The organism is Streptomyces sp. NPDC026538 (assembly GCF_055567535.1).
Genome location: NZ_JBVHQG010000004.1, coordinates 1 through 455,035 on the forward strand (window position 1 = coordinate 1; position 455,035 = coordinate 455,035).

General features: G+C 69.7%; 398 protein-coding genes, 30 pseudogenes and 2 CRISPR repeat arrays (1 of these 430 cut by a window edge). Of the genes and pseudogenes, 220 read left to right on the forward strand and 208 right to left on the reverse strand.

Annotated elements, in window-relative coordinates:
* Positions 1-122 precede the first annotated feature (122 nt).
* The 4 genes and pseudogenes from ACZ4N4_RS16955 to ACZ4N4_RS16970 form a co-directional block, all read right to left on the reverse strand.
* Positions 123-1,134: pseudogene (locus tag ACZ4N4_RS16955) on the reverse strand (MSCRAMM family protein).
* Positions 1,135-1,171: 37 nt separating this feature from the next.
* Positions 1,172-1,786, reverse strand: a complete 615-nt coding sequence (locus tag ACZ4N4_RS16960) for an SPDY domain-containing protein (RefSeq protein WP_467590586.1) — start codon at positions 1,784-1,786, stop codon at positions 1,172-1,174.
* 230 nt (positions 1,787-2,016) lie between these two features.
* Positions 2,017-2,501, reverse strand: a pseudogene (locus ACZ4N4_RS16965) (hypothetical protein).
* A 31-nt stretch (positions 2,502-2,532) separates the two neighbouring features.
* Positions 2,533-3,375, reverse strand: coding sequence for an SPDY domain-containing protein (locus ACZ4N4_RS16970; protein ID WP_467589153.1), 843 nt, complete (start codon positions 3,373-3,375; stop codon positions 2,533-2,535).
* A 267-nt stretch (positions 3,376-3,642) separates the two neighbouring features.
* Between ACZ4N4_RS16970 and ACZ4N4_RS16975 the strand changes: the two genes are divergently transcribed.
* Positions 3,643-4,008: a hypothetical protein gene (locus tag ACZ4N4_RS16975; protein WP_467589156.1), complete on the forward strand. Its 366-nt coding sequence runs from the start codon at positions 3,643-3,645 to the stop codon at positions 4,006-4,008.
* On the forward strand, positions 4,005-4,775 hold the full coding sequence (locus tag ACZ4N4_RS16980; protein ID WP_467589159.1) for a hypothetical protein: 771 nt from the start codon (positions 4,005-4,007) through the stop codon (positions 4,773-4,775). The genes ACZ4N4_RS16975 and ACZ4N4_RS16980 overlap by 4 nt, the downstream gene beginning before the upstream one ends.
* Before the next feature lie 238 nt (positions 4,776-5,013).
* Here ACZ4N4_RS16980 and ACZ4N4_RS16985 read toward each other — a convergent pair whose 3' ends face one another.
* Positions 5,014-5,634, reverse strand: coding sequence for an HAD-IA family hydrolase (locus ACZ4N4_RS16985; RefSeq protein WP_467589162.1), 621 nt, complete (start codon positions 5,632-5,634; stop codon positions 5,014-5,016).
* Complete coding sequence (locus ACZ4N4_RS16990) at positions 5,631-6,683, reverse strand: MFS transporter (protein WP_467589165.1); 1,053 nt, start codon at positions 6,681-6,683, stop codon at positions 5,631-5,633. Before ACZ4N4_RS16990 ends, ACZ4N4_RS16985 begins: the two co-directional genes overlap by 4 nt.
* Positions 6,684-7,672: 989 nt before the next feature.
* On the opposite strand from ACZ4N4_RS16990, the gene ACZ4N4_RS16995 reads away from it, so the two are divergent.
* The 5 genes from ACZ4N4_RS16995 to ACZ4N4_RS17015 all read left to right on the forward strand — a co-directional run bounded on the left by ACZ4N4_RS16995 (position 7,673) and on the right by ACZ4N4_RS17015 (position 15,102).
* Positions 7,673-10,297, forward strand: a complete 2,625-nt coding sequence (locus ACZ4N4_RS16995; RefSeq protein ID WP_467589168.1) for a hypothetical protein — start codon at positions 7,673-7,675, stop codon at positions 10,295-10,297.
* Between the two features lie 58 nt (positions 10,298-10,355).
* Positions 10,356-11,417: a hypothetical protein gene (locus ACZ4N4_RS17000; RefSeq protein WP_467589171.1), complete on the forward strand. Its 1,062-nt coding sequence runs from the start codon at positions 10,356-10,358 to the stop codon at positions 11,415-11,417.
* 246 nt (positions 11,418-11,663) lie between these two features.
* The gene (locus ACZ4N4_RS17005; protein ID WP_467589174.1) at positions 11,664-12,026 is read left to right on the forward strand and encodes a hypothetical protein; all 363 of its coding nucleotides are present in this window, start codon (positions 11,664-11,666) and stop codon (positions 12,024-12,026) included.
* 293 nt (positions 12,027-12,319) lie between these two features.
* The gene (locus ACZ4N4_RS17010) at positions 12,320-13,687 is read left to right on the forward strand and encodes a hypothetical protein (protein WP_467589177.1); all 1,368 of its coding nucleotides are present in this window, start codon (positions 12,320-12,322) and stop codon (positions 13,685-13,687) included.
* A gap of 11 nt (positions 13,688-13,698) precedes the next feature.
* A complete protein-coding gene (locus tag ACZ4N4_RS17015; RefSeq protein WP_467589179.1) occupies positions 13,699-15,102 on the forward strand; it encodes a hypothetical protein in 1,404 nt (467 codons plus the stop codon).
* 148 nt (positions 15,103-15,250) lie between these two features.
* On the opposite strand, the gene ACZ4N4_RS17020 is transcribed toward ACZ4N4_RS17015, so the two are convergent.
* The 15 genes and pseudogenes from ACZ4N4_RS17020 to ACZ4N4_RS17090 all read right to left on the reverse strand — a co-directional run bounded on the left by ACZ4N4_RS17020 (position 15,251) and on the right by ACZ4N4_RS17090 (position 25,475).
* Positions 15,251-15,583: a hypothetical protein gene (locus ACZ4N4_RS17020; protein WP_467589181.1), complete on the reverse strand. Its 333-nt coding sequence runs from the start codon at positions 15,581-15,583 to the stop codon at positions 15,251-15,253.
* Between the two features lie 307 nt (positions 15,584-15,890).
* Positions 15,891-16,019: pseudogene (locus ACZ4N4_RS17025) on the reverse strand (MFS transporter); the annotation flags it as partial.
* On the reverse strand, positions 16,016-17,242 hold the full coding sequence (locus ACZ4N4_RS17030; RefSeq protein ID WP_467590589.1) for an ATP-grasp domain-containing protein: 1,227 nt from the start codon (positions 17,240-17,242) through the stop codon (positions 16,016-16,018). The gene ACZ4N4_RS17030 and the pseudogene ACZ4N4_RS17025, both read right to left, overlap by 4 nt.
* A 257-nt stretch (positions 17,243-17,499) precedes the next feature.
* Positions 17,500-17,807: pseudogene (locus ACZ4N4_RS17035) on the reverse strand (hypothetical protein).
* Between the two features lie 32 nt (positions 17,808-17,839).
* Positions 17,840-19,075, reverse strand: a complete 1,236-nt coding sequence (locus ACZ4N4_RS17040) for an MFS transporter (RefSeq protein ID WP_467589184.1) — start codon at positions 19,073-19,075, stop codon at positions 17,840-17,842.
* Positions 19,072-19,551 carry a regulator gene (locus ACZ4N4_RS17045; protein ID WP_467589187.1) on the reverse strand — a complete coding sequence of 160 codons (480 nt, stop codon included), beginning with the start codon at positions 19,549-19,551 and terminating at the stop codon, positions 19,072-19,074. Before ACZ4N4_RS17045 ends, ACZ4N4_RS17040 begins: the two co-directional genes overlap by 4 nt.
* Positions 19,548-20,390 carry a winged helix-turn-helix transcriptional regulator gene (locus ACZ4N4_RS17050; RefSeq protein WP_467589188.1) on the reverse strand — a complete coding sequence of 281 codons (843 nt, stop codon included), beginning with the start codon at positions 20,388-20,390 and terminating at the stop codon, positions 19,548-19,550. Before ACZ4N4_RS17050 ends, ACZ4N4_RS17045 begins: the two co-directional genes overlap by 4 nt.
* Positions 20,391-20,433: 43 nt before the next feature.
* Positions 20,434-20,847, reverse strand: a complete 414-nt coding sequence (locus tag ACZ4N4_RS17055) for a hypothetical protein (RefSeq protein WP_467589190.1) — start codon at positions 20,845-20,847, stop codon at positions 20,434-20,436.
* Between the two features lie 10 nt (positions 20,848-20,857).
* Entirely contained in the window at positions 20,858-21,301 is a 444-nt protein-coding gene (locus ACZ4N4_RS17060; protein WP_467589193.1) for a hypothetical protein, read from the reverse strand.
* Complete coding sequence (locus ACZ4N4_RS17065) at positions 21,298-21,780, reverse strand: hypothetical protein (protein WP_467589196.1); 483 nt, start codon at positions 21,778-21,780, stop codon at positions 21,298-21,300. The genes ACZ4N4_RS17060 and ACZ4N4_RS17065 overlap by 4 nt, the downstream gene beginning before the upstream one ends.
* Before the next feature lie 187 nt (positions 21,781-21,967).
* A complete protein-coding gene (locus ACZ4N4_RS17070; protein WP_467589198.1) occupies positions 21,968-22,711 on the reverse strand; it encodes a hypothetical protein in 744 nt (247 codons plus the stop codon).
* 17 nt (positions 22,712-22,728) lie between these two features.
* Positions 22,729-23,418, reverse strand: a complete 690-nt coding sequence (locus ACZ4N4_RS17075; protein ID WP_467589200.1) for a hypothetical protein — start codon at positions 23,416-23,418, stop codon at positions 22,729-22,731.
* A gap of 19 nt (positions 23,419-23,437) precedes the next feature.
* Positions 23,438-23,923 carry a hypothetical protein gene (locus tag ACZ4N4_RS17080; protein ID WP_467589203.1) on the reverse strand — a complete coding sequence of 162 codons (486 nt, stop codon included), beginning with the start codon at positions 23,921-23,923 and terminating at the stop codon, positions 23,438-23,440.
* Positions 23,920-24,471, reverse strand: a complete 552-nt coding sequence (locus ACZ4N4_RS17085; protein ID WP_467590592.1) for a DUF4913 domain-containing protein — start codon at positions 24,469-24,471, stop codon at positions 23,920-23,922. Before ACZ4N4_RS17085 ends, ACZ4N4_RS17080 begins: the two co-directional genes overlap by 4 nt.
* Before the next feature lie 248 nt (positions 24,472-24,719).
* On the reverse strand, positions 24,720-25,475 hold the full coding sequence (locus tag ACZ4N4_RS17090; protein WP_467589206.1) for a DNA-methyltransferase: 756 nt from the start codon (positions 25,473-25,475) through the stop codon (positions 24,720-24,722).
* Between the two features lie 514 nt (positions 25,476-25,989).
* Here ACZ4N4_RS17090 and ACZ4N4_RS17095 point away from each other — a divergent pair.
* The 41 genes and pseudogenes from ACZ4N4_RS17095 (at position 25,990) to ACZ4N4_RS17295 (ending at position 61,276) form a co-directional block, all read left to right on the forward strand.
* Entirely contained in the window at positions 25,990-27,105 is a 1,116-nt protein-coding gene (locus tag ACZ4N4_RS17095) for a C40 family peptidase (RefSeq protein ID WP_467589208.1), read from the forward strand.
* Between the two features lie 66 nt (positions 27,106-27,171).
* Entirely contained in the window at positions 27,172-27,528 is a 357-nt protein-coding gene (locus ACZ4N4_RS17100; protein ID WP_467589211.1) for a hypothetical protein, read from the forward strand.
* A gap of 167 nt (positions 27,529-27,695) precedes the next feature.
* Positions 27,696-28,010, forward strand: a complete 315-nt coding sequence (locus tag ACZ4N4_RS17105) for a DUF6112 family protein (RefSeq protein ID WP_393846127.1) — start codon at positions 27,696-27,698, stop codon at positions 28,008-28,010.
* Positions 28,010-28,708, forward strand: a complete 699-nt coding sequence (locus tag ACZ4N4_RS17110; protein WP_467589214.1) for a hypothetical protein — start codon at positions 28,010-28,012, stop codon at positions 28,706-28,708. Before ACZ4N4_RS17105 ends, ACZ4N4_RS17110 begins: the two co-directional genes overlap by 1 nt.
* Before the next feature lie 34 nt (positions 28,709-28,742).
* Positions 28,743-30,119 carry an SCO6881 family protein gene (locus tag ACZ4N4_RS17115; protein WP_467589217.1) on the forward strand — a complete coding sequence of 459 codons (1,377 nt, stop codon included), beginning with the start codon at positions 28,743-28,745 and terminating at the stop codon, positions 30,117-30,119.
* A gap of 81 nt (positions 30,120-30,200) precedes the next feature.
* A complete protein-coding gene (locus ACZ4N4_RS17120) occupies positions 30,201-31,670 on the forward strand; it encodes an SCO6880 family protein (RefSeq protein ID WP_467589220.1) in 1,470 nt (489 codons plus the stop codon).
* A 100-nt stretch (positions 31,671-31,770) separates the two neighbouring features.
* Positions 31,771-32,235, forward strand: coding sequence for a DUF6238 family protein (locus tag ACZ4N4_RS17125; protein WP_467589223.1), 465 nt, complete (start codon positions 31,771-31,773; stop codon positions 32,233-32,235).
* Between the two features lie 28 nt (positions 32,236-32,263).
* On the forward strand, positions 32,264-33,805 hold the full coding sequence (locus ACZ4N4_RS17130) for an ATP-binding protein (RefSeq protein ID WP_467589226.1): 1,542 nt from the start codon (positions 32,264-32,266) through the stop codon (positions 33,803-33,805).
* A gap of 895 nt (positions 33,806-34,700) precedes the next feature.
* On the forward strand, positions 34,701-35,168 hold the full coding sequence (locus ACZ4N4_RS17135; RefSeq protein ID WP_467589229.1) for a hypothetical protein: 468 nt from the start codon (positions 34,701-34,703) through the stop codon (positions 35,166-35,168).
* A 174-nt stretch (positions 35,169-35,342) separates the two neighbouring features.
* Complete coding sequence (locus tag ACZ4N4_RS17140) at positions 35,343-36,059, forward strand: hypothetical protein (RefSeq protein WP_467589231.1); 717 nt, start codon at positions 35,343-35,345, stop codon at positions 36,057-36,059.
* Positions 36,060-36,761: 702 nt separating this feature from the next.
* The gene (locus ACZ4N4_RS17145) at positions 36,762-37,304 is read left to right on the forward strand and encodes a hypothetical protein (protein WP_467589234.1); all 543 of its coding nucleotides are present in this window, start codon (positions 36,762-36,764) and stop codon (positions 37,302-37,304) included.
* 58 nt (positions 37,305-37,362) lie between these two features.
* Entirely contained in the window at positions 37,363-38,379 is a 1,017-nt protein-coding gene (locus ACZ4N4_RS17150) for a DUF8094 domain-containing protein (RefSeq protein WP_467589237.1), read from the forward strand.
* Positions 38,380-38,418: 39 nt separating this feature from the next.
* Positions 38,419-39,111 carry a hypothetical protein gene (locus tag ACZ4N4_RS17155; protein WP_467589240.1) on the forward strand — a complete coding sequence of 231 codons (693 nt, stop codon included), beginning with the start codon at positions 38,419-38,421 and terminating at the stop codon, positions 39,109-39,111.
* Entirely contained in the window at positions 39,108-39,635 is a 528-nt protein-coding gene (locus ACZ4N4_RS17160) for a hypothetical protein (protein WP_467589242.1), read from the forward strand. Before ACZ4N4_RS17155 ends, ACZ4N4_RS17160 begins: the two co-directional genes overlap by 4 nt.
* A 187-nt stretch (positions 39,636-39,822) precedes the next feature.
* Positions 39,823-40,269 carry a hypothetical protein gene (locus ACZ4N4_RS17165; RefSeq protein ID WP_467589245.1) on the forward strand — a complete coding sequence of 149 codons (447 nt, stop codon included), beginning with the start codon at positions 39,823-39,825 and terminating at the stop codon, positions 40,267-40,269.
* 113 nt (positions 40,270-40,382) lie between these two features.
* Positions 40,383-40,877 carry a hypothetical protein gene (locus tag ACZ4N4_RS17170; protein WP_467589248.1) on the forward strand — a complete coding sequence of 165 codons (495 nt, stop codon included), beginning with the start codon at positions 40,383-40,385 and terminating at the stop codon, positions 40,875-40,877.
* Positions 40,878-41,038: 161 nt separating this feature from the next.
* Positions 41,039-41,260 carry a hypothetical protein gene (locus ACZ4N4_RS17175; protein ID WP_016572176.1) on the forward strand — a complete coding sequence of 74 codons (222 nt, stop codon included), beginning with the start codon at positions 41,039-41,041 and terminating at the stop codon, positions 41,258-41,260.
* 194 nt (positions 41,261-41,454) lie between these two features.
* Positions 41,455-42,597 carry an AAA family ATPase gene (locus ACZ4N4_RS17180; RefSeq protein WP_467590595.1) on the forward strand — a complete coding sequence of 381 codons (1,143 nt, stop codon included), beginning with the start codon at positions 41,455-41,457 and terminating at the stop codon, positions 42,595-42,597.
* On the forward strand, positions 42,594-44,393 hold the full coding sequence (locus ACZ4N4_RS17185) for a hypothetical protein (RefSeq protein ID WP_467589251.1): 1,800 nt from the start codon (positions 42,594-42,596) through the stop codon (positions 44,391-44,393). The genes ACZ4N4_RS17180 and ACZ4N4_RS17185 overlap by 4 nt, the downstream gene beginning before the upstream one ends.
* Before the next feature lie 82 nt (positions 44,394-44,475).
* On the forward strand, positions 44,476-44,925 hold the full coding sequence (locus tag ACZ4N4_RS17190) for a hypothetical protein (RefSeq protein ID WP_467589254.1): 450 nt from the start codon (positions 44,476-44,478) through the stop codon (positions 44,923-44,925).
* 99 nt (positions 44,926-45,024) lie between these two features.
* Positions 45,025-45,450 carry a hypothetical protein gene (locus ACZ4N4_RS17195; protein WP_467589257.1) on the forward strand — a complete coding sequence of 142 codons (426 nt, stop codon included), beginning with the start codon at positions 45,025-45,027 and terminating at the stop codon, positions 45,448-45,450.
* Between the two features lie 48 nt (positions 45,451-45,498).
* Positions 45,499-46,200 (forward strand): hypothetical protein, encoded by a 702-nt coding sequence (locus ACZ4N4_RS17200; protein ID WP_467589260.1) that lies wholly within the window; start codon positions 45,499-45,501, stop codon positions 46,198-46,200.
* Between the two features lie 25 nt (positions 46,201-46,225).
* Positions 46,226-46,984: a hypothetical protein gene (locus tag ACZ4N4_RS17205; RefSeq protein ID WP_467589262.1), complete on the forward strand. Its 759-nt coding sequence runs from the start codon at positions 46,226-46,228 to the stop codon at positions 46,982-46,984.
* Entirely contained in the window at positions 46,981-47,634 is a 654-nt protein-coding gene (locus tag ACZ4N4_RS17210) for a hypothetical protein (RefSeq protein ID WP_467589265.1), read from the forward strand. Before ACZ4N4_RS17205 ends, ACZ4N4_RS17210 begins: the two co-directional genes overlap by 4 nt.
* A gap of 114 nt (positions 47,635-47,748) precedes the next feature.
* Positions 47,749-48,000 (forward strand): hypothetical protein, encoded by a 252-nt coding sequence (locus ACZ4N4_RS17215; RefSeq protein WP_467589268.1) that lies wholly within the window; start codon positions 47,749-47,751, stop codon positions 47,998-48,000.
* Positions 48,001-48,022: 22 nt separating this feature from the next.
* Positions 48,023-48,406 carry a hypothetical protein gene (locus ACZ4N4_RS17220; protein WP_467589271.1) on the forward strand — a complete coding sequence of 128 codons (384 nt, stop codon included), beginning with the start codon at positions 48,023-48,025 and terminating at the stop codon, positions 48,404-48,406.
* Positions 48,403-49,203: an SPDY domain-containing protein gene (locus ACZ4N4_RS17225; RefSeq protein WP_467589274.1), complete on the forward strand. Its 801-nt coding sequence runs from the start codon at positions 48,403-48,405 to the stop codon at positions 49,201-49,203. Before ACZ4N4_RS17220 ends, ACZ4N4_RS17225 begins: the two co-directional genes overlap by 4 nt.
* A 28-nt stretch (positions 49,204-49,231) precedes the next feature.
* Positions 49,232-49,495, forward strand: coding sequence for a hypothetical protein (locus ACZ4N4_RS17230; RefSeq protein WP_467589276.1), 264 nt, complete (start codon positions 49,232-49,234; stop codon positions 49,493-49,495).
* Complete coding sequence (locus tag ACZ4N4_RS17235) at positions 49,486-50,304, forward strand: SPDY domain-containing protein (protein WP_467589278.1); 819 nt, start codon at positions 49,486-49,488, stop codon at positions 50,302-50,304. Before ACZ4N4_RS17230 ends, ACZ4N4_RS17235 begins: the two co-directional genes overlap by 10 nt.
* 77 nt (positions 50,305-50,381) lie before the next feature.
* Positions 50,382-50,930, forward strand: a complete 549-nt coding sequence (locus tag ACZ4N4_RS17240) for a hypothetical protein (protein WP_467589281.1) — start codon at positions 50,382-50,384, stop codon at positions 50,928-50,930.
* A 3-nt stretch (positions 50,931-50,933) separates the two neighbouring features.
* Complete coding sequence (locus ACZ4N4_RS17245) at positions 50,934-52,724, forward strand: type IV secretory system conjugative DNA transfer family protein (protein ID WP_467589284.1); 1,791 nt, start codon at positions 50,934-50,936, stop codon at positions 52,722-52,724.
* Positions 52,721-53,179, forward strand: coding sequence for an XF1762 family protein (locus ACZ4N4_RS17250; RefSeq protein WP_467589286.1), 459 nt, complete (start codon positions 52,721-52,723; stop codon positions 53,177-53,179). Before ACZ4N4_RS17245 ends, ACZ4N4_RS17250 begins: the two co-directional genes overlap by 4 nt.
* Positions 53,176-53,808, forward strand: a complete 633-nt coding sequence (locus tag ACZ4N4_RS17255; RefSeq protein ID WP_467589289.1) for a hypothetical protein — start codon at positions 53,176-53,178, stop codon at positions 53,806-53,808. Before ACZ4N4_RS17250 ends, ACZ4N4_RS17255 begins: the two co-directional genes overlap by 4 nt.
* Positions 53,805-54,554: a hypothetical protein gene (locus ACZ4N4_RS17260; protein WP_467589292.1), complete on the forward strand. Its 750-nt coding sequence runs from the start codon at positions 53,805-53,807 to the stop codon at positions 54,552-54,554. Before ACZ4N4_RS17255 ends, ACZ4N4_RS17260 begins: the two co-directional genes overlap by 4 nt.
* A gap of 545 nt (positions 54,555-55,099) precedes the next feature.
* Positions 55,100-56,023, forward strand: coding sequence for an adenine nucleotide alpha hydrolase family protein (locus tag ACZ4N4_RS17265; protein WP_467590598.1), 924 nt, complete (start codon positions 55,100-55,102; stop codon positions 56,021-56,023).
* Entirely contained in the window at positions 56,020-57,291 is a 1,272-nt protein-coding gene (locus tag ACZ4N4_RS17270) for a DNA cytosine methyltransferase (protein ID WP_467589294.1), read from the forward strand. Before ACZ4N4_RS17265 ends, ACZ4N4_RS17270 begins: the two co-directional genes overlap by 4 nt.
* The gene (locus ACZ4N4_RS17275) at positions 57,291-58,418 is read left to right on the forward strand and encodes a DnaB-like helicase N-terminal domain-containing protein (RefSeq protein ID WP_467589297.1); all 1,128 of its coding nucleotides are present in this window, start codon (positions 57,291-57,293) and stop codon (positions 58,416-58,418) included. Before ACZ4N4_RS17270 ends, ACZ4N4_RS17275 begins: the two co-directional genes overlap by 1 nt.
* Before the next feature lie 65 nt (positions 58,419-58,483).
* A pseudogene (locus ACZ4N4_RS17280) lies at positions 58,484-59,252 on the forward strand (DUF317 domain-containing protein); the annotation flags it as partial.
* Positions 59,253-59,609: 357 nt separating this feature from the next.
* A complete protein-coding gene (locus ACZ4N4_RS17285) occupies positions 59,610-60,422 on the forward strand; it encodes a hypothetical protein (RefSeq protein ID WP_467589300.1) in 813 nt (270 codons plus the stop codon).
* Positions 60,423-60,569: 147 nt separating this feature from the next.
* A pseudogene (locus tag ACZ4N4_RS17290) lies at positions 60,570-60,809 on the forward strand (DUF317 domain-containing protein); the annotation flags it as partial.
* 59 nt (positions 60,810-60,868) lie between these two features.
* Positions 60,869-61,276 (forward strand): SPDY domain-containing protein, encoded by a 408-nt coding sequence (locus tag ACZ4N4_RS17295; protein WP_467589302.1) that lies wholly within the window; start codon positions 60,869-60,871, stop codon positions 61,274-61,276.
* A 178-nt stretch (positions 61,277-61,454) separates the two neighbouring features.
* Here the strand turns inward: ACZ4N4_RS17295 and ACZ4N4_RS17300 are convergent.
* Positions 61,455-62,098, reverse strand: a pseudogene (locus tag ACZ4N4_RS17300) (DUF5655 domain-containing protein); the annotation flags it as partial.
* 442 nt (positions 62,099-62,540) lie between these two features.
* Between ACZ4N4_RS17300 and ACZ4N4_RS17305 the strand changes: the two are divergent.
* The 5 genes from ACZ4N4_RS17305 (at position 62,541) to ACZ4N4_RS17325 (ending at position 67,612) form a co-directional block, all read left to right on the forward strand.
* Positions 62,541-63,380 carry a tyrosine-type recombinase/integrase gene (locus tag ACZ4N4_RS17305; RefSeq protein WP_467589305.1) on the forward strand — a complete coding sequence of 280 codons (840 nt, stop codon included), beginning with the start codon at positions 62,541-62,543 and terminating at the stop codon, positions 63,378-63,380.
* 68 nt (positions 63,381-63,448) lie between these two features.
* Positions 63,449-64,714: a hypothetical protein gene (locus ACZ4N4_RS17310; protein WP_467589307.1), complete on the forward strand. Its 1,266-nt coding sequence runs from the start codon at positions 63,449-63,451 to the stop codon at positions 64,712-64,714.
* Positions 64,715-64,732: 18 nt separating this feature from the next.
* A complete protein-coding gene (locus ACZ4N4_RS17315; RefSeq protein ID WP_467589309.1) occupies positions 64,733-65,881 on the forward strand; it encodes a tyrosine-type recombinase/integrase in 1,149 nt (382 codons plus the stop codon).
* Between the two features lie 270 nt (positions 65,882-66,151).
* Entirely contained in the window at positions 66,152-66,853 is a 702-nt protein-coding gene (locus ACZ4N4_RS17320) for a hypothetical protein (RefSeq protein ID WP_467589312.1), read from the forward strand.
* A gap of 45 nt (positions 66,854-66,898) precedes the next feature.
* The gene (locus ACZ4N4_RS17325; protein ID WP_467589315.1) at positions 66,899-67,612 is read left to right on the forward strand and encodes a hypothetical protein; all 714 of its coding nucleotides are present in this window, start codon (positions 66,899-66,901) and stop codon (positions 67,610-67,612) included.
* A gap of 2 nt (positions 67,613-67,614) precedes the next feature.
* Here the strand turns inward: ACZ4N4_RS17325 and ACZ4N4_RS17330 are convergent, their stop codons facing one another.
* Positions 67,615-67,983, reverse strand: coding sequence for a transposase family protein (locus ACZ4N4_RS17330; protein WP_467589318.1), 369 nt, complete (start codon positions 67,981-67,983; stop codon positions 67,615-67,617).
* Positions 67,984-68,128: 145 nt separating this feature from the next.
* Between ACZ4N4_RS17330 and ACZ4N4_RS17335 the strand changes: the two genes are divergently transcribed.
* Together ACZ4N4_RS17335 and ACZ4N4_RS17340 are read left to right on the forward strand one after the other, a co-directional pair.
* The gene (locus tag ACZ4N4_RS17335; protein WP_467589320.1) at positions 68,129-68,437 is read left to right on the forward strand and encodes a hypothetical protein; all 309 of its coding nucleotides are present in this window, start codon (positions 68,129-68,131) and stop codon (positions 68,435-68,437) included.
* Between the two features lie 46 nt (positions 68,438-68,483).
* Entirely contained in the window at positions 68,484-68,789 is a 306-nt protein-coding gene (locus tag ACZ4N4_RS17340) for a hypothetical protein (RefSeq protein ID WP_467589323.1), read from the forward strand.
* A gap of 258 nt (positions 68,790-69,047) precedes the next feature.
* Here ACZ4N4_RS17340 and ACZ4N4_RS17345 read toward each other — a convergent pair.
* Positions 69,048-69,311: pseudogene (locus ACZ4N4_RS17345) on the reverse strand (DUF5655 domain-containing protein); the annotation flags it as partial.
* A 677-nt stretch (positions 69,312-69,988) separates the two neighbouring features.
* Between ACZ4N4_RS17345 and ACZ4N4_RS17350 the strand changes: the two are divergent.
* Positions 69,989-70,192: pseudogene (locus ACZ4N4_RS17350) on the forward strand (transposase); the annotation flags it as partial.
* A 51-nt stretch (positions 70,193-70,243) separates the two neighbouring features.
* Positions 70,244-72,346: a CRISPR direct-repeat array (repeat unit 29 nt; unit sequence GGGAACATCCCCGCGGGCGCGGGGAGCAG).
* A gap of 92 nt (positions 72,347-72,438) precedes the next feature.
* Here the strand turns inward: ACZ4N4_RS17350 and cas2e (ACZ4N4_RS17355) are convergent.
* From cas2e (ACZ4N4_RS17355) to cas3, 8 genes are read right to left on the reverse strand one after another with little or no spacing between them, the layout of a single operon-like run.
* Positions 72,439-72,801 carry a type I-E CRISPR-associated endoribonuclease Cas2e gene (gene cas2e, locus ACZ4N4_RS17355; RefSeq protein WP_467589326.1) on the reverse strand — a complete coding sequence of 121 codons (363 nt, stop codon included), beginning with the start codon at positions 72,799-72,801 and terminating at the stop codon, positions 72,439-72,441.
* Positions 72,798-73,766: a type I-E CRISPR-associated endonuclease Cas1e gene (gene cas1e, locus ACZ4N4_RS17360; RefSeq protein WP_467589329.1), complete on the reverse strand. Its 969-nt coding sequence runs from the start codon at positions 73,764-73,766 to the stop codon at positions 72,798-72,800. Before cas1e ends, cas2e (ACZ4N4_RS17355) begins: the two co-directional genes overlap by 4 nt.
* The gene (cas6e, locus tag ACZ4N4_RS17365; protein ID WP_467589331.1) at positions 73,763-74,554 is read right to left on the reverse strand and encodes a type I-E CRISPR-associated protein Cas6/Cse3/CasE; all 792 of its coding nucleotides are present in this window, start codon (positions 74,552-74,554) and stop codon (positions 73,763-73,765) included. Before cas6e ends, cas1e begins: the two co-directional genes overlap by 4 nt.
* Positions 74,554-75,279, reverse strand: a complete 726-nt coding sequence (gene cas5e, locus ACZ4N4_RS17370) for a type I-E CRISPR-associated protein Cas5/CasD (protein ID WP_467589334.1) — start codon at positions 75,277-75,279, stop codon at positions 74,554-74,556. Before cas5e ends, cas6e begins: the two co-directional genes overlap by 1 nt.
* Positions 75,276-76,469: a type I-E CRISPR-associated protein Cas7/Cse4/CasC gene (gene cas7e / locus ACZ4N4_RS17375; protein ID WP_467589337.1), complete on the reverse strand. Its 1,194-nt coding sequence runs from the start codon at positions 76,467-76,469 to the stop codon at positions 75,276-75,278. The genes cas5e and cas7e overlap by 4 nt, the downstream gene beginning before the upstream one ends.
* On the reverse strand, positions 76,466-77,152 hold the full coding sequence (gene casB, locus ACZ4N4_RS17380) for a type I-E CRISPR-associated protein Cse2/CasB (RefSeq protein WP_467589340.1): 687 nt from the start codon (positions 77,150-77,152) through the stop codon (positions 76,466-76,468). Before casB ends, cas7e begins: the two co-directional genes overlap by 4 nt.
* The gene (casA, locus tag ACZ4N4_RS17385; protein ID WP_467589343.1) at positions 77,149-78,873 is read right to left on the reverse strand and encodes a type I-E CRISPR-associated protein Cse1/CasA; all 1,725 of its coding nucleotides are present in this window, start codon (positions 78,871-78,873) and stop codon (positions 77,149-77,151) included. The genes casB and casA overlap by 4 nt, the downstream gene beginning before the upstream one ends.
* Positions 78,854-81,664 (reverse strand): CRISPR-associated helicase Cas3', encoded by a 2,811-nt coding sequence (gene cas3 / locus ACZ4N4_RS17390; protein WP_467589346.1) that lies wholly within the window; start codon positions 81,662-81,664, stop codon positions 78,854-78,856. Before cas3 ends, casA begins: the two co-directional genes overlap by 20 nt.
* A 350-nt stretch (positions 81,665-82,014) precedes the next feature.
* Positions 82,015-84,239: a CRISPR direct-repeat array (repeat unit 29 nt; unit sequence CTGCTCCCCGCACCCGCGGGGATGTTCCC).
* Positions 84,240-84,437: 198 nt separating this feature from the next.
* Here cas3 and istA (ACZ4N4_RS17395) point away from each other — a divergent pair.
* The 3 genes and pseudogenes from istA (ACZ4N4_RS17395) (at position 84,438) to ACZ4N4_RS17405 (ending at position 86,734) form a co-directional block, all read left to right on the forward strand.
* Positions 84,438-86,092: pseudogene (gene istA / locus ACZ4N4_RS17395) on the forward strand (IS21 family transposase).
* Complete coding sequence (locus ACZ4N4_RS17400) at positions 86,068-86,277, forward strand: hypothetical protein (RefSeq protein ID WP_467589349.1); 210 nt, start codon at positions 86,068-86,070, stop codon at positions 86,275-86,277. Before istA (ACZ4N4_RS17395) ends, ACZ4N4_RS17400 begins: the two are co-directional and overlap by 25 nt.
* Positions 86,278-86,356: 79 nt before the next feature.
* Positions 86,357-86,734, forward strand: coding sequence for a hypothetical protein (locus ACZ4N4_RS17405; RefSeq protein ID WP_467589352.1), 378 nt, complete (start codon positions 86,357-86,359; stop codon positions 86,732-86,734).
* Positions 86,735-86,767: 33 nt separating this feature from the next.
* Here ACZ4N4_RS17405 and istB read toward each other — a convergent pair.
* From istB to ACZ4N4_RS17420, 3 genes and pseudogenes are all read right to left on the reverse strand, one after another.
* Positions 86,768-87,537: pseudogene (istB, locus tag ACZ4N4_RS17410) on the reverse strand (IS21-like element helper ATPase IstB).
* Positions 87,534-88,610 (reverse strand): IS21 family transposase, encoded by a 1,077-nt coding sequence (gene istA, locus ACZ4N4_RS17415; RefSeq protein ID WP_467590601.1) that lies wholly within the window; start codon positions 88,608-88,610, stop codon positions 87,534-87,536. Before istA (ACZ4N4_RS17415) ends, istB begins: the two are co-directional and overlap by 4 nt.
* Positions 88,611-88,755: 145 nt before the next feature.
* Positions 88,756-88,947, reverse strand: coding sequence for a hypothetical protein (locus ACZ4N4_RS17420; protein WP_467589355.1), 192 nt, complete (start codon positions 88,945-88,947; stop codon positions 88,756-88,758).
* A gap of 192 nt (positions 88,948-89,139) precedes the next feature.
* Here ACZ4N4_RS17420 and ACZ4N4_RS17425 point away from each other — a divergent pair, with 192 nt between their 5' ends.
* From ACZ4N4_RS17425 to ACZ4N4_RS17435, 3 genes and pseudogenes are all read left to right on the forward strand, one after another.
* Entirely contained in the window at positions 89,140-90,744 is a 1,605-nt protein-coding gene (locus tag ACZ4N4_RS17425) for an ISL3 family transposase (RefSeq protein WP_467589358.1), read from the forward strand.
* A 42-nt stretch (positions 90,745-90,786) separates the two neighbouring features.
* Positions 90,787-91,218 carry a hypothetical protein gene (locus ACZ4N4_RS17430; protein ID WP_467589361.1) on the forward strand — a complete coding sequence of 144 codons (432 nt, stop codon included), beginning with the start codon at positions 90,787-90,789 and terminating at the stop codon, positions 91,216-91,218.
* A gap of 56 nt (positions 91,219-91,274) precedes the next feature.
* Positions 91,275-91,553: pseudogene (locus ACZ4N4_RS17435) on the forward strand (ATP-binding protein); the annotation flags it as partial.
* A gap of 757 nt (positions 91,554-92,310) precedes the next feature.
* On the opposite strand, the gene ACZ4N4_RS17440 reads toward ACZ4N4_RS17435, so the two are convergent.
* The 11 genes and pseudogenes from ACZ4N4_RS17440 to ACZ4N4_RS17490 form a co-directional block, all read right to left on the reverse strand.
* Entirely contained in the window at positions 92,311-92,946 is a 636-nt protein-coding gene (locus tag ACZ4N4_RS17440; RefSeq protein WP_467589364.1) for a TetR/AcrR family transcriptional regulator, read from the reverse strand.
* A 7-nt stretch (positions 92,947-92,953) separates the two neighbouring features.
* The gene (locus ACZ4N4_RS17445) at positions 92,954-93,748 is read right to left on the reverse strand and encodes a 3-hydroxyacyl-CoA dehydrogenase family protein (protein WP_467589367.1); all 795 of its coding nucleotides are present in this window, start codon (positions 93,746-93,748) and stop codon (positions 92,954-92,956) included.
* Positions 93,749-94,882: 1,134 nt separating this feature from the next.
* Complete coding sequence (locus ACZ4N4_RS17450) at positions 94,883-96,262, reverse strand: NAD(P)/FAD-dependent oxidoreductase (protein WP_467590604.1); 1,380 nt, start codon at positions 96,260-96,262, stop codon at positions 94,883-94,885.
* 72 nt (positions 96,263-96,334) lie between these two features.
* Positions 96,335-97,282: pseudogene (cydB, locus tag ACZ4N4_RS17455) on the reverse strand (cytochrome d ubiquinol oxidase subunit II); the annotation flags it as partial.
* Between the two features lie 34 nt (positions 97,283-97,316).
* Positions 97,317-98,831, reverse strand: coding sequence for a cytochrome ubiquinol oxidase subunit I (locus tag ACZ4N4_RS17460; RefSeq protein ID WP_467589370.1), 1,515 nt, complete (start codon positions 98,829-98,831; stop codon positions 97,317-97,319).
* Between the two features lie 353 nt (positions 98,832-99,184).
* Entirely contained in the window at positions 99,185-100,384 is a 1,200-nt protein-coding gene (locus tag ACZ4N4_RS17465) for an acyl-CoA dehydrogenase family protein (RefSeq protein WP_467589372.1), read from the reverse strand.
* 1 nt (position 100,385) lies between these two features.
* Positions 100,386-101,333 carry a 3-hydroxyacyl-CoA dehydrogenase NAD-binding domain-containing protein gene (locus ACZ4N4_RS17470; RefSeq protein ID WP_467589375.1) on the reverse strand — a complete coding sequence of 316 codons (948 nt, stop codon included), beginning with the start codon at positions 101,331-101,333 and terminating at the stop codon, positions 100,386-100,388.
* The gene (locus ACZ4N4_RS17475) at positions 101,330-102,073 is read right to left on the reverse strand and encodes an acetoacetate decarboxylase (protein WP_467589378.1); all 744 of its coding nucleotides are present in this window, start codon (positions 102,071-102,073) and stop codon (positions 101,330-101,332) included. Before ACZ4N4_RS17475 ends, ACZ4N4_RS17470 begins: the two co-directional genes overlap by 4 nt.
* Positions 102,074-102,075: 2 nt before the next feature.
* On the reverse strand, positions 102,076-102,843 hold the full coding sequence (locus ACZ4N4_RS17480; protein WP_467589380.1) for a crotonase/enoyl-CoA hydratase family protein: 768 nt from the start codon (positions 102,841-102,843) through the stop codon (positions 102,076-102,078).
* A gap of 21 nt (positions 102,844-102,864) precedes the next feature.
* Positions 102,865-104,016: a CaiB/BaiF CoA transferase family protein gene (locus ACZ4N4_RS17485; RefSeq protein WP_467589383.1), complete on the reverse strand. Its 1,152-nt coding sequence runs from the start codon at positions 104,014-104,016 to the stop codon at positions 102,865-102,867.
* A gap of 132 nt (positions 104,017-104,148) precedes the next feature.
* A complete protein-coding gene (locus ACZ4N4_RS17490; RefSeq protein ID WP_467590607.1) occupies positions 104,149-105,051 on the reverse strand; it encodes a LysR family transcriptional regulator in 903 nt (300 codons plus the stop codon).
* 155 nt (positions 105,052-105,206) lie between these two features.
* Here ACZ4N4_RS17490 and ACZ4N4_RS17495 point away from each other — a divergent pair, with 155 nt between their 5' ends.
* A complete protein-coding gene (locus tag ACZ4N4_RS17495; RefSeq protein WP_467589385.1) occupies positions 105,207-105,872 on the forward strand; it encodes a hypothetical protein in 666 nt (221 codons plus the stop codon).
* Positions 105,873-106,091: 219 nt separating this feature from the next.
* Here ACZ4N4_RS17495 and ACZ4N4_RS17500 read toward each other — a convergent pair whose 3' ends face one another.
* Complete coding sequence (locus ACZ4N4_RS17500; protein ID WP_467589388.1) at positions 106,092-108,395, reverse strand: SpoIIE family protein phosphatase; 2,304 nt, start codon at positions 108,393-108,395, stop codon at positions 106,092-106,094.
* Positions 108,396-108,855: 460 nt separating this feature from the next.
* Positions 108,856-109,059, reverse strand: coding sequence for an alpha/beta fold hydrolase (locus ACZ4N4_RS17505; protein WP_467589391.1), 204 nt, complete (start codon positions 109,057-109,059; stop codon positions 108,856-108,858).
* A 597-nt stretch (positions 109,060-109,656) separates the two neighbouring features.
* Between ACZ4N4_RS17505 and ACZ4N4_RS17510 the strand changes: the two genes are divergently transcribed.
* Positions 109,657-110,814, forward strand: a complete 1,158-nt coding sequence (locus ACZ4N4_RS17510) for an FUSC family protein (RefSeq protein WP_467589394.1) — start codon at positions 109,657-109,659, stop codon at positions 110,812-110,814.
* 87 nt (positions 110,815-110,901) lie between these two features.
* Here the strand turns inward: ACZ4N4_RS17510 and ACZ4N4_RS17515 are convergent, their stop codons facing one another.
* Positions 110,902-111,618 (reverse strand): helix-turn-helix transcriptional regulator, encoded by a 717-nt coding sequence (locus tag ACZ4N4_RS17515; RefSeq protein ID WP_467589397.1) that lies wholly within the window; start codon positions 111,616-111,618, stop codon positions 110,902-110,904.
* 336 nt (positions 111,619-111,954) lie between these two features.
* On the opposite strand from ACZ4N4_RS17515, the gene ACZ4N4_RS17520 reads away from it, so the two are divergent.
* The 8 genes from ACZ4N4_RS17520 (at position 111,955) to phaZ (ending at position 123,224) form a co-directional block, all read left to right on the forward strand.
* Entirely contained in the window at positions 111,955-113,001 is a 1,047-nt protein-coding gene (locus ACZ4N4_RS17520; RefSeq protein ID WP_467589400.1) for a zinc-binding dehydrogenase, read from the forward strand.
* Between the two features lie 155 nt (positions 113,002-113,156).
* Complete coding sequence (locus tag ACZ4N4_RS17525; RefSeq protein WP_467589402.1) at positions 113,157-114,242, forward strand: ABC-2 transporter permease; 1,086 nt, start codon at positions 113,157-113,159, stop codon at positions 114,240-114,242.
* Between the two features lie 383 nt (positions 114,243-114,625).
* Complete coding sequence (locus ACZ4N4_RS17530; protein ID WP_467589405.1) at positions 114,626-116,089, forward strand: class I adenylate-forming enzyme family protein; 1,464 nt, start codon at positions 114,626-114,628, stop codon at positions 116,087-116,089.
* Between the two features lie 24 nt (positions 116,090-116,113).
* Positions 116,114-117,925: a DUF3556 domain-containing protein gene (locus tag ACZ4N4_RS17535; RefSeq protein WP_467589407.1), complete on the forward strand. Its 1,812-nt coding sequence runs from the start codon at positions 116,114-116,116 to the stop codon at positions 117,923-117,925.
* Positions 117,922-119,376, forward strand: coding sequence for a phytoene desaturase family protein (locus tag ACZ4N4_RS17540; RefSeq protein WP_467589410.1), 1,455 nt, complete (start codon positions 117,922-117,924; stop codon positions 119,374-119,376). The genes ACZ4N4_RS17535 and ACZ4N4_RS17540 overlap by 4 nt, the downstream gene beginning before the upstream one ends.
* A 65-nt stretch (positions 119,377-119,441) precedes the next feature.
* Positions 119,442-120,632, forward strand: coding sequence for an acyl-CoA dehydrogenase family protein (locus ACZ4N4_RS17545; RefSeq protein ID WP_467589412.1), 1,191 nt, complete (start codon positions 119,442-119,444; stop codon positions 120,630-120,632).
* A gap of 43 nt (positions 120,633-120,675) precedes the next feature.
* Positions 120,676-122,406, forward strand: coding sequence for a PHA/PHB synthase family protein (locus ACZ4N4_RS17550; protein WP_467589415.1), 1,731 nt, complete (start codon positions 120,676-120,678; stop codon positions 122,404-122,406).
* Positions 122,406-123,224, forward strand: coding sequence for a poly(3-hydroxyalkanoate) depolymerase (gene phaZ / locus ACZ4N4_RS17555; protein WP_467589418.1), 819 nt, complete (start codon positions 122,406-122,408; stop codon positions 123,222-123,224). The genes ACZ4N4_RS17550 and phaZ overlap by 1 nt, the downstream gene beginning before the upstream one ends.
* A 23-nt stretch (positions 123,225-123,247) precedes the next feature.
* Here the strand turns inward: phaZ and ACZ4N4_RS17560 are convergent, their stop codons facing one another.
* Positions 123,248-124,339 carry an AraC family transcriptional regulator gene (locus ACZ4N4_RS17560; protein ID WP_467589421.1) on the reverse strand — a complete coding sequence of 364 codons (1,092 nt, stop codon included), beginning with the start codon at positions 124,337-124,339 and terminating at the stop codon, positions 123,248-123,250.
* A gap of 521 nt (positions 124,340-124,860) precedes the next feature.
* Between ACZ4N4_RS17560 and ACZ4N4_RS17565 the strand changes: the two genes are divergently transcribed.
* The 3 genes from ACZ4N4_RS17565 (at position 124,861) to ACZ4N4_RS17575 (ending at position 128,669) form a co-directional block, all read left to right on the forward strand.
* Complete coding sequence (locus ACZ4N4_RS17565) at positions 124,861-125,829, forward strand: 3-hydroxyacyl-CoA dehydrogenase NAD-binding domain-containing protein (RefSeq protein ID WP_467589424.1); 969 nt, start codon at positions 124,861-124,863, stop codon at positions 125,827-125,829.
* Positions 125,830-125,880: 51 nt separating this feature from the next.
* On the forward strand, positions 125,881-126,780 hold the full coding sequence (locus tag ACZ4N4_RS17570) for an NHL repeat-containing protein (RefSeq protein WP_467589427.1): 900 nt from the start codon (positions 125,881-125,883) through the stop codon (positions 126,778-126,780).
* Between the two features lie 386 nt (positions 126,781-127,166).
* Positions 127,167-128,669 carry a long-chain-fatty-acid--CoA ligase gene (locus ACZ4N4_RS17575; RefSeq protein ID WP_467589430.1) on the forward strand — a complete coding sequence of 501 codons (1,503 nt, stop codon included), beginning with the start codon at positions 127,167-127,169 and terminating at the stop codon, positions 128,667-128,669.
* A 47-nt stretch (positions 128,670-128,716) separates the two neighbouring features.
* On the opposite strand, the gene ACZ4N4_RS17580 is transcribed toward ACZ4N4_RS17575, so the two are convergent.
* Complete coding sequence (locus ACZ4N4_RS17580) at positions 128,717-129,988, reverse strand: PucR family transcriptional regulator (protein WP_467589433.1); 1,272 nt, start codon at positions 129,986-129,988, stop codon at positions 128,717-128,719.
* Between the two features lie 325 nt (positions 129,989-130,313).
* Here ACZ4N4_RS17580 and ACZ4N4_RS17585 point away from each other — a divergent pair, with 325 nt between their 5' ends.
* The 6 genes from ACZ4N4_RS17585 to ACZ4N4_RS17610 all read left to right on the forward strand — a co-directional run bounded on the left by ACZ4N4_RS17585 (position 130,314) and on the right by ACZ4N4_RS17610 (position 137,695).
* Positions 130,314-131,525 (forward strand): acyl-CoA dehydrogenase family protein, encoded by a 1,212-nt coding sequence (locus ACZ4N4_RS17585; RefSeq protein WP_467589436.1) that lies wholly within the window; start codon positions 130,314-130,316, stop codon positions 131,523-131,525.
* Between the two features lie 184 nt (positions 131,526-131,709).
* Positions 131,710-132,930, forward strand: coding sequence for a CaiB/BaiF CoA transferase family protein (locus ACZ4N4_RS17590; protein ID WP_467589440.1), 1,221 nt, complete (start codon positions 131,710-131,712; stop codon positions 132,928-132,930).
* A gap of 110 nt (positions 132,931-133,040) precedes the next feature.
* Positions 133,041-133,826, forward strand: a complete 786-nt coding sequence (locus ACZ4N4_RS17595; RefSeq protein WP_467589443.1) for a crotonase/enoyl-CoA hydratase family protein — start codon at positions 133,041-133,043, stop codon at positions 133,824-133,826.
* Between the two features lie 64 nt (positions 133,827-133,890).
* Positions 133,891-135,321 (forward strand): cytochrome P450 family protein, encoded by a 1,431-nt coding sequence (locus tag ACZ4N4_RS17600; protein ID WP_467589445.1) that lies wholly within the window; start codon positions 133,891-133,893, stop codon positions 135,319-135,321.
* Positions 135,322-136,288: 967 nt separating this feature from the next.
* The gene (locus ACZ4N4_RS17605) at positions 136,289-136,459 is read left to right on the forward strand and encodes a helix-turn-helix transcriptional regulator (RefSeq protein WP_467590610.1); all 171 of its coding nucleotides are present in this window, start codon (positions 136,289-136,291) and stop codon (positions 136,457-136,459) included.
* A gap of 78 nt (positions 136,460-136,537) precedes the next feature.
* Positions 136,538-137,695 carry a tyrosine-type recombinase/integrase gene (locus ACZ4N4_RS17610; protein WP_467589448.1) on the forward strand — a complete coding sequence of 386 codons (1,158 nt, stop codon included), beginning with the start codon at positions 136,538-136,540 and terminating at the stop codon, positions 137,693-137,695.
* A 268-nt stretch (positions 137,696-137,963) separates the two neighbouring features.
* Here the strand turns inward: ACZ4N4_RS17610 and ACZ4N4_RS17615 are convergent, their stop codons facing one another.
* The 3 genes and pseudogenes from ACZ4N4_RS17615 to ACZ4N4_RS17625 form a co-directional block, all read right to left on the reverse strand.
* Positions 137,964-138,410, reverse strand: coding sequence for a hypothetical protein (locus ACZ4N4_RS17615; protein ID WP_467589451.1), 447 nt, complete (start codon positions 138,408-138,410; stop codon positions 137,964-137,966).
* Between the two features lie 93 nt (positions 138,411-138,503).
* A pseudogene (locus ACZ4N4_RS17620) lies at positions 138,504-139,568 on the reverse strand (IS630 family transposase).
* A 236-nt stretch (positions 139,569-139,804) separates the two neighbouring features.
* The gene (locus ACZ4N4_RS17625; RefSeq protein ID WP_467590613.1) at positions 139,805-140,932 is read right to left on the reverse strand and encodes a tyrosine-type recombinase/integrase; all 1,128 of its coding nucleotides are present in this window, start codon (positions 140,930-140,932) and stop codon (positions 139,805-139,807) included.
* A 121-nt stretch (positions 140,933-141,053) separates the two neighbouring features.
* Here ACZ4N4_RS17625 and ACZ4N4_RS17630 point away from each other — a divergent pair.
* Positions 141,054-141,218, forward strand: a pseudogene (locus tag ACZ4N4_RS17630) (pirin-like C-terminal cupin domain-containing protein); the annotation flags it as partial.
* 33 nt (positions 141,219-141,251) lie between these two features.
* Positions 141,252-141,781 (forward strand): annotated as a pseudogene (locus tag ACZ4N4_RS17635) (transposase family protein); the annotation flags it as partial.
* A gap of 136 nt (positions 141,782-141,917) precedes the next feature.
* On the opposite strand, the pseudogene cas2e (ACZ4N4_RS17640) reads toward ACZ4N4_RS17635, so the two are convergent.
* A pseudogene (cas2e, locus tag ACZ4N4_RS17640) lies at positions 141,918-142,086 on the reverse strand (type I-E CRISPR-associated endoribonuclease Cas2e); the annotation flags it as partial.
* Positions 142,087-142,571: 485 nt separating this feature from the next.
* A pseudogene (locus ACZ4N4_RS17645) lies at positions 142,572-143,366 on the reverse strand (electron transfer flavoprotein subunit alpha/FixB family protein); the annotation flags it as partial.
* A 278-nt stretch (positions 143,367-143,644) separates the two neighbouring features.
* Between ACZ4N4_RS17645 and ACZ4N4_RS17650 the strand changes: the two are divergent.
* Genes ACZ4N4_RS17650 through ACZ4N4_RS17665 form a run of 4 tightly spaced genes read left to right on the forward strand, consistent with a single transcriptional unit; the run spans position 143,645 to position 145,869 of the window.
* Positions 143,645-144,523 carry an ABC transporter substrate-binding protein gene (locus tag ACZ4N4_RS17650; protein ID WP_467589454.1) on the forward strand — a complete coding sequence of 293 codons (879 nt, stop codon included), beginning with the start codon at positions 143,645-143,647 and terminating at the stop codon, positions 144,521-144,523.
* Between the two features lie 40 nt (positions 144,524-144,563).
* Positions 144,564-144,866 (forward strand): muconolactone Delta-isomerase family protein, encoded by a 303-nt coding sequence (locus ACZ4N4_RS17655; RefSeq protein WP_467589456.1) that lies wholly within the window; start codon positions 144,564-144,566, stop codon positions 144,864-144,866.
* Between the two features lie 50 nt (positions 144,867-144,916).
* Positions 144,917-145,249 (forward strand): transposase, encoded by a 333-nt coding sequence (locus tag ACZ4N4_RS17660; RefSeq protein ID WP_467589459.1) that lies wholly within the window; start codon positions 144,917-144,919, stop codon positions 145,247-145,249.
* A complete protein-coding gene (locus tag ACZ4N4_RS17665) occupies positions 145,237-145,869 on the forward strand; it encodes a DDE-type integrase/transposase/recombinase (protein ID WP_467589461.1) in 633 nt (210 codons plus the stop codon). Before ACZ4N4_RS17660 ends, ACZ4N4_RS17665 begins: the two co-directional genes overlap by 13 nt.
* A gap of 198 nt (positions 145,870-146,067) precedes the next feature.
* Here the strand turns inward: ACZ4N4_RS17665 and ACZ4N4_RS17670 are convergent, their stop codons facing one another.
* The gene (locus tag ACZ4N4_RS17670) at positions 146,068-146,637 is read right to left on the reverse strand and encodes a TetR/AcrR family transcriptional regulator (RefSeq protein ID WP_467589464.1); all 570 of its coding nucleotides are present in this window, start codon (positions 146,635-146,637) and stop codon (positions 146,068-146,070) included.
* A gap of 288 nt (positions 146,638-146,925) precedes the next feature.
* On the opposite strand from ACZ4N4_RS17670, the gene ACZ4N4_RS17675 reads away from it, so the two are divergent.
* Both ACZ4N4_RS17675 and ACZ4N4_RS17680 read left to right on the forward strand, forming a co-directional pair.
* On the forward strand, positions 146,926-148,299 hold the full coding sequence (locus ACZ4N4_RS17675) for a carboxypeptidase regulatory-like domain-containing protein (RefSeq protein WP_467589467.1): 1,374 nt from the start codon (positions 146,926-146,928) through the stop codon (positions 148,297-148,299).
* A gap of 225 nt (positions 148,300-148,524) precedes the next feature.
* Complete coding sequence (locus ACZ4N4_RS17680) at positions 148,525-149,436, forward strand: NAD(P)H-binding protein (protein WP_467589470.1); 912 nt, start codon at positions 148,525-148,527, stop codon at positions 149,434-149,436.
* Between the two features lie 1,620 nt (positions 149,437-151,056).
* On the opposite strand, the gene ACZ4N4_RS17685 is transcribed toward ACZ4N4_RS17680, so the two are convergent.
* Positions 151,057-151,248, reverse strand: a complete 192-nt coding sequence (locus ACZ4N4_RS17685; protein ID WP_467589473.1) for a hypothetical protein — start codon at positions 151,246-151,248, stop codon at positions 151,057-151,059.
* Between the two features lie 347 nt (positions 151,249-151,595).
* Here ACZ4N4_RS17685 and ACZ4N4_RS17690 point away from each other — a divergent pair, with 347 nt between their 5' ends.
* The 3 genes and pseudogenes from ACZ4N4_RS17690 to ACZ4N4_RS17700 form a co-directional block, all read left to right on the forward strand.
* A complete protein-coding gene (locus tag ACZ4N4_RS17690; RefSeq protein WP_467589475.1) occupies positions 151,596-152,051 on the forward strand; it encodes a DUF6884 domain-containing protein in 456 nt (151 codons plus the stop codon).
* A 336-nt stretch (positions 152,052-152,387) separates the two neighbouring features.
* Positions 152,388-153,896: a CoA-acylating methylmalonate-semialdehyde dehydrogenase gene (locus ACZ4N4_RS17695; RefSeq protein WP_467589477.1), complete on the forward strand. Its 1,509-nt coding sequence runs from the start codon at positions 152,388-152,390 to the stop codon at positions 153,894-153,896.
* A gap of 145 nt (positions 153,897-154,041) precedes the next feature.
* Positions 154,042-154,290 (forward strand): annotated as a pseudogene (locus ACZ4N4_RS17700) (hypothetical protein); the annotation flags it as partial.
* A gap of 24 nt (positions 154,291-154,314) precedes the next feature.
* Here the strand turns inward: ACZ4N4_RS17700 and ACZ4N4_RS17705 are convergent.
* A complete protein-coding gene (locus ACZ4N4_RS17705; protein ID WP_467589480.1) occupies positions 154,315-154,605 on the reverse strand; it encodes a hypothetical protein in 291 nt (96 codons plus the stop codon).
* Positions 154,606-154,922: 317 nt separating this feature from the next.
* Here ACZ4N4_RS17705 and ACZ4N4_RS17710 point away from each other — a divergent pair, with 317 nt between their 5' ends.
* Positions 154,923-155,927, forward strand: a complete 1,005-nt coding sequence (locus ACZ4N4_RS17710) for a GlxA family transcriptional regulator (protein WP_467589483.1) — start codon at positions 154,923-154,925, stop codon at positions 155,925-155,927.
* Between the two features lie 72 nt (positions 155,928-155,999).
* Here ACZ4N4_RS17710 and ACZ4N4_RS17715 read toward each other — a convergent pair whose 3' ends face one another.
* Positions 156,000-156,374 (reverse strand): nuclear transport factor 2 family protein, encoded by a 375-nt coding sequence (locus ACZ4N4_RS17715; protein ID WP_467589486.1) that lies wholly within the window; start codon positions 156,372-156,374, stop codon positions 156,000-156,002.
* Between the two features lie 148 nt (positions 156,375-156,522).
* On the opposite strand from ACZ4N4_RS17715, the gene ACZ4N4_RS17720 reads away from it, so the two are divergent.
* The 3 genes and pseudogenes from ACZ4N4_RS17720 to ACZ4N4_RS17730 all read left to right on the forward strand — a co-directional run bounded on the left by ACZ4N4_RS17720 (position 156,523) and on the right by ACZ4N4_RS17730 (position 158,806).
* Positions 156,523-157,233 (forward strand): DNA-3-methyladenine glycosylase, encoded by a 711-nt coding sequence (locus tag ACZ4N4_RS17720; RefSeq protein ID WP_467590616.1) that lies wholly within the window; start codon positions 156,523-156,525, stop codon positions 157,231-157,233.
* A 261-nt stretch (positions 157,234-157,494) separates the two neighbouring features.
* A pseudogene (locus ACZ4N4_RS17725) lies at positions 157,495-157,716 on the forward strand (pirin-like C-terminal cupin domain-containing protein); the annotation flags it as partial.
* Positions 157,717-158,164: 448 nt separating this feature from the next.
* Positions 158,165-158,806, forward strand: a complete 642-nt coding sequence (locus tag ACZ4N4_RS17730) for a hypothetical protein (RefSeq protein ID WP_453567148.1) — start codon at positions 158,165-158,167, stop codon at positions 158,804-158,806.
* Between the two features lie 109 nt (positions 158,807-158,915).
* On the opposite strand, the gene ACZ4N4_RS17735 is transcribed toward ACZ4N4_RS17730, so the two are convergent.
* Together ACZ4N4_RS17735 and ACZ4N4_RS17740 are read right to left on the reverse strand one after the other, a co-directional pair.
* Positions 158,916-159,101 (reverse strand): hypothetical protein, encoded by a 186-nt coding sequence (locus ACZ4N4_RS17735; RefSeq protein WP_467589488.1) that lies wholly within the window; start codon positions 159,099-159,101, stop codon positions 158,916-158,918.
* Between the two features lie 58 nt (positions 159,102-159,159).
* On the reverse strand, positions 159,160-159,609 hold the full coding sequence (locus tag ACZ4N4_RS17740; RefSeq protein ID WP_453567152.1) for an ATP-binding protein: 450 nt from the start codon (positions 159,607-159,609) through the stop codon (positions 159,160-159,162).
* 365 nt (positions 159,610-159,974) lie between these two features.
* Between ACZ4N4_RS17740 and ACZ4N4_RS17745 the strand changes: the two genes are divergently transcribed.
* Entirely contained in the window at positions 159,975-160,538 is a 564-nt protein-coding gene (locus tag ACZ4N4_RS17745; protein ID WP_467590618.1) for a GNAT family N-acetyltransferase, read from the forward strand.
* 173 nt (positions 160,539-160,711) lie between these two features.
* Here the strand turns inward: ACZ4N4_RS17745 and ACZ4N4_RS17750 are convergent.
* A pseudogene (locus ACZ4N4_RS17750) lies at positions 160,712-160,846 on the reverse strand (SDR family oxidoreductase); the annotation flags it as partial.
* Between ACZ4N4_RS17750 and ACZ4N4_RS17755 the strand changes: the two are divergent.
* Positions 160,839-161,002: pseudogene (locus tag ACZ4N4_RS17755) on the forward strand (CGNR zinc finger domain-containing protein); the annotation flags it as partial. The pseudogenes ACZ4N4_RS17750 and ACZ4N4_RS17755 overlap by 8 nt on opposite strands.
* A gap of 160 nt (positions 161,003-161,162) precedes the next feature.
* Here the strand turns inward: ACZ4N4_RS17755 and ACZ4N4_RS17760 are convergent.
* Positions 161,163-161,330: a hypothetical protein gene (locus tag ACZ4N4_RS17760; RefSeq protein ID WP_467589491.1), complete on the reverse strand. Its 168-nt coding sequence runs from the start codon at positions 161,328-161,330 to the stop codon at positions 161,163-161,165.
* A 109-nt stretch (positions 161,331-161,439) separates the two neighbouring features.
* Positions 161,440-162,054, reverse strand: a complete 615-nt coding sequence (locus ACZ4N4_RS17765) for a TetR/AcrR family transcriptional regulator (protein WP_467589494.1) — start codon at positions 162,052-162,054, stop codon at positions 161,440-161,442.
* A 209-nt stretch (positions 162,055-162,263) separates the two neighbouring features.
* On the opposite strand from ACZ4N4_RS17765, the gene ACZ4N4_RS17770 reads away from it, so the two are divergent.
* The 3 genes from ACZ4N4_RS17770 to ACZ4N4_RS17780 all read left to right on the forward strand — a co-directional run bounded on the left by ACZ4N4_RS17770 (position 162,264) and on the right by ACZ4N4_RS17780 (position 164,101).
* Positions 162,264-163,196, forward strand: coding sequence for an alpha/beta fold hydrolase (locus tag ACZ4N4_RS17770; protein WP_467589497.1), 933 nt, complete (start codon positions 162,264-162,266; stop codon positions 163,194-163,196).
* Between the two features lie 293 nt (positions 163,197-163,489).
* Complete coding sequence (locus tag ACZ4N4_RS17775; protein ID WP_467589498.1) at positions 163,490-163,675, forward strand: hypothetical protein; 186 nt, start codon at positions 163,490-163,492, stop codon at positions 163,673-163,675.
* Between the two features lie 240 nt (positions 163,676-163,915).
* Positions 163,916-164,101, forward strand: a complete 186-nt coding sequence (locus tag ACZ4N4_RS17780) for a hypothetical protein (RefSeq protein ID WP_453567154.1) — start codon at positions 163,916-163,918, stop codon at positions 164,099-164,101.
* Positions 164,102-164,316: 215 nt separating this feature from the next.
* Here the strand turns inward: ACZ4N4_RS17780 and ACZ4N4_RS17785 are convergent, their stop codons facing one another.
* Positions 164,317-164,688 (reverse strand): PRC-barrel domain containing protein, encoded by a 372-nt coding sequence (locus tag ACZ4N4_RS17785; protein WP_450758333.1) that lies wholly within the window; start codon positions 164,686-164,688, stop codon positions 164,317-164,319.
* Positions 164,689-164,881: 193 nt separating this feature from the next.
* Positions 164,882-165,043: a hydrophobic protein gene (locus tag ACZ4N4_RS17790; RefSeq protein ID WP_453567156.1), complete on the reverse strand. Its 162-nt coding sequence runs from the start codon at positions 165,041-165,043 to the stop codon at positions 164,882-164,884.
* Positions 165,044-165,415: 372 nt separating this feature from the next.
* Between ACZ4N4_RS17790 and ACZ4N4_RS17795 the strand changes: the two genes are divergently transcribed.
* On the forward strand, positions 165,416-166,273 hold the full coding sequence (locus ACZ4N4_RS17795; RefSeq protein ID WP_467590621.1) for a SigB/SigF/SigG family RNA polymerase sigma factor: 858 nt from the start codon (positions 165,416-165,418) through the stop codon (positions 166,271-166,273).
* A gap of 11 nt (positions 166,274-166,284) precedes the next feature.
* Here ACZ4N4_RS17795 and ACZ4N4_RS17800 read toward each other — a convergent pair whose 3' ends face one another.
* The 5 genes from ACZ4N4_RS17800 to ACZ4N4_RS17820 form a co-directional block, all read right to left on the reverse strand.
* Positions 166,285-166,743, reverse strand: a complete 459-nt coding sequence (locus ACZ4N4_RS17800; RefSeq protein WP_453567158.1) for an ATP-binding protein — start codon at positions 166,741-166,743, stop codon at positions 166,285-166,287.
* Between the two features lie 272 nt (positions 166,744-167,015).
* Complete coding sequence (locus ACZ4N4_RS17805) at positions 167,016-167,519, reverse strand: ANTAR domain-containing protein (RefSeq protein WP_467589502.1); 504 nt, start codon at positions 167,517-167,519, stop codon at positions 167,016-167,018.
* A 181-nt stretch (positions 167,520-167,700) separates the two neighbouring features.
* Positions 167,701-168,069 carry a hypothetical protein gene (locus ACZ4N4_RS17810; RefSeq protein WP_467589504.1) on the reverse strand — a complete coding sequence of 123 codons (369 nt, stop codon included), beginning with the start codon at positions 168,067-168,069 and terminating at the stop codon, positions 167,701-167,703.
* The gene (locus ACZ4N4_RS17815) at positions 168,066-168,743 is read right to left on the reverse strand and encodes an Asp23/Gls24 family envelope stress response protein (protein WP_467589506.1); all 678 of its coding nucleotides are present in this window, start codon (positions 168,741-168,743) and stop codon (positions 168,066-168,068) included. Before ACZ4N4_RS17815 ends, ACZ4N4_RS17810 begins: the two co-directional genes overlap by 4 nt.
* Positions 168,734-169,309: an RNA polymerase sigma factor gene (locus ACZ4N4_RS17820; protein ID WP_453567165.1), complete on the reverse strand. Its 576-nt coding sequence runs from the start codon at positions 169,307-169,309 to the stop codon at positions 168,734-168,736. The genes ACZ4N4_RS17815 and ACZ4N4_RS17820 overlap by 10 nt, the downstream gene beginning before the upstream one ends.
* Before the next feature lie 157 nt (positions 169,310-169,466).
* On the opposite strand from ACZ4N4_RS17820, the gene ACZ4N4_RS17825 reads away from it, so the two are divergent.
* The 6 genes from ACZ4N4_RS17825 to ACZ4N4_RS17850 all read left to right on the forward strand — a co-directional run bounded on the left by ACZ4N4_RS17825 (position 169,467) and on the right by ACZ4N4_RS17850 (position 172,290).
* On the forward strand, positions 169,467-169,964 hold the full coding sequence (locus tag ACZ4N4_RS17825; protein WP_453567167.1) for an Asp23/Gls24 family envelope stress response protein: 498 nt from the start codon (positions 169,467-169,469) through the stop codon (positions 169,962-169,964).
* A gap of 81 nt (positions 169,965-170,045) precedes the next feature.
* A complete protein-coding gene (locus ACZ4N4_RS17830; protein WP_453567168.1) occupies positions 170,046-170,216 on the forward strand; it encodes a hypothetical protein in 171 nt (56 codons plus the stop codon).
* On the forward strand, positions 170,213-170,626 hold the full coding sequence (locus ACZ4N4_RS17835; protein WP_467589510.1) for an Asp23/Gls24 family envelope stress response protein: 414 nt from the start codon (positions 170,213-170,215) through the stop codon (positions 170,624-170,626). Before ACZ4N4_RS17830 ends, ACZ4N4_RS17835 begins: the two co-directional genes overlap by 4 nt.
* A 70-nt stretch (positions 170,627-170,696) precedes the next feature.
* A complete protein-coding gene (locus ACZ4N4_RS17840; protein ID WP_467589513.1) occupies positions 170,697-171,407 on the forward strand; it encodes a DUF6286 domain-containing protein in 711 nt (236 codons plus the stop codon).
* Positions 171,408-171,438: 31 nt separating this feature from the next.
* Positions 171,439-172,047 (forward strand): alkaline shock response membrane anchor protein AmaP, encoded by a 609-nt coding sequence (locus ACZ4N4_RS17845; protein WP_453567174.1) that lies wholly within the window; start codon positions 171,439-171,441, stop codon positions 172,045-172,047.
* Between the two features lie 87 nt (positions 172,048-172,134).
* The gene (locus tag ACZ4N4_RS17850) at positions 172,135-172,290 is read left to right on the forward strand and encodes a DUF6131 family protein (protein WP_453567176.1); all 156 of its coding nucleotides are present in this window, start codon (positions 172,135-172,137) and stop codon (positions 172,288-172,290) included.
* Positions 172,291-172,415: 125 nt separating this feature from the next.
* Here ACZ4N4_RS17850 and ACZ4N4_RS17855 read toward each other — a convergent pair whose 3' ends face one another.
* Genes ACZ4N4_RS17855 through ACZ4N4_RS17890 form a run of 8 tightly spaced genes read right to left on the reverse strand, consistent with a single transcriptional unit; the run spans position 172,416 to position 176,180 of the window.
* Positions 172,416-172,826, reverse strand: a complete 411-nt coding sequence (locus tag ACZ4N4_RS17855) for a gas vesicle protein K (protein ID WP_453567177.1) — start codon at positions 172,824-172,826, stop codon at positions 172,416-172,418.
* Entirely contained in the window at positions 172,816-173,058 is a 243-nt protein-coding gene (locus ACZ4N4_RS17860; protein ID WP_453567178.1) for a gas vesicle protein, read from the reverse strand. Before ACZ4N4_RS17860 ends, ACZ4N4_RS17855 begins: the two co-directional genes overlap by 11 nt.
* Positions 173,055-173,885 carry a GvpL/GvpF family gas vesicle protein gene (locus ACZ4N4_RS17865; protein WP_467589517.1) on the reverse strand — a complete coding sequence of 277 codons (831 nt, stop codon included), beginning with the start codon at positions 173,883-173,885 and terminating at the stop codon, positions 173,055-173,057. Before ACZ4N4_RS17865 ends, ACZ4N4_RS17860 begins: the two co-directional genes overlap by 4 nt.
* Entirely contained in the window at positions 173,878-174,285 is a 408-nt protein-coding gene (locus ACZ4N4_RS17870; RefSeq protein WP_453567182.1) for a gas vesicle protein, read from the reverse strand. The genes ACZ4N4_RS17865 and ACZ4N4_RS17870 overlap by 8 nt, the downstream gene beginning before the upstream one ends.
* Positions 174,286-174,324: 39 nt before the next feature.
* On the reverse strand, positions 174,325-174,567 hold the full coding sequence (locus tag ACZ4N4_RS17875; protein WP_450758302.1) for a gas vesicle protein GvpG: 243 nt from the start codon (positions 174,565-174,567) through the stop codon (positions 174,325-174,327).
* A gap of 10 nt (positions 174,568-174,577) precedes the next feature.
* The gene (locus ACZ4N4_RS17880; protein WP_467589521.1) at positions 174,578-175,291 is read right to left on the reverse strand and encodes a GvpL/GvpF family gas vesicle protein; all 714 of its coding nucleotides are present in this window, start codon (positions 175,289-175,291) and stop codon (positions 174,578-174,580) included.
* Between the two features lie 27 nt (positions 175,292-175,318).
* Positions 175,319-175,807: a gas vesicle structural protein GvpA gene (locus ACZ4N4_RS17885; RefSeq protein WP_467589524.1), complete on the reverse strand. Its 489-nt coding sequence runs from the start codon at positions 175,805-175,807 to the stop codon at positions 175,319-175,321.
* Positions 175,808-175,835: 28 nt separating this feature from the next.
* Positions 175,836-176,180, reverse strand: a complete 345-nt coding sequence (locus tag ACZ4N4_RS17890; protein ID WP_450758296.1) for a gas vesicle protein GvpO — start codon at positions 176,178-176,180, stop codon at positions 175,836-175,838.
* Between the two features lie 253 nt (positions 176,181-176,433).
* Here ACZ4N4_RS17890 and ACZ4N4_RS17895 point away from each other — a divergent pair, with 253 nt between their 5' ends.
* Both ACZ4N4_RS17895 and ACZ4N4_RS17900 read left to right on the forward strand, forming a co-directional pair.
* A complete protein-coding gene (locus ACZ4N4_RS17895) occupies positions 176,434-177,348 on the forward strand; it encodes a histone protein (protein WP_467589527.1) in 915 nt (304 codons plus the stop codon).
* Positions 177,349-177,351: 3 nt separating this feature from the next.
* Complete coding sequence (locus ACZ4N4_RS17900; protein ID WP_467589530.1) at positions 177,352-178,356, forward strand: SRPBCC family protein; 1,005 nt, start codon at positions 177,352-177,354, stop codon at positions 178,354-178,356.
* Between the two features lie 75 nt (positions 178,357-178,431).
* Here ACZ4N4_RS17900 and ACZ4N4_RS17905 read toward each other — a convergent pair whose 3' ends face one another.
* Both ACZ4N4_RS17905 and ACZ4N4_RS17910 read right to left on the reverse strand, forming a co-directional pair.
* A complete protein-coding gene (locus ACZ4N4_RS17905) occupies positions 178,432-180,021 on the reverse strand; it encodes a phytoene desaturase family protein (RefSeq protein ID WP_467589533.1) in 1,590 nt (529 codons plus the stop codon).
* Positions 180,014-180,484: an SRPBCC family protein gene (locus ACZ4N4_RS17910; RefSeq protein WP_467589536.1), complete on the reverse strand. Its 471-nt coding sequence runs from the start codon at positions 180,482-180,484 to the stop codon at positions 180,014-180,016. The genes ACZ4N4_RS17905 and ACZ4N4_RS17910 overlap by 8 nt, the downstream gene beginning before the upstream one ends.
* A gap of 430 nt (positions 180,485-180,914) precedes the next feature.
* Between ACZ4N4_RS17910 and ACZ4N4_RS17915 the strand changes: the two genes are divergently transcribed.
* Both ACZ4N4_RS17915 and ACZ4N4_RS17920 read left to right on the forward strand, forming a co-directional pair.
* Positions 180,915-181,889, forward strand: a complete 975-nt coding sequence (locus ACZ4N4_RS17915; RefSeq protein WP_467589539.1) for a D-cysteine desulfhydrase family protein — start codon at positions 180,915-180,917, stop codon at positions 181,887-181,889.
* 186 nt (positions 181,890-182,075) lie between these two features.
* The gene (locus ACZ4N4_RS17920; RefSeq protein WP_467589542.1) at positions 182,076-182,816 is read left to right on the forward strand and encodes a VOC family protein; all 741 of its coding nucleotides are present in this window, start codon (positions 182,076-182,078) and stop codon (positions 182,814-182,816) included.
* A gap of 117 nt (positions 182,817-182,933) precedes the next feature.
* On the opposite strand, the gene sbnA is transcribed toward ACZ4N4_RS17920, so the two are convergent.
* The 6 genes from sbnA to ACZ4N4_RS17950 all read right to left on the reverse strand — a co-directional run bounded on the left by sbnA (position 182,934) and on the right by ACZ4N4_RS17950 (position 192,784).
* Complete coding sequence (gene sbnA, locus ACZ4N4_RS17925; protein WP_467589545.1) at positions 182,934-183,977, reverse strand: 2,3-diaminopropionate biosynthesis protein SbnA; 1,044 nt, start codon at positions 183,975-183,977, stop codon at positions 182,934-182,936.
* A gap of 36 nt (positions 183,978-184,013) precedes the next feature.
* On the reverse strand, positions 184,014-185,084 hold the full coding sequence (gene sbnB, locus ACZ4N4_RS17930) for a 2,3-diaminopropionate biosynthesis protein SbnB (protein ID WP_453567198.1): 1,071 nt from the start codon (positions 185,082-185,084) through the stop codon (positions 184,014-184,016).
* Positions 185,081-186,085 carry a TauD/TfdA family dioxygenase gene (locus tag ACZ4N4_RS17935; RefSeq protein ID WP_467589551.1) on the reverse strand — a complete coding sequence of 335 codons (1,005 nt, stop codon included), beginning with the start codon at positions 186,083-186,085 and terminating at the stop codon, positions 185,081-185,083. Before ACZ4N4_RS17935 ends, sbnB begins: the two co-directional genes overlap by 4 nt.
* A gap of 41 nt (positions 186,086-186,126) precedes the next feature.
* Entirely contained in the window at positions 186,127-189,378 is a 3,252-nt protein-coding gene (locus ACZ4N4_RS17940; RefSeq protein ID WP_467589554.1) for a non-ribosomal peptide synthetase, read from the reverse strand.
* Positions 189,379-189,391: 13 nt separating this feature from the next.
* Positions 189,392-191,971, reverse strand: a complete 2,580-nt coding sequence (locus ACZ4N4_RS17945) for a Pls/PosA family non-ribosomal peptide synthetase (RefSeq protein ID WP_467589557.1) — start codon at positions 191,969-191,971, stop codon at positions 189,392-189,394.
* A gap of 498 nt (positions 191,972-192,469) precedes the next feature.
* Entirely contained in the window at positions 192,470-192,784 is a 315-nt protein-coding gene (locus ACZ4N4_RS17950) for a hypothetical protein (RefSeq protein ID WP_467589560.1), read from the reverse strand.
* Positions 192,785-193,072: 288 nt separating this feature from the next.
* On the opposite strand from ACZ4N4_RS17950, the pseudogene ACZ4N4_RS17955 reads away from it, so the two are divergent.
* Positions 193,073-193,350 (forward strand): annotated as a pseudogene (locus ACZ4N4_RS17955) (spherulation-specific family 4 protein); the annotation flags it as partial.
* 319 nt (positions 193,351-193,669) lie between these two features.
* Here ACZ4N4_RS17955 and ACZ4N4_RS17960 read toward each other — a convergent pair.
* Positions 193,670-194,110: an ATP-binding protein gene (locus ACZ4N4_RS17960; RefSeq protein ID WP_467589563.1), complete on the reverse strand. Its 441-nt coding sequence runs from the start codon at positions 194,108-194,110 to the stop codon at positions 193,670-193,672.
* 289 nt (positions 194,111-194,399) lie between these two features.
* On the opposite strand from ACZ4N4_RS17960, the gene ACZ4N4_RS17965 reads away from it, so the two are divergent.
* The 3 genes from ACZ4N4_RS17965 to ACZ4N4_RS17975 are packed head-to-tail and all read left to right on the forward strand — an operon-like array spanning position 194,400 to position 196,326.
* A complete protein-coding gene (locus ACZ4N4_RS17965) occupies positions 194,400-195,221 on the forward strand; it encodes a helix-turn-helix domain-containing protein (protein ID WP_453567433.1) in 822 nt (273 codons plus the stop codon).
* Entirely contained in the window at positions 195,218-195,478 is a 261-nt protein-coding gene (locus ACZ4N4_RS17970; RefSeq protein WP_453385551.1) for a DUF397 domain-containing protein, read from the forward strand. Before ACZ4N4_RS17965 ends, ACZ4N4_RS17970 begins: the two co-directional genes overlap by 4 nt.
* A 41-nt stretch (positions 195,479-195,519) precedes the next feature.
* Complete coding sequence (locus ACZ4N4_RS17975) at positions 195,520-196,326, forward strand: SAM-dependent methyltransferase (protein WP_467589566.1); 807 nt, start codon at positions 195,520-195,522, stop codon at positions 196,324-196,326.
* 68 nt (positions 196,327-196,394) lie between these two features.
* Here ACZ4N4_RS17975 and ACZ4N4_RS17980 read toward each other — a convergent pair whose 3' ends face one another.
* Positions 196,395-197,243 carry a chitosanase gene (locus tag ACZ4N4_RS17980; protein WP_467589569.1) on the reverse strand — a complete coding sequence of 283 codons (849 nt, stop codon included), beginning with the start codon at positions 197,241-197,243 and terminating at the stop codon, positions 196,395-196,397.
* 212 nt (positions 197,244-197,455) lie between these two features.
* On the opposite strand from ACZ4N4_RS17980, the gene ACZ4N4_RS17985 reads away from it, so the two are divergent.
* The gene (locus tag ACZ4N4_RS17985; RefSeq protein WP_453567210.1) at positions 197,456-197,803 is read left to right on the forward strand and encodes a tetratricopeptide repeat protein; all 348 of its coding nucleotides are present in this window, start codon (positions 197,456-197,458) and stop codon (positions 197,801-197,803) included.
* A 108-nt stretch (positions 197,804-197,911) separates the two neighbouring features.
* Here the strand turns inward: ACZ4N4_RS17985 and ACZ4N4_RS17990 are convergent, their stop codons facing one another.
* The 3 genes from ACZ4N4_RS17990 to ACZ4N4_RS18000 form a co-directional block, all read right to left on the reverse strand.
* Complete coding sequence (locus ACZ4N4_RS17990; RefSeq protein ID WP_467589572.1) at positions 197,912-198,832, reverse strand: M56 family metallopeptidase; 921 nt, start codon at positions 198,830-198,832, stop codon at positions 197,912-197,914.
* 6 nt (positions 198,833-198,838) lie between these two features.
* Positions 198,839-199,255 carry a BlaI/MecI/CopY family transcriptional regulator gene (locus tag ACZ4N4_RS17995; protein ID WP_351742906.1) on the reverse strand — a complete coding sequence of 139 codons (417 nt, stop codon included), beginning with the start codon at positions 199,253-199,255 and terminating at the stop codon, positions 198,839-198,841.
* Between the two features lie 81 nt (positions 199,256-199,336).
* A complete protein-coding gene (locus ACZ4N4_RS18000) occupies positions 199,337-200,785 on the reverse strand; it encodes a PepSY-associated TM helix domain-containing protein (protein ID WP_467589575.1) in 1,449 nt (482 codons plus the stop codon).
* 124 nt (positions 200,786-200,909) lie between these two features.
* Between ACZ4N4_RS18000 and ACZ4N4_RS18005 the strand changes: the two genes are divergently transcribed.
* Positions 200,910-201,554 carry a peptide deformylase gene (locus ACZ4N4_RS18005; RefSeq protein ID WP_467589577.1) on the forward strand — a complete coding sequence of 215 codons (645 nt, stop codon included), beginning with the start codon at positions 200,910-200,912 and terminating at the stop codon, positions 201,552-201,554.
* A gap of 106 nt (positions 201,555-201,660) precedes the next feature.
* Here the strand turns inward: ACZ4N4_RS18005 and ACZ4N4_RS18010 are convergent, their stop codons facing one another.
* Complete coding sequence (locus tag ACZ4N4_RS18010) at positions 201,661-203,088, reverse strand: dihydrolipoyl dehydrogenase family protein (protein WP_467589580.1); 1,428 nt, start codon at positions 203,086-203,088, stop codon at positions 201,661-201,663.
* A gap of 133 nt (positions 203,089-203,221) precedes the next feature.
* On the opposite strand from ACZ4N4_RS18010, the gene trxA reads away from it, so the two are divergent.
* The gene (gene trxA, locus ACZ4N4_RS18015; RefSeq protein WP_453567216.1) at positions 203,222-203,602 is read left to right on the forward strand and encodes a thioredoxin; all 381 of its coding nucleotides are present in this window, start codon (positions 203,222-203,224) and stop codon (positions 203,600-203,602) included.
* Positions 203,603-203,675: 73 nt separating this feature from the next.
* Here trxA and ACZ4N4_RS18020 read toward each other — a convergent pair whose 3' ends face one another.
* From ACZ4N4_RS18020 to ACZ4N4_RS18030, 3 genes are all read right to left on the reverse strand, one after another.
* Positions 203,676-204,605, reverse strand: coding sequence for an aldo/keto reductase (locus tag ACZ4N4_RS18020; RefSeq protein ID WP_467589583.1), 930 nt, complete (start codon positions 204,603-204,605; stop codon positions 203,676-203,678).
* A 300-nt stretch (positions 204,606-204,905) separates the two neighbouring features.
* Complete coding sequence (locus tag ACZ4N4_RS18025) at positions 204,906-206,342, reverse strand: aldehyde dehydrogenase family protein (RefSeq protein WP_467589586.1); 1,437 nt, start codon at positions 206,340-206,342, stop codon at positions 204,906-204,908.
* 121 nt (positions 206,343-206,463) lie between these two features.
* The gene (locus ACZ4N4_RS18030; protein ID WP_453567222.1) at positions 206,464-207,510 is read right to left on the reverse strand and encodes a LacI family DNA-binding transcriptional regulator; all 1,047 of its coding nucleotides are present in this window, start codon (positions 207,508-207,510) and stop codon (positions 206,464-206,466) included.
* A 231-nt stretch (positions 207,511-207,741) separates the two neighbouring features.
* Here ACZ4N4_RS18030 and ACZ4N4_RS18035 point away from each other — a divergent pair, with 231 nt between their 5' ends.
* Entirely contained in the window at positions 207,742-208,413 is a 672-nt protein-coding gene (locus tag ACZ4N4_RS18035) for a TetR/AcrR family transcriptional regulator (protein ID WP_467589588.1), read from the forward strand.
* 9 nt (positions 208,414-208,422) lie between these two features.
* On the forward strand, positions 208,423-209,589 hold the full coding sequence (locus tag ACZ4N4_RS18040) for an FAD-dependent oxidoreductase (RefSeq protein WP_467589591.1): 1,167 nt from the start codon (positions 208,423-208,425) through the stop codon (positions 209,587-209,589).
* Here ACZ4N4_RS18040 and ACZ4N4_RS18045 read toward each other — a convergent pair.
* The gene (locus tag ACZ4N4_RS18045) at positions 209,564-210,244 is read right to left on the reverse strand and encodes a TetR/AcrR family transcriptional regulator (RefSeq protein WP_467589594.1); all 681 of its coding nucleotides are present in this window, start codon (positions 210,242-210,244) and stop codon (positions 209,564-209,566) included. The genes ACZ4N4_RS18040 and ACZ4N4_RS18045 overlap by 26 nt on opposite strands.
* Before the next feature lie 102 nt (positions 210,245-210,346).
* Between ACZ4N4_RS18045 and ACZ4N4_RS18050 the strand changes: the two genes are divergently transcribed.
* On the forward strand, positions 210,347-210,904 hold the full coding sequence (locus tag ACZ4N4_RS18050) for an NADPH-dependent FMN reductase (RefSeq protein ID WP_450758221.1): 558 nt from the start codon (positions 210,347-210,349) through the stop codon (positions 210,902-210,904).
* Positions 210,905-211,061: 157 nt separating this feature from the next.
* Here the strand turns inward: ACZ4N4_RS18050 and ACZ4N4_RS18055 are convergent, their stop codons facing one another.
* Positions 211,062-211,943 (reverse strand): LLM class F420-dependent oxidoreductase, encoded by an 882-nt coding sequence (locus tag ACZ4N4_RS18055; RefSeq protein ID WP_467589597.1) that lies wholly within the window; start codon positions 211,941-211,943, stop codon positions 211,062-211,064.
* Positions 211,944-212,206: 263 nt separating this feature from the next.
* On the opposite strand from ACZ4N4_RS18055, the gene ACZ4N4_RS18060 reads away from it, so the two are divergent.
* Positions 212,207-213,181, forward strand: a complete 975-nt coding sequence (locus tag ACZ4N4_RS18060) for an alpha/beta hydrolase (RefSeq protein WP_467589600.1) — start codon at positions 212,207-212,209, stop codon at positions 213,179-213,181.
* A gap of 19 nt (positions 213,182-213,200) precedes the next feature.
* Here the strand turns inward: ACZ4N4_RS18060 and ACZ4N4_RS18065 are convergent, their stop codons facing one another.
* The 3 genes from ACZ4N4_RS18065 to ACZ4N4_RS18075 form a co-directional block, all read right to left on the reverse strand.
* The gene (locus ACZ4N4_RS18065) at positions 213,201-215,135 is read right to left on the reverse strand and encodes a right-handed parallel beta-helix repeat-containing protein (protein ID WP_467589603.1); all 1,935 of its coding nucleotides are present in this window, start codon (positions 215,133-215,135) and stop codon (positions 213,201-213,203) included.
* 178 nt (positions 215,136-215,313) lie between these two features.
* Entirely contained in the window at positions 215,314-215,772 is a 459-nt protein-coding gene (locus tag ACZ4N4_RS18070; RefSeq protein ID WP_467589606.1) for a (2Fe-2S)-binding protein, read from the reverse strand.
* 31 nt (positions 215,773-215,803) lie between these two features.
* Positions 215,804-217,858 carry a xanthine dehydrogenase family protein molybdopterin-binding subunit gene (locus tag ACZ4N4_RS18075; RefSeq protein ID WP_453567436.1) on the reverse strand — a complete coding sequence of 685 codons (2,055 nt, stop codon included), beginning with the start codon at positions 217,856-217,858 and terminating at the stop codon, positions 215,804-215,806.
* Between the two features lie 184 nt (positions 217,859-218,042).
* Between ACZ4N4_RS18075 and ACZ4N4_RS18080 the strand changes: the two genes are divergently transcribed.
* Positions 218,043-219,053 (forward strand): helix-turn-helix domain-containing protein, encoded by a 1,011-nt coding sequence (locus ACZ4N4_RS18080; RefSeq protein ID WP_467589609.1) that lies wholly within the window; start codon positions 218,043-218,045, stop codon positions 219,051-219,053.
* On the opposite strand, the gene ACZ4N4_RS18085 is transcribed toward ACZ4N4_RS18080, so the two are convergent.
* The gene (locus ACZ4N4_RS18085; RefSeq protein WP_467590625.1) at positions 219,047-223,048 is read right to left on the reverse strand and encodes a molybdopterin-dependent oxidoreductase; all 4,002 of its coding nucleotides are present in this window, start codon (positions 223,046-223,048) and stop codon (positions 219,047-219,049) included. The genes ACZ4N4_RS18080 and ACZ4N4_RS18085 overlap by 7 nt on opposite strands.
* 303 nt (positions 223,049-223,351) lie before the next feature.
* Between ACZ4N4_RS18085 and ACZ4N4_RS18090 the strand changes: the two genes are divergently transcribed.
* Complete coding sequence (locus tag ACZ4N4_RS18090; RefSeq protein WP_467589611.1) at positions 223,352-225,055, forward strand: SpoIIE family protein phosphatase; 1,704 nt, start codon at positions 223,352-223,354, stop codon at positions 225,053-225,055.
* A 66-nt stretch (positions 225,056-225,121) separates the two neighbouring features.
* On the opposite strand, the gene ACZ4N4_RS18095 is transcribed toward ACZ4N4_RS18090, so the two are convergent.
* From ACZ4N4_RS18095 to ACZ4N4_RS18110, 4 genes are all read right to left on the reverse strand, one after another.
* Entirely contained in the window at positions 225,122-226,147 is a 1,026-nt protein-coding gene (locus ACZ4N4_RS18095) for an alcohol dehydrogenase (RefSeq protein WP_467589614.1), read from the reverse strand.
* Between the two features lie 133 nt (positions 226,148-226,280).
* Positions 226,281-226,442, reverse strand: a complete 162-nt coding sequence (locus tag ACZ4N4_RS18100) for a hypothetical protein (protein ID WP_467589616.1) — start codon at positions 226,440-226,442, stop codon at positions 226,281-226,283.
* Positions 226,439-227,524 (reverse strand): hypothetical protein, encoded by a 1,086-nt coding sequence (locus tag ACZ4N4_RS18105; RefSeq protein WP_467589619.1) that lies wholly within the window; start codon positions 227,522-227,524, stop codon positions 226,439-226,441. Before ACZ4N4_RS18105 ends, ACZ4N4_RS18100 begins: the two co-directional genes overlap by 4 nt.
* A gap of 184 nt (positions 227,525-227,708) precedes the next feature.
* The gene (locus tag ACZ4N4_RS18110) at positions 227,709-229,127 is read right to left on the reverse strand and encodes a lamin tail domain-containing protein (protein ID WP_467589621.1); all 1,419 of its coding nucleotides are present in this window, start codon (positions 229,125-229,127) and stop codon (positions 227,709-227,711) included.
* 263 nt (positions 229,128-229,390) lie between these two features.
* On the opposite strand from ACZ4N4_RS18110, the gene ACZ4N4_RS18115 reads away from it, so the two are divergent.
* A complete protein-coding gene (locus ACZ4N4_RS18115) occupies positions 229,391-229,900 on the forward strand; it encodes a MarR family winged helix-turn-helix transcriptional regulator (protein ID WP_467589624.1) in 510 nt (169 codons plus the stop codon).
* Here ACZ4N4_RS18115 and ACZ4N4_RS18120 read toward each other — a convergent pair.
* The 5 genes from ACZ4N4_RS18120 to ACZ4N4_RS18140 all read right to left on the reverse strand — a co-directional run bounded on the left by ACZ4N4_RS18120 (position 229,884) and on the right by ACZ4N4_RS18140 (position 234,518).
* Positions 229,884-230,969 carry a recombinase family protein gene (locus ACZ4N4_RS18120; protein WP_467589627.1) on the reverse strand — a complete coding sequence of 362 codons (1,086 nt, stop codon included), beginning with the start codon at positions 230,967-230,969 and terminating at the stop codon, positions 229,884-229,886. The two genes, ACZ4N4_RS18115 and ACZ4N4_RS18120, sit on opposite strands and share 17 nt — an antisense overlap.
* Positions 230,970-231,114: 145 nt before the next feature.
* On the reverse strand, positions 231,115-231,306 hold the full coding sequence (locus ACZ4N4_RS18125; protein ID WP_467589630.1) for a hypothetical protein: 192 nt from the start codon (positions 231,304-231,306) through the stop codon (positions 231,115-231,117).
* A gap of 531 nt (positions 231,307-231,837) precedes the next feature.
* Positions 231,838-232,743 (reverse strand): NADP-dependent oxidoreductase, encoded by a 906-nt coding sequence (locus ACZ4N4_RS18130; RefSeq protein WP_467589633.1) that lies wholly within the window; start codon positions 232,741-232,743, stop codon positions 231,838-231,840.
* A gap of 280 nt (positions 232,744-233,023) precedes the next feature.
* Positions 233,024-233,413, reverse strand: a complete 390-nt coding sequence (locus ACZ4N4_RS18135; protein ID WP_354395441.1) for a VOC family protein — start codon at positions 233,411-233,413, stop codon at positions 233,024-233,026.
* A gap of 121 nt (positions 233,414-233,534) precedes the next feature.
* A complete protein-coding gene (locus ACZ4N4_RS18140; protein WP_467589635.1) occupies positions 233,535-234,518 on the reverse strand; it encodes an aldo/keto reductase in 984 nt (327 codons plus the stop codon).
* Positions 234,519-234,634: 116 nt separating this feature from the next.
* On the opposite strand from ACZ4N4_RS18140, the gene ACZ4N4_RS18145 reads away from it, so the two are divergent.
* Positions 234,635-235,213, forward strand: a complete 579-nt coding sequence (locus ACZ4N4_RS18145; RefSeq protein WP_354395444.1) for a TetR/AcrR family transcriptional regulator — start codon at positions 234,635-234,637, stop codon at positions 235,211-235,213.
* Between the two features lie 643 nt (positions 235,214-235,856).
* On the opposite strand, the gene ACZ4N4_RS18150 is transcribed toward ACZ4N4_RS18145, so the two are convergent.
* Positions 235,857-238,997, reverse strand: coding sequence for a Tn3 family transposase (locus ACZ4N4_RS18150; protein ID WP_467589638.1), 3,141 nt, complete (start codon positions 238,995-238,997; stop codon positions 235,857-235,859).
* A 328-nt stretch (positions 238,998-239,325) separates the two neighbouring features.
* Between ACZ4N4_RS18150 and ACZ4N4_RS18155 the strand changes: the two genes are divergently transcribed.
* Positions 239,326-239,886, forward strand: coding sequence for a hypothetical protein (locus tag ACZ4N4_RS18155; RefSeq protein ID WP_453567243.1), 561 nt, complete (start codon positions 239,326-239,328; stop codon positions 239,884-239,886).
* Positions 239,887-240,161: 275 nt separating this feature from the next.
* Positions 240,162-241,268, forward strand: a complete 1,107-nt coding sequence (locus ACZ4N4_RS18160) for an acyltransferase family protein (protein WP_467589641.1) — start codon at positions 240,162-240,164, stop codon at positions 241,266-241,268.
* Positions 241,269-241,336: 68 nt separating this feature from the next.
* Here the strand turns inward: ACZ4N4_RS18160 and ACZ4N4_RS18165 are convergent, their stop codons facing one another.
* A complete protein-coding gene (locus ACZ4N4_RS18165) occupies positions 241,337-243,607 on the reverse strand; it encodes a M4 family metallopeptidase (protein ID WP_467589644.1) in 2,271 nt (756 codons plus the stop codon).
* Between the two features lie 642 nt (positions 243,608-244,249).
* On the opposite strand from ACZ4N4_RS18165, the gene ACZ4N4_RS18170 reads away from it, so the two are divergent.
* Positions 244,250-244,423: a hypothetical protein gene (locus ACZ4N4_RS18170; protein WP_351313851.1), complete on the forward strand. Its 174-nt coding sequence runs from the start codon at positions 244,250-244,252 to the stop codon at positions 244,421-244,423.
* A gap of 429 nt (positions 244,424-244,852) precedes the next feature.
* Here ACZ4N4_RS18170 and ACZ4N4_RS18175 read toward each other — a convergent pair whose 3' ends face one another.
* Both ACZ4N4_RS18175 and ACZ4N4_RS18180 read right to left on the reverse strand, forming a co-directional pair.
* Positions 244,853-245,278 carry a hypothetical protein gene (locus ACZ4N4_RS18175; protein WP_467589648.1) on the reverse strand — a complete coding sequence of 142 codons (426 nt, stop codon included), beginning with the start codon at positions 245,276-245,278 and terminating at the stop codon, positions 244,853-244,855.
* A gap of 96 nt (positions 245,279-245,374) precedes the next feature.
* A complete protein-coding gene (locus ACZ4N4_RS18180; RefSeq protein ID WP_467589649.1) occupies positions 245,375-245,980 on the reverse strand; it encodes a CGNR zinc finger domain-containing protein in 606 nt (201 codons plus the stop codon).
* Between the two features lie 607 nt (positions 245,981-246,587).
* On the opposite strand from ACZ4N4_RS18180, the gene ACZ4N4_RS18185 reads away from it, so the two are divergent.
* Entirely contained in the window at positions 246,588-247,679 is a 1,092-nt protein-coding gene (locus ACZ4N4_RS18185; protein WP_467589652.1) for a hypothetical protein, read from the forward strand.
* Positions 247,680-247,861: 182 nt separating this feature from the next.
* Here ACZ4N4_RS18185 and ACZ4N4_RS18190 read toward each other — a convergent pair whose 3' ends face one another.
* The 3 genes and pseudogenes from ACZ4N4_RS18190 to ACZ4N4_RS18200 form a co-directional block, all read right to left on the reverse strand.
* Positions 247,862-250,594 carry a helix-turn-helix transcriptional regulator gene (locus tag ACZ4N4_RS18190; protein ID WP_467589654.1) on the reverse strand — a complete coding sequence of 911 codons (2,733 nt, stop codon included), beginning with the start codon at positions 250,592-250,594 and terminating at the stop codon, positions 247,862-247,864.
* Positions 250,595-251,133: 539 nt separating this feature from the next.
* Positions 251,134-251,468: pseudogene (locus tag ACZ4N4_RS18195) on the reverse strand (transposase family protein); the annotation flags it as partial.
* Between the two features lie 644 nt (positions 251,469-252,112).
* Complete coding sequence (locus ACZ4N4_RS18200) at positions 252,113-252,616, reverse strand: SsgA family sporulation/cell division regulator (protein ID WP_467589658.1); 504 nt, start codon at positions 252,614-252,616, stop codon at positions 252,113-252,115.
* Positions 252,617-253,070: 454 nt separating this feature from the next.
* On the opposite strand from ACZ4N4_RS18200, the gene ACZ4N4_RS18205 reads away from it, so the two are divergent.
* The 3 genes and pseudogenes from ACZ4N4_RS18205 to ACZ4N4_RS18215 form a co-directional block, all read left to right on the forward strand.
* Complete coding sequence (locus ACZ4N4_RS18205; RefSeq protein WP_467589661.1) at positions 253,071-253,565, forward strand: MarR family winged helix-turn-helix transcriptional regulator; 495 nt, start codon at positions 253,071-253,073, stop codon at positions 253,563-253,565.
* Positions 253,566-254,168: 603 nt separating this feature from the next.
* Entirely contained in the window at positions 254,169-254,837 is a 669-nt protein-coding gene (locus ACZ4N4_RS18210) for a nitroreductase (protein ID WP_467590628.1), read from the forward strand.
* Positions 254,838-255,138: 301 nt separating this feature from the next.
* A pseudogene (locus ACZ4N4_RS18215) lies at positions 255,139-255,853 on the forward strand (transposase family protein); the annotation flags it as partial.
* Between the two features lie 10 nt (positions 255,854-255,863).
* Here ACZ4N4_RS18215 and ACZ4N4_RS18220 read toward each other — a convergent pair.
* Positions 255,864-256,802 (reverse strand): sigma factor-like helix-turn-helix DNA-binding protein, encoded by a 939-nt coding sequence (locus ACZ4N4_RS18220; protein ID WP_467589664.1) that lies wholly within the window; start codon positions 256,800-256,802, stop codon positions 255,864-255,866.
* 681 nt (positions 256,803-257,483) lie between these two features.
* Between ACZ4N4_RS18220 and ACZ4N4_RS18225 the strand changes: the two genes are divergently transcribed.
* Complete coding sequence (locus ACZ4N4_RS18225) at positions 257,484-257,777, forward strand: WhiB family transcriptional regulator (protein WP_467589667.1); 294 nt, start codon at positions 257,484-257,486, stop codon at positions 257,775-257,777.
* 255 nt (positions 257,778-258,032) lie between these two features.
* Here ACZ4N4_RS18225 and ACZ4N4_RS18230 read toward each other — a convergent pair.
* Positions 258,033-258,352 (reverse strand): annotated as a pseudogene (locus tag ACZ4N4_RS18230) (transposase); the annotation flags it as partial.
* Between the two features lie 193 nt (positions 258,353-258,545).
* Here ACZ4N4_RS18230 and ACZ4N4_RS18235 point away from each other — a divergent pair.
* The 4 genes from ACZ4N4_RS18235 (at position 258,546) to ACZ4N4_RS18250 (ending at position 262,200) form a co-directional block, all read left to right on the forward strand.
* On the forward strand, positions 258,546-259,340 hold the full coding sequence (locus ACZ4N4_RS18235) for a PP2C family protein-serine/threonine phosphatase (protein WP_467589671.1): 795 nt from the start codon (positions 258,546-258,548) through the stop codon (positions 259,338-259,340).
* Positions 259,341-260,388: 1,048 nt separating this feature from the next.
* A complete protein-coding gene (locus ACZ4N4_RS18240) occupies positions 260,389-260,874 on the forward strand; it encodes a prolyl oligopeptidase family serine peptidase (RefSeq protein ID WP_467589674.1) in 486 nt (161 codons plus the stop codon).
* A 197-nt stretch (positions 260,875-261,071) separates the two neighbouring features.
* Positions 261,072-261,329, forward strand: coding sequence for a DUF5133 domain-containing protein (locus tag ACZ4N4_RS18245; RefSeq protein WP_467589677.1), 258 nt, complete (start codon positions 261,072-261,074; stop codon positions 261,327-261,329).
* Between the two features lie 220 nt (positions 261,330-261,549).
* Positions 261,550-262,200, forward strand: a complete 651-nt coding sequence (locus ACZ4N4_RS18250) for an FMN-dependent NADH-azoreductase (protein ID WP_467589679.1) — start codon at positions 261,550-261,552, stop codon at positions 262,198-262,200.
* 281 nt (positions 262,201-262,481) lie between these two features.
* Here ACZ4N4_RS18250 and ACZ4N4_RS18255 read toward each other — a convergent pair whose 3' ends face one another.
* Positions 262,482-262,967 carry a MarR family winged helix-turn-helix transcriptional regulator gene (locus ACZ4N4_RS18255; RefSeq protein WP_467589681.1) on the reverse strand — a complete coding sequence of 162 codons (486 nt, stop codon included), beginning with the start codon at positions 262,965-262,967 and terminating at the stop codon, positions 262,482-262,484.
* 215 nt (positions 262,968-263,182) lie between these two features.
* Between ACZ4N4_RS18255 and ACZ4N4_RS18260 the strand changes: the two genes are divergently transcribed.
* The 5 genes from ACZ4N4_RS18260 to ACZ4N4_RS18280 all read left to right on the forward strand — a co-directional run bounded on the left by ACZ4N4_RS18260 (position 263,183) and on the right by ACZ4N4_RS18280 (position 268,903).
* Positions 263,183-265,615 (forward strand): SpoIIE family protein phosphatase, encoded by a 2,433-nt coding sequence (locus ACZ4N4_RS18260; protein ID WP_467589684.1) that lies wholly within the window; start codon positions 263,183-263,185, stop codon positions 265,613-265,615.
* Positions 265,616-265,803: 188 nt separating this feature from the next.
* Entirely contained in the window at positions 265,804-267,204 is a 1,401-nt protein-coding gene (locus tag ACZ4N4_RS18265; RefSeq protein ID WP_467589687.1) for a macrolide family glycosyltransferase, read from the forward strand.
* A gap of 3 nt (positions 267,205-267,207) precedes the next feature.
* Positions 267,208-267,696 (forward strand): hypothetical protein, encoded by a 489-nt coding sequence (locus tag ACZ4N4_RS18270; protein WP_467589690.1) that lies wholly within the window; start codon positions 267,208-267,210, stop codon positions 267,694-267,696.
* Positions 267,693-268,637 (forward strand): hypothetical protein, encoded by a 945-nt coding sequence (locus tag ACZ4N4_RS18275; RefSeq protein ID WP_467589692.1) that lies wholly within the window; start codon positions 267,693-267,695, stop codon positions 268,635-268,637. The genes ACZ4N4_RS18270 and ACZ4N4_RS18275 overlap by 4 nt, the downstream gene beginning before the upstream one ends.
* Entirely contained in the window at positions 268,634-268,903 is a 270-nt protein-coding gene (locus ACZ4N4_RS18280; RefSeq protein WP_467589695.1) for a hypothetical protein, read from the forward strand. The genes ACZ4N4_RS18275 and ACZ4N4_RS18280 overlap by 4 nt, the downstream gene beginning before the upstream one ends.
* Positions 268,904-268,946: 43 nt before the next feature.
* Here the strand turns inward: ACZ4N4_RS18280 and ACZ4N4_RS18285 are convergent.
* Together ACZ4N4_RS18285 and aceE are read right to left on the reverse strand one after the other, a co-directional pair.
* A pseudogene (locus ACZ4N4_RS18285) lies at positions 268,947-269,876 on the reverse strand (UTP--glucose-1-phosphate uridylyltransferase).
* A 203-nt stretch (positions 269,877-270,079) separates the two neighbouring features.
* Positions 270,080-272,767: a pyruvate dehydrogenase (acetyl-transferring), homodimeric type gene (gene aceE / locus ACZ4N4_RS18290; protein WP_467589698.1), complete on the reverse strand. Its 2,688-nt coding sequence runs from the start codon at positions 272,765-272,767 to the stop codon at positions 270,080-270,082.
* 315 nt (positions 272,768-273,082) lie between these two features.
* On the opposite strand from aceE, the gene ACZ4N4_RS18295 reads away from it, so the two are divergent.
* A complete protein-coding gene (locus tag ACZ4N4_RS18295; protein WP_467589701.1) occupies positions 273,083-273,556 on the forward strand; it encodes a carboxymuconolactone decarboxylase family protein in 474 nt (157 codons plus the stop codon).
* A gap of 198 nt (positions 273,557-273,754) precedes the next feature.
* Positions 273,755-274,165, forward strand: coding sequence for a cupin domain-containing protein (locus ACZ4N4_RS18300; protein WP_467589704.1), 411 nt, complete (start codon positions 273,755-273,757; stop codon positions 274,163-274,165).
* 418 nt (positions 274,166-274,583) lie between these two features.
* On the opposite strand, the gene ACZ4N4_RS18305 is transcribed toward ACZ4N4_RS18300, so the two are convergent.
* On the reverse strand, positions 274,584-275,312 hold the full coding sequence (locus ACZ4N4_RS18305) for an SDR family oxidoreductase (protein ID WP_467589706.1): 729 nt from the start codon (positions 275,310-275,312) through the stop codon (positions 274,584-274,586).
* A gap of 459 nt (positions 275,313-275,771) precedes the next feature.
* Here ACZ4N4_RS18305 and ACZ4N4_RS18310 point away from each other — a divergent pair, with 459 nt between their 5' ends.
* Positions 275,772-276,269 carry an Ohr family peroxiredoxin gene (locus tag ACZ4N4_RS18310; RefSeq protein ID WP_467589709.1) on the forward strand — a complete coding sequence of 166 codons (498 nt, stop codon included), beginning with the start codon at positions 275,772-275,774 and terminating at the stop codon, positions 276,267-276,269.
* 265 nt (positions 276,270-276,534) lie between these two features.
* On the opposite strand, the gene ACZ4N4_RS18315 is transcribed toward ACZ4N4_RS18310, so the two are convergent.
* Positions 276,535-276,960: a DUF1003 domain-containing protein gene (locus tag ACZ4N4_RS18315; protein WP_467589712.1), complete on the reverse strand. Its 426-nt coding sequence runs from the start codon at positions 276,958-276,960 to the stop codon at positions 276,535-276,537.
* A gap of 633 nt (positions 276,961-277,593) precedes the next feature.
* Between ACZ4N4_RS18315 and ACZ4N4_RS18320 the strand changes: the two genes are divergently transcribed.
* The 5 genes from ACZ4N4_RS18320 (at position 277,594) to ACZ4N4_RS18340 (ending at position 282,284) form a co-directional block, all read left to right on the forward strand.
* Complete coding sequence (locus tag ACZ4N4_RS18320) at positions 277,594-279,294, forward strand: L-aspartate oxidase (protein WP_467590631.1); 1,701 nt, start codon at positions 277,594-277,596, stop codon at positions 279,292-279,294.
* Positions 279,295-279,467: 173 nt separating this feature from the next.
* Positions 279,468-280,214, forward strand: a complete 747-nt coding sequence (locus tag ACZ4N4_RS18325; protein ID WP_467589715.1) for an SDR family oxidoreductase — start codon at positions 279,468-279,470, stop codon at positions 280,212-280,214.
* Between the two features lie 103 nt (positions 280,215-280,317).
* Positions 280,318-280,914: a YceI family protein gene (locus tag ACZ4N4_RS18330; protein ID WP_467589718.1), complete on the forward strand. Its 597-nt coding sequence runs from the start codon at positions 280,318-280,320 to the stop codon at positions 280,912-280,914.
* 42 nt (positions 280,915-280,956) lie between these two features.
* Positions 280,957-281,127, forward strand: coding sequence for a hypothetical protein (locus ACZ4N4_RS18335; protein ID WP_467589721.1), 171 nt, complete (start codon positions 280,957-280,959; stop codon positions 281,125-281,127).
* Between the two features lie 281 nt (positions 281,128-281,408).
* A complete protein-coding gene (locus ACZ4N4_RS18340; protein ID WP_467589724.1) occupies positions 281,409-282,284 on the forward strand; it encodes an alpha/beta fold hydrolase in 876 nt (291 codons plus the stop codon).
* Between the two features lie 56 nt (positions 282,285-282,340).
* Here the strand turns inward: ACZ4N4_RS18340 and ACZ4N4_RS18345 are convergent, their stop codons facing one another.
* The gene (locus ACZ4N4_RS18345; protein ID WP_467589727.1) at positions 282,341-282,484 is read right to left on the reverse strand and encodes a hypothetical protein; all 144 of its coding nucleotides are present in this window, start codon (positions 282,482-282,484) and stop codon (positions 282,341-282,343) included.
* A gap of 534 nt (positions 282,485-283,018) precedes the next feature.
* Complete coding sequence (locus ACZ4N4_RS18350) at positions 283,019-283,624, reverse strand: TetR/AcrR family transcriptional regulator (protein WP_467589730.1); 606 nt, start codon at positions 283,622-283,624, stop codon at positions 283,019-283,021.
* A 119-nt stretch (positions 283,625-283,743) separates the two neighbouring features.
* Between ACZ4N4_RS18350 and ACZ4N4_RS18355 the strand changes: the two genes are divergently transcribed.
* The 3 genes from ACZ4N4_RS18355 (at position 283,744) to ACZ4N4_RS18365 (ending at position 286,383) form a co-directional block, all read left to right on the forward strand.
* A complete protein-coding gene (locus ACZ4N4_RS18355) occupies positions 283,744-285,006 on the forward strand; it encodes an ABC transporter permease (protein WP_467589733.1) in 1,263 nt (420 codons plus the stop codon).
* A gap of 1 nt (position 285,007) precedes the next feature.
* Positions 285,008-285,463 (forward strand): winged helix-turn-helix transcriptional regulator, encoded by a 456-nt coding sequence (locus ACZ4N4_RS18360; RefSeq protein WP_467589736.1) that lies wholly within the window; start codon positions 285,008-285,010, stop codon positions 285,461-285,463.
* Between the two features lie 254 nt (positions 285,464-285,717).
* Positions 285,718-286,383, forward strand: a complete 666-nt coding sequence (locus tag ACZ4N4_RS18365; protein ID WP_467589738.1) for a nitroreductase — start codon at positions 285,718-285,720, stop codon at positions 286,381-286,383.
* 129 nt (positions 286,384-286,512) lie between these two features.
* On the opposite strand, the gene ACZ4N4_RS18370 is transcribed toward ACZ4N4_RS18365, so the two are convergent.
* Genes ACZ4N4_RS18370 through ACZ4N4_RS18380 form a run of 3 tightly spaced genes read right to left on the reverse strand, consistent with a single transcriptional unit; the run spans position 286,513 to position 290,446 of the window.
* Positions 286,513-287,307, reverse strand: coding sequence for a ferritin-like domain-containing protein (locus tag ACZ4N4_RS18370; RefSeq protein WP_453378020.1), 795 nt, complete (start codon positions 287,305-287,307; stop codon positions 286,513-286,515).
* Positions 287,307-289,622 (reverse strand): HAD-IB family hydrolase, encoded by a 2,316-nt coding sequence (locus ACZ4N4_RS18375; protein WP_467589742.1) that lies wholly within the window; start codon positions 289,620-289,622, stop codon positions 287,307-287,309. The genes ACZ4N4_RS18370 and ACZ4N4_RS18375 overlap by 1 nt, the downstream gene beginning before the upstream one ends.
* Positions 289,619-290,446, reverse strand: coding sequence for a hypothetical protein (locus ACZ4N4_RS18380; RefSeq protein WP_467589745.1), 828 nt, complete (start codon positions 290,444-290,446; stop codon positions 289,619-289,621). The genes ACZ4N4_RS18375 and ACZ4N4_RS18380 overlap by 4 nt, the downstream gene beginning before the upstream one ends.
* A 365-nt stretch (positions 290,447-290,811) precedes the next feature.
* Here ACZ4N4_RS18380 and ACZ4N4_RS18385 point away from each other — a divergent pair, with 365 nt between their 5' ends.
* The 8 genes from ACZ4N4_RS18385 to ACZ4N4_RS18420 all read left to right on the forward strand — a co-directional run bounded on the left by ACZ4N4_RS18385 (position 290,812) and on the right by ACZ4N4_RS18420 (position 299,397).
* Positions 290,812-291,624 carry an SDR family NAD(P)-dependent oxidoreductase gene (locus tag ACZ4N4_RS18385; RefSeq protein ID WP_467589748.1) on the forward strand — a complete coding sequence of 271 codons (813 nt, stop codon included), beginning with the start codon at positions 290,812-290,814 and terminating at the stop codon, positions 291,622-291,624.
* Between the two features lie 135 nt (positions 291,625-291,759).
* Entirely contained in the window at positions 291,760-292,386 is a 627-nt protein-coding gene (locus ACZ4N4_RS18390; RefSeq protein ID WP_453378023.1) for a lysophospholipid acyltransferase family protein, read from the forward strand.
* Positions 292,383-294,083 (forward strand): FAD-binding oxidoreductase, encoded by a 1,701-nt coding sequence (locus ACZ4N4_RS18395; protein ID WP_467589751.1) that lies wholly within the window; start codon positions 292,383-292,385, stop codon positions 294,081-294,083. The genes ACZ4N4_RS18390 and ACZ4N4_RS18395 overlap by 4 nt, the downstream gene beginning before the upstream one ends.
* A 130-nt stretch (positions 294,084-294,213) precedes the next feature.
* Positions 294,214-294,543, forward strand: coding sequence for a WhiB family transcriptional regulator (locus ACZ4N4_RS18400; RefSeq protein ID WP_467589754.1), 330 nt, complete (start codon positions 294,214-294,216; stop codon positions 294,541-294,543).
* Between the two features lie 157 nt (positions 294,544-294,700).
* On the forward strand, positions 294,701-296,326 hold the full coding sequence (gene qcrB, locus ACZ4N4_RS18405; RefSeq protein ID WP_467589757.1) for a cytochrome bc1 complex cytochrome b subunit: 1,626 nt from the start codon (positions 294,701-294,703) through the stop codon (positions 296,324-296,326).
* Between the two features lie 129 nt (positions 296,327-296,455).
* Complete coding sequence (locus ACZ4N4_RS18410) at positions 296,456-297,082, forward strand: HAD family hydrolase (RefSeq protein ID WP_467589760.1); 627 nt, start codon at positions 296,456-296,458, stop codon at positions 297,080-297,082.
* Positions 297,083-297,417: 335 nt separating this feature from the next.
* A complete protein-coding gene (locus tag ACZ4N4_RS18415; protein ID WP_467589763.1) occupies positions 297,418-298,038 on the forward strand; it encodes a DUF5134 domain-containing protein in 621 nt (206 codons plus the stop codon).
* Between the two features lie 153 nt (positions 298,039-298,191).
* Positions 298,192-299,397 carry an acyl-CoA dehydrogenase family protein gene (locus tag ACZ4N4_RS18420; protein ID WP_467589766.1) on the forward strand — a complete coding sequence of 402 codons (1,206 nt, stop codon included), beginning with the start codon at positions 298,192-298,194 and terminating at the stop codon, positions 299,395-299,397.
* Between the two features lie 236 nt (positions 299,398-299,633).
* On the opposite strand, the gene ACZ4N4_RS18425 is transcribed toward ACZ4N4_RS18420, so the two are convergent.
* The 3 genes from ACZ4N4_RS18425 to ACZ4N4_RS18435 form a co-directional block, all read right to left on the reverse strand.
* Positions 299,634-302,486, reverse strand: a complete 2,853-nt coding sequence (locus ACZ4N4_RS18425; protein WP_467589768.1) for a helix-turn-helix transcriptional regulator — start codon at positions 302,484-302,486, stop codon at positions 299,634-299,636.
* A 184-nt stretch (positions 302,487-302,670) separates the two neighbouring features.
* Complete coding sequence (locus ACZ4N4_RS18430) at positions 302,671-303,042, reverse strand: cupin domain-containing protein (protein WP_467590634.1); 372 nt, start codon at positions 303,040-303,042, stop codon at positions 302,671-302,673.
* 644 nt (positions 303,043-303,686) lie between these two features.
* Complete coding sequence (locus ACZ4N4_RS18435) at positions 303,687-304,103, reverse strand: hypothetical protein (RefSeq protein ID WP_467589770.1); 417 nt, start codon at positions 304,101-304,103, stop codon at positions 303,687-303,689.
* A 54-nt stretch (positions 304,104-304,157) separates the two neighbouring features.
* Here ACZ4N4_RS18435 and ACZ4N4_RS18440 point away from each other — a divergent pair, with 54 nt between their 5' ends.
* Positions 304,158-304,376 (forward strand): SpoIIE family protein phosphatase, encoded by a 219-nt coding sequence (locus ACZ4N4_RS18440; RefSeq protein WP_467589773.1) that lies wholly within the window; start codon positions 304,158-304,160, stop codon positions 304,374-304,376.
* Between the two features lie 158 nt (positions 304,377-304,534).
* Here the strand turns inward: ACZ4N4_RS18440 and ACZ4N4_RS18445 are convergent, their stop codons facing one another.
* Complete coding sequence (locus tag ACZ4N4_RS18445) at positions 304,535-305,470, reverse strand: RNA polymerase sigma-70 factor (protein WP_467590636.1); 936 nt, start codon at positions 305,468-305,470, stop codon at positions 304,535-304,537.
* 1,135 nt (positions 305,471-306,605) lie between these two features.
* On the opposite strand from ACZ4N4_RS18445, the gene ACZ4N4_RS18450 reads away from it, so the two are divergent.
* Positions 306,606-307,175, forward strand: a complete 570-nt coding sequence (locus ACZ4N4_RS18450; protein ID WP_467589776.1) for a hypothetical protein — start codon at positions 306,606-306,608, stop codon at positions 307,173-307,175.
* Positions 307,176-307,186: 11 nt separating this feature from the next.
* Complete coding sequence (locus ACZ4N4_RS18455; protein WP_467589779.1) at positions 307,187-307,330, forward strand: hypothetical protein; 144 nt, start codon at positions 307,187-307,189, stop codon at positions 307,328-307,330.
* A 20-nt stretch (positions 307,331-307,350) separates the two neighbouring features.
* On the opposite strand, the gene ACZ4N4_RS18460 is transcribed toward ACZ4N4_RS18455, so the two are convergent.
* Together ACZ4N4_RS18460 and ACZ4N4_RS18465 are read right to left on the reverse strand one after the other, a co-directional pair.
* Positions 307,351-307,692 carry a hypothetical protein gene (locus ACZ4N4_RS18460; protein ID WP_467589782.1) on the reverse strand — a complete coding sequence of 114 codons (342 nt, stop codon included), beginning with the start codon at positions 307,690-307,692 and terminating at the stop codon, positions 307,351-307,353.
* Positions 307,693-307,875: 183 nt separating this feature from the next.
* Positions 307,876-309,231, reverse strand: a complete 1,356-nt coding sequence (locus tag ACZ4N4_RS18465) for an NAD(P)/FAD-dependent oxidoreductase (protein ID WP_467589785.1) — start codon at positions 309,229-309,231, stop codon at positions 307,876-307,878.
* A gap of 247 nt (positions 309,232-309,478) precedes the next feature.
* Here ACZ4N4_RS18465 and ACZ4N4_RS18470 point away from each other — a divergent pair, with 247 nt between their 5' ends.
* From ACZ4N4_RS18470 to ACZ4N4_RS18510, 9 genes are all read left to right on the forward strand, one after another.
* Positions 309,479-309,910, forward strand: a complete 432-nt coding sequence (locus ACZ4N4_RS18470; protein WP_467589787.1) for a GntR family transcriptional regulator — start codon at positions 309,479-309,481, stop codon at positions 309,908-309,910.
* A complete protein-coding gene (locus ACZ4N4_RS18475; protein WP_467589790.1) occupies positions 309,907-310,821 on the forward strand; it encodes an ATP-binding cassette domain-containing protein in 915 nt (304 codons plus the stop codon). The genes ACZ4N4_RS18470 and ACZ4N4_RS18475 overlap by 4 nt, the downstream gene beginning before the upstream one ends.
* Entirely contained in the window at positions 310,818-311,774 is a 957-nt protein-coding gene (locus tag ACZ4N4_RS18480) for a transporter (protein ID WP_467589793.1), read from the forward strand. The genes ACZ4N4_RS18475 and ACZ4N4_RS18480 overlap by 4 nt, the downstream gene beginning before the upstream one ends.
* Positions 311,775-311,853: 79 nt before the next feature.
* A complete protein-coding gene (locus tag ACZ4N4_RS18485) occupies positions 311,854-312,660 on the forward strand; it encodes a class I SAM-dependent methyltransferase (protein ID WP_467589796.1) in 807 nt (268 codons plus the stop codon).
* A 63-nt stretch (positions 312,661-312,723) separates the two neighbouring features.
* Positions 312,724-313,815, forward strand: a complete 1,092-nt coding sequence (locus ACZ4N4_RS18490; protein WP_467589799.1) for an acyltransferase family protein — start codon at positions 312,724-312,726, stop codon at positions 313,813-313,815.
* A 38-nt stretch (positions 313,816-313,853) separates the two neighbouring features.
* A complete protein-coding gene (locus tag ACZ4N4_RS18495; protein ID WP_467589802.1) occupies positions 313,854-314,633 on the forward strand; it encodes a polysaccharide deacetylase family protein in 780 nt (259 codons plus the stop codon).
* 375 nt (positions 314,634-315,008) lie between these two features.
* Positions 315,009-316,433, forward strand: a complete 1,425-nt coding sequence (locus ACZ4N4_RS18500) for an amidase (protein ID WP_467589805.1) — start codon at positions 315,009-315,011, stop codon at positions 316,431-316,433.
* A gap of 100 nt (positions 316,434-316,533) precedes the next feature.
* Positions 316,534-316,752, forward strand: a complete 219-nt coding sequence (locus ACZ4N4_RS18505; protein ID WP_450758098.1) for a hypothetical protein — start codon at positions 316,534-316,536, stop codon at positions 316,750-316,752.
* Positions 316,753-316,885: 133 nt separating this feature from the next.
* The gene (locus tag ACZ4N4_RS18510) at positions 316,886-318,376 is read left to right on the forward strand and encodes a flotillin family protein (protein WP_467589808.1); all 1,491 of its coding nucleotides are present in this window, start codon (positions 316,886-316,888) and stop codon (positions 318,374-318,376) included.
* A 102-nt stretch (positions 318,377-318,478) separates the two neighbouring features.
* Here the strand turns inward: ACZ4N4_RS18510 and ACZ4N4_RS18515 are convergent, their stop codons facing one another.
* The gene (locus tag ACZ4N4_RS18515; RefSeq protein WP_453567259.1) at positions 318,479-318,892 is read right to left on the reverse strand and encodes a MarR family winged helix-turn-helix transcriptional regulator; all 414 of its coding nucleotides are present in this window, start codon (positions 318,890-318,892) and stop codon (positions 318,479-318,481) included.
* Between the two features lie 62 nt (positions 318,893-318,954).
* Here ACZ4N4_RS18515 and ACZ4N4_RS18520 point away from each other — a divergent pair, with 62 nt between their 5' ends.
* Together ACZ4N4_RS18520 and ACZ4N4_RS18525 are read left to right on the forward strand one after the other, a co-directional pair.
* On the forward strand, positions 318,955-319,755 hold the full coding sequence (locus ACZ4N4_RS18520) for an alpha/beta fold hydrolase (protein ID WP_467589811.1): 801 nt from the start codon (positions 318,955-318,957) through the stop codon (positions 319,753-319,755).
* A gap of 19 nt (positions 319,756-319,774) precedes the next feature.
* Positions 319,775-320,224, forward strand: a complete 450-nt coding sequence (locus tag ACZ4N4_RS18525) for a type II toxin-antitoxin system PemK/MazF family toxin (RefSeq protein WP_453567262.1) — start codon at positions 319,775-319,777, stop codon at positions 320,222-320,224.
* Positions 320,225-320,367: 143 nt separating this feature from the next.
* On the opposite strand, the gene ACZ4N4_RS18530 is transcribed toward ACZ4N4_RS18525, so the two are convergent.
* Positions 320,368-321,189, reverse strand: a complete 822-nt coding sequence (locus ACZ4N4_RS18530) for a TIGR02452 family protein (protein WP_467589814.1) — start codon at positions 321,187-321,189, stop codon at positions 320,368-320,370.
* Between the two features lie 279 nt (positions 321,190-321,468).
* On the opposite strand from ACZ4N4_RS18530, the gene egtA reads away from it, so the two are divergent.
* The 4 genes from egtA to egtD are packed head-to-tail and all read left to right on the forward strand — an operon-like array spanning position 321,469 to position 325,965.
* Positions 321,469-322,797: an ergothioneine biosynthesis glutamate--cysteine ligase EgtA gene (egtA, locus tag ACZ4N4_RS18535; RefSeq protein WP_467589817.1), complete on the forward strand. Its 1,329-nt coding sequence runs from the start codon at positions 321,469-321,471 to the stop codon at positions 322,795-322,797.
* On the forward strand, positions 322,794-324,122 hold the full coding sequence (gene egtB / locus ACZ4N4_RS18540; protein WP_467589819.1) for an ergothioneine biosynthesis protein EgtB: 1,329 nt from the start codon (positions 322,794-322,796) through the stop codon (positions 324,120-324,122). The genes egtA and egtB overlap by 4 nt, the downstream gene beginning before the upstream one ends.
* Positions 324,122-325,006 carry an ergothioneine biosynthesis protein EgtC gene (gene egtC, locus ACZ4N4_RS18545; RefSeq protein ID WP_467589822.1) on the forward strand — a complete coding sequence of 295 codons (885 nt, stop codon included), beginning with the start codon at positions 324,122-324,124 and terminating at the stop codon, positions 325,004-325,006. The genes egtB and egtC overlap by 1 nt, the downstream gene beginning before the upstream one ends.
* On the forward strand, positions 325,003-325,965 hold the full coding sequence (gene egtD / locus ACZ4N4_RS18550; protein WP_453567271.1) for an L-histidine N(alpha)-methyltransferase: 963 nt from the start codon (positions 325,003-325,005) through the stop codon (positions 325,963-325,965). The genes egtC and egtD overlap by 4 nt, the downstream gene beginning before the upstream one ends.
* A gap of 9 nt (positions 325,966-325,974) precedes the next feature.
* Here the strand turns inward: egtD and ACZ4N4_RS18555 are convergent, their stop codons facing one another.
* Together ACZ4N4_RS18555 and ACZ4N4_RS18560 are read right to left on the reverse strand one after the other, a co-directional pair.
* Entirely contained in the window at positions 325,975-327,237 is a 1,263-nt protein-coding gene (locus tag ACZ4N4_RS18555) for an extracellular solute-binding protein (RefSeq protein ID WP_467589825.1), read from the reverse strand.
* 136 nt (positions 327,238-327,373) lie between these two features.
* Positions 327,374-327,865, reverse strand: coding sequence for an FBP domain-containing protein (locus ACZ4N4_RS18560; RefSeq protein WP_467589828.1), 492 nt, complete (start codon positions 327,863-327,865; stop codon positions 327,374-327,376).
* Between the two features lie 71 nt (positions 327,866-327,936).
* Between ACZ4N4_RS18560 and ACZ4N4_RS18565 the strand changes: the two genes are divergently transcribed.
* The 3 genes from ACZ4N4_RS18565 to ACZ4N4_RS18575 all read left to right on the forward strand — a co-directional run bounded on the left by ACZ4N4_RS18565 (position 327,937) and on the right by ACZ4N4_RS18575 (position 330,053).
* Positions 327,937-328,506 (forward strand): TetR/AcrR family transcriptional regulator, encoded by a 570-nt coding sequence (locus ACZ4N4_RS18565; protein ID WP_467589831.1) that lies wholly within the window; start codon positions 327,937-327,939, stop codon positions 328,504-328,506.
* 74 nt (positions 328,507-328,580) lie between these two features.
* Entirely contained in the window at positions 328,581-329,759 is a 1,179-nt protein-coding gene (locus tag ACZ4N4_RS18570; protein ID WP_467589834.1) for a GDSL-type esterase/lipase family protein, read from the forward strand.
* 78 nt (positions 329,760-329,837) lie between these two features.
* Positions 329,838-330,053 carry a dodecin gene (locus ACZ4N4_RS18575; RefSeq protein WP_089106102.1) on the forward strand — a complete coding sequence of 72 codons (216 nt, stop codon included), beginning with the start codon at positions 329,838-329,840 and terminating at the stop codon, positions 330,051-330,053.
* 103 nt (positions 330,054-330,156) lie between these two features.
* On the opposite strand, the gene ACZ4N4_RS18580 is transcribed toward ACZ4N4_RS18575, so the two are convergent.
* A complete protein-coding gene (locus ACZ4N4_RS18580) occupies positions 330,157-330,648 on the reverse strand; it encodes a phosphatase domain-containing protein (protein ID WP_467589837.1) in 492 nt (163 codons plus the stop codon).
* A gap of 265 nt (positions 330,649-330,913) precedes the next feature.
* Here ACZ4N4_RS18580 and ACZ4N4_RS18585 point away from each other — a divergent pair, with 265 nt between their 5' ends.
* Positions 330,914-331,912, forward strand: coding sequence for an LLM class flavin-dependent oxidoreductase (locus ACZ4N4_RS18585; protein WP_467589840.1), 999 nt, complete (start codon positions 330,914-330,916; stop codon positions 331,910-331,912).
* Here the strand turns inward: ACZ4N4_RS18585 and ACZ4N4_RS18590 are convergent, their stop codons facing one another.
* The gene (locus tag ACZ4N4_RS18590; RefSeq protein WP_467589843.1) at positions 331,913-334,384 is read right to left on the reverse strand and encodes an ATP-dependent Clp protease ATP-binding subunit; all 2,472 of its coding nucleotides are present in this window, start codon (positions 334,382-334,384) and stop codon (positions 331,913-331,915) included.
* A gap of 162 nt (positions 334,385-334,546) precedes the next feature.
* Between ACZ4N4_RS18590 and ACZ4N4_RS18595 the strand changes: the two genes are divergently transcribed.
* Both ACZ4N4_RS18595 and ACZ4N4_RS18600 read left to right on the forward strand, forming a co-directional pair.
* The gene (locus ACZ4N4_RS18595) at positions 334,547-334,741 is read left to right on the forward strand and encodes an antitoxin (protein WP_453567285.1); all 195 of its coding nucleotides are present in this window, start codon (positions 334,547-334,549) and stop codon (positions 334,739-334,741) included.
* 71 nt (positions 334,742-334,812) lie between these two features.
* Positions 334,813-337,152, forward strand: a complete 2,340-nt coding sequence (locus ACZ4N4_RS18600) for an ATP-binding cassette domain-containing protein (protein WP_467589846.1) — start codon at positions 334,813-334,815, stop codon at positions 337,150-337,152.
* A gap of 218 nt (positions 337,153-337,370) precedes the next feature.
* Here the strand turns inward: ACZ4N4_RS18600 and ACZ4N4_RS18605 are convergent, their stop codons facing one another.
* From ACZ4N4_RS18605 to ACZ4N4_RS18625, 5 genes are all read right to left on the reverse strand, one after another.
* Positions 337,371-338,234, reverse strand: a complete 864-nt coding sequence (locus ACZ4N4_RS18605) for a lysophospholipid acyltransferase family protein (protein WP_467589849.1) — start codon at positions 338,232-338,234, stop codon at positions 337,371-337,373.
* Positions 338,234-339,007 carry a GNAT family N-acetyltransferase gene (locus ACZ4N4_RS18610; RefSeq protein ID WP_453567291.1) on the reverse strand — a complete coding sequence of 258 codons (774 nt, stop codon included), beginning with the start codon at positions 339,005-339,007 and terminating at the stop codon, positions 338,234-338,236. The genes ACZ4N4_RS18605 and ACZ4N4_RS18610 overlap by 1 nt, the downstream gene beginning before the upstream one ends.
* 309 nt (positions 339,008-339,316) lie before the next feature.
* Positions 339,317-340,066 (reverse strand): succinate dehydrogenase/fumarate reductase iron-sulfur subunit, encoded by a 750-nt coding sequence (locus tag ACZ4N4_RS18615; protein ID WP_453567293.1) that lies wholly within the window; start codon positions 340,064-340,066, stop codon positions 339,317-339,319.
* Positions 340,063-342,012 (reverse strand): fumarate reductase/succinate dehydrogenase flavoprotein subunit, encoded by a 1,950-nt coding sequence (locus ACZ4N4_RS18620; RefSeq protein ID WP_467589853.1) that lies wholly within the window; start codon positions 342,010-342,012, stop codon positions 340,063-340,065. Before ACZ4N4_RS18620 ends, ACZ4N4_RS18615 begins: the two co-directional genes overlap by 4 nt.
* Before the next feature lie 2 nt (positions 342,013-342,014).
* Positions 342,015-342,686: a succinate dehydrogenase gene (locus ACZ4N4_RS18625; protein WP_453567440.1), complete on the reverse strand. Its 672-nt coding sequence runs from the start codon at positions 342,684-342,686 to the stop codon at positions 342,015-342,017.
* 119 nt (positions 342,687-342,805) lie between these two features.
* Here ACZ4N4_RS18625 and ACZ4N4_RS18630 point away from each other — a divergent pair, with 119 nt between their 5' ends.
* On the forward strand, positions 342,806-343,690 hold the full coding sequence (locus ACZ4N4_RS18630) for a LysR family transcriptional regulator (RefSeq protein WP_453567297.1): 885 nt from the start codon (positions 342,806-342,808) through the stop codon (positions 343,688-343,690).
* Between the two features lie 89 nt (positions 343,691-343,779).
* Here the strand turns inward: ACZ4N4_RS18630 and ACZ4N4_RS18635 are convergent.
* Positions 343,780-343,878: pseudogene (locus ACZ4N4_RS18635) on the reverse strand (carbohydrate ABC transporter permease); the annotation flags it as partial.
* A gap of 17 nt (positions 343,879-343,895) precedes the next feature.
* On the opposite strand from ACZ4N4_RS18635, the gene ACZ4N4_RS18640 reads away from it, so the two are divergent.
* Complete coding sequence (locus ACZ4N4_RS18640; protein ID WP_467590638.1) at positions 343,896-344,219, forward strand: L-rhamnose mutarotase; 324 nt, start codon at positions 343,896-343,898, stop codon at positions 344,217-344,219.
* 25 nt (positions 344,220-344,244) lie between these two features.
* On the opposite strand, the gene ACZ4N4_RS18645 is transcribed toward ACZ4N4_RS18640, so the two are convergent.
* From ACZ4N4_RS18645 to ACZ4N4_RS18655, 3 genes are all read right to left on the reverse strand, one after another.
* On the reverse strand, positions 344,245-346,389 hold the full coding sequence (locus tag ACZ4N4_RS18645; RefSeq protein ID WP_467589856.1) for a putative bifunctional diguanylate cyclase/phosphodiesterase: 2,145 nt from the start codon (positions 346,387-346,389) through the stop codon (positions 344,245-344,247).
* On the reverse strand, positions 346,386-347,198 hold the full coding sequence (locus ACZ4N4_RS18650) for an SAM-dependent methyltransferase (RefSeq protein ID WP_467589859.1): 813 nt from the start codon (positions 347,196-347,198) through the stop codon (positions 346,386-346,388). Before ACZ4N4_RS18650 ends, ACZ4N4_RS18645 begins: the two co-directional genes overlap by 4 nt.
* Before the next feature lie 369 nt (positions 347,199-347,567).
* Positions 347,568-348,539 carry an SCO0930 family lipoprotein gene (locus tag ACZ4N4_RS18655; protein ID WP_467589862.1) on the reverse strand — a complete coding sequence of 324 codons (972 nt, stop codon included), beginning with the start codon at positions 348,537-348,539 and terminating at the stop codon, positions 347,568-347,570.
* Between the two features lie 269 nt (positions 348,540-348,808).
* On the opposite strand from ACZ4N4_RS18655, the gene ACZ4N4_RS18660 reads away from it, so the two are divergent.
* From ACZ4N4_RS18660 to ACZ4N4_RS18670, 3 genes are all read left to right on the forward strand, one after another.
* Entirely contained in the window at positions 348,809-349,417 is a 609-nt protein-coding gene (locus ACZ4N4_RS18660; RefSeq protein ID WP_453567305.1) for a hypothetical protein, read from the forward strand.
* Between the two features lie 31 nt (positions 349,418-349,448).
* Positions 349,449-350,213: a bestrophin-like domain gene (locus ACZ4N4_RS18665; protein ID WP_467589866.1), complete on the forward strand. Its 765-nt coding sequence runs from the start codon at positions 349,449-349,451 to the stop codon at positions 350,211-350,213.
* 273 nt (positions 350,214-350,486) lie between these two features.
* Positions 350,487-351,263 (forward strand): hypothetical protein, encoded by a 777-nt coding sequence (locus tag ACZ4N4_RS18670; RefSeq protein ID WP_467589869.1) that lies wholly within the window; start codon positions 350,487-350,489, stop codon positions 351,261-351,263.
* Between the two features lie 82 nt (positions 351,264-351,345).
* On the opposite strand, the gene ACZ4N4_RS18675 is transcribed toward ACZ4N4_RS18670, so the two are convergent.
* The gene (locus tag ACZ4N4_RS18675; RefSeq protein WP_467589872.1) at positions 351,346-352,308 is read right to left on the reverse strand and encodes a hypothetical protein; all 963 of its coding nucleotides are present in this window, start codon (positions 352,306-352,308) and stop codon (positions 351,346-351,348) included.
* A 350-nt stretch (positions 352,309-352,658) separates the two neighbouring features.
* Here ACZ4N4_RS18675 and ACZ4N4_RS18680 point away from each other — a divergent pair, with 350 nt between their 5' ends.
* Positions 352,659-353,333 (forward strand): class F sortase, encoded by a 675-nt coding sequence (locus ACZ4N4_RS18680; RefSeq protein WP_450758038.1) that lies wholly within the window; start codon positions 352,659-352,661, stop codon positions 353,331-353,333.
* Positions 353,334-353,451: 118 nt separating this feature from the next.
* On the opposite strand, the gene ACZ4N4_RS18685 is transcribed toward ACZ4N4_RS18680, so the two are convergent.
* Together ACZ4N4_RS18685 and lysX are read right to left on the reverse strand one after the other, a co-directional pair.
* On the reverse strand, positions 353,452-354,285 hold the full coding sequence (locus ACZ4N4_RS18685; protein WP_453378082.1) for a polysaccharide deacetylase family protein: 834 nt from the start codon (positions 354,283-354,285) through the stop codon (positions 353,452-353,454).
* Positions 354,286-354,434: 149 nt separating this feature from the next.
* Positions 354,435-357,707 (reverse strand): bifunctional lysylphosphatidylglycerol synthetase/lysine--tRNA ligase LysX, encoded by a 3,273-nt coding sequence (gene lysX / locus ACZ4N4_RS18690; RefSeq protein ID WP_467589876.1) that lies wholly within the window; start codon positions 357,705-357,707, stop codon positions 354,435-354,437.
* Between the two features lie 124 nt (positions 357,708-357,831).
* Between lysX and ACZ4N4_RS18695 the strand changes: the two genes are divergently transcribed.
* Positions 357,832-358,287: a universal stress protein gene (locus ACZ4N4_RS18695; protein ID WP_453567317.1), complete on the forward strand. Its 456-nt coding sequence runs from the start codon at positions 357,832-357,834 to the stop codon at positions 358,285-358,287.
* On the opposite strand, the gene ACZ4N4_RS18700 is transcribed toward ACZ4N4_RS18695, so the two are convergent.
* Positions 358,223-359,479 carry an MFS transporter gene (locus ACZ4N4_RS18700; protein ID WP_467589879.1) on the reverse strand — a complete coding sequence of 419 codons (1,257 nt, stop codon included), beginning with the start codon at positions 359,477-359,479 and terminating at the stop codon, positions 358,223-358,225. The two genes, ACZ4N4_RS18695 and ACZ4N4_RS18700, sit on opposite strands and share 65 nt — an antisense overlap.
* Positions 359,480-359,581: 102 nt before the next feature.
* Between ACZ4N4_RS18700 and ACZ4N4_RS18705 the strand changes: the two genes are divergently transcribed.
* Complete coding sequence (locus tag ACZ4N4_RS18705; RefSeq protein WP_467589882.1) at positions 359,582-360,532, forward strand: LysR family transcriptional regulator; 951 nt, start codon at positions 359,582-359,584, stop codon at positions 360,530-360,532.
* Positions 360,533-360,592: 60 nt separating this feature from the next.
* Positions 360,593-362,005, forward strand: coding sequence for an amino acid permease (locus tag ACZ4N4_RS18710; protein WP_467589885.1), 1,413 nt, complete (start codon positions 360,593-360,595; stop codon positions 362,003-362,005).
* On the opposite strand, the gene ACZ4N4_RS18715 is transcribed toward ACZ4N4_RS18710, so the two are convergent.
* Positions 362,002-362,817, reverse strand: a complete 816-nt coding sequence (locus tag ACZ4N4_RS18715; RefSeq protein WP_453567323.1) for an alpha/beta fold hydrolase — start codon at positions 362,815-362,817, stop codon at positions 362,002-362,004. The two genes, ACZ4N4_RS18710 and ACZ4N4_RS18715, sit on opposite strands and share 4 nt — an antisense overlap.
* A gap of 98 nt (positions 362,818-362,915) precedes the next feature.
* On the opposite strand from ACZ4N4_RS18715, the gene ACZ4N4_RS18720 reads away from it, so the two are divergent.
* Positions 362,916-363,389: a MarR family winged helix-turn-helix transcriptional regulator gene (locus ACZ4N4_RS18720; protein WP_453567324.1), complete on the forward strand. Its 474-nt coding sequence runs from the start codon at positions 362,916-362,918 to the stop codon at positions 363,387-363,389.
* Positions 363,390-363,395: 6 nt separating this feature from the next.
* Here the strand turns inward: ACZ4N4_RS18720 and ACZ4N4_RS18725 are convergent, their stop codons facing one another.
* Positions 363,396-364,559, reverse strand: a complete 1,164-nt coding sequence (locus tag ACZ4N4_RS18725) for a CapA family protein (protein WP_467589890.1) — start codon at positions 364,557-364,559, stop codon at positions 363,396-363,398.
* 221 nt (positions 364,560-364,780) lie between these two features.
* On the opposite strand from ACZ4N4_RS18725, the gene ACZ4N4_RS18730 reads away from it, so the two are divergent.
* The 3 genes from ACZ4N4_RS18730 to ACZ4N4_RS18740 all read left to right on the forward strand — a co-directional run bounded on the left by ACZ4N4_RS18730 (position 364,781) and on the right by ACZ4N4_RS18740 (position 366,796).
* Entirely contained in the window at positions 364,781-365,329 is a 549-nt protein-coding gene (locus tag ACZ4N4_RS18730; RefSeq protein ID WP_351703654.1) for a sigma-70 family RNA polymerase sigma factor, read from the forward strand.
* A gap of 146 nt (positions 365,330-365,475) precedes the next feature.
* Positions 365,476-365,991 carry a hypothetical protein gene (locus ACZ4N4_RS18735; protein ID WP_453567328.1) on the forward strand — a complete coding sequence of 172 codons (516 nt, stop codon included), beginning with the start codon at positions 365,476-365,478 and terminating at the stop codon, positions 365,989-365,991.
* A gap of 148 nt (positions 365,992-366,139) precedes the next feature.
* Entirely contained in the window at positions 366,140-366,796 is a 657-nt protein-coding gene (locus ACZ4N4_RS18740; RefSeq protein ID WP_453567330.1) for a zf-HC2 domain-containing protein, read from the forward strand.
* 7 nt (positions 366,797-366,803) lie between these two features.
* Here ACZ4N4_RS18740 and ACZ4N4_RS18745 read toward each other — a convergent pair whose 3' ends face one another.
* Together ACZ4N4_RS18745 and ACZ4N4_RS18750 are read right to left on the reverse strand one after the other, a co-directional pair.
* Complete coding sequence (locus ACZ4N4_RS18745; protein WP_467589895.1) at positions 366,804-367,667, reverse strand: Fpg/Nei family DNA glycosylase; 864 nt, start codon at positions 367,665-367,667, stop codon at positions 366,804-366,806.
* A 31-nt stretch (positions 367,668-367,698) separates the two neighbouring features.
* Entirely contained in the window at positions 367,699-369,789 is a 2,091-nt protein-coding gene (locus ACZ4N4_RS18750; protein ID WP_467589897.1) for a SpoIIE family protein phosphatase, read from the reverse strand.
* A gap of 165 nt (positions 369,790-369,954) precedes the next feature.
* On the opposite strand from ACZ4N4_RS18750, the gene ACZ4N4_RS18755 reads away from it, so the two are divergent.
* Positions 369,955-371,376 carry a lipase maturation factor family protein gene (locus ACZ4N4_RS18755; RefSeq protein WP_467589900.1) on the forward strand — a complete coding sequence of 474 codons (1,422 nt, stop codon included), beginning with the start codon at positions 369,955-369,957 and terminating at the stop codon, positions 371,374-371,376.
* A 91-nt stretch (positions 371,377-371,467) separates the two neighbouring features.
* On the opposite strand, the gene ACZ4N4_RS18760 is transcribed toward ACZ4N4_RS18755, so the two are convergent.
* From ACZ4N4_RS18760 to ACZ4N4_RS18790, 7 genes are read right to left on the reverse strand one after another with little or no spacing between them, the layout of a single operon-like run.
* Positions 371,468-372,298 (reverse strand): amidohydrolase family protein, encoded by an 831-nt coding sequence (locus tag ACZ4N4_RS18760; protein ID WP_467589903.1) that lies wholly within the window; start codon positions 372,296-372,298, stop codon positions 371,468-371,470.
* Between the two features lie 40 nt (positions 372,299-372,338).
* Complete coding sequence (locus ACZ4N4_RS18765; protein WP_467589906.1) at positions 372,339-373,325, reverse strand: aldo/keto reductase; 987 nt, start codon at positions 373,323-373,325, stop codon at positions 372,339-372,341.
* Positions 373,322-374,077 (reverse strand): SDR family NAD(P)-dependent oxidoreductase, encoded by a 756-nt coding sequence (locus ACZ4N4_RS18770; RefSeq protein WP_467589909.1) that lies wholly within the window; start codon positions 374,075-374,077, stop codon positions 373,322-373,324. The genes ACZ4N4_RS18765 and ACZ4N4_RS18770 overlap by 4 nt, the downstream gene beginning before the upstream one ends.
* Complete coding sequence (locus ACZ4N4_RS18775; protein WP_467589912.1) at positions 374,074-375,441, reverse strand: L-fuconate dehydratase; 1,368 nt, start codon at positions 375,439-375,441, stop codon at positions 374,074-374,076. The genes ACZ4N4_RS18770 and ACZ4N4_RS18775 overlap by 4 nt, the downstream gene beginning before the upstream one ends.
* Positions 375,442-375,482: 41 nt before the next feature.
* Positions 375,483-376,517: an ABC transporter permease gene (locus ACZ4N4_RS18780; protein WP_467589915.1), complete on the reverse strand. Its 1,035-nt coding sequence runs from the start codon at positions 376,515-376,517 to the stop codon at positions 375,483-375,485.
* Positions 376,510-378,042 (reverse strand): sugar ABC transporter ATP-binding protein, encoded by a 1,533-nt coding sequence (locus ACZ4N4_RS18785; RefSeq protein ID WP_467589918.1) that lies wholly within the window; start codon positions 378,040-378,042, stop codon positions 376,510-376,512. The genes ACZ4N4_RS18780 and ACZ4N4_RS18785 overlap by 8 nt, the downstream gene beginning before the upstream one ends.
* A complete protein-coding gene (locus ACZ4N4_RS18790; protein ID WP_467589921.1) occupies positions 378,039-379,109 on the reverse strand; it encodes a sugar ABC transporter substrate-binding protein in 1,071 nt (356 codons plus the stop codon). The genes ACZ4N4_RS18785 and ACZ4N4_RS18790 overlap by 4 nt, the downstream gene beginning before the upstream one ends.
* 162 nt (positions 379,110-379,271) lie before the next feature.
* On the opposite strand from ACZ4N4_RS18790, the gene ACZ4N4_RS18795 reads away from it, so the two are divergent.
* Complete coding sequence (locus ACZ4N4_RS18795) at positions 379,272-379,973, forward strand: FadR/GntR family transcriptional regulator (RefSeq protein ID WP_467589924.1); 702 nt, start codon at positions 379,272-379,274, stop codon at positions 379,971-379,973.
* A complete protein-coding gene (locus tag ACZ4N4_RS18800; protein WP_467589927.1) occupies positions 379,966-380,496 on the forward strand; it encodes a hypothetical protein in 531 nt (176 codons plus the stop codon). Before ACZ4N4_RS18795 ends, ACZ4N4_RS18800 begins: the two co-directional genes overlap by 8 nt.
* Before the next feature lie 58 nt (positions 380,497-380,554).
* On the opposite strand, the gene ACZ4N4_RS18805 is transcribed toward ACZ4N4_RS18800, so the two are convergent.
* The 6 genes from ACZ4N4_RS18805 to ACZ4N4_RS18830 are packed head-to-tail and all read right to left on the reverse strand — an operon-like array spanning position 380,555 to position 389,924.
* Positions 380,555-383,575: an alpha-mannosidase gene (locus ACZ4N4_RS18805; protein ID WP_467589928.1), complete on the reverse strand. Its 3,021-nt coding sequence runs from the start codon at positions 383,573-383,575 to the stop codon at positions 380,555-380,557.
* Positions 383,576-383,603: 28 nt separating this feature from the next.
* Entirely contained in the window at positions 383,604-385,601 is a 1,998-nt protein-coding gene (locus ACZ4N4_RS18810) for an endo-beta-N-acetylglucosaminidase (RefSeq protein WP_467589931.1), read from the reverse strand.
* On the reverse strand, positions 385,598-386,845 hold the full coding sequence (locus tag ACZ4N4_RS18815; protein ID WP_467589933.1) for a glycoside hydrolase 5 family protein: 1,248 nt from the start codon (positions 386,843-386,845) through the stop codon (positions 385,598-385,600). The genes ACZ4N4_RS18810 and ACZ4N4_RS18815 overlap by 4 nt, the downstream gene beginning before the upstream one ends.
* A gap of 25 nt (positions 386,846-386,870) precedes the next feature.
* Complete coding sequence (locus ACZ4N4_RS18820) at positions 386,871-387,737, reverse strand: carbohydrate ABC transporter permease (RefSeq protein ID WP_467589936.1); 867 nt, start codon at positions 387,735-387,737, stop codon at positions 386,871-386,873.
* Positions 387,734-388,621, reverse strand: coding sequence for a carbohydrate ABC transporter permease (locus ACZ4N4_RS18825; RefSeq protein WP_467589939.1), 888 nt, complete (start codon positions 388,619-388,621; stop codon positions 387,734-387,736). Before ACZ4N4_RS18825 ends, ACZ4N4_RS18820 begins: the two co-directional genes overlap by 4 nt.
* A gap of 10 nt (positions 388,622-388,631) precedes the next feature.
* Complete coding sequence (locus tag ACZ4N4_RS18830; RefSeq protein ID WP_467589942.1) at positions 388,632-389,924, reverse strand: ABC transporter substrate-binding protein; 1,293 nt, start codon at positions 389,922-389,924, stop codon at positions 388,632-388,634.
* 228 nt (positions 389,925-390,152) lie between these two features.
* On the opposite strand from ACZ4N4_RS18830, the gene ACZ4N4_RS18835 reads away from it, so the two are divergent.
* Entirely contained in the window at positions 390,153-391,202 is a 1,050-nt protein-coding gene (locus ACZ4N4_RS18835) for a LacI family DNA-binding transcriptional regulator (RefSeq protein WP_467589945.1), read from the forward strand.
* Positions 391,203-391,343: 141 nt separating this feature from the next.
* Here the strand turns inward: ACZ4N4_RS18835 and ACZ4N4_RS18840 are convergent, their stop codons facing one another.
* Positions 391,344-393,719: an alpha-L-fucosidase gene (locus ACZ4N4_RS18840; RefSeq protein WP_467590641.1), complete on the reverse strand. Its 2,376-nt coding sequence runs from the start codon at positions 393,717-393,719 to the stop codon at positions 391,344-391,346.
* A gap of 254 nt (positions 393,720-393,973) precedes the next feature.
* Between ACZ4N4_RS18840 and ACZ4N4_RS18845 the strand changes: the two genes are divergently transcribed.
* Complete coding sequence (locus ACZ4N4_RS18845; RefSeq protein ID WP_467589948.1) at positions 393,974-395,317, forward strand: amidase; 1,344 nt, start codon at positions 393,974-393,976, stop codon at positions 395,315-395,317.
* An 88-nt stretch (positions 395,318-395,405) separates the two neighbouring features.
* Here ACZ4N4_RS18845 and ACZ4N4_RS18850 read toward each other — a convergent pair whose 3' ends face one another.
* Entirely contained in the window at positions 395,406-395,981 is a 576-nt protein-coding gene (locus ACZ4N4_RS18850) for a TetR/AcrR family transcriptional regulator (protein WP_467589949.1), read from the reverse strand.
* Positions 395,982-396,087: 106 nt separating this feature from the next.
* On the opposite strand from ACZ4N4_RS18850, the gene ACZ4N4_RS18855 reads away from it, so the two are divergent.
* Both ACZ4N4_RS18855 and ACZ4N4_RS18860 read left to right on the forward strand, forming a co-directional pair.
* Entirely contained in the window at positions 396,088-397,071 is a 984-nt protein-coding gene (locus ACZ4N4_RS18855; protein WP_467589952.1) for an aldo/keto reductase, read from the forward strand.
* A gap of 191 nt (positions 397,072-397,262) precedes the next feature.
* Positions 397,263-398,219, forward strand: a complete 957-nt coding sequence (locus tag ACZ4N4_RS18860) for an SDR family NAD(P)-dependent oxidoreductase (protein ID WP_467589955.1) — start codon at positions 397,263-397,265, stop codon at positions 398,217-398,219.
* A gap of 6 nt (positions 398,220-398,225) precedes the next feature.
* Here ACZ4N4_RS18860 and ACZ4N4_RS18865 read toward each other — a convergent pair whose 3' ends face one another.
* Both ACZ4N4_RS18865 and ACZ4N4_RS18870 read right to left on the reverse strand, forming a co-directional pair.
* On the reverse strand, positions 398,226-398,708 hold the full coding sequence (locus ACZ4N4_RS18865) for a GNAT family N-acetyltransferase (protein WP_467589958.1): 483 nt from the start codon (positions 398,706-398,708) through the stop codon (positions 398,226-398,228).
* A gap of 58 nt (positions 398,709-398,766) precedes the next feature.
* Complete coding sequence (locus ACZ4N4_RS18870) at positions 398,767-398,940, reverse strand: hypothetical protein (RefSeq protein WP_453567374.1); 174 nt, start codon at positions 398,938-398,940, stop codon at positions 398,767-398,769.
* A gap of 483 nt (positions 398,941-399,423) precedes the next feature.
* Between ACZ4N4_RS18870 and ACZ4N4_RS18875 the strand changes: the two genes are divergently transcribed.
* Positions 399,424-399,801, forward strand: coding sequence for a hypothetical protein (locus ACZ4N4_RS18875; RefSeq protein WP_467589961.1), 378 nt, complete (start codon positions 399,424-399,426; stop codon positions 399,799-399,801).
* Between the two features lie 25 nt (positions 399,802-399,826).
* A complete protein-coding gene (locus tag ACZ4N4_RS18880) occupies positions 399,827-400,585 on the forward strand; it encodes an SDR family oxidoreductase (protein ID WP_453567378.1) in 759 nt (252 codons plus the stop codon).
* 156 nt (positions 400,586-400,741) lie between these two features.
* On the opposite strand, the gene ACZ4N4_RS18885 is transcribed toward ACZ4N4_RS18880, so the two are convergent.
* The 6 genes from ACZ4N4_RS18885 to ACZ4N4_RS18910 form a co-directional block, all read right to left on the reverse strand.
* Positions 400,742-402,235: an SDR family NAD(P)-dependent oxidoreductase gene (locus ACZ4N4_RS18885; protein WP_453567380.1), complete on the reverse strand. Its 1,494-nt coding sequence runs from the start codon at positions 402,233-402,235 to the stop codon at positions 400,742-400,744.
* A gap of 103 nt (positions 402,236-402,338) precedes the next feature.
* The gene (locus tag ACZ4N4_RS18890) at positions 402,339-403,667 is read right to left on the reverse strand and encodes a wax ester/triacylglycerol synthase family O-acyltransferase (RefSeq protein WP_453567382.1); all 1,329 of its coding nucleotides are present in this window, start codon (positions 403,665-403,667) and stop codon (positions 402,339-402,341) included.
* Positions 403,668-403,814: 147 nt separating this feature from the next.
* Positions 403,815-406,133 carry a GH92 family glycosyl hydrolase gene (locus ACZ4N4_RS18895; RefSeq protein WP_467589965.1) on the reverse strand — a complete coding sequence of 773 codons (2,319 nt, stop codon included), beginning with the start codon at positions 406,131-406,133 and terminating at the stop codon, positions 403,815-403,817.
* 183 nt (positions 406,134-406,316) lie between these two features.
* Positions 406,317-407,537, reverse strand: coding sequence for a glucose-1-phosphate adenylyltransferase (glgC, locus tag ACZ4N4_RS18900; RefSeq protein ID WP_467589967.1), 1,221 nt, complete (start codon positions 407,535-407,537; stop codon positions 406,317-406,319).
* A 92-nt stretch (positions 407,538-407,629) separates the two neighbouring features.
* Positions 407,630-408,781, reverse strand: coding sequence for a glycogen synthase (gene glgA, locus ACZ4N4_RS18905; protein ID WP_467590644.1), 1,152 nt, complete (start codon positions 408,779-408,781; stop codon positions 407,630-407,632).
* A 38-nt stretch (positions 408,782-408,819) separates the two neighbouring features.
* Complete coding sequence (locus tag ACZ4N4_RS18910; RefSeq protein ID WP_467589970.1) at positions 408,820-409,587, reverse strand: (2Fe-2S)-binding protein; 768 nt, start codon at positions 409,585-409,587, stop codon at positions 408,820-408,822.
* 231 nt (positions 409,588-409,818) lie between these two features.
* Here ACZ4N4_RS18910 and ACZ4N4_RS18915 point away from each other — a divergent pair, with 231 nt between their 5' ends.
* Positions 409,819-411,012 carry a DMT family transporter gene (locus ACZ4N4_RS18915; protein ID WP_467589973.1) on the forward strand — a complete coding sequence of 398 codons (1,194 nt, stop codon included), beginning with the start codon at positions 409,819-409,821 and terminating at the stop codon, positions 411,010-411,012.
* Here the strand turns inward: ACZ4N4_RS18915 and ACZ4N4_RS18920 are convergent.
* Entirely contained in the window at positions 411,002-412,177 is a 1,176-nt protein-coding gene (locus ACZ4N4_RS18920; protein WP_467589976.1) for a transglycosylase family protein, read from the reverse strand. The two genes, ACZ4N4_RS18915 and ACZ4N4_RS18920, sit on opposite strands and share 11 nt — an antisense overlap.
* A gap of 353 nt (positions 412,178-412,530) precedes the next feature.
* Between ACZ4N4_RS18920 and gndA the strand changes: the two genes are divergently transcribed.
* A complete protein-coding gene (gndA, locus tag ACZ4N4_RS18925) occupies positions 412,531-413,970 on the forward strand; it encodes an NADP-dependent phosphogluconate dehydrogenase (RefSeq protein ID WP_453567393.1) in 1,440 nt (479 codons plus the stop codon).
* Between the two features lie 503 nt (positions 413,971-414,473).
* On the opposite strand, the gene ACZ4N4_RS18930 is transcribed toward gndA, so the two are convergent.
* The 5 genes from ACZ4N4_RS18930 to ACZ4N4_RS18950 form a co-directional block, all read right to left on the reverse strand.
* The gene (locus ACZ4N4_RS18930) at positions 414,474-415,106 is read right to left on the reverse strand and encodes an aspartate/glutamate racemase family protein (RefSeq protein WP_467589979.1); all 633 of its coding nucleotides are present in this window, start codon (positions 415,104-415,106) and stop codon (positions 414,474-414,476) included.
* A gap of 10 nt (positions 415,107-415,116) precedes the next feature.
* Entirely contained in the window at positions 415,117-415,461 is a 345-nt protein-coding gene (locus ACZ4N4_RS18935; RefSeq protein ID WP_360479393.1) for a GNAT family N-acetyltransferase, read from the reverse strand.
* 21 nt (positions 415,462-415,482) lie between these two features.
* Positions 415,483-415,902 carry an aspartate 1-decarboxylase gene (gene panD, locus ACZ4N4_RS18940; RefSeq protein ID WP_365793031.1) on the reverse strand — a complete coding sequence of 140 codons (420 nt, stop codon included), beginning with the start codon at positions 415,900-415,902 and terminating at the stop codon, positions 415,483-415,485.
* A 147-nt stretch (positions 415,903-416,049) separates the two neighbouring features.
* On the reverse strand, positions 416,050-416,412 hold the full coding sequence (locus ACZ4N4_RS18945) for a hypothetical protein (protein WP_467589983.1): 363 nt from the start codon (positions 416,410-416,412) through the stop codon (positions 416,050-416,052).
* Between the two features lie 363 nt (positions 416,413-416,775).
* Positions 416,776-417,039: an integrase core domain-containing protein gene (locus tag ACZ4N4_RS18950; protein ID WP_467589986.1), complete on the reverse strand. Its 264-nt coding sequence runs from the start codon at positions 417,037-417,039 to the stop codon at positions 416,776-416,778.
* A 390-nt stretch (positions 417,040-417,429) separates the two neighbouring features.
* On the opposite strand from ACZ4N4_RS18950, the gene ACZ4N4_RS18955 reads away from it, so the two are divergent.
* Positions 417,430-418,104, forward strand: coding sequence for an HdeD family acid-resistance protein (locus tag ACZ4N4_RS18955; protein WP_467589989.1), 675 nt, complete (start codon positions 417,430-417,432; stop codon positions 418,102-418,104).
* Positions 418,105-418,403: 299 nt separating this feature from the next.
* Here ACZ4N4_RS18955 and ACZ4N4_RS18960 read toward each other — a convergent pair whose 3' ends face one another.
* The 11 genes from ACZ4N4_RS18960 to ACZ4N4_RS19010 form a co-directional block, all read right to left on the reverse strand.
* Positions 418,404-419,507, reverse strand: coding sequence for a diacylglycerol/lipid kinase family protein (locus ACZ4N4_RS18960; protein WP_467589992.1), 1,104 nt, complete (start codon positions 419,505-419,507; stop codon positions 418,404-418,406).
* Positions 419,508-419,598: 91 nt separating this feature from the next.
* On the reverse strand, positions 419,599-420,642 hold the full coding sequence (locus ACZ4N4_RS18965; RefSeq protein WP_467589995.1) for an NAD(P)-dependent alcohol dehydrogenase: 1,044 nt from the start codon (positions 420,640-420,642) through the stop codon (positions 419,599-419,601).
* 23 nt (positions 420,643-420,665) lie between these two features.
* Complete coding sequence (locus ACZ4N4_RS18970) at positions 420,666-421,940, reverse strand: cytochrome P450 (RefSeq protein ID WP_467589997.1); 1,275 nt, start codon at positions 421,938-421,940, stop codon at positions 420,666-420,668.
* 61 nt (positions 421,941-422,001) lie between these two features.
* Entirely contained in the window at positions 422,002-423,405 is a 1,404-nt protein-coding gene (locus tag ACZ4N4_RS18975; protein WP_467590000.1) for an NAD(P)/FAD-dependent oxidoreductase, read from the reverse strand.
* The gene (locus ACZ4N4_RS18980; protein ID WP_467590002.1) at positions 423,402-423,620 is read right to left on the reverse strand and encodes a ferredoxin; all 219 of its coding nucleotides are present in this window, start codon (positions 423,618-423,620) and stop codon (positions 423,402-423,404) included. Before ACZ4N4_RS18980 ends, ACZ4N4_RS18975 begins: the two co-directional genes overlap by 4 nt.
* 283 nt (positions 423,621-423,903) lie before the next feature.
* The gene (locus tag ACZ4N4_RS18985; RefSeq protein ID WP_467590005.1) at positions 423,904-424,650 is read right to left on the reverse strand and encodes an FAD-dependent oxidoreductase; all 747 of its coding nucleotides are present in this window, start codon (positions 424,648-424,650) and stop codon (positions 423,904-423,906) included.
* A 24-nt stretch (positions 424,651-424,674) separates the two neighbouring features.
* Positions 424,675-425,823 (reverse strand): VOC family protein, encoded by a 1,149-nt coding sequence (locus tag ACZ4N4_RS18990; protein ID WP_467590008.1) that lies wholly within the window; start codon positions 425,821-425,823, stop codon positions 424,675-424,677.
* Between the two features lie 108 nt (positions 425,824-425,931).
* Complete coding sequence (locus ACZ4N4_RS18995) at positions 425,932-427,698, reverse strand: FAD-dependent monooxygenase (protein WP_467590010.1); 1,767 nt, start codon at positions 427,696-427,698, stop codon at positions 425,932-425,934.
* Positions 427,699-428,534: 836 nt separating this feature from the next.
* The gene (locus ACZ4N4_RS19000; protein WP_467590012.1) at positions 428,535-428,930 is read right to left on the reverse strand and encodes a DoxX family protein; all 396 of its coding nucleotides are present in this window, start codon (positions 428,928-428,930) and stop codon (positions 428,535-428,537) included.
* 70 nt (positions 428,931-429,000) lie between these two features.
* Entirely contained in the window at positions 429,001-430,923 is a 1,923-nt protein-coding gene (locus ACZ4N4_RS19005) for an acyl-CoA synthetase (protein WP_467590014.1), read from the reverse strand.
* A 95-nt stretch (positions 430,924-431,018) separates the two neighbouring features.
* Positions 431,019-431,972: a fumarylacetoacetate hydrolase family protein gene (locus tag ACZ4N4_RS19010; RefSeq protein ID WP_467590017.1), complete on the reverse strand. Its 954-nt coding sequence runs from the start codon at positions 431,970-431,972 to the stop codon at positions 431,019-431,021.
* A 156-nt stretch (positions 431,973-432,128) separates the two neighbouring features.
* Here ACZ4N4_RS19010 and ACZ4N4_RS19015 point away from each other — a divergent pair, with 156 nt between their 5' ends.
* Entirely contained in the window at positions 432,129-432,800 is a 672-nt protein-coding gene (locus tag ACZ4N4_RS19015) for a TetR/AcrR family transcriptional regulator (protein WP_467590019.1), read from the forward strand.
* A gap of 714 nt (positions 432,801-433,514) precedes the next feature.
* Here ACZ4N4_RS19015 and ACZ4N4_RS19020 read toward each other — a convergent pair.
* The gene (locus tag ACZ4N4_RS19020) at positions 433,515-435,893 is read right to left on the reverse strand and encodes a SpoIIE family protein phosphatase (protein WP_467590023.1); all 2,379 of its coding nucleotides are present in this window, start codon (positions 435,891-435,893) and stop codon (positions 433,515-433,517) included.
* A gap of 535 nt (positions 435,894-436,428) precedes the next feature.
* On the opposite strand from ACZ4N4_RS19020, the pseudogene ACZ4N4_RS19025 reads away from it, so the two are divergent.
* Positions 436,429-436,598, forward strand: a pseudogene (locus ACZ4N4_RS19025) (transposase); the annotation flags it as partial.
* A gap of 151 nt (positions 436,599-436,749) precedes the next feature.
* On the opposite strand, the gene ACZ4N4_RS19030 reads toward ACZ4N4_RS19025, so the two are convergent.
* Together ACZ4N4_RS19030 and ACZ4N4_RS19035 are read right to left on the reverse strand one after the other, a co-directional pair.
* The gene (locus tag ACZ4N4_RS19030; protein ID WP_467590026.1) at positions 436,750-436,881 is read right to left on the reverse strand and encodes a hypothetical protein; all 132 of its coding nucleotides are present in this window, start codon (positions 436,879-436,881) and stop codon (positions 436,750-436,752) included.
* Positions 436,882-436,918: 37 nt separating this feature from the next.
* A pseudogene (locus tag ACZ4N4_RS19035) lies at positions 436,919-437,761 on the reverse strand (oleate hydratase).
* Between the two features lie 899 nt (positions 437,762-438,660).
* Between ACZ4N4_RS19035 and ACZ4N4_RS19040 the strand changes: the two are divergent.
* From ACZ4N4_RS19040 to ACZ4N4_RS19055, 4 genes are all read left to right on the forward strand, one after another.
* Entirely contained in the window at positions 438,661-439,026 is a 366-nt protein-coding gene (locus ACZ4N4_RS19040) for a hypothetical protein (protein WP_467590029.1), read from the forward strand.
* A 358-nt stretch (positions 439,027-439,384) separates the two neighbouring features.
* The gene (locus ACZ4N4_RS19045) at positions 439,385-440,485 is read left to right on the forward strand and encodes an AI-2E family transporter (RefSeq protein ID WP_467590032.1); all 1,101 of its coding nucleotides are present in this window, start codon (positions 439,385-439,387) and stop codon (positions 440,483-440,485) included.
* Positions 440,486-440,677: 192 nt separating this feature from the next.
* Entirely contained in the window at positions 440,678-443,191 is a 2,514-nt protein-coding gene (locus ACZ4N4_RS19050) for a flippase-like domain-containing protein (protein ID WP_467590035.1), read from the forward strand.
* A 70-nt stretch (positions 443,192-443,261) separates the two neighbouring features.
* Positions 443,262-443,393: a hypothetical protein gene (locus ACZ4N4_RS19055; RefSeq protein WP_467590038.1), complete on the forward strand. Its 132-nt coding sequence runs from the start codon at positions 443,262-443,264 to the stop codon at positions 443,391-443,393.
* Between the two features lie 1,032 nt (positions 443,394-444,425).
* On the opposite strand, the gene ACZ4N4_RS19060 is transcribed toward ACZ4N4_RS19055, so the two are convergent.
* The gene (locus ACZ4N4_RS19060; protein WP_467590041.1) at positions 444,426-444,578 is read right to left on the reverse strand and encodes a hypothetical protein; all 153 of its coding nucleotides are present in this window, start codon (positions 444,576-444,578) and stop codon (positions 444,426-444,428) included.
* A gap of 1,960 nt (positions 444,579-446,538) precedes the next feature.
* On the opposite strand from ACZ4N4_RS19060, the gene ACZ4N4_RS19065 reads away from it, so the two are divergent.
* Together ACZ4N4_RS19065 and ACZ4N4_RS19070 are read left to right on the forward strand one after the other, a co-directional pair.
* A protein-coding gene (locus ACZ4N4_RS19065) for an IS5 family transposase (protein ID WP_467590647.1) occupies positions 446,539-447,350 on the forward strand; the annotation gives its coding sequence in 2 pieces (ribosomal slippage) (positions 446,539-446,869 and positions 446,869-447,350; 813 coding nt in all).
* A 73-nt stretch (positions 447,351-447,423) separates the two neighbouring features.
* Complete coding sequence (locus ACZ4N4_RS19070) at positions 447,424-448,023, forward strand: SMI1/KNR4 family protein (protein ID WP_467590043.1); 600 nt, start codon at positions 447,424-447,426, stop codon at positions 448,021-448,023.
* 81 nt (positions 448,024-448,104) lie between these two features.
* Here ACZ4N4_RS19070 and ACZ4N4_RS19075 read toward each other — a convergent pair whose 3' ends face one another.
* The 4 genes from ACZ4N4_RS19075 to ACZ4N4_RS19090 form a co-directional block, all read right to left on the reverse strand.
* Positions 448,105-448,929: a hypothetical protein gene (locus ACZ4N4_RS19075; protein WP_467590045.1), complete on the reverse strand. Its 825-nt coding sequence runs from the start codon at positions 448,927-448,929 to the stop codon at positions 448,105-448,107.
* A 426-nt stretch (positions 448,930-449,355) separates the two neighbouring features.
* Positions 449,356-449,988 (reverse strand): RHS repeat-associated core domain-containing protein, encoded by a 633-nt coding sequence (locus tag ACZ4N4_RS19080; protein WP_467590048.1) that lies wholly within the window; start codon positions 449,986-449,988, stop codon positions 449,356-449,358.
* A gap of 206 nt (positions 449,989-450,194) precedes the next feature.
* Positions 450,195-450,557 carry a hypothetical protein gene (locus tag ACZ4N4_RS19085; protein ID WP_467590051.1) on the reverse strand — a complete coding sequence of 121 codons (363 nt, stop codon included), beginning with the start codon at positions 450,555-450,557 and terminating at the stop codon, positions 450,195-450,197.
* A gap of 117 nt (positions 450,558-450,674) precedes the next feature.
* Positions 450,675-455,035 carry the 3' portion of an RHS repeat domain-containing protein gene (locus ACZ4N4_RS19090; RefSeq protein WP_467590054.1) on the reverse strand. 2,857 nt of this gene lie beyond the right edge of the window, so 4,361 of the gene's 7,218 nt are visible here — the last part of the coding sequence; its start codon lies beyond the right edge, outside the window; the stop codon is at positions 450,675-450,677.

Below are 455,035 nucleotides of genomic sequence, written 5' to 3' on the forward strand. Positions count from 1 at the left end.
GCGTCAGGAACAAGATCAACACGCACCCGCACAGCCTGCCGACCAGGATCGATCGCTGCAAGAGCATGGACTCAACTCATATTGAAACCATCAGTAAGTCATGGAGCGGGGTGGAGTGTGGGTCAGCTCTCGGTGGAGTCGTTGGTGGGGCTGTCCGTGCGGGTGCGGCGTGCCAGGAGGAGAGCGCCTCCGCCTGTTGCTGTCAGTACGGCTGCGCCGCCGATCAGCCACGGTGTGGCGTCGGCTCCGGTGTGGGCGAGGGAGCCTGTCGGCGCCTTCGGCGTGGGGTCGCCGGCCGAGGTCGGGGAGACGGGTGAGGAGTCGGGCTCCGGTGTGTCGCTGCCCGAGGCGGACGGCGTGGTGCCTCCGGTACCGCTGCTTGGCCTTTCCGGGCTCGACGGGGAGTCGGTGGGCTGGTGCGTCGGCTTGTCTGAGGAATCAGGCTTCGGGCCGGTTGGCGTTGGTGACGGTCACGGTCACCGGGGCTCCGGGGCCTGCGGTGAACGTCTTCGTCGGCTTGTAGAGGTCGTAGCCGGCGGGGGCCTTGATCTCCTTGACCCAGAACTTCGTGCTGCGGCTCGGCACGGGCAGTTCGCCGGCGGCTGTGCCCTTGGACCCGGTGGTCAGGGTGAGCAGCGTGGAGGTGCCGGTGCCGATGTTCACGGTCGCGCCGGGCAGGAGCTTGCCGGTCTTGTCGTCCTTTGCCTGCAGGAGGACCTTGGCGGCCTTGAACGGGTCGGTGATCGTCAGCCGGGTGGCGTTGCCAGGGGTGACGATGACGTCCTGGTCGGCGATGACCTCGCGGAGCGGGCTGCCGGTGGCCGTCTGCTTGAGCCGGTAGACGCCCGGCGCGAGGTCGGGGAAGGTCAGCTTCCCCAGGGCGTCGCACTGTCCGCGTCCGGCTTCCTGGCCGGCGGAGTCGAGCAGTAGGAACGCGGCGCCGGGGAGGACATCTCCGGCCGTGTCCTTCGCGGTGATCTCGACGCTGCCCGCGTCCGGGGCCGGTGTCTCGGCAGGGTCGGCTGAGACCGAGGGGGCCGGTTCGGAGGGCTGGGCGCTCGCGGCCGGCGCCCAGATGAGGGTGCCGGCCACCGCGGCGGTGACGGCGGCGGATCGGACAAAGCGCACATGCACGGGGAAGAGAACTCCTTGGGTCTGGAAGCAGGACAGGTCAGCGGGTCCGGCCGGGGGCCGGGACGGGGGGTGGCGGGGCGACGGGCGTGTTGCCGTGCGCGGGCTTCGTGGTCGTGGTGGCGATGTAGAGGGCGCGTCGGGTCTGGACGGGGACGTCCTGGACGGTGCGGTGCAGCGGGTCGGTGGAGATGAGCGAGGCGGTGAAGGCGGCGACGAACGTGGTGGGTGTCCGGAAGGAGAAGTCCGCCTTCCAGTGCGGTTCGCTGGGGTGTCCGCCCCAGGCTCGCCAGGCCGGCCCGCTGGAGCCGCTGATGTTGTAGCGGTGACGGACGCCGCCGAGTCCTTCCGGGCTGAGGAAGGTCTGTGTGCCGTCGGTCTTGACGTCGTGGCTCCAGCCGCGGGTGAGTAGCGGCACATACGCCTCATGCGCGGTCGTCTCGTCCTGGAACAGCCGGTCCTGGTCGCTGTGCAGGTCTTCGAGGTAGAGGTCGAACAGTTCGGTGTGGACGTCGTGGACCAGCTCGACGGGGGTGGTGGCGTCGAAGGTGATCCACCAGTCCGCAGGGGTGAACGGGGCCCGGTGCGCGGTGATCATCCACGTGCCCTTGCCGGGCTTTTCGGGCTGGAGGTCGTAGGTGGTCTGCAGTCGCAGGCACGGGCTGAACGCGGCAGCCGTGCCGAACTCGGTCTGGGCGAACGGCCAGCCCTCGTCGTAGGGGAAGTCTCACGTGGTGCGAGGGTCGACGGCGCCGGGCCTGGCCAGATGGCGGGGAAGGACCTGGACCGGCTGGGCCGGGTCGAGGTTCTCGAAGGGGTGGGTCATCACGGGCAGGCTCCTGCTGAAGGGGTGCGGAACGGCTGGGTAGGCGGTGGAGGCCCGGCTCAGCGGGCACGGGTGCCGTTACGGGTGACCGGCGCGGCCGGCGCCGGTTGCGCAGTCCGACCTGCGGCGCGGCCCGGGGCTGATGTGTTCCAGGCGCCGGGGAACCAGACGGCGGTGTACTGCTCGATGGCGTCACGCAGCCCTGTGGTGACGGCTCCAGCCCACGGTGGCTCATCCGGACGGTGGTACTGGTGGATCACGCCGTAACCGTGCATGTTCGGGCGGGTGTTGGTCGCTTCGTCGCGACGAAGGTTCCGTGGTCGAGGAAACTGAGTGCCACCGCGTCGATCTCGCCGCGGTCCGGGTGGACGACTGCCACGCGCAACCCGCCGTAGGTGTCCGCCCGGATGGTGTCGGTGAAATCGATCCGCAGCCGCAGCTGTCCGCCGGGGGCGGGGACGGCGAAGTAGGTGTTGCCCACAACCGCGTGGGCGGGGAAGGGGAGGCACAGCTCGGCGAAGAAGTCCGGGGCCTGCAGAAACAAGAGGGGTCTCCGGTAGGAGGAAGGGCCTGTGCTAGCGGCGTGGACCGGGCAGGGCTGGTCTGCTGGTGGTGCTCCAGCGCGGGACGCTGGCCGCGGGGAGCGCGGCCGGGCAGCGGGACGCGACGGCCCGCTGCACATCGAGCGGGGTGGGGGCTGGCGGGCCGGGCGGAATGATCGGGGTGAGCTGGGCCATGCCCTTGATGTAGCTGAAGGTGTTCTCGCGCCACCGGGGCAGTGGAGCCGGATCGGCGACGCACTGGGTGACGGCGGTGAGCAGAGCGACAGGGGTGTCGGTGCTGGCCGTGGCGTACCAGACAGGCCGGTCGATGGAGTTGCCCGCCCACAGCTGCCATCGGGCCTCGCGTGTCGTCAGTTCGGCTTCCGCATCGAGGTCGCCGGTGATGAGTTCCAGGCCGGCCCGTCCGTCCGGGGCCTGGACGGCGAACGCACCCCAGCGCGGGCGGTCGATCTCCCAGCCCTGTTTCAGCAGGGGCACGACGGCAAGGAAGGGATCGTGGTCGTGGCTCCCCGAGACTGGCCAGGCGAGGTAGGCGGCCGGCCCCTGCTGGTATGCCGTGGCGAGGGCCGTCTTGAACGCGGTCACGAACTCGGTGGGGACGCGGTCGTTGAAACAGACGCCCCAGGTCGGCAGCCCGAACGGATCCCGGAAGGCGTTGATGCGCCAGAGCCCGTCGTCCTCGCCTTCGGGGAGGTAACCCAGGCGGACCTTGTCGTCGGGAGCGTTGACGTAGACGTTGCCGAGGTCGTCGTGGTGGAGGTCCCAGCCGAGGTCGGTGAGGGGGGCGAGGGCCGGGTCGCCGGTCCCAGTGGTGGAGGCGAGATGACGCGGGGAGACGAAGACGTCTCCGTCCATCGTGCGCAGGTCGTCGTGAGAGTGTGTTCTGTGAGCTTTTGTACCGTCTTGAAATTATTTACGGGGATTCGAGGTGTGGGCCTTGGGTGCGAACGATGCCTGTGGATCAAACATTCTCAAAAGATCACAAGAGGTTGTGTGCCATCACCCTCCCGGACAAACACCCACTCTGGAATGCTGAGCTTGAATCAGCTGCGAGCACTGCTCAGGGGGACAGTCATGCAGTGGACGACGTCCATCACTTGTGGCGCACTGGGTGGCTTAGTAGTGGAGATCGTGGTGTTCTACGGACGTATCGCGACGTGGCAAGCTGCCCGCCATCGCGCCCTGTCGAAGGACGAGACGAGTGATCAACTACCGCCGCTCGGTAAGTACATCGACGCACCTTCCGACGCACTGGCGGCCTTCACCCGGCTCTCCCTCGGTGCCGGCGCCGGATGGATCTTCTCCTCGCAACTGACCGGAGTATTTGCAGCGGTCGCGGTGGGAGCTTCGGCTCCGGCGCTGTTGCGTCAACTCGGTAGTGCAAGGACTATCCAAGCGGCGATCAGCGGAAATAGCACTGCTGCTCTTGCCATGGAGCCGGCCCAGCACTCCACCGTCTCGCCTGACGACGCGGAGGTTCGGCCATGAGTAACTTCCGTCAACGCTATTGGGCGTCGCTGACCGATTCCAGGGGCGGCGATCTTGAATCGCTTGACCACGTCATCGAACACGGGCGCCGCAAGGACCGGCCCTTGTGGCGCAGGTACCTCGCCTCGCTATTCGACGTCGAACTGACGGAAAAGGAGCCGTCCGGGAACGCAAGGCGCAGTGCGATCAACGAAATCCGCAGCGTCGCCGTTCCTGTCCGTAGGAATTGGCTGGCCGTTGCCGCTTCCGTACTTCTGGTCTTCGGTGCCGGGTTCGGCACCTCGTTCTCTCTGAACGACCAGAAGGCAGCCGCGGTACCCGTCGTCATCGGTGCCGCCTCCACTCTGCCCGAAGGGGCACGCAAGGAAGCTGGAGGGTACGCATGGGTTACGCCCGCGGGCTGGCGGCGGGATGTGAATACGGGCAGCGAGGTGCACTACACCTCGCCGGACAGCAGTCAGGAGATCGTGGCCAAGTCCTCACTGGCCCGGGGCGACCTCATGGAAACCTGGAAGCTCTCGGAACAGAACGCCCACCAGGGCGAAAACTACCGGAAGATCCGCTTGACAAAGGCCGCTTTCCGCGGCTGGCCCTCAGTCGTCTGGGAATACACCTTCACGTTGGGAGGGGTTCGCTGGCATGCCCTACTCACCGGCTTCAACGTCTACGACAAGAATTACCAGATCAGCATCTGGTACAAGCCAAAAGTGGAGGTGCAGGCGCTCAAGATATTCAGTGTGGTAAAGGACAGCTTCACTGTGCTCTGAACTTTCCAACCCCTGGAAAATGCGCGTGGAGCGGTCGCTCCCAGTCGGCCTTGACGATTCTCCGGCCTTCGGTGACGACTTCCCCGTACCGCGGCCGCGGCATGTTCCCGACTGTGGTTGTGGGCATCCTGTCCAATCCCTTGGACGGTGGGCAGCATTGAAGGCTACGAGGACGAGCTGACACTCGTAAAACACCCTCTGAGAGGTCACAGGTTCCTGAAGGGTGAAGGCGGACAGGTCAGGCAGCGAGCGCGAGGGCTTCTCGGAGGGCGTCGGCGTAGCCGGTGTAGTGCAGCGTCCGCAGGCCCAGGCGGGTAGCGGCCCGGCAGTTGTCGGTGCGGTCGTCCACGAACAGCACGCGTCGCGGATCGCTAACTCCCGTGACCTGCAAAGCGTGTTGGTAGGCGGCCGGGTCGGGCTTGCATACCTGAAGCCGGGCCGAGTACAGGGCCTGGGTCATCAAGTGCCGCCAGTCGTGGGTGTCGAGGACGGTGGCGAGGTGGGCGGGTGCGTTGGAGAGCAGCACCATGCGCAGCCGGGTGGCGTGGGCGCGGCGGAGGACGGCCAGGACGCTCGTGTCGGTCTCGGTCCACATGGCGGTGTCCGCGGCGCGCAGTTCGCGCAGCAGGCGGGGGCCGGGGTGTGCGTCGAGGACGCGTGCCCAGTACGCCAGGTCGCTGAGCTGGCCGGCGTCGTAGAGGTCGCGGGCGTGCCAGAAGGCTTGCTGGAAGCCGGTGAGATCGTCTTCGGGCCAGGATGCGGTGCAGGCCAGTCGGAGCCAGTGGGTGCGGGTGGGCTGGAGTCCGATGACGCCGTTGTAGTCGACGATGACGGCGTCGGGGCTGGTGGGGTGGGTCAAGGGGTGGTGTTCTCCAGGGCGCGGCGGGCCAGGGCGGCGAGGGCTGCTGCGAGGAGGGCGGGCAGCAGCAGGGCGGTGGGCAGGGTGGTGATGCTGGCGAGGGCGCCGATGAGGGCGGGGCCGGTGAGCAGGCCGAGGTAGCCGGTGACGGAGACCGTGGCGACGGCCCTCGGACCGTGGGCGCCGGCGGCGGTGATCAGGGAGGGGACGGTGCCGGACAGGCCGAGCCCGAAGACCGTCCAGCCGGCCAGTGCTGCCGGCACGGTGTCGGCGAGGACGCCGGTGGCCAGTCCGGTGGCGGCGAGCAGTGCGCCGGCGCGGACCACGATGGGGGCGCCGAAGCGGGTCGTGAGCCGGTCGCCGGTCAGCCGGCCGATGGCCATGCCGGTGCTGTAGAGGGCGAAGGAACTCGCGGCGAGGGCCGTGCCGGCGTGAAGGGCGTGCACGTGCACGGCGGCCCAGTCGGCTGCTGCCCCTTCTCCCAGCAGGCTGGCGGCCGCGAGCGCGCCCAGCAGCCATACCCGCCCCGGCGTGCGGTGCCGTCCCTCGTGGGGGCTCAGGGGTGTGGGGTCGGTGCCGCTCAAGGTCAGGGTGCGTGGCACGGTCGCGAGCACGCACACCGTCAGGGTGGCGCTGGCCGCCAGGAACAAGGTGCTGTGGGCTGTGCCGGCGGTGGCGGCGGCCAGGGCGGCGCCGATCAGTGCGCCGATCGAGTACGCGGCGTGCAGGGACGACATGATGGGCGTGCCGTAGGCGTTCTGGCAGCGGACCGCCCCGGTGTTGGCGGCGACGTCCAAGACCCCGTGCGCGGCGCCGAAGGCCAGCGCTGCTGCGAGCAGCGAGGCCAGGGTCCGGCATTGGCCCAGCAGGGCGAGGGCTGCCGCCAGTGCCATAGCTCCGCCGATCAGGAGCACGGGAAGGCGTTCGGGCCGGGTGAACCGGCCTCCGGCCTGCAGCCCGGCGACCATGCCGGCAGCGGCGGCGAGCAGGACGAGGGAGAGCCTGCCGGTCGTCAGGTGTCGGACGAGAGGAAACAGTTCAGCGCCCAAGGCTTTGACCTGGGCACTGAACTCTTCTCTGCGCCGCTGGAATCGAGGATCTGCGCACTGATCTGTTCAGTGCGCAGACACCCGGTGGTGCGGCAACTTGGGGCGTGCGTAACCGACGAAGAGGTCGTGGGTTCAAATCCCGCCACCCCGACAGCCGAAACAGCAGATCAGGCAGGCACTGGATTCAGCACCTGCCTGATCTGTTTCTGTCTGCGTGTCTGTCCCCGCCTGTCACGCAAGCGGCTTGACTCCGACATTGAGACTCGCTCCGCTCCCCGCGCGCAGGCTCGGCTCTCGGCCGGGCCTGCGCTCATGTCTCCGCCCCGCTTCAGTCCGGCCGGCGCCCGTGCCGCTGCGACTCCATGTTCTCCATGATGCAGCGAGCCCCGCCGCTGCGGGGTGCGCGGCGAGGCCTGCAGATGGTGGTCGGCGTCGTGCGACGTCAGCGATCAGAAGTCAGTTCGGGACGCTTTGATGGTCTTGCACTCGAGCTTCTTGGCTTGCGATCACCTTGACGGAGATGTCGCGCCCGCGGTCGGCCGTAACGAGGTGTCCCAGTACCACTGGATGACGCCTCAACAACTGCAGACGGTGATCACCTATGGGCTCAACTGGAAGGCTCGGACACTGGGGTGCACAGTGGAAGTGCAACAGATAGTCGGCAAGCCCGGGCGCTCGCGCTCACCGAGCGGGGCAACCCCATCCAAGTCATGGATGAGGAGAGAGCCCGCTCCGCTCGTGCATCGAGCGCGGCAACCGGTCCTTCAGGGCTGGGAATTGCGCCGCGTTCGCCCTCGCCGCCGCGATTCTTGTCGAAACCACTTCGGCCGATCACTGGCCTCATGTGGCAAGCAGAGAATAACAGGTCATCGCTTTGCCATGCAGCAAGGTTGCCGCTCCGACAATTCAAGGCCTGGACTAACCTCACTTATTTCGAGAATCTCGTTCCGGACTTATCTTCGATGAATCTATTGACGAGGTGCGTCCGCATGCTTCCCGACTACTACCCCTATATACGCGACGTAATAACGATCACAGATGATGTGACCGCATTCTGTACGCGACCCAGTATCGGCCCAGCCTTCCTGATCGGACGCGTAGTGAAGCACAAGGCCGGGTGCAATCTGGGGGTAGCCTCGAATCACGTAATCATCGTCGCCGATGTCTACGACGGAACAAATGGCATGATCGATGCCAGCGCTTCGAGCAGAGGTGGGCCCGGCGGCACGGTCACAATCATGTGCCGGCGGTCGATCAACGCACGCGTGAATGCCTCCGGCGGAGCCGGAACCACCGGGGCGGCAGGGCCAAATGGCTCGCCGGGGACACCCGGTTACCACCACGACGAATGGTGGGAGACCGTCACAGACCCCGTAACCGGGGAGACCCGCGACGTTTATCATCCCGCTGAGGACGACCCGGGCACTGATCCCACCAACGGCGGTCCGGGCGGTCCGGGCGGTCCGGGCGGCAACGGAGGGTCGATCACGTACATCAGCACCATCGAAGACGCCTCGACACCGGATCTCTCAGCCGCCGGCGGTCCGGGCGGTCCAGGTGGTCCTGGCGGGGCAGCCGCACAGGGCCCCTACAGCGAAGGGTCGGTGGACGGGGATCCCGGAGAGTGGGGCCCCTCGGGTGCCGATGGCCAGGTCAACGTCACCACCCTCGACGAAGCCGACTACGTCGCCGGTCTTCGACCATTGCTCAACAGCACCGGAAGGGTGTTCGCGAACTACTGGGCCCCTTACCGCATCGCTGTCGGCGAGCACTTCTATCGCCTGTACAACTCGGGTGTGCCGGACGCTGCCGAGTACTTGCATCACCTGGGCGAATCGGGTGTGCCGGATCATGCCAAGTACGGAGCCCTCGCGGCGATCGAGTTCAAGCGGGCGCTGGAACTGCAACCCGACAATGCCGACGCGATCCGCCTGCAGCGCCAGCTCGTCGGCTTTGCTCCGGCACCCGGCGCGGTGTGGGTCGGCGGAGGCGTCAATGTGCTGGGTCTGCCACCCGACATGGATGTGGTGCCCAAATTCGATAAGTACACCGAGGCGTTCACGCGCTTTCTGCCGCTTGTTCTGCCGTTTCTTGAAATCGGCGTCAGCGAGCTCTACACGGCCAAGGGGATCGATAGTCTGGCCGAGATCGCCGGTCAGCTGTCGCTGGAGGCGGCCGCAGCGCGTGATGACGCCGTCCGCACCCTGGGCGACGCCAAGACAGAGCAGGCGCAGGCCGACAGCGACGTCGATTACGCAAAAACCCAGCTGGACCAGGCGACCACCGCCATCAGCAAGGCAATCGTCGAAGCCCAGCAACAGCCGCACCCGCCCGAAATCTCCTTCGGTGGGTTCATCAAGACGATCGCCGAGGTCGGTGGCGCGATCTTGAGCGTGGCGGCCGCGGTCCCGACCGCCGGAGCAAGCCTGGTCGCCTTGGCACCGGACCTTATGCTGCTCGCGGACACCGTGTTCGACAGCGCAGCGCCGATCGCCCAAGCACTACTGCACGGTGACGAGGCCGCCGACCTGGCGACGATCAGAGCTGCGTACAGCGCGGTTGACCAGGATGCTGCTGCTTTCATCGGCAGTGCACGCAAGATCGTCAACTTCGTCACCGTCGCGCAGAGGCTTGCCGAGGTCACAACGGCCGAGAATTCACCGCATGTGGCTCTGATCAGGCGTGGCACCGAACTCACCCACGAACTGCTGCTCGCCCGTAACCGTGCCGTGCTCGCGCACCAGCGCGTCGACTCTGGCACCGCTCGGTTGGCCCGCGCGCAGGAGGTTGCCGCACAAGCGGATGCACTGCAGCACAAACAAGTTCTGGATGCGGAGGCGCTCAAGCAAGCGGGGCTGGCGGCCATCTACACCGCTCAGTCGAAGGCCGACGCCTTGCTGGGCCTCGCGTTCCGGGCAAAGCGGTCGGTTGAGATCTACACACTGCAGAACGAGGACGCTCACTTTCCCATCGATGCCGGCCGGATCTGCACCGACCTCGGGACCGATTACTACGAGAAAGAGATCGACGAAGTCAGGCTCGCGAAGGAGCTCACCTCGTCGTGGGAAAAGATACTCACCTTGGGTGACCTGCAGGCCGACTACACCCAGTACTTCGACGGCTCGCTGGATCGGGACTGGATCAGGCGGTCGTTCACCTCCTCCGATCCGCAGGTGGCCGAGTTGAAGTCACTGCACCGGGCCACCTTTACGATCGATCCAGTCGCCGACATACCGGCCGACCATTTCGACGCGAAGATCAACTGCTTCCATGTGGCGCTCATCGGAGCGTCTCATCCCGAAGGTGCAATCTCGTGCGAGGTGCACCACGGCGGGAAGTATCAGCAGCGTCGGCTCGACAAGAGCGTGACGACCCAGTGGTTGCTGCCCAAGGTCAGCACTCGCGATGCCAAGACGACGCCGCTGCTGCCGCCCGATGAAGAGTTCGGCGATGAACCGGCCCTCGACGCACCCGGATCGCTGGCTTTCTGGGGACGAGGCGTGGGCGGAAGCTGGCAGTTGACAATCTCGCAACAGCAGTTCGACACAGGACTGAACCTGAACGGGCTGACACGAATCCAGGTGTGGATCGGATACCAGTTCCTCCACGGTTGATCGACCGCCCGCCCGTTAACCCACAGGCCATCCGGATCCAGATTGGCGAGGAACTGTCATGCCTCTGTTCTCGGGTCCCGTTGACGACCCGCTCGCGTTCAACAACAACTCCCCCATGCAGGACGCCCTCGACGCTACGTGGCAGCAGCTGTCGAACGCCGGCACCCCGGCGGTCGACAACCTGGCCGTCATCGTCGTCGCGCTGACCGGGTACGAGGGAGGGCTCAACCATCCCTGGGCGGCGATCAGGGACCAGGACGAGTGCTACTCGGCCAGCCTGATCAAGATCGCAGCGATGTACACAGCCTTCGACCTGCGGGCGAGCGCCGACCAGCTGGCCAACGACCAGCAGCTGACAACGTGGCCGGACATCGAAGCCGCCCTGCAAGCCACCTTCGACCCTGACATCGCTACGCACACACCGCCGTTGATCAACACGTCGACGGATTTGCGCGACGAGGACAAGGACCGGCGCCCGGACTATTCGGCCGTCCTTCAGCTCGGCACAGCAGGCGGAGACTTCACTGTCGACTTCACTCCAGGTCAGGTAAGTGCGTTCGAGAACATGATGGTGCAGCAGCACGACCAGGGGGCCACCACGACGATCCACGGCCTGGGATACCCGTACCTCGACGGCAAGATCGCCGACGACGGCCTCTTCGACAGCACCTCCTCAGAGGGGCTGTGGCTGGCGGGCGACTACGCCGGGATCTGGCCGGCCGCGCGAATCTCGTGCGTAAACGATGTGGACACCGCCCAAGGCACCACTGCGCGACAGCTCGCGAGACTGCTGACGTTGCTGGCGGACGACAAGCTCGTGGGGCCGCTGAGCAGTCAGGGCATGAAGGAACGTATGGCCCGGGCCGGTAAGTTCTTCGAGTCGACCACCCCCCCGATCTGGCCCGCCGGCGGACAGTTCGTCGCCACCCACGGCAAGGTCGGCATCGGCTCGTTGAAGAACCGCCAGACCGTGCTGTCCGAGGGGATCCTCGTCAGCGACACCGTACGGAGCAGGAGCTTCGCCGTTGTTTACCAGAACGTCATTCAGGACGGTCTGACACAGCGCCAGGCACTTGTGCCGGTGGCGACGCTGATCGAAGCTGCCCTGAACGCCTTCTGACATCAACCGGAGATCGCTACGGATGACGTCACGGGGCCGTGCACTCGTTGAGGGCTCACTCCCGATGGCGCTGGTGAAGCCCGTCGCGAGCCCGGCCGCGAGCCCGGCCGTCGAACCGGACACTAGCCCGAACGCGACCTTGACCTCGAGCCCGCGCCCAGCCTCGGAACCAAGCGTGAACCCGAGTCTGGGTATGAGCCCGATCGCAAGCCCTGAGGATAGGGAAGACGATGGAAAGGCGTCGCCATGCCGTTCGATTTCAACGTCGATGTCCGATTGACGGACACCGAAGACCTCGACAGCGTGCAGTACATCAACATGACCATCGGTTCGGTTCCGGCCAACCCCGATCGGCTCCGAGGCGACTGGCGGGGCGCAGCCGTCTTTCTCCCTTCCAGCTCCGGCGAATTCGAGTGGGATGGACGCCCCGGAGTGGCAGGCACCCTCGTCTTCGACGGGAGTTCGGCCGATGCCCGCTTGGTCCTAGGCCTCAACGATTTCGTCGCCCCGGGCGGAGGTCTGCCGCAGCGGGGTGCAACCGGAGGCGGTTCCGTGACGGATCCCGACAACCCGCAGTTCGTCGGGGACGTCAAGTGGGAAATCACGTGACGGGACCGGGTTTGGGATCTTGACGGCATATGACGATGGACATTCCGAGTGCCGTTTGACGGCAACTGGTTTCTGCATGCCCCGAGCGCGCCAGGGGGAACAGGGCACGACCTGGAGCCTGCAACAAGAGGTCGGCCCGGCGGTACAGGCTCGACATAACCAAACTTCCGATCGACAGCTCATTTCCACCCTTATCCGCGCAGGTCTCGGACAGGCGGCCCGCGAGTGCGTCTCTGTCGATAAGGTCCTCGGAGACTGCGAGGCCGCCATCCTTCGTTCGCTGGAGGACTGACATGGGACAGCAGCTGAAGATTCCATTCGTGGACGGGATGAAGGTTGGCCTAGGCTTCGATCTGCTGACCGGCAGCCCATCGAGCGACCGGGTCATCCAAAACCCGCAGACCAGTCCGCCACAGACTGGCGGCGGGCAGACCGTCACGACGACCTTCCGCCTGGTGCAGGAGACCAACTCGCTCCAGGAGGCCTTGGGACTGTCCGCCGCGGTGTCCGGCAGCTACGCGGGTTTCTCCGCGACGGTGAAGATGCAGTTCGCGAACCAGTGCGCGGTAACGCAGTACTGCCTGTACGCGGTGCTGGCGGTGGAGGTAATCAACTCCTGTGTGACGGTGGACGCGCCGGCTCTCGTTCCGGACGCGACCGACCTGCTGACCACCGGGAAGACGGATAACTTTCGTGAGCGCTTCGGCAACCGATACATCTCCGGCCTGAAAACCGGTGGTGAGTACTACGCGGTATACCGCGTGCAGAGTTTCGACGAGCAGGAGCGTACCGACGTTGCGGCGCAAATCTCGGCGAGCTTCCACAACCCAGCCTTGCGGGCCAATCTGAACACTGCCGTCGAGAGCAGAAAGTCCACCTCGCGCAACGACCTGAACGTGAACGTCTTCGTGTACTCGGCCGGCGGGATCAGCGAGACGGAGACGGCACTGTCAGAGATGATCGAGAAGGCGCAAAAGTTCCCAACCCTGGTCTCGGGCGGGCAAGCTACTCCCTACCAGGTCCTCCTAGACGAGTACAACGGGTTGAAACTCCCGGGTGACAATCTGAATTTCTACGACCAGGAGCAGCAGACCGATTGTCTCCTCTTCAATTCCCGGCTGCTGAACGACTTCACAACGCTGGTCAACGATATCGACTTTATCCGCAAGCATCTCGATCGATTCCACAATCCGGACGGGTCACCGCCGGACGACGTGGCTCTGCAGCAGGCCCGTCAGCAGTGCCTGGGCATCGTCGACGAGTTGACCAGAGCCATCTCCGACTGCACCCGGAATGCCTCCACCTGTGTGCACTTCACCCAGTCACCCGAGGACTTCACAAACCGGCTGCCGATCCTGCGCGAACCCCGGCCGGGTCTGCAACGGGTTCCGCACCTGATCGGGACGAAGGCCGTGCTGTACTCCGATATCTCTACGTACACGAAGAACCGGGTGGTCGTGGACCTCCTGGGCGAGCAGGGGCTCTACTTCACCATCGACAACCCTGAGGAACTGGACTTCGGGGTGCTGGGCACACCCGCGTTGCCCGACGCGGGCACCGTCGTCGGACAGACTCCCGCGGACGGCACGTTTGTTCCGGGCGGCAGCGTACTGCACGTCAAAGTGTCCCCACTGCAGGAGAATTACGGACCGGAAGTCTGAGCGAGGCGACGATGGCGGCGCAGACAGAGATCCCGTTCCTGGACGGAATGAAGGTGGGCCTGGGCTACGACGTGCTGACCGGCGTAGCGACCAAGAGCCCGGCGGTGATGGGCACATCGCTGACGGCGCCAGCGCAGGCCGGCGGGCAGATTGTGACGAAGACCCTGCAGATCGTGCAGGAGTCGAGCGTTCTGCAACAGGCACTGGGCATCTCCGTCGACGTGAGTGCGGGGAGCGTGTTTGGTGATGCCAGCGCGAAGTTCAAGTTCGCCAGCGACATTGCGGTGAACAGCTTCTCGCTCTACGTGGTGGTGGGCGTCCAGGTCTCCAACGCGACCCGGACGCTGGACAACCCGGTGCTGTCGAAGGAGGCTGCAGACCTCTTGCGCAAACACATGACCGCCCGTTTCCGCGACCGGTTCGGAGACCGGTTCATCCTCGGGATCAAAACCGGGGGCGAGTACTTCGCGATCTACAAGGTGGAGAGCCTGGACACGACGGAACGCTCGTCGATCGCAGGGGAGATTCATGCCCGCGCAGGCGCACCCGGTGTCGCGGGCGGCTCGCTCGACGCCGACATCTCCTCGAAGATCGCCGCCTCCAAGAGCAAGCTCGACGTGAGCGTCTACGTCTTCCAGGCTGGCGGCTCCAATACAGGGACCGAGACCACCCTCGACGCGATCATGCAGAAGGCTCGCTTGTTCCCCACCCTGGTCGGAGTCGACCAGGGCGTGCCGTACTCGATGCTGGTGCACGACTATAGGGAGCTGGCGCTCCCCGGCGACGGGCTCACGTTCATCGACGTGCAGAACCAGCAGGACGCGCTGACCTTCAATGCGAGCCTGCTGGACGGGTTCAGCACCGTCATCAACGACATCGACTTCGTCCGCAAGAACATCGACCAGTTCAAGAACGCGGATGGCAGCAACGTCGATGACGCGGTGCTGGCCAAGGCGCGTAAGGACTGCTTGCAACAGGTGGATGCGATCCGGTTGCAGATGTCGAAGTGCTCCAACGACGCCACCACGTGCATGCGCGTCCAGTCCGCTCCGGAGGACTTCGCGCGCCTGCTCCCGAAGGTCGGGGATTTTACCCGGGTCACGGTCCCGAATATGGTGGAGCAATTCCCGATCGCCACCCTGGGCTTCGACTTCCGCGATCACCATAATCTTCTCGAGGACTTGTCCCCGTTCCGGGCGGGCTCCCCCGTCCCGTTTACCGGCGTGCCAATCGTCCTCGCGGGTGAGTTCGGAAACCTCGCGTATGTCGCTGACCTCGCCGCCGACGACATCCATCCACCATTTTTCAACGGTGGGGCAGTCTTCGTTAAGGCGCAGGACCCGCCAGGCGGGTCGGTGGTGTCGAAGGGGTCCACAGTTAAGCTAGCGCTGCGAATCGGCGACACGGCGCCGTGAGGCCGTCCGTACCGGCGGTCCGGACCGCCGAAGTTCGTATGCGCAGTAGAATGCGGCGACCTACTCGCTGCGAGCCGCTCGGCGACGCCCAGGGCGCCCCGGCCAGCGCAAGGCCCGTAGCGAGTACGAGAACCGGGTCGGTTGGCTGTCACCGGATGCCGCCGACTGCCAGCCATTGCCTTCCCCAAGAGAGCAGGGCATCCCCTGCCTCTTTGGACAGTTCTGCGTGAAATCGGCCTCGTGCGAAGGCGATGGATGCCTCTTTGCTGCCGTCCCAGCCCTCGGCGTAGGTGGGGGCGTCCTTCGCTTGGCCGCCCGCGAGGTGTTCCCACAGCCACGCGGCGGCGTGCCGTTGTCTCTGCCACGTCAGGTTCTGGTCGGTCGGCCGGAGGATCGGCAGCAGCACACGGCCGGGTACCTCTCGGAGGCCGGCAAGCGCTGTGCGGCGGGCTTCGTAGTCGATCAGGCCGCGGGTGGTCATGTGTGCGGCCAGGGCCCGGACCGCGTCCCAGAACGCTTCCGGGTCGGCAGTGCGTTGGGCGATGCGGCGGTAGGTTTTCGGTGAGCTGGTGGGGACGCCGAGCGCTTGTGAAGCGTGCGCCCAGGTCTGGGCCCCGGCCAGGCGGGCCAGGGCGAGGGGTGCGATGTGCCTGCCGGTTGTGGGCAGGATGCCGGGCCGCGACGACCTAAGCGGGTCGAAAAATCCAGAGATGCACCTTATGGCGCTGAACAGTTCACTGCGCTGCTGAACTCTTTGCTGCGCTGCTGAACTCTTTTGTGCTGTTCAACGTCAGGTGGGCGGCGTGCTGGACGGTCGGCGTCCGGGCGCCCCAGACAGCCATCACCACACCCAGACCGAGGAAGTAGCCGGTCAGCAGGATGCGGCTGCGCCGGAGGGCTACGTCGCTGTGGCTCATGCCGGGCGCCCGCCAGCGGCACGCTCGTCGGCCGGGAGGGGCTGTACGTGGATCCGGGTACGGCGGACTGCTTCCGCCGTGCGGGCCTGTGCGAGGTCTGCGGTGGGCGCGGTGGTGATCAGGTAGCCGATCCGCGCGGTCCACATGTTGCCGCCGTCGGCCGGGAGGAGCAGCTGGTCGCCGACCTGGTGCTGGAAGTGCACGCGCTCCAGCCAGTGCGGACTGGCGCCGTCGAAGCCGAGGCGGAGCAGGGTGCCGGAGGTGTCCGGGTAGAGCAGCTGGATGGCGGCGGCCGAGGACCTGGTCGGGGTGAGGCCGGGACGACGGCCGCAGGCGATGTCGGCGGCGGCACGCGGCAGGTCGATGCCGGTCGCGAGCCGGACGAGGTGGCCGATCATGTCGCCGCCTATCCGGCCGTTGACCTCGATGAGCCGCGGCCGACCGTCGACGAGGCGCATCTCCACATGGCTGACGCCGTCGGTGATCCCCAGGGCGTTGATCGCGGCCTGTGCCACGGGGGTCACGACGTCGAGCAGCGGGTCTGCGGCGTCCACGCAGTGGGCCAGTTCCTCGAAGAAGGGCGGAGCGCTGACTGTCTTGCGGGTGACCGCGACCACGGTGGTCTCGCCGCGGTAGGTGACGCACTCGACCGACACCTCGGGCCCGTCGAGGTACTCCTCCACGAGCACGCTGGTGGATTCCCGCCCGAGCCCGGCCGCCTGGTCGGCGAAGGCGAAGGCAGCGGTGAGCTGATCGGGTGTGTCGGCGCGGATCACGCCGATACTGGCCGCGTGCGCGGCGGGCTTCAGCACGAGCGGGTAGCCGATCCGCTGGGCCGCCGCCTGCGCCTCGGCGAGGGTCCGCACGCTCACCGAAGCCGCCGACGGAACGCCGTGCCGTGCGAACAGCGCCCGGGACATGGCCTTGTTCCGGCACGCCTGCATGGCCTCCGGGGCAGTGGTGGACAGGCCGAGCTGGCGCGCGAGGCGGGCCACGGGCACGAGGTACCACTCGGTCCAGGTGAACACCCCCGCCAGGTCGTAGCGTTCGGCCAGCATCCGGCCGGCGGCGGACAGCACGGCCTGGTCGGCCAGGTCGGAGACGACGACGCAGTCCCGGAGGTACGGCACCTCCCACGTGGGCTCTTCGCTGGTGATCAGGACTACGTCATAGGCGGCGGCCACGGACTGAAGGCAGTACGCGCGGTATGCCTCGGCCTCCATGTCAGCTGCGGCCACGACGAGGGCAACGGGGCGGTCGGACAAAAGCAGGCTCCTTGGATTCACGGGATGGAAAGGTGCGGAGAAGGCGAGCGGACCGCAGTGGCACGGAGACAGCTGCTGGGGCGGCCCGGAGGGGCGGGATCTCGGGTCGAGGCCGTTCACGCAACCCGCGTACTAACAGGGCCGCATGGACGAGGCGGCCAGCCCGGCGGTCTTCGGCGGGCAGAGGGCGCAAAGGCGGTGCAGAGGGAGGGATGTCAGGCAGCGCGGCGGCGGCGCAACTCGACCCCCCCCCCCCAGCCCAGTGGGGGTGTTCGTCGATCAGGCGGCGGGCGTAGAGGGCGGTGAAGTTGTTGTTCAGCCCGGCGACGCCGTAGGGAAGGTGGCGGCGCAGGTCTTCGAACAGGTCCTTCAAGCTGACGCGAGTGGCGCCGGCGGCCAGGCGGCGGGCGGCCATGCGCTCCAGGGCTCGGTAGACGTGCGGGTTGCGGGCGTCGAAGGCGTGGAACTGCTCGGTGATGGTGCGGCCGGTCGCGCGGTACGACCCGAGGGCGGCGATGGATATGAAGTTCTCCACAGGCTGGGGACGCAGCAGGGTCAGGTGCGCAGGGTGGGATCCGTGCGCAGGCGTGCGAAGGCGCAGAGCAGACCGAGGGCCTGCAGGGTCGCGCAGGCGGTGATGACGGGGCCTAGCGCGTCGGGCGGGGTGAGCGCGGTGAGCACGCCGGCGGCGGGGAAGGGCAGCAGGAGGATGAGGATCGTGGCCGACAGGGTGCTGCCGAACTTCTCCGGCGGGATCAGGCGGGAGCGCAGGGTGCGCAGGACGACCGCCAGGCCGCCGTCGGCCGCCATGAGGACCGCGACCAAAACGAGGTAGGACGGGTAGTCGGGAGCCTGGGCAGCGGCGAGACAGCCGAGCGAGGCCAGGGCAGCGCACGTGACGCCAACCGGCCACAGGCCGAAGCGGTCCAGGGCGAACCGGCAGAGCGTGACGCTGAGGAGCGTCGCTGCGGCAGCAGCGGACCAGACCAGGCCGACAGCGGTGGTGGACTGCCCGAAGTGCTGGACGACGATCACGGGTCCGGCCGCCTGGAGCAGGCCAGTGGCCAGGTTGGACAGGGTCAGCCCGGTCACGAGCCAGCCGAGCGCGGGCAGCGAGCGGACAGTGCGCCACCCGGTGAGCAGTCCGGCACCGGACTGCCCCTTCGGCGCACGGGCCGGTGCCACGGACGGGGGCGGGGTGCGCAGGGCGAGCAGTGCGGCAATCAACGAGAGCACGGTGATCACCGCGAGCATCGACGGCGGACCGGCGAGCAACAGCACGCCCGCGAGCGCCGGACCGGCCAGGGTCGCCGTCTGGTCGATGCCGAGCAGCACGGCCTGGACACGATGCGCCCGCCGTCCCGCTCGGCGTCCGGCGGCGGCGCCTGCCGTCTCGACCGCGATATAGCTGAACTCGGTGAGTACGCCGGTCGTTGCCGCCAGCACCATCACGGTCACACTCGCCACGGTGCCCGCCGGGTGGAAGTGGAGCAGAACCGCGCCGGCGGCCAGAGCCAGCGCCCGGCCCAGGGCGGCCGTGTGGAAGACCACCGCGGCCCCGTGCCGGTCGACAACCGATCCGGCCCACCCGAACGCAGCCAGCCGCGGGATCCACTCCAAGGCGAAGGCGGCGCCCGTCAGCGCGGCAGAGCGCGTCGTGGCCAAGACAAGCAGCGGGATGCCGTAGGTGGACATCGCGAACGCCAAGGCGTCCGCCGTGCGCGGCAGGTAGATACTGCGCATCAGCCCGCCGGTGTGACGTCCGCGCCGGGGTGTGACGGCTGTGCTCACGCGACCGGCTCAGGTTCGGACACCCTGGCCACTTGGGAGTTGTCGGCCAGCCACCGGATCAGAAGCGTGCGGAGGCGGGCCAGGCCCGCCTCCGCACCGTCGAGGCGCTCGGTGGTGAGCGATGGTGCCAGCAGGTCGAGGACGCACTGGATGCGGTTGCTGAACTCGCAGACGGGGGCCGGGACGGCGTGTTGTCGAGCCCAGCGGGCCATCGCGTCGTACAGGTCGGCCAACTCCGTCCCGGCCTGGGTGAGTTCCAGACCGGCGCCGGGCGTGATCCGGATGAGACCGTGGGCGCGGGCCGTGTCGGAGGCGCTGCGCAGTTGGTTTGTGGAGAGGTCGGGCAAGGTGGCGGCCAGCCGTCGCGGCGGTATGGCGCCGTTGTCGTCGATCTCGGTGACCAGGCGGACCAGGGGCCGCGAGGCGAGGAGTTCGACAGCGCGCAACGCTTCGGCAGAGGTCATGGCGATGCTCATCGGCGCGGGCCTCCCGCCGGGATGGCTGCCTTCGGGTGGGCGGTCGCGGCGTGCGAGAAAAGATCCCGGTTGTGCCAGGCCGGAGGGGACTGGGGTGTCCGAGCGGGTGGGAGTGACGTGGGGGTCGGCCTCGACTGGCTGCTGATCCACGGCCTCGGCGCGGGCTTCGCCTGCGGGTGTCCCCAGACCGGGTGCTGGGCGGCCTGGGTGAGGGGCTGCCCGGCGGACCAGGCGGACAGGGCGCCGAGCACGGCGCCGAGGCCATCACCAGCTGTGGACAGCCGGTAGGGCCGGCCCATGCCGTCGGTGTCGACCAGGCCGTCGGCGACGAGTTGCCGCAGCGGCGGGTAGATGTTGGTCCAGTCGCTGCTGGGCATCACGATCCGGGCCAGGGCCCGCCCGCTGACCTCTTCGCGGGACTTCAGCACCCACAGGATGGCGGCGGCGTGCCGCCGTGTAAGGAGGGTGAGGCTGTCCTCGATTTGCTCGATCGCGGGCAGCGGGCCGTCCGGCGTCTCCAGATACTTCTCGGCCCAGGTGACGATCATCGGCAGGACCGGCAGCAGGGCAGCGCCACGCTCGGTGTGGCCGTAGGCCACGTGCCGTGCGTCGTGTTCGGTGCGTTCGACCAGACCGGCGTCGCACAGCGACGTGAGCTTGGGGTGGAGCTGGCCGTTCTGGAGCCAGGGCATCTTGGCGGCCAGTTCGCTGTAGCGCAGCGGCGATCCGGAGAGGGCCAGGAGGATCCTCACGTTCCAGCGCGGGGTGATCATGGCGAGGGCCTCGGTGACCCGGGCGATGTCGGCGTCGGTGTCAGGGGGCAGAGCGGTGGGGGCCAAGGGAGGAGCTCCTGGGTGATTGAAAGGGGGATCGCCTGCAGGGTCAGCGGCTGTGCGTCGGGCTCGGCGCCGCAGGAGGCGGAGCCGGGGCAGGCGGTGAGGGAGCCGGCGGGACAGGCGTTGGGGCCGGGACGCGGGCCAGGCTCTGCAGGACAGCGGAGACCGAGGTGGCTTGGACATCGCGGACGGCGACGGCTTCGGCAAGCCGGCGGATGCCGTCGAGGAGGTGGGACACCTCGTGCGGGCCGATCTGCCGCTCGGGATGAACGAGCCGGGCGAGGTGGCCGCGGTGGAGGTCGATGCTGCACTCGGCGAGGGCGAGGTCGTCGTGCATGCCGAGCAGGGCGGAGAGCATGCCGGGCGGCTGGTCGCGTGCGCGGGCTTGGAGGTCGGCGAGCGGTGCGCCGTACAGGTCCTCGATCCGTCCGGCTATGTCGGTGGACGTGGGGCGGGGCAATCGGGGGCTTTCACGGTCGGCGGGCCCGGGCCGCCCCGGCACCCGGCGGTGCCGGGGCGGCGGACGAAGGGACGGCTGCGGTGGTCTTGAGCTGCGTGGTGCGGACGGGACGGGCCTGCTGGGCGGCCGGAGGCATGGTGCGCAGCAGCTCGCCGAGGGCGGCGCGGTAGCCGTCGCGGGCCTCCAGTGCTGCCTCCAGCCACTGCGCGTCGAAGCGGAGCTGGTCCGCCGACAGGTCGCCCATGTCGCGGTCCGGGTCCATGTCCGCGTGCACGCGGTCGCGTACGCGGGTAACCTGCTCCTCCGTCAGAGCCAGGAAGGAGCGCAGTTCCAGGGCGCGGGTGAGCGCGGGTGAGGCATCGTGACCGACAGCCGACTCGTACAGCTCCGAAACCGGGGCTCCGTAGACCTCCTGCAGTTCGTCGTCCATGGTGCTGGCTCTGTCCCGGCTCAACGGACGGGCCTTCCCGGCTGCCTCGCCGACGCCGGTGCGGGTGTGCCCGCAGGCCGGTGGGGGGCGCTGGTCTGCACCGCCGGCCCGGTGCGGGGGCGCAGGCGGGCGAGGCGTTCGGCGGCGGGGTCCTTCTTCCCCGGAGCGTCCGGGTCGAGGAGCCACCGCACGACCATGGCCCGGCCGTCGCGGGTGGTGACGGCCGCGTTCACGCGGTGGGCGAGGCCCATCGTCGGGTCGTCGACCTCACTGGGCTGTGTCTCCAGCGCGGCGAGAAGGTCGTCCTCCGCGCGGTCGAGCACGGACTGGGCCTCTGCGAGGAGGCCATGCCACTTGACGACATCGGTGGCGGCAAGATTTGCCAGGGGCGCGGCGGCGACCGCGGCCTTCAAGCGGGCGATGTCCATGCCGAAGCGCGCTTCGATTCGTTCGGTGAGTACGCCCAGGACATCCTTGACGTCATCGGATATGCCGTCGGACAAAGCGAAGGCTCCTGCTCTGGGAATTGGGGTGGAGCGCATGCGGAAGAAGCCTCCGAAGAGACATAGGGATTGCGTGGATTGGCGCTGCGGGGAGGTTGTCCCGGCGGCTATAAGAGTCCGGAGAATCGCCGGTTTGGCTAACCGGCGATCGTCGGCTATGTTGCGCCGCTGGCGTCGGGCCGAGCGCTCAGCGCGAACGGCCGGGCGGTCGCGGGGCAGGGGCCTTCGCCACTCCGGCCGGGCGGCTGGCGGCGGCCGTCGGACGGACCGGTGGGAGAGGACCGGCCTCGCCCATGAGGCGGTCCTCGCACCACTGCAGGGCCTCACCGACCGTGTCGAAACCGCCCTCGCGCAGGGTGTGCGTCCACGTCTCGGTATCGACCTCTTCGACCACGACACGGAACGGCGACGGGGCACGCTCGTCCAGCGCTCGCAGAGCCACCACGACGACCATGTCGTCCGGGTCGTCGCTGGTGTAGGAGTAGCCCATCGCGTAGTGGTCGCCGTCGCCGGCGAGGCGTCGCTCCAGTGCTCGCGTGGCCTCGTCCGCCGGCGGCGGGCCGCTCAACTCGGGGTCGAGGCCGATGGCATCGGGCGGGCAGCCCCGGTGGATGAGCCAGGACTGCGCCATCGCGGGCAGCGGCAGCGGTCTCTGCTCGAAGGCGAACGTCTTCTTCTCGTGGTCCCGTTGCAGATAGACGGCGAACACCTGCGGCATACCGGGGTACCAGGTGGCGGTGCGGTCGAACAGGACGTAGTAGCTGTGCGGCCCGTCGTGGTGTTCGGCGAGGGGGACGAGCATGTCCTCGCGGACGCCGACCGTGCGGTAGAAGTCGAGGTACTTCTCCTCATCGGCGTCGAGGTCGTCCAGATCGAAGTCGACCTGGGGAATGGGCTTGCGGAACGGCGCCGGTTCGGCGGAAGACAACAAGGGCCTTTCGGAGAAGATCAACTCCGCTGCGCCGGAGCCGACGGCGATGTGCCGGGGGGAACTGGGACCTTCGGGGCCCGCGTCGCGGGGATCCGGCGAGCGGCTACCAGCGCGGCTCGTCCGGCGTCGGTGAGCGTGACCGGCTGGCCGGCGTGCACGGGGTGGCCCGTGTCCCGGATGACCAGACCGGTGTCCTCCAGCCGGAGCAGCTTGGCATGCGGGATGCGAGTGCCGGAGGCTGTCGCGACGCTCATCCGGCCGGTAAGCAGATGTTCGTAGAGCCTGGCTCCACCGGCGATAGCGAGCAGCGCCGCCTGGTCATCCGTCGAGAGCTGCTTCGCGTCGGGCGCCGCTGCGGCTTCGATGGGTTCCAGGGCGGCCAGCACCCCCCGGGCAGCGGCGTCCCGCGCGTCGGCGGCCTCTTCCAGCTGTTCCGCGGTGCGGTCGATGCGTGTGAACAGGGCGCCATCGACATCGAACTCGCCGGACGAGAGGCGGTTGAGAAGGCGCAGGTAGAAGATGACGCCGGTCTGGGCCGTGGCCAACTCGCGGTGCCGGTCGACCAGATGGGCGTGAGGATCGTCGAGGACGCCACGGTCGCGGAAATCCCACAGAGTATCGATGTCGTGGCCGGTGACGGCTTCGATGTGGTGGTCAAGCGGGGAGACCGTTCGCCGAGCTGCGGGCAGTGCGGGTTCAGGGGGCATAGGCGACGCTCCGTTGCGTTCAGCGGGTGAGATGGTGCGCGGGGTTGGGTGCGGGACGGGGCAGACCCGGCGCCGCGATGGGCGGCGGGGCGGGCCGGGGCGCAGGAGTGCGGGTGGTCAGCTGCGGGGAGCGGGAGCGTGCCGCGTGGGTGCGGGCGCTCAGCGGCCGACGGGTCATCCCCAGGCGGCGGCCGACCTCGTCGTAGACGTCGTTGCCCGCACGCGGCCGGATCGCGACGACGTGGATCTCCCTACGAAGGGGGGATCCCTCGGGCGCCGGGCGGACGGCGTAGACGACGCGCCAGTCTTTGCGCGAGTCCACGAACAGCTTCCTGAAGCCCTCCAGATCACCGTCGAGACGCAGCCCGAAGCGTTGAGCGTTCACGACTTCCTGCAGGTAGGCGAGGGTGAGGTCGCGGATATCGCCGGGTGCCTGGAGGAGATCGGTCAGCGCCCGGGGATCGAAGCTCAATCCGAAGGCGGGCTGTCCCGCTCCCGCGGTCATGTCGCCAGCTCGTACGACTCGGGTGTCCCGGCGGCCTCCTCAGCGGTGGCCCTCTCCATTCGCACGGACGGCTGCGGGCCGGGCAGGAGTCGATGCGCGGGCCGGTCGGGTGAGGTCATGCAGGCCGACAGCGGCCCGCCCGGCGCGCGGATCGCCGCGACGGCGTGAGTGAGGAAGTCCCGGTGCCACACGAACATGCCGGCCAGCCCGGCTTCGGGATCCTTGTGCTGCTGGTAGGCGAGCCACAGGGCATGGAGCCAGGCCACGACGTCGTCGTGCTCCTGCCACTGCAGGCACCAGGGCGCCGCGGTGGTGACCTCCGCCCCGTAGACCGGGAGGAAGAAGTCGTCGACCCAGTCGGACAGGGCGTCGAGTTCGTCCTCGCGTTCCTCGCCGTCCAGTTCCAGGATCGGACGGGGCTCCGGTGGAGCGGCGGCCAGCGGGCCGCCGAGTCCCGGCAGGCCGAACGCGGCGAACGGCGACCCGCTCGGTGACGGGCCGGACGCGAGATGGTCGAGCTGCTGGGCCTGTTGCGCCGACTGCTCCATGAGCCGCCGCACGCTCGCCTCGATTCCCTCCAGCTGCGGATCCGGAATACGAATCGGCTCCAACTCTCCACCATCAGCGGGTTTTACGGATTCAGGCATCGAGAAGTTCGGCCTCCTACAAGACGCGGAATGAGGGAAATGCGGGGCCCCTCACGCGGCGCCGCCAGCGGACTACACGGTGCGCCGGCGGTATTACGCCGACGGCTACGCGTGGGGACGGGCCGCCTGGGCGGCGGGCAGGACGCGGCTCATACGGTGAGAACCATGTCGTCCTGCGCGAGAGTTGAGCGGAGCGTCTCGGTGAGCCGCTCGGCCGCGATCGACGCGTAGTGCTCGGTCTTCTCCACGCCGATGAAGTCCCGGCCTTCCAGCAGGGCGGCCACGCCCGTGGAGCCGGAGCCGGCGCAGAAGTCGAGGACCGTTCCCCCCTTAGGGCTGATCTTGACCAGCTCGCGCATCACCTCGACCGGCTTCTGCGTGATGTGCCGGCGCTGCGCGCCCAAGGGCTGCGACGCCGAGTACATGCCGGGCAGATAGACCGGGTTACGGGAGCCGTCGATCGGTCCCTTCGACGCCCAGACGATGAATTCGCAGTTCTGGATGAACCGGCCCTTCTGCGGTCTGGCCTGCGGCTTGTGCCAGGCCAGCACCCCGCGCCACAGCCATCCGGCCGCCTGGATCGCGTCCGTCGTGGTGGGGAGCTGGCGCCAGTCGGTGAACAGCAGGGCCGTGCCGCCGGTCTTGGTGAGACGGTGGGCTTCGGTCATGATCTGCGTCAGCCAGAACGCGTAGGACCTCTGGTCCATGTTCTCGCCGGTGAAGTCGGCGAGGTCGTTCTTGGAGTCGGCGGAGGTGTACTTCTGCTTCGCGGAGCGGGTGGTGCGCTCCTTCGCCGTCCTGCCGCCCGAGTTGTACGGCGGATCGGTGATGACGGAGTCAACGCAGCCGTCCGGGAGGCCGACGAGAACGCTCAGGGCATCGCCCTGGTGCAGGGAAAAAGGCAAAGAGGAACCCCAATTTCGGGTACGGAATCGAAGAGGGAACTACTCGTCTCGCACGGGAGTCCTCACGGGCCGGAAGTCGGCATGCAGAAGCCCAGGGCCACGGAGCGAGGAGAGCGAGAGGGAGTCCAAAAACTGTAGAGGCGAATCCGCCGACGGCCAAGAAGTGCGCTCCTAAGGTGCCGGATTCCGGCACCTCACGCCGACTTTTTGGTCAACCGCCGATCCTCGCCTACTGTTTTTGAACCGCCCGGCGCACACCACCGCTGGCTACTCCCCTGCCACACCTCGCGGAGGTACCTCCTGCCCTGGCGCACCTAGCTCACGGCCTGGCCAAGCGGAGCGAGCGGCAACTCGCCCGCACCGGGCCGCCTTGATCGCCCACCCCGGCTGCCGCGCCCTTCCGAGACGCCTCGCGCACGCGGTACGCCGGACACCGCAACCCCAAGGACACGTTCATGACGTCCCGTTACCCGCCCATGCCCGAACCCGCCGACCGTCGAGCGGCCCGCTCGGGTTGAAGGGGCTCGCCGCCGGCATCGGCGTCGTCTTCCTCTCCCCGATCCTCATCGCCGGCACCGGCATGGTGCTGGCCTCCGCCGCCGACGCCGTGCAGAGCAGCAGCTCCTTCAGCAGCTGCCTGAGCGACATCGACAGCGTCCAGGTCGCCGAGCAGGTCGCCAAGATCCTCGACGGTGCCTCCGGCAAGGACGTGCACGTCGAGGGCCTGGACCTGCCCGCCGAGCAGGTCCCCAACGCGGCGACGATCGTGGCCACCGGTCTCTCGCTCGACGTCCCCACGAAGGGGCAGATCATCGCGCTAGCCACGGCGATGCAGGAGAGCCGACTGCGCAACCTCAACTACGGGGACCGCGACTCGCTCGGCCTGTTCCAGCAGCGCCCCTCTCAGGGCTGGGGCAGCGCCCAGCAGATCCGCGATCCGGTCTACGCCTCCGAGCAGTTCTACGAGCACTTGCTCAAGGTGGACGGCTGGCAGCAGATGACCGTCACCCAGGCCGCCCAAGCCGTGCAGAAGTCCGGCCTGCCGGACGCGTACGCGCAGTGGGAGAACCTGGCCACCGCGCTGCAGGCCGCTATCGCCAAGACGTTCCCCGGCGGCGGTGACACGGACCAGGGCAAGGAACCGTCGACCAGTGGGACTGATTGTGCTCTGGACCAGGACGGTTCCGGGTTCGGCCGCATCCCCGAGGGGAGCGTCCCGAAGGGATACTCGATCCCCAAGGACGCCGATCCGAAGGCGCGCAAGGCCATCGCCTGGGCGATGCAGCAGCTCGGCACGCTCTACCAGTGGGGCGGATCCTGTACGAACGCGCACGGTCCCGACCCCATGGGCCGCTGCGACTGCTCCAGCCTGGTGCAGCAGGCGTACGCCCACGCCGGCGTCACCCTCACCCGCACCACGTACACGCAGGTCAACGAAGGCAAGGCGGTCTCCCCCGCCCAGCTTGAGCCCGGTGACCTGATCTTCAGCCGCGGCACCGCGAGCCGGCCCGAGCACGTCGGCATGTACATGGGCGAGGGCCTCGTGATCGAAGCACCGCGCACCACCAAACCGGTCCGGATCACTCCGATCAAGGACTGGCCGATCGTCGCCGCCCGGCGCGTCCTCTGACACCGGCCGGGCGAGACCGCCACGACACACCCCTCTGACCGAGATTCCCGACAGTACGGAGCATCCTTGATTACCCGCCACCGCGCCCTCGCAGCAGCCTCTCTGGGCCTGGCCGTTGCCGCCAGCGGCCTGGTCACCGCCACCACGGCACAGGCGTGCGACACCGGCAAGACCACCATCAGCTGCAGCGCGGTCAAGATCCGCAAGGCCCCGTCGAAGACATCTACGGTCGTGGGTATCGGCTACCGACACGACAAGGTCCTCTACGACCAGTGGGCGTACAAGAAGGCCGAGAAGACCTGGTACACCCGCGGCACCGTCACCCGGAAGTCCGACGGCAAGAAGATCCGCGGCTACATGATCTACAACTGCGCGAACCCCTACCAGACCAACCCCGCGCCGAAGCCGTCGATCCCTAAGTAGAGCACCCCGGCCACCGCCCCGGAGCGTGACCACTGCCCTGCCGCCGGCAGGGCAGTCCCCGGCCCGGACGGCGCCCTAGTTCCCGCGCGCGGCAACCGCTTCACGCCTCCCCCGTCTCCCGTCGGCCCCCGCCTGGCCTTCGTACGCAAGGAGTCTCTGCCACACCTATGTCCGTCCCTCTCGCAGACCGCGTCATCCAGCTCGCCTACGACCCAGGCATCACGCCCTCGGGCGGCGGCCTCCCCGGCCTCTCCGTGCTGAAGAACGTGGTCAACTCCATCAACCTGTTCGCGATCGTCGCCGTGGTCGGCGCCCTCGCGGTCTCCCTCGGCGTGTGGGCCTGGGGCCACCACACCGGTGGTCACCAGGCCGAGGCCAACGGCAAGAAGGGCGCGGTCGTGGCCGCCGGCGCCGCCCTCGGTCTGGGTGCCGCGAACGGGATCATCGCCTTCTTCTCCGGCTTGGGGTCGCAGGTTCACTGATGCGAAACCGGCTCCCCTCCTTTTCCCTGTCTTCGTACGGTGCGAGCTGGTCAGTCAACCGGCGCATCGCGATCGTCGCCTGCGCCGTCGCCGTTCTGCTCGCCCTCGCCGGGATCGTCGCCGTGGTGAGCGGCAGCGGGAACGGCCGCCAAGCTGCGGGCACCGCCGTGCCGGCCCCGGCCGGCAGTAGTGCGTCCTCCGCCGACGAGGCCGTCCCGAAGCCGTCGTCCGGGTCCGGATCGGTCCCGAATCCGCCGCAGATCGCCGATCCGGTCGCCTATGCCAAGGCGGCAGCGCAGATGCTGTGGTCCTACGACACCCGCGTAACCAGCCGCGACCAGCAGCTCGCCGGCATGCGCGCCTGGATGACCACGGAGACCAAGTACGCCGACTGGGCTTCCGTTGCCGGCCAGGTTCCCGATCCGCTGCTGTGGTCGCGGATGGCCGACCAGGACCAGCACGCCACCGCCCACGTCACGGAGGGCCACTACCCCTCCGCGTTCAAGCAGGCCCTGGCGGACGACCCGTCCGCGATCACCGAGGCGTACATCTACGTCGTCACCGTCAACGGCGCACAGCAGATCGTCTGGAAGAAGGGCGGCAGCGGGGCCGAGGAACGGGCCGTGACCCTCGCCGTCCAATGCCGCCCGGACCACGACTGCACCCTGGCCGCCCTCGCACCGAGCGTCACCCAGTGACCCGCGCATGAAACGAAAGGAGGGGTGACTCCCCGTGGGTTTCTGTGACTTCCCCCTGGCCGACAAGCTGTGCGACGTCGGCGACGCGGTGGATTTCGCCTCGGATCCCGGCAAGGCCATCGGTGACTGGATGGCGAAGTCCGCCGGCGAACTGGCCGCCGCCGCAGCCGATCTGGCAGCCGAAGCCGTCGACACCACCACGAAGGTGGACCTCAACGCGACGTGGTTCGTCGACAACTACGAGACGCTGCTGCCGCTGGGCCTGGTCCTGCTGGTCGCGACCTTCTGCGCACAGCTCGTGAGGGCCGCCGTCCGACGTGACGGACAAGCCCTCACCCAGGCGTTCACCGGCACCGCGTCCGGGGTCCTGTTCGCCTTCTGCGCCATCTCCTTGACCACGGTCGCCGTCGAAGTGGTCGACGCCGTCAGCGACGGCCTGTTCAAGACCGCGCACCTGGACATCGAGTCGGCCGTGCGCCGCATCGTGGAGGTCAACCAGATCGCATCGCTGTCCGGACTCGGCTGGCTCGTCCCGGTCGTCGCCGGGCTCGGCGCCGCCATCGGCGCCATCCTCTACTGGTGCATGATGATGGTCCGCAAGGTCGGCATCCTCGTCATGGTCACCCTCGCCGTGTTCTCGTCCGCCGGCGGCGGCTGGGAAGTCGCCCGGCGCTGGCGCAAGGGCTGGATCGAAGCCACCGCCACCCTGGTCGTCTCCAAGCTGCTGATGACCGTGATCTTCGTCCTCGGTATCGCCGCCATGGGCAAAACCGAGGCCAAAGACGGCATCGCCGCCCTCGCCGACGTCATGTCCGGCATCGTCATCATGGTCCTGGTACTGCTGTGCCCGTACGCGGTCTTCAAGTTCGTGCACTGGGCGGCCGACGGCACCGACGGGGAGTCCATCCACCGTGCCGGCGGTGCCGGAGTCCAGATCGCCAGGGCGCATGCGGAGAGGGCCGCCCGCAAGGCGACCGCCGCGGCGGCGACCGCCGGGACCGGTGGCGCTGCCGCCGGCGCGGGTGCCGCGCCGCAGGGCCCGGACGCCGACGGCGGATTCCCCGGCGACATCGCCGCCAACCCGACCGGCGGAGACGGCGAGGGTAGGGAGGGATCGCAGAGCGGCGGAACGGGTGCCTCGGCCGGCGGCGACGCGGTCAAGTCCGGCCTGGACAAGGCCGTCCACCCCGCGCCGGCCAGCGTGTCCGACGCCACCAGCGGCCAAGTGGGAGGCAGCCCGGGACCCGGCGGATTCGCCACGAGTGCCGCGTCCGGGCCGGGCGGCGGATGGCAGTCAACTCCGCCGACCACGACCCCGCTGCCGCAGGGCGCACCGCCGTCCTCCGGAACGCCCAGCGCCTCGTCAAGCGGCGGGAGCGGCCCCTCGCTGCCTCCTCCGACCGGCCTCTGATTCCCTGACCGACTCCCGGGAGCGGGGTGCGCACGCTCGCTCCCGCCCCCGGGTTCCACCCGCGTCTCCAGGACCCGCTCCTTGACTGATCTCCCCGCCCCGGTCACGGTGAAGTTCCCGCACCGGTCCCGCCGCGGCATCCTCCTCGGCCTCTCCGGGCCCCAACTCGCCCTCGTCTCCTGCACGCTGGCGCTGCTGCTGATGACGGTGATCTCCACCGGACTGCTCGGCGCCGTCGCCCTGACCCCTGTGTGGGCCACGGCCGGTGCGCTCGTCGCGATCCGCCGGCACGGCCGTTCACTGATCGACTGGGCGCCGATCGTCGCCCGGTACGCACACCGCCGCCGCACCGGCCAGACCCTCTGGCTCGCCCGGCCCGTCACCCGGCCCCGGCAGGACGGCGTCCTCCACCTGCCCGGCACCACCGCGTCCCTGAAGGTCGTCACCCCCGGCGATTCCGCCAACGGCGCCGCGGCCGTCCACGACCCCCACCGGCAGACGCTGACCGCCGTCGCCCGCGTCACCAGCCGTGCCTTCGCCCTCCTCGACCCCGCCACCCAGAACCACAACGTCACGGCCTGGGGGCGCGCGCTCGCGGGCATCGCCCGCACCAGGCACATCGCCACCGTGCAGGTGCTGGAGCGCACCGTCCCCGACAGCGGCGACACCCTCACCCGGCACTGGACACAGAACGGGCAGCCCCAGGCCCCGGTCGCGGGACAGATCTACTCCGAGCTGGTCGCCTCGGCCGGACCCGCCGCCGCCCCGCACGAGACCTACCTCGCCATCTCCCTCGACCTCAAGGCCGCCCGGCGCCTGATCAGCCAGGCCGGCGGAGGGCTTCCGGGGGCGTTCACCGTCATGGAGCAGACCACCGCCTCCATCGCCCAGGCCGCCCGCAACGCCGGGCTCCAGGTCACCGGTTGGCTGAGTGCGCGGGAGATCGCAGCCGTCATCCGCACCGCCTACGACCCCAAAGCCCTCGCCGCGCTCCAGCAATGGTCCGAGACCGGCCGCGCCGAGGCCGACCCCGCCGCCGCCGGCCCCGTCGTCCAGTTCGAGGAGTACGACCGCCTCGCCACCGACAGCGCACGGCACGCCACCTACTGGGTGGAGAACTGGCCGCGCACCGAGATGGGGGCCGGGTTCCTGCACGGGATCATGTTCACGGCCGGCGTGCGCCGCAGCCTCTCCCTCATCTACGTGCCGCAGGGCCTCGAATCCGCGTTGCGGGACGTCCAGCGCAAGAAGGCGGCGATCATCGCCGATGCCAACGAGAGGGCCCGCCGGGGGCAGGTCGACAGCGAGGAAGACTCCGTCGAGTACGCCGACGTCAAAACCCGCGAACGCCAGCTCATCGCCGGGCACGCGGACGTGGCGCTCACCGGCCTGGTCACCGTGACCGCCGAGACCGACGCCCTCCTGGACGCCGCCTGCGCACGGATCGAGACCCACGCCGCCACCTCCGGCGTCGACCTGCGTCGCCTCAACTACCAGCAGCCGGACGCTTTCACGCTCGCCGCGCTCCCGCTGGCCCGCACCGCCCTGTGAACCCGCCGCGCCCGCGCGCGTCCTGACCGGCGGCACTCCGGTTCACCCGCAACGGGACGCCCCTCACTCCCCTGCCTACCGGCAGGAAGGACCACCACCTTTGACCTCTCCCCTGCGCCCCGACGACGCGCACCCCTTCCTCCGCGCCGCGAGCGCCGGAATCCGCCACCACACCCGGTCCCTTGCCTCGCCGGACGCGGCCCCGCCCCAGCGAGCGGACCGTCGGCACCTGGACGTGCTCCACGCCCACCTCACCGCCCTGCTCCCCCTCCTGGACCGCCTCGCCGAAACCGCCCGCCCGCCGTACCCCGCCGCCGGCCGTCACCTGGCGACCGCGCACACCCGCCTCTGGCAGGCCACCAGCGAGGTCCACTCCGCCTTCCACCTGCTGCCCGCCGACACACCAGCGGAAGAAGCCGAGGCCAGCGCGTGCCATCCAGAACGGCTACCCGAGGGACCGCCCGTGCTGACGATCTGCCAGCGCCACCTCGCCGCCGGGCACGTCCTCCGCCGCAAGACCACCCCCACCGACCTCCGCCCGCACACCACGGCCTGCGCGCGATGAGCACCACCCGCAGAATCGAGGGCCTCCGATGAGCCACCGGCCCTCCCGACGGGCCCGCCGCGCCTCCGCCAGCCCGCTCTTCACTCCCCACGGCGCCGACCGTGCCAGCCGCAAGGCCGCCCGTCGCCAGCTCGCCGAGGCCACCGCCAAAGCCCGCGCCGAAGCCATCGCCCACCAGAACGAGGGCACCGTCGCCGAGCACCAGATGCCCACCCCACTCCACCCGCCGAACGGACGCCCCGGGCCCGCCTCCGCTCGCGGGAACCGACTGAAGGTCCCCGCCCACCGCATGACCACCGCCATCGCAGCCGGCGCCTATCCCTTCCTCGCCGAAGGCGGCCTCGGCGCCGAAGGCATCTACATCGGCCGCGACGTCCACGCCGAAGCATCGTTCGTCTTCGACCCATTCGCGCTGTACGGCCGCGTCGAGGGATTCACCAATCCGAACCTCCTGCTCGCCGGGGTCATCGGCCAGGGCAAGAGCGCGCTGGCCAAGTCCTTCGCGCTGCGCTCGGTCGCCTTCGGATACCGCGTCTACGTCCCGTGCGACCCGAAGGGCGAGTGGACGCCGGTCGCACAGGGCCTCGGCGGCCGGTCCGTCGCCCTCGGTCCCGGACTGCCCGGACGCCTGAACCCCCTGGACGCGGCGCCACGCCCGGCGAGCGTGCCGGAGGCGGACTGGGTCGGCGAGATCCGCAAACGACGCCTGCTCCTGCTCGGTTCCCTGGCCCGCACCGTCCTGGGTCGGGACCTGATGCCCATGGAGCACACCGCCCTGGACGTCGCCCTCGACGCCGTCGTCACCCGCGCCGCCGAGATGCACCGCACCCCGCTCCTCGGCGACGTTGCCGCCACCCTCAACAACCCACTGACGCTCGACGAGGCCGCCGGGATGATGTCGGGCCAACTCGGCGATGCCGCCCGCGACCTGGCCCACGCCATGCGGCGCCTGGTCCACGGCGACCTGGCCGGCATGTTCGACGCCCCCTCCACCGTCGCCTTCGACCCGACCGCGCCGATGCTCACCATCGACCTGTCCCGGCTCGGCGGCAGCGGGGACGACACCGCCCTCGTCCTGGCTATGACCTGCGCGAGCGCCTGGATGGAGACCGCCCTCTCCGATCCGAACGGCGGCCGGCGCTGGATCGTGTACGACGAGGCATGGCGCCTGATGCGGCACATCGGCCTGCTCCAGCGGATGCAGGCCCAGTGGAAACTCAGCCGCGGCCTCGGCATCGCCAACCTCATGGTGATCCACCGGCTGTCCGACTTGCTCACCGCCGGCGACGCCGGATCACAGGGCCGCGCACTGGCCGAGGGACTCCTCGCCGACTGCTCCACCCGCATCATCTACCGCCAGGAGACCGACCAACTCCACGCCGCGGCCTCCCTGCTCGGCCTGACCTCCGTCGAGATGGACGCCATCGCCCACCTCAACCGCGGGCGCGGCCTGTGGAAAGTCGCCGGACGATCTTTCATCGTGCAGCACCTTCTGCACAGTCACGAGCTGGCGCTCTTCGACACCGACGCTCGAATGAACGTAAAGACCGTAAAAGATCATGAAACCTGATATCCAGCGTGAGCTGATCCCACGCGCCACCACCCTCCACCTCATCGACGCGCTCAACGCCGTCAGGGGCAAACTTTCCGGCGCGTTCGAGCAGTGGGAGCTGCTGGACGACACCGGTCATGTCCCGGCCTCGCCGTCCTTCACCGCGCTACTCCGGCACGTCACCGACGCACAGGCTCTCGCCCGTGATGTCGTCCAGCTGACTGCCGACTTCGCCCGGACCACCTCCACCAGAACCGTGCCGGCAGCGCCGTCCTCGCCCATCTGGCGTCGGCGGTCACCCTGTCGAGCCAGGCCGTACCGCACTTCGCCGAGACTGCGCAGACCGCGTTCTCACTGCCCCGGTCGCACAGCGAGAACGACAGATACTTCCGGGACAACCGCATGGTCATCGAACACGCGACGGCGCGTTCCTGTCGGCGGCGCGCGTCGGAGTCGCTCGGTGACGCAGTCCAGGAACTCACCGACCACCTCGACTTCCACCGCTTCTTCCTCACGCCCTCCCCCCGCCAGAGCCCGATGCCGCCCAAACCGGGCGGTCGCCACCGCTGACCCGGGCCGACCCCCGCCCCTTCAAGGAGTCCTCTGAACCGCCCCGCCCACCTCAGCGACGCCGACTGGGCCGACTACCAGCACTGCCAGGCCCAGCTCGACGGCCTCATGACGCAGATCATCGAACGCGAAGCCCATAGGGAGCACGGCCTGATCGCCGTCTGCGACGAGTACGAACTCGATTTCAGTCCGGTGCCGAAGCCGCAAGCCGACCCCGCTCGCCGGATACCTCCGCCCCACCGCCCGCCATCCTCCCGCAGGCGGAACCGTGGCCGCTGACCAGCAGAGCACTCCAAACGCCCGCCGCGCGGCTCCGCTCGCGCCGCTTCCCGACCATCGCAACGTGGACACCCCGTGGTGGCAGGAGTTGTGGCGCCGCCACGCGCACATCACCACGCCGCTGCGAGAGCGCGGGCTGGAGTGCGATATCGAGTTCGGCCTCAGCGCCTACATCGTGCGCGTGGCCCTCCCCGACGACAGCTACCTGATCATCAGCCCGCCGCAGGAGCCGCCCTCCGAGCGCCCGCCCGGCGACCCCGAGGGCTGGATCGTGACCCGCGAGCACCCCGACGACCAGAGCCTCTTCGAGATCCTCTACGACTCGGCCCCCTCCGACGACCCCAGTACCTCGCAGCGGCCCGAGGCCCGCCACGGCGGGAGCGCCCAGCCTTTGGTCGAGGCTATCGACCACCGCCTCGGCCGGCTCGGGCTGCTGCCCCACCCCGCCTCACCAACCAACTCCTCGGCGTCCAGCCACCTCCCCGAACCGGTCACACCTCGCACCCGGCCGGGCCGCCCGAAGATCCGGTGACCCGAACCCGGACACGTCCGCAGAGCATCATCCCTCCCCCTCCCTCTCGCCCACGGGTTCCCACAGGCCGGCGGACCCGCGCTCCGTCCACGCGGGAGGTTGGCGGTGCTGTATCTCGGCACTCCCTCGGGACCTGACATCCGGGCTGCGATGAGCGCCGGACGCATCGGCTGTATGACCACTCCCGCGCAAGGCAGCCGCATCCCAGAGGGCGCCCTGTACGCGTGTGACAACTCGAAGTTCGGCAGCAACGGCAAAGGCCGCTACTGGCCGGGCACCGAGGCATGGTTCGCATGGCTGAGCCGCACCGTCGACCGGTACGGGCCTGACCGGTGCCTGTGGGCGCTGGCCCCGGATGAGCCGTTCGACGCGGCCGGCACCCTGATCGAGTCCCTGCCCTGGCTGGCCCGCATCCGCGAACTGGGCGTTCCGGCGGCCTACGCGGCACAGGACGGATGCGATGCGCCCGGTCTGCTGCCGTGGGATGCCTTCGACGTCCTCTTCCTGGCCGGATCGACCGAGTGGAAACTCGGCCCGGTCGCCGAGCGGTTGGCACGGGAGGCGAAGGGACTCGGCAAGAGCGTGCACATGGGCCGCGTCAACTCCCGGATCCGACTCGGGATCGCCGAGTGGTTCGGCTGCGACACCGCCGACGGAACCTACCTCGCCTACGGGCCCGACAAGAACCTGCCCAAGCTCCTGAGCTGGCTCCGCGACCTCGGCGACCGCCCCTCCCTCCTCGCCGGTGCCCTCGAAACCCCACCGCCGGGCAGAACACCGAGACCCCCACCCCCACGCACCGCACACGGAGCTCCCCAGCCGGTGAGCGGCGCCGTGAAAGCACTCGCGCCTCCCTCCCGGGCATCGCCCCGCAGGCACCACCGCTCGTGACGACAGCCCGCCCGAAGCGACCACAACGCCCCTTCCCTTTCCCCGGAGTTACCCCTGCAGCACCCCGATTTCGAGCTGTACGACAACGTCGGGCGCACCGCGGAGCAGATCCGGGCCCACCAGACCGGCTCGGCCACCACTGACGACCTGCACCGATGGGCCAAGCGCGACGCAGAAGCCTTCCGCGCCCGACATTCACTGCCAGCCGCGCCGCTCCCCGTCCCGGACCCGAGCCCGTACCGGGAGGCACTGGACGCCGCCGACACGCCGGCCGAGTTCAGCACCGTCCTCAACGCACTGCTGGACACGGTCGAGCCGTTCCTCGCAGAGGTCATCGACCACCTGGCCCTGGCCGCCCGCTGGAAGAACCAGAACCGCGGCGCGGAGACCGGGTCACCGCCGAAGCTCCTGCGCGACGCGGCCAGCCGTATCTCCTCCGCCCTCGCGATGGCAGCCGAAGCCGACCTGAAGATCCTCCGGGCGCACTACGACCCGCCACCGGATCCCGACCCGCTCACGCAACGCGACCGCACAGTCCGCGGAACGCTGCCGGGGCCGCCCCCGCCCCCGCCCCCGGCTGCGCCGGGCGGCCCCAGCCGATGACCTTGGCGAAGCCCGTGCCGCCGACCCGCACGACCTTGCTGATCGAGACCGCCGGGCAGGCAGCGGGCACACCGTCCGCGGCCCAGGGGTAGTCCTCTGATGCCTGATGAAGCTGCCAGCGACCTCGACGAGCGGATGCTGCTGCACGACGTGGCCGACCGACTCAACTCCATCGCCGACCAGCTCCCGCTGCCCGACCAGATCCGCGCAGACCCGGTACTCAGTGACCTCCTGGACGACGAAGTCCGCCACCTGGCCCGTCTGCTGGGCTACCTGGCCGGCCAGCACGCCGCGCGTCACCGGGCTGCCGACCGCTACCCCTCCCAGGTCACGGCAGCTCAGCGCCGCCTCGCCGGCGGACTCGCCCGCGCGGCCGAGCCTGCCGGTGCCGCGCTCGCCTCGCTCGGTGCCGCCGTCCACCTGCTCGGCACTCTCGCCGACCTCAGCCACCAAGCGCCGAGCCCCGGCCGGGCCCGCGCGATGACCACCGGCCACCGGCATCTCGCCAACCGCATCGCGCAAACCCGAACGGGTCTCGCCGACGCCGCGAAGCACCTGAGGACCGCCGCCGACAACCGGCCCCCAGCCCCTGCCGCGCCACCCGCGCCTGCGGCATCCGCGGTCCCCACCCGAACCCACTGACCGTACAGACCCGGAGCACCACATCCCCCAGCACACCCTCGCCCGCCGCACCGCCGCCGTGCTCACCGCCACCATCACGGCCGCTCTCACCGCCACCGCCTGCACCACCAGCAACAACGCCAGCACCACGGTCAAGACCGCCCCCAGCGCTTCGCCCTCCCCGACTGCCCTACCGGCTTTGACTAAGAAGGAGGCCCTGGCCCAGATCGCCCACTACTCGAAGATCAACAACGAGGCGAACAAACACCGCGACCGGGCACTCCTGAACACGGTCGAGGACGGGCCGCTCTACGCGATGTCGGTGGCCGACTACAAGGAAACCGAGGGCCTGCCCCGGGCTGAGCGCGAGCCGTACAAGCCGTGGTCCTACGACCTCGCCGCCACCGACGTCTACATCCCCCGCTTCCGCGCCGACCAGCAGCGGTGGTTCGCCGCCGTCACCCGCAGCGGCAAAAAGAAGCAGTACGTCCGGGTGATGGTCCTCGCCCAGCAGGCCACAACGAAGCGGTGGGAGATGGTCGCCGCGGTCGACCTCGACGACCCGAAGAAGCTCCCGAAGGTCTCCCTCGACGCCGACGGCTACGCCACCGCCCTGGACGCCACCTCCAGCAAGGACGTCGCCACGCCGGTCACCACCCTGCGTACAGCCGTCGGCGACAACTTCGCCACGGGCGGAGACCTGAGCGGAAGGAAGGTCTTCACCTCTTCGGAGGCGACCGCCCGGCAGATCAAGGCGCACGACAAGACGGTGCACAAGTTCGGCAGCCACGGCGTCACCACGTTCTCGGCTGCCGCCCCCGAGTTCACCGGCAGCTACGCGTTGAAGGCCGCCGACGGCCAGGCCCTCGTCATGTTCGCCCACAACCACACCCAGCGCGACACCGTCTTCTCCGGCTTCGAGATCATCCCGGAGAAGAACGACCGCGCCTGGCTCGGCACCACCAACAGCCCTTACTTCACATACGAGTTCACCTGCTCCGACGTCGCCGCCGTCCCCACCACGCGGGGCAAGTCGACGCTGCTCGGCTACACCTGCCGCCGCACCGACGCCCACGGCATAACCGCCTCCTCGTGACCAGCGGCACCGACGAACACCCCCCACGAGGAACCTCCGGTGCACCTCACCGAGTTCACCCGTGCTCTCGCCGAGCGGCTGCCCGGCTGGCATCCCTCCCCCCACACCGTGCTCATCGCCGACGACCCGGCGGGCGCACGGATGTGGGACAGCGGCCCCATGCCGTACAAGGCCTACGAAGCCGGCGCCCGGCGCACCGTGCTCACCCACCACTGGGGCCTCCAGCTCTACGTCCTGCCCCGCCCCCACCGCCCCCGGCAGTACCTGGTGCTGCCGATGCTGCCCGCGAACACCAGCTACTGGCATGTCCGCGGCATCCGGGCCCCGCGCGGCATCGCCGTTCCCGACGACCCGGTCCGGGCCGCAGCCGCCCTGCACCGCCGACTGCTGCTCGCCTACCGGCTTGCCGCCCCGATCGTGATCCGGCGCAGCAGTCCGGGCCACATGCAGGCCCACGTCGCCTTCGACGACCAGCAGCGCCCCCGGATCCGCTCCGGCTACCTCGGTGCCAACGCCGAACTCCTCGCGCACGGCGGGTTCCTCCTCGACCCCGCGACCGGCGAGTGCCACCTTCCCGACGCCCTCAGCCCCCAGGAGGTACGGCGCCACCTGATCACCGGCCTGCAACGCCTGCGGCACCGCAACTTCCACATCACCCTGCACACCAACGACGGACCACGTACGCACCCGCCCCTGCCAGGAGCAGCCGCTTACAAGGGAAAGCGCCGATGAGCCTGAGCAACGACGCCTTCGTTCACGCCCGCCTGACCACCTGGCAGCGACGCATCACCGAGACCGCCGCCGCCCTCGTGCCTCCCGAGGCCGACAACGCGCGGGCCGTCATCACACCCACCACCGACGAACTGGTCGCCGTGCACAACCTCGCGACCGGTCTCCTCGCGGATCTTCGCCAGTCCGCCGACAGCCCCCTCGCCGCCACGACCGTGGGACGCGAGTACCTGGCGCAGTTGGCGACCGCGCTCGTACACACCAACCGGGCCGCCACGCATCTGAGCACGGCCCTCACCGGACTCGCCGATACCCACCGCCTCGCCTACCGGCATGCCCCCGCCGCCACGCCCGAAAGCCAACTGGCCCTGACGCTCGGGCACGCGGCGGCGCTGCGCAGTCTGAAACGGGCACTGCAATCTGTCACCGGCCCCCTGCCCAGGCCCGCCCCGACGCCGGGCGTCGCCGAGCAACACCACCGGGCCACCGATGCCGCAGGCCCCCAGTCTCCACGCCGCCGGCCTTAGACCTGTTCCGCCAAGTCCTGCGCGTCCTGGCAGTTTTGGAGTACCTCTGTCCACCCGCTGTTTCATCGCCCGGCCCACCGAATCCGGTTACGACGGCATCTATGTCCACCTCGACGGTGATCCGAGCCAGAAGCTCCCCTTCCTGCTCGCCGCCTACCGATACCGGTTCGGCCAGGACGTCAAGGCTATGACCCGGCACCTCATCGACGACGTGGTCGTCGGCTGGGACGAACTCGGCACCGATCTCCTCGACGACGCTCCGCCCGCGCTCGTGAACACGCTGACCGGCGGCGAGCACTGGCCCAGCCGAACCCTCGACCACCTAATCACCCAGGACGGCTCCCCGCCGGTCCGCATGTCGGTCACCGACACGACCGCCGACGAGCAGGACATGCAGTGGGGGTACGTCCTGCACAAGGAGGGCGTCGAGGTGATCAGCCTCCTGCACGAGGACATCGGCCCGCGCGTGAGCTGGTCCGTGGACCCGCGCACCGCCTTCAACGACCACCCGGCTGCCTGGTCCTCCCTCGACACCCCGCCCTCCATCCGGACACCGCGCGGAAGCCGGCCTCAAAGCGTTCCTGCCGCAGCCCCGTCACAGGCCAGCCCCTCGCGCCCCGCCGCCCGCCGCTAGTTCACCCTCGTCATCCCGGAGACCTCCTGTCGACCAGTTCCTTCATTGCCCGCCGCACCAGCGATGGCTACAGCGGCATCGGCGTCCACTACATCGGCCAGCCGAGTCACAAGGTGCCCCTGCTCCTCGCCGCGTTCCAGTACCGCTTCAACCGTGACGTGGACGCCATGGCGCACCACCTCATCGACAGCGTCACCCTGGGCTGGGACACCCTGGGCACCGATCTCCTCGACGGGGCACCCCCCGCGCTGGTCACCGAGCTGACCGGCGGTATGCAGTTTCCCAGCAGGGCCCTCGACTACTTCCTGATCACCCCGGACGGCTCCCCGCCCGCCCGCGAAACCATCACCCCGCAGTCAGCGGCTGAACAGGACTTCGAGTGGGGCTACATCCTGCGCCCGGGGAGCATCGAAGTCATCAGCGTCAGGATCCAGGCGACCTGGGGACCGCTCGTCCCCTGGGACACCGACCCCCTCACTCGCTTCAGCGATCACCCCGCCCACTGGACCTTCGATAAACCGCCTCCAGTGATTGCGGCCGCCCGCGCTGCCCGGGCCGCGAAGCCGTCATCCAGCACCGCGTCCCGGCGCAACACCACACGCCGTTGAACCACCCGCGTGCCGCGCAGACCATGACCTGGCCGCACCCCTGATCACGGTGGTCATCAAGCTCCGGGGCCGCCTCGTCTTCGCCCAACACCCCACCGCACCGCTTTCCCGCCACCACCGATAGGAGACCCGCCTTGCCCGAAACGCCAGCAGAGCCATTCATGACGATCCGGCACACCATCACCGGCGAGATCACCACCACCGGCTACAACGCCGCCGCCCGGCGGATCCTGCTCCAGGCCGGCTTCGAAGAGACACCAGGCTGCGCCTGCCGAGCGACGGAACCCGGTACGGAGCGGACGCACGGGCCTGCTCGGCAGCCAGCGAGCTGCTCGTCGCCGGCCATCCCGTGCACCTGGACCGAGCCCTCGGTCGGCCGGTGAGCGCCGACGGTACGCCCCGGTTGGCCCGGTCGCCGATGTCGGCACAGTCCGTGATCCGCTCCGAGAGCGGCCGGCCTCTCCAGCGCATCGCCAGCCCCGCCCGCACCCGTACCTGTTGAAGGGGCCTCGTTTTGACCACACCCGGAACGCCTACCGGTCCAGCGCGCACCAAGGGCGGCGAACTACGGGCCAAGGTGGCCCGACTGCTGGCCGACCGGCCGGCGGATACGCTCACCATCGGGGACATGGCCAGGCAGCTGGGCCACTCCCACGGCGCCGTCCGCAACGCCGCCCTCACCCTGGTGCGACGCGGGGAGGCCGACCAAGGAGGAACCGGACAACCGGAGTTCCGCGCGAACGCGAAAACCGCCGCAGCCGCGCAGACCGCTGTAATCAGCCCACCGGGCACCCACTCTCCCCGCGCCCAGGCGGCCATGGCCCACACGACCATTCCCGCAGCAGCCACGCCCAGGCAGACCGGCCCGATCCGCCGCGCGGGGGGCCAGGTCTACCACCCCCGGGAGCTGGCCGATCTGCCCGACGTCGAGGCGTTGAATCGCTTGCGCGACGCCGACGTGCCGGTGCTGCTCTACGGCCCTCCGGGCACCGGCAAGACGAGTCTGGTCGAGGCGGCGTTCCCGGACCTGCTCACCGTCGCCGGTGACGGCGACACCACGGTCGGCGACTTGATCGGCGAGTACACACAGGACGACGCGGGAGCCTACGTCTTCCAGTACGGTCCGCTGGTCACCGCGATGACCGAGGGCCGCGCCCTGCTGATCGACGATGCCACCTTGATCTCACCGAAGGTCCTGGCGGCGCTGTATCCCGCAATGGACGGGCGCAGGCAGATCCAGGTCAAGGCCCACAAGGGCGAGACCATCAAGGCCGAGCCGGGCTTCTACGTGGTGGCGGGCCACAATCCCGGCGTCCACGGGGCGGTTTTGACGGAGGCGCTCGCAAGCCGGTTCAGCGTGCAAATCCAGATCGGCACGGACTATGACCTCGCCCTGGCGCTGAGGATCGATGCCCGGGTGGTCCGGGTCGCCCGACACCTCTCCCGCCAAGTCGAACTCGGCGAGCTGGGCTGGGCCCCCCAACTGCGAGAGCTGCTCAGCTACCAGAAAACCGAGGCCGTCCTCGGCACCAAAGCCGCGCTCGCGAACCTGGTCGGCATCGCCCCTCTGGAGGATCGCGACGCCGTCGCCGCTGCCGTCATCAAGGCTGCCGGCGTCAAGGAGGTCCGCCCCCTCACCCTCGGCAAGCAGCTTTCCGCCTCGGCCGTCCGGCAGCCCCCGGGCACCACCGGCTCCGCGCACCGGGGCCGCTCGCGATGAGCGCCCACCACCACGTCCAGTCCCCCGCCACCACGCCGGACGACGACGCCGACCTCGCGCGATGGGACGACGACGGCGCCCCGCCCGCGCAACCCCGTTCCTCCCCGGACGCGTGGCTGCGCGTGGGAGCCGAACTCGGCGATCGGCTGGTCGCACTCTCCGGCCGCCAGGACCTCCTCGTCACCTGCCGCCCCGGCACGCGCAGCGGAGCACCGGCCGCATTCTTCCCCACTCTGGGCGAGGTCGAGTTCGACGCCGGCCTGTTCGCCCCGCTCCAGCCCCACGAGATCCATCCGCGGATCGTGGGCGACGAGGAGCGGTATCCCCCCGCCTGGGGAGTGTTCGTCCACGAGGCCGCGCACGCGGCCCACTCCCTCTGGACGGCGCCAGCCGGAGCGAACCCCCGTGTCGTCGAGGCCGCGCTCCTGCTTGAGGAGAGCCGTGTCGAAGGCGCACACCTGATCACGCGGCCCACGGACCGCACGTACCTGCGCACCAGTGCCCGAACCCTGGTCATGCCCGACATCGCCCACCCCACCCTCCAGGGCATCGAGCACGCCGCCGCCGTGGCGGCCCTGGTCCTCGGCCGCCGTGACGTCGGCATCCTGGACGCCGGCGAGACCCGGGCCGTCGCCGATCTGTGCGAAAAGGTGCTGGGCGCAAACCTGCTGGCCACACTCACCCGCATCTGGACCGCAGCCCACCAGTGCGCCGACCACGACGCCACGACCATGCTCGCGCACGCTCACAAATGGTGCGACGCTCTGGACACCGCGACCCCCGCCCTGCCCATGCCGGAGAACCTCACCGATCTCCTGTCCGGCGCCGTAGGGGTCGTCATGGACAGCACGGCAGCCACCGACGCCGCCGACCTCGCAGCACAGACCGCAGCGACCAACGCCATGGCCGCGCAGTCCAAGGAGCAGGCTCAGGGCCGCGCCCAGCGGGCCGGCCAGCGACGCAAAGCCGCCGCCACCGCCAAGTCGGTCTTCAACGCCCATGGCACCACCGTCACCCCCGACGGCACACCGGCGCCCTACGGCAACCCGGTCACCGGCACCCGCAGGCCCACCGCCACCGAGCAGAGTGCCGCCGCGCGCCTGAGCCGCGCCCTGCGTGCCGCCGCCTACCGCGAGCGGACCGAGGAGCGGACCACCAGCCCCACCCCGCCCGGCCGCCTCAACATGCGCGCGGCCCTCGCCCGCGACGCTCAGCGCGCGGCCGGGTCGGTCCCCACCGCGGAACCGTTCACCCACACCCGCCGCCGGAACTCCCCCACCCCACCGCTGCGTGTGGGTATCGCCGTCGACGTCTCCGGCTCCATGCGTGCCGCCTGCGCGCCCGTCGCGTCCGCTGCCTGGATCGTGGCACGCGCAGCAGCCCTGACCGACCCCGACTCCCTTACCGCCACCATCGCCTACGACAGGCACCTGACCGCATTGACCCGCCCCACCCACCGAGCACCAGAGCGCGTGACGACGTTCGACGCCAACGGCGGCCACCACAACCTCGGCGACGCCATCGACGCACTCGACCACGGCCTCGAACTCAGACGCCCCGGCGCCGGCCGCCTCCTCGTGATCGTCACCGACGCCCGGTACGGCAGCGACGAAACCGCTCAAGCCGTCACCCGCGTCAAGCAGCTCACGACCGCCGGCTGCGCCGTACTCCAGCTCACCCTCACCGCGAAGTCCCACCACTTGCCGGGGACCACCTTGCTGCACCTGCCCCAGCCCTCCAGCGCCCCCGCCGCCATCGCCACGGCGGCCACAGACGCCATCCGCAGGACACGCTGAGACAACACAGAAGACAGAAAGCAGGAACAACCACGTGACAATACGTACGACCTGGACCGTGGAGCACGCCTGCTCCCACAGCGTGGATCACGACCTGTCCCATCGTCCTGCCGACCAGAGGGCGGGCTATGCCCGCTGGCTCGCGTCGAAGGATTGCACCGACTGCTGGAAGGCGGCGCGCGATACCGGATCCGAGTCCAAGCAGGAGTGGCTCGCGACGAAGCGGGCCGAGGAGCAGGAAGCGGCCGTCGCCTGGGCGCAGCAGTTCGGCATGCCGCAGGTGGAGGGCCCGGAAAAGACCCTGGCCTGGGGCGAGCGCTCCCGCCACCAGCTGATGACGGCCGCGTACACCGCGCTCGTCGCCGAGGGCACGTGGGACGAGGCGGACTGGGCGGAGCTGGAGGAGAAAGCCCGCGCCGTCACCCGGGCCAGCTGGTGGATCGATCAGCGCGATGCCGAAGGTCCTGACCTGCTCGAACTCCTCGACGCAGCCGGTGAGACGGACCGCGGGAGGGAGAAACCGTTCCGCTGACGGCGGGCAACATAGCCGCAGACCGCCGGTTAGCCAAACCGGCGTTCCTCCGGACCATTGTTCCTCCCACCCCGCCACCGTTCACGTGGAAGGAACTGCATGTCCCAGCCCCCACCCACCTCGGCGTTCGCGCCGACGGCCGACCCGCTGACTCCCGACCGGGACGTCACCCACGCCCACTTCCAGGCCGGTGACACCGTCGTCGTCCTCAAGGGGGTGGCCGGCGGGGAACTATGGGGCGACGCGATGCGCGTGGTCGTCCCGTCCTGGCACACCCCGACCGACGAGGACGGGTGGCGGCTGCGGGATGCGACCGGCGGTGCCCAGTCCTACGTCACCGCCCACCCCCGCTACCTCGTGCACCTCGCGCGCCGCTGCCCGGACTGCCTGATCCACCTGCGGGCCATGGAGGAGACGCTCCTGGCCCGGTTCGCCGGCCGCGACGAGCTGATCGACTGCGGCTGGTACACCACCACCGCCCTGGGCCAGCTCGTGCACATCGCCGATATCCGCAGCGGCCGGTGACCGCCGTCGGGCCCAACGCCCAACGATCTCCCCGGGAGAAACGTCTCCTTGCCCCGTACTGTCCGCTTCCTGGACATCCGCCGCGACCCGCACTCCGACGAACTCCTCGCCCGCGGCGGTGACTCCGAGGCGCACAGCATCCTTGAGCGCGCGGGTTTCGTCGCCGTCGTCCGCCTCCACGAGACGTACCACCGGGCGCCCGCCGCGCTCGCCAAGGACGACGAGTCCCGCCTCGCCACCAACGCCGTCGCGCGCCTGCGGGCAGCCGGATACCACGTCGACTGCGACCCGCTTTTCGACTCCGATGCCCGGCCCGTGCGCTATCCCGCCCTCGGCTCCTCGGTCTCCCGCCTCGCCGAGCGTCTGCGTGAAGCCACCGACACCGACGATGCAGCCGCCATCCTCACCGAACTGACCGCGCCTCACGACGGCGTCCTCGCCGGGCTGGATGACACCCTCGGCGCCCTGGCGGAGTTCTTCGACGGCCTCGGCAACCCCTCCGACCCCTACACCGCCCGGCGCCTGCGCTACCTCGCCGACGAATATGTACGCGTCATCCGCTCCGACCTCGCACACACCCGCGAGCGGCTGGCCGACCGGTACACCCGTCACCGCGGCCGCCGGGCTTGCACCGAACAGGTTCCCGACCACGAGAGCGAACGCTCCGCGGTGTGCGCCTGCCCACCACCGCCGCGTGCGCTGCCGGCCCCGGCGCCACCGCCCGTCAGTGCCACCCGCCTGCGCCGCTGACCACCTGCACCTGACCAAGGACACCATGCACGACCATGACACCTCCGAGCGCCTCGCCTCGTACGCCGACGTTCTCGCCGGTGAACTCCCCGACACCTGGACCAGCTTCTACCTGGAGCCGGATGCCAAGGACGACCTCGCCGAACTCGCCGACCGGATCTGGGACCTGGACCTGGTCGCCGCCTCCCTCGCCGAGCACCCCCTGCATCAGGCCGCCGTCCTGAGCCGGCCGGACGGCGCGCAGCTCGTCATTGTGGACCGGTACGACGAGCGCGACGGGTTCCTCGTCGCCGCCGTCGCCCCGCACGCCCTGCCCGACGAGGCGTACCGCGCCGTCCGCGAGCCCAACGGCATCGCCCTGGCCGACGATCCGTTCCTGGGCGCCGAGCAGGTCGCCGGCGACCTGCTCGCCCGCTACGACCGCGCCCTCGCCCAGGCCCGCCACAACGCCCTGGGTCACATCCGGCCCTCGCAGCCGGACCGGGTCGTCCTGACCTGGCAGCCGGACGGCAGCATCGCCACCGCACCGGCCGACGACCGCTCCGGCGCTGTCCTGATAGCCCACGGCTTCGTCCATGATCCGCAGAGCGGCATCTACCGCCTGAGCGGTGACGACACTCAGGCCCAGGCCCGGCCCCTGCGCGAGATCGGCCCGTGCCTGGACGCTCTCGGCATCAGCACCGCTCTGCAGCATCCCGCGAGCCTGACCGCGCCCACCGCCGCGCCCGCTACCGCGCCGCCCGTCCCCGCCAACGCGCGCACGACGACCGCCCGGTTGCGGTGACGCAGCCAGAGCCCGACTTCTGGGTGCTGGAGTACGTCACCATCACCAAGGATCCCCGCACCGGCCTGGTCGTGGCCGTCGGCGGCACCGAGCAGGCCGCGGACATTCTCCAGCGAACCGGCGGCTTCCTCTCCGCCCCCGGACCGCGCGGGGACTATCACCGACTGCCGCACGGCCTGCCCGTCGAGCAGCAGCGACTGAAGGCGACCGCCGCCTCGCACGCTCTGCTCGCCGCCGGGCACAGCGTCTACCTCGACCCCGCACTGAACATGCTGGTCGCGTCGGACCGTGAACGCGAGGCGGCCCTGCGCTACCTGGCGGGGCTCGCCGAGCGAGCCGCTACCGCCACCACCGGCAGCGAGGTGGCCGAGGTCCTCACCGAGATCGCCGCCCCCGTCCAGGGGCTGCTGCCCCTCGTCAGAGAAGTCGTCGTCCGCGTCTGGATCGCCGCAGACGACTTCCAGGAGGCCGCGCCCCTCGGGAAGAACGATCCCCTCGCGCAGCTCGGAAACACAGCCACCTCCATGAGCGAGGCCGCGCGCGCCATCCTCCACGCCCGCAACCACGCCGCACGCTCTGCACAGCGGCCGGCCACTGCCTCACCACCGCCGGCGGGCCGCGCCCGGCCTGCGGAATCGCGCCGCCGCTGACCGCGGAGAACCTCACAGCCAACCTGGCCGACGGATGCGGCATGGACATCGATACCAGGCCCTGACGACCAATCGGTTCCCCCCTTACCTGCGGCGTCGGCCGCCGCACTCCGTGTGGCGCCTGGGCGGTCCCGGTACCGCGCCGGGACCGCCCACCTCACCACCCCCGACCCGGAGAAACCCGTAGCAACCCGCATACCCCCACCGCTCAGAACCCGGCTCAAGCCCCGGCTCGCCACGGCCCTCTTCCGCCGCTATCTGCGCTCCTGCATTCCGACCGGCCCCGACCGCACCTCCCCGTCGGCCGACGGCCGTCCGGAGGCCGTCCTCGCCGAGACACAGCGCCTCGGGCAGCGCCACCCCTGACCGCCCACCGACCCGGAGGAGTATGACCCACCCCACCCCCTACCCGGTGCAACTGGCCGACGCCATCGCCCGCCAGCTCGGCCAGCTCGCCGACCACCTATCACAGCTTCCCCCGCCCCAGGCCGCGCAGGTCATCGCCCGCGTGCTCGACCCGGACAACGGAGTCCTCGGCGGCGTCACCCATCTCGTCGCCGTCGGCAGCGTGTTCGCCAAGGACCAGGCAGAGCGCGGCGCGCTCCCCGCGGAGGTGTGGCTCGCCCTGGGCCGTGCCTCCAACGAACTCGGCGACATCACCCTCGATCTGGACGAACACACAGACACCCTCCAGCGCGCCGGCGCTCAGCCCGCTACTACGGCGGCGAAGCCTCCGGCACCCGCACCGCTCGTCGTACGGCGCCACCGGTGAAGAAGAAGCAGTGGCACGGCTGGGGACCCGGCGAGCAGGCCGAGCAGCACTACCTCGTCCAGCCCCGTGCCCTGGCCGGTGGCGGCGATGTCCGGCACCTCTCGGAGTTCCTGCGTGCCTCCGGCTGGCGCGACAAGTCCAAGACAGGCGGCCCCCTGTCCGTGGAGAGCCCAGACCGCACCGTCTGTGTCGCCTACGACCCCTACAGCCTTCCCGGCGGATGGACCATCCACGGCCGGGCTGACAGGGCGGACGGTCAGTGGTCCGCCCAGCTGGGCAGTCAGACCCCGGTGGAGATCCTCGCGGGCATGACCGACGCCCTCACCCGTCCCCGTTCCGCCCACGCCCCCAACATCTGGGCCCCGCTGCTGGAGCAGGACTGGCACACGTGGTTCGAGGGCCAGCACTACACGGCGACGAGCCCCGACGGCACCGCGTGGATGCAGTACCGGCAGAGCCCCGACGGTGCGGCGACGTGGTGGTCCGGAGCGCAGGACACGCAGGGCAACAGCTGGACGGCCACCTTCACGCCGAACACCCCGATGCACCTGGTGCAAGCCTTCTCCAGCGAACTCGCCAGCCGTGACCCCGTGATGCGCCCGCGCGGACGCGTGCCGATGAGCGAGCAGATCCGTACCTGGTCCGTGTCCGTGAAGCCCGCCAAGCTCAGTGCCTGGCAGCAGGCCCGTATCACGGCGGCCCGCGCCGCCACCTGGTCCCGCAACAGCGCCGACAGCGCCAGGCCGAGCACCGCCCGCCCCAACGCCCCGGCCGGTGGCGCACGCACCGGCCGCTGACCGCGACTGTCCCGCCCCGAGGAGTCCGATGCCTGCACTCACCCCGGACACGATCCGCGCCCTGACCGAATTCCTGCGAGAAAACCCCGATCCTGCAGAAGCCCTCGCCCGCGCCGTACAGGAGAACCCGGACACACCGCGCACGACGCACGGCGACGTTCTGATCACCGAACTGCGCACGGCCGCGTGGGAACTGGCCGACCAGCACACTCTCCACGACGTGCTGGACGATCTCCGCGACCTGTACGGCAGATCGCCGGCGAGCGAGCAGGAGTCCTGCCCGTGCCCCTGAGCGAACGACAGCTCGCCGCCTTCGCCGACAAGCACGCCTGGCAGATCCCCTTCGACACCAGCCCCCGCCATCTCGCCGGTCCCGGCGACGCACGGCACATCTCGCACGCGCTGGCCGTCGCCGGATGGCAGCGCACCTCCGACCGGCTCAGCCCCGAGATGGTGCTCACCAGCCCCGACCGCCGCTACAGCCTCGGCTTCGATCCGGGAGCCGGCATGTTCGCCTGGTGGCGGCTGTGGGCGGAACGCACGGACAACGAAGACGGCTGGTACGCCTACTTCGGCGAACTCGCCCCCGCTGAGATCATCTGCGGCCTCACCGACGCCCTCGTCACCTCCACGCCCCCGGCAGACTCCACCCCGTTGGACGTGCTCGACGCCGCGGGCTGGCTCATCGACGCCCAGGGCGCGGCCAGTTCGCCGGACGGAACGTGTCGCGTTGAACGGCGAGCCGAAGAACGCGACGACTCCGAGGTGTCCTGGCACATCGAGGTGCGCGATCCCGACCGTGGCCGCTTCGGTCCCCGCCTGTGGCAGGCACGGTTCGCCGCCCGCACACCCCGGCCGCTCGTCAACGCCTTCGTCACCGCGCTCGCCGACCTCAGCCCCCTGCAGCGCGGCATGCACGATCGCACCGCCCACTACAGCGTCGTCCAGGAGCCCAGCCCGCTCACCCCCAAGCAGGTGGTCGAGGCCCACACCGCCCGGCTCGACGCGATCCGGGTCCGGGCGCGCGCTGTCCGGCGCCAGCACAGCCGGTCCGCCACGCCCCCTGCCCCCGACGCCACCCGGACGCCGGCGCGCCGCTGACCTGGAAGGACACCCTGCCCATCCCCCTCTTCGACCACCACGCGCACCGCGACTTCCTGCGCTACCTCGACCACTACGTGCGGGACAGCAAGAAGATCCTCGACGCCTGGGACACCTACTCCGACGAGCACACCGACCTCGACGGCTGGCCCTACGACGAGCACGCCTACGGCCTGCGCGCGAGCCAGCGCGACGCGGACACCGCCGAAGCGTTCGAGCCCCTCCGCTACGGCGCCCGGCACCTGCTGGCCACCGCCGAGACACAGCTGACCCAACTACCGGAGAAGACGGTCCAGAGCCGCTGGGTCTACCAGCTGGGCGTCCTGGGCAACGCCCTGGACCGGCTCGACGAACTGCACCAGCAATGGCTCCTCACCCGCGACGCCCTCCCTGCCACCGCCAAGCCCGGCACACCGGACTTCGACGACGCCCTCGCCGAACACCACGCCGAATCGTGGAGCTACTTCGACGACTGGGCCACCCACGGCACAGCGCTCCGGGAGATCAACACCGCGGCCCGCAGGGCCCCTTCTCCTCTGGTCCCCCGCATCGGTCCTCGCACCCGTCCGGCGAGCCCTGGCCCGGAAGTGACCATGCCCCCGACTCCCGCGACCGGAAGCATCTAGCTCTTGCCCCCCTCCTCCTCCAGCAGCAACACCGACGGATACGACCTCGTCCTGCGCCTCCTGATCGGCGTCCTCGCCGTCGTCGTCCCCCTCGCTCACCTGGCCTGGCTGTCCGGGAACATCACCGCCTATCTCACCGGCACCAGCTGGGCCCCCTACCAGCCGACCAGCGCCCTGCTCCACCCCGAGCAGGTCTGGCCCACCGCAGGGGAAACGTCCCTGCTGATCGGGGCCCGCATCGTCCCCGTTCTCCTGTTCCTCGCCCTCGGAGCGGGGGCGGGCGTCCTGTGGGCGCGGCGCAAGAACCGAGGCAGCGGCCGGAAGAAGATCACCGGCATGGCCAAGCCCCGTGACATCGAGCCGCTGATGGCCAAGGCGATCACCGACAAAGCCCGCTCCCTGCGCCCGAGTCTGAAGGACGCCAAGCACATCGACGCGAGGGACACCGGCATCCTTCTCGGCAACCTGCAGGGCAGCCGCCACGAAGTGCGGATGGGGTTCGAGGACGTCGCCGTCGCAATCATGGCGCCCCGGTCCGGGAAGACCACCTCGCTCGCCATCCCCTCCATGCTCGGCGCACCCGGCCCGGTCCTGCTGACGTCGAACAAGGCCGCCGGAGACGCCTTCACCACCGCCTACGAGGCAAGGGCCCGGGCGGGGATGGTGTGGACCATGGACCCGCAGCAGATCGCGCACGCCGAACGCTCGATGTGGTGGAACCCGTTGGCCGGCGCGAGAACCCTGGACGGGGCGAACCGGTTGGCCGGACACTTTCTGACCGCAAGTGTCGATGCGTCCCAGCAGGGCGACTTCTGGTCGAAGGCCGGCAGCAACATCCTGTCCCAACTGCTGCTGGCCGCAGCGCTCGACGAGCGCCCCATCACCGACATCATGCAGTGGCTCGCCTTCCCCGCCGACCGCACGCCCCTCGACATCCTGCGCGACCACAAGATCACCGCCGTCGCCGCGCAGCTCAAGGGCACGGTAGAGGGGCCGCCCGAGACCCGGGACGGCATCTACGAGACCGCCCGGCAGTACGCCTCCGCGCTCCTGAACACGGAAATCGCCGCGTGGGTGACGCCGCACAAGGACGTCCCGGAATTCAGGCCGGAGCAGTTCGTCACCTCCACCGACACGCTGTTCCTACTCAGCAAGGACGGCGGAGGCGGCGCCTCGGCACTGATCGCCGCGTGCGCGGACTCGGTGATGCGGGCCGCGACTGCGCAAGCCGAACGCGCCGGCGGGCGCCTCGATCCGCCCATGCTGGCGATCCTCGACGAGGCCGCCAACGTTTGCAAAATCAACGACCTCCCCGACCTGTACTCCCACCTCGGCTCCCGCGGGATCATCCCGATCACCATCCTCCAGTCCTACCGTCAGGGCCAGAAGGTGTGGGGGGACGCGGGCATGGACGCCATGTGGTCCGCCTCGACCGTCAAGGTCATCGGCTCCGGGATCGACGACCCGGACTTCGCCGACAAGCTGTCCCGCTTGATCGGTGACCACGACGTGGAGACGACGTCGACCTCGCACTCGGAGTCCGGCAAGAGCACTTCGGTCTCGATGCGGCAGGAGCGGATCCTGCCCGCCGACGCGATCCGCGCCCTGCCCAAGGGCACTGCGCTCTGCTTCGCCACCGGCATGCGCGCGGCCATGCTCGATCTTCGGCCGTGGTACCGCGAGCCCGGCGCGGAGGAACTGTCCGCGGCGTCCGCCCGCGCCTCGCAGGCGATCACCGCCCGCGCCGTCGCCAAGCACACGCCAACGCAGTCCGACTTCCAGAAGGCCGTGTGAGCGACACCCCGCTGCACCTGGTGCCGGTCCGCTCCCGGCAGGCGAAGGAGTTCGTGCGGACCTGGCACCGCCACCACCCGCCGCCCGCAGGACAAATCTTCGCCGTCGGCGCCGCCGATAAGGCCGGCGTCCTGCGCGCCGTCGCGATCGTCGGCCGGCCCGTGGCCCGCCACCTCGACGACGGCGCCACCCTCGAAGTCACCCGGACCGCCAGCGACGGCACCCGCAACGCCAACTCCCTGCTCTATGGCGCATCGTGGCGCGCGGCGAAGGCCCTCGGCTACCGGCGCCTGGTCAGCTACACGCAGGACGGCGAGAGCGGTGCATCACTGCGCGGCGCCGGGTGGCGCATCATCGCCAGCCGCCCGCCCCGGGCCGGATGGCACACCCCCTCCCGCCCACGAACCGACCACGGCAACGACCACGTCACCCGCCTGCTGTGGGAAGCCCCGTGACCGAGCCCGCTCCGGCACGGCAACCGGCCGACCATCGTCCAACTTCCCGTACTGCCCCCGCCACCGGAGTTGTCCTGCACACCGCCGACCTGACCGAACACACCCGCCTTCTCGGCGAAGTGGCCCCCGCCCTGCAGGAGTTGTCCGCGCAGGCAACACGGATCCGAGAGGGCGAGATCGCCAAGCCCGTCCGAGAGATCACGCCCCTGAGCCTGCAGGTGCACGAGCTGGCGATGCAGTGCACACGCCAGCTCCACGACCTGTCGGTCAGCCAGTACCCCGCGATGAAGGGCGGCGCAGACAACCTGGCGCACCTGGCCGGTGCCTGCGCTCAAATCTCCTTGGCCGCCACGCTGTGCAACCTCGCCATCCACCACCGCACCGCGATCCTGCTGTCCGAGGACGCCGACTCCACCCCCGCGACCAGCCGTGACCAACTCCGCCGCGCAGGTGACGAGATGCAGCGCGCGACCACCACCTATCGCGCCGTGGCCCGACATCTCTCCCGCCGCCTCGCCTCGTTCTCGGAGCGCGCCGAGGACCGTCAGCTCATATCCGACGCCCGCCGGCACAGCCCGCAGCAGGCCCTCGCCACGTCACCTGTCCCCGCCACCCGGCGCCGCGTATGACGACACCGTCCGAGGGCCTCCTGTTCGACGTAGCCACCCCGCCGACGCCCATCGAGCGGCTGCTGCTGCTCGCTGACCAGTACGTGCAGCACAACGACATGCTCGACCGGCTCCTGCGGGCCGGTCCATCGTCGGAGCTCGACGCCCACGCCGGTTCCGCAGAGCAACTCGCCGCCGCGACCCGCGCCGCGATCAAAGCGGTCGCCGACGAACGTCTCTTCCACAGTCACGAGCTGTCGGACGCAGTGGTCCGGCTCCAGCAGCTCGCCTTCCTAAGCAGCGCATCCGCGGACCACGGGCCCCACACGGCCCGCACGCTGACCGCCCTGGCACCCGAGGCCGCCATGGAGTGCGCCGACACCCTCGCCCACGAGATACGACACCGACGCGGGAGTACCGGCAACGCTCCGCGCCACCGGCTGACCTCCACGCACCGCACCGCCTTGTGGGAGATCGGCTGCGGGAACGTCGTGGCCACCAGTTCCCTGGGCCGGCAGTACGTCCGCTACCGCAGCGAGCGCGTGCTCATCGGCACCTTGCGGTCGCTGGAGACGAGCGGCCTCGCGGAACGCGTGCCGAAGTCCGCGCCCTCCGCCTACATGGGTGGACCGCTCCAAGACCGAGTACGTCTCACCGCGGCCGGCACCATCGCCCTGGCCGCCGCCATCAGCAGCCCGCACAGCGCAAGTCCCCCCGGCACGACACCCGCGCCCGCCCCCGCGGAGTCAGCCGCCCGGACCCGCTGACCGATCCTCCGGAGTCACACCACTCCATGCCTCTGCTCAACTTGGCAGACCCGGTACAACAACTGCGCGCTCTGGCACGCGACTTCGAGGCCCTGCACACTCGCGTACGGGACCTCTCCTACACCCCCGGCACCGACGACTGCGCCAGATCAGCCCGCTCCTGCTCAAGGCCCAGGACCTGACAGCCACCGTCCTCGTCCACCTGGGCACGCTCGAATCCAGCGCCTACACCAGCGTCGCCGGGAGCCGCTCCAGCCTGGAGTGCCTGGCCTCGGTCGCAGTCGCCTCCTCCCTGGCCGGCAACGACCTCGCCAGCGCGCTGCTCGCCAACCCCTACGACGGTGCTCCATTCCCCGGCTATCCCGCGGACGACGCCTCCACGCACACCGCTCGCCACGCCGCGGCCATCCCGAAGATGACCGAACACCTCGCCGACGCCACCCACCAGCTCGACCTGAGCGCGACCGGATGCCACTACGTCGCCGCCGGCATCACCCGCGACCGGCGGTGAGAGCGCCCTCGTTTCCCTACTCCCAGGACAGACCATTTCCGATCAGCCCCGATTCCGCGCCCTCTCCCTTGGCGCCGGAGTTCAATCCAGCACGCTTCTCGCTCTGTCAGCCGAGGGCATTCTCCCCCGAGTCGACTACGTCATTTTCGCCGACACCGGATGGGAACCCCAAGCTGTCTATGCACACCTTGACCGACTGGAAAAAGAGATAGCCGCGCCAGCGGGAATACCCGTACTCCGCGTGTCGACCGGAAATATCCGCCAAGACGCCCTTGATCCGGATCACCGGTTCGCCTCCATGCCGCTCCACATTCTCAATCAGGACGGGCGGCCTGGAATGACCCGACGCCAGTGTACCGGGGAATACAAGGTGAAGCCGATCAAGCAGAAGGTCCGCGAACTGCTCGGCTACCCCTATCCCACACGCATCCCGAAGGGGGTGTTCGTCGAACAGTGGGTGGGAATCTCGACCGATGAATTCCATCGGGCCAAGGACGCTGACGTCAAGTACATGCGCAACCGGCACCCGCTTCTGGACATGTCCTGGAGCAGAGCAGACTGTATGCGTTACCTGACCTCACTCGGGCTAGCCGATACCCCGAAATCGAGTTGCCTGGGGTGTCCGTTCCACGGAAATGCCCAGTGGCGGCATATCAGGGACACCTCTCCGTCCGAGTGGGCGGACGTCGTCGAATTCGACACAGCCATCCGGCAGGGCAATGCCCGTGCCAACGCGTCGGGCAGCCGACTCCTCGGCGAGGCGTTCCTCCACCGCTCCCGCGTCCCGCTGAGCCAGGCACCGATCGACCACGTCACCGCGGCCGAGCGAGCCGCCCAGCAGATCAGCATGGACGAGGCCGACGTCCTGGAGAACGGTGTCGAGGACGGCTGCTCGCCCTGGGCCTGCCGCGGTGACGCCGACGCACTGGCGCAGGACGGCTTCGGGCTGGCCACGTGATACTCGACCTCTTCGCGGGGCCGGGCGGCTGGAGCAGAGCCCTGCACGTCCTGGGCGCGCGCGACGTCGGGCTGGAATGGGACCCGTGGGCGTGCAAGACCCGCTCAGCGGCGGGGCAGTTGACGGTCCGGACCGACGTGGCCCGGTATCCGACCTGGCCGTTCGCCGGCCGCACCCACGGTGTGATCGCCTCGCCGCCGTGCCAAGCGTGGAGCATGGCCGGCAAACGCCTGGGCCTGCTCGACCAGCCGCTGGTACACACGGCGGTCAAGGACCTGGCCGCCGGACGCGACACCCGCGAGCGCCTCCTCGCCGCGTGCCGTGACGAGCGCTCCCTTCTCGCCGCCGAACCGATGCGCTACCTGCACGCCCTGAACGCGGTCGGTGAGCCCGACTGGGTCGCCATGGAGGAGGTCCCGGACGTCCTGCCCCTGTGGAAGCAGTACGCGGCCGTGCTGCGCGGGTGGGGGTTCTCAGTCTGGTACGGGATCCTCAACGCCGCCGACTTCGGCGTCCCGCAGACCAGGAAGCGGGCCATCCTCCTGGCCTCCCGGGTCCGCACAGCGCAGCCGCCCACGCCCACGCACGCCCAACTCGCCGAGCCAGAATCGCTGTTCGGGCCGGGCCGAACCCGCTGGGTCAGCATGGCCCAGGCCCTGGGGTGGGGGGCGACCGACCGGCCCGTCCCCACCGTGTGCGCCGGCGGCGGACCCGGCGGCGGACCTGAGCCGTTCCCTTCAGGCTCCCGCAAGACGCTGACCGACGCCCGGGAGCGCGGCACTTGGACACCCCGGCCGCACGGGATGGTCCTGCAGTCCCGTCGTGAAGGCGCCAGCCGGGAGGCCAAGCACAGCACACAGGAGAACCGTGCCGCCGACACTCCGGCGCCGATGTTCACCGCCGAGGCCCACCGCTGGTCATGGTCCCTGCGCAACAACAGCCAGGCCAACGCCACCGTCCGTCCGCTGTCCGAGCCGGCGGGGACGCTGTTCTTCGGGCACCGGGCCAACGAGTGCACCTGGGTCGCCGAACCCGCCTCACCGCCGGCCTCAGAAGCCGATGTGCCTGCCGTTCCCGAGCCGATCCGGATCACTGCCCAAGAGGCCGGCCTCCTGCAGACCTTCCCGGCCGACTATCCCTGGGCCGGGAACAAGGGCCAGCAGTTCTCGCAGATCGGCAACGCCGTCCCGCCGCTGCTCGCCGGCCATCTCCTCGCCCCCCACCTCGGCGTCCGCCTCGACCCCGACGACTTCACTCTCGCCGCCTGATGCCCCACACCCCCGAACCCGACGCAGACCACGACCTCTACGCCAGCACGCCGCCGCAGCCGGTGTTCCACGTCGAGCAGGCCCTCCTCGGAGCCCTCCTCCTCGATCCCCACCGCCTCGGTGACCTGACCGGCATCACCGCCGACTCGTTCTCCACCGCAGCGCACACGGCTCTGTTCGCCGCGATCAGCGCCCTGCCGCCGCCCGACCCGGACGAGCACGCGAAGAACGCCACGTGGCTCGACCTCGTGCTCACCACGGCACGCCAGCAGGCACGCGGGCTGACCGCCTCCGACCTGCACGCGCTCGTCCAGCTATGCCCCTGGCCCCGCCACGCCCCGGCGTACGCGCGGATGGTCGAGGCCGAACATGCCCGCCGCCGCCTTGAGGCAGCCGCGGAACGCCTCGTGCACACCGTCCACGACGCCTCCCTCCCCCACCCCGTCCAGACGGTGCTCACCGAGGCCGACGCGCTCGCGACGGTCGTGGACGACATCGCAGCCCGCTTCCCGCCACGCGCAGGCATCCTGCCCCGCACCGCGGCTCCGCCGCCACCCGCAGCACCCGACTACATGGAGGCCATCGAGGAGGAGCGGCTGCTCCTCGCAACCGCCACCGCCTACCCGGCCGGCATCGACGCCGTCCCGTGGCTGCTCCCCGGCGACCTCGTCGTGCCGCTGCACGCCGGCCTGTGGCAGTGCCTGAACGCCCTGGCCCGCCGCCAGGAGCCCGTCGACCCCGTCACCGTCCTGTGGAAAGCGCAGCAGCGCGGCCTGCTCGACGACGTAAGCGATCCTGGTGAGGTGCTGCGGATGCTGGCCGAACCGGCGGGATCCGTAGAGCACTGGGGCGAGCGTGCCCTGCAGCGTTCCCTCCTGACCACCGCCGAGCACACCGGCCAGCGCATCACGGCGTTCGCCGGCGACCCGGCGAACACCCCCTTCCAGCTCGTCGTCGGCGCCCGACGCGCCCTCGCCGACATCGGCGCCGTCCGCACCCGCTGGCAGCACGCCACCACACCCCCCTGCTGCCCGCCTCCACCTCGGCGACCGGCGCCCACCACCCGCGCCGGCCCACCAACCACCACGGCCGCGCACGCCACCCGCCCCGTGCGAGCAGCCCGATAGCCCCCGCAAACGCTGGTGGCCGGACCCAAAGGCCCGGCCACCAGCAGAACAGACGAGACCCCCACCTGACTCCCGCCATCGACGCCCACGTCCGCCTCGATACCCACCCCACTCACCCGAGCGCCGTGCAGGCCGTCCTGACCGGCAGCCAGGCTCACGTCGCCCTCATGGCCTTAGAGGCTGCCGAGTGGAGCGTCGCCGCGACCAACGTCCTGGTCCTGGCCCGCATCGATCACAAGGAGCCCCACTGGGCCAAGGACGCAGCCGAGCGCTTGCGCGCCGAAGGCATCACCGTGGAGATCACCCCTCGGCTCCAGGAGGCCATGAACGAGGAATGGACCTGGGCCAACTACCCGATGCCGTGGTACACCCGCAGCGAGATCCGCGAGGTCTCCAACCAGGCGCAACAGATCCACGACGACATCCGCCACGGCCACCTCCTCATCCACGCCCACGCCCACGACGGCCACACCACCGTCGCCGTCGGCACATACCTTCACCGGAGCGGCAAGCCCGTCTACCTCCACGGCGAAGACCACCTGCGCCAGATCGCCGACACCTTCGACTCACCAGCAGAGGCACTGCTCGCCTTCGAGAAGGTCCACGCAGCCGCGATGCTCCCCGGCCCGGCGCCCCTGACCGACACCGAACGCGCCGCCATCGCAGCGCGCTCCGTCTTCGACGTCACCACGGCCAAAGCCCAACCTTCCCACCCGGAACCGGAGACAGTCCCCGTCTACCTGGCCGATCCCGGAGACCACGACGCATTCCTGGACGCGTTCGTCGACTCCCACGGCAGAATGGCAGAAATGGCGGACCTTCCCTATTGAATCGGCGTGTTGAAGCCGATCTGACAGGGTGGCGTGATGGGCAAGTGGCGTGTGTTCTGGGCCCCACAGAGGGCGCCGATCGCGTCCCCTCGCATACCCGTGCTCGCGGGGTGGCCAGACCTGGCGGAGCGCGAAGAGTCTGCCAGGATCCGACCCCGTGATCCGATTCTGCTGGCACCGGACTACCGCGGCGACGAGCTCCTCAGCCTGTACACACGCAGCAGCCCTTTCCGGAACTACACGAAGGAGACGAAGCGGAACTACATCATGGATTGTTCAACGATCCTTCAATAGGATGGTTCCACATCCAGCCGTCCGCCTCGCGGACGCGGAACGGCAACCAACCGGAGGGCTGAAGGAGATGAGCAGGCGTCAGTACGGCCAGTACGAAGAGGTCGACGACCTCGGGGAGATCCTGTTCTGCGACGACCCCGCGCTGCTGCTCGGGGGCATCCTCATGGGTCTGGAGACCGCGGAAGGCACAGTCACCCTCGATCACGCGCAGACACGTCACATGCCCGCTGCCCTCTTCGAGTTCAGGCGTAGCCTGAGGTTGAACGGCTACGGAATCCAGTACGCCGTGCCGCAGGCAGCCTCAATCGACGAGGTACCCAAGGAACCGCAGATCGAAGGCGCCATCCTGTTCGGCATGCAGCGCCTACCGCCCGAATTCTCCGACGTACGCCTGCCCGACCCGCCAAGATCCGACGATGACGGCGTCTGCCTCGGCAACAAGCGGCACACCATATTCGACAAGCTGCGCATGCGTGAACCACCGCGACGCGACCCCGACGAGGTCTATTTCGGCATGAAACGAAGGCCGCCCGGCTACGCCGACCTGCGCTCGGTCCCCGGATGGGAGCTGCACGAGATACCCGATGACCAGCCAGGACCGTGGCAGAACTTCGGACACACCTACTCCAGGCTGGAACTGCGGACGCCCGACGGGGACATCTACTCCCGGACCTGGGTCCCGCACGACCCCGAGTGGGAGGCCGCCGCCCTGCGTCACGGATACGTCGTGTGCCTGTGCGGCGTGACACTGGGCGTCCGCGCACCGGACGGGATGACCGACGCGCAGTACACCCCGGACATGCGCCACGAGTACTTCCGCAGCGGATGCGCGGTGGGTCTGACCGTCGGCGGACTCGTCGCCTACGTCGACCACCGCTGACGCGCAACACCAAGGCGGCATGCATCGAGCACGAGCTGGGTCGCCGCCTCCCGCCGTAGATCACATCGATACTCCGACCGCAACAAGGACGGTGGGGCCAAAACCCTCACATCACGTTGCCGTCAACACCGGTGGGTCCAGCCCTGATTGCCAAGTGGGCCACGAACCGCTACCAAAGCCACGGGCCAGCGGTGCAGTCCAACAGCAGCTCAACACGCAGAACTTGACAGGGAACGGACCTGGTCCGACGACACGACACACGCCATCCACGAGTCCCAGACCCTGCGCATCGAACGCGTCCACGAAGCAGACCCCCGCGAGGCCGCCTGGACCGTCGCCGCCTACGAGACGCCCGTCTCCGACCGGATGTGGCACCTCACCGCAACCGGCACCACCCCCGCCCCCGTACTGGAGACCCTGCTCCACCACCTCGCCACAGGCGACGCATGGGACACCGCCATCGGAAGCCCCGTCACCGAGAAGACCGTCACCGCCGCCACCCCCCCACCGACGCACGCTGGGAGCACACCGTCGACGGACGCTGGATCCGGTGGACGAACCCCTCCCAGGACGCCGGCATCCGGTTCGACGCATTCGCCGCCCACCAGCCGAACAGCAACCTCACCACCTGGACCATCTGGTCCGGCCCCAGCACCGACCACCCCACCTGGACCGTAACGGCATCCCCGTACACCCCCAGCACACTGCTGGCCGACCTCTCCGAAACCCTCGCCCACGAAACCGGCACCCGCCAAGCCCAGCCCGCAGGCCGCGCACGAAAGACCAGCCTCACCACCAGCCCGCCGGCCACTGCGCCCGTCACGGCCGGTGCAGCGGCCAGCCGGTCACGCTGACCACCGACGCACGAGGGCGGGGCAACATAGCGCGGGATCGCCGGTAGGCCAAACCGGCGATCCCGCGCACCATAGACAGTCCACCGCCACGCCCTGCCCGCACGTCGAAGGGCCCCCGCCCACGACCGCAGACACAGCACGAAGCACAGCCCGCCAGGAGACAGGCAGCGGCAGCCGATCACGCCGCCGCGTAGCTCGCCCGGAACAACTCCTGCGCCCGCTCCACGTCCCGCACCGTACGGAGCTGCACCTCAAGATCACCCGTCCCGTGGTGACCGAGACCCGACACATCCCGGGTGAACCCCGGAACCAAGTCGACGTCCTTCGGGTCGACCTTCAGGTAGACCAGCAGCTTGCTCCGCTGCGGCGGACACAGGCAGGCGAAGTTCCGCAGCCGCTGTACGCCCGGTACTGCTTGCGCTCGACACGGTTCACGCCGTCCCCGAGCCCGAGCAGAACCTCATCAACCGCACCCGCCAACTCCGCCATCGCCGCGCCCTCCACGCCGGCCGCCGCCCTGGCAACCGACTGGCGCCGTGCCCGGCGGACCACCGGCATGCCACCGCTCACGGAGGCCACGGTCTCAAGCCCGAGCAGCTCGCTGCCGAAGAGCCGGTAGCGGACCAGGTCGACCGACCGCCGGTGCTCCCGCACGGCATGCACGTCGTAGCGGGTGAAGTCGCCGGCGATACAGATCAGGCGCGGGCCGCTCCACAGCACCTGGGACGCGGCCGTCACCCCGAGCCGGTCGCGGACCAGGAGCTCGAACTCGGCACGGTGGTCCATCAGCCACGCCAGGTAGAACAGGCCCTGGTTGATGACCTGTTGACTGAACTACGGGCGGAATTTCCGCAGGTCAGTGACCTTGTGGCGGAGACGTCGTTGAGTCGGCCATGGAGGCATCGAGAGACCTGGCAGCCCTGTCCGTCCCACTGATCGGTGAGCTGGTGGCCAGGGATGATCCGTGGGATCCCTACCGGCTCATCGACCCAGCCGGACAACCGGTCGAGGGAGCTGGTGCCTTCCTGCGGGATCTGCAGGGGCCGGTCGTTCGGCGGCGACGGCCCGCTCCTACGGGATGGATCTGCTGCGCTGGTTCCGCTTCTTGTGGGCTGTCGAGGTGTCGTGGGACCGGGCGCGCCGGATCGAGGCGAGGGACTTTTCCCGCTGGCTTCAGATCGCCGGCCAGCCGAGGCGTCCGCACTGGCGGCGCCCGAGTGAAGCGGGTCGGTGGACCGCGGGCGGGAAGCCGTACGCACCGTCGGTGCGAGCGCACAGCGAGACGGTGCTGCGGACCTTCTACGACTTCCACCGCGACATCGGTACTGGGCCGGTCCTCAACCCGTTCCCGCTGGACCGGTCACGTCGCGGCCGACGGGCTCACGCTCACCGCAACCCGATGGACCCGCTCCGCAACGAACGCACCGGGCTCTACCGGCCAACAGTGCCCAAGAGGGTGCCCCGCAGTGTCCCTGATGAGGAGTTCAACGAGATCTTCGCCCGGCTCCCGTCGCACCGGGACCGCGCCCTGGTCGCCTTCTACATCTCCACCGGCGCCCGAGCCAGCGAACTGCTCAGCACATGGCAGGCCGGCGTCGATCCGGGACGCCAGCTGATCTCGGTGGTCCGCAAGGGCACCCGCGAAGTCCAGGAACTCCCCGCCTCGACCGACGCGTTCGTCTGGCTACGGCTCTATCAGCTGGAGATGGACGACGCGATGCCGCGCGGGCGACGCCTTCCGCTGTGGTGGACCCTGCGCTCGCCGTCGACGCCGCTGACCTACCACGCGGTTCACCGCATGTTCGAGCGGGCAAACGCCAAGGCGGGGACGTCCGCGACGCTGCACGCGCTGCGGCACACCGCCGCCTACCGCATGGCCGAGGATCCCAGTCTGCCTCTCACGGATGTCCAATTCGTCCTCGGTCACGCCCAGTTGACCACGACACAGCTCTACCTCACGCCCCGCAAGGAAGTCGTGATCCGACGGCTGCTGGCCCACCACGCCGAACAGACGCGGCAGGCAGCCGCCCGCATCGCACCGCCTTCCGCAGCCGACTACCGGCCGGAGAGTCTCGATGTGCTGTTCGGAGCCGGTGCTCGATGAGCAACATCTTGTCGGCGGACGCCGACCGCGCACTGGCTCTCGGAGTTTCACCTGGGCGCAACCGCGCAATGGCCGCCCAGCAGCGCTTTCCAGCCCGGACCGTTCCTGACAGTTGGCCGGGCACCGAGCGCTCGCGCGCCGAGGCGGCCCGATTGCTGTCCCGTCCGCCCTACACCCTGAAGAACGCCGGCAGCGAACTGCACCACAAACACGGCATCGTCATGGTGCTGGACTGGCTGGGAGACCAGCCCGGGCAGACCTGGCAGGAACGGTGGCAGGCCAGCGGCATCGAGCAGGCCGGCTCCGCCTGGCGGCCGGTGATCAAGCAGTGGCTGCACGAGCGCGGTCTGAAGGCCGCCTGGCGCATGCCGGTGGTGGGCCGGGCCCTGACGACGGTGATCAGCGCTGAGCTGCTGCGGCCGTCGGTGGACTGGCTGGCTGCCGGAGCCAGCCGCCAAGGAGTGCTGGTCCGCGCCATGGCACACAGCCGTGATCCGCGCGGATTTGAGCGCCTGCGCGAGCTGGGCGCTCGAGCCCAGGGCGTTCGGCCGGGTGCTGTCAGCACGACGCTCTGCCGCAGCGCCCTCATCCTCGCGGCGAAGGGCGGCAGGCTGGCGGACATCACCGTCGGCGACGTTCTGGAACTCCTTGAGATCCAAGCCGTGGTGCTCAAGCGGGCGATGGTGGGGACCGAGGTGTTTTACCGCCTGCTGCACCAGTTCGGGGCCCTCGGGGAGGGCGCCCCGCAGAACCTGCGCGAGGTCCGTAACCTGGGACAGCGGACCCCGGAGGAGCTGATCGACCGCTACGGACTGACCTGCCGTCCCGTCCGTGACCTGCTGGTGGACTATCTGCGGGAACGCCAGTCCGCGCTGGACTACAACAGTCTGAGGTCCCTCTCCTACCACCTCGGCAAGTGTTTCTGGCAGAACATCGAGAGACATCATCCCGATGCCGACAGCCTCCGCCTCGCCCCGGACGTCATCAGGCAGTGGAAGCAGAGGATTCGCACCAAGGACAAGACCGTCACCGGTCCCGACGGCCGCCGCACAAACACCAAGGTCGAGAGGCTCAATCACCGGGACACGCTCACCCAGGTGCGGGCCTTCTACCTCGATATCGCTCAGTGGGCCCTGGAAGAGCCCGGCCGCTGGGGCCCGTGGGTGGCGCCGAGCCCAGTGAGGGCTGACGAGTTGGAGCACCGCAAACTACAACGCCGACGCAAGGCGAGGATGGACGCCCGCACCCGTGAGCGCCTGCCGGTGCTGCCGATTCTTGTCCGTTCGGTCGACCAGCGTCGCAGGGACGCTGCCGCGGTATTGGAAGTCGCCTGACACACCAGCCCCGGCGAGGTGTTCGCTGCGGCCGGTCAGCAACTCGTACGCGCCGTGGTTCCGCACGGAACGGCCGGCCGAATCTGGGCCGAGGACCCGGACACCGGCAAACGCCGCGATCTGGGGCTCGAGGACGAGCGGGCCTTCTGGACCTGGGCTGTGGTCGAGGTCCTGCGGGCCACCGGCATCCGCATCGAGGAACTGCTCGAACTCAGCCACCACAGTCTGGTCCAATACCGGCTGCCCACCACCGGTGAACTCGTCCCCCTCCTTCAGATCGTCCCGTCGAAGACGGACACCGAGCGGCTGCTGCTGGTCAGCCCTGAGCTCGCCGACGTCCTGAGCGCGATCATCTGCCGAGCCCGAGGCAGCTCCGGGGCCGTTCCCCTGGTCCGTTCCTACGACCGCCGCGAATGCGAGTGGCAGGCGCCAGCCCCGTTGCTGTTTCAACGACGCATCTCCGGCGAGGACCGCGCATTCACCGACGAGACCGTCCGCACCATGCTGGACCAGGCCCTCATCGCCACGGGCCTGACCGATACCATCGGCGACCCACTGCGCTACACACCGCACGACTTCCGCCGCCTGTTCATCACCGACGCCATCCTCAACGGACTGCCACCGCACATCGCCCAGGTCATCGCAGGCCACCAGGACATCAACGTCACCCTCGGTTACAAGGCTGTCTATCCGGAAGAAGCAATCCGGGCGCACATGGCCTTCCTCGCCCGTCGCCGATCCCTCCGCCCGAGCGAGGAATACCGCGTCCCCACCGATGATGAATGGCAGGAGTTCCTCGGCCACTTCGAGCGCCGCAAAGTCTCCATCGGCGCCTGCGGCCGCGCCTTCGGCACCCCCTGCATCCACGAACACGCCTGCGTCCGCTGCCCGATGCTCTGGCCCGATCTCGCCCAACGTGACCGGCTCGTCGAGATCCGCGACAACCTTCTCGCCCGGATCGCCGAGGCCGAACGCGAAGGATGGCTCGGCGAGGTGGAGGGGCTTCAGGTCAGCCTGGCTGGCGCCGAAGACAAGCTTGCTCAAATGGACCGACGAGCTTCCGGCGGCACGTCGATCAACCTTGGCATGCCAGGCATAGCCGCAGCTCAATCTATGCGGGAGGAGGGAACGGCTTTGCTGAGACAATCCCTGGATGACCAGCAATGAGATCCGGTTCGACTGCCGGCACCGGGGCGACGGCGGCCCGCTCGTGCCGCGTTCGGGATCTTCGTCGGGCGAGTGACGCCGCGCGTCACCGATTGGACATCGCTGCCCTTGCGTTCGCGCGGGCGGGCGAGGTCGGCCTCGCGGTTCGGTACAGGGCCGGGCATGCGCTCACCTCGCTTGTCACAGAGATGTTGGGCGGTTGAGCCACCAACGGTGCTGGAGCGTCAGTACAATCGACCCCCCGTTGAGTCTGTACCGGAGGTCCAAAGGGTGGATTCCGCACTCGCGTCCATTCGTCGCAAAGACCACATCAGGACCGCAATCATCCGCTGGCTACACCAGTGCACGGAAACGCCCTCTTGGGTGGAAGACTTTCTCCGAATTCAGCCCACGCCAAGTTGCGACGGAGTGCGGATCACCCGCCAAGAGGTACGTGAGGCGGAGCACTATCTGTGGGGTCAAGGTCTCGTCGAGCCCACATTCACCCCCGACGAGGACGACGACCCAGATCTCCTCCGCATGCCGCGTCTGACCGCAAGGGGGATCGATTGCATCGAGATGGGCCTGCTGGTCTCTGAGTTCAACAACCGGGCGCAAGGTGGTGCGGCCACCCACACATACCACGTGCATAACCCGAAGGGGAGCGTAATTGGGGGGAGCCATGGAACCGTACAGCAAACGAACAACTTTGGATTTGATGCAGCCCAAGTTGGACATCTTCTGGAGTTGGCTACTCTGATCAGGCAAATGGCGCCCGTACTAAACCTTCCCCCTATGGAGGAGGTGGAGCTTCTTGGCGGCGTACGCGAACTTGAAGCCGCAGCTTCTGGTACAGCTCCAGATCAGGGAGCCCTTCGACGCATCACTGATCGCGTCATGCTCGCGCTCACTTCCGCATCGGAGGTGACGGGCGGCCTTTCGCTACTCATCCAGCAGGGGCACGAAGCTGTCAATGCCGTATTTGGTGGCTAACGCTAAATGGGTAGATGTCCCGCTGTAACTCTGCTGGGGGTCTAGATGAATTCTGAACGCGCACTCATTCGTCGCAAAGACTACATCCGAACCGCGATCATCCGCTGGCTGTACCAGGACCAAAGCACATTACCGTCCGGACTGGGCTGGTTCCTCGAAACTCAGCCCCCGCCGAGCTACGAGGGAGTGTTGATCACTGCCGCAGAGGTGGATGAGGCACAGGGCTATCTTTGGAATCAAGGACTCGTTGAGCGTAGGTATCCACGAGATGTCTATGATGAGGATCTAGATGAAGACAACCTCTTGTATCCACGCCTAACGGCAAAAGGGGTTGACTGTGCCGAGATGGGCATGCCGGTCTCTAGGTTCATTAACCCGACGCAAGGCGGCGCTTCCACCACCACATACAATGTGCATAACCCGAAGGGGAGCGTCATCGGGGGGAGTCATGGAACTGTACAACAAACAAACAATTTCGGATACAACGAAGCCCAAGTTGGGCGTCTTCTGGAGTTGGCGACGCTAATCAGACAGATGGCGCCCGTCCTAAACCTCCCCGTTGTGGAGGAGGTGGAGCTTCTGGACGGCGCACGTGAACTTGAAGCCGCAGCTTCTGACACTCCCGCAGATCAAGGAGTTCTTCGACGCGTCACTGATCGCGTCATGCTCGCGCTCACTTCCGCGTCGGAAATGACAGGTGGCCTTTCGCTACTTATCCAGACGGGGCGCGAAGCCGTTAGTTCCGTATTTGGCGGCTAACGCTATGCAGCCGAACAATAATAAGACATTCGCCGGGTGCGAATCTCCCTCACGGCGAATCTTCGGTCAACCTCTCCGCAGGCCGGGGTGAGCCTCCGTCCTGCGAAGCCGAGGACGCCCAGCACATGCTGCGGGGCATCCGTGATCCACTCGCTGATCGCGATGAGCGAGCGAGCCCCGGTCAGCACCGCCGAGACGGCTGCGCACAACAACGCGAGGGCCGGATACCGCAGTCCTCGCGCATCGCGGGGATCGGCGACCAGGATCAGGAAACGCCGCAGGTCAGCGACATCACTTGAGGTGAGGGGATCAGTCGGGGAGCCCAGTTGCTCCAGTGCGGAAGGGATGGGCGATGATGTCCGGGCAGGCACGGTCTCGCTCGGTTCTCATGGGTCTCGACAACCACATGATCACCAGCACCGTGCCTGCTCTGCTCTCCGGTGTCCCTTGCCACACAAAGGACATGACGCCACGTCACTCACGAGACCGGCGAACCGGACCAATCCCAATCGCGCAATGCCCCTGGGTGACGGTCTGATCCCGGAGTTCTTCCGGTTCGGCCCGATGCAGGACCACTTCCTCGGACGGTCCACCAACGCGATGGGGCCGAAGACACCTGTTCTCGAGTGGGGATGTTGGCCTCTCATGGCCCGCATCACCGCGACAACCGACCTCGTGACCTGGGACGCCTTCGAGCAACCGCACCGCGAGACCCGCGACTATGTGGCATTCGGTCCGTTCCAGTTCGACCGTCACCAATACGATGACGCCTTGCGGGCCCTGAGCGCGGTTATCGGCTCCGACGTCGACGACACGCGCGCATGAGCGCTACCAGGCGCGGCCTGCTGGGCTAAGGATTGGGAAGCGGTTCATGGAAAGGTTCGAGACGGAGAATCTGGCGCTCATGCCTGGCCAGAAGGTTCAGGCCACGGTCCTCAGCCATCACCCATGGGGTGTGGTCGTTGAGATCGTCGGTTACGAGAACGCCGGTCTGTCGGCCTCTATCGACATGATCCAGCAGTTCTCCCGGACCACGAGCAGCCATGACGAACTACTCGCGCTCTTTCCACCCATCGGTTCGCAGATCGATGCAGTGATCGAGCAAATCCACCGCTGGCATCCACCGGTATCAGTGCGGCTCAGCATCCGACCTGCCGACCTGGAGTCGCTGGCCTAGAGCTGCGACTTCTGTGGTGAACGGATCACGTTGAGCCCAGGTGGAGACGCCCTCGTCCTGGACTCACGGAGCAACGACGGTCCAGGAAGCCACACCCTCATATCCCACCGGCAGTGCCTGGCCGAGCGAATCCGCCCAGAGAACACCGGAGAGCGGGCGCGAGCATTGAAGATCGGGAAGATGCACTGAGGGTCGTCAGGCCCGTGCTTACCGGCATAGCTGAGCTCGGCAGCTCATTCGGCGGGAACCGCCCGATAGTTCAGAGAAGACGCCGGCATCCGTGCCGCGCTTGTACTCCACGACGGCCGGCGAGCCGTTCTCGTCCAGCCCGAGCGAATCGATCCGGCCCCCGTGCACCGGCCCGGTGCCGTACTCGCTCGCCAGGAAACGGACACCCAGCAGCGTCTCCATGTGCGCCTCGACGAGACCCTGCACATCGGCCTCGACCTCGGCCAGACGCGGCATGACCTCGGTCACGCCGCCATTCGTCGCGTCCGTGCGGAACAGCTTCAGGCCCGACACCTTCCCCTCCTCGGCTCGAAGATCACCAACGCCAAGAAGGTGCGGGATTGTTTCCACGAGAAGCCCCGGAGACGTGAAGGTGATGTGAGAAGGTACGTACAGCCCGGCCGGAGAGCGCCCATGTCCCCCGCTCACCGGGAATCAGCGATTCCCCCATGCGTCCCCCGCGTCCCGGGGGACAGCGCCGAGAGGCTGCGTTTACCCAGGTCAGCCCCCGTAGCTCAGTGGATAGAGCAGGCGCCTTCTAAGCACCCGCTCCCTCACCTGCCGCGGCCTTCGACAGTCCACGTCACATGCACACGACACCTCGCCGCGCTGTGCCGACCGGCCCTGACAGGTCTCAGATCCCCAATGCCGACGACGGCACACCGCCTCGCAAGCGACGATCAAGTTGTACCAGTAAAGGGTCAGGTCAGCACCCTTCAGACGACCGAGCGGGCCACACGGCTGTTCCCGGAAGCCGCTGACATCGTCGTCCAGGATGCCACTCGCGAAGGCTCCTCAGGCTCACACCCCAGTCGTGCACACCTCGCAACCTGTCCCGCAGGGAGCACCGCACAGGCAGGCGATCGACCTCGGCGGCACGCGGAGGAGCACTGCCCATTACCTTCTTGGTAGAGCCCGGTTCGGGCTCGTGGCCTCCGGGGCCGGTATGACTCCTTGCCCCTGTCCTAGGGATCCGCCGCCGCACCGACGTGGTCGGCATCTTCCCCGACCGCACCGCCCTGATCCGCCTGGCCGGCGCGGTCCTGGCCGAGCAGAACGACGAGTGGACCGAAGCCCGCCGCTACATGGGACTCGGTCTCCTCGCCAAGACCCGCCCCCACCCGATCGAGTCAGAAACCGACGAGACCGTCCTCCCGACAGGACTCACCACATAGCCTCAAAAACGAGATCACTGAGTGGCCGTTGATACGCCACCTCGACGGACGTGACCCATCCCCGCGGGCGCGGGGAGCAGTCTCTGTGGACGACGGACGACCCGGACGTGAAGGGAACATCCCCGCGGGCGCGGGGAGCAGATCGTCTTGGGCTGCTTCTTCCACTGGTCCTTGGGAACATCCCCGCGGGCGCGGGGAGCAGGTCTTCTGACATGCGGCAGTAGATGCAGGCGAGGGAACATCCTCGCGGGCGCGGGGAGCAGATGTCCGGCCTGTGCCTGCTTCTGTCTGTGCTGGGAACATCCCCGCGGGCGCGGGGAGCAGTTCGAGCACGCGCCCACCCCGATCGCGCACCGGGGAACATCCCCGCGGGCGCGGGGAGCAGGCTGTGTCGGGCCGGCAGTGCTCGCAGGCGTGGGGAACATCCCCGCGGGCGCGGGGAGCAGTCGGCGATCAAGCAGGGCATCGCCGCCATGGTGGGAACATCCCCGCGGGCGCGGGGAGCAGGGTGAGCCCGTCTCCGGCGCGCACGGCGCACTGGGAACATCCCCGCGGGCGCGGGGAGCAGGTCCCCTCATGAAGCCCATTCACTTCTGAGGAGGGAACATCCCCGCGGGCGCGGGGAGCAGGCCATCGGCGCCTTCAAGCCCAAGGGCAAGGTGGGAACATCCCCGCGGGCGCGGGGAGCAGTCGCGGGCCGACGTCCGGCGAGGCCTGCCGCAGGGAACATCCCCGCGGGCGCGGGGAGCAGGACACGATCAGGTTCCCGACGGCGGGGGGCCCGGGAACATCCCCGCGGGCGCGGGGAGCAGGACACGATCAGGTTCCCGACGGCGGGGGGCCCGGGAACATCCCCGCGGGCGCGGGGAGCAGCCTGGCCGTCGTGTTCCACGTCGGTCCGGTCTGGGAACATCCCCGCGGGCGCGGGGAGCAGGAAGCGACCGGCGCCGACCTCGTCTACCCGTGGGGAACATCCCCGCGGGCGCGGGGAGCAGCGGTACGGGCCGACGTGGCCGTCCAGCAGTCCGGGAACATCCCCGCGGGCGCGGGGAGCAGTGGTTCGCCCTCCAGACCATCGTGGGGACCACGGGAACATCCCCGCGGGCGCGGGGAGCAGGACGCTGCTGCGCGTCTCCAACGCCTCCGGCGGGGAACATCCCCGCGGGCGCGGGGAGCAGGTCTCGTCCATGACCGTGGACAGCTTCACGGCGGGAACATCCCCGCGGGCGCGGGGAGCAGTAGCGGCCGGTTCCTTTGCTGCGTGCGTCTTGGGGAACATCCCCGCGGGCGCGGGGAGCAGGACGCCGTCCAGCTGGAGCGCACCGACGACCAGGGAACATCCCCGCGGGCGCGGGGAGCAGATCTGCTGGCGGTTGGCCATGGTCGGTTCCTCGGGAACATCCCCGCGGGCGCGGGGAGCAGACGCGCGCCACGTTGGGCACGCCGCTGGGCATGGGAACATCCCCGCGGGCGCGGGGAGCAGCATGAGGAGATTTTCCACCGGATGCACCGGCAGGGAACATCCCCGCGGGCGCGGGGAGCAGCCAACCTGCCGAGCCGAGACTCGCCGTCACAGGGGAACATCCCCGCGGGCGCGGGGAGCAGGGGCCTCGGGCAGGTTCACTGTGGTGTCTTCCGGGAACATCCCCGCGGGCGCGGGGAGCAGCGGATGCGGTGCGGGACCTTGACGCCCCGGTAGGGAACATCCCCGCGGGCGCGGGGAGCAGTCTTCGGTGCGCCCGCCTATCACGTCGGGATCGGGAACATCCCCGCGGGCGCGGGGAGCAGCCCGGCCTGCGGCTTGGTACTCAGGGAACAGTGGGAACATCCCCGCGGGCGCGGGGAGCAGGAGTGGCCGATCAAGGAGTCTGCGGAGGCTTGGGGAACATCCCCGCGGGCGCGGGGAGCAGCTGGAGCTGCTCGGCGGTCGCGCGGTCGGCTGGGGAACATCCCCGCGGGCGCGGGGAGCAGTTGCGATACGGAGCGGAGCCGCCCAACGGCTGGGGAACATCCCCGCGGGCGCGGGGAGCAGGCCGGAGCCACCCAGCCGAGTACCGGCATCTCGGGAACATCCCCGCGGGCGCGGGGAGCAGCCGCTGCGGCCGATCTGCTCGCGCAGGGGCAGGGGAACATCCCCGCGGGCGCGGGGAGCAGACTGTTTGACCTGGGCGTCTACCTCCGAGGCGGCGGATTCCAGAGCAGTTTCTCTGAACCCGGCAATCGGCCCAAACTCGTCGCAATGCCCTTCAGGCTCTTCCGAAGCGTCGGCGTTTGGCCGTCTTGCTCCATCCGGTAGGGGCCGTGGTGGGTTGGGGCGACTGTGGGGACGGGGGGGTCGTGTCGGGGCGGTGGATGAGGGTGGCGCCGTCGTGGTCGACGGGGTGCCATGCGTGGTCGTGGGTGCGGAAGGTGAAGCCCTGTTCGTTGTTGGTGGTGTGGGCGAGCAGTGCGCGTCCTTGGCCGGCGTATTGCTGGACCTCGTGCCAGAGCGCGTCGCGGATGCGGGCTGACGGGTTGCCCACGAATACGCCTGCGGAGATTTCCAGGAGCCAGCGGGTGAGGAAGCCGCGGAGTCCTGCGGGGCAGTTGGTGAGGACGATGACGGTCACCAGGCCACCTGTTCGTAGTCGCCGGTGTCGTCGTGGTTGACGCCGGAGGGGACTTCGAGGCCGCCGTCGCTCTGGAGGGTGACGATGTCCCGGTCGCCGCCGGGGTCGGCCGAGGTGGTTCCTGCCGGCAGCAGCAGGTGTTTGATGTCGTCGACGCAGCGTTCCAGCAGTGACGTTTCGTTGATGCGGTCCCGTAGAGCGCGGCGGGTGCGGGGGCCGACGTCCTCCTCGTCCTGTGCGGCGACGTCGAATGCGAGGGGGATGCCGATCTCGGTCTTGTAGAGGTCGGCGATGTCGAGGACGAAGGACAGTTCGTGTCCGGAGTGGACGAAGCCGAGGGCTGGGCTGCAGCCCAGCGACGTGACGACGGCGTGGGCGATGCCGTACATGCACTGGGCTGCCGCGGTGATGCCCTGGTTGACAGCGTCTGCGGCGGTGAAATCGCCGGGGGCGTACTGGCGGCCGCGCCAGCGGATGCCGGTGCGGGCGGCCTGGGTGCGGTAGCAGTCTTTGACGCGGCGTCCTTCCCGGCCGAGGAGTTCGTGGCGGGTCAGGCCGTCGGGGTCTTCGTCGGGGAAGCGCAGCCGGTACATCGCGCGGGCCACGGCGAGGCGGCTGCGCGCGTTGGCCCACTGCCGGGCCTGGGCTTCCATGAGCGCTGAGGAGCGGGTGAGGGCACGGCCGGCGGCGTAGTAGCGCACACCTCGCTCTCCGACCCAGCAGACGGCCGCGCCTGTTTCTCCCAGCACGCTCATCGCCTGGTGGGTGATGCGGGTACCGGGGCCGAGGAGGAGGGTGCCGATGGTCGCCGAGGGGATGTGGGTGGTGCCTTCTGCGTCCTGGGCGGTGATGGCGTTGGCGTCCCGGTGGACGGTGCACCGTTCCAGGTAGATGAAGGAGATGCGCTCGGCGGTGCGGGTGAGTTGCCGCGGTGTCAGTGCGGCGTGCTGGGAGATCGTAGTCATGGTGTCTGCCGGGCGGGCGTGGCGAGGGGTGACAGGGTGATCAGGCCGCAGCCGTAGGCTTTGGCCCGGCCGATCCCCTGGGTGAGGGTGCGGCGCAGGGCTGCGGGGTCGGTGACTTCGAGCCGGCCATCGAAGGTGACGGCGACGAGGGTGACGGGTTTGCTCTTCCTGTCGCCGTCTGTGCGCCTTTTGTCGAAGGAGCGGCTGTTGTGGTCGCGGATGGACAACTCGTAGCGGTCGCCGTGGTGTTCGTGTTTGCCCTGGTACGTCGTGCCGCTGGGCAGGAGGCGTTTGTCGTCGGCCTTCTCCAGGATGCGGAAGCCGCTGCGCTCCTGGCGCTCGATCAGCCACGCCGTCTGGTGAACGGGGGTGAGATGGGCTGTGATCTTGCGGGGCTCGTCGGGGGTGCGGCGGATGGTGTGGACCGGGTTGGCGGTCAGCCGGAAGGCCCAGCGGTCGCCTGTGGAGAGCTTGTCGAGGAACGGGGTGTAGGGCCTGGTCTGCCAGCCGGGGGTGTGTGGGTCAGCTGCGGCTGCCGCCGGCCAGCCGGCCTGCTCGACGAGGTGGGTGAGGTCCGGGCGGTCGGGGCTGACGATGTACAGCAGCACCTCGGCGCGGGCCTGGTGGTCCAGACGCCACAGCACCCGCGGCGCGTCCGGTGCGGGGACGTCCGTGGGCAGCAGACCGGGGAACGAGGACATGACGGCTGCGTGCAGGGCCTGCGGCGAGGACAGCAGTCGGCGGGCGCCGGGACGGGCCGTGTTCAGGCGGAAGCGGGAGAGGAACATCAGCAGCTCTCATCCTCCAGAGCATCGAACGGGTCATGCCGCGGGGCGACGGCCGCGACGGCGCCGGGCACCGGCACCTTGGTGGTGACGACGGTGCGCAGAGCGTGGCGGCGGTGTGCGGCGGCGAAGCTGAGCGGCTGGTCGCGCAAGGTGTCGGCACCGCCGTGCTCGCCGGCTGCCGCCTCGCACAGCACCGTCAGTCCGTCCTGCGGACGGAAGCGGTGCTGCCTGCGGTACCAGACGGACGCCTGCCACGACGCTTCTCGGAGCACGCTCTCCAGGCAGGCGTCCTCGTACAGGCCAAGTTCGACCGGTGCGGCGGGCGGGCAGGAGCGGCGGCCGAGGAACGGCAGGTAGACCGGGGATTTCAGCGCGGTATGCAGATCGGTGAGCAGTGTGTGCTCGCCTTCGACGGCGGCGACGAAGACGGCGTCGGCGAGGTAGAAGCGTTCCGACAGCGGCATGGATTTGCCGGTGACGGCGTGGTGGGCGGTGTGGAAGTCCCGGATGCGGGTGCCGGGTTGGTCGATCCGGACGCCGAACCGCAGGGCCGCCAGGGGCGCGAGTGCCGTGTCGTCGCCGCGTTCGATGCCTGCCGCGGCTGCGAGCAGGCCGATGACGCCGCTCTTGGTGGGGGCGGACTCAGTGGTGCGGCGGGTGAAGCGGGAGGAGGCCCCCCAGGACTGCAGGGGGCCTGCCAGCCGCAGGGCGAGCACGCCGCTCATGCGGGCTTGCCCAGGCGTTCGGCGACAGCTTGGCCGACGGCGGTGACCAGGTCGCCCAGGGTGTCGGACTCGGTGCCGAGGCCGGCGAGTTTGAGGGTGTTGGGGCCGACGCGCAGGACCCAGCTGAGGGTGGAGTCCTGATCGCCGTAGGCGCGTTCGATGTCCGGGACGTAGGCGGCGAGGCGGTCGGACGCCTCCCGGACGTGGCCGCCCTGGTCGCCGCGGACGGGTTCTTCGAAGGCAGCGACGAAGCTGATCGGGCGAGTGGTGCGCAGCTTGACCACGACCGCGTCGGGCAGGGTGTGGTGCCCGAAGGTGTTGATCTTCCCCGTCGGCAGTGAGGAGACGAAGCTGTGCACGAACGCCTCGACCGCACGGCGCACGGGTTCGGTCCTCGGCTCGTCCTCGCGCAGGCCCTGACCGAGGTTGGCGGCGAGCTGGTCGACGCCGAGGGCGGCGTAGCGGTAGAGGGTGGCGGAGTTGAAGTCGACGGTGCCGATCATCCCGGCTCCGGTCTCCTCCTCGGTGTTCTCGTCGTCGACGGCCGTGTAGTAGTCGGACTCGTTCTCCACCCGGTGCACGCTGATGGCGTGGGCGACCTGGACGGCGGCGTCGACGTTGAAGTCGGCGGCGTCGGCGACCATCCGGCCGAAGAGGGCGATGTCGACGGAGTGGCGGCTGTCCGCGATCTCCTTGGCCTTCTCCTTGTTCGTCTTCTCCTTGAGGAAGGCCGTGATGTCGGCGGCGCCGTCGACGGCGAGGCGGGCCAGGCCGTCGAGCTGGCGGGCGCTGAGGAAGACCAGGTACTTCGCCTCCGGCGCCGGGGTGTTACCGGACTCCTTGGCGGCGTCGGCCTTCCGCTTGGGCACTTCAGTCTTCAGCCCGGTCGCCTTGACCGTCTCGTCGGCGAGTGCGAGGGCCGTCTCAGCGCTGAGGGAGGGGGCGAGCTCAGTGATGCGCCTGGCGAGCAGTTCCACGACCTTCTTGGTCCGCACGCCGAGTTCGCTGGGATCGAGCAGGTGCTCGTCGTCGAAGTAGGTGCGGGTGGCCCGCTTCCATGCCTGGCTGGAGACGCGTGCGCGCGGCACACCGCCGTACACGGCCGTCTTCGGCGCGCCCGTGTCGTCACGGTTGAGGTTGCTGGGCGGGACGGTCTGCAGGGCGTGCACGTCCAGGAAGATGCGGTTCACGAGGCGTCCTTGTCACTGTCGTCGAGGCCGGCGGCGGTGTCGTCGAAACTCTGGCCGGTGGGTTGTGCGGCCGGTTCCTGCCAGGAGTGGAAGGAGCGGCCCCACTCGCGGCGGATGGTGTCGGCGCCACCGGGCCACTGCCAGGTGTAGAGCTGCCCGGCGAGCAGGCCGTAGTCGAGGGGGATGTCCGCGCGGCGCAGCAGGACGATCAAGTCGCGCAGCCGCTGGGACAGGCTGGTCAGGTCGGGGGCGGTGCCGGCGCGCACCAGACGCTTGCGGACGGGCTCGTCAATGCCGTCCGGTGGCATCAGACGCCGCACAGCCGCCCCCAGTCCGGCCGGCCGTTTGTACGTGTGGGGGCGGTGCATGCGCGCACCACGGGACTGCTGGTGCAGCGCCCAGAGCGTGAGGGCCGCGTGCAGGGCGTCCTCCGCACGCACGAACTCCTCCTCGCCGAGCGGCCGCACGCCTTCGAGGCGGACTTGCAGGGGGGAGGTGTCGACCAGTTCCCATAGGTCGGGCAGGTCGGCGGCGTCCCGGCCTGCGCCACGGCGCAGACGGGCCAGCACTGCGACGTCCTTCGGGCTGTCCCTGAGGTAGCCCTCCTGCCACGGCTTGATCTGTGCGGCGGCGAGTTCAGCGATCCGTGAGCGGACGCTCGGCGGGGCTGTTGTAGTGGTCATGCGGGTACCTTCGGGTCGGTCGCGGAAGTGGCGGACTCATGACGGCCGGGCGGACCTGACGGAGGTGTGCCTGCGTCGTCTCGCTCACCAAACTCCGATGCGCGGCCCAGAGCCTTGGCCAGGCGCCCGCGGAACCACTTGTCGGCCAGGCCCGCGTTGAGCCACAGAGCGCCCTTCTTGTCGGTGACGGTTCTGCCCTGCCAGGCGGCATCCCCCGCCTGTGCGACGAGTCGGTCGCCGAGACCGGCGACGATGCTGTGTACGTCGCGCTGCCATCGACGGCGGCGCTCGAACGGGTCACCGGCGTCCGCCAGGGCGGCGATCCAGATGCGGTAGGGGTTTTCCAGCGCGGTGAAGCCGAGTTCACGTGCTGCCGATCGCGCCCCCTCACCCTCGGTGCCGGCCGCACGGGCCAGATCAGTGGCCAGATCGCCCAGCGTCCGCACCGCAAGGTCAGCGTCGTCGGCAGCTGCGATCGCCTGCCGGCCACACGTACGGTCCTGGCGGTGCAGGAGCACGACCGGCATGGCGAGTTGGTCGTCGACCACCTCATCGATCACGGACTGCTGTGTCCCGTATTTGGCGCCGACGATCCGGGCCCTGATGAGGAAGCCTCGCGGCAGTTCCCCCTCGGTGACCAGGCGGGCGATCCACTCCAGGATCCCGGGACGCAGGTACGCGGCTGCTTCCGAGCCCTGGACCGTATCCGACCGGTCCGCGACGAAGGAGGCGATGCCCCGCCACGCCGAGCGGGCCGGATCGTGCTCGCGGGGCAGGTAGACCGGCGACTGGCGCAGCTTCTTCTCCTGCGCCAGGCTGCGCCGCCACGAGGTCATCGGCTCACGGCGGTGCATGTTCCGCGACGCAAGAGGGTCTCCGTAGCCGAGAACGACGCCCGTGACCGCATCTTCGTCGTGATGGAGACGCAGCCGGCGCGACTGCCACGTGTACAGATCGCGCAGCCCGGTTGGCGTGCGTTCGGATCCGCCGGGAGGGCACGGTTCACGCCGCCAGGCGGGCCGGTCGTCCGCCGTGAACTCCAGGGCGTCGGTGTCGGCGGCCACCAGGTTCAGCAGCAGCGTCTCGCGCAGGGTGTCGCCTTCCGCGAAGACGCCGCCCAGGCCGCCGGCCCACCCCGTTCCCAGCGGATACACCTTGCCGCCCCTGACCCGGTCGTCGCCTACCGCACCGGACTTGATGCCGGACGTGTCGTAGGCGTGGGCGTGGACGACCCAGCGGGCCGCCTCGGCGAAGGTGAGCCGTTCGACGGTGGGCATCCGGGCGGTGAAGAATGGCTCCCCGTTGGGCACGTCGGCCACGATCCGGTTGAGAGAGGAGACCTCGTCCTTCGCCGTGCGCAGCCCAGCGGTCTGGAAGAACGGGGCGGCCGGGTGGAAGAGGTCGAAGCGCTCGCGGTGCGTGTCCAGGTAGGCGCCGACCGGCGCGAAGCACTGCGGGTCGGCCCACAGTTCGGCCCAGGACTCGACGTCGCGGGGGCCGTCCAGGGCGTCGTGGGCGATGGCCAGCAGCAGGCGTAGCAGCGCGAATTCCTGGGTGGGCAGGTCTCCCGCGAGGCGCCGCACCTTGGCGGCCTGGGCGAAGATCTGACGCAGCGACAGCTCCTCCTGTGAGCCGTCACCTTTCAGGATCCCGATCCACGGCTCGGTGGTCAGGTCGAATGAAGGGGCATGGGCCGTGCTGTCACCGGTCGGTTCCGTCACGGGTCACCTCCAAGCCGTCGGAAGGGCTGTAGTGAAGCGCATAGCCTGCCAGCAGGGTCTGACAATCCTCATCGAGCGCGAGAATCAGCTGGCCGGCCAGCCACGGGCTGTCCTTGCTCTGCCAGGCGGGCACGTACAGCTGCTCCAGTGCCGCGATGGCCTTGTCGAGGGTTTCGGCGTAGGAGAACTGGATGGGCAGCCGCAGCCCGCAACTCGCCGCCGCCCGGGCAGCGAACGATGTGGGCACCTGGTCCTGCGGCAGCTCCAGTCCCCCGCGCTGGCGGCCCTGCTTGTCTGCTTCCAGCCACGGGAGGGTGGCGAGGGTGCCGTCGGCACGCCGCTGCACGACGACGACTTCCAGGCTCTCCCGGCTGTCGCGGACCTGGGCCCGCCCTGTACGAGTGTCGTCGGCATCGCCCACCCCGGCCGCCACCCAGCCGAACAACGCCCTCCCGGGACGGCCGACTTCACCGAGGCGGTACACGGCCGCCCGCTCGGCCTGGTCGGCCCGGTGCCGCTCGAACCGCGCCCTTGCTTCCTCCAGCGCCGGCACCCAATGCTCCGGACCGGCCGGAGCCTCGGCGTACGCACCCTGGACGAGCGGGCTGATGTCAGCGGGCAGCCGCACGGGGCGCTGCGGCCCGCCGTCGAGATGGGGCAGCAGCACAGCGGCCGACCGCAGCAGCGCATACGCCCCGTATACCGCGACCGATCCGCGCACCGGGACGGGCACGTCCGCCTCCCAGTCGGCGCCGGTCAGCAGGCATCGTGCCACACGCAGCCGCGCGGGTCGTTCGCTCTGGCCGTCCCCACGCTGGTGACGGTGCAGTCGGCCCATCCGCTGCAGCAGCAGGTCCACCGGGCACAGGTCGCTGACAAGGAGATCGAAGTCCACGTCCAGGGACTGCTCGGCCACCTGGCTGGCCACCACGATATGCCGGCCCGAAGGCCGCCCCGTCGCCTTGCCGGGCGGACCGAACCGCCTCAGCAGGTCACGGTCCTTGGCCGCCCGGTCGATGTCCACGAAACACGAGTGCGCCACGCTGACGGCCTCGTCGCCGAACCTCTCCCGCAGCACCCGGGCTGTCTCCAGCACCCGCTTGACCGTATTGCGAACGACGAGTACACACCCGCCGCCGGCCAGCTCCGTCTCCAGCCGGTTGGCCAGAACATCCAGGCCGTCCGCAAGCCGCTCGACCCGGACATCCGTGCACCGGGCCGAAGCAGCCGGATGGCGTACCACGGGCATACCGGCCGGCGCGACAGCGGTGAGCAGCGGATACACCCCGTCTGCCGGAACGCTGTCGACCTGTGTGCCGGCTATCCCGGAGTACGCCTCGACCAGCTGACGCCGACGCGCAGCAGGCAGGGTCGCAGAAAGCACGACCACGGGAACCCGGTAGGCGCCCAGCCAGGCCAGCACCCGGTCCAGGTAGACACTCATGTAGGTGTCGTAGGCGTGCGCCTCGTCGATCACAACGACCTTGCCCGCCACCGCCAGATGACGCAGCGCCAGGTGCCGGCTCTTCAGCCCGGCGAACAGCAGCTGGTCGACGGTACCGGCCACGAACGACGCCAGCATCGCCCTCTTACGGCCCCGCAGCCAGGTGTGAGCCACCAGCTCGGCACCCGCAGCCCGCGTCGCCTCCCCCAGCCGCCCGGGCACAGGCACGACGGCATCCACGTCGACCGCCGCCACCTGCCCGCCACGGGCCAACAACCCAGCGAAGACCTCATTGAGAGCCGCCTTAGAATGCGCAAGGTGCACAGAGTGCCGGCGGCTGCCGTCGTCCGGCAGCCGCTTCAGCCACTCCAGCAGCCGAGGGAACATCGCATTGCCCGTCGCCATCGTCGGCAGTGCGAAGAACACACCGCCCGCACCCGAACGCGCCGCGAAGACCTCGGCCACAGCGAGCGCTGCCTCCGTCTTCCCCTCCCCCATCGGAGCCTCGATGACCATCAGCCCGGGCGCCTCCATCTCCCGGGCCAACGCCAGCGCCGCCTCCTGAACCGGACGCACCCTCGCCCCCTGCGGAAGCCCGAACCGAGACACGAACAACTCCTGCGCATCCTCGACAGGCTCTGCGGCCCGCCACGGCGCCGGGAGATCCAGCCCCCGCCACGCCGCCGCCAGCCGCTCCTCACTGCCAGAAGACGCAGCATCCGGGAAGTACGGGAAGAGGTCGGGATTGCTGGCGATCCAGTCGGAGACGATGACCAGCGCGGTCAGCAACACCTGCACAGGCTGCGGCAGTCTCACCTCCCGCCACGCCTGAAGCCGATCCCCCACACCAAAGCACTCAGCGCACGCATCGAGCAGCTCCCCCTGCACCTGCCGCCACACCCCACTGCTATGGCCAGGAGTACGCAGCAACTCCTCATGGTCGTACAGGGCCTTGATCTGACCGTTCTCCGGCGGCACCCCATGATGCCCGCCCACCGCCACGGTGAACTGCCCTGTCTGCTTGGCCGTCCACCCGTGACGCTCCTCCAACCACTCACCCAGCAATACCTGACCGGCCAGCCCGTGCGGTGCCAGTCGCCGATCCGGCCCCATCGCCTGACGGGACCGCATCTCCAGACCCTTCTCCCGCATGACATCGGCGAGTTGATCGACCTGACAGGCGAACGCCGGCGTCGCCTTACCAATGTCATGCACACCCGTAAGCCACACGACAAGCCTGCGCCCGTCCCCCTCGCCACCGGGCAATACCTCAGCGATCAACCGCCGCACACCGAAAGGCAACCACTCGTCCCACAGAAGGCCGGCGACGGCGGCACTGTCCTCCATGTGCCGCCACAAGGGCAACCATCCGTCAGCATCACGATCATGCTTCGCCCATACCGACCGCGCCGGCACCTGAAGCCGCGGCAACAGCCCACAACCGAAAACACCCCCACTGGTCATGCAAGATGCCTACACGCAAACCAACACCCAGCAGGCCAAATCACGGAAACAAACTTGATCTGCAGCCGATGCAGCTATCCAGCCCCCAACAGGCACACGCAAACCGTAAAATGATCTATTCGCCACAAGCACCCACCCCCGAAGGAGGAGGGCGCGAAATGCACCCTTTGTCGAGATCGATGAAAGTACGTGAAACCGCGCCCTCCCAGCCCTAGACCGGCAGGTCAGACAGTCTGCTCCCCGCACCCGCGGGGATGTTCCCGGGGATGAGCCGAGACTGCTCAGAGCGGAGATCTGCTCCCCGCACCCGCGGGGATGTTCCCGACCGTGGCGTGAGCCAGACCGTGGGCGGCTCCTGCTCCCCGCACCCGCGGGGATGTTCCCGCGACCTGGTCGAAGAGGCCGGGCGGGGTGTGCTGCTCCCCGCACCCGCGGGGATGTTCCCGGCAAGAGCACGGTGATGGACGCGGCGGCCAACTGCTCCCCGCACCCGCGGGGATGTTCCCTGCGCGAGCTGGCCGGTGAACGGGTCCCACAGCTGCTCCCCGCACCCGCGGGGATGTTCCCTCGTGGCAGCCGAAGCCCCAGATGGAGCCGATCTGCTCCCCGCACCCGCGGGGATGTTCCCCCGCTCCTCGAGGAGCGCGGCGGCCGGAAACCCTGCTCCCCGCACCCGCGGGGATGTTCCCCCGAGGCGGAGTAGCCCACAACGCGGACTGCGCTGCTCCCCGCACCCGCGGGGATGTTCCCAGCTCGTCGGCAAACACCGTCCAGCCGCCCGCCTGCTCCCCGCACCCGCGGGGATGTTCCCCCGGTCTCGATGCGCACGCTGCGCGAGGTGGACTGCTCCCCGCACCCGCGGGGATGTTCCCGAGCCGCCGACGACGGAGAACAGATTCCAGCTCTGCTCCCCGCACCCGCGGGGATGTTCCCGACCCCGCGAACAGAGCGACCGCCGCACAGACCTGCTCCCCGCACCCGCGGGGATGTTCCCGGACCATGCCGGTTCCGACAAGGAGCGCGGCCCTGCTCCCCGCACCCGCGGGGATGTTCCCCCGTTCTCCGCACCCGGGGCCAGACCGAAGTCCTGCTCCCCGCACCCGCGGGGATGTTCCCGTGCGGACCAGCCAGTCCGTGACCCAGACCCCCTGCTCCCCGCACCCGCGGGGATGTTCCCGGGCCGAGCGCGGTGGACGTCGCAGTCATGACCTGCTCCCCGCACCCGCGGGGATGTTCCCTCGTGGCAGCCGAAGCCCCAGATGCTGCCGATCTGCTCCCCGCACCCGCGGGGATGTTCCCGTGGTCACGGCGACCTCCCGCCGTCAGGGCATCTGCTCCCCGCACCCGCGGGGATGTTCCCAAGGCTGCTACCGCGGCCCGCCTCGGCGTCGACTGCTCCCCGCACCCGCGGGGATGTTCCCGGCATATGCCTCTGCGAGCCGCATAGCCGAGTCTGCTCCCCGCACCCGCGGGGATGTTCCCTGGTCGGCGGTCGCTCCGTACCAGCCGCCGATCTGCTCCCCGCACCCGCGGGGATGTTCCCGTGGCGACCTGCTGCCGCCCCTCGTTGGCGAACTGCTCCCCGCACCCGCGGGGATGTTCCCCAGACCTGTCCCGCAGTCGAGAGGGTCGACTCCTGCTCCCCGCACCCGCGGGGATGTTCCCGGCAGTCACGCGAGACCGGTCTCATTGCGGGCCTGCTCCCCGCACCCGCGGGGATGTTCCCAGCTTGGTCATGACGTGCTCCTTCTACTGGGTCTGCTCCCCGCACCCGCGGGGATGTTCCCACAGCTACCGGCCGTAATGGAAGGTGTTCGTCCTGCTCCCCGCACCCGCGGGGATGTTCCCCACCGCCGGTAGAACCGGGTCTCGCCGTCGACCTGCTCCCCGCACCCGCGGGGATGTTCCCTGGCCTGGCAGCGACCCGAGGCCGGACCCGAACTGCTCCCCGCACCCGCGGGGATGTTCCCCTGGGGTTTCTGCTGTTCACCTGACCCGATATCTGCTCCCCGCACCCGCGGGGATGTTCCCCGTCCCCTACCAGGCGCGCAGAGAGACCCAGACTGCTCCCCGCACCCGCGGGGATGTTCCCGGGTCGACCAAGGAGTCGCAGCAGTTCGCCGCCTGCTCCCCGCACCCGCGGGGATGTTCCCTGGTGGCCGGTCATGTGCTGGCCGCCAACTCGCTGCTCCCCGCACCCGCGGGGATGTTCCCACCCGCTCCCGTATCTCCTGCCGGCAGTCCTCCTGCTCCCCGCACCCGCGGGGATGTTCCCATGTGGGGTCCGAATACGCGGGCGTTCTTCAACTGCTCCCCGCACCCGCGGGGATGTTCCCGGCTTCGGCCACGCGTCGGGGTCGGCCATGAACTGCTCCCCGCACCCGCGGGGATGTTCCCCCCAGTACCGCAAACGAGCCGCTCATCCCCACCTGCTCCCCGCACCCGCGGGGATGTTCCCAAGGCTCTTCGTGAGGTTGTCGTAGCCGGTCACTGCTTGGCTCTGACGCTGTTCAGCGGCCCCGGCATGTTGGCTTCCAGCGGCCCTAGTTGGCGGGTCGCACGGGTGCATTGAGGGGTGGTGACGGGGCGAAGTGGCCCCACCCCGGCTCTTGCGGTGAGACGGTCCCTGTGGTCTCCAGCAGGGGCGGTGCTGTGGATGTCTTTGTCGAAGCAGGAGTTGTTCGACCGGATCCGGCGGGACAACTGGCAGCAGCAGCTGTCGATCCGCGCCCTGTCGCGGAAGTACGGCGTTCACCGCCGTCTCGTACGGGAGGCATTTTCCTCGCCGGTGCCCACACCGTGCCGCCGGCCGGTGAGGACGTCACCTCGGATGGAGCCCTACAAGAAGACCCTCGATGCCTGGCTGCGGGCTGATCTGGAGGCTCCGCGCAAGCACCGGCATACCGTGCGGCGGATCGTGGCGCGGATCGAGGAGGAGTTCGGCGAGGTGATCCCGTATCCGACGGTCCGGGACTTCGTCGCGGCTCGCCGCAAGGAGATCGCAACCCAGGCGGGGGCGCCTGTTGAAGCGTTCGTGACCCGGCACAACGCGCTCGGTGCGGATGCCGAGGTCGACTTCGGGGACGTCTACGTCGACGTGGCCGGCCAGCGCACCCGCTGCTACTTGTTCGCCTTCCGCCTGGCCTACTCCGGCAAGGCGGTGCACCGCGTCTCACGCTCATGCGGTCAGCAGGCGTTCTTCGAAGGACATGTCCACGCGCTGACCACGCTGGGCGGAGTGCCGGCCGGTCAGGTTCGTTACGACAACCTCTCACCGGCCGTGAAGAAGGTGATCTTCCGCAGCCGCTCGCGGGAGGAGAACCCGCGCTGGACCAGCTTCCATGAGTACTACGGCTTCACCCCGTTCTACTGCGAGCCGGGGCTCCGCGGCGCCCACGAGAAGGGCGGGGTCGAGGCCAGGTCGGCTACTTCCGCCGCAACTACCTCACCCCGGTGCCCCAGGTGGACAGCTTGGACGAACTCAACGCCCGGCTCACCGGGTTCGAGGCGAGGGAGGACGAACGGCGGATCGGAGCAAGGATGCGGACCATCGCGCAGGACTTCGCCCGCGAAGCCGGCCACTTGCTGCCGCTGCCGGACGCTCCGTTCGCCACCGGCATCACGCTCACGCCCCGCGTCGACCGCTACGGCATGATCACCGTGAAGATGTGCCGGTACCCGGTCCCGGTCCGCTTCATCGACCGCAAGGTCACCGTCACGCTCACCTGCGACGACCTGACCGTCTATGACGGCCGACGGGAGATCGCCCGCCACCGGCGGCTGACCGGCCGCGGTGCCGAACGCTCCGTGCTGGACCACTACCTGGAAGCCCTGCTGATCAAGCCGGGCGCCCTGGAACGCTCCGAGGCCCTCCACCAGGCCCGCGCCGAGGGCACCTTCACAGCCGTCCACGAAGCCTTCTGGGCCGCCGCCAAGAAGGCCCTCGGAGACACCGACGGAACAAAGGCCCTGGTCAGGGTGCTGTTGCTGCACCGACACCAACAGCACGCCGACGTGGTGACCGGGATCCGCGCGGCTCTTACGGCCGGCACCTTCAACGAGGACGTCATCGCGCTGGAGGCCCGCAAAGCGGCCCAGGCGACCGGGCCAGCGCCGACCGTCACGGCCGCCAGTGCGCCCGCTCCTGAGCCGGTGGATCCCGGCCCGGCCCAGGTCACACCCCTGACGTCGCGCCGTCTCGCCCGTGCTCTGCCCGCCGACCAGCGTCCCCTGCCCCGCCTGGAGCAGTGGGACGAGTTGTTGCAGCTTCGCCGGAAGCACTCGTCATGGCCACTGCCCATCACGCGCTGACCGCCCAGGCATCCGACGCGGCGATCGACACCGCCTGCCGGCTGCTGCGGCTGCCCTCCATGCGAGCCCAGGCCGCCGACACGATCGCCCGGGCCGAACGCGAGGGCCTGTCCTATGCCGGGTTCCTCGCCGAACTCCTGATGGTGTCGGCGTACGTCCTGAGCTCCCCAACTGCGTACGGATGAACGTCCCCAGTTACGTTCGCGGGTGCGGCATGGCAGATTCGGGTTGAGACCGACACCCTGCCCCAGGGACACTCGCACGATGAGCGAGAGTACGTCGGCCACCGGGACAGTGGAACAAGGCTGGGATGAGCCCTGGTACCGGGTCCGCGCGGAGGCATTCGAGGTGTCGTTCCTGCCCAGCCCGGACGAGGACTTGGACTCGATCTGCAACGTCGATGTCTTCGTGAACCTCCAGGATGGCTCCCGGTGGACCGCGACTGTCTTCACGGTCGCAGAAGTCGAACGCCTGATGGACGTCGGGGCAGAAAGCGGCGAGGCTCTCGGCGGCCGCTACTTCTGGGTCTCAGACGGCCTGATCGTCCGGGATCCCGGTGTCGACAGCATGACTCAGGTGATCGCCGGACTGATCGAGACCGCCGAGTTCTCCACGGTCTTCCAGCGACTCGAAGACGACTGATCAGGCCCCCGGCAGCCTCCTGGACGTGCCCTGTCAGGCCACGTCCGTGTCCCGCTCGATGGCTTTAAGGCGGTTCTTGAGGCGGTAGCTGGGGCCGTTGATGGAGATCACGTCGCAGTGGTGAGGAGCCGGTCGAGGATGGCTGTGGCCAGGACCTCGTCGCCGAACACCTGTCCCCATTCGCTGAAGGTCTTGTTCGAGGTCAGGATGATCGAGCCCTTTTCATACCGCTTTGAGATCACCTGGAACACCAGGTTCGCTTCTCCGCGTTCGAGGATCTCGTAACCCACCTCGTCGACCACGAGGACGCCCGGCCGCAGATAGGTGCCGAGCTTGTTGGCCAGACGCCCGGCTGTCTCGGCGGCCTTGAGGTTGCGGACCATGTCGTCGAGGCTGGTGAAGTAGACGGAGTAGCCGGCCCGGCAGGCCGCGACCGCGAGAGCGACGGCGATATGCGTCTTGCCCACACCGGGCGGTCCCAGGAGAGCGGCGTTCGCCTTGGCCTCGACGAACGAGAGCGTCGCAAGGTCCTTGACCTTGCGGGGGTCGAGGTCGGGCTGGAAGGAGAAGTCGTACTCGTCGAGCGTTTTGTGGTGCGGCAGCCTTGAGAGTCGAAGGCCCTGGCGGAAGCGGCGATCGTCGCGGACGGCCAGTTCTTCGGAGAGGACCAGGTCGAGGAAGTCGAGGTAGCCCATCTTGGCTTCATCGGCCCGGTGGGCGAACTCGTTGATGGTCTCCGCGAGGTGGGGCAGGCCGAGCTTGCCGGCCGTGGTGCGGATGCGGTTGCCGGTCAGCTCACTCAAGACGTTTCCTTCGGCGCTCGGTGGGTGGTGAAGGGTCGGGTGCCGGTCAGCTCGTCATAGACCGACAGTGGACGGCGGCTGACCTCGACCTGAGTGGCAGCGGCCCGGTTCAGCAGGGCCTGCAGCGGGCCGGCTTCCTGACCCGCAGACCGCTCGCAACGAGGCTGGAGAGGAACATCTCCAGTCGTGGTCCGGCGTCCCTTCCCGGTGGGCAGACCGTCCCAGTGCGTCTCGTCGACGACGCGGGCCCCGCGGCCGACGGCTCGGGGATGGGCCGCAAGCAGCGTGCTGCCGCCTGCGAGGGTGAGAGTCGAATGCAGCATGAGCTGGGACTTCATCGCCCGGATCTCGACCAGTTGGCGAGGGCTGACCCTGCGGGCCGGCACCGAGTAGAGGCTGCCGTCAAAGGCGACCAGGCAGTCCTTGCCCACGTGCCGAAGCTGCCGCTCAGCCACCAGATACGGAGTCGGGGGCAACGGCTTGAGAGCCGCGTGATCCCTGGCTACCCGATCCGCGATGACCTCACGATGGGTCTTGTGGATCTGGGGCCGCCGCCGAGGCACCCATGCCAGGAAGGCGGCGTCCATCTCCTCGATGGACGAGAAGGAGCGGCCGGACAGGACGTGGTCGCGGACGATCAGGACTTGCCGCTCGACCCGGCCCTTGCCCTGCGGCCGGTAGGCGGCCAGGACGTCGATGTCGAAGTCATAGTGGCCGGCGAAGCCGACCGCTTCCGGATGCAGCGGGACTCCCTCACCGGGTGCGACGTGGCGGCGGACCACTGTCTTGGTCCGGTCGTAGACGATCGTCATCGGAGCCCCGCCGAAGTGAGCGAAGGCCCGGCGGTGGCAGTCGAAGAAGGTCTGCAGGTCCTGGCTGGTGGTGAAGCAGCAGAACGGGTCGCGCGAGTACGACAGCGTCATGTGGAACGAGTAGACCTTCGCGATGCCCATGTGAGCGAGGACCTTGCCCTCGTCACCCCAGTCCACCTGAGCCTGGGCACCGGGGATGACCTCGAACCGGCGGTGCATGCCCGCCAACTCCTTCGGTGTGATACCGAGTTCCTCGGCGATCCTGGGCCGAGCTTCTTGGACGTAGAGCTTGGTCCGCTGATAGTTCCCGGTGAACCCCTACTCTGCAGCCACCCGCTCGGGGATGACCGCGGCCTTCATCAGGATCTCCGCCCGCAGCATCGAGTCGATCACCGGTGCGAACTCGTCAATCACCCTCCCACGCGACCGCCCGCTCGGCGAACGGCGAGGAGGAGTCGCCGGACCCGGCGCTTGACAGGTACTTGCGGACCGTCTTCCGATCCAGCCCCGTCTCCCTGGAGATCTCCGACAGGCTCATCGCTCCGGACTCGAGCAGGCCGCGGAACCTCCGCAGCTCCAGCCAACGCTGAGGATCCAAGACCACTGCCAGCCTCCCCCGCCACCCGAAACGACCAAGCAGCAGAGTGCCGAGCAGCAGACCTCACCGCATCAACAACTGTCCCTTTTCATCCGTACGAAGCTGGGGACGTTCGCGGCTCTGTCCGCAGTTCCGTGAATCCGCAGGTCAGGGAGGTGAGCGAGGGATCGTTTCGGCAGAGTATGTCCCGGCATGGCAAGCAAGACGGTCGAGGCTGTGCTGTTTCCCGGGATCGATGTGCGAGTGGAGCGCGTCAGCGACTCTTCAGACGTCCTCGTGGTGGAGGCCGTGTCCACCGCTCGCCCGGGCCGGTGCCCGGACTGCCGGAAACAGGCGAGGCGCATACATAGCACGTATCAACGGGCCCTGGATGCGAGGCCGTTGGGCTCTCGTCGGGTCATAGTCCGGCTGCGGGTGCGCCGGTACTTCTGCGACCGGAAGAGCTGTTCCCGCATGACGTTCGTCGAGCAGGTGCCGGGCCTGTCCGCGCGGTACCGCCGTTCCAGCACCGGGCTGGCGGGCTGGCTGCGGTCGATCGCGATCGAGCTCGGCGGCCGTCCCGCCGCACGGCTGTGCCGCCGGCTGCGGCTGGCCGCGGGCCGGACCCGGCTGCTGAGGCTGTTGACTGCGCCGGCGGTGCCGGACCGTGCGCCGCGGGTGCTGGGGGTCGACGAGTTCGCCTTCCGCAAGGGCTGCACCTACGGCACCGTGCTGGTCGACGTCGAAGCCGGCCGGGTGGTGGACGTGCTGCCCGACCGCACCTCCGAGACGTTCGCGGCCTGGCTCAAGGACCATGCCGGCGCGGAGATCATCTGCCGGGACCGGGCGACCGCCTACACCAAGGCGGTCAGGGAAGCCGCCCCCAACGCCCTCGAGGTCGCTGATCGCTGGCATTTGCTGCAGAACCTCTCCGCCGCGGTGGAGAAGACCTGCCACCAGCACCGCGACTGCCTGCGCAAGCGCGCCGAGGACGAGACGGTGACCGAAGCGCCCGAGGTGCCCGAGGTAACCCCGATGCTGTTACCGCCCACGGAACTGCCCCGCACTCAGATCATCGAGCGCACCCGCCATCGCTACGAGGACATCCACCGCCTGCTGGAGAAACGCTGGACGATCAGCGCGATCGCCCGCCGGCTGAACCTCGACCGCAAGACCGTCCGCCGCTTCCGCGACACCGACCTCGACCAGTTGCTTGCCTCCGCCCGCGAACGCCGCCCCAACGGCGTCCTGGAGCCGTTCAAGGCATACCTCAACACCTGCTTCACCGAGGCGCAAGGCCAGGTCAGCGGCACCCGGCTGTTCCTGGAGATCCAAGCCCGCGGCTACCGCGGCAGCCGCCAGGTCGTCCGCAAACACCTTGCCGCCCTGCGCGCGGGCACCGCCGAACCGGTGAGGGCCGACATCCCCAGCCCCCGCAAGATCACCTCCTGGATCATGCGGCCCCGCGAGACCCTCACCCATAGTCAGAACGAGCGCCTGCTTCAGGTCCGGCTCGCCTGCCCGGACATCACCCGGGCCTGCGACCTCGCCCGAGCTTTCGCCGATCTCGTCCGCCACCAGCGCGGATACCTCCTGCTGGAGTGGATCCGGCAGGCCGAACAGGACGCACCGAGGCCGATGAAGGGCTTCGCCGGCTTCCTCCGCCAGGACCTCGACGCCGTCATCGCCGGACTCACCCTGCCGTGGAGTTCCGGGGTGGTCGAAGGCCATGTGAACCGGGTGAAAACGCTCAAGCGGGCGATGTATGGCCGGGCCTCCTTCGAACTGCTTCGGACCCGCATCCTCACCCAGCCATGAGCATCACACCGACCGTCCCTACAAACCCTCTACGCTTCTCGCGTGCGCTATCTGACGGAGTCCTTCGCCCTCGGCGCCCTGAGGCGAGGCCGACCGGTCGAGCAGTTCCTCGGCCCCGCTGACTCACCCCAGCGTCCCGGCATCCGCTACATCGAGGTCAGACCGGCCAAGACCCACTACGAGATCTACCTGCACACCCTGGAAGACGTTGGTCACGAAACCTTCGTCGACGTGGTCGAGTTCCCTCCTCTTTACACCGACGATGAGGAAGAGGAGTTCGGCCGCCTTGTCGCGACTCGCGACGACCCGCTCATCGCCCTCGCAGCCGCCGAAGAAGCCACCGGAGCGGAACGCGGAAGGTGGGTCAACGCTGGCATGGTTCAGGACGAGTATTTCGACTATGTGGTGGCCGGACGGCCAGCAAACAGTTCACCAGACGGACACCCCTGGCCCGTGCCGCCGCCCAATCGTTGACGATCAACGGGACCACGGAACTGCGGCCAGAGCCACGTTCGCGTGTACGCCGACAGATGGCCGAGTGCGAGGACCGGGAGCGGCGCCGGGCCGAACGCCGCATCAGGGCTGCCCACTTCCCCCGCGAGAAGTCGTTGCGGGAGTTCGACTACAGCGTCAACGCCAACGTCGACCCTGCGGTCGTCCATAATCTCGCCACCTGCGAGTGGATCGCCAAGGGTTACCCACTGTGTCTGATCGGGGACTCGGGAACCGGCAAATCGCACCTGCTGATCGCGCTGAACACCGCCGCCGCCATGGCCGGCTTTCCGGCGCCTTGGACCTCGGCGCGTAGGCGCCGGAGATCTCGCGGTGCTTGAGCTCGCTGATCGCCTCGCCACGGGTGGGCACGGTGTGGATGTCGAGTGCGCCTTCCGCCTTGTCCTGCAGTATCTGGGCCATCACCCGGTCTCTCGCACTGGAGCCGACGATGGCGACACGCACCCGGTGCGGGTGGGGGGCCGGACATCCCCTCGAGGTAAGCCCATCCCATGCTGACGCACATCAGCAGCGGGACCAGAAGAAGAGCGAGGACTTGGCGCAGTGCGCCCGGTGGTGCGGCCGGCGCCGGCCGACGCTCGTGAGCGGCAGTGCGGGCGGTGTGCATAAGCGGCTTGGCCCCTTCTCGACGTCATTGGTAAATGCGCCTGTTTACCTGTGGATACATAGACGTGCCGGAAGACGACAGTGCCCCAGCCCGGGGCCCGAGGCCGCCGGCCGTGTCGCGCACTCGAGGCGAGAGCGTGAGGCCCGGCGCGCCCGGCCGGACCCCATCACTCGCGGCTGTCCCCCGTCGCGCACGGTCCTCTCCACATCCACGACGCGGGCGGCCGCACCCTCAACCGACTCGCGACAACCTGCCTGCCGAACAAGCCGACGGTCAGCAGGCAGGTTGTCGCCCCGCAGCAAGAGGGTCCGATCGAGCGGCCCCCCGAGCCCGGCGACCGCCGCTCGCGCACCCTGCGGGCGACCCGGGCCAAAGGGGCCATGCCACGTCGCATGAAATGGTCTGCCGCAGAGGCCGATGTGACGGGTCGTCGAGGGATGTCGAGGTCATTCGGGCTGTTGACCGGTCGTGGTCGGGGGGCTGTCGGTGGTCATGGTGGTGGCGATGGCGTGGATCACGCGAGGGAGGATGCGCGCGCGGAAGGAGGCGGTGGGGGTGCCGTGAATGATTTCCTGTGCGGTGGTTCCTTCGTGCAGTGCGGTGATCAGCAGCGCGAGGTCGCGGCAGTCGTCCGGTGCGATACCGTGCGTGAGGTCTGCCAGGAGGCGGGCCATTCCGGCGCTGAGACGGTTTTCGCGGGGGGCGAGTTCGGCGGCGACGGCGGGATTGCGTCCGGCGTGGAGGGTGAACTCCATGGAGACGAGGAACCATTGCTGGGCGGAACGGTCGGGGGCCGCGAGGTGGTCCAGGACCCGTCCGACCGGGTGCGAGCCCCGTGTGTCGTCCTGTGCGGCCTGTTCGAGGCCGGCGAGGATGTGATCGATTTCCGCGTCGTAGAGGGCGAGGAACAGGTCCTCTTTGCTGCGGTAATTGGAGTAGAAGGCGCCGCGGGTCAGCCCGGCGTGCCCGCAGATGTCGCTGATCGAGGTCGCGTGGTATCCGCGTTCGATGAACAGCGCACGGGCGCTGTTCATCACGGCTGCCACGGTTCTGGGGCGGGTCTTGGTCGGCGACTTGGGCATGGCGTGCTCAGGCCTTTGGGTAGTCGTCGTAGAAACCGGCGCCGCTCTTCACGCCGAGACGGCCGCGGCTGATGTGATCACGCAGCACCACGCGGGGACTTTGCGGGTACTCCGGGTGTTCGGCCGCGTAGTGCTCCTCGATGTCGAGGACGACGTCCAGGCCGATCTGGTCCATCAGCCGGAACGGTCCGCCCTTCAGGCCGGTGTTGACACGGAACATCCCATCGACGTCCTGCGGGGTGGCCACGCCGTCGGCGACCAGTTCGAGGCACTCGCGTTTCACCGCGGCCCATACCCGGTTGAAGATGAACCCGGTGCTCTCCTTGCGGGCTTCGAACGGATGCACCCCGAACTCCGGAAGCGTGGCCAGCACGAAGTCCAGGACGTCGCGGTCGGTCTTGCCGCAGGACATCACGTCGGCCGCGTTCTGCGTGGGCGGCATGTAGAAGTGGATGTTGAGCACGCGCTCGGGATGCCGGACATGGTCGAGGAACAGGCGGCTGGCGTAGGAGGAGGAGTTGCTCGCGAGGATGGTGTCGGCCGCGACGATCGCGTCCAGTTCGCCGAAGACCTGCTTCTTCAGTTCGAGCCGTTCCGGAACCGCCTCGATGACCAGCCACGCGTCCTGGACCGCCTCGGCGAGGTCGGCGCCGGCCACCACGGCGCCCGGCAGGCCGTGCTCAAGACGACCGGCGACCCCGGCCAGGTTCCGCTTGGCATAGTCCACGGCCGCCTCACGCTGCGGCGCGGACAGGTCGTAGACCCGCACGAGACCACCGCGGGTGGCGAACATCAACGCCATACGCCGCCCGAGAGTCCCGGCACCGATCACGGCTACCGGCCGGGACGCATAGTCGACAGGCACTGCAAAACCCACCGCGCTCACCTCTCCCATCATGTCCCGTCACGGCTCTCGCAACGGGTTCCGACGAACAGGCACACCTGAATCCCAAAAACCGGTGCAGCCTGTATCCGATACTGACCGTACTCGTTTAAGCGCCGGGCAACCCGGCTGGGAAGAGTGACGTGCGCCACCCGCCCAGCTTCTGCGGAGTCGCATGGCACCGGCGGACCCGTATCCACTGCACACGCCGCGCAATATCGCTCTCTTTCCGGCAGGCCGGATTCGGGCCTCAGACACGGGGTGCCGAGCGGGCCGAGCCAGGCGTCACGCCAGGGCCAGTTGGCGGCCAGGGAGCGTCGTGCTCCACGGGCGATCCGCGCGGGCGGGACCGCCATGAGCCGGGGGACGGATGGTGGACGGCGGTGGCCTTGGCACAAAAGGTGGAGGCGAGCGTCCAGCCGCGCGCATCAGATCGCCCGGGACCCCGTAGCCCGGCTGCGCAACGCCCCGAACGTGACACCCGCGAGCTCGCGACCGCCCTGACCGGCGACGCCACGCCGAACGCCCCGAAGCGAAGCAGGCCCGGCGACACCTGGAACCCTCGTCAAGGAGGGCCGCGCCGACGTCGGTCGGGCTGGAATTGCCCAGGAGTCCCCATCGCAACCCTCGCGGATCACCAAGAAATCGACCCGATGCCGCCCGGCAAGCGGTGCCGGGCCGAGTTCGAGCTGCCCCTGTCCCGCACGGACAACGCCTTTCCCGGCAGAGGAGTTGACGGCGTAGGTAGGCGTGCCGGTCGTGGCCGCCGAGGATGGCGGCGAAGCCGTCGCAGTTGCCGTAGTGGATCTGCCATCCCTCCTGCCGTCTCAGGCAAAGCGGCATCAGCTGGCGCCTGCGATGCCCTTCGCGTGGGACTGCGGCAGAGCGGACCGGCAGCGGGCTTGTGCGGCGCCGTCGGCGCAAGGGGCATGCAGTCGGCGGAGAGACGAGTCGAGGACCTGGATCGTCCGCGCCCAGCACCGGGCCCCGGCGCCCCGGCCGTGGTGGGCCGGGACGCCGGGGCCCGGTGCGGCTGTATCTGCCGGGCGCGGGTCAGTGAGCCCGCGCTGACGCTTCCCTGAGCGGGATGACCGGGGCGGAGGGGGCGGGCCCGGCCGCCTCGGTGAAGGGGTCGCGCGGGGTCTCCAACTCTATGAGACCGATGGTTTCCCGCTTGAGGAGGGAGGCCAGGGTCCAGTCGACGAAGACGCGTACCTTGCGGTTCATGGTCGGCACGCGGCTGCCGTGGTACAAGCGGTGGAACCACCAGGCCGGGCGGCCCTTGAGCTTGTACTTGCCGAAGAGCATCGCGACGCCCTTGTGGAGGCCGAGGCCGGCCACCGCGCCCAGGTTCTTGTGCCGGTATTCCTTGTGCGGGCGGCCGCGCAGCGCGGCGAGCACGTTGCCGGCGAGAACGGGGGCCTGGCGTACGGCGTGCTGGGCGTTGGGCGGGCACCAGGCGCCGTCACCGGCGGCCAGGTCGGGCACCTGGGCGTTGTCGCCTCCGGCCCAGACGTGGTCGAGGCCCTTGACCTGGAGGGTGGGCAGGGTGTCGATGTGACCGCGCGGGCCGAGCGGCAGGCCGAAGTGGGCCAGTGCCGGGTTGGGTCGCACCCCGGCGGTCCACACGATGGTGGAGGCGTCCACCTCGACGCCGTTCTCGAGGACCACGTGCCGGTCGGCGCAGGACCCCATGGACGTGTTGAGGTAGACCTCGATGCCGCGCTTCTCCAGCTTCTCCTTGGTCCACACGCCGAGGTCCGCACCCATTTCCGGGAGGATGCGGCCGGCTGCCTCGACCAGGATGAAGCGCATGTCCTCACGGTTGACGCGGGCGTAGGTGCGGGCGGCGTCGCGGGCCATGTCCTCGACCTCGGCGATGGTCTCCACTCCGGCGAAGCCGCCGCCGACGAAGACGAAGGTCAGGGCCTGGCGGCGGATGGCCTCGGCGCTGGTGGAGTCGGCCCGGTCGAGTTGTGCCATGACGTGGTTGCGCAGGCCGATGGCTTCCTCGACCGACTTCATGCCGATGCCGTGCTGGGCCAGGCCGGGGATGGGGAAGGTACGGGAGACCGAGCCGAGCGCGACGACCAGGTGGTCGAAGGGCAGTTCGTAGGTGTCGCCCGCCGCAGAGCGGATGTAGGCGATCTTTTCCGCCTGGTCCACGGAGATGACGTGGCCGGTCAGCACCTCCGCCTTCTTCAGGACGCGCCGCAGCGGGGCGACCAGGTTGCGGGGGGCGACGTTTCCGCCGGCAGCTTCCGGCAGGAACGGCAGGTAGGTCATGTACGAGCGCGCGTCCACGACGGTGACGGTCGCCTCGCCCGGGCGCAGCTTCTTCAGCAGGCGCATCGCGGTGTACAGGCCGAGGTAGCCGCCGCCGGCGATGAGAATGCGGGGGCGTTCGTCGACACGGGCATAGGAATGGGACACGACGGGTCCTTCTGTGTGGGAGTGGGATTCGGGGATGTGCCGGGTTCCGAGGCGTTTGCGGAACACCCAGTAGGTCCAGCCCTGGTAGAGCACGACCAGGGGGGCGAAGAGGGCTCCGACCCAGGTCATGATCCCCAGCGTGTACGGGGAGGAGGAGGCGTTGGTGACCGTCAGGCTCCACGCGGGGTTCAGCGTGGAGGGCATGACGTCGGGATACAGGGACAGGAAGAGGGTGGCCGGTATCGCCGCCACGGTGACGGCGGAGAAGGCGAAGGCGAAGCCCTCCCGGCGGGCCCGGTTGCAGCCGAGCGCCGCCAGCCACGCGGCCAGGGCGATGATCACCGTGACCTGGCTGCGGGAGTTGCCCCGGTCCGCCTGGGTCCAGATCAGGAACGCGGCGGCCGGCCCGGCGGCCACCGCGATCAGCTTCGAGGCCAGCGCGTTCGCGCGGGCGCGGATGTCGCCGAGGGTCTTGAGCGCGGCGAACACGGCGCCGTGGGCGGTGAAGACCAGCAGCAGGGTCAGCGCGCCGAGGAGGGCGTAGGGGTGGAAGAGTCCCGCAAGGCCGCCGACGTACACCTGACGGTGGTCGATGGCCATGCCGTGGGCGATGTTCGCGAAGACCACGCCCCACAGCAGCGGGGTCAGCAGCGAGGTCCAGAAGATGGCGTGTGCCCAGTTGCGCTTCCAGCGCGCGTCGTCGCGCTTGGCGCGGTATTCGAAGCCCACCGCCCGGACGATCAGGCAGACCAGGATCGCGAAGAGCAGCAGGTCGAAGCCGGAGAACATGGTGGCGTACCAGCCGGGGAAGGCGGCGAAGGTGGCGGCTCCGGCCGCGATCATCCATACCTCGTTGCCGTCCCAGACCGGGCCGATGGTGTTGAGCAGCACGCGGCGTTCGCGTTCGTCGCGGGCCAGGAGCCTGGTGAGGACGCCGACGCCGAAGTCGAAGCCCTCCAGGACGAAGTAGCCCGTCCAGAAGAAGGCGACGAGAAGAAACCAGAAATCGCGTAGGTCCATGACGGAAGTTCCTGCCTGTTCGTCCGGCGGGGTGTCAGTAGGCGAAGGTGAGGGGCTTGTCGGCGTCCTCGCCGGCGGACGGCCCGCGCAGCCGGGGATCCTTCTGCGGCGGCTGCTCCTCGACGTGGGCGCCGGCCCTGGCGTACTTGACCATCAGACGGACCTCGATGACGGCGAGCACCGCGTACAGGACGGTGAACCCGATCAGCGTGGTGAGCATGTCCGCGGTGCTCACCCCCGGGGAGACGGCGGCCGAGGTGCGCAGCAGGCCGTAGACGGCCCAGGGCTGGCGGCCCTGCTCGGTGAAGATCCAGCCGAAGGAGTTGGCGATCAGCGGGAAGCCCATCGTGAGGGTCGCGGTGAGCCAGGCCCACGTGGTGAGGAACGGACCGAGGGCCCGGTTCCGGGTGAGCATGAGGTAGGGGACCTCTGCCGGCTCGGTGACGTAGGCGGGGCTGATCCAGCGCCGGTTGCGGGTGAGCCACAGCCCGGCGACGCCGATGGCGAACGAGGCCATCCCGAAGATGATCATGAAGCGGTAGGACCAGTACTCCACGTCCACATGGGGCAGGTAGTCGCCGGGCGAGCCGCCGTACCTGGCCGCCATCGCGGCGGCCGCGTTGTTCATGCCGGTCACCGGCGCATGGACGTCGTGGTGGGCGAGGAAGGACAGCACGTAAGGGATCTTGATGTCGAGGTCCCCCACGGCCAGCAACGAGAACGGCGCGTTCGCCGTGGTGTTCCACAGCCCCTCACCGGCGGCCATCTTCATCGGCTGCTGGTCGATCATGAGCTGGCCCAGGCTGTCCGCGTCGACCAGGGTGGCCAGACCGGCCACGGCCAGCACCCCCAGGCCAAGACGCAGCGAACTGCGCATGACCCGGACCTGCCCGCTGTCCACCACCCCGCCCGCGGCCTGAGCGCGCCGAGCGCGCCGCAGATGGAAGGCCGCGACGCCGGCCACGAACGCGCCGCCGGTGACGAACGAGGCGGTCAGCGCGTGCAGCCCGCCCAGCACCGTCATGGCCTGGAAGAGCATCCCGGGGAAGTCGGTCAGCCTCGGCCGGCCGTGGTCCATCACATAGCCGACCGGGTGCTGCATCCAGGAGTTCGCCGCCAGGATGAAGTACGCCGACAGAACCGTGCCCAGCGACACCATCCAGATACAGAAACAGTGCACCCTGCGCGGCAGCCTGTCCCAGCCGAACATCCACAGGCCGATGAACACGGACTCGAAGAAGAAGGCGACGATCGCCTCCATCGCCAACGGCACCCCGAAGACGTCCCCCACGAACCGCGAGTACGCCGACCAGTTCATGCCGAACTGGAACTCCTGCACGAGGCCGGTGACCACCCCCATCGCCATGTTGATCAGGAAGAGCTTCCCCCAGAACTTCGTGGCATGGAAGTACTTCTCCTCGCCCGTGCGCACCCACGCCGTCTCCAGGCCGGCGGTGATCCCGGCCAGACTGATCGTCAGAGGCACGAACAAGTAGTGATAGACAGTGGTGATCCCGAACTGCCAGCGGGCTATCGTGTCGGGCGCCATGACCAGGTATGGCCTCTCTGTCCGGGGCTGCGAAGCCCGACTTTGTGAATGTGAGTACATTCACAAAGCTTCCGAAAAATTAAAGACCCTCCCGGGTCACGACTGCCCTACGGTTCTCGCACGAGTGCCTGAGGCGCATCGGCCGACACAGACTCTCCAACCCCGTCTGCATCTTTCGCGCACCTTCGCGATCCGCCGTTCAGGACGGCGCCCGCGCTCCAACCGACGTGCGCGCCAGGCCTCCGCCCCTGCAGCAGCCCCCGACCCATGGCCTCGGCCAGGCCGCGGACCGCTACATCGGACTTGTCGAGGTGCAACGCGGTCTTGCGAGCCCGCAGCCGGCTCCGGGCGGCTTACACGAAGGCGCTCTGCCCGGTGATCGCCTTGCCGACGATCAGGGTCTGCATCTCGCGGGTGCCCTCGTAGGAGTAGAGCGCCTCGGCGTCGGAGAAGAGCCTCGCGATGTCGTAGTCCAGCACGATGCCGTTGCCGCCGAAGATCTCTCGGGCCCAGGCGACGACCTCGCGCATCCGCGACGAGACGAAGGCCTTGGCCAGCGCCGAGTCCTGGTCACGGAAGATCCCGGCTTCCTGCAGCCGGGCGAGCTGCACCAGCAAGCCCCACGACGCGGTGATGTTGCCCAGGCTCTTCACGAGCAGGTCCTGCACCATCTGGAACCCGCCGATCGGGCGGCCGAACTGCTTGCGCTCCTTGGCATAGTCCAACGCGAGTTCGTAGGCGCCGATCATCACGCCGAGCGACATCCAGGCGACGCCGGCGCGGGTGAAGCGCAGGATCTCCCCGGCATCCCGGAAGGAGTTGATGTTCTGCAGCCGGTTCGCCTCCGGCACACGGACGTCGCTCAGGGTGATCTGTGCGTTCTGCACGATCCGCAGCGCGATCTTGCCCTCGATCTTCTCCGGCTTGAACCCGGGCGTGCCCTTCTCGACCACAAAGGCCTTGACCTGGTTGTCGTCGACGTCCCGCGCATACACCACGACGTAGTCGGCGAAGGTCGCGTTGCCGATCCACCGCTTCTCACCGTTGAGGACCCAGGTGCCGCCCTCGCGCTTGGCGGTGGTGCGCATGCCGCCCGCGACATCGGAGCCGCCCAGCACCTCGGTCAGGGCGAACGCGCCGACCTTGTCCAACGCGGCCATCGAAGGCAGAAACCGCTCGCGCTGCTCCTCGTTGCCGCCCGCGTAAATGGAGTAGAACCCGAGTCCGTTGTGGACGCCGAAGAACGTGCAGACAGAGGCGTCGGTGCGGGCTATCTCCATGCTCAGCATGCCACCGAGCAGATGGCTGACCGCCGGCTTGTGCTCACCGTAGCCCTCGTAGGGCAGGGCGACCAGGCCGCTGTCTCGGAACTTCTCGATCAGCTCCATCGGGAACTCGGCCTTGGCCCAGTTCTCGTTGACCAGGGGCTTGATCTCGTCGCGCATGAAGGTACGAGCCTTCAGCAGGATCTTGCGTTCGTCGTCGGAGAGCAGCGACTCGTAGTTGTAGAAATCGGCGCTGAGCTGGTCTTCCAGCGGGCCCACGGTACTCATTTCAGTTGCTCTCCTTGTCGTTGCGTACCTGCTGCAGCGCGGACAGCACGGCGAGTTGCTTGCGGTCGCGCAGTTGGCTGAGTTCAGCGGAAGGGGTGGCGCCGTAGGCCTTCTCGACGGCCTGGATGACCTTTTCCTCGATCTCGGGGTCCTGCGAGGGCTCGCCGACGGTGACGAGCTTGTCCATGGACTTGCCGATGTGGGTGGTGATGTGGCGGTAGCCGCCGGGGCCGCCGCCGAGGTGCTGGCCGAGGAAGAGTCCGACGGTGGCCCAGCGGATGCCGAGGGAGTTGGTCAGAACCTTGTCGATGTCCTCCGGGGTCACCACGCCCTGCTGGACGAGGTAGGTGGCCTCGCGGCCGACCACGTACTGCAGGCGGTTGCCGACGAAGCCGGGAACCTCCTTGCGCAGGACGACGGGCGTGCGGCCGAGGCTCTCATAGAACTCCACCGCCGCCTGGACGGCGTCCTCACTTGTGCGCTCGCCGGGAACGACCTCGACGAGGGGCATCTGGTGAGGCGGGTTGAACGGGTGGCCGATCAGGATCCGGCCCGCGTCCTCGATCTCCTTGGTGAACGCGGTCGCCGGGATCGCGGAGGAGGAGCTGAGCAGCAGCGCGTGCTTCGGGGCCTCGCGGACCAGGGTCGTGAACAGGTCCTTCTTGAACTCGACCTTCTCCGGGCCGTTCTCCTGGACGACATCGGCGTCGCGGACCGCGTCGGTGACGTCGGAGGCGATCTGGACGCGGTCGGCGAGACCGTCCACGTTCAGTCCCTGGGCAGCCAGGTGCGGGGCGAACTCGGCCAGCGCGGCGGACACGGCGTCGGCGAGATCCGGCCGCGGGTCGCTCACCCGGACCGTCAGCCCGTGGCCGGCGAACAGCGCCGCCCAGGACAGACCGATGGTGCCCGCGCCGATCACGGCAGCGGTGTTGAACGACCGGCTCATCGCACACCCTCCAGGTAGTCGAAGACCGGCTTGGGCCCGGCGAGGGTCAGGTCGGTGTTGATGTGGCTGGCGGAGACGACCTCCAGCACGGGCAGGTCGGCCAGCGGCGCGAGAGCGTGCTGGAACAGCTGCAGCCGGGCGGGACCGGTGTAGGCCTCCTTGACCACGATGTCGGTGATCTGGGTGCGGACCAGTTCCTGCACGCGCGGGGTGCCGTCGTAGCCCGGGATGATCTTGAGCATGAAGGTCGGCGCGGTGATCTGCGCCTCGGCCTCGCGCTTGTCGAGGTCGTAGTGCTTGTAGCCCATGGTCGCGGTGGCCACCCGGAGCGTGCCGAAGTCGATGGTGCCCACCAGCGCGGGGCCGTCGACGTACAGCTTCGGCGTGCCGATGACCTTCGGGTAGGCGCTGATCTCCCGGCCGGCCGCGGTCGCCGGGAAGTTGTCGAGGTACATCGAGTGCAGGTACTCGCCCCGCTCCCCCTCGAAGGAGACCGGGATCACCAGGCCGCCCTCGGTGTAGGGGCCATAGGCGGTGACCTCGTTCATCTTCATGATCTCGAACCGGACCAGCGGCTCTTCGATCTGCAGCGGCTCGGGAACGACAGCGCGCAGCGCGTCGGCGTCGGTGCGGTAGACGATGTTGAGGTACTCGCGGTCGGTGAACCGGGCCACCACCGGCGCATACGCCGGGTTGCTCAGCGGGGTGTTCACCTGGCGTCGGACATCTTCGATCTTCATGGTTACTTTCCGATCCACTTCGGGGCGCGCCGCTCGGCGAAGGCGGTCATGCCCTCGCGGACATCGGCCGAATTCATCAGATCGCCCATCACCTTGCGCTGCGCGGCGAACGCGTCGGCCTCCGGCCGACCGTCAGCGGCCCGCACGAGCTCCTTCACCGCGGCCAGCGCGAGCGGGGCGTTCTGCACGAGTTGTTCCGCGAGCTCCAGCGCGACGGTCACGGCCTCGCCGCTGTTGGCGACCCGGTTGACCAGGCCCAGCTCCGCGGCGTGACGACCGCTGACCGGCTCTCCCGTCAGCAGGAACTCCATCGCCAGGTGGTAGGGGATCCGCTTGGGCAGCCGGATCACGCCGCCGCCCGCGGCGATCAGTCCGCGCTTGACCTCGGGCAGGCCGAACTTCGCGTCTCCGGCGGCGACGATCAGGTCGCAGCCCAGCGCCAGTTCGAACCCTCCGCCCATGGCGAAGCCCTCGACGGCGGCGATCAGTGGCTTGGCCAGCTTGGCCTCGGTCAGTCCGCCGAACCCGCGGCCTTCGACCTCCGGCGACTCGCCCTTCAGGGCGGCCTTGAGGTCCATACCGGCACAGAAGGTGCCCCCCGCCCCTGTCAGGACGCCGACGCGCAGTGCGGGGTCGGATTCCAGCTCGTCCAGCGCGGCGGCCAAGCCGGCGGCGACCGCCGCGTTCACGGCGTTGCGGGCCTTGGGTCGGTCGATCGTGATCAGCAGGGTCGAGCCGACCCGCTCGGTACGCACTTCGATGGTGCTCATGGCTGTCTTCATTCCTGTGCTTCAGCTGGCGAGTTCCGCGAGGACGTCGGCGGTGTCCTGGCCCGGCAGGGGGGCCGGGCGGCGGATGGAGCCGGGGGTCGCGGAGAACCTGACCGGGATGCCGATCTGGTGGATCGCGCCTTCGGTGGGATGCTCCACGGTGTCCAGGAGGTGGCCCGCGCGGACGTAGTCGTCCTCGTGCGCGTGCTCCAGTTCCAGCACCGGTCCGAACGGGATGCTGTGCTTGGCGCACACCTCCGCCCACTCGTCCGTGGTAAGCGCCGTCGAGACCTCGTCGACCAGGTCGTAGAGGTCGTTGTCGATGAGGTTGAAGTCCTCGGTGTTCACACGCGGGTCGGCGGCCAGGTCGGGCCGTCCCGCGGCGTTGAAGGCGTCGCGGTAGTTCTGCGCGCTGTAGGGCATCACGCAGGCCAGCCCGTCCTTGGTACGGCGCGCCTTGTGCCCCGGGAGCATCGACAGCGGGAACCCGGTGGGGCCCTCGGCCGGCTCGTAGACATGCCCGGCCAGGTGCTCGACCAGGTTGAACGCGATCATCGCGTCCGTCATCGGGATCTCGATGTGCTGGCCCTGCCCGGTCGCACCGCGGTGCACCAGGGCGGCCAGCACGCTGTAGAGGATGGTCAGCCCGGCGACCTTGTCCGCCAGGATCGACGGCAGGATCACCGGCGTGCCCAGCGCGCGGTCGGCGATGTCGACCAGACCGGAGGCCGCCTGCACCGTCTCGTCGTAGGCGGCATTACCCGCCCGGTCCGAGTCACTGCGGAAACCCTGCGCGTGCGCGTAGACCAGACCTGGATTGCGGGCGGCAAGGTCCTCGTAGGACATGCCCAGCTTGGCCAGGGCCTTGGGACGCATGTTGACGATCACCACATCCGCGCCGTCGATCAGCTTCAAAGCCTGCTCGTGCTCGCCCGGGTCCTTCAGATTGAGGGCCACACTGCGCTTGTTGCGGTTCACGTTCAGGTGCAGCGACGTCATACCCGGCGTGGTCCGGTACGGACCCATCCGGATCGTGTCCGCGGGGGACTCGATCTTGATCACGTCCGCGCCCAGGTCACCCAGGATCTGCGCCGCGTACGGGCCCATCACCACGGTCGACAGGTCGATCACCCGCACACCGTGCAACGGTCCCGCGACAGTTGTGTCCGCCATCATTCGTCCTTTCGGGCTGATTCATTGCTCGATAGAGACGCTAATAGCCGGCGACGGAGAGCGGAATTATCATATGGCGAACAATTTTGTGACCACAGCGGTCATAGAATTTCCCGACCCCATTTCTAACCGTCACACCTCGAGGGGCTCGGAGAACACCTCACAGGCCGTCCTGACAAGTTCACCCAGGTCACCATCGCCAGCACGGTCACTCCGCCAGGTCAAAACCGTGTCCAAACGCGGATCAAAATCCGTGAACGGCAACACCTTCACATTCTCCAGATGATAACCCTGCATAGGACTTTCCAAATCAAGCATGGAAATGGAGAAAGCCATGCCGTTGGAAATTACTTCGGAGATTCCGGCATAGCCGACATCATTCAGTTTCACCCGTTCCCTGATCCCCCGCCCGGACAACTCATGGTCAATCTGGTCGAAGTACGCGGGCTTGAGCTCACCGGGCGGAGGGACGTAGGGGACGTTTGTCAGCTCGGCCAGCGAGACCGAGTCCCGCCCGGCGAACCGGTCGGCCGGCACGACCGCGCCAAGCTGCTCCGACATAACGAGCAATTGGTCGAGCGCGGGGTCTCTGACCGGGAGCCGGGCAAGTGTCAACGCGAGCTTGCCCTCGTGCACCGCGGCGACCAGAGCGGGGGTGACGCCGGGCCAGCGCTGGATTTCGTACCGCTCGTGAACTCGCTCGATAAGCGTATTGATGCGTGCCCGCAGCTTGAAGTGCACTCCGGGAGGCAGGCCGAGGAGCGCGACGCTGCGCTGGGGCCGACGGGCTTCACGCAGCCGCCAGGGTATGGAATTGACCTGCTCGAGCACGTCCCGTGCGATGGGCAGCAGTGCCGTGCCGGCCGGGGTGAGCGTGACGTGGCGCGTGTCACGGTCGAACAGCGGGTCCCCGAGCTCGCGCTCGAGATCCCTTATCCGCTGGCTCAGCGGCGAGGTCGCCATGTGCAGCCGACGAGCTGCGGCAGAGAAGTTCAGTTCCTCGGCAACTGCGACAAAGTAACGCAAGTGAAGCATTTCCACCTGATAAACAATAGCCTGTGCTTGCCGCCACGGAACCGAGGAGGTCACGTCATGCGCTGGTGGTCAGCCCTTGTCGCGAAGGGGCGTGACGGGCTACGAGTTCAGCGCGCTTCGCCGCTCCGTGGTCGATCGCACGGGCCGTCCTCGCCATGCTGCTCGCCGCTCTGCTCGGCGTGCTGCTGGACGACCCGATCGCCGGGGCGATGGCCAGCGCCGGCACCCTCGTCTGCGGGATCGGTACGCTGCTCAGCTCCCTGCGGCACCACCTGGTGAACGCGATGGCCATGGCCATCGCGTTCAGTGCCATGACCGTGCTCGGGGCATTTGTACATAACACCACCTGGCTTTTCCTGCTGCTGCTGAGCGTGGCGTCGTTCACCGCCGGCGCCTGGTGGGCACTCGGCGTTGCGCCCGGTATCCGTGCCTACCTGGCGGTCGTCGGGCTGATGATCACCGCTGACCTCTCCCCCAGTCTGAACACAAACCTGCAGCAGACCCGCACGCTGACAAATACGAATGTCAAGGTCGTCGGCGTCGGCGACGTAGGCGCTGACGGGCCGTCGTTTCCTGAGTTCAGCGAGGCTCCGATGACGGCGGCAGAAGCGAACAGGACCACGGCGACGACGCCCAGTGCTGCTTTCGGCGTAAGCCCTACGGTGGCCGTGCGGATGGGAGTGCGCGGCACGCGGATCCGACGGAGGCGGCCGTGCCGGTGCGGGGACGACCGGCGCGGGCAGGGGGCTGTGCTCTGCGGCTCGGCGAGGGCTGGAGTCTGCTGCGGCGCATGGAGCCAGTCGCTGCCTGCTCGGCGCTGAGTCGGTGCGGGGGGCCTTGGCAAGCAGGTGCAGCAGGTAGCAGGAGAGGGGCTGGGGTGTCTCGGGGCGCAGTTGGGCGGGCGACAGCGGGTGGCGTTGACATGCTGTTGCACGACGGCGATCGAGGTGGTGCCTTGGAACGGGGGCCGACCGGTGAGCAGTTCGTACACAACCTTGCGGTCATGCCAAAGCCGCGCCGGGTTGGCAGCTTGGGTCCTGTCAGGGCAGTGCCTCCTCGGGCGTCCTCCCTGTTGACTGCTCTGCCCAGACGGTCTTTCCCTGATCCCAGTAGCGGGTACCCCACTGGTCCGCGAGGGTGGCGACGATGAACAGTCCTCGGCCAGTCTCGTCGATGGTGCGGGCGTGTTTCGCGTGTGGAGCGCAGGTCGAGGCGTCGCTAACCTCGCTGGTCAGCATCTCGTCAAAGATCAGACGTAGTTGCAGGGGCGGAGCGCCGTAGCGGACCGCGTTGCCTACGAGTTCGCTGACGACGAGCTCATTGGTGAACGCAATCTCCTCGTCCACACCCCAGGCATCCAGTTGGCACCGGGCAGCCGCACGGGCGATCGGGGCGGCCTCGGGACCCGGCGGCAGGGAGAGGGCCAGCACCTGATCCGAGGGCAGCGCCTTCGTACGGGCGAGCAGCATCAGTGTCTCGTCGGGCGGGTGGCTGTGTGTGAGCGCATGCGTGATGTCGTCGCGCAGCTCGGGAAGACTCCGCTTGCTGCCGCGGTCCAGGAGCGGGCGCAGTGGACCTGCCAGGACCTTGTCTGCGAGTGGGGCCGTGGCCATGGCCAGAGTGGTGCCGTCGGGGAGGCTGACCGTGGTCGCGGGAAACGGGGCGCTGCCCGCTCCGGCGAGCAGGGGGCCTGGAGGCACGGCCACGGTGGATGAACTGCCGTCGGGGAAGAGAACGACTGGCTCCGGGAGACCGGCACGGGCAAGGGTGCAGGCGAGAGTGACCGGATCGTAGATCGCGATGGCGCAGCTGGCAGTGAGCGGCTCATGGCGCAGGGGATCCCCAGGGGGCAGTGCAGTACGTTCAGCTGCGAGACGGATCGCGGTGTCGCTCAACCGGGCCAGTAGCTCGTCGGGCCCCAGGTCCAGCGGGGCCAGTGAGTGGAGGGCCGTCCGAAGCTGTCCCATCGTGACCGCCGCGGCGACGCCTCGCCCAGCGACGTCGCCGACGACCAACGCGGTCCGTGCCCCGGGCAACGCGATCGCGTCGAACCATACGCCGCCACCCTCCGGACCGGGAAAGTGCAGTTGGCAGACCTCCACGGAGCTTGGCGTGGCTGGGCGCTGGGGCAGAAGCTTGCGCTGGACAGTCGCTGCGATGGTCCGCTCGCGGGTATACCGACGGGCGTTGTCGATGCAGAGAGCGGCGTGCGCGCATACGTCGGACGCGAGCTGGAGGTCCTCCTCCTCGAAGGGATCTTCTTGTTGGTGGCGGTAGAAGCTGACTGCGCCCAGGGCATGACCGCGCAGTGCCAGCGGTGCCACGATCAGAGAGTGGACATCGGACCGCCTGATGGAGTCCGCTCGGGCTGGGTCGGCGGCGAGCCACGCGCTGTCGGCGTCGATCGGGAGGAGCCGCGGGCGGAGGTCGGACAGTACGCGCGAGTAGGGGGTGCCGGACGGCAGCGGGCGCACGTCTCCCACCGGGTATGCCGAGATCCGTCCCCGGAAGGCTGTTCGGCGTAGGGGAACGTCCTGGTGGACGGGGACCGGTGGAGGGTCCTCACCGCGGACGACGTCGTCGATGACTTCGACGACGGCGATGCCGGTGAAGGCAGGCACTACGGCGTCCACCAGTTCTCGGCACACAGCCAGCACGTCCAGCCGCCCCACCCGTGCGCGGACCGCGTCCAAGAGGGCCAGGCGTTTCAGCGCGTTCTCACGCTCGGTGACGTCGACTGCGGACGCCACCAGACCGAGCACGTCCCCGTGGCCGTCTTCCAAGCGGGCGAAGGAGACGGAGTAGATGCGGCGTCTGTGCAGGCCAGGCGCCTCGCCGGCCCGGACGAGCAGGTTCAGTACCGGCACTCCGCTCTCCAAGACCCTGCGAGCCACCGCGAGCGTTTCGTCAGGGTCTTCGAGTTCGAACGCCTCGGTGAACCGCTTGCCGAGCAGGTCTGCCCCTAGCGTGTCGCGCAGCCAACGGGTGCCGGTGTTCATGCGGACCACGCGGAGTTGGCTGTCCAGGACGTGCAGTCCCACCGGGGACTGGGTGAACATGGCCCTCAAGACCGCCACGTCCTGCTGGGAAACGGCGTCCGCTGCAGCACGTACCTGCCAGACAACGGACGTGCCGCGCAACTCGGGCGTGACCAGTACCGGGGCTCCGTCAGAGAGGCTGCCTCGGCGCCCTCCGTCCCCCGCGTTGATCTCACGCATCAGCGCGAGGACGGACTGGCCGACGGCCTCCTCGGCGGACCATCCGAACAGCTCCTCAGCAAGACGCTGCCACTCGATCACCCGTCCGTCCTCAGCGATGGTCATGAGCACGTCGCGGTCAGGCATCGAAAACACCTCCCGCTCTCATCCCGGGTCCATGCGCCCCCGATCTGCGCAGTGCACCCCCTCCACCAGTTCAAGCGCGTGGCCGTACCCCGGCAACCCGACCCGGGTGCTTCACGCTGTCACGGCAGGCTGATCGAACTTCTGAAGAGGATGCCGCGAAAGCCGTCCGCCCCTAGTCCGCAGACGCCGGAGGCGCTGCTTCACAGCAGGTGCCGGCCCGCAGGCACTGCCGCCCGGGCGCTGCCCTGGGGTTCGACCCGCGAAACGCCGACACACCGGCTACTCCAGGCCGCGGTCCAGCAATCGCCACTGCACGGCGACCACTTTGCTGTTGTTAAGGCTCCGCTCAGCTCCCGCCCAAAGCTGATCCCCTGGTCACTGTGGGACTCGATGAACTCGAACGCCGCGCGAGTACCAACACCCGTTCCTTGATCACGCGGGGTATCAAGCCAACCGGTGATCAACTGTCCAGCTCACCCAGGAATTCCAGCAGTCTCGCATTGACCTCATCGGGATGGTCCTCGTCGATCCAGTGGCCGCAGCCGGGCAGGATGAGTGGCGGTCCGACGGTCGCTGGGAGCGCGCGCAGAGCGGGAATCAGTTGGTCCATCCCCAGGAACGCGTAGACCAGGTCTCGATGGCCGGTGCGGTAGCGAACCGGCACCTCGTACGGGGCTCCCTCCCATGGGGCGGTCGGTTGCCAGTTGCGGTGGAAGTTGCGATATCAGTTGAGAGCGCTGGTGAAGCCGGCTCCGGTGTACTCCGTCGCAAACGTATCGATGTCGGCTTCGGTAGCCAGGGGGAAGTTCCTCGGGGTCCTCGAAGAGGTCCAGGAATCCCTTGCCCAGCGTGTACGCGGCTTGACGGGCGGGCCGCTGCCCGCCCGTCAAGCCGCGTACACGCTGGGCCACGAGGTCGCCCGTCTTCGACGACCAGACGAAGGTCGACACCATGCGCGCCGACCGGGCGCGTTGGAACTCCGGTGCACGGCTCGACATCATCAACAGCCGTGACCACTTCTGGTGCATCCCGTCGTCCACTCCGTCGAACAGGTCACCCGCGACGGCAGACAGGTCGCCGTACTATCCCGCAGCGCGAACCCCTGCGTGGCAGGTATCGAATCATGCATAGAAAGTGTGATCAGAGCCTCTCACTCGGCTGCGACAATAGTGGATTGACAGCATGAATCTTACGAAATCGGAAGAATAACCCTTCTCGATGCGGGTCGGGTTGGCTCGCCGTGACATTCCTTGGACCGCGCATGGATGCTCGTCCGCGCGCCGCTGCGGTGCGCTCCCAGATGGTGGCCGGGTTCGGGGAGGGAGTAATGGTGGCGCGCGTCGCCGTCGCTGCCGCGCTCTCCTGGTGGATCGCGACCGCTCTGCTGCATTCCGATTCGGCCTCGCTGGCGCCCGCGGGTGCGATTTTGGGGGCTCAGGCGACGCCGTTCGCGACCGCGCGCAAGAGCCTGCAGCGTGCAGCCGGGATCGGTTTCGGTTCCCTGCTGGGCGTGGCAGCGGCCGCGTCGCTGGGTGTGAACACGGTGACGGTGCTGCTCGCCGTCCTGATCGGTTTGTACGCGGGGAAGCTGCTGCGGCTCGGGCCACAGATTCACCAGATCGCCTTGACCGCGGTGCTGGTGATGGGCACCGCCGAGCACTTCGGTTACGGTGCGACCCGGCTGGAGGACAACGTGGTGGGCGTCCTCATCGGCACCCTGGTCAGCCTTCTGTTGCCCGCACCTGGATTCATCCGGCGCGCGAACGAGGAACTGGCCGGCCTGACCCGGCAGATCGCTGACTTGCTGACCCAGGTGTCCGACCATCTCGCCGCAGGTGACTGGGCGGCGGGCAGCGGGCAGTGGGTCAGCCGTGCTCGGGAGCTGTCCAAGCGGCTGGAGTCGGTCCGTCAGGCGGTGCGCGACGCGGAGGACTCTATTCGGCTCCGCCCCGGCGCGGACAGGACCCGGCCCCGGATCAAGCGGCTTGCCGAGGCCACCCGCTGTCTGGACCACGTCGGGCACCAGGTCAGGGGTATCACCCGGGGCCTGTACAACCTGACCTTCCGTGAAGGCCGGCCGCAAGCCCTTCACGAGGACCAGCACGACAGCCCCCTGCTGCCCGAGCCCGCAAGCGCCCCGCCGGGTCTCGACCACGTCATCGCCGACCTCGCCGCCCTGCTCGGACAGCTGGCCGACGTCCACGCTCTGGAAGACGCATCCGCCCCGGACCTGCACCAGCAGCTCAGGGCTCTGCTCGGCGCCGCCGAGACCAGCTTCCTGCGCACTGCCCTCACCCAGTCGCCCGGCTATGCGGACTGGAAGGTGTTGTGCACCGCCGGCATCCTCGAAGACGTCCGCAAAATGATCCACGAACTCGACCCGGATGTCGGCCCTCATCGCGGCGCCTTCCATGTCTGAGCAGGCAGCGGTCGTCACCGACAGTCGCGGAGTGCGAGAGGCGACCGCAGGGTGAGGGATGTTCGGCAATGGTGCCGGAGTCGCCGACTACGTCTCCTTGGGATCCTGGGCGGGCTCGATTTCGGCGGGCGCAGGTGGCCAGACCTGCGGTGAGAGGACCCCTTTGACATAGGCGCGTGCCACCAGAGCCGTTCTGTTCGTGACTCCCCAGCGCCGGGACAGGCGTGCGAGGTGGTAGTTGACCCCGTCCGCGGTCAGGCCCACCTCGGTGGCGATACGGGCGCTCGTGAAACCGGCGGCCGCCAGGGCGAGGATGCGTGCCTCGATGTCGCTGGCCTGTCCGGGTGCGCTCGTCTGCGGGGCGGGCAGGTCGGCCGGTTCCTCGAAGGCTCGCAGAACCAGCAGCAGGTTGAGCGGACCGTCGGGCGCGGTGCCGATCACGTCGATGGTCAGCTCGCCGCGCCGTTCCGCACCCGCCGCCGGGCACCAGGTCACTTCGATCGGATACCGCGCCCTGCGGCGCAGCCGTAGTGCCTCCGCGAGGGGATCGAGCCGCCGCTGAGCCGTCGGGTGGAAGAGGTCCAGGGCGCGGCGCCCGACCAGGCGGCCGGCGAGTGTGCCCCACTCCGCGGCCATGGCGCGGTTGGCCGAGATGACGGTGCCCTCCGCGTCGCAGAAGGCGACGGGGAGCGGGATCCGGTCGAAGAGCGCGACGGCCTGGTTGCGCCAGAAGACCCCCTGGTCGCTGTCGGACGTCGGCGGGGTACGCGGCCCGTCGCCCGTTCGATGTTCAGGGGTGTCCATCCGATGCTCCCGCCGCGCTTACATGAGGTGTGGACGGATGGCAATCCGCGGTACACCGAAACCTCTACAAGACTTTGCAGCACTGGGGCGATACCGGGCATTCCAGCGGCGCGACGGTGGATGAGTAACGCTCCACCGGGGGCGACAGTCCCTCAATGATCAACTGCGGAGGGGTGGCTCCGGCAGCCGACCGCCCAGGGCCGCTACGCCGAGGACGTCTACGGCGGCTTCCCTCCATTTGCCCGCGCGGGGAAGGCCGGTCATCCCCCTTCCCCGCGTGGCTCACCGTCACCACCGCAAGACCCTCCCCACCACCGAAGATTCGAGGTCGATGCCATGGACACCATGCTTGCCGGGCGCCTCCACCTGGACACCCTGAAGTTCGCTGTCGAGGAGGTCCCGGTTCCCGTACCCGGGCCCGGAGAGGTGCTGATCCAGGTCAAGGCCGCCGGTGTGTGCCTGTCCGACGTCCACCTGATCGACGGCAGCCTCAAGCCCTTCCACCCCGTCGACACCGTCACCGTGGGCCACGAGGTCGCCGGCGTCGTCCACACCCTCGGCCCGGGCCTGCTCGGGAACTGGGCCCCGGGCACGCGCGTCGCCCTGCAGGCCGGCCAGCCGTGCGGCCACTGCGCCAACTGCACGCGCCGGCTGCGCCCCTGCCTGAAGAACCTCACCCGCGGCCTGGACTACGACGGAGGCTGGGCCCAGTACGCCCTGGCCCGGGAGGACACGCTGGCCCCGATCCCCGACAACCTGCCCTTCGACCAGGCTGCCATCATCCCCGACGCCGTCTCCACCCCCTACGCGGCGATCGTCGAGACCGGCCAGGTCCGCCCCGCCCAGGCCGTGGGCGTCTGGGGCGCGGGCGGTCTGGGCGTCCACGGCATCCGGCTCGCCCGGCTGGCCGGCGCCGCGCCGATCATCGCCGTCGACCCGCTGCCCAGCGCCCGCGAACGCGCGCTCGCCTTCGGCGCGGACCTCGCCCTCGACCCGGCCGCCCGCGACTTCACCGAAGCCGTCCACCAGGCCACCGCGGGCTGGGGCCTGGACGCGGCCTTCGACTTCGCCGGCGTTCCCGCCGTCCGCGAGCAAGCCGCTACCGTCCTCGCCCGCGGCGGGGTGCTGGTCCTGGCCGGCCTCACCCCGAAGCCGCTCACCATCACCGACAGCACCCGATTCAGCTTCCGCCGCAATGAGGTCCGCGGCCACTACGGATCCGGGCCCCAGTACGTCGAGCAGCTGATCCGCCTGGCCGCCACCGGCCGCCTCGACCTGGCACCCTCCATCACCGCACACATCCCCCTCGCCGACGCCGCCGACGCCGTCGCCCGGCTGGAGAGCAAAGAAGGAGACCCGATCCGCCTCGTGCTCATCCCGTAGCGGCCCGCCCGCTTCGGCTCGCCAGGGCAGTCACGAATCGCCGCCCTCCCGAGTCTCACGCGTCCGGCCGCCGCCACCGCGGAGTCCCGCCGGAGCCGGCCGCCCAGGGTCCGGCCTCTCTGCCCACCACCTTTTCTGCGAACGGAGCGACCTCGATGCGCCACAAGCGCTGCGTCAGCCATGCGAAGGGCCACCACCCCATCAAGCGCCTGACCGTCCGGCACACGGCGATCCACCTGCTCACCCCGTTGCTGATGTGCCTCGGCATGGGCCTGACCTACCTCGGTGCCTTCCACGCGCCGCAGGCCCACGCACACGGGCTGAAGGTCGCCGTGGTCGGCACCTCGGCACGCACTCACCTGCTGGCCCAGACGATCAAGGACAAGGCCGGTGACACCCTGGACGTCACGACAGTGCCCGACCGCGCCGCAGCACGGCACCGGATCATGGACAGGGACCTGGTCGGCGCGTACGTCCCGAGTGCCAAGCACCCGGAACTGCTGGTCGCCGAGGCCAACTCCAGTACCTCGGCCACCGCGGCCGAAGAGGTCTTCACCACGGTGGCCGCCAAGCAGCACGCCCCGCTGAAGGTCACCGACCTGTCGCGGCTGGCCGGCGGCGACCCCACCAACGAGAACCTCTTCTTCCTGCTGGTCGCGCTGAGCGTCGGGTCCTACGCCGGCGTCGCGGCCATCGTCGCGGCAGGAGCAGCGCTGTCGGTGTGGGGCCGGGCCGCCATGGGCATCGCCACCGCGCTGATGGTGAGCGCCATCGGGGCGGTACTGGCCGGTCCGGTCTTCGACATCGCCGACCACGACCTGTCCGAGGTGTGGGCCATGGCCCTGCTCTACTCGGCGGGGATTCTGACCGTCGGTATCGGCCTGCACACCTTCCTCAAGCGCCTGACGACGCTGGTCCTCATGGTGCTGTTCGTGATGCTCAACTTCACCAGCTGTGGCGGCATCTTCGAACCGGAGCTGCAGAACGGCTTCTTCGGCGCACTGCACGCCTTCTGGAACGGCGCCGGCTTCGTCGAGGGCGCGAGAAGCCTGCTCTACTTCGACTCGGTGGACCTGGGCGGCCGGATCCTCTCCCTGGTGCTCTGGCTGGTCGCGGGAGCGGTGTTGGTGGTTGCGGCCGCGGTGGCCGAGCGACGTGCCGCCCCTGACCCGATACCTGCCCACCCAGCGGCAGGCGAAGAGGACACCGAGGAGGAGATCGGCGAGGCCGTCGCCGCTTGACCGGGGCCCGGCTCGGTCACCCGCGCCTGCTCCGACACGACGTCCGCAACGGTGCCCGCCCTGACTCGTCAACGGCGGCTGTCCCACCGCCCGGTGAGGAAACGCAGCCGCCCCGTCAGGGGCCAGATCCCGGCCGACCCGTCACCGATCTGTCCGAAGAGCACGCCGGGTCCATGTGAAGACAGCCGGTGGCCGAACGCAGTAACTCTTCGGCCTGCGCTCACATGTGCCGGACCCGCACCCGCTGCCTACCTTGTGAACACGTGAAGCGCCCGCGATGCCGGTGAAGACGGAAAACGGTGTGCTGCACGCCCGCCCGCCGCCCGGCCCTGTCTCTTCCCGCCGGGGTGGTCGTAGGTCTTCGAGTTGTCGAGGTGAGGCAGATGCGTATCGGATACCTTCCCTGGCACCGGCCGTCCGGCGTGGACGATCCGGTCTGCATGCGCGACGACCGGGTCGAGCTGACGTACGCGGACGCAGCCCGCCGGGTCGACGCGGTCGCCGAGCAGTACGCCGCGCGGGGAATCGGCCCAGGTGACGTGGTGGCGATCATGCTGCCCAACCGGGTGGAGCTGCTGCTCGGACTGCTGGCCGCCTGGCGTCTCGGCGCCGCGGCGACGCCGGTCAACCCGGTGTTCACCCCGAACGAGGCCGGCTACCAGATCCGGGACTCGCAGGCCAAGCTGCTGGTCACCGCATCGGCACACGCGGACTACGCGGTACCCGTGCTAGCCGTCGACCAGCTGAGCACCCGGCCGACCGGCACGTTGCCCCCGCCCGCAGTCGGGCCGGACGACCTGGCCCTGCTGATCTACACCAGCGGCTCGACCGGCCGGCCCAAGGGTGTGCGGCTCGACCATGCGAACCTCGTGGCGATGGGCGTCTCGATCGCCGAGGCGATGAAGCTGCACCGCGACGACAGCTGTCTGCTGGTGCTGCCCCTGTTCCACGTCAACGGGATCCTGATCAGCTGCCTGGCACCGATGATGGTGGGCGCGCAGGTGACGATCCTGGCCCGGTTCGCTCCGGACACCTTCCTCGCGGCCCTCTCCCGTCACCACCCGACGTACTTCTCCGCCGTGCCGGCCATCTACGCGCGGCTGGCCGAGGTACCGGAGGAGCAACTGCCGGACATGTCGTCGGTGCGGTTCGCGGTGTGCGGGGCGGCCCCCGTGTCCAAGGAACTGCTGGACCGAAGCGAGTCCCGGTTCGGTTTTCCGATCATCGAGGGCTACGGCCTCACCGAGGGCTGCTGCGCGTCGACGGTCAACCCGCTGGACGGCATCCGCAAGCCGGGCACGGTGGGCGTCGCGCTGCCCGGCCAGCAGGTGCGCACCATGCGCCCGGACGGCTCTTTCGCCGGTGTCGGCGAGCCCGGCGAGGTCGTCGTCAAGGGCGCCAACGTCATGCGCGGCTACCTCGACCGGCCCGAGGCCACCGCGCAGGCCGTCGTGGACGGCTGGCTGCACACCGGTGATGTCGGCGTGCTCGACGCGGACGGCTACCTGACCCTGGTCGACCGCATCAAGGACATGATCATCCGTGGCGGCGAGAACGTGTACCCCAAGGAGATCGAGTCGGTGCTCTGCCGCCATCCCGCGGTGCTGGAGGCCGCCGTGGTCGGCATGCCGCACGAGGTGTACGGCGAGGTGCCGGTGGCCTACGTGGTCGCGTACGCCGAGGCGCACCCCGTCACCGCGGACGAGCTGCTCGGCCTGTGCCGGCAGAACCTCACCAAGGTCAAGCTCCCGGTTGCCGTCCACCTCGTGGACGAGCTGCCCCGCAACCCCGTCGGCAAGATCGACAAGCCCGCCCTGCGCAGGTCGCTGTCCGCACAGCCCGCCTAGAGCGCCCCGGGCGCCGACAAGGAGATGGCACTCATGGGATTCCTCAACCCCGACCTGCCCCAGGTGGAACCGCAGACCTTTCTCCGCGAGCCGTTGATGGAGCGGGTGAAGGTGTTGTCCCGCAACTGGGTCGAGCACGGTTTCGGTGCGCCGCGCATGGTTCACATGATCTACGTCGTGAAGCTGCTCGTCCTGTACGCGCTCGGCGGTGTGGTGGTGGCCACCGTGACGTCCGGGCTGCCGACGTTCTGGCACGTGTCGCAGTGGTGGGACCAGCCGGTCGTGTACCAGAAGCTGGTCCTGTGGACGGTGCTGCTGGAGACGATCGGCATCGCGGGCTCGTGGGGCCCGCTGGCCGGGCATGTCCGGCCCATGACCGGCGGCATCCTGTTCTACGCCCGGCCCGGCACCATCCGACTGCGACCGTGGAAGCGGGTCCCGTTCACCTCGGGCAATCGGCGTTCCGCCTTTGACATCGTGCTCTATCTGCTGCTGCTGACCGCCGTGATCGTCGCGCTGATCCGGCCGGGTGTGCACAGCGGCTCGCTGTCGGCGGCGCTGCCGGACAACGTCTCCGGACTGGTCGACCCGCGGCTGATCGTGCCGGTCATGGCGCTGCTGGTGCTGATCGGACTGCGGGACAAGACGGTGTTCCTCGCCGCCCGCGGCGAGCAGTACCTGCCGGCGCTGTTCTTCTTCTCCGTGCTGCCGTTCACCGACATGATCATCGCGCTGAAGCTGCTGATCGTGGTGGTGTGGGTGGGAGCGGGCTGCTCCAAGTTCGGCAAGCACTTCTCGAACGTGGTGCCACCGATGGTCAGCAACAGCCCCAGCATGCCGTTCCGGGCGGTCAAGCGCGCGCACTACCGCGACTACCCGCGGGATCTGCGGCCGTCGCGGTCCGCCGACCTGATGGCCCACGTCGGCGGCACCACCGTGGAGATCGTCCTGCCACTGGTGCTACTGGTGTCGCCATGGTGGCCACTGACCCTGTTCGCGGTCGCCGGCATGGTCGTCTTCCACGTGTTCATCGCCTCGACGTTCCCGCTGGCGGTGCCGCTGGAGTGGAACGTCCTGTTCGCCTACGCGGCGGTCTTCCTGTTCCTCGGCTTCCCCAGCTGGGACGGTTATGCCGTGACGGACATGTCGTCGCCGTGGCTGACCGCCGCGCTCGTCGCCGGACTGCTGCTCTTCCCGGTGCTGGGCAACCTGCGGCCGGACCTGGTGTCGTTCCTGCCCTCGATGCGACAGTACGCGGGCAACTGGGCCTCGGCGGTATGGGCGTTCAAGCCGGGAACGGAGGAAAAGCTGAACGCGGTCACCCGCTCGGCGCCCAACCTGGTCGACCAGTACGTGTCATTCGGCTACGAGCGGGACTGGGCCGAGGTGTGCATGCAACAGGTGATCGCCTGGCGGAGCATGCACAGCCAGGGACGGGGCCTGTTCTCCCTGCTGCTGCGGCACCTGCCCGACGCGGACACCCGAGTGGTGCGTGAGGGTGAGTTCTTGTGCAACTCGCTGATCGGATTCAACTTCGGCGACGGCCACCTGCACAACGAGGACCTGATCACCGCCGTACAGCAACAGGCCGGGTTCGAGCCGGGCGAACTGCTCGTGTTCTGGGTGGAGTCCCAGCCCGTCCACAGGAACTGCCAGGAGTACAAGGTGATCGACGCGGCGCTGGGCGTGATCGAGCGCGGCACCTGGAAGGTCGCCGACGCGGTCGCCGAGCAGCCGTGGCTGCCCAACGGGCCGATCCCGATCCGGGTCACCTGGTCGGCCCCGGCCGGCCCGGCCACCGACGCGCGGGAACACGGCCACGAGGTGCTGTCGTGAACAGGCAGCCGAAGAAAGCCGCGTACCGGGACGGCACCGCGAACGTGGTCGGCGGCGGACCCAACGGGCTGGCCGCCGGCGTGGCCCTGGCCCGCTCGGGCGTACAGGTCACCGTCTTCGAGGCGGCCGACGAGATCGGCGGCGGCGCTCGCTCCGGCGAGTCGCTGGTGCCCGGTCTGCTGCACGACCACTGCTCGGCGTTCCACCCGATGGCGGTCGGCTCGGCCTTCCTGAACAGCCTCGGCCTGGAGCGCTACGGCCTGGCATGGGCGTGGCCGGAGATCGACTGCGTGCACCCCCTCGACGGCGGCGACGCCGGTGTACTGCACCGGTCCATCGGCCAGACCGCCGCCGGGCTCGGTCCGGACGGCGGGCGTTGGCAGGCGCTGTTCGGCCGGTCGTCGGCGGAGTTCGACACGGTGAGCGAGGACATCATGCGACCCCTGCTGCATGTCCCGCGCCACCCGTTGGCACTGGCCCGGTTCGGGCTGCCCACGGTGCTGCCGGGCGCCACGCTGGCGCGGCTGTTCACCACCGAGCGGGCACGGGCGTTGTTCACCGGAGTTGCCGCCCACGGCTTCCGACCGCTGCACCACCCCATGACCTCGGCCATCGGGGTGGGCATCATCACCGCCGGACACCGCCACGGCTGGCCGGTCGCCGTCGGCGGTTCCGGCTCCCTCACCCGGGCGCTGGCCGCGCTGCTCACCGACCTCGGCGGCAAGATCGAGACGACCACCGCGATCGTGAACGCCTCACAACTGCCGCCGGCCGACGTGACCCTGTTCGACCTGGCGCCGGGCGCCGTCGCGGGGATCCTCGACCACCGACTGCCGGCCCGGGTCGCCCGTGCCTACCGCCGCTACCGGCACGGTCCGTCCGCGTTCAAGGTGGACTTCGCGGTGGAGGGCGGCGTGCCATGGACCAACGAGCAGGCCCGCCGCGCCGGCACCGTCCACCTGGGAGGGACCTGGGCCGAAGTGGCGGCGACGGAACGGGACATCCACGCCGGCCGGATGCCGGCCCGCCCGTTCGTCCTGGTCGGCCAGCAGTACCTGGCTGACCCGGGCCGTTCCGTGGGGGACGTCCATCCCCTGTGGACGTACGCGCATGTGCCGCACGGCTACACCGGGGACGTCACCGAGGCGATCACCGCCCAGATCGAGCACTTCGCCCCCGGCTTCCGCGACCGCGTCATCGCCAGGTCCACCAGCTCGCCCGCCTCGTTCGCCGCCTACAACGCCAATTACGTCGGCGGCGACATCATGACCGGTGCCAAGGACGTCCGGCAGCTGATCTTCGGGCCGCGCACCACGCTCTCGCCGTACGACACCGGCATTCCCGGTGTGTACCTGTGCTCGGCGGCCACCCCACCAGGGCCCGGCGCGCACGGCATGTGCGGTGCCAACGCGGCCGAGGCAGCGCTGAGACACCTGCGCCGCACCGGCTGAGCAGCCCAACGCGCCACGCGCAACGACAACCCGCCCCGCACAGGAACAGGAAACAGGAGGCCGCCATGGACCTCGCCACCGGATCGAGCACGGAACGCGGCACCGACTGCCTGTTGTTCCGCCAGGAGTTCACGCCGATGCAGCTGGACTACCTGCGGCGCACACGGGAGTTCGTCGAGCGCGAGGTGCCACCGATGATCAACGGCTATTGGGAACGGGCCGAGTTCCCCTGGCCGGTGGTGGAGAAACTGGGAGCGCTCGGCATCGTCGGGGACGGCATCGAGGGCTACGGCTGCCCCGAGATGGACCCGCTGTCCGCCGGCCTGATCCAGATGGAACTCAACCGCGGCGACGGCAGCATCGGCACGTTCGTCGGCGTACAGGCCGGCCTGACCATGCGCTCGATCGCGATGCTCGGCTCGGAGGAGCAGAAGTGGCTCTGGCTGCCGCGCCTGGCCCGGCTGGAGAAGCTCGGCGCGTTCGCGCTGACCGAGCCCGACCACGGCTCCGACGCGGTACGGCTGGCCACCTCCGCCCGCCGCGACGGCAGATCGTACGTGATCAACGGGCGCAAGACATGGATCGGCAACGCCAGCATCGCCGACGTCGTGGTGCTGTGGGCCCGTGACGAGTCCGACGGGCAGGTCAAGGGCTTCCTGGTGGAGAAAGGAACGCCCGGCTACCGAGCGCGCGTGCTCGATGGCAAGGGCGCCGTCCGTGCCGTGTGGCAGGCCGAGATCGAACTGACCGACCTGCGGGTACCGGCCGGCAACCGGCTGCCCGGCGCCCGGTCGTTCGCCGATACGACCGCCGTGCTGACCGCCACCCGGGCCGGGTGCGCGTGGGCCGCGCTCGGGCACGCGGTGGCCGGGTACGACGCCGCCCTCGCCCACGCCCGGCGCCGGACTCAGTTCGGCAAGCCGCTGGTCGGCTTCCAGCTGGTGCAGGACCGGCTGGTGAGGATGCTGGCCAAGGTCACGGCGATGCAGCTGTACTGCCGGCGGCTGGCCGACCTCGCGGCGCGGGGACGGATGGAGCCGACGCTCGCGGGCCTGGCCAAGGCGCACAACATCGGCGCGGCGCGGCAGGTGCTCACCGAGGCCCGCGATCTGCTCGGCGGCAACGGGACACTGCTCGACCACCACGTCATCCGGCACATGACCGACATCGAGGCCCTCCACACCTACGAGGGCACCGAGACGATCCAGAACCTGATCGTCGGCCGTGACATCACGGGCGTTTCGGCGTTCGTCTGAAACGCGTCCACCCCACACACTCCGTCCGAAGGGAAGCACGCCCATGAAAGCCGCCCGGACATGCCCTGGCCAGGCCGACCGTCCGCCCGTCGGGCTCGGCGAGGAACCCGGCGAGGTCGCCGGATCGCTGGACCTGATGCTCACCGACGCGGCGCTGGGCGTGAACCGCCGGTTCCTGCCCGGTGCCTCCACCGCCCGGTTCGCCGGCGGGCTGGTCCGCCACCCGCGGCAGGCGGCCCGCCGGGTGGGCACTCTGGCCGCCGAGTACGGCAGGATTGCCCGGGGCTCGTCGAACATCGCCCCGCCCGCGCGCGACCGCCGGTTCGCCGACCCGGCCTGGGCCCAGAACCCGTTGCTGCGCCGGGTCGTCCAGTCATATCTGGCGACGTCGACCATGGTCGAGGGGCTGGCGCAGGACGTGCCTCTGGATTGGCGGGACCGCGAGCGGGTCGCCTTCCTGGTGTCCAACCTGGTCGAGGCCGCGTCGCCGTCGAACAATCCGCTGCTGTCCCCGGTGGCGTGGAAGGCGGTGATCGACACCGGTGGCGTCAGCGCCGTACGCGGACTGCGCAACCTGCTCGGCGACCTGGCCCGAGCGCCCAGGGTGCCGGCCATGGTGCCGTCGGACGCCTACGAGGTCGGCGGCGACCTCGCCGTGACGCCCGGTGCGGTGGTGCTGCGCACGCCGATGTTCGAGCTGATCCAGTACCGGCCACGGACCGAGTCCGCGTACCCCACGCCCCTGCTGATCGTCCCGCCCACGATCAACAAGTTCTACGTGATGGACATCGCCCCGCAGCGCAGCATGATCGAGTACTTCGTCGGCCAGGGCCTGCAGGTCTTCGCCGTGTCCTGGCGCAACCCGGACGCCCGGCACAGCACATGGGGGCTGGACGCCTACGCGCAGGCCGTGATCGAAGCACTGGAGAGCACCCGGGCGGTCACCGGGTCCGAGTCGGCGCACCTGCTCGGCGCATGCTCGGGCGGCATCCTCTGCTCCATGGTGGCCGCACACCTCGCCGCCACCGACCGCCAGGACCGGCTGGCGTCACTCACCTTGCTCGTCACCCTCCTCGACCAGGCCAGGGCCGGCACCCCCGGGGCCATCGTGGACGAGAACACCGCCAAGGCGGCAGTGGCCGCATCGCGCTCACGCGGCTACCTGGACGGCAACCAACTGGCCGAGGTGTTCGCCTGGCTGCGCCCGAACGACCTGATCTGGAACTACTGGGTCAACAACTACCTGCAAGGCCGCAGGCCCGCGGCGTTCGACATCCTCTTCTGGAATGCCGACACCACCCGGATGCCGGCGAAGCTGCACCGCGACTTCGTCACGCTGGCCATGGCCAACGCGCTGACCCACCCGGGTGGCGCCACACTGCTCGGCGCCGAGATCGACCTCGGCCAGGTACTCGTCGACTCCTACGTGGTCGCCGGGAGCGCCGACCACATCTGTCCGTGGCGCAACTGCTATACCAGCACCCGACTACTGGGCGGGAAGAGCCGCTTCGTCCTCTCCACCAACGGGCACATCGCCGCGCTGGTCAACCCGCCGACCAACAGGAAGTCCAGCTACCAGGTCGCCGAGGACACCCCGGTCGACGCCGACGACTGGGCTGCGTCGGCGACCTCGGTGGCGGGCTCGTGGTGGCCGGACTACACCCGCTGGCTCGGTGACCGGTCCGGCCCGCCGGTACCAGTGTCGGAGTCGCTCGGTGGCGGGCGGTTGCGGGTCCTGGACGAGGCCCCCGGTAGCTACGTACTGGACCGTTGATGACCGGGCCCGTCCGCTTCGTCAGGGTCGGACGGCGGCGCCTGCGCGTCGCCGTACGTCCGGGCACCGATCCCGACCGACCGCCCCTGCTGCTGTGCAACGGCATCGGCGCGAGCCTGGACCTCCTCGACCCCTTCGTGGACGCACTCGACCCGGCGATCGAGGTGGTGCGGTTCGACCCACCCGGGGTCGGCGACTCGCCCCTGCCGCCGCTGCCCTGCTCTTTCCCCGCGCTGGCCCGGCTCGTCGGCCGACTGCTCGACGCGCTCGGCCACGACCGGTCCGACGTGCTCGGCGTCTCCTGGGGCGGCGGCCTCGCCCAGCAGTTCGCCCTCCAGAACCCGCGCCGCTGCCGGCGCCTGGTACTGGTGTCCACCGCGACCGGCTGGCTGATGGTGCCCGCCCGCCCGAAAGTGCTCGCGCACATGGCCACCCCGCGCCGGTACTGGGACGCCGACTACGCCCGCACCATCGCCGGCCACATCTACGGGGGTGCCCTGCGCGACCGGCCCGACCTTGTGCAGCAACTGCTCCTCGACCCCGAACGGGGGCTCACTGTCCGTGGCTACCTCTACCAGCTCGCCACGGGCGCGGGCTGGACCAGCACACCGTTCCTGCCACTGATCCGCCACCCCACACTCATCCTCGCCGGCGCCGACGACCCGATCATCCCGCCGGTCAACGCCCGTCTGATGGCCAGGCTGCTCCCGAACGCCCGGCTGCACGTACACCCCGACGGCCACCTCGGCCTGCTCACCAGGAAGGACGAGCTCGCCGGAATCATCGCCGACTTCCTCGCCGGCACCGCCGGGACGTAGACCCGCCGAGAACACCGGGGGATTCAAGGCCGAGGCGCCGCCGCGACCACCGGGCCCGGCCACGACTCACCGCCCGTGTCACCGGGCTCATTCTGACGCGCCAGCTGACTCGACCGGTACTCCCGCGGCCCCACTCCCTTCCACCGCCGGAACGCCTGCGAGAAGCTCGACACCTCCACATACCCCAGCCGCTGCGCCACCTGCCCCACCGGCAGCCCGCCGGTCACCAGCAGCTCCTCGGCCAGCTGCTCGCGGATCTCGTCCAGCAGCCCACGGAAGCACACTCCTTCCTCGGCCAGCCGCCGCCTCAGCGTCCGCTCGCTCAGGTGCAGCGCGGCCGCCACCTCCTCAAAGTCCGGCGGACTCGCCGTGCGGACAAGCAGGTGATCTCGGACCCGTCCGGCCACCCCGGCCCGCGCATGCCGACCCGCGAGCAGCTGCCGGCACTGTTCCCAGGCGACCGAGGTGGTGAGTTCGTCCGACTGCGGCAGCGGCACGTCCAGGAGGTCCGGCGGGATGCTCACCGCGTTCTCGGCCGCACCGAACACCGGCTCAACACCGAAGATCTCGGTGTACCGGTGACCGCCCGACGCCGGTGGTGGGAACGTGAAGCTGATGTCCCGGATGTGGATCGGTGAGGCGAACAACTCCCTGTGGATGGTCTGGATCGCCGCGCTGTCGCGCTCCACGACGAACCGCCGCAGTGCCAAGGGAACACCTGGTGTGTCGAGCACCAGATGGAACTCGTCGCCCCGGTCCCGGGCCTGAATGCGGGTGAAAGCGAACGTCAGACCCAGATACCGCAGCCCCACGTCGAACGCACTGCGCCAGCTGGGGCTGCTGATCATCGCGAATCCCCAGATCCCGTAGGTTGTCAGGTGGTACCGGACGCCGGCTTCCAGGCCCAGCCCAGGTGGATCCCCCAAGGCCCGCAGCAGGTTCACGATCACGGTCAGCTCCTGGCGGGCAGCGACTGTCACCGAGGGATTGTGCAGCTCCGGCTCGCGCAGACCGGTTCCCTTCAGACACACCTGCGGCGACAGCCCGTGATCGGCGCCCAGCCGGGTGAGCAACCGCATGCTCGCCGGCGATCGCGCCACATCCCAATGAGCCATGAGCGCCCTCCGCACCCTTGCGAAGACGACACACCGACATGGCCGACTGTAGTAACTCTCCGGTCGGCTGTCACCGGTAACCCCTGGCGCCCCGCCCCACCGATCGTCCCGGCCCGGCATGACCTGTACTCGCAGCGTGACGGGGAACCCGGATCCCCCGCGGTCCCCGAGATGCCCCGGGCAGGCGAGAGCCGCACCCTGGAACGGAGCCACCCGAGTCAGGACGGGCCGCGATGGGATGCCCTCGTAGTAGTGGTCACGCGCCAGGCGACCCGACCGGACGAGGAGCAAGAGGCGGGTGGACGGGCTCGGGCCGCAGGCACCGCCCGCGCGAGAGGAGCACCGCGGTGTCCCTGAGCTCCGGCTCCCTTGGGCCCTTGGCGCCGCGCCACGGACAGCGCGAGCGGCACGCGAGCCGACAACACGGACGACGACAGGCCGGCCGACCAGCGCCGGCCTCTTGCCACCCGGCCTGATTCCCCTCGCCCACCGGCACCCGACACCAGGAGCGACGACAAGCCATGAACACTCACAAATCCGTGCATCGCGTAGCGATCGTCGGCACCGGCACCATCGGAGCGAGCTGGGCGACGCACTATCTGGCGCGGGGCTTCGACGTCACAGCGACCGACCCTGGCCCCGGTGCGGAAGAAGCCCTCAGGTCGTATGTGGCCGCAGCATGGGACGCGGCGGCCACACTCGGGGCCCAACCCGGAGCCTCACCCGACCGTCTGGGATTCACCACCGACATGCGGCAGGCCGTGGCCGACGCCGATTTCGTGCAGGAGAACGCACCGGAGCGCCCGGAACTGAAGGTCAAGCTGTTCGCCGACATCGACGACGCCACGCCGCCGGAGGCGATCATCGCGTCGAGTTCGTCGGGCATCACGATGAGCGACATCCAGGCGGAGTGCCGACGTCCGGAACGCACCCTCATCGGGCATCCCTTCAACCCGCCGCATATCATCCCACTGGTCGAAGTCGTCGGCGGAACGAAAACCGCCCCGGAGACGATCCAGGACGCCTTGTCCTTCTACGCAGCCATCGGCAAGAAACCGATCCACCTCAAAAAGGAACTCCCCGGTCACGTCGCCAACCGTATCCAGGCCGCGCTGTACCGCGAGGTCGTCCACCTCATCGAGCAGGGAGTGCTCGACGTCGCGGACTCGGACGACGCGGTGTCCTGGGGTCCAGGACTCAGGTGGGGCGTCATGGGGCCGAGTCTGCTGTGGCATCTGGGCGGAGGCGAGGGCGGCATCCAGCATTTCATGGACACCCTCATGCCGCGCTTGACCGGGATGTGGCAGGAACTGGGCACTCCGGAACTCACGCCCGAACTCAAGGAGACCATCGTCAACGGCGTCCTGGAAGAAGCGGGGGGTCGCTCGGTCGACGACCTGGCCGCCCAGCGCGACGCGATGCTGCTCCGCCTGCTGGCCGTGCGCGCCGCATCCGGCCCACCCGGCGACGCAGCCGGCCGGTCGGCGTGAGACCGCATCCTTGCCCCCGGAACAGCGGGCTCCCACCCGAGAGGAGAGACGGTGACACAACGGCAGGAAAGACTGTTCGTGCTCGAACTCAGTGACGGTCGCGTGTTCTCCGTGAAGCCCGACGGCACCGACAAGAAGACCATCGTCAGCGGATGCAGGTTCCCCGACGGTGTGGCCGTCGATGTGGAGGCGGGGCACATCTACTGGACGAACATGGGATCTCCGCCGGTGAACGACGGATCGATCGAGCGCGTCGACATGGACGGGAGCAACCGGACGACGATCGTTCCCAGCGGTGGCACGTACACGCCGAAGCAGCTGCACCTCGAGGCCACCGGCCGGAAGCTGTACTGGGGTGATCGCGAAGGGATGCGCGTCATGCGCTGCGACCTCGACGGCTCGAACGTCGAGACGCTCGTACAGACGGGCCAGGGTGACAACGACCGCCGCGACCAGACCAGATGGTGCGTCGGAATCGCCGTCGACCCTGGCGGCGGGCACCTGTACTGGACACAGAAAGGCCCGAGCGATGCGGGACTCGGGAAGATCCTGCGGGCCGGAATCGATCTGCCCGCCGGCGAATCCGCAGCCGACCGCAGCGACATCGAGGTGCTGCTCCAGGGGCTGCCGGAGCCGATCGACCTGCAACTCGACCTCACGGAGCGCACGCTGTACTGGACCGACCGCGGGGACCCGCCGCGAGGCAACTCCGTGAACCGCACGCCGGTGGATCCGCCGAACGGACAGCGGGAGCCCGAGATCCTCTGGACCCATCTGATGGAAGGCATCGGCATCGCTCTCGATCTGGACGACAGCCGCATGTTCGTGACCGACATGGCCGGGACTGTCTACGCGGCCGATCTCGACGGATCGAACCGCAGAGAGATCCTCATCGCGCAGGGCAACCTCACCGGGATCGCCCATGCCGTGATTCCCACCGAGGAGCCGTAGGCGGGTCAGACCCGTGAACAGTGAGCCGAGATGCGGCACCCAGGCGGTGCGGCAGAATGGACCTCGGATCCTTCGTGCATGCACGTGTGCACGGACGGGATTCGGCCGGCGACCACTCAGGACTCCGACGGCCCGGTCGCACGGTCCCCTGTGAGGTGGACGAGGGGCCGCTTCGTCGGGCCCGTGCCCCGTGCGTCGGTGGGGCCCCGCCCGCTAGGGACCGCCGACGCCGCCCGTGAGAAGGCCGCAGAACGCGGTCCACAACCAATGAGGTGATCCGGACCGCGATCATCTGCGGGTTCCGTCGGACGCGAGGGCGGTGCGGGTCATGTCGCCACTCCTGCTGACGCTACGCGGCCGGGCAAGCAGCTGAAGGGTGCCCTGCCATGAACCTCGCGTCGAAGGTCGTACGAAGCGCCGGTGCCCACCCGGACCGCGCTGCGCTGCGCCTAGGGGATGACATCCTCTCGTACCGCGCGCTCGACCAGGTCAGCGCCCGCATGGCGGGACTACTCCGTGACCGCGGCGTCAAACCGGGCGACCAAGTCGCGATCATGCTGCCCAACAGTCCGGAATTCGCCATCGCCTACTTCGGCGTGCTCCGCGCCGGCGGCGTCGTCGTCCCGATGAACCCCCTGCTCAAGGCCCGGGAGGTCGCCTACTACCTCGGCGATTCGGGTGCCCGGCTGCTGTTCGCGCGGCCCGCCTTCGCCGACGAGGTACGGACCGGCGCGCAGCAGGTCGAGGCCGATGCGGTGGTCGTGGATCCCGGCGGATTCGACGTACTGCTCGCGTCCGCCCCACTCGCCGAGGACGTGGTCGAGCGAGACGAGGACGACACCGCGGTGATTCTCTACACCTCGGGGACCACCGGTGAGCCGAAGGGTGCCGAACTGACCCACGCCAACCTCACCCGCAACTGCGACATCGTGGCGGCCGACCTGATTCGTCTCACCCCGGACGACTTGATCTTCGGGGGGCTCCCCCTGTTCCACGCGTTCGGGCAGAGCTGCACGCTCAACGCCGCCGTCACCTCCGGTGCGTGTCTGACGCTACTGCCGCGCTTCGACGCCGAGCAGGCACTGCGGATGCTGGCCGATCACAGGGTCACCATCTTCGCCGGGGTGCCGACGATCTTCAGCAGGCTGGCGCAGACGCCGGACCGCGACGCCTACGACGTCTCTCGGCTCCGGCTGGCCGTCTCCGGTGGCGCGGCCATTCCGGTCGCCGTCATACGCGCCTTCGAGGCCGCGTTCGGCTGTGTCGTGCTCGAAGGGTACGGGCTGTCGGAGACCTCGCCGGTCGCCTCGTTCAGCCGCCTGGACGCCCCACGCAAGCCCGGCTCGATCGGCACCCCGATCCACGGCGTCCGTATGCAGGTGGTCGACGACAGTGGCGATGAGGTCTCGCAGGGCGAGACCGGTGAGATCGCGATCCGCGGGCACAACGTGATGAAGGGGTACTGGCGGCGTCCGGAGGCCACGGCCGCCGCGATCCGCGAGGGCTGGTTCCACACCGGCGATCTCGGCCGAGTCGACCAGGACGGATACTTCTGGATCGTCGGCCGGGAGAAGGATCTGATCAATCGGGGCGGCTACAAGGTCTATCCCCGCGAAGTCGAAGACGTGCTGTACGAGCATCCGGCGGTGGCCGACGCCGCGGTCGTCGGCCTGCCCGATCCCGATCTCGGCGAGGAGGTCGGCGCCGCCGTCGTGCTCAAGCCAGGCGCCACCGCCACAGCCCAGGAACTGCGTGACTACGTCAAGCGCCAGGTCGCCCCGTACAAATATCCACGGCAGGTCTGGCTCGTGGACGCGCTGCCGAAAGGGTCCACCGGCAAGATCCTCAAGCGGGAGATCGTCCCGCCGGCCGCGTTGGGCAGGCCATGAGCGGACTTCGTGTTCACCACGACCACGAGGATCGCCGAGGTGCGCGGTCAGGACGGTTCAGGGTCGGTGCGCAGGAATGACGAGCCGAGGTACTGGACGGCGAGCAGCGCCATCTCCAGGTCCCGGCGCCCTTCCTGCAACGGACGCCCCAGGGCTTCCTCGGCTTTTCGGATGCGGTACTGGACGGTGTTCTTGTGCAGGATCTGGCGGCTGGCGGTGGCGGTGTAGCTGCATCCCGTGGCGAGGAAGATCCGTAGGGTCTCCCTCAGTCGTGCGCAGTGCTCGTCGTCGACGGCCAGATCACCGAGCACGCTCCACACCCAGGCACGGGTGTCCTCGATGTTCGTGCACATCAATGCGATCGGCGCCACCCTGGCGTAGACGGTGACCCGGGCTTCCGGCCCCGCGGCCAGGGCCAGTTCCTGTGCGCGAACAGCCTGGCGATGAGTACGGCGGAAACCCTCGACGCCGGGTTCCACGTCCCCCACGGCCGCTCTCGCGGTGGGATCGCCGTCCTCGACCGCGTTCACCAGCCTGTCCCAGGAAAGGTCACGGGACGAGCCGAAGGGCAGCCAGACCCAGGCCAGGGTCTCGTCCTGGGCGGCGAACAGCGGTTTGGAAGAGCAGCCGAGTTCTTCGCCGATCCGGCTTGTCAGCCGGTCGAGCCGGTCGAGCCCCTCACCACCGAGGGGGGCCTCGGGCAGCCAGAGAAGCATCCCCACGTGACGGGTTTGGCGTAGGCGATAACGAAGGGCTGATTCCGCCGATTCGGGATCCATGTGCTTCCCTGCAAGGATCTCCTGCACACGTACGGCGTGTACGCCGGTCTGTCCCAACAGCCAACGGTCCCGTTCCAGTTGGTAGACCTCGATCACTCGTTCGCTGACGCGGTCGATGTATCCAAAGCTCAACTCCAACATGAGGCGCGCGGTGGCCGCGGAGACATCCTCATCGGGTCGGTGACGGCGGAGTTCGTCCATGCACCACCGCAGGAAACGGCAGTGGCCGAGCCGGTAGGCCCTGATGAGCGAGCCGACGGGAACATTGCGCTGGGCCAGTCGCCGCGCATAATCCAATGCGGCCGCAGGTCCTTCGACGTCGGCCAGCGGCATATCGTTCTCAAAACCGTGCAGCATTGTGGCGATATTCTCCTCGACGCTCGCTTTGAGCGTGTTGAGAATTATTCCGTCGCCTCTCAGCTGCGGTATTTCGGCAATAACGAACTCCCACACGTCCTGGCTGACTTCCGGCATGTACACAGCGACCCTTGACGCCACGACGGAGAGGCACTTTTCCGCTTCGACGCTGCCCACGGCCATATCGTCACGCTATCGCGACGGTCCCGGCAGCGCCATCCAGCACACCCCCGACAAGCCCTCCAACAGCCACTTTCCCCGGCGTGGTCGCCTTTCTGTGCGGAGGTAGTCACACCGAGTTCATCGGGTCACGGGCACGAATTCCTTCGGGGAGTTCGTGCTCCGGGTCCGATGGTTTCTCCGCGGCCGGCCCGTAGATTCGTGTTCATGGGGGTAGAACGGACCCAGGTCGACCCAAAAAGGGAGCGCCGGACGGATGAACGCGAAGCGCCAGGACACGATAATGCCTGTCGACGTCACCACAGTCGGCTCCGGGAACGGTCAGCCAGTGGTGCAGCCGCCCGTGCTGGGCGGTCCCGAGCATACGGACTACTACCTGTTGAACGAGTTGCTCACGGACGATCAGCAGGAGCTGCGACAGCGCGTACGTGAGTTCATGGACCAGGAAGTCATCCCCATCATCAACCCCTACTGGGAGCGCGCGGAGTTTCCGCATGAGCTGGTGCCCAAGCTGGCGGAGTTGGGTATCGCGGGTTTCCAGATTCCCGGACACGGCTCGCCCGGGATGAGCAACGTGACGGCCGGTGTAGTGATCATGGAGCTGGCCCGCGGCGATCTGAGCATGTCCACTTTCATGGGGGTGCACTCCGCGCTGGCCATGATGTCGATCGACCTGCTGGGCTCGGAGGAGCAGAAGCAGCGCTTCCTGCCGCAGATGGCGCGTCTGGAGAAGATCGGCGCCTTCGGTCTGACCGAGCCCGCTCACGGAACGGACGTGGTCAAACTGGAGACCACCGCGCACCGGGACGGCGACTCCTACGTACTCAACGGCCACAAGCGGTGGATCGGCAACGCGACCTTCGCCGACTACGTCATCATCTGGGCTCGCGGCGACGACGGTCATGTCGGCGGGTACATCGTGGAGAAGGGCACCACCGGGTTCGATCCCGAGTTCATCGGGGGCAAGACGGCCCTGCGCTGCGTACAGAACGCGCAGATCTCCCTGAAGGACGTACGGGTGCCCGCCGAGAACCGGCTGACCGAGTGCCACACCTTCCGCGACACCGAGAAGGTCCTGCTGGCCTCGCGATTCTGTGTGGCCTGGGAGTCCGTCGGCGCCGCGATCGCCGGCTACGAGACCGCCCTCGCCTACGCCAAGCAGCGCAAGCAGTTCGGCGTACCGCTGGCGTCCTTCCAGCTCATCCAGTACCGGCTGGCGCGGATGCTGGCGGATGTCACCGACATGGTGTGCATGAACTACCGGCTCAGCCAACTCATGGACGAGGGCAAGATGTCGATGCCACGGGTCGCGCTGGCCAAGATGCACTACACGGAACGCGCCCGGGCCATCCTCGCCGACGCCCGCGACATGCTCGGCGGCAACGGAATCCTGCTGGACTACCACGTTGCCCGGCACCTGTGCGACATCGAGGCCATCGACACCTACGAAGGCACCGACACCGTGCAGGCACTGATCGTCGGCCGCGACATCACCGGATACAACGCCTTCGTGCCCATGGCCCCCAACGGCAAGCACTAGCACCGGCGCGCGATCGCACCCCGCGCCACACGGCCTGGCCCTGCGCCTGCACAACCGGCCACGTCGGTACCCGCTTCGCCGCGCCGCCCGCCGTACGCATCCCCTGGCGACCCGCGCGCAGGCGGCGCCGGCGACGAGGACACCTCCATGTCCGCCGGACAACCCCGCGGAAGAGGAACCTGCTATGGAGAACACGCCCTTGCTGGAGGGACTGCACGTCGTCGATATCGCCAGCTTCATCGCCGGACCGGCCGCGGCCACGATGCTCGGCGACTTCGGCGCCGACGTCGTCAAGGTGGAACCACCGCACACCGGCGACAGCTACCGCGGCCTCAGCCGGATGCCTCCCAACCCCCAGGTCGAAGGGGTCAACTACCCCTGGCAGCTGGACAACCGGAACAAGCGCAGCATCGAGCTAAACTTGAAGTCGTCCGACGCCCGGTCCGTACTCGAACGACTGGTGCGATGGGCCGATGTCCTGGTCACCAACTTCCCGCCCCGCACCCGGGACAAGCTCGGCCTGGACTACGACGATCTCGCTTCCATCAACCCCCGGCTGGTCTATGCCGATGTCACCGGGTTCGGCGAGGAAGGCCCGGACGCACACCTGCCCGGCTTCGACGTCACGGCCTTCTGGGCACGCAGTGGCCTGATGGACTTCACCCGCCAGCGCGACGCGGCCCCTGCCATCAACGCGTTCGGCTCCGGCGATCACCCCACCGCAATCAGCCTGTTCGCCGGGATCATGACCGCCCTGTACCGACGCGAGAAGACCGGCCAGGGCGCACGCGTCAGCGCGTCACTGGTTGCTGAGGGTGCCTGGGCTGCGGGAATGTGGCTGCAGGCCGCCCTGCTCGGCGGGAAGCCTCCCCGCCCCGTCGACCGCTCCGACCCGCCCAACGCCCTGGCCAACGTGTACCGCACCGCGGACGACCGCTGGATCCTCCTGGCCTTCGCCAACGAGGACAAGCAGGTCCCTCTCTTCCTCAAGGCCATCGGCCAGACCCAGGCCGCCGAGGACCCCCGGTTCCACGACACCGCAAGCCGCCGCGCCCACGCCGCCGACATCGTCACTCTGCTGGACAGGCGGTTCGCCACCCGTCCCCTGGCCGAATGGCGCGAGATCCTCGACGCCGCCGGCCTCACCTACGGGGTCGTCCAGACACTGGAGGAATTCGCCCATGACCCCCAGCTCCTGGCCAACCAGATCGTGGTGCCGATCGATGACGGCAGCAGCGAACCACACCTGACCGTCAACAGTCCCGTGCATCTGGACCAGGAGTCGAAGGTTCCGCCACGCCCAGCTCCCGACCTGGGCGAACACACCGAGGAGGTCCTCACGGAACTCGGATTCGGTGCCGACGACATCGAATCCCTGCGTACCGGCGGAGCGATCCCCGGCTAGCAGTGGCCCGAAGACAACACCCCGGCACCGGGCCACGAGTACCCCCCGAGGAGTCCTCCGCCGTCATCGGCAGACGACCCACACCGCGGGAAAGACTAGGAAACCCCACCATGACCGACAATCCCATCGCGGATGCGCCCACCGTGCGCACCGAAGAAGACGACGGCGTCCTCGTGATCACCATTGACCGGCCCAAGGTACGCAACGCCATCGACGGGGCCACCGCGCGAGCGCTGGCCGAAGCCTTCGACCAACTCGACACCCGGGACGACCTGTTGGTCGGTGTACTCACTGGCACCGGAGGCATCTTCAGCGCAGGGATGGACCTCAAGGCATTCGCGAAGGGAGACACCCCGGTGATCCCCGGACGGGGCTTCGCCGGCCTCACCCGAACCCAGCTCCACACCCCGCTCATCGCCGCCGTCGAGGGCTGGGCCCTGGGCGGCGGCACCGAGATGGCGCTCGCCTGCGATCTGATCGTAGCCGCCCAGAATGCCACCTTCGGCCTCACCGAGGTGACGTTCGGCCTGGTTCCCCCCGAAGGGGGAATCGTACGGCTGCCCGAACGCATCCCCCGCAACATGGCCTTGGAAATTCTCCTCACCGGCGACCCCCTGCCCGCCGAACGGGCTCATCAGCTCGGCCTCGTCAACCACCTCACACCGCCCGGCGAGACGCTCACCAAGGCCGTGGAACTGGCCCACCGCATCGCGCGCAACGCCCCGCTGTCCATCGCGGCCGTCAAACGCGCGGTCAACGAGCGGACCGCATACGGCGATCAGGACGCGTTCCGCCAACAGGACCAACTCGTCGCACCGGTCCTCGCGTCCCACGACGCGCAGGAAGGAGCCCACGCCTTCGCCGAAAAGCGCTCCCCCCACTGGGAAGGCCGCTGACTCGTCGGAGACCTCGGTGAGGCACGAGCCGTCCCGAACAACGAGATCATTGGAGGACGCCGGCATGATCACGCCGAAGGAACTGGTCGGTCTGCTCCCGCCGACCTTCGAACCTGAATACATCGACGGCGCCGTCGTACCGTTCCTCATGAGCCGCCAGATCACAGCGGAACGGCCGGCACTCCCCATGATCGATCTCGCGCTGAGCAAGGAGAACGCGGCCCCGCCTCACTTCTGGTGCATGCTGTACAGCGGCTGGGAGCCCAATCCGGACGAGGGGGTCACGGTCTTCATCCAGGGCTACGAGGACCGGGGAGAGGACAACGAGCGCAAGAAGATCTACATGTCGGCCACGACACCCGATCTCTACACAGCCAAGTACGCCGACAAGGTTCACGGCTTCCTCGACAAGCTGTTCACCCCCTCGCACGCCGGCAAGCCCCTGATGCACGAGTACTACGGGGACTACTTCGACATGTACTGGGACCTTCACGTGGGGGTCACGGGGGAAGCCATCCCGGCAGAGATCCGGGAGATCGGCTCCAGCTTCACCAATGTCCTCGGTTACTGGTACCCGACCTCGGACATCGTGCACGACAACATCATGCGCGTGCGCGAGTTGCGCCCGTTCCTCAGGGAGTGGATCGACGGCCGGGTGCAGGCGGTCATCGACGGCGAGGTCAAGGACCCGGAGGGGACCTTCGTCCACCACTGGCTGAAGAACGGCGGAGGCGGCGAACACTTCCGCCGCAAGGACATCGTCTTCGAGTGCTTCCACAACTTCCTGGCGTTCAGCCAGTGGGGCAACATCGCTTACCGCACCATGGAGCTGCTGGAGGAGACCCGAGGCGACCCGACCGTCAGGCAGTGGTTCTCACGGACGATGACGGGAGGCCCGGACCAAGCGGACGGTGGCGTGTTCACTTCACTCGACCGGTTCGTGATGGAGGTGTTCCGTACGGTCTCACCGAACGGAGGAAGCCTCTCGACCGTGACCACGATGCGCGGTCTCGGCGACCAGACCGCCAACTTCGCCCTCAGCCCTCATCTGGCGACAAGCGAGGACCCCCGGCACTGGAGCAACCCGGAGCAGTTCGATCCGGACCGCTACAAGGCGGCGCCGACGAGCGTCGACAACGACGAGGCGAAGGCCCATGGGGCCGGGCTTGCCCGGTGCCCCTTCCCACCCGCACCGTTCGCCGTCAGCGACGGCCGCCGGGCAGAGATGACCAACAGCGCATACGGGGCCGTCTACGGCGTGGTGGACGGCACGGCGTACCCACTCTGCGACGCGGCCGGCTACGCGCCCTTCGGGTTCGGCTACCGCCGCTGCGCCGGTGAGCAGATCACCGTGGAGTTCGTGAAGGACTTGTTGCGAACCATCTGGAGGGAAGAGATCGAGATCGTCGGACTGGACGTCGAGCATCCGGAGAAACTGCCCGTTTCACCACGCACCGTCATCGACGACAACCTCAGCTTCCGGCAGAGGAATTGACCGCCAGCAACCCACGCTCACACAGGGCATAGGCCGGGCGTCATTCGCCCAGGTCAGAGACCTGGAGTCATGCGACGCCGCAGGCACGAAGCTCGCTGGCCCCTTTCGGGACATCCACCCAAGGGCTACGACCTTGTGCGTCGTGGGGAGTTCCCTTGCCGCGTGCTGCTGATCGGCCGCGCAGCCCGCGTCGTCACGGCCTCGCTCCTCCTCGTACTCGAAAGCGGTGACCCCGAGTGCAACGGAGCCGTCAGCACGAGCACCAATCCATCCTGACCAGCCGCACAATGAAGCCCCGAAAGGCAGACCGGCGGGGCTTCGTCGTGCTGCCAGCTGTCACGCGCGAATCACACACCCCGTGGACACCCTCCCAGCACAGGATCCCGAAACTGGGCATACATGTCCGCATAGGACTGGATGGACGCCCCTAGACGGCTTCTACGACATGTGCCATGTGGTACCGCACACGCAAGCGCCTCCCATAAGGCGTCGCCCTTCCATCTGCCCTCAGTCTCTCCCGCGCACACGAAGCCACGGGACAGGAAAGATCCGGACCATACGCGGACCAACCCAGCCGCAAAGGCCACTCCTTACACCATCACCGCAGTTCAGGGGCTCGCAAGCGCTGTACCACCAGCAGACGAAGAATGTGCTGGGCCGACCGCCCTCACAGCCGTGCCTGGCGCCGTGACAGCACAGAACTCCAGGCCATCAACCTCATCACTTGAATGGGCGGGAGCCTGACCAGCGGCGACGTCGACCACGCGGCCGCTACACGGCGCCCTTCGCGTGTGATTGCACAACGAGCAGTCTTCAGGGGAAAGCAAGCAACATAGCGCAGGATCGCCGGTTGGCCAAACCGGCGATCCTGCACACCATGGTGGATGCACGACACGGGTACGACGGTCCCGACAAACCGCAATTAAGAATCATGCTTGACACGCGGAGGGAAATGCCTGGAGATTTCATGACCGTCCACGAAACAGCCGAGTATCTGAATGTCTCAGCTTCCTGGATATACCGAAATGCCATCCGCTCAGGACTGACACCTTACAGGTTCGCGGCAGGCACCAATGCAAAGATTCGATTCAGGGTTTCGGAAGTCGAGGCTTGGATTCGACAACAACGTATCCACTGAGGCGCCACCGAACCGATTCGGGACTCCGGTTCCAGGCAATTCGATCCACATACACTACAGTGAAAGGATTTTTCACGTTTGCCTACTCCGCTGGTTCGCGGGATGGGGTCGTTCTTCAAAGAATGCGAGCATCCGCAATCTCGATGGTCGAAGTGCCCCCACCTCTACAAGGTCCGCTACCGTTCTAGGGCCGGGAAGCAAGTGCAGGAATCGGGGTTTGCAACTCAGGAAAAGGCGATCGGTCGTCTAGCGGAGATCTACAACGAGAAGCGTTCCGTACACAGATCTCTATCCAAAACAGAACGCATCCAAAAGTACGGGGCCATGCGTTTCGAGGAATACGCCGCCGAGTGGAAATCTGGCCAGCGGGACCTGGGCCCAGCTTCGGTGCGTCACCTTGACTCATTGTTGCAGCAGCACCTCTTCCCCCTATTGGGCAGTCGGCGTATGAGTATGTTTGACCACAAGGTCGTCGAGAGCTTCATCCAGGCCATGGAGCGAAACGGTGCCGGTCTGGCAACCCAGGCCAACGCATTCGACAAGCTCAAGGCAATCCTGCTCGACGCCCATCGACTTGGGCTGTTCCATGAGAGCCCTCTCGCCGGTGTGAAGGCCCCACTCTACGACCCCAAACGCGCAGTGATCCCGTCTCCCGGGCAAATACGCATGATACGCACGGCTGGCAACGACCAATTCCGGCTGATCGCCGACTTGATGAGCGGCTGTGGCCTACGCAATGCTGAGGCAGCTGCAGTGAATCTCCGCAATATGGTGGCCGATGATGTCTACCGGGTCAGCGAGCAGGTGAACCAGACGACCGGCCAGTACGCGCCCCTGAAGCACCGCAAGTCCAACGAGTACCGCGACGTTCCACTGCCAGTCGTGGTTAGGGAGACGATCGAGTGGTACGCCCAGAAGTACGGAACGTCAGATGGCTATTTGCTGCGCCACCCGAGTGATCCCTCACGGCCGTTCCCGCATTACAGTCTCAGCAACCAATGGAGGCGGATTAAGGTTCAGGGACGGATTGACGTCCCCCAGGGGATGGTGCTTTACAGCCTTCGACACTTCTTCGCTTCCAACTGCTTGACTCAGGGGATCCCCATCACCGATGTCGCCGAGTGGATGGGGCACAGGAACATCGATGTCACCTTCAAGATCTACCGGCATCTCATGCCGGGATCGATCAGCTCAGCTGCCCAGGTCCTCAACCAGAATCTCGTCTTGGCAGCCTGACCACGGCCAGCACGAACAGGCGGTTGTCCCGGGCCTCCCCGAGTCCTGCGACTCATAACGAGGCGGGGGCAGCCTGGCACCTCCCTGCACGACGCGGCAGGCGAATCGGACGACCACTTCGGGCTGCCCGGGATAAACGAAGCACGATGCAACTGCGCCCCAGCAATTCGCGACCTCCCCTCCCCGGCCAAATCACTACTGAACTTGAATGGGTGATGTCGGGGAAGCGGCCGGATCGGCTGTTGATGAGTGCCATGCCCCCGCCGACCTAACCAAGCAGGTCGTTGGAGAAGCCTGCGGCCTGCAGCAGCGTGTCCTTGGACATCCACAGCGACACGGTGTCGATCGCGAGCGCCCTGTCGATGAAGCAGTCGCTCGGGATCTCCAGCAGATCGTCGAAGCGAACCTTCTGCCGGGTTCGCTCCGGGCTCCGCGGACCTCGCGTCACAGTCTGGAAGAAATCGGCGTCGGTGTGGACGATGGCCCAGCGTGTTGGACCGATGGCGAGGCTGAGGGAGTTCTCAGGGATGTCGGCGCCGCGCCACACACAGACGCCGGCCAGGCAGTCGGACCCGGCCGCACGGTAGATCTGCGCGGCTCGGTCAGCGTGCGCAACGACTTCGGCGACGCCCGTCACCTGGTATCCGATCTCCGCATGGTCGGCTGGCTGCCAGTACCGGAGGTAGAAGGCTCCTGCGGCTCCTTGCGCGATCATGCCGCCTCCGTTCAGGGCTCGGGCTTCCCAGGAGGGAGCCTCCGGGCGTGCGCTGCTATTGGAGCACGACTGCGCGCAGGCGAGACCAGGAGATCAGGGGCCCGGCAGCAGGCCGGTGCCCGTCAGGCAGCCGTCGATGACATCCGGACGGTACTGGCGGGTCTTGAGCTTGCGTTTCACGGCGCGGGTGACTTCGCCGAGGTTCGCTGCGGCGAGGTTGCCGATGTCGCGCTTGACCAGCGACCACACACCTTCGGTCGGGTTGAGGTCGGGCGCGTAGGTAGGCAACTGGAAGACCGTGAGCCAGTCGGCGTTCGCGTCGATGAATTCGCGAAGCTGCTTGGTCAGGTGCAGGCGGAGGTTGTCCCAGACCAGCACGATCGGACCGCCGAGCTGGATGTGGGCGCGGACGATCAGGTCCCGGAAGTCGCGCCAACCGAAGCCCTTCGACTGGTCCTTGCGTCCGGTGTACTCCCGGACCGCGTAGAACAGCCGGGACCGCTGGCCGGGCTTGTAGCAGGTCATGCCGACCATCGACACCCGCCCGGAGCCTCGCCCGCGTACGCGCACGACCGGTGTGCAGCCCCGACGGCCCCACGTTCTCGCGCGCGGCGGAGTCAGTGACCGTCCGGCTTCGTCTTCGAAGACCAGCCAGGCGCCGCGCTCCGCCTCGATGCTCTTACCCGCGGCCAGGTCTCCTTCTTCCACACCTCGATCGCGCTGTCGTCGCGCTCGATCGCTCGGCGGGCCGGCTGCTGCCAGCTCCAGCCGTGCCGCTTCAGCAGCTGCCAGGTGCCCTCCACCGTGTAGGAGACGTGGAACAACCGGCCGATCAGCGTTTTGCTCCTCGCCAGTGTCCACCGCTGGTCCGCCCAGCCGTGTACCAGCGGGCCGCGCTCCAACTCCCGTGCCAGTCTCGAGATCTGGACTTCACTGAGCCGAGGTCTTCCCGGCGAGCCTTTCGATAGGACCCCAACCTCGCCGCCATCACGCCAGGCCCGGCGCCACCGCTCGACCGACCGCACGCTGATCCGCAGGTCAGCAGCAATCTCCGCGTTCTTCTGCCCGCCCTCAAAGCGCTCCACGGCCTGGAGTCGCAACCGCTCCCGCCCTGTTTTTCTCCGCGTCTGTCAGCCCGCCGCCCTGTGCGTACCTCACACCCCCAGGGCTACCGACACCGGACGCTCGCTGTCAGACGAACGCCACCGACATCACCCAATCAAGTTCAGTAGCGCCCTACGGCAACAGCGCGTTGGTAATAATCCGGAGCCGAAAACTGCCGGTGCTTAGCGGCGAATACCCCTCGATCTGACCACCGACCCACAGGGCATCGCCCAACGGACCGCTGCTACACAGCTACCCCCACAGCCGCTCCTTGTTCCATAGCGCGAAGCTCAAGCAGCCAGGCTCATGTTGAGGAGTTGTGCCGCGGAGCTGATCGATCCCGGCATGAGATGCCGGTAGATCTTGAAGGTCACGTCGATGCTCTTGTGGCCCATCCACTCGGCAACGTCCGTGATCGGAATGCCGTTCTTGAGACAGTTCGACGCGAAGAAGTGACGGTTCCCGTAGAGCACCATCCCCTCAGGAACGTCTACCGTGCATGACGCCCGGATCCGCCGCCATTGATTGTCCATCGCGTAGTGCTGGTACGGCCGGCTGGGATCGGTTGCCTGGCGCAGCAGGTAGCCGTCGACCGTTCCGTGCTTCTCGGCATACCACTCGATCGTCTCCCTGACCCGGGCCGGCATGGGAACGTCACGGTACTCCCCCGGCTTCCGGTGTTTGAGCGGCCCGTACTCTCGGGTGGCCATGATGACCTGCTCACAGACCCGGTACACGTCGTCGGCCACGATGTTGCTGAGGTTCACCGCGGCCGCTTCACCGTTGCGCAGGCCGCAGCCGCTCATCAAGTCGACGATCAGCATGAACGCGTCGTCGCCCGCGGTACGTATCCCGCGCAACTGCTCCGGGGAGGGGATGACTGCGCGCGCGGGGTCGTACTGCGGCGCCTTGACCCCGGCCACGGGGTTCTCGGGGTAGATGCCAAGACGCTGGGCATCGAGGAGGATCGCACGCAGTTTGTCAAAAGCGTTGGACTGGGTGGCCAGACCGACCCCGTTGCCTTCCATGGTGCGGATGAATCCGTCGACGACCTTGTGGTCGAAGGAGTTCATCCGCCGGCTGCCGAGTGCGGGGTAGAGGTGGTGCTCCAGCAGCGAGTCGAGGTGCTTGACCGACTGGACGGCCAAATGCCGCTGGCCAGCCTTCCACTCCTCGGCGTAGTCCGCGAAGCGCATCGCCCCGTACGTCCGGATACGCTCCGCCTTCGGCTGCCCCTGCTTCGCCGTCCGCTTCTCCTTGTAGACCTCCGTCAAGCGCTCGATGGCCAAGTCCTTGTTGGCGAACCCGGACTCTTCCACTTGTTTGCCAGCGGCCGACCGGTACCGGACCGCGTAGAGATGGGGGCACTTCGCCCACCGCGATTGCGGATGCCCGCACTCCTTGAAGAACGACCCCATCCCCCTGGGCAACGAACTCTGTGCCACGCCGAACCGACTCCCCACGACCGATGCTGACCTTTTGCTGACCAGCAGCAGTCCTGAGGCCCGCTGACCAGCAGGAACAGCAATGGGGTTCGATATGTGGTGGAACTTCGTCGCCCGGACGCAGCAGGAGATCGAGCAGGCCCGCGAAGACTGGGCGAAGGGCACCCGCTTCGGCGAGGTGAAGGGCTACGACGGGGCCCCGCTGCGGGCGCCGGCGATGCCCCCGACGCCGCTCAAACCGCGCGGCAGGGCGCGCTGACCTGGGCATACGCCACCTCCCCCTCGAAGAGTCCAGAGCGCCGTCGACGGAGCGATCACCAAGTCACCTGGAGGCGGGGAGGCCAGCGGACGTTCACCGGTCGACCGCGGCAAACAGGGACTGAAGCGCTCGGGCATGACGGATGGATACGGCATTCCGCTGGGCCGTGTCCTGGCCGGTGCCAACCGCCACAACTCTCCGCTGCTCGCCCCGACTCTGGACCGTCTGGAGGGCCTCGGCCCGTTGCCCGACATCACACCGTGCACCTGGACGCCGGCTGCGACTCGGACACCACCCGCGCTCTGCTCAGCGAACGCGGCCTGCACGGATGCATCGCACCCAAGGGCGCGAAGACGCCCATTCAGGCCAGTCGGCGTTGGCACGTCGAACGCACTCACGCGTGGCAGAACGCCTTTCACCGTCTCGCCCGGTGCTACGAGCGTCGCGTCACTGTCATTGATGCCTTCTTCGACCTCGCCGACGCATTCATCACCGTGCGCAGCCTGATCCGGCGGTCCTGGACAACTCACCGCTGGGACGAACGCCCGAACCGCCGGCCGTGATTCCTTCGGCCCCGCTCCGTTCACTTTGGCAGATCGGCGGAGAGGAAGGGAGCAAGGAGCGCGAACAAAGCGTCGGGGCGGTCGAGGGGGATGATGTGGCCGCAGTCCTGGAGATGGTGTCCGACCAGGTCATCGGCGATGCGGAAGGTGAAACCCTGTTCGTTGTTGGCGGTGTGGGCGAGCAGGGCGCGTCCTTGGCCGACGTATTGCAGGACCTCGTGCCAGAGCGCGTCGCGGATACGGGCTGACGGGTTGCCCACGAACACGCCTGCGGAGATTTCCAGTAGTCAGCGGGTGAGGAAGCCGCCGCAGGATCAGGTGCCCACGTCGTTCGCTGCCCGTGCGGCGGCGAGTTGCGGGCTGCGGCTGCCCATCCAGTTCTCCTACGCCGAGACCCTATCGCGGGCCGCCGGTGAAACCCAGACAGGCCACGGCTGCAGCAAGGCGTGCGGCGACAATGGTGCGGATAGTCGATCTCCCACAGGACGAGCGAAGGCTCAGACACCCGATGAATGTACGGAACCATGTCTCCAAGTCCTAGACCTGGGACGGAATTTGTATGACGACATCCGACCTGTCTCGGGGTGAGTGAGGCAATGCGGCGATGTTCACCGGCTTCGACGACTTCTCCGCTCCGAGCGTCCTGTGCGCTTCCGGGCAGCCCGAAGGCACTGACATCGATGTGCGGTGTCGCTGTCAGTGCCTTCGGGGGTTCAGGAGAATGTGGCGAACGGGAGAGGCTCCCCCTCGGTGTCGTCCACACACTCGCGGTGCACGGGTTTCGACGCGATCAGGCCTTGCGGGCCCGGATCTCCTCCGTGAGACGGGGCACGACCTCGAACAGGTCGCCGACCAATCCGTAGTCGGCCAGGTCGAAGATCGGTGCCTGGGCGTCCTTGTTGATCGCCACGATCGTCTTCGAGGTCTGCATGCCGGCCCGGTGCTGGATCGCGCCCGAGATACCCGCCGCGACGTACAGCTGCGGTGACACGCTCTTGCCCGTCTGGCCGATCTGGTGCGCGTGCGGGTACCAGCCGGAGTCGACGGCCGCGCGGGACGCGCCCACCGCCGCGCCGAGCAAGTCGGCCAGGGCCTCGATGATCCGGAAGTTCTCCGCTCCGTTGACACCGCGGCCGCCGGCGACGACGGTCTCCGCCTCCGTCAGCTCCGGTCGTCCCGTCGATTCGCGCCGGGTCCGCGAGGTGATCCTGGTGCCGGTCGCCTGGTCCGACAAAACCACCGCCAGCTCCTCGATCGTGCCGGCGGCCGGGGCGGCCTCCACCGGGGCCGAGTTGGGCTTGACGGTGATGACCGCGATGTCCCGGGTCACGCGCGAGCGGGTGGTGAAGGCGGCGGCGAACGCCGACTGCGTGGTGACCGGGCCCTCGGGGCCGGCCTCGACGTCGACGGCGTCGGTGACCAGGCCGGCGCCGACGCGCAGCGCCAGGCGGGCGGCGATCTCCTTGGACTCGGCCGAGGAGGGCAGGAGGACCGCGGCCGGGGACACGGCGGCGCAGGCGGCCTGCAGCGCGTCGACCTTGGGGGCCACCAGGTAGTCGGTGTACTCGGGGGCGTCGTGCGCGATTGGCCCGTTCTGCCGCCTTTGCCCTGCCGCGTGGGAGATCCTTCGGTACCCCGAAGCTCCCGGGTTTCCAGCGCCCCGCACGGTCGGCGGCCGGGCCACCCACATCCGCACAGCGGACATGTGGCGCATTCCACACCAGCAGCATCATTCCGGCCGGGTCGCGACAGGACGTCCTTGCAGCGACACCCCCGTCCCGGACACACCTCCGCCGGGCCCGCCCGGATGCGACCGGCGGGCGGACCGCCTACAGGACACAGCCACCTCTGAGGAAGGCGTTCATGCACACGATCGATCTCGCCTACGTGGGGCGCGGTCCCCACGAGGAGCTAGTCACCTACATCGCGGACCAGCAGGACTTCTACGCCGACGCCGGTGTCCACGTCGCCCTGCGGGACGGCTCGATCTGGGACCCGGAGCGGCTGCGCCGCGGGGCCGTCATCGGCCTGGGCCGGACGCTGCTGTCCCGGCTGGTCGGCGGCATCCCGTGGGTCGCGCTCAATGTGAACACCCAGCAGCCCCAGTTCTGGTTCCTCGCCCGGCCCGGCCTGGACTCGCTGGCCGACCTGGCCGGGAAGCGTCTGGCCGTGCATCCGCACCACACCGGGCCCGGCTGCTTCACCCGCATCATGCTGCGCCAGGCCGGACTGGACCCGGACCGCGATGTCGAGACCATCGTCCGTGCACCCGGCGACTACGGCATGGACCTGCGCAGGCTGCGCGAGGGCACGATCGACGCCGCGGTGGTGGGCGACACCCTGGCGCCCGAAGCCGTGGCCGCCGAGAACGGCTGGCGGTTGCTGGCCTTCGCCGGTGACCTCTTCCAGATCCCGACCGTCGGTGTGTCCGTCGACCCGACCTACACCGATCCGGAGGACCCCGCGGTTCAGGCCGTCGTGCTGGCCCACCGGCGCGCGCTACGAGTGATCCGGGACGAGCCCGACACCACGGTCAGGTATCTCCAGGCCTTCCTCAACGGACACACGGAAGAGGAAGTCCGGGCGCACTACGAGAGGTTCATCGCCCCGTCGTTCGGCATCGACGGTCAGGCGGACCTCGCCACCGCTGAGACGGCCGTCAAAGCGGTCGCCGCCGAACTGGGCGTGCCCGCCACGTTCACCGCGGCGGATTTCTATCGCACCCGACCCACCACGGCTTAGGCCGCGGTGTCTTTTCGCAGCATCAGAGAAAGGCTGGCTTGTGAAAGAGTTCCTGATCGAGGTCACCACCAACATTCCCGACGGAACCGAGGCGGCCGAGGTCGACCGCCGTCGCGCCGCGGAGGCCGCCCGGGCCGTCGAGTTGATCGCCTCCGGCCACCTGATCCGGATCTGGCGTCCGGTGGGTGAGATGCGCAGCATCGCCCTGTGGCGGGCCAACGACGAGGCCGAGTTGCGTGACAGGATCCTGAGCACCTTGCCGCTGTGGTCCTGGATGACGTCCGTCGTCACCCCTCTTGAGTCGCACCCGAGCGACCCTGGCAAGGCGGACACCACCGTCTGACTTTTCTTCCTCCGTGCACCTGCCCGGCTGAGTCGGAGCGGTCGGCGGGTGTGCGGGGCAGTGCGTGCCCACGGAGGGAGACCGGGGTTCCCAGTGCCGCCTGCCGCGGTCGCGAGACCGGGAAGCCGATTCCGGAAGTGGCTGGGGATCTGGGCATCCACCCGGGGACGTTGCACAGCTGGGTGTCGCGGGCGAGGCGCAACGGTTCGCCGTCGTCGGATCGGCCGGTGGCGGAGCCATCGCCCGGCGGCCGTCTTCGGGAGAGCGAGCGGTCTGAGCTGGAGCGGCTGCGGGCCGAGGCCCGGGAGAAGGACAAGCGCATCCGCGAGTTGGAGATGGAGCGTGATGTGTGCAAGCGATTCGTGGCCTTGTGGGTGAAGTAGCTGAGGCAGACCCGGCTGTCGCGGTCCGGGTGATCAGCAGCTGCAAGGCCGAGCAGAAGATTCCCTACCGCACCGCCTGCCGGGCGCTGGGGGTGTCCGAGTCGTGGTTCTACAAGTGGCGGGATCGTCCGCCGACAGCGCGTGAGGTGCGCCGGCGGCAGCCGGCCGAGGAGATCGAAGAGATCTTCCACGGCTCGGGTGGCACCCACGGCTCGCCGAAGGTGTTCATCGAGCTGGTGCGCAGAGGCTGGCGAGTGTCGGTGAACACGGTCGCGAAGGTCATGGCCGAACTCGGGCTGGCCGGCCGGAAGGTGCGTCGCCGCCGGTCGCTGACGAGGCCGGGCAAGCGGCCGGCCGCCGCGGACTTCGTACGCCGGGACTTCACCGCCGAGGAGCCCGATCTCGTCTGGGCGGGCGATCTCACCGAGATCGAAACCGGCGAGGGCAAGCTGTACTTGACGACGGTCGTCGACCCGTTCTCCCGTCGCCTTCTCGGCTACGCGATGGCCGCCCGTCACGTCGCCGACCTGGTCGTCGCGTCCCTGAACATGGCCGCGGCCACCCGTGGCGGCGACGAACGTGACTACCGAGCCACCCTCGCCGAGGGACTGGCCGCATAGACCGTCTCCACGCTGCGAGCGGATTGACAACATCACCTGATCGGCAACCGCCAAGAGCGTCCTGGAGTTCCTGCGTCCGCAAGGGGCGCAGTTCCTTTCCAGGCAAAACGACGGCGGGGCCGGCGTGACCGACGACGCCCTGCTGTTCGTGTCCCTGTACCTACGGAACTAGGAGCCGAAGCGGTCGGAGGCGCGGGCTCAGTCGGCCGCCGTGACTGCGTGCCTGATGAGGTGGCGGGCGGCCGCGTCGGTACGGGCGGTGTCATGGGTCACCAAGCGGTCCTGGCACAGACCGCGCAAGCCGGAGACGAGGAGCGTGGCCCCTGCCCGCGCCTGCTCCGGCGGATGTCCCAGCCGGACGTAAGCCGCGGCGATGGGGCCGATCATGGCCTCCACTGTTTCGGCCGCGATGTCGCCGTACTGCTCGGGATCGGTGGTCGACAGGCTGAGCAGCTGCAGCAGCATGCGGACCGGCCCGGACTGCTCCCCGACGGTCATCGCCTCCCACAGGGTATGAGCCGCCTTGCGCAGTCCCGCGCTGTCGCGGACGTCGTCGAACATCGCGTGCGCGTCGGGCCGGTTGGCGGCCAGTGCCTGGGCCAGCAGGTTCTCGCGGCTCCCGAAGTAGTACAGAAGCATGCGCTTGGTGGTGCCGATCGACTCGGCGAGCGGACTCAACGACATCTGCGCGACGCCGTCGCGCTGGAGCTGGCCCACCACCTGTTTCAGCAGCTGGGCACGTTTTTCGGCATTGACTGGACGAGGCACGCCTTTGACTGTACCGAACGGTACGTGTATGGTCCAGCAACGTAGATGTGCCGATCGGTACATTTATCGAGTGGCGCCATGGCGACGGTCGGGCGCCGGCGGCCGAGAGGAGCGCCGTGAAACTGGTTGGACCGCCGGTAGTGCAGGATCACCGGCACCGGCGAGGCGACTGTCGGGTCACCGGGCACCCGGTCGGCTGTGCGCCCGCGGGCTCTGCGGCATGACTCGCCGTAACCTCCAGAGGGTGGTCCTGTGAAACACCGCAACGAGCGCCCTCGGGGCATATCCGTGGCCAGAGTCCTGGCCGAGACCCTCACCATCCCGGCGCTCCTCTTCCTCGGCCTGCTGTTCAGCTTCCCCATGGCCTTCCACCAGCCTCAACCCCACCACGCCAAGCTCGTGATCGCCGATTCCACGGTGGAAGGCACCGTCGACACCGCCCTGCAGCGGCAGCATCCCGGCGGGTTCGACGTCACCGCCGTCGCAGACGCCCGGGAAGCGCGCCGGGCGGTGCTGGGCCGGGAGGCCGTGGCAGGCTTCGCCGCAAACGGCGGACATGCTGTGCTGTACGTGGCAGAGGCCAACGGCGCGCCCCTTGAACAGGCGCTGACCAAGGGCTTCACCCAGCTTGCTGCGCACAACCACCAGAGGCTCACCGTCACGGACGTGGCCCCCACGGTCAGCAAGGACGGCACCGGCACGACCCTGGTCTACTTCGCGATCGCCTGGAACGTGCCCGGCTACATACTCGCGACGACCCTGCTGCGGACGGTGACCTTCAACCGGCGCTCGAAGCTGATCACAATCGTGGGCGTCGCTGCCCTCTTCAGCATCGTGGGTTTCCTCGTCGGCGTGGGGCTGGGCTTCTTCCCCAACGACCCCGCGGCCCTGGCGATCGCCTTCCTGCTCACCACGGCGGTGGCCACGTTCTCCCTGGGTATGGCCCCTTTCGTCAAGCACTTCTTCCCGCTGGCGGGTCTGGGTCTGTACGTCGTGCTGAGCGTGCCCTCCAGCGGCCTGGTCCCCGTCCAGCTGCTGCCGAGGTTCTTCCAGGGTCTGCACGCCGTCATGCCGCTGGGCAACGCGGTCGACGGCCTGAGGGGAGTCCTGTACTTCGACGATGCCGGGGTGCTGAAGCCGGTCCTCGTGCTCTGCGCGTGGATCACCGCGGGCATGGCGCTGCTGGGCCTCGACGCGTGGCGGCACCACCGTAGAGCGGCGCGGCGGGGAGCGGAGGACGAGCAGGAGGACGTTCCCGAACCGCCGGTGGAGGACCCCTCCGTGGAGGCGCCCACCCCCACCGCGCTACCGGTCCACCCGCACCACTTCGGGGAGCTGTTGCCGATGCTGGAGGGCACCGTCCGCGACACCGAGCAGCAGCCCATCCGCCATGCCGCGGTGACCGTCATGGACGCCGGCGGCCGGCAGTTGGTGCGGACCACGACGAACGCGCGCGGCGAGTACGCCGTGACCGGCCTGCCCGAGGGATACATCAGCGTCGTCGCCTCGCACCCCGCACGAGACCCCCTGGTCCACCAGAAGCTGCTGCAGTCCGGTGTGGCCGTTCGAGCCGACTTCACCCTGCATGACCGGCGCAACCGCACGTCGGTTCGCACGGGCGCTGAACTCCTCCGTCCCCGACACGCGGGACATGGATCGTAGGACCGCGCAGACGGTGCCGGTCGGCGCCGGCGAGGTGGCTGCGCCTGTGCTCGACACGCGTCGCGACGATCTCGGTATCCGGAAAGGCCGCCGCGCCTTCGTCGCGGTGGTCCCCGGCGCCGTCGCACCGCCCGGGGATGCGGCCGAGACCATCGCTCACTTTGCTGGACATGAGCGAAAACGAGAACGCCGGGATCCGCAGCGACCCGGGCCGGAGGGAAACACATGTCTGACAAGAATCACGCCACGGTGGCGGTCACCGGGGTGACCGGTGCGCTCGGCAGCCGGATCGCGTCCCGGCTCGCCCGCCACGGCGTCCCGCAACTCCTCGTCGGACGCAGTCCAGACCGCATGCCCGAACTGCCAGGCGCCCAGCGGCGCGGTCCGGCCGCCTACGCCGACGCCGCAGACATGCGCAGGGCGCTCGAGGGCGCGTCGACCCTCATCCTGGTCTCCGGACACCGTACGGGTCGCCGGCTGGAGGAACACGCCACCGTGGTCGAGGCTGCGATCGCGGCCAGCGTGGGCCGGGTCCTGTATGTGTCGCTCGTCAGCGCGGCTCCCACCGCCACATACCTCAACGCCCGCGACCAGTGGCTGACCGAACAGTTCCTGGCAGGCACCGGGATCCGCCACACAGTGCTCCGGGCGGGGTTCTACGCGTCGACGCCTGCCGCCCTCGCCGACGAGGATTTCGTCGTGAGCGGCCCGGCGACGACGGGCCGGGCCGCCTTCGTCACCCACGAGGACATCGCCGACGTGATCACGGCCGTCGCCCTTGAGGATGGTCCCCACTCGGAGTACGACGGCGCCACCCTTGAGATCACCGGGCCCGAGGCCCTGACTCTCGGGGAAGCGGTCACCCGGATTGCCGCGGCCACCGGTCGGCCCTACCGCTACGAACCCGAGACCCTCGAGGAAGCCTTCGCACGGCGATGGCGACTGGGCATGAGCGGGGAACAGATCGAGACATGGATCTCGTGGTACCAGGCGATCGAGAGGGGCGAGGTTTCCGTGGTCACCGATGTGGTTCACCGGCTCACCGGCTCACCGGCGACCCCGATCTCGAACGCAGCCTGGTGGCCAGCCCCGAACACCGCTCGGGGTACCGCCGAGTTCAGGCGCAGGCGAAGCTGAGACGGCACCCTGTGCACGGTGCCGGGCGGGCTGTCGGGGAGCGCAGAGCTGCTGTTCCCTCGGTCGCATGTGCGGCCTGAGGGTGCGGGATGCATGGAGGGGGCGAATACACCGGTCCACGTCCCGTGGACCACGGGTTACGCCCATGGCGACCCCTCAGGATGGCCCGGGCGGCCCCGGGAGTGATGTCCGTCAGGGCGTGCAGGCAGGCTGCAGTATGAGAACAAGGCTGACACCGAGGACGAGTGCGATCACTCCCAGGACGATCACTTTCGTCTGATCGCTCATCTGCGGCCCTTCATCTGCGCTGCCGTGGGGAAAACCATCCCACCACCCGATCGGCAGCCGACTCGAACAAGGAAATTTTCCACCTGGTCAGAGTGGCACGGCAAGGAACCGAGGTGCATCGCATGATCTGGTGATTGGTCCCTCCCTGTCACGCCCACCGGCGCGCACTTCAGGTGATCCACGACGACCCCGACACCACGGTGCGACACATGCAGACGTTCCTCGGTGGACAGACCGCGGAAGAAGCCGAGCTCACTACGACACGTTCATCGCGCCGTACTTCACCACGGACGGCCAGGCCGACCTCGCTGTCGGCGACAAGGCGATCACCGCGGTCGCCGCCGAACTCGGTGTCCCCGCCGCCGTCACCGCGGCCGAGTTCTACCGGTTCCGCACAACCCCTGCTCGGTCGATCAGACGTGGACGGCTTCTGTGCCGCCACGGCCTTGAGACGTGACGACCGAAGCGAGGCGACCGTCAAGGCCGGGGCGTGTTGCGTCGCTCGTCCACGCGTACCGAGTGCGCGGCCACTTGATGGCTTCCCCTGCTCCCTCACGTCGCGTGCGGCCGCCGGGCATTCAAGCTCGTCCAGCGCCGAGGCATCCTGGGGAATCGGAACAGGTTGTTTGGCCTTGGCCGCGGCCGCTTCAGGGAGTGGATCTCGTGGACGCGGCCGTCGTCAAAGCAGATGTCGTGCCGCCCGCACCCGGCGGCGAGTACGTCCGGCGCGGACGTCGTTCAGCGGCCCCACTGCCGCTCGCCTGCGGGTACGGCCATGGGATGGGGCCACCGCAGACCGTCATCGGACACCCGTCGGCGCCAGCAATGGCCAATCCGGTGGAGCCGATTGCCGACGTCGAAGCCAAGTACGTCCACGGCATCCCCGCCCGGGGGGGATCCACACGGAATGCATCCGCGGCCGCATCTTCACCCCCCGGGCCGGGGCCGACCTCGCAGAGAAGCACTACGCCGACCGGGCAACGACCGAACGAACGAACCTCGTAGGGGCGTTGGCCCAGTCGGCGACCACACCGGGTACGCCGGCCACGGCTGCGCTGGGCGGGCTCGGCGTGTGGCCTCGATCTGCTGTGGCTGGTACTCGCTCTACACCGTGCTCTCCGCCGCATGGGCGGTGGTGTCCGGCACTTACTACGCCACGTCGCCGCAACACGCGCGGCCCCGGCGGACCCGGAAGAACCGGGCGCGGCTCGGAAAGCCGTCACTGCGTCTCAGGCACAACCGGCCTCACTGATGACAGCCGCCGATGACGCACCGCGGGACGGGGCGCGCTCACATGCGGAGGCGCCCCGTCGTTGCACCGTCGGCGGACACTCAGTGGAAAGCCGATGTCACCAGGGCGTTCTGCTCGATGGCGTGGCGACGGGCGGAGCCGACGGCGGGGGCAGGTGCCTCCGGTCGACTGACACACTCAGGGGCGTGGTCGCCCAGCCGGTGCAGGCGCGGCCCGACGAAGAACCACGCTCCGACTTCGCATCCGTTGCGGAGGTCAACCCGTTCGCCCACTTCCCGCTGACGACGGTAGGGCGCCGGGAGAGCTGAGCCGAAGAGCCAGACCGGTCATAACTACCTCATATATGCACATCGGGCCGGGTAGCCGGTGCCCGCGCGGAATGCCGCCGCCGCACAGCCGAGGCGCAGGGTCACCTCGTGTCCTGATCCGAGGGCTTCAAGTCCACTCGGCCGAGATCGCTGCTGTGCGAAGCCTGGTTGTGCGAAACGCAAGCCACACCCCGCCCCCTCTCATGGGCCGCCCAACAGCCGCCCGTGCTCCACCACCTTGTACCCGGCCTGGTCGCCGCTGTCACCGCGACCACACGCAACACCACCCACAAACAGTCAGGAGAGCAGCCATGACCGCATACGAGCATGTCGACTGTCTCGGACCGGAACTCGTTGTCATCCCCTGTGGCAGCCGCAAACTGGGATGGCCCGCGCGAGCGGCAGACATGTACCTCGGCTCTTACCACCGTGCGTGCCGCAGGGCAGCCGAAGCGCTCCAGCCCGAGCGTCTGCTCATCCTCTCGACACGCTACGGCCTCCTGGACCTCGACGACGTCATCGAGCCGTACGACACACCCCATGGCACGGCCGGTTCGACAACAGCCCGGCTTCTCCTGGAACAGGCAACCGAGCGCAACGTCGTACACCTCGACCCCGTCGTCGCCCTCGGTGGCGCGCGACATACGGCCCTGGTCCACACGGTCTGGCCGCACGCCCGCACGCCGCTGGCCGGGACGCGCGGCATGGGCGAGCAAATGGCCCGCCTTGCAGCGATACGCGAAGGGCAAGCTCGGCACCGAGGGTGATGCCCTGTACGCAGAGGCGGAGGAGATTCGGCCCTGAGCGGCCCTTTGAGTACCGGTCAACGGGCACAGCGATGCGCCTCAGCCGTAGAAGCCGGCCCCGCCCCAGGCCCTTTTCGAACACGTGGCGAACACGGCGGCGCTCGGCAGGCGGGTGAACCACGCCACAACGGTACGGGACCTGAGGGAGGCACTTCGGGCCGGGAGGCTCCGCAGCGCCTGCACGTGCAAATCGGCTCGGTAGCTTCGATGTCAGCAGCCCTACTCACACGGGCGTGGTGGGGCGTCCGAACAAGAACCGCGCGGCCCGCCGCCGTCATCCATGAAGGAGTTCCGCCCATGAAGACCGTCACCCACTGGATCAATGGCAAGCCGTTCGGAGACGCTTCAGGCGCCTCCGGCACCTGGGGCCCCGTCACCGACCCCGCGACCGGGGAGGTCACCGCGCAGGTTGCGATGGCCGGCGCCGACGAGGTCGACGCTGCGGTCGCCGCGGCGAAGCAGGCATACGCCACCTGGTCCACGTCCTCGCTCGCGCATCGGATCGCGATCCTCTTCCGCTACCGCGAGCTGCTGAACGCGCGCCGCGACGACCTCGCCGCGCTGATCACCGCCGAGCAGGGCAAGACCCACGCGGACGCGCTGGGCGAGGTGGCCCGCGGCCTGGAGATCGTCGAACTGGCCTGCGGGCTCGGCACGGCACTCAAGGGCGAGACGTCCACGGGGGTGTCGAGCCAGATCGACGTCGCGTCGATCCGCCAACCGCTCGGTGTGATCGTCGGCATCTCGCCGTTCAACTTCCCCGCGATGATCAGCATGTGGATGTTCCCCATGGCGATCGCCTGCGGGAACACCTTCGTCCACAAGCCGAGCAGCAAGGCCCCGTCCGCGTCCATACTCCTCGCGGAACTCGCGGCCGAAGCCGGCGTGCCCGACGGTGTGCTCAACATCCTGCACGGTGACGAGGTCGCGGTGAACGCGCTCCTCGACCACCCGGACGTGGCGGCCGTGTCGTTCGTGGGCTCCACGCCGGTCGCCCGCCACGTCTACACCAGGGCGTCCGCCAGCGGCAAGCGTGTCCAGGCCCTCGGCGAAGCGAAGAACCACATGCTGGTCCTGCCCGACGCCGACCTCGACGCGGCCGCCGAAGCCGCCGTGACCGCAGCCTACGGCTCCGCAGGTCAGCGCTGCATGGCAGTCTCCGTGATCGTCGCGGTCGGCTCGGCGGGCGACGCGCTGGTGTCCCGGATCGCCGAGCGGGCCACAAAAATCAAGATCGGCCCGGGCAACGACCCCACGTCCGACATGGGCCCACTCATCACCAAGGCGCACCGCGACGAGGTCGCGGACTATGTCGCGGGTGCGGCCGCCCAGGGAGCCGACGTGATACTCGACGGCAGGGGCTTCACCGTCGAGGGCCTGGAGAACGGGCACTGGATGGGCATCTCGCTCCTCGACAAGGTCAGCACAGACTCGGACGCCTACCGGAACGAGATCTTCGGTCCCGTCCTGTGCGTGCTGCGCGCAGAGACCTACGAGGAGGCCATGACCATCATCAACGGCTCCCCCTACGGCAACGCCAGCGCCATCTTCACCCGCGACGGCGGCGCGGCCCGCCGCTTCCAGCTGGAGGTCGAAACCGGCATGGTCGGCGTGAACGTGCCGATGCCCGTGCCGGTGGGCTACCACTCCTTCGGCGGCTGGAAGGACTCGGCCTTCGGCGACCACCGCATGTACGGCAGCGAAGCCGTGCACTTCTACACGCGCGGCAAGGTCATCACGAGCCGCTGGCCGGATCCGGCCGAGACGCCGGCCGGCCCGGACCTGGGCTTCCCCGCGTCCCACTGACCGCCGCAGGCCCGCACGCGCTGGTCGCGCCGGGTGGCTGCGCCTTCGGTCCTGCCCGACCATGCAGTCAGCCGGGCTACGACCTACCCGTAAAATGATGCTACGGCGAGTGCGGCCGCAGGATGCGTCATGACCAGGCTGGTGGAACCTCGTCTTCCCGGTCGGTATGTACGCGGTCACCACGTACGAGCTGGGACGCGCGACCACTACCTCGTGGATGACGAGCGTGGGCCGCTGGGAGGTCTGGATCGCCGCAGTGTTCTGGGCTGTCGTGTCCGCTGCCATGGTCGCCGCCAAGCTCCGGGCCCGTCCCCCGACCGCGCACGGATCCGCCGGTGCGGGGCAGACCCGCCCGCAGAGCACGGCTTCGACGGCGCCCGGGGCGCCGCCGTAGGGGCGGGGTCACGCTGTCTCAGTGTCATCCGGAGCGTTGCACTGGCCCTGTCATTCGGGCGCGCGCACGCTGCCGGACGGCATGGCGCAGGGAGTACCAGGCGACCACCGCCCAGGCCGAGATGAGCAGGACGTACAGGACGACGGCAGTCCAGACGAACAGCTTCGAGCCGGTACGGGCGGCGAGCGCGCTGGTGCCGGTGACGCAGGTGCCAAGGGATCGTCGCCGGGCGACCGTCAGGGGGCGTGGCCGGCTCTCACCGGCCGCCGAGGAGACTTCGGCCTGTTGGCCGGCCTCGACGCTGTGTCGAAGCACCGCTCCCGCCACAGAACAGCACGCGCCCTGACGCCCTCGCACCACGACATCGAGCACCGAGCAGACCCGTGAGGCGTGCCGGCCGCATGCTGATGTCCTCATCCGAGCGTGTTGTGGCCGCCTATGTGGCCATGACGCCACTGCAGGCAACCGCTGAAAGCGGGTGAGGCGCCGAAACTCGACGCCTCGACCCATACAAAGGAACGCAGCATCATCCCGCGGCGACGCGGACGACGCTCACCACGGGCGCGGGCGGCGTCCCCGGGCGGATGATGGTGTCCTCCCCTGTGGGTCCCAGTCCAAGCGGGAGGCGCACGATGAAGGACAGGTCGACAGGCAGGAAGCCACTGCTGGTGACCGTGCTGGTCTTCCCGGGCGTCCGGCTGCTCGACGTCACCGGTCCGATCGAGGTGTTCTCGACGGCCAATGAGTTCGGCGGCCGGTACCGCGTGCATACGGTCTCCCCGGACGGCGCCGACGTGGTCACCGCATCCGGCACCGGACTGCGCGTCGACCTGGCGGCCGCGCAGGTGCGCGGGGCCAGCGATGTGGTCGTCATCCCCGGCGGCCCGGAGTGGCCGTCTCTCATCAAGGACGACGCCCTGCTGGACGCCATAGGGGAGCTCGACGCACGCAGTTGCCGCACCGCGTCCGTCTGCACCGGGGCGTTCCTCCTCGCCGCGGCCGGCCTGCTCGACGGACGCAAGGCGACCACGCACTGGCGCTTCGCCGACCAACTGGCTCTGCGCTACCCACAGGTGACCGTGGAGATGGACGCCCTGTTCGTGCGCGACGGCCACATCATGACCTCGGCCGGCGTCAGCTCGGGCATCGACCTCTCGCTCGCCCTGGTCGAAGAGCACCTCGGCGCCGATGTCGCCCGCGCCGTGGCCAAGGACATGGTCGTGTTCATGCAGCGGCCGGGCGGCCAGTCGCAGTTCAGTGTCCGTACGCACACCCCGCACGCGAGACAGGAGATGCTGCGCCGGATCCTGGACGCGGTCGCCGAGGACCCGTCCGCCCCCCACACCCTGGCCGCCATGGCACGCCGGGCGGGTGTGAGCCCCCGCCACATGACGCGCCTGTTCCACGACGAGATGACCATGACCCCGGCCCGCTATGTCGAGCAGGTCCGCATGGAAGCCGCCCAGGCGATGCTGGAGGAAAGCGACAACCCCATGGGCACGGTGGCCCGGCGCACCGGCTTCGGGTCACCGGAGTCGCTGCGCCGCGCCTTCACGCGCAACCTGGGCATCACGCCGGGGGCCTACCGGGCACGCTTCCGTACCACGCACGCCGCGGGCGACGGCAAACGCGCCTGATGCCCTGGAGGTGTCCGGCGAACACAGGCAATCGCCGGAATCCGACAGCCCGGCGTTGCCGGACGAGGCCGATCAGGCCTCCTCGATGGTCCGCCCCGGCGTCGGCTCCGCGAGCGCGGCCCGCCACCCGGGCGTGCCGAAAAGAGCGGCGAAGTACTGCGTCTCCTGCACGACCTGATGGCCGACGAATCCCATGACAGTCACCGCGTACGAAGGCGCACCGTCGTAGACGGTGACGCATTCGCTCACCCATACATGCGCGTGGCCGGTGATGCGCAGGGTGAAGTGCCGGTCGGCCGGGTGCCCGCCGCGTTGCGCCGCGATCGTCTCGCGGCCCCGGAAACGGTCACTCGACTGCGGATGGTCCAGCATCGCGTCCACAGCGTAGATCGCACGCTCGGCCTCGAAGTCACCTCGCTCCGAAGCCTGTTCCTCTTCCAACGGCATGGCGGGCATCTGGCTCGAAAGTCCGTATCCGAGCGCTCCACGGCAGCTTCTATGGCCATGGAGTGACGCAAGGAGTGCGCTGGGACTGTGAGGTCGCGGGATCCGGCGACCCGGAATCTCGACAGGAGGCAGCGGCTTGACAGAGAACATGACGGTCCCGGGCGGGACCGATCACGAGCAGTTGCGAGCGTTCGATGGGCCAGGGGCGACGTCGGCACGGCGGCCCGCCGTGCGCGAGCACTTCTTCGACCGGCCCGCCCTTGAAGTGGCTCCCGAACTCCTGGGGGCTCTCGTGGTCTCGCTCTCGCAGCGCGGCGTGACGGCGGTGCGTATCACCGAGGTCGAGGCGTACGAGGGGCCGGACGATCCGGCCTCGCACGCGTTCCGGGGCCCGAACCGGACCAATCGAGCGGAGTTCGGGGCCCCGGGGACGTTCTACGTGTACCGGACGCACGCAGTGCATCGGTGCCTGAACGCCGTCTGCGGACCGGGGCGGCGTCCCGCTTCGGTGCTGCTCCGGGCCGGCACCGTCGTGGAGGGAGCAGACGTGGCGCAAGAACGCCGGGGGCCTGGGGTGCGGGCGCGCGACCTGGCGCGTGGCCCGGCCAACCTCGCCCGGGCGTTGGGCATCGGCGATCTGCGCCATGACGGGCAGTCAGCCTGCGATGCAGGGGCCGAGTTGTTTCTCGCGGAGCCCGCCGGGGGCGTCGCGTCCGCGCGAGTTGGTCAAGGGCCGCGGACGGGGGTGGGCGGTCCTGCTGCTTCGTTCCCCTGGCGCTTCTGGATGCTGGGCGAGTCGAGTGTCAGCCCCTATCGGGCGCACCCGGGGTACCGCCGGGGGATGAGGGCGCGGGGCTGACCCCTCCATCCCTGCTGGGACACCGCAGGTGCCGACGCCGTTTCTCGGAGGCGGCGGCACCCGGAGGTGTTTCGGGTTCGCTCCGGTATCGATCCCGGCACCGGGATCGGCGACGAGTCCGCAGCGAAGACCACATGCGCACCCTCCCTGTCGTGGTCCGCGGCCACGCACACCCGGCGCCTGCGAGTTGAACACCTCAGGAAATGTCCGTGGGCCGGGTCGGCTCGCGCCCTCGCCTCCTGAGACGGCGTCCGGGGGCACGGCGGCGGCCCGGCCGAACAGAAGGGAATCAGTGATGACTCCGATCAGTCCCACGATATGTGGTGGAACTTCGTCGCCCGGACGCAGCAAGAGATCGAGCAGGCCCGCGAAGACTGGGCGAAGGGCACCCGCTTCGGCGAGGTGAAGGGCTACGACGGGGCCCCGCTGCGGGCGCCGGCGATGCCCCCGACGCCGCTCAAACCGCGCGGCAGGGCGCGCTGACCTGGCGCACGGATGACATCACCGAGGCGGCCCGGTCCCCCAGTCCCGGGTTCATCCGGCGGAGAGCCGTGCGGTCCTGGATCATGGTCAGCGCCACCGACCCGAGCCGCGGACCTTCACCGGCGTCCCACGCATGTCATGTGTCTAAGGGGACATCCGGGGAAGGAGATGCCCGAGATGAAGGAGCGCCGTCCATGATCACTCCCCGTCCTCGGATTCCGGGGCGTGCTCCACAAGCACGGCGCCGTCCGTCGAGTGGCACCCATGGGTAACCGCCGACGGCGCACGGCGGGGCGGTGCAGCGATCTTTTCGACGCGTCGGCCGCCAATCGATTTTCATGCCCTGGGTGCAGGACGACGTGGTGGAGGAGTCATGCCGCGACCGCGTGAAGAAGCCCGTTTCAGGCATCCTCGGCACGAGCGCCGAGGAGAGGCTCGGCTACCAGGTGTGGCAGCGACACTCGTCGCCATCGCGCTGTACCTTCTCCTGCCCCAGCAGCTCCTGATCACCCCCCGCTACGTACTGCCCGCCCTGGAGTGTGTGCTGCTCGTACCCCTCGTGGCGATCAACCCGCGCCGGCTGACTCGACAGACACGGGCGTTCCGTGTCCTGTCGCTGACACTCGTGGCCGTGATCGCGGCGAGCAACCTCCTCGCGCTGGGAACCCTGGTCCACGAGCTGGTGTCGGCCGAAGTGAAGGACGGCCGGGCGCTGTTGGTGGCCTCGTTGCAGATCTGGCTCACCAACGTCATCGTCTTCGGTCTGGCCTACTGGGAGCTGGACCGTGGCGGCCCGGTCAGCCGGACCCAGGTGCCCCGCGAGGAACTGCCGTTGGCGGACTTCCGATTCTCTCAGGACGAGAACGACGACGCCGTCCAGGAGGTCTCCGACGGCGCCAGCAAGACGTCCGACTGGGTACCCACGCTGATGGACTACCTCTACGTATCGGTGACCAACTCCACCGCCTTCAGCCCCACCGACACCATGCCCCTCTCCACACGCGCCAAGTTCCTGATGAGCGTGGAGAGCGTCGCGGCTCTCCTGACTTCGCTCCTCGTCATTGCCCGCGCGGTGAGCATTCTGCACTGACGGTGTTCCGGGGGCTTCCCTCCACCAGGTCGCCGCCCCGCCGCACGCCCGCTCTCCCTACGGCGGCGCCCCGCCGGTGGGTGCGGCCCTCGGCCGGCCGCCGCGATGATCAGCGCCGCTCGCCGCGTCCCTCGAAGTCCCGTCGCAGGGCCGCCCCTTGATCCTCAACCAGCCCCGTGTCCTGCGGAACGTCCAGGACGGTCGCGCAGTGCTCGCACAGTCTCCCGTCTCCGGCCGGTGTCCCGCACACCGTGCAGAACCGCTGGACGTGCGGGTCTTCGGTCTTCTCCGTCATGACCTCTCCCGGACGGGCGAACAACGTCCGCTGCCGGGTACCCCGAGCCGCGACAAAGCTACTCATGTCGTGGCGGCGGCGGCGCGTCCGCGTCGTCCGTCGGGGCGTCCGGCACGTGGAAACATGCGCTGACCGACTTCCCGTGGGGACAGGGATGCGACTCCCATTCGTCGGCCATGGCGTCCACCAGGAGCATGCCGCGCCCGCCGAGGCTTTCCGTGCCGGCCTCCCGAGGAACTGGCAGGTCACCCGAGCTGTCGTGCACGGAGACATGCAGACAATGGTCGTCACACATCATCACCAACTGGGCGCTGCTGTGGGCGTGCCGGTGCGCATTGGTCACCAGCTCGGAGACGGTGAGCAGGATCGCGTCCACCGTCTGCGGGGCAGCGGTCGTCCAGCCCCGCGCCTCCAAATGCTCACGCGCCCAGTCACGGGCTGCCTTCACTTCGCTGTTCAGGGGCAGCGTGCGCGCCCAGCCCACTGCCCGGAGCGACGAACCTTCCACGGCGATCCTTCCTGGTTGAGGCGAGTGCCGTCAGCGACGGTGCCAAAGCGTCCCCAGCAGGCCGGACTTGGGCCCGGCGACGCGGGTCGGCAACGGCTCGACGTGCCGGTCCGGCCACCCGCCGCCCCTGAGGGCTCCGGGCGAGCCGCTTGATGCGTTCTGTCGTGCCTGGCATGGCACGCCCTTCTCAAGACACCGCGCCCGGACCTGCTTCGGATACCCCTCAAACGTCGATTCAGCCCTGTCAGTCGGCACCTCAGAACACGTGCCTTGCCCCCCGCACGGTCGTGACCGTCGGCCTTCCGCCGCCCGGCAGCGGGAAAACCCGTTGAACTGCCCGCCCTGCCCTGGGCATGATCAACACTGTGGACACCTACCTGGAGACCGAGCGCCTGACCCTGCGCCGTTTCACTCCCGACGACGCGGACTTGCTGATCGAGTTGGACAGCGACGCCGCGGTGATGCGCTATCTGACCGGGGGCCAGCCGACCGCCCCCGAGATCGTCCGCGAGCGCCACCTGCCCAACATCATCGCCGGGTACGAGAGGTGGGGCGGCGATCTTGGACTGTTCGCCGCGCACGAGAAGGACGGCGGCGCGTTCATCGGCTGGTTCTGCCTGCGTCCCGAGCCGCAGGGCCCGCTGGACGAGGCCGAACTCGGCTACCGGCTGCGGCAGGCGGCTTGGGGCAGGGGTTTTGCCACCGAAGGCTCGCGGGCCTTGCTGGGCAACGCGTTCACAGGCCTCGGTGTGCGCATGGTCTGGGGTGAGACGATGGCCGTGAACCAGGGTTCGCGCAACGTCATGGAGAAGCTCGCAATGACGCTCGCGGACACCATCCCCACTCCCCCCGACATGGAGATGATCGAGGGTTCCGAGCACGGGGGCGTGCGGTACGAGATCACCAAGGAACAGTGGGAGCAGCAGTAGCCACTCGTGCGAACGGCCTTTGTGCGAACGACCGTTGTGCTTCCGGCCTCCGGATCATGCCCCCGTGGCGACCGTGAGGGGGCGGGCCGCCGTCGACGGCCAGGCAGGTGCCCGGTCAGGAAGGTGTTCGTCAGGGCGAAGAGGACGGCGTGGGCCACGTCCTCGGGTGTGCCGATGCGGCCCGTGGGGTTGCCCGCGGAGAGCCTGGCGAACAGTTCGGCCTTCTTCTGCTCGCCCAGCGGGTCCCACGCGCCGGTGTCGATGGTGCCGGGCGAGACGGCGTTGACCCGGATCGACGCCAAGACCATGCCGGGCCGACTGCGCGCCCGCGCCAACCCGGAGTGCCGCCTGTTCCTCAGAGACCGCAGCAAGACCAACAGGGCCGCTGGTGCTCGATGGCCGTCTGCGGCAACCGGATGAAGGCACGACGCCACCAGCGCACCCGCGACGCAGCGGCCGGGTGACACCCACGATGCAGCGGTCACCGGCGTCGTGCACGGTTTCGGCCGTGCAACCGAGCTTCATGCGGGCCTGCCACGCGCATCACGTAGGGCGGCGAGGTCGGAAGGTGCTGGTGGCCGCCCGCCTCCGGGCATTGGAGCCCGTCCCGCCCCCGGAGAGAGGTCACATCACGGCGTCGGTCTGGAGCGGGCCCGCGGTGATGCGGAGCGCCATGTGCGCGGTGCCGAAGTACATGTCGGTTTCCTCGGTCAGCGGTGCGAAGCCCTCATCGAAGTCCAGGGTGTCGAGGGCTTCCATGAACTTCAGGACCCAGTCGGGTACGGCGGTCACGCGTGGGTGTCGGTCATGGTGATGGTCTCCTGATCAGGCCGCGGCGGGCAGGGCGGCGAGGGACACGTCGATTCCGGCGTTGACGGCGTCGGCAGTCGCACCCTCGTTTTCAGGGATCGCCGTCCACGTTCGCGGATGCCGTCCTGGCGAGGGTATCCGCCACCGTGGTGCAGGCGAGCCGGGCCACGGAGCGCAGCTCGGCGTCCGTGGTGCCGGCACGGCTCAGTACGGCCAGCGACTGGTTGACGGCGACGACAAACGTGGCGAGCTCGTCGAGCGTCCGGCTGTCGGCAGAGGAGTCCGCTAGGGCCGCGTGCACCCGTTGACGCTGCATGGCGAGCAGGCCACGCACCTGCGCGCTGTTCTCCTCCTTCAGCGTCAGTGACTGCGCGGCGGACTGGGCGATGAGGCACCCCACCGGGACCGACGGGTCGGCTATACGGCCCAGGATGACGTCGAAGAACGCCTCGATTGCGCGCACCGGATCACCGGGGTGGGCCGTGAGCGCCTGCTCGTACCGCGCGCCGTAGATCGACGAGTAGCGGTCGAGGCACTTGCCGAAGAGCGCTTCCTTGTTGCCGAAGGCGCCGTAGAGGGAGCCCCGGCCGAGGCCGGTGGCCGAACCGAGGGCATCGAGCGAGGCGTCCGCGTACCCGCGCTGCCAGAACACCCGCATGGCCTGGTCCAGAGCGGCACCGGTGTCGAACTGCTTTCGGCCCGACACGGCACGCACCTCCTCCTTCACGCCCCCGTCGCGTCTTCGCCGGGAGTCTACCTGCATCTTGGATCGATCGGTCGAGACATCTTTGACCGATCGATCCAAGATGGTTAGCGTGGGAGTCCTGGTTCTCGCTCGCCAACCGCCATAAACATGCCATTCACCCCTCGCCCGGCACGCCGAACCAGCACGCCCGACACCGATGAAGGAACCCGATGACTGACTCCGCGAGCACCGCCCGCGCCTCGGACAACCCTGTCCGCGACCTGCCGTTGCACGAGCTGGCCGGCTTCACCCACCGCGGGGTCGACGCGGGCGGTATCCGGCTTCATGCCGTCGAGGGCGGCCAGCCGAACGGCCCGGCCGTCGTGCTGCTCGCCGGGTTCCCGCAGACCTGGTGGGCGTGGCGAAAGGTGATGCCCCACCTGGCCGACCGATTCCACGTCATCGCGATCGATCTGCCAGGCCAGGGCCACTCCGAACGCCCGGACGGCAGCTACGACACGCACACGGTCGCCGCGTACGTCCACGCCGCGGTGAAGGCGCTCGGAGTTTCGGAATACTGGTTGGCCGCCCACGACATCGGCGCGTGGGTCGCCTTCTCCCTCGCCTTGCAGTACGAGAGCCGGCTGCGTGGCGTCGCACTCCTCGACGCTGGAATCCCGGGTGTCACACTCCCCGACGCCATCCCGACCGACCCCGAGGTGGCCTGGAAGACCTGGCACTTCGCATTCCATCTCGTGCCCGACCTGCCCGAGACGCTGCTCTCAGGCCGCGAACGCGAGTACGTCGGCTGGTTCCTGAAGGTCAAAACCCTCTCCCCCGACACCTTCGACGACGCCGAGATCGAGCAGTACGCCGCGTCCGTCGCCGCTGACGGCGGACTCCGCGCCTCCCTGGCCTACTACCGAGACGCCGCTGAATCGGCGCGAAAGAACCACGAGGCCCTTGAGCAACAGCACCTGACGGTGCCGGTTCTCGGGATTTCCAGCAGCCACGGCTCCATCCCCGACATGGCGGCCTCCCTCAGGCTGTGGGCCGACGACATCGCCGGGATTGTCGTGCCCGACGCAGGACATTTCATCCCGGACGAACAACCCGACGCCGTCGCCGCCGCTCTGATCGGCTTCATCACTCAAGGCGATTGACCGACGCTCCATCGGCAGGTCGAGCAGCACGGCCCGCTTCGCTGCCGCCCGCAGGTGCCGGCCCTGACGTACGTGCTGACCACGGGGCAGGCGCCGGACGGCCCTCGGTCCATCGCCGTACCCAAGAAGATGGCAAGCCTCGGATCGGCAAGCCACGTTGCAGGCGCCGCTGCCGAAGGGGCCGTCCGAAAGGGAACTCTCATGGCGAACGCAGATCGTATCGACGTCCACACCCACGTGGTGCCACCGTTCTGGGGTGAGGCGTTGCCGAACCACGGCGGGGACCCGTCGGGTTGGACCACGCCGCGATGGAGCCCAGAGGCGCACCTGAAGTTCATGGACGACAACCAGATCGCAGCATCCTGCCGGTCGCGACGAAATTCACCGGGATCCCCGACACGCAGTCCGGTCTCACCGACGAACAGCAGGCCGTGGTCGGCAACGGCAACGCCAAGAGGATCTTGAAGCGGCTCGCCTGACGGCGTGAAGACAGAGGGACCGTGCGCAACTGACGCTCGAGAGTCCTGGCCTTCCGTCGCGAGCGTGCCCTCCCCGGCAGTTCGGTGACCGCCGCCTCCGGAAACGCCCTCCGACGACGCGGCGTCACCGCTGTCCTGTTCGCGTACTCGAAGACCGGAGGCCGACGCGGAGGTTTGTCCCAGCGTTCCGAGGACACTCGCGATCCACCCCCTGCGCACCTTCTCGGAGAAGGACTCGCCATGGCAGTGCTAGCGGTGCTCATCCCGCCCCTGATGCTCGGCCTGATGCTCGCCTTGGGCAGATACGAGGAGCTGCTGCTGCCGAAGCAGGACGCCGATCGACCCGCCCCGCCGGTCACGCCGACCGAGCTCGCCAACGCTACGGCGGGAAGTCCGGCAGCCACGCTCCACGTCCCCGCCCTGTAGATCGGATACGACCCTCCCCGGCTCCTGGACGCCGACGTGCCACCGCCTGACGGGGTGTCCCCCGGAGGGACAGCGGGACCCCGGGCGCGACCTGAGCGATGCGAGTGATCTCGTTCCCGTTCTCCGCGCGCCGCCCGAACACGCACCCGGGCACGCAAGAGCCCCGGAACTCGTCCGGCGAGTTCCGGGGCCTGGTGCTCAGAGCGGGCGTTGGGTCAGATGAGCGGGCCGCCGAACGGGGTGCCGCCCGTGCCGTAGTAGGTGCCCAGCTCGTCGCGGTAGCCCTGGTCACCGAGATGCTTCTCGCGGTGGAACTCAGGAGCATCCTTGATCTGTTGCTTGGCAAGGCCGATGAAGACCTTCTTCTCGTTCGGGTCGATGCTCTCGACCGTGCTCGCCGGGAGCATGACCTCCTTGCCGAAGATCCACACACCGGTGTCGACCACCAGGTAGGCGTCACCGACCTCGTCGGAGTGCTTGTCGACCTTGCCGATGCTGCCGTCCGTGGCCTCGACCTTGTATCCAGTGAGGTCGGCGCCCGCAAGACGGCCCGCGGTCGACTTGTAACTCCACACATTCTCAGTCACGCGAAAACAACTCCTCCGGTAAAAGAGGGACGGCGGAGAACTCCGCCGATCCCCCCTTTCAGCAGTCGTACACGGCGGTTTGTCCGACCGCCTTGGTCGCGGGTGCCCCGCGTCCAGGATCACACGCCCCGTTTTCAGGCCAGAATCCAGAATTTCCTCCGGACCTCGCACGGGAAGTGTTTCTGCCGGTCAACTACCAGCGGTACCAGCGGCCACTGCCACCCTTCGGACGGGCAACGAACCCGACGAGCCACAGGACCAACACGGCGATCGCGACCCACCACAGAATTTTCAGCGCGAAACCCGCGCCGAAGAGAATCAGGGCCAGCAGAAGAACGAGAAGCAGGGGAATCATAATTGTCAACCTCCGAACCGCCGTGTGCCCGCCGGTCCCCCCGTCCATGCCTACGAATTCGACACAGGAACTTCTCGGGACGCTCTGGCCGGACACCCGGGTTCACGTTCGGCCTTCGTGGCATTTGGGCACCCCGCCGGGATCGTGGACACCGGCGGGACAGCACCAGACACCGGCCTTCGGGTGAGCCGGCCGGACCGGGCCGGTTCCCGCCCCAGGTCCGGCCACGGTGGATCCGGCCGGAACTCGTCCACGGGAAGCCCGAGTTCGCGCGGATCCAGCCCGACCACACGGCCGGGACATGCATCCGGCCGACGGGGGCAGAAGAAGCTCACCCCGTTCTCCACCGAAGGCGACCCAGTGACTCTCTCCGTGCATGCCCGCGAGACCACCGCCACCATCACGGAAACACCTGCCGCCGCGGACGACCTGCCCTGGATCGAGGACGGCGGCAAGGTAACCCCCAAGGACGCACGCGAGTTGTCCCGGCTCTTCCTCGATCGCCTCCAGACCCTCGAGGAAGGCACCCACGAGTACCAGTACGCCCGCAACACCCTGATCGAGATGAACCTGTCCCTGGTGAGGTTCGCGGCCCGCCGGTTCCGCAACCGGGGCGGCGGCGACCTGGAAGACGTCGTCCAGGTCGGCACGATCGGTCTGATCAAGGCCATCGACCGCTTCGACCTCTCCCGCGAGGTCGAGTTCACCTCGTTCGCGATCCCCTACATCGTCGGCGAGATCAAACGCTTCTTCCGCGACACCACCTGGGCCGTCCACGTCCCACGACGTCTGCAGGAACTCCGCGTCAGCCTCGCCAAGAGCAAAGACGCGCTCTCGGCCGAGCTGGGCCGCACCCCCACCGTGAAGGAACTCGCCACCCACCTGGACCTGACCGACGACGAGATCATCGAGGGCCTCGTCGCCGCCAACGGCTACGTCGCCGGCTCCATCGACACCCCGGGCTGCGACGACGACACCGACAGCACGCCGGCCTACGCGGACACGCTGGGAGACACCGACCCGGCACTGGAGCTGTTCGAGAACCTGCACACGCTGGGACCCCTGCTCCAGCAGCTCGACGACCGCGAACGGGCCATCATCGAGATGCGCTTCGGCCAGGAGATGACCCAGGCCGAGATCGGCCGCGAACTGCACGTCTCCCAGATGCACGTGTCCCGTCTGCTGAGCCGCATCCTGACCAAACTCCGCACCGGTCTCCTGACCGGGTGAGCCCGCGGATCTCAGCGGGGGCCAACCCGGCCATCGGCCAAAGCGATACGGGCGATGACGCTCTTGCCCGTCGGTTCGAGCCGGACCTGGAACGCCTGAACGACGGCCATGACGATCTCCAGCCCGTGCTGGCCCACCCTCCCCGGATCGACGGACCGGGCCGCGGGCTGCACCCTGGCGCTGTCCCGAACGGTCACCTCCACCACGCCGTCCGCGATGCTCAGCTCCATGTGCAGCGGCCCGGGCGCGTATTTGCGGGCGTTGGTGACCAGTTCACTGACCACCAAGCGCGTGAGATCGACGGCCCGCTCGGAGACGGCCACGTCATGGTCGGCCCGTGCCTGGTCGAGGAACTCTGCCGCATGGTGCCGTGCTTCGGCGATACAGGCATCGCCGCCTCCCAACGAGACGGCGGTGGCTATGAGACGGGTACTCGGCTGCCCTTCGCCGTCGGTGTCGGCAGGCTCCACTCTTTGTCACCTTCGTTCCCCTGTCCGCCGGCGACCACCCGGCGCGACTCATGTTCTTCTTCCTCGAACCGGCCGACCGGTTCGAGCGTGCCTTCCCCTGGCATCCGGGCCGACGTCCGGCGCCGGAGCCACACCAGCGAACGCGGTCGAGGACTCGCTGACAGCGGCGGATTCGGACCAGCCCGAGCAACTGACGATAAGCCAATCCACCGTCAGCGGCGTCCGGGGCGTCGCCCCCTGACCGCATGCGTGTCCGCGGGGTCCCGCTCGGGTCAGGGCAGGCTGCCTTCTCCGCGGACCCGGCGGGCGACCTCGCGAAGCTTGATGTCGTTCGCCTGCGAGTAGCGGCGCAGTACGTTGCACGCTTCTTCCTCGGGGAGGTGGTGGCTGCCCGTGACGATGCCCATGGCCTCGCCGACGAGGTGGCGGGTGGCGACCGGCCCGGTCCATCTGGGCGTGCGTGCGGGCGGCGGAGAACGCGACCGCGGCGTGGGAGGCCGGCAGCACTCCCGCCGGCTCGCTGACGTCCGTGAACGCGCCGGGCCGACGGGAGTAGAAGTTCCGCGCGCCGAGGTCCTCGTCGTCGTGAAGAGCAGGCAGCCCATCATGATGCCCACGCCGAGCTGAAGCGCCTGCGGGGCGAACGTAGGCCGGCGCTGCTGCTCCCTGGAGAGATCGGCGATGCGGAACACACGCTCCCCCTGCGAGCGGTAGGCGGCATCGAAGCACGGTCCCTCGCCCAGCTGCTGTTGCAGCAGGTCACTGTCGGTGACCAAGGAACGGGTGGCAGCGAGTCTCCACCTTCGCGTCGACGTCGATCGAACTCCGCGTCCTCACCCGCCGGTCGCGCCGCAGGGCACTCGCCGGGCGCGCCGGAGTCGCGGAGGCCCGACCTCGTCGCGGACATCGCCGCCAGGCCTGGCCGGCCGGGGGTGAGCCGACCGACGCCCGCCGCGCTCATGCCGCGTCGTACTGGGCGACGATGCGGGTCACCGTGACCGTGACGGTGACCGGATCCGGGGTGGCGAGGTGGGAGACGACGGCGGCCCGCACCCGGCCGTGCACGTTGCGGGCGACGTCCAGGGGCCGCGCGCCCTCGGCGAGGGCGCAGCGCACCTCGATGTGCCATCCCGGGCCGTCCGGCGCCCGCTCGGCGCGGACGCCTGCCTCGGGAGGCGGGCGGTGGGACGCGGTGGACGTCCGGGTGGGTGCGGCGGCTGCCGCGAGGCGTTGGGCGAGTCGGGGTTGCAGGCCGATGACGCCGGGAACCGCTAGGGCTGCCTCGGCCACGACGCCGACGATCGTGGTCGGGCCGGTGGTGGTCATCGCGCATCACCACCGGTCCGAAGGCCGGCGCCGAGGGACGGCGGCCACCGCTCGGCCACGTCGACCACGGCGATGTCGACGGCCGTCACCGCGAGCCCCAGATCCTGGCCGGCCGAGTGAAGGACCGACCGTCGCACCTCATGTACGCGCTCGGGCAGCGGACGGTCGAGGCCGGCGACGAGAGTCATGGTCACCCGGACGTCGGTGCCCTCGCCCGCGGACGTGAGCCGGCAGGTCGCGGCCCTCGCACCGGGGACCGTGTCCGCGGCCTGCCGCAGCACCTTCGCCGCGGCGCTCTCGGTGATCCGCAGGTCGCGGTCCGGGTCGGCCAGGGGCAGCAGCCGTCCCAGTCTGGCCTCCGCCCTGACGGCGTTCATGACGCGGTCGGCGAGTGCGGACAGGCCGGGAGGGTCCACGGCGCGCAGCGCCAGGGTGGCCGCGTTCACCGTGGCCAGCCCCTCCACGGCCTCGCGACAGTGCGGACAGGAGACGGTGTGCGGGTCCCGGGCCGACGCCTCGTCCTGGGCCTGTTCCCAGACCCGGCTGAGGAGGCGGCCGCAGGGCAGCGTCTCGTCCCCCGGGAACGGTGGCACGTCGGCGGCGGCCGATCCGGTGCGGGGCCCGTCGGCTCCCGGCGGTGCGGACGGCTGCGGGTGCGGGTCGTCTAGCGCCATGGGCCCATCGCCTCCTGGAGGGATCGGCGTGCCCGGAACAGTCTGCCGCGCACCGTCGGCTCGCTGGTCCGCGTCTCGAGGGCTATCTCTTTGTAGGGCAGACCCTGCACCTCCCTCAGGATCCAGCAGATCCGCTGCCCGGCGTCCAGTTCGGCGAGGGCGCGGGTCAGGGCGGCGGCGGCCGCGTCCCCCTCGGCGGACCGGTCGGGCTGGCTCCACGGGTCGCCCGCCGCGGGTTCGAGGACGGTGTTCAGTGGGAGGGGCGGCAGCCGACGCCGACGCATGGTCAGGCAACGGTTGACCGTGATCCGGTACATCCAGGTACGGAACTCCGCGCTCTGGCGGTATTCCGGCAGTCGTCGCCAGGCGCTGACGAAGGCGTCCTGGACCGCGTCCTCGGCGTCCTGGGGGTTGCCGAGCATGCAGCGGGCCAGGGTCAGTAGGGACCGGCTGTGCCGTCGGACGAGAACGGCGAAGGAGTCCTCGTCTCCCTCGGCCGCCCGTACGGCCAGCAGTCCGTCCGGCAGGTCGCATTCCAGCCGTGGCGAAGCGGTGCGTTCGATCATGACAACTCCCGCACAAGGCTTGGAACGTGCAAGTACCCACATACATCCATGTGATGCACATCACACGTGATGAGCGTGAGAAGGACGCCGCCACGTGTGTCCAACCTCTTGACGGCACCACGCAGGTGTCTCCCACTGACCGATCGAGGCGACCGCCATGACGGACAACATCACCAGCGTCAGCGGGGGCGGCCGGGCCGATGCGGGCGTGAGCGCGCTGAAGGGCCGTACCGGGGCCGGGACTCCGGCCGAGACACGGGGGAAGACCACCATCGCGGACGGTGTGGTGGCCAAGATCGCGGGCATGGCCGCCCGCGAGGTACCCGGCATCCACAGCCTGGGAGCGGGGATGGCCCGTGCCTTCGGCGCCATGCGGGAACGCGTTCCCGGCGGAGGCGGAGGCGGAGGCGTCACCCGGGGAGTGAAGGTCGAGGTCGGCGAGCGGCAGGCCGCAGTGGACCTGGACGTCGTCGTCGAGTACGGCGTCTCCATCGTCGACGTCGCCGGCGGCGTACGCACCAACGTGATCAGCGCCGTGGAGCGGATGACGGGCCTGGAGGTCGTCGAGGTGAACATCGTCGTCGACGACGTCAACCTCCCCGACGACGAGGACGAGGGGGCGCAGACCGAACCGGACGAGGGCCGCGTGCGGTGACCGCAGCCGTGACCAGCGCCGTGTCCGCGGGCCTGCGCGGGCGATCACGGCGACAGGGACGCTCGCGAGACGGGTGAGTACATGATGAACGCAGCGACGACGGGCCTCGCGGCCGGCATGGCCCTGGGCTTCGCCGGTTACTTCGGCGGCTTCTGGGCTTTCCTGCTCGTTCTCGTCCTGGGGGTGGCGGGGCTGATCGTCGGCCTCGCCGTGCAGGGTGATCTCGACCTCCGTGCGCGGAGGCAGCGGTGAACACCCGGCCCGGTGCCCCGCCCCCCGGTGAAGGGTCCGGCCCCCCGGCGCGGGCCGCGGGCCTGCCGCCCCCGGCCGAGCGGGGCGCCACCGTCATACCGGACAAGGTGGTCGCCCGGATCGCCGCCCAGGCCGCCCGCACGGCCCAGTCCCGGCGCGCCGCCATACCGCCCGACCGGGACGCACCGGCGGCGCCCGCCGCCTCCGCGGCCATCCGTACGGGGTCGGTGCGGGTGCACCTGACCATGGACCTGCCCTACCCCGCCGACATCCCCCGGATGTGCGAGCGGATACGGCAGGACGTCGCCGAACGGGTGGCCCAACTGACCGGTCTGGAGGTAGGAGAGATCACGCTCACCGTCCGGCGGCTGGTGACCGCCGCCGGCGCCGACCGGGGACGGGTCCGGTGAGCCGCCCCGCGGCCGGTGCCGCCGGCCTCGCCGCGTAAGAAGCCTCGCCGCGTAGGTAAGGAGGACCGGAATGACGCCAGACCCGGACCCGCCCGTCCGCAGCTCCGCACCGTCCGCGCGAACTGCCGCGGTGCCCCTGACCAAGGAGCCCGAGGAGCCGAGGGAGCAACCGGCGGAGCCCGGTCTCCCCGGACCCGACGCGCCTCCACCGAATCTGACGGCCGGTGAGCCCGGCAGAGGGCACCGAACCCATCGGCCATGGTCCGCGCGTCGCCTCCCGGCCGCGCTGGTCGCCTCGGTGGTTCTCGTGGCGGCGGGCGCGGCCCTGCTCGACGTCGTCGCCGTGCGGGCGGGCCGCCCTGCGGCAGCCTGGCGCCGGCACCTGGCCGACGAACTGGCGACCCGCCCGCTGAACGACGTGTGGATGCTCACGGGAGCCGCCGTGGCGGCCGTCGTCGGCGTCTGGCTGATCGTGCTGGCCCTCACTCCCGGCCTACGCCGCTGGCTGCCCCTGCGCTCCCCCGCGGCCGGGCTGCGGGCCGCCCTGGACCGGGACGGTGCCGCCGATCTGATACGCGACGCCGCCATGCGGGTACCCGGGGTCGGTAAGGCTCGCATCCGGGTGCGCCGCCACCGCGTCAAAGCCAGCGCGGACGTCCGTTTCCGCGACCCCCGGAAGGTGAAGGACGACCTCACCGCCGTCCTCGGCGACGAGCGCGACCAGCTCGCCCTCGCCCGTCCTCCCCGCCTCGTCGTACGGGTACGACGAGGCACCGACTGACCGAGAAACCTGCAGCACCGGAGCCCGCACCATGACGCCGCAACCCGTAGTCAACCGCAGTCTGCTGGCCCTCGCCGGGCTGGTCCTGCTCGGCGGCGGTCTGCTGATCCTCTTCGCCGGGCTCGACGTCTACCGGAGTCACCATCTGGTGCCGCCCGTCGGCTGGCCCCTGACCACCCCGGCCGACGTCCTGCTCGGCTCCGCCGACCGGGCCCGCTGGAGCAGCCAGGGCTGGTGGTGGTGGCCCGCGGTCATCGCCGCCCTCGTCCTCGTCGTCCTGCTCGCCCTGTGGTGGCTGCTCGCCCAACTGCGCCGGCCCCGCCCCGGCACCCTGCCCGTCGGCGGCACACCCCCGCAGGAGGGCGTCGAGGTGCGCGACCGCGCGCTCAGCGACGCGATCGCCGCCGAAGCCGGCGCCCTGCCGGGCGTTGAACACACGGCCGTACGCATCACTGGCCGTTCTGCGCATCCCCGCACCCGCGTCGGCCTGACTCTCTCCTCTCAGGCGGCACCCGGCGCCGTCCTCGGCGCCCTGTGGGAGGGCCCGCTGCGAACCGCCCGTCGGTCCACCGGCTCCTCTCACCTGCCCACCGAGGTCCGCCTGCAGGTCGCCGGCCACAAACCGCACCGCGCGGAGTAAGGAGAAGACCACCCGCCCCTGTGCCCACCCCCTGCGGTCGCTCGCCGTTCGCCGGGGCTTCGGCACCACTTCCCCCATGGAGAGACCATGATCATCCTGGGTATCATCCTGCTCGTCGTCGGCTTCGTCACCGGGATATCCATCCTGTGGACCATCGGGATCATCCTGCTGGTCATCGGAGCCATCCTGTGGATCCTCGGCAGCATGGGACACGCCGTCGCCGGTCGACGCCACTACTGGTGACCGCCCCGCACGGCCTACGGTGCGAGCAGCCGGGGGTTACCCCTCTGACCCGCTGTGCAGCGCCCGACCCGGCTTCGGTCGGCTCGGGCGCCGGCTCGTTCTCGGCCCACGGCGGTCACCGCGATTCAGTCGGAGGGCGGAAGCAGCGTGCCCAGGGGCCCGAGGTCGAGGTTGAGGTCCTCCATGGTCAGTCCGTGCTCGGCGCACAGGTCGCTCATGCGGTCGTGCAGGAGCAGGAGGGTGGCGCCCAGGCGTTCTTCCTGGTCCTCGGTGAGGTCTCCCTGGTCGACGCGGTGCAGGGCCTGTCGTTCCATCAGCTGACGCAGCAGTTCCACGAGGGTGAGGACGAGCTTGAGGAGGTCCCGTTCGACGGTGTCGCGGTCGGAGCTGATCCGCCGGGCCGGGGAACGGGAGCCCTCGCCGGCCGTAAGGTCCAGGTCGCGCGGGGCGGCGGGCAGCAGCCGGAAGGCGCGGGCGGCGGCCTCCGCGACTTCGTCGGCGCGGGACGGCGGCCGGCTCTCACCCTCAGCCGTCATGGCCGCCACCCTGCAGCGGGCTCGTGCTCGGCCACGGCGAGGGGTTCTGCTCGCTGATGGAAACGATCAGGGCACGGAGAGAGACCCGCACCAGATCGATGTCGGCGATGGACAACACGACGTCACCGGTGAGGACGACGCCACCGGTCAGCAGTCGGTCGAGCAGGTCGATGAGAGCGACCTGCCGCTGGGGCAGTCGCTCCGTCTCGGGTTGCCGGTCGGGCGTGATCACGGGGGTGCTCCCTCCGCGGCACCGCCGGATTCACCGGGTGGCATGGCGAAGGAGTACGGAGCCCAGGGGCCGGTGGCCTCGATCCGTACCCCGTCCAGCCCGTCGGCGGCGTGCGTCACGTCGGCCAGGAAGTCGTCGCAACGGTTCAGCGGCACCAGGTACGCGTCATTGACGACGTTCTCGCCGACGACGTCGGCGCTGCCGGCCGCTTCGGCGAGGAATCCCTGTTGTACGCGGTGCCGGACCCGGTCGGAGGCGTGCTTGCGACCTGCCGTCTCCACCCGCTCGGCGGCCTTCTGCGCCGCCTGGTACACGGTGTCGCGCACACTCTGCTGCTGCCTGCGGTTCCGCAGATAGGCGCGCCCGGGGGTCAGGTCCCCCGCGGGAACGGCCGGGGCCGCGGGGACCGCGGACGGCTCGGCATAGATCTTGACCCCCCATTCGACATGTTCGGAGAGCCGGGCCAGGCGCGCGGCGAACACGGTCCGCCCTGCTTCCAGTACCTCCCGGGCCCGCTGGTCGTCGAGGTAGACGGTCGCCAGGCGGAAGGGGAGGACGGTGGTGCGCTCGGCCAGGGCCTCGATGACGCCGTGGTGGGCGCGGGCCACCGCCTCCAGCCATTCCAGGTCCTCGAGATGCTGCTTGAGAGCCTGTTCCTGGAAGTCCTGTGCGGGCACCCGGCTCACCACCAGCGCCAGCTGCTCGTCGCCGGCTCCGGTGACGAGGCTGACCGGGGCGTCGGCGACGCCCCGGAGCGGCGAGGCCGCCTCCCGCAGTCCCTCGATGTCGCGTACCACCGCGTACGCGTACGTCAGCAGGTCACTCATCGCGAGCACTTCCGCGGCGACGGCCGCCGGTGCGCCGGGGCGCTTCCTCCTCGATGGGCAGGGCGTCGCCCTGGCGGAGAGCATCGATCTCGGCCCGCAACCGGCGGTTCTCCTCGGCCAGTGACCGATCACCCCTGGCCCGGGAGGAGAGCGCGGGGTCGTGCTCCCACCAGTCGATGCCCATCTCCTTCGCCTTGTCGACGGAGGCGACCAGGAGGCGCAGTTTTATGGTCAACAGCTCGATGTCGAGAAGGTTGATCTGTATGTCGCCCGCGATGACGATGCCCTTGTCGAGTACCCGTTCGAGGATGTCGGCGAGATTGGCGGAGGAGCCCTGCCCGTAGGGCTGCGCCGCTCGGGACGGGTAGGAACCGAGCCTGTTGGCCAGGGGTTCAGTCACGGTTGCGGCCTCGAATTCCCTCGTGCCGGATCAGGAGTGTCAGCCCTGCCGATGGGCGCGGATCTCCTCCAGCCGGTCGAGCAGTTCGTCCTCGCGCCGGTCGAACGTCTCCTCGTCGATGTCTCCCGCGACGAGGAGACGTTCGAGTTCGGCGAGTTCGCGGTGCACCGGTGCGGGGTCGTAGTACTGGTTCTCGGCTTCCTCCCGGACCCGCTCCACGACCCATACGACACCGCGCACGGGGGCCAGCGGGAGGGTGACGAGCTGGGTGAACAGGCCCATGGGAACTCCTTCAGACGAAGCTGTAGGGGGGCAGGGGGCCGTTGAGCCGGAAGTCGAAGTCGTCGCCCATCTGATGGGCGACGCTCAACTCCGTGGTGAGGAACGCCTCTTCCTGGTCCCCGGTCACCAGGAACGACACGTTGAGAAAGTCCGAACCTGTCGGCTGGGACGAATCAAGCGTGCGAGCGAAGGGGCGCAGAGCTTCGACCACACCTGTCGCCAGCGCCTCCTGCCGTGCCTGTACCTCCTGGGTGACCAGCTCCCCCAGTCGCAGCGACGCGTCGGGGGCGGCGGTGCCGCCGCGGATCTCGTCATTGAGCTCTCGTGCCACGTCCGACTCCCGCAGGATCTGCCGCAGCAGCGCGTCCTCGTCCTGCGACGCCTTGAGGTGGTACTCGCTGCACCCCTCCAGTGCCTGGAGCCGGTCCGCGTAGTCCGCGGCATTATGCTCCAGGGCCGCCAGGACCGCCTCGTCGTTCTCGGCGATGAGGCCGAACCGCATGGGGAGCACCGTGCCGTCCGCCATGAGGCGCTCCTGGACTTCCTGGTGCGCCATGATGTCGCGGCGCTTGGCGCGCAGATCCTCCGGCGCGTCGCTGACCACGGCGCACAGCGGTCCGGCCGGCACTGTCCGCAAGCCCGCCGGGGGTTCACCGACGCCCTTGAGACCGTCGAGGCGGAGCGGGTGCTGCTTGCCGGTGATGGAGTAGATGTATACGGCCATGGCTCATTCCTTCTCGCGCGGCGAGCCTTATTCGCGCTCGCGTCGGGAGGTACGCCGAACCGGCCGCCGTCGCCTCTCCACGGGTTGCCTTTCCTTGCCCTCGTCCTCTTCCTCGGGCACTTCTTCTTCGGCTTCCTCGGCGTCGTCACGGCCGGTGATCCCCTTGAGGGAATCGGTTACCGCTTCCGCCGCGCCGGAGAGAGCGCCCTTGGATTTGCCTTTGGCTCCGCTCTCGACCGTGTCTCCGACGATGTCCGTCAGCTGGGCGGGCGCCTTCCTCCCGGATTCGAGGTCGAGACGGTTGCACGCCTCGGCGAAACGCAGATAGGTGTCGACGCTGGCCACGACGATGCGAGCGTCGATCTTCAGAATTTCGATCCCCACCAGCGACACGCGGACGAACACGTCGATGACAAGTCCGCGGTCAAGAATGAGTTCCAGGACGTCGTAGAGGCTGCTGGTCCCGCCACCGCCACCGCGAGCGACACCGCCTCCACTTTGCGGCACCACTGTCATGGTGCCTCCCTTCACCGGCTGTGCTTTCTCAGCCCCGCCGGTCGATTTGGCCGCGCGTGTAGCGGCGCTTCCGTTCGTATCCCACCAGATCGCCTTCCTCGTCGAGCGTCACTCGATAGGTGGCCATCACGCTGGTGGTTTCGGGGACACGCTCCAATTCGAGTACCTCGACGTCGGCTTCCCAACCGGTCTCGGTCGGCTTCAGTGCCGAGACGGACTCGGGAGCACGGCCGAGCAACTCCTGGAGCTGTCCGACGGCGGAGCGTATGGCCCAAGCGGCGCCCTTTCCGGAGCGGCGGGAACCACTCGTGCTGTCCCCGTCGGAGCCGCGGCTCCGACCGCTGGATCGCCTCCGGGGTTCTGGTGCGGCCATGATCTCTCCGGTGGTCGGAGCGTGCGCCATATTCCATCCACGAACCCTATAATTTCATCATATAGGGACACATATCGCCCTAGCGTGGATGACTTCGCGGGGACCTGCCCGCCGGTTGCATGGTGTGTCTGCGACACAGCGGGCAGTGAGGCACGGTGCTCGTGCGATCCGCTTTCTCCATCGCGGGTTCGGGACCGGGGCGTTGGTCCGGACGCGGGCGTTTCCACCTGCCCTTTGTGAAGGGAACCGGCTCATGAACGACACGACCAAGGTCGGCCTCGCCGCCGCCGTCGCAGCGGGCTATGTGCTCGGACGCACGAAGAAGGCACGCCTTGCCTTCACCATGGCAACTTACCTTGCCGGCCGCCGCTTTGGGCTCGACCCTCAACAGCTGCTGACGACCGGACTCCGCAAGATCGGTGATGTTCCAGCGGTCTCCGAGCTGAACGAGCAGGTGCGCGGCGAACTGCTGGGCGCCGGCCGCAAAGCCCTGGCAGCCGCTGCCGATCGGCGCCTCAGCGACCTCGCCGACTCGCTCCGCGAGCGCACGCAACGCATTGGCCAGGAGAAGGACGAGGACGAAGAGGACGAGGACGAAGACGAGTACGAGGAGGACGAGGAAGAGCCGGAGGAGGGCGAGGGGCGTTACGAGGACGAGGAAGAAGCGGAAGAGGGAGAGGAGGAAGAGGGAGAGGAGGAAGAGGAACCGGAGGGGGAAGAGCAAGAGCCGGAGGACGAACTGGAGGAAGAACCCGAGGAGGAGGAAGGGCCCGAGGAGGAAGAAGGGCCCGAGGAGGAACCTGAGGAGGAGGAAGAGGAGGAGGAAGAGGAGGAACCGCCGCAGCGTCGCCGTCGGCGCACGGGAACCGCGGCGAGGAAGCGTGCCGACCAACCCGCTCCCCGTAAGGCGGCCGCCAAGAAGGCCGCTCCTGAAAAGAAGGCGGCGCCGGCGAAGAAGACCGCGTCGCACCGGCCCCCGGCCAAGAAGGCGGCACCGGCGAAGAAGGCCGCGAAGAAGTCTCCGCCTCCTGCCAAGAAGGCCCCTGCGAAGAGGCCCACTGCCAAGAAGACCGCGACGAAGAGGACGGCCGAGAAGAAGGCCCCGGCGAGGAAGACGGCACCGGCGAAGAAGACCGCTGCCAAGAAGACGACCGCGCGGCGGAGGTAGGTCATGGCCGACAAAGTGCGTGACACCGACCACGAAGAGAGTTCGGGTCTGGACCTGCTGCGCGAGCAACTCGTCGACTACCTCGGTGCTCAGGTGGAACATCTCGCCGACAAGGCAGGGGACAAGTTGGGGGATGTCACCGACCACCTTCTCGACGCCGCCGAGAACGGCGGAACACTCGCCGGCGTCGGCGGTCGGATGCTCCAGGGCGACTCCCCACTGAAGGCGTTCGTGGGTCAGAAGGCCAAGGGGGTCAAGGACAACGTGATGGGCAAGATCAAGGGCATTTTCGGCGGAGGGAGCAGTGGCAAGGCCGGCAGCACCAAGGTCATGAACATCATCGAGGTGCTGGACGTGGGTGTCCCGATCCGCACGGCGTACAACTACTGGACCCAGTACGAGGAGTTCAGCAGCTTCACCAAAGGCGTACGCAGTGTGTCCAAGAACGACGAGGTCGCCAGCACCTGGAAGGTGAAGGTCGGTCCGTCGACCCGCGGTTGGAAGGCATCGGTTGAGGAGCAGGTGCCGGACGAGCGCATCGTATGGAGCTCCGAGGGCGCGAAAGGCACCACCCACGGCTGTGTCAGCTTCCACGAAATCACGCCCGACCTGACGCGCATCGTGCTCGTCGTCGAGTACTACCCGTCGGGCCTCTTCGAGAAGACCGGCAACCTGTGGCGCGCCCAAGGCCGCCGTTTGCGGCTGGACTTCAAGAACTTCCAGCGCTACGTCACGTTCGCCGACGAGGAGGTCGAGGGCTGGCGCGGCGAGATCCGCGACGGCGAGGTGGTCCGCAGCCACGAGGAGGCGCTGGAAGAGGAGGAAGCGGAAGGAGAGACCGAGGACCAGGAGGAGTACGACGAAGAGGACGGGGAGGCCCCCGAGGGAGAAGAGGAAGAGGGCGAAGAAGGAGAAGAAGGAGAAGAAGAGGGAGACGAGGACGAGGAGTACGACGAGGAGGAGCCGGAGGAGGAGTACGACGAGGAGGCCGAGGAGAACGGGCGCTGACGTGGCCTGTGCCAGGCGATTCCCCTCGGCTCGACCCGCCCCGGGGCTCTGCTCCGCCGGCGCTCCACGGCGGGTTCAGATCCGCTGGGCGCGGTGAAGGAGGGTGTGCAGTCCGTAGGGCCGTAGCGCCGCCCGGGCGGCGTTCGCCCCGGGGGCTCCGTGGACTCCGCCGCCGGGGTGGGCGGCCGCGGAGGCGAGGTAGAGGCCCTTTACCGGGGTCTCGGGCCGGCCGGTGCCGGGGACGGGACGGAAGACGGCCTGTTGGTGCAGGGCGGTGGTGCCGTTGTTGATGGCGCCGTTGTGGAGGTTCTCGTCCATGGCCTGGAGGGTGGTGGGGGCCAGGATCCGGCGGGCGAGGATCCGGGTACGGAAGCCGGGCGCGAACCGCTCCACCTGGGCCTCGACACGGTCCGCCATGGCTTCCTTTTCGCTGGTGTCCCAGCGGCCGGTGATGCGGTCGGGGCCGGCGTCGGAGGCGATGTGCTGCGGGACATGGGTGTAGGCCCACGCCGACTCCGTGCCGGCGGGTGAGCGGCTGGGATCCGCCGTGGTCATCTGCCCGAGCAGGGCGAACGGCTCGTCCGGGACCTGTCCCATGGCGATCTGCGAGGCGAACCGGGTCAGGCTGTCCATGCCGTCGGCCACGTGGACCGTTCCGGCGCCGGAGGCCTGCGGGGCGGTCCACGGCACCGGGCCGGTCAAGGCCCAGTCGACCTTGAAGGTCGCGAAGTCCCACTGGAAGCGTTCCAGGTCCCGCAGGAGGCGGGAGGGAAGGTGCTCCTCCCCCACGAGCTCCCGGTACAGGGCCTGCGCAGAGGTGTCCGCGAGCACCGCGCGGCGCGCGCCGACGGTCTCACCGCCGGCCGTCCGGACGCCCACCGCCCTGCCGCCCCGTACGACGACGGACACGGCGCGCTCCCCGCACCGCAGCACGCCGCCGCGGTGCTGCAGGCGGCTCACGAGCGCCGCCGTCAGGGCCCCCGCCCCGCCGACGGGCACCGGGAAGCCGTGGCTCTGTCCGAGCATCGACATCAGCCAGCCGAATCCGCCGCTGCCCACCGCCTCGGGGGCCAGGTCGGCGTGCAAGGCGTTCCCGGCCAGCAGGAGCCGTCCCGCCTCGCCCCGGAACTCCTCGTCGCCCAGGCGGCGTACCGGCAGGGCCAGGTTCCGGGCCAGCCGCAGTCCGTCCGCGGTCCGCAACTTCGCCGCCAGCCGGAGCCCGGAGCGGACTGGAGGGAACGGCGTGAACAGGGCCTGCACCAGGTCCTGCCCGACTCGCCTCCAGGCGTCGTACAGGTCCCGCCAGGCATCGCCGTCGCCCGACGCGAACGCGTCCAGCCCCGCTGCGGTCTCCTGCACCCGGCGCTCCAGCACGGCACATCTCCCGTCCCGCAGCGGGTGGGCCAGCACGCGTGGGGCGTGACTCCATCGCAGTCCCTCCGCGGCGAGATCCAGGCGGGCGAGGACCGGGGACACGGCGGCCAGCGGGTAGAAGGCGCTGAAGAGATCGGAGACGTAGTCGGGATGGACACCGCGATCGCTGCGTACGGCACCTCCGGGCTCCTGCTGTGCCTCCAGGACTTCCACGCTCCACCCGGCGTCCGCGAGCACATTGGCCGCCACCAGCCCATTGGGACCGGCGCCGATCACCACCGCGTCAGGCATGGCGGGCCCCGGCGTGACCCTGCTCGCCGGAACCCTGTTCCACGAGCCTGGCCAGGCGGCCCAGCATGCCCCGGTGCCGCAGCAGGAACAGCGCTTCACTCGCGGCGTTGTGGAGGGTGCCTCCCAGGCCGCGCAGGGGGTGCTCGTCACAGATGACGAGGGTTTCCTCCTCCCCCCAGGGCCTGAGCTGGAGGAAGATCCTCGCGGTGCCCAGCGGCTTGAAAGAGGCCTCCAGTTCCAGCTCACTTCCGGATTCCTGGTGGCGGACCGTCGTCACCCCGTCGGCCGACCACGGACCCAGCCGCACGGTGTAGCGGAGCCTGGATCCGACAGCGGGCCAGGTCTGGTCGAGTGGCACGGACCCCGTGGGGCCCACCACCCACTCCTCGTAACGAGTCGGATCGGCCAGCACCGCCCACACCGCGTGCGGGGGACGCCGGATCAACTGATGGTGGACGGCCACGGAGGTGCCCCTTCTGCGGGAACGGACGATGTCTCACACAGCCGCGTCACGCGGCAGCGGGAGTGCGGGCCCGCGTTCGCACCGGCGCTCGCGCAGGGCTGGAACACCCGGGCACGGCCGACGCCTTCATCCGCCATGCGGTGTCACGGCCATGGTGCGCGTACTCGAATGCCCTCGCATCTCACACGGACCGCGCCGGAGGGCGGCGCGCCGCCTACCGGGGGGCCGGGCAGGACATTGGACAGCTCTTCCGGCGCCGGGGTCGGCGTGGGTTGGGCCAGGGCCGGATGGGGCTGCCACCGGAGGCCGATGCCGACCGTCACGTCTCGTGCGGACCTGGTCCGCACGACTCCGGAGGACCGTAGACAAAGAGGTGCAAGACGACTGACGATGAGTGATCGGTTGGAAGTCTCCCGTTGGAGGTACTCGCGTGACCCCTGCCCCGCCCACGTCCCTCGCAAGTTGGCCGACGCCGTTGGAGAGGGCTCCGCGTCTGGCTGCCGCCCTCGGCCTGCGGGAGACCGATCTATGGATCAAGCGAGACGATCTGATCGGTTTGGGGGCGGGCGGAAACAAGGTCCGCAAACTCGAGTACACGGTCGGCGCGGCCCTGGCCGCCGGAGCGGACACCCTGGTCACGGTGGGGGCTCCGCAGTCCAATCACGCAAGGCTGACCGCGGCGGCCGGAGCGAAGCTCGGCCTCGATGTGGTGCTGGTCTTTCCGGGCAGGCCCGGCGGGTCACGGTCGGGAAACCTGACCCTGGACGCCCTCTTCGGGGCTCAGGTCCACTGGGCAGGCGACGCCGACCTGCGACAGCTTGTCGCAGCCGCGGAGGAAGTCGTCGAGGTACTGCGTCGCAGCGGGGCGCGTCCGGAGCTGATCCCGTTCGGTGGGTCCAGCGCCGTGGGTGCCCGGGGCTATCTGCAGGCCGGCAAGGAGCTGCTTTCCCAGGTTCCCTCGGTGGACCTGGCGGTCGTCGCGTTGGGCTCGGGAGGCACCATGGCCGGCCTGGTCGCCGCGCTGGGCGCCGACCGTGTACTGGGTGTCGACACCGGCGCGATGGACGATCCGGCCGCGGCGGTCGCCGCCATGGCCGGCGAACTCACCGGTTCCGCGGTGCGGGACCGGCTCCGCATCCGGTCGGACCAGGTCGGTTCCGGCTACGGCCGGCTCACCGAGTCCACCGCCGCGGCGCTGCGACTCGTGGCCCGCACCGAAGGCATCGCACTCGATCCCGTCTACACGGGGCGGGCCATGGCCGGACTCCTGGCCGCGGTCGGGGACGGCACCATCACACCTGGCCGGACGACCGTTTTCTGGCACACCGGCGGCTTGGCCGGACTCTTCGGCCACACCGAGGCAGTTGACCACTTCGACGCCGCCCTGCCGGTGTTCCCGGCATAGACGGGGTACCGGCGCCGTGGCCCCTGGGTCGGGCGTCCAGACCGAACGTCCTGGCAGGCCGTACGGACGAAGCCCGGTGAACCTTCAACGCCGAGGTCCTGGCGGCGTTCACGGACGAGGTGCGCGGCAACGGCGCCTGGCGAGGGGATCCGTGGACGTCGTTGCGGCGCACTTATGATCGTCGGCATGACGCTGCGCCTTGTTCAGGTGAACATGAAGGCTCTTGACGACTCGGTTGTCGGCCGGTTCTGGGCGCAGGCGCTCGGCTGGGGTGTTTCCGGTGCGGGATCCGGCGTGACCGCCGTTCAACCCGCCGGATTCGACTGGCTGGACCCGATCACCGTCGGCATCGACGTCGTCACCGTCCCGGAACCCAAGACGACGACAAAGAACCGTACCCACCTCGACCTTGCCACCACCTCTGCCGCCCATCAGGCGGAGTTGGTCGCGCGCCTCCAGGCCCTCGGCGCGACGCCCGCCGACGTGGGCCAGCGCGACGTGCCGTGGACGGTCCTCGCCGACCCCGAGGGCAACGAGTTCTGCGTGCTGGAGCCCCGGGAGATCTACCGGGACACCGGGCCGATCGCCGCGGTGGTGGTCGACTGCGCGGACCCACGGGCCATGGCCCGGTTCTGGGCCGGGGCGACGGACTGGACCCTGCGCGAGGTTTCCGACGATCACGCGGTGTTGCGCTCCGCCCAGGGGACCGGCCCGTATCTCGAGTTCCTCCGCAAGCCCGGCGCGAAGACCGTGCCGGACCGCGTCCATCTCGACCTGGTGCCCTACCCGGGTGACGGTCAGGAGGCGGAGGTGACCCGGCTGCGGTCCCTCGGCGCCACCGACCTCGACCTAGGTCAGGGCGACGTCTCATGGGTATGCCTGGCCGACCCGGAGGGTCACGAGTTCTGCGTCCTCGCCCGGCCCTGACCCACGAGGAGTTCGAAGGCCTGCCGCTGACGTGAACACCTTCCGGCGGGACCAGCGGGCCCCCGGACACCGCCGAAGCGGTGGCGTCCGGGGGACTGTCCTGCTGGGTGCCGCGGCTCAGGTGCGGCGACGGCGGGCCGGCGCACGTGACGCGGACTTGGGTTCCCGGGTCGGGGTGTTCGTCTGTACGGTGCCGTCGGCGACGTCGGCGTCGAGCACCTGATCGCCGTACAGGTCCTGGAGCCAGTTGGTCTGGTAGATGGTGTCGAGGTAGCGCTCCCCGAGGTCGGGGGCGACCGCCACCGCGGTGAGGTCATCGGTGTCGTGCCGGGACAGCCAGTCCGTCGCGCCGCTGACCACGGTTCCGGTGGAGCCGCCGAACAGGAAGCCGTGTCTGGCCATGCGATGGCACATCCGGATGGTGTCCGGCTCCTCGACCTTGATCACCTCGTCGACGAGGGACTCGTCGAGCAGTGGGGGCCGCATGCTCATGCCGAGGCCCGGGATCATCCGGCGGCCCGGCTCACCGCCGAACGCCACCGAGCCGGCCGCGTCCACGGCGACGATCCGCACCGGTCTGGGCCACTCGCGGAAGTAGCGCGCGCAGCCCATCAGGGTTCCGGTGGTGCCGGCCCCGACGAACAGCACGTCCAGTTGCGGGAACCGGCGGGCGATCTCGGGAGCCGTCGTGCGGTAGTGGGCCAGCCAGTTGCCGGCGTTGGTGTACTGGCTGAGCCAGACGTATCGGTCGTCGGAGGCGCACAGCGAGCGGACGTAGTCGATCCGCTTGCCCAGGAATCCGCCGTTGGCGTCCTGGTCGGCCACGATGTGCACCTCGCTGCCGAGCGCCTCCATGAGGAGCCTGGTCGACAGGTTGCACCGGGAGTCCGTCACACACAGAAACCGGTAGCCCTTGCTTGCGGCGATCATGCTGAGCGCGACGCCGAGGTTTCCGGAGGAGGACTCCACGAGGACGGAATCCGCTGTCAGGATCCCGTCCCGCTCGGCACTCTCCACCATCTCGTTCGCGGCCTTCAGCTTGATGGAGCCGGCGAAGTTGAACGCCTCGCACTTCAGGTAGAGCGGGTATCCGCAGATCGACGCGAGATCGACGAAGAGGTCGCCCTCGTTGAAGGCGTGGGGAGCGGATATGACAGGCACGGCGGGCCTCCTGGTGCCGGGCCGAGGACCACGGCCTCAGCCGTACCGACGCAGTTCGTGGAAGAAGTCATCGATGAGACGCAGGTTCCCCGCTCGGGACACCTCGTCGTAGACGTGCTTGCCGACGGCGAGGTCGAGGACGCCGAGTCCGAAGGGCGAGAAGATCACCGTTCGGTCGGCCGGCGGCGCGGCCCGTCCGGCCATGACGTCGCCGAGGGTTCCGTTCAGGAAGTCCCGGTTGCCGCTGAGCTGTTCGGCCAGGTGGGGCGACGTGTCGGCCTTGAGACAGTGCTCGACGTCGTCGACGAAGTTGGCCGCGCCCAGCAGGATCTCCGGGGCGAGGTCGCGCAGGGAGACGTGCAGGACCAGCGGGTTGTGGCTGAACAGGGCCTGGTCGGTGACGTGCGGCCGGCCGGCGATGGTGGCGAAGACCACCAGGTCGCTGGCGCGGACCAGGTCCTCGGGGGTGTCGTGGACGGTGATGTGCGCGGCCGTGCCGGTCTCCCGCAGGTAGCCGCGGAAACCGGCCGCGCTGTCGGCGGACACGTCGTGTACGCCGATCTCGTCGAAGTCCCAGCCCGTGCCGGCCAGGAAGGTGTGGATGTAACGGGCGATCAGGCCCGTTCCGAAGAACCCGACCCGGGTGGGGCGGGTCCGGTTGCGGCTGAGCCAGTCGGCGGCCAGCGCCGCGGAGGCGGCCGTCCTGGTGGCGCTGATGATCGAGCTCTCCAGGCAGGCGAACGGGTAGCCCGTGTCGTGGTCGTTGAGGATGAGCACCGCGGAGGCCCGCGGCAGCCCGGCGCTCACGTTCTCCGGGAAGCTGGAGATCCACTTCAGGCCGTCCACGTGGACCGGGCCGCCGAGGGAGGCCGGCAGCGCGATGATCCGCGAGGTGGGGCGGTCGGCGAAGCGCAGGAAGTACGACGGCGGGTTGACCGAGTCGCCCGCGTCGTGCAGCCGGTAGACGGTCTCGACCAGCTCCACGAGCGGTTTCTCACGTCCGCTCAGCGCCTGCTTGACCTGTTCGCCGGTGATCACCGCGAAGGTGGGTACGGCCGGCCCGTCGGGCACGGTGGACCGGGTGGCGTTCGACAGGGTGTCGGTCATCGCTCGCTCGCCTCCAGGGCCGGGCAGTCGTCGGCAGGCCGCAGGGGCTCGCCCAGGCCGACCAGCACCTGGCGCTCTCCGGTGAACGCCTCCCTGCTGTGCGCGCTGCCGATGTTGTCCACGAGCAGCAGGTCACCGGCCTGCCAGGGTTCGCGCCTGGTGTGCGCCTCGTAGGTGCTGTTGATGAGCCGGACGACGTCCTCGTCGATCGGGGTGCCGTCGCCGTGGCGGGTGTTGAACGGGAGCCCCTCGGGGCCGTAGACGTCGAGGAGGTACTCGCGTACCTCCGGGTCCAGCGTCCACTCGTTGAGGAAGGCGATCTGGTTGAACCAGCAGCGCCGGCCCGTGAGCGGGTGCCGGACGACGGCGGCGCGGCGCTGCTCGGTGCGCAAGGTGCCGTCGGCCTGCCAGGTGCAACTGATGCCGTTCGTGCGGCAGTAGTGCTCGATCTCGGCGCGGTCGGCGGTGCCGAACGACTCCGCGAGGCTCGCCCCGATCTCGTCGTTGTAGCTGCGGGTCAGGATCCAGCCCTCGCGCTCGAACCGTTCGGTGAGTCCGGTGGGCAGTGCCCGCAGCACCTCTTCGGCGTCGGCCACCGCCGTCGCCCCGCCCTGCTCGGGCGCGGTGAGACAGGCGAACAGCAGCAGGCCGGGCACCTGCTGCTGGTAGCTCAGCTCGTGGTGCATGCACATCGGCTGGTTGTCCGGCCAGGGCGTGGAGGAGTAGAGCCCCCGGCCGTGGGCCTCACGGGGCGCGAAGGCCTCCCGCTCCGTCATGAGGTCACCGGCCAGCCGGCCGAAGACGGCACCGGTCTGGCCCGCATCGCGCAGCCCGAGACCGCGGACGACCAGCGCCCCGTGCTCGGTGACCTGGGCGCGCAGCGCCTCGCGGTGCTCGGTCGTCCACTTGGGGGCGTCGTCGGGGGGATCGACGCACAGCAGTGCCGGTTTGTCCGGCCGCAGCTCCACGTCGAGTGGTGATGCCAGGGATGAGAACGGCATCTCGAGTTCCTTTCGGTCGACCGCCTGGAGTGTGACGGGGGTCAGGAGGAGGCGAGGGGAAGGACGGCGTTCAGGACGGTCTGTGCCGTCTCGGCCGGACGGGTGCGCAGGAAGTGGTGGCCCCCGTCGGCGAGTTCGTGGAGGTCGACGTGGTCGGCCAGGAGCAGCCAGTCCCGGTGGCGCTGGGCGTGGCCGGCGGTGTGCGGGTCGTCGGCGGCGACGACCACCGAGACCGGCGCGGTCAGTTTCACCGGCGACGGGGATTCCAGGACCTGGTGGAAGTAGCGGTGCGCGGCGACGCAGTCGTACCGGTAGGCGGCGGCGATGTGTTCGGCGTGCGGCGGGTTGAGTTCGACGAGTTCCGCGTAGCCGCCGTCCGCGGTCAGCCGCTCGGCGATCTCGGCGTCGCTGCTGCCGGTCAGTTCGACGATGGCGGTGAACCGGTCACCGGCGGTGCCGAGCAGTTGCGCGCCGAGGAAGACCCGGGCCACGCGCACACCGCGCTGCTGGAGCCTCAGGGCGGTCTCGACGGCCGCCGCGGTGCCCGAGGAGTGGCCCCACAGCACGACCCGGGTCAGGCCGCGGGCCGTGATCTCGGCGACGGTCCGCTCGGCCACCTGCTCGATGGACGCGAACGGCTCGGGGGGTGCGGCCAGGTTGTGGCCGGGCAGGTCCACGGCGAGGACCGGCAGGCCGCTGCCCGCCAGCGCGCTCGCCATGGGCTGGTAGTTGACGGCGTTGCCGCCCGCGTACGGGAAGCAGACCAGGGCGCACTCCGGGGCGCGGCTCCCGCCCGACAGCGGCAGCAGCAGTTCCGGGCGCTGCCGGGCCGTGCCGTCGAGGAGGGCGGCCAGGTCGGCCAGGACCGGGTGCCGGGTGATGTCCTTCAGGGACACCGCGCGGTCGAGGGCGAGGCTGAGTTTGACCGCGGTGAGGGAGGTGCCGCCGGCGTCGAAGAAGTGGTCCGCGCGGCCGATCCGCCGCTCGGGCACCCCCAGCAGTTCGGCCCAGGCCGCGGCCAGCCGCCGCTCGGTCGGGCTGAGCGGGGCGGCGGAGTCCGCGGTCTCCGTGTCCGGCGGCGACTGCTCGGCCCGTGCCGTCAGGGCCTTTCGGTCGATCTTGCCGTTGGCGGTCAGCGGCAGGCTGTCCTGCCAGTGGAAGGCCGACGGCACCATGTAGCCGGGCAGCGCCGCGCCGAGTGCCTTGCGCAGCATCTCCGGTTCCTGCTCCTGGCCGGAGTAGAAGGCGATCAACTGCTTGCCGCCACCGGTCCGTTCGGCGACGACCACCGCGCCGTCCCGTATCCCGTCCACCCGCAGCAGGGAGTTCTCGATCTCGCCGATCTCGATCCGGAAGCCGCGGATCTTGACCTGGTTGTCCCGGCGGCCGAGGAACTCCAGTTTGCCGCCGGGGTGCCAGCGACCCCAGTCCCCGCCCAGGTAGAGCCGTTCGCCGGGCCGGTACGGGTCCGTCCGGTACGCCTCCCGGGTGCGTTCGGGATCGTTGACGTACCCACGGCCCACACAGACTCCGGAGAACGCGATCAGTCCGGGGGCGCCCAGCGGTACCAACGACAGGTTCTCGTCCACGACATGCACGCGCACGTTGCCGACGGGCCGCCCCAGCAGCACCCGTTCGGGTACCTCCCGGAGGACCTCGTGGTTGGTGTCGTCCGACGTCTCCGTGAGACCGTAGGCGTTGAGCAGTTCGATGCCCGGCTGGACCGCGAACCAACGCTGGACCAGCTCCCGTTTGAGCGCCTCGCCGGTCACCGACACACAGCGCAGGTCCGGGAGCATCCGCGGGTGCCGCTCCAGATAGGAGACGACGACCTCCAGATACGACGGCACGAGTTGCGCCACGGCGACCCGGCCGCGTTCCAGGGTGCCGACGAACCGCTCCACGTCGGTGATCACGTCTTGCTCGACGAGCAGGGTCCGCCCGCCCGCCAGCAGCGGGGCCAGCAGCTGCCACAGGGAGATGTCGAAGCACTGCGGGGCGGTCTGCGCGACCACCGATCCCTCGCCGATCGCCAGGTCGTCGATCTTGGCGTGGAGGTGGTTGAGCATGCCCGCGTGCTCGCACATCGCGCCCTTGGGCTCGCCGGTGGAGCCGGACGTGAAGTAGATGTAGGCGAGTTGGTCGGCGTCGACCCGGATGCCGGGGCCGTCGTCGGCGTGCGATTCGGCGTACGCCGTCTCCGTCAGGACCTTCTCGACGCCCTGCAGGGTGGCCAGTGCCTCGTCGAGGGTGTGGGTGCTGCCGGATTCGGTCAGGACCAGCCGGCATTCCGCCCGGGACAGCGTCGCCGCGATCCGGCCGGCCGGGAAGTGCGGTTCGATCGGCAGATACGCGCCGCCCGCCTTGAACACCGCCAGCACGGCCGCCAGCCAGTCGAGGTTGCGCTCGGTGACGACCGCGACGACGTCCTCCCGGCCGAGGCCCCTGGCCAGCAGGGCGCGCGCCAGCCGGTTGGCCCGCCGGTCGAGTTCGCCGTACGTCCACTGCTGCTCGCCGTGTACGGCGGCCACCGCCTGCGGATGCGTCCGGGCACGCTGCTCGAACAGTTCGTGTGCCCGCGCGTCCGGCAGCGGGCGGTCGGGCCCGGCCAGGCCTTCCAGCTGCTCGCGTTCCTCCTCGGCGGACAGCAGGCTCTGGTGGGTGTGGTCGGCGTCGGGCTCCGCGGTCATCAGCCGCAGCGCGGTCAGGTGGTAGCCGCCGATACGGGCGGCGGCCCGGGCGTCGAGTACGTCCGTGCGGTACCGCAGGAGCAGCGTCAGCCGTCCGTCCCGGTCGGACCAGCGCACGTGCAGGACATCGTCGTCGGCGTGGGGCTCGTGGGCTTTGGTCGGCCCGCACACGACCTCGTACGGCGGCTCCGTCAGGCCGAGTTCGCGCCGTAGTTCCGCCACCGGGAAACCGCGGTGGGCCAGCACTTCCGCCTCGGCGTCGTGAGCGACCGTGAGCAGGGCCGGCCAGGACCCGGCGGGGACGGACGCCCGGCACGGCAGCGGCTCGCCGCCCGCGCCGGTGGCGTACCCCGTGACCACCTCGGATTCGCCGGAGAGCACGGCCAGCACCTTGAGGTGTGCGGCGAGCATCAGCACGCCGACCGGCATGCCCCGTTGCCCGGCCAGTGCCCGCACCGCCCCGGTCGTGTCGTCCGGCACGGGTATCTCGTGCTCGGCCGAACCGTGGACCGGTTGCGGAGCCCACCGGGGCACGGCGGTGGCACCGCCTGCGGTCAGTGTCCGGCTCCAGAACTCCCGGTCCGATTCCACGCGCGTTCCCATCGAATGGCCTTCCTCAACTCACGGTCGCCGTGGCGGCGTTGGCTGCTGACGTGGTCCGGCCGATGCCGGGCCGGCTGCCGTTCTCCGGCATGTCCACCGCGGGATTGCCGCCCCACTGGGCGTTCGGGGGGACTTCCTCGCCCTTCATGAGGAAGGCGTCGGGCGCCAGTACCGAGCCGTCGCCCATGGTCACGCCGTAGTGCACATGGGCGGCGATGCCGAGGGTGCAGCCGGCGCCGAGGGTGGTGACGTCGGACTTGAAAGTGCCGTCCTCCTGCGAGTGGCACTGGATCTTGCTGGCGGCGTTGAGGGTGCAGTCGTCGCCGATGGTGCTGAGCGTCCGCTCGGTCATGTAGACACCGTCGTCGAACACCCTGCGGCCGATGCGCACGCCCAGCAGCCGCCAGACCAGGGTCTTGAACGGGGTGCCGTTGAAGATGTTGAGATAGTGGTCCGGGACCTTCCACAGCCGCTCGTGCCACCAGAAGTACGGGTCGTAGATGGAGCACAGCCGGGGGCGCAGCGCCCGGAAGGATGCGATGCAGCGCTCCACCAGGACGAAGTACGCGGTGGAGAAGGCCAGCGTGAAGGCCAGGTATCCGCCGATCACCACGTGTCCGACCGCGCCGTACAGGTCCACGGAGGCGAGTCCGAAGAGGGTGAGCGCGAAGGTGTGCAGCCAGCGCACGAGCAGCATGCCCGCCATGGAGCGGAGGTTGTAGCGGTTCTTCGCGGCGAGCCGGCGGCGCAGTGTGTCGCCTGTTCTGAGGTGGTCGAACCGGGTGTCGCGGTCCACCGTGCGGGGGATCTCGAAGCACGGTGAGCCGAGGAGGCCCACGCCTTCCCGGATCTCGCCGTCGAGGGGAACCATCACCTTCGTCGCCAGCAGGCAGTTCGCGCCCGTCCTGCCGCCCGCCGGATAGGCGATGTTGTTGCCCAGGAAGTTGTTCGGCCCGATCTCCACCCTGGACAGCCGGAACGAGGTGCTGGAGAAGTCGGCGTTGAGGACGGAGAGGCCGTCGGCGATCATCGTTCCGCTGCCGACGGTGACCAGCAGGGGCGACTCGTGCTGCACTTCGGTGCCGAAGTTCGAGCCGGTCTGCTCGACGCGTGACAGGTCGTATCCGATACCGCGGAGGTAGTGGACGATGTACGAGCTGTCGCCGAAGAGCCAGGTGAAGAACTTGATGTTCGTCATGCGGGCCGTGGTCCGTTGCAGTACGTAGTGGAATCCGTAGAGCGGATAGACCTTGTCGGGCTTGAGGACCAGGCCCACCAGACGCGGCACGGTGCACAGGGTCAGCAGACCCAGGACCACGAACCCGAAGAACAGGACGAGGGAGAGCACGAGCGCGTCGGGGAGCAGTTCCGAGGGGTTGAGGGCGGCCGACTGCGGGTCGAGCCGCTTGCCGATCGTCGGTACCTCGGTGAAGAGCATGTACGCACCGCCGACGAACAGCGGGATGTACAGGAGGAACATCTGCGTCAGGGTGCCGAGGCCGAACCAGGCCCGGCGCAGGGTGCCGCAGCGGGCGGGGGCGACCCTGGCGTAGTCGACCTGGGTGGGTTCCGCCGGGGATCCGTGCCAGTGCTCACCGGCCGGCACCGCCTGGCCGCGGTACAGGGCGGACGAGTGGCCGAGCTGGGCACCGTCGCCCATGGCGGTGTCGATGTCCAGGACGGTCTTCTCGCCGACGAAGACGTCCGCGCCGAGGGTGACCCGGCCGGTCTGGATGTGTCCCGCGTGGGCCCGGTAGCAGAGGAGGAACGCGTCCTTGCGGACCACGGTGCCCGCGCCGATCGTCAGAAGGTCGGTGCAGACCGGGACGGAGTGGGAGAAGATCGTGACGCCCTTGCCGATCCGTGCGCCGAGGGCCCGCAGGTACAGCACGTACAGCGGGGTTCCGGCGAGGAAGACCATCGGATTCGCGTGGAGCAGCACCTTGACGAGCCAGAATCGCAGGTACGCCAGGCCCCAGACGGGGAACTCACCGGGCCGCCAGCGTCCGACGAGCAGCCATTTGGCGGCGATCGGGAAGGCGCAGAGCGCCACGAACGCGATGCCTCCGAACAGCACCGACCGCAGATAGATTTCGGCCAGGCCCGAACCGCCGGCGATCCACTCGTACCCCGCGGCGGTGGCGAATCCGGAGACCAGCGAGTAGCCCAGGAAGACCAGCAACTGGGCGGTTCCGCAGAGCAGATGGGTGCTCCGCTTCCCGCGCGACCCCTGAGCCGGTGGCGGGGGCGCCGCCGTGGACGGGGCGTCCGCCGGTTGGTCGGGGGCGGGCGTGGGATCCCCGAGCGCGGTGGCCAGACTCTGGATCGTGGGGTGCTGGTAGATGTCCTTCATGGACGGGGAGGGAAGATCCGCCGCCTTGCGTATTCGTGCGCAGAACTGGGCCATGACCAGGGAGTTGGCGCCGAGGTCGGCGAAGAAGTGGCCGTCGACGGGGACGCTCTCGGCGTCCAGGAGGTCGGCCAGTGTCCGCGCGAGCCGCCGCTCGGTCTCCGCCCCCCTGCGGCCGGTGTCGCTCAGCGCGACGACGGATTCATCCGGCTCCGAAACGACCTCGGAGGACTGTTCCACCATGCGATCTCCTGGAGAACGTGGATGTTCCTGATCACGAACCGGCGGATTCAGTTTGTCCAGAGAGATCGACGTCTGCCACTTTTGCCATGGATTTAACGGTTCGAAAAGCACGACGGGCTCGGCCCTGTCCCCCGGGAATCAGGCCGGGGCGGGTCCTGCACCGTTCACCCACATGGCGGTCCCCCATCCGGGAGTAGGCACCCCCGGGGCCGGGAGCGCATCGGGGAGACGGGGACGCGGCCGGGCGGTCGCGGTCACACAAGGGAGTCGACCGGTGCTCAGGAGTCATGGCCAGAGGGCCTCCGGCACGCCATGACGACGATCGTGACCGTAGGGGACAACGTCATCGCGGCCGTACGGGACAACGTCATCGCAGCCGTCCCGGGACAACGTCATCGCGACCCTCCGGAACAACGGCGATCGCGGCCGTACGAGCACGCCGACGCGCCGGGCCACGGCCCTGTGCGGGCCACGTCCCGGCAGCGGGCCTCGTCCGGATCAGCCGGCGGCCGTCCAGGCCTTGGGGCCCATGCCGCGCCACTCGATCAGATCCGGGTCGTCGACCGTCGTATTGGCCTCGGGAAGCCCGGCCCGGCGCAGAAACTCGACGACGTCGAGCAGGTGATACGCGGTGCCGACATACTCTCCGCGTATGGTCACCCGCCTGCCACCGTCGGGGCCCGGCGGCTGCACCACCACAGGCGCGTCTTTCATGATTGCCAAATGCCCCGTACCGAGCCGGGTCATGCGGGCGGGGCGCCGGCCGATGCACATCGTCGCGACATCGTTCCGGCCGGTCGCGGCGCTCGCCACGCCCGAAGCCCGGCCTCCCGTCACAGCGGAGCCGACCGCCGAGCCGGGCCCCAGCGCGGCGCACCGGCGGCGAGCGGGGGGGGCGGGGCCGGAAACCGGCGGATGGCCGAGAACCCCCGGGAGGCGGAGGGGCGGGAGGGGAGTCCGGTGCATCCGGTACACGCCATTAGCCGCCCTCCCGAGGCGACGCGGGCGGTACTCGGCGCCGGGCCGGGCGGCCGTTCCGGAGCGCGCCGGTCACGTGCGCGTTGACGCGCCGGCCGCGCTGTGGGAGAGCGACGGTACGCGGTGAGCCTGCTGATTCCGCTGTATGTCCATCCGCCGAGGACCCGGGTGCCTGGCACCGCCTGATCGCCGGCGCGAAGGGCACCTAAGGTGTGGTCCTCAACCCGGCGAACGGCCCCGGCGACCGCCCCGACCCGGCGTCCGGCGCCGCGGCCGACGCGCTGCGGTCGGCCGGGGCGCTCCTCCTCGGGTACGTCGACACCGACTACGGGATGCGCGGACCGGCCGAGGTCATCGAGGACGTGCGCCGGCACGAGGAGTGGTACGCGGCCGACGGCTGCGTCGAGTACAAGGAACCGCCCAGTGCCTTCTGCGCCGAGTCCCGGCGGCTGGGCCTGTCGTCGATGCAGAAGAAGCTGGAACTGGGGGTGTGGCGCAAGCCCTGCTGACGGCGGCGGAGCCGGACCGCGGCCGGCGCTTCCGGAGCCGGCGGATGTGGAAGTGCCCCGGTGAGCGCGGTCGCCCTCCCCCTACAAGGGGCGACCGTGCTCACCGGGGCCGGCGCCGGCTCTGCTGGTGTTCCGCAGAGTCGGATCGGGCGAGTCCCCCAACTCACCCACCCGGCACCCACCCATCCCCCCTGGGTGCCCGGCGCCTGTGTCAGGGCGTCAGTGTGGCCCACACGGCGTTGCCGCTGGTGAGCCGGGACCGGTCGACGCCCCAGGAGTCGGCGAGTTCCTCGACGAGCAGCAGCCCCCGGCCGCCCTCGTCGTCGGGCCCCGGCTCGCGCCGGAACAGACCCTGCCGCGAGTAGTCGTGGTCGTGCACCTCCAGCCGCAGACACCCGTCGTTGATCATGCCCATGCCACACAGGATGCGGACGCTGAACGTGTGGCGGACGGCGTTGGTGACCAGCTCGGACACGAGCAGCACCGCGTCCTCGCACAGCTCGCCGGGCATCCCCCACGAGCTCAGGCGCTCTCTCATGGAGCGGCGGGCGACTCTGACGCTGGAGCGGTGCGAGGGCAGCTCGATCCAGTGCGCCTGGTCGGGGTCGATTACGTCTAACAGGTCGAGCGGGGAGGTCGCGTGGGGGGACACGTGGTTGCCTTCCGTGAGGCGACTGCGGCGGGAAGCAGGCAGAGCTGAGCAACGTCCGCACGGGAGAAGTACGTTGCCCGTGAGCGTGACCGCGATTTACTCAAGTAACTATGCTCGCAGTCGGGTTCACCCTGCAACCGACTCCCTGATAATTTCAGAATGCCGGTGTCGGTGTGGTCGCTCCATCAAGTGCCTGTCAAACTCGTACCGGTGATGTTCCCTCAGGAGGTTGGGCGTGAGCGAAAGCCGGTCGAACGCGAGCAGCGCCAGTGCGCCCACCGTGCTGCGCATGATCCTGGGCCGCAGGCTCCAGGAGCGGCGCCAGGAAGCGGGCGTGTCACTGGACGAAGCGGCGCGGGCGCTGCGGGTCGCTCCCCTGACCATCCGCCGCCTGGAGAAGGCGGAGGTGGCGCTCAAGCCTCTCTACGTGGAGAAACTCCTCGAGACCTATGGCGCCGACCAGCAGGAGACCGCCGAGTTCGTCGCGTTCGCCGAGCGGGCCAACGAGCCCGGCTGGTGGCACACCTACCGTGACGTACTGCCCACCTGGTTCAGCGCCTACGTGAGCCTGGAGACCGGCGCCAAGACCCTGCGCACCTACGAGCCGCACTACGCCACGGGGCTGTTGCAGACCCCCGAGTACGCGCGTTCGGTGCTGAGCGGCGGCTTCCCGAACGACGGCGACGAGGACCTGGACCGGCGCGTGAACCTCCGGCTGCGCCGGCAGGCCCTGCTGGAGCGGGCCGACGCGCCCACCCTGTGGGTGGTCATGGAGGAGGCCGTCCTGCACCGGGTGGTCGGCGGCCCTCAGGTGATGCGGACGCAGATCGAACGGCTCCTGGAGGTCTCGGAACTGGAGCATGTCAGCGTGGACGTCGTGCCGTTCACCGCCGGTGCCCATGTGGGTGCGTGCGCCCCGTTCACCTACTTCCGTTTCGAGGAGCCCGAGCTCCCCGACGTCGTCTACAGCGAGATCCTCTCCGGCGCGATGTACCTGGACCAGCGCTCCGACGTCGTCGCCCACCTGGAGGCGCACAACCGCATGTCCCTGCTGACCTCCGACGCGCAGAGCAGGGCGCTCCTGAACCGCATGCGCAAGGAGTACGCATGACCATCATCGACGGCAGTGCCCACGACGTGTACAACGGCATGCCCGCCACGGACCTCGGTGAGCAGGGCTGGGAGTCGCCCTGGAGCGGCCCCAACGGAGGCCAGTGCGTGCAGACGAAGCAACTCGCCGACGGCCGGGTGGCGCTGCGTCAGTCGACCGACCCCGCCGGCCCCGCGCTGATCTACACCCCCGAAGAGATCACGGCGTTCGTCGCCGGGGTCAAGCGGGGCCTGGCGGACCATCTGACCACTGGCTGACCTCCCCCCTCCCCCCACGCACCCCCACCGAAAGGTTCAGGATGACCAACTCGCACGCGGCGCGGGACATCGACACGAGCAGGCCCCACTCCGCCCGTATGTACGACTACTACCTCGGCGGCAAGGACCACTTCGAGGTCGACAAGCAGGCAGCCGAGACCGTGGCGTCCGCCTACCCCGGCATCTTCGTCTGCGCCCGCGAGAACCGCGCCTTCATGCACCGCGCCACCCGCGTCCTCGCCCGTGAGCACGGCATCCGGCAGTGGCTCGACATCGGCACCGGCATCCCCACCGAGCCGAATCTGCACCAGGTGGCCCAGTCCGTGGTCCCGGAAGCACGGGTGGTGTACGCCGACAACGACCCGCTCGTCCTCAAGTACGCCGAGCGCCTGATGCGCAGCACGGCGGAGGGCCGCACCACCTACATCGAGGCGGACGTCAACGACGCGCAGGCGCTGCTCGACGCCCCCGAACTGTCCGAGATCCTGGACCTGGACCGGCCGGTGGCCCTGTCCCTGAACGCCCTGATGCACTTCATCACGGACGCCCAGGACCCGTACGGCATCGTCAGCCGGCTGCTGGACGTGCTCCCCTCGGGCAGCGCGCTCGCCCTGAGCCACTGCACGCCCGACTTCGACCCGGCCACCTGGCAGAAGGTCACGGACATCTACAACAGCGCCGGCACTCCGGTGCAGTTCCGCTCGCGCGAGGAGGTGGCGCGCTTCTTCGACGGGCTCGAACTGCTCGACCCCGGCGTCTCGGTCGGCCACCGCTGGCGCCCGGACGGCGAACCGGCCGAAACCGACGCGGAGGTCAGCCTGTGGACCGGGGTGGGCATCAAGCCGTAGCACGGACGGGCTGTCGTACCGCAGGATGACACGGCGGTACGACAGCCCGGAACAGCCCCGGGAACAGGTCAGCCGATGTGGTAACTGTCCCCGTACACCTTCCAGTCCAGCGGGGTGTTCAGGCACAGGTTGCCCTTGCTCAGGAAGACCCGCTGCTCGGTGTCGACCCGGGTGGTGTCGCTGTGCGCCTCCTCCTGCTTCATGGCCCAGACCCGCGCGTCGAGGAAGGCGTTGAGGTACGTCACCTCGTTGCCGCCCTGCGCCGGCGGCTTCGCGTGGCCGAGGGCGCGCTTGCGTATGTTGCGGAAACTGGTGGGGTCGTCGCCGTCGCCGTGCATGACGATGGCGTCGTAGTAGGCGAACTGCCCCAGCGTGCCGAGCCCGTCCGTCTTGCCCTGCTGTACGGCCGGGTTGAAGTACACCCGGTCGCGTTCGTCGTTCTGCGCCTGCTGGAACGCGGTGTCCTGGGCGGCCTTGCGCCAGTCCGCGGGGAAGTTCGGGTCGAGGCCGGAGTGCGAGTCGGTTCCGTTGACCCGGCGCAGCGCCGGGAGGTACTTGGCGAGGACGTTGCCGGGCTTGCGGTCGGCGTAGAGCTGCACGAGGTCGAGCATGTCGCCGGTGCCGGAGCAGAATCCGATGATCCCGGCGGTGTAGCCGCGGCCGTCGCCGATGTCCTCGATGTACTTGTACTGCGCCTTCCAGTCGAGCGAGGAGTTCTCCGCACTCGACACCAGCTTCATGGCGATCTCCTTCTTCGCCGGGTCGTCGAGGCCCACACAGCTCGCGGCCGCCGAGGCGGCCGAGGCGTGCCCGGGACGCAGCAGTACGGCACCGGCCGCGGAGGCGCCGAGCAGGGCGAGCAGGGTGCGCCGGGAGGTCAGGGCAGGGGTCGTCGTGGGGTTGTTCGGGTGCCTCACGTGGGCTCCAGAAGGTGGTGGGGGGTGGACGGGGATCCACTATTAGGAAGGTTTCCTATCAGAGCCCGTCGGTGATGTGTACCCGTCACGCAGAAAGTTCGTAGGGTCGAACAAGACAGGTACGGACCACGGTGCGGCGACCTGCCTGGTCGGCCGAGGTGGTGGAATATTCAACCAACTCGGTCCGTTGACGGCCTCGAAGGAGGTCACGAGTGGACACCACGTACTACGACCAGGGAACTCTCGCCGAACGCTGGGACCGCGCCCAGCTGTTCTTCGACGCCAAGGACTACGCGGGCGCCGCGCGGGTGCTCGCCGGGCTGGTCGAGGAGGTGCCGGAGCAGACCGGACCGCGGCTGCTGCTGGCACGTGCCTACTACCACTCGGCTCAACTGGGCCGCGCCGAGAACGAGTTGCGCGAGATCGTCGAGCGCGACCCGGTGGAGCACTACGCCCGGCTGATGCTGGGCCGCACGCTCCAGCGGCAGGCCCGGCACGAGGAGGCGGAGCCGCATCTGCGTCTCGCCTCGGCGCTGGCGGGCGACTTCCCGCAGGAGTAGAGGAACGGATCACCAGGGCCCCGGGTCTCCCCGGGGCCCTTCTCGGTGTCCGGCGGCCGCCGGTTCCGGAAGCGCGGGCCGGCACGTGGTCGAGGCCGACCGGCGCCGTCAGAGGGGGGTGGCCGCGTGCAAGATCAGGAAGAGAGTGACCGCCGAGTTCGCCGAGGACATCGCCGACACGAAGGTGCCCGCGGCCGCGCCCCAGACGGCGAGACCGGCCCCGGTGAACGCCGACGGCCAGCCGCCGGATGACGGGGCGGGACCGAGGAGCGCGGCGACCCGGCGCGGCACCGGCCCGGTGGCGGCCAGCGCGGCCAGGGTGGGGGCCGGGGTGCCCCGCGACAGCAGCGCCGCCCTGCCGATGGCCCGGGCGACCGTGCGCCGGTCCCCCACCGAGCGGGCCGCCGTCTCGTCCGCCCAGCGCTCGGCGGTGTAGGCGACCGCGGTGCGCAGGGGCCGCAGGAAGGGGTTGGCGCGGGCCGCCAGGTGCACGGCGAGCAGGTGGCGGTGGTGCCGGGCGGCGACATGGGCGCGTTCATGGGCGAACAGGGCCCGGCGCTCACCGGGGCCGAGGCCGTCGAGGAGGGCGGTGGTGACGACGATCCGGCCGGGCAGCGCGTAGGCGTAGGGGGTGCGGTCGGGCAGGACGGCGACCTCCCGGCCGGGCAGTCCGGTCAGCGCGCGCCGGGCCAGCCGGGTGACCCGGCGGTGCCGGTGGAGGGTGCGCCCGCACAGCACGGCGACCACGCCGAGCGCGGGGATGGCGGCGCGGCCCGCGATCTCGTCCTGCGGCACGGCGGCCCGCACCTCCGGGTCGGACCAGGTGTCCGGGAGGGGGTTGCCGGGGAGCTGGGCGGTGCCGACCACCATCAGCAGGGCCAGGCAGAGCGTGCTGCACACGGCCATCACCACGGCCACCGCGGTGAGCAGCCGGGTGGCGGTACGCGGATGCAGCCGCCCCTCGGCCAGCCGGGCGACCGGCCAGGCGGTCAGCGGCAGGACCAGCGGCAGGAAGACGAAGACCCCCATGGGCGGTCAGTCTTCCGTACCGCCGTGGTCGGTGTGCGAGGTGTTCCGACTGTTCACCCGGCCCGGTCCGGCGGTCTCCAGGAGCGCCCGGAGCACCTGCTCGTCACCGGGCGGCAGCGCGGTGACGAAGCTCGCCAGGACGGCCTCGCGGTCCCGTTCGCCGTCGAGAAGCCGGCGCATCCGCAGGGCGGCGAGCCGGGCCACGTCGGCGGTCGGCGTCCACAGGAAGGCGCGGCCCTGCCGTTCCCGGGCGACGACGTCCTTGGCCAGCAGCCGGGTCAGGATGGTCACCACGGTGGTGTAGGCGAGGTCGCCGCCGAGCCGCTCCTGCACCCAGGCGGCGGTGACGGGACCGCCGGCCTCGCGCAGCGCGCCCAGCACCTGTCCCTCCAGCTCCCCCTGCCCGCGACGGGCCCGCACCATAGCCCCGTCTCCCTCCGGCGTCGGCGTGTGTGACACACGCGCGGGCGTGTGACGACACCCGCGTCGGCGTGTCTGACCACGCTACTTCACGCCGCCCCTGCCCCCGTACGTCCGCCGCCCGCGGCGGTGCGCGATCTCGCCGAGCGCGATGTCCACGGCGATGAACGCGGCGAGCGGGATCCCGAGCAGGGGCACGAAGTAGCCGACCACCGCGATCACCGCCATCGCCGGGACGAGCAGGTACGGCGGGACGTCCGCCCAGGCACCGCGCGGGATCGGCCGGCCGAAGGCGGAGCCGCGGCCGCGCTGCCACCACATGCGGTAGCCCCACAGGATCAGCAGGATCAGGGAGAGCGCGAGAAGCGCCAGGGCGAGCTGGTTGACGATGCCGAAGAGGATGCCGGTGTGCAGGTCGATGCCCCAGCGGGTGAGTTTGGCGAGCACCGGATAGTCGGCGAACCGCAGGACGTCGGTCACCTCGCCGGTGGCCGGGTCGACGGCGACGGAGTCCTGTTTCTCGGGCCAGCCACGCTGGACCTGCCGGACGACGTAGGCGCTGTTCGGGTCGGCGGGCGGGACGATCTCGACAGGGTCGCCGAGGCCCTCGGCGCGGGCGGCGGCGAGCACCCTGTCCAGGCCGGCCCCGTGGTCGGCGGCGGCGCCGGTGATGGACGCCATGTCATGCCCGGCGTGTTCGCCGCCGCTCGCGGCCGCCGAGACGGACGGGGTGGCCTGGCCGAGCGAGGTGCGCAGTTCGTCGATGTGGGCACCGGCGTAGGTGGACCAGGTCAGGCCGGTCGCCGACAGGAAGACGAAACCGGCGGCGGCCCAGACGCCGACGCCACCGTGCAGGCCGAGGGTGCGCCGCCGGCCGCCGGTGCCGCGCACCTTGCGCAGCGCCCGCCGCCGGGAGAACCACAGCACCAGGCCGCCGCCCGCGATCACCCACAGCCAGCTCGCCGCGAACTCGCTGTAGAGCCGCCCGGTGTCGCCGAGGTGCAGATCGCGGTGGAGTTCGTCGATCCAGGTGCGCAGCGGCAGCGCGCCGGTCGAGCCGTACTGTTCGAGCGCGCCGCGCACCTTCCCGGTGTACGGGTCGACGAACACGGCGAGGGTGTGGTCGGCACCGACGCCCTTCACCCCCGACAGCAGCACCCTGGTGGTCGCGCCGGCCTCCGGGGCCGGCCGTATCGCGGAGACGGTCCCCTCGGGGTGGGCCTCGCGGGCCGCGGCGACCTGCTCGGAGACCGGCAGCTCGGACCTGCCCACCGGGACGGTCAGCTCATGGGCGTACACCAGCTTCTCGGCCTGGAAGGAACAGGCGTACAGCAGGCCGGTGGTGGCGGCGACGAGCAGGAAGGGGGCGACCAGGACGCCGGCGTAGAAGTGCAGACGCAGGACGAGCGGGCGCAGCGGTGCCCAGCGGCCCGGGGACGCGGCCGGTGCGGTCGGTTCCGGTGCCTCGTCCGATGGGGGTCCCCCCGATCGAGCGGAGGGGAGATCGGGGGAGGTCGAGGGGGCGATGGACATCGAGGGCTTCTCCGGGGGACTGGGGTGAGAGCGGGGACGGTCCAGTAGTCGGAGAGTGCCGGGAACGAGTTCCCGGCAGGTAAAGTGACCCGCGTCACATTCGCGGTCATGGCATGCTGGCGCGATGGCATCTCCCAGTGATCACGCACCTCTTGCCGAGCGGGTCGAGGAACTCCTCGCCGCCGGCGGTCCGTTGCCCATCGTCGCGGCCGGCGACCCGGTCCTGCGGCGCGGAACCGAGCCGTACGACGGCCAGTTGGGCCCCGAGTTGCTGGCCCGGTTCCTCGGGGCGCTGCGCGACACCATGCACGCGGCGCCGGGCGTGGGCCTGGCCGCGCCCCAGGTCGGCGTCCCGTTGCGGATCGCGGTGATCGAGGACCCGGCGCCGGTACCCGAGGAGATCGCCGTCGTCCGCGGCCGGGTCCCGCAGCCGTTCCGCGTCCTGGTCAACCCGGTCTACGAGGCCGTCGGCGGCGCCCGTGCCGCCTTCTTCGAGGGCTGCCTGAGCGTGCCGGGCTACCAGGCGGTGGTGGCCCGGCACGCCGAGGTACGGCTACGCGGCCAGGACGAGCACGGCCGCGTGGTCGACGAGGTGTTCACGGGGTGGCCGGCCCGGATCGTCCAGCACGAGACCGACCACCTCGACGGCACGCTCTACCTGGACCGCGCGGAGCTGCGCTCGCTGTCGTCGACGGAGGCGACGGCGGAGCGCTGGACCCAGCCGACCCCGACGACGGCGGCGGCGGAGCTGGGCTTCAAGTTGCCCTGACCAGGGCCGCGCCCCGCGGAACCGCCCCCGAAGGGGCGCGGGGAACCGCGCGACCAGCCACGACGGAGCCGCGGACGACCCACCCCCGGCAGCCCCCCTTCGGCCCTCAGCCCCGGTACGCCTCGAGCAACCGCAGCCACACCTCGCTCAACGTCGGATAAGACGGCACCGCATGCCACAGCCGGCTGATCGGCACCTGTCCGGCGACCGCGATCGTCGCCGAGTGGATCAGCTCGCCCACGCCCGGGCCCACGAAGGTGACCCCGCGCAGGATCTCCGCCTCCAGGTCCACGACCATCCGGGCGCGGCCCCTGTAGCCGTCGGCGTACAGCCCCGCCCCGGCCACCGAGGAGAACTCGACGTCGACGGCGCGCACCCGGTACCCGGCCTGCTCCGCCTCCGCGAGGGAGAGGCCGACCGCCGCCGCCTCCGGGTCGGTGAAGACGACCTGCGGTACGGCATGGTGGTCGGCGGTGGCCGCGTGCGCGCCCCAGGGGCCGTCCAGGAGGGGCGTGCCCGAGGCGCGGGCGGCGATGGTGTCGCCCGCGATCCGGGCCTGGTACTTGCCCTCGTGGGTGAGGAGCGCCCGGTGGTTGACGTCCCCGACGGCGTAGAGCCAGTCGGTGCCCTCGACCAGGAGGGTGTCGTCGACGGTGAGCCACGAGCCGGGTTCCAGGCCGACGGTGTCCAGGCCGATGTCGTCGGTGTGCGGGAGGCGCCCGGTGGCGAAGAGGATCTCGTCGGCCTCGATGCGGTCACCGGCGTCGGTCAAGGCCACGACCGTGCCGTTCTCGCGGGTCACCGACTCGACGGAGGTGCTGGTGCGAACGTCGACGCCGGCCTCCTTGAGCGCCTCGGCGACGAGTTCACCGGCGAACGGCTCCATCCGGTTGAGCAGGCCCTGGCCGCGGACCAGCAGGGTGACCCGGGAACCGAGGGCCTGCCAGGCGGTGGCCATCTCGGTGGCGACGACACCGCCGCCGACGACGATCAGCCGGCCGGGCGCCTCCTGGGCGCTGGTGGCCTCCCGGCTGGTCCAGGGCTTGACCTCGGCGAGTCCCGGCAGGTGCGGCAGCTGGGCGCGGGTGCCGGTGGAGACGGCGACCGCGTGCCGGGCGGTGAGGGTGGTGAGGGTGCCGTCGGGGCCGGTCACGGTGACCGTGCGGGGTCCGGCGAGGCGGCCGTGGCCGCGGTAGAGGTCGGCGCTGATGCCGTCGAGCCAGGCGACCTGGCCGTCGTCCTTCCAGTTCGACGTGAAGTAGTTGCGGCGGGCGAGGACCGCGGGGGTGTCGAGCGGGCCCTGGACCGCCTGGGCGAGGCCGGGCAGGCGGCGGGCGTCGGCCTGGGCGATGACCGGGCGCAGCAGGGCCTTGCTGGGCATGCACGCCCAGTACGAGCATTCGCCGCCGACGAGTTCGCTCTCCACGACCGCGGTGGTGAGGCCCGCCGCACGGGTGCGGCCGGCGACGTTCTCCCCCACGGGCCCGGCACCGAGCACAACGACGTCGTAAGCGATGGATTCCGTTTCCGTCATGGGGTCAGTCTCGCGGGTGGCGGGCGCCGGGGCCACACGGGTGGTGGCCGGAATACCCACCCGGTCGGACGCGTTGTGCGGACGGCTCGTCCCGGAGCGGGGCGCCCCCCACATCAGGAAGAGGGAAGCACGCATGAGCAGCACCGTGGAACTCACCAAGGAGAACTTCGACCAGATGGTCAGCGAGAACGAGTTCGTTCTCATCGACTTCTGGGCGTCCTGGTGCGGCCCGTGCCGTATGTTCGCCCCGGTCTACGAGAAGGCCGCGCAGGACAACCCGGACCTGGTCTTCGCCAAGGTCGACACGGAGGCGCAGCCGGAGCTGGCCGCGGCCTTCGACATCCAGTCGATCCCGACCCTGATGATCGTCCGCGACCAGGTCGCCGTCTTTGCCCAGCCGGGTGCCCTGCCGGAGGCCGCGCTGACGGACGTCATCGGCCAGGCCCGCAAGCTGGACATGGACGAGGTACGCAAGAGCATCGCCGCGCAGCAGGGCGGCGCGCAGGCCGAGTGACGGCCTGCCGCCCCGGTGACAAGTCATCGCTTGAGTAACAGCACATAGCCGCAGTTAGAGTCTCTAACTGCGGCTATGTCTTCAGAATCGTCCGCCGTGGGGGGGCGGTCCCGCAGCGAGTGAGGCTTGCCATCTCCTCCTCCGACAGCCGCAGCGCGCCGGCCGCCATGTTCTGCGCCAGGTGGTCCGGATCGCCGGTCCCCGGGATGGCCAGCACGTGCGGCCCCTGCTGCAGGGTCCAGGCCAGCCGGACCTGTGCGACGGACACACGGTGCGCGCGGGCGACGGCGTACACCGCCTCGCCGTCACCGGCGACCGGACCCGCCTCGCGCCCGGGACCGGCGATCGCGAAGAACGGGACGAAGGCGAGGCCGAGTTCACCGCAGAGCCGCAGAAGTGCCCGTTCCTCGCTCGCCGCACCGATCCCGAACGGGTTCTGCACGCAGACGACGGGGGCGATGGCCCGGGCCTCGGTCAGCTGCTCGGACGTGACGTTGGAGATGCCCAGGTGGCGGATCAGCCCGGCATCGCGCAGCTCGGCCAGCACGCCGAAGTGCTCGCCGATCGAGCCGGTCCGCCCACTCGATGGCACGCGCAGGTTCACCACGTCCAGGTGATCGCGGCCGAGCTGGCGCAGGTTCTCCTCGACCTGGCCGCGCAGTTGGGCCGGGGAGGCCCACCACCAGGCGCCCGAGGGGTCGCGGCCCGGCCCCACCTTGGTGGTGATGACCAGTTCCTCCGGGTACGGCGCCAGCGCCCGGTTGATCAGCTCGTTGGCGGAGCGCGTCGCCGAGAAGTAGAACGCGGCGGTGTCGATGTGGTTCACGCCGAGCTCGACCGCCCGTCGGAGCACGCCGATCGACCGGTCGCGGTCCCGCGGCACGCCTCGGTCGAAGGGCGCGGTACCCGTCAGGCGCATCGCCCCGAACCCGACGCGGTTGACGGTCAGGTCACCGAGTTGCCAAGTACCCGCGGATGCCGCGTTGTTCGTGCGTGGACTCATGACATGGATCTCCTCTGGCGGATGGGAAACGGGGACCCGGTGGGTGGGCGCGACGCGTTCGGGCCGCTCGGCGGGGCGAGCATGTCGAAGCGGGTCGGCCGGCACCGGGGCGGGCGGCATGAAAAAAGCCTCCCTGGGGGATCGGAATCCGCACCAGGAAGGCTCACGCGATGACCGGCATTCTAGCAGCAGGGCATGGGGCCGATCATGCGGGGGTGTGGCAGCCCCATGGATGACGGCCCTCACCCGCGGGCAGCGGGCGAAGAACGCCTTGACCCGGACCACTCGATCCGGCGCGGCTCAGAAGGGGTACGGCGCCACGTCCCCGCGCACGGTCGTCCAGCGCACGTCCGTGAACGCCTCCAGGTTGGACTCGCCGCCGAACCGTGCCCCGGTGCCGGAGGCGGCGACGCCGCCGAAGGGGGCCACGGCCTCGTCGTTCACCGTCTGGTCGTTGATGTGGACGATGCCGGTCGGGATGCGTTCGGCGAGGTCCAGGCCGCGCGCCGCGTCCCTGGTGACGATGGCGAGAGAGAGCCCGTAGGCGCTGTCGGCCGCGAGGGCGGCGGCCTCGTCGGCGTCGGCGAAGGCGCGCACGGGCGCCACCGGCCCGAAGACCTCCTCGGCGTAGGCGGGGGTACGGTCGTCGACGCCCGAGATGACGGTCGGCCGGTAGAAGAGGTTCTCGTGGGTGCCACCGGCGGCGAGCTTTGCGCCCTGGGCGGTGCTCGCCTCCACCAGACCGTGGATCTTGGCGAGTTGGGCGTCGTCGATGATCGGGCCGAGGTGGACCTGCTCGCGGTGCGGGTCGCCGACGGCCAGGGAGTCCGCCTTGGCGGCGAGGCGTTCGACGTACTCCTCGACCAGGGAGCTGTGGACCAGGTGCCGTCCGGTGGTCATGCAGATCTGGCCCTGGTGGAAGAAGGATCCCCAGGCGGCGGTGGAGATCACCGCGTCGAGGTCGGCGTCCTCCAGGACGATCAGGGCGGAATTGCCGCCGAGTTCGAGATGGGCGCGCTTGAGACGGCGGCCCGCGGCCTCGCCGACCGCGCGGCCGGCGGCCGTCGATCCGGTGAAGGAGATCACCGGTATCCGCGGGTCCTCGACCAGCGCCGCACCGACACCGGCCGCACCGGGCAGTACCTGCAGCAGCCCCTCCGGCAGGCCGGCCTCGGCGAACACCGCGGCGAGGGAGAGCCCGCCGCAGACGGCGGTGCGCGGGTCGGGCTTCAGGACCACCCCGTTGCCCAGCGCGAGGGCGGGCGCCACCGAGCGGATGGACAGGATCAGCGGCGCGTTGAAGGGCGCGATCACCCCGACCACACCGACCGGGACCCGGCGGGTGTACGACAGCCGGGGCGCCTCGCTGGGCAGCACCTGGCCCACCGGGCGGGAGGCGAGGGCGGCGGCCTCGTAGCACTCCTGGGCGGCGACATGCAGTTCGAAGTCCGCCTTGCCGGGTATGGAGCCGGACTCGCGGACGAGCCACTCGCGCAGTTCGTCGGCGTGCTCCGTGAACAAGTCACCCGCGCGGCGCAGGACTTGGGCCCGCACGAAGTGCGGTGCGCGGGCCCACTCGCGGTGCGCGGCGCCGGCCGCCGTGGCGGCCGGGGAGACGTCCGCGGGGGCGGCGAGGGTGACCGTGCCGAGCGTGTCGCCGGTGGCGGGCTCGGTGACGGCGTAGTGCGGGCCGGACAGGGCGCTCGCCTGCCAGGTCTTCGGGTCGAGCAGCGGCATGACGGCTCTCCGATCGATCACCGGGGTTGCGCGGCCCACGGCACCCGTGAGCCGTTTTGTTGAGCGCGCAACATCCTAGTCAGTGGGCCCGGAAAAGCACCGCCCCGTCCAGGGTGACCCATCAGCTGGACTCGCGCCGTACCACCGAGGCGCCGAGCACCTCGTGCGTCTCCGGTGCGCCGCCCGGGTCGCGCACCACGCGGTCGACCAGTTCGGCGAGCTCACGGCCGGAGGGCAGCTCGATGTGGATCGTGGAGAGCCGGGGCCGCAACAGCCGGCCGAGCATCAGGTCGTCGGCGCCGACCACGGCGGCGTCCTCGGGGACACGCACGCCCTCGTCCTGGAGGGCGCGCATTAACAGCATCGCGTACTCGTCGTTGTACGCGAACACCGAGTCGACCCCCAACTCCCGCCAGCGCGCGGCGAGTTCGGACGCAGACTCCTCCGTGAAGCCGAGCGGCAGCTCGGTCACCGTGGCGTCGGTGCCGTACAGGGCCCGGCGGACGCCTTCGAGGCGGGGCCGGGAGTAGGTCTCCAGGCCGGTCTCCTCGGGGACGACCACGCCGATGCGGCGCCGGCCACGGGCGTACAGATGGGCGCCGGCGCAGCGGCCGACGGCGTCATGGTCCATCAGCAGGGCGTGTGCGCCGTCGACCCGCTCGGGGCCGAGGGTGACCACGGCGCGGGCACCGGCCCGTTTGAGGACAGCGACGCCCTCGGTGCCGAGTCCGGCGCCCGGGACCAGCACGGCCACCGGCCTCAACTCGGCCCAGGCACGGGCGGCTTCGTCCCCGCTCAGGCCCCCGGTGCCGTACTGGACGACCGTGTAGTCGAGGCGGCTGAGGGCCCACTGGAGGTCGTTGATGAACTGGCCGTAGAGCGGGCCCATCGGGATGGCCGGGGCGGGCATCAGGACCATCCGGCTGTGGCCGGCGCGCAGGCTGCGGGCGGCCGCGTGCGGGACGTACCCCAGTTCCTTCGCGGCCTGGTGGACCCGGCGGCGGGTGGGCTCACTGATCCGTACGGCACTGGTGTTGTTGAGGACGTAGGAGACGGTCGCGCGGGAGACGCCGGCCAGACGGGCCACATCGGCGCTCGTGGGGACCGAGCGCGGAGTCGGCAACGCTGCCGAGGGCGTATTCGGTATCTGCACCATGACGTACGGCATCTTGGCAGAAGGCCGGGGAGGGGGGACCGGCGGGGCAAGGTGGTTCACCGTTGCACGAATTGGGCCCACCACGCCACCCATCGCACCGCTCAGGACGCCGCCCAGGATGCCGCTCGCGAGGCCCTCACGACGCCGCTGACGACACCCCTGACGACGCCGCTGACGGCATGCTGGTACGAACATGTTCGTTCAGAACTTGTTCGTGACGAACATGTTCGTTACAGTCGACGCATGCCAGCAACCCCCCGCTCTCGCCGGGAGCGCCCCGCCAAGCCCGCCCTGACCAGAGAGAGCATCGTCGGCGTCGCCGTGGAGGTCCTGCGCGCCGAGGGCCTGCAGAAGGTCACCATGCGGCGCCTGGCCCAGGAGCTCGACACCGGCCCGGCCTCGCTGTACGTCTACGTCCGCAACACCGCCGAGCTGCACGCGGCGGTCCTGGACGAACTGCTCGGCACATTGGCCCCGGCCCCGGCCGAGGGTGACTGGCGGGAGCGGCTGGAGCGGGTGCTCATCGCCTACACGCAGCTGCTCCTGGAGTATCCGAGCCTCGCCCGCTCCGCTCTGACCGCGTGGCCGAGCGGCCCGCACTACCTGGACCTGATCGAGAACCTGCTGGGCCTGCTCGACGAGGGCGGGGTACCGCGCGAGCGGGCCGCCTGGGGCGTCGACCTGCTGCTCCAGCGCGCCACCGCGACCGCCGCCGAACACGCGGGCGGGGAGTCCCGGGGGGACTGGGACGCGCTCGGCCACGCGCTCGGCGAGGTGTCGGAGCGGACCCATCCGCACATCGCCGCCGCGTCCGGGCTGCTCCTGTCGGGGCCGCCCGAGGCCCGCGCGTCCTGGGCCTTCCAGGCCCTGATCAACGGCATCGAACGTACCGCCGTACCCGAACCTCACGACTAGGAGACCACCATGTCGGTTCCCCACCACCCCATAGCGATCATCGGCGCCGGTCTCGGCGGGCTCACCCTCGCCCGGGTGCTCCATGTGCACGGCGTCCGGGCCGCCCTCTTCGACCTCGATGCCTCCCCCGCCGCCCGCACCCAGGGCGGCATGCTCGACATCCACGACGACTCGGGCCAAGTGGCACTGCGCGCGGCCGGGTTGTACGAGGAGTTCCTGGCGCGCGTCCACGCCGGCGGCCAGGCGGTGCGGGTGCTGGACAAGGACGCCCGGGTCCGTTACGCGGCGGCCGACGACGACAACGGCGGCCGTCCGGAGATCGACCGGGGCGATCTGCGCCGGCTGCTGCTCGGCTCGCTGCCCGAGGGCGCGATCCGCTGGGGCGCGAAGGTCACCGGCGCCCGCCCGCTCGGCGACGGCCGGCACGAGGTGCTCCTGGAGGACGGCGGCTCCTTCACCACCGACCTGCTGGTCGGCGCCGACGGCGCCTGGTCGCGGGTGCGCCCGCTGGTCTCGGACGCCCGGCCCGCGTACTGCGGCGTGTCGTTCGCGGAGGCCGACCTGCCGGACGCGGACACACGGCATCCGGTGAGCGCCGAGGTCGTCGGCGGCGGGATGCTGTTCGCGCTCGGCGGGGGCCGGGGCATCCTGGCCCACCGCGAGAGCGACGGCAGCCTGCACGTGTACGCGGCGGTCGAGGCGCCCGAGGAGTGGCTGGACGGGATCGACTTCACCGACACCGAGGCGGCCAAGCGGGCCGTCCTGGCGTCCTTCGACGGCTGGGACAAGAGCCTGCGGGCGCTGGTCGCGGACGCGGAGGGCACGCTGACCCCGCGCCGGATCCACGCGCTGCCCGCCGGCCACCGCTGGGACCGGACCCCCGGGGTCACGCTGCTCGGCGACGCGGCCCATCTGATGTCACCGTTCGCCGGCGAGGGCGCCAACCTGGCCCTGATCGACGCGGCCGACCTGGGCCTGGCCCTCGTCGCGCACCCGGACGACACGGAGGCCGCTCTGGCCGCCTACGAGGCCCGGATGTTCCCGCGCGCCGAGACGGCCGCGGCGGAGTCCGCGGCGGGCAGCGCCCTGTTGTTCCAGGCCGACGCGCCGCAGGGCCTGGTCGGGATGTTCAGCGCCGGCCGGCCGGACGTCAGCGCTGCGGCTCCGTCCGCGTGACCCGGGCGACCAGGTCGATCCAGCCGGCCTCCAGGCGCTCCATCGGCATCCCGCACTGCCTGGTCAGGTGGTGGACCAGGGCCGGGTCGAGGTACGCCAGCAACGTCTGGGCGAGCAGTTCGCAGTCGGCCTCCGGCTGGATCCGCCGCAGCAGCATCGTGACGTGCGTGCGCAGCGCCTGCATCGGCGGATTGGCGTAGCGCCGGGTGGGCTCGGGCTGGGCGGCCAGTTGGAGGTCGAGCTGCTCGGCCGCGCGGTACAGCACCGCGACACCGAACGCGCGCAGCCGCTCGACCGGCGGGGCACCGGGCCCCAGTGGCGGCGGCCCGCCCAGGAAGTCCGCCTGGAGCTGGCGCGAGGAGTGGTCGAGCAGCGCCATCAGCAGACCGGTGCGGTCGCCGAAGCGGCGGAAGACCGTGCCCTTGCCCACCTCGGCCGCCGCGGCCACCGCCTCCATGGTGACGCCGGCCACTCCGTGCTCGGCGATCAGCCGCCCGGCGGCCTCCAGCAGCCGGGCACGGTTGCGGGCCGCGTCCGCGCGCAGGCACGGCTCTTCGGGGGCCGGCCCCACGTCGAGCAATTGGGGTGTGTCGAAGGGCTCCTGGGGCTGCGGGAAGGGCGGCAGGACGCTGGACATGAAGACAGCGTAAAGCATCGGGAACAGAACTGGACCGCGGTCCGTTTGGGGTGTTAGAAATTAACCGGACCTTGGTCCGGATTCGTAACAGCAGCGTTTCAGCCCCCTTGGAGTTCCCCCATGTCTGTCCGCATCCTTGCCCTCGTCGGCAGCCTTCGCGCCGGTTCGCACAACCGCCAGCTCGCCGAGGCGGCCGTCAAGCTCGCCCCCGAGGGTGCCGAGGTCGAGGTCTTCGAGGGCCTGGCCGACATCCCGTTCTACAACGAGGACATCGACGTCGAGGGCGGCGTCCCGGCCGCCGCCGCGAAGCTGCGCGCGGCGGCCCAGTCGGCCGACGCCTTCCTGCTCTTCTCCCCCGAGTACAACGGCACCATCCCGGCCGTCCTGAAGAACGCCATCGACTGGCTGTCCCGCCCGTACGGTGCCAGCGCCTTCGGCGGCAAGCCGGTCGCCGTCGTCGGCACCGCCTTCGGCCAGTACGGCGGCGTGTGGGCGCAGGACGAGGCCCGCAAGGCCGTGGGCATCGCCGGCGGCAACGTGATCGAGGACATCAAGCTCTCCATCCCCGGCTCGGTGACCCGCTTCGCCGAGACCCACCCGGTCGACGACGCCGAGGTCGCGGCCCAGCTGACCGAGGTCGTCGCGCGTCTGCACGGCAACGTGGGCGTCGCCGCCTGAGGCACCGCCCGACGGAGGAGCCGGGGCTCGGCGAGCCCCGGCTCCTTCGCATCCCGGCCGATGCGTCCCGGCCGACCGAATCTCGGTCGATCGCGCCCCGGCCGATCGCGTCTCAGTGGATCGCGCCCCGGCCGATAGCGCCCCAGCCGATCGCGTCTCAGTCGATCGCGGCGAGCCGCTCGACGGCCGGGGCCACGAAGCTCTCCATCCACCCCGAGGTCTCCCCCAGGCGCGGGCCCACGATGACGGTGTCGACGCCGAGCTTGGCGTATCCCTCGACGTCCCGGGTGAAGGCGTCGAGGTCTCCGTCGGTGGCCGCGTCCCCGGTGTACGCGATGGTCTTGCGAATGGTGTCGTAGTCGCGCCCGACGGTGTCGCAGTGCCCGCGCAGCACCTCCAGCTTGTGCCGCAGCTCCTCCGCGGAGGAGGGGATCAGATTGCAGGCGTCGGCGTACTGGGCGACCAGCCGCAGGGTCTTCTTCTCGCCCCCGCCGCCGATCATGATCTCCGGGTGCGGGGAGCTGACCGGCGCCGGCACGCAGAGCGTCTCGGCGAGCCGGTAGTGCTTGCCCTCGAAGGGGCCGTTGTTCTCCGGGTCCCACATCTGCAGGCAGATCCGCAGGGTCTCCTCCAGCCGCTCGAAGCGCTCCGCGATCGGCGGGTACGGCACGCCGAGACCGTGGTGCTCACGGTCGTACCAGGCGGCCCCGATGCCCAGTGTGGCCCGGCCGCTCGACACCACGTCCAGGGTGGTGGCGATCTTGGCGAGGAGTCCCGGGTGGCGGTAGGTCACCCCGGTCACCAGGGCGCCCAGCTGGACGGTGGAGGTGCGGCCGGCCAGGTAGCCGAGGGTGGTGTACGCCTCCAGCATGGGGTCCTCGGCGCCGCCGTTGAACTCCATCTGGAAGTAGTGGTCCATCACGGAGACCCAGCTGACGCCCGCCGCCTCCGCCGCGGCACCGGCGGCGGCGAGTTCGGCGCCCAGCGCGGGGCCGCCGCCAGGATGGTTGAACCGGTTGATGTGCACGCCCACGCGCATGGCCGTTCTCCGTTCCGCCCGGATCGTCTTGTGTCCGTCCGACGCTAGAACTTCGAGCGCTCTCGAAGTCAAGGTCCGGGCGTCGGGGTACGGCCGTGTCCTGGACGCGCCCGGCCTGGTGACGGTGGTGCCCTCGGCCGGGACGGCGGACCACCCGCCGGACGGCGGGGAGCTTCCGCCGTCCGGCGGTCCGGCCGGCCGGAGGGGAGCGCGGATCATGGTCGTACGAGCCGTACATTTCGTCACCGCCGCGAGGAGCCGCCATGACCTCCGTACCGCCCCCGTTCGACCCCGAGCTGGCCGCCGCCCTGGAGCTGATCAGGGAGATGATCTCGCCGGGGTTCACGCTGGACGACATCGACACGATCCGGCAGAGCGAGGGGATACGGCTGCTCGCCGAGCTGGACCTCACCATGGACGGGGCGTTCGAGGTGGCGGACCTCACGGTGCCCGGTCCGGCGGGCGCCCCCGAGGTCTCCCTGCTGATCTGCCGGCCCACCGCGCCGCCCGTCCCCGCCCCGCTGCCGGTGATCTACCACGTGCACGGCGGCGGCATGGTGATCGGCAACAACCGGGTGGGGGTGGACGTCCCGCTGGCCTGGGCGAGGGAACTGGGCGCGGTGGTGGTGTCGGTGGAGTACCGGCTGGCGCCCGAGCACCCGCATCCGGCGCCGGTCGAGGACGTGTACGCCGGGCTGCTGTGGACGGCGGAGCACGCGAAGGACATCGGCGGCGATCCCGAGCGGATCGTGATCGCGGGAGCCAGCGCGGGCGGCGGCCTCACCGCGGCGCTGGCCCTTCTCCTGAGGGACCGTCAGGGTCCGGCGGTGATCGGCCAGATGCTGATGTGCCCGATGCTGGACGACCGTAACGACACCCCGTCCAGCCACCAGATGAAGGGCCTCGGGATCTGGGACCGCACGGCCAACGAGACCGGCTGGACCGCCCTCCTCGGCGACGCCCGCGGCGGCCCCGGCGTCTCCCCCTACGCGGCCCCCGCCCGCGCCACCGACCTCACGGACCTCCCCCCGGCCTTCCTCGACGTCGGCTCCGCCGAGACCTTCCGCGACGAGACCGTCGCCTACGCCTCCCGCATCTGGCAGTCGGGTGGCATCGCCGAACTCCACGTCTGGCCCGGCGGCTTCCACGGCTTCGACGGCTTCGCCCCACAGGCCGCCCTGTCCCAGTCGGCGAGGACGGCCCACACGGACTGGCTGCGCCGGCTGCTGGCGCGCTGAGGATCGCGGGGCCCGGCGGTCAGCGCAGGCCCGGGGCCCGGCGGTACGGCGGCCTTGGGCCTGCGTTGGCCGTGATGGTGGCGCAGGTGGGGAGGGATGCGCAGGGGTGGGTCGGGGTGAGGAGGGTGTTGTGGGCGAAGTGGAGGTGTCGAGGGTCGCCGCAGTCGGGGGCGGGGGGCCAGGCGCCGGGGTAGGTGCGGCGCGGGAGCCAGGTGGGGACCTTGTCGTCCCAGTAGTTGTCGAGGTAGCGGATGTTCTGGACCGGGCGGTCGCCCCAGTTCTCGCTGCAGCCGCCGATCGAGGCGACGTAGTCGTGCACGACGTTGTCGCGGACGGTGATGCGGTTGCTGGAGTCGTCGGTGTAGATGCCGACGTTCCAGATGCCGTGGGCGCTGTCCGTGACGGCGTTGCGGGCCACCAGGGCGCCGGCCGCGTAGGAGGGGCCCTGTTCGCCGCGCAGGTAGATGCCGCCGCCGTCGGCCAGCAGGCGGTTGGTGGCGAAGACCCGGTTGCCGAGAATGCGGTTGCGGCGGGTCAGGCCGCGCAGGTCCTCGCTGGGGCCGGAGAGGATGCCGGTGTAGGGGACGTGGTCGACCTGGTTGTGGGCGATGAGGGTGTCCTGGGTGGCGCTGTTCCAGATGCCGGAGGCCGCCCGGTACTCGACGCCGATGTGGTGGATCCAGTTGTCCGTGACGCGGTTGCCCGTGCTCGTGCCCCGGGTGGCCGGGGGCAGGACGCCCAGGGCGACGCCTCCGTCGGAGATGTCCGAGAAGACGTTTCCGGTGACCTTGTTGTACGAGCTGTCGGCGGCGAAGTCGACGCCCTGGGCGCCCAGATGGGTGAAGCGGTTGCCGGTGAGGGTGATGTGCTCGGCGTGCCGGAAGGTGACGTTGCCGGGCACGGTGAGCGCCGTGATGTCACCGCCCTTGCCGGGGCGCATGTACATGCTCCAGGCGGCGGCGAAACCGGCCCGCTCGTTCGGCGCCAGCCAGGTGGCGTGGGCGAAGGTGAGGCCGCGCAGAGTGAGGTCGTGCACGGGGCGGCCCGCGGAGCTGCCGGTCCCGCTGACCAGGGTCTGGAGGGCGGGGGCCGTCACCTCGGTTCGGGTCATGTCCTCACCCGGGCGGGGGCGGTAGAGAAGGGTGTGGTGAGCGTGGCGGGAGCGATCCAGGTACCAACTTCCGGCCCTGCCCAGGAAGTTCGGGGCGTTCTCGACGTCGTGGGTCTGGGTCAGGGCGTCCGCTCCGTACACGGCCCGGGCCAGCCGCCAGCAGGGCTGGTCCATGGTGATCGCGGTCCGGCCGGCGGCGGTCCTGGAGATCGCGGCGACACCGCAGCGGCCCTCCACGTAGTCGTAGCGGTAGACGACTTCGAGGTCGGCCGGGTGGCGCCAGGCGAGCGGGGTCCTGCTGGTCGTGATGTAGCCGGTGGCCGTCAGCCTCGGTTTTCCGGGCAGGGGTGCGTTCCGGGCCGCGCGCGGGACCCGGCGGCCGTTGACGTAGAGCTGGCGGGTCTCCAGGGTCCCGACGTCGGCCCGCCAGACGCCGGGCCGCCCGGGGTCGGGGCGCCAGCCGGTGACCGGGCGGCCGCCGCTGAGGGTGACCGGCTCCTGGTGCGCGGTGCCGTAGCCGTACGCCTGGTAGACCACCCGGTGGCCGTGCCGGCCCGAGTCGGCCGGGGTCAGGCGGAGGGGCGCGGTCAGGCGGTAGGTGCCGCCGCGCAGGTTGACCGTGATCTCCGCGGTCATCCGCGGGGCCATGGCCCGTACCGCCTGCTGGACGCGAGCCGGTGTGGCGAAGGGCCGGTCCAGGGTGCCGGGCCCGTGGTCGTCACCCCAGGGGGCCACGTAGAGCTGAGTGGTGGGTGGGTGGTTCGGAGCCGGTGCGCCGGCCGTCGACGCCAGTACGGCCGCCATGGCCAGGGCCGTGACCGCACTCCCCCGTGCTGTCCTCACGTGCTGCCTCCCGCTCGTCGGATGGGTCCATCGTGGAGCGGGCGCGGGTGCCGGGCAGTCGGCCGATCGTCTGTGCGTGGGCCTCTTTGGTCGTTGGCCGGGCGACGGGAGGAGGAGTCGGCGGTCCGGCTGCCGACGCCCTCCGGCGACGGCCGCCGACTCCTGGCGCGGGGCGCGCTCAGCCCCCGTTCGCCGACGCCTTCTTGATCGCCTCCCTGATCCTGGAGTAGGTGCCGCAGCGGCAGACGTTCTCGATGCGGTCGATGTCGGCGTCCGTCGGGTGCGGGGTGCGTCTCAGGAGGGCGGCGGCCGCCATGATCTGGCCGGGCTGGCAGAAGCCGCACTGGGCCACGTCGCAGTCCAGCCAGGCCTGTTGGACGGGGTGCAGGGTGTCGCCGTCGGCGAGGCCCTCGATGGTGGTGACCGCACGGTCCGCGCAGTCGGCGACCGGGACCGTGCAGGGCTGGATCTCCTCGCCGTCGAGGTGACTGGTGCAGGCGCGGCAGACGCCCACCCCGCAGCCGTACTTGGGGCCGGTGACGCCCAGCACATCGCGCAGCACCCAGAGCAGGGGCATGTCGGCGGGTGCCTCGACGGTGACCGGTTCGCCGTTGAGGACGAAGGAGTACGAACGCATCAGTGCCTTCAGGGAGTCGGGAGACGGTGGGTCAGAAGTCGAGGGGGAAGGTGCGGGGTTTCGTGCCGGTCGCGCGGGCGTAGGCGTTGGCTACCGCGCCCGCCGCCGCGGGGACGCCGAGTTCACCGGCGCCGCCCGGTGCCCCGCCCGAGGGGAGGATGTGCGCCTCGAACAGGAGGGGGGCGTGCCGCTGACGGGCCCAGTGGAAGTCGGCGAAGCTGCCCTCGCGCACCGCCCCCCGGTCGATGTGCAGCCCGGCCCGCAGCACCGTGGAGATGCCGTCGACGGCGGTCCCCATCAGCTGTGCCTCCAGGCCGCGCGGGTTGACGGCCGTACCGACGTCGGCGGCCATCACCACCTTGGTGACCCGGGGGTTCTTCGGGTCGGTGGCGTCGATCTCGGCCAGACAGGCGACCGCGGATCCGTACTCCTCGTGGACGGCCACGCCCTGGGCGGTGCCCGCAGGCATCGCGCGGCCCCAGTGGCCGGCGGCCGCCGCCTTGGCGAGTACGGCCTTGACCGCCTTGCTCCTCAGGGTGGTGCGGCGGAAGGCGACCGGGTCCCGGCCCAGCGCACGGGCGATGTCGTCGACGACGATCTCCTCGGCCGTGCGCATTGTCCCGGAGTCCACCGAGCGCCAGGCGCCCAGCGGCATCGGCAGCTCGATGCCGCCCGAATCGCCGCCCACGCGGCCGAAGTTGTACAGCCCGCTGTCGCTGGGCAGCGGTCGTACCCCGGCCGCCTGTGCGGTCAGGCCGCTCTCGTCGGAGGACTCCCCCACCGAGGCCGTCAGGTGCTGGAAGGCCACCACCCGGCCGCCGGCGACACTGGCCCGGATCCGGTGGTGGCTCGCGGGGCGCATCCTGCCGTGCCGGGTGTCGTCGTTGCGGCTCCACATCAGTTTCACGGGCTTGCGGGCCGCCTTGGAGACGAGCGCCGCCTCGATGGCGGCGTCGAAGTTGAGCCGGCGCCCGAACGAGCCGCCGCCGCGCACCACGTGGACCCGTACCGCCGAGGTCGCCAGTCCCAGCAGGTCGGCGATCGTCTCGCGGGCGTCCATCGGCGTCTGCGAGGAGAACCACAGCTCGGCGCGGTCGGAGCGGACGTCGGCGACCGCGGTGAGCACCTCCATCGGGGCATGGCTGACGAAGGCGAACGCGAACTCGCCCTCGACCTGGGTCGATCCGCGGGGCGGGGTGCCGAGGCGGGGCACCGCGGACCGCAGCCGGGCGCGGATCTCCTTGTCCGACAGGGGCGCGAGCGGACCGGCGGCCCAGGTGATCCGCAGCGCGTCCCGGGCCTGGAAGGCGTGGTGGAAGGTGTCCGCCACCACGGCGACACCGCCGGGGATCCGCACGATCGCCTGGACGCCGGGCAGGGCGCGGGCCGCCGTGTCGTCGAGGGAGACCAGCTTGCCGCGCAGGGTCGGCGGCCGGGCCACCACGGTCGGTCTCGCCCCGGCCACCGCCAGGTCCCCCGCGTACTTCGCGGCGCCGGTGACGATGTCCCGGGCGTCGATCCTGGTCGTCGGCTTCCCGATCACCCGGTGCCGGGACGCCGGCTTGGGCTTGCTCGACACCTCCGGGACGTGGATCCGGGCCGCGCTCGCGGTGAGGGAGCCGAAGGTGGCCGTCCGGCCGTCGGGCGCGAGGACCCGGGTGTTCCAGGTGCGCAGGATGTGCGCGGGAAGCCGCCAGCGCCGGGCGGCCGCCGTCACCAGCCGGGCGCGCGCGGTGGCGGCCAGCCGCCGGGCCGGGTCGTACAGCGAGCTGACCGAACTGGAGCCGCCGGTGTACTGGTTGCCCTTGGCACGCGCGTCCGCGAGCGGGATCCGCACGTCGGCGAGGCGGGCGTCCAGCTCCTCCGCGATCATCATCGCGACGGCGGTGGTGATGCCCTGGCCGACCTCGACCCGGGGCAGCCGTACGACGACCTGGTTGGCGGCGGTGACCTCCAGGACGAGCATCTCCTCGTCGGTGCCGGTCACCACGACGTCGGAGGCCGGGGTGGCGCCGTCGGCCCGTGGGGTGTCGCAGCCGAGCGGGGCGGCGAGCGTGAGGGTGGCCGCGGCCACCGTGTAGACCATGAGTCCCCGGCGGGACGGTCCGGCGGCGGCCCGCACGGGCTCGTTGCGGTCCAAGCGGGCCTCCTGGCGGTCGGTGGCTGTGTCGACGCTGTGTCTCGACAGCTAGGAGGGGCGGGCGTCCGAAACGGTTGCCTGCCGCGCCCGGCTCTCCTCGCCGTACCGCCGGATGGCGCATCATGGCGGTATGAAGGAGCTGGCGGGGCGGCTGGCCGCGGTGGACCCGGATGCCGGGGCCGCCGTCTCGGTGATCGCCTACTTCGACCGGCTGGCCGAGAGCCGGGCCGGTCTGGAGGCGCTGGTGCGCGGGGCCGCCGTGCTCGCCGGCTGTCCGGCACGGCTGGTCGACGAGGAGCGGCGGGTCCGGCTGCGGGTGGAGCCGGACGGCCGGCGGAAGGACGGCACCGGCGTTCCCGATCCCGGCTGGCCGGGTGCGCCGCTGGTGCCGGGCGGGGCGCCGGCGCTCTGGCTGGAGCGGACCGGGTCCGACGGGCCGAGCGTCGTCGACGCGGTGATCCTGGAGCGGGCCTCGGCGGCCGTACGGTCCGTGCTCGACCGCACTCGGGGCCGGGCCCCGGCGCCGCCGGTGGACGATCCGGCGCTGCTCGAGACGGTCCTGGACGCCGACGCCCCGCTACCGGCCCGGCTGCACGCGGCTCGGCGGCTCGGTCTGGACACCGGCGACCCGTCGGTGCGGGTCCGGGCGGTGGCGGTGGCCGGCGCTCCGCCCCGGATCGTGACGGACGGACAGGCGGTGGCGACGGCGGGGCGCGCGGGCGTGGGTCAGGCGGTGGCCGTGGCGGATCTCCCGCGCTCCTGGGCGGCGGCCCGCACCGCGCTGCGGTTCGCCCCCGACGGCCCTGCGCGACAGCCGGGGTCTGCCGTCGTGCACGCCGAGGAGCTGGGCGGCGTCGCGCTGCTCGCCGATCTCGTCGTACCCGGTGCGGAGCCCGCGCCGGACGTCCGGGCCGTGGAGGCCGCGGCCGCGGACGCGCCCTGGATGCTGCGCACGCTGCACGCGGTCGCGTCGACGGCGAGCCTGCGGGCGGCGGCCGCCGAGGTCAGCGTCCACCACTCGACGCTCCAGGACCGGTTGACGCACGCGGAGCATCTGCTGGGCTGGCCGGTGCGCACCCCGCAGGGCCGGTTCCGGCTGCAACTCGCTCTCACCATGCGGCAACTGACGCGGAATCAGTAGACGTCCCGGACGTAACGCCGCTCCGAGGCGAGCTGTTTGACGTACGCGGTCGCCTCGCCCTCGGTCAGTCCGCCGTGCACGGTGGCGATGTCCTTCAGGGCTCGGTCGACGTCCTTGGCCATCCGGGAGGCGTCGCCGCAGACGTAGAAGTGGGCGCCGTCCTGGAGCCAGGACCACAGCAGCGGGCCGTGTTCGCGCATCCGGTCCTGGACGTACACCTTGGCCCGCTGGTCGCGGGAGAAGGCGGTGTCGAGGCGGCTCAGGGTGCCCTCGGCGAGCAGGGCGGTGAGCTCCTGCTCGTAGTAGAAGTCGGTCGCCCGGTGCTGTTCGCCGAAGAACAGCCAGTTGGGGGCGCGATGGCCGCGGGCGCGGCGCTCCTGGAGGAAGCCCACGAACGGCGCCACACCGGTGCCTGGGCCGACCATCACCATGGGCGTCGCCGGGTCGGCGGGCGGGCGGAAGTGCGGGGAGCGCTGGACGTGCACCGGGACCCGGGTGCCGGGCTCGGCGTCGGCGAGGAACGGGGAGCAGACGCCCTGCCGGGGCCTGCCGTGCAGGTTCTCGTAACGGACCACGGAGACGGTGGTCGAGACCAGGTGGGGGTCGGTGAGCGGGCTGGACGAGATGGAGTACAGGCGCGGTTGCAGCCTGCCGAGGACCCCCGCCCACTCCCCGGCGTCGGCACGGATCCCGAACTCGGCGGCGACGTCGACGGCTTGCCGCCCCCAGGACCACCTGGCCAGCTCGTCCTTGTTGTCCGGGCGCAGCAGTTTGCGCAGCTCGCGGGCGTCACGGGTGCGTTCGGTGGCGAAGCGGAGCAGGTCCGGGGTGATCCGGGTGATGTCGAGGTGCCGCAACAGGGCCTCGGAGAGCGTGACTTCACCGACTCCGTCGACACTCACGCCGGTCTCGCCGTCGAGGCCCGTGACGGTCAGCCACTCCGCCACCAGGTCGCGGGAGTTGAGGGGGCGGACCGCGAGCGCGTCGCCCGCCTCGTAGACCAGCGGCCTCGCGCTGTCGCGGGTGTCGAAGGTGAAACGGCGCACCTCCTTGCCGGCGCCGGGCAGGCTGAGCAGCCGGTTGCCGACGAGCCGGGCGGTGCTGGGGGCGGGCCGCCTGGACCGGGCGGGCGCGGGGGCGGGGGCGGGGGCGGGGGCGGCCGCGGCAGCCCCGTCCTTGAGGGCGGCCAGCACCTGGTCCAGCCAGGACTCCGCCTGTGTCTCGTAGTCGGGTTCGCAGTCGGTGCGCGGGGCGAGCCGGACCGCGCCTAGTTCGTCCATACGACGGTCCAGGCGCCGTCCGTGCCCGCAGAAGTCGTCGTAGGAGGAGTCACCGAAGGCCAGGACGGCGTACCGGCGCCCGGCCAGCCGCCCGGCGTCGAGGGCGGCGAGGCCGTCCCAGAAGCCGGCGCCGTTGTCGGGTGCGTCGCCGTCACCGAAGGTGCTGGTGATCAGCAGCAGGTCGGCGCTCGTGGGCAGGGCGGCAGGATCGGCCTCGTCCATGGCGACCAGGGAGGCCGGGTGGCCGCCCGCGGTGAGGCGTTCGGCGGTGGTGGCGGCGAAGTCCTCGGCGTTGCCGGTCTGCGAGGCCCAGAGGATCACCACCTGGCGGGTGGCCGGCCCTGCCGCCGTGGCCTCGGGCGCCGGTGCACGGGAGTACATGCCGGCGAGGGTGCCGTTGACCCAGCGGGCGTGTTCGGGGCTGAACGGCGCGTCCGGGGGCAGGACGGGGACGCCGGGTGCACCGGCCGGGATACCGGCGAGGAAACCGACCAGGTACTGCCGTTCGGGTTCGGTGAGGACCGGCGGCGGGGCGGGGTCGAGTCCGAAGACGGACGCGGCAGCAGCCGAGGCGGAGGCGGCCGTGGGCAGCGTGGCCGGAGTCTCCGCGACACCCGGCCGCCGCACGCTCACCGGTGTGGAGACCTTGGTCAGCGACACCGCGCACACCTTCAACTCGGGCTGGAAGGACAGCGGATCGACCGCGTCGCTGGTCACCGCGTTGACGCTGAGGTACTCCCCGAACAGGTCGTTCCAGTGGAAGGGCGCGAAGCAGGCACCGGGAAGCACCCGGTCGGTGACGACGGCCGGCAGCACGGCCCGGCCGCGCCGGGAGGCGACCTCCAGGGAGTCGCCGTCGGCGAGGCCGAGCGCGGCCGCGTCCTCGGGGTGGACCTCGACGAACGGGCCGGGGTTGAGCTTGTTGAGCTTGGCGACCTTCGCGGTCTTGGTGAGGGTGTGCCACTGGTGCTGGAGGCGGCCGGTGTTCAGGACGAACGGGTAGTCGTCGTCCGGCATCTCGGCGGGGTCCAGGTGCGGGCGGGCGTGGAAGACGGCGCGGCCGGAGGCGGTGGCGAAGGTGAGGGTGCCGTCGGGGTTGACGTACCGGACCGGGTTGCGGTCGGGGCCGTCAGCGGTGGGCGCGGGCCACTGCACCGGGGTGCCGCGCAGCCGGTCGTAGCTGACTCCGCGCAGGTCGTAGCCGGTCCCCGGGTTGTGGAAGCGTTTGATCTCCTCGAAGATCTGCTCGGCGCTGTCGTAGCAGAAGCCGTCCTCGAAGCCCATCGCGCGGGCGACCGCGGCGATCAGCCGCCAGTCGGCGGTGGCCTCGCCGGGCGGGTCGGCGGCGGGACGGGCGAGGGTGAGGTTGCGCTCGCTGTTGATCAGGACGCCCTCGGACTCGGTCCACAGGGCGGCGGGCAGCACGATGTCGGCGTAGGCGTTGGTCTCGGTGTCGGTGAAGACGTCCTGGGTGACGACGAGCTCGGCGGCCTCCAGGCCCTCGATGACGGTCCGCCGGTTGCCGACGGAGGCGACCGGGTTGGTGCAGATGATCCAGCAGGCCTTGATCTCGCCGTCGGCCATCTTCCGGAACATCTCGACGGTGCCCTTGCCGACGCCGTCGGCGCGGATCGTGCCGGGCTCCAGCCCCCACACGTCCTCGGCGAAGGCCCGGTCGGCGTCGACCAGGACGGACCGCTGACCGGGCAGGCCCGGTCCCATGTACCCCATCTCCCGCCCGCCCATGGCGTTGGGCTGGCCGGTGAGGGAGAAGGGCCCGCTCCCGGGGCGGCAGATCCTGCCGGTCGCGAGGTGCAGGTTGACCAGCGCGTTGGTGTTCCAGGTGCCGTGGGTGGACTGGTTGAGCCCCATGGTCCAGCAGCTGGTCCACTCCCCCGCCTCGCCGATCAGCCGGGCGGCCGCGCGCAGGTCGGCCTCGGGGATGCCGGTGATCGCGGCGACGGCGGCGGCCGGGTAGTCGGCCAGGAAGTCCGGCATCGCCTCCCAGCCCTCTGTGTACGCGGCGATGAACTCGGGATCGGTGTGCCCGTTCTCGTACAGGAGGTGGAGCAGGCCGTTGAGCAGGGCGAGGTCGGTGCCCGGTTTCACCTGGAGGAAGAGGTCGGCCTTCGCGGCGGTGGCGGTGCGGCGCGGGTCGACGACGATCAGTTTCGCGCCCGCCTTCACCCGGTCCATCAGACGCAGGAAGAGGATGGGGTGGCAGTCGGCCATGTTGGCGCCGATGACCAGGAAGACGTCGGCCCGGTCGAGGTCCTGGTACGAGCCGGGCGGGCCGTCGGCGCCGAGGGACAGCTTGTAGCCGGTGCCGGCGCCGGCCATGCACAGCCGGGAGTTGGACTCGATGTTGTTGGTGCGCAGAAAGCCCTTGGTGAGCTTGTTGGCCAGGTACTGGGCCTCCAGGCTCATCTGGCCGGAGACGTAGAGGGCCACCGCGTCCGGTCCGTTCTCGTCGACGATCGCGCGCAGCCGTCGCGCGGTCTCGGCGACGGCGGTGTCCACGGCCGTGGGGACGGCCTCCTCGCCCCGCCCGGGCCGCAGCAGGGCGGTGGTCAGCCGGCCGGGCGCGGCGAGCAGGTCGGCGGTGGTGGCGCCCTTGGTGCACAGCCGGCCGAAGTTCGCCGGGTGCTCCTTGTCGCCGGAGGCCTTCAGGACGGTACGGCGGCCGTCCGGGCCGCTGGCGACGTCCAGGACCATGCCGCAGCCGACCCCGCAGTACGAGCAGACCGTCCGCACCTGGGCCGTGTCGGTGCTGCGCGAGTCCGGCGCGGCCACGGGCACCCCCTGTTCCTGCTGGTCAGCCTCTGTCATCCGGCCCCGACCGTATGCGCGGCTGATTACACCGGCGTCACCGCTCCTGATCAACGGGGGTTAAGGCCGCCGCACAGACCGGCACCCGGCGATGTGAGCGGGCGCGTACGGGTTGCCCCGGGATGCGCGCCACCGGGACCTGGTGGAGGATGAGGGCGGCCGTGGGCGGGGGCAGGCGAGGAGGACCGGGTGGACAGGGACACCTCCTCGCGACGACCGGCCTCCGCGGGCGCACCGCCCGTCGACATCGGCTACATCGATCTGCTGCGCGGCATCGTCGAGGACTCGGCCGTAGGTTTCGCGGTCCTCGACACCGATCTGCGCTACCTGTACGTCAACCCGCACATGGCCCGGATGACCGGCCTGCCCGCCGCCGCCTACCTCGGGCACACCCTGCAGGAGGTGCTGCCGCACATCCAGCGGTCGGAGCAGCTGCTGCGGGACATCCTGCACGACGGACGGCCGCGCGAGACCATCGTCACCGGGCGGACCTGGGTGGACTCGCCGTACCAGGTCCGGGAGTGGCGGTGCGTGTACCACCGGCTGGTGGACAGCACCGGCAAGGTGGTGGGTGTCGCCGGGGTGGGCCTGGAGATCAGTGAGCCGCAGCAGTACGTCTACGAGCTGGAGCGTGCCCATCGGCGGCTCGCGCTGCTGGACGCGGCCGCGTCCCGGATCGGCACCGGCACCGATGTCGCCGGGACCTGCCGGGAGTTGGCGGAGTTCGTCGTACCGGAGCTGGCGGACGCGGCCGGGGTGGAGCTCAATCCGCCGGACACGGCGTCGGGGCGGCGGGCGCCCACCCGGCTCGCCGCGTACGCGACCCGGCCGGGTCTGGTCACCGGTCTCGCGGCGCTGGACGCGCGTGGCGAACTGGTCGGCTGGCCGCGCGGCGCCGGGATCCGGCGGAACCTGGCGGCGGGCCGGGTCCTGCGGCGCAACGCGATCACCTCGGCACAGTGGCGGGCGCTGATTCCGAGCTGGCCGCCGGCCCGGGCTTGTCTGACCGCCGGTGTCCACTCCGTGCTGCTCGCGCCGCTGGTCTCGGACGGCCGGTATCTCGGCAGCCTGCAGCTGGGGCGGGCCGGGGACTCCGGGCCGTTCTCGAGCGAGGACGCCACGGTGGCCCGCGAACTCGCCGCCCGCGCCGCGCGCGCCCTGGACCGGGCGGTCCGCTTCGAGCGTGAGCACACCATGGCGCTGGAGTTGCAGCGGGCCCTGCTTGCCGAGCCGGGCCAGTTGCAGCAGCACGCCGGTGTGGAGACCACCGGGCGCTACCGGCCCGCCGACGACGGCTCGCTGATCGGCGGCGACTGGTACGACGTCCTGGCCCTGCCCGACGGCCGTACGATGCTGGTCATCGGGGATGTGATGGGCCATGGCGTGGACGCTGCGGTGGCCATGAGCCACTACCGTTCGACGCTGCGCGCCCTGGCCCGCGCGGGGCTCTCGCCACGCCGGATCCTGGAACACGCGGACCGGATGGTCTCGGACTCCGGTTTCGAGCGGGTGGCCACCTGCTTCCTCGCGCTCGGTGACGCGGACGTCGCCACCCTCACGTATGCGAGCGCCGGGCATCTGCCGCCGGTCTGGCTGGCCCCCGAGGGCGGGATCGAGCTGGTGCCGGTGCCGGTCGGGCCGCCGCTGGGCAGCGGGCTCGGCCGGTACGAGCAGTGCGTCACCCCGGAACGCGGGGGTGTGCTGCTCCTGTACACCGACGGACTCGTGGAGCGGCGAGGCGAGGACATCGACCGGGGCCTGGCCCGTCTGACCGGGCTGTCCCTGTCGCCCAGCGACCCGCTGGACAAGATCGTCGACAGCGTCCTCGACCACCTCGCCATCGGCTCCGAGGACGACATCGCCCTGCTCGCGGCCCGTGCCGTACGGCCGTGATCGGGGGGCTCAGCCGTAGGTGAGCACCATCCGGCGGCTCAGCCGTGGTGAGCACCATCCGGCGGCTCAGCCATAGGTGAGCACCATCCGGAAGCGCGCGGCCCCGTCCATCATCTTCTGGTAGGCCGCACCCGCCTCCTCCAGCGGTACGGTCTCGATCGTCGGGCGGATCCCGTGCAGGGCGCTGAACTCCATGGTGTCCTGCACCTCCTGGGCGGTGCCGGACGGATGGCCGCGTACCTCCCGGGCACTCATGAGCAGCTGGAACGGACTGATCCCGAGGGGCTCGACGTCGACGCCGACCACCACCAGCTCGCCCCGGGGCCCCAGACCGTCCACGGCCGCCGAGATCGCCTGGGAGTTGCCCGCGGTGGCGAGCACCGCCTTGGCGCCGCCGAGCGACTGGAGGGCCTCCGCGACGGGTGTCGAGGCCGTGGAGTCGATGTAGTGGTGGGCGCCGAGCTGTTTGGCGAAGTCTGCCTTCTCGGCGCCGCGGGCGATGGCCACCGTCTCGAAGCCCATGGCCACCGCGTACTTCACCCCGAGGTGGCCGAGCCCGCCGAGGCCGACGACGGCGACCAGGTCACCGGGCTTCGCCGCGCTGCGCCTGAGCCCGTTGAAGGTGGTCACGCCCGCGCAGCCCAGGGGCGCGGCGTCGGCAGCGGTCAGCCCGTCGGGGATGCGGGCCAGGGCGTCCACCGGGGCGATCACCTGCTCGCCGAACCCGCCGTCATAGCTCCAGCCGGGCGTCTGCATGTTCTCGCAGATGATGAAGTCGCCCTGCCGGCAGGGCTTGCAGTGGCCGCAGCTGCCGCCGAACCAGCCGACGCCCACCCGGTCGCCGATCCGCCAGCCCCAGTCCTCGATGCCCTCGCCGAGTTCCTCGATCCGCCCGGCGATCTCGTGTCCGGGCACCACGGGGAACGTGATGCCCGGCAGCCCGGCGGTCACGAAGTAGCTGTCGCTGTGGCAGATTCCGCATGCCTCCACGGCGATCCGCACATGCCGGGGGCCCGGCCGCGCCACCTCCCGCTCGACGATCTCGAACGGTCCACCCTCGGCGGTCACCTGCGCGACTCGGTAGGTACTCATACGTCTCTCCCGGAACGGGTACGACGGAAACGGTCGAAACCCCCTCCCCCAGCACACCAGCTCAGGGCCGATCGCGCGCGTCGAGCCCGGCGGCCGGCCTGCCGGGCGACGACGGAGGTGCCGCGAGCCCCGCTCAGCGCCTCGCCCGGGCGGCGGCCGCCCTGCCCTTGGCGGCGGCCTCCTGGTGGGCCTTGGCCAGGGAGGCTTCGGCGAGCGGGATCAGCTCGGCCGCGAGAACCTCACCGGCACGCCCTGACCGCTCACCGCGGAGTGACGCGGGGCTACGGGTTGTCACGAAGTGATGCCGTTGTACTGGTCCCAGGTGTAGGCGAGGTCGGGCGAGGAGGGCTTGCCGGACCAGTCGAAGTAGTCCCAGACGAGTTCGGCGGGGTTGGTGGCGAGGTAGCCCCGGCCGGGCAGGTCGTCGCCGTCGTCCCAGGCCCAGGGCGGGTTGGCCGCGTCGGTGTCGCAGGCGCCGTTGGCCGGGCCGAGGACGCCGCCGGCGCCGCACTTGGCACCGTAGGGGTTGGAGCCGTCGTCGCCGGCGAAGTTGTTGGTGGTCGCGAACAGCGAGGTCAGGGTGCGGTTCGCCCACATGCCGTTCGAGGCGAAGACGTCGGTCAGCGTGTACTGCACGTCACGGTCGTTGGAGCCGGACGGCACCTCGGCGGTGGAGCCGGGGTAGTAGACGACGCCGTCTCCGCTCGCGTACTGGTCGCGCTCCTTGGACAGGTAACCCTCGGCCCACGCGGCGTGGGTGTTCGGCTGCTGGGTGGTGAACGGACGTCCGTGGCCGTCGTCGTGCGGGTCGCCCTGGAGCTTCAGGGTGCCGTCGACGCTCTCCTGCCCGCTGGTGAAGTCGCTGCCCGCGGGCACCCAGGAGTAGAAGTTGCTGTGCGCGACGGTGATCGCGGCCTTCAACTGACCGTGAGCGGACCCGTCGTCGGCCACGACGACGAGGACGCCCTCGGAGTCGTTCTCGTGCTCGGACAGGTCCTCCTGGTAGTTGTCAAGGACGCCGTCCGACCAGTCGCGCGGATGGAAGTACGTGTAGAGCAGATACGAGAAGGACGGGGTCTGGACGACCGAGTAGTAGACATGCGCCGCGAGCGCGAACTGGCTGGTGTTCTCCCAGTTGTCGCGGCCGTTGAGGTCACCGTCGTAGTCGTACGAGGTGATGTAGTCGGACTTGCCGCCGAGCGCGGTCTCGCCGGTGGAGTCGACGTCCTGGAAGTTGACGGGGGCCCACCACTGGGCGAGGGCGGCGCGGTCTGCGGCGGAGTCGGCACGGGCCTGGGCGGGGTGGGTGAGGGTGGCGCAGCAGACGGCGGCCAGGGCGGCCGTCAGGGCGAGGGATCTGCGTCGGGTCAGAGGCACACGAGAACGGCGGGGGCGGCTGGTTGCCACGTTTCCTCCGGGGGGCGGCGAAAGGAACCGGCACGTCGGTGAAGTCGACGTGCCGGTACGGGAGTTGACGCTGTGTTCCAGTGGTGCGTGAGGTGCCGCGCGTACGATACAGCGGGGTACCGGCGCGCCGGCAGGGTCAGCGGGGTCAGCGGGGTCAGCAGGTGATCGTGCCCCGTCGCAGGGCGTGGCCGCTGTCGTTGCTGTCGTCGGACCAGTACACGGGCTTGGTGCCGCTGCTGCACGCGTCGGAGCCGGAGACGGCGAAGCCCTCGTTGTTGAGGTTGTCCATGCCGGACGGGCGGTTGTAGATCGCCGTGGTGGCGAGGACACCGGACGCGTTGATCTTCATGGTCCGGTGCTGCCCGTCACAGGTGTCGTCGCAGACCGCCCAGAGGCGGGAGGCCTGCGGCTCCCACTGGAGTTCCATCACGCCGGCCATGCCGCTGCTGAGGGAGGTGACGCGGGTGAAGGTGCCGCCGTCCTTGAGGACGTAGCCGTAGATCATGCCGGTGCCCTCGACGCCCACGAAGAACACCCCACCGGTGTGCGAGCCGTAGTTCGCCGGGTTGTAGGCCGCGCCGGTGGAGGCGTCCTTGAACCCGGCGGCGGTCAGGGTGGCGTCCGGGACCCAGGTGACGGCCTCCAGGCCGAGGTTGGAGCCCACGGACGGCAGGTCCGAGGTCAGGTTCCACTCGGTGGCGGCGGTGAGCGTGGTGGCGGTGCCGCTCACGTCGTACTTCAGGACGGACAGGCGGCTGGTGCCGGACGAGTCCGCGTTGCGCTCACTCGCCACGTAGACGCCCCCGCCGGCTCCGGAGCCGGTCAGGGTGACGCCCTCGTCGTCGGGCGTGCCGGAGCCGCCGGGGAACTTGAGGGTCTTGCCGGAGGTCCAGCCGTTGCTGGTGTCGGCCTTCCAGGCGGTGGAGCCGTTCGGGACCAGCCGCCACAGCTTGCCGCTGTTCTGCGCCGCCCACATCACGCTCCCCTCCTGGTAGAGGCCGCTCAGGTCGGAGCCGAAGGCGTTCTTGGTGTCGGCGGTCGCGACGGAGCTGCCACCCGGCCAGGCCGTCGCCGAAACGCCACCGGATCCACAGTCGTTGGCGGCGCCGAGGGTGACCGCGGCCGAGCCGAAGGTGCCGGTGCCGTCGGGGCAGCGCGACCACGACGGGCCGGAGTGCTCGCTCCAGCTGAAGCTGTCCACGAGGGTGGTGCCGTCGGCGAGGTAGAGGCGTGCCTCGTCGTCGGAGCCCAGACCGAAGGCGTTGTGCACGTCGAAGGCCACGTAGCCGCCGGGGGCGAGCGTGGTCCCGGAGGCTATCGCGTACTTGGAGCTGTCGTTGTCGTCCTTGAGGATCCAGCCGGAGAGGTTCACCGAGGCGGTGCCCTTGTTGTAGAGCTCCACCGAGTCGTTGACGTCCCCGGTGGTCACCACCTCGTTGATCCGGATGTCGTCGGCCGCCGCCGCGTGGGCGGGGGACGCGGTCAGGGCGCCGACGGCGAGCGTCGGGCCGGCGACGGCGACGAGCAGAACACGGAGGCTACGACGCCACCGGCGAACGCGTGATTCGGTCACGAAATCCGTCCTGGGGTTCCGTTGTGACAGGCCGCCAGGACTTTTCCGAGGTGGCCCGAACGGCTGCCCTCACCCAGGTGAGGCCGTTGTGAACGGTGGGCGAATCACCAAGATCGCGCCGGGTGTCCGCGCCGGTCTGCAGACACGCCGTGACCACCAGCGCACCCGCGAGGCCGCGACCGGGTGACGCCCCCGGCAGGCCGCGGGGGTGAGACGATTCCACGACGGGCGACCCGTTCGCCGTGCAGGGAGGAAGAGCAGCCATGCCGCCGGCGTCCGAATCGGTCCAGGGCAGGGACGACGCGGTCCCGACCGTCGCCGACGCTCCGATGAGCGAGGTCCTCTTCCATGCCGCCCGGGCGCACCGGATCACGGCGGGCCACCTGCTGCGCGAGACCGGCCTCTACCCCGGGCAGGAGCTCCTGATGATGCGGCTCTGGGAACAGGGCGAGCAGCGCCAGGCCGACCTCATCAAGACGCTAGGGCTCGATCCGTCCACCGTCACCAAGATGCTGCAGCGCCTTGAGCAGGCCGGGTTCGTCACCCGCAGCCCCTCACCCGCCGACCGCCGGGCCGTCCTCGTGCGCACCACCCGCGCCGGCCAGGCACTGCGCGACCGGGTCCTGCGGGCCTGGCGCGACCTGGAGGCGGTCACCGCCGCGGGATTCACCGACGAGGAGTACCGGCAGGCCATGCGGTTCCTGGCGCGTATCCGGGCTTGGGGAACATCGGTACAGCGGTTGGCGCTGAGAACGATCATGGTTCCTGGGTAGCGGTCTCCGAGTCCGGGTGAGGCTGGGTCTGGAGTCGCTGGCGGAGATCGGCTTGCTCCGGGGTGAGCGGATCGTCCGGGCGCCGGATGCGGACTCGGCGGGGGCGAGGGATGTCGTCGACGTCCTGGAGGTCGGCGAAGTCGGCGTGCGCCGCTGCGACGGCCTCGGGGTACGCCTCCTTCTTCTCGTGCTCGGCGAGCGCGCGGTAGATGCTCGCGACGCTGGGCGCCTGGCCGTTGCGCTTGCCGGTCGGGATGATCAGGTCGGGCTGGATCTGCTCGACCGACTCGCCGTTCGCCCGGCGCCGCAGCACGGTGTGCAGCATGTCCTCGGTGATGACGGGCGGCCGGCCGCCGTGCTTGCCCTTGCGGGCCGCCGCGTCGAGCCCTTCGAGGGTCGACTCCCGGATGTTCTCCCGCTCGGTCTCCGCCATCGCCGCGAAGAACGCGAACAGCAGACGGCCCGGCCCGCTCGGGTCGTACATCCCGGGCAGCGGCCCGGCGAGCATCTCCAGCACCAGGCCGTGGGCGGTGAGGTGGTCGGCGAGCGCGGTGAGTTCGGCGGCGTCGCGGCCCAGGCGCTTCATCTCGTACACGGTGAAGATGACGCGGCAGTGCGGAGCGTGGGCCTTGATCTGGCGGGCGAGCGCGAGCGCGGCCTCGAACTGTGGGCGGACGCGAACGCGGGTGCTGATCTTCTCGGAGAACACCTTGTCGCGCTCGATGCCGTGCTTGGCGAGTGCGTCGAGCTGGGACTGGAGTTCCTGGGTGAGCGTCGAGCACCGCGCGTACCCGATGCGGATGTCGGCGCTCGGGGTGTCTGGCGCGAGGGCGAGCGGGACGGGGATGCCGGGGCGCCACGGCTGGCCGGGCCCGCGGTCGGCGGGGGTGGGCACGCGCAGGAGCTTGGCGAGCCGGGGCACCTTGGTGAAGCGGCCGGTGTGGTAGGTGCCGGCGACCGCGCCGGAGCGCGAGCGGCACGGCGAGCCGGGTTCGGCCCGGCAGCGCGGGCAGGGGTGGCGCTCGACGTCGTCCGCGTCGCTCGGGGAGGCTTCTTGAGGGACCGTCATGGCACCGGATGCTGTCACAAACGATTCTCAGAAGTACCCCGAACCCACCTTTGAGTGAGAACGGGTTCTGCGAACCGAACCGGCGGTTCGCGATCACCGGGACACTGTCTTTGATCTTGCTCGGGCAAAGGACCGTTTGTGAGAATCACTCGGCGACGGGGTCGATGTCGCTCGGGTGGGCACCCGTGAGTTCCCACTCCAGCATCCGCATCCGCTCGACCTGTCGGCGTGCGACGGCGACCATCCCGGCGTCGAACTCGTGGTCGGGACCGATGTCTGCGGCGGCGAAGTACCCGTCGATCCGGCTCTCGTGCCCGTCGTGGCGAAATGGCGGCACGCGAGCCCGTGCTTGATCCGGGCGGTGCTGATGTCGGGGAAGTGCTTCGAGTTGCTGGCCGGGCGATTCTTTCCGACGCGAAGCCCAAAGTGGTGCCGTTCGCCAAGCATGGCGAACGGCACCAGAAGGCGAGGAGGAGCGCTACTTACCCAGCCAGGAGCGGACGGCCATCCGATCTACGCCACCTTCTCGGGCGAATCCCGCCTCCGTTCGGTCGCCAGCTGTCGGGCGGCCTGTCGGAGACCGGCCAGCGCCACGCATAGGCCGCTCGGGCCGCGGCGCGGTCGGGAGGCAGAAGCCGTATTTGAACCCCTCTCACGGGGCTGCTGAAGCTGGATGAGGCCAGTGGACGACGGCTCAGGAGCCAGGTGCGGTGCCCGCGTGGGGGCGGCCTGCTTGACGAGGCGCAATGGAGATCGGCCTGCTCCGGCCCGCCCGCTCGCCGGTACCGATCAAGGGCACGCTCGCCACTGGGCCCGCACGTTGCGAGTTGCCTACCTCGTGGGCCTGTTCAGACACAGATCGGCCTGTTCAGATGCAGATCACGATCTTTCCTCGGGTGCGTCCGCGCTCGGCGTGCGTGTGCGCGTCGGCGATCCGCTCCAGGGGGTAGGTCTGTTCGATACGGGGTGTGTAGCGGCCTTGCCCGCCCAGTTCCGCCGCCGCGGACAGGAGAGTGGAATCGTTCTCCGCGTTGACCACATGCGCGCCCAGGCGCTGCCCGCCCGCGTGGTCGGCGACCGTCGCGACGCGCCTCGGGTCACCTGTGATCGCGACGAGGTCGTCCAGGGAGCCGGAGGCCGCGGTGTCGAGCACGATGTCGACGCCGTGCGGAGCGAGGGTGGTGAGGCGCTGTGCGAGGCCGGGGCCGTAGGTGGTGGGAACGGCGCCGAGTGCGGTGAGGAACTCGTGGTTGCGTTCACTGGCTGTCCCGATCACAGTGGCACCTTGCGCTACCGCGATCTCGACCGCTGCGCTGCCCACGCCTCCGGCGGCGCCCTCGACGAGAAGGGTGCGCCCCGCAAGGGAGCCGAGCACGTTCAGTCCACCCATCGCGGTCACTGACGCGAGGCCTGCACCAGCGGCCTGCTCGTCGTTCCACGTGGCGGGAGTGTGCGCCCAGGCCGAGAGGATGAACAGCTCTGCGGTCGCGCCGGTGACACCGCCCAGTCCGAAGACACGGTCGCCGATGCTCAACCCCTGCACCCCGTCGCCGATCTCGTCGACCACACCGGCGCCGTCACGCCCGGGAATGGCGGGCAGCTTCACGGGAAACAGCTGACGCAGGGCGCCGGAGCGCAGCTTCCAGTCGATGGGATTGACGCTGGCCGCCGCGACACGGACACGTATCTCACCGGGTCCGGGGTGGGGGTCGGGAGCCTGCTCGATCACCAGGCTCTCCGCTCCGCCGTATTCGTGGAACCGGGCTGCGCGCATAATTGTCTGCCTTACTTTGACGGGCCGGAATGACGTGTTCATCCGACGGTTGACGTGAGGTGCAAGCCGCAACTGCCGCCCGGCCTGAGGAGGGCAGGCGCGCTGTCGAGGATGACTCCGGCGACGACGACTGAGCGTCGGCCAGTGCCTTGTCTCCTGGACTGGGACGGTGTTCGGGCGCCTCCAGTGGGCGGGGCACCCGAACACCGTCACGGGCGAGTCTTCGCCCGCCGTGCGTACTGGTGATGCCGTCGCTGTGAAGCGAGAGGAATCCTCCAGGTCAGGGGTGGGGGTGGTAGGTGAACTCCAGGCTGTATCCATCAGGGTCAAAGACGTTGGCCGCGTAGTAACCGGGAGCGAAGTAGGGGCGCTCCCCAGGTGTGCCGTTGTCGGTCGCCCCTGCTTCCATGGCGGCCGCGTAGGCAGCGTCGACGACCTCTCGTGAGGGTGCGGTGAAGCCGACGTGCGTGCCTGCCGTGGTGGCGCCTTCGCGCAGCCAGAAGGTGAAGGCCGTGTCGGTGCCGAAGCCGGCGAGGTCGCCGACCCATTCCGGGGCGGTTGAGCCGTCGAAGTCGAACACGTGGCGCATGCCCAGCGGCTTCAGCGCCTGGCTGTAAAACTCCTCGGAGCGCTTCCGGTCGCTGACCGTAAGGAAAACGTGATCGATCATTGTGCTCATCTCTTTCCGTGGGCCGAGGACGCTGCCTTGATCAGCGTCCTGGAGGGGTGGGATTGCTGCATCTCGGCCTCGAGGGGAGACCGGGTAGTGGCAGGTCGGCGGGCCGTCGTATTCAGCCGGCCAGGAACTGCATCTGGTCGGGGGTGTAGCGGTCGCCGGCGACGATCCCGTGCGGGGCGGCCGCGTCGATGGCGGCCAGCTCCTGTGCGGTGATGGTGACGGCGGCTGCGGTGCTGTTCTCTTCCAGGTAGCGGCGGCGCTTGGTGCCGGGGATGGCGACCGCGCCCTGGTGCAGGACCCAGGCGAGGGCCAGCTGGGAGGGAGTGATCTGCTTGGCTGCGGCGATCCGGCGGACCTCGTCGACCACGGCGATGTTGAGCTGGAAGTTCTCACCCTGGTAGCGGGGGTCGATGCGGCGGTAGTCGTCGGCGGCGAAGTCGTCCGGGCTGGTGATCGCGCCACTGAGGAAACCGCGCCCCAGTGGCGCGTAGGCGACCAGGCCGATGCCGAGCTCGTTCAGGGTGGCCATGACCCCGTCCTGCTCGATGCCGCGCTCGAAGAGCGAGTACTCGGTCTGGACCGCACTCAGCGGGTGGATGGCGTGGGCGCGGCGGATGGTCCCCGGCGCGGCTTCGGACAGGCCGATGTGGCGGACCTTGCCGGCGTCCACCAGCTCGCCCATGGCGCCGACGGTCTCCTCGATCGGCACCTGCGGGTCGACCCGGTGCAGGTAGTAGAGATCGACGTGGTCGGTGCCCAAGTGACGCAGGGAGCGGTCCAGAGCGCGGCGGATGTACTCGGGGCGCCCGTTGAGGCCGCTCACCGCGCCGTCGTCGCCGATCTCGATTCCGGTCTTGGTGGCGATCACTGCCTGCTCGCGGCGGCCGGTGAGCGCCTTGCCGAGGAGTTGCTCGTTGGTGAAGGGGCCGTAGATCTCGGCGGTGTCGAACAGGGTTACGCCCAGTTCCAGGGCGCGGTCGATGGTGGCCAGTGATTCGGCCTCGTCGGTGCTGCCGTAGAAGTCGCTCATCCCCATGAGGCCGAGCCCCTGGGCGGAGACGGCGAGGCCCTGGCCGCCGAGCGTGCGGAGTTCCATCGTGATCTTCCTTGCGTGGAGGTCGCCAGCCGAGAAACCAACTGGATGGTTGCAATGGTGAACCGCGTATCCGCACATGTCAAACCAACTGGATGGTTGCTTGCTAGGGTGGCGGCATGTCACGAGACTCCGCTGCGACCAAGACCCGCCTGCTCGACGCCGCTTTCACCGAGTTCGCCACGTACGGGCTGGCCGGCGCCCGGGTGGACCGCATCGCCGCGGCGGCGCGCGCGAACAAGCAACGGATCTACGCCTACTTCGGCAGCAAGGAGCAGCTGTTCGACGCGGTGATCGACCGGGTGCTCGCCGTGGGTACGGAGACCGTGGCCTTCGACGCCGAGGACCTGCCTGGAGTCGCGGGACAGATCTTCGACGACCTGGTCGCCCATCCCGACCTGATGCGCCTGCTCTCCTGGAAGCTGCTGGAGCGGCCCGGCGCCACCGAACAGGAGGCCGCCACCTACACCGCCAAAACCACAGCTGTGGCGGCGGCCCAGGAGCAGGGCCACATCGAGCCGGAGCTCGGCCCGGAGGACCTGGTGGGCTTCGTGCTGGCGCTGACCCAAGCCTGGTTCAGCCTCACCGGCGGCATGAGCCCGACCAGCGGAGAAACCCCGTGGTCGACGCAGCGACTGGCCCGGCATCGCGCCGCCGTCGTCGCCGCCGTGGAGCGGATCACGGCGCCACGCGGGTAGCGCAAGCGGCGGATCACGCATGCCGGTTGGCTGAACTCGTGGGCGGGCCGTGAGGCGCGGACCGGACCGGGCGACAACCGACGTCCGGCGCAGCCTGGCCCTCGGCCCGCCGTGGCGGTGGGGGGAGCGGTGATAGGCAGCGGCACTGCGCTGCGCGTTTTCCCTCGCCTTCGCCCTGCGGGCGGATTCTGCCGGTACCGGGCGGGCCGGAGGCCCTCTGTTCACGGCCGGGGGGCGTGCTCCGGCTCGGCGAGGGTGGTGGAGGCAATGCCGGGTGCGGAGATGGAGAAGGCCGGCAGCGTCGGTGAGGAGCGGTACAAGCAGATCGTGGCCCGGCTGCGTGACGCGGTCCATGCACACACACGCGCACCAGCACGGCCAGCCGACACGGATGTGCGTTTCCCTGCTCACCCGGCCTTCGCAGCACAGGCACTTGCGCGTACACCCGCAGGTCGAGCAGTCGGCGCATCTCATCCGGCTGCACTTGTCACACAGGGTGTCGGAGGGAGGCGGGCCGTCGGGGAAGCACTCACGGCACTCCCAGGCCCCGCACTCTCCGCAGGCCGTCATCATCTGCCCAGCTTCACGCCCAAGGTGGGATCTCGGCGGGGGCGACACACACGCGTAGCCCGGAAGGCCCAGGTCAGTCCGGGGCGTCGTCGTCCTCGTCGTCGAGCTCGGGGGCGTCCGGGTCGCGCAGCGGGCGCAGGCCCTGGGACGGGGTGGAGGGGGTGAAGCTGTAGCGGCCCAGGACGTTGAGGTTCTTGAACTTCAGCGGAGAGAGGCGGGCGACATCCTCGTCGCTGATCTCGTGGCCCTCGGCACGCAGCTGGGCGACCGTGGCGTCGATGTACTTCGTCGTCCAGAGCACGACGGCGTTCAAGACCAGTCCTAGCGAGCCGAGTTGGTCTTCCATGCCGTCCCGGTATGCCTGGTGGATGGTGCCCCGCTTGCCGTGGCAGATGTCCCGGGCCAGGGTGTGGCGGGACTCCTGGACGGACAGCTGCTTGCCCATCTGCCGCCGGTAGGTGTCATCGACCGGGTCGACGACCTGGAGCAGGTGCAGGGTCTTGGCGATGCGCCCGTACTCGGCGAACGCCTGCCCCAGCGGCGTGGGCCGTCCATGGTTGCCGAACATCCGCAGCAGGTCATAGGCCCGTACCTGGTTGGTGACCAGCGAGCCGGCCACCTTCAGCATCTCCTCCCACTCTGCGGTCACCTTCTTTAGGTTCACCTTGTTGTTGCGGGCCAGATCGGCCAGCGGCCCGTAGCCGCCGGTCTCGATCCCGTCCATCTCCGCCCGCCAGAACCGTTGGTCGTCCAGGTCCTTGAACCGCGGGGAGAAGTTGTAACCAAGGATCTTGAACAGGCCGAACACCATGTCGCTGTACGAGGCGTTGTCGGTGGCGACCATCTCCGGCTTCACCCCGCCGTCCAGGCTCAGCAGGGCGTCCAGGATGTGTAGGGAATCGCGCGGGGTGCCCGGGACCACCATCTGCCCGATCCCGAAGACCTGGTCGTTGACGGCGTTCAGCCAGGTGATGCCGCGCTTGAATCCGAAGTACTTCGGATTCGGGGCGGTGCTGATGGACCTCACCGGGACGACGAAGCGCAGGCCGTCGACGGAGGCGAGCAGCCCGTTGCCCCAGTGCGCCACGATCGGCACCTTCGCCTGGGCCTCGATCAGGGCGGCGTTGGCCGCGGCGATGGTGTCGGCCCGCAGGTAGTACTGGTCGACGTGGACCAGCCGGGAGCGGGTCAGCGCCTCGTGGCCGGGGTTGGTCACCGGGGTCATGCCGATGTTGCACGCCTCGCTCACCAGGAGCGCGACGACCGAGGTGGTGAGGTCCTTCATGCGGGTCTTGCCGTCGCCCAGGTGCACGAAGGCGTCCAGGAACCCGGTCCAGGAGTGCACCTCGAACAACAGGTCCGGCAGGTCGATCTTCGGGAGCATCTTCTCCACCCGGCGACGCAGCCAGGCCAGTGACTTGGGCACCCCGAGCGCCCCGAGCTTGTCGACGTTCAGCTTCGCGCGGCCGCCGCCCTCGGGTATCTCGATGCTGACCTTCGCATCGGCGCCGGCCTCTTCGAGGCGTTCGGCCATCTGCTTCCACGCCGCGTCCAGCACCCGCACCAGCTCCGCCAGATGCTCCTCGACGGGAGCCTCCAGGCTCAGGCCCGCGAGTACGTCCTCGCGCACCGCCAGCCACGGCTTGCCGTCCAGCAGACGGGCGCGCGGGTTGGAGAAGCGGTGCGAGGGAGAAGCGAAGATCGCGCGGCTGACCAGCGCCCGGTACAGCTGTTCCAGTACGCACACCACATAGGCGTCGCGGTCCACCGCGCCCTGCGGCAGATCCTTGTTCGCGTACACCGCCTTGCGCCAGTACGGCGGCACCACCTTGTCGTCGACCTCCCGCTTCAGCAGCGGCTTCTTCGTCACCTGGCGCCGGCTGAGCGCGGGCAGGCCCTTGACCGCGGCCAGGACCCGCTCCCCGGCCGGGGCCGCGCCGAGCATCTTGGTGTCGCCGAGCAGCGACAGGAACGGGCGCACCGTGTTGTAGCGGTTGGCCAGCGCCTCGCGGATCGCGATCTCCGCCGAGTCGTCGTCCTCCGGGACCAGGCTGGCCACGGTGGCGGCCGCGCTCCACAGCTGGGCCCTCGGCGCGACCTCCTCCAGGGCCTTCCACATCGCGGCCGCGTCCACCTTGGCGCCGGTCTCCTCGATGTGCTCCAGCTCCTCCATGAACACCTTCGAGATGCGGGCGGTGATGCGGGACGCCTTCTCCAGCTGCGGCAGCGTGGAGAGCCGGTCCTTGTTCGTCAGCCGCTTCGCGGTGCTGAGCAGCTTGGTCGACATCAGCACCGTGAACAGCTCCAGCGCGTCATCGATCGCCTTGGCCTCCAGGTGCCGCATCACCGCGGTCAACATCGCAGTGCGCTTCGGCTCAGAGGCCCGCTCCAGACTCGTCGCCTTCGACCCCAGGCCGTAACGGGCCAGCGCGGCGAGCCGGTTCGGCGGGAGCTTGTCCAGCTTCACCCGCCCCAGCCGGTACACGGCGATCTCGTCCACCCGCTCCAGCGCCCGCTTCATCGCCGTACCGGTGGTCTTCGTCGGCGGCCGGCGGAAGGTCTCCAGGTACGAGTACCGCCTGCCCTCCGGCGCCTCCAGCAGCGCCACCAGGTCGGCGGGCAGCGACCGGTCCGCCCGCCAGGCCGCCCTGGCGACCGTCGTGTGCAGGCGCCTGTCTGCGATCTCGCGGACCTCGGACACCTGCCGCGCCAGCACCGACACCCCGGGCAGCAGCACCCGGTGCTTCCGCAGCCAGCCCACCGCATAGTCGAACAGAGCCTTCGGCCCCTCCGAATGCGCCGTCCACGCCCGCCCGTGCAGGAACGTCCGGAACTTCCGCCCCCACTCCGGGTCGTCGTACTCGTGATACTCGTACGCGTCCCGGATCTCCCACGCGTGCTCGTACGCCGTCTTCGGCCGCTCGGTGTACCGCTTCACATCCGAGACGTCCTCGATGCCGAGCTGCTCGGCCAGGTGCTCCACCACCTGCCACGGCACACCCAGCGGATCGTCAGGGAGGAACCTGCCGATGTAGCGCACCGTGCACATCTGCAGAGCGAAGCCCAGCTGGTGGTACCGCGTACGCCGCAGCGCGATCAGATCGCGGTCCACGTCGTCCAGGAAGAAGAAGCGCTCCAACTCCGGGCGCGTCGGCTCCTCGACGAACTTCCCGTACGCCTCGGCCTGGTCATCCGTCAGAAATTCCACCGGCATGCGGCGGAGCCAACCACCCGCCACTACAGACCGTGGAGCTTTGGCCGAAGGGCCCCAGGAAGCAGACCACCCGTGCTAGAAGTTCACCGCTCACTGCTCAAGATCGTTCTCAGCGCCAACCGCTGTACCGATGTTCCCCAAGCCCGGTATCGAGGAGAACGTCACCGGCCCGGACGGCACCGCGCCGCGGTCGTGACCGCGCGGGCTGCCCTCGCCGGGCACGCCGATGGTCAAGACTGCGTCATCTCGCACCTGTGGCTGAGAGGGCGGGAGTCGGGCGACGTACCAAGGGAGCAAGTGGCTGCGACTCCTTCAGAAGGGCAACTCCTTGATCCTGCGACGCATCGTCCTGAGCCTTGCCGTAGGGCTCGCCTCCCCGCTCCTGCTGGGGGCGTGCGGCTCCTCGAACGGCACCAGCTCCGACAGCGCCGCGCCGGTGGCCCCGGCCGCGTCGGATTCCGCGGTCTCCGCACCGGCCACCTCGGCGGCGGCCGACAGCGGCGGCTCCGGGACCGGGTCGTCGGCCCTCACCAGCGGGGTGGCGGCCGAGGCGCTGAACGGCATCGGCACCGTGGTCGCCGACGACAAGGGGATGACCCTCTACCGCTACGACAGGGACGAGTCGGATCCCTCCAGATGGACCTGCTCCGGCGCCTGCACAAAGACCTGGCTGCCGGTCATCGTCGGGGACTCCGTACAAACCTCGGGAGTCGAGAAGAACCTTCTCGGCACGGTGCACCGGAACGGCATGAAGCAGCTCACCCTCGCCGGGTGGCCGCTCTACCGGTACATCGGCGACACCGGCGCCGCACAGGCCAACGGCCAGGGGAAGGACGCGCAGTGGTACGCCGTCGCCCCGTCCGGCCAGAAGGCCGCCAGGACGGGCTGACGCGCACAGCTCCGGTGTTGCCGGCCATGAGGACTGGCCGCCTCCTCCGCTGAACTTCTCAGCCGGACGCCACGTACCAAGTCTCTGTGGTGGCCCTGTGCCGCCCGGCGCACCGCCAGGCAGACGGCTCGGCGGCAAAGGCGCCGCACGGAGAAGGGGGTTGAACGATTTCCACGGACCTGAGCCGGCCGGCCGACAGCACTCCCGACCTGGCCGCGCCGGCCCCGGCAGGGCAGGAGGAGACGGCGGGCAGAGCCGGCGTCCCCTCGCAAGTGGTGGGCCTGGACGGCCTCCGCGGCCTGGCAGCCTTGTATGTGGTGCTGTTTCACTGCTGGTTGTACACCTTCCCGGGCTACCCCGACAGTTCGGCACCCCCGTGGCTGAAGGGGCTGATGTTCGGGCGCCTGGCCGTCGTCTTCTTCCTGGTGCTGTCCGGCTTCTCCCTGGCCATCTCCCCGGCGCGGCACGGCTGGCGGTCGGGCGGCGTCGCCGGGTTCCTGCGCCGGCGTGCCTGGCGGATCCTGCCGCCGTACTGGGCGGCACTGGCGATGAGCCTGATGATCTCCCTGTTCGTGGTGCCGGCCTCGCACTTCGGACCGCCTACCGGCAAGACGGTCCTGGTGTTCGGACTCGTCGCCCAGGACATGATCACCGCACCCACGCCGAACGGCGCGTTCTGGTCGATCGGCGTGGAGGCCGAGCTCTACCTCCTCTTTCCCCTGCTCCTCCTTGTCCGGCGGCGGTCGAGCGCGGTGGTGCTGGCCGCGTGCGTGGCGCTTCCGGTGATCGCCCTCGGCCTGACGGCGCCGGGCGCGAATCCGGTGGAGGGCGACAACTGGCTCGCTCCCCACCTCGCGCCCGTGTTCGTGGCGGGTGTGATCGGCGCGGGGATCGTGGCCGCGCGAGAGCGGGTTCGGCGCCTGCCCTGGGGCTGGTTCGCCGCCCTGGCCGCCCTGCCCGTCCTGGCTCTCGGCATCATCAAGGGTTCCGTGTGGACGGTGAACCACTACTTCTGGACCGACCTGGCCATAGCTCCCGCCATGACCATGCTGCTCGCCGCGGTCGCCACCGGCAGGCCCGCCCCGCTCCTGCGGCTCCTGACCACCCGACCGGTCCGCAGGCTCGGCGACTTCTCCTACAGCCTCTATCTGATCCATCTGCCGATCGTCATGGTCGTGATTCGCCGCGTCGCCCCGCGTTTCGTGTCTCCCGGCCTGCCGACGTTCTGGTTCACGCTTGCCGTGGCCCTGCCCGTTTCGGTGCTCGGGGCATGGCTGTTCGCCCAGATCTTCGAGATGCCCTTCAAACGGAACAGGTCCTGGAAGACCCTGATCGCACACGGCGCTCCGTCATTCCCCGGTTCCGCGCGTCGGCCGGGCTGAGCGGGAGCCGTGGTCCCGGGACGCGGTAGGCGTCCTGGGACCACGGCTCCGTCCGCTGGTACGGGGGCTCAGGGAATGAGCCGCCACTGCTCGATGTAGCCGACGTCGATCGCGGCTCGGTCCTGCACCCGGAGCTTCCACGTGCCGGTCAGGGGTTGTGCGGAGGCGTCGACGGTGAACGTCTGGTCGACGTTGTCGGCGGAGCCGCCGCTGCGGTTCAGGAGGGAGTAGACGGTGCCGTCGGGGCCGACGAGGTCGACGGTCAGGTCGCCCCGGTAGGTGTGGATGATCTTGACGTAGACCTGGGTGGTGTCCGAGGCGTTCCCGGTGCGGCCGGTGACGGTGACCGGGGACTCCACCGCGGCGCCGTTGTCGGGGATGTCGACCCGGGTGGCGTTGGCGTAGACGTAGGCCACCTGCCAGGAGAAGTGCCGGGTGGCGGAGGCGCCCGTGTCGTCGGTGACCGTGACCGTGACGTCACTGGTCCCGAGGGTGGTGGGGGTGCCGGCTATCAGGCCCGTGTCGCTGATGGTCAGCCCGTCCGGCAGGCCGGTCGCCGTGTACGTCAGGCCCGCGCCTGAGTTGGTGGTGTACGCGTCCGTCTGGAGGGACACCGCCTGCCCGACACCGCTGATCTGGTCCGCGATAGGCGCCACGTTGACGCCGAGTGCGATCCGGTTGCCGACGTTGATCGCCGCCCACGCGTCGGCGACGGCGAGGTAGGAGGGGCTGTAGGCCCCGAAGAGGTCGGCCGCGGCCTGGAGCGTGGCGGTGCGGGCGCCCGCGTAGTCGGTGCTCGACGTCATGTAGGTGGTGAGCGCCCGGTACCAGACCTGCCGGGCGTTGTCGATGCCGATGCCCGTCACCGGCTGGCCGTCGTAGGTGGGGCTGTCGTAGGCGACCCCGTTGACCGTCTTGGCTCCGCTGCCCTCGGAGAGCAGGTAGAAGAAGTGGTTGGCCGGGCCCGAGGAGTAGTGCACGTCGAGTCCGCCCAGTGACGGGCTCCAGTAGTCGCTGGACGCGCCGTCCTTGGAGGGCTTGTCCATGTAACGCAGCGGGGTGCCGTCCCCGTTGATGTCGATCTTCTCTCCGACCAGGTAGTCCGGGACGTCGGCGGGCAGGTTCTCGTAGAACTCGACCGCCGCGGCGAAGATGTCGGAGGTCGCCTCGTTCAGGCCGCCCGACTCGCCGGAGTAGGTGAGGCCCGCGGTGGCGGCGGTGACGCCGTGGCTCATCTCGTGGGCGGCCACGTCGAGGGCGGTGAGCGGATGGGTGTTGCCCGAGCCGTCGCCGTACGTCATGCAGAAGCAGCTGTCCTGCCAGAAGGCGTTGACGTAGTTGTTGCCGTAGTGGGCGCGGCTGTAGGCGGCGACGCCGTCGTTGCGGATGCCGTTGCGGCCGAAGACGTTCTTGTAGAAGTCCCAGGTGGCCGCCGCGCCGAAGGCCACGTCCACGCCCGCGGTCTGCCGGTTGGCCACCGTTCCGTCGCCCCAGACATCGTTGTCGTCGGTGAAGAGGGTGCCGGTGCCGGAAGTGCCCTGGTTCAGGTCGTAGGTGCGGTGTCCGGCACGGTCGCCGTCGACGAGCTGGTAGGTCGAGCCGGAGAGTGTGGTGCCGAGGGGCACGGTCCCGTCGAACTGCCCGGTGCCGGTGCCGGTTTCGACTCCCTGATAGTGGAAGAGCTGCTTGCCGGACGCCGCGTCGGTGATCACGTGGAGTTCGTTGGGCGTGCCGTCGTCCTGGACGCCTCCGACGACGGACTCCCAGGCCAGGGCGGGTCGGCCGGAGGCGGCCCAGACGACCAGACGTGGGGTGCCGTCGGCCTTGGGCTGCTGGGCGCCGACCTTCACGGCGGTGCTGAGCGCCTGGGCCTTCGCCGTGGTGGCGGAGATCTTCGCCTTGGTGGAGGGGATGGCGAGAGCCGCCTTGGTGGCCTTCGACACGGTGAGGCGGCCGCCGTTCTCGTGCACGACCAGGTCACCCCCGAGGACGGGCAGGCCCGCGTAGGTGCGTTCGTAGCGGGTGTGCGTCGTACCGTCGGCGTCCCGGGTGACGTCCTTGACGACGAGTTTCTCGTCGGCGCCCAGGCCGAGGGTCTTCGCGGTGCCGGAGGCGTCGGCCGCGGCGCTCTTGAGCAGTGCCGTGCGCTTCGCCGGTGAGAGGGGCGCGGGGGCCGCACCGGCTCTGGGAGTGGCCAGGATCTTGGCGGGGGCGGTTTCGCCGGCCGCGGCCAGGGCGGTGCCGTGCTGGAGGCCGGCCGCGAGCAGGGTGGTGGCGGCGGTCAGCGCCAGGGCGACACCGTGTCTGACACGGCGATGGTGACGGTCCTGCCGGAACATGGCGTTCTCCTTCTGTGGGGTGGTCGGACTCGGTGGAGCCCGGGAGAGCGGGTCGGCTGGGTCGAGCCGTCCGGCGGCGCGCGGGTGCGGGGGGAAAGCCGAATGGGCACGGGGCGACGGGGTGGCGTCTGCTCGGGCGTGCCGGTGACTTGGGGAATGAGATGTGGGTATTACGTGTGGTGCCTATGAGTGGGCGGTGAACTTCCGGAGAGCAGATTGACATCCGCTGCACGGGGCTGTCATGAGCGCATCAGAACAACGGCTTGAACTGGTGGTTGCGAGCTAGGGTTTCGCGCACCGCGACATCGTTTTCCGGTCGCGGTGCCGCCGGGACCGCCCCCACAACTGCCATGGCCCGACTTCCGCATGCACGGGTCCACGAACCCGGGGCCGGCCCTCCGTGACGCACGGAACCCTGCCGCGACGCCCGGAGCCGCAGGAGAAGGAGACAACCGTCCGGCAACGGGCGAGCCGTCGTACGCCTTACACCGCCCTGCCGCCGAACCAGGACGGCGCGGTCGGCTCGTGGGAACCGGCCCGACGCTGGATGAGGATGAGCCGCTCCTCGTGGTTACCCGGCAACGGGCTTGTGGAGGCGATGTGTGGGCATACGGGATTCACCCCATCGAGAGGAGCCTGGTCATGCCCGGCATCATTGCGGCAGTGTTGTTCTTCATCGCCTTCCTGATCAACGCGGCGGACATCAGCACCAATGACACCTTCACCTCCACGAACGTGATGCTGCTGGGGCTGACCGCCCTGGCTCTCCACGTGGCGGGAATAGGCACCGGCTGGTCGTACCGGAGGCGGCGCTGACCGCGCATTCCGCGACCGTGGGTTCGGCGGCACCCTGCCGCCGAACCCACGGTCGCGGCGGGCCGTGCGCCACTCGAAGACACCGCGGCTGAGGTCACACTTGGGGCTCGTCGAGAACGGCCGGCTCCTCTTCGGTCAGCCGCAGGGCGCCGGCGGCGATTTGCCGTCTACCGCCACGACTTGCCGCACCGTGAGGTGCGGACCCGGGAAGAGGACATCCTCAGACGCGGAGGCAGGCTCCCGTCGCTCACCGGAAAGTCCATGTCCACCACGGGCTCGCCCCCAGCCGTAATCACGGAAGCGTGGTCACCACCAACTGGGCCGCTCAGTCACACCGTTGAGAGCTGTTGTCCGGTGACACAGGGCCTTGATCGATTGCCACTGGTTCCCCATGCCGCTCGTCAACCGTCCGAGCGGCTTCGCGGGCGGTCAGGTGGGCGACGGAACGAGGATCGTGGCGACGGACCGGTTGCGAAGTCGGTCCGCCAGGAACGCCATTTCCACGAACGTGCCGGCCAGGCCGACTCCACGCAGCTCGGCGGCTGTCAGCCGGGCCTCGCCCAGTGACAGGTGGCTCGTCTCGCGCAGGGCTCGCAGGACGGGGACGACACCGGTCTCCTTGATCGCCAGGCGAAGCCGAGTGGCTCCGTGCTCGGCCAGCAGTGCCTGTCTGATCTCTTCGGGAGTCGGGTCTGCGCCCGTCTCGCACCACGCGTCGGGGCAAGCTCGGCACTGGCTTTCGACGCTCCAGCGCAGCTGTCCCCTGTCGGTGAACTGACCGACGTCGCGGACGAGCACGCCGCCACAGGTCACGCACGGCGAGGTGATCTTCGCTCCCTGGGTGACGGCGGTCATTCGACTCTCCCTGCGCCTGGTCGATCTGCGTGATCCTGCCGCAAGCACTGAAGCCTGGCGATGGGGTTTCTGTGCCGACGGCGTGACGCCGGGGAGTCACACGTGGTCGGCGCCGGCCCGCTTGCGCGCACGGGAGTTGCGCAGGTTGGCCGCGTTTCCGCAGACGTGGACGTCGTGCCAGACGCCGCTGTTGTTGCGGGAGCGGTCGTAGAAGGCTGTCATGCAGCGTGCGTTGCGGCAGGACTTCAGGCGGCGGAGGGTATCGGTGAGTTGCGCCTGGTAGACCTCGATGAGGGCGAGTGACGCCACCTGCCGCCATCCTGTGCCGCGGGGAACGGCGTGGATGGCGCCGTGCTCGTCGAGCCGCAGCGCGGTGGGCAGGGTGATCAGTGAAGCCGCCGGGCCGGGATCCTCTGCCGAGTCGCCGAGCCGGCCGTGCAGGCTCTGGCGCAGGTCTTGCCTGAAGTCATGGAGACGCTGCACGTCTTCGGCTGTCAGTTCGATGCCGGGGGCCGGTCGCCCGGTCGCGCCGCTCCAGCTCTTCAGTGCCTGGTCAAGCCAAGTGCGGCCGTCTTCAACCGACTGTAGAAGGTCGGACTTCCGAGGCTTGCCGGCGGACCGGGTGTTGAGCAGGTCCTGCACGAAGGCCAGCCCACCGGGGGCGGGCTCCATGCCGTATCGGTCTGTCGCGGTCCAGGACATTCACGGACCTCTTTCGGTGGCGGCTACGGCAACGTACCCATAGCCTACTCACTTATTACCTTCTGCGAGTGTAACTCCCCTGGGCCGCGCATACGTGGCCCGCGCACTCCGGAATGCCTCGTGCCCGGCCCGCGCCAGGAAGGGTCACGTCCCGGCCGGCCCCGCTCGGCCGGGCCACGCAGTAGCCGCACGTCGCATAAGCACCCACCGCCAGGGTCCTCCTTGACCGTCTCCCCCGGGACGTCGCCGCTGAGGGTGAAATGAGCCATAAGGCCCCGCCTTGTTCGACATAATCAAAGGGCATACGCTTACGTCTCATGGGGGGGTCACAAGGTGCCGTGCCCTCCCCCCTGTGGCATCGCTCATGAGCCGCTCTCCCGGCAGTGGCCGTTCGGCGTGTGCTCCCGTACGGCAGCGGTCCGGGGGAACGGGGGCAAACCCGAACGGTCCCAAGGCCGTCGATCACCCACCAGTCATGGAGAAACCCGGAGTGCATTCCCAGCCCCACCCCCATCGCAGGTCACGGCCTCCGGTCCGCGTCTGGCTACAGCCGTTCTTGATCGGCCTGGTCATCGTCTCGGCATTCGTCAGCTGCTACGTCGGGCTCATGCGCGACCCCCAGCCCCACCGGATCCCCGTGGCGGTCACGGGCCCCCAGCTTGCGAACAAGCTCCAGAACGCCCTGGGCGACTCGATCGAGACCCGGCATGCCGACTCCATCGCCGAGGCACGTGACGCGCTGCGCCACCACGACGTCGTGGCCGTGGTCGGCGCGGGCCCTCACGGCAAGGACCTGAAACTCGACGTCGCGAGCGCGAACGGTCTGTCGACGACCACCGCGGTCACCAAACTCGTCACCGCGTACGCACACGGCGCCGACCAGCACCTCAGCGTCTCCGACCTCGTTCCGCTCGACCGGTACGACGCCCGCGGGCTGGCCGGGTTCTACGTCTCCTTCGGGGTGACCCTCTCCGGCTTCGCCCTCGCTCAGAGCGTGGTGGGTCTCAGCAACCTGCTTCACCTGCGGCACCGATTCACCCTGCTGACCGGCTTCGCCGCAGCGTCAGGCCTTGTCGCTGCCGCCATCGCCGGCCCCATCCTCGGCTCCGTCCCCGCCTCGTTCCTCCCTCTCGCCTTCGTCCTGGCCCTGCTGGCGGCCGCCGCCGCGTTCACCACGAAGATGCTGGCCACCTACATCGGCCCCCTCGGTATCCCCCTCGCCACCCTGCTGCTGCTGACCGTCGGGAACTCCACCAGCGGCGCGACCATCGGCACCAACCTCCTGCCCGGCGGCGCCCGGGCCCTGTCCGAGCTGCTGCCGCCCGGCGCCGCCGTGCGCGCCATCGCCGACCTCAGCTACTTCCAGGGCTCCCACGTCCTCGCACCGCTGGCGACACTCATCCTGTGGGCCGCGGGTTCCGCGGTCCTGCTGGCCTTCCGCACCACCGAACAAGGCCCGCCGGCCCCCACGCCGCCGCAGCCCCAGACCGCCCCGGCCCCGCACCAGACCGCCCCGGCCCCGCACCAGACCGCCGATGACCGCTCCACACCACACCGGGCGACAGCCGACGACACACCCGCGACCCCTCGGGCCGGCACCGACCAAGGACACACCGCGCCAGGCGACGGCACCGCATGGCACCCGACGTCCGCCGTGCCGCAGAAGGTGTCCGCCTCGAGCGTTGAAGGCTCCGCGTGACTGCGGCTCGATCAGGAACGGGCCCATCGGCGCAGCCCGCAGAGGCGTGTGCCGGGAAAGACATTCTGGCGCTGCGCCTGCCGAAGGCCGAGTGACGCCGCCGCCAAGCCCCCGCTCGGTCAGCTGCCCCCCCCATGGAATCCGAGACCGTCACGGCCGCACCACCCCTCCGAGCCGGAGGTTCACTCCGGGGCGTTGGAGACGTCGGAGGTGGGCTGTTCATCGTGAAGTGCGGCCAGTGCGGTGGCGAGCTTGCCCCGGCCGGTGATGCCAAGGCGTGGATAGATGCGGTACAGGTGTGCTCCGACGGTGCGGTGCGAGATGAACAGGCGCTGGCCGATTTCTCGGTTGCTCAGCCCCTGTGACGCCAGCACGGCTATCTGCATTTCCTGCGCAGACAGTTGCTCGCCGCTGTTCGCGCGCCGTCGACCACTCGACTCGCCGGTGGCACGCAGCTGCTCGCGCGCCATCTCGGCCCAGGGCTGCGCGCCGACCCGGTCGAACCCGTCGCGGGCGAGTCGAAGCGGCTGCCGAGCGTCCACGTTGCGGCGTTGGCGGCGCAACCAGCGGCCCTGGTGCAGATGCAGCCGGGCCCGCGACAGCGTCCAGTCGGCCGGCAGCGCGGCAAGGGCCGCGGCGTAGCGCTCCTCCGCGATGTCGTCCGGAGCCAGCACCGCGTCGGTGTAGGCGTGAGCCACCACCATCATTTCCGAAGGCAGCCGTCCGGCCAGCTCCGGAAGGTCGGCCAGCAGATCCCGGGCCTGCTTCACGGTGCCCGCGGCGGCTGCGGCGTCCGCCAGGTCCGGCGCGAGCAGCCAGCGGCTCACCGAGTGGTAGTGCGGGTCGGCGGGATCGAACGCGCGTGAGAGAACGTCGTACGCCTCCATGGCGCGGCCGTCGAAGAGAGCCAGCAGGCCGTCGGTCTGCTGCGCCATCACGGTGACGAACGGCATGCCCGGGAACAGGCTGTGCATGCGTAGTTCGCGGATCGTCAGCGCTGCTTGCTCGGTTTCTCCGCGCAGTGCCGCCACCAGGCCGGCCGTAGCCTTCAGTCCCAGCCAGACGATCCACTCCTCGGTCTCCTCGGCCAGGGCGAGCCCCTCGGCGGACTCCTCGCGAGCTCGCTCGAGCCGACCGAGGTACACCTGTGGCCAGCTGCTGGCCAGGGAACGGGCGAGCAACCCGAGTCGGCCCTGCGACCGCCACGCCGCGGCAGCCGGCGCAAGGTACTGAACGGCGCGGCTGATGTCGCCGATGACCATGGCACCGCTACCGAGGAAATGCAGGATCCGGCCGTCTTCAGGGTCTGCTCTGATTCCGTCGAGCCGCGCGATCACGTCAGCTCCGTGCCGGTACGGCTCGGTGTACGCCCGCACCGCCAGTACGTGGGGGGCATCCGGGTCAGGATTCCATCGATCCAGTTCTGCTGCGGCCTCAGCACGCACCTGCGCGTCGCCGTCCTGGAAGAAGCATCGTGCGCTGGCTCGCCACAACAGGTTCTCCGCGACGTCTCCGGCTCCTGCGTCGAACGCTCCGGCCGCCGCGGTGACCATGTCGTGGATCCGTCGCTGCGGCGCGTCCGGTTCGATGGCACAGTTGTCGGACACCACCATGAGGCGAGCCCGCTCGACCCGGCCCAGCACACTCATGTCGGTGCGGTCCAGCAGCATCTGGGCGCTGATGCGGTGGTTGATCTCGCTGGACAGCTCGGCCGCCCGGACCAGGATGCCGGTCCGGCGCTGTCCATCGAGGACAAGGTCGGCCGCCTGACGCAGCGCCGGGACGGCAGCCGCCACCTTCCCTCGCGCCTGCGACGCATCGGCGAAACGCTCGAGCCGGACGGCCAGCTCCTCGTCCGGCCCGATCGTCGCCGCCGCCTCGTGGGCGAGTTGGCGCTCGGGGGTGTCGTCCATCACCGATGCGAGGGCACGGTGAGTGGCCAGCCGATCGGCGAGCGTAGCGTGGGTGTAGATCGCCGTGCGCATCAGCGGATGGCGGAACTCCGCACTGTAGCCGACCAGTGTGACCAGATCCGCGTCAACCGCCTCCTGCACTGCGTCGACGGAGACCGCCGAGCCACAGAGGCGACTCGACACGTCGAGCAGCAGGTTGAGGGGCGCGGCCGGCTCGGCGGCAAGGACCAGGAGCAACGTGCGGCACTCCCGGCTCACCGAATCGGTACGCGCGGAGAATGCGTCCTCCAGCCGCTGGGTCAGCGGCAGGTCGTCCATCTGCGGGGTCACGCCCAGCACGGCCTTGGGTAGCTCCACCAGGGCCAGCGGATTACCCGCGGCACGCTCCAGGATGAGCGCCCGCAACGACGCCGGCAGATCGGGCGCGCCGGCATCGAGCAATTCGGCGGCGGCCGGTCGGTCGAGCGGCTCCAGCGGGAGGTCCAGGAGTACGTACGATTCGGAGTACTGGACCCGGGCGGCAGCGATCACCTGTATCGCGTGGTCGCGGGTGCGCCGGGAAACGAACTTGAGCACGTCCCGGCTGGAGGAATCGATCCACTGCAGGTCGTCGACCATCAGCAGGAGCGGCTGCCGGTTGGCCGCGTCGGCGAGCAGTTCAAGCACGGCCAGTCCGACCCGGTATATCTCGGGCTCGGTGTCCCTGGCGCTGAACGCTCCGCTCAGCGCCAACCGGTGCGGAGTCGGCAGGTCTTGCATGCCACGGGCGACCGGTTGCAGCAGCATCTGCAGCGCGGCGAAGGGCAGCCACTGTTCGGGCTCCACCCCAGATGTCCGCAGCACTTTGAAGCCGCTTTCGATGGCCTCGGCCCCGACCGCGCGCAACAGAGCCGACTTGCCGACGCCGGCAGCGCCGTGGATCAGCAGCACGCTTCCGTGCCCAGCCGCAGCGTCCGCGAGCAGGCCGCGCAGGGTGCCCAGCTCCTTGTCCCGCCCGATCATCGCAGCCGTACAGATCCCGCCTTCTGCGGGGTTCCCATCAGCCCCGTCGCGACACGTACCCCCGCCGTGACCGTGGGCGTGCGGACCGGAACGGGCCGTGCGGAGACGATGCCCTCTGCCGTCCGGCGCTGCCCGCCTGCGCCGCTTCCGTTGACCGTGGTGACAGAGTGCTCGTGCACGGCCGGACATTCACTCGTCGCCACAGCGGACATCGGGCACAGCACGTGAAGCTTCTCTCCGTCAACAGGTGGTTTCGGCGAACATGGTACCCGTCACGTGCGTCATCCCATATTGGTGAGCCTCAACCGTCAGTCGAACGACTCTCGGATGACGCAGCGGACGGCGCGTCCCAGCCGGCTCGGGGCGGACCCGCGACTTCGCCGAGCGTTGTCCCGAAGGGGGCAAAGACGCCGTGGAGGCGCACAGTTGAAGCGCCCCATCGGCGCGATTGATTGCCCTGGAGCGAGATGAACAACTTCCACGGAGGTCAGGCCCTGCCCATTCAGGACTTATGACCTGCGGGTTCGGTGAGCTCTCTCGGCGTTGCCGCTCGAGAGAGCGTGGTTGACCGGGCGTCGGGTTGGCGGCAGGTCGCCGCCGGGCGGGCGTCGGACCGGTGTTGTCACCCCGGGGCCGACGCCCAGGTAGGCCCGGTCGGCGAGGACCGGGATGCCCTGACGTTCGCAGACCGGATGATCCGGTGGGTACGGGCAGCGTCAGGTCGTGGGCACGGCCGGGCAGGACCGGTGAGATCCACCGCAGCCGCCCTGCCCGGATCGGTCACCACCGGCGCGTTCGCCCCATGCCGACGGTGCTTGTGAGGGAAGTCGGCCCGACTGTCGCCTGCCCGGTCGTACGCCGCGAGGGTGCCGTCGTGGTTCCCTGTTCTGCCGCCACGCTTAAAGCGCTCAGCCAACCTGCGGGTCGAAAAGAAATCGGCGAGCAGCACTACGCCGGGCCGTCCGTCGGCCGACCATCCGGTCGATCCGTTCGGAATGACCATTCGATACCCGGCCGGTGCACTCCGGCCCGGATCGCGCGTATACGCGTGCAGGAGATTCCGCCGTCGATGACCGTCTCGAACCTGCGACGAGGTTTTCTCCAGGGGCGGGCGGGGCACCGTATGAAGGTCGTGGCGTTGTTGACATTGCCTGGCGTGGCGACGATTACAGATGGCACTCTTTGCGCTTCAGCACGCAACCAATTTTTCTGTATCGTACGCGCGTGGCGGCGCCCACAGCCGATCAATCCAGCCGTGAGGGGCCCGTGCTCGCCGGTACGTCATCCCGGACAGACGAGAGCGACGACGAAACGTCCCGAGCACACGCCGTCGGCTTCCCCGCTCGTGAGACGACTCGCATCTGAAGCCACAAACACTCCCGCGCCGTCCTCAACCCATTCGGTATACCCCTTCCCCATGGGCGCCGCACACCACCGGACCGCCGGTCCCGACCCGTACACGCCCAAGGGATCGCCGGAATACTCGATCAGGCACGAAGGCGCGCCTGATTCTGCTCGTCATGTTCCATCCGGCAACTGACTGAAAAAACTTTCGACCCCCAGAAAACGTCTTTCTTCGCCAAGTGGCACGACCTCGAGGGTGGATTTTATGAATTCGTCGATCACTACCGCCGATGCGGCTATCACAAACATTTCCCAGCCCGACCGGAACGACATGTACACCAACCCATGACCGTGAATTTCGGCAGGCCAAACTTGGACATCACCGAGACCAGCGAGCCGCCGCCGGCCGGAAGTCAGGAGCTCGCGTCCAAATTCCCACTCAATGACCACATCGGTGCCCGCATTAAATGCTATGTATATTGAATACGGCTCCGCGCTGTCGTATCGGAGATCTGTTAGGACCGGCAAAAGCGCCTCCTCTTCGAGTAGAGCCACGACCGTCCGACACGTCACCGGCTCGGCCCGGATGTCCCGCCCTGCGTGGCCATATTGCCGAGGCCTGCGATCTTTGTGAGCACACTCGGGGTCATCATCGGTGTCGAAGACCTTCCCGCTCATGATTCGTCCTCTCTCGTCTTCCCGTCACGACAGCCACTGATCGGTTTCTACAGAGCCGTGAATTGGGCAACGGTCGCTTCGGAAGGTCCTCACCTGCTCCGGTGGACCCGGTTACTACGAGCCTGGGACCGGCCGAGACCAGATACATCAGTCAAGTGACTACGAGCGGACGGGCCAGGTCGGATCACGGCTCCGGCGCGGCGCATCAGTCGAGCGACCGTGCCGGGGTCGCCACACGACCTCCCGGCGGATGACCCGCTCGCCGGGGACCGAGCCCGATCACATCGCCGCTTCGCCTGCCGTCTGCACCAGCGGCTGACCCTCCACGCGGAGACGCCCTTCCGCGGGTGCACCCGGCCACGAGCTGAAGTTCCCGGGCCGGGAGAGGGCGGCAACATACACCTAGTTTCAAGTGAAACCGTATCGAATGTACACATGGCTGTAATGTGACCTCGTGACCACCCGCGTTCCTCGCAGAACCACCCCCTCCGCCGCCTCGCGCGCGACCGACCGCCCCGGGGACACCTCGCCTTTCGCTCTCGCCCTGCTGCTGCGGCGGGCGCACTGGCGTGCGGCCGCGGTGATGACGGAGGCGCTGCGCCCGCTGGGCGTCGAGTTGCGGCATTTCGCGGTGCTGCTGGTGCTGGTCGACCGTGGGCCCACGGTGCAGCGGGACCTGGCGGCGGCGACGGGGTCGGACAAGGCGGGGATCATGCGGGTCGTGGACGACCTGGAACGCATGGGGCTGGCCGTACGCAAGGCGGTTCCGGGGGACCGGCGGGTGCGGGCGGTGGAGATCACGCCTGCGGGTGTCGAGCTTTTCGATGCGGCCCATGTGGCGGCGGAGCCGCTGGCGGAGCGTCTCGTGGCCGAACTGGGACCCGATGAGTCCGAGCAGTTGAGGGGACTGCTGACCCGGTTCGCCCATCCCGCGGAGGGTGAGGCGTAGGCGCGCCCGCGTGGCCGTTGCCCGGGCCGTGGACGGGTTGTGCGCCGTACGGCTTTCCCTGCGAACCCCGCCTCGACGACCGCGGCCGTCGTTACCGCACGCCGGCCACGGGCAGCACGGTCGGGGACTTCATCGCCGGCGGCGACCGAACCACCCTCACCGATGCGGTAGCCACGCAGCATGACTTCGGGGCGGTCGGCCACCTGCCCCTGGAGCCGGCAGAAACCATCCCTCTGAAGCGGCGGACCGAGTTGCGGACACGGCGGCAGCGCCAATCTGCGCACCGCGACGTGAAGCGGGCAAGTCGAAGCGGCCGCAGACCTTGCCGACGGCGACTTCTGGCGTCAGAGACCGGACAAGACGTCCATGAACGCCTCGGATCGGCCCCACCATGGCCGAACGGCCCCGGGTACACCCAGGCCGATACACGACCCGCAGCAAGTCTGCGGCACGGCGCACACCCCGTCGGCCGGCGCGAGCCACTCCTGCACGAGTCCCCTTCTCCATATGCGCCGCCTCACTCTCCCTCAAGACAGTATTAAATGATACTGTCGCATGTGTGACGGTTATAGGTGCATCGGACAGAGAGGGATGCAGGCGATCATGAACGTCTATGAGGCGGTTGCGAGCCGGCGAGCGGTGCGGGGATTCACCGGCCAGCAGGTCCCGCGGGAGGTGCTGGAGCGCGTGCTGTCCGCCGCGGCCTGTGCGCCGTCCGCATCGAACCTCCAACCGTGGCACGCCTACGTGCTGACCGGCCGGCCGTTGACTGAGCTCAAAAAGCGCGCCGGCGAGCGCATAGCCGCAGGTGACCCCTGGGACGAGCCGGAGTACGAGCAGTACCCGCCGACGCTGAAGAGCCCCTACCAGGAGCGTCGATCCGCCTTCGGCGAGCAGCGTTACGGCGCACTCGGCATTCCGCGTGAGGACCTGGAGGCGCGGCAGAGGGCCGCTGCCGCGAACTGGGAATGCTTCGGGGCACCCGCCGCCCTGTTCTGCTACATCGACCGCTGCATGGGCCGACCCCAGTGGTCCGACGTGGGCATGTATCTGCAGTCCGTCATGCTGCTGCTCCGCGCCGAAGGGCTGCACAGTTGCACGCAGATGGCCTGGGCGAAATATCACAAGACCGTCGCGGAGGTCCTGTCGCCCCCGGATGAACTCCTCCTCTTCTGCGGCATGTCGATCGGGTACGAGGACGTCACGGCAAGCCAACCCCGTACCGGCCGGGCACCCCTCGACGAGACAGTCACGTTCGTCGACGGATGCTGACACCGTCGGCGTGTGGGGGCCGCGCTGTCGCAGCAGCTCCGCGAGCTGACGAGCCGCTCGGATCATCACTCCCCGGCTTCGTGAAGAGCTGTTCCTTCCACGGCCTTGGCCCTGGCCCTGCGCGCCCTCTGCCCCGGTCGTGTCACAGGAGCGGGCCGATCCCGGCTACGGAAGAGATGTGATGGGAGCAGCCGTGACTTTCAGTGACCACGGTTCCGGCTCGCGTTCCCGCTGCGCGGCGACTCTCTGAAACTGACGATCACCGTTGATACCTGGTTCTCCGATCACTACGGAGATCCACATGCCGAAGTCCAACATCAGCCCGCCGCTTGACCGTGAGGCCAAGCGGCGCCCCGCGGTGATATGCCACCTCGAATGCGTAGGGAAGATCATCTGCGGCAGAGAACTACCATTCGGCCCAGAGAAGATCGCGATGCACCTCAAGCGGACCCATACGTGACGATCAGCAAGTCGGGCGTGTGGCGGGTCCTCAACCGGCTGGACATGGGCCGTCTGCCGACCTCCCGGCGCTGCAAGCGCCACGACCGCCGATGGAAGCGCTACGAGAAGCAGCTGCCCGGCCAGCGGACGCAGATCGACGTGAATCATCGAGCCGCTCGCCTCGATGCCCCCGGGGCGCCGCGGCGGCCGCAACGAGTACTTGCGGTTCACCGCGATCGACGACCGCACGAGGCTGCGCGTGCTGCGCAGCTATCCGACGTTGAACCAGGCCACCGCGATCCAGTTCCTGGACCACGTCATTTTGCGCCTGCCGTTTCCAGGTCGAGGTCGTCCAGACCGACAACGGCGCCGGGTTTCAATCCGCCTTCCACTGGCACGTGCTCGACAAAGGCATCGCCCACACCTACGTCAAGCCCCGCACGCCACGACTGAACGGCAAGGTCGAACGCTCCCACCGCATCGACGCAGAGGAGTTCTACCGGCTCCTCGACAGCCTCATCATCGACGACGCCGAGGTCTTCAATGACAAGCTGCGCGAGTGGGAGGACTACTACACAGAAGCGATCAGGGCCGGCCGTCGCCCTGCTGGGACGGGCCCCGGTGCGAGTCGGGGTCGCCGGGGGCGGGGGGCTGGTTCCAGGAGCGTAGTTTGTCGGGATTGAGGACGACCCAGACTTGTACGACGCGGTGGTCGGCGATGTCGAGACCGATGACGGCGGCGACCTGGTGATCGTAGCGGGCGATGAGGCCGGTGCGCCTGTTGATGGAGTGGGTGGTCAGGGTGGTGCGGGGGTGGCGGGCCAGGAGTGTCAGCAGGCTGCGGGAGACCTGACGGCTGCCGTGTACGGGCCTGCTCAGTGCGCGGACCTTGCCGCCGCCGTCGAAGAACGCCGTGACGTCCGGCGACAGCAGCGACTCGAGCAGTTCGGCGTCCTCGTTCACGCAGGCCCGGAGGACGGTGCGGGCGAGGAGATCGTGCTCGCCCGGCGGCGCGGGGCGTGAGCGCTGCATGCGAAGACTGCGGCGGGCCCGGTCGGCGAGCTCGACGCACTCAGACTCCGAGCGTCCCACGATGTCGGCTACCGTATCGGAGGCCATCCCGAAGACGTCATTGAGCACGAACGCCGCCCGCTCGGCCGGCGACAGAGAGTCCAGTGCGTTCAGCAGAACCCGGCTGACCTCCTCCTCCAGGCTCGTCTGCGCCCCCTCGGCGTCTCCGGTCTTCGTACGGTGCTCCTCTCTCTGGTCCCGCTGGCCGGTCGCACCCCAGTGAGGATGAGCGAGCAGGCCCAGACAGATCCCGCCCGCGGTCTTCGCAAGCCAGTGTCGGGGAGCTGAGATCCACCCACGCTCCGCGTCGGACAGCCCGTACCACCGACGGTAGGTCTCACCGACGACACTCTCCGCCTCACGGGAGCTGCCCAGCATCCAGTAGGTGACTTCCAGCAGGTGCCGACGCTCATCAAGCAACTCCGCGACCGGCACCGCGTCAGCACGGTCCATACGACATCCTCCCCTCACAAGGCACAGCACAACGCGGCCGCACACAATGATCCCTTCAACCTTCACGAGCGCTTCAGAGATTTCTGCGGGCCGATGGCAGGGTGTCGCCATGCAGCCCCTGCGCCCGGCAAAGGGACTCCGGTGGCCGATGACCGAGTCCACGCACACGACCCACCTCCTTCATCCCTCGGCTCAATCCTTTGACCGGGCATGCACACGTCTTGTGACATCAGCTGTCCCGCACGCTCCCACGTGCTGACCGACGCGCACGGCACCGCGCTGCGCGTTTCACTGATTCCCAATGTCCTCTGTCAAGCTGCTGGAGCGGTGGGAGGGGTTCGTTCGCAGTGCCGCCCGTCCCGGAGGAGTGCCCACAAGACGTTCACGCGGCGGCGGGCGAGGCGAGGACAGCCCGGCTGCTGCACCTGCCCACGGCTCATTTCCGTTCGTAGAGGCAAGGTGACTCCGCTGGGTGAGTGAGCCGTACGAAGGGCTCAACACCTCCCGAAGAACAACGTGGGGAGCTCCTTCAAAGCTGCGCAGAACTGGGCTGCGTGTCACAAATGCTCCGGGCGACCGGTCTCAGTCGTGGCCCCCTGCGCCTCTTCGCAGAGGCGACGAAAACCCTGATCGGATTCCGGGGCCTCCTGCCGGATGACGAACCCTGGAGGTCTGTATTCCATGGCTGCAGAACGACTAGGCGACTACGCGACGCATTGGCGCGAACGGGCGGCTTGTCTACGTGTAGAGCCTGATCTTTTCTTCCCTGTAGGCCAAGGCGGTCCGGCGCTCACACAGATCGACGAAGCCAAGGCCGTCTGCGGCAGATGCCCTGTCCTGGAGCAGTGCCTCGACTGGGCCGTGGGTGTGGGCCAGGTGGAAGGGATCTGGGGCGGCATGACGGAGAGCGAACGCCGTGCGATGAGGCGGCGTGGCGCCCGCCGGGTCAAGGAGACCGTCGGCACGGCGGCATGATGGTTCCCAACACACCACCGCCGGAGTGAGCTTCGCGCTGGACTCTCCGAGCCGGCCTGTACAACTGCGCCGGGAACCGCGGCGGCCGCACGCCAGGGTGACGTGGTGGTGCCAACCCGGCCAGGACCGGCCTTCGACGTGGCCCGGCCCAGGCCGTGTTTGAGTTCGCGGTTGTCGTGTGCGCGATGCGCCGGCGGACCTCGGCCAGACGCACCAGGTCGACGATCGCAGTGTCCGCGGGCAGACTGGACAGCCCCTTCCGTCCTTGGGCACCGACACGTCATCGATCACCCGTGCTGCCGCGTCGATCAGCGGCGGCGTCCGTTCGGCGATCCGTCGCTGCACCGGCACCGGGTCCCTCGTGGACTTGTGCACGAACTGCTGCAGTTCTGCCCGCTACGGTCCGGCTGCCGCGAGGCCATGGCCTGGATCGGACTACGACGGCCGTCCAGCATCAGTCCCCGCAGACAGCAGTCGCCTTTGGTCCGCTGCTCCTTGCGCGGCACCGAGGCGAACACATCCGCCACGTATAACGCCAACGTCGCCCGAACACGGTTCACCTCATGTGCGCACACAACCTGACTTGCTCCCGAACAGGCACGACAGGAGGACCTAAAGGAGTCCTACTTACCCCTCTCTTGTCACAGATCCAGTTCTTCTCCTGTCTGATGTTGGGAGGTGGCAACACACATGAATCGAAGGTGGGGTACCACACCGATGTCTTATGCAGCTGCAACTGTCAGACTCGCCCCCACGTCTCGGCATACCGTGCGGCGAGAGCACCTGGAGACACTCAGAGCTGCGATTGATTTCATCTCACTGATCGCCCAGGAAAATGCGTCCCTGGAGCGGGGACTGCTTCCTGCACCGGCGCTGCGCCAAGACAACTTCTCGGCCGCTTCGTGTTACATTCCCGGCCGGGCTCACGCGCTGTTGTGCGGCGACTTCTACGACGTTGTGCAAACCGAGGACTCGACCGTACACGTGATCTTGGGCGACGTCTCGGGACATGGAGCGGCTGAGGCTGCTCTAGCGGTTCACCTGCGCGTGGCTTGGCGGACTGCCGTTCTCTGCGGCAAGACCCAGTTCGAGCAACTGCGCATCCTGGAGAAGATCCTGATCGATGAGAGAGCGGACGACGACACCTACACCACTGTTGTGTCGCTGGTGTTCCCTCCAGGAGGATCGTCTTTGAAAGTCGTGAGCGCAGGGCACCCGGGGCTTCTGCTACGTAGCGACGGGAAAATCCGCTGGGTCGAGCCTCGGGCCGGAATTGCCCTGGGCCTGTTTCCGGAATGCGAGGATTGGACTCAGACCAATGTCTCTCTTTCCCCGCACGACAGCGTGGTTCTCTTCACCGATGGACTGTTCGAAGGAAGGACTGGCCCCTCCACACGACTTGGCGAAGAAGGCCTGCTGCGGCTGGCGATGCAGCACGGACACCTGCCGGGGCAGGAGTTCATCGACGCCCTGGTCCACGGCGCTGTGTGCAGGGCGGCACCCTTCGGGGGCCTGGGGGACGACGTAGCAGTTCTTCATCTGGGCTGGAACGCAGGGAGTTGACGGCCCGTGTCGGTATGCCATTGACGATGATCGATTACGCCTGGACCGTGGTCTTCTGCTTCAGACGTTCGCAGGGTGTTTGGCCGCTGAGGCAGCTACGGGGCGATAGCTGTAACAGTCCTCCCCCGAGGCAGTGCCGGAGCGCTGCACCAGGACGGCAGACCGGCACCGGGCCTTCGGCTACAGGTCTTGAGCCGCAGAGAAACGCGTACCGCCACGAGATCCAGACAGACACTCCGGCCCTGCCGTCTCCGGTGTGTCTGTGGCAGCGGCAGCAGCCCTGCTCGATGCCCGCCTGTGCATGCTTCGAGAGACAACTGACAATGTCGATAGCCGCATCAAGTCGGTCTCCGAGACGCTGCGTCGGCCGCACCGCGTGTCTTCCGCCTCGGCCAAACCTCCGGACAGCGAGAAGCCCTGCGGATCGTCCGGCTGAAAGGGTGCCGACGGCCCGGTCGACTCACTGTCAGGACCAGGTCCGCGCAGCTGGGACAGCGGGCGGAAGACCATAGAATCGCTGGCAACCACGTTCCCCTGCCGTTGTGTTTCCTGAGGCCGGACGGCACCGCCGGTGGGCACAGGAGTTGAGGATGAGAGGAACACATGGTCTCTGTAACCCACACAGCGCATGACATTGCCTCCCCCGGTCCGCGGACGCCGCCACGACATCCGCACCTCAGGCTCAGAAACCGGCGACCGGCAAGGGCCCGGAACGTCCTCCTACGGCCGGCGCCGAGACGGACGGGCAGAAGAAGTCGATGTACCGGGTCCGGCGGGCGAATGGCTGCCCCACCTTCATGCCGCCGAGAGCCGGATCGTCGGCGTGGCCGCCACTCGCCACTCCCCCTATGAGGTCGTGGAGGTGGACGCGGCTTCGTTGGAAGTCCCGACCCCGGGTTACGCGTTCAGGTTTACGGCCGATCCCGCATACCTGCCGACACCCGTACCTCGTGTCTGCGAAAGCCCTGGAGGCCACGCGATCCATGCGCAGGTATATGCCCCGCGCAACCCCCGATTCACGGGTCCGCCTAACGAGGTACCTCCGCTGGTGATCTGGGCGCACGGTGGTCCAGGCCTCAGAGCCCCCCTCGCTCTCAATCCGGAGATCGCGTACTTCACCTCCCGCGGCATCGCAGTCGCGGAAGTCAACTACGGCGGCACCCCCGGATACGGACGCGCCTATCGTGAACGGCTGCGCGGACAGTGGGGTGTGGTGGACGTCGATGACTGCGCCGCGGTCGCGCAGGCCCTGATCGACGAAGGTACGGCGGCCGCCGGCCGCTTGGCGATCCGCGGCGGCAGCGCCGGAGGGTTCACCGCAGCACTCTCGGTGGCGGCAGGCGATCTCTACGCCTGCGCCGCCCTGTTCTATCCAGTGGTGGATCTTGTCTCTCTCGCTGCAGGAGGGACGCATGACTTCGAGTCGCACTACCTGGACGCGCTCATCGACCGGTTGAATCCGCTCCCGCGTAGCCCCACCGACGACCAGAACCCCACGCATCGGTCCCACTGTTCGTTGTTCGACACGAGATGAACCAGACGGGCCAGGACGGTGTGGCGCGGCCGCGGCGATGGGGCGATGGAACCAATCTCGTCACACAAGTTGGGGGCATCCGGTCTTCACTCAAGGCAGCGCTGTGGGCCACGAAGGCACCCGAACGCTGTCGTCGCCAAGCGTCAGTTGGCATCAGGTGCGGGTGTGACTCAAACGTCGAGAGAGAGGGCCTGACTGTGCTCGTTGTTCCGGATCCGAAGGTCGTCAGAAGGCTGCTGACCCGGTACGCGTCCCTGCAGATCGCGCTCGCCGAAAGCGAGGTGCGGGAATGGGCACGCGAGCTTGAGGACGTGAGTTACACGCTGTGCATCACGATGGGAGCCCGGAACGTGCACGAGGCCATAGCGGCCGCGGACACGCTGCTCGTGGCCCGGGCCGGGCGCGGCAGTGTCCAGGAGCCGGACGGCGAGGACGGTTTGCCGGTGCTCGTCTGAGGCCTTACCAGGACGACAACGCCTGTTCGGCGGGGAGGAGCCGGCCGGCAGTCCTCTGGCTGCTCCGTGCCCGTGACGGACCCTGCACGACCCCGTAGAGGTCCGGGATCGCCTGCCTCCTCGCCCGGTCAAGCCATCAATCCCACTCGTGATAGTCTCGTTCGATACCGTCTCGTGTTCGACTATTGTCGAGCACTAATCCTCTCTTGGGAGAAAGCCCATGGCCACGTTGCTGCACATCGACTCGTCCGTGTTCTCCGGCGAGGCCTCCTCGTCCCGTCCGGTCACCGCTACCTTCCGCAAGGTCTGGGAGGAGCAGCATCCGGAGGGCACGGTGATCTACCGCGACCTCGCCGCCAACCCTGTCCCGCACATCACGGCCGCCGCCTGGTCCGCCGGTTACACTGCCCCCGCCGAGCGCACCCCTGAGCAGTCCGCCGCATTCGCTGAGCGCGTGAAACTCATCGAGGAGCTGGAGCAGGCGGACGCCGTCCTCATCGGCGCCCCCATGTACAACTTCTCGATCCCCTCGACCCTCAAGGCGTGGCTGGACAGCGTGCTCCTGCTCGGCCGCACCGCGGGCGAGACCCCTTCCGCCCAGGGCACCCCGACCGTCGTCGTCGCCAGCCGCGGCGGCTCCTACGCGCCCGGCACCCCGCGCGAGGGCTACGACTTCGTACAGAACTACCTGAAGGCCGTCCTCAAGGACACCCTGGGCCTGGACCTCCACTTCATCGTTCCGGAACTCACCATGGCCCCCCGCAACCCGGCCATGTCCGAACTCGTCCCCCGCTACGAGACCTCCCGCAAGCGTGCCCTGGAGGACGCGGCCGCCAAGGCCGAGGAACTCGTGGAACTCCTCGCCGCGTAGAACACCGTGCAATGGATACCGTGTGACGCCTCGATCCAGGACGTCACACGGTGTCCGTATCGTCCGCGCCCTGACCGAGACGGTGGGTTGGCCCGACTCCGGGGTGGTCCAGGTGTTCGGCCTGCCGGCGGGTCGCACCTCGGGACGATGGCGACGAAGTCCTGCCCGCGGGCGGGTCGGCGTGCGGTAACGACGGCCGCAGCCTTCAAGGCCGGGTTCGCAGGGAAAGCCGTACGGCGCACGACCCGTCCGCGCCCCGGGCAACGGCCACGCGGGCGCGCCTACGCCTCACCCTCCGCGGGATGGGCGAACCGGGTCAGCAGTCCCCTCAACTGCTCGGACTCACCCGGTCCCAGTTCGGCCACCAGGCGCTCCGCCAGCGGCTCCGCCGCCACATGGGCCGCATCGAAAAGCTCGACACCCCCCGGCGTGATCTCCACCGCCCGCACCCGCCGGTCCCCCGGAACCGCCTTGCGTACGGCCAGCCCCATGCGTTCCAGGTCGTCCACGACCCGCATGATCCCCGCCTTGTCCGACCCCGTCGCCGCCGCCAGGTCCCGCTGCACCGTGGGCCCACGGTCGACCAGCACCAGCAGCACCGCGAAATGCCGCAACTCGACGCCCAGCGGGCGCAGCGCCTCCGTCATCACCGCGGCCGCACGCCAGTGCGCCCGCCGCAGCAGCAGACCGAGAGCGAAAGGCGAGGTGTCCCCGGGACGGTCGGTCGCGCGCGAGCCGGCGGAGGAGCGAGGAGCGTCGGCAGTCACAGCCCCAGGTTACCAGCTATCCATTCACCCAATACGGTATCGTTTGAAACGAATGCGCTGTGCCCGCCTCCGCTGCGCCCCCGCAACGCCGACGGGGATCGCACCGCGGTGCTGGACGCTCGTCTTGACAGCGTTCAGCCGTGGAACGATCGTGAAGAGAGCCGATGGCAAGGGCAGTCCGGTGGTCATCCGGCACGGCACACCAGGTAGGCGCCATGGCACATTCCCACGCATGGTCAGCGCCGCTGCCTCCGGGATCGGCACGGATCCACGTCGACACAGCCGCGGCCGTCGCCGTCTCGGACCCTTCCGGCCGGATAATCCTCTGGAGCAGCGCCGCACAGGCACTGTGGGGTTACGCACCCGAAGAAGTCATCGGCAAGTCCCTCACCGGTCTCGTCACCACCGACGGGGCGGCGCTGTTGCATCGTGACGGCCACTCTGTCGAGGCACGCGTCTGTTTGTCGCCATTGGTGGCCTCCGAACGGCCGGGCGGTTTTCTGCTGACCGCGGAGCCTCGGGTGACAGCAGAGGCTCGGCCGGGTGCGCAGGAGCCCGGAGACGAGGCATTGATGCGGTGGGCGTTCGAGCAGCATCCAGCCCATCTCGGGATATTCGACTGCGAAGCCCGGAGCCTGAAGCAGAACCGAATGATGGCCCGGGCGACCGGTCTGCGCGAGGACGAACTCCGCGACCGGCGCATCAGCGACCTGATACCGGATCCCCCGCTGATCGAGAACGAGCGATGGATCCGGCAGGTGGCCGCGACGGGCGCCCCGGCGCAGAGAGAGGCTTTCCTCAAGGTCCCCGGCGAACCGAAGGCACACGCCTGGACCGTGGATTACTTCCCGCTCAAAGACCCGGTCGGCCGGGTGCGCGCGGTGGCGATGACAGCGTACGACTACTCCCAGCAGTACGAGTCACGAGAGCGGCTGGCCCTGCTCGGGGAGGCCCGTACCCGCATCGGCGCCAGCCTGGAACTGGAAGGGACGGCTGACGAACTCGCCGAGCTCCTCGTACCCCGTTTCGCGGACGTTGTCAGCATCGACCTGTTCGAGGCGGTCTTCGGCGGTGAACTACCCGAGTCTGTTCCCTCCGGCCCCGTTCTGCTGCGCCGAGCCGCGCAGCGGCCGGAGTTCTTCGCGGCAGGGGCGCGTCCCGCCCTGGGCGAGACGCGGTGGCACCCCGCTTCCTCCCCGGTCAGCCGGTGTGTGGCGACCGGGAGGGCGGAAGTGCACGACTTCACCGATCCACAGGTGACCCGTTGGTTGGCCGACGACCCCACGACGGCGGCAGAACTGCACGCCTGTGGAGCGCAGTCGCTGATCACGGTGCCGATCCGAGCCCGCGGCACTACAATCGGCGCCGCCGCTTGCCTCCGCCATGGCGCCCCCCGTGAGTCTTTCACCGCCGACGATCTGGCCGTCGCCGAGGACTTGGTCGCCCGTGCTGCGATCTGCCTGGACAACGCCCGCCGGTTCACCCGCGAACACGGCATCGCGCTGTTGCTGCAGAGCACCCTGCTGCCGCGTGGCCCGATCATGCATCCGGGTGCGGAGACCGCTGCCCGTTACCTGCCCGGCGACCGCGCCACCGAAGCGGGCGGGGACTGGTTCGACGTGATCCCCCTGCCCGGCGCTCGCGTCGGCCTGGTCGTCGGGGATGTCGTCGGCCACGGTATCGGCGCCTCGGTCACCATGGGCCGGCTACGGACGGCGGTACGTACCCTCGCGGACATCGACCTGCAGCCCGACGAGCTCCTCACCCGCCTCGACGACATGGTGACCCACCCGGCGGAAGAGACGGGCGACAAGGCCGGTGCCGGTGCCGTCGGTTACAACGCGATCCCTGGCGACATCGGCGCCAGCTGTCTGTACGCCATCTACGACCCCGTGTCCGGTAGCTGCACGCTGGCCCGGGCAGGTCACCCGCCCCCGGTTCTGGTGTGTCCGGACGGCACCACGCAGGTCGTCGACGTGCCCGCCGGGCCACCGCTCGGGCTGGGCAGCCTGCCGTTCGAGGCCACCGAGTTGACCATTCCCGAGGGCAGCCTGCTGGCCTTGTTCACAGACGGACTCGTCGAAACCCGCGGCCGCGACATCGATGAACGGATCGACGAGTTGCGCGACGCCCTGGCCCGGTCCGTGCCCTCGCTGGAAGAACTGTGCGACACAGTCCTGGAATCCTTGCAAACCGAGACGCGGACCGACGACATCGCCCTGCTCGTCGCCCGCACCCGGATCCTCGGCAAGGACCACGTCGCCGAGTGGGACGTCCCCGCAGACGCGGCCGCCGTTGCGGAGATACGCAAGCTGGCTGACGAGCGGCTCACCGCGTGGGGGCTCGAGGAGGCCGCGTTCACCATGCAACTGGTGGTCAGCGAACTGGTCACCAACGCGATCCGATACGGCACCGAACCGATCCGCCTGCGGCTGATCAAGGAGCAGTCCCTCATCTGCGAGGTCTCCGACAGCAGCAGCACCGCGCCTCACCTGCGCCGAGCCCGGGCCAGTGACGAGGGCGGCCGGGGACTGTTCCTCGTTGCCGAGTTCACTCAGCGCTGGGGCACCCGCTACACCTCAGCGGGCAAGACCATCTGGGCCGAACAAGCCCTGGGCCGTTCGCCGCAGACGGCGCTCTCTTTCTGACCGGTCGGTGGTTCGCCGGCGGGGCCGGTGTCACAGACCGGGTGGTCGCCCGGTCCTAGTTGGGAAACCAATCCGATCCGGCGCTGTGGTCAGACACGCGGAGGGTTTACTTGTCGCAAGGACCAACCTCATCGTGCCGCCCGCCCGGGGATCCGCCGTCGACGGGCTTGCTCTCCCTTCCCCGTCCCGTGGCCGTGGTGGTGGGCGCCGGTGGCGTACTCGGAGCGGCGCATGTCGGTATCGGGTACGCGCTGGAACAGCGCGGATTCGTCCCTGACATGATCATCGGAACGTCGGTGGGCGCTCTCAACGGAGCCATCGCGGCCGCCCACCCCGACAGGGCCGCGCCGTGGCTGGACCACGTGTGGACCCAGTTGCGTCGCCGTGAGGTCTACCCGCTCGGCCACCGCCTGTTCGCACGGGCCAGCATCTTCACCGATCGCGGCCTGCGTCGTCTGATCGCCCGGGCCGGACTGCCGTCGCGGATCGAACAGCTGTCGGTCCCGTTCACCGCGGTGGCCATGGACCTGGTCACCGGCAGTTCGGTGCTGCTCGACCACGGAGACCTCGAGTCCGCGCTGCTGGCCAGCGCAGCCATTCCCGGGATGCTGCCCCCGGTGGATCGCGGGGGGCGGGTGCTCGTCGACGGTGGGGTGATCGCTTATGTCCCAGTGCTGGCGGCCCTGCAGGCCGGGGCGGCGAGCGTGGTAGTGCTGGCGACCGGGCCGGAGAGCTCACCGTTGCGCCCCACCACCCCACGCCGACGTGCCGGTGCCATCGCCGCCAGGGCCGGGACACTGGCTCGGCCCCGCGGCCTCCAAGCCTACCTTCGGTCCCGCTGGAGTCTGCGTCGCCGCTTCGACACGCGTGGATTGCCGCTCGTCGACCTGATAAACATCCGCCAGCCGCTCAATCTGGTCTATACCTCGTGGGCGTTCCAGCCGGCAGCCGAGGAATTCGACCGGTCCTACCGGTTCGTGGGACCAAGCGTGGGGGCCCGCCCCGTCGACCCGTCGTTTCCGGCCGAACAACTGCGGGAACCTGTCCTGTACGCCTCGCTGGGCACGGTGTTCAACGCCGCCCCGCAGCTGCTGCGCACCTTCGCGACCGCGCTGGCCCCGCTGGGGGAGACGGTGATCATCGCCACCGGGCAGACCGATCCCGCCGCGCTGGAGCCGTTGCCGGCCAATGTGCTCGCCCGTCGCTTCGTGCCGCAACCGGAGGTACTGGCCCGCGCGGCACTTTTCGTCACCCATGGCGGGATGAACAGCGTCAACGAGGCCCTGTACGCCGGGGTTCCCCTGCTGGTGGTCCCGCAGGGCGCTGACCAGCCGATGGTGGCCCAGCGAGTCGCCGCGCTCGGCGCCGGCCTGTCGCTCCGTGCCCAGGACGTCACCGAGGCCTCCGTACGTGCCCTCGCGCGGCGCCTTTTGGACGACCCCGCGTTCCAGGCAGCGGCAACGACTCTGAAGGCCGCCCAGCTCGAGGCGGGGGGATACCTGCGGGCCGCCGACGAACTCGAGCGACATCTGCATGCCGCCGGCTCGGTCGGTCGGTCGGCTCCCGCCGATCCGGCACAGCGAGGCTGAGCGATGTCACCTGTCGTCGTCCTGCTCTTGTTGTTCGCCGGGGTGTCGGAGGCCGCCGGGCGCATCCTGCCCATGACGGCGCGCCGGCCCGGCATGTCACGGACTGCTGTGGCCTGGTTGCTGCTGGCCGGTGGCTTGGCGGAGGGTGCGGTGTTCGCACTGTGGCCACTGACCGCACAGACCTTGGCCGAGCTGGTGCAGTCCCCTCCCCCGCCAGGCGACGGGTTGGTGTGGACAGCCGCCCTGGTCGCCCCGCTGGTGCTCGCGGCCGTCCTCGCGTTCCCGTTGCTCGGACCCCTGTTCCACCTGCTGCTCTTTGTCGGGGTCGGAGCCGGTCTGGCCGGTCCACTCGCCGCGGCGACCGGGCTGGGCTGGTGGTCCGCCGCCACTTGTGTGGCCGTCGCCGGGGTAGGCCTGGGGGTTGCTGTGGAGGCTGTTCGGCGCCTGGTCGTGAGGATCAGTGCGCCCCGGGCTCCGGAGGCGCTCGCATGAACCTCTTCCTGCTCTGGGTCTGCGCGCTCGGGCTGGTTCTGCTCGTTGAAGCTCTGCTGGCCCGCCATGAGGTACTGGCCTACAGCGCCGGCTGGCGGAGCCCCGCCGTCGAGCTCCCGAAGGATGTGCCCTACGCCCGGGGCGCGGACCCTGACAGTCCCCCGGATGCCTACCTGGTCTATCTGGACGGTATCGGGAAGCGCCGCTTCCGCGACACTCGCGACGGCGGCCAGCTGGTCGAGGCCCTGATCGCCGGAGCGCCGGAACTGCGGGTACTGGGTCAGGTGCAGCCCTACTCACCACTGGCAGAACCGCTTGCCGACCGGCCGGTGTGGTCGTGGGTGGGTCGCCGCGTCGGTCTGCTGCTGTTCCTGCACAATGTCATGCAGACTTTCGTCGCCGCCGACCACCGGTACCGTCCTCTGTACGACCGGGCAGTCGGCTCCCAGATCACCGCTCAACTCCGGCTTGCCGGCTACCAGCCCGACAGCGGTATCCCCGTGGTGCTGCTCAGCTACAGCGGCGGCGCCCAGGTAGCCGCCGGGGCGGTCGGCGCATTGCACGCCCAGCTGCGCTCCCCGCTCCTGCTGATCATGCTCGGCGGATTCCACAACGGTGCCAACGACCTCACCCACGCCGAGCGCGTGCATCAGCTCACCAGCGCGAACGACCGGATCGAGCGGGTCGGAACCTGGATATTTCCTCAACGCTGGCGGCTGTTCCGCCATAGCCAATGGAATCGGGCCCTTCGCGCCGGGAAGATCACCGTTCATCGGCTCGACCCGGCCACCCACGTCGGGCCGCGCAGCTACATCAGCCCCGAGGCGCATCTGCCGGATGGCCGCAGCTACCTGGACCGCACCACCGACACCGTGATCGCCATCATCCGTGCCCGCTGCGGCGCGACCGCGGCGACAGATGCCGGCGGCCGGTCGCCATGACGACCGCCTGCGGGAAGCGGTTCGGCAACGAGATCGAGGCGACCTTCGCGTCGTGCTTGGGCCGGATCACCACCGAGGAGACCGAGCGGACACCGACGTTCACGTCTCCGGTGTCCGCACAACTGGTCGGCCTCGCCATATTGCGCCAGGTCCTCGCGGTGGAGTCGCCGGCCTCAGTCGACTTCGAGGAGCTGACGGAGCGGTTCGTCGTCGCCGTCGAGGTTCACTTCGGCCGGCTGCCCAGGCCTGGCTGCTCCCTGTCCTGAGCCGATCCCTGCGCGTGCCCGACCCAAGAGGGAAAACACCAGCTCAGATATTGGTTTCCGCCTGTGGGGCGACAGCACGGTCGGCATCCGGTGCGGTGACCAGGCCGCGCAGGACAGGGCCGTACTCGGGGTGGGCGAGGGCGGACGCCATCTGCGCGACGAGGTAGTCGGCCGGATTGCCGGTGTCGTACCAACGGCCCTTGATGACCTGCCCGTACACGGCCCGGGTGGAGGCGTAGGCGTTGATGGCGTCGGTCAGGTAGACCTCGCCGGTGCGGTGCTCGTACCAGCGGCGGGTCTGCTCGCGCAGTTCGTCGACGATGCCGGTGGTGACGACGTAGCCGCCGATGGCCGCGTACGAGGACGGGGCGGTAGCGGGCTCGGGCTTTTCGACCAGGCCGGTGATGCGCAGCTGACCGTCTCCGAGGTCTTCCTTGACGACGGGCACGCCGTAGCGCTGGGAGTCGGCGGGGTCCATCGGCATGAGGGCCAGCACCGGGCAGCCGGTCTACTCATACGCGCGGATCAGCTGCTGGGCACGGGGTACCTCGGCCACGAAGACGTCGTCGGGCCACAGCACCAGCACCGGTTCGTCGCCGAAGGCATGGGCAGCGTTGAGCACCGGAGTGCCGTTGCCGTACGGGCCGTACTGGTGGAGGTAGGTGATGTGGCCCTGGCGGGCCAGCTCCGCGACTTCCTCCACCGCGTCGGCGTGGGACGTCCTACCGTCTTTGCGGAGCTGTTCGACGAGGGTGGGGTTGGGGCGGAAATGGTCCTGGATGAGGCTCTTCCCGCCGGAGACGACGATGGTGACATCGGTGATGCCGGAGTCCACCAGCTCGCGCACGGTGTGCTCGATGACCGGCTTGTCGCCGACCGGGAGCATCTCCTTGGGTATCGCCTTCGTCAGAGGCAGCAGACGGGAGCCGAGTCCAGCAGCAGGGATCACGGCCCTGCGAATCGTCGGGGACATCATGTCTCCCTCGGTCGAGCAGGCACACCGGATCGACCAGTACGGCACACGCCGACGTTGCCGACGCCCGCCGTCGCCCCCGTCGTTCGCCAACGACTTCGGTTACTCCTCATGCAATCGCAGGGCGCCCCGGCGCCCTTGGTCTCTCCACGCCCCGCAGTCCGCAGGTTCACTTCCACGGCGCCACCCCCTCGACGAGGTGCTCACTGCGGCCAGCCGTAGCGATCGCGGGCTCGGACAACCGTCTCCTGGGCGATTGCGCCGGCCCGCGCCAACTGGTCCAAGGCGGCAACGACGATCGACTCGGCGTCGACGTGGAAATAGCGACGTACGGCGTCACGGGTGTCCGACAGCCCGAAGCCGTCCGTTCCCAGCGACGTGTAGTCCTGCTCGACCCACTGGCTGATCTGATCGGGCACCTGCCGCATCCAGTCGCTGACCGCCAGAACGGGGCCTGTAGTGCCCGTCAGCGCAGCGGTCACATACGGGACGCGCTCCTCACCCCGAAGCCGTGCTGCGTCGGCGTTCAAGGCATCGCGGCGCAGCTCCGTCCAGGAGGTCACCGACCACACGTCAGCCTGGACTCCCCACTGGGACGTGAGCAGTTCCTGGGCCTCCAGCACCCAGTGGACGGCCGTGCCGGAAGCCAGCAACTGGATCCGCGGGCCCGCGCCCAGTGGCTCGGCCTGCCGGAACCGGTACATGCCCCGCAGGATCCCCTCCTCGACCTCCGGCCCGGTTGGCATGGCCGGCTGCTGCTTGGGCTCGTTGTATACCGTCAGGTAGTAGAAGACGTCTTCGGGCCGGTCGCCGTACATCCGTCGCAGCCCTTCCCTGACGATCACCGCGATCTCGTACGCGAAGGCAGGGTCGTAGCTCACGGCAGCCGGATTCGCGGATGCCAGCAGGTGGGAATGTCCGTCGGCGTGCTGCAGCCCCTCACCGGTCATCGTCGTACGGCCGGCCGTCGCCCCGATGACGAACCCGCGCCCCATCTGGTCTGCCAGGGCCCAGAACTGGTCGCCGGTTCGCTGGAAACCGAACATGGCGTAGAACATGTAGAACGGGATCATGGGCTCGCCATGTGTGGCGTACGCGGTTGCCGCAGCGGTGAACTCGGCCATGGAGCCGGCCTCGGTGATGCCCTCGTCGATGAGCTGGCCGTTCTTGGCTTCGCGGTAGTAGAGCAGGTGATCCGCGTCGACCGGTTCGTACGTCTGGCCGTGCGGCGAGTAGATGCCGGCTGTCGGAAACAGGGACTCCATGCCGAACGTACGGGCCTCGTCGGGGATGATCGGCACCCAGCGCCGCCCCGTCTCCTCGACGCGCATCAGGTCCTTGACCAGTCGGACAAGAGCCATGGTGGTGGCCACCTCTTGTTTGCCGAAGCCCTTCGTCAGGGACTCGAAGGGCGCGGCCGGGGGCTGCTGCATCGGCTTGGCGACCACCTTGCGAACCGGGGCGGGACCTCCCAGAGCCGTACGCCGATCGCGCAGGTACTGCACCTCTTCCGAATTCTCACCGGGGTGCCAGTACGGCACCAGGTCGCCGCTCAACGCACTGTCGGGAATGGGAAGTTCAAGCACGTCCCGCATGTCACGGAACTGCGCCATGGTCAGCTTCTTCATCTGATGATTGGCGTTGCGGGACTCGAAACCCGCGCCCAGTGTGTGCCCCTTCACCGTCTGGGCGAGGATGACGGTCGGTGCGCCACGGTGCTGGACTGCGGCGCGATAGGCGGCATGGACCTTGAGCGGTTCGTGCCCGCCGCGCGAGTTCTCGAACAGATCGGTGAGCTGAGCGTCGCTGAGCCGACCGGCGATGCCGGACAGCGCATCGCCGGTGAAGAAGTGCTCGCGTATGTAGGCGGCGTCCCGCGCGGCGTACGTCTGCATCTGGGCGTCGGGCACCTCGCCCAGGCGGTGGACAAGAGCCCCCGTGGTGTCCTGTCGCAGCACGGCGTCCCAAGCCTCGCCCCAGAGGGACTTCACGACGTTCCAGCCCGCACCGCGGAACCGGCCCTCAAGTTCCTGAACGATCTTGGAATTCGACCGTACGGGGCCGTCCAGGCGCTGCAGGTTGCAGTTGATGACGAAGGTGAGGTTGTCGAGCCGCTCGCGGGCGGCGAGCGCCAACGCGGCCATCGCCTCGGGCTCGTCCATTTCCCCGTCCCCGAGGAATGCCCATACGCGGGACCCGGATGTGTCCTTGATGCCGCGCGCGTGCAGGTAGCGGTTGAACCGAGCCTGGTAGATGGCGGCGAGCGGACCAAGTCCCATGGAAACGGTCGGAAACTCCCACAGCCACGGGAGGCGGCGGGGGTGGGGGTACGACGGCAGTCCGTGGCCGCCGGCCTCACGTCGGAAACTGTCCAACTGCTTCTCGTCGAGGCGCCCTTCCAGGAACACGCGGGCGTAGATGCCGGGCGATGCATGCCCCTGCATGTACAGCTGATCGCCCGAGCCGTCCCCGTTCTTGCCTTTGAAGAAATGGTTGAACCCGACCTCGTAGAGCCATGCCGCCGAAGCATAGGTGGCTATGTGGCCGCCGAGCCCCAGACGGGAGCCGCGTGTCACCATCGCTGCAGCGTTCCAGCGGTTCACGGCGGTGATCCTGGACTCCACGGCGACATCACCGGGAAAGACGGGCTGCGCGGACGCCGGGATCGTGTTGATGTAGTCCGAGGACAGGAGCCCGGGCAGGGTGATCCCGGACCTGGCCGCGTGCTCGTGTACTCGTCGCAACAAGTACACCGCCCTGTCCGGCCCCGCGTTCCGCACGACAGCGTCGAGTGACGCCTGCCATTCGGCGGTCTCCTCGGTGTCCCAGTCGGGTAGTTGGTCGAGCTCGCTCGTCGCAGAGAACCCAGTGGGCCGGGACGGATCACTCATGGCGGCCTTTCTGTCACAGCGGAGTCAGGGGAGACACCGACTGCCGACACGGAGGTACTCCGATGTCGACCGGTCAGAGATGTGCGTGGGTTGGGTGAAGTCAGCCGTTCCCAACATCTTGGACCGCCCTCGTGCCACCTTTGTGACAGTCCTCGACACTGTGAGATTGCTGAAGTCCTTCCAGGCGCGCCCCGCAGCCGCAGCTGTACGAGAACGACATGGTCACTGAGGCCTGCATCACACTGCGCTTCGGTGTCACACCTTGCCGGGCTGTCCGGTCAGTTGTGCGTACCGGCAATTTCGCCTGGAGGACCAATGGACGCACGTCTCAACTACTACGGCAATCCCTTCGCGGGCAAGGTGCTCAAGCAGCTCTTCACGGCCAGCAAGGCCCTGTCCGACTCGACGCTGCCTGCCACCGTTCAGTATCTGGTGGAGGTCCGCGCCAGCCAGATCAACGGCTGCGGATTCTGCACCGACATGCACACCAAGGAGGCCACCCACGCCGGGGAGTCCTCGGTGCGGCTCAACCTGATCGCCGCCTGGCGGGAGGCGACGGTCTTCACCGAGGCCGAGCGCGCCGCGCTGGAACTGGCCGAGCAGGGCACCCGCGTCGCGGACGCGGCCGGTGGAGTCACCGACGAGGCATGGGCGAACGCCGCCGAGCACTTCGACGAGGACCAGCTCACCGCGCTGACGACCCTCATTGCCATCATCAACGCCTACAACCGCATCAACATCATCACCCAGCAGCCGGCCGGCAGCTACAAGGTCGGCATGTTCGGCTGAGCCGGGTCGGGCTCAACCGGACGCGGACGGTGCTTGTCCGCGTCACCGCTGCCTTGGCGCGGGAAAAGGCTTCAGAGGCCCGCGGCGTGTCACAAATGCGGTCCGCGCTCTGAGTTCGCTGTAAAGCAAGTTGTTGTGTGCCCGGAACCGCCGACGCGAGATCGTCCGTTCCGGGCCGGTCTACGGAGGTGTAGCACAATGCACGAAATGCACTCAGAGGACGGCTTCGGACCCAAGATGCTGGCGGACGTCAAGCCGCCTTTCATTCCCGAGGGTGCTTCGGGAATGACTGTCCTCGTCGAGTGGGCTCCCGGTCACCCTGGGACTCCTCCGCACCGTCACTCGGGGCCGTGTTTCGGCTACGTTCTCGAAGGAGCGGTCCGGTGGGAGCTCGAGGGCGAGCCGGAGCACCTGCTCAAGGCCGGTGAGACGTTCTGGGAGCCGGGCGGTGACGTGATCCACTACCAGAACGGCAACGCCTCGTCGGACGCGCCGGCCAAGTACATCGTGTTCATGATGTGCGCGCCGAACCAGCCGATGCTCACCCTGGTCGACGACGAGGAACTGAAGGAGCGGGCCCACCTGCGGGCCCCGCGGCCCACGGACTGAGCTCCCGCCTGCGCACAGGCCGGTTCCGCGCGGAGTGTGTACTGCTGCACGCTGGCAGCACTGTTCGCGGCCCTGGCCGTCCGCGCACTGCGGCATGCCGGCGTGCCTTGGGTGGCGCAGCCGAGTCGGCCACTCCAGGAACCGCCGTTCCACTGCAGCACCGCCATGGCTCCTGCCATGGCGGTGCTGCAGGCTCGGGGCACGGCCAAGTCGTCGGGCCCGCCGTCGTGACAGCATGACCGGCTTCAACCGTGCGCCCCGGCAGGCGTCCGCCAAGGGCGGGATCAGCAGGCACGCCACCGATCTCGACTACGGATGCGGATGGGGCACATGGCCTGTACCCCCAAAAGCCCTGCTCTGCGCGGCGCCGGCTCGCGTCCCCCGGCGACGGTCGTTCGCCTGTGAGCGCTCGAGTTCCTCAGGCGAGCCAGTCGGTGTAGCGGGTGGGGGCGAGGTGGGCGTCCTTGTCGATGAGGACGTCGCCCTTGACCACGGCGAACATGCCGGCGGTGGGATCGGTGACGACGGTACGGTTGTCGCCCTTGTGGGACAAGGTGAGCCGCCCCAGCTCGTCCAGGGTGAAGACGTCGGGGCCTGCGATGTTGCGGATACCGTTGAGCGGGGCGCCCGCGGCGACCTCCGCCACCGCCGCGGCCACGTCCGCGGCCGCGATGGGCTGGATGGGCGTGGCGGGCAGCCGGACGGTGTCGGCGTCGGAGGTCCAGGAAATGACGTCGTCCATGAACTCCATGAACTGCGTCGCCCGGACGATCGAGTAGGGGACCGGCCCGGTCGCGAGGATGTGCTCCTGGAGCGTCTTGGCCCGGTAGTAGTCCATCTCCGGCACCTGGTCCACGCCGACGATCGAGAGGACGACGAAGTGGCCGACGCCGCCCCTGCGGGCCGCGGCCACAAGGTTGTCCATCGAGGTCTGGAAGAAGGCCGGGGAGGCCTCGTCGAAGGTCGGGGAATTCGTCAGGTTGACGACGACGTCGGCTCCGGCCAGCGCCTCGTCCACCCCCTGGCCGCTGAGCACGTCGACACCGGTGGACTTCGAGTGCGGTACCGCCTCGTGCCCGGCGGCGGTCAGGTTCCTGACGACCTGCGACCCGATGAGCCCGGTACCGCCGATGACTGCGAGCTTCATGACGTGCCCTTTCGTCGCCAGTACGCCTGAAGTGAGTTATAAGCCACTATAGGTGGGCAATACGGGTTTGGCCCGGCCACATGCTGCCCGAGCGCCGAGGGCAGGTTCGTGTACTCAGCCCAGGGCAAGGACGGGCGACGACCATAAGGGGTCTGTTCGTATGGCCAGGGCCGAGGCAATCGCCGAGCGAGCCGCACACCACCGGCTGTCACAACAGTGGGGACGTGTCTGTCAACTGACTGTCCGGATCTGGAAACCCTCCATACGCGAAGGTGCACCAAATATGGCATACGACACTACCAGGCCGTCGGGCTCTGTCCCCGGCCCGGAGTCTGGTATCGCTTGGCGGCTCGGCGCAAAGAGGCCGTGTGACGTGAAAAGGCCGACGGACGCGACCTTGCCCTGGTCGATCTCGGCTCAGCGCCCGGCCGTGTACTGCGCCGCTGACGGAGTCATGCCATGACCGAGCGGACCAGGTTGCCCCATCTGTCCACCGACAAGGACTTCGACGGCGAGACCTTCGCCCCGATCTACACCACGGCCGTGACGGTGAGCGGGGGGATGGTGAGTCACGGGCGGGCCTCGGGAAGGGCCCGCTCGGGCGACGGAGTCCTGGATCTCGACCTGCGCATGCCCGCAGAGCTGGGAGGAGACGGCCAGGGAACGAATCCCGAGCAGTTGTTCGCCGCCGGCATGGCCGCCTGCTTTCACGGGGCGCTGAGTCTGGTCGCACGGCAGGCCGCGCTCGACCCCGCGGCGATCTCCGTGGTGGCGACCGTGGCTTTCGGGCGGGACCCGGAAGACGGCGGCTACTTGTTGCACGTCGACCTCGAGGTCAGGTGGCCGGACATCGACCTTGCCGTCGCCGCCCCACTCGTGGAGAAGGCCGATTCACTGTGCCCTTACACGAAGATGGCCCAGCGGGGAACACCGACAAGCATCAGGCTGGCCTCCTAGCCGACGGCGAAGGCTGCCTGTCCAGCTGCACGTCGTTTCCGTAGCCGTTGTGTGCGTCGTGCCGGCACACGACGGCTACGGAAAGGGGAGACCGACCGGCCCGGCGCCGGCCGACCACCCGAAGCATCGTGCCCGCCACCCCATGCCGTGACAGTGGTACGAGCCTCCACCGGCAGGTGGCCGAGCGAGCCTCTGTCCGTTGAACAACATCCGGCCGGTTGCGCGGCACCGGGCAGACCGAGCCTCAGTCGTCGTGAGGCCACGTTCACAGCACATCCGGGGCCACCGGCGGAACCCCGGACCCCGGTTCCATCGCGATCTTGCTCTGCTGGATGATCTCCTGGACGTGAAGCTCGATCTCCTGCGGATTCAGGCCGAGCGCCTTGCCTATGTGCACCGTCCAGACCTCGGCGCGAAGACCGGTCTCGAAATCCAGGTCGGCCCGGACGTTCTCACGTGCGACTTGCCGATTCTGGCTCACCATGACGAATGTGGACAGGAAAATGGCCTCCAGGCTCACGATCATGGTGAGCAGCCCGAAGGGGTAGGGGCCGAAGACCGCAATAGAGCCGAACAGCCTGAGGTTGAGGGCGACCCACACCGCGAACCAGACGGCATGGACGTACACGAAGCCCATCGTGCCCGCGAAGGCAGTGATCGCGTCTGCGAACCGGTCCTTAGACGTACGCATCCTGGCGAACGCCAGCCGCTCATGGCGCAAACGGAGGTCGGGACGTTGAGCAGCGCCCGACGCGGAGCTCGGCCGGAAGGCCCGGCCTCCGGAGTGAAGGGTCGTTCCCACTTACTGCCTCATTTCCTCACCGGCGACGCCGTCGCCACCAGCCGCCCATGGCCTCGCAGCCTGCCTGCTCCGAACCGCTGGTGGGGGCGAGCAGGCCACCGCGTTCGCCTCGGACCGTGCCGGTTCCCGGCCTCGACCCGGCTGACGGGTGTGCGTGAGTGGCAGTCCACTGGGCGCTCGATGAGGCAAGCACCGTCATCGACCGGCGTCGGTGCAAGGCTGGGCAATGACGTACGGCATCTTCCGCTCCTTTGCCCGACGGAGATGATCAGTGGTCGGCCGGCTCGACAGGACGGTGGTCGACTGGAGATATGACCGTGAAGCCCACGAGGTTGTGACGGCCCGCGCCTGACCCACCCAGAACCTCGCCGGGGGGGCATTGCGGGAGCACGGTCGCGGTGGCCCGCTGACGGGGAAGCCACGAAAGGTGTCACAGATTCCGGAACATCCCGGTCGTACTGAGTGACAATCCCTCGGCGATCGGAGTAGGTCGTGGCTATCAGCGAACAACGTATTTCCACCATGGTGCTGGTGATCGGAACGGGAGGTGCTGGGCTCCGAGCGGCGATCGAACTGGCCGAGGCCGGTGTCGACGTCCTCGCGGTCGGCAAGCGCCCCAAGGAGGACGCGCACACGGCTCTCGCCGCCGGAGGAATCAACGCGGCCCTCGGCACCATGGATCCCGAGGACAGCTGGCAGCAGCACGCAGCGGACACGCTCAAGGAGAGCTATCTGCTCGCCGATCCCCGCACCGTGGAGATCGTCGCCCAGGGCGCCGCTCGGGGCATCGGCGACCTGGAACGCTACGGCATGGCCTTCGCTCGCGAGGAGGACGGCCGGATCTCCCAGCGGTTCTTCGGCGCGCACAAGTTCCGGCGGACGGCGTTTGCCGGCGACTACACCGGTCTGGAGATCCAGCGCACGCTCATCCGGCGCGCGGACCAGCTGAACGTTCCGGTTCTCGACGGCGTCTACATCACACGGCTTCTGGTCCACGACGGCGCCGTCTTCGGTGCCTACGGCTTCGATCTCACCCATGGCACGCGGTATTTGATCCACGCCGACGCCGTCATTCTTGCCGCTGGTGGCCACACCCGGATCTGGCGGCGGACGTCCTCCCGGCGCGACGAGAACACAGGCGACTCGTTCCGCCTGGCCGTGGAGGCCGGCGCCCGTCTGCGCGACCCCGAACTGGTGCAGTTCCATCCCTCCGGGATCATCGAGCCCGAGAACGCGGCCGGCACCCTCGTCAGCGAGGCCGCGCGCGGTGAGGGCGGCATCCTGCGCAACGCGCTCGGCGAGCGGTTCATGAACCGCTACGACCCTGCGCGCATGGAGTTGTCGACCCGTGACCGCGTGGCCCTGGCCTCCTACACGGAGATCAAGGAAGGGCGGGGGACGCCCAAGGGCGGAGTGTGGCTCGACGTCTCCCATCTGCCACGGCAGACGATCATGACGCGTCTCCCCCGTGTCTACCAGACCCTGCTCGACCTGCAGATGCTGGACATCACCCGCGATCCCATCGAGATCGCGCCCACCGCGCACTATTCGATGGGTGGGGTGTGGGTGCGGCACGAGGACCACAGCACCGACGTGCGCGGTCTGTACGCCATCGGTGAGGCGTCGAGCGGCCTGCACGGTGCCAATCGCCTCGGGGGGAACAGTCTCATCGAACTGCTGGTCTTCGGCCGCATCACGGGCCAGGCGGCCGCCGCCTACTCGCAGTCCCTGACCGCCCAGCCGCGGTCGGCGTCGGCCGTCGCACAGGCCCGCGCGGAGATCGACGATCTGCTGGTGGCCGACGGACCGGAGAACGTCCGCGCCCTGCAGCGCGCCATCCGCAACACCATGACAGAGCACGCCGGAGTCGTACGCGACGAACAAGGCCTGCGCACCGGGCTCGCGGAGCTCACGGCGATCGAGAAGAGGATGGAGGACGTCGGCGTGCACCCGGACATCGCCGGCTTCCAGGATCTCGCGCACGCCTTTGATCTCAAGTCCGCGGCACTGTCGGCCCGGGCCACCCTCGAAGCAGCACTTGAGCGTCGTGAGACCCGCGGCTGCCACAACCGCAGCGACTACCCCCACCTGGACCCCGCTCAGCAGGTCAACCTCGTGTGGTCGCCCACGGCCGGCATCACCCGCGAAAGCATTCCTGCCATCCCCGACGAGATCTCCTCTCTCATGGCAGAGGTCTCGACCGATGGAAAGCTCGCCGAATAACGCCGTGTCGCAACCGGTTGAACAGCCTTGCTTTTCTCGATTCTTACGAATCCTTGTCATAAATAGGTCTGCTGTCCGGTCTCTCCTGGTGCGGACCGAAATTCTTTCGGCGCCGACGAGGAACTCGTCACAGCCGCGCGCCGCAGCATGAATACCTACGAAAGGACACTGCTATGAAGGTCGTAGTGATCGGTGGAACCGGGCTCATCGGCTCGAAGCTGATGGGCAAGCTCAACGAGTACGGGCACGAGGCGGTCGCGGCCTCGCCCAACACCGGCGTCAACACTCTGACCGGCGAAGGGCTGTCCGAGGCACTGCGGGGCGCGTCGATCGTGATCGATGTGTCCAACTCCCCCTCGTGGATCGACGAAGAAGTCATGAACTTCTTCCGCACCTCGACCACCAATCTCCTGAAGGCCGAGGCGGACGCCGGCGTGACGCACCACGTGGCGCTGTCCGTGGTCGGCACCGACCGCCTTCAGGAGAGCGGCTACTTCCGTGCCAAGCAGGCGCAGGAAGAGCTGATCAAGGCCTCCGACATCCCGTACTCCATCGTGCACGCGACTCAGTTCTTCGAGTTCGTCAGCGGGATCGCGGACATCTCGACCGAAGGCGACACCGTGCGTCTGGCCCCCGTCAAGTTCCAGCCCATCTACTCCGACGACGTGGCCGCGGCCGTCGGCCGCACCGCGGTCGGCGCCCCGGTCAACGGAGTGGTGGAGGTCGCCGGCCCGGACGTGTTCCAGCTCGACGAACTCATCCGTCAGGTACTCGCCGACAAGGACGACACCCGCACGGTCGTCACTGACCCGAGCGCCCCGTACTCCGGTGCCGAGCTGAAGGAGACCACGCTCGTGCCAGGTCCTGACGCGCATATCGCCGCGACCCGGTTCACCGAATGGCTTGAGCAGCAGCAGTAGGCCCCGCGAGCGGCCCCTGGCGGCAGCCGGGGGCCGCCCCGGACGCACATTCCCCGCAGAATGCGCCCCCGTCAGAGATCCACGCACGAAGGACCGGCTCGCCATGTTCAACCGCATGGAAACCACCATTTATCGCACCGCCCCCTTTGCAGGGCTGACCGGCGTCTACGCCATCGACCCGGTCCACAGCACGATCGGGTTTTCCGTCCGGTACGGCATGGTCACGAACGTGCGCGGAAAATTCACCGCCTTCGAGGGGATAGTCAAGCTCGACGGAAAATGTCCCACTCGGTCCGAAGCCTTCCTCAGTGCCCAGACCTGTAGCGTTGACACGGGTTATCCGGAACGGGACGCGCATGTCACAGGCCCGGGTTTCCTCGATGCCGCGACGTTCCCTCTCATGAGCTTCCGCTCGGGCGGAATCCTCCATGCCGGTCACGACCGCTTCCGCATGGCGGGATACCTCCTGATCAAGGACATCGAACTGCCCGTCCAGGTCGACCTCCGGTACTGCGGAGCGAGCCGGGACGCTCACCGCCAGAACCGTGTCGGTTTCACGGGCACGGCCACTTTGCAGCGTTCCGACTGGCGGCTCGACGGTAACAGGGCCCTCGCCACGGGCGGAGTTCTGATCAGCGACAAGGTGAAGGTGACTCTCGACATCCGTGCCGTGCGGCTGGACCGGGCACAAGGCGCCTAGGCCGCGAGACGCCTGCCGGCGTATCCAGCGGAAGGACACACGATGACGCAAGCCACGGAGAACGGCACCGGCCTGGCGGCCACAGTCGTAGCCCTGACCGCCGAAGCCGCCGAACTTCAAACGCGTATCAACGCGCTTCGCGAAGAACTCGTGGCGCTCAACGAGCAGATCGAAGCCATCGCCGCCGCTCAGCGACAGCCTCCGTCGTGTTGAACAGTCGACGGACCGCGCGACGTCGGGACTCGGCGCCAACCGGCTGTGCCGCCGGCGTGGCTCACACAACCTGAGCACAAGCTGTCCGCGCCCTGAAGCCACGGCGCTCAAAGAGCTCACTGATCCCGGTCGATCCGTGGCCGCGCCCATTTCCGGCAAGCCCGGGACATCCCTCTCCAAGGGCTGCCCTCCCATGACTTGCGACCGCGCACTGTCGCAACCAATTCGATCCGATTTTCCGAAACGGCCGAAATTCGGCCTATGCCTCGAAAGGGCCTTTCATGAACCGTCTTTCTCTATACCGACGCACCCGAACTTCGCTCGCCGTCCTGGCTACGGCCAGCGTCGGAGCCGCTCTCCTCGTCGCCACGGTCGGCCCCGCGCGTGCATCGAGCTCGCCGTCCTCGGCCACCTCGCCCACCCGGTCCGCCGCTGCGAGCAAGCCGACTGTCGTCCTCGTGCACGGCGCCTGGGCCGACGGATCGAGCTGGAACGGCGTCATCACCCGGCTGAGGAGCAGGCGATACCACGTCGTGGCCCCGCCGAACCCGCTGCGCGGTGTGAGCAGCGATGCCGCTTACCTGGCCGACTACCTCAAGACGGTCAAAGGACCGATCGTACTGGTCGGCCACTCGTACGGCGGCATGGTCATCACGAACGCCGCCCTCGGCAACACCAACGTCAAAGCGCTCGTGTACATCGACGCCTTCATCCCGGCGAAGGGCCAGTCCGCAGGGGAGATCGCCGGTTCCCAGCCCGGTTCGGGAGTGATCGTGCCGGATCCGACGTCGGTGTTCAACCTCGTCCCCTTCCCGGGCGCATCGGCCGGGGACGCGGACCTCTACCTGAAGCCACAGGTCGTGCGCTCCTCGTTCGCCCAGGATCTGTCCGCCAAACAGCAGAACCAGATCGTTGCGGCCCAGCGCCCACTCGCGGCTTCCGCGGTCACCCAGCCGTCGGGTGACCCGGCGTGGAAGACAATCCCGTCGTGGGCTCTGATCGGGCGCCAGGACAAGATAATTCCGGCCGCCGCGCAGGAGGCGACGGCGAAGGTCGCACACGCCAAGGTGCAGGAGATCGACTCCTCGCACCTCTCTCCGGTCTCCCATCCCGGCGCCGTGGCCAACGTCATCACCGCCGCGGCCCGCACCAGCTGATCCGCACGACCGCGCGGTCTTGGCGGCGACGGTGACCACCAGGATCGGACAAGCCGTCAGAACACACCGCTGCGCTGTCGGCTCGGCGCCCAGCCGCGCCCCTTGGACCGGACCGCGCGATGTTCCCCGCCCTCGCCCGGCACTTGCCGGGCGAGGGCGAACCGGTCGGCGGCGAACGGGGCGAGCTGCTGCGAGGCCACTGCACCGGCACGGCCGATGGGTGGGCTTCGCCCTCCCCCACGCCGACGTGACGGTGACGACGACTTCCCATTACCCGGCGACAGCCCCACGGGCACCCCTCATGACGGCAGTTGCGCGTCAGCCACGACGGGCTGAACGCCATCCGCGAGGGGAACATCACCGAGCGCTCCAGCTGGGTCGTGGATCAACTCGGCGGCGGCAAGCCGGACATGTGGATCGGGGTCGTCTACGCCCTGTGGCGGATTGCGGACCACGCCGACCGTGACCGCGAGGCGGTCGTCTCCATCATGGCGGCGTACCTGCGGACGGCGTGCTTGGGAGTGCCTGCGGCCACCGCCGGGCGGGCCGCCCATGTGCGTGGTGGCCACAGCGATGCCGCACCGCGCCGTGTGCTGCGGTCCGGCGACGGCCGCATCGGCTCCGATGCCGCAGAGGCTGACGGCCGCCGGCGCCGTCCGCATGACCCCGCCGCGCCCTGGCCCACGGATATCCCACCTGTGACCAGCGTGCAGCCCTGTCTGCGGCGAGAGCGCTCAGCGCTCACCGGCCGGGCCCGGCCACAACGCCCGCACCGCGTCAGGCACCTCGGCCACAGCAGCCTGATCGAGCAGCGCCACTTGGAGGATGTAGCCGGGGAGGATGGAGAGCATCGTTGATGCGATCCCCTCGGCCGTCGCGTTCGCGGGCAGACCACCGCTTTCCTGGTGCTCACGGACCAAGGTCACCAGATTTGCGCGTATGCGGCCCATGAGATGGTCGAGCTTGCGCGCCAGCGAGCGGTTGCGCATGGCCTCTCCCCAGACCAGAACCGCGAGGCCGGCCACGTCCTCCTCGACGGACTTGGCCCGAATCACGTCGAGCAGTTCCGCGAGGACCGCCCCAATGGACTGGTCCTGCTGGTTCGTGGCGATGGCGAGCGTGTTGTCGAGGACATCACGCATGTTCTCCTCGGCGATCGCGAGGATCATCTCGTCCTTGCTGGTGAAGTGCCGATACACCGCACCCGCGGACAGTCCCGCCTCCGCGAACAGGTCCTGCATGGACGTGGAGTGGAACCCGTCACGGAGAAAACAACGGCGCGCCGCGTCCAGGATCTGCGCGCGACGGGCGTCCATGTGCTGCTGGGTGACCTTGGGCATGAGGCCAGCCTAGCAAAGAAAACGAACATTCGTGTTGACGTCTACCGACAGAAAGGCCAAACTGAGGACTCAAGAAAAACGATCATTCTTTTTTGTGAGGCCAGGCTGTGAGGAACCCCTTGTCACGACACCAGGCATGGCGAGAAGTAGCCATCGCCGCCGTGGTGCTGCCCATAGTGATCACTCTGGCGGTGATGGCGTTCGCCTGGCCGGCGGGGCGGATCTCGCCGCGCGACGTGCCGGTCGGGATCGTGGGCACGGGTCCGGCCGGCCAGCGCGCGGTGGAGGGACTGACCCATGAGATGCCCGGCGCGTTCGACTTCCACCTCTATCCCGACCAGCAGGCCGCGCGGTCGGCGATCAGGAACCGGGACGTCTACGGCGCCTTCGCCATCTCCGGCCACGGCGTCACGGTGCTGAAGGCCACCGCCGCCAGCCCCTCCGTGGCCCAGCTTCTGACCGATGTCGGACAGCAGTTGGCCGACAAGGCCACCCAGCAGCTGGCCGTCCGGCAGAAGGCTGCCGAGCGAAAGGCTGCCGAGCAGGAGGCCGGCGGTGCGCATTCCCCGGCGAAGGCCCACAAGCAGGCGGCCCAGCAGGGCGCTGCCCGGCGGAAGGCCGCCCCGCAGGGAGCCGCCAGTGCTGATTCGTCGGTGAAGGTCCTCGCGAAGGCGATCGACGTGGTGCCCGTCGCCACAGGAGACCCCCGGGGTGTGGTGTTCAGCTCATCGGTTTTCCCGCTCACGATCTGCGGCATCCTGATCGGGGCGTTTGTCACGATGGCTCGCGGCCTGGCCCGTCCGCGGCACCGAGTGCTGACACTTCTCGTCGCATGCGCCGTGGCGGCCTTCGGCGTCTATCTGGTGGCCCAGGGGTTCCTCGGGGCGCTGCCCTACAATCACGTGGCCACGTGGGCGATCCTGTCGCTCGACCTGCTCTCCATCAGCGCCACCGCTGCCGGCGTGATCCGGCTTCTCGGGCCGGCGGGCCTCGGGCTCAGCGCCGCGCTCATGGTCTTCGTCGGAAACGCCTTCTCCGGCGCCACCTCCGCTCCGGAGATGCTTCCCAAGGGCGTGGACTCCGTAGGCCAGTGGCTGCCCCCGGGCGCCGGAGCCAGTCTGCTTCGCAACACCACGTACTTCGACGGCAACGCCGACGCCGGCCATCTTGCCGTCCTCGCCCTGTGGAGCGTCTGCGGGCTCACAGCAGTCATGTGCGGCCACTGGGTCATCAGGGAACCCCGCGGCCCGAAGACCGCTGCGCCGGCTTCCGGGGAGTTGCTCCCGGCCTTGCCCGGGTCCGGCACCGCTGTGCCGGCTCGGCGTCACGCGCACGCCCACGCCCGTCGCCATGACGGCGACGACCTGATGCCGAGCGCGTGATGTGCGCAATCAGGCCCTGACCGTCAGCAACTTCGGCACAGTACGGATACCCACCATGCCTACCCCACAACACCCTCAGCCGGCACGCCGGACCGCGCATCCACAGTCGGGCGATGACTCTCCGGCCATCGCTCGGGCCTTCACCCTGCTCAGCAGGCGCTGGAACGGCCTGATCCTCATGGCTCTGGCCAAAGGCCCGTCGGACTTCGCACAGATTCGCGAGCGCCTCCCCGGCATCAGCAACCGCATGCTCGCCCAGCGGCTCCAGGAACTGACCGCGATCGACCTGGTCGCCCAGGACGTCCGGCCCGAGCTGTCATCGCGAACCCGTTACGCACTCTCTCCACACGGCAACGCCTTCCTCATCCCCCTGGCCATTCTGTTCCTGTGGGCGGAAGACCACCTTCCGGCAAGCAGCTCACCGGCATCTGATCAACCGGCCGCACCAGGCCCCTGACCTCCTCCTATTCCGCGCGGGCAGGAGGAGTTGCAGCCGGACACATGCCTCGGCGGTGGGGCGACAGCCGCCAGGATGACCGCTCGCCACGACCACTGCACCACTTTTCGCGATGCAAATGCTTCCGCACGGCCGGCCGCACTGGGCAGAAACCGTCATTTACTGCAATGTTTGCAATTTTGCGCATAGTCTTACGTCCGGCGGTCTTGTGACCTGACAGGGGGCACGTAGAGCAGACGAGGGAGACGGTGAACGTGGACGTCTACGAGGCGGTCACAAGCCGACGAGCGGTACGTGGATTCATCGACCGGCCCGTCCCGAGAGAGGTACTGGAGCGGGCGCTCTCCGCTGCGGCTTGGGCACCGTCCGGGTCGAACCTCCAGCCCTGGCGCGTCTACGTGCTGACCGGCCGCCCGCTGGCCGAACTCAAGGAGCTCGCCGGCCGGCGCGTGACCGCGTGCGATCCCTGGGACGAGCGGGAATACGAGATGTACCCGGCGACACTGAAGTCCCCGTACCGCGAGCGCCGGTCCGCCTTCGGTGCGGAGCGCTACAGCGCACTCGGTATCGCTCACGAGGACTGGGAGGCGCGTCAGAGGGCCGCCTCGGCGAACTGGGATTGCTTCGGCGCGCCCGCCGCCCTGTTCTGCTACGTCGACCGAGGCCTGGGCCGGCCCCAGTGGTCCGACGTGGGCATGTATCTGCAGACCGTGATGCTGCTGCTCCGCGCCGAAGGCCTGCACAGCTGCCCGCAGATGGCGTGGTCGGTCTATCGCAAGACCGTCGCGCAGGTCCTGTCACCCCCGGCCGACCTCATCCTCTTCTGCGGCATGTCGATCGGGTTCGAGGACACCGCAGTGCCCTACACCCGTACAGGCCGAGCACCGCTCGACGAGACGGTCACATTTGTCGATGAATAGTCAGCGGTACCTGTGAGAACGCCGTTCGGACATCCATGAAGCGTTCCTCGAACTCACCTGCTGCCTCATCACCCACCGACAACTCGGCTCATTGTGCCAGCCGTTGTCACTGCGGCTCTGGCATCGGCATCAGGCAGCGATCCCGCGCTTGTCCATGGCGTCCTCGACTATGCGCAGGCCGTCCATGCCCGGCAGCTTCGCGATGTGCGAGTCGATGTCGCGGATGAGTTTGCGGCCCTCGGGGCCCGCGAAGAGGTGAGTCATGACGTGCGTGACCTCGGTCTCGGGCATCACGCCAGAGCCGACCGGGCCCCAGGCGTTCTCGAGCGCCAGCCGGGCGACCACGCGGGCCTTCCTGCTTGCCGCGAGCCGGTCACGCGCCTGCGACGCGTAGAACGCGACGTGCTTCGTCTCCTGCTGTGCGATCCGCTTCAGCAGGGGTACCAGCACCGGGTGGCTCTCCAGCGCAGCGAGCCGGTGGTACGCCGCCGTCGCCGACCACTCGTTCGCCGCTCCCCACGCCATGTGCACGGCGACGAAGTCGTTTCCGACCAGCCGACCGATCACTGTCTGCTTCACCGTGCCCAGGCGGTCCTTCCAGCCGAGCTTCAGACGGGTCGCCTTGAGCTCGTCGAAGTCGACTCGGAGGCCGTGGCGCTCCAGCACCGCCGCGAGTGCTTCGCCGTGCCAGAACTCCTCACGGTTCCACATCGTCATGAAAGCGCCCACCGCGGGCTCGTCGTGGGACGGGGTCGTCAGCAGATCACGCAGGTAGCACACTGTGTGGTATTCGATGTCACACATGTAGCGCAGCGTGCGCAACGTCTCCTCGGACAGTGGGCTGCGCTCGAACTCGTCGAAGTCGAGGTCGGCCCACTGCACGCCGGTGGAGTTCTTCGTGTACTTGTCTATGTCGAAAGCCATCAGTCGCCCTTCTCGTCGGTGCGTGTCGGAATCGTCGCCCGTGCCGCGAGGACTTCGCGGCGCACACCCGAACCGCCCCTCTTCCAGCGGTAGATGTTCCAGTTCCTCTTGTGCGACTCGCGCGCCAGTCCGGCGTCGGGGTTGATCGCCGAGGGCTTGCCCAGCAGCGACAGCCACGGCAGGTCGGAGTGGCTGTCGCCGTAACCGTAGGACGCAGCGAGGTCGTAGCCGCCCTCCTCGGCGTACCGCTGAAGCCAGGCGGCCCTCGCCTCGTCCACGAGCGGCGGCTTCGCCAGGTAGCCGGTGAGCACACCGTCCCGCACGTGCATGGAGCTGCCGACGACCTCGTCGAACAGGTCGGCGAGCGGAGCGGCGAGCAGGCCGACGGAGCCGGTGACCAGGATGGTGCGGTGACCCGCCGCACGGTGCTCGCGGATGCGCGCCAGGGCGTCCGCGCTCGTGTGCCGCAGCATCGTGTCGGCGTACCCGCGCTGTACGACCTCCTCAAGACGGGCGATGGACATGCCGCGGTAGCGGCGCAGGAACGCGCGGATGAACTCGCCGCGGTCACGTCTCTCGGCGCGGAGGTAGCCGGGCAGTGCGGCCAGCAGGTCCACGGCCTCCTTCGGCCAGGCCGCCTTGCGGAATCCCGCGGTGCGCACCCAGAGGTACTGCTCGACGATGTTGGAGTCGACGACGGTCCGTTCGAGGTCGAAGACCGCGAGTACGTCGGTACGCCGCGGCAGTTCGCGTTTCGCGCGGGCGTTCGCCGGCCGGGCGGCCCCGGTCTTGCGACGACGGTAGGCCGCCGTCAGCTCGCTGATGGCGGGGAGGTGCACCTTCTGCAGGTACTCCTCCCAGTCGATCCGCTCCACATCGAAGCCACGGTCCTCGCGCACCTCGGCCGGGAGGGCGTTGTTCAGCGCCCGGGTGTTGCGGTCGTCGAAGACGATCTCCGTCTGCGCATACGCGCGGTAGAGGTCGGTGAAGTTGCCGAGGGTGGCGATGCCGGCGCGCAGTTTGGCGTTCTCGGTCGCGAGAGCGCGCTTGCGCTCGTCGTTCGGCATCAGCCGCAGAGCGGCGTCCCAGAGGTCGGCCTTCTTCTTCGCCAGCCGAAGGCCTCGGTTGAACTTGCGCTCGCCCGAGAACTTCCAGGCCGGTACTTCGACGAATCCGTCGCCCTTGGGCAGCGGGTGCTGGGTGTAGTAGTCGCGTACGTTCTCGTACATGCGGTGGAAAGGCAGCGGATTCGACGCGCCCGAGGCGATGTGGAAGTACCTTGGCTCGTCGACGGGGGTCGGGTTGGCCGCCGCGGCGAGGATGGCGTTGACGACGAAGTCGACGGGTATGACGTCGAGGATCGAGTCGGGCAGCCCCGGGAAGTCGGGCAACTGGCCGCGGCCGTAGGCGAAGATCAGTGGATCGGCGACCTTGAAGCCATCGATCCAGCCGGGGAACGGATGCTGGAGCGCGCTCTCGATGATCGCGGGCCGGACCACCGAAAGCCGGTGTCCGGCCTCGCCCCAGAGGTCTTCCGCGGCACGTTCGGCGAGCGCCTTCGTCAGGGTGTAGACGTCGGTCCACCCCAGACTCTGCGCGCGCCGCCGGCCGGCTGCCACGAGCTGGGAACGCACCCACTCGCGCCGCGCGTTCTCGCTCGCGCGGGCCGCCGCGATCGGCCCCTCCTTCCCGTGGCTGCCGCGGGCTCGGGACATGAACTGCTCGAGCATCGCCGGCTCCCGCGAGGTGAGTTCGGTCCGCTCGTGGGTCCGTGTCGCCAAGGTCCACTCGGTGTGCCAGAGGACATCGTGTTCGAGCTTGGCCTCGGGCACCACACCGCGACGGAGCCCTCCGACGTAGCAGGTGGACACGTGGACGACGTGCGGGTCGGATCCGGAGGCGAGCAAGGCCTCGTAGAGGCTGACGGCGCCGTTGACGTTCGTGTCGAACGCCTCGTGGATGGGCGGGTCGAACGAGACGGTCGACGCCGAGTGGATGACGACGTCAAGGTGGGAGGGGAGCTCGGGGATGCAGGTCATGCTGCCGTCGAGCACCGTGATCCGGGCACGGACGATGCGCTCGGCCTCCTCGGCGCCCACAGCATCCCGCCAGCGCTCGAACACGGGTTTGCGCAGAAGCTGCCGGAGCCGGTCCTGCCCGGTCTGGCTGCCCTTCCCGCGCACGAGGAGTGAGATGTGGGTGGCGGGGTGGTCGGTGAGCAGCCGCTCAAGCACGGCCTGCCCGACGAAACCGGTCGCGCCGGTCAGCAGGACGTGCGCGTCGCCGAGTTCGGTCTTCGCGTTCTGCGATGTCACGGAAGGAGCCTCGATTCCACGGTTGATGCGACACCGGGGCGGATGCCGGGGAGCGCGGCGACCATCCCGCGGATACGGCGCGCCTCGGCTCGTCCGCTCCGGTCGCCGAAGACATGTTGTTCGAAGAAGGTGCGCTCGTGCCCGGAGCGACCGACCGAGCCGAGCGGCCAGGCGGCGTGCCGGAGGGCGCGGCGGGTGATGCGCTGGGCGCGGGCCGAGCCCTGGAGCCGGCGCTCCGCCTCCTCGGAGAGGAAGCGGATGTGGCGATGCTTGATCTCCACCACGGGGTCGATGACCGACGCCATGGCGGAGGACACGCCGGCCAGACGCCGGTAGGCCGTCTGCGTGATCCATTCGTCCACGAGGGCCGTCGTCACGTGTTCGGCGACGATCTGTGTACCGGTGATGTTGGCGACGAGGGAACGACGGATCGGGCCACGGCGTTCGCGGCGCTCCGCCAGTACCCACCGCGCCGGCCCGGCGCTCGAAGGGAGGTCGCGGGCGGCGGGAGAAGCTTCCAGGACGGCGTCGAGGGCATCGGCTATCCAGAACCTCTCGAACATCCATGTGGTGAGGAACGCGGTGACACGGGCGTCCTTGTGTGTCGCCGTGACGAGGAGGTCGCGCACGCGGTGCAGCGTCGCGCGTTCCATGTCGCGCAGCGCGCGAAGGAGCCGGACGGATTCGGCATCGAGCGGCTCTTCGGCGAGCGACCGGAGGTCGAGCGCTCCGCGGTGGCTGCCGTGTGCCGTACGGGCGAACTCACGCACGTCGAAGCCCGCTGTCTCGGGCCGCGCGGTCGTCGTCTCGTTGTTCGAGTACATGTACAGGCTTTCTGGGGCGGGAGCAGGGGAAACGCTGCAGAAACCCCGGAGCATGCGAGAAGCCGTCGGGGGTCGTCAGGTGAGACCGGGCAACCGGCACATGTGTGACACGTGACCTGGCTCCGTGTGGTGGCCTGCAAGTACGGCCGCGTTCACCGGACCTTGCTGCGCACCGCTCACCTCCGCCATGTGCGGAAGCTCGTGTCACAAGACGGCTGCGTGCCCGGTCTAACCCAATGAGCCGAGAAACGAAAGGTGTGTCATGCGCGAGGACCCGGCCATCTGGTGTTGTACGACCGTGGCAAATCCCCTGGGTCGGCTCGTCGGACGTCGAACACGGAAGCCTTGTGGATCTTCAAGTTCCCATGCAGAAGTTGGTTGCTGACCAGTTGGCTCGTACACGGGTCGCACTTGTCACCGGTGCCACGTCGGGTATCGGAGCGGCGTTCGCGCGCGCTCTGGCAGACCGCGGATGGAACCTTGTTCTGGTGGCGCGCGACAGGGAGCGGCTCGGCCGGACGGCGGCCGAGCTCGAGTCCCGGGGCCGTGCTGTCGAGGTGCTCCCCGCCGACCTGTCCGATCGCGCCGCCGTCGAGCGGGTCGCCGCCCGGCTGGAGGACCCCGCCCGCCCCGTGGACATGCTCGTGAACAACGCCGGTTTCGGCGTGCACGCACCGATGACCTCGGCCGACACCGCTCCGCACGACCGGGCGATCGAGGTCATGGGGCGCGCGGTGCTGGTGCTCGCCGGTGCCGCCGGGCGGGCCATGCGCGAACGCGGGCACGGTGCGATCGTCAATGTGTCGAGCACGGCCGGCTTCGTCACGATGGGGAGCTATTCGGCCGTCAAGGCCTTCGTGACCTCGCTCTCCGAGGGGCTGGCGAACGAGCTCCATGGAACGGGCGTCACCGTGACGGCGCTCTGTCCGGGCTGGGTCCGCACGGAATTCCACACACGGGCCGGAATCCGGTCGTCGAGCATTCCGGACTTCCTCTGGCTCGACGCCCGGCGACTCGTCGAGACGAGTCTGCGCGACGTGCGCCGCGGACGGGTGATCTCCGTGCCGAGCCTCCGGTACCGGTTGCTCATCTGGTTCACACGCCATCTTCCACGCCGCACAGTGCGGTGGATCTCGCGACGGATCTCGTCCAGCCGCAACGACAGTCTCACTCACTGAAGGAATCAGTGCGGGCGAGCCCGCACGGGAAGGAAGCGGATGCCTGCGACGATACGCAGCCGTTTCACGTCACGCTCCCACGCTGCGGCGCGTTTCATCGCACAGCGCGGGCTGTTGAAGCCCCTCGTCTGGAGCATGACCAGCGTCACGGTGCTCGGGCGCGAGCGCCTGGCGAACGTCGAGGACTCGTATGTAGTCGTCGCCAATCACACCTCGCACCTCGACACCCCGCTCATCATGGGAGCGCTGCCCCGCCGATTGGCGCGCTACCTCGCGGTGGGAGCGGCCGCCGACTACTTCTTCGACGTGTGGCGGCGGCGCGGCCTCACGGCCCTCTTCTTCAACGCCTTCCCGGTCGACCGCACCGGAGTGAACGCGCGCGGAGTGAGCGCCAAGGCTTTGCTGAACCGGGGAGTGCCGCTCCTGATTTTTCCCGAGGGGACCCGCTCGCGCGACGGGTCGCTCGGGGCGTTCAAGCCGGGGGCGGCGGCACTCGCCTCGTCGGCCGAGGTGCCAGTACTCCCCGTCGCGGTCATCGGCGCGCATGCGGCGCATCCTCGCGGGTCGAATTGGCCGAAACCGGGCCGTCTGCCGGTCGGAGTTGTCTTCGGCGAACCGCTCACCGCTTTTCCCGGGGAGTTGAGGAGCGAGTTCACCGAACGCATCCGCTCGGCGATCCTCACTCTCACCGAGGAGAACTCAGACCGCATCCTCGGCGTCAGTGCGACCTCACGTCGTATACCTGAAGGAGACCGCTCGTGACCGAAACCACCGTCCGCACCGACGCGATGCGCACCGACGATGTGAAACACATGAAGTGGTGGGGCTGGGGCGTGGAAGGTGTCGGATTCCGACACGAGGACAAACCTGGTTTCGCGCCGTTCGTGCAGAAGGCCGTCGGTCTCGATCTCTGGGCGGGCGGGCGCACCGAACGGCCCGACTTCTCGCAGTTGAAGGTGCCGGCCTCGACGGCGCCCGAGGAGTTCGTCGCGGTTCTGAGCGGCATCGTCGGAGCCGGGAACACAGTTGTCGACGACCTGTCCCGGGTCGTCCACACCTACGGCAAGAGCCTGCGTGACCTGGTCCGCATCCGAGCCGGCGAGATAGCACGCAGCCCCGATGTGATCGTCTACCCGGCCGACGAGGAGGAGGTGCAAAGTGTCGTCGCCGCGGCCGTCCGGGCGGACGCCGTGATCATCCCCTTTGGGGGCGGCAGCAACATCGCGGGCAGCCTCGAGCCGCACATGGACGAGTCCCGGGTGGTCGTCTCACTCGACCTCGGCCGCCTCAACCAGGTGCTGGAGATCGACCCCGACTCCGGCCTGGCGCGCGTCCAGGCCGGGGCACTGGGCCCTGATCTCGAGTCTCAACTCAATCGGGACGGCTGGACGATGGGGCACTTCCCCGACTCGTTCAACCACTCGACGCTCGGCGGGTGGGTCGCCACGCGCTCGTCCGGCATGCAGTCCGACAAGTACGGCGACATCGCGGACATCGTCAAGGGGCTGCGTGTCGTGCGGGCCGGGGGGGTACTCGTGATCCGGGCCGTTCCGAGCGCGTCGACGGGGCCGAGCGTGCGGGAGATGGTGGTGGGCTCCGAGGGGCGGCTCGGCGTCATCACCGAGGTCACCGTGCAGGTGCACCGGCTCCCCGAGAAGCGGGCCATCCACGCCTACTTCTTCAAGAATCTCGACCACGGCCTCGCGGCGATGCAGGAGATCGCCGAGAGCGACGTCTCGCCCTCGGTCACCCGTATCTCGGACGCGCATGAGACGGCCTTCTCCCTGGCGACGAGCAAGGAGTCGAAGGGGGTTCAGAAGAAGGCACAGGCCGGACTCATGGCGTATCTCAAGAGGCGTGGCTGGAACCTCGACGAGATGTGCCTCTCCTTCATAGGCTTCGAGGGTGACGAGGCACACGTGAAGCGGCAGAAGTCGCTCGTCGGCCGGATCGTGCGCAAGCATCACGGCATCGGCGTCGGCAAGGGACCCGGTGCGCTCTACGACCAGAAGAAGTTCGACACGCCGTACATCCGCGACTTCCTGCTCGACCGCGGTGCCGCCGGCGACGTGAGCGAAACCGCCGGTCCGTGGTCGAAGCTTCGTGGCATCCACGAAGCGGTCTACGCGGCGGCCGAAGGCGCCTACGAGAAGATCGGCCACACCGGCTGGACCATGTCGCACATGTCGCACTCGTACCACTCTGGAGCCTGCCTCTATTTCACTTTCGCCTTCGTGTTCGGTGACGACCCGCTGGGTGAGTACGACACCGTCAAGCGCGCGATCCAGCAGGCGTTCGTCGACGCCGGCGGCACGATCTCGCACCACCACGGGGTGGGCCTGGAGCACGCGCCCTGGCTGGAGGAGGACATCTCGACGGAGGGTGTCGCCATCATGTCGGGCCTGTTCGGCGCCGCCGACCCGGGCGGCAACTTCAACCCGCGCAAGATCGTGGTCTGAGCGCGGCAGCCGATGGCCCACCCGGCCGAGGGGGCCGTCGGCTCGTGGGCGAAGTCGTCCTCCTTGCCCTTCAGGCCCCACGGCCGCAGCGCCGGCGTTCCCGCGACGAATCCTGGAGGTTTTCTTTGTCATGGCTGCAGAACGAGGCGACCACGCAACGCATTGGCGCGAACGGGGGGCTTGCCTGCACATCGACCCCGATCTGTTCTTCCCCATAGGCAACGGCGGCCTGACGCACATTCAGATCGCCGAGGCCAAGGCCGTCTGCCGTCGTTGCCCGGTCATGGAGCAGTGTCTCGACTGGGCCATGGGCGTCGAGCAGGTGGAAGGCATCTGGGGTGGAAAGACCGAGAGCGAACGCCGTCTGATGAGGCGGCGTGACAGCGCTGAGCACCACCTTGGGGTCATGCGTGTCACATCCACGCCTCATGCCCGGTCATATGGGTGGAAGCAGTCATGAGCCTGCTCGCCCAAGGAGTGCAGACTCGGCGCCCCGCTGTCTCGGTTCTGCTCACCGCGGGCGACCAGCCTGCCGTATCCATTTCCAGCCGGCAGTAAGACAGGCTCATGACATCAAACCGTCCCTTTCGGGCCGGATGAGGAATGGTTTCAGGGGCATGGGTGATCAGAGCCAGAAAGATGAAGCAGGCGAAGGAGGCGGCGGGGAGCGGATTGCCCGTTGGGCGGATGGGCGCCTGGGCCCGTACGGCCTGATCCGGGCCAAAGCACGCAGGGTTTTCCCGGACCACTGGTCCTTCTTGTTGGGTGAGATCTGTCTCTACAGTTTCATCGTCATCATCGTGACAGGGGTCTATTTGACCCTGTACTTCCATCCGTCAATGAAAGAGGTGCAGTACAACGGCAGTTACATGCCGTTGCGGGGGCAGACGGTGTCGGAGGCGTTCAACTCGACCATGCACCTCTCCTTCGACGTCCGGGGCGGACTGCTGATCCGACAGGCCCATCACTGGGCAGCCCTGGTGTTCATCGGGGCCATGCTCGTCCACATGCTGCGCGTGTTCTTCACCGGCGCCTTCCGCAAGCCCCGTGAATTCCAGTGGCTGTTCGGGTTCCTGCTGCTGGTCCTCGGGATGTTCGGAGGGTTGACCGGATACGACCTTCCGGATGACCTTCTCTCCGGAACCGGGCTCGCCGTCGTGAACGGGACGATCCTTTCCATACCGATCGTCGGAACCTACCTTTCGATGTTTCTCTTCGGAGGCGAGTTCCCGGGCGGTGAACTGGTGGCGCGCTTCAACACAGTCCACGTCCTGATCATCCCTGCCATCATGGTGGGACTGCTCGTGGCCCATCTGATCCTGCTGCTCCTCCACAAACACACGCAGTATCCGGGCCCCGGACGGAACAACAAGAACGTGGTGGGCCTGCCGCCCAAGGTGCGGGCGTTGAAGTCCGCGGGCTTCTTCTTCCTGGTCACCGGTGTCATCTTCGCCATCGCGGCACTCGTGCAGATCAATCCCATCTGGCTTTACGGCCCCTACCGCGTCGACCAGGTCTCGGCCGGATCGCAGCCCGACTGGTACATGGGCGTGGCGGACGGACTGCTGCGAGTCATGCCCGGCTGGGAAATCGACTTCTGGGGCCACACCCTGGCACTGGACAACCTGATTCCGCTGGTGGCAGGGGTCGGCCTCTTCCTGGCCATAGCCGCGTACCCGTTCATCGAGCCCTGGCTGACCGGGGACGATCGTGAGCAACACCTTCTCGACAGACCGCGCAACCGCCCCGTGCGAACAGCACTCGGTGTCGCCTGGATCAGCTTCTATCTGGTGTCGCTCATCGGCGCGGCGAACGACATCATCGCCACCCGGTTCCATGTCTCGGTCGAATCAGTGACGTGGACGGTCCGCATCGGCCTCTTCGTCGCGCCTGCCGCAGCCTACGCCGTGGCGAAGCGGTGTGCCCTCGGTCTGCAACGCAGAGACCGCGACAAGGTGCTGCACGGCCGCGAGACAGGTGTCGTAAAGCGTTTGCCGCACGGCGAGTTCGTCGAGGTGCACGAGCCTCTCGACCAGGCGGAACTCCACCTTCTTACCCAGCATGAGCAATACACTCCGATCGCACCCGGCGCGAACGGCAACGCGGAGAGCCCGGATGCCGGCGCCCGCCTTGCCCGCCGCCTGCGTGTCAGGTTCAGCCGCACCCTCTACGGCGAAGGCTCGCAGATCCCCAAGCCGACCACGCAGGAGTACCAGGAGATCTCCCATGAGCACCTGACCTGACAGTGCATGTGGCAGGGAAGGGTGCATGTCCAGCAAGACGCGGCCGAGTGCGTCACGTCCTCCGCCTCTCCACGGTCTATTCGACAACACGAGTCAACCAGACGGTGTGGGAGAGAGGTTCGGAAGACAGTGCCGAGAACATGTCTCATAGTCGACTACGGCGGTGTGCTCACGACGTCGCTCGATGATGCGGTGCGTGGCTTCGAAGCCCGTGAAGGCCTTTCCGAAGGAGCGGTGGAGCGCACCTGGTATCGGGACCCGGCGATGGTCGCGCTCACTCACGACCTCGAACGCGGCAGGGCCACTCAGTTCGATTGGAACCGTCACCTGGGCCGGGCGCTGGGCATCGACAGCGCCGGCCTGCTGGGCCGGATCTTCGCGGATTCCCGTCTCGACGAATCCATGGTGTCGGTGCTGGAGAGGGCCCGCGCCTCCGGACTGAAGACCGGTCTGCTGTCCAACAGCATGGGCTTGGCGCCATGGAACATGTATCGAGGGTTCGATGTCGACGCGGCCTTCGACGCGACGCTCATCTCGGGGCAGTACGGACTGCGCAAACCGGAGCCGGCTGCGTATGAGCTCATCCTCAAGATGCTCGATGTGCCCGGCGAGGAATGCGTCTTCGTCGATGACAACGCGGTGAACCTGCCGCCCGCCGAGGCTCTGGGAATGGCCACTGTCCTGCATCGCAGGGCAGAACGCTCCACGAGGCGACTCGCGGAACTGCTGGGCGTCGCTCTCGGGCCGAATCCGTGAGTCTGGAGGCTGATGCCTCGCTCCCCACGGCATCCCCCGAAGAACGGACGCAGTCCCCTGTGTCACAGATCCGCTGTGTGCTCGGTCATCGCAGCAGAACGTGCAGGGACCCGGGCGTGGGTACACACGACCGGCCGAGGGCATGTCTGTCCGGAGATACTCCGGGTCGCGATGTATGTCTGTTTCAAGACGCAGTGGATCTACGGAGGTGCGACGCGGTGTCGGGCAAGGATGCAGCGCACGGTCATGGTGAGCAGTCCCCGTCGGAGGGGGGAGACATCACCGAGCAGTTCCGACACGGATCCTGACCGCTCCGTGGGAGGGTGCGATTCGGCATGAGCGCCGCTGAAGTTGTCCACTACCTGCTGACGGCCCTGTTCGCAGCGGCCGCTGTGCGCGCGCTGCGGCAGGGTGTCCTGACACGGACTCGTCTTTGCCGCAGCCGCGTCGACCATCTGCTGCACGCCGCCATGGCCCTGGCCATGGCAGTGATGCCGTGGAGCTGGGGCGCCCTGCCGGAGCTGCCGCAGTCGGTCTTCTTCGCCGCCGCCGCACTGTGGTTCCCGCTCACCGCCGTCAAGTGCGGCCAGGAGAGACAGCTGTCGGCAACCGCCAGGAGACTGCCCTACGCGGTCGGCATGGCGGCGATGACCTGGATGTCGTACCGCGCGGCGGGCCATGCGCACCAGACCATGGCCGAGGGCGTACCGACGGCACACCAGGCCGTGCACCTCAGCCACTTCACGGGTGAGTCGAAGGCCGACAACATCGTCACAGGAGTGTTGGCGCTGTACCTCCTCACATGTTCTCTCCGCTCGTTGACCCGTGACATGCCCACACTGCGCGCAACGACCGAAACTGCCGACAACCCGACCAGCCTCACGATCGTTTGCAACCGTTTCTGGGACGGAGCGACAGCCATGGGAACGGCGGTCATGCTGCTGATGCCCCACTGACTCCTCGCCGGAACCCCTCTCAGCCGGACGGACCGTGTGCCGGTAGCCGTCACAACCGCAGTGGCCCGTCGGTCAACTGGTGGACCGGGCACCGGATTCCCGTCACGCCGCCCTCTTGGGACAGCCCCATGGCCGACGCCAAAGGAGAATGACATGACCACCGCTCCCCCTGCACCGCCGTCCGACCTGCTGGGCGCCGACTTCTACCTCTACGAGGCACTCCTCCAGGACGACGAACGCAAGATACTGCGCAAGGCCCGCGCCTTCCTGCGTGACGAAATAAAGCCGATGGTCAACGGGTACTGGGACAAAGGCGAGTTCCCCATGGAACTGATCGAGAAGTTCCGCGGGAGCGGGCTGACCGCCCTGTCCTACGAGGGTTACGGTGAACACCTGCCCGCCGCCAGCCATCTGCTCGGCGGCATGCTGGCGATGGAGATGAGTCGTGTCGACGCCTCGGTCGCCACCTTCTTCGGCGTCCACAACGGACTCAGCTTCTACTCCATCTACACCGGCGGCGACCAGGAGCAGCGGAAGAGATGGCTGCCCGCCATGGCCTCGATGGAGAAGATCGGCGCTTTCGCCATGACCGAGCCGCAGGGCGGCTCCGACGTCTCCGGTGGCATGCGCACCACCGCCAAGCTCCAGGGCGACACCTGGGTCCTCAACGGCGCCAAGAGGTGGATCGGCAACGCGACCTTCGCCGACCACGTCGTGGTGTGGGCGCGGGACGTGGACGACAACCAGGTCAAGGGCTTCGTCGTCGAGAAGGGCACCCCCGGCTTCGTGCCGGTGAAGATCGAGGGCAAGATCGCGCTGCGGATCGTACAGAACGCCGAGATCACCCTGACCGACGTCCGCGTGCCGGAGGCGAACCGCCTCCAGAACATCAACTCCTTCAGAGACGTCGCGGAGATCCTGCGCTTCACGCGCAGCGGGGTCGCCTGGCAGGCCCTGGGTGTCATGATCGGTGCCTATGAGCTCGCACTCGCCTACGCCAAGGAGCGTCAGCAGTTCGGGCGTCCGATCGCCAGGTTCCAGATGGTGCAGGACCTGCTGGTGAGGAGCCTGGGCGACATCACCGCCTCCTGGGGCATGCTGGTACAGCTCGCCCGGCTGCAGGACCAGGGCATCTTCCGCGATGACCACTCGGCGCTGGCCAAGGGGTTCACCACGTCAAGGATGCGGGAGGTCGTCGCGTTCAGCCGCGAGATCTTCGGTGGCAACGGCATCGTCCTCGACTACGACGTCGCACGGTTCTTCGCCGACGCCGAAGCTCTCTACTCCTACGAGGGCACCCGCCAGATGCAGACCCTCATCGTCGGCAAGTCCATCACCGGGCAGAGCGCCTTCGTGTGAACCGTGCCGCTCCCTCCGAGGCAGCTGAGGAAACGGCGCCTTGCCCGAAGCGCCTTACCCGAAGGCGAAGTTCGCAGAGCTGGGGCCCGGCGTTCGCCGGGATGCGCCGGCCGCGGGTCCGGTTCGCGGACGCGGAGCAGGATCGCGAAGGCCCCGGAGTCGGCGGTGCTCGTCGTACGCGCATCCTCATCGGCCTGGCCTTCGGCGTTGCAGGCGTTCCCAGGTCTGGGAACCGCTCACTCGGCTCCGTCGGCGATATCGCCCCGTTCGACGGCCAGCCGGGTCAGTTCGACGCGGGTGTTGATGCCGAGCTTGGTGAAGATGTGCCTCATATGGGTGTTGACGGTGTGCACGGACACGTAAAGTCGGTCGGCGATCGCCCGGTTGGTCAGGCCGTCCACGACGAGCGGGATAAGTTTCCGCTCGGATTCGGTCAGACTCGCCCACCCCTGGGAGCTGATCGTGTCCTGCCGCGGGGCGCCCGCGCGCACGCCGAGCTGCCGCAGACGCCGCCTGATCCGTTCGTGATCGCGCACCGCTCCCGAGGCCGACGCCAGCTGACCCGCTTCTTCGAAGTACGGGATCGCCTGCGCCGTATCGACTGATGTGGCCAGGAGCTCGCCGAGGTCCTCGCATGCCGCGGCCAGAGCCAGTCGCCTGCCGGTGCTCCGGTACCCGGTGATGGCGGACGTGAGTGCACCGGGGTCGCTGTGGAGCAGGCCGTCCACATGGGCGCGGACGGCCACGATGATCTTCTGGCTGTCGTCCCGGTCGGTCAGGGTGCGCAGTGCGCCGGACACCGCCTGCGCGACCGACGGCTGCGCGCCGCGCAGCGCGATACGCACGATTCCGGGCCAGTGGGACGGCGGAAGGGCGAGCAGCCGCGTCGGCTCACTGTCTTCGAAGCTGCCCGTGAGTGCCGTTGCCGCTGCCTCGTCCCGGCCCTCCGCGTCCGCCAGGCAGGCGCGGGCGAGAGACACCCACAGTCCGTACCGCTGCGCGTTCGTGCCGGAGCCGGCTTCGGCGGCCCGGAGATGGCTCCTCGCCTTGGCAAGGTCACCGCGCCTGATCTCCACCAGTGCCAGCACGGAGCGGGCCTGCGGATTCGGCTGGGTGATCTCGAGTTCGTCCGCCACCGCCAGACTGGCCTCGGCCTCCACGGCCGCGTCGTCAAGCGCGCCCTGTTCGAGCAGGGCGCAGGCACGGCGAGCGTGCCAGTGGGGCAGTGACCAGCCGAGGCCCAGCGCCTCCGCTTCGTGCTGTCCCTCACGCAGAACCCTCTCGGTGTCCGCGAGCCGGTCGGTGGTGGTCAGTACCGTGGCCAGCCACAGCGCCGGAATTCTCGGGGGCCGCAGGTAGGGCACAGTGGGCTCGGTGCAGGCGCGTGCGGTGGCTGCCTCGGCAAGCTCCAGAGCTCGGGCCAAGCACCCACGGTAGAAGAACGTCTGCGACTGGAACACCATGACGCTGACGACGACGGCCGGATCGTGGCTCCGGTAGGAAGCCGCGACCAGGCCGGTGTCCGTCTGCTCGGCAGCGGTGATGTTTCCGAGGTACACGTGGCCCGTCGCCTGCGTCTTGAGCAGCAGGACACGCAGGCCGGACGGCAGCGCGGGGAGGTCCAGAGCCTGCTGCAGGTGGGTCATGGCGGCGGCGTCATCGCCCGCGGCCTGGTGTATTTCGGCGGCCACCAGGCGCAGGTTCGCCTCCTGCGGCGGCTCCAGACCGTCCGACAGGGCGGCGTCGACCAGGTCGAGCGCCTCGTGGACCCTGCGGGTCCGGCCGAGGTACTCGGCGGCGTCGGTCAGCAGACCGACACGACGCCGGTCGCGCCGGGGCAGCAGGCCGGCGACCCGCTGAGCGAGGTCCGCGGCCGCGTCGGGTGCCGTCGACGACAGATCCCGTACGGCGGTGTGCAGCCTGGTCACGGCGTCGTCGTCGACCGGGCCGCCCGCCATGACGACATGCCAGGCCACCTCCGCCGACCCTCCCCCGGTGGCGCGCAGACTCTCGGCGGTCTCCCGGTGCAGAGCGGTCCGTACGGCCGGCGGCAGGTTCTCGTGGACGGCCTGCCTCAGGAGGTCGTGGCGGAAGGCGAGTCGCGGACCGTCCGCCGAGAGCAGTCCGCCGTTCAGGGCGGCCTCCACGCCTGCCAGCAAGCTGCCGGGCTGCCTGCCGAGCATGCGGGCGGCCGTGCCGAAGTCGAATTCGCGGCCGAGGACGGAGCCGATCTGGAGCAGGCGTACGGCGTCCTCCGGGAGCTGCTCCAGACGTGCCGCGACACTCTGCCGGAAGCCCACGGGGATGTCGCGGTACAGGCGGCCGGCCGCGCCCGCCTCTGCTTCGACGGCATCCGTGTCAGGAAAAGAGCGCACCAGTTCGATCGCCAGGAACGGATTGCCCGCGACGCCTCGCAGCATCCTGGCCAGACCGGGCGAGGGCTTCGCCCCCAGCGCGTCGGCCGCGATGTTCTCCAGTTCCTGCTGTGGCAGAGGGCCAAGGGTCAGCCATCGGGCTCCGAGGCGTTCGAGGTCCTCCCGTACCCTGGCCACGGTCGGCCGCTCGGTCTCCGACCGTACCGCCAGCACCCACAGGATCCGCGAGGCGGCCAGTCGCCCGGGCAGCGTGCGCAGCGCGAAGAGCGTGGCCGGATCTGCCCATTGCGTATCGTCAACGAGCACGAGGACCGGCGCGCGCTGAGCCCGCTCCTCCAGAGCGTCCGCGATGCTGTCCAGCAGCCAGAGCCGCTGGTCGTTCACGGCTGCGGCGGCGCGGGCGGAACCGTCGGAGGCCTGCAGGGCGGACTGCAGGGCGGCTCCCGCGGCGTACTGCTCGAACTCGTCGGCCCGTACGGAGACCACATCGAACCCGCAGCGCCGCGCCCGCTCGTCCAGCTCCGCGAGCAGCCGGCTCTTGCCGACGCCGGGCACGCCTTCCACGACGACGCAGGCGCCCCGTCCGCCACGCACTGCCACCAGAGCTTCGCGGACAGCCGCGATCTCACGGTCCCGTCCCCTCAGGCTCAGCCCGGTCCCAGCCTGGTTGCCGCGCCCGGGGCCCAGGTCGCCCGTGGGGTCTGTGCTGCGCATGGGGCAAGCATGCATCAGGCCATATATGCCCTCAACGTCGGTCCCCCTGTGTGATCGGCGCCTGCACCTGGGTTACTGCGGGTTGCTCGCCGGCCACCGATCGACGGCCGCAAGGTGCGGGGAACGAACCCGGGTCACGGAGTCGACGGGCTCCGTCCGGAACCGGCCGGCGTGAGCCGGCAGGTCAGCCGGTGGGGCGCGGGGCGCGCAGATGGGCCCGCCGCGTCAACTCCTGCTCCTCGACGAGGGTGAGCATCGGCTGACCCGGCGCGCACATCATGAACACGATGTACTTGGCCGGCGCGTCCGACGAGGCGTTGCCGTTCTGATAGTGGATCACGTCCCCGCCCGGCTCCCAGAACGTCTCACCGGCCTTGATCACGCGTTCCGGCTCACCCTCGAGCTCCCACCGGACCGCTCCTTCCAGAACGTAGCCGAAACACGGCCCCGAGTGGCGGTGCGGAGGAGTCCCAGGGTGACCGGGAGCCCAGTCGACGAGGACAGTCATTCCCGAAGCACCCTCGGGAACGAAGGGCGGCTTGACGTCCGCGAGCATTCTGGGGCCGAACGTCGACTCGCTGTCCTGTTCTGCGGTCTCGTTCGCCGAGTCCTGTGCCGACACTGCTGCACCTCCGTGGGCCTGCCCAAAACGGATGGTCCGGCACCGCGCGTGGGCCGATGTGCCGCATCTGCGGCGGGCCGTGCGCCTGCGGCCTCACGCACAGAGTTCCAAGACCACCTTGCCTCCTGTCCGCGGCCCTCACAAACCAGGAGCCCGCGGCATGGAGAGCACACATCGCACGGAAATCGCACGGAAGGCGATCCGCCGCTCGTCGCTCCTGGAACGCGGGTGGACACCGGCCGGCGCGCTACCTGGGCACGGGACCGCCTCCTGGGCCGACGCCGGGGCCTGCGGGCGACGCGGAGGCGAGTACGGGTCGCTCCTCGGGCCTGGGTGGCACCCCGGGAACCGGAGCGGGTGCTGATGCGGGGGCCAGATCTTCTTCGGCCCAGACCACCTTGCCACCCGATACGGAGCGGAAGCCCCATCTGCGGGACAGCTGGGCGACCAGGAAGAGGCCGCGGCCGTTCTCGTCATGGGTGCGTGCGCTGAGATCACATCGAACCAGTCACCCCCGACACCGTGATCCATGTCGGCGGGGAGGTAACGAGACGCCGTCTCGACCGCCGCGCCGCCCTTCAGACGGTGCGGAAGCAGGTACCCGGAGCGGTGTCCAGTACCGGCTCGAGGTGGGGCCTGCCGGAGCTCAGGACATCGGTGAAGGGCGAGGCGGGCGGCCAGGGCACCACCTCACCGTGCACCCATGGGGACTCCGGTACCCCATGCCGAACCGAGGCCAGGCCGGCGCGCCTGAAAACAGGGAGGCGCTCGCCCGTGAACCCGACGTCGACCGGGGGCCCTTCTCCGCCGGGGACCGACTGTTCGAGGTCGACGGCGACGTAGTCGGCGAGCAGAGGCACGGCCAGATCGGCCAGGTCCTGGCTGGTCTGCATCACGTCCAGGCTGCTGCCGAGGCGGGTGCTGCCCTCGCTGAGTATGGCCAGCCGATCGCGCGCCCGCCGGCTTTCGGTGACGTCGACGCTGATGAGGCACACCCCCAGCACCAGTCCGTCCCAGACACGGACTATCCCTCCACCGAGATCTCGCTGATGCCCGGCACCATCGTCGCCCTGTACACCGACGGACTCGTCGAAACTCCCGGAGTCGACCTGGACGACGCCATGTCCGGGCTCGCCGCCCAGCTCGCCCAGGCCCGTTTCCAGCCGATGGACCGGCTCGCCACGGCCCTGATCGACCACGCACGGCGAACCGCACCCATGACGGACGACATCGCCTTGCTGCTCATCGGGCTCGCCACCACCGGGTAGAGCGGAGTCCTACAGACGTGTGCAGCAGCCGATCCGTACCCCGTCAACCTGGCGTGATCGGAACGCCTCCCTGGTGCGCCGGACCCGGCCTCCGGTCAGGGCGACGGCGGTGAATTCCGAACGGCCGGAGCCCGGTTGAGGAATCCGGGGAACGTGGCTCACCCATCGGCCGACGCAGGACCGGGAACAGTTGCGCAGCGGGCGCGGGAGCCCAGAAATGCGGCGATCTTGCTCGGGTTGAACACCCACATCACCCTGTGAATGCCGTCCCTCGATGCAGCGACCGTCAGGATCGTGGTGGGGGAACCGTCGCGGTACATCATCACGCTCGGACGGCCATTGGCCTGGACCAGCCGTAGGTCCGTGTCCCGCCAGAACCGCGGAGTGGCGGTCGCCAGGTTGGCCACACGCGCACGGCCCACCACAGGTACACGGGCGGCACCTCGGAGACCGTTGCCGTCGGAGAGGCTGACGATGTCAGGGGCGAGGACGGCTTCCAACGAAGCCACATCCCCGCTGCGAGCCGCTGAGACGAAGGCATCCAGCAGGCGTCGATGCTCCACCGTGTCCACACTCACCCGCGGCTCGCCCGACAGACGCTTGCGCGAACGACTCACGATCTGGCGGACGTTGACGACGCTGAGCTGCAGGATCTCGGCAATCTCCGGATAGGAGTAGTCGAACGCCTCACGCAGGACGTACGCGGCCCGCTCCGTGGGACTCAGCTTCTCCAGCACCAGCAACAGGGCCAACTCCAGAGCCTCCGCCCGCTCCGCGCCCACCTCCGGATCCACACTGGTGTCGACGGGCTCAGGCAACCACGGCCCGATGTAGGTCTCCCGACGCACCCTCGCCGACTGCGCCACGTTGATGGCCAAGCGGGCCGTCGCGCTCGACAGGAAGGCCACCGGGCTCACCACCACGGAGCGGTCGGTCTTCTGCCAGCGCAGCCACACCTCCTGGACCACGTCCTCGGCCTCGACCACACTGCCGAGCACACGGTAGGCGATCCCGAAGAGGCGCGCGCGGTGCTGCACGAAGTCAGAAACAGCCTCGTCAAGGTCACTCGTCACAGGGGACGACTCGAGATACATGATCATGTGGTCCTCGTTCCTCCGGATACGGCTGTCGCGTGGCGGGATCACATCGCCACCGCGCGGCGGCAGGTGACTTCGACGAGCCGTCCTGCGACGCGTTGCTCACGGCCGGCGTCGCGCCGTGCGGGAGGCTCCGCGCGGCTTGTTCGGGTGGTGCGGGAAATGTGGACACCAAAAGTCACGACTGGTCCAATCGCAGCTGAACCAGAGATCCGAATCAGCCCCGTTCCTCCGGCCGAACCGGCACATGGGAATGCCGCAGGCTGTAGTCGGAACAGGGGCGGTCAGGCAGAGACATCGCGGTCTCGCCGCCCGCCCCTTGGCTCACATCAGGACTCCGAGCAACAGCTGCACTTCTCTTCAGGGAATGAATACAATCTTCGCCAACCAGGCCAGACTGGGTCGTAGCACCACTTGGACGCATCACACAATCGAGTGATTCGGCCGACCGAGCGGCAGAACCTGCCTCAGGGTGTCGGCATGCGGCCGGCCTCTGCCGAACAATGGCCTCCGGCACAGCCGGCAATTGACCATGGCGCCGAAGCGCTTCTTGCTCCCGCAACGACCAGCCGGCCGGCCTGGGCGTGCCCCGGCTGACTGATGCTCCGGGCACCGCCCCCGGCTCATGACCGCCTCATGGACGCCTAAGACCGCCCGCCTCCCTCATCGGCTCGACCTGTCGAACCATTGACCGGCGGGGATCGAAAGATGTGACACGGAGCCCAACACACCCTGAGCGACAGTCGCGCCGGAACGCTCTTTACACAGGCGACGACCGTGCGATGGACACCACGTCCGGACAGGCCTGACCAGCCAGAATGGCCCAGGTCTCACCTGAGGCACATCGCATGATCTAGTGATTCGACTCGGCCACCGACCGGCGGACCCTCAAGCACCCACACGCACCATCACCGCCGTCGACGCTCGCCATGCGCACCCCGTCGAACGCGGCATCGCACGCCTGCAATCATGGCGGATCTTCCACAGAGCACGATGCAGCCTGGTCAGACGTCACGGTGCCCCTGTAGAACGGTGCATATCATGTTGTCGGGGTACCCATTTCCGCGTTCGGGCCGGGCGGCACACGGCCGAGTCGAGACGTGGCCGGACGGGTACAGACTGTGAGGAACACATGGGCTCCGTAACGCACTCGACGCACGACATCGCGGTCACCGCCGAAGGCCTCCAAGAGGATTTGGCCCGCCTGCAGATCCAGAAGCAGGCGCTGGAAAGGGAACTTGCCGCGGTCGTGGCACATCTCGGCTCGGTGCAGCGGGCTCTCAGCGCCTTCGAGTCCTTGATGCGTGCCCCGGCCGCCACGGAGCAGACCCAGGTCGCGAAGCCCGTCGTCCCGCCGGCCCAGTCTGCCTCCACCGAGTCCGCCAAGTCCGCGGACATCGCGACGACACCCGTGCCTCGGGTGCAGAAGCCGCCGAGCAGGAGCGAGGACGCTGACCGTCCTGCTCCGGCTGGGGACGACCCGGACGGGCAGAAGAAATACGGTCAGCTCACCGAGCAGATCATGGAGTACTTCGCCGCAGCCGGCGACGTGGATGTACGGGCCCGTGACGTGGCCGCCGCTCTGGGCCGTGACTCCGACAGCGCAACCATCAACGGGGTTCGCAGCACACTCGATCGCCTTGTCGGCGCCTCTCGTATCCAACGGACCGGGCGAGGTCTCTACCGCGCCCATCGTGGCTAGACCACGACGGTGTGTCCACGACGTCGTCGAACGCCGTGAGGGAGACGGACGAGGAGGTCAGGTCCGCCGAGTTCGCCAAGGCCACTCATCGACGACGAAGCGAGCGCACGGCGGTGGTCACCTTGTTCGTCTCCCCACACGAGCGCCGTGCGTGAGCTGAGCGGCGCCCGGCAGTTCAGCTCAACGATCCCAGGAGCACAGCGGAGCACAGGGCCATGGCCGCGGTGACCAGGATCATCGCGGTGAGCGTTCCTCGTAGCCATCGTGTGAAGCGGACACGGTGCTGCTGCTGCACCTCGCTGATGCTTGCAGCGATGTGTTCCGTGACCATGCGTGCGACGTACCTCTGTTCCTTGAGGTACCAGCTCTCGATATCCGCCTTCTGCTCCGGGTTCAGCCCCGCCACCCGCGTGGTGAAAACCGCCACGCGCTGTCGTGCCGCGTCCAGATGAGCATGCCGGTACAGGAAGGTCTCGATGTCGGTCAGGCCGCGCGCGGCCTCCTTGCTCGTGTTCATGGTGTGCTCCACAGGAAAGGCGGTGAGCCCGGGTGCGGGAAGGCGGAAACGCCCGCGGCGCTTGATAGGTGGACGAAGGCGAGGAGCGCCGTGGCCCCGTCGAACGGCCGTTCTCCGCTGATCCCGACGCTCCCTCACATCTTCTTGGCGGGGGCCGGCAGTGTCTCCGCCTCTCCCATGTGTTCATGCGGCCGTGCGGCCACTCGTCGGGCTCTCGCCAGGGCGCTGCGGATCACCGCTCGTGACGAACGCGTCCCGTGGATGCTGCACGGAGGCGAGGGAGACGAGGTCCCGGCCGAAGACCGCAGCCGTGAGCCAGACCGTGAGGACACGGATCTTGCGTTCCCATGAGGGCACGGCCAGGACGTGATAGCCCCGGTGCATCAGCCAGGCTGGAAGCCCCTTGATGACGATCCTCTTGTACTGGAAGATGCCCCGTCCCAGCCCCAGCGTGGCCACCACCCCCAAACTGTTGTGGCGGTAGTTCTTGATGCGTCCCCCGCGCAGGTCGGCCACGATGTTCTTCGCGAGGCGTCTGCCCTGCCGCACGGCGTGCTGGGCGTTCGGCACCGTGTGAGCCCCGGGCACCGTTGAAGCCAGGTCGGGAACGGCCGCGTCGTCCCCGGCCGCCCACGCATCCGCAACGAGTTCGCTGCCGGTGCCCACGCGTAGATCGGGACGGACCACGAGCAGACCTCGTTCGTCGATCGGGAGATCCGAGTGGTTGTGCACGACCGGGTTGGAGGCATTGCCGGCAGTCCATACGACCAACGCGGAATCGAACTCCGCCCCGTCGGAAAGCACTACATGGCCGTCGGCGAGGGAGCGGATCTGTGTGTTGAGGTGAACGTGCGCGCCACGGCGTTCCAGAGAGCGCACCACCCAGGCGCCCGGCTTGTCCCCCACCTCGGGCAGGATGCGGCCCCGGGCCTCGACCAGGTGGAAGGACAGCTCGTCGCTGCTCAGCTCCGGATACGACTTCAGCATCGCCGTCGCGAGCGACAGCAGTTCCCCGAAGCCCTCGACCCCGGAGAACCCGCCACCCACGAACGTCACGGTCAGCAGCCTCCGCCGCTCCGCGCCGGGAGGCAAGGACGCCGCCTGGTCGAACGCGGTCATCAGCCGGTCGCGGATGGCCACCGCCTCTTCGACGTGCTTCAGACCGATCGCGTGCTGGGCAAGCCCCGGGATGGGGAAGGTGCGGGTCACGGCGCCGGCGGTGACCACGAGGGTGTCGTAACGCAGTTCGTAGTCGGCTCCCTTGGCAGGCCGTACCGTGACCGTCCGGTCGGCATGGCGGATCGCGGTCACGGTCCCTGCGATCAGCCGGGCGCGGCGCAGGTGCCGTCGCAGCGACACGGCGGCGTGCCGAGCCTCGACCGATCCGGCCGTGACCTCCGGCAGGAACGGTTGGTATGTCATGTACGGGCGGGGGTCGACAACCGTGACCCGCGCCTCCGCCGTGCTGAGCCTCTTCTCGAGGCCCCATGCGGCGTAGAAGCCTGCGTAGCCGCCACCGACAATCAGAATTTCACGCATCAGACCCTCTATTTGTTGTTCGACACCTCTTAGACAAGACAGGGCCAGACGGTGTGACACAGTTTGCTGCGCGTATGCAAGCGTCCTGCTTCGGCTGAGCCGGGGCGGGACACTGTCCGGTGCCCCTCGACAGCAGCGGTGCCCCGTTCGTGGTTGCGCGCTCACAGACGTTTGACAGCGCCACCGGACATCCACCATGCTTCCATTAATTCATTAGTACAAGCGTGGTGGAACCGAGGAAGACGACGTGATCGACTACCGGATCGACCGTGGCAGCGGCGTGCCGGCCTATGTGCAGATCGTCGACCAGACGGAACGAGCGCTCCGGATGGGCTTCCTCAAGGTCGGGGACAAGCTGCCCACGGCCAAGGAGGTGGTGGCGGCGACCGCCATCAACCCCAACACCGTGCTGCGCGCCTACCGCGACATGGAGCAGGCCGGCCTGGTCGAACTGCGCCGCGGTCTCGGGACCTTCGTGACGCGATCACTCGCCCGGCCCGGCGCGGAGGACGACTCGCCGCTGCGCCGGGAGGCGACCGACTGGGTGGCGCGCGCCCGGGACGAAGGCCTGGAACGGGCCGACGTCCTCGCCATGGTCACAGCGGTTCTGGACGCCTACGACAACGAACACGACAGCCCCACCCCGGGCGACCGGGAACGGAAGAAGGAGGACGTATGACCGGGCCTGACGCGCCGGCCGCACTGCGCGCCACGGGACTCGGATTCCGGTACCGGAAGCGGGGCGCCTGGGCCTTGCGGGACTGCAAGTTCACCGTGCCCGGCGGTCGTATCGCCGCCCTCGTCGGACGCAACGGCGCCGGCAAGAGCACCCTGCTGCACCTGGCCGGCGGCCTTCTGCGAGCCGGCTCCGGGGAACTGCGGGTGCTGGGTGCCGAGCCCGGTACGGCCGAGGCTCGCGCCCGGGTCGCCCTGCTCACCCAGGACAAGCCGCTCTACCCCCGTTTCACCGTGGCGGACACCCTGCTGATGGGCGAGAAGCTGAACTCCTCGTGGGACCGTACGGCCGCAGAGCGGATCGTCCACGGGGGCGGCATCCCGCTCCACGCCCGCGTCGGCGAACTGTCCCCCGGCCGGCGCACCCGCGTCGCGCTCGCCCTGGCCCTGGGCAAGCGGCCCGAACTCCTGCTGCTCGACGAGCCGTTGGCCGACCTCGACCCGGTGGCACGAGGCGAGATCATGGCAGAGCTCATGGCCGAGGCCGCCGAGCGCGGCACGAGCATCGTGCTGTCCTCGCACGTCCTGCCCGAACTGGAGGAGACCTGCGACTGGGTCCTGGTACTGCGCGACGGCCGCGCCGAGCTGAGCGAGGACGCCGAGGCACTGCGCGAGAGTCACGCCGTACTGACCGGACCAGCCGACCGGGCCGACACCCTGGCAGGACAGCACACCGTCGTACAGCGCCGTACCGCCGGCAGACAGCTGACCGCCCTGATACGGCAACGCGGACCACTGCGCGGTGATTGGCATGTGGCACGGCCCAGGCTGGAGGACATCTTGATCGGCTATCTCCAGGCCGGGAAGGAACCGGGGCTTCGCGCCGCGGACGGGCGGACGGAGGCGGCGGCGTGAAAGGCTCCCTCTGGCTCGCCTGGCGCCAGCAGCGCGTACCGGCCGCCATCGGCGCGGCCACCCTGGTCCTCACCGCGGCGATCGCCGCGTACTACCGCTCCGGCATGCTGGACGCCCTGCGCAGCGGACTGTTCGACCACTGCGCCACCGGGCCGCTGTACTGCGCGCGGTCCGACACCGGCCTGCCACTCCTGCTGGACGTCGAGCCGCTGAAGTACCTCGGGGCGCTGAACATCGTCCTGCCCGTCGTCATCGGCGTCTTCTGGGGCGCCCCGTTGCTCGGCCGCGACCGGGAACTGGGCACACACCGCCTGGTCCTCGCTCAGGGTCTGAGCCGCGGTCAGTGGTTCGCCTCCCGGTTCGCCCTGGCCGCGTCGACCACCACCGTCCTCTCCGGCCTGCTCGCGGGAGTGTTCGCATGGTGGTGGCGACCGGCCGCCGACCGCAGCTACGGCCTGTTCTGGTACGACAACACGGTCCTGAGCGGCTCGGGCCCCCGTGTCGTCGCGGCCGCCCTGTTCGGGCTGACAGCCGGCACACTGCTGGGCCTGCTGGCCCGCCGGGTCCTGGCAGCAATGGGCCTGACCCTGCTGGTGACGGGGATGGTGACACTCCTGCTGGAGGGGACACACTGGGCCCGGCTGCTGGTCCCGCCGCGCACCTACGTCAGCGCCGGCGACAGCCCCAAGGCGCCGATGGGTGAAAAGTGGTCGACCGGCGACTACGGCCTGATCACGGCCTCCGGCCGGCACGACTCCGTGTTCAACTGCCCCTTCCCGTCAGGTGCCCAGCTCAAGGAGTGCATGAAGGCACACGGGTACGTGGCCCGCTTCTACGAGGCCAACCCGGCCGGTGACTACTGGACCTTCCAGTGGACCGACACCGCGGTCCTCGGTGGCCTGGCCGTCCTGCTCACGGTCGTCACCGTGCTGCTCCTGCGCCGCCGCGTCTGACGCGGTCGCCGTACCGTCTCCCTCACCCCTCCCCCTCACCCGGTTCCCCCCTTTCTCTCTGTACGGAGGTCGCTTCGCCATGCCCGCCGACGCCAAGTCGCCGAAGAAACTGCGCCACAACCGCGCCGCCCTCACCCACAAGACCGGTTACGCTCTGCGCCACCCCGGCCGCGTCGTCCCGTATCTCCGCCGGGCCGGCCGGGACGCGTGGCTGCGTCTCAAGCACCCCGACCACGTCGGCTACTACCGGGCCGTGATGGCCTCGGACACCCACCGCAACCCGGAGGCCGCGGTCGGCAGCCGGACCCACGACCGCTGGCTGGCGCTCGGGCAGATGCAGTTCGACTACCTCGTCGAACACGGACTGCGCCCCGAACACCGCATGCTGGACATCGGCTGCGGCAACCTGCGCGGCGGCTGGCGCTTCATCGACCACCTCGACACCGGCAACTACTACGGCATCGACATCTCGCCCGACATCCTGATGGCCGGCAAGGAGACCCTCGTCGAGCGCCGCCTCCAGGACAAACTTCCGCATCTGACCATCTCCGGCGACCTCACCCTGGACTTCCTGCCCGGCGACCACTTCGACGTCGTCCACGCGCACAGCGTCTTCTCCCACTCGCCGCTGGAGGTCATCGACGAGTGCCTCGCCCACGTCGGCCGCGTGCTGACCGAAACCGGGTTCTTCGACTTCACCTTCGACCGCACCGAGGGTGCCGAACACCAGGTGCTGCGCGAAGACTTCTACTACCGCACCGAGACCCTCGTGGCCCTGGCACAGCGGCACGGCCTGCACGCACGGTTCATGGACGACTGGGAGCAGCGCCCGCACGGCCAGTCCAAGATACGCGTCAGCCGCTCGCCCCTCCCCGACGTCTGCTGACCCGGCCCCGGTTCCGACGTGCCGTCCCCCGAACCTCACAACGACCAGTCGCGCCTGACCGCGATGGACGGGCTTCGTCTGGTGGCAGCGGTGATGGTGGCCGCGTACCACTTCCTCGGCACGCCCACCCCGCACTTCTGGGGCCGGGCCGAACTCCGGGATTCCGCCCCGCTCCTGCACGAGATCAGCCGCTACGGCTGGCTCGGCGTCGAGTTCTTCTTCCTCATCAGCGGATTCGTGATCTGCATGAGCTGCTGGGGACGGACTCCCGCACAGTTCACCGTCTCCCGAATCTCACGGCTCTTCCCGGCCTACTGGTGCGCGGTACTCCTGGTCGTCCTGCTCGTCCTGGTCTCGCGCCTGGGCCATCGGCCCGCAGCCACGCGCATCGACCCCCGTACCGTCCTGGGGAACCTGACGATGGCCCCAGGACCGCTGGGGCTCGATCCGGTCGACGGAGTCAGCTGGACCCTCTGGGTCGAGGCACGCTTCTACCTGCTGATGGCCGCGCTGCTCGTCTTCGGCCTGTCCTACCAGCGGGTGGTGGCCTTCTGCGGAGCCTGGCTCCTCACCGGTGTCGTCACCCTTGAACTCCACTCACCCCTGCTCGACGAATTCGCACTGACTCGGTACACCGGCCTCTTCGTCGCCGGGATCGTGCTCTACCTCATGCACAGGTTCGGACAGAACCTCCTGCTCTGGCTGCTGCTCGGTCTCGCCTGGTGCTACCAGCTCACCGTGCTCGAACTACGGGTGGCCGACCACGCCGCCGTACCCCCTGGCGAGGGCCGGCCCTCCTGGGCCGTCTCCGCGGTCGTACTCACCCTCTGCCTCGGCCTGCTGGCCCTCGCCGGAATCGGCCCGCTCGCCGGACTGCGATGGCGTTGGCCGGTCACCGCCGGGGCGCTCACCTACCCCTTCTACCTCCTCCACCAGAGCCTCGGAATCCCCCTGGCCAAGGGCTTGATCCAGGCATTCCCCAGGCTGGGGCCACTGACCTCGATGACGCTGTCCGTCATCTGCGTGCTGGGGCTGTCCCTGTTGGTCCACACTCTGGTGGAACGTCGGCTCGGACGCCGTCTGAGGCATCGCCTGACGCTCGACATGCGGCCGCGGGACCTCGCTGCGCGGTCCGCCCTCACCCGCGCTCAGTGACACCGGAACCCCTAAACCCCACAGAAGAATGGGCTCGCATGCTCTTCACCACACGTACAAGACGGTCACGCATACTCATCGCCGTCGCGGCAGCGGCGGCCGCCGTCCTGGCCGTCGCCGTGACTCTGGCCCTGACGGTCACGACCTACGATCACACCTCGCCGCGCGCCGCCCGCGAAAAGGCATCGGGATCGGTCACCGGAAACACCGACTGCCGCAAGGTGAAGTGCGTCGCCCTCAGCTTCGACGGCGGTCCCAGTCCGACGACCCCCAGGCTCCTGGACATCCTCAAGCAGCAGGGTCTGCACGCCACGTTCTTCGTGCAGGGCAAGGGTCACATCTCGAAGTACCCCGACATCCTGCGCCGTATCGCGGACGAGGGGCACGAAGTCGGCAACCACACCTGGAATCACAAGCGGTTGACCGAAATCGGAGAGGACGACGCCCGTCAGGAACTGACCCGGACACAGGACGCCATCCAGAAGATCACCGGCACCAGGCCCATCCTGATGCGTCCGCCGCAGGGCCGCACCAACCGCAAAGTGGCCAAGATCTGCCGGGAGCTGGGACTGGCGCAGGTGCTCTGGAGCGTCACGGCCAAGGACTACGAGACAACCGACTCGGCCCTGATCACCGAGCGAGTGCTCGACCAGACCCACCGCGACGGCATCATCCTGCTGCACGACCTGCACAAGGGGACCGTGCCCGCCGTCCCGGGGATCCTCAAAGCACTCAAGCAGCGCGGCTACACCATCGTCACCGTGTCGCAACTGCTCGCCCCCGCCAAGCCCCAGCCAGGGATGGTCTACCGGCCCTGAGCCACCTCATCGGCGAGCCGCAGGCATCCGTGAAAGTCAAGGAGGCCGCACCACGCCAAGCGGCCGTGCGGTGCCGGATGAGATCGTCCGGCAGCGCACGGCGGATACCGGCCGGTGTGGTCGGGCCGTCACCGGACGCCGAGCTGCGGATCGCCGGTGTGGGCCCCCTCACCAGTCTGCTGGCAAGCCCCCAACGTCCGTAATCTCGAACGTGGTTCGAGAACGCGAGCAGAAACCAGGAGGGGCAACAGGTTCACGTCAATGGATTGAACGGGACCGGGGCCCGGCTGGGCGCCGGCTGTGCGAAATCCGTATGGCGTGGCCCGACTCGACGTTACCCTCCGGTAAGCATGACGCTTCCGGAGGTGGGTTCCCATGCCGTACGACCGTTCACCGGGCCTTGCCGAGTCCGTACGCGCTCTGGCCGCAGGCGAGTTGACGTCTCGTCAGCTCATCGAGGAGTGCCTCACGCGAATCGGGGCCACTCAGGGCTCCCTCAACGCCTTCCGGATCGTCCGCACTTCCGCCGCGCTCGCCGAAGCCGACGCCGCCGACCGGGAGTTGGCCGAGGGGGTGCGCCGTCCGCTGCTCGGGGTGCCGGTCGCGGTGAAGGACGACACGGACGTGGCCGGCGAACCGACCGCGTTCGGCTGCCGGGGCGACTTCCCGCCGGCGGCGGAGGACGGCGAGGCGGTACGACGGCTGCGCGCGGCCGGAGCGGTGATCATCGGCAAGACCAACACCTGTGAGCTGGGACAGTGGCCGTTCACCGAGGGGCCGGCCTTCGGCGCCACCCGAAATCCCTGGCAGCCGCAGCACACCCCCGGTGGTTCCTCGGGCGGGTCGGCGGCCGCGGTCGCGGCGGGGCTGGTCCCGGCCGCGCTCGGCTCGGACGGCGCCGGGTCCGTGCGCATACCGGCCTCCTGGACCAACCTCGTCGGCATCAAACCCCAGCGCGGCCGTATCTCCACCTGGCCGCGCGGCGAGTCCTTCCAGGGCATCACCGTCAACGGCACCCTGGCCCGCACGGTCGCCGACGCCGCCCTGCTGCTGGACGCGGCGAGCGGCAACCACCCACAGGACCCTCACCGGCCAGGGGAGTTGACGATCTCCGACGCGGTCGGGCGCGACCCCGGGCGGCTGCGTATCGCGCTCTCCCTGAAGCCGCCGTTCACCGCGCTGCCCGCCCGCCTCCAGCCGGACGTACGCGCCCGGGTCCTCGAACTCGCCGAAAAGCTGGCCGCGTTGGGCCACACCGTGGAGGAGGCCGACCCACCCTACGGCCAGATCGGGCTCACCTTCGTGCCACGCGCCACGGTGGGCATCGCCGAGCGCGTCCGCGAGGCACCGCGGCCGGATCTGCTCGACCGGCGCACCCTGGAGGCGGCCCGCCTGGGCCGGCTGCTCGACGGCGCCCCGCTGCGGGCCGCCCGGCGCGCGGAGACCGCCCTGCGGCACAGGATCGGCGGCTTCTTCGCGTCGTACGACGCGATCCTGGCGCCCACCACCGCCGCTCCCCCGCCCCGGGTCGGCGCGATGCTGGGGCTGGGCCAGTTCGCCACCGACCGGGCGATGATCGCCGCCTGCCCCTACGCCTGGCCGTGGAACGTGCTGGGGTGGCCGGGCGTCAACGTGCCCGCCGGATTCGTGGGCGACGGGCTCCCGGTGGGCGCGCAGTTGCTCGGCCCGGCCGACAGCGAGCCGCTGCTCGTGTCCGTCGCCGCCCAGCTGGAGGCCGAGCTGCGCTGGCACGAACACCGGCCGACCCGGGCCATGGTCACGGCCCCGCCGACCGCATGACGGCCCACGCCTGCCGACCCGCGCCCACCACCCGCACCAACGGCACTCCGCTCACCGCCGGCCGCTTTCCGATGGCTTGACCTCCCCGTACCCTCTGACCATGGACGATGCGTCGATGGTGGGGCTCATGGGGCGGGTCACCGGAACGGTCGGGCCCGGGCTCGTCGGCGAGGTGATCGTCCGGGTGCGCGGGGGCGCCGAGCACTTCCTGGCCTACTCCGCCGACGGCGGCACCCGGATCGAGCGGGGCACCGTGGTGATGGTGGTCGAGTACCTGCCGCCGCGGACGGTCTACGTCACGCCCGCATACGACAGTTGAGCGCGCGTAGCCCCAGGTGAGGGGCGTATGCGTCAAGACTGCAACAAGGATCCGTCAACGTCTTCACCCCACGCTTGCGCGGGCGCACACTCCCTTCGTTCGGTGCCGAAAGGGCACCATCCAAAGGGGGCGTATGCCGATGGTTGTCGGCGTCGTTGCGGGGGCGGCGGTTCTCGCCGTTCTCGTGTTGATCGGTGTGTTCAAGATGATGTGGCGGGTCGCCGAGCCGAACGAGGCGCTCATCATCTCCGGTTCGAACCATCGGACCGAGGGTCTTGAGGAAGGCATGGGATTCCGCATCGTCACGGGGCGCGGCACGCTGGTGCTGCCGGGCGTGCAGGCGGTGCGCAAGCTCTCGCTGGACCTCAACGAGACCGAGTTGTCGGTGGACTGCGTGACCCAGCAGGGCATTCCGCTGAAGGTACGGGGCGTGGTCATCTTCAAGGTGGGCGACGACTTCGTGTCGATCGCCAACGCGGGCCGCCGGTTCCTGGACCAGCAGAAGCTGATGTCCGAGCGGGTGCACAACGTGTTCGCCGGTCATCTGCGGTCCATCGTCGGCGGGTTGACGGTCGAGGACATGATCCGCGACCGCGAGAAGCTCACCGGACAGACCCGGGCCGCCTGTGGCACGGAGATGGAGAAGCTGGGACTCATCGTCGACTCCCTGCAGATCCATGAGATCGAGGACCCGACCGGGTACATCAAGAACCTGGCGATGCCGCACGCGGCCGCCGTCCAGCGGGACGCGAGGATCGCGCAGGCGGAGGCGAACCGGCTCGCCACCGAGGCGGAGCAGGCGTCGTTCGCCCGGATGGCGGAGGCCACCCGGGACAGCGAGATCCTCCAGGCCGGTTACCAGGCCGAGCGGGACAAGGCGGCGGCCCAGTCCCGCCAGGCCGGTCCGCTCGCCGACGCGGCCGCCCGGCAGGAGGTCGTCGTCCAGGAGACGCGGGTCGCCGAGCTGGAGGCGCACCGACGGGAGCAGCAGCTCCAGGCGGACGTCCGCAAACCGGCCGACGCCAAGGCCTACGAGAAGCGCACGCTGGCCGAGGCCGAGCGTGACGCGCGTATCTCGGCGGCCCAGGCCAAGGCGAAGGAGACGGAGCTGGCGGCGGCGGCCGAGGCGACCCGGGTCAAGGCGGCCGCGGGCGCCGAGGCCGAGGCCACCAAGGCCCGGGGTACGGCGAGCGCCGCCGCGACCCGCGCCACCGGTGAGGCCGAGGCGGCCGCCGCGCAGGCCAAGGGTCTGGCGGAGGCCGAAGCGGCCAAGGCCAAGGGTCTCGCGGAGGCGGAGGCCATCAAGGCCCGTGCCGCCGCCCTGGCCGAGAACCAGGAGGCGGTCGTCGCCCAGCAACTCGCCGAGAACTGGCCGGAGATCGTCAAGGCCGGCGCTTCGGCGTTCGGCAACGTCGACAACATGGTGCTGCTCAATGGTGCCGAGGGCATGGGTGAGATGTTCGCCAAGGCGCTCACGATGGGCGGTACCGGACTGGGGCTGGCCCGCCAGCTGCTGGCGTCGATGAACCAGAACGGGCACGCTTCGAGCGCGACTTCGCCGATCCTCAACGGGGTCACGGCCCCGAAGACCCAGAAGGTGCCGGTGGAGCAGGACGGCGAGTAGCCGAGAGCTCAGGTCAGGCAGGCGGCCGAGAGCCGGAGACGGACGGGTAGCCGCGAACGAAGGACAGGGATGCCCCCGGCCGGTCCGGGGGCATCTTCGCGCTCACTCCTGCTCGTTGAGCCGCCGCAACAGCTCCAGCAGGGTGTCCCGCTCCGCCGCCGTCAGGCCGGCGAAGCATCCGGCGAGCACCTCGCCGGCCACCCCGTGCCCGGCCGCCAGCGTCCGCTCGCCGTCCGGGGTCAGATGGTGCTGGATGCGCCGCCCGTGGCCCGGCCGCCGTTCCACCAGGCCCTGCGCGGCCAGCCGGCCCACCAGCGTGCCGAAGGCCTGCTCGCTCTGGAACGTGGCCGCGGCCAGCTCGCGCGCCGAGGCGCCCGGCGACCGGTCGATGGCGCGCAGCGCGTCCCACTGCGCGAGGGTGGTGCCGACGGCCGAGAGCGCGCTGTCCAGCGCCCGGTGCTGCCGGTACTGGGCCTGTTTCACCGCTCTTCCGAGAACTTGCAGGTCATCGTGCATGGACCAAGTCTAACTCATAACTAAGCTTGTTTATATAAAGATATTTAGTTAGAGTCCTCGGCATGACGACGAACCGCACCGCCCAGGTGTATCCCGACCTGTCCATCTCCCTGACCGAGGCCGGTTCCGGCCGCCCCGTCCTCGTCCTGCACGGAGGTGGCGGCCCCGCCACCGTCGCCGGTCTCGCCGGCCGCCTCGCCGAGTCCGGCCGTGTCCTCACCCCGGTCCACCCCGGCTGGGACGGAACCCCCCGCCCCGACTGGTTCACGAGCGTCGACGACCTCGCCGTCGCCTATCTGCACCTGCTCCAGGACAGCGAGTTGAACGACGTCCTGGTGGTCGGCTCCTCACTGGGCGGCCAACTCGCCGCCGAGATGGCGATACGCGACACGGCGGGGCTGATCACCGGCCTGGTCCTGGTCAACGCGGTCGGCGCGGACATCGAGGGCGAACCCGTCACCGACTTCTTCGCGCTGGACCCGCGCGCCCAGGCCGAACACTCCTGGCACGACCCGGACCGCTTCTACGTCGACCCGGCCACCCTCCCCGCCGCCGAACTCGCCCGCCGCCAGGCCAACATGGCGACCATGCGGCTGCTCACCGACGGCGGCCGGATGACCAGTCCGAAGCTGCTGCCCCGGCTCGGGCGGGTACCGCAGCCGGTGCTGGCGATCTGGGGCGAGAGCGACCGTGTCGTCACCCCCGCCTACGGAGCCGCCTACGCGAAGGCCTTCCCCCAGGGCCGGTTCGAGCCGATCCCCGGAGCCGGCCACCTTCCGCACATCGAACGCGCCGACGTCACCGCCGAATTGATCGAGGCCGAGCTGCGCCGCACCGGTACCCCGCCTGTCCTCGCAGGCTGAGGCCCCTTAGGGTGCCCTCGTGACTGCGCTTACCGACGACGAGAACATCCGCGGCCGTTACGGCCCCACCGCGACCACCGAGGCCGACCCGCACAAGGTCGGCAGGGTGCGCACCGAATACTCCCCCGCCCACGACGGCGACCCCGATCCCGGCGAGATCGTCTGGACCTGGGTGCCCTTCGAGGAGAACGACGGGCGGGGCAAGGACCGGCCGGTGCTGGTCGTCGCCCGGGAGGCGGCCGGCACGCTGCTCGCCGTACAACTGTCGAGCAAGCGGCACGACAACGACCGCGAGTGGGTGGCGATCGGCAGCGGCCCCTGGGACCGGTCGGGACGCGACTCCTGGGTGGACGTGGACCGCGTGCTGCGACTGCACGAGGACGGCATGCGCCGGGAGGCGTGCGCGCTGGACCGGGGCCGCTTCAACCTCGTACGCAACCGGCTGCACGAGCGCTACGGCTGGAAGTGAGCCGGGCGCTCCGCTGGTTGCGCGGTTCGTTCACCGCGGGCCGGTGGGGGCTGGTCGCGCAGTTCCTCCCCCAGCCTTCGGCCGGGGGTACCCCCAGCGCCCCTTACGGGGCGCGGGCCCGCAGCCGACTTCACCAGATCCGCTTAGACCTCAGCGGTCCGGAAAGCCTCGGCGAAAGCACCCCGGACCGTCGATCCCGGCGTGCGGTCCAGGACCCCGAACACCACGTGCTCGAAGGTCCGCGCGAACCGTCCGCCGGGGCCCAGCAGCCCCCGGAAGGCCCCGGCGACCTGCCAGGGGTCGTTCTGGAAGACCCCGCAGCCCCAGGCGCCGAGGACCAGCCGCCGGTAGCCGTGCGCGGCGGCCACCTCCAGGACCCGCTCGGCCCGTACGGCGAGGGCGTCCGGCAGCTCGCCGGCGCGTTCCGGTGCCGTACGGCGGATCACGCCCGCGTTGGGCGCGGCGGACGTGAGGAATCCGGCGCGGTAGGGCTCCGTGAGGAGGCGGCCGCGGTCGTCCCGGAAGACCGGGACGACCGGGGAGTGGATCACCCGGTCCGAGTAGAACGGGTCCCGGTGGGCGCGGTGGTGGTCGTAGAAGGCACGGGCGTGCAACTGGCAGGCGTAGAGCGCGGAGGCGCGGCACAGGGCCTCCTCCTGCGCCTGGGCGCCGTTCAGATAGCCGCCGCCGGGGTTGCGGGCCGAGGCGAAGTTCAGGACCGCGACCGGGGCGTCGGCCAGCCGGCCGGCGGCCTCCAGACTGCTCTCGCCGGTGACCTCGACGACCATCCGCACCGAGGCGGTCGCCGGAACCGGCACCGGTTCCGGGCCGTGGATCCGTGTCCCGGCCTGTGCGGCCGCGATGTCCGCGGCCAGGAGGACCTCCCGGCCGTCGGCGGTCCGGTAGGTCCCCGCCGCCACGATCCGTTCGGTCTCCTGGGCGATCCCGCGCAGGCGTGCGCTCATGGCGCCACCCCCGTGGACGCCATGACCGCGGCCCGCGCGGTCTCCCCCGTCGTGCTCATGCACGCATCCTGGGCGATGCTGGTGATGCGGTGCAACGTAGTTTCCCCGCGCCCGAAACGGTTCCGGAACGTGCAAGGAAGCAGAGGTTACCGATCTAGGACGTCCCGATAGGTGCCCTTGTGCGAATCGGCGCGAAGGTCTTGGGTGGGACGGACGTGCCGTCCCGGACCCATCCACGGCCGGGCCGGCGGCATGGTGGAATCTCAGGAGGATCCCTACATGTCCGACTCGATATCCGACGGTGGCGACTGTACCGACGGCTCGGTGAAGACCGACTTCTCGGACGACCGCACAGCCGTCACCGAAGCCGAGGTGGAGGCCCTGGTCAAGGGCATCTGCTTCAAGACCGGCCCGCCCCGCACGGTCGGGGTCGAAGTGGAATGGCTGGTCCACGAGCTGCGGCGACCGCAGCTCCCCGTGACACCAGAACGACTCGAAGCGGCCTACGCCGCACTGCGCACGGTACCCCTGGGGTCGGCGCTCACCGTCGAACCCGGCGGTCAGCTGGAGCTGAGCTCGCCGCCCGCCGCCTCCCTGATGGAGTGCATCGGCACCGTGTCCGCCGACTTGGACGCCGTACGGGCGGTCCTGGCCGATCTCGGTCTCGGTCTCGTCGGCGCCGGCCACGATCCCTGGCATCCGCCCCGCCGCTTCCTGCGCGAGCCGCGCTACGACGCGATGGAGGCCTGGCTGGACCGGACCGGCCCGGCCGGCCGGCACATGATGTGCGCCTCGGCCTCCGTACAGGTCTGCCTGGACGCCGGCCACGAGGAGCCCGGCCCGCTGGGACACGTCCGCCGCTGGTGGCTGGCCCACCAGCTGGGCCCGGTCCTGGTGGCCGCCTTCGCGAACTCCCCCCTGGTGGGAGGACGGCCCACCGGCTGGGTCTCCACCCGGCAGCTGGTGTGGATGGAGATCGGCGCGGGCCGCGCGGGAGCGCCCCCGCTGGCCGGCGACCCGCGCACGTCCTGGGCCCGGCACGTGCTGGACGCCCCGGTGATGTGCGTACGGCGGGACAGCGGCCCCTGGGAGGTGCCGGAAGGACTCACCTTCCGGGAGTGGACCCGGTCGGGGTCGCCCACCGGGGCCGATCTGGCCTACCACCTCACCACGCTGTTCCCGCCGGTCCGGCCGCGCGGTCATCTGGAGCTGCGGATGATCGACGCGCAGCCCGGGGACGACGGCTGGATCGTGCCGCTGGCGGTGACGACGGCGCTGTTCGACGACCCGGAGGCCGCCGAGACCGCGTACCGGACGGTGAAACCGCTGACCGAGCGTGCGCGGCCACGGTCGGCCCCGCACAATCCGCTGTGGATCGACGCGGCCCGGACCGGGCTCGGCGACCCGGAGCTGCACGAGGCCGCCGTCGCCTGTTTCGCGGCGGCGCTGGAGGCCCTGCCCCGGCTGGGCGCGACCCCCGAGGTCACGGCGGCCGTGGCGGCGTACTTCGACCGGTACGTCCGCCAGGGCCGCTGCCCGGCCGACGACCTGCTGGACCCCCTGCGCGGCACATCGGGCCGCGCCCACGGGAAGGACATCCCCGCATGACCGCCCCCGAGACCGACATCGACATCGAGACCCTGCGGGACCGGGCCCTGAAGTCCCTGATCACGGCCCGGGACCGCACCACGCTCCTCACCAGCTGCGTGGAGGAGCCCGACCTCACCGCCCAGCACTCCCCGCTGATGTCCCCGCTGGTCTGGGACCTGGCGCACATCGGCAACCAGGAGGAACTCTGGCTGCTGCGCAACGTCGGCGGCCGGGAGGCGATGCGCCCCGAGATCGACAGCCTCTACGACGCCTTCGAGCACCCGCGTTCCGAACGGCCCACGCTGCCGCTGCTGCCGCCCGCCGAGGCCCGGCGCTATGCGGCCGAGGTGCGCGGGCGGGCCCTGGACCTGCTGGAGGGCTCGGCGTTCATCGGCGGCACCAGGCTGACCGAGGCGGGGTTCGCCTTCGGGATGATCGCCCAGCACGAACAGCAGCACGACGAGACGATGCTGATCACCCATCAGCTCCGCAGGGGCCCCCAGGCGCTGACCGCCCCCGACCCGGACCCGGCGCCGCCGTTCACCGGCCCGGCCGAAGTCCTGGTCCCCGGCGGCCCGTTCACCATGGGCACCTCCACCGAACCGTGGGCACTGGACAACGAACGCCCCGCGCACCGGCGGGAGGTGGCGCCCTACTGGATCGACACCACCCCGGTGACCAACGGCCGGTACCTGGCGTTCATCGAGGACGGCGGCTACGAGACCGAGCGGTGGTGGACGCCCGAGGGCTGGGCGCACATCCGCGAGCACTCGATCGTCGCCCCGCACTTCTGGCACCGTGAGGGCGGTCAGTGGCTGCGCCGCCGGTTCGGGGTCACCGAGGTCGTGCCGCCCGAGGAACCGGTGCTGCACGTGAGCTGGTACGAGGCGGACGCCTACGCCCGATGGGCCGGCCGCCGGCTGCCCACCGAGGCCGAGTGGGAGAAGGCCGCCCGGCACCACCCCGGCGAGAACCGGTCCCGGCGCTACCCGTGGGGCGACGCGGAACCGGCCCCGGCACACGCCAACCTCGGGCAGCGCCATCTGCGTCCCGCCCCGGCGGGCAGCTACCCGGAGGGCGAGTCGCCGCTCGGTGTACGGCAGTTGATCGGCGACGTCTGGGAGTGGACGTCCAGCGACTTCCTCCCCTACCCCGGCTTCTCCGCCTTCCCGTACAAGGAGTACTCGGAGGTGTTCTTCGGCCCCGAGTACAAGGTGCTGCGCGGCGGTTCGTTCGCCGTGGACCCGGTGGCCTGCCGGGGGACGTTCCGCAACTGGGACTACCCGATCCGGCGGCAGATCTTCTCCGGTTTCCGCACCGCCCGTACCGCGGAGACTGTCTGATGTGCCGTCATCTGGCGTATCTGGGACCCGCGGAGTCGCTCGGCCGGCTCCTCGTGGAGCCCGGACATTCCCTGTACCGCCAGTCGTGGGCACCCCGGCGGCAGCGGTACGGGACGGTCAACGCCGACGGTTTCGGCGTGGGCTGGTACGCCTCCGAGGATCCGCAGCCGGCCCGCTACCGGCGGGCCGGCCCGATCTGGGCCGACCAGTCCTTCGCCGACCTGGCGCGGGTGGTGCGCACCGGCGCGCTGCTGGCGGCCGTGCGGGACGCGACCCTGGCGGGCGCGGACGCGGAGGCCGCGGCGGCGCCGTTCGCCGCGGGCCGCTGGCTGTTCAGCCACAACGGGGCGATCCCCGGCTGGCCGCAGTCCGTGGCGTCCCTCGTCCCGCTGCTGCCCCCGGTCGACCTGCTGTCGATGGAGGCGCGCACCGACTCGGCGTTCGTCTGGGCGCTGGCCCTGCACCGGCTGCGGTCCGGCACACCGCCGGGCCCAGCCCTTGCCGAAACGGTTCTCCAGGTCGCCGAGGCGGCCCCGACCGCCCGGCTGAACCTCCTGCTCACCGACGGTGAGACCATCGCCGCCACCGCCTGGGGGGACAGCCTCTGGTACCTCTCGGAACCCGGCCACCGCACCGTCGTCGCCTCCGAGCCGTACGACGACGACCCGCGCTGGCGGGAGGTCCCCGACCGCACGCTGCTCGTCGCGAGCCGCCGGGGCGTCACCCTCACCCCGGCCGGGAAGCCGGTCGAGGACGGCACCGCCCAGGATGCCCGGACCCAGGACGACCCGGTCGAGAACCCGGTCGAGGCCCCGGCGTCTTCCCCCACTCTCGACTCCGTTCGAGCGGGGGCACCCTCATCCCCGAAGGAGCCCTGTACGTGAGTCCCCTCCGTGTCACCCGCACCCTTCCCGAGGACGCGACGGACGCCGCGCTGCGCGCCGATGTCCTCAACGGCCTCACCGCCACCCCCAAGACGCTGCCGCCGAAGTGGTTCTACGACGCCCGGGGCAGCGAGCTGTTCGAGCAGATCACCGAGTTGCCCGAGTACTACCCGACCCGGGCCGAGCGGGAGATCCTGCGCGACCGGTCCGGCGAGATCGCCGCCGCGAGCGGGGCCCGCACCCTGGTGGAACTGGGCTCCGGCTCCTCCGAGAAGACCCGCCTGCTGATCGACGCCCTCACCTCCCTCGAGGTGTACGTCCCGGTCGACGTCAGCGAGAGCGCGCTGACCCAGGCCGGGCAGGCGCTCATCGAGGAGCGGCCGGCGCTCTCCGTGCACGCCCTGATCGCCGACTTCACCGGCCGGATGAGCCTGCCCGAGACGCCGGGGCCACGGCTGCTGGCGTTCCTCGGCGGCACGATCGGAAATCTGCTGCCCGCCGAGCGGGCCCGGTTCCTGGCCTCGGTACGGGCGCTGCTCACCCCCGGTGACGCGCTGCTCCTCGGCACCGACCTGGTCAAGGACGAGGACGTACTGGTCCGGGCGTACGACGACGCGGCCGGGGTGACGGCCGAGTTCAACAAGAACGTCCTGGCCGTCGTCGACCGGGAGCTGGGCGCCGACTTCGCCCCGGACGCCTTCGACCATGTCGCCCTGTGGGACGCGGACGAGGAGTGGATCGAGATGCGGCTGCGCTCCCGGGTCGCGCAGACCGTGAAGGTGCCGGCGCTCGACCTGGCCGTGGACTTCGCGGCGGGCGAGGAGCTGCGCACCGAGGTCTCGGCGAAGTTCCGGCGGGACGGGGTGACCGCCGAACTGGCCGCCGCCGGACTCGGTCTGACCAACTGGTGGACCGACTCGCAGGGCCGCTTCGCGCTCTCCCTGAGCGTCGCCCGCTGACCCGCCGGCTCACCCGAAGTCCGGCGCGAGCAGTTCGGTGATCCGCCGGGAGGCACGGCGGGCCTCGGTCGCGGGGTCCGCCCCGCCGAGCACCTTGGTCATGTAGCCCTTGATCGGGTTGTCGGCCTCGACCGCCGGCCAGTCCGGGGAGTGGGGGGTCGCCCGTCCCTGCGCGGCTCCCGCCGCCATGGCGGCGACCCCCTCCGACCCGGCGACCGCGCCCGCCAGGGTGGTCTTGTTGGGCACGTAGTTCATGGTGCGGGCCAGTTCGGTGTCCCACTTGGCGCCGGCCAGGGCCCCGACCACGGCGGTCGCGTCGTAGGGCCGCTCGGTGTTCTGCGGTACGACGAGGTCGGAGCCGCCGGTGAAGACCGCGCCGGGGTGGTCCGCGGTGCGGCCCGGCACCGGGAAGTAGCCGATCTCGTCCTTGAGTTCGGGGTTCTCCTGCACGATGGACTGGGCGAGGCCGGGCACCGCGACGAGCTGTGCGACCTGACCGCCCGCGAACACCTGGGCCTGGGGCGGGTGTTCCTCGTCGGCGTCGACGGGCCCGTGACCGAGGGCCTGGAGCCGCCGGTAGAAGTCCATCCCGCGCAGCGCCGCCGGGCTGTCCAGGGCGCCCTTCCAGCCGGCGTCCGTCTCCTCGGCGAGATCACCGCCCTCGTCCCAGACGAACCCGGAGAGCGTGTACCAGTCCTGCCCGGCAAGGTAAATTCCCTGGTTCCCGCCCGAGTTGAGCTTCTCGGTGTCGGCCAGCCACTCGTCGCGCGTCTTGGGCGGGGAGGTGATGCCGGCCTTCTTGAAAAGATCCTTGCGGTAGATGACCACGCGGTTGGCGGCGTACCAGGGGATGCCGTACTGACGGGAGTCGTCCCGGCCGGGTTCGGCGAGGCCGGGCAGCCAGTGCTCCTTGCCCCAGTCCCGCATCGACTCCAGGGTGAGGTCGGTGAGCCGACCGTCCTCGACGTACTGGGGGACCTGGGTGTTGCCGACCTCGATGACGTCGGGGGCGCCCGCGGAGTCGGACTTGAGCGCCGCCTGCACCTTGTCCACGATCCCGGTCCACTGCTGGATACGGATGTCGAGGCGGATGTCCTTGTGGGTGCGCTCGAAGTCCGCGGTGAACCGGCGCAGGAAATCCGCCGACGCACTGTTCTGCATCAGCCACACCGTGACGGTGTGCCGCCCGCCCGATCCGCCGGGCAGGACGCCACAGGCACTGAGCAGCGCGGCGGACACACAGACGAGGGCGAGCGGGCGACGACGTCTCACGAGGGGGTTCCTGTTCTGTCTGGCGGACAGCGGAGAAGACCCGACGTGGGGGAACGAGCACGGGTGCCCGTACGGGTGTACGGGATTTTGGTATGGACCAATGCGCAGGGTCAAGGGTGCAGGCCCAATGACCGGCTCAGGCGGCGACCCTGGCGATGAACGCCGCGAGGTTCCCGACGGTCCGCTGGATCTTCTCCTCCAGGGTGAGCGACTCGGGCAGGCGCGAGCCGGCGCCCGCGTCCTTCCTGCCCCGCACGTACAGCGGGCAGGCGAGGTCACTGCATATATAGACGCCCACGGAGTTCCCCTGCTGCCCGGCCTTGCCGGCTTTCGGGGCGACCATCAGCGAGACGCCTCCGGTGTGGGTGGTCAGGCAGATCGAGCACATGCTGCGCCGCGTCTGCCAAAAGGTGGCGCTGGTTGCGCGCAGGGCGAGTGCCACCGGACGGCCGTCCAGCTCGACGGCGAGGTACCCCCGGTCGGGGGCCTGGGGGTCCCGCCAGCCGAGGAAGTCGAGGTCGTCCCACGGCCGGTCGGCCAGGTCACCGGGGACGGACAGGCGCTTGGCCTCACCCTTGGTGCAGTTCACGAAGGCGGTGCGGATCTCCCGCTCGTTCAGGGGTCTCATGAGCGGCAGACTAATTTGCCTATAAGCTTTAGGCAAATGCATTATGGCTGTCGCCAGGCAGGAGGAGAGTTATGGCCCGAGCAGGGCTGACCCCGGAGCGGCTCACCGTGGCGGGGGCGGAGCTGGCCGACGAGGTCGGCTTCGACCAGGTGACCGTCTCGGCGCTCGCCCGGCGGTTCGACGTCAAGGTCGCGAGTCTGTACTCGCACCTCAAGAACTCCCAGGAACTCCGGACCAGGATCGCCCTGTTCGCCCTGGAGGAGCTCGCCGACCGGGTGGCCGACGCCCTGGCGGGGCGGGCCGGCAAGGACGCCCTGGCCGCCTTCGCGGACGCCTACCGCGACTACGCGCGGGAGCACCCCGGCCGGTACGCCGCCGCCCGGCTCCGGCTCGATCCCGAGACGGCGGCCGCCAGCGCCGGGGTACGGCACGCCCAGATGACACGGGCGATCCTGCGCGGCTACGACCTGACGGAGCCGGACCAGACGCACGCGGTCCGGATGCTGGGCAGCGTCTTCCACGGCTACGTCAGCCTGGAACTCGCCGGGGGCTTCGAGCACAGCGCCCCCGACGCGCGGGAGTCCTGGGCCTGGATCGTGGACTCCCTCGACGCCCTGCTGCGCAGCCGGGCTCCATCCTGACCGGCGGTTGTCCGATGTCCCGCATCGTCGCCGCCCCTGGACCATCCGTACATGTTCGTCAACGGACCGAGGCAATGAGCACCGAACACGAGTGGATCACCACACCCGTCACCGTGGACATCCTGCGCGGCTTCCTCGACGTGGAGGCGACCCCGCACGGGCTGCTGCCGCATCGGCTGCCCGCCCGGGCGCGCCGGCAGATCCCCGACAACCAGCTGGCCCTGGCCGAGGCCCAGCCCTCCGGCGTGCGGCTGGTCTTCCGCACCCGGGCCACCACCGTCGAACTGGACACCCGGCCCACCAAGCGGGTGTACCGAGGGTTCCCGGCCCCCGCGGACGGCGTGTACGACCTGCTGGTCGACGGCCGCCTCACGGCCCAGGCCACGGTGACCGGCGGCAACGTGTACACCATCACCGACATGTTCACCCAGTCCGCCGAGCTGACGGAGGGGCCGGCCGGCACCGCCCGGTTCACCGGTCTCCCCGCCGGTGTCAAGGACGTCGAGATCTGGCTTCCGCACACGGAGGTCACCGAGCTGATCGCGCTGCGCACCGACGCCCCCGTCGAGCGGGCACCGGAGAGCGGGCGCAGGGTGTGGCTGCACCACGGCAGTTCCATCAGCCACGGCTCCAACGCCACGCATCCGACCGGCGTCTGGCCGGCCCTGGCAGCCGCCCGGGGCGAAGTGGAGCTGGTCAACCTGGGGTTCTCCGGCAGTGCGCTGCTGGACCCGTTCACCGCCCGTGCCATGCGGGACACCCCCGCGGACCTGATCAGCCTGAAGATCGGGGTCAACGTCGTCAATGCCGACGCGATGCGCCTGCGCGCCTTCACCCCCGCGGTGCACGGCTTCCTGGACACCCTCCGCGAGGGGCATCCGACCACGCCGCTGCTGGTCGTGTCCGCCCTCCTGTGCCCGGTCCAGGAGGACACCCCCGGGCCGCTCGCGCCCGACTTCGACGGCAAGACCCTGCGGTTCAGGGCGACCGGAGATCCGGCCGAACGCGCCGCCGGGCGCCTGACGCTCAACGTCATCCGCGCCGAACTCGCCCGGATCGTCGCTCAGCGGGCGGCCGACGATCCGAACCTGCACTACCTCGACGGCCGTGACCTGTACGGCGAGCGGGACCACGCGGAATTCCCGCTGCCCGACGAGGTGCACCCCGATCCGGCGGGGCACCGGCGCATCGCCGAGAACTTCGGACGGCTCGCGTTCGGCACCGGGGGCCCCTTCGCCAGCAGGACCGGCTGACCGGGGTCGCGGACGGCGACGCCTCGCGCTCCGCTCCCGGATGGGGCACCTTGGAATGACGACGAGAGGAGCATCCCGATGCCGAACCACACCTACCGGGTCACCGAGATCGTCGGCACCTCGCACGAGGGCATCGACCAGGCCATCCGCAACGGTGTCGCACGCGCCAACCAGACCCTGCGCAACCTGGACTGGTTCGAGGTGACACAGGTCAGGGGCCAGATCGAGAACGGGCAGATCGAGCACTACCAGGTGGGCCTGAAGGTGGGCTTCCGCATCGACGACGAGGGCTGACACCCACGAAACCGCGGCCGCACGGGGCTCAGCCCGCCGGGCGGCGTCAGACCCGCCGGGTGCCATCAGACCCGCCAGGTGGCGTCAGACCCGCCGGGCGGGCTCAGGTCCGCCCCTCCCCCTCCTGGGCCTGCTCCAGCTCGGCCGAACGGTCGGCCCAGCGGGCCCGCACCACGGTGAATCCGGCCCGTTCGGCGTCGTCGCACACCAACTCGTCGTCGTCGACCAGGACGCGGACCTCACGTCGTTCGGCGAGGCGGCGCAGGATCTCCAGCTTGGTGTGCCGGGCGGGCCTGCGGTCGGCGTTGCGCCGCATGTGCACCCGCCCCTCGGGCAATCCGTGCGCGGCGAGCCAGTCCAGGGTGTCACGCCGGCAGCGGTCGGGCCGCCCGGTGAGATAGACGATCTCGCACTCCCGCGCGGTCGCAACGGCCAGCGCGATCCCCTCGGCGAGCGGCGGATCGTGCGGCGCGGCCGCGAAGAACGCGTCCCAGTCCCGGGGCCTGCGCTCCAGGAACCGCTGCCGGTGCGCGGTGTCGGCGAGGGTGTTGTCGATGTCGAACACGGCGATCGGACGCTTGCTGCTCTCGGTCACGCGGCAACCCTAGCCGGGCACCGGCACCGCCCCCGGGGCCCCGGACCGCGGACCGCGGACCGCAGACCGCAGACCGCAGACCGCAGACCGCAGACCGCAGACCGCAGACCGCAGACCGCAGACCGCTGATGGGATCCGGTCACCGCCGAAGGCGGCCGCCTCCTGGTTCCGCGGCACCTGGTCAGGGCCTGCGAGCGCGGTCTGCCGCGCCCCGGGGAGTGACGGGCGGCGGGAATCCTGGGACCGCCCCGGTGTTGAAACCTCTGTGAACGCACTGATCGCCCGGACCCGGTTCTCCGTCCTCGACCGTTCCCGCACCCGGGAGGGGCACGCCCCCGGTGCGGCGCTGCGGGACACCGTGGCACTGGCGCGGGAGGTGGAGGCGCTCGGGTACCACCGGTTCTGGGTGTCGGAGCACCACGGTGTGCCCGGGGTCGCCGGTTCGGCGCCGACCGTGCTGGCCGCCGCCGTCGCCGCCGCGACCCGGACCATCCGGGTCGGGACCGGCGGTGTCATGCTGCCGAACCACCGGCCCCTGGTCGTGGCCGAGCAGTTCGGGGTGCTGGAATCGCTGTTCCCCGGCCGGATCGACATGGGCCTCGGCCGGTCGGTGGGTTTCACCGACGGGGTCCGCAGGGCGCTGGGGCGTGACAAGGGCGACGCCGACGACTTCGCGGCGCAACTCGGCGAGCTGCTCGGCTGGTTCGAGGGCACCTCGCCGACCGGGGTACGGGCCCGCCCGGCCGAGGGGCTGCGGGTGCCGCCGTTCGTGCTGGCGATGGGCGAGGGCGCGGACATCGCGGCCCGCGCCGGGCTGCCGATGGTCATCGGCGATCTGCGCGACCGGGAGAGGATGCGACGCGGCATCGACCACTACCGCGACCGCTTCCGCTCCTCCCCCTGGGCGGCCGAGCCCTATGTCGTGATCTCCGGGACGGTCGCCGTCGCCGGCACCCCCGAGGCGGCCCGCCGGCTGCTCGTCCCCGAGGCCTGGTCGATGGCGTACTCCCGCACGCACGGCAGTTTCCCGCCGCTGCCCCCGGCCGAGGCGGTGGGGACCCGCACGATGACCGTGAAGGAACGCGGCCTGTACGAGTCCGGTCTCGCCGGGCACCTCGCCGGTACCGAGGAGCAGGTCGCGGACGAGCTGGAGACGGTCCTGAAGGAGACGGCCGCCGACGAGGTGCTGGTCACCACCAGCACCTACGACCGCGCGGCCCTGCTGGACTCCTACCGGCGGCTGGCCGGGATCGTGAACCCCTGATCAGACCGAGGCCGGTTTGTCGGAGCGGATGACGATCTCCCCGTCGGCCGCGTCCACCACCGCCCGGTCGCCCGCCGTGAGCTGGCCGGACAGCAGCAGGTCGGCGAGGCGGTCGTCGACCTCGCGCTGGATGGTGCGGCGCAGCGGGCGGGCGCCGAAGTCGGGTTCGTGACCGAGGTTGGCGAGCAGTCCCGCGGCCGCGTCGGTGACCTCGAGGCCGACCTCCTGGGCGTGCAGGCGGCGCCGGGTGTGCTCCAGCAACAGGTCGACGATCTCGCGCAGTTGGGTGCGGTCCAGGCCGCGGAAGACGATGATCTCGTCGATGCGGTTGAGGAACTCCGGCCGGAAGTGCTGCTGCAGGGCCGGCATCACGGCCTCGCGGACCTTGGTGTAGTCCTCGGTGCCGGCGGCCAGGATGCGGTCGGCGCCGATGTTCGACGTCATGATGACGACGGTGTTCTTGAAGTCGACGGTGCGGCCCTGGGCGTCGGTGAGCCGGCCGTCGTCCAGCAGCTGGAGCAGGGTGTTGAAGACGTCCGGATGCGCCTTCTCCACCTCGTCGAGCAGCAGCACGGCATACGGCTGCCTGCGCACCGCCTCGGTGAGCTGACCGGCCTCCTCGTGGCCGACGTATCCGGGCGGGGCGCCGACCAGCCGGGAGACCGTGTGGCGCTCCTGGAACTCGCTCATGTCCAGGCGGATCATGCGGGTCTCGTCGCCGAAGAGGGCGGCGGCCAGGGCGCGGGCCAGCTCGGTCTTGCCGACGCCGGTCGGGCCCAGGAAGAGGAAGCTGCCCACCGGACGGTTGGGGTCGCTCATGCCGGCCCGGGCGCGGCGGACCGCCCGGGCGACGGCGGTGATCGCCTCGTCCTGCCCGACGACCCGCTCGTGCAGGTGCTCCTCCAGCTTCATCAGCCGCTCCCGCTCCTCCTCGGTGAGCTGGGCGACCGGGATGCCGGTGGTGCGGGAGACGACCTCGGCGATGTCCTCGGCGGTGACCTTGGGCGCGTGCTCCTCGGCCGTGCTCGCCTGCTCATGCTCGGTCTCGGCCTCCTTGATCCGGTCGCGGAGTTCCTTGGCGCGCTCGTACTCCTCGTCGGCGACGGCCTGGTCCTTCTCCCGGTTCAGGGCGGCGATCCGGTCCTCGATGTCCCGGGTGTCGGTGGGCGGGGTCTTCGAGCGCAGCCGGACCCGGGCGGCGGCCTGGTCCATCAGGTCGATCGCCTTGTCCGGCAGGAAGCGGGAGGTGATGTACCGGTCGGAGAGCTCGGCCGCCGCGACGACCGCCTCGTCGGTGATCCGGACCTGGTGGTGGGCCTCGTAACGGTCGCGCAGCCCGCGCAGGATCTCGATGGTGTCGTCCACGGAGGGCTCACCGACCAGGATGGGCGCGAACCGGCGTTCCAGGGCCGCGTCCTTCTCGATGTGCTTGCGGTACTCGTCGATCGTGGTCGCACCGATCAGGTGCAACTCGCCACGGGCGAGGGCGGGTTTGAGGATGTTGCCCGCGTCCAGCGACCCGTCGCCGCCCCCGCCGGCACCGACGACGGTGTGCAACTCGTCCAGGAACAGCACCAGTTGGTCGCTGTGCTCGCGGACCTCGTCGAGGAGCTTCTTCAGCCGCTCCTCGAACTCGCCCCGGTACTTGGTGCCGGCCACCATCCCGGCCAGGTCCAGGGAGACCAGCCGCTTGCCCTCGAGGGTCTTGGGCACGTCGCCGGCGATGATCCGCTGCGCGATGCCCTCGACGATGGCGGTCTTGCCGACCCCGGGATCACCGATCAGGACGGGGTTGTTCTTGCTGCGCCGGGAGAGCACCTCGATGGTCTGCTCGACCTCGTCGTCCCGCCCGATCACCGGGTCCAGGCGCCCGGCCTGGGCGTCCTCGGTGAGATCACGGCCGTACTCGTCGATGGTCGGCGTGGTGCTGGGCTTCTTCCGCTCCGCCGCGCCCTCGACCGGCATCCGGGCCGGTTCCCAGCCGCTCTCGCCGAGCGCCCGCCCGGCCGTCGACTCCGGGTTCGCGGCGAGCGCGCGCAGCAGGTGCTCGGGGCCGATGTAGGAGGCGCCCTCGGCGCGGGAGATCTGGTACGCGTCGAGCAGGGCGCGCTTGGCGGCCGGGGTGAGGGCGGTGGGCTCCGTCGTCCCGGTGCCGCCGTGGCCGGCGGTGAGCCGCTCGCGGAGGTGGTCGGGGTCCGCGCCGGCCTCGGTGAGCAGCCGTCGGGTGGAGTCGTGCGTGGTGGCCGCGGCCAGCAGATGCCGGGCGTCCACTTCGTCGCTGCCCTCGGTGGCGGCGAGGTCACGGGCCTCGGCCACCAACTCGCGCGCCCGCTCGGAGAGCAGGCTGCCGATGTCGACGCGCTGCGGGCGGCGGGCCGGTGCGGCCGGTCCGGATCCGCCGAAGAAGCGGGACATCAGCTCGTCGAAGTCTTCGAAGGGACTGCGTCCGTATCCGAAACCGGGAGTGCTCATGAGGCCCGGGCCTTTCTGCGATCAACTCGTGGTCGGCGGGATTCTGCGTCTTCCAACCTCGCACAGGCACGCTGGGCCCGCACGGGGACGCCCGCCGAGATGCGGACCGGGCCGGGGCCGGTGACGCTGGTGAGGAAACCTCAACCAGCGAGGAGGGCTGCCATGTCCATGCTGGACAAGCTCAAGGGGATGCTCAAGGGCCACGAGGACCAGGCCAAACAGGGCGTCGAAAAGGGCGGCGACATGATCGACCAGCGGACCGGAAACAAGTACCGGTCCCAGGTCGACACGGGTCAGCAGAAGGCCGACGACTACATCGACCAGAGCCGGAACCGGAACAACCCTCCCCAGCCCTGACCGACCGCCGCACTGGCTAGACTCGCGGGGTTTGTCCCTGCCCGGCGAGTCGGCCGTACGGAGTCTGCCCGATGCACAGCGCCCACGATCCGTACGTCCGCGTTCGTGGCGCCCGCGAGCACAACCTCAAGGGTGTCGACGTGGACATCCCCCGGGACGTGCTGGCCGTCTTCACGGGTGTGTCCGGCTCGGGGAAGTCGTCCCTGGCGTTCGGCACGATCTACGCCGAGGCCCAGCGGCGCTACTTCGAGTCGGTCGCACCGTACGCGCGCAGGCTGATCCACCAGGTGGGGGCGCCGAAGGTCGGTGAGATCAGCGGGCTGCCGCCGGCGGTCTCGCTGCAGCAGCGCCGCTCGGCCCCCACCTCCCGCTCCTCGGTCGGGACGCTCACCAATCTCTCCAACTCCCTGCGGATGCTCTTCTCGCGTGCCGGGAACTATCCGCCGGGCGCGGAGCGGCTCGATTCCGACGCGTTCTCCCCCAACACGGCGGTCGGCGCCTGCCCGGAGTGCCACGGCCTGGGCCGGGTCCACCGGACGACCGAGGAGTCGCTGGTCCCCGACCCGTCGCTGTCGATCCGGGACGGCGCGATCGCCGCCTGGCCGGGCGCCTGGCAGGGCAAGAACCTGCGGGACGTCCTCGACGCGCTCGGCCACGACGTGGACCGGCCCTGGCGCGAACTGCCCGCCGAGGAGCGGGAGTGGATCCTGTTCACGGACGAGCAGCCGGTGGTCACCGTGCACCCGGTCCGGGACGCCGACCGCATCCAACGGCCGTACCAGGGCACGTACATGAGCGCCCGCCGGTACGTCATGAAGACCTTCTCGGACTCCAGGAGCCCGGCTCTGCGGGCGAAGGCGGAGCGGTTCCTGAGCAGCGCGCCCTGTCCGGTGTGCGGCGGCAGCAGGCTGCGGCCCGAGGCACTCGCCGTGACCTTCGGAGGCCGTACGATCGCCGATCTGGCGGCCCTGCCCCTGACCGAGCTCGCCGGGCTGCTCGGCGGCGCCCCCGCGACGGAGACCGCGCGGGTGCTCACCGAGGACCTCACCTCCCGCATCGCCCCGGTCGTCGAACTCGGCCTCGGCTATCTGAGCCTGGACCGGGCGACTCCGACGCTCTCCGCGGGCGAACTCCAACGCCTGCGTCTGGCGACGCAGTTGCGCTCCGGGCTGTTCGGTGTCGTCTACGTCCTGGACGAACCGTCGGCCGGGCTGCACCCGGCGGACACCGAGGCGCTGCTGACGGTGCTGGAGCGACTGAAGGCGGCCGGGAACTCGGTGTTCGTGGTGGAGCACCACCTGGACGTGGTGCGCGGCGCCGACTGGCTGGTGGAGGTGGGCCCCGGCGCGGGTGAGCACGGTGGCCGGGTACTGCACAGCGGGCCGGTGGCACAGCTGGCCGGGGTCGCGGAGTCCGCCACCGCCCGCCACCTGTTCGCGGCGGAGCCCGCTCCGGCCCGTCGACTCCGCTCTGCCGCCGGGTGGTTGAAGGTAGGTCCGGTCACCCGGCACAACCTGCGCGCGGTCACCGCCGAGTTTCCGCTCGGTGTCCTCACCGCCGTCACCGGCGTCTCCGGCTCGGGCAAGTCGACGCTGATCGGCGAGATCACCGAGGAGCTGGACGGGGTCGGCCGCCTGGTCTCTGTCGACCAGAAGCCGATCGGCCGCACCCCGCGTTCCAACCTGGCCACCTACACCGGCTTGTTCGACGTCGTACGGAAGGTGTTCGCGGCCACCGACCGGGCGCGGGAGCGTGGTTACGGCGCGGGGCGGTTCTCCTTCAACGTGACCGGAGGGCGCTGCGAGACCTGCCAGGGCGAGGGTTTCGTCAGCGTGGAGCTGCTGTTCCTGCCCAGTACCTACACGCCCTGCCCGGACTGCGGCGGGGCGCGCTACAACCCCGAGACACTCGAAGTGCCCTACCGGGGACGGAACATCGCCGAGGTGCTGGACCTGACCGTGGAGAGCGCGGCGGAGTTCTTCGCGGACATCCCGGCCGTGGCGCGCAGCCTGCGCACCCTGCTCGACGTGGGGCTCGGCTATCTGCGACTGGGGCAGCCCGCCACGGAGCTGTCCGGTGGCGAGGCCCAACGCATCAAGCTGGCCGGTGAGTTGCAGCGTGGTCGGCGCGGTCCCACCCTCTACCTCCTCGACGAGCCGACGACGGGCCTGCATCCGGCCGACGTCGAGGTGCTGATGCGCCAGTTGCACGGGCTGGTGGACACCGGGCACACGGTCGTCGTGGTCGAGCACGACATGGCGGTGGTGGCGGGCGCGGACTGGGTGATCGACCTGGGGCCGGGCGGCGGGGACCGGGGCGGCCGGATCGTCGCGGCGGGCCGGCCGGCCGAGGTCGCACGGGCCGAGGGCAGTGTCACAGGGCCCTATCTCGCCCGGTCCCGCCCGCGATGATCTTCAGGAACGGTTCAGGTCGCCCCTGGATTTTGGGCGTATGCATGGACACCACCCCCGCACCCCCGAAGCCGAGCGCACCCGCCGCTGGTTCATGAACAAGGCGTTGCTCGCCGGCGGTGCCGCCGCGCGGGCGGCGGTGGTGGCATGGGCGGTCCGGGCGGCACGCCGACCCAGCAGCACATCCACACCATCATCCGCACGCCCAACGGCGGCGACTACGGGGTCGACCTGCTCAAGCTCCACTTGGAGACCGACCACTGAGAGCCCTTGCCGGGGCTCACCAGAGCCGCGTGCGTCCAGGCCGGCCCGTGGGTCACCGGCTGGGCGGCGCGGGCGAGGGTGCGACGGTCCGGGTGGCGGCCGGCGGGTATCAGCGGCCGTATGTCCACCTCGGCCACCAGGCCACGGGTCGACACCACTCGCCACAGGGAGGCCAGCAGCGTGTCCTGACCGACATAGGCGGGCACGGTGCTGGCCTCGCCTGCTTCCAGCCGGTAATGCAGCCGCACCGGCTGGACGGGCGTGCCGGCGTCCAGGGCGGCCTGGAACACGGCCCGCCGGAACCGGCCCTGGGCCCGGCCGCACCAGGTGCTGCCCTCGGGGAAGGCGACCACCGCGGCGCCCTCCCGCAGCGCGCCCGAGATCCGGCCGACCGTGTCCGGCAGCGCGCGCAGCCGGTCCCGGTCGATGAACAGCGCCCCGGCGCCGGCCACCAGCGCGCCGGCCACCGGCCACTCGCGGATCTCCTTCTTGGCGAGCATCCGCGCGGGCCGTACGGCGGCGAGCAGCGGGATGTCCAGCCAGGAGATGTGGTTGGCGACAAGGAGCACCCCACCGGTGCCCGGGGCACTGCCGGTGGTCCGGACCCGGACCCCGGCGGCCCGGACGACCAGCCGGGAGAACCGCCGCACCCACTCGGTGGGAATCCTCCCGCCGAGCGGGAGCAGCACGATCGCGACCAGCAGCAGGGCCACGACCGCGGCGAACCGCAGCACGGCGCGGGGCAGGACCGTCAGGGACCCCGCGGACTCCACGCACGCGCCGGGGGTGCACGGCGCGCTGGGCAGCCAGACGCTCATCAGGCCGGGACGAGCGAGAGGAAGTGCCGCAGATAGCGCGCGTTGACCCGGCGCATCGACAGCAGGACGTACATGTCGGCGACCCCGAAGTCGGGGTCGTGCGCGGGCTCGCCGCACACCCAGGCGCCCAGGCGCAGGTAGCCGCGGAGCAGCGCGGGCAGTTCGGCCCGGCCCTCCGGGGCCGGCCCCTCGGGCACCCACGGGCGCAGCGGTCGTACCCGCAGCTCCTCCGGGGCCAGGTGCTTGGCCTGCACCCGCTCCCAGGTGGCGGCCGCGAGGGCGCCACCGTCGGCGAGCGGGACGGAGCAGCAGCCGGCCAGCCACTCGTGGCCGCGGTCCACCATGTACCGGGCTATGCCGGCCCAGATGAGACCGATCACGGCGCCGTCGCGGTGGGCGGGGTGCACACAGGACCGGCCGACCTCGACCAGGTTGGAGCGAATGCCGGCGAGCGGGCCGAGGTCGAACTCGCCCTCGGAGTAGAGGCGGCCGGCGACGGCGGCGCGCTCGGGCGGCAGCAGCCGGTAGGTACCGACGACCTCGCCGGTCAGGGCTTCCCGGATCAGGAGGTGGTCGCAGAACGCGTCGAAGGCGTCCACGTCCAACCCCGGTTCCGGCCCGTCGAGCCGGGCACCCATCTCTCCGGCGAACACCTGGTAGCGCAGTCGCTGCGCGGCCCGGACGTCGTCCTCGTCACGGGCGAGCTGCACCAGATAGCCGGAGTCCCCGGGCGGGGCGGCGAGAGCAGGGGGTGAGGCGGGCATGGCGGTCATGGAGGTCTCCTGCGCCGAGCGGTAGCTGAGGAAATCTGCACCTGCTTTCTTCCTTGGCAGGCTGGACTCGGCGTGACGTGCGCGGGACCCGTGGATGTGCGGCTGCTGAATGCCGGGATTCGGTGGGTGACCGACCCCCGCGCGTGTCCCTATGGACGCGCTGAAGCAACGCTACCGTGACCCGACCGGGCCGTTGCGCACCCCCGGTACGACGGTTGGCGAACGGCGAAACGGGGCCGGGGAGCACCAGCCCCGGCCCCGCCCGTCCGCACTTGTCGGCGAACGTTCACTTACGCGCCTCCGACGGCGCTACCGCTTTCCCGCCTTCCGGCTGGCCCGCAGCCACTCCTTGTTCATGCTCGTGATGGACACCAGCGGAATGCCCTTCGGGCAGGCGGTCGCGCACTCCCCTGCCAGCGTGCACCCGCCGAAGCCCTCGTCGTCCATCTGGGCCACCATGTCCAGCACCCGCGTCTCCCGCTCGGGCGCCCCCTGGGGCAGTACGTTCAGATGGTTGATCTTGGCGGAGGTGAACAGCATCGCCGCTCCGTTGGGGCAGGCCGCCACGCACGCCCCGCACCCGATGCACTCCGCGTGCTCGAACGCGAAGTCGGCGTCGGCCTTCGGCACCGCCGTGGCGTGCGCCTCCGGGGCGGCCCCGGTCGGCGCGGTGATGTAGCCGCCGGCCTGGATGATCCGGTCGAACGCGGACCGGTCGACCACCAGATCCTTGATCACCGGGAAGGCGGCCGCCCGCCACGGCTCGATGTCGATCGTGTCGCCGTCCTTGAAGGACCGCATGTGCAGCTGGCAGGTGGTGGTGCGCTCGGGCCCGTGCGCGTCCCCGTTGATCACCAGGGAGCACGCGCCGCAGATGCCCTCGCGGCAGTCGTGGTCGAAGGCGACCGGGTCCTCGCCGTTGAGGATCAGCTCCTCGTTGAGGGTGTCGAGCATCTCGAGGAAGGACATGTCCGACGAGATGCCGTCCACCTCGTAGGTGGACATCGCGCCGTCGGCGTCGGCGTTCTTCTGCCGCCAGACGCGCAGGGTGAGCTTCATGCGTAGCTCCGCTGAGTGGGGTGGACGTACTCGAAGACCAGGTCTTCCTTGTGCAGGACCGGGGCGTCCCCGGTGCCGGTGAACTCCCAGGCGGCCGCGTAGGAGAACTCGTCGTCCCTGCGGGCGGCTTCACCGTCGGGGGTCTGGGACTCCTCGCGGAAGTGGCCGCCGCAGGACTCGGCGCGGTGCAGTGCGTCGAGGCACATCAGCTCGGCCAGCTCCAGGTAGTCGACGATGCGGTTGGCCTTCTCCAGGGACTGGTTGAACTCCTCGCCGGTCCCCGGCACCTTGATCCGCCGCCAGAACTCCTCGCGGATCTGCGGGATGCGCTCCAGTGCCTTGCGCAGCCCCGCGTCCGTCCGGGCCATACCGCAGAACTCCCACATCAGTTCGCCGAGTTCGCGGTGGAAGGAGTCGGGGGTGCGGTCGCCGTCGACGGAGAGCAGCAGGTTCAGCCGGTCCTCGGTCTCGGCCAGCACCTCCTGGACGACGGGGTGTTCGTCGGTCACCGCCTCCTGGTGGGGGTTGCGGGCCAGGTAGTCGTTGATGGTGGCCGGCAGCACGAAGTAGCCGTCGGCCAGGCCCTGCATCAGCGCGCTCGCGCCGAGCCGGTTCGCGCCGTGGTCGGAGAAGTTGGCCTCGCCGACCGCGAACAGCCCGGGGACGGTGGTCTGGAGGTCGTAGTCGACCCACAGCCCGCCCATCGTGTAGTGCACCGCGGGGTAGATCCGCATCGGCACCTGGTACGGATCCTCGTCGGTGATCCGCTGGTACATGTCGAAGAGGTTGCCGTACTTGGCCTCGACGGCCTTGCGTCCCATCCGCGCGATGGCGTCGGCGAAGTCGAGGTAGACGCCCTGCCCGCCGGGGCCGACGCCCCGCCCCTCGTCGCAGACGTTCTTCGCGGCGCGGGAGGCGATGTCGCGTGGGACCAGGTTGCCGAAGGACGGGTAGATGCGCTCCAGGTAGTAGTCGCGCTCGTCCTCGGGGATCTGGTGGGCCGGCCGGGTGTCGCCCTTGGCCTTGGGCACCCAGATCCGGCCGTCGTTGCGCAGCGACTCGCTCATCAGCGTGAGCTTGGACTGGTGGTCGCCGGTGCGCGGGATGCAGGTGGGGTGGATCTGGGTGAAGCACGGGTTGGCGAAGTATGCGCCGCGCCGGTGCGCCCGCCAGACGGCGGTGGCGTTGGAGTTCATGGCGTTCGTCGACAGGTAGAAGACGTCGCCGTAGCCACCGCTGGCGAGGACGACGGCGTCGGCGAAGTACGTGTCGATGCGACCGGTGATGAGATCCCGGGCCACGATCCCGCGCGCCCGTCCGTCGACCACGATCAGGTCGAGCATCTCGGTACGCGGATGCATCTCCACGTTCCCGGCGGCGATCTGCCGGCTCAGCGCCTGGTAGGCGCCGAGCAGCAGCTGCTGCCCGGTCTGTCCACGGGCGTAGAAGGTGCGGGACACCTGGACACCGCCGAAGGACCGGGTGTCGAGCAGACCGCCGTACTCGCGGGCGAACGGCACGCCCTGGGCCACGCACTGGTCGATGATCTCCACGGAGATCTGCGCGAGCCGGTGGACGTTGGACTCCCGGGCCCGGAAGTCGCCGCCCTTGACGGTGTCGTAGAACAGCCGGTGGACGGAGTCGCCGTCGTTGCGGTAGTTCTTCGCCGCGTTGATCCCGCCCTGCGCGGCGATGGAGTGGGCGCGGCGCGGGGAGTCCTGGTAGCAGAACTGGACGACGTGGTAGCCCTGTTCGGCGAGGGTGGCCCCGGCGGAGCCGCCGGCCAGACCGGTGCCGACGACGATCACGGTGTGCTTGCGCCGGTTGGCGGGGTTGACCAGCTTGGCCTCGAAGCGGCGGGTGTCCCAGCGCTCGTTGACCGGGCCCGAGGGGGCCTTGCCGTCGACGACGGCTTCGCCGGTGGTGTAGTTCACGTAGTCGGTCATGTTCAGCTCACCACTCCGGTCATGACACCCACGGGTACGGCGATGAAGCCGGCCGTGAGCAGCAGCGCGAGGACGTCGGCCGTGGCCTTGAGGGCGCGGTCGCGGGTGCGGCTGCCGGCGCCGAGGGTCTGGGCGGCGCTCCAGAAGCCGTGCCGCACGTGCAGACCCAGCGCGAGCATCGCCACGATGTAGATGACGTTGCCGTACCAGGTGGAGAAGGTGTCCACGACGTTCTGGTACGGGTGACCCTCCTGGAAGCCGCCGGAGTGCACGGTGCCGGTGGTCAGGTCGAGGATGTGCCAGACGATGAAGAGGGCGAGGATGATCCCGCCCCAGCGCATGGTGCGGGTCGCGTAGCTGGCCCGGGGCCTGCTGTGGACGTACTTCGTCGGGCGCGCCTTGATGTCACGGCGGCTGAGCTGGTACGCGGACGTGGCGTGTGCGACCACGGCGACGACCAGGACGATCCGGATGAGCCAGAGCGTCCACTCGTAGTGCATGAACGGTTCGCCGACGGTGCGCAGCCAGTGGGCGTAATGGTTGAAATCGCCTGCCCCGAAGTAGATCTTCAGGTTGCCGATCATGTGCACGACCAGGTAGAGCAGCATGATCAGGCCGCTGACGGCCATCACGGTCTTCTTGCCGACGGAGCTGTCCCACATCGTGCGTGCCATGGACGGCCGTCGGTCCGTCCGCGTTGCCAGAGCCATGTTCAGGACGGTAGAGCCCGGACACCCGATCGGTCCAAGACATGGTCCGGCTCGATTCCATAGCCGGAAGCTATCGTGTACCCATGCAGTTCCAGCAGCTTCAGTACTTTGTCGCCGTCGCCGAGACCCGGCACTTCACCCGGGCCGCCGAGCTGGTCCATGTCGCCCAGCCGTCGCTGTCCCAGCAGATCAGGGCGCTGGAGCGGGAGCTGGGGGCAGATCTCTTCCTGCGGGCGCGGGGCAACATCACGCTCACCGACGCGGGCGAGGCGCTGCTGCCGCTGGCCCGGCGCATCCTGGCGGACGCGGACACCGCCCGGCACGAGGTCCAGGAGCTGGTGCAGCTGCGGAGCGGGCGGGTGCGGCTGGGGGCGACGCCGAGTCTGTGCACGGGGCTGCTGCCGGACGTGCTGCGGGCCTTCCACGACCGTTACCCCGGCATCCAGCTGCTGATCGAGGAGAGCGGCTCCCACGACCTGGTACGGGAGCTGGCGCGCGGGGCGCTGGATCTGGCGCTGATCGTGCTGCCGCTGCCGCCGGCGTCACCCGCGCTGACCACGGTGGAGCTGTTGCGGGAGGACCTGGTGGTGGTGTCCTCACCCGAGGCGACGGCGCCCGGACGGGGGCGGGGCGGGGTGAAGATCTCCGACCTGGAGGGGGAGCGGCTGGTGATGTTCCGGCACGGCTACGACCTGCGGGAGCTGACCGTCGCGGCGTGCCGCTCCGCCGGGTTCGAGCCGAGCTTCGCCGTTGAGGGGGGTGAGATGGACGCGGTGCTGGGGTTCGTGCGAGCCGGGCTGGGGGTGGCCGTGGTGCCTCGGATGGTCGCCGCTCGTTCGGGGCGGGGGTTGCGGGTCACTCCGTTGGCTCGGCCGGGGTTGCATCGGACGATCGCGTTGGCGCACCGGAGTGACGTCGCGCCGCCCCGGGCCGCCAGGGAGTTGCAGAGGATGCTGTTGGAGAGGTGACGGGGCGTGGTTGTCCGCGGGTGCGTGGGGGCTGGTCGCGCCCACGCGGCGGAGCCGCACATTGTCACAGCCCCGCGCCCCTGACGGGGTTCGGTGCAGCCGCCGATCCGCGCCGCCGACAATAGGTCCCCGGGCAGGCTGCTGCCGAAGTGGATGTACCCGAGGTACCCCCCGAACGGGTTGAAGGACAGGAGAGGTGAGCCAGATGCAGCGCTTCGCTGCCGTCATCCGGTTGCGTCCGGAGAAGGAGTCGGAGTACCGCGCACTGCACGCCGCCGCGTGGCCGGGCGTGCTGGCGGCACTCAAGCGTGCCCGGATCGGCAACTACTCGATCTTCCTGCGGGACGGACTGCTGTTCAGCTACCTGGAGTACACGGGCAGCGACTACGCCGCCGACACCGCGCAGATCGCCTCCGACCCGGTGACACGCGAGTGGTGGGCGCTGACCGACCCGTGTCAGCAGCCGCTTGACACCGCCGCCGAGGGCGAGTGGTGGGCCCCCGCCGAGGAGGTCTTCCACCTCGACTGAGGGCCCACGAAGGGACGCCGGGTCGTCAGCCCGTCGCGTCCACCAGCGCCAGTTCGTGCAGGCGCTCCGGTGGGCCCGGGCGGGCGTAGTACCAGCCCTGGGCCGTGTCGCAGCCCAGTATGCGGAGTTGCTCGGCCTGGGCGCCCGTCTCCACGCCCTCGACCGTGACCGCGAGGTCCAGGCTGTGGGCCAGGGAGACGATGCCCTCCACGATCTTGAGGTCGACCGGGTCCGCCGGGAACTGCTGCATGCTCTGGGTGAACGAGCGGTCCAGCTTGAGGATGCTCACCGGGAGGCGGCGCAGGTTGGCGAGGTTGGAGTAGCCCGTGCCGAAGTCGTCCAGGGCGATGTCGACACCCATCTCGGCGAGCCGGCGCAGCGGCTTGAGGAGATCGTCGTCGGCGCCGATCAGGGCCGACTCGGTGACCTCCAGGCAGAGGGCGTCGGGGGCCACTCCGGTCCGCTCCAGGATGTCCACCGTGTCCTGGACCAGGCCGGGGTGGGAGAGCTGGCACGGGGACAGGTTGACGTTGATCCGCAGCGGGCCGGCGCTGGTCTCCTCGCCGTAGCGTTCTCGCCATTCGCGGGCCTGGCGGATCGACTCCTCCAGGACCCAGCGGCCCAACGGGACGATGAGCCCGGTGTGTTCGGCGAGCGGGATGAACCGGTCGGGGCCGAGGACGCCGTGCTGCGGGTGCAGCCAGCGGACCAGGGCCTCGGCGCCCCGGACACTGCCGTCGCCGAGGTGGACCAGCGGCTGGTACTCGATGAAGAACTCGTTGCGGTCCAGGGCGGCGGGGAGCGCGGTGGTCAGGCCGTGCCGGGTGATGGCGCGGGCGTCGGCCTCCGGGTCGGCCAGCTCGAAGCGGTTGCCGCCCGCCGACTTGGCCCGGTACATCGTGATGTCGGCGCTGCGCAGCACCTCGGCCGGGGTGCGCTCGCCCGCCGGGCCCTCCACGATGCCGATGGAGCCCCGGACCGTGAGTTCGCGGCCGTCGACGCTGATCGGGGTGATGAGGGCGTTCATGATGCGGTCGGCCAGGTCGTCGACCTCGCGTTGGGTGGCCGGTCCGGTGGTCAGTGCCACGAACTCGTCGCCGCCGAGCCGGGCGACCATCTCGCCGGGCGCGGTCGCGCAGGACTGCAGCCGGTCGGCGACCTCCACGAGCAGCCGGTCACCGGCCGAGTGGCCGAGGCTGTCGTTGATGGTCTTGAAGCCGTCCAGATCGAGGTAGCACAGCCCGAAGCGCTGGCCCTCACCGGCGGCCAGGGCCTTCTCCAGGCGCTCGAAGAACAGCGTGCGGTTCGGGAGGCCGGTCAGCGCGTCGTGGGTGGCCTCGTAGCGCAGCCGCAGGTTGAGCAGCCGGCGCTCGGTGGTGTCCTCCATGAGGGCCAGCTGGTACTGCGGCTCGCCGTCCGCGTCCCGGAGCAGGGAGACGGTCAGGTTGGTCCACAGGACCGTTCCGTCGGAGCGGTTGAACGCCTTCTCGACGTGGTAGTGCTCGCGGTCGCCGCGGACCAGCTCCTCGTAGAGCCGCCAGGTCTGGGGCGCGTCCTCGGGATGCGCCCACTCCATGACCTTGCGGCCGCGCAGGGTCTGTTCGGAACCGCCGAACATACGCAGCAGCGCACCGTTGACCTGGAGGACGTTGCCCTCCAGGTCGGCGATGCCGATTCCTATCGCCGCGCCCTCGAAGACGGCGCGGAAGCGCGCCTCGCTGGCGTGCAGCGCCTGCGCGACCACGCCCTGGGCCCGCAACGCGGCCTGCGCGATGGCCTCCTGCTCGGCCAGCGTGCGCTCGCGCAGCGCCTGGGCGAACCCGGCTGCCATCGCGTGCTGGATCCGCGAGGAACGCATCCGCAGCTCGTCCTGGGGTCCGTCCCCACCGCAGTACAGGGCCAGATAGGCGTCGACGCAGTCGAGGGTGCGGGTGAGCGCCTCGGGGTCGGTGCAGTGCGCGTCGATCAGCGCGGCCCCCACCTGCCGGGCCTCCTCCGCGTCGAAGCCGTGCGCCAGCAGCACCTGGCTCAAGCGACGGGCCAGCGGGAGGAGTTGCTCCTCGAACGCCGGCCGGGTCAGGGACGTCGAGGTCACCGGGAACACCGCCCGGCTCCAGATCGTCGCGAACCGGCGCAGTCTGTCCTCCGGGCCGTCCGGCTCCGCGCTCACGCCGCGATCCCCACGCCGGCGAATCCGGAGAAGGCATACGGATCCTCGTCCTCCGGCGCCGACTCCGGCCGCCAGTGCGGCATCGGCACCAGTCCGGGTTCCACCATGTCGTACCCCTCGAAGAACCTTGCGATCTCGTCGCGCGAGCGCATGATGAGCGGGTTGCGAATGTCCTTGTATACGTCCACCGCGCTCTCGGCCCGCTCGGTTGACAGCGGGATTCCCTCGTACGAGGCATGCGTGAGAATCAACAGGCTGCCGGGCGCGAGTGTTTCGCGCAGCTGTGTCACTGTCCCGTACGGGTCGTCCGCGTCTTCCACGAAGTGCAGTATGGCAACGAGGAGCAGGGCCACTGGCCGATTCAGGTCGATGAGGCGCTCCACCTGAGGGCTCGACAGGATCTCCTGGGGCTTGCGGAGGTCCGCGGCGACCACGTCCGCCTCCTCGTTGCCCGCGAGCACCGCCTGGCTGTGGGCCACGGCCACCGGGTCGTGGTCGACGTACACCACACGTGCGCCGGGGTGCGCCGCCTGCGCGACCTCGTGGACGTTGCCGAAGGTGGGGATGCCGGAGCCGATGTCCAGGAACTGCTCGATGCCGGCGCCGACGGCGTAGCGGACGGCGCGGCGCATGAAGGCCCGGTTGGCCTGCATGATCTTCGGCAGGCCCGGCAGGAACGTCATCGCCTTGCGGGCCGCTTCCCGGTCGACCTCGAAATTGTGCGAACCGCCCAGGTAGTAGTCGTAGATACGCGAAACGCTCGGCACCGAGATGTCGATGCTCCGTGGGGCCCAGGCGGGACGCTCCATGTATCTCTCCAAGGCTGAGACGATCCGGTGTTCGAGCAGAGGCTACTGATCGCCTGCGAACTGGGCGAGTGGAACCGGAAATTGACCGTCCGTTCCCGGTCACCACCTGCGAATTCGGTGTGCGCTTTGGGGGTGTTCGGGCAGTCCGTCGGAGGCGGATGCGATGCGGCGTACATCTGGACGCGATGCGAAGCGCCTGCGGAGGAGATGCAAAACACACGAGCCCGCCCCCTCCATGCGGTGTGGAGGGGGCGGGCGGTCGTGCACCGTCGTGTCGCCGTCCGGGACTCTCGCCGGCCTCTGTCCTCCCTTCCGCGATACGCGAGATGTGGACTCGGGCGGGGCGATCAACCCTGGGCAGGCGATCCCTTACTTGCCCGGCGCGCCGACCAGCTTTCCTTCGGGCGAGACGGCGTACCAAGTGCCGCCGACGCCCTGGCCGTTGGTGTCCCCGGCCTTCGCGTCGCCGGAGAAGGTGTAGATGGGCCAGCAGTTGACCGTCTGCTGCTTCTCGCCGTTGTCGGGCCGGGTGAAGCCCATCAGGCCCTTCTTCACGACGCCCTTGGTGTCGCTGGAGGCCACCTCCGCGACGGCCGGCCACTTCACGAGGCAGTCACCGGTGCAGTTGGAGACGGACTTGGGCCACGCCTTGTCCTTGATGAAGCGGTAGACCGTCATGCCGTTCTTGTCGACGACGATGTCACCGAGCTTGGCGTCCTTGCGGACGGAAAGGCCGGGCAGGTCGGCCAGGGTGGCCTTCTTGCCGTCGGGGGCCGTCGCGAACCACTTGCCGCCCACGCCCTGGCCGTTCACGTCACCGGCGTTGACGTCCTTGGCATAGCGGTACACCGGCCAGCCGCCGACGGTCAGCTGCTTGGTGCCGTCGGTGCGGGTGACCTCGCCGAGCAGCGCCTTGTCGATGCCCTCACCGGCCGTGGCGTCGTCGGCGGGCACCGGCGGCCAGGTGGTGGCGCAGTCGCCGTCGCAGTTCGACTTGGGGGGATTGGCGGTGTCCGCGTCGAAACGGTAGAGGGTGAGGCCACTGCCGTCGGTCAGCACCTTCCCGAGGTCGGGGTTGCCGGCAACGGTCAGCTTGCCCGCCGGGGCAACCACGGCCGGAGAGCTGGAAGCCTGGTTGCCGTCCGCGCCGTAACCGTTGCCCGCACCGGTGGAGGGGCTGGTCACACTGCCCACGCTGCCGACCCCGGCCGGGGCCGTGGCACCCACGTTCTGCGCCGCCGAGGACGGAGTGGTCACGTTGTCCTGACCGCATCCCGTCGTCAAAACCAGCACGCCTGCGGCCGTGGCCACCAAAGAGGCGCTCCTCCAGGAGGTCTTCATCTTCAACTCCCCAATAATCGCCTGGATATTGCAGCGCCTGTGCGCCGCCGCACGCCACCAGGTACGGGCGCCGAGGGTCGAAGTGTTCAACGGCCGCACAAATTTCTTTCGGGACACTGTGCCCTCGGTGCACGTCCCGCACGGACGTACGCTTCGAGCCAACCGACGGACCGTGCGATTCAAACCGGTTTACGCCACCTGTCCCCCGTTCGGGCCAATCCCTCCGCACTCCGGCGTGCGACGGCACCCGACGCCTCATGATCTCGGTCGTGCATGCACCCGAAGCGACCCGACTCGCGCCCGTCCCGAGGGTGTTGGCTCTGCTGACACTCACCTGGACCCTGCTGGGCTGCCCGGTCGGCACGGCGTCGGCCGACGCCTGCGCCTACGCCTCGACAGGCCCCGACGGCATTCACGCGGTGGCCGTCGCCGGCGGCTCCTGGCCCACTCCGCCGCCCTGCCCGCCTCCCACACCGCCGCCGTGCCCCACGCCGACACCCACGCCCACCCCCACTCCGCCGCCGGAGCCGACCCCCACGCCCAAGCCCACCCCCAAACCCAAGCCCACGCCGAAGCCCACCCCGAAGCCGCGGCCGAAGCCCGCCCCGCCGGCCCCGGCCCCGCCGCCGCCACCCGCGCCGGCCCCGAAGCCCGCGCCCACCCCGCCACCGGCTCCCCGGCCCGAGCCGAGGCCGACGCCCACCCCGACCCCGACGCCCAAGCCCACCCCGCGGCCCTCACCGACCCCGGTGACCTACCCGCCGTACCGCATCCAGTCGACCGGCACGGCGGCCCCGAACCGCACCTCACCGGTCACCTACGTCCTGCTCATCGCCGTACCCGCCATCGTCGCCATCGCCGCGTTCCGCGCGCGCTGACGGCCGGCCCACTGTTTTCTGGAGGTTTCCGTTGCCGGATTGGCTTGTTCTCGTCCTCGCGATGCTCGCGGCCTGTGCCGTGGTGGTCATCATCACCCTCGTCCGGCACAAGAGGGCGGCGGAGGACGAGGATCCCTCCGAGACGCCGGACGTCATCGAGTACATGACCATGTGGATCGGCGTCATCTACGCCATCGTCCTCGGTCTGGCGGTGGCCGGGGTGTGGGAGGCCCGCAGTGGCGCCCAGGACCATGTGCAGGCGGAGGCGCAGGCACTGCACGAGATCTACGAACGGGTGCGGGTGTACCCGCCCGACGCCCGTGACCGGATCCGGGCGGACGTCGACGCCTACGCCCGGCAGGTCGTCGACAAGGAGTGGAAGGAGATGGCCGACCACGGCCGTCTCACCCCGACCGGCGCGGATCTGCTCGCGAAGATCCGTCAGGACGTCACCGACTACCAGCCGAAGACCGACTTCCAGGCGCAGGCCTACCAGCCGCTGGTGGACCAGGTGGCCGCGCTCGACCAGTCACGCAGCGCCCGGGCCGACTCGACCGGGGCGACCATGCCGAACGTGGTGTGGTTCGGGCTGCTGACCGGAGCCGTGGTCACCATCGGCATGGTCTTCGCGCTGCAGATCAGGCGCACCCGGCGCGAACTGATCCTGGCGGGGCTGTTCTCCGCGACCATCGCCTTCATGCTCTTCCTGATCTGGGACTTCGACGAACCGTACAGCCGGGGCATCACGGCGACGGCCCAGCCCTTCCTGAACCTCTTCCCGCACATCAAGGGGTAGAAGGACCCCGGACGCCGGGGACATCCGGGGGTCATCGCGCGGCGCCACGCCGCGGGTGTCCCCCGGCTGCCGTATCCGCATCCCCCGGTGGGCCCCACGCTTCCCCCGGTCGTGCCCCCACCGCTCCCCCGGTCGGCTCACCCGCTTCCCCCGTTCGCGCTATTGCGTTCGCGCGCGTGTGCGGATGTTCCTAGCGTTCCGATCATCGAGGTGCATTTCCGGCACGAGCGGAACAGATCCGCGGACAGCTCCTCGGGGACCGGAGGAACCACCATGCACGCAATACGCCTCGCCCCGGCCGCGCTGCTCGGCCTCGGGGCCCTCGTCCTGGGCGCTCCGGCCGCCCTCACGGACGACGAAGGCGACGGGGGCCGGGACAGCGGCCGGCAGACCTCCTTCGGCGTCCACGTCACGCCGTCCACCGTCTCGGCCGGCGGCCGGGTCAGCCTGCGGCTCAACCGCGACGAGAGCTGCCGGGGCGCCGCCACGGTCACCTCGGACGTGTTCGACACGGTCCGGATCCCCGAGGGGCGGGACTCGGTGGCGGCCACGGTCGACCGGGACGCGAGATCGCAGACGTCGTACCGGGTGACGTTCGACTGCGACGGGGCGAGGGGGTCGACCCAACTCAGCATCGCGGGCAGCCAGTCGGCGGAACTCGGCGACGGCGGCACGGGCGAGCGGTCCGAGGGGCGCACCGACGGACGCACGGACAGGCAGCCGGACGACCGCACCGACAGCCAGTCCGACAGCCACACCGGCGGGCGCTCCGACGACCAGTCCGACGACCGCATCGACAGCCAGTCGGGCGACCGCACCGACGCGCAGTCCGACGACCGTACGGACGGCCGTGCCGACAGCGGTGTCGACGGGCGTGAGGAACTCAACCCGCAGCCGCTCCCGCCCGATCGGGGTGTGCGGGCCGGTGCGGGCGGCAGCGTAGACGGGTTCGATCTCAAGGAGATCGGCCTCGGCGCCGCGCTCGTCGTGGGCTCGGTCGGCGCGGCGTACCGCATCGCGCGCAGGCGGGACGGCGAAGGCGGTGCCTGATCGTCTCCCGGGCCGCCGCCCGACCGCGCAGGCCCTTCGCCCCGGGCCCGCGCAGGGCCGGGGCGAAGACGGCCCGCACGGGTCAGAGCCGCTTCTCGTGCCGGCGGCGCAGCCAGAACCCGCAGCCGGCGAGGACGGCCGCGCCCACCAGCCCACCGCCGATCGCCATGTCGGCCGGGGTGGCCCCGCTGGAGACACTGCCGCCGAGGCCGCCCCTGACCCCGCCGAGCACATAGAACGCGTTCGGCCGGGTCAGGGTCCGCCCCCCGTTGCAGCGGACGGTCAGGTCGTAGGGGCCGGGGCGGGCGTCCCGGTCGATGGTGGCGACGCCGCGTGCCATGTCGCCGCCGAACGGGAACAGCGAGGTCGTCCGGAAGGCGCGGGAGCTCATGGAGCCGCTGCGGCAGCCGTTGACGGTGACGGTGAGGCGGGCGCCGCTCGTGATCGCCCTGGGCTGGGCGAGGATGTTGCGCACCCCGAAGCCCCGGCCGCCGAATCCGCCGCCGAACCCGTCTCCACCGTTCCCGCCGCCGAACCCGTCGTCACCGTTCCCGCCGCCGAACCCGTCGTCACCGCGCCCGTCGAAGCCGTCGCCGCCCCGACCGTCGAAGCCTTCCCCGCCCCGACCACCGAAGCCCTCCCCGCCCCGTCCGCCGAAGCCCTCCCCGCCCCGTCCGCCGAAGCCGTCCCCGCCTCGACCGCCGAAGCCCTCCCTGCCCCGGCCGTCCCCCCGGCCGTCCCCCCGGCCGTCCCCCCGGCCGAAGCCGCCTACGCCGAATCCGCCGATGCCGTACCCGGGAACGGCGACCCCGGGTACCGCCGCGATGCCGGGGGCGACACCGACGCCGACTCCAGGGGCGACACCGACGCCGGCCCCGGGGGCGACACCGGCCCCGGGTGCGACGCCCGTCCCACCGACGACCGGAGCCTGGGTGTTGGGCGGGCCGCCGGGGTTGCCCAGGCCGTCGGCGACGGCCACCGGGGCGGCGGCGCCGAGAACGGCGACCACGGTGCACGCGGCCGCCAGCGCACGTGAGTTTCGCATCTCTTCCTCCGCGGAAGGCGCCCCGGGAACCGTCCCCGGTAGATCGGCGAGAAAGCACCTCCCGAATAGACCCTCAGATGCCTTGAACACGCCCGCATTTCGAGAATGGTCCGTCCTGGTGAGGGGACACGCCGAGCGAAAAGCACACAATCGGATATTGCCGCAGGTCACGGACCGTCAGAAAAATCCTGAGAACGGCAACTCGGATGGCGCACCGGAATGCGCGCGGGCCACCCGTTCGCCCGTTGACCCGTCGCCGCACGCGCGCGCGGGACTTAGCGTTTTCCCATGCGCGCTACGGACATGCGCGCCACGGACATCGCGGCGGCCGCGTCGAGAGGGGATGGCGAATGTCTGCGTCCGAACTTTCCGAGCTGGCCGAAGAGGAGGAACGGCGGCGTAAGCGTGCCCCCTGGGGCGTGATAGCTCTTGTGCTGCTGACCGGTCTGGCGCTCATCCGCAACGGTTCGGGGGAGTTCGACGTCGGCCCGCCGCAGCCGGCCTCGGCCGCCGCCCCGGACAGCCGTAGCACGGTCCCGGACACCTTCGCCACCGCGCCCGCCTCGCTGCCGTACTCGGCGGCGAACCGGATCAGGATCCCCGCGATCCGGGTCGACGCCCCCGTGATGCCGGTGGGTCTGGACGCGGACGGCTGGGTCGCGGCACCGCCGCCGGACGACCCGAATCTGGCCGGCTGGTTCACCGGGGGCGTCTCGCCCGGCGAAAAGGGCACGTCCGTGATCGTCGGCCACGTCGACAACACGAAGGGGCCGGCGGTGTTCTACGGTCTCGGTTCCCTGAAGAAGAGCAACCGGATCGAGATCGACCGCACCGACGGAAAGACCGCGGTGTTCGAGATCTACGGCATCGAGGTCTTCGCGAAAGCCGATTTCCCGGGCGACCGGGTCTACGGTTCCAAGGGCACACCGGAGTTGCGGGTCATCACCTGCGGCGGCGGTTTCTCGAAGCAGAACGGTTACGACGGGAACGTGGTGGTCTTCGCCCGCCTGGTCGAGGCCCGCTGAGGCGGATCCGGCCGGGCGGGCCAGGGCCTGTCTGACCATTCCCGCCGTCGCCCGCGAGGCAGACGGGAATGGTCAGACAGGCCCTGACGCCCGTCGGCGGCAACGGGCCAGATCCGGTTCAGGTCCGGCGGCGCGGCACCGTCAGGTGGTAGCCGTTGTCCAGCAGATAGGGCAGGTATTCGCGCAGGGCCTTGACGCTCTGTGAGCGGTCGCCCCCGGCGTCGTGGGAGAGCACCACGACGCCGGGGGCGGCGCCCTTCTCGATCGTGTCGACGATGGTGCGGGTACCCGGGGTGGTCCAGTCGGTGCTGTCGACGGTCCAGGCCATGGGCTCCATGCCCATCTCGGCGCCGAGTTGGAAGGCCGCGCGGTTCCAGGCGCCGTAGGGGGCGCGGAACCACTGGGGGCGCTCGCCGTAGGTGTCCTCGATGGCGTCGCTGGTGCTCTCCATCTCGTCGCGGATCTCACGGCGGTCCAAGGTGGTCAGCAGTGGATGTGTCCAGGTGTGGTTGCCGACGACATGGCCCTCGGCGGCCATCCGCGCCACCAGTTCCCGGTTCTGGACGATGCACTCCCCGCACAGGAAGAACATCGCGCGCACGTCGTACTTGGCAAGGGTGTCCAGGATGTGCGGGGTGTAGGCCGGGTTGGGGCCGTCGTCGAAGGTGAGCATCATGTGCCGGCCGCTCCCGGAGATCCGCATGATGGGTTGCTTGCGGACCTTCAGCTTGCGCGGCTCGGTGGGCGGCGGACCGTATCCGGTGAGCGGCTGGAGCCGGAAGGCCGAGGACTTCAGCGCCTGGCGGGCCGGTGGTCCGGCGGCCGGGGCGACGGTGCCCGCCGCCTCCTCACCGTCGCTCGCCAGCACGATTCCCGCGGTGCCCGCGGCGCCCAGAGCGGCGGCGCCGGCGAGCAGCAGCCGCCGTCGGGTGAACAACTGATCCTTCTGCATGACTCATCAGTCGCCCGGCCGGGCTGGGGCGCACCACTTAGACACCGGTGCGGCGGCGTGAAAACACCCGCACGGACCAGCGCACGGGGGTTTCGGCAAGAAATGGTCAAGTACCCGGGACCGAGGGCGTGTCCGGGCATCGAGGACCCTCAGTGGCGGCGGACCAGCGGGAAGGGCAGCGTCTCACGGATCGTCAGGCCGGTCAGGAACATGACCAGCCGGTCGACGCCGATGCCGAGTCCGCCGGTGGGCGGCATCGCGTATTCGAGGGCGTCCAGGAAGTCCTCGTCCAGCTCCATCGCCTCGGGGTCCCCGCCGGCCGCGAGCAGCGACTGGGCGGTCAGCCGGCGGCGCTGTTCGACGGGGTCGGTCAGCTCGGAGTAGGCGGTGCCGAGTTCGGTGCCGAAGGCGACCAGGTCCCAGCGCTCGGCGAGCCGCGGGTCGGTGCGGTGCTGCCGGGTGAGCGGGGAGACGTCGGTCGGGAAGTCCTTGTAGAAGGTGGGCAGCCGGGTCCACTCCTCCACCAGCCGCTCGTACATCTCCAGGACGACGTCCGCGGGCCCGTCGTCGGCGGTGTACGGCACCCCGGTCCGGTCGCAGTGCCGGTGCAGCCGCAGCAGTTCGGTGCCGGGGCCGATCTCCTCCCCGAGCGCCTCGGAGATCGCCCCGTACACGGTCTTGACGGGCCAGCTCCCCGAGATGTCGTACTCCCGCCCGTCCCTGCGGGCCACCGGGGAGCCGAATGCGGCGGTCGCGGCGCCCTGGATCAGTTCGCGGGCGAGGTCGAGCATCACGTCGTAGTCGGCGTACGCCTGGTAGGCCTCCAGCATGGTGAACTCGGGGTTGTGCTTGTAGGAGACGCCCTCGTTGCGGAAGGTGCGGCCGAGTTCGAAGACCTTCTCCATCCCGCCGACGCACAGCCGCTTCAGATACAGCTCGGGGGCGATCCGCAGCGAGAGGTCGAGGTCGTAGGCGTTGATGTGGGTGGTGAAGGGGCGGGCGTTGGCGCCGCCGTGGATCTGCTGGAGCATCGGGGTCTCGACCTCCAGGTAGCCGCGGTCGAGGAGGCCCTGGCGGAGCGCCTGTACGGCGCAGGAGCGGGCGCGGACGACGGCGCGGGCGGCGGGGCTGGTGGCGAGGTCGAGGTAGCGGCGGCGGACCTTGGCCTCGGGGTCGGCCAGGCCCCGGTGCTTGTCGGGCAGGGGCCGCAGGCACTTGGCGGTGAGCTGCCAGTCGGTGACGAAGACGGTGGGGGCGCCCTTGTCGCTGAGGCCGGCCCGGCCGGTGGCGGTGATCTGGTCGCCGATGTCGGTGTCGGCGGTGAAGCGGGCCAGGGCGGCGCCGGACTCGGCCCGGGTGAGGGCGAGTTGGCGGTCGCCGGACCAGTCGCGCAGCGTCACGAAGACGATGCCGCCGAAGTCGCGGACCAGCATGATCCGCCCGGCGACGGTGACCGTCTCGCCGTCGCGGATGTCGGCGAGGGCCCGGGTCGGCCGTACGGTCGCCACCGGGTAGGGGTCGACGCCCGCGGCGCGCAGCCGGTCGAGCTTGCCGCGCCGGACCCGGAACTGGTCCGGCAGGCTCCGGTCCGGGGCGCCGGACCCGGCCTCGTCCCCTCCGTCGAGACCGGGCACCGGCGAAGACCGCTGCTCCTCGACGGGCCGCGGTCCGGTCTTCGGGTGCCCCTTTCCCCAGAGTTTGCGCAGGGAGGGTACGGAGACGAAACCTTCGGCGATTCCGGAGGCGACGCCGATCCGGGCGAGGGAGCCGGCCTCGCCGTAGCAGAGGAAGCGCGGGTACCACTCGGGGTGGTACTTGGCGTTGGAGCGGTACAGGGCTTCCAGCTGCCACCAGCGGGAGAAGAACAGCAGCAGCCGGCGCCACAGGCGCAGCACCGGTCCGGCGCCGATGCGGGCGCCCTCCTCGAAAACCGAACGGAAGACGGCGAAGTTCAACGAGACACGGCGGATGCCGAGTTTGGGGGCGGCCGCGCACAGGTCGGCGACCATGAACTCCATGACCCCGTTCGGGGCGGCGCGGTCACGGCGCATCAGGTCGAGGGAGACACCGTCGCCGCCCCAGGGCACGAAGGAGAGCAGGGCGAGCAGCCGGCCGTCCTCGGCGAGGGCCTCGACGAGCAGGCAGTCGCCGTCGGCGGGGTCGCCGAGCCGGTCCAGGGCCATGGAGAAGCCGCGCTCGGTCTCGGTGTCGCGCCAGGCGTCGGCCTTGTCGACGACCTCCTCCATCTCGGCCTCGGTGAGGGTGGCATGGCGGCGCACCCGGGTGGTGGCGCCGGAACGCCGGACCCGGTTGACGGCCTGCCGGGTGACCCGCATCTCCCGGCCGCCGAGGTCGAAGTCGGCGACGTGCAGGATCGCCTCGTCGCCCAGTTGCAGAGCGCCGAGCCCGGCGCGGACGTAGGCCTTGGCGCCGCCCTCCGAGGCGCCCATCACCGCGGGCACCCAGGCGTGCCGGCGGGCCACGTCCAGCCACGCGGCGACGGCGTGCGGCCAGGCCTCCGGGTCCCCGACGGGGTCGCCGCTGGCCAGGCAGACGCCGGCTTCGACGCGGTAGGTGACGGCGGCCTTGCCGCTGGGCGAGAAGACCACGGCCTTGTCGCGCCGGGTGGCGAAGTAACCGAGGGAGTCCCGGTCGCCGTAGGCCCTGAGGAGGGCGCGGACACGGGTCTCCTCGTCGCCGTGCAGGGCCGCTTCCAGGCGCTGTGAACGGAACAGGGTGGCGGCGGCGTTGAGCAGGGCGAGGGCGCCGAAGAGGCCGAGCAGGAAGGCCACGAACCGGGGCGGGCGGCCGCGGTAGCTGCCGCCGTCGACCAGGCCGCCGCAGACCCGGTCGGCGGCCCAGGCCAGGTGCTGGCCGTGCGGCAGCGAGCCGGGGAAGAGCGAGACCAGGCCCCAGCCGGCCAGGATCGCCACGACCAGGCCGACGAGGAGGACACCGAGGGCGCGCCGTACGGCGGCCCGGCGGGAGGCGGCGTAGAACTCGCGTCTGGCCACGATCAGGAGGGCGAGGGCGAGTCCGCACACCAGCAGTGAGCTGAAGGAGTACCAGTCGAAGTCGAAGGCGACGGTCAGGATGTCCGCCAGCACCAGCAGGCCGAGGTAGATCACCACCAGCCACCAGGCGACCTTCTTGCGGGCGGCGGTGGCGCCGCCGAGCAGGAACAGGAAGACGGCGTAGGCCAGGTTGGGGCTGACGGGCACCACGACGGCGTTGAGGAAGTGCACGACCGGCCGTAGCAGTGCGCGCAGCGGGGCGATGAAGGAGAGCAGGGCGCACAGCAGGGCAAGGGCGGCGAAGAAGGTCCCGAACGCCTCGGGCACCCAGGTGAGCCGCCCGCCGCCGCGGGGGCGCGGTGGCCCCGCGGTGTCCTTCCCCGGGGCGGGCTGCACGGCGGCACTCATGCTCCGACTGTAGGAAGCGCCCGCCCACCTCGCCCGTCGAGCGCCCTGCGGCCAACTGGGCGTCGCTTGCCGGGCGAGGGGCCCCGGCAGCCATGGGACCTGCGATTTCCGATAGCCTCGGAGCGTGGCGGAACAACACCAGTTCGAGCGGGGCACGGACGGGCCGAAGGTCATCGTGGCCGGTGTGGACGGCTCGGACTCCTCGTGGCGCGCGGCCTCCTACGCCGCCGGTATGGCCCGGCGGCAGCGCGCGCTGCTCGCCGTCGTGTACGTGCAGCCGGTCCTGGCGGCCGGCGCGGCGCTCGGGGCACCGGTGGCGGAGACGACCGACGAGATCGCGGAGGACCTGGTCGCCCAGATCCGGGACGCGGCCGAGCGGCTCAAGGGGATATTCGAGGTGCGCTGGGAGTTCCACACCTTCCGCGGTGACCCCTATGCCGGTCTGGTGAAGGCGGCCGACGAGCTGAAGGCGGACGCGGTCGTGGTGGGCGCCTCCGAGCAGGCCGGCCACCGGTTCATCGGCTCGGTGGCGATCCGTCTGGTGAAGGCGGGACGGTGGCCGGTGACGGTGGTGCCGTAACCGCCTTCCGGGGCTCCCCGAGGAGCAGGAGCGGGGTCGCGAGGAGCAGGACACCGGCCAGGGCGATCGCGGCGCGGGGGCCGGTGAGGCTCGCCAGCAGGCCCCAGAGTGCGGTGAGCGCCGCCGTCGTGGCCTTGCCGGTGATCGACCAGGCGGACAGGGTGCGGGCGACCCGGTCGTTCGGGGTGCACTCCAGACGGCGGGTGGCGTACACCGGGCTGTAGACGGCCGAGCAGCTGATCACCCCGAACTCCAGGACCATCACCAGCAGCAGACCGGGCAGTCCTGGCCGGACGAAGGCCAGCCCGAGGGGCCAGAGGGTGCGCAGGGTGGCCGCGCCGCGCAGCACCCGCTGCTGCCCGTACCGGGCGGCCAGCGGGCGGGCCAGCCGGGAACCGAGGAGGCCGCCCAGGCAGGGCGCGGCGAAGGCGAGGCCGTACTGCCAGGGGGCGAAGCCGAGCGGGCCGAGCATGAGGACGGCCAGTGGTGGTGCGGCAACCATGATCAGAGCGTTGGCCGCGAGGTTGTTGAAGAACAGCGGCCGCAGCTCCGGGCTGCCGAGGATGTGCCGCCAGCCGTCGAGGAGGTCGGTGGCACGCAGGCGGTCCGTGCCGGTGCGCTCGGGCCTGGGCTCGCCGCCACCGACGGCCCGGATGCCGAGCGCCGACAGCACAAAGCTGACGGCGTTCGCCACGACCGTGGTCACCGGGCCGAACACGCCGATCGCGGCACCGCCGAGCGGCGGTCCGAGGACCAGCGCGGTCCAGTTCGAGGACTCGAACCGGGCGTTCGCGGTGAGCAGCCGGTCGGCGGGGACGAGGCTCTTCAGGAAGGCGCCGGAAGCCGCGTTGAAGGTGATGTCGGCCGCCGCGACGAGCACCGAGACCAGCAGCAGCTGGCCGAGGCCCAGGCCGCCGAGCGCGTACGCGGCGGGCACGGTAAGCAGCGCGGCGCACCGGACCAGGTCCATCGCCATCATCACCGGCCGCTTGCGCCGGAACTCCACCCACGGGCCGAGCGGCACGGCCGCCACCGCGCCCACGGCGGGCCCGGTCGCGGCGAGCAGCGCCACCTCGGCGGAGTCGGCGTGCAGCGCGATGACCGCGATCACCGAGAACGCGTCGAAGGCGAGACAGGTGCCGACCGCACTCACCGAGTACGCGGCCCACAGCCACCCGAATCGCCGCCCCATGCACAACCTCCCGTTGACTCGGGACATGAAAACGGGCAGGTGGCCGCCGAATCAAACAACTCACGGACCATCTGTCACAACCCGCGGTTGTACGGTGTGGGCGTGGACCTCAGAGCCGTACGCACCTTCGTCGCCGTCGCCGACTCAGGACAGTTCCAGGAGGCCGCCGCCGTGCTGGCGGTCACCCAGCAGGCGGTGTCCAAGCGGATCGCGGCGCTGGAGAAGGAGCTGGGGGTGCGGTTGTTCAGCCGAACCCCCCGGGGCGCCGACCTGACCGTGGACGGCCGGACCTTCCTGCCGCACGCCCGCGAGCTGCTGCTGGCCGAGGAGCGTGCGACCGCCTCCGTGCGGTCCGCGCGCCGCCCGCTGCGGGTCGACGTGGTCGGCGCGCGGCTCGCCCCGGCGGCGCTGCTGCGCGGCTTCCACGAGGCGCACCCGGAGATCGCCCTGGACGTCGTCACGCTCTTCGACGTGGACTCGGCACTCACCGCGCTGCGCTCCGGCGCGATCGACGCGTCCTTCCGGGCCGTCGCCATGCCCGGCCGGCCGCTGCCCAGGGGCGTCGAGGCGGCCCGGGTGTACGACGAGCCGGTCCAGCTGCTCACCGGCCCGGGGCATGCCCTGGCCGGCCGTCGCTCGGTCTCGCCCGGGGAGCTGGCGGGGCACCGGATCTGGATGCCGGGCATCGTGGACGGCACCGAGTGGGCCGCCTACTACGCCTCCCTCGCCGCCGAGTTCGGGCTCACCATCGACTCCTCGGGCCCCAACTTCAGCGGGGCGGTGCAGGACGCGCTGGCCGGCTCCGACACCCTGGCGACGCTGGTCAGCGAGGGGACCCGGCTGGTCTGGCCGGAAGGCCATGATCTGCGGCGGGTGCCGCTGGCCGACCCGACCCCCGTCTACCCGCACTCCCTGCTCTGGACGGGCGCCAACCCGCACCCGGCGCTGGTCGCCCTGCGCGCCCGTCTCACCGACGCCCGACCGCCCCGCCCCGCGACCCGGACCTGGGTGCCCGGCTGGGCCGAGAGCGTGCGTGGCGTCTTCCGTCCGTGACCCCCCTGAGCCATCATGATCCGCCGTCAGCCGTTCGCGATCGGCGAAGAGGTGAGGCACATGGCCAAGCTCCGTATGGGTGAAGGAATTCTCCGTCGCAAACCCATCGAACACATCGAGGAGACGGAGGTCGGCGAGGGGCCCCAGCTCGACAGATCGCTCGGGCTGTGGCAGCTGACCGCGATCGGGGTGGGCGGCATCATCGGCGCGGGCATCTTCACCCTCGCCGGCACGGTCGCCAACGGCACGGCCGGTCCCGCCGTGCTGCTCTCCTTCCTCATCGCCGGCCTGGCGAGCGCCTGCGCCGCGCTGTCGTACGCGGAGTTCGCCGGGCTGATCCCGAAGGCGGGTTCGGCGTACACGTACGGCTACGCGGTGCTCGGCGAGTTCGCGGGCTGGTTCATCGGCTGGGACCTGCTCCTCGAGTACACGGCGATCGTGGCGGTGGTCGCGATCGGCATCTCCGGGTACTTCGGCTTCCTGGTCGAGGAGATGGGCGCGGACCTGCCGCGGTGGATGCTGGGCGCGCCCGGCACCGGGGCCGGCCACCGGGTGGACCTGTTCGCCGCGGTGCTCTGCCTGCTGATCGCCTACCTGCTCAACCTCGGCATCCGCAGCGCGGCCCGGTTCGAGACGGTCGTGGTGGTGCTCAAGGTGCTGGTGGTGCTGCTGGTGATCGGCGTCGGGGTGTTCCACATCAACTCGGCGAACTACCACCCCTTCTTCCCGTTCGGCGTCAGCGGGGCGTTCACGGGTGCGGCCACGGTGTTCTTCGCGGTCTTCGGGTACGACGCGATGTCGACGGCGGCCGAGGAGTCGAAGGACGCGCAGCGGCACATGCCGAAGGCGATCATCTACTCGCTGGCGATCTCCATGGTGCTGTACGTGGCGGCCTGTCTGGTCCTCACCGGCATGCAGAACTACAAGGACATCGACCCGGAGAGCGGCTTCTCGACCGCGTTCAAGGCTGTGGGGCTGGGCGGGCTCGCGGACGTGATCGCGGTGGGTGCGATCATCGGCATCCTCACCGTGATGTTCACCTTCATGCTGGGTGTGACCCGTGTGTGGTTCAGCATGTCCCGGGACGGGCTGCTGCCCTCCTGGTTCGCGAAGACGCACCCGACGCGGCACGTGCCGACACGGGTGACCTGGATCGTCGGCGTGGCCTCGGCCCTCCTCGCCGGGTTCGTGCCGATCGGCGAGGCGGCCGAACTCACCAACATCGGCATCCTGCTGGCGTTCGTGGTGGTGTGCGTGGCGGTGATCGTGCTGCGCTACCGGCAGCCGGATCTGCCGCGCGGCTTCCGTACGCCGTGGATGCCGTTCGTGCCGGCGCTGGGTGTCGTCTTCTCGGTCTGGCTGATCACGTTCCTGGCATGGGAGACCTGGGTGCGGTTCGCGGTCTGGTTCGTGATCGGGTGCGTGATCTACTTCGGCTACTCGTACAAGAGGTCCCGGCTGGCCGGACCTTAGAGCGAGCGCAGGAAGCCCAGCAGGAGGTCGTTGAAGACGTCCGGCCGCTCCAGGTTCGGGTAGTGGTCGGCGCCTTCGACGATCTCGGCGCGACCGTCGGGGACCTCGCGGGCGAGGCGTTCGGCGGCGGCCAGCAGATCGGCGGGTTCCAGGGCGCCGTTGACCGTGAGGACCGGGACGTCGATCTTCGGGACCCGGGGCCAGGAGTCGGTCACCCGCACCTGCCAGTCCGTCTCACCGGGCGTGTGCTTGGAGAGGGTGTGGCGGGCCATCTCGCGGAGCCGGCGCGGGATCTCCGGGTCGAGGGCGTCGAGGTCTCGGTGGGCACCCGCGGCGACCCGCAGGAAGGCGTCGAGCCAGCCCTCGATGTCACCGGCGCCCAGGGTGCGGGCGTACTCGGCCTGGAGTTCCCGGTGCCAGGCATCCGTGTACCGGAAGTCGCCGGTGACGGCGCCGCAGGTGACCACCGCGCGGACCAGCTCGGGGTGTTCCAGCACGGTGTCGGTGGCGATCACCCCGCCCATCGACACGCCGACCAGGACGGCGGGCCCGGCGTCGAGGTGGCGCAGCAGTTCGGCGAGGTCGTCGGCCCAGCGGAAGGGCCTGCTCGCGTTGGCGGAGGCGCCGTGACCGCGGACGTCGGGGGCGATCACCCGGTACTCGGCGGCGAGGGCCGGGATCTGGTCCGCCCAGAAGCGGTGGTCGACGTATCCGGAGTGGAGCAGGACCACCGGGTCGCCCGAGCCGGTGTCGAGGTAGGCGAGGTCGCCGTCGGAGGACGGGAGGAAGCGGACGTCCGCAGCACCATTCATGACAACCAAGGTGTCATCTTCAGGGAGTTTTGACAACTGGGTTGTCATGACGACTTTGACACCCGAGGTGTCACCACGGCCCGGTGCATGATGGCCGGGTGAACGACATCGACAAGCCCCTCGCCCCCGACGAGCTGGGCGAGCGCATCACCGAGGTGTACGACCTCATCGGCCCGCTCTACCGGCGTGCCTTCCGCAAGATCGAGCTGGGCGAGCAGATCGAGGGGGCCTCCGTCGGCGTGCGCTCCGTGCTGGACCTGCTGCACCGGTTCGAGCCGATGACGGTGCCCCAGATGGGCCGGATCATGGCGCTGAGCCGGCAGTTCGTGCAGCGCATGGTGAACGACGCGGTGACGCGCGGCTGGGCCGAGGTCATCCCCAACCCGGCGCACCAGCGCTCCTCCCTGATCCGGCTCACGGACGGGGGCCGGACCACGATCACCGCGATCCTCGCCCGCGAGCACGCCTTGAACCGGCAGGTCGGCGGCGGTCTGACCGACGCCGAGATCACGGCGTGCGTGAAGGTGCTGAAGGAGCTGCTGCGCACGTTCGACCACGTCGACGTGGACTGACCGCCGTCACTCCCCCATCACCAGCCCGTCCTTGGCGGCCCCGCGGCTGAGCACGGTGTCCCGGATGCCGTCGCGTACGGAGGTGAAGTCGGCACCCTGGTCGATGGCCGCGTTGAGGTCGACGACCCGGCCGGCGTCGAGGTCGTACAGCTGGGGGATGAACTCCGCCTTGGCCACCTCCCAGCGGCCGCCGGGGCGGGTGGGCGGGGCGAAGGTGAAGCGGGCGAGGGTGGACTGGTTGCCGCGCGGGTCCTGGTGGCCCTGGCTGTTGTTCAGCTCTCCGGCGATCTGGTCGCCGAGGCTGTAGACGACCCAGGTGCCGTTGACCTTCTCGTACGCCTGCGGGATGTGCGCGTGGGTGCCGAGGATCAGGTCGATGTCGGGGCGGCCGCCGGTCCGGGCGGCGGTGAGCCGTTTGGCGAGGGTGAGCTGCTGCTGGTCGGGGGCGTCCTGGCCGTCGGTGCCCCAGTGCACGGAGAGGACGACCACGTCGGCACCGGCCTGCCGGGCGGCGCGGGCGTCGGCGAGGATGCGGTTCTCGTCGAGGAGGTTGACCGCCCAGGGCTGCCCGGGCGGCAGGCTGTTGCCGTTGAGGTCGAAGGTGTAGGAGAGCTGGGCGACCCGGGCGCGCCCCGCGTTGAGCAGTGTGACGGCGGCCGCCTCGGCCTGGGTGCGGGCGGTGCCGGTGTGCCGCAGGCCCGTCCGGTCCAGGTCGGTGAGGGTGCGCTGGATCCCGTCTGCGCCGCCGTCGAGGGCGCGGTCGGAGGCGGTGGAGCAGCTGTCGTACCCGACGGCGGCGAGGCCCTCGGCAAGCTGCGGCGGGGAGGTGACACCGGCGGAGCCGGACTCCCCGTTCTCCGCGTCGGTCACGGCCGCCAGGTGACAGAGGGCCAGATCGGCGTGGGAGACCACGGGTTCGACGCCGGCCAGCATCGGGCGGAAGTCGTGGCCGTTGCCGCCCGCGTCGAGGTTCGCGTGGTCCAGCGCGGACTTCTGCGGCATGACGTCACCCGAGGCGACGAGGGTGAAGCCGCCGCCGGGAGCGGGCACGGCGGGTGCCGGCTGACCGGGCGGCGCGGCGTTCTCCTGCCGTACGTGGTTCTGGCAGGCGGCTGCGGTGGCGAGAAGGGCGGTCAGGGCCAGGGCCACCTGGCGTCTGCGATTGATCATCAGGAGCACCCCAGAGTCGCAAGCCTTGTCCGATTTACAGATCAATGGGTACGAAGCCGAGCCGGGTCGCAAACAACTCAGGCGCCCCGATTGACCCATCCGGGTCGGGTAAGAGGTGTGACGGACCGTTCGTCGCACCGTTCGCCGACGCGATCGACCGTCCGCCGCAGATCCCTGTGCGCCCCCTGTCCCCCGGCCCGGCCCTGCGATGCCATACGGCCATGACGGCCGGAACCACCCTTCCCGACGGGACGACGACCGCCGAGCACGAGCTCGCCGCACTCCAGCGCGAGCACGGCCGCCCGCTCTTCGCGCTGCTGCTCCGGCTCAGCGACGGCGACCGGCAACGGGCCGAGGACCTCGTGCAGGAGACCCTCGTACGCGCCTGGCAGCACCCCGAGGCGCTGCGCGCCGACGACTTCGACTCCGTCCTGCCCTGGCTGCTGACGGTCGGCCGACGGCTCGCCATCGACGCGCGCCGGGCCCGGCAGGCGCGGCCGCCCGAGGTGCACGACGCCGTCCTGGAGAACACCCGGGCCATCGGCGACCACGCCGAACGCGCCGCCGCGGCGCTGGACGTGCGGGAGGCTGTGAAGACTCTCACCCCGGAACACCGTGAAGTCCTGGTGCTGGTGTATTTCCAAGGGGCGAGTGTGGCGGAGGCCGCCGAGACCCTCGGCATTCCACCCGGTACCGTGAAGTCGCGGGCGTACTACGCGCTGCGCGCCCTGCGCCGGGTTCTGCCCGGTTATGCACCCGACCTGCGCTGAAACCGTAAGCCAGGTCAAACCTCGGTAAAGCGCCTTGCTGAGGACCATGTTTGAGCAATCAGCTGTCTTCATCCGTGTTCCGCACCGGGAGAGGGACGGACCCGGGGTCGGGGCCACGCGCGCGCACCGGAGGAAGGCAGGACGGGATGCTGCACAGAGGTCAAGAGAGCACGGACGGGGCCGGGAGCGGGGAACTGGCGGTCCCGATGGCCTGGCTGTATGCCGAGTACATCGCCGACGAGCTGCTGCGCACCGGCGATCTCATGCCGCCGACGTCTTTCGAGTTCCGGGCCGGCCGGGACGCGCTGGCGCTGACCATCTTCCTCTCCGACACGGACGGCGAACTGTCGGGCATCCGGGTCGTGTCCCAGTTGGAGAACTGGCTTTCGCTCACGGCGTACGACCAGCCGTGGCAGCACTGGGTAGGGCAGCGTATGTCCCGGCTGGCCGCCGAGGCGGTCGAGTCGGGCGGGCCGTCACCCGACCTGGATCTGGCCACGGCGGCCTGGCGCTGGCTGGAGGAGACCGAGCTGCTCGCGCCCGACCTGGACGCGGTACCGGGCGGCGGCTCGGTGTTCGGCGAGGACGACGGGCCGAAGGTGTGGACCGCCGCCTGGCGGCTCGGTCTGCCCCTCGGACATCTCGCCATCCATCTTTTTTGAATCGGCACCAATCCGCGGGCCCGGCCGCTCCGAATCCGTTGATTACGATTCTGTACGTGCCTTGAGTGAAACGGCGGCCGACTGCGTACGGGTGGGGGCAAGGAGCAATGAGTAACCCCCACCCGCACTCACGGCACGAGGATTCGGCATGAGGTCCCTGGAAAGGCATCGCGACGTCGGCGCGTACGCGCTCGGCGTGCTGGACGAGGCGGAGGCCTTCCGCTTCGAGGACCATCTCATGGAGTGCCCCAGCTGCTCCGCGCACGTGACCGAGTTCGGCCCCGCGGCACGGCAGCTGATGCTGTACCGCCGGGCCACGCCGCGCTTCGTGCACCCCATGGCCCAGCCGGGCCCCCGGCTGCTGGACCGGCTGCTCGCCGAGGTCGCGAGCCGGCACCGGGCCAAGCGACGCAGGCTGCTCTACGGCCTCGCCGCCTCGGTGGTGTTCGCGGTCGTCGGCCCCGGCATCGTGGCCTACGCCGGTCATGACGCCCCGCCGGCCGTCCGGGTCACCGCGGCCACCGACACGCAGTCGGGCGTGTGGGCGCAGGTGAAGTCGCAGGACACGGATTCGGGCAGCACGATCGAGCTGCAGGTGAAGGACGCCGACGGGCCTCGCTCCTGCCGGCTGGTCGCGGTCGGCCGGGACGGCTCCGAGCAGATCGTGACCACCTGGGCCGAGCGCGACCACGACGACCGGGTGTCGACCATGACCGGCGGCTCCTCGATGCACCCCGACGAGATCGACCGCTACGAGGTGCGCAACGCCGACGGGCAGCGCCTGGTGACCCTGGACCCCAAGTGACCGCCGGTCACTTGAGCAGCCGGGACATCCGGCGGTCCGCGAGCGGCTTGCCGCCCGTCTGGCAGGTCGGGCAGTACTGCAGCGAGGAGTCGCTGAAGGAGACCTCGCGGATGGTGTCGCCGCAGACCGGGCAGGGCTCCCCGGTCCGGCCGTGGACACGCAGCCCGCTCTTCTTCTCCGACTTGAGCCGGCCCGCCGCCAGGCCGTGGGAGCGCTCCACCGCCTCGGTGAGGGTGCTGCGCAGCGCCTCGTACAGCCCGTGGACCTCCTCGGGCGTCAGGGACGCGGCCAGCTTGAACGGGGACATCTTCGCCGCGTGCAGGATCTCGTCGCTGTAGGCGTTGCCCACCCCGGCGATCAGGCTCTGGTCGCGCAGGGCGCCCTTGAGCTGCCGCCGCTCGTCCCCCAGCAGGGCGCCGAGCCGGTCCTCGTCGAAGTCGGCGGCGAGCGGGTCCGGACCGAGCCGCGCGATCCCGGGCACCTCCGCCGGGTCCCGGACGATGTACACGGCGAGCTTCTTCTGGGTGCCGGCCTCGGTGAGGTCGAAGCCCGCGCCGGTCTCCAGGGCCACCCGCAGGGCGAGCGGGCCCTTCCCGGGGCGGGGCGGTCCGTCCGGCAGCCGGTCCTTCCAGTGCAGCCAGCCCGCGCGGGCCAGATGGGTGATGAACCGCAGTCCGCCGTCGCCCTCGATGTCCAGGAACTTGCCGTGCCGGTGCACGGCGACGACCTCGCTGCCCTCGAAGGCGCCGAGGGGAGGGTCGTACGTCTTCAGGACGCTGATGGCGACCGGCAGGACGCGCACGACCTCGTGACCGACCAGGTTCTCGGTCAGGAAGTCCTTGAGCGCTTCGACCTCGGGCAGTTCGGGCATGCGTCCAGGGTGCCACCCGTGGCCCCCTGGGTCAGGCGGGCTCCGGCATCCGGAACTCGCACCAGACCGCCTTGCCGCCGCCACGCGCCTCCACGCCCCACACGTCGGTGATCTCGTCGACCAGCAGCAGCCCCCGCCCGGACACCCCGTCCTCGCCCGCCTCGCGTCGGCGTGGCAGGGCGCTGGAGGAGTCCTCGACCTCGACGCGGAGCCGGCGGTCGCCGCCGCCCAGAACCCTGAGGGTGACGATGGCGGAGCCCTCGGTGTGCATCAGCGCGTTGGTGATCAGTTCGTCGGCGACCAGCTCGATCTCGTCGGCGCGGTCCCCGGCGCCCCAGGCCCGGACGGCGGCACGGATCATGTGCCGGGCCAGGGTGAGCGCCTCGGGGTCGCCGGAGGCCACGTGCTGCTGGAGGCGGCCGACGGCCTGCGCGGTGTCCGGGCCGCGGCGGCGCAGCAGGAGCAGGGCCACGTCGTCGTCGCCGCCCCGGTCCTCGGCGATCGCGATCAGCCGGTCGGCGAGCCTGCGCACGTCCTCCGGCCCCTCGGTGACCTGCCGGATCAGCGACCGCATCCCGTCCCCCAGGTCGGTGCCCGGCTGCTCGACCAGCCCGTCGGTGCACAGCAGCAGCGTCTCGCCGGCGTCGAGTTCCAGGGTGGACACCGGGTATTCGAGGCTCTTGAACTCGGCGGACAGGCCGAGCGGCAGCCCGCCCTCCACGGGGGCCCGGCGGCAGCTGCCGTCGGCACCGCGGATCAGCGGGTCGATGTGCCCGGCACGGACCACCTGGACGACGCCGGTGGACAGGTCGGCCTCGGCGTACAGGCAGGTGGCGAAGCGGTCGGTGTCGAGTTCGTCCAGGAAGACCGAGGCGCGGGCCATCACGGCGGCCGGGGCATGGCCCTCGGCGGCGTAGGCGCGCAGGACGATCCGCAGCTGGCCCATGACGGCCGCCGCGTGCGTGTCGTGCCCCTGGACGTCCCCGATGACCGCGCCGACCCGGCCGCCGGGCAGCGGGATCAGGTCGTACCAGTCACCGCCGATGTCCGGGCCGAGGGCGCCCCCGGCGGACGCGGAGCGGTAGCGGACGGCGATGTCGGCGCCGCGCACGCTGGGGATGGTGCGCGGCAGCATCGCCTGCTGGAGGCTCTGGGCGAGGTCCTTCTCCTGCTCGTAGAGCATGGCCCGCTGCAGGCTCTGCGCGATGCTGCTGCCGAGGGCGACCAGGACGGCGCGTTCCTCGGCGGAGAAGCCGAGCCGGTCGTTGTAGAGCAGGCCCATGGCGCCGATCGGACGGGCCTGGGCGATGAGGGGGAGATAGGCGGCCGAGGTGATGTGCAGCTCGGTGATGTGCGGCCACAGTATCGGGTAGCCCCCGGCGAACTCCTCCGGTGACTCGATGAACCGCGGGCTGAGAGTCCGCACCACCTCGCCCATCGGGTAGGGCTCGTCTATCCGGGTGATCCGGGTGCCGGGCACGAAGCTGCCCGCCGGCCCCTCGGCGACCAGCCGGATCCGGCCGGCCTCGACCAGTCCCATCACCAGGCTGGTCGCGCCCAGGTTGGGGATCCCCTTGGTGTCCTTGAGGGCGTCGATGACGTCCTGGACGCTGCGGGCGTGCGCGAGGGCCGCGGTGACCACCTGGACGACGCCGGTCTGCCGGCGCAGCGCCTGGTCCTTGGCGGCCCGCAGGCTGCGCACCTCGCTGTCCTCCAGTTCCTGGGTGGCGTCCCGGACCACGCCGACGACCCGGCGCGGGCGGCCGGTCTCGTCACGCCGGATGTAGCCCTGGGTGTGGGTCCAGCGGGGGGTGCCGTCGCGCCGGCGGATGCGGAAGTACGCCCCGTAGTTCTCGCTGCCGTCCTTGATGGCCTGGGAAACCACCGCGTCCAGCCTGATGCCCTCCGCCACGGGTACCCGGACGGCGAGGCTCTCGGGGTGACCGTCGTACTCCTCGGGGGTCAGGTCGAACACCTCGTACGCCTGGGCGTCCATGTGGAACAGACCGGCGTCCAGGTCCCAGTCGAAGGTGCCCAGGCGGTTGAGCGCCAGGATCGGGTGGTCCGGGTGGGCGGGCCAGTCGTCCGGGAGAGACGGAGCGCTCGCTCCCCGATCAGCCATGGGGCCACCTTGCCAGGGGAACCCTGGCCGGGCAATTTATCCAATATTGTCCACTTCACCCGCTCGGGTTACGTGACCGGGGCGACGCGGTACACAGGGTGACGGGCCCTTTCCCGTCACCGGGGCCGCAGACCGCAGACCGCTGAGAGGCAGGGGCGCACGGCCGTGGACTGGTTCACCGCACCCGGGTACTGGCTGAGCCGGCTGGTCTTCCAGCGGGCGCTGGCCGGTGTGTATCTCGTGGCGTTCCTGGTGGCGGCGCTCCAGTTCCGGGCCCTGCTGGGCGAGCGCGGGATGCTGCCGATCCCGAGGTTCGTCGACCGGGTCGCCTTCCGGCGGGCGCCGAGCCTCTTCCACCTGCACTACTCGGACCGCTTCTTCGCTGCCTGCGCCTGGGCGGGCTGCGCGGTGTCGGCGGCGCTGCTGGCCGGGCTGGACTCGCGGCTCCCGCTGTGGGCCGCGATGGTGCTGTGGCTGATCCCCTGGGCCCTGTATCTCTCGATCGTCAACGTCGGCCAGACCTGGTACGCGTTCGGCTGGGAGTCGCTCCTCCTGGAGGTGGGTTTCCTCGCCGTCTTCCTCGGCAACGACGAGGTGGCCCCGCCGCTCGTCGTCCTGTTCCTGCTGCGCTGGATCCTGTTCCGGGTGGAGTTCGGCGCGGGCCTGATCAAGATGCGCGGGGACGCGTGCTGGCGCAAACTGACCTGCCTCTACTACCACCACGAGACCCAGCCGATGCCGGGTCCGCTGAGCTGGTTCTTCCACCACCTGCCGAAACCGGTGCACCGGGCGGAGGTGGCCGCGAACCACCTCACCCAGCTCGTGGTCCCCGTCCTGCTGTTCACCCCGCAGCCGATCGCGACCGCGGCCGCGGCGCTGATGGTCCTCACCCAGCTGTGGCTGGTGGTCTCCGGCAACTTCTCCTGGCTGAACTGGATCACCATCGTGCTTGCCTTCTCGGCGCTCCGGCTCCCCACGGACCACACCGCCGCGCCGCCGGCCCCGCTCTGGTACGAGATCGTCGTCCTCGCCGTGGCCGCGGTGCTGCTCTTCCTGAGCTACCGCCCGGTGGTGAACATGGTCTCGCGTCGCCAGGTCATGAACCGTTCCTTCGACCCGCTCCACCTGGTCAACACCTACGGCGCGTTCGGCAGCGTCAGCCGGGTGCGCTACGAGGTGGTGGTCGAGGGCACGCTGGACGAGGCGCCGCACGAGGACTCGGACTGGCGGGAGTACGAGTTCAAGGGCAAGCCGGGCGATCCGCGGTACTGGCCGCGCCAGTTCGCGCCCTACCATCTCCGCCTGGACTGGCTGATGTGGTTCGCCGCCCTCTCCCCCGCGTACGCCGGCGACTGGTTCGGCGGCCTGGTGGAGCGCCTCCTGGAGAACGACCGCGACACGCTACGGCTGCTGCGCCGCTCCCCCTTCCCGCCCGACCGCCCCCCGCACTTCGTCCGCGCCCGCCTCTTCCGCTACCGCTACACCAGTTGGCGGGAGCTGCGGGAGACGGGCGCGTGCTGGGAGCGGACGTATGTGCGGGAGTTCATGCCGCCGACGCGGCTGGCGGGGGCGGCGCGGAGGCCGTAGACGCGGGTGACGGGGGCGGGGCTCGGAGGCCGTGGACGCGGGTGACGGGGGCGGCGCTCGGAGGCCGTGGACGCGGGTGACGGGGACGGGGTCAGAGGCCGTAGACGCGGGTGGCGGTGGTCTCGAAGACACGGGTGCGTTCGGCGGGGCCGATCAACTGCTCCGCCGCATCGAAGACTTCGGCGTACGTCCCGGCCAGGACGCACACCGGCCAGTCCGAGCCGAACATCAGGCGGTCCGGGCCGAAGGCGTCCAGGACGGTCTCGGCGTACGGGCGGAGGTCGTCGACCGTCCAGGAGGCGGGGTCGGCCTCCGTGACCATGCCGGACAGTTTGCAGACGGTGTTGGGCAGGGCGGCGAGAGCGCGTACCGCGGTGGCCCAGGGGTCGAGGTCTCCGGAGGCGATCGGTGGTTTGCCCAGATGGTCCAGCACGAAGGTCAGCTGGGGGTGGGAGTCGGCCGCCTTGACGGCGGCCGGAAGCTGGTGGGCCTGTACGACCAGGTCGTAGACGAGGCCCGCGTCGGCGATCGCGGCCAGACCCCGGTGGACGTCCGGCCGCAGCAGCCACTCCGGGTCCGGTTCGCCCTGGACCTGGTGGCGGATGCCCTTCAGGTAGGCACCGCCGGGGAGTTCGCTGAGGCGGGCGAGTTCGTCGGCGATCGCCGGGTCGGTCAGGTCGGTCCAGCCGACGACGCCGGCGACCAGGTCGTGGGTGTCGGCGAGGGCCAGGAACTCGGGGGTCTCCTCCGGGACGGTGACCGTCTGGACGAGGACCGTGCGGGTGACACCGGCCGCCCGAGCCTCGGGTTCGAGGTCCTCGACGGTGAAGTTCCGTCTGAGCGGCTGGAGTTCGGGGCCGGTGATCCAGTCCTGGTCCCGTACCGCGAGGTCCCAGACGTGGTGGTGGGCGTCGACGGTCATGGCAGCTCCCATACGACGGGCGGAGTGCGCGGGGCGACTCTCATGACGGCTCCTCCGTCGGGAGCGGGGTGTCCACGCGGACGAGTCCGCTGTCGCGCAGTTCCCGCCAGAAGGCGGCGGGGACCGGGGTGGCGAACTGCCGCGCCCCGTCCTCGATCTCCGCCCCCGAACGGGCGCCGACCAGCACGCTCGCCACGTCCGGGTGGGCGGCGCAGAAGGCGAGGGCGGCCGCGCGGAGCGTGGTGCCGTGCTGTTCGGCGAGTTCCTTGAGGCGCAGGGCACGGGCGAGCAACTCGTCCGAGACTCGGGCGTAGTTGTAGGTGGCATCAGGCTTCGGGTCGGCCAGCAGACCGGAGTTGAAGGCCCCGCCGATCACCACCGACGCACCGCGTTCCCCGGCGGCCGGGAGCAGATCGGCCAGGGCGCTCTGGTCGAGGAGGGTGTAGCGGCCGGCGCACAGCACCACGTCGATGTCGGTGTCGCGGACGAACCGGGTGAGCACGGCCGTCTGGTTCATGCCGGCGCCGATCGCACCGACGACACCCTCGGCGCGCAGCTTCTCCAGGGCCGGGTAGCCCTCGCGGAAGGCCTGTTCGACGTGGTCGTCGGGGTCATGGAGATAGACGACGTCGATCCGGTCCAGGCCGAGGCGCTCCAGGCTCGACTCCAGGGTGCGGCGGATGCCGTCGGCGGTGAAGTCCCAGACCCTGCGGTGGCTGTCGGGCACGGCGAAGCCGTGGGCGAGGTCGTCGCCGTCTCCGGGCCCCGGCTCCAGGCGGCGGCCCACCTTGGTGGAGAGGGTGTAGGTGTCCCGGTCGTACTCCCGCAGCGCCTCGCCGAGCCGCCGTTCGGAGAGGCCGAGGCCGTAGTGCGGGGCGGTGTCGAAGTAGCGGATGCCCTGCTGCCAGGCGGCGGTGACCGTGTCGTGCGCCTGCCGGTCGGAGACTTCGGTGTAGAGGTTGCCGATGACGGCGGCGCCGAGGCCCAGGGGGCTGACCCGGACGCCGCTTCGGCCGAGGGTGCTCACTGGCCCGCCGGGCGCAGCCGCAGGCCCTGCATGCCGCCGTCGACCGCGAGGGAGGTACCGGTGGTGGCATCGGACAGCGGGCTCGCCAAGTAGGCGATGGCGCCCGCGACTTCGGCGGCGGAGACCAGACGGCCGGAGGGCTGGCGGGCCGCCAGGGCGACCCGTTCGGCGGCCGGATCGGGCGCCCTGTCGAGGAGTCGGCCGATCCACGGGGTGTCCGCCGTACCGGGGTTGACGCAGTTGACGCGGACGCCCTCGCGGAGGTGGTCGGCGGCCATGGCGAGGGTGAGGGAGTACACGGCGCCCTTGGTGGCGCTGTACAGGGCGCGTTGCGGCAGGCCCGCGGTGGCGGCGATGGAGCAGGTGTTGACGATCGCCGCGTGGTCCGAGCGGCGCAGGTGCGGCAGGGCCGCGCGGGCGGTGCGGACCATGCCGAGGACGTTGACGTCGAAGACCCGGCGCCATTCGTCGTCGTCGTTGTCCTCGACCGTGCCCTGGGCGCCGATGCCGGCGTTGTTGACCAGCACGTCGAGGCCGCCGAGGGCTTCCACCGCGCTCTCCACGGCCGTACGCACGGAGGCGTCGTCGGTGACGTCGGCCCGGAAGCCGAGCAGCGGCTTCTCGACGGCGGACGGGTCGAGGTCGAGGACGGCGACCTGGGCGCCGCGCTCGGCCAGGAGTTCGGCGGTGGCTCGGCCGATCCCGGAGGCCCCGCCGGTGACCAGTGCTTTCAGGCCCTCGAAGTCGGTCATGCCGCCTGTCCATTCTGCGTCTGTGCGTGCGTCTGCGTCTGTGCGTCGGCGGCCCAGAAGGTGCCGCCCGGATAGGTGTACTCCGCGATGGACTCCGGTCGCATGGCGGCCGAGAAGCCCGGTGCGGTGGGTGCCGCGTAGTGACCCTCCCGGATCACCACCGGGTCGCGGAAGTGCTCGTGCAGATGGTCGACGTACTCGATGACCCGGTCGTCGGTGGTGCCGGCGACCGCGAGGTAGTCGAACATCGAGAGGTGCTGGACGAGTTCGCACAGTCCGACCCCGCCCGCGTGCGGGCAGACGGGGACGCCGAACTTGGCGGCGAGCAACAGGATGGCGAGGTTCTCGTTGACGCCGGCGACCCGGGCCGCGTCGATCTGGACGATGTCGAGCGCGCCGGCCTGGAGCAGCTGCTTGAAGACGATCCGGTTCTGCACGTGTTCGCCGGTGGCGACCTTGACCGGGGTCACCGCCCGGCGGACGGCGGCATGGCCGAGGATGTCGTCGGGGCTGGTGGGCTCCTCGATCCAGTACGGGTCGAACTCCGAGAGCGCCTTGGTCCACCGGATCGCCTCGTCGACGTTCCAGCGCTGGTTGGCGTCGATGGCCATCCGGATGTCCGGGCCGACGACGGCGCGGGCCACCCGGCAGCGCCGGATGTCGTCCTCCAGGTCGGCGCCGACCTTCAGCTTGATCTGCCGGAAGCCGTCGGCGACCGCCTGGGCGGCGAGCCGGGTGAGCTTCTCGTCGTCGTAGCCGAGCCAGCCCGCGGAGGTGGTGTAGGCGGGGAAGCCGACCTCCAGCAGCCGGGCCCGGCGCTCGTCGGCGCCTGCGCGGGCGCGCCGGAGGATGCCGAGGGCCTCCTCGGGGGTGAGGGCGTCGGTGAGGTAGCGGAAGTCGATCTGGCGGACGATCCACTCGGGTTCGGCGTCGGCGAGCAGCTGCCACAGCGGCTTGCCGGCCCGTCGGGCGGCGAGGTCCCACACCGCGTTGACCACCGCGCCGATCGCCATGTGCATCACCCCCTTCTCGGGGCCGAGCCAGCGCAGCTGACTGTCGCCGACCAGGTCCTGGTAGAGGGTTCCGGGGTCGTCGCAGATCTCGTCCACCGGGCGGCCGAGCACATGGTTCCGCAGCGCGTCGATCGCGGCGACCTGGACGTCGTTGCCCCGCCCGATGGTGAACGTGAACCCGTGCCCCTCGTGCCCGTCGGCCGCGTCGGTACGCAGCACGACATAGGCCGCCGAGTAGTCGGGGTCCGGGTTCATCGCGTCGGAGCCGTCCAGCTCGCGCGAGGTGGGGAAGCGGATGTCGTAGGTGTCGAGCGCGGTGACGCGACTGGAGGGGCCGGGGCTCGGGGACACGGATTGCCTTTCGGTCAGGGGGAGTTCGGGACGCGGGCCGCTCAGTCCTGCGCCCGTCCCGTGGTGACACGGGCGATCATGAGAGCGACGAGGATGATGCCGCCGTAGATGGCCTGGATCCAGAACGAGGGGACCTGTGCCAGGGTGAGCAGGTTCTGTACGACACCCAGCAGGAGCACGCCGGTCAGGGCGCCGAACATGGTGCCCTTGCCGCCGTCCAGGCTGATGCCGCCGATGACCGCCGCCGCCATCACCGTGAAGATCATGTTGTTGCCCTGGTTGGCGCTGATCGCGCCGACGTAACCGGTCTGCATGATCCCGCCGACGGAGGCGAGGACGCCCGCGACGACGGAGACGCCCAGCACCACCCGGTCGACGCGGATACCGGCCGCGCGGGCCGCCTCCGCGTTGCCGCCGATGGCGTACAGGGCGCGGCCGACCCGGTGGTACCTGAGGATCAGCCCGGCCACGCCGAAGGCGACTGCGGCCAGCCACACCGACAGCGGGACCCGCAGGAAGGTGGAGGTGGCCAGGGAGAAGAACGCGTCGGGCATGCCGAACAGCGTCTTGCCCTTGGTGGCGCCGACGAGCAGCCCGCGCAGCACGATCAGCATCGCGAGGGTGACGATGAAGGCGTTGAGCTTGAACTTCACCACCAGGACGCCGTTGAAGGCGCCGATGACGCCGCCGACGACGAGGACGGCGAGCAGCGCGAGCCCGGCCGGCCACCCGGTGCCCCAGCCGGACTCCGCGGTGGGCAGCACCAGCAGGGCGCCGACGGCGGGGGCGATGCCGACCACCGACTCCAGGGACAGGTCGATCTTGCCGGTGATCAGGATCAGCGACTCGGCGAGCACCACCATGGCAAGCGCCGCCGAGGCGCCCAGGATGGAGATCAGGTTCCGTTCGGTGAGGAACGAGTCGTTGACGATCGCGCCGAGCACCAGCAGCACCAGCAGCGCGGGTACGAGGGCGAGTTCACGGACCCTGCGGAGCAGCACGGTCTTGGCGGCACGGGCGTCGGGGACGCGTACGGGGCCGGCGGTCGAGGCCGACGGGGCCTTCGTGTCAGCCATGGTCCGCTCCTTCGGCCGGGGAGCCAGCTCCTGCGGGCATGGAGTCCACTCCTTCTATGGAGGCGATCAGCTCATGGTCGCGCCAGCCCGCCGGGTGCTCGGCGACGACGCGGCCGTGGAAGAGGACGAGGACCCGGTCGCAGCGGCGCAGGTCGTCGAGTTCGTCGGAGACGACCAGTACGGCGGTGCCGTCCTCGCGGGCGTTGTCCATGCGGGCGAGCAACGACTCCTTGGACTTCACGTCGACGCCCGCGGTCGGGTTGATGAGCACGAGCAGCCGGGGGTCGGAGGCGAGGGCGCGGGCCATGACGACCTTCTGCGCGTTGCCGCCGGACAGGTCGGAGACGGGCTGCTCGGGACCCTCGGCATGGATGTCGAGGCGCTCGATCAGCTCGTCGGCGAAGCGTCGCTTGCGGTCGCCGGCGACGAAACCGAAGCGGCCGAGCCGGTCGAGGACGCTCATGGTGGCGTTGTCTCCGATGCTCATCCCGAAGACCAGGCCCTGCCCGTGCCGGTCGCGCGGCACACAGCCGACACCGGCCTTCAGTGCGGCCTGCACATCGCCGAACGGCAGCCGCTCGCCGCCGAGTTGTGCGGCTCCTCCGGTCGGCGTGTACAGCCCGGCGAAGGACTCCGCCAGCTCGATCTTGCCGCTGCCGCTGGATCCGGCGATCCCGACGACCTCGCCCCGGCGCACGGTGAGGTCGATGTCCCGGTACGTCGGCGAGGTCAGCCCCCGCGCGTCCAGCACGACCGGGGATCCGTCCGCCACCGCGTCGCGGCTGTGGTCCTGCTCGGCGATCGACTCCCCCGCCATGGCCTCCACCAGGGCCCGACGCGGGAGTTCGGCGACGGGCGCGGTCGTGATCCAGCGGGCGTCACGGAGCACCGTGACCGTCTGGCAGACCTCGTAGACCTCCTGGAGATGGTGCGAGATGAACAGGAAGGTCACGCCCGAGTCCTGGAGCGCCCGCATCCGGCTGAACAGCCGTTCGATCTCCCGGTTGTCGAGCTGGGCGGTCGGTTCGTCGAGCACGATGAACCGGGCGCCGAAGCTCAACGCCCTGGCGATCTCGACCATTTGACGGTCCTCGACCTTGAGGTCGGCGGTACGGGCCTCGGGGTCGACATGGACGTCCCAGGTGTCGAGCAGGGCGGTCGCCTCGCTCCGCAGCCGCCGCCAGCTGATGAGACCGCGGCGCAGTGGCTGCCGGTTGATGAACAGGTTCTCGGCGACCGTCAGCTCCGGTACGACCGTGGGCTTCTGGTAGACGCAGGCGACCTTGCTCCGCCAGGCGTCCCGGTCGGTGAGCGGGGGCGCGGGCTCGCCGTCGAAGCGGACCGTGCCCCCGTCCGGGGCCTGGAGGCCGGTGAGGACGCCGACCAGGGTGGACTTGCCGGCGCCGTTGCGGCCGACGAGGGCGTGGGACTCGCCGGGCAGCACGGTGAGCCGGCCGTCGGCGAGGGCGACGGTGGGGCCGTACCGCTTGACGATGTCCCGGGCCTCAACAAGTGGCGTGCTCATTTGACCGTGTTGCCCCACAGATTCGGGTCGTCCACGTTGTCCTTGGTGACCAGGGGCGCGGGGAGCTGGTCCTCCAGGATGCCGCCGGGCAGCTTGACGATCGTGGAGTCGTGGTCGGTCGGACCCGGCTTGAACGTCTTCCCCTCCATCGCCGCCTTGATGTAGTACATGCCGTACTTGGCGTAGGCGTCGGCCGGCTGGGAGACGGTGGCGTCGATCTGGCCCTTGCGGATCGCGTCGAACTCCTGCGGGATGCCGTCGTTGGAGACGATCACTATGTGCCCGCTCTGTCCGGCCGTCTTGAGCATGCCCTTGGACTTCAGGGTCTGCAGGGTCGGCGCGAGGTAGACACCGCCGGCCTGCATGTAGATGCCCTTGATGTCGGGATTGGCGTTGAGGAGCGTGTCCAGCTTGGACGCGGCGGTGTCGGACTCCCACTTGGCGGGGATCTCCAGCACCTTGAGCTTCGGGTACTTCTTCTTCACGCAGTCCCGGAACGCCTCGGAGCGGTCCCGGCCGTTGACCGAGGCAAGGTCGCCCATGATCTGGACGACCTTGCCGCTGGTGACATGCGAGCCGAGGTAGTCGCAGGCCTTGGTGCCGTACGCGACGTTGTCGGCGCGCACCACCATGGCGACCTTGCCCTTGTCGGGCGCCACGTCCACGGCGACCACCGGCACGCCCTTGCGCTCGGCCTGGTCGAGACCCGCCTCGATGGCCGCGCTGTCCAGCGGGGCGACGACCAGCCCCTTCACACCCTGGTTCAGCTCGTTGTTGATGTCGGTGATCTGCTGCGAGGGGTCACTGTTGGAGTTGACCGTCTTCAGCGCCTCGACGCCTTCCGACTTCGCCATCTTGGGTACGTAGTCGTTGTACGACTGCCAGAACGGCGAGGTCAGCAGGGGCAGGATCACCCCGACCTTGCCGGTGCCGCCGCCTCCGGCGCTGCCGCTGCCGGTGTCCTTCGTGCTGCCGCACGCGGCGAGTGCGAGCGAGGCGCCGACGGCCACGGCCGTCGCGCCGATGATCCGGGACCTGTTCCACTTCCTCAGTGTTCTGCCGGGCATCTGGCAGCTCCTCATCGAGCGTGTTCGAGCAGATGCCCGCATACTTATCAGACCACTCGGCGCCGTCAACACCCTGCGGACGCGTTTTTCCGCGAAAAGAGCCGTAGTGGTCGGACCACATCGCTGGTTAGACTGCGGCGCACCGGCGAACGGAGGAGCGGTGTGGACGAGACAGCCCCGCAGAAGGGCACGGTGACGCAGCGCGCCATCGAGCGCATCAAGGCGATGATCGGGGAGGGGCGCCTGGAGCCGGGCCAGCGACTGCCGACGGAACGGGATCTCGCCGCACAGCTGGGCATGTCCCGCAGCTCGATGCGCGAGGCGATCCGCGCGCTGACGGTTCTGGGCGTCCTGGAGGCCCGGCACGGCTCCGGCATCTACGTCACCCAGCTGGAGGCGGGTGACCTGCTGGAGACGTTCGGTGTGGTCGCCGATCTGTCACGTGGACCGCAACTGGTGGAGCTGCTGGAAGTACGGCGGGTCCTGGAGTCGACGGCGACCGCACTGGCCGCCGCGCGGATCACGGCCGACCAGCTGGCCGAGGTGGAGAAGCATCTGACGGCGATGAACGCGACGGACGACCCGGAGGAGATCCTCGCGCACGACCTCGCATTCCACCGGGTGATCGCGGGAGCGGCGGGGAACGACACGATGGCGGCGATCCTGGAGGGACTGTCGTCACGGACGTTCCGGGCCCGGGTGTGGCGGGGCTTCCAGGAGGAGGGGGCGTTCGCGAGGACGCGCCGCGAGCACGCCGCGATCCACCGGGCCCTCGTCTCCCGGGATCCGGAGGCGGCGAGGGCCGCTGCGGCGGCGCATGTGGGCGAGGTGGAGGAGTGGTTGCGGGCGCAGTTGGGTGCCTGAGGCAGGATCCGCCGATCCGCCGGGCCCGTTGTGGCGGGAGTCCACAACCGACTTAGGGACAAAGGGGTTTCACCGGCAGGGCCGGCGGGGCGGCCTGCAGCAGTTCCAGGTCCTGGAGGCGCTGGACTTCGAGTGGCCGCAGATAGAGACGTTCGTCTCCAACTGGTTCGGCCCCGACGACCGCCGCCGTGGCGGCCTGGTCCGGGCCCTGTCCGCGAACGGCCGGCTACAGGCCCTGGCCGCCAACCCGCTGCTGCTCACCTCATCGCGATCGTCTACGAACGGGACCTCGAACCTGACGACGGCCGCGGCCGCCGCCGAGGGCGCTGAGTCGGTCGGCTGGCTGATCCGTTTCCTGCCCGGCGGCGACCTCCACAGCATGCACTTCCCCCAGGCCCACCACCATGCCTACGAGGCGAGCCGCCGTGCCCGGGTCCGGGTGCTGCGTGACGGCAGCGTGCGTCCCATCGCCGTCACGCGGGACGGCCGGGCGGGGGCGCCGGTGCCCCCACCGCGCGCATGACGCGGGGTTCCGTGCGCGGCGGGGGCGTCCGGCGGTGTTCCGGCCGGGACGTGGTGGGTCACGCCCTGCTGAAGCGAAGTGTCCTCAGCTCGAACGGGCGGAGGCGCAGGGCCACTTCGGCCCCGTCCAGGCTCGGTGCGGGGGTATCGGCCAGGGGCCGCTCCAGCAGGTCCGTCGCCGTGACCCCCGTGGCCTCGAAGTCCGTCGACAGTGTCGCGTGCGCCCGGCCGCCATGGGCCTCGTGGAAGCGGACCACCACGTCGCCGCTGCCGTCGTCGGCCAGCTTCACGGCGGTGACGACCACGGCGTCGTTGTCGACCGTGACCAGCGGAGCCGCCTCCCGCGCACCCGTCACCCGGCGCTCCGGCAGGTTGATCACCCAGCCCTCCCGTACCGCGTCCGCGATTCCCGCGCCCGGTACCAGTGCGTGCCGGAAGCGGTGGACGCCCTGGTCGGTCTCGGGGTCGGGGAAGCGCGGGGCCCGCAGCAGGGAGACGCGGACCGTGGTCGTCGTACCCCGGTCGCCGTCCGTGCGGACCGCGCGGGTCACGTCGTGGCCGTACGTCGAGTCGTTGACGATCGCCACGCCCCAACCCGGCTCGTCCAGGTGGATGAAGCGGTGGTTGCAGGCCTCGAACTTCGCCGCCTCCCATGAGGTGTTGGTGTGGGTCGGACGGTGGAAGTGGCCGTACTGGGTCTCGGACGCATAGCGTTCGGCGTGCAGGTCCAGCGGGAAGGCCAGCTTCAGGAACTTCTCCGTCTCGTGCCAGTCCACCTCCGTGTCGATCAGCAGGCGGCGCTCGCCCGGCGACAGTGACAGCACCTGGGTGACGCGGGAGGAGCCGAAGGACCGGGTGATCCGGACCGAGCGGCCGTCCTCGCCGGCCGTCAGCTCGTCGGTGTCGGTGAGGTCCGTGACCGCGTTGCGGTAGAAGGCGTCGACGTCCCAGGCGTCCCACATGTTCGGGAAGTCCGGGTGGAGTTGGAGCAGGTTGGCGGCCGTACCGGGGGCGATGGTCTCGCGGTCGGCCGTGCCGTCGTACGCGGACACGACCAGGCCCCGGGCGTCGATCTCGATCCGGAGCAGGCCGTTGGAGAGGATCCGGCCGCCCTCGGGGCGCTCCGAGACCGTCACCTCCCCTGGCGGCGTCTCCTCGCCGGCGCCCCCGGCCGGTACGCCGTTCCTGCTGTGCGGCGCCGCGTTGAACAGGAGGGGCCGGTCGCCCTCCCCCGCCAGGGCCCGCTGGGCCGCGTCGATGATCTCGTCGAGTTCGGCGGCGACCCGCTGATACGTCGCCCGGGCCTCGCGGTGCACCCAGGCGATGGACGAACCCGGCAGGATGTCGTGGAACTGGTGGAGCAGGACCGTCTTCCAGATCCGGTCCAAGTCCTCATAGGGGTAGCGGAATCCGGTGCGGACGGCGGCCGTCGCGGCCCACAGCTCGGCCTCCCTCAGGAGGTGTTCGCTGCGCCGGTTGCCCTGTTTGGTCCTGGCCTGGCTGGTGAGGGTGGCGCGGTGGAGTTCGAGGTAGAGCTCGCCCACCCAGACGGGCGGGTCCGGGTATTCGGCCTCCGCCTTCTCGAAGAACTCCTGCGGGGTCTCCCAGACGACCGTCGGCGCGCCCTCCAGGTCCCGTACCCGGGCCGCCTTGGCGACCATCTCGCGGGTCGTGCCCCCGCCGCCGTCGCCCCAGCCGGTCGGCGCGAGGGAGTGCCGGGCCCGGCCCTTGTCCTTGAAGTTGCGGGCCGCGTGCGCGAGTTCGCTGCCCTTCATGGAGCAGTTGTAGGTGTCGACGGGCGGGAAGTGGGTGAAGATCCGGGTGCCGTCGATGCCTTCCCACTGGAAGGTGTGGTGCGGGAACTTGTTCGTCTGGGACCAGGAGATCTTCTGGGTGAGGAGCCGGGTGGAGCCCGCCGCCCTGATGATCTGCGGGAGCCCGGCCGCGAAGCCGAAGGTGTCCGGCAGCCAGGCCTCGTCGTTCTCGATCCCGAACTCGTCGAGGAAGAACCGTTTGCCGTGCACGAACTGACGGGCCATCGCCTCCGAGCCCGGCATGTTGGTGTCCGACTCCACCCACATGCCGCCGGCCGGCACGAACCTGCCGTCCGCGACCGCCTTCTTCACCCGCGCCCACACCTCGGGCCGGTGCTCCTTCACCCACGCCCACTGCTGGGCCTGGGACATGGCGAACACGAAGTCGGGCTCGTCCTCGATCAGGGCGGTCATGTTGGCGGTCGTGCGGGCCACCTTGCGGACCGTCTCGCGCAGCGGCCACAGCCAGGCCGAGTCGATGTGCGCGTGGCCGACCGCGCTGATCCGGTGCGCGGAGGGGGCGGCGGGGACGGACAGGACGTCGGTGAGCCGTGAACGTGCCTGTTCCGCCGTGCCGTTGACGTCCTGGAGGTCGATCGCGTCCAGGGCCCGCTCGACCGCGCGCAGGATCTCCCAGCGGCGCTGGGCGTCCGCCGGCAGCTCGGTCATCAGCTCGCCGAGCACCTCCAGGTCGATCACCAGCTGCCACACGGTCTCGTCGAAGACGGCGAGGTCCATCCGGGTGAGCGTGTACTGCGGCTCGTGCCCGGCGGTGTCCTTGTCGCCCAGCCGGGTGGGCCGGAAGGGGTGGTAGTCGAGGATGACGGGGTTGGAGGCGGCCTCGATGTGCAGCCGTACCTGCTCGCCGCCCGCCACCGGGGCGCCGATCCGGACCCACTGGTTGCGCGGGTTGAGGCCCTTCACCGGGGTGCCGTCGGGCCGGTAGACCAGGCCTTCGCACTGGAAGCCGGGCATGTTCTCGTCGAATCCGAGGTCGAGCAGGGCTTCCACGGTCCGCCCGGCCCACTCCTCGGGAACGGTTCCGGTCACCCGGAACCAGCTGGTGCCCCACGGAGCACCCCACCGGGCGCCCACCTCGATCGGCCCGGGCTCGGCCGCGAGCCCTTCGGCGACCGGCACGGGTTCGCCGGGCGCGTGCCACACGGCGACGTCGAGCGGCACGGAATCGGGGTACACGGCGGGACGGATGCGCTCGTCGAGGACGCGCCTGAGGCGGGCTTCAACCAAGCTGCGGTCGTCATGCATGTGGGGTGCTCCGTTTGTTCGTTACCGGTTACCAGGTGTGCGTGACGGTCACGGGGTCCGACGAGGTGTACAGCTCCCCTACGGCACGCACTTCGAACCGTGCCGTCGCCTCGCCCTGCTCCGGCTGGAGCCCGGTCAGGTAGAAGGCACGCTGGCCGGTGGCGCCGAGGAAACGCCGGGTGCCGTCCGGCAGGAGCCGGTGCAGGGTGTACTGCCGTATGTCCCCGGGCGCCGCGTCCCAGACGAGCCGCAGGTCTCCGCCGTCGGCCGCGGTGATCCGCGGATCGGCGGGTGCGGCGGGGGCGCCGACCGAGTCCCGTACCGCGACCGCGCCGAGCCGCCACCGGACGGGACCGCCGGTCGCGGTCAGACGGACTCCGAGGGCGTGGACGGTGCCGGAGAGGCCGGAGAGCGGGACGATCGTGGTCGACCAGCCGTCGCCAAGGGTCACCGGCAGATAGGTGTACGGCGGTGTCGCTCCGGCGCTGCCGGGCTCGGCGGTGGCGACGGCCAGCTCGACGTCCACGCTCCCGGCGTCGGTCCGGCAGGTCAGCTCGACAACCGTCCGGTCCGTGATCGGCAGCCGGGTCGCGTACAGGTCCAGCACCACCGGCTGGTCGAGGTCGCCGTCGACCAGCACGCTGCTGCCGCCCCGCCAGGCGGCGGAGAAGTCGAAGGTGACGGTCGGTCTGGCGCCGTCCGTGCGGACCGCCCACCGCCGGGACGGCAGCCGGTCCTGCAGACCGAGATGGTTCCAGGCCGTGTCCGAGGCGACCTCGCCGTCCTCGTACCAGCGCAGCCCGTGCCCGGTGTTGAAGACGCTGGCGAACGGCACCGCCGACACCGTCGACCGGTCCGCCACGGACACGGCGGGGGCCCGCCAGGGATCCGCGCCGTCGGGCCGGGACGGGTCCAGTGACCGCCCGGTCCAGAACCGGTCGTCGGCTGCGTGGAAGTCGCCGGGGGTACGGCTCGCGGGGAGGTGGTTGCGCGTCCACTCGGGCCGGTAGAAGCCGATCGAGGTGACGTGCGCCGAGCCGCCGGGCACGATCGCGTCCCAGTTCACGGAGGTGTTGGACCCGTTGGACTCGACATCCACCCCGGCCCACAACTGGTAGCGGCTCCGGCCGAGTTGGACCGCCTTGGTGCCCGACGAGGCGAGCGTCGAGGCGCTCCAGCGGAAGTCCACGAACATGTCGTCGGCGGTCTGGAAGAAGGCCTGGTTCTGGCTGTTCAGGGCACCCTGCCAGCTCACCGTGCCGTTCACGGTCATCGCGTCGTACCAGGTGACCCGCTGCCCCCGCGCGGCGGCGAGGGACTTCAGCTCGGTCATGAAACCCAGCATGGCGGTGCCGAGGGCGGTGTTGCCGCCGCCGGTCTCGGCGTTGACGAACCAGCCGTCGAAGCCGTAGGCGGCGGCCACCGCGACCAGCTGGGCGGCGAGCGGGTAGTGCCCGGTGGCGTCCTTCTGGACCAGGTCGCGGGTCCATTGGAGCCGGCCGCCGTAGGCGGTGGGCGGCAGGAAGATGTTGCCGAGGACGGGCACGCCGTGCCGGTGGGCGGCGTCGACGATCGGCGCGTTCGGGGCGAGGATCAGCCCCTCCCCCGCCGAGCCGCCCCAGAAGACCAGTTCGTCGAGGTAGGACCAGTGGGTGAGCGCGTAGTAGTCGGCGGTGGCCGAACCCTGGGAGGGGTTGCTCGAGGTGGGTCCGAAGGACACCAGGGCCTGGACGCGGGCCTGTCCGGAGCGGGCGGTGGTGTTGGCAGGGGTCGGGGTGAAGCGGGCGGCGAGCGGTACGGAGGCGGCGTTGAAGGCGAGGTCCGTGTCGCCCGCCGCCGTCCAGTTCCTCAGGCTGTGCCAGGTGATACCGGCGCCGGGGCTGCCGGCGGGGAAGGTGTCCGGGTACCAGTACGAGGCGTACGGCGGGGTGACGGCCGCCGCCTCGGTCGCCGCCGTCGCCGGCAGTGAGCGGGCCAGGGCCGCCGCGGTGGCGGCGATGAGGACGGTGCGTCTGCTGGGGTTCACGAGCGGGTGCCTCCTGGCGGGGTGGGGAGTACCTGATCGGGAGTGACGACCTCGGTGATGCCGCGCGCGGCGAGATGGTCCTGGTCGTCCGCGCGGGTGTCGAGGACGGTGGTGGGGCGGGCGCCGTCGGCGACGAGACGGAACCAGGCGTCGAAGACGGGGCCGCCGGGAGCGCACCGGGAGCGCCGGGCCGGGTCGGAGGGCACGACGAGCGCCGTGGTGCGTACCTTCGCCGCCCTGGGCTCGGCGGCCGCGAGGGCGTGCGCGAGGTCCTTGGGTTTGCGGTCGTTGGTCAACAGGCCGAGCCCGTACTCGAGTTCGGGAAAGTCGGCGAGGCTCCGGCTGACGTCGTGCGAGCACCACCAGGTGACGCCCCACAGGTCGGGGCAGTCCAGTACGGCGGTGAGCGTCGCCTCGGTGAACGCGGCCGCGTGCTCGGCGGGGATCAGCGGCGCGGGCGCGCCCACTTCCTGGAGCCATACCGGCCGGTGCGAATCCTCGGCCCAGGCCTTGCTCAGCTCCACCAGGTACGCGGCGTGCTGCTCGGTCTGCGGGGCGGTACGGCCGTGGCGCTGTGCGGTGCCGTTGAACACCCAGGAGTGCACGGCGGTGAGGTCGCCGAGGCGGGCCGAGTGGGCCGGGGTGAAGGGCTGGTCGTCCTGGTACCAGGCGGCGTCGTAGGAGGCGTGCAGGTGCAGCTTGCCGGGGGCGGCCTCGGCGCAGGCGGCCAGCAGCCGGGCCAGCCAGCGCTCGGCCTCCGCCTCGGTGGCCCGGTCCGGATCCGGATGCGGGCCGGTGGCGAACTGGTTGACCTCGTTGCCGATCGTCATCCCGATGAAGTTCGGCCGGTCCGCGAGCGCGGCGGCCAGGGTGCGGAGATAGGCGGCCTCCCCCGCCACGACCTCCGGGTCGGTGAAGAGGTTGCGCCGGTGCCAGGTCCTGGTCCAGGCCGGCAGGAAGTCGAAGCTGCTCAAGTGCCCCTGCAGACCGTCCACGTTGACGTCGAGACCGCGTTCGGCGGCCGCGTCGGCGAGGGCGACGAGCTGTTCGACCGCGCGCGGCCGGATCAGGGTGCGGTCGGGCTGGAAGTAGGGCCACAGCGGAAAGACCCGGATGTGGTCGAGTCCCAGGGCGGCGATCGAGTCGAGGTCGGCGCGCACGGAGTCCAGGTCGAAGTCGAGCCAGTGGTGGAACCACCCTTCGCTGGGGGTGTAGTTGACGCCGAAGCGCACGGCCGGAGGCATGCTGTCTCCTTGCGGGAACGGGGGTTCAGCCTTTGACGGCGCCTTCGCCGACCCCGCAAAAGAAGTACCGCTGGAGGCAGGCGAACAGGGCGATGAGCGGGGCCACGGCGATCACGGTGCCGGCGGCGACGAGGCGTTCGTCGTTGGCGAAGGTGCCGTGCAGGTAGTTGAGGCCGATGGTGAGCGTGAACTTGGAGGGGTCGCTGAGCACGATCAGCGGCCAGAGGAAGTCGTCCCAGGCGCCCATGAAGGCGAAGATCGCGACGACGGCGACGGTGCCCTTGACCGACGGGAGTGCGATCCGCAGGAACCGCTGCCAGACGTCGGCGCCGTCGACGTAGGCCGCCTCCTCGATCTCGTAGGGCAGGTTGAGGAAGGCGTTGCGCATCAGCAGCACGTTCATGGCGCCGATCGAGCCGGGCAGCACGACGCCGATCAGGGTGTTGTTGAGGCCGAGTTCCCGCATGGTGGTGAACTGGGCGATGATGATCCCCTCCACCGGCACGAGCATCGCCAGGATGAAGACGAGGGTGGCGATCCGGCGGCCCCGGTAGCGCAGCCGGGCCAGGGCGTATCCGGCGAGCGCCGAGCCGACGCAGTTGGTGACGACGCCCGCGCCGGCCACCTTCAGTGAGTTGAGGGCGTAGTCCCAGACGGGGATGGTGTCGGCGACCCGCTGGTAGTTGTGAAGGGTAGGATGCTCGGGCAGGAAGCTCGGGGGTGAGCTGAAGATGTCCTCGGTCGGGCCCTTGAGCGAGGTGGACAGCTGCCACAGGAACGGTCCGACGGTGACCGCCAGCACGAGCAGCAGCAGGGCGTAGCGCAGGACCAGCTCACCGATGCGGATGCGGCGGCCGTGTTCGTCGGTGAGGCGGGCCCGGGTGACGCTCATGAGCGGTCCCCCCGGTCGGCGCGCAGCACCAGCAGCATCAGCGCGACGGTGACGACGAAGACGACGACGGAGAGCGCCGAGGCGTAGCCGACTCGTCCGGTCAGTCCGGTGCCGGTCCGCTGGACGAGCATCACGAGGGTGGTGTCCTCGCCGGCCGGCCCGCCGTCCGGGCCGGCCATCAGGTACACCTCGGAGAACACCTTGAAGGCGGCGACCGAGGAGAGCGCGGCGACCAGCACCATCGTGGAGCGTACGGCGGGCACGGTGACGGAGAGGAAGCGGCGCACCGTCCCCGCGCCGTCCACGGCGGCGGCCTCGTGCAGTTCGCGCGGGACGTTGGCGAGCGCCGCCAGGTAAATGATCATGTAGTAGCCGAGGCCCTTCCAGACCGTGACCGCCATCGCGCTCAGCAGGAGCAGCCACTGGTCGCTGAGGAAGCCGATCCGGCCGATCCCGACCGTCTCCAGCAGGGAGTTGACCAGGCCGCGTTCGTCGAGGAGCCAGACCCAGATGAGCCCGACCACGACGATCGAGGCGACGACCGGGGTGTAGAAGGCGGACCGGAAGAAGGTGATGCCCGGGATGTTCTTCTGCACCAGCAGCGCGAGCAGCAGCGGCAGGACGACGAGGGCCGGTACGACCACGAGGACGTACAGCGTGCTGTTGCGCAGGCCGGTCCAGAACATGTCGTCGTGGAGCAGTTCACGGAAGTTCGCGAGGCCGACGAACCGGCCGGGGATCAGGGTGCGGCGGTCGGTGAAGGAGTTGACCACCGTCGAGACGAACGGATAGAGCACGAAGGCGCCGATGACCAGCAGTCCGGGCGCCGCGAACAGCCAGGGACTGGTGGGAAGTTGGCGCCGCACGCGGGACACGCCGGCCATGCCTCGCCGCTCAGCCCTGCTGCCGGAGCAGCTGGTCGCAGGCCTTGACAGCGTTGTCCAGGGCCGCCTTGGGGCTCTCCTTGCCCTGCAGGGCCTTGGCGACCTCGTTGCGCAGCGCGGTCTTCATCTGGTCGCTGAACAGCACCGGCGTGTAGTTGACCGCGGTCTTCAGTGACTTGGCGGCGGCGATCCGCACCCGGGTCTCGTCGGTGCCGTCCTCCTTGGTGAAGTACGGGTCGTCGAGGGAGCCGGCGGTGCTGGGGAAGATGGCGACCTGTTTGGCGAAGGACATCTGGTTGTGCGCGTCGGTCACGAAGTGCGCGAAGGCGACCGAGGCCGCCGTGTGCTTGGTCCGGGAGTTGACCATCACACCCATCACGTACATGTTGACGTGCCCGGTGCTGGTGATCTGGTCGGTGATGCCGATGTTCTTGTACAGGTTCGGCGCCTGCTTCTGGAAGTTGGCGAGGTCGAGGGCGCTGCCGGGGTTCATGGCGACGGCCTCGGTGAGGAACTTCTTGCCGGAGGACTCCGGGGTCGCGGTCAGCGCCTGCGGGTCGAGTGCCTTGGCGTCGTACAACTCCTTGTACTTGGTGAGCATCTCGACGCCTTTCGCGTCGTTGAAGGCGAACCCGGTGCCCTGCTTGTCCATCAGCTCGACGCCGTAGCGGCCGAAGTCCTCGATGGTGGGGACGTTGGCGAGGGTGGCGACCTTGCCGTCGCTCTTCTGTGCCATCCTCAGGGCGTCGGCGAAGAGGTCGTCGTAGGTCTTCGGCGGCTGCGCGGGATCGAGTCCGGCCTGCTTGAACAGGGCCTTGTTGTAGAAGAGCGGCCCGGTGTTCAGGTACCACGGGAACGCGTACGTGCCGCTCATCCCCGGTATCTCATGGCTGGCCCAGGCCCCGTCCAGGTACTCGGGCTTGTACTTGGCGGCCGCCTTGTCCAGGTCGAGGGCGAGGCCCGCCTTGGCGAGCGGGGCGGCGAGGTCCGGGGAGACGTTCACGACGTCGGGCAGGGTGCCGCCGGCCGCGTCCGCGCTGATCTTGTCGGCGTAGCCCTCGGCGGGCTGGTCGATCCACTTGACGTGGGTGTCCGGGTACTTCTTCTCGAAGTCCGCGATCACGCCCTCGAAGTACGACTTGAAGTTCGCGCGCAGGTTCCACGTCTGGAACGTGATGTCGCCCTCCACCTTGCCCGAGGCGTCGGTGGAACCGCCGCCGTCCTCCCCGGAACCGCAGGCGCTCAGCGGCAGGGCGAGGAAGGCGGCAGCGGCGAGGGCGAGGGCTCTGCGGGAGATACGCATGGTCCGTTGCTCCTTTGCAGCGGGGGGTGGCCGAAGGTGCCGCGCCAGACCTTGCACGCCGTATCCGCGACGCGTCAATGGATTCGGCAGAGCTAAAGTCATTAGTGGCTCAAAGCCCCTGCTCAGCAAGGTGTTACGAACGTATTGCGGTCGATCGCTAATGCGCTTTAGGGTGTTCGAACTCAAGCGCATTAGCGGATCACGGCCCCGACCGAATGAGGAACTGAGTTGGCGGAGAAACGCATCCCCGCGCGCCGGCCGACGATGAAGGACATCGCGCGCCGGTCCGGAGTCTCCGAGAGCGCGGTCTCCTTCGCGCTCAACGGCCGCCCCGGGGTCTCCGAGACCACCAGGGCCCGGGTGCACCGGGTCGCCGAGCAGCTCGGCTGGCGGCCCAGTACCGCCGCCCGCGCGCTGTCCGGCGAGGGCGCGGCCACGGTGGGCTTCGTCCTCGCCCGTCCCGCGCACTCGCTGGGCGTCGACTCGTTCTTCCTCCAACTGGTCTCCGGCATCCAGGAGGTGCTCGCCGAACGCCATCTCGGCCTGCTCTTCCAGATGGCGGAGGACGTGGCCGACGAGTGCGCGGTGTACCGCCGCTGGTGGGCGGAACACCGCGTCGACGGCGTCCTGATGGTGGACCCGCGTGCCGACGACCCCCGCCCCGACCTGCTGGACGAGCTGGGCCTGCCGGCGGTGGTGATAGGCGGCGCCCCCGACGAACGCCACCCGGGTCTGTCGACGGTCTGGGCGGACGACGCGGCCGCGATGGCGTCGGTGGTGGACGAGCTGACGGCACTGGGCCACCGCAGGATCGTGCACATCGCGGGCCTGCCCGGCCTCGCCCACACCCAGCGCCGGATCCGCACCCTGCGCACCGAGGCGGACGGCCGGGGCCTGACCGAGGTCCGCTCGGTCACCACCGACTACTCCGACGCCGAGGGCGCGGCCGTCACCCGCCGTGTGCTGCGTGCCACCCCGCCCCCGACGGCCCTGATCTACGACAACGACGTGATGGCGGTGGCCGGGGTCGCGGCCGCCGCCGAACTCGGCTACAGGGTCCCGGACGACGTCTCGGTGGTCTCCTGGGAGGACTCGGCGCTGTGCCGCATGGTCACACCGTGGCTGTCGGCGCTCTCCCGGGACAGCGCCGAGTTCGGCCGGGTTGCGGCCCGCGAACTGACGTCCCTGCTGGACGGCGGCTCGGCCCGCGCGGTGCGGGTGCCGGTGCCCCGGCTGACGACACGGGGCAGCACGGCACCCGCCGCGGTCCGCTCCTAGACGGCCGGCCGGACCAGCGCGAACCCGGCCGGCCGGACCGCGCCCCGGGCCGCCGTGATCGTCCCCCGCCACCGCCGCGCCCGTGTCCGCGGGGTCAGGGCTGCCGCGACCCCGAGGAGCCGCGGCAGCCCCTTCCGTACCTCACCCCTGCCACTCCACTTTGAACACCCACACGTGCTGTCCGGCCCGCCGGGCCGACTCGGGCACGTCGATGACCAGCGCTCCGCCTGCGACGGTCCAGGTCAGTGGCCGGTGGTGGCCGAGCATGGTCACCTTGTCACCGGCCCGGATCGGCACGGGTGCCTCGACGGTGAGCTTGGCGCCGGGCCGGGCCAGGGAGTGGATGTAGAAGGCCTCGTCCGGGCGGACCGTGAACCGCAGGTCCTCGCCGAGCTGGCCCATGCGCGACCAGTAAGTGGTGCCGTAGATCGCCTCTCCGTTGACCGCGAGCCAGGCGCCGGTCTCCCGCAGCCGGGTCTGCATGATCTCCGGGATGGTGCCGTCGGCGCGAGGGCCGATGTCGAGCAGGAAGTTGCCGTTCTTGGAGACGATGTCGACCAGGCTGTGCACGACCTCCTCCGCGGTCATGTAGGCGTCGTCCGGGGTCGCGTGGTTGTAGCCGTAGCTGCGCGGGTCGAGGCCCCGGCTGGCCTCCCACTTGGCGACGACCGTGTCGGCGTACGTCGTGTACTCGGGCGTGGTGAAGTCGTGGAAGCCGATGCCCGACCGGTCGTTGACGGTCACGTCGACCGGGCGGCCCCGGTTCTTGGCGTGGTTGAAGTACTCGGCGAGGACGTGGAGGCTGTCGTTCGCGCCGCCGATGTCGCACCAGATGATCTCCGGGTCGTAGCCGTGGATCAGTTCGAGCATCTGCGGGGCCTGGAAGTCCCGTACGTAGTCCTTGCCGGAGGTGTATCCGGTGTAGGGCAGTGGCTCCAGTGTGTACGGGTTGCGCGGGGCGTGGCCCATCCAGGGGTTGTCGGGGTTGAACCACTCGGGCATGGAGAAGTAGAGGCCGCGGTGGAGTTCGGGGGTGTGCCGTCGGGACGCCTCGAAGAGCTCCTTGACCAGGTCCCGTTTCGGGCCCAGCTGCACGGCGTTGCGGCCGGAGACCTTGGTGTCCCAGAGCGCGAAGCCCTCGTGGTGCTTGGAGGTCAGTACGTGGTACTGGGCACCGGCGTCCCGGAACAGCTCCACCCACGCCCGCGGGTCGAACTTCTCGGCGGTGAAGCGCGGGATGAAGTCGTCGTAGGCGAAGTCCTCGCCGTAGGTGTCCCGGTGGTAGGCGTAGGTGGGGTTGTTCGGGTCCTGCATCTGGTCCCAGTACCACTCGGCGTACTGCACCCCGACGGGCGCCCACGCGGGCACCGAGTAGACGCCCCAGTGGATGAAGATGCCGAACTTGGCTTCGTTGAACCAGTACGGGGCCTGGTGACCGGCCAACGAGGTCTCGGTGGGCTGGTAGTCGGCGGTGCCGAGGGTCAACGAGCGTCTACTGGAAGCCACTTGGCCGCCGCGCCCGTGCACGCTCACCGTGCCGTCCTGCTCCGTGCCGGGCGCGGTGCCGGTGCGACTGCGGATGCCGACGCGGACGCGTGCCTGTTCGCCGGGGTCGAGGCGGCGGATGCGGGCGGGTTCGACGGTGCGGGCGCCGGGGACCTCGACGCGTACCGACACCGCGTCGCGGGCCAGGATCGCGACGGTGCCGGCGTTGACGACGGTGGCCTCGACGCTCTGGGCGCCGGTCGCGTCCAGCAGGGACCCGGTGGAGCGGGCGTCGCGCAGGGCCAGCGCCCGCCCCTGGGCGACGGGCTGGAGGGAGAGTGCGAAGACGTGCAGGGCGGTCTTGCCGGCCTCGGCCGGGTTGGTGACCGGCAGGGTGAGGGCGACGGCCTCGCGCTGCGGGTCGATCCACACCTCCGAGGTGCCGATCCCGACACTGTGCTGGTCCTTGCCGCCGTCCGGCTGGTAGCGGTACGACGCCGCCAACGGGCCGCCCACCGCGTACCAGTCACCGCCGCTCAGACCGGCGGTGGTCGTCGTGCCGTCGGCGTAGTGGACGGTGGCCCGGCCGGAGGCGGTGCCGTAGCTGCCGGCGGTGAGGAAGACGGCGGACAGGTAGTGCCCCTTGGGCAGGTCGACGCGCTGCCCCAGCGCGACAACGTTGTTCTTGGCGCCCGCCGTCGCGGCGGGGAAGTCGAAGGGGATGCCGTCGACCTCGACCCGGCCGGCCGGGAGTTCCTCGCCCGGGAACGTATAGCCGGAGCCGTCGAAGTCACCGCCCCGGCCGTCGGCGGTGTCGATGCCGTCGTTGTCGTAGAGGGAGTCGAGCGGTACGGGGACCGGAGCGGGGACGGGAACCCATGGCGACGCCGCACCCGCGTCGGCCGACCCGGCGGCGCGAGCCTCGGCGGGCTCGGCGGCGTGGGCCTGGGTCGGCGCGGCGAGCGGCAGCGCGGCCGCGGCGGCGACACCCGCGGCGGCGCCCAGAACCCGGCGTCTTGGATGGGGAGACATGCTCATGCGCGGCTCCATTCATCGGATGTCTGATGATTGAGCGGGCCCAGAAGCCTGTCAATGGGGCGTGCACGTGCGGGAGTTGAGAAAGTGGTCGGAGGACCTGCGGAACAGCACAGACGCCGGCGACCGGTCGGCGGCACACCCCGCCCGCGCGTCCGGGAGCGGATGCTCTCGACGCGAAGCCCGCGGCGGGGCAGAGTGCCCTCTCGTACCGACGAGTAAGCCTCTCTCTCGCACCACCAGGAGCGCCTGTGACCAGCTGGGTCGGCCGGACCGCCGCCGAGATCGCCGCCGCCGTACGAGAGAAGCGGGTCACGCCCCGCGAGGTGGTGGCCGAGCATCTGGAGCGGATCGCGCGGCTGGACGGACGGATCGGCGCCTTCCGGAAGGTCCGGGCCGATGCGGCGCTCGCCGAGGCGGACGAGGTCGCGGCCCGCGCCGACCTCGGCGAACTCCCCCTCGCCGGTGTGCCGTTGGCCGTGAAGGACAATCTGGCGGTGCGCGGCGAGGCGCATCTGGACGGTTCGGCCGCGACACCGGACACGCCCGCCGACGCCGACCACGCCACCGTGGCCCGGCTGCGGGCCGCGGGCGCGGTGGTCGTCGGGCTGACGAACGTGCCCGAACTGTGCGTCTTCGGTACCACCGACGGGGTCCACGGCGTCACCCGCAACCCGTGGGACACCCGGCGCAGCGCGGGCGGCTCCTCGGGTGGCAGCGCGGCCGCGGTCGCCGCCGGGCTGGCGCCGATCGCCCTCGGCAACGACGGCATGGGCTCGCTGCGCATCCCGGCGGCCAACTGCGGTCTGGTGAGCATCAAGCCGGGGTTCGGGGTGGTCCCGGCCGGGATCGGCCACGGCGACTGGTTCGGCATGTCGGAGAACGGGCCGCTGGCGACCAGCGTCGAGGATGTCCGGCTGGTGCTCTCGATCATCGCGGACAAGGGATTCGAGAACACCGCGCAGGGCACTCCGCTGAAGATCGCCGTCTCGCGGCGCAGCCCCCTGGTCGGGACGACCGTGAGCAGGCCGTATACGAACGCGGTGGCGCAGGCGGCCGGACTGCTGGCGGGCACCGGGCACCAGGTGCGGCGCGCCGACCCGCCGTATCCGGCGTCGATCGGTGTCACCGCGCTCCGGCACTGGACCGCGGGGACGGCCGTGGACGCGGCCGACCTGGACCCGGCGCTGCTGACCCGGCGGACCCGGGTGCACGCGGCGATCGGCCGCCGCTTCCTGAGCGGGGTCCGGGCGGGCGACTCCCGGGAGCGGCTGCGCGCCCGGCTCACCCCGTTCTTCGCCGAGTACGACGTACTGCTCACCCCGGCGCTGGCGCGCCGCGCCCCGGAGGCGGCCCCCTGGCACGAGCGCGGCTGGCTGCGCAACGCGCTGGCCGGCTCCAACTACTCACCGCTGACCCCGGCCTGGAACCTCACCGGCTGGCCGGCGATGTCGGTGCCGTTCGGCACCCTGTCCTCGGGTGCCCCGTGCGCCGTGCAGCTGGTGGGACGGCCGGGCTCGGAAGCGGTCCTGCTGGAGGTGGCCCGGACACTGGAGACCCTGCGGCCGTGGCAGCGGACGGCACCCGTCGGCTAGGGCTTCTTCGACTCAGCCTTCTTCGGCTGGGTCTTCTTCGGCTCGGAAATCCTCGCTCGGCCTGCGGCTCGGCTCCCTGCGGCCAGGGCTACTTCGGCTCGGTCATCCGGCGGGCCGTCTCGACGACCGCCGCGCGGTGCCGGGCGAGGCGCTCCCGCGGCCAGGACTCGCCGACCTCCCTGGGGTCCACCCCCTCGGTGGCCCAGAACCAGGCCTGGGCCGCGGCGAGCACCATGGTCAGCAGGTCGTCGGGCGCCATGTCCCCGTCGAGGTCGCCGCGGCCCTGCGCCTCGGCCACCAGGGCCACCTTGTCGCGGAACGCGTCGTGTTCGAGTCCGGTGGCGGAGGGGCGCTCCAGCAGCTTCCACAGCCGCAGGCGCATCAGGTCGGGCCGTGCCACCAGGTGGTCGAAGATCGCGCCCGCGTATCCGGGCAGGTTCTCGACGTCGAACGGCACGGACTCGGCGCCCGCCGTCATCGCCCGCCGGAGCACCTCGTCGAAGAGCTGCTCCTTGTTGCCGAAATAGACGTAGATCAGCCGCTTGTTCGCCCCCGCGGCCTCGGCTATCCGGTCCACCCGGGCACCGGCGATGCCGTAGGCGGCGAACTCGCCGAAGGCGGCGTCGAGCAGCCGGGCCTTGGTGGCACTGGAATCGCGTGACATGCCCACCACTCTACCAAGTAACTATCTAGTTATTGACATCCCTCGCGCACGTGGTCTACGGTCCATGTATCTATCCAGTTAGTTATAGAATCGAGGGAACCTCACCATGGAACAGCGCGTACTCGGCGGTCGGGGCCTGACCGTCGGCGTCCAGGGCCTCGGCCTCATGGGCATGAGCGTCTTCTACGGCGCCACCGACGACACCGAGTCCCTGGCCACCATCGACCGGGCGCTGGAGCTCGGCGTCACCCTGCTGGACACCGCCGAGAGCTACGGTCCCTTCGTCAACGAGCAGCTGCTCGGCAAGGCGCTGGCCGGGCGCCGTGCGGCCGCCGTGGTCGCGACCAAGACCGGCGTGGAGATCACCGACGACGGCCGGACGGTCGGCCTCAACGGCAGGCCAAAGTACGTGCGGCACGCACTGGAGCGCTCGCTGCGGCACCTGGGCACCGATCACGTCAACCTCTACTACCTGCACCGGATCGACCCCCAGGTGCCCATCGAGGAGACCGTCGGCGCCATGGCGGAGCTGGTCGCCGAGGGCAAGATCGGGCACATCGGCCTGTCCGAGGCCTCCGCGGGGACCATCCGGCGGGCCCATGCCGTCCACCCGGTCACCGCCCTGCAGACCGAGTACTCGCTCTTCGAGCGCGGCATCGAGCACGACGGTGTCCTGGACACGATCAAGGAGCTGGGCATCGGCCTGGTCGCCTACTCCCCGCTCGGCCGCGGCTTCCTGTCCGGTGCGATCACCAGCCCGGACGACTTCGCCGAGGACGACTGGCGCCGTACCGACCCCCGTTTCCAGGGCGAGAACTTCGACCGCAACCTCGACGTCGTCCGCGAGGTCCGCCGGATCGCGGCCGAGAAGAACGTCACTCCCGGTCAGCTCGCCCTCGCCTGGGTCCAGCGGCAGGGCGCGGTCGCCATCCCCGGCACCAAGCGCCGCCGCTACCTGGAGGAGAACGTCGCCGCGACCGAGGTGACGCTCACCGCCGCCGACCTCGCCGCCATCGAGGCGGTCGCCCCGCACGGCGCGGTCGCCGGCGACCGCTACGCGCCCGAGCACATGGGCACCCTCAACGGCTGAGCGCCCGCCGTCCCGGACCCGCGGCGATGCGGAGCGATGCAGAAGGAAGCTCACGACCATGCCCCAGCCCGGGTCGCCCACGAGGGCGGCGAACAGCGCTGGACTCCCGTCGCCGACACCGGCGTCCCGGTAACCGGGCCGGGCTCGGCCCCGTACAGAACCACCTCTCACCTCATCAGGAGACACACCTCATGTCCGTACCCGCAACCCCCCACACCTTCAGTGCCACCACCACCGCCGCCGAGGCCGTCGACGGCGCCGACCTGCACGGCCGGCGGGCCGTGGTGACCGGCGCCAGTTCCGGGATCGGAGTGGAGACGGCCCGTGCGCTCGCCTCGGCCGGCGCCGACGTCACCCTGGCCGTGCGCAACACCGAGGCGGGCGACCGCGTGGTGGGCCGGCTGGAGGCCGAGCTGCCGCCCGGGGCGGGAAAGCTGACCGTGGCACGGCTCGACCTGGCCGACCGGTCGACGGTCGCCGCCTTCGTGGCCGAATGGCAGGGGCCGCTGCACATCCTGGTCAACAACGCCGGAGTGATGGCGCCGTCGGAGGTCACCCGCACACCGGACGGCCGGGAGCAGCAGTTCGGCGTCAACCATCTCGGCCACTTCGCCCTCACCACCGGCCTCCACGCGGCGCTCGCGGCGGCGGACGGCGCGCGGATCGTGTCGGTCAGCTCCACCGGCCACCTCTTCTCGCCCGTCGTCTTCGACGACCTGGACTACCGGTTCCGCCCCTACGACCCGTGGACCTCCTACGGTCAGTCGAAGACCGCCAACATCCTGTTCGCCGTGGCCGCCGCCGAGCGCTGGGCCGACGACGGCATCACCGCCAACGCCCTGATGCCGGGCAACATCGCCGACACCAACCTGGCCCGGCACATGGACATGCGGCAGGTCGCCGACTTCATCGCCTCGGGCGAACTCACGCTGCCGCCGCGGAAGACGGTGGAGCAGGGCGCCGCGACCTCGGTGCTGCTGGCCGCCTCCCCGACGGTGGCGGGCGTCACCGGCCGCTACTACGAGGACTGCGCGGAGGCCGAGCCGGTCACCGAGCGCGCCGGTGCCGTCGGCGGGGTCGCGCCGTACGCCCTGGACCGGGACAACGCGGCCCGGCTGTGGGCGGTGTCCGAGGCGCTCGTGGCGTGAGCGCGCTCAGAGTGCGCGGTACATGATGTGCAGGCCGACCGGTCCGTGTTCCGGATGGTCGAAGGCCTCCGGGACCGTGCCGATGATCCTGAAGCCGAGGGAGGTCCACAGGGCCACTGCTGGGTTGGTCTCGACGACGGCGTTGAAGACCATGGACCGGTAGCCGTGCGCCCGGGCCTCGGCCAGGACGTGTTCGGCCAGGGCCCGCCCGATGCCCTGGCCGCCCCGGTCGGGGTGGACCATGAAGCCGGCGTTGGCGACGCCCGCGGCGGGGCCCCCGTAGTTGGGGGTGAGGTAGGCGGAGCCGACGACGGCTCCGGTGGGGTCCTCGGCGACGTAGACCCGCTTCGCCGGGCTCATCCACAGGGCGCGGGCCGCCTGCTCCGAGGTGTCGGGGTCCCAGCCGTACGTCTCGGCGGCGGCGACGATCCGGTGCCAGAAGGGCCAGATCTGCGGCCAGTCGGCCGCGGTGGCTGCTCTGATCAGCATGGGCGTGAGTCTCGCACGCCCATGCGCATCGGCGATCGCGACAGGGCTGACCGGCCGGTCAGTCCACGCTGGGCAGGATATGGGGCTCGGCGAGGTCCTCCTCGTAACCCGCGAGGCGGATCGGGGCGGACCGGGCCCACACGTCGAGGCTGCCGAGCTGTCCGGGCCGGCTGCCCACGCGCTCCGTGCGTTCAGTGGGGCGCTGCTCGCGATTCGTCTTCTCAGGTGTCACCGCGCACTCCTTTTGTGTCGGTCACCCTCGGGGCGTACCGGACAGTCTGCGTTCCGGTGCTCGGCGCCCGCTCGGGTCTGGGTGGAAGGCCAGTTCGGACGCGGTGGCGCCGGTAACTCACAAGAGAGCAGGCCGTTGTCGACCGGCTTGTCCCGGGACGGACCGTGGGTGTGGGTGGGACCCCTTGATGCTGTCCGTCCCCTATAGATTAACCAAATGAGCGCAGGCCCGCTCGATAGGGAGTGCAAACAAGGTGTAACTATCGCGAGTCGCTCCGCAATCCGGGCGCCCGCAAATACACCCGTTCGTAACATGATGCCCCGTTTACGCTCCACACGCCCGACCCAAGCGGGCGAACACTCATTCGAACGGGCGGGCGCCGCTCCCGCACAGGCTGTGCAGTTCAGGTTGCGTTGGCCGGGTCGAAAACTCGACATGATCCGATGGCACAGGACAACGGCTGTCTCGCGGAAGGACTGACGCATGGAGCTGCGCAGCGTCGAGGAGCTGATGGATCTGCTGTACGCCTGCCGGCACCAGCGCGCCCTGCGCACCGCGGCCCTGCTGCGCCGCAGCCGCCCTGCCGACAAGGAGCTCCAGGTCGCGGGCCTGGTACACGGCCTCGAGGAACTGCTGGGCCCCGCCGACGGCGCCGCGCGCGCGGTACGGCATCTGCTCGGGGAGCGGGTCCACCATCTGGTGCGCGGGGACGGCGCCCCGGCCGACGACGACGTGCTGCGACTGCGGCAGGCCGACGAGGAGGCCCGTACCGCGGGGTTCGACGCGGGCGTCCTGGAGGACTGGCGGACCGTCCTGGAACTGGTCGCGGCCCGCAACTCCCGCCTCGGGGCTGTCGACTGACGGCTCGTCATGAGACGGTACGGCGATGACGTCGTCGTACGGGCTCAGGGGCAGGACGGCCGTCGTGACCGGCGGCACGCGCGGGATCGGGCGCGCGGTCGCCGGGGCGCTCGCGGCGGCCGGGGCGCTGGTGTGCGTGAGCGCGCGGGACGCGGACGAGGTCCGGCGTACCGCCGCGGAGCTGGGCGGGACCGGCCTGGCCGGCAGTGTCGCCGAGCCGGAGCACGCCCGGGAGCTGACCCGGCTGGCGCTCGGCGCGTTCGGACGACTCGACATCCTCGTCAACAACGCGGCCACCAATCGCCCCTACGGACCGCTCATGGACGCCGATCTCGGCACGTGGCGGGAGGCTTTCACGGTCAACGTCGAGGGGCCGCTGCGGCTGACGCAGTGCGCGTGGCGGGGCTGGATGCGCGAGCACGGCGGCTCGGTGGTCAACATCTGCACGGAGGGCGCGGCGCATGTCGGCCCGGACGTGGGCGCCTACGGCACCAGCAAGGCGGCACTGCTGCATCTGACCCAGCAGCTGGCGGGGGAACTGGCGCCCCGGGTGCGGGTGAACTCGGTCTCGCCGGGACTGGTGCGCACGGAGATGGCCCGCTTCATGTGGGAGCCGCGGGAGGAGGAGATCGCCGCCGGGCTGCCGCTCGGGCGGATCGGGGAGCCCGAGGACGTGGCGGGGGCGGTGCTGTGGCTGTGCTCGGACGCCGCGGCGTGGGTGACCGGAGCCGACTTGCTGGTGGACGGCGGTACCCGGGTACGAGCGGCACACCGGCTTGCCTGAGGGGGCGCGGGGAACTGCGCGAGCAACCACGCACGACCCGCACCGGCCCCCGGCCCGCACCCCTCCTCGACCGGACCGCCGGAGGCACCCGCACACCGGCACCCGAGGGGGACCGCAGGGCGCCGGTGCCGGTGGCCGCCAACGACTAAGCGGGGCCTACCACTTGCCCGGCTCGTAGTCCTTCAGGAAGACCCCGTACACGTCCTCGCCCTGCTCACCGCGGACGACCGGGTCGTAGACGCGGGCCGCGCCGTCGATCAGGTCGAGCGGGGCGTGGAAACCGGCCTCGGCGAGGCGCAGCTTGTCGTAGTGCGGGCGCTCGTCGGTGATCCAGCCGGTGTCCACGGAGGTCATGAGGATGCCGTCGGTCTCGAACATCTCCACCGCACTGGTCCGGGTGACCATGTTCATGGCCGCCTTCGCCGCGTTGGTGTTCGGGTGCCCGGCGCCCTTGTAGCCACGGCCGAAGACGCCCTCCATCGCGGAGACGTTGACCACGTACGACCGTCCGCGCGCCGCCTGCCGCGCGGCCGCGGCCATGGCCGGCCGGAGCGCGCTGATCAGGATGAACGGCGAGGTGTAGTTGCAGAGCTGGGTCTCCAGGAGCTCGACCGGGGAGATCTGGTCGATGGTCTGCACCCAGGTGTTGCTGTCGACGACGTCGGGGACGAGACCGCCCGCGTCGATGGCGGTGCCGTCGAGGTGCCGGGCGACACTGGCGTTGCCCGCGACCAGCGCCAGGTCGGCGACCTGCTGGGCGTCCAGGCCGCTGGTGCCGAGGGGCAGCGCGGCGAGACCGTCCACGGCACCCGAGTTGAAGGCACCGATGACCTGGTGGGCGGGGAGTTCACCGGCCGGCAGCGGGGCGCTCTCGCCCTCGACCAGGGCCGCGTAGGCCGAGGGCAGCCGGCGCACGGTCTGGGTCGCGTTGTTGATCAGGATGTCGAGGGGGCCCGCCGCGGCGACCTGCTCCGCCAGGGCGACAGCCTGGGCGGGGTCGCGCAGGTCGATGCCGACGACCTCCAGGCGGTGCAGCCAGTCCGCCGAGTCCTCCATCGCCTTGAAGCGGCGGATGGCGTCCTTCGGGAAACGCGTGGTGATCGTGGTGTGCGCGCCGTCCCGCAGCAGCCGCAGCGCGATGTACATGCCGATCTTGGCGCGGCCGCCGGTGAGCAGGGCGCGCTTGCCGGTCAGGTCGGCGCGGGCGTCCCGCTTGGCGCGGTTCAGGTCGGCGCAGTCCGGACAGAGCTGGTGGTAGAAGTAGTCGACCTCGACGTAGCGGCTCTTGCAGGTGTAGCAGGAGCGCGGGCGCTGGAGTATGCCCGCGATCCTGCCCTCCTCGGTCCGGGAGGAGGGCAGCAGGCCCTCGGTCTCGTCGTCGATGCGCTGGGCGGAGCCGGTCGCGGTGGCCTCGGTGACCGCCTTGTCGTGCGCGGTCTTGGCGGCCCGGCGCTCCTGGCGGCGGCGCTGCTTGACCGTGCGGTAGACGCCGGCCGTGGCCCGGCGCACCGCGATGGCGTCCGGGTGGTCGACCTCCAGCTTGTCCAGCTCGTCGAGCACGCTGAGGCAGACGGCGAGCCGCTCCGGGTCGATGCCCGGGCCGTAGACCACCTGGTCCTCGGCCGTCGGGCCGTCCTGTGTCACCGTCATCGTGCCGCCGCTTCCCTGATCCACCAGCGGCGCTCCGACTCGCGCCCGCTTTCGAACAGGGAATTTTACGGAGCGCCGGGCAATACCTCCAAACCCGACTGGATCATGGCTCGCAGACCGAGATCAACGAGTCCACCTCGTCGGTCACCGCACGGGCCAGTACATCGAGGTCCGGGACGGCGGCCGCGTCCGCGACGAGACCGTAGTGCACCTGGTTGCGGTAGGTGGAGATGGCGACCGCGAGGGACTGGCCGGGCGCGAGCGGGGCCAGCGGGTAGACGGCCGTCAGCGGGTGACCGCCCAGGCGCAGGCCCAGGCCCGGCAGCGGGACGCTGGTGACCAGGATGTCGAACCAGAGCCGGGCCGCCTGGCCGACGAGCGGTCCGCCGAGCCGGTGCCCGAGGGCGGGCACGTGGTCGGCGAGCAGCGCGACGGCACCGGCGCCCCGGTTCGGGCCGGCGTCCTTGTTGCGGACCATCGCCGTGCGGACGCGGTCGAGGCGGGCGAGCGGGTCCGGGTTGTCGACCGGAAGCCGTATCAGGTAGCCGGAGAGCCGGTTGCCCTGTGGGGTGGCGGTGCGCGGACGGCGTTTGGAGACCGGGATCAGGGCGCGCGGGGCTACGCCGTCGGTCGGGTCGCCGCGCTCCTCCAGCCAGCGGCGCAGCGCACCGGCGACGACCGCGATGAGGACGTCGTTGACGGTGCCGCCGACGGCCTTGCGGACCCGGTGCACATCGTCGATGTCGAGGTCGACGCCGGCGATGCTGCGGGTGCCGGTCGGTTCGGACCGCAGGGCGGCCGAGGAGCTCACCCCGAGGGCGGACAGGGCGACGGAGGCGCCGATGTCCAGGGCCCGGCCCACGTCCGAGAGCGCGCCGCGCACCAGCTCGGGGACCCTGCGGACGTCCGGCAGCGCCAGCAGCGTGCGCGGTGCCTCGATCGGACGGGGGGCGCGCTCGGGCAGGTCGAGCGGGTCCATGACCCCGGCGGCCAGCTTGAGGGCGCGCAGCCCGTCGGCGAGGGCGTGGTGGAACTTGAACAGCACCGCGAAGGACACCCCGTCCTCGCCGGGCAGCACGTGCGCCTCCCACGGCGGCCGGCCGCGTTCCAGCGGGCGTTGCATCAACCGGCCGGCGACGGCCTGGAAGTCGTCGGTCGGGGCGTGCAACCGGACGTGGTCGAGGGGATCGAAGTCCGGGGCACTCTCGCGGGCGGCGCCGCCGAACGCGAGCGGCTGCCAGACGTCTCTGATGCGCATCCGCAGTCCGGGCACGGCGGCGGCACGGGCCGCGAGCAGGTCGGCCGCGTGGGCGCCGGCGGTCGGCGAGTGCGCCGAGAAGACGCCCAGCGCACCGAGGTGCATCGGGTGCCGGTCGGACTCGATGTTCCAGAACGCCAGATCGAGAGGGGCGAGCAGGTCATTCGCAGTCATCAAAGGGGGCCTCGCGTCGACGGAGGGTGGATCAGCAGTCAAACGCCGACCTCTGATTACGGTCAAGTACGATCACGCTACGCTCAGTTAACACCAGATTAAGCCCCGCCTCCCCCGAAAGAGGCGGGACTCATGGGACACCTGAGGTCACCTCAGCGCCGGTGGCGCCGCCTGGGGTGACGTACCCCACTCTGACGGGCGCGGGCCGACCGTGAACGCCAGCGAGCGCAGGGTGCGCAGCGAACCGTTCGTCAGATAGGTGCGGCCGTACTCCGATCCGTCGACCCGGGCGGTCTGGACGTACCGGTCGGCGGCCGAGGTGCCGGGCGCGGTCACCGTGAAGCCGCCGCTCGGCCAGTAGCGGCGGTCGAGGCGGACGTCGACCCGGTCGAAGACGGGCGTCGACAGGCCCCACGTGCCGTATCCCGGCTGGACGGGGAAGAGACCGATGGACGACAGCACGTTCCAGGCGGACATGGTGCCGAGGTCGTCGTTGCCGGTCATCCCGGACGGCCCGTCGGTGAAGAGGGTGAGCGCCGCGTGCACCACGTCGGTGGTCTTCCAGGGCTGGCCGGTGGAGAGGTAGGTGTACGGGGCGATGAGGTCGGGTTCGTTCATCGGGTTGTAGACGGCCGCGCGGTAGTAGTCGTAGGCGTTGCCGTGCACCCACACCTCGCGCGCGGTCTTCTCCGGGTCGGCGAGCAGCCTGTCGTAGGCGAAGAAGGAGTCGAGCCGGCGGTTGGTGGCGTGCTCGCCGCCGATCAGGGAGATCACGCCGGGCAGGTCCTGCGGGACCAGCCACTGGTACTGCCAGGCGGTGCCCTCGTGGAAGCCGATGCCGCGGGCCGGGTCGGGGTCGCCGGTGAAGGCGCCGGAGGCGTCCCGGGCGCGGAAGAAGCCGGTCGAGGGGTCGAAGACGTTGCGGTAGTTCTGGGCCCGGGTGGCATAGCGGGCCGCGTCCGCGCCATGGCCGAGGTCCCGGGCCATCTGCGCGAGCATCGCGTCGGACAGCGCGTACTCGAGGGTGACGGAGGCGCCGTGGTCGTAGTCGGAGTCGCCGACCTTGGTGTGCGGGCGGCCCTTGGCGTAGGGCGCGAAGCCGTCGGCGAGGTACTCGGCGTTGGCCTCGCGGCCGACGCCCGGGTTGGCGGCCGGCGGCACGCCGTCGGCGTTCTTCCGCAGCACCCGGTACGCCCGTTCCTCGTGGCCCTTGAGCAGGCCCGCCTGGTAGGCGGTGGTCAGGAACGGGGTGACCGGGTCGCCGGTCATGATGTTCGTCTCGACCGTGCCGTAGCCCCACTTGGGCAGCCAGCCGCCCTCCTCGTCGACCTTCAGCACCGACAGCGCCATGTCCCGTGCCTCGCGCGGTGCGAGCAGGGCGAGCAGCTGGGCCTGGGTGCGGTAGGTGTCCCAGAGCGACCAGTTCTGGTAGTAGGTGAACCCCGCGGAGCGGTGGATCCGGCGGTCCCAGCCGGTGTACCGGCCGTCCGCGTCGTCGCCGACGTTGGGCGCCAGGAAGGCGCGGTACAGGGACGAGTAGAAGGTACGACGGAGGGTCGCACCGCCGCCCTGGACGCGCACCCCGCCGAGCCGGCGCTCCCAGGCGTCCCTCGCCTGTCCTCGTACCGCGTCGAACGAACGGCCGCCCTCGGCACGCAGGTTGACCTCGGCGCCGCGCGCGTCGACGTACGACAGGGCGGTGGTGGCCTCGACGGTACGGTCCCGGGTGGTGTCGAAGCGGACATAGGCGCCGTCGGCACCGGTGCGGGCGCCCGGGGTGATCGCGGTGCCGTTCCAGGTGCCGTAGGCGGTGAAGGGGCGGCTGAAGCGGGTGACCGTGTACACGGTGTAGGGGGCGGTCTCCCGGCAGAAACCGTGCCCGGTGATCTTCGTACGGACGGTGTGGTCGTCGAGGATCTCGACCTCGCTGCTCACCGGCTTGTGCAGCGCCTGACCCGCGTTGAGCAGGACGTTGGCCTTGTCGGTGGCCGGGAAGGTGTAGCGCTGGACGCCGGTGCGGGCGGTCGCGGTCAGCTCGGCGCGGACGCCGGAGTCGAGGCCGACCCGGTAGTAGCCGGGGCTCGCCTCCTCGTCGGAGTGGTCGAATCCGGCCGCGTACCGGGCGTAATCCGTCTGGGTGATGTCCCCGGTGGTGGGCAGGACGGGCAGGTCGCCGCCGATGCGGCAGCCGACGCCCGAGAGGTGGACCAGGGAGAAGCCGCGGATCTGGTGCTGGGCGTAGTCGTAGCCGGTGCTGTGCCCGGTGTCCGGGGAGAGCTGCACCATGCCGAAGGGCACGGCCGCGCCGGGGAAGGTGTTGCCCTCGTTCTGGGTCCCGATGAAGGGGTTCACCAGGTCGGTGAGGTGGCCGTCGGTCGGTTCGGCGGCCCCTGCGGGGGCGGTGAGCAGCGCGGACGCTGTCAGCACCCCGGCCAGGCACAGCCGTGTGCGCCGGGTCCCTCTCATGTCGGATGACCTCCGAAGGTTCGACGTCGTTGTCTGCATCGTGAAGGGGAAATGCCGCAAAGCCCGGCACATAGGGGTTTTCACGCGCAGCGCGTCGCACGAAGGGACGGGACGGTACGAGAGGGGCGACGAGTCGGGCCCGGCGCGGGAACGGCGCCGGGCCCGGGTGACGCGGAGGGGGAGCTACGAAACCAGCTGCCCCTTCCCGAGGGCGATCACCCCGCCCTTGGAGACGGTGTACAGCTCGGCGTCCCGGTCGGGGTTGACGCCGATGGTGGCGCCCGGCGGGACCTCGACGTTCTTGTCCAGGACCGCGCCGCGCACCACCGCGCCCCGGCCCACGACCACGTTGTCGTGCAGGATCGACCCCTGGACCACCGCACCCGGGTCGACGCGCACGCCCGGTGACAGCACGGACCGGGTGACCTGGCCCCGGATCAGGCAACCGGCGCTGATGATGGACTCGCTGGCCATGCCGCCGGCGTTGAAGCGGGCCGGGGAGAGCTGGTAGGAGTGCGTGTAGATGGGCCAGCTGCGGTTGAAGAGGTTGAAGGCGGGCCGTTCGGCGATCAGGTCCATATGGGCGTCGTAGTACGCGTCGAGGGTGCCGACGTCCCGCCAGTAGCCGCGGTCGCGGCTGGTCTCGCCGGGGATGTGGTTGGTGCCGAAGTCGTAGAGCTGGGCCTCGCCGCGGGCGGTCAGCTGAGGCAGTATCGAGCCGCCCGTGTCATGCACGGAGTCGTCGTCCTCGGCGTCCCGGTGCAGGGACTCGACGAGGGCCTTGGTGGTGAAGATGTAGTTGCCCATCGAGGCGAAGACCGTGTCGGGGGCGTCCGGCAGCCCCGGCGGGTCGGTGGGCTTCTCCAGGAAGGTCTCTATCGTCTGCCCGTCCGAGGCCGGGGTGATCACACCGAACGCCGAGGACTCCACGCGCGGGATGCGGATGCCCGCGACCGTGACCCCGGCGCCGCCCTCGATGTGCTGCTGCAGCATCTGCCGGGGATCCATGCGGTAGACGTGGTCGGCACCGAACACCGCGACGTAGTCGGGCTGTTCGTCATGGACCAGGTTGAGGGACTGCAGGATGGCGTCGGCGCTGCCCAGGTACCAGCGCGGCCCGAGCCGCTGCTGCGCCGGGACCGGGGTGACGTAGTTGCCGAGCAGGCTGGACATCCGCCAGGTGGTGGTGATGTGCCGGTCCAGCGAGTGCGACTTGTACTGGGTCAGCACGCAGATGCGCAGCACGTCCGCGTTGACGAGGTTGGACAGCACGAAGTCGACCAGACGGTACGTCCCGCCGAAAGTGACAGCTGGTTTCGCGCGGTCGGCGGTCAGGGGCATCAGGCGCTTGCCTTCCCCGCCCGCGAGCACGATCCCGAGTACCGAAGGCCCACCACGACGCATGGCCGCTCCCCTCACCCTGGTGCTCCATGCCTGCCCTCGAAGCACTCCCGCTAAGCCTGTACCCCGATCGCGTCGAACAGGCGGCCTGCCAGTTACGACTGCTTGAGGATCTCCTCGTAGAGCCGGACCGTGCGCCGGGCCACCGCGTCCCACCCGAACTCGCCCACGGCGCGCTCCCGTCCGGCCTCGCCCATCCGCCGGGCCGTCTCCCGGTCGCCGACGATCGAGTCCAGCGCCCGGGCCAGGCCCGCCTCGAAGTCGTCGTCGAGATCGACCAGCAGCCCCGTCTTGCCGTCCTCGACGACCTCCGGGATACCGCCGACCCGGGACGCCACCACGGGCGTGCCGCAGGCCATCGCCTCCAGGTTGACGATGCCGAGCGGTTCGTACACCGAGGGGCAGGCGAACACGGCCGCGTGGGTGAGGAGTTGGATGACGTCCGCGCGCGGCAGCATCTGCGGGATCCAGTGCACGCCCTCGCGGACCCGGCGCAGCTCCTCGAACAGCTCACGGAACTCCCGGTCGATCTCCGGGGTGTCGGGCGCTCCGGCGCACAGCACCACCTGCACGCCGGGGTCGATGTCCCGCACGGCGCGCAGCAGATGGGGCACGCCCTTCTGACGGGTGATGCGGCCGACGAACAGCACGTAGGGGCGGCCCGCGTCGATGCCGGTCCGGGCGAGGACGTCGGTGGAGCGGTCCGGCCGGTAGAGGGCGGTGTCGATGCCATTGTGCACGACGTGGACCTTCGCCGGGTCCAGGGCGGGGTAGCAGCCGAGGATGTCCGCGCGCATGGCCCCGGAGACCGCGATCACCGCGTCGGCGGCCTCGATCGCGCTGCGCTCGGCCCAGCTCGACAGCGCGTATCCGCCGCCGAGTTGCTCGGCCTTCCAGGGGCGCAGCGGCTCCAGCGAGTGCGCGGTCACCACGTGCGGGACGCCGTACAGCAGCTTGGCCACATGGCCGGCGAGGTTGGCGTACCAGGTGTGGGAGTGCACGAGTTCGCGGCCTTCGAGGCCGGCGGCCATGGCGAGGTCCACGGAGAAGGTGCGCAGCGCGTCGTTGGCGGTGTCCAGCGCGGACCAGGGGCGGTGCCTGACGACGCCGACCCCGCGGCCCTCGCCCCAGCAGTGCACCTCCAGGTCGACCAGCGGCCGCAACTCCCTGGCGAGGAACTCCAAATGAACACCCGCGCCGCCGTAGACGTCCGGAGGGTACTCCCGGGTCAGCAGTCCCACTCGCACCCGCAACCCCCTGATCTCCACGGCCGGTTGTTCCATGGTCACCCAGATGCGGCGCGCGGGGAAGAGCACGGTGGTTGTGTGAAACAACAGTCACCGCAGACCCCGCCGCCCGGTACCCGGTAGTACAGACAGCAGCTGCGCCGCCGGAAGGCCTGGCCGGTGCGGATGCCGGTGGCACTCAGCAGGGGGTGCGCGAAGAGCGCGTCGACGAGGGTGCGGGTCCGGTCCGCGGCCTCGGCACGGCCGTCGGCACGGGCCCGGCGCTCCAGCTCGCGGGCGGCGCCGGCCAGCGCGGAACCCGCGTTGCCCCACAGCAGGCCGGCGGCAACGCCGTAGCGGGCCCGCAGGGCCTGCGCCAGGGGTTCGAGATGGCCGTGTACGACGGCGTCCGCGAGCGTGTCCGGTCCGGCGCCGCCGGGCAGCGGGCGGACCTCGGTGAGCCAGAGGTCGTCGGGGGCGCCGGCACCGGCGTCCCAGCGGAGCAGACGGGGGTCCAGATCGGGGAGGCGGCCGTAGCGGGCGGCGCAGCCGAGGGCGACGGACCAGAGCCGGGCGGCCAGTCCCTGATGGGCGATGGAGGCGGCGACCCGGAGCTCGGGGGTGCGGAGACGGCCCGCCACCACCCCAACACGGAAAGTTAGGATATTTTCGTAAACATCCGATGTGCCTTTTTTATAAGCTTTTGCAAGGCTTGGCAGTTTGCTGATCCGCACCGCCTCCGCGTCTCCGGCCGCCGATCGGAGCGTCCGCAGCACGAAGAAGCCGCCGAGCGGCCGGAGCGCGGCGAGATCAGGGTCCAGATCCACGAACAGCAGTAGTACCAGGCTTCTTAGGACTCCGGGGCCCCGGCTCTCCACCCACCGGCACCCACCCTGGGGATGATCAGAGACCTCCCCTACTCCATCGGTAGTACGAGGCATTGGGTGCTCAGGTACGACGACGGGAAGCGATCGGGCGGGCACAGTGTTGCTCATGGAAGCCGACCGTTCACCGTGCGGGACCGTCCTGCGGATCCGCCCGACGCTGAGGAGCCCTGCATGAGTTCCCTGGCGTTGTCCGTGCTGCTGTCCTTCGTGTCCGCCGTCGCCTACGCCGGTGGAGCGATCGTGCAGGAGCAGGTCGCGGTCACCTCCTCCGACGAGCAGTACGCGCCGCTGCGCCGCCCGAGCTGGTGGGGGGCGATGGGGCTGAACGGCCTCGGTGGCCTGCTGCACGTCGTGGCGCTGGCCTACGGCCCCCTCAGCCTGGTCCAGCCGCTGGGCGCGCTCACCATCGTGTTCGCGCTGCCCATGGCGGCCCTGTTCGTCGGCCGCACGGCCGGCTCCACCGCCTGGCGGGGGGCGATCATGGCCACCGTGGGTCTGGCCGGTCTGCTCTCCCTGGTGGGCTCCTCCGACTCCCACACCCTGGACTCCGCCGGCCGGACCGGGGTCGCGGTGGTCACCGGCGGGGCGATCGTCGCGCTGATGGCCGCCGGCCGGGCCGCGCACCGGCACCCGGCGGTGCGCAGTGTGCTGCTCGCCGTCGCGTCCGGCATAGCCTTCGGCATGTCCTCGGTGTTCACCAAGGTCGTGGCGATCGACTGGGACGGCGGGATCGCCGTGTCCGACGCGCTCTGGCTGGCCGTGATCGGCGTGTACGCCGTCGCCGGCGTCATGATCTCGCAGTCCGCGTACCGCGGTGGCGGCCTCGCCGCGCCGCTGGCCACGCTGACGGTGGTCAACCCGGTACTGGCCGCCGCGGTCGGCATCACGATGTTCGACGAGACGTTCCGCTACGGCGCGACCGGCACCCTGCTGGCGCTGGGCTGCGGTGTGGTGGCGACGGGCGGCCTGATCCTGCTCACGACCGAACGCATCGAGAGCACCCCGCACCCGGCGCACTCCACACCGGAGCCCGAGACCTCCCCCGAGCCACTGGTCGAGGCCCTCGTGGAACTGGCGGAGGCGGCCCTGGCGGGGGCCGGTGCGGCCGAAGCGAGCCTGGCGAAGGCAGTGCCGGCCGCGGCGGGGCCGGTGGACGCGGGCCTGGCGAAGGCCGGCCTCTCGAAGGCCGAGCCGGCTGAGGCGGGCTCGGTGGACGACGGGCCGGCGGTGCACGGCGCGGTGCTCCCGGTGCTGCCCGAGATGCCCCAGCAGCGCACCACGTCCGTGCCGGACGTGGTGCTCCCCGCCGTCGGCCATGTGCCGGCCCCGGTGCTGGACCGGCACCGGATGCGGGTCAAATCCTGACGCCGCCGGCCCGGAGATAGGCGACCGGGTCGATGTCCGTGCCGAATCCGGGCCCTGTCCGCACCTCGAAGTGCAGATGCGGGCCCGTGGCATTTCCGGTGGCCCCCGAGCGGCCGATCCGCTGCCCCGTGGACACGCCCTGCCCCGCCCGCACGGAGATGGCCGAGAGATGGCCGTACTGCGTGTAGCGGCCGTCGGCGTGCCGGATGACCACCTGGTAGCCGTACGAACCGCCCCAGCCGGCCGTGACGACCTGCCCGGCCTCGACCGCCTTGACGGAGCTGCCGGTGGGCGCCAGGAAGTCGACGCCGGTGTGGTAGCCCTTCGACCAGTGCGAGCCGGACGCGTGGTACGCCGTGCCGACCGGGGCGTCGACGGGGGCGACGAGGGAGTGGTCGCTGTGGGAGGAGGCCTTCTTGGTCCGGGCCTCCGGCCTGGCCTTGGTCTTCGTCCTGGCCGGCTCGGACGACCTGGCCGCCGTCTTCTTCGCCGACGATTCGGTCTTCGTGGCCTTGGTCGCGTGGCCCGTCAGGCTCAGCCGCTGGCCGGGCAGGATCAGGTCGGGATCGGAGCCGACCGTCGCCCGGTTGGCCGAGTACAGCCGGTGCCAGCCGCCGGTGACGTCGTGATCCTCGGCGATCCCGGAGAGCGTGTCGCCGTGCACCACGGTGTACATCTCGGCCTTGCCGGCCCGGGACTGCGGTGTGGTCTGCGGCTGTACGTCCCGTGCCGAACTCCTGGCGGGACGGGTGGAGGCGCTCTCGGTGTGCACCTCGGGCGTGCCGCCGCCGCGGGTGAGCCCGGCCCGGACCGAGCAGACGGGCCAGGCGCCCGGCCCCTGGCCGCCCAGGACCTTCTCGGCCACGGCTATCTGCTGGTCCTTGGTGGCGAGGTCGGCACGCGGCGCGTACCGGGTGCCGCCGTAGGCCTCCCAGGTGGACTGGGTGAACTGAAGACCGCCGTAATAGCCGTTGCCGGTGTTGATGCCCCAGTCGCCGCTGGACTCGCAGGCGGCGACCTTGTCCCAGGTGGACACGGAGGCCGCGTCGGCGCTCCCGGCGGCGGCCAGCGGAAGCGCCAGCCCGGCGCCGCCCGCCGTGACGGTCAGCGAGGCGCGGTTGATCCTGTTCGGCTGGTACCGGCGGTGCCGGCCGCGTTCGGCCATGTCTGAGATCCCCCTCGCCACGCGCGTCAGGAAGGCCAAAAGTAAGTGCCCCGAACCGGCCATGACAAGACAGCAATCAGCCGCCTCTCGCACCTGGCGGCACGGCCGTCACGCCGTGAAGCGGCGTGCGGCGAAACGGCATTGACCCGCCGTCAGTCCAGGGTGCCGCGCGGCACTCCCGCGAAGTGTCTCGAGAGGCTACTGAGGCTTCGGCCCCTGTGGTCCGTATCTGCAAGTGCGGCCGGTCGAACGGCGAGTCAGGATGGCCTTTGGGCAATACTGGCGGGCATGAGGGGCGGCAGCATCCCTTGCACGTTCTACGGGATCGACTTGATCTTTGAGGAGCAGGCGGTATGAGCACTTCGGCGCAGATCGGCGTCACGGGTCTCGCGGTCATGGGCCGCAACCTCGCCCGGAACTTCGCGCGCAACGGCTACACGGTGGCGTTGCACAACCGCACGGTGTCCAAGACACACGAGCTGGTGGAGAACTTCGGGGACGAGGGCGACTTCATCGCGGCCGAGACCGCCAAGGAGTTCGTGGAGGCGCTGGAACGGCCCCGCCGGCTGGTCATCATGGTCAAGGCCGGTGACCCGACGGATGCGGTGATCGAGGAGTTCGCACCGCTCCTGGAACCCGGCGACATGATCATCGACGGTGGCAACGCGCACTTCGCGGACACCCGGCGCCGTGAGAAGGCGCTGCGCGAGCAGGGCATCCACTTCGTCGGCATGGGCGTCTCCGGCGGCGAGGAGGGCGCGTTGCACGGGCCGAGCATCATGCCGGGCGGCCCGAAGGAGTCGTACGACTCGCTGGGCCCGATGCTGGAGAAGATCTCGGCGAAGGCGGCCGACGGCGCGCCGTGTGTGACGCACATCGGCCCCGACGGCGCCGGGCACTTCGTGAAGATGGTCCACAACGGCATCGAGTACGCCGACATGCAGCTGATCGGTGAGGCGTACCAACTGCTGCGGGATGTCGCCGGGTACTCCCCCGCGCAGATCGCGGACGTCTTCCGGACCTGGAACACGGGCCGCCTCGACTCGTACCTCATCGAGATCACGGCGGAAGTGCTGGCGCACGTGGACGCGGCGACCGGCAAGCCGTTCGTGGACGTGGTGGTGGACCAGGCCGAGCAGAAGGGCACCGGCCGCTGGACCGTGCAGATCGCGCTCGACCTGGGCGTGCCGGTGTCGGGGATCGCCGAGGCGGTTTTCGCGCGCTCGCTGTCCGGTCACGCCGACCTGCGAGCCGCCTCCCGGGGGCTGGCCGGTCCGAAGCCGAAGGCGCTCTCCGAGGCGGAGGCGGGGGCGTTCGCCGACCGGGTGGAGCAGGCGCTGTACGCGTCGAAGATCGTGTCGTACACCCAGGGCTTCCACGAGATCCAGGCGGGAAGCGACGAGTACGACTGGAACATCGACCTCGGTGCGGTGTCCTCGATCTGGCGGGGCGGCTGCATCATCCGGGCGGCGTTCCTGGACCGGATCCGCGCGGCGTACGACGCGCGGGCGGATCTGCCCAGCCTGCTGTCCGACGAGACGTTCGCCCGGGAGATCGCCGGGGCGCAGGACGACTGGCGTGAGGTGATCATCGCGGCGACCCGGGAGGGGGTCGCGGTGCCCGGTTTCTCGGCGGCGCTGGCGTACTACGACGCGCTGCGGGCGGAGCGGTTGCCTGCGGCGCTCACGCAGGGCCAGCGGGACTTCTTCGGGGCGCACACCTACCGGAGGGTGGACCGGGAGGGTGCGTTCCACACGCTGTGGGGCGGGGACCGCAGCGAGGTCACCGCGTAGGCGGACCCGAGCGCCGGAGGCGGGCGCGGGTGAGCTGCGGGTTCGCGCAGTTCCCCGCGCCCCTCTTTTTTGGCGGGGGCGAGCCTGTCGGTTCTTTCTTGGCGGCGCGAGCCTGCCGGTGGGGCGCGGGTCTGTCGTGGGGGCTTGCGCGGTTCCCCGCGCCCCCTCGTGTTCGGGTGCGGGGGCGTTGTGGGGGTCGCGCGTGGTTTCCGCGCCCCTTTGGCGTGTGTGCCCGTCGTCAGGTGAGGGGTGGGCCCGGTTCCGGGGTGGGGTCCGGGTTCGGGGGGACGGGGGGCGGCGTGGGGGTCGGTGCGGGTGGGGTGGGGACGGGGCCCGGCGCCGGGGGTGGTTCGGGGGTGGGGACCGGGCTGGGGTAGGGGTCCGGAGGCTGGGGGTCAGGGGGTACCGGGGTGGGCTGCGGGTTCGTCATGGTGTCCTCCGGCCAGTGGCTCGACTTCACCTCTGGGGTGTACATCCCACGTACCCGAACGGGGCCGGTGCACTCACCCTGCCGCCCGCGCTGCCGCCGCGAGGCCGGGGCGTGGGCTGGAGAGGATCGGCACGGCTGTGGTCGTCAGCCGCTGGGCGGAGGCCATCGAAGCCTGGGCCAGGACGATCACGTCGGCGTCGGTGACGGCGTCCGCGGCGGCTGCCACCAGGCGGGCGCATCCCTCGATGTCGCCGGCCTCGAAGTGGGTCCAGGCGTCCGCCACGACCTGAGCGCGGGCGCGGATCGGGCGGTCCGCGCGGCGGGCCTCGTCCTCGATCAGGGCCAGGGTCGGGGCCAGGGTGCTCTCGACCGTCGCCAGGACGGCGACGCGGGGCCCCGCCGTCACTGCCGCCGCCGCCATCGGACGATCGCCCCGGATTATGGGGACGCCGACCTTTCCGGCGGCCCGTTCCGCCACCTCGCCGATCGTCGAGCAGGTGCAGAGCACGGCCCGTACACCGTCCGTCGCCGCCCGCTCCAGGGCCGCCGTGACCTCCGGTGCCACCGCCTCGGGGCCCTCCCGGCGGGCCCGGGCCAGGAGTTCCGGTGCCACGAGGTGCCGTAGCCCCAGACCAGGGTGGTCCTCGTCGCGCAGGGCCTCGAAGACGGGGATGTGGAGGGGGGACGTGTGAAGGAGGGCGAGCACGGGCGCTTCCTCAGAACCGGCCGGGGTGGGCGACCAGCCACTCCTTCGCCGCGCGCAGCAGCTCGGGGTCCGCCGCCGGCGCCACCTCGGGGTGGCGTTCGGCCCACCTGACGACGTACGGGCAGAGCGGGGCCACCGGGGTGTCCTCGCGCTCGGCGATCGCGTACAGCTCGCGGGCGAGGGAGCCCGCGATGCCCTTCCCCTCGTGTTCCGGTTCCACGATGGTGTGGACCGGCACCAGGGCCCGGGAGGGCGACTCCAGCACGAAGTACTCGACGTGGCCGACGACTTCGTCGCCGGCGACCGCCTCCAGACGACCGGCCTGCCGGTCGTCGCGGATCTCGATGTCGCTCATGTCGCCCTCCTGGTCCGCCGGTCAGGCCGACACGGCCTGCGGGCTGCGCTCCTGGTCCGAGCCGGGTACCGGCTCGGACGGGTCGGCGCCGAGCGCCACGACGCGGTTGTCGTGGTCGACGTGCACGACCCGCGGCCGAAGCGTACGCGCCTCGGCGTCGGTGACCTGAGCGTAGCTGATGATGATCACCAGGTCTCCGGGGTGCACGAGATGGGCGGCCGCCCCGTTGATCCCGACGACCCCGGAGCCCCGCTCGCCCTCGATGACGTACGTCTCCAGCCGGGCGCCGTTGCTGACGTCGACGATGTGCACCAGCTCACCGGGGAGCAGGTCGGCGGCGTCGAGGAGGTCGGCGTCGATGGTCACCGATCCCACGTAGTGCAGGTCGGCCTGGGTGACGGTGGCTCGGTGGATCTTGGACTTGAACATTGTACGAAGCATGGAGAAACTCCCGGTTTGCCTGCTCCCTGCCTGCTTTTGCAGGTCAAGGGCGGTCTTCGGAGGCTACATCGTTTCGCAGGTATGGTCAGCTGTCGCCAGGTGTACGAGGACGCTCACTGACCCGGTGCTGACTTTTCTGAGGCCCACTCAGGTCCAGCCGACAAAGAATTCCGAACGCGACGTCTGACCCGACAGCCCCCGGAGACCATCCATCGACATCACGTGGACGGCCCCGACGAGCGTGCCGGCGCCGCCATTCCTGGCCGGGTCCTCGATGCACCCCCGTGGGGAACCGGCACTCACGTGGCACAGCACTGCAAAGCCGACAGGGGGCGCGTCACGTGTCGGCCAAAGGGTGTTCCCTCGAGTGGTGCGGTCACTGACCCTGATGGCCATGGAGCCTTCGGAGAGGCAGCGGCAATCGAAGACATGCCATTCGTCGTGGAGTTCCGCCAGGACCGCGGCGGCGAGCCGGACGAGGGCGGGGTTCGAGGAAGGCTTGGACGACATCGGCTCGACGTTTGACTCCCGGCTCAGCCGCTCCAGCGAGTTGGTGCTCGAGACCTCCTTCCTATGGTCCGGTGGGAGGTCCGCTTCTGAACTTGAACGGGTGATGCCGGAGGAAGGGATGACCGCCGGGGGAACGAGAAGCCGGCTCTTCAGCAGATGCTCCGGAAGGGCTCGTCGGCACTCACCGCTCGAAGGTCCTGCACTCCTGTCGGGGGGGATGCAGCCCTCCGTGGTGTCCAGCAACGGTCGGCGCCGAGTACGGATCGGCGCACTGCGAGTACCGCAGTTCCTTGTCGTGCACCGCTCCGGGTCCGATGCAGGCTCCGGACCGTCCCGAGTTGGGTGGAGTCGAGTTGCTTGGCTTCACGCTACTGGCGGGGTGCGGAGTTCATACTCCACTGGACTGAGCATGCCCGGTGCGGAGTGCCTGCGCTGTCGGTTGTGGAAGATCTCCAGGTACTCGAAGAGCGCAGTGGACAGCTCCAGACGCGTCCGCCACCGTCTGCGGTTGAGCAGTTCGACCTGGACCCGGGCCCAGAAGGACTCCAACATCGCGTTGTCCACGCAGTCCCCGGTGGAGCCCATCGAGGGCAGCAGGTCGGAGGCCCTCGCGCGCTGGGGGAACACGGAAGTTGATCGGCTCGGTGGTTGCCACAGCGGTCGTGTCCCGACCCCCAGCGTCGCGCACAGGGCGTGCCGGGCGCCGGCCGTCGCCGGGTGTCGGCGATGTCACCCGTTCCTCGTCGCTCAACCCGGCGCACGTCGGGGTTGCCGCCATGGCCAGAAGAGGAAGACGATCCGGCCCGGACAACTCATCGGGTGTCCCGGCGCACCGGGAACGTTCTAGTCGCCGGTGGCCACGTCAGCCCGGAGCTCGGGACCAACGGACGAACCTCACCATTGCCCGCAGCGGATCCCGGCGGCAAGCTCCGTCTCCGCCGAGCGACACGGAGCCGATCGGGTGACGATGGACGTGTACTGACGTGACCACGCTGCTCCGAGAAGGAGGCAGACGTCATGACATCCCGTTCCGAGTCCCCAGGTCCCGCTCCCCCGCGCCGCACCGAGCCACAGGACACGCCCCTGGCCGAAGGTATGTCCTTCCTGGCGAACATGGGCTGGCAGATCCTCTTCACCATGGGCCTGGCCACCATCGCCCTGGGCGTCATCGCCCTGGTCTGGCCGGGCGCGACACTGCGGGTCCTCGGCGTGCTCTTCGGCGTCTATCTGCTGGCAACCGGCGTTTTCGAGCTGGCAGGGGCCTTCGGCACGCACGTGCCCCGGCATCTTCGCGTGATGCATTTCCTCACAGGCGCGCTCTCCATCCTGCTGGGGCTGATCTGCTTCCGGGGCGCCCTGGAGTCGATTCTGCTGCTCGCCCTGTGGATCGGCTTCAGCTGGCTGCTGCGCGGCACCATGGAGACGGTCGCGGCGGCCTCCGCCCAAGGCGTGCCGGCCCGAGGCTGGCACGTGGCCTTCGGGATCATCAGCGCTCTGGCAGGCATCGTGCTGATTGTCATGCCGTTCGCCTCGATCGCGGCACTCACCCTGGTGGTGGGCGTCATGGCCATCGTCCTGGGGCTGACCGAGGTGGTCCGGGCCGTCATGGTGCGAGTCGAAGTCGGCCGTCTCGCTCCGTCCCCCGCCGCCCAGCGGCGCCCTCTGTTCCACCGTCCGCACCCCCAGCACTGATCACCGGAGCCGGATCGGGCGGCCCCCTGCGAACAGCGAAAGCCGCCCGCCCCGACGGGCAGACACCTGCGCCGGCGCCGCACGGCCGCAGGCGACCGCGCTGCGCTCGTGGAGCAACGATCGCTCCGGCGCCGCCCGCTCGGCACCGTTCCCCGATCACCGCCACGATCGCGACGGATCCCGCATCTGTCCGTTCCGTCTGAAAACCTGCCGCGCGGCGCGTCGCCGGTCAGGGCCGCGCCCTGTGTGCAAACGCGGTCACCAGGGAAGTCTCCGCGCTCTGCCTGGTTCGGCTTCGGTCAGCCGGTATGACGGTCGTGAACAGTTCGCCCGGCAGCCGTGACCACCCGCCGGATGGCGCCCCAGCCCGGCAGCCGCCCGGCGGGCGCGGCGCCCGGCCGATGGCGGGGAACCCGTACCCGCAGCGTTCGGGGACTGATCCGGCACCGCACGGGAGCCGGCAGGGTGACGGCTTCACCGTCCAGCCCGACGGGGACGACCGGGACGCCGGCATCGACGACAACCTCCTCAGAGGTGGCCAGACTGGTCAGGCCGTGCATCTGCCCGTCCCGCGGGCGGGCGGCCGTCTCGGCGGGCGTCTCCGCCCGGGCGGCCAGCACCCCCAGGAGCCCGGAGTCCAGCTGCGCACGCCTGCCGAGCCCGGCCGGGTCACCCACCCGGTAGGGGTTGTTGCTCACCAGCACGGCATCCGGCCGGTCCACAGTGAGCGGCCCAGCGCGTACCACCAGCTCCGGGCCCGCATGGCGGGCCAGGAATTCCGGGAGGATCCGTACCACGGTGCCGATCTTGTCGTCGCGATACGCCGGGTCCTGCACAAGAGCGGCATAGGCACCGAACGAGACGTTGTTGACGAACACTCGCTCGCCGGCGAACCCGAGATCCACACACATCTCCACGCCGTCCGTGAGGGCCTCCAGCGCGGCCGCAGGGTCCTCACGGTCCAGACCGAGGTCCATCGCGAAGTGGTTGCGCGTACCGGCTGGAACGACCACGAAGGGAAGACCCCTCTCTGCGGCAACCGCGGCGACAAGTGCCTGCGTGCCGTCTCCGCCGGCCACCCCCAGCAGATCCGCACCGTCATCCACCGCGCCCCGGGCGACATCCGCCAGATCCTGAGGGCGGGAGGGATCGAGCAGGAGAACCTGAGCCCCCAACGCACGGGCCCTGTCCGCGATCCGGAACCGGCTCGCCTTCCCTCCTCCCGAGCGGGGATTCACGATCAGAAACGGCCGCCGCGCGGCCGTCACCGGTCGGAACGCGTTCTCGGTCACGGCAAGCACCGACAGGCCGCGTTCGTCAGCCCGGCGCACGTCACGGTCACCGGCGCCGACACAGCTGCCGTCACCACGCCCGCTGCTGACTGTGCCGTCCGCCACCGGCACGGGCCGGCGATCGCACCGTCCACCGCCTCCATGACGTCTCCACCGACAGTTGTGGCCCGCGGCACCGGCCCGGTCGCCTTGATGACAGTTCTCACGAGTGGGGGGTGATGACGGCGCGGCCTTGGATCTTGCCGTCGTGCAGGAGCTGGTATGCGTCGTTGGCGCGCGCCAGGGGGAAGTGTTCGACCAGCATCTTGATCTTTTGCTGCTGTGCGAGGGTGATCACTTCCATCAGTTCGGGAAGGGAGCCCCAGTAGGGCGAGGCGACCGAGCACTCGTGCGGCGGGCTCGAGAAGTTGACGGGCAGGGCTCCGCCGCCGAGACCGACGATGGTCAGGTGGCCGAGCACCCTGGCCATCCGCACAGCCATGTGCAAGGTCGGGTCTATGCCGACCATGTCCAGCACGAGCTGAGCGCCCTGCTGCCCTGTCATGTCCTGGATGCGCGTGACCGCCTCCTCGCCCGAGAGCAGCACCTCGTCCGCGCCCATGCGCTGGGCGGTTTCCAGCTTGCCGGCATCGGTGTCCACGGCGACGACGGTGGTCGCCGCGCTGAGCGCCCGCACCATCTGGATGGCCATCTGGCCCAGACCGCCCACCCCGATCACCACCGCGGTCGAGCCCGGCCCCAGCAGGTGCACCGATCGCTTGACGGCGTGGTAGCTGGTCAGCCCCGCGTCGCTGAGCGGGGCGGCCTGGCGGGGGTCGAGGGTGCCCAGCGGAATCAGGAATCGCGCCGCCGGGACCAGCAGGTACTCGGCCATCCCGCCGTCGTGACCGCCCCCCAGGCCCCCGCCCTGACCACTGACCGTCTGGCAGTAGTTCTCCCGGCCCTCCCGGCAGTTGGCGCACACCCCACAGCCCCAGGGACTGTAGACCATCACCGGGTCTCCAGGCGCGAACCCGGTGACCCCCGGTCCCAGCCTCTCCACCCATCCCGCATTCTCATGGCCGAGCGTGAAGGGCAGTTCCGTGAACCCGGGTGGTGGTCCGGGTGCCTCCATGATGTGCAGATCCGAGTGGCACGCACCGGCACCCCCGACCTTCACCAGGACCTGCCCAGGCCCTGGCTCGGGCACCGGCACCTCGCGCAGCTCGGGCGGTTGCTGCCATCCGACCAGTTGAAAAGCCCGCATAGCGATCCTTTACACACGCCGAGTCAGTCGCGGATCCCGTCGATGTCGACCAGGACGTGGCGCGGGCCGCGGAAGATCTGGTTGTGGCGGTACGGCGGGGGGTCCTCCACGAGCCGGGGGTTTTCCACTCGGCGGACGAACTCGCCGACCGCGACCTGGACCTCGAGCCGCGCCAGCGGAGCGCCGAAGCAGAAGTGGATGCCCTGACTGAACCCGAGGTGCTGGTTGTCCCGGCGCTCGAGGTCGAGCTCGTCGGGGTTGGCGAACCGCTTCGGGTCGCGGTTCGCCGAGCCGTACGCCAGGAAGATCGGCGCGCCCTTCGGGATGGTGGTGCCCGCGATGTCGATGTCCTCCACGGCGGAGCGGGTGTGCCAGAACTGGACCGACGACTCGAAGCGCAGCAACTCCTCGACCCCGGGCACGATCAGCCCGGGCCGGCGGCGCAGCTTCTCGAGCACGTCGGGGTGCCGCAGCAGGGTGAGCACGCTGTGGGCGATGAGATTGACCGTGGTTTCATGCCCGGCGAAGATCAGGAGCAAGGCATTGCTCACAAGCATGCCCTTGGACATCCCTCCCTCCGGGCCGTCCTCGTTCACCATCGCCGAGAGCATGCCCGGGCCGGGCTGCCGGGCGTACCGGTCGAGCAGCTCAGCTGCGAACTGCCCGAACTCCTGCACGGCCTGGCGCCCCCCGGCCAGTCGGCTCTGCATCTCCTCCGAGGCAGCCTCGGGGCCGAAGTCCAAAGCGTCCAGGGCCGTCTCGATCCAACTGTGGAAGCGTGGCTCGTCTTCCAGTGGCACGCCCAGGACCTTGCAGATCACGGTCACCGGCAGGGGGTAGGCGAACTCGTCGACGGCATCGATCCGGGACTTTCCCTGCATGGCGTCCAGGAGGCCGTCGACGATGCGGCGGATCTCCGGTTCAAGGTCGGAGATCAGGTGCGGGGAATGGGGCGGGCCGACGAAATGCGGCGTCATCGTCCGGCGATCTCGATCGTGCTCGGGTGGATCCTGGGTGATGATGTTCGGCTCCAAAGAGATGACCGCCTCCGTGATCGGCTCGGACTCCGCCTGCGCCGAGCCCTCGGCCGGGGTCGCAACCGGGACGGGGAGCTTCCTGACATCCGAACTGACCCGGGGGTCGTGCAGCAGCGCGACGATCTCCCGGTAGGTACTGACGACGTAGGTGCCGTCCGGCTGCCGCGCCACCGGTGTCCTGCGGAGTTCGTCGTAGAACGGGTACGGATTGGCGCGGTTGGCGTAGCGGAGGGCCTGCTGCCAGGGCGTTTCCTCGACCAAGAGACTCCCCTCCTTCTTCCTGTCGATGCTGTCCGCTTGCACGCCCGACCCGCCGGGCGCGTCAACGAGGGCAAGACCGGAACTCGGCGCTCCGCTCGCTCGGGTCGTGACCGGTCAGGACGACGTCGGGGATCGCCGTCGGGACGCCTGGTGGCGGGAACTCGGCCGGGATCGGCTTCATGTCGGGGGGCTGGTCCCAGCCCGGCGGCGGAGGCGGGAACGGACCCGAGCGCTCGATCAGCTTCCCGTAGTACTCCAGCCACTTGCCGTGATCGAAGGTGACGGCGGCGACGATGCGGCCCCGGCGACCGTAGGCGGCGGCGAAGTGGCGCTCCTTGACGGACCCCTGCGAGAAGACGATCTCGTCGCCGAAAGGCGGCACCCCGACGGACTTGATGTTGACGCCGAACTGACCGAACCAGAAGCCGGGCAGCAACAGGTGCGGGCGATAGTGGGGCTCAAGGTTCACCATGTTGTGGGCCGCGACCTCGGCGCCGAGAACGGCATTGTCCCAGTGCTCCATCGCGAGGAACTGGTACTCGTACAGCACGTGGGGCGCTCGCGCCACGTCCCCTGCCACGTAGATGCTGTCGGTGATCACGCCGTTGATGTCGAAGGCGCGGCCGCCGGCGTCGCAGCCGACGCCCCAGAAACCGGACGCCAGCCCGGCGCCCTCCAGCCATTCCACGTTGCGGATCGACCCCAGCGAGGCCACGACCACGTCGGCGTCGATGGTGGTTCCGTCCGATAGCTGAGCACGGCGCACGTGTCCGCCGGAGTCGCCCTCCAGTGACGACACGCCCAGCCCGCAGCGCAGGTCCACGCCGTGGTCGCGCTGCATCTCCGCGGCGATCTCTCCGATCACCCCGCCGAGCGCGCCGACCAGCGGCGCCGAGCCCCGCTCGACGACGGTCACCGGGAGACCGAGTTCCCGGCAGACGGAGGCCACCTCCGAGCCGATGAACCCGGCCCCGATGACCATGACCCGCGACGGCGGCGCGGCCAGCGCCTTTTGCAGCTGTGCGGCATCATCACGCGAGCGCAGCGTGTGGACGCCGTCCAGGGCGGCCTCGTCCCGGTTCGGCCACCGTCGCGCCCGGGTGCCGGTGGCGATCAGCAACCGGTCGTACGGGATCTGTTCGCCGTCGGCCAGGCGCACCTGCTTGGCGTCCCGGTCCAGCCCGGTGGCGGCCACCCCGAGCCGCCACTGCGCATTCACCTCTCGCAGACGGGGCAGCTTGGTGTGGTCGGCCCGCACCCAGCCTTTGAGTACCTGCTTGGACAGCGGGGGACGGTCGTAGGGCTCGTACGGCTCGTCCCCGATGATGGTCAGAGGCCCGGTGAAGCCCTCCTCACGCAGGGCTTCGGCGGCCCGCAGTCCGGCCAGGGACGCACCGACGATGACGATCCGGCCGTTGGCTCTGAACTCGCGCACGAGCTCCGCGACCGTTGCCTGCACGGTCATGACGCCGCGCTTCCCTCGGCGCCGTCCAAGCGGTCGATCACGATCGCCTGGACCGGACACGCCACAGCGGCTCGCTCAACCTGCAGGCGCCGCTCGTCATCGGGGTTCGGCTCGTAGGTGAGGGCCTCTTGGCCAGTCAATCTGAAGACCTCGTGCGCCAGATACACGCACTGTGCGTATCCCTGGCACCGATTCAGGTCCACGGCGATCCGCATGGGCGGACTCCTTCCGATCTGCCACCCAGCTGTACAGCCCACCCCCGTCGCCCCCCGCCGACGTCACCGACCGGGCACCCGTACGTTCGATCTTCCTCGCCACGGCGGCACCTGCGCGGTGACGCTTACCGCCGGTGAGCCTCACGGGCCGGAGGCCACGGCCACATCCGATGGCGCCGGCATCAGGGTGCGCCCAGCTTCGTTCTTGATCACTGACCGGTTCGTGCACGTCCCGTGGGGCTTGCTTCCGGAGTGCCTGCCTGCGGGGACGCGACCACCATGATCATGAGCGTTTATGGAGACAGTACGGGCGGGCCTGGGGGCACGCAGCATGTCGGTACACACATCCCGGCTTGGCTATCTGCCGGCCGGCATCTTCCGCGTTGTGCTCCGCGCGCTCCACGGCATGCTCGGTTCCTCTGCCCGCTGTTCCGCCTCGTGCCTGTTCGACCGCAGCCGACAACTGCTCCCGGTTCTCGCTGATGGCACTTTGCACCTGCTCTTGCGCGTGCTTCGCCCGATCCGTCAAATGGGTGATGCGGCCCGTTGTCTCCGTCATGACCCTGTCTTTCCGATTGCTCGAAAAAGGGTCCTTATCAACTCCAACACATAGGTCAGGAGGCCGCCACACGGGTGGCGACACGGACCGTTCCCAGCCGGTCGCGTTCCCGGAAGCGGGGTGCTTTTTGAGGGTGTCCCGAAGCAGCTGTTCGAGTTCGGGCTGGTCGAACATGTTGGCCTGGGGAAAGCCCTGCCAGCCGTAAGGGCTGTCGCGCAGGAACTCGGCCAGCACCCGGTGGGCGCCGTCCCGCAGCCGCATGCCGCGGGCCGGACGGGAGATCGCGCCGAACATCTCATGGATGCCCATGGCCTGGACGATGCGGTGCACCTCGTCTTCCAGGTGGACGGCGCGCGGCAGCGGATACGGGGCGCGGTGACGTTCCAGGACCAGGACGGACACGCCGTGGCGGGCGAGGAGGGTGGCGGCGCTCAGCCCGGCGGGCCCGGCACCGATCACCGCGACGGGCACACGCTCAGAGGTGGTGGCTGGCGGTCACTTGCCAAGGGCCTTCATCAGACCGAGCAGACGGGCGCGGTCGATCTCGTTGTCCTCACGCAACGCGGAGATCGCCCGCAGGAGCGCCCCCGGCGAGGGGGTCGTACCGAGGAAGTCCCGGGTGGCCGGCGGGCCCCACTGGGCCAGACCGGAGGCGGACATGGCGGCCCAGCCGGGTTCCAGCGTGTTGTCGAAGACGTCGCCGTCGGCGTAGTGCTCCACCATGAAGCGGTCGGGGTCACGCCAGTAGTCGAAGATCTGGCTGCCCTGGATGTGCCGGCCGATGCCCCAGGAGTGGTGGTAGCCGCGCTCGCGCAGATACTCGCCGCCGGCGGCCAGCACGTCGAGGTCGGCGACCTGATAGGCGGAGTGGACATAGCCCGTGTCGGGGCCCAGGTGCATGGCCAGGGTGTGGTGATCGGCGGGCTCGCTGCCGCGGTCACAGCGGATGAAGGCCATGGTGGGGCCACGGTCGCGCTGCCCGTCCAGGTAGAGGAAGTCGCTGACGATCAGGCCGAGGTGCTGCAGGTACCAGTCCAGGGCCCGCCGGAAGACCCGGGTGGAGAGCACCAGGTGCCCCAGACGCTGCACCTGGGAGGGCGTGCGGGGAGGGCGCTGGGTGGCGTTGATACGGGCGGCGGTGGTGGTGCCCGTGTTGAGGACGAGGGGTTGTTGCAGCGGCTGTGCGGGCTCCTCGGTGACGCCGTGCACGACGCGGACCGGGATGCCGGAGGGGTCGTGCAGGTCCACGGCACGGCCTCCGCCGTACTCGGTGAGCGGTCGGACCTTGTGGCCGGTGGCACGGGCCAGCCGGTCGAGGTCGGCGATGTCGGCCGCCTGGAAGGCGGGGCCGATGAACCGGGAGCCGGGCCCGCGGCGGATCACCAGGCAGTGCGGACCGGCCATGGCGCCGCGCAGATACAGGGCGTCATCTGTACGGGCGGCGGTGGTGAACCCGAAGTCGTGGGCGAAGGTCTCGGCGCGGTCGAGGTCGGGCTTGGTGAACTCCAGCCAGGCCAGGTCGACCACCTTGATGACGGGCTGGGCCGCGCGGCCGGGGTGCTCCCCGCGCAGGGCACCCTGTTCGCTGTGCAGGCCCTGGTGGGCGTCGGCGGCGGGGACGGGGATGGATGTCGGGTCGTTCATGGGGATTCCCTTCCTGTGGCTCCACGACCTGTGGGGGTGAGGGTGGGACCCGGCCCGCCGGTTGCGGCGTCGATCGGCGGGCCGGGTGGCACGGCAGGTGAGCGGTTCCTACCGTGCGAGCAGGGTGTCGAGTGCGGTGGTGAGTTCGGCGGCCGGGTCGGTGGCCGTGCCGTGGGCGCGCCAGCCGATGAAGCGGTCAGGGCGTACCACGACGGCGCCTTGCGGCGTGTGCCCGCGGGCGGCGGTCCAGGTGGAACGCAGGTCCCGGTAGTCGCCGTCGAGGTGGCCGATACGGATGGCGTCCAGCGGCAGCCCGCTCTGGGCGGCGATCTTCTCGGCGGCTTCGCACCAGGCCTGGCCGTCCTCTCCGGCGATCAGCAGGAAGCGGCCGGGGCGGACCAGGCGGGCCAGGGCCACGCGGTGGCCGTCGAGGTCTTCCAGCCAGGCGTGGGGCAGCGGGTGTCCGGGGCGGGCGGCGGGCTTGTAGATGCGGATGGGGTCGGGGTTCTCAGGTGCGGGGGTGCCGTCGGGGACGACGGCGGCGGAGTCGTAGGTGTAGCCGAACTCGACGGCCAGTTCGTTGAACTCCGCGGACTGGGCGGCCACGGTGGCCAGGAAGGTGCGGCGGAAGTCGGTGTCGGCGGGGTCCTCGCTCCACAGGCGGCGGGCTTGGCGCCAGTTCTCCTCCTCGTCGGCCCCAGGCCCGCCGCCGAAGAGGGCGTTGATGGCGATGTGGTTCATGGCGTTTTCCAGCGAGCGCTGGACGTTGGTGGCGTCCGCCGGACGCCGCTCGGGCTCGTAGGTGTCCAGCAGGGCGTCGCCGGCATGTCCGTTCAGGACGGCGGCGATCTTCCAGGTGAGGTTCTGGACGTCGTGCATGGCGGAGGTCAGGCCGAGGCCGCCGGTGGGCGGGTGGCGGTGGGCGGCATCGCCGGCGATCAGGACGCGGCCGGCGCGGTAGCGGTCGGCGACCACGCCCTCCAGGGACCAGCGGGAGATCATGTGGACCGTCAGCTGCTCCTCGGTAAGCCCCAGGGCCGTGCGCAGGTCGGCCAGTACGGACTCGTCGTCCAGCGCGCGGCCGTCCTCGGACCCGTAGTTGACGTGGAAGACCCACTCCTCGGACTCCGGTCCCCAGTGGTCGGGGCCCATGGGCACGAGCACGCCCGGGATGCCGAGGTCGGGCAGCCACAGCCAGCGGATCAGCACGTTGGGGTCGGTCGCCACCTGGGACAGGTCGGCGGAGATGTGGAAGGAGACGACGCGGGCGAGGTCGCGCACGCCCTCCTGGACGATGCCCACGGCGGGTCCGACGGTGCGGCCGCCGTCGCAGCCCAGCAGGTAGCGGGCCCGGACCTGGTAGGTCTCGCCGGTGTCGCGGTCGGTGATGGTGGCGGTGACGCCCTGGTCGTCCTGGGCGAGTTCGGTCAGTTCGTGGTGGAAGCGGACCCGGCCGGGCGCGAGTTCTTCGGCGCGGGCGCGCAGAACCGGCTCCAGGCGGATCTGGGGCAGGTTGGCCTGTCGCTCGGGGCTGGCCGCGAGCCACTCCGGAGAGTTCCCGCCGGCTCCCCAGGCCTCCATCATGGCGACGCGGCGGCCGTACTCCTCATGGTCGCCGGCCAGGCCGACGTACCAGGCGGTGTGGGACATCTGCTCGGCCGGGGTGGAGGCGGCGTAGATGGTGTCGGCCGTGTCGACGTCGCGCATGACCTCCATGGCGCGCTGGTTGAGGACATGGGCCTTGGGCAGGACGGAGGTGCTGGGCCAGGCGGTGACCAGCAGGGACTCGACGCCGATGCGGCTGAGCAGCATGGAGGCGGTGAGTCCCGCACCTCCGCCGCCGACGATGAGGACAGGGACGTCGATGTCGTTCATGGGTACTCCGTGGGGTGTCGCGGCTCGGGGCCGGGGCATGGGGCGGCTCAGAAGAGGCGGGGGAACAGCGCATGGGCGTTGTTCCGGTCGATGGCGTGGTGGCTGCCGGTGTCGAGGCCGGGACAGCGGTCGTACTCGCCGGTGAAGAAAGCGACGGCGAATCTCGGGTGCGAAGGGCCGGCCGGTTCCGAAGAGCATCCGGTCGGGGCGGGCGAAGGCCCAGCAGGCCGGGCAACGCCGAGGGACTGTCAGGCAGGGCGGTGTCGAACCAGAAGTTGCGCAGGTCTTCGAGGATCTCCTCGTAACCGCGGCCGGTCCGGGCGACCAGGGCCGCGGTGATCCGGTGAGCGACATAAGGGAGGAAACCGCCCGTGTGGGACAGGGTGATCTTCAGGTTGGGGTAGCGGCGCGCGACGCCGTGCGGGAGCGGGTGGGCCGCCGCGCGGGGTGGCGTCGAGAAGGAAATCCGCGGCGAACAGGGGCGGTTCTGGCACGGACGGTGCGGGAAGTGACGAAGTACCCGAACCGGTCGGGGCGGTGCTCGACGACTTCCGCGCCGCACTCGTTGACCCGCCGGCCATGGCAGCCGCCTCGGCACCGTCACCCAGCCGGGTGCCGGGGGTGGACAGGGACAGCACTGCGGTTTCGACGGCGTAGGTGTCCATCAGGGCGATGGCGTGCTCGGGGCGCTGTGGCAGTTCGCGGCGGCCGGGAGCGTGGATGCCCTTCGGCTTCGGCCAGCACGTGTAGGCCGGGGGCAGCAAATGCTGGTGGACATCGATGCGTCTCATGGTGGTGCTCCTCCCGGTGCCCAGCCGGTCCCGACGGCCGGGCGGTCACGGCCGCGCGTGCTGACGGTGCGGCCACGGGGTGTGGGCCTGCTGGCCGCCGGCCAGCAGGACGAGATGGGCTGCGGTCAGAGCGCCCACGGCGGCGGCCGGCAGGCAGCGGGCGGCCGGGTCGCCGCTGCGCAGGTGTACGACGACGGCTCCGGCCATGAGCAGAATCAGGCCCGCTGCGGCGGCGGCACCCAGCGCGGTGATCCGCAGGCCGGCCAGCAGCCCGGCTGCCGCCGCCACCTCCAAGGCGCCCAGCAGGCGGTGGTGGGTGGTGGTCATGCCGACATGGGCTGCGGCCTGGCGCATCGCGGGCACTGCCGCGAGCTTGGCCGCTCCCAGCAGGAGGAAGATCGCTGCGAGGAGGACGGCCAGGACGATCGTGGGGGTACTCATTGAGGTGCTCTCCGTGCGGGCGGAAGGGAATGGCTGGGGGTCGTCCGAAGGCGGGTCGCCGCGGCCCGGGTCAGACGACGGGCCGGGGGGCGTACTGCCAGTCGAGGACGTACCGGTCGAGGGCCGCGGTGACCTTGCGCCGCTCCGCCTCGTCGGCAGGGGCGGGCACCGTGACGTGGACCCCTCCGTCGTGCGGCCGGCACAGGATCCGTTCCGGGTCGCAGTGCGCGCCCTGGGCGGTCAGTTCGGCCAGGACCGCGCGGCGGGTGGCGTCCAGGCGAAGGCCGAGCTTGTAGGGCTTGCCGACGGCGGTGAGCGGGATGGCGTCGATCACGATCACCTCCCGCGGGGCGGCGGCACGCTCCGGGGCCCTTTCGGTGGCCCAGGTGAGCAGTTCGGCCGGGTCCACGCGGGCGCCGGGAGTGAGGGTGACGTAGGCGACGGGCACCTCGCCGGCGTGCGGGTCGGGGCGGCCCACCGCCGCGGCGGCGGTGACCTCGGGGTGGGCCAGGAGGGCGTCCTCGATCGTGGCGGGGTCGATGTTGTGGCCCCCGCGGATGATCAGGTCCTTGGCGCGGCCGGCGAGATGGATGAAGCCGCCGGCGTCGATGCGGGCCAGGTCGCCCGTGTCCAGCCAGCCGTCGCGGATCTTCCCGGCGATCTCCAGGCGCGGCCCATGGACGGTGTGCTCGGCGACGTAGCCGGCGAAGACCACGGGGCCGCTGACGGCGAGGACCCCGGTGGCCCCTGGCGGCAGGTCGTGCCACTCGCCGGTGTCCGGGTCGATCCGCACGGTCTTGACCTGCTGGTAGGGCAGGCGCCGGCCGAGGGTGCCGGGCCGGGTGTGCCCGGGCAGGCCGAGGGCGGAGGCGCAGGTCGCCTCGGTCAGCCCGTAGCCCTCGCACAGCGGGATGCCGGTGTGCTCTTCGAAGGACGCCCGTACGGCGGGCGGCAGCGGGGAGGCGCCGACGGCGGCGAACCGCATGCTGGAGATGTCCGCGTGGACGGGGACGCGGGCGAGGACTGAGTACACGGTGGGTACTGCCGACATGGAGGCGATGCGGTAGTGCTCCACCAGCTTCCAGAACAACCCGTACAGCTCGGGATCGCGGTAGCCCAGTGGCCCGGCCCACACCACCTGCTGACCACGCAGCAACGGGCCGAGCAGGGTGACGATCAGAGCGTTGACGTGGAACAGCGGCAGTCCCGCGAACATCACCGAGTTCTCGTCGAGGGGAATGCTCGCGGCCACCATCCAGGCGTCGACGACCTCGTTGGCGTGCGTGTGCGCGGCCAGCTTGGGAGTCCCGGTGGTGCCGCCGGTGTGGAAGTAGGCGGCCAGGTCGTCGGCGGCCGGGGGCTCTATGTCCACCAGCTTGTCGGCGGGATGGGAGGCGGCCAGCTCGGCGAGGTAGCCCACGCGTGTGCCCTCGACGGGTTCCAGAGCGGGAGCGGGGCCGTCGGCCTCGGTGGGGGCCAGGGCCAGCAGCGCGTCCAGGCGCAGCGAGGCGGCCACCTGCCGGGCCGTGGCCCACACCTGCGCGTCCAGTTGCGGACCGGCGGCGACGAGCACGCGCACGCCGCCGCGCCGCAACAGCTGCTCGACGTGCTCGGACGCCAGGCTTGGATTCACCGGTGCGGCGATGCCCGCGGCTTGCGCGGCCAGCAGGGCGGCGGGGAGTTCCGCCGTGTTCGGCGCGAGCAGCCCCACGGCGGCGCGGCGGGTGACGCCGAGCGAGCGCAGCAGGTTGGCGGTGCGATGCACCTGGTCGTGCAGTTGCGCGAAGGTCACGGAGGCGGGGCGCAGGAAGCGCGCGGCATCCGGGAGCACCGCCATAGCCGGACGGTCGGGCCACAGGCGGGCGGCGCGGAGCAGGGCATCGTAGGTGGTGGCGGGCAGACCGCGTTCATGCAGCGGGACGGCCTCGACGGCGGTCAGGTCCGCGGGGCTGTCGCAGGAGGGCCACAGCAGGTCGGTGGGTGTGAATGTCACCGGTGCGCCTTTGCAGGGTGAGGAATGGGGTCAAGTGGCCGGCCCGGTACGGGGGTGCCAGGCCGGCCGGTCCCGGGCGGGGGTCCCGGGAGTCGTCAGCGGGCGCGCACCACCGTGCGCTGCTCGCCGAGGTCGAGTACGCCGTCGTCGGTCGCAATGCGGGCCGTGACGACGTCGCCGTCCTTGAGGTAGTCGGGGTTCGCCTGCTGGCGGGCGAAGAACTTCTGCCAGCGCTTGTGCGGGGGCAGCAGGGCGGCGAGCGTGGCCAGGAGCTTCCCTGGTGACTTCAGCGCGGTGCCGCCAGGCGTTCCGGTGAGCAGGACGTCACCGGGCTGCAGGGTCTGGAAGCGGGCCAGCAGGGTGAGCGCCTTCGCGGGCCGGACGATCATGTCCGTGGTGGTGCGGTCCTGCCGGGTGGCCCCGTTGACGTTCAGCGTGAGCCGCAGGTCCGGCAGGCGGGCCAGGCCGTCGGCGTCGACCAGGAGCAGCCGGGGGCCCAGCGGGGTGAAGGTCGGATACGACTTGGACTCGTAGAACTGCGTCTTGGGCAGCTGCACGTCGCGAGCGCTGACGTCGTCGGCAACGACCAGCGCGGCGACGTACTCCGCGAGGGTGGAGTCGGTGACCTCGGTGCCGACCGGCAGGTTTGCGCCCATCACCAGCCCGAGCTCCACCTCGTAGTCGAGGAAGCGCACGTGCTGTGGACGCACGATGTCCTCGTAGGGTCCGCTGACGGACCCGGAGGCCTTGCGGAAGAAGGCGGGCGGGACGGTGTCCGGGTCGAATCCGGAGTCCACCGCGTGGGAACGGTAGTTGACCATCTGCGCCACCACCCGGCAGGGGGTGGTGACGGGCGAGAGCAGCTCGGCTTCTCCAGCGGAAAGCCCCGCGTCGGGGTCGGCCGCGGCGCGGTCGGCCGCCTCCTGCACGGCCAAGCGTTCGGCGAGCAGGCCGCCGGTGGTGTCCGCATCGGTGTCCACGCGGTGCAGCCGTCCTCTGCCGCTCTCCACCCACCAGCCGTCTGTGGTGCGGACGACCTGGATACTCATCGGCTCTCCTGAGTCCTGGACAGGCATCGACCGGACTGCTCCCGCGAGCAACCTCCGGTCACTAGTGATGGAAGAATCAGTCCAGATGGCATCCTCGTCAACAGCCATCGGTGCTGATGTATTCATCAGCACTGAACTACTGGGCAAGGTGGAGCGATGAGTACCGACCGACAGGGCGGGGCCGACAGCAGGACGCCCAACCACGCGCCAAATCGCCTGGACCGGCGCAAGGCGCGCACGCGAGCCGCGCTGGTCGCCGCCGCGCAGCGGTTCCTGGCCGAGCAGGGGCGGGCCGACGTGAGCATCCAGGAGATCACCGAGGCGGCGGACGTCGGCTTCGGCTCCTTCTACAACCACTTCACCAGCAAGGACGAGCTGTTCGAAGCCGCCGTCGCCCTCACTCTGGAGCAACACGGCACACTTCTGGACTCCGTCACGGGAGGCCTGAAGGACCCGGCGGAGATCTTCGCCGCCAGCGTCCGTCTGACCGGCCGCCTGCAGCGCACCCACCCGCAAATCGCCAGAATCCTCGTGCGCACCGGCATGCCCTACTTGACCTCCGACAGCGGCCTGGCCCCACAAGCGATGCGGGACCTGCAGGCGGCCGCCGACAACGGACGGCTGGAGATCGACGACGCACGCACCGCGGTCGCCATGGCCGGCGGCGCCCTGCTCGGCGTGCTCCACCTCCTGGAGACCAGCCCCGACCTCGATGCCGAGCGCGTCACCGACCAACTGGCCTTCCGTCTCCTGTGCATGTTCGGCATGGCGCGCGCCGAAGCACAGGAGATCGCCACCCGACCCCTGCCATCGCCGCCCGCGACCTGACATGAGCGAAAGACAGATGGCAGTAGGCACGGCCTATACACCGGCGCAAAAGCCCTGAAGCCGCCCACCAACCACAACGCGCGCCGACGGGGCAGCACACGAGAAGACATACCGGCCGCACACGCCGGGGCTTCGAGGAGCCAACCACCACCGCCGTGCTGTCGGCAAAGCCGACCTCGCCGGCTGACTCGTCCGCGACCGGTGGGTGTGTGGGTCCTAGCGCGGCTCACACCGACGGCAGCAGCGAGTGCGTACTGCTGTAATCGTGCTTGTCGGAGCTCTCAAGAATCTTGCCGACAGCGAAGTCGAGCAGCATGGCGATCTGCCACTGCACGTCGGCCGCTTTCGGGCACCCGGAGCTGGTGGGTGAGGCCGACAAACACGCGCAAGGCCGCCATCTGCGAAGGAATGAGTTCCACCAGCTGCCGGTCCGCGCCCGCCTCACCGGGCGAGGACTCGGCCCGGGCGCGGGACTGGCCGTAGGCAAGGGTGTCGTGGCCGTACGGGGTCCCACCGCACGGGCCGCCCTTCCAGAGCCGACAGCAACACGGAGCTGTCCCTGCCATTGCAGGCGCGTGCTGCCGCCGGTCCGGGTAGACGATGAGCGGACTGTCGGTGAATCACGACGCTTGCTCCCGGAGACGGAGCGGTCTGGTGCAGGGCTTCGTCGCTCGGGTTGTCGGACAACCGACCCAATCCCAGAACTATCCCGACCTACCTACCTGGCTGCAGTGGGAGAGGTTGTTCGGTCCAGACGGTCTTGCCGTCGGAGGTGTAGCGGACACCCCAGGTCTGCGCGAGCTGCGCGCAGATGAACAGGCCCCGTCCGCCTTCGTCGACCGTCCGGGCATGGCGCAGGCGCGGTGCGAGGGCACCGGTGTCTTGGATCTCGCAGGTAAGAACGCGGTGCTTGATGATGCGCAGTCGCACGGGCGGAGAGCCATAGCGGACGGCGTTGGTCACCAGTTCGCTGACGATCACTTCGGTGGCATACGCGGTCTCGTCGTCCACTCCCCATGTGGCCAGCTGCTCTCGGGCACGAGTGCGCGCCGTGCCGGCGGCCGAGGGATGGTGGTCCAGATGCCAGGTGGCGACCTCGTCGGCGGGAATGGCGTGGGTCCGGGCCAGGAGGAGGACGGTATCGGTGGAACGGTCGTCCCCGCGCAACCGGTACAGGGCGTCATCGCATATCTCCTGCACGGGGCGCTCAGGGCGGTCCCCCAGCACCTCCCGGAGGGAGTCCACCTTGCCCGGGTGGCCCGATGGGCAGGAAGACAGGAGGGAGACGGTGTAGACGGCGAGGACGCTGCCCTCGGCGACGCCAACCGTGGTGGCGGCAAAAGGCGGTCCTTCGGTACTGCCCAGCGAAGGTCCACTGGGGTGATCGAAGATCTCGGCGGTGCCGTCCGGGTGGGTGATCACCGGTGGGGGATGGCCGGCCCGGGCGATGGTGCAGGTGCGGGCAAGGGGGTCGTAGACCGCATACGCGCAGCTTGCGGTGAGCGGCTGATCGCGCAAGGGATCACCGGTGGGAAGCGCAGCCCGTTCACTGGCCAGCCGTGTTGCGGTGTCGTTGAGGCGTGCGAGGAGTTCGTCGGGGTCCACGTCGAGGGCGGCCAGGGTATGGATGGCGGTCCGCAGCTGGCCCATCGTGGTCGCGGTATGGATGCCCTGTCCGGCAACCTCGCCGACCACCAGCGCGGTACGGGCGCTCGACAGAGGGAAGATGTCCACCCAGCCGCCCGCTCCCTGGTTGCCGGGCACGAGCAAGGAGGCGGTTTCCACGGTAGAGTCCGAGTGCCGCCATGGCGGCAGCAGATGGCGCTGAATGGTTGTGGCGATCGAATGCTCGCGGGTGTAATGCCGGGCGTCATTGATGCACAGGGCCGTATAGTCAGCCACTTCCTTGGCGAGGGCGACATCCTGTTCATCGAAGCCACCAGCGCGCTCCGTTCGGTACAGACTGATCAGTCCGATCACGGTGCCGTACAGCGTCAGAGGCATGACGAGAAGTGCGCGGACCCCGGAGGCGCGGATCGCGCGGGCACGCAGGGGGTCGGCCGCCAGCCAGGGCGTGTCAGGACCTAGGGAGACAACGCGAGGCTTGAGGTCGGCCAGAGTTTGTGCGTAGGGGGTCGGGAACGGCAGGGCGCGCACGTCATCCACCGGATGCGCCTGCACCTGCTGCTCGACATCCCCGTGCCGAAAGGCCACGCGGCGCAACGGGACACCCTGATCGAGAGGAGCGAGCGGGGGCTCCTCACCCCGCACCACGGCATCCACCACTTCCACCACGGCGGCGTCTGCGAAGCCTGGTACGAGGGCGTCGACCAAGCCGCGGCAGGTGGCCAACACGTCGAGGGTCTGTCCCACCCGCTCCCGTACCGAACCCCAGACACCCAGACTGGCAAGCGCTCGCTCACGGTCGCCGGCAGCAACCAGCACTGCCGCCACCCCCAGAATCGCACCGTGCTGGTCCTTCAAGCGGAATGCCGAGATGTCCATGCTGCGCGGTCGGCACGAAACACCCCTGGGAGACACGTACACCACGCGCCCGGGGAAGGGCGCCCCGCTGTCCAGCACCGCGCGCAGCATCGCCTCCACCTCGCCGGGGGGTGAGAACTCGTAGGCATCGGTGAGTCGGCGCCCAAGGATCCGTTCCAGGGTCCCTCCGCACATCGTCTGTGCGGCGGTGTTCGCCACCGCTATCCGCAACCCCGTGTCCAGAATGCACAGGCCAACCGGCACCTGGGCGAACAAGGACTCAAGCACCACGGTGCCTCGATCAGGCGCCGGCGCTCCGTTCGCCGGCGCCTGGAAGAGGCCCCAGGTCAAAGAGCCGTCCTGACGTGGCAGGGGCCGCACCCGCAAGTCTTCGGCGACAACGTGGCCGCTCGCGTCGTACAGCGCCACTCCATCTCGGCCCGGCTCCGCTTGCTGGTCAGCCACAGCTGCTGTGCGGGCCAGCCAAGGCGTGATGGACCGCCCGAGCACCTCATCCGCTCCAGGTCCCAGTAGTGTCACTGCCTGGCGACTCAACTGCACCACGATGCCCGAGCCGTCCACGACCATCAGCGGATCATCGCTTGCCACGGCAATCACCTTCCTCCCCCTCCCAGCCTGCCCTTACTCTTCCTTCGGCGCGTCTCGGCCAAAGCCGCAACCGGCAACCCGACCCCGATGGTGTCCCGCGTGATGGCGTAAGCGATCACTGTGCGGGGGTGCGCGGGCGGGTGCCCGGGGCGTGCATCCGGTGACGGCCTCCGATCCCTGCGCACAGGGCGGGCCACCGTGCAGCTCTCCGTGCTGAACGAGCAGTTCAAGCGAGAGGAGTACGCGATGGCTCTGTCCCAGTCTGACCTGATACGCCTGCTGGCGGGGTCTGCTCTGTGAACCACACCCGGCGCCCCTGGGCGGGTGAACCATACGAAGAGCTCACCGTCTCCCGCACAACAACGTAGGGAGCTCTTTCGGATCAGCAGGAGCACCCTCACGAACGCCTTCCGCGACGTCCGCCCGCTGTTGGAAGAGGACGGGATCGTCCTCACGCATCGCACTCCAGCAGCCCTTCTCGCCACTGTCGCCACGAAGTCCAACACGCCTGCAGAAACAACACCTTGATTCCGTACAGGTCCACTTTCTGCGCAATGTGTTCGGCGTGATCAGAAAGGACACGGGCGAGATGGTCGCCGCGACGATCCGCACGATCTTCGCGCAGCCCACCGCGAAGCGGTCCGGGCCCAGGTCGACACCGTAGCCGACCTGCTCGGCCGGCAGTTCCCACAGGTCAAAGCGATGCGAGACGCCAGCCGGAAACCTGTGTCATTTCGACTTGATGCCTGCGTGAGGGCAGGTCAGGCTGGAACAGGACCAACAGCAGACAGCGGCTCCTGGAAGGAGGCGTCCGGTGCCGCAGCCAAATGACGCCTCTGCCGAAGGGCGCAGGATTCTAAAGGACCGTCATGCCTCGGGGAGGGTCCTTGCGCATCGCGACCGTGATGAGGTCTGGGTCGTCGAGTTGCCCGATGAGCCCGTACTGCCGCAGCAGTTCGCCGATATCGGTTCGCTCCAGCAGTGACACGAGCGGAGCGGGCAGCGGGAGTTTCTCGCCGCCCCTGTCAATCCCCTCGCAGCGTGGAGACGCGGTGCTCCCCGTCGGCGCCGCGGAGGGTGACGCCGGTGGCGACAGTCTCCCCGCCCTGCTCCGAGACCGCGATGTCGGTGACGCTGGTGGAGGTACGAAACTTCACGCCCTGGCTTTCCAGCCATTTGTGGAGCGGCAGCGTGAATGAGTGGTACTCGTTGTACTTCGGGTGCAGGATGCCTTCCAGTGCCCCGACATTGGACCCCGTGAGGTCCGCATACCGCAGCATGTAGCGCCTGGCCTCCATCACCGAGTGGTAGGGCTAGAACGCGAACATGGTGCTCCAGCACAGCCAGTAGACCGAGTTGAAGAACTCGGGGCTGAACCAGTCGCCCAGTGTGATGCCGTCCAAATCCTCTTCGGGCGTGAGCCACAAGTCGAGCATCTTCTGTCCGTCCTCCGCCGACATGAGCGGCCCGCTCACCTCATGCCGCTCCCCTTGGCGCGCCATCAAGCGAAAGTTCGAACGGATGGGCTCGCGGACGTTGACGTCGTATGTCTCCTCCAGGACCGTCACCGCGGGGGTATGAATCGAGGGCACCTTGCCGCACAGGTACCAGAGGCATTCGTGCGAGGCATGGAGCTCGCGATGGCCCCGGGGCTTGTACCCGGTTTCGGCGTCACCGGCGGCGTCCATCGCGCCGCCCGTGGTGCCGGATGCCTCGTAGACCGTGACATTGGTGCCGGGCACGTGGGCGTCGTCGACCAGGAAGGCCGCGGCTGCCAGGCCGGCGATCCCCCCGCCGAGGATGTGGGCGCGCTTCTCGTTGATGCCCTCGGGCGGCTGAGCGTTGATCCTGTCGTAGTTCCGCACCATTACTCCTCGTATCGTATCGAGGGCGCGGACCCTCCGGAGAAGCGTGGCGGCGGCTTGAGACAGGCCGCTGTCCCATGCACTGGGGCGGGGCAGAAGATGCCGGACCCACGACCCACGAGATCCGCAGCCCCTGCCGAACCTCGGCCGTATCGTGCCCCGGCGGGTTGGGCTGGTCACGATCGGCCGGTCGCTGATGCGATGGCACACCGGCTGCTTCGTACGCTCTCGGTCAGCGGGCCATCGACCTCACGCGCCCGCCGATCCACGTTGCCCCAGTTGCACAGGGTGCCCCCGTTGATCCAGCACCTCCCGGGCCATTCGCGCGATCGGCCTGCTGGTCTCCCTGACGATGCGGAGCGTGTCCTTCTGGAACTCTCGACGACTTGCTGGGTTCCATCGCCAGTCACTTCCTCTCCACGCTATGAGGGGAGGTCCACATCGGCAATCGGGGCCGCAGTCGAGCGGTGTGGTGGTGCCCGCGGGCTCGGCGAGCAGTCACGCAGCGCGCCCGATAGCCGTTGGCGACGATGACAGCGCGCTGCCGCACCCCGGGGAGGTCGGAATCCACGCACCACGTGAGGAACGAGCCGGCAGGCGTCAGTGTTGCCGCGACGCGCCCGAAGCCGCACCGGTGTGCTCGGTCGACGAGGAGGGCACGTGGAGCTCGTTCTGTTCCCAGGAGACGACGACACCAGCAGCCCGGACGTGCTCTGGTCCTACACCTGCTTCGGACTGTTCCGGCGGTGGCTGGCGCGGGCCGAGGGGTTCGCACCGGACGAGATGCACGGCTTCGGTGGACGGCGTCCCTGGAACCATGTCTCCACCACCCTGGCATCACTCCTCATTCATCCCGACGACGACGGCCCAGACCTCACGCCATTGACGACGCCCGTCAGCTGGTGGTCGTCCCGGAGCTCTGCATCGAGAAGACCAACTGTTCGGTGATCCGGGGTCGCATGCCATCCGTACCGCGTGTGGCGGTCGCTGTCGCGCGCCTGGGCGGTGAGGATGCCAGGATCCTCGGAGAGGAAAAGCCGACTGAACGGATAACGCAGATGGCAGATGTGAGCCAGGGACTTGAGCCGGTGTCGCGCAAGGCGCTGGAGGCCGCGGAGCGGGTGCGTGCGGCGCACGCCGAGAACAAGCAGAAGCTGCAGGACGCGTTCGAGCACAGGCCAAGTTCAACGCCACCGGGCGGCCCGAGGAACTGCGGCACAAGGCTGCCCACGGACAGGAACTGGCGGCGGAAGGCTGGCAGCGGCTGAAGCCGGACTGGCATCAGCATCTGGCGCAGGCCAAGCAAAAGCAGGCCGAGCGCGCTGACTCACCATGACGCGAAGGCGGCCCAACGGTGCGCCGAGTTCACCTAGGACCACGCGGCTGACGCTGTCGACTTCGCCCTGTCAGCCACCGATGAGGCTGAGTACGCCGTCTTGGAGGCTGTCCTTGCCCGAGCGGACGCCGACTCGGCAAACAGAGCAACGTCGGCCGACGCATCCACCTGCGCGCCGGCCCCGCACTGAACTGGTCCGGCCGGTGCCGCCGTCACCAGGCCACCGGCACTCCGCTGCCACGACCCGATGAAATCGTTATCCCGTGACTGATGCAAGGTATCCATCGCCCATGCCGACGCGTCCGGTTCCGGTGCGGACCATCCTCGCCACCATCGGTCTGGTGATCGCCACCTACGTCGCGCTCCTGCTTGTGGTGCAGGCTCGCCAGGTCTTGGTGTGGGCGCTCATCGCGCTATTCTTCGCCGTCTCCTTGCATCCCGCGGTCGAGGCGCTCCAGCGACGAGGGCCGCGCTGCCGCCGGTCGGTGGCCGCGTTGCTGGTCTTCTTGGCCGCGGCCGTGGCCATCGGTGCGGTTATCGCACTGTTCGTCATCCCCCTGGCTCAGGAGGGAACCCGGCTCGCCGGCCGCCTGCCCGCGATGATCAAGGACGCCCAGGCAGGCCGCGGGCCGATCGGGGACCTGCTCGCGCGCACGCACACTCTGAGGTATGTCCAGCAGCACCAGGAGCAGATCCGCTCGCTCGCCACCGGGCTCAGCACGCCCGCCTTGAGGTTCGTCCGCAGCGCCGCGACCACTGTGACTGGAGCGGTCACAATCTTTGTCCTGGCCTTTCTGATGGTGCTGGAAGGCCCGAAGGCCATAGACGGCGCCCTGGCCCTTGTAGACGAGGCGCGCGCGACCCGGATTCGCCGCGTGGGAGCCGCGTGCGCACGTACCGTCAACGGCTACCTGACCGGAAACTTGCTGATCAGCGTAATCTGCGGGGTCCTGACCTACGTCGTACTGCTGGTTTCCGGAGTACCGTTCGCCGGCCTGCTGGCCCTCTTCGTCGCCGTGACCGACCTCATCCCCCTGGTGGGCGCCACCATCGGAGCGGTCGTCGCCTCCGCAGTAGCGTTCCTCCACTCCCTGCCGGCCGGCATCGGAGCCATCGTCTTCTTCGTCGTCTATCAGCAGGCCGAAAACCATCTCCTGCAACCGGTCATCCTGTCTCGGACGGTGAAGCTCAACCCCCTCACCGTGCTGCTGGCCATCCTGATCGCCGCCGAAGTCGCCGGGATCCTCGGCGCCCTCCTTGCGATTCCCATCACCGGCATCGTCCAGGTCGTCCTCGGCGACATCTGGGCTCACCGCGAGGGTCGACCGCTGGGGCTGCCGATGCGGGCGGACAACGGCCCCGAGAACCCCAACCGGACCGACGCCGAATGACCACGGGACGGCATACCCTCGCGTGGGTTTGCAGACCGGTCTCGGACGCGCTCGAATGACGGAAGTGCGGACCCGTCCGCCCGCATCAGTTGGTCCGACGAAGCGGTGGTGCCCGCCGAAGCCCGCCCCGGGCCTCGGCTCGCCGACGAGGAGCCGACATGACCAAGGCTGGATCCGCCTGGGCGGCCAGCTGTGAGTGAACGCCCTGGCATCATCCCGCTCTCCGTTGCCGCTGAAGGTGCTCAGGCCGCGACGGCGCCGGTGATCGACGCCCCGCCGCCGCCCGACGTACGCCGGGCGGCCGACCTGGCGCGGCTGCTGGTGTCCGGAACCGTGCTGATGATGACGGAGCTGTCGGCCGCCGTGGCGCTGGCGTCCACCCGGAGGATGCAGCAGGGGCTGCTCGACGCGGCGACCGCGCTACCGCCGGGCTTGCGCGACGGTGTCGTCGGGGCAGTGCAGGCGGTCGCTGTGGTCGCGCCGGTGGTGGCCCTCGGCGTACTGGTCGCGCGGCGGCGGGGCAAGGCGATCCTGCGGGTCGTGCCCGCGGCGGCGCTGGGCGCACTGCTTTCGTGGTCGGTCACCCACCTGGCCCTGACGCGCGCCCGACCGAGCCTGTGGCCGCAGGTGCTGGTGGGGCGAGGCGCGCTGGTGCATGCCGGCTGGCCGTCGGCGGCGTACCTGGCCGCCTGCGCGGCGGCGGTCGTCGCGGCAGGCCCTTGGCTGGACACGCGTCTGCGGCGGACGTGGTGGGCGGTGACCGTCGTGTGCGCCGTGCTGAGCGTCGCGGCCGCCGCCATCGTGCCGCTGGAGGCAGTCGCCGCGCTCGCCGTGGGCGGCGTGGCCGGATCGGCCGTGCTGCTGCTGGCCGGAGGCCCGGCGGACCGGCCGGCCCCGCAGGCGGTCGCCGACGCACTCGTCGCGTGCGGGATCCCGCTCGCCGCGCTGCGGGAGACGCGGTCCCCCGATCGGCGCCCCGGGGAGGGGGTCCGCTACGGCGCCGAGACCACCGCCGGTGCGCGGCTCACGGTGCAGGTGCTCGGTCCCGAGGACCGCAACCGCGATGTCTTCCACCGGCTGGCCCGGCTCGCGTTGCTGCGCCATCCCGCGGACACGGGCGTGCATTCCCCGCTCGCCGCGGTCGAGCACGAGCTCCTCATGCTCGTGTTCGCAGGCCGTACCGGCGCCCGGGCGGCCGAGCCGGTGATCGCGTACCCGGTGGCCGGGGGCGGTGCACTGCTGGTGACGGTCGAGCACGCTGCCCGTCCGCTGTCCGCGTTCCCGGGCGACGAGATCACCGACCAGATGCTCACCGGGGTGTGGACGTCCGTGGGCCGCCTCCAGAAGCACCGACTGGCGCACCGGGCGCTGCGCCTGGAACACATCCTCGTCGAGCCGGACGGTGCGTCCCGGCTCACCGCGTTCGCGCGCGCCCGGCTCGGCGCCGCGCCCGACGCGCTCGGCAGCGACGTCGCCGAGCTGCTGGCCACCACCGCGACCCGCGTCGGGGCACACCGCGCCGCCCAGTGCGCGCTGGCCGGCATCGGCCCTGGGCTGCTGGCGACCGCCCTGCCCTACCTGCAGCCGCTCGCGCTGCTCGGCCCCGCACAGCGCGAGGTCGCACGGTACGACCAGGCCCGCGCGCGGGTGGCAGGGACGGGCGCCAAGCGGCGCAAGGTGCGCCCCGGCGGCCGCCCGAGCCTGCTGCGTGACCTCTCCGCCGAGGTCACGGCGGCGACCGGTGCCGAGCCGGCTCCCCTCGCGCACCTCGCGCGCTTCACCTGGAAGAGCTTCTTCGGCCTGGTCGGCGCGTTCCTCGTCCTCCACCTGGTGCTACCGCAGTTCGCCAACGCCCCGGCGGTAGTCACCGCGTTGCGCAACGCTGACTGGTGGTGGGTACTCGCCGTACTGCCCGTCACCTTCATCTCCCAGGCATTCTCGACCTGCCTGCAATTGAGCACCATTCCGGCCATGCTGCCATTCGGTCCCACGTACGAGGTGCAGTTCGCCAGTTCGTTCCTGAACCGGATCACCCCGAGCAACGTCGGCGGCATGGCGCTCAACCTGCGCTACCTGCAGAAGGCGGGGATCGAGACCGGGGCCGCCACGGCCTCCGTCGGCCTGCAGAGCCTGGCCGGCGCCGCCTCCAACGCCGTACTCGCCGCCGGGTTCTTCGCCTGGGCAGGACGGCACCACGCTGGAACGCACCTGCACCTGCCCGCAGGCCGGTATGTGCTGCCGGCCATCGCCCTGACCCTCGCGGCCGGGGGGCTGCTCGGTGTCACCCCACCCGGCCGGCGCTTCCTGCGCGAGAAGGTGTGGCCGTTCCTGCGCGCGGCCGTGTCGACCCTGACCGGGATCGCGTCCGACCCCGCCAAACTGGCGCTCCTCATCACCGGCGCGCTCGGTCTGCCCCTCATCCAGGTCGTCGGACTCGCCCTGAGCGTACGCGCGTTCGGCGGCGGTCTTCCCTTCGTCCAGGCGGGCGCCGTCTACATGGCGGCACGACTCGTCGCCAACGCGGCTCCCGTCCCCGGCGGGCTGGGCGCCCTCGAAGCCGGCCTCATCGCCGGCCTGACCGCGCTCGGCGTGGCGGCCGGCGCAGCCACCTCGGCCGTGCTCGTCTACCGGCTGCTGACGTTCTGGCTGAACGTCCCGCTGGGCGCCCTGACCCTGGGCCTCGTGCAGCGCGAGGGCTACGTCTGACGCTGCTGCCGTTGCCGTCGGTTCCTCGCCGGCCGGCCTGCGCGCGGCGGGGACTCGGCGCGACCGAGGCTTGACCGGGTCACTCCCCCTGATCGGCGACGAGCCGTACGATCGGCCGCCGCTGTCCAAGCAGTTGCTGCTGGGGCTGGAGAAGGCCGGAGAAACCGTGCTGCCGCGCAAGCGCGAGAGCAAGGCCGAATGACGTCGCGGCGTGACCGCCACGGGGCTGACCAAGCCGACGCGTCCTGCGAACTGCCGGCGCAACTGCCGGACGTCTACGCCGCCGAACCCGAGGCGGCCACCGTCGATGTGCTCCTGTGCGGGGTCGACGAGCAGGAGCGCAGCCGCAGCCCTTGGAGAAGGACCCCATGCCGCGGGCGAGTTGCCGGGCGACGTATCGAACCTTCCGAGCGCAAGTCAGTGAGAGCCGCCTGCGACGCGTGCTGACCTCTTGCTGACCTCTTGCTGACCAGGACAGCCTCCATCATGCCCCTGACCTGTGCAAACGTCCAAGTGCGAGATCTTGGGCTTGAACATGGTGCGCAGCATTTTGAACTCCTGGAAGACGGCTCCCTGCTAGCTTTTTGCAGGTCAGGGGCGTCATTCACTGTACATCGGCATAACTTCGGCTCGAAGACCTCAAGGAAAATCGTGCGTTGCTGTGACCAGGCTTCCCGCCTGCGCATTTCTGCGCCAGCCAGGCTGCCGCGAAGCCACCGACCAGGCGCACGCGCGAGGACCCGTAGGGCCTGATGCTGAAGGGTCACCGTGTCCTGCTCGGGTCCATAGGTCGTCCTCAGCTCGGAGAACCGATCGAGTACGTCCACGGCATCGGCGCCCACGCCGTGCTGGTGCCGTAGATCGCGCAGCCACTCCGGTTCCTGCTCCGTACCCAGAACCTTGCGCAGGGGGTCCAGAGCCACCTTCTCCTGACGGTCGATGTTGGGGGCAGGGGGGAACCAGACGTGGTGCGGGCGCGGCCGCTGCGGGCGGGAGGGGTGAGGCGGGTCCTGACGGATGCACCTCCGCCAGCCCCGGGCACACCACCAGCGGATGGCGACGCCTGGGTGGTCCGGCGGATGCCGGTGATGCGGAGAGCTGCCGGATCGACGAATTCTCGCGATGCCGCGACCGGGACGGCCGGGGCCGGGGCCGGGCGGACAGTGACCGAGGACAGGGGTGTCGACGCAGGCGGCCGGCCATCTGCCTTGTTCTGAGCCGTCTTGACTTCGGTCTACGGCGCAGCAAGGCGTGAGGCACGCTTGGCATCCGTCATCGCCTCGTCCTGTGCGACCCGCTCCTCAGCCAGCTCGAGCCGCACCGCCACACCCAAGCCCTCCTCCGCCTCGCCGGCCATCGCATCAGCGTCCTCTTCGCCACGCGCCAAGACGACACCTTCTACGAACCACGAGTTCCAGAACCCATTGCCGCTTGAGCCGCTCAGACTTGCCGAAGGACATGGAGGCACCCCCCGCCCCGAGCGGAGCGATCGCGACAGACCGGGAAGAACTTCCGAACCTATCCGCGGCGGAGTGCCCTTCCAACGCACGGAGGCTCGCCTCCCGTGTAGGGCGGAGCATCGGCGACATGCGTAGGCGATGACGTCCTCCGTGCCGTGCAGTCAAGCGGGACTGTGCGGAATGCGCCTGCCGACCAGGGCCGGCTCCAGCCTGGCTGGCGCCAAGACCACACGCTCCCATCGGCCAGCCGCCGGCCCTTCACGACCCCGGGGCTGGCAGCGGGGAACGTCTCGATCAGCGCACGTCGGCGTGGCCTGTAGCACAGCACCCCGTGCAGAAATCAGCAGGATTCCCGACCGCGTGTCGTCGTCCATGCACGTCCATGATGTGGCAGCTCAGCGGACTCCAGCGGCATCACGTGGCACGAACCGCATTTCCGGGTACGCCGGATCCGGGTGAGGCTCACCCGGCGGCAGTACAGGAGCCAGCACCTCGAACACCCGCTCCATCACCTGGTCCGTATGGCTGGCCAGAGTGTCCGAAGCCTGCAGTAGCACACCCCCGCCCGCAACGGGAGCACACGGTGAAAGGCCCCGGAGCTCTTCAACTCGACGGCGCCGCCGACCTGCGGAGCGCTGCCCGTCTCTGCGGTACCCCAGGCAGTTCCGTTGGCGGATTCGCAGCCGGTGCCACTGGCGGCGGGGGTGATGTTCGAGGTCCAGGCGTGGACCAGTTCGCCCATCGCGTCGTAGGTGAAGCACTGGGTGTCCCAGGCAGTGGAGGTCGCGGAGGTGGCGTTCTGGGATGCCTCGGACGTCACGTTGCCGGCCGCGTCGTACGAGTAGCGGGTGTCCGCGAGCCGTTGCGGTCCCGCGGTCTCGCGGTCGGCGATCGTTCGAAGGAGGCGTCCGGTGTGGTCGTCGATGAAGTTGGTGGTCCACTCGGTTGGGCTGGGGGCCGGTGGCCGTACGCAGGGCTTCGCCGTAGGGCGAGTAGCTGACGTCCGCGGTGTACCAGGCCAGGCCCGAGGTCGATTCGGCCAGGCCGTCACCGTCGTACCGGGTGAACACTTGTTCCTGGGCGAGTCCGCCGGGCGCGGCGGGCAGGGTCGTGCTGCGCAGCTTGCCGGTCGGCATGTAGGTGTACGCGTACTGGTATGTGCCCGCGACGCCCTTGGTGAGCGGAGATGGGTTGGAGATGACGACTTCTCGGCTCGTGACCCGGTAGTCGGCGTCATAGCCGGTCACGCGGTTGACGTAGTCGCCGCTGGCATCGTGGCGGACGGTCGCGGCGAGCAGGCCGTCGGCGCCGGCCAGGGTGTCGTACTCCCATTCACGGGTCGGTGCCGCAGATTCGCTGCCTTCACGTGTGGCCTTGACCCGGCTGATCGCGTCGTACTCGGTGTAGATGGCCTTGTCACGTCCCTCGACCGCCTACGTCCGGCGGTCGACGTCGTCGTAGCCGAAGGAGGAATGGCCGGTGTCGGGGTCGTAGGGAGGGTTACCCGGCCTCGGGCGTCGTAGAGGTAACTCCCGTTTCCGGCCTCGCCGGTGACCTTGCTGCGGTTGCCACGGCTGTCGTACTCGTAGACAGTGTCCCGCCACTGACTCAGGGCGGACTTGGTGCAGTGCTGGATACGTGTGACGCGGCCGAGGGCATCCGCCCACGTCTTGGTGGCGGGTGTGGCGCCGCCGGCCGGCTTGGCGATGGTGAAGTCGTCGTCGACGGAGGTATCAACGGCTCCGCGATCTCCCGCAGCCCGTCCGGAACAATCCAACTCCACGTACCCCGCCCCACGTTGGGGCCAACGACCGCCTCACCAGGTAGGACACGGTCTTAGAGGTCGTCTCAACTGGCTTGATCCCTAAGCTGGCGGTCGTGATGGCAATGGTGGGGCATCTGGTGCCGGACGGGTTGTGGGAGTTGTTCCAGCGGGTGGTCCCGGTTGCGCCGGTGCGTCCGCAGGGCGTTGGACGACGGCGCTACGGTGATCGCGCGGTACTGGCGGCGATCCTGTTCGTGGCCACGACGGGGTGCACCTGGCGGCAACTGCCGCCAGTCTTTGGCCCATCCGGGCCAACCGCACACCGGCGATTCACCGAGTGGAGCCGGGCCCGGGTATGGGGCAAGCTGCACCGCCTTCTCCTGGACGAACTCGGCGCACGCGGGGAGCTGGACTGGTCCCGGTGCGCGATCGACTCGGTGAACATGCGGGCAGCGAAAGGGGGGATCTGACGGGTCCGAATCCCGTAGATCGCGGTAAGAAGGGATCAAAGATCCACTTGATCACCGAGCGGTCCGGTCTGCCCCTCTCGATCGGGATCTCCGCCGCGAACACCCATGACAGTCAGGGCCTCGAACCTCTCGTACGCGGCATCCCGCCCATCCGCTCACGCCGTGGGCCGCGGCGGCGAAAGCCTGCCAAGCTCCATGGCGACAAGGGGTACGACTACGATCACCTGCGCCGTTGGCTGTGCTCGCGGAACATCACCCCGCGCATCGCGCGCAAGGGCGTCCAGTCCTCCCAGCGGCTGGGACGTCATCGCTGGACCGTGGAGCGGACGGTTGCCTGGCTTGCCGGATGCCGGCGCCTGCACCGTCGGTACGAACGCAAGGCAGGACACTTCCTCGCATTCGCCGGCATCGCCGCCGCTCTGATCTGCCACCGCAGACTTGCCAAGGCTCTCAACTCGACGTGATCCGTAAAGTACGGCTTCAAATGGCGCAGCCCGACGCAGTGGACCGCGCCGCGTACGCACTGTCGAGGAATTCATGACTGACTACCTGGCTGCCGTGATGGAGATGCTCGGCCCGGCCCAGAACCGCTATGCGGACCCGGCTGCGTGGGACCGTCTCCACGCAGAACTCGGCATCCAGCTTCCGCCCGACTACAGGGTCCTTGTGGACGCGTTTGCCCCCATCCAGATCAACGGGCACCTGTACCTCTCACACCCCGCGACCGAGCGGTGGAACCTGGGCCAAAAAATCCGCAGCACGATCAAGGCGTGGTCCGAGGTGCCGTGGGACGACCTCGATCTCGACGCGGACGAGGACCCCCGCCAGCTCTTCGGACTCGACGAGCTGAGCTTCGGCACCCGCAACGGGCTGTGGCCGATCGCGAGCACCGACCGCGGAGAGACCATCTTCCTGCTCGCTGCCCCCGAGGCTCCGAGACTCTTGGTGAACTATGACGAAACCTGGGCAGAGCACCGCATTAGCTTCACGGAATGGCTCTACCGCTACCTCATCGGCGAAGACATGAGCGGGCCCAACAGCGCAGCCTTTTACCCCGGCCCCGTGGAGTTGCGTTGCCTTCCGATGTCCGCTGACGAACGCCCGGAACTATGGTACGGCCCAGACCGCGGCATGTAAGAAGCCGCCGCTCTAGTCACGGCAGCAAACCTAATGAGATCACCTCTTAGCCCCCATGAACACGCTTCGACAATCCGAGGGTCACGCCTCGATGGCCTCCTCGGGAACGTAACGCACGCGAGGATGAGCGGGATCAAATCGAGGCGTTCCTGCGGGAAGCACCGGTGCCAGAACCTGGAAGATCGCCCGCATGGCATCGTCTGAGAATCCCGTCAGAGTCTCTGTAGCCTGCAGCACCGCACCACCAGCAGAAAGGGGGACCACTTCAAAGAAGGCACCGCTTGCGGACATTTCGGCTACGCCACCGAGCCTCTGGCACAGCTCAGGGGGGCACACCGTGATCCAGGAATAGCCTCGCAGAAGCGATCTCGCCTGCTCAACAGAATGACGTGGCCTCCTCCCCAAGACTACATCGAGGTTTGTGCGATCCGTCCATGGCCCCGTGCAATCCACGCGGGCAAACGCAGGATTCACCTCATCGAGCGCCGAAACCAGAAATTCCCTGATCCCCGAGCAATAATCCGGGTTTGCCTCATTACCGTGTCCGACCTCGAGCGACACAGAAAGAGACATATTGGGTCGGCACACCGTGATGCATGAATTTCTGACATGACTCGCCGGTCCGTCTCCGCCCACCACAAAGAACAGCAAGTCGCCGGATTCGGGAGCCCCCAAAAGATCCCGCTCCATGAGTGGCCATTTTTGCGAAATCGGCGAATAGTCTCGCTCTTTACTGTTTTCATCCCTTTGCGTGGATGCGAGGGAATAAGCCTGCCTGCCCTGCTCCTCCATTCGGCGCAGGCCCGACAGTGGGCCGGCCAGGGCAGCCCTGAACCAATGGGCGATGGCCGGACCCACTCCCCCTTCTGTCGACGCGTCCAACGACGCGCTGATAAAGAGATCCATACCTCATCTCGCTTCAGCACTCAGGCGGCCAACCCGTACAGGGTGGCGCCACCAGCTGTGACTGCGACATCGAACGGCGTCAAAAAGACCGTGAGCGTCCCTAGGAGCCCGGCGCCCACCATACGGGTATTTATTACGTGACCATACTGTACCGGTCCACCCCCGCGTACCGCTTTCGAGCTGCTTTACCCCACCCTTGAAAGCGCGATTGCTTTTATCGACCGCTTTGTGGTCATCCGGATTCGGGTTCTCGGAGGCATTCGGCTTGACTTCCCATATGTACACTCTGTCCTTGGTCCAGAGCATCACATCGGCTCGCCCATCATCGCCGGAACCATCCGCCTTTGCGCCTGGAATGAAGTTTTCCGTGTGCCCGCCGGTCCCGATGTCCACGGTGACGTACCCGTCGATGCGGTGCTGCTTGGCTCAGAGTGCCGCTGCAAAACCGCTGGCCCACACCGCAGCGTCCTGCGCATTTGACTGCAAGCCGCAGTTACCTAGGTTCTGCCGTCCTTCATTACGCAGAACGGTTTTAGAATTTTGGCCAGAGTCCTGGCTGTCCGAGTTTCCACCGGGTGGGTTGAACGGCGTGTCGCCCGTGTTCTGGCCGTATCCGTCGCAGATGTCCTTCGGGCACAGGCCAGTGGGATCGCTCCGTGTGACGGGATTGTTGTTCGCGTACGCGTAACCGTTCATCTGGAGCGGGTCCGTGATGTCGATGACCGGATCTGCAGAGACGAAGCGGCCAGTATTTTGGTCGTAGTCGCGGGCACCGAGGTGGACGAGGCCGGTGTTGGTGTCGTCGATGCCGACGCCGAGGTACGTGTGCTGGTTGGGCCGGGTGGACGGCTTGGTGCCGCGTGTCTCGCCGTAGGGCTTGAAAGCCCGGCGTGTGACGGTCTGATCCTTGCCGAGGTCAACGGCGACGGTGGCGGTACCGAGTCGGTCGGTCAGCAGACAGCTGAGTTCGTGACTGTGCCAATGACGGGTTCCCGACGATGCCGGATGCAGTTCAGTTGTCGTCGTCTCAGTTCTCGTCGACAACGATGAACCAGCCACTTGCCGTCATACGGCCTCGATGGTTCTCGATCCTCGCTCCTGCCGGACCCCTTGGACCGGTGGCTCGGCTCGCCGAATTCCCCTGAACCGCTGTCGCCTCCGGGCTGGGACTTGCCGCTGCCACCCTGCTCCTTGCCGCCCGTGCCGGGGCCGGGTCGGCCGACAGGAAGCGGCCGACCGGCGATGAGAACCGTGCGGTCAACCGATCAGCCGCCCCGGGGGCGCCGGGAGATCACCTGGGGGAGGCTGCCGGCCTTCCAGTAGCCGTCGAGGATCTTGAGCAGGCGCTCGGTGTCGCGGAGGACCTCGGCGATGCGGTCGCCGTATTCCTCGAGGAGCGGGTCGCTCTCCACCATCTTGCGGCCGGCGCCGGAGAAGGACGACGAGTAGGCGTGGCAGTTGCCGCACCAGAGGTAGGTGATCCACGCGGGTTCGGTCCGGCCCAGCTTCTCGCGGTGGTACACGCGCATGGTGACATGGCCGCAGATCGGACAGGTTCGCTCGGTCACGGGCAGGTGCAGTTGGGCGCCGAGCGCCTCGAGATGCTGCTGGTCGTAGGGGCGGAGCATGGGTGTAGGACCTCTCTGGGGAGTTGGGGCGGGCGCGGTGGGAGGTGATCCCACCGCGCCCGCCCCGACCGCGATTCAGCTCACTGACGCGTAGTCACGCGGCGGTCTGGCAAGGTATCAGCCGCTGCCGGAAATCTTGCGCCACATCATCTGGCCGAACTCCTCGGCTTCCTCCTCGCCGCCCTCGTCACCGAAGTGCGCCATCCGATTCTGATGGTAGGTCTCGTGGAAGAAGGTCACGACGGCCTCCTTGATGTTCCGCAGACCCTTGTCCGACATCTCGATGATGGGCTTGCCGTTCGCCGCGCGGTGCGGTAGCGGTCGGTAGTGAGGGGCGCCGTTGTACCCGTGCGGGCTCACGCCCTCGGCGAGGTTTCCGTTCCGGTGGTCGATGATCCGCTCGACGTGGACGACCTCGTACTTGTCCCACTCGGAACGGTAACCGGCACGGGCCAGGTACTGCTTGAGCCTGCCGAGGCTCACCACCGGTCCCACGAGGTACTCGTTCGGCTGGCCCTTCGGCTTGCTGCGGTAGGCGTTGCCCTGCTTCGGCTCCGACGCCGGGCTGGGCTCCTCTCCGCTGCGCGCGGCGGCCTTCCCGCTGCCCCCCGGCTCCTTGCCGCCCTTGCCTGTGCCCGCCTTCGGTGTCGACGGTGTGTCGCCGTTCTTGGGTGTGGTGGGTGCGGGGTCGCTCGGGGTGGTGGTGGGGAGGTCGCCGGAGAGCAGTTTCTTGACCGCTCCGACGAGGTCCTCGCCCTCCGACATCGCGGTCTTGACCGCCTTTACGGCCTTGATCCCGCCGCTGACCGCCTTGTAGGCGCCGTATCCGTCGGCGGCGAAGGTGCCGACCACGCCGGTCCACTGGCCCGCCACGTAGGAAGTCGAGCCGGTGTCGACGCCGAAGAGGTTGCCCAGCGGGTGGTCGTCGACGTAACCGGTGTGGCCGAGCTGGAACGGGGTCTCGTTCGAGTACCCGGTCCAGCCGTTGAAATACTGGTTGTCGCCGTTGACGATGCCGGCGAACCCGTTCCAGCCGTCGGAGAGGGTGTTGACGCTCCACTGCCACGGGTCGCCGACGACGCTGTCGCCCACACCGCAGAAGAAGCCGCCGACCGCTCCGCCCCAGTCCGAATACCAGGCCAGGCCGTCAGGGTCGCTGCCCGAGACGGGGTTGCCGGCCGCGTAGCCGTAGCCGCCCATCTGGTTCGGGTCGCCGCTCTCGAAGATCGGGTCGACCGACAGGAACCGGCCGGTGACCGGGTCGTAGTTCCGCGCCCCGAGAAGGTTCAGACCGGAGGTGGCGTCGGCGGGCTTGCCCAGGTAGCCGTGGTTGTCGGCCCACCCGGTGGGCACGGGGCCGCGCGGGTTGCCGTACGGGTCGAAGGCGCGGCGCGTGATGGCAAGCGTATTGCCGTCCACCTGGAGCTGGGCGGTGCCCTGCGGGGTGGTCGGCTGGTAGCTGATGCCGCCCTTGCTGGAGCGGACCGTCATGGTGCCGTCGGGAGAGCAGTAATAGCGCAGTCCGGTGACGGCCTTGGTGGCGGTGTCGAGGCTGAGCTGCTCGTTGCCGCCGAAGAGGTAGAGCGTGTTGCCGCCCGGGCTGCGCTGGATCAGCAACTGGCCATCGGCGTCGTAGAGGTAGCCGGTCTTCTTGCCGTCGGTGGTGGTCGCGGAGGTCAGGCCCTCCTCGTCGTACTCGATCCCCTGGCTGCCCGGGCGGGCTCCGGTGGTGGTCCGGGTCTTCGTGTTGCCCGCGTCGTCGTACTCCGGAGTCAGCACGGACGTGCCGGTGGTGGGGTTGCGGGTGGTGACGGTGGACACCGCGTTGGGCCGCTTGGCGGGAGCCGTACCGGCGCCCGGGTAGACGAACGTCTGCGTGGTGTCTTTCGCCGCGTTGCCGGTCACGTCGTGCGCGACCTGCTGGGTGCGGTCACCGAGCTGGTCGAACTGCCAGTCCGTCCAGTACGGGGCCGGTCCGCCGATGGTGGCCGCGGTCGGACGCGACGTGGCGCACTGGGCGAGCTGGCCCGCCGTGGCCTTGGTGAGTCCCTTGGTGTCCGTCCAGGCGGTGGTCAGCCGATCCTGCGCGTCGTAGGCGAAGCACTGGGTGTCGGCGACCCGGTCCGCGCCGCCACTGGAGCGGACGTCGGCGACCGCGGTGATGTTGCCAGACTGGTCGTAGCCGTAGGTGGTGTCGGAGACCGGGTTGGCGGCGTTCGTCTGCAGGGTGACCCGGTTGGTCGCCAGCCTGCCCGTCGCCTGGTCGTAGGTCTGCGCGGTGCGTAGCTGCTTCGACGGGGTGCCGACGGTGGTCTGGAGGACCTCCCCGAGCGGGCTGTAGTTGACCGTGGCGACGTACGGCCGGCTGGGCGAGCCCATGCTGACCAGGCCGCCCTGGAGGTTGTAGCCGTAACCCACGGTCTCGGCCGGCAGACCGCCGTCCGCGCCGTACGTGGTCGCCGCCAGCATGCCGGCGTTCTCGGTATAGGAGGCCTTGGCGGTGTAGGTACCCGCCAGGGCGCCCTCGGCGTCCGGGATCACGGTCGAGGTGCTGGTCGGCTGGCCGATGGCGTTGTAGGAGTCGATCTTCTGGACGTAGGCGCTGCCGTTCTTGCCGCCGGCGTACCGGATGGACGCGACCGGCAGGCCCTTGCCGAGTTCGTCGTAGGTCCACTCGGCCAGCAGCTTGGACGGGTCCGTCGTGCCGTCGCCCGAGTACTCGGCCTTGCGGCGGCCCAGCAAGTCGTGGGTGAAGGACAGGGTCTGCTTGCGGGCGTCGGTGGTGCGGTCCAGCCGCCCGAGCGCGTCGTAGTGCGAGGTGGAGGTGCCGGTATCCGGGTCGGTCTGGGAGACCACGCGGCCCTGCAGGTCGTAGTCGTAGGACCAGGTGTTGCCCACCGAGTCCTTGACCGTGTCGACCTGGCCGCCGGGCGTGTACGTGTAGCGCGTGGTGATGTCCGCCGTCGCCGCCTTGTCGGCGGTCCCGGTCGACCAGAGCACGGTGTTCGACGTGTCGTACACGGCGACGTTGTCGTCGGACTGCACCTTCAGGTAGCCGCCGGTGTGGCCGGACGTCTTGCTGGACCACAGGGTGGTCTTCCCGGTGGCGTCCATGACCGCGAAGTTGCCGTCGGTCTGCATGACGGCGTACGCGCCCGGCTTACCGCCCGTGCCGGACGACCACAGCGACTTGTCGCCGACGAGCGAGGTCAGCACCAGGTTGCCGTCGGCCTGCATGGCGAGCCGGACACCGGCGGAGACCAGCGAGGTGCCCGAGGCCAGCTTGCCGCCGCCGCTGAGCTTGCGGTCCGGCGTGGTGTCACGCGCCACCGTGGAGGTGGTGCGGCCGAGGGCGTCGGTGTAGGTCGTGGTGGCCTTGCCGCCCTGCGGTGGCGTGGTGTCGACCCGGTCGACACCACGGTAGTCCGTCGAGGACTGGAACAGGGTGCTGGCGAAGGACACCAGCGTGTTGCTGACCGGCCTGCCCTGCCCGTCGTATGCCGTGCGGGTCACCGACGGGCCGGTGCGGTTGGTTTCCGCCCACATCGTGCCGCCCGGGGCGTGATCCGCGTCGGAGTACGCCGCGATGGCGGAGACGGCCCAGCCGTGCGAGTCGTAATAGGTCGAGGAGATGAGCCGTCCGGCTGAGTTGTCCGCCGGGGTCGACTGGGTCTGACGGGGTTGCAGCGTGCCGTCGTAGATGGTGACTGAGGTGCTGTAGGAGCCGTCCTCACGCAGGCCCTTGGTGGTGACCGAAGACGGTGTGGGGTTGTCGCCGGCGCCGTGGACGTCGTAGCTGTAGATCCGGTCCGGGCTCTCGCTGTCCTTGTCCCGGCCCGGTGACCAGACCTTCTCCCGCCGTCCGAGTGCGTCGTAGGTCGCGTCCGTCGCCTGCTTGTTGACGTCCACCGCGTGGACGACCGAGCCGCGGCCCGGTGACACGGTGCTGGTGGCCGTCCACTTCAGCGGATTCGTCGTGGACAGGGTGGTGGGCAGGATGCCCGAAGTGGGCTCGTACGACGTGGTCGTGGTGTTGCCCGCGGCGTCGGTGCTGGTGGCGATCCGGCCGTACTTGTCGTACGACATGCCGCCGAGCGTCTGGTACTTCGGGTCGCCGCTCGCGTCGTACGAGGTGACCGACTGGGTCGCGGTGACCAGGCCGAGGGAGTCGCCGTTCTGGCCGAGGGTGCCCAGGGTGCCGACCTTGTCGACCGAGCCGTCCCCGTCGTAGAAGATCCGCTTGTCGGAGAGGGTGGTGTCCTTGCCCGGTCTGGTGCCGCAGGGCCCGGCGACGCTGACGGTCTCCTCGGGGTAGACCAGCATCATCGGGTTGCCGGACGGTGCGTCGGCGTAGGTCGTGGTGGTGCAGGTCTCCTGCGTCGGCTTGGCGAGGTCGCCCTCGTCGTCGACCTTCCAGATCCGGCCCTTGTCGTCGAAGGTGGTGCCGGAGCGGGTGGTCCGCCAGGTACCGTCGGAAA

Excerpts from the sequence above, each read along its gene's own strand:
- ACZ4N4_RS16970 (WP_467589153.1), bottom strand. The coding sequence starts at position 3,375 with ATGGACGGAGACGTCTTCGTCTCCCCGCGTCATCTCGCCTCCACCACT.
- ACZ4N4_RS16980 (WP_467589159.1), top strand. The coding sequence starts at position 4,005 with ATGAGTAACTTCCGTCAACGCTATTGGGCGTCGCTGACCGATTCCAGG.
- ACZ4N4_RS16995 (WP_467589168.1), top strand. The coding sequence starts at position 7,673 with ATGCTTCCCGACTACTACCCCTATATACGCGACGTAATAACGATCACA.
- ACZ4N4_RS17000 (WP_467589171.1), top strand. The coding sequence starts at position 10,356 with ATGCCTCTGTTCTCGGGTCCCGTTGACGACCCGCTCGCGTTCAACAAC.
- ACZ4N4_RS17005 (WP_467589174.1), top strand. The coding sequence starts at position 11,664 with ATGCCGTTCGATTTCAACGTCGATGTCCGATTGACGGACACCGAAGAC.
- ACZ4N4_RS17010 (WP_467589177.1), top strand. The coding sequence starts at position 12,320 with ATGGGACAGCAGCTGAAGATTCCATTCGTGGACGGGATGAAGGTTGGC.
- ACZ4N4_RS17015 (WP_467589179.1), top strand. The coding sequence starts at position 13,699 with ATGGCGGCGCAGACAGAGATCCCGTTCCTGGACGGAATGAAGGTGGGC.
- ACZ4N4_RS17020 (WP_467589181.1), bottom strand. The coding sequence starts at position 15,583 with ATGACCACCCGCGGCCTGATCGACTACGAAGCCCGCCGCACAGCGCTT.
- ACZ4N4_RS17030 (WP_467590589.1), bottom strand. The coding sequence starts at position 17,242 with ATGGAGGCCGAGGCATACCGCGCGTACTGCCTTCAGTCCGTGGCCGCC.
- ACZ4N4_RS17045 (WP_467589187.1), bottom strand. The coding sequence starts at position 19,551 with ATGAGCATCGCCATGACCTCTGCCGAAGCGTTGCGCGCTGTCGAACTC.
- ACZ4N4_RS17075 (WP_467589200.1), bottom strand. The coding sequence starts at position 23,418 with ATGCCCCCTGAACCCGCACTGCCCGCAGCTCGGCGAACGGTCTCCCCG.
- ACZ4N4_RS17080 (WP_467589203.1), bottom strand. The coding sequence starts at position 23,923 with ATGACCGCGGGAGCGGGACAGCCCGCCTTCGGATTGAGCTTCGATCCC.
- ACZ4N4_RS17085 (WP_467590592.1), bottom strand. The coding sequence starts at position 24,471 with ATGGAGCAGTCGGCGCAACAGGCCCAGCAGCTCGACCATCTCGCGTCC.
- ACZ4N4_RS17105 (WP_393846127.1), top strand. The coding sequence starts at position 27,696 with ATGTCCGTCCCTCTCGCAGACCGCGTCATCCAGCTCGCCTACGACCCA.
- ACZ4N4_RS17110 (WP_467589214.1), top strand. The coding sequence starts at position 28,010 with ATGCGAAACCGGCTCCCCTCCTTTTCCCTGTCTTCGTACGGTGCGAGC.
- ACZ4N4_RS17130 (WP_467589226.1), top strand. The coding sequence starts at position 32,264 with ATGAGCCACCGGCCCTCCCGACGGGCCCGCCGCGCCTCCGCCAGCCCG.
- ACZ4N4_RS17140 (WP_467589231.1), top strand. The coding sequence starts at position 35,343 with ATGACCACTCCCGCGCAAGGCAGCCGCATCCCAGAGGGCGCCCTGTAC.
- ACZ4N4_RS17145 (WP_467589234.1), top strand. The coding sequence starts at position 36,762 with ATGCCTGATGAAGCTGCCAGCGACCTCGACGAGCGGATGCTGCTGCAC.
- ACZ4N4_RS17160 (WP_467589242.1), top strand. The coding sequence starts at position 39,108 with ATGAGCCTGAGCAACGACGCCTTCGTTCACGCCCGCCTGACCACCTGG.
- ACZ4N4_RS17165 (WP_467589245.1), top strand. The coding sequence starts at position 39,823 with ATGACCCGGCACCTCATCGACGACGTGGTCGTCGGCTGGGACGAACTC.
- ACZ4N4_RS17175 (WP_016572176.1), top strand. The coding sequence starts at position 41,039 with ATGACGATCCGGCACACCATCACCGGCGAGATCACCACCACCGGCTAC.
- ACZ4N4_RS17185 (WP_467589251.1), top strand. The coding sequence starts at position 42,594 with ATGAGCGCCCACCACCACGTCCAGTCCCCCGCCACCACGCCGGACGAC.
- ACZ4N4_RS17195 (WP_467589257.1), top strand. The coding sequence starts at position 45,025 with ATGTCCCAGCCCCCACCCACCTCGGCGTTCGCGCCGACGGCCGACCCG.
- ACZ4N4_RS17205 (WP_467589262.1), top strand. The coding sequence starts at position 46,226 with ATGCACGACCATGACACCTCCGAGCGCCTCGCCTCGTACGCCGACGTT.
- ACZ4N4_RS17220 (WP_467589271.1), top strand. The coding sequence starts at position 48,023 with ATGACCCACCCCACCCCCTACCCGGTGCAACTGGCCGACGCCATCGCC.
- ACZ4N4_RS17230 (WP_467589276.1), top strand. The coding sequence starts at position 49,232 with ATGCCTGCACTCACCCCGGACACGATCCGCGCCCTGACCGAATTCCTG.
- ACZ4N4_RS17260 (WP_467589292.1), top strand. The coding sequence starts at position 53,805 with ATGACGACACCGTCCGAGGGCCTCCTGTTCGACGTAGCCACCCCGCCG.
- ACZ4N4_RS17275 (WP_467589297.1), top strand. The coding sequence starts at position 57,291 with ATGCCCCACACCCCCGAACCCGACGCAGACCACGACCTCTACGCCAGC.
- ACZ4N4_RS17285 (WP_467589300.1), top strand. The coding sequence starts at position 59,610 with ATGAGCAGGCGTCAGTACGGCCAGTACGAAGAGGTCGACGACCTCGGG.
- ACZ4N4_RS17295 (WP_467589302.1), top strand. The coding sequence starts at position 60,869 with ATGGGACACCGCCATCGGAAGCCCCGTCACCGAGAAGACCGTCACCGC.
- ACZ4N4_RS17310 (WP_467589307.1), top strand. The coding sequence starts at position 63,449 with ATGGCCGCCCAGCAGCGCTTTCCAGCCCGGACCGTTCCTGACAGTTGG.
- ACZ4N4_RS17325 (WP_467589315.1), top strand. The coding sequence starts at position 66,899 with ATGAATTCTGAACGCGCACTCATTCGTCGCAAAGACTACATCCGAACC.
- ACZ4N4_RS17335 (WP_467589320.1), top strand. The coding sequence starts at position 68,129 with ATGCCCCTGGGTGACGGTCTGATCCCGGAGTTCTTCCGGTTCGGCCCG.
- ACZ4N4_RS17340 (WP_467589323.1), top strand. The coding sequence starts at position 68,484 with ATGGAAAGGTTCGAGACGGAGAATCTGGCGCTCATGCCTGGCCAGAAG.
- cas1e (WP_467589329.1), bottom strand. The coding sequence starts at position 73,766 with ATGACTACGATCTCCCAGCACGCCGCACTGACACCGCGGCAACTCACC.
- cas6e (WP_467589331.1), bottom strand. The coding sequence starts at position 74,554 with ATGTTCCTCTCCCGCTTCCGCCTGAACACGGCCCGTCCCGGCGCCCGC.
- cas5e (WP_467589334.1), bottom strand. The coding sequence starts at position 75,279 with ATGAGCGGCGTGCTCGCCCTGCGGCTGGCAGGCCCCCTGCAGTCCTGG.
- casB (WP_467589340.1), bottom strand. The coding sequence starts at position 77,152 with ATGACCACTACAACAGCCCCGCCGAGCGTCCGCTCACGGATCGCTGAA.
- cas3 (WP_467589346.1), bottom strand. The coding sequence starts at position 81,664 with ATGGAGGACAGTGCCGCCGTCGCCGGCCTTCTGTGGGACGAGTGGTTG.
- ACZ4N4_RS17400 (WP_467589349.1), top strand. The coding sequence starts at position 86,068 with ATGGCCACTGCCCATCACGCGCTGACCGCCCAGGCATCCGACGCGGCG.
- ACZ4N4_RS17405 (WP_467589352.1), top strand. The coding sequence starts at position 86,357 with ATGAGCGAGAGTACGTCGGCCACCGGGACAGTGGAACAAGGCTGGGAT.
- ACZ4N4_RS17425 (WP_467589358.1), top strand. The coding sequence starts at position 89,140 with ATGGCAAGCAAGACGGTCGAGGCTGTGCTGTTTCCCGGGATCGATGTG.
- ACZ4N4_RS17440 (WP_467589364.1), bottom strand. The coding sequence starts at position 92,946 with ATGCCCAAGTCGCCGACCAAGACCCGCCCCAGAACCGTGGCAGCCGTG.
- ACZ4N4_RS17445 (WP_467589367.1), bottom strand. The coding sequence starts at position 93,748 with ATGGCGTTGATGTTCGCCACCCGCGGTGGTCTCGTGCGGGTCTACGAC.
- ACZ4N4_RS17460 (WP_467589370.1), bottom strand. The coding sequence starts at position 98,831 with ATGGCGCCCGACACGATAGCCCGCTGGCAGTTCGGGATCACCACTGTC.
- ACZ4N4_RS17465 (WP_467589372.1), bottom strand. The coding sequence starts at position 100,384 with ATGAGTACCGTGGGCCCGCTGGAAGACCAGCTCAGCGCCGATTTCTAC.
- ACZ4N4_RS17470 (WP_467589375.1), bottom strand. The coding sequence starts at position 101,333 with ATGAGCCGGTCGTTCAACACCGCTGCCGTGATCGGCGCGGGCACCATC.
- ACZ4N4_RS17475 (WP_467589378.1), bottom strand. The coding sequence starts at position 102,073 with ATGAAGATCGAAGATGTCCGACGCCAGGTGAACACCCCGCTGAGCAAC.
- ACZ4N4_RS17480 (WP_467589380.1), bottom strand. The coding sequence starts at position 102,843 with ATGAGCACCATCGAAGTGCGTACCGAGCGGGTCGGCTCGACCCTGCTG.
- ACZ4N4_RS17485 (WP_467589383.1), bottom strand. The coding sequence starts at position 104,016 with ATGGCGGACACAACTGTCGCGGGACCGTTGCACGGTGTGCGGGTGATC.
- ACZ4N4_RS17490 (WP_467590607.1), bottom strand. The coding sequence starts at position 105,051 with ATGCTTCACTTGCGTTACTTTGTCGCAGTTGCCGAGGAACTGAACTTC.
- ACZ4N4_RS17495 (WP_467589385.1), top strand. The coding sequence starts at position 105,207 with ATGCTGCTCGCCGCTCTGCTCGGCGTGCTGCTGGACGACCCGATCGCC.
- ACZ4N4_RS17500 (WP_467589388.1), bottom strand. The coding sequence starts at position 108,395 with ATGCCTGACCGCGACGTGCTCATGACCATCGCTGAGGACGGACGGGTG.
- ACZ4N4_RS17510 (WP_467589394.1), top strand. The coding sequence starts at position 109,657 with ATGGATGCTCGTCCGCGCGCCGCTGCGGTGCGCTCCCAGATGGTGGCC.
- ACZ4N4_RS17515 (WP_467589397.1), bottom strand. The coding sequence starts at position 111,618 with ATGGACACCCCTGAACATCGAACGGGCGACGGGCCGCGTACCCCGCCG.
- ACZ4N4_RS17520 (WP_467589400.1), top strand. The coding sequence starts at position 111,955 with ATGGACACCATGCTTGCCGGGCGCCTCCACCTGGACACCCTGAAGTTC.
- ACZ4N4_RS17525 (WP_467589402.1), top strand. The coding sequence starts at position 113,157 with ATGCGCCACAAGCGCTGCGTCAGCCATGCGAAGGGCCACCACCCCATC.
- ACZ4N4_RS17530 (WP_467589405.1), top strand. The coding sequence starts at position 114,626 with ATGCGTATCGGATACCTTCCCTGGCACCGGCCGTCCGGCGTGGACGAT.
- ACZ4N4_RS17535 (WP_467589407.1), top strand. The coding sequence starts at position 116,114 with ATGGCACTCATGGGATTCCTCAACCCCGACCTGCCCCAGGTGGAACCG.
- ACZ4N4_RS17545 (WP_467589412.1), top strand. The coding sequence starts at position 119,442 with ATGGACCTCGCCACCGGATCGAGCACGGAACGCGGCACCGACTGCCTG.
- ACZ4N4_RS17550 (WP_467589415.1), top strand. The coding sequence starts at position 120,676 with ATGAAAGCCGCCCGGACATGCCCTGGCCAGGCCGACCGTCCGCCCGTC.
- phaZ (WP_467589418.1), top strand. The coding sequence starts at position 122,406 with ATGACCGGGCCCGTCCGCTTCGTCAGGGTCGGACGGCGGCGCCTGCGC.
- ACZ4N4_RS17560 (WP_467589421.1), bottom strand. The coding sequence starts at position 124,339 with ATGGCTCATTGGGATGTGGCGCGATCGCCGGCGAGCATGCGGTTGCTC.
- ACZ4N4_RS17565 (WP_467589424.1), top strand. The coding sequence starts at position 124,861 with ATGAACACTCACAAATCCGTGCATCGCGTAGCGATCGTCGGCACCGGC.
- ACZ4N4_RS17575 (WP_467589430.1), top strand. The coding sequence starts at position 127,167 with ATGAACCTCGCGTCGAAGGTCGTACGAAGCGCCGGTGCCCACCCGGAC.
- ACZ4N4_RS17580 (WP_467589433.1), bottom strand. The coding sequence starts at position 129,988 with ATGGCCGTGGGCAGCGTCGAAGCGGAAAAGTGCCTCTCCGTCGTGGCG.
- ACZ4N4_RS17590 (WP_467589440.1), top strand. The coding sequence starts at position 131,710 with ATGGAGAACACGCCCTTGCTGGAGGGACTGCACGTCGTCGATATCGCC.
- ACZ4N4_RS17595 (WP_467589443.1), top strand. The coding sequence starts at position 133,041 with ATGACCGACAATCCCATCGCGGATGCGCCCACCGTGCGCACCGAAGAA.
- ACZ4N4_RS17600 (WP_467589445.1), top strand. The coding sequence starts at position 133,891 with ATGATCACGCCGAAGGAACTGGTCGGTCTGCTCCCGCCGACCTTCGAA.
- ACZ4N4_RS17605 (WP_467590610.1), top strand. The coding sequence starts at position 136,289 with ATGACCGTCCACGAAACAGCCGAGTATCTGAATGTCTCAGCTTCCTGG.
- ACZ4N4_RS17615 (WP_467589451.1), bottom strand. The coding sequence starts at position 138,410 with ATGATCGCGCAAGGAGCCGCAGGAGCCTTCTACCTCCGGTACTGGCAG.
- ACZ4N4_RS17625 (WP_467590613.1), bottom strand. The coding sequence starts at position 140,932 with ATGGGGTCGTTCTTCAAGGAGTGCGGGCATCCGCAATCGCGGTGGGCG.
- ACZ4N4_RS17650 (WP_467589454.1), top strand. The coding sequence starts at position 143,645 with ATGCACACGATCGATCTCGCCTACGTGGGGCGCGGTCCCCACGAGGAG.
- ACZ4N4_RS17680 (WP_467589470.1), top strand. The coding sequence starts at position 148,525 with ATGTCTGACAAGAATCACGCCACGGTGGCGGTCACCGGGGTGACCGGT.
- ACZ4N4_RS17690 (WP_467589475.1), top strand. The coding sequence starts at position 151,596 with ATGACCGCATACGAGCATGTCGACTGTCTCGGACCGGAACTCGTTGTC.
- ACZ4N4_RS17695 (WP_467589477.1), top strand. The coding sequence starts at position 152,388 with ATGAAGACCGTCACCCACTGGATCAATGGCAAGCCGTTCGGAGACGCT.
- ACZ4N4_RS17710 (WP_467589483.1), top strand. The coding sequence starts at position 154,923 with ATGAAGGACAGGTCGACAGGCAGGAAGCCACTGCTGGTGACCGTGCTG.
- ACZ4N4_RS17715 (WP_467589486.1), bottom strand. The coding sequence starts at position 156,374 with ATGCCGTTGGAAGAGGAACAGGCTTCGGAGCGAGGTGACTTCGAGGCC.
- ACZ4N4_RS17720 (WP_467590616.1), top strand. The coding sequence starts at position 156,523 with ATGACGGTCCCGGGCGGGACCGATCACGAGCAGTTGCGAGCGTTCGAT.
- ACZ4N4_RS17735 (WP_467589488.1), bottom strand. The coding sequence starts at position 159,101 with ATGACGGAGAAGACCGAAGACCCGCACGTCCAGCGGTTCTGCACGGTG.
- ACZ4N4_RS17770 (WP_467589497.1), top strand. The coding sequence starts at position 162,264 with ATGACTGACTCCGCGAGCACCGCCCGCGCCTCGGACAACCCTGTCCGC.
- ACZ4N4_RS17780 (WP_453567154.1), top strand. The coding sequence starts at position 163,916 with ATGGCAGTGCTAGCGGTGCTCATCCCGCCCCTGATGCTCGGCCTGATG.
- ACZ4N4_RS17790 (WP_453567156.1), bottom strand. The coding sequence starts at position 165,043 with ATGATTCCCCTGCTTCTCGTTCTTCTGCTGGCCCTGATTCTCTTCGGC.
- ACZ4N4_RS17810 (WP_467589504.1), bottom strand. The coding sequence starts at position 168,069 with ATGACCACCACCGGCCCGACCACGATCGTCGGCGTCGTGGCCGAGGCA.
- ACZ4N4_RS17815 (WP_467589506.1), bottom strand. The coding sequence starts at position 168,743 with ATGGCGCTAGACGACCCGCACCCGCAGCCGTCCGCACCGCCGGGAGCC.
- ACZ4N4_RS17820 (WP_453567165.1), bottom strand. The coding sequence starts at position 169,309 with ATGATCGAACGCACCGCTTCGCCACGGCTGGAATGCGACCTGCCGGAC.
- ACZ4N4_RS17825 (WP_453567167.1), top strand. The coding sequence starts at position 169,467 with ATGACGGACAACATCACCAGCGTCAGCGGGGGCGGCCGGGCCGATGCG.
- ACZ4N4_RS17830 (WP_453567168.1), top strand. The coding sequence starts at position 170,046 with ATGATGAACGCAGCGACGACGGGCCTCGCGGCCGGCATGGCCCTGGGC.
- ACZ4N4_RS17840 (WP_467589513.1), top strand. The coding sequence starts at position 170,697 with ATGACGCCAGACCCGGACCCGCCCGTCCGCAGCTCCGCACCGTCCGCG.
- ACZ4N4_RS17845 (WP_453567174.1), top strand. The coding sequence starts at position 171,439 with ATGACGCCGCAACCCGTAGTCAACCGCAGTCTGCTGGCCCTCGCCGGG.
- ACZ4N4_RS17850 (WP_453567176.1), top strand. The coding sequence starts at position 172,135 with ATGATCATCCTGGGTATCATCCTGCTCGTCGTCGGCTTCGTCACCGGG.
- ACZ4N4_RS17855 (WP_453567177.1), bottom strand. The coding sequence starts at position 172,826 with ATGACGGCTGAGGGTGAGAGCCGGCCGCCGTCCCGCGCCGACGAAGTC.
- ACZ4N4_RS17865 (WP_467589517.1), bottom strand. The coding sequence starts at position 173,885 with ATGAGTGACCTGCTGACGTACGCGTACGCGGTGGTACGCGACATCGAG.
- ACZ4N4_RS17875 (WP_450758302.1), bottom strand. The coding sequence starts at position 174,567 with ATGGGCCTGTTCACCCAGCTCGTCACCCTCCCGCTGGCCCCCGTGCGC.
- ACZ4N4_RS17880 (WP_467589521.1), bottom strand. The coding sequence starts at position 175,291 with ATGGCCGTATACATCTACTCCATCACCGGCAAGCAGCACCCGCTCCGC.
- ACZ4N4_RS17885 (WP_467589524.1), bottom strand. The coding sequence starts at position 175,807 with ATGACAGTGGTGCCGCAAAGTGGAGGCGGTGTCGCTCGCGGTGGCGGT.
- ACZ4N4_RS17890 (WP_450758296.1), bottom strand. The coding sequence starts at position 176,180 with ATGGCCGCACCAGAACCCCGGAGGCGATCCAGCGGTCGGAGCCGCGGC.
- ACZ4N4_RS17895 (WP_467589527.1), top strand. The coding sequence starts at position 176,434 with ATGAACGACACGACCAAGGTCGGCCTCGCCGCCGCCGTCGCAGCGGGC.
- ACZ4N4_RS17900 (WP_467589530.1), top strand. The coding sequence starts at position 177,352 with ATGGCCGACAAAGTGCGTGACACCGACCACGAAGAGAGTTCGGGTCTG.
- ACZ4N4_RS17905 (WP_467589533.1), bottom strand. The coding sequence starts at position 180,021 with ATGCCTGACGCGGTGGTGATCGGCGCCGGTCCCAATGGGCTGGTGGCG.
- ACZ4N4_RS17920 (WP_467589542.1), top strand. The coding sequence starts at position 182,076 with ATGACGCTGCGCCTTGTTCAGGTGAACATGAAGGCTCTTGACGACTCG.
- sbnB (WP_453567198.1), bottom strand. The coding sequence starts at position 185,084 with ATGACCGACACCCTGTCGAACGCCACCCGGTCCACCGTGCCCGACGGG.
- ACZ4N4_RS17935 (WP_467589551.1), bottom strand. The coding sequence starts at position 186,085 with ATGCCGTTCTCATCCCTGGCATCACCACTCGACGTGGAGCTGCGGCCG.
- ACZ4N4_RS17940 (WP_467589554.1), bottom strand. The coding sequence starts at position 189,378 with ATGGGAACGCGCGTGGAATCGGACCGGGAGTTCTGGAGCCGGACACTG.
- ACZ4N4_RS17945 (WP_467589557.1), bottom strand. The coding sequence starts at position 191,971 with ATGGTGGAACAGTCCTCCGAGGTCGTTTCGGAGCCGGATGAATCCGTC.
- ACZ4N4_RS17965 (WP_453567433.1), top strand. The coding sequence starts at position 194,400 with ATGATCCTGGGCCGCAGGCTCCAGGAGCGGCGCCAGGAAGCGGGCGTG.
- ACZ4N4_RS17970 (WP_453385551.1), top strand. The coding sequence starts at position 195,218 with ATGACCATCATCGACGGCAGTGCCCACGACGTGTACAACGGCATGCCC.
- ACZ4N4_RS17975 (WP_467589566.1), top strand. The coding sequence starts at position 195,520 with ATGACCAACTCGCACGCGGCGCGGGACATCGACACGAGCAGGCCCCAC.
- ACZ4N4_RS17990 (WP_467589572.1), bottom strand. The coding sequence starts at position 198,832 with ATGGGGGTCTTCGTCTTCCTGCCGCTGGTCCTGCCGCTGACCGCCTGG.
- ACZ4N4_RS17995 (WP_351742906.1), bottom strand. The coding sequence starts at position 199,255 with ATGGTGCGGGCCCGTCGCGGGCAGGGGGAGCTGGAGGGACAGGTGCTG.
- ACZ4N4_RS18000 (WP_467589575.1), bottom strand. The coding sequence starts at position 200,785 with ATGTCCATCGCCCCCTCGACCTCCCCCGATCTCCCCTCCGCTCGATCG.
- ACZ4N4_RS18005 (WP_467589577.1), top strand. The coding sequence starts at position 200,910 with ATGGCATCTCCCAGTGATCACGCACCTCTTGCCGAGCGGGTCGAGGAA.
- ACZ4N4_RS18010 (WP_467589580.1), bottom strand. The coding sequence starts at position 203,088 with ATGACGGAAACGGAATCCATCGCTTACGACGTCGTTGTGCTCGGTGCC.
- trxA (WP_453567216.1), top strand. The coding sequence starts at position 203,222 with ATGAGCAGCACCGTGGAACTCACCAAGGAGAACTTCGACCAGATGGTC.
- ACZ4N4_RS18020 (WP_467589583.1), bottom strand. The coding sequence starts at position 204,605 with ATGAGTCCACGCACGAACAACGCGGCATCCGCGGGTACTTGGCAACTC.
- ACZ4N4_RS18025 (WP_467589586.1), bottom strand. The coding sequence starts at position 206,342 with ATGCCGCTGCTCGACCCGAAGACCTGGCAGGCGAGCGCCCTGTCCGGC.
- ACZ4N4_RS18030 (WP_453567222.1), bottom strand. The coding sequence starts at position 207,510 with ATGCCGTACGTCATGGTGCAGATACCGAATACGCCCTCGGCAGCGTTG.
- ACZ4N4_RS18035 (WP_467589588.1), top strand. The coding sequence starts at position 207,742 with ATGCCAGCAACCCCCCGCTCTCGCCGGGAGCGCCCCGCCAAGCCCGCC.
- ACZ4N4_RS18040 (WP_467589591.1), top strand. The coding sequence starts at position 208,423 with ATGTCGGTTCCCCACCACCCCATAGCGATCATCGGCGCCGGTCTCGGC.
- ACZ4N4_RS18045 (WP_467589594.1), bottom strand. The coding sequence starts at position 210,244 with ATGCTTTACGCTGTCTTCATGTCCAGCGTCCTGCCGCCCTTCCCGCAG.
- ACZ4N4_RS18050 (WP_450758221.1), top strand. The coding sequence starts at position 210,347 with ATGTCTGTCCGCATCCTTGCCCTCGTCGGCAGCCTTCGCGCCGGTTCG.
- ACZ4N4_RS18055 (WP_467589597.1), bottom strand. The coding sequence starts at position 211,943 with ATGCGCGTGGGCGTGCACATCAACCGGTTCAACCATCCTGGCGGCGGC.
- ACZ4N4_RS18060 (WP_467589600.1), top strand. The coding sequence starts at position 212,207 with ATGACCTCCGTACCGCCCCCGTTCGACCCCGAGCTGGCCGCCGCCCTG.
- ACZ4N4_RS18070 (WP_467589606.1), bottom strand. The coding sequence starts at position 215,772 with ATGCGTTCGTACTCCTTCGTCCTCAACGGCGAACCGGTCACCGTCGAG.
- ACZ4N4_RS18075 (WP_453567436.1), bottom strand. The coding sequence starts at position 217,858 with ATGGTCTACACGGTGGCCGCGGCCACCCTCACGCTCGCCGCCCCGCTC.
- ACZ4N4_RS18080 (WP_467589609.1), top strand. The coding sequence starts at position 218,043 with ATGAAGGAGCTGGCGGGGCGGCTGGCCGCGGTGGACCCGGATGCCGGG.
- ACZ4N4_RS18085 (WP_467590625.1), bottom strand. The coding sequence starts at position 223,048 with ATGGTCCTGGACGTCGCCAGCGGCCCGGACGGCCGCCGTACCGTCCTG.
- ACZ4N4_RS18095 (WP_467589614.1), bottom strand. The coding sequence starts at position 226,147 with ATGAGTACCTACCGAGTCGCGCAGGTGACCGCCGAGGGTGGACCGTTC.
- ACZ4N4_RS18115 (WP_467589624.1), top strand. The coding sequence starts at position 229,391 with ATGCCGCCGGCGTCCGAATCGGTCCAGGGCAGGGACGACGCGGTCCCG.
- ACZ4N4_RS18120 (WP_467589627.1), bottom strand. The coding sequence starts at position 230,969 with ATGACGGTCCCTCAAGAAGCCTCCCCGAGCGACGCGGACGACGTCGAG.
- ACZ4N4_RS18130 (WP_467589633.1), bottom strand. The coding sequence starts at position 232,743 with ATGCGCGCAGCCCGGTTCCACGAATACGGCGGAGCGGAGAGCCTGGTG.
- ACZ4N4_RS18135 (WP_354395441.1), bottom strand. The coding sequence starts at position 233,413 with ATGATCGATCACGTTTTCCTTACGGTCAGCGACCGGAAGCGCTCCGAG.
- ACZ4N4_RS18140 (WP_467589635.1), bottom strand. The coding sequence starts at position 234,518 with ATGGAACTCCGCACGCTCGGCGGCCAGGGCCTCGCCGTCTCCGCCCAG.
- ACZ4N4_RS18145 (WP_354395444.1), top strand. The coding sequence starts at position 234,635 with ATGTCACGAGACTCCGCTGCGACCAAGACCCGCCTGCTCGACGCCGCT.
- ACZ4N4_RS18150 (WP_467589638.1), bottom strand. The coding sequence starts at position 238,997 with ATGCCGGTGGAATTTCTGACGGATGACCAGGCCGAGGCGTACGGGAAG.
- ACZ4N4_RS18165 (WP_467589644.1), bottom strand. The coding sequence starts at position 243,607 with ATGTTCCGGCAGGACCGTCACCATCGCCGTGTCAGACACGGTGTCGCC.
- ACZ4N4_RS18170 (WP_351313851.1), top strand. The coding sequence starts at position 244,250 with ATGCCCGGCATCATTGCGGCAGTGTTGTTCTTCATCGCCTTCCTGATC.
- ACZ4N4_RS18175 (WP_467589648.1), bottom strand. The coding sequence starts at position 245,278 with ATGACCGCCGTCACCCAGGGAGCGAAGATCACCTCGCCGTGCGTGACC.
- ACZ4N4_RS18180 (WP_467589649.1), bottom strand. The coding sequence starts at position 245,980 with ATGTCCTGGACCGCGACAGACCGATACGGCATGGAGCCCGCCCCCGGT.
- ACZ4N4_RS18185 (WP_467589652.1), top strand. The coding sequence starts at position 246,588 with ATGCGCGACCCCCAGCCCCACCGGATCCCCGTGGCGGTCACGGGCCCC.
- ACZ4N4_RS18190 (WP_467589654.1), bottom strand. The coding sequence starts at position 250,594 with ATGATCGGGCGGGACAAGGAGCTGGGCACCCTGCGCGGCCTGCTCGCG.
- ACZ4N4_RS18200 (WP_467589658.1), bottom strand. The coding sequence starts at position 252,616 with ATGAGCGGGAAGGTCTTCGACACCGATGATGACCCCGAGTGTGCTCAC.
- ACZ4N4_RS18210 (WP_467590628.1), top strand. The coding sequence starts at position 254,169 with ATGAACGTCTATGAGGCGGTTGCGAGCCGGCGAGCGGTGCGGGGATTC.
- ACZ4N4_RS18220 (WP_467589664.1), bottom strand. The coding sequence starts at position 256,802 with ATGGACCGTGCTGACGCGGTGCCGGTCGCGGAGTTGCTTGATGAGCGT.
- ACZ4N4_RS18225 (WP_467589667.1), top strand. The coding sequence starts at position 257,484 with ATGGCTGCAGAACGACTAGGCGACTACGCGACGCATTGGCGCGAACGG.
- ACZ4N4_RS18250 (WP_467589679.1), top strand. The coding sequence starts at position 261,550 with ATGGCCACGTTGCTGCACATCGACTCGTCCGTGTTCTCCGGCGAGGCC.
- ACZ4N4_RS18260 (WP_467589684.1), top strand. The coding sequence starts at position 263,183 with ATGGCACATTCCCACGCATGGTCAGCGCCGCTGCCTCCGGGATCGGCA.
- ACZ4N4_RS18270 (WP_467589690.1), top strand. The coding sequence starts at position 267,208 with ATGTCACCTGTCGTCGTCCTGCTCTTGTTGTTCGCCGGGGTGTCGGAG.
- ACZ4N4_RS18275 (WP_467589692.1), top strand. The coding sequence starts at position 267,693 with ATGAACCTCTTCCTGCTCTGGGTCTGCGCGCTCGGGCTGGTTCTGCTC.
- ACZ4N4_RS18280 (WP_467589695.1), top strand. The coding sequence starts at position 268,634 with ATGACGACCGCCTGCGGGAAGCGGTTCGGCAACGAGATCGAGGCGACC.
- aceE (WP_467589698.1), bottom strand. The coding sequence starts at position 272,767 with ATGAGTGATCCGTCCCGGCCCACTGGGTTCTCTGCGACGAGCGAGCTC.
- ACZ4N4_RS18295 (WP_467589701.1), top strand. The coding sequence starts at position 273,083 with ATGGACGCACGTCTCAACTACTACGGCAATCCCTTCGCGGGCAAGGTG.
- ACZ4N4_RS18300 (WP_467589704.1), top strand. The coding sequence starts at position 273,755 with ATGCACGAAATGCACTCAGAGGACGGCTTCGGACCCAAGATGCTGGCG.
- ACZ4N4_RS18305 (WP_467589706.1), bottom strand. The coding sequence starts at position 275,312 with ATGAAGCTCGCAGTCATCGGCGGTACCGGGCTCATCGGGTCGCAGGTC.
- ACZ4N4_RS18310 (WP_467589709.1), top strand. The coding sequence starts at position 275,772 with ATGACCGAGCGGACCAGGTTGCCCCATCTGTCCACCGACAAGGACTTC.
- ACZ4N4_RS18315 (WP_467589712.1), bottom strand. The coding sequence starts at position 276,960 with ATGCGTACGTCTAAGGACCGGTTCGCAGACGCGATCACTGCCTTCGCG.
- ACZ4N4_RS18320 (WP_467590631.1), top strand. The coding sequence starts at position 277,594 with ATGGTGCTGGTGATCGGAACGGGAGGTGCTGGGCTCCGAGCGGCGATC.
- ACZ4N4_RS18325 (WP_467589715.1), top strand. The coding sequence starts at position 279,468 with ATGAAGGTCGTAGTGATCGGTGGAACCGGGCTCATCGGCTCGAAGCTG.
- ACZ4N4_RS18330 (WP_467589718.1), top strand. The coding sequence starts at position 280,318 with ATGTTCAACCGCATGGAAACCACCATTTATCGCACCGCCCCCTTTGCA.
- ACZ4N4_RS18335 (WP_467589721.1), top strand. The coding sequence starts at position 280,957 with ATGACGCAAGCCACGGAGAACGGCACCGGCCTGGCGGCCACAGTCGTA.
- ACZ4N4_RS18340 (WP_467589724.1), top strand. The coding sequence starts at position 281,409 with ATGAACCGTCTTTCTCTATACCGACGCACCCGAACTTCGCTCGCCGTC.
- ACZ4N4_RS18350 (WP_467589730.1), bottom strand. The coding sequence starts at position 283,624 with ATGCCCAAGGTCACCCAGCAGCACATGGACGCCCGTCGCGCGCAGATC.
- ACZ4N4_RS18370 (WP_453378020.1), bottom strand. The coding sequence starts at position 287,307 with ATGGCTTTCGACATAGACAAGTACACGAAGAACTCCACCGGCGTGCAG.
- ACZ4N4_RS18380 (WP_467589745.1), bottom strand. The coding sequence starts at position 290,446 with ATGTACTCGAACAACGAGACGACGACCGCGCGGCCCGAGACAGCGGGC.
- ACZ4N4_RS18385 (WP_467589748.1), top strand. The coding sequence starts at position 290,812 with ATGCAGAAGTTGGTTGCTGACCAGTTGGCTCGTACACGGGTCGCACTT.
- ACZ4N4_RS18390 (WP_453378023.1), top strand. The coding sequence starts at position 291,760 with ATGACCAGCGTCACGGTGCTCGGGCGCGAGCGCCTGGCGAACGTCGAG.
- ACZ4N4_RS18400 (WP_467589754.1), top strand. The coding sequence starts at position 294,214 with ATGGCTGCAGAACGAGGCGACCACGCAACGCATTGGCGCGAACGGGGG.
- qcrB (WP_467589757.1), top strand. The coding sequence starts at position 294,701 with ATGGGTGATCAGAGCCAGAAAGATGAAGCAGGCGAAGGAGGCGGCGGG.
- ACZ4N4_RS18415 (WP_467589763.1), top strand. The coding sequence starts at position 297,418 with ATGAGCGCCGCTGAAGTTGTCCACTACCTGCTGACGGCCCTGTTCGCA.
- ACZ4N4_RS18420 (WP_467589766.1), top strand. The coding sequence starts at position 298,192 with ATGACCACCGCTCCCCCTGCACCGCCGTCCGACCTGCTGGGCGCCGAC.
- ACZ4N4_RS18425 (WP_467589768.1), bottom strand. The coding sequence starts at position 302,486 with ATGCGCAGCACAGACCCCACGGGCGACCTGGGCCCCGGGCGCGGCAAC.
- ACZ4N4_RS18430 (WP_467590634.1), bottom strand. The coding sequence starts at position 303,042 with ATGCTCGCGGACGTCAAGCCGCCCTTCGTTCCCGAGGGTGCTTCGGGA.
- ACZ4N4_RS18440 (WP_467589773.1), top strand. The coding sequence starts at position 304,158 with ATGCCCGGCACCATCGTCGCCCTGTACACCGACGGACTCGTCGAAACT.
- ACZ4N4_RS18445 (WP_467590636.1), bottom strand. The coding sequence starts at position 305,470 with ATGTATCTCGAGTCGTCCCCTGTGACGAGTGACCTTGACGAGGCTGTT.
- ACZ4N4_RS18450 (WP_467589776.1), top strand. The coding sequence starts at position 306,606 with ATGGGCTCCGTAACGCACTCGACGCACGACATCGCGGTCACCGCCGAA.
- ACZ4N4_RS18460 (WP_467589782.1), bottom strand. The coding sequence starts at position 307,692 with ATGAACACGAGCAAGGAGGCCGCGCGCGGCCTGACCGACATCGAGACC.
- ACZ4N4_RS18465 (WP_467589785.1), bottom strand. The coding sequence starts at position 309,231 with ATGCGTGAAATTCTGATTGTCGGTGGCGGCTACGCAGGCTTCTACGCC.
- ACZ4N4_RS18475 (WP_467589790.1), top strand. The coding sequence starts at position 309,907 with ATGACCGGGCCTGACGCGCCGGCCGCACTGCGCGCCACGGGACTCGGA.
- ACZ4N4_RS18485 (WP_467589796.1), top strand. The coding sequence starts at position 311,854 with ATGCCCGCCGACGCCAAGTCGCCGAAGAAACTGCGCCACAACCGCGCC.
- ACZ4N4_RS18490 (WP_467589799.1), top strand. The coding sequence starts at position 312,724 with ATGGACGGGCTTCGTCTGGTGGCAGCGGTGATGGTGGCCGCGTACCAC.
- ACZ4N4_RS18495 (WP_467589802.1), top strand. The coding sequence starts at position 313,854 with ATGCTCTTCACCACACGTACAAGACGGTCACGCATACTCATCGCCGTC.
- ACZ4N4_RS18500 (WP_467589805.1), top strand. The coding sequence starts at position 315,009 with ATGCCGTACGACCGTTCACCGGGCCTTGCCGAGTCCGTACGCGCTCTG.
- ACZ4N4_RS18505 (WP_450758098.1), top strand. The coding sequence starts at position 316,534 with ATGGACGATGCGTCGATGGTGGGGCTCATGGGGCGGGTCACCGGAACG.
- ACZ4N4_RS18510 (WP_467589808.1), top strand. The coding sequence starts at position 316,886 with ATGCCGATGGTTGTCGGCGTCGTTGCGGGGGCGGCGGTTCTCGCCGTT.
- ACZ4N4_RS18515 (WP_453567259.1), bottom strand. The coding sequence starts at position 318,892 with ATGCACGATGACCTGCAAGTTCTCGGAAGAGCGGTGAAACAGGCCCAG.
- ACZ4N4_RS18520 (WP_467589811.1), top strand. The coding sequence starts at position 318,955 with ATGACGACGAACCGCACCGCCCAGGTGTATCCCGACCTGTCCATCTCC.
- ACZ4N4_RS18530 (WP_467589814.1), bottom strand. The coding sequence starts at position 321,189 with ATGAGCGCACGCCTGCGCGGGATCGCCCAGGAGACCGAACGGATCGTG.
- egtA (WP_467589817.1), top strand. The coding sequence starts at position 321,469 with ATGTCCGACTCGATATCCGACGGTGGCGACTGTACCGACGGCTCGGTG.
- egtB (WP_467589819.1), top strand. The coding sequence starts at position 322,794 with ATGACCGCCCCCGAGACCGACATCGACATCGAGACCCTGCGGGACCGG.
- egtC (WP_467589822.1), top strand. The coding sequence starts at position 324,122 with ATGTGCCGTCATCTGGCGTATCTGGGACCCGCGGAGTCGCTCGGCCGG.
- ACZ4N4_RS18560 (WP_467589828.1), bottom strand. The coding sequence starts at position 327,865 with ATGAGACCCCTGAACGAGCGGGAGATCCGCACCGCCTTCGTGAACTGC.
- ACZ4N4_RS18565 (WP_467589831.1), top strand. The coding sequence starts at position 327,937 with ATGGCCCGAGCAGGGCTGACCCCGGAGCGGCTCACCGTGGCGGGGGCG.
- ACZ4N4_RS18570 (WP_467589834.1), top strand. The coding sequence starts at position 328,581 with ATGAGCACCGAACACGAGTGGATCACCACACCCGTCACCGTGGACATC.
- ACZ4N4_RS18575 (WP_089106102.1), top strand. The coding sequence starts at position 329,838 with ATGCCGAACCACACCTACCGGGTCACCGAGATCGTCGGCACCTCGCAC.
- ACZ4N4_RS18590 (WP_467589843.1), bottom strand. The coding sequence starts at position 334,384 with ATGAGCACTCCCGGTTTCGGATACGGACGCAGTCCCTTCGAAGACTTC.
- ACZ4N4_RS18595 (WP_453567285.1), top strand. The coding sequence starts at position 334,547 with ATGTCCATGCTGGACAAGCTCAAGGGGATGCTCAAGGGCCACGAGGAC.
- ACZ4N4_RS18600 (WP_467589846.1), top strand. The coding sequence starts at position 334,813 with ATGCACAGCGCCCACGATCCGTACGTCCGCGTTCGTGGCGCCCGCGAG.
- ACZ4N4_RS18605 (WP_467589849.1), bottom strand. The coding sequence starts at position 338,234 with ATGAGCGTCTGGCTGCCCAGCGCGCCGTGCACCCCCGGCGCGTGCGTG.
- ACZ4N4_RS18610 (WP_453567291.1), bottom strand. The coding sequence starts at position 339,007 with ATGACCGCCATGCCCGCCTCACCCCCTGCTCTCGCCGCCCCGCCCGGG.
- ACZ4N4_RS18615 (WP_453567293.1), bottom strand. The coding sequence starts at position 340,066 with ATGAAGCTCACCCTGCGCGTCTGGCGGCAGAAGAACGCCGACGCCGAC.
- ACZ4N4_RS18620 (WP_467589853.1), bottom strand. The coding sequence starts at position 342,012 with ATGACCGACTACGTGAACTACACCACCGGCGAAGCCGTCGTCGACGGC.
- ACZ4N4_RS18625 (WP_453567440.1), bottom strand. The coding sequence starts at position 342,686 with ATGGCACGCACGATGTGGGACAGCTCCGTCGGCAAGAAGACCGTGATG.
- ACZ4N4_RS18630 (WP_453567297.1), top strand. The coding sequence starts at position 342,806 with ATGCAGTTCCAGCAGCTTCAGTACTTTGTCGCCGTCGCCGAGACCCGG.
- ACZ4N4_RS18640 (WP_467590638.1), top strand. The coding sequence starts at position 343,896 with ATGCAGCGCTTCGCTGCCGTCATCCGGTTGCGTCCGGAGAAGGAGTCG.
- ACZ4N4_RS18650 (WP_467589859.1), bottom strand. The coding sequence starts at position 347,198 with ATGGAGCGTCCCGCCTGGGCCCCACGGAGCATCGACATCTCGGTGCCG.
- ACZ4N4_RS18655 (WP_467589862.1), bottom strand. The coding sequence starts at position 348,539 with ATGAAGACCTCCTGGAGGAGCGCCTCTTTGGTGGCCACGGCCGCAGGC.
- ACZ4N4_RS18670 (WP_467589869.1), top strand. The coding sequence starts at position 350,487 with ATGCACGCAATACGCCTCGCCCCGGCCGCGCTGCTCGGCCTCGGGGCC.
- ACZ4N4_RS18675 (WP_467589872.1), bottom strand. The coding sequence starts at position 352,308 with ATGCGAAACTCACGTGCGCTGGCGGCCGCGTGCACCGTGGTCGCCGTT.
- ACZ4N4_RS18680 (WP_450758038.1), top strand. The coding sequence starts at position 352,659 with ATGTCTGCGTCCGAACTTTCCGAGCTGGCCGAAGAGGAGGAACGGCGG.
- ACZ4N4_RS18685 (WP_453378082.1), bottom strand. The coding sequence starts at position 354,285 with ATGCAGAAGGATCAGTTGTTCACCCGACGGCGGCTGCTGCTCGCCGGC.
- lysX (WP_467589876.1), bottom strand. The coding sequence starts at position 357,707 with ATGAGTGCCGCCGTGCAGCCCGCCCCGGGGAAGGACACCGCGGGGCCA.
- ACZ4N4_RS18700 (WP_467589879.1), bottom strand. The coding sequence starts at position 359,479 with ATGGGGCGGCGATTCGGGTGGCTGTGGGCCGCGTACTCGGTGAGTGCG.
- ACZ4N4_RS18710 (WP_467589885.1), top strand. The coding sequence starts at position 360,593 with ATGGCCAAGCTCCGTATGGGTGAAGGAATTCTCCGTCGCAAACCCATC.
- ACZ4N4_RS18715 (WP_453567323.1), bottom strand. The coding sequence starts at position 362,817 with ATGAATGGTGCTGCGGACGTCCGCTTCCTCCCGTCCTCCGACGGCGAC.
- ACZ4N4_RS18725 (WP_467589890.1), bottom strand. The coding sequence starts at position 364,559 with ATGATCAATCGCAGACGCCAGGTGGCCCTGGCCCTGACCGCCCTTCTC.
- ACZ4N4_RS18730 (WP_351703654.1), top strand. The coding sequence starts at position 364,781 with ATGACGGCCGGAACCACCCTTCCCGACGGGACGACGACCGCCGAGCAC.
- ACZ4N4_RS18735 (WP_453567328.1), top strand. The coding sequence starts at position 365,476 with ATGCTGCACAGAGGTCAAGAGAGCACGGACGGGGCCGGGAGCGGGGAA.
- ACZ4N4_RS18740 (WP_453567330.1), top strand. The coding sequence starts at position 366,140 with ATGAGGTCCCTGGAAAGGCATCGCGACGTCGGCGCGTACGCGCTCGGC.
- ACZ4N4_RS18745 (WP_467589895.1), bottom strand. The coding sequence starts at position 367,667 with ATGCCCGAACTGCCCGAGGTCGAAGCGCTCAAGGACTTCCTGACCGAG.
- ACZ4N4_RS18750 (WP_467589897.1), bottom strand. The coding sequence starts at position 369,789 with ATGGCTGATCGGGGAGCGAGCGCTCCGTCTCTCCCGGACGACTGGCCC.
- ACZ4N4_RS18760 (WP_467589903.1), bottom strand. The coding sequence starts at position 372,298 with ATGACCGTCGACGCCCACCACCACGTCTGGGACCTCGCGGTACGGGAC.
- ACZ4N4_RS18770 (WP_467589909.1), bottom strand. The coding sequence starts at position 374,077 with ATGACCGACTTCGAGGGCCTGAAAGCACTGGTCACCGGCGGGGCCTCC.
- ACZ4N4_RS18780 (WP_467589915.1), bottom strand. The coding sequence starts at position 376,517 with ATGGCTGACACGAAGGCCCCGTCGGCCTCGACCGCCGGCCCCGTACGC.
- ACZ4N4_RS18785 (WP_467589918.1), bottom strand. The coding sequence starts at position 378,042 with ATGAGCACGCCACTTGTTGAGGCCCGGGACATCGTCAAGCGGTACGGC.
- ACZ4N4_RS18790 (WP_467589921.1), bottom strand. The coding sequence starts at position 379,109 with ATGCCCGGCAGAACACTGAGGAAGTGGAACAGGTCCCGGATCATCGGC.
- ACZ4N4_RS18805 (WP_467589928.1), bottom strand. The coding sequence starts at position 383,575 with ATGCATGACGACCGCAGCTTGGTTGAAGCCCGCCTCAGGCGCGTCCTC.
- ACZ4N4_RS18815 (WP_467589933.1), bottom strand. The coding sequence starts at position 386,845 with ATGCCTCCGGCCGTGCGCTTCGGCGTCAACTACACCCCCAGCGAAGGG.
- ACZ4N4_RS18820 (WP_467589936.1), bottom strand. The coding sequence starts at position 387,737 with ATGAGCGTCACCCGGGCCCGCCTCACCGACGAACACGGCCGCCGCATC.
- ACZ4N4_RS18825 (WP_467589939.1), bottom strand. The coding sequence starts at position 388,621 with ATGGCCGGCGTGTCCCGCGTGCGGCGCCAACTTCCCACCAGTCCCTGG.
- ACZ4N4_RS18830 (WP_467589942.1), bottom strand. The coding sequence starts at position 389,924 with ATGCGTATCTCCCGCAGAGCCCTCGCCCTCGCCGCTGCCGCCTTCCTC.
- ACZ4N4_RS18840 (WP_467590641.1), bottom strand. The coding sequence starts at position 393,719 with ATGTCTCCCCATCCAAGACGCCGGGTTCTGGGCGCCGCCGCGGGTGTC.
- ACZ4N4_RS18850 (WP_467589949.1), bottom strand. The coding sequence starts at position 395,981 with ATGTCACGCGATTCCAGTGCCACCAAGGCCCGGCTGCTCGACGCCGCC.
- ACZ4N4_RS18855 (WP_467589952.1), top strand. The coding sequence starts at position 396,088 with ATGGAACAGCGCGTACTCGGCGGTCGGGGCCTGACCGTCGGCGTCCAG.
- ACZ4N4_RS18860 (WP_467589955.1), top strand. The coding sequence starts at position 397,263 with ATGTCCGTACCCGCAACCCCCCACACCTTCAGTGCCACCACCACCGCC.
- ACZ4N4_RS18865 (WP_467589958.1), bottom strand. The coding sequence starts at position 398,708 with ATGCTGATCAGAGCAGCCACCGCGGCCGACTGGCCGCAGATCTGGCCC.
- ACZ4N4_RS18875 (WP_467589961.1), top strand. The coding sequence starts at position 399,424 with ATGGAGCTGCGCAGCGTCGAGGAGCTGATGGATCTGCTGTACGCCTGC.
- ACZ4N4_RS18880 (WP_453567378.1), top strand. The coding sequence starts at position 399,827 with ATGACGTCGTCGTACGGGCTCAGGGGCAGGACGGCCGTCGTGACCGGC.
- ACZ4N4_RS18885 (WP_453567380.1), bottom strand. The coding sequence starts at position 402,235 with ATGACGGTGACACAGGACGGCCCGACGGCCGAGGACCAGGTGGTCTAC.
- ACZ4N4_RS18890 (WP_453567382.1), bottom strand. The coding sequence starts at position 403,667 with ATGACTGCGAATGACCTGCTCGCCCCTCTCGATCTGGCGTTCTGGAAC.
- ACZ4N4_RS18895 (WP_467589965.1), bottom strand. The coding sequence starts at position 406,133 with ATGAGAGGGACCCGGCGCACACGGCTGTGCCTGGCCGGGGTGCTGACA.
- glgC (WP_467589967.1), bottom strand. The coding sequence starts at position 407,537 with ATGCGTCGTGGTGGGCCTTCGGTACTCGGGATCGTGCTCGCGGGCGGG.
- ACZ4N4_RS18915 (WP_467589973.1), top strand. The coding sequence starts at position 409,819 with ATGAGTTCCCTGGCGTTGTCCGTGCTGCTGTCCTTCGTGTCCGCCGTC.
- ACZ4N4_RS18920 (WP_467589976.1), bottom strand. The coding sequence starts at position 412,177 with ATGGCCGAACGCGGCCGGCACCGCCGGTACCAGCCGAACAGGATCAAC.
- gndA (WP_453567393.1), top strand. The coding sequence starts at position 412,531 with ATGAGCACTTCGGCGCAGATCGGCGTCACGGGTCTCGCGGTCATGGGC.
- ACZ4N4_RS18935 (WP_360479393.1), bottom strand. The coding sequence starts at position 415,461 with ATGAGCGACATCGAGATCCGCGACGACCGGCAGGCCGGTCGTCTGGAG.
- panD (WP_365793031.1), bottom strand. The coding sequence starts at position 415,902 with ATGCTTCGTACAATGTTCAAGTCCAAGATCCACCGAGCCACCGTCACC.
- ACZ4N4_RS18945 (WP_467589983.1), bottom strand. The coding sequence starts at position 416,412 with ATGTCGTCCAAGCCTTCCTCGAACCCCGCCCTCGTCCGGCTCGCCGCC.
- ACZ4N4_RS18955 (WP_467589989.1), top strand. The coding sequence starts at position 417,430 with ATGACATCCCGTTCCGAGTCCCCAGGTCCCGCTCCCCCGCGCCGCACC.
- ACZ4N4_RS18965 (WP_467589995.1), bottom strand. The coding sequence starts at position 420,642 with ATGCGGGCTTTTCAACTGGTCGGATGGCAGCAACCGCCCGAGCTGCGC.
- ACZ4N4_RS18975 (WP_467590000.1), bottom strand. The coding sequence starts at position 423,405 with ATGACCGTGCAGGCAACGGTCGCGGAGCTCGTGCGCGAGTTCAGAGCC.
- ACZ4N4_RS18980 (WP_467590002.1), bottom strand. The coding sequence starts at position 423,620 with ATGCGGATCGCCGTGGACCTGAATCGGTGCCAGGGATACGCACAGTGC.
- ACZ4N4_RS18990 (WP_467590008.1), bottom strand. The coding sequence starts at position 425,823 with ATGAACGACCCGACATCCATCCCCGTCCCCGCCGCCGACGCCCACCAG.
- ACZ4N4_RS18995 (WP_467590010.1), bottom strand. The coding sequence starts at position 427,698 with ATGAACGACATCGACGTCCCTGTCCTCATCGTCGGCGGCGGAGGTGCG.
- ACZ4N4_RS19000 (WP_467590012.1), bottom strand. The coding sequence starts at position 428,930 with ATGAGTACCCCCACGATCGTCCTGGCCGTCCTCCTCGCAGCGATCTTC.
- ACZ4N4_RS19010 (WP_467590017.1), bottom strand. The coding sequence starts at position 431,972 with ATGAGTATCCAGGTCGTCCGCACCACAGACGGCTGGTGGGTGGAGAGC.
- ACZ4N4_RS19015 (WP_467590019.1), top strand. The coding sequence starts at position 432,129 with ATGAGTACCGACCGACAGGGCGGGGCCGACAGCAGGACGCCCAACCAC.
- ACZ4N4_RS19045 (WP_467590032.1), top strand. The coding sequence starts at position 439,385 with ATGCCGACGCGTCCGGTTCCGGTGCGGACCATCCTCGCCACCATCGGT.
- ACZ4N4_RS19070 (WP_467590043.1), top strand. The coding sequence starts at position 447,424 with ATGACTGACTACCTGGCTGCCGTGATGGAGATGCTCGGCCCGGCCCAG.
- ACZ4N4_RS19075 (WP_467590045.1), bottom strand. The coding sequence starts at position 448,929 with ATGGATCTCTTTATCAGCGCGTCGTTGGACGCGTCGACAGAAGGGGGA.
- ACZ4N4_RS19085 (WP_467590051.1), bottom strand. The coding sequence starts at position 450,557 with ATGCTCCGCCCCTACGACCAGCAGCATCTCGAGGCGCTCGGCGCCCAA.